The organism is Pantoea agglomerans, assembly GCF_021397715.1.
Taxonomy (GTDB): domain Bacteria; phylum Pseudomonadota; class Gammaproteobacteria; order Enterobacterales; family Enterobacteriaceae; genus Pantoea; species Pantoea astica.
Window position 1 is genome coordinate 115,344 of sequence record NZ_CP090208.1, and the last position, 432,997, is coordinate 548,340.

Consider the following 432,997-nt stretch of genomic DNA (forward strand, 5'->3'; position numbering starts at 1 on the left):
GCTGCTGCAGGCGGGTAAAATTGATGCGCTGATCGAACATAATTTACAGCTTGATGCACAGCACGCCTTCAGAACGCTGCTGGAATTTCACGGTTTTCTGCCTGCCTCCGCACCCGCTGCGCCCTATTCAAAAATCAATATTATTACCCGCTATAACATGACGACCTGAGGCTGACAGCCGTAATGCGCCTGATGATTAATGAATACTGCTCATAAACGCTTGCGGGTTATGCTGGCTAATCAGCAGGCGTCCGGGTTGCTAAACTTCGGGACATCACATGATGAGTGGAGAACAAAATGAAGATTATCGCTAACGGCTCCCTGCCTTCACGCCAGGGCCCTGCTGACTATTTCACCGGCACGGTGCGGATTGACGCCCCATTCCAGGCAGACGCACCGGCACGAGTCGGTGGCGCAACCGTCACGTTTGAACCAGGTGCGCGCACTGTCTGGCACACGCATCCGCTGGGCCAGACCCTGATTATCACCCAGGGTCAGGGCTGGATTCAGTGTGAGGGCGAAGCGATTCGGGTCATGAATACCGGCGACATCGTCTGGATACCGGAGAATGTGAAGCACTGGCACGGCGCAACCCCGGACAACGCCATGACCCATATTGCCATCGCGGAATCCGTTAACGGCAGCCCGGTGGACTGGCTGGAACCGGTCACTGACCAGCAGTATCAAAAATAAGCCCATCACGTCCGTTACGGCGGGCGTGCTGCTCTTCTTGCCACGCTGTCACAACTTTACGTGATCGATCAGCGCGCGTAGCTTGGGTGCCAGATTCTTCCGGCTGGGGAAGTAGAGGTAAAAACCGGCAAATGCGGGCAACCAGTCATCCAGCAGCGTCACCAGCTCCCCGCGCGCAATATAAGGCTGAAACGTCTCTTCCATACCGAAACTGATGCCGCCGCCGGCACAGGCGGTGCGGATCATCACCCCCATATCGTTGGTGGTCAGCTGCGGATTAACCGCCACTTCAAATTCACGCCCCTGCTCAGCAAATTCCCAGCGATAAGGCGACAGGCCCGGCCCTTTCCGCCAGCCGATACAGCAATGCTGGATCAGTTCATGCGGATGCTGCGGCGTGCCCTGGCGGGCCAGGTAAGCAGGCGATGCCACCGCCACCTGGCGCTGAGCGCGGGATACCGGTACCGCAATCATATCCTGCGCGATCACCTCACCCAGCCGGACACCCGCGTCGTAGCCCTGTTCGACAATATCAAATTCCTCATCCGTGACGGTGATATCCAGCTCAATCTGCGGATAAGCGCGGATAAAGCTCGCCAGCAGTTCACCACTCAGCATTCGCTCAGCAATGGATGAGATCGCCAGCCGTAACTGTCCACGCGGAACGGCGGCCAGTTCAGCGATATCGGTGACGGCGCGGTTCAGTTGATTGATCGCCGGTGCTACCTCGTTATAGAGCCGTTGCCCCGCTTCGGTGAGCTGAACGCTGCGGGTCGTCCTCTGCATCAGCGTCAGGTTCAGCCGGTCTTCCAGCCGCCGTAGCGTCTGGCTGATGGCCGGACGGGTAACACCCAGTTGCTCAGCCGCCAGACGAAAATTACGCGTCTGCGCCACAATGACAAACACTTCCAGCGCATTTTTATCGGTCATCATTGATTAGTTGTAGTTACCAGTTCATGAAGCAGCAGGTGGATTATCTTTATAGCCTAACCGTCGTAGCATCTCCAGCTACACCACAACAGGAGAAACAATATGACGAAGAAAGTGATTTTAATTACCGGTGCATCAAGCGGCATTGGTGCGGGTATCGCCCGTGAACTGGCGAAAACCGGGGCAACACTGCTGCTGGGCGCCCGGCGCGAAGAGCGGCTTCACGCACTGGCCGACGCGTTGCGATTCGACGGGGCTGAAGTGGCGGTTAAAGCGCTGGATGTGACGCAGCGTGAGCAGGTGGATCAGTTTGTTGAGTTCGCTCTGGAACAGTGGGGTCGGGTCGATGTGATGATCAACAACGCGGGCATTATGCCGCTGTCACCGATGGCTTCGTTGCGGGTAGAGGAGTGGGATCGGATGATTGATGTCAACATCAGAGGCGTGCTGTATGGCATTGCCACTGTGCTGCCGCCGATGCTGGCCCGCCACTCCGGACACATCATCAACATCGCCTCAATTGGGGCGCTGGCGGTTTCACCGACTGCGGCGGTTTATTGTGCCACTAAGTATGCGGTGCGGGCGATATCCGATGGGTTACGTCAGGAGAACAGCCAGCTTCGCGTGACCTGTGTGCATCCGGGCGTGGTTGAAAGTGAACTGGCTGACACCATCACTGACCCGACCGCCGCGCAGGCAATGGCCGACTATCGGGCGATAGCCCTGCAACCCGAGGCGATTGGGCGCGCGGTACGTTATGCCATTGAGCAGCCGGATGAGGTAGACGTGAATGAAATCGTGGTGCGGCCGACCCGCACAGTGCAGTGATCGCTGGCCCGATGCCGGCTGGCATCGGGCCGCTGTGGCGGTAGATCAGTAAAAGCTCCTGCGGGATCGCTGAACGGTAATGGCGATAGCGCCCAGCGCCACCACCATCAGGAATAGCCCCAATCCGATCATCGCGTTAAAACCGTAGCTTTTGAACAGCAGCAGACCGGCAATACAGCCAATAAGAAACGAAAACACCGTGGTCAGATGGGTATGCAGCACCTTCTGGAAAAAACGCCGTTCGCCACTTTCGTCATGCGACACATGCGAGGAGAGCCACGACCCAAGCGCAATACCGGCATCGGTTAATGTGCCGGTGATATGCGTCGATCGGACACGACCATTTGAGAGCTGGGTCGAAGTGGCATTATGAATCCCCATCAGGAATCCCAGCAAAACCAGCACTTCACCGTTGAAGCGTGGCGTAAAAAACATCGTTTCAAAGATCGAGGCTGCGGTCAGCGCGACCCCTTCGGCCAGAATGATCAGACAAAAAATAGTGCGCAGCTTATGCTTCTGGCCGATGATGACCGCCAGGCGGGCCACGGTACAACCCATCACAAAGGCGGTGATCAGCGCCAGTAAAAACAGTAGCGTATGCAGATCGCTGGTGGTGACTTCAGTAGATATCTGCGAAGTGTTACCGGTCATGTGCGACGGGAAAAACCCGAAGGCACCCAGCGCCATCGCGTTAAGGATGCCAGCGGTGGTGGCGAGTACCAGCGCCAGCAGGCGATCTTCGGTATGCGATCTTACTTTCTTCTTTTTTATCAGCACAGGTTTCCCCACATCAGGTTAAGGCAGAACGGTGTTTACCGTCTCAAGCATACAGCCTGATGAGAAATAATCCTGTCAGAAGCAGATTACTCCGATGAATTAAGCTATTAATTTTGCTGATTTTTATAAAGCTGCTTCAGTTTACTTTTATAAGTGTCAACAACGTGATTATTCACCATGACAAAGGGAGGTTTAGCGCCACCCTTTATCAGACCGCCGGCCGTTAATCGACAATAAACAACCGCGCGCCCACCGGCGTCGAAGAGCGATGCGGTTCGGCATCATCTGCCACCTGATAACTGACGCCCGGCGTCAGCACAAAGCGACGACCGTCGGCCAGTTCGGTATGCAGCTCGCCAGCGAGACACAGCAGAATGTGACCTTTGATACACCAGTGATCGGCGAGATATCCCGGTGAGTAATCCACGATCCTGACGCGAATAGCATTAAACTGCGCGGTGCACCAGATAGCCTGGCCCTGTTCACCGGGATGAACGGTTTCATCAATCAAATCCCAATGGGTGAGTCCAAACGGCAAATTTTCTATTTTCATGGGTGCTCCGGGTAAATGGGCAGTGAGCCTGCCGCAGTAAAGAGAAACCGCTATTTCAGCGCCTGGATGACCGCTTCTTCGGCGTGAATCAGGGTGGTATCAAATAACGGGACGCTGGCATCACTCTCATCCACCAGCAGGGTGATTTCAGTGCAACCCAGAATAATCGCCTGTGCGCCCTCCTCCACCAGCCGCTGCATAATCTGCTGAAAGCGATGGCGGGAAACCGGATTGATAGTGCCAAGGCAGAGTTCCTGGTAGATCACCTGATGGACAAAAACGCGGTCCTCCTCATCCGGAATGATCACCTCCAGATCACATTGCGCTTCCAGCCGCCCGCGATAAAACGCCTGTTCCATAGTGAACCGGGTCGCCAGCAAGCCTACCTTGCTGAAGCCGGCCTGACGGATACGCTGCCCGGTCGCATCCGCGATGTGTAACAGCGGCAGGGAGGTGGCCGCACTGATTTGCGCGGCCACTTTGTGCATGGTGTTGGTACAGAGCACGATAAATTCTGCCCCGGCACACTCCAGACTGCGTGCCGCCGCGGCCAGTCGTTCACCCGCCTGCTGCCATTCCCCGGCCGCCTGAAGTTGTTCAATCGGTTCAAAATCGACGCTGTACAGCACCAGCTGCGCCGAATGCAACCCGCCCAGCCGCTGTTTAACCTGCTGATTAATGATGCGATAGTAGAGCGCGGTTGACTCCCACGACATACCGCCTAACAAACCGATGACTTTCATTGCCGCTCCTGATTAATTGCCTGCTTTCCAGCATGCCAGACGACAATCATTTTGTCGGCATCTGCTGCAGGCCCTTCAGCCCGACAGCGGTCGGAACCGCCAGGCGATCACCATCAGCACCACTACCCCGACGCTCATGATCAGCCAGGCACCGGTCAGTGATGCGCCGCTGTCACGTACCCAGCCCGCCACCAGCGGCATCACGGCGGCAATCAGATAGCCGCCGCCCTGCACCCGTGATAACAGCACGCCCGCTTCTCTGGCATTTCGGGCATGATCCAGCGTGACGATCAGCGACAGCGGAAACAGCGCACCGATGCCGCTGCCGAGTAGCAGCGTCGACAGCACCGGCATCGCGCCAGGTGCCACAATCAGACTGAGCAGGCCAGCCAGCAACAGGGCCAGCACCAGCAGCAGTAACCAGCGACGATCGGGAAAACGGTGCTGAACCGCCGAGATCACCAGACCGGCCACCACTTCCGTCAGCGTCAGCCCGGCGAGCAGAAAGCCGCTGTTGCGGGCGCTCCAGCCCGCCTGGATATAAAATGGCGGCAGCCATGCCAGCACCAGCGTGTAAGCCCCGGTCCCGATACCAAAGAACAGCAACAGTAAACAGGTTCGCGCCGTGGGCAGCGCAACCGCAGCGGGTGCCGGATGGTTAACCGGCCCGCGTGGATTCACTGACAACCAGAGAAGTAAGGTAAAGATCGACAGCCCACCGGCAATCGCCAGCGCTGAGCGTAAACCGAGCAGCGAAAACAGCGGCTCAGCGCTGGCCGCCATCAATGCCGCACCAGCCATAATGCCAGTGCTGAACAGCGCCATCAGCGTGGGTGCCGCACCAGTGTAACGCTGGCGGATCAGTGCTGGCATCAGCGCCTGGATCACGCCAATTCCGGCCCCGCCAGCCAGGGCGGTGAGGATCAGCTGCGGTGGCGAAAGTGCATAACCGCGCCAGAGCGCGGCCAGCGCCAGGCAGAGCAGTCCTGCCGCAATCCCCGGTACGGTCCCGATCCGCGCCAGCAGCCAGGGTCCCGCCAGGGCTGCGAGGCCCATCATCGCCACCGGCAGGGTGGTCAGCAGGCTGAACGCCGTCGCCGACAGACCCGCCTGCTGTTGCAACGCCGGAAACAGTGGGCCGATAATCGCCAGCATCGGGCGCAGATTCAGCCCGACAACAAAGACGATCAGTGCGAATATAGCGGGAAACAACAGGGTGTTCTTCATAGCCGGCTCCGTGCAGAGGATAGACGCTGACAGCAACAGGCTGTCACTATTTATCTTAACGTTAAGATAAAACAGGTCCGGCAGTAAGGGGCTGAGCACAACCTGACAACATAACCACACAGTAAGCAGGTAAATCATGCAGGACCATATCGATTTTGTCGTCAGCCAGTGGGACAACGCGATGCCAGAGCTGGATGCCTCATCAATGCGCATCATGGGCCGAATGCTGCGCCTGATGAAACATCTGGCAAAAGCCCGCAGTCAGGCGCTGGAGCCTTTCGATTTCCATGACGGTGAGTTTGATGTGCTGGCGACACTGCGCCGGGCCGGCACGCCGTACTGCCTGTCACCCACCCAGCTTTATACCTCGCTGCTGGTGACCTCCGGTGCCATGACCCATCGCCTGAAACGGCTGGAACAGCGCGGTTTGATTGCGCGGGTTGCGTCACCCGACGACAAGCGCAGCACGTTGGTGGGGCTGACGCCGCAGGGTCAGCGCTGTATTGAGCAGGCGCTGGCGGTGCATACGGCGACTCAGAATGCGGTGCTGGCTCCGCTGACGGCGGCAGAACGCGCGGCCCTGGAAGGAATGCTGAAAACTCTGCTGCTGGCATTTCCCGGTGAAACGCTGGCCGCCGCGGAAAATGATTAACGCTGCAGTTCGGCGACCGTCATGGTGAACACCACCGGATGTTGATCGGCGCTGGCGTAGGCGTGTGGCATATCGGTACGCGCCACCGCTGCGCAACCTGGCTGAACGACTAACGTCTGGTCGCCGACGGTTAACGCCAGCGTACCTTCTTCAACATGCAGCAGTTCCAGCGTCCCGGCGGAATGTCCCGCCGAGCTAAACCTTTCACCGGCAAACATCTGCCAGCGCCACAGTTCAATCATGTCAGGACCGCGGGTGCCAGCCAGCAGTTGCGCACTCCCGCCCTGCTCGCCGCGCCACAAGGTGGGCATTGCGCTTTTATCAATCAGCCAGGCGGCAGGCGCATGCGTGACATTGACGATATCTGCCACCGAGACGCCGAGCGCAGCGGCAATCCGGCACAAAATCGCAATGCTGGGATTGGCTTCGCCTTTCTCGATCTCCACCAGCATCCCTTTACTGACGCCCGCCCGGCGGGATAATTCATCCAGCGAGAGTTTCTGGCTTTTACGCCAGCTTTTGATGCTTTCCGAGACAGCCTGATTGACGCTGGCTACGTCAGCACCCGCATCGGTCGATATATTGACTTTTTTGGTCATCGGTCATTACTATGAAATAAATTAGTCACTGAGAGATTATCCAATGTTATCTGTTGATCCGTCAATCGACCCGGCCGTATTTGCGCTGGCACCCGGCTTTCGCGCCATGAGTATTGTGGTGGAAGCCGCGCCAGTCACCCATCCTGAGATTGCGCAACAGGCGCTGCAAAAGGCGTGCCGCCAGGTGCTGGAACAGGATGTTGAATGGGCTGACGCCCATCTCGCGGCCTGGGCGACGGTATTCAAAGCCTTTGGTGCCAAAGCGAAACGGACTCCCTGCTCGGCAGACGCGCTGCGCAAGCGGGTCCTGCGGGATGGCGGGATGCCAGCGATCGATCCGGTTGTCGATCTCTATAATGCCATCAGCATTCAGTACGCGCTGCCGGTCGGCGGGGAAAATATTGCCGCCTACGTTGGTGCGCCGCGCCTGGCGATCGCGGATGGCAGCGAGTCGTTTGATACGGTTAAAGAGGGCGAAGTGGTCTTTGAATCGCCGGAGCCAGGAGAAGTGATCTGGCGCGACGATCAGGGCATCACCTGCCGTCGCTGGAACTGGCGTCAGGGCGTCAGAACCCGGCTGGATGCGCAGGCGCGTCAGATGTGGTTTATCCTTGAAAGCCTGCCGGAAATGCCGCTGACCGCGCTGCAACAGGCCAGTGATGATCTGGTTTCCGGCCTGCAACAGATGATGCCAGATGCGCAGATCAGCGCCAGGCTGATTGACGCAACGACCGCATAACCCAGCGCTAAACCGCTGCTCAACGCCAGGAAAACGAGGTTAACGACGCGCCGGAACTATGGCAGGATACGCGCCCTCTGTCCGGTGTAGATCTGACAGACCTCTTTGGCCGATAACAGGTGGCGGTGTTGATGAAAGCGAAACTTAAATGGATGATTCCTCTGCTGGCGGTGCTGGCACTGGCGGGCTGGTGGCTGATGCCACACTTCAGCAGCGAAGATAAAGCCTATTACGTTGCGGTGTTCTGCGGCATCGATCATCATGATCAGCAGCAGTTTATTCCACAGATGCAGCAGATCGTTGAGGGCAGTAACTCTGACTATGCGCTGCAGAAGATAACATTTAAACCGGCGCTGGCCCGTCAGGTGATTCACGACTGGCAACAGCTATCACCGGATGCGCAACGGCAGGCGGCCGCTGATCACCTCATCTGTCAGCAGCGGCTGACCCACTAAAGCGGACGGACGGTGCCTGCCTGCACTGACTCAGGCCTGAAGGAGAGATCATGCCGCAACCTGAACGTAAAAATTATCCGCAACTCGGCGAGGTGAAAGCGCCTTATGTCCATGCGGTGAAACATGGTGATACGCTGTACGTTTCCGGCCTCACCGCCTTTGGGACGCCGGCTCAGCACAGCGGCATAGCGCAGCAGGCGGAAGCGATCTTTTCCCAACTGGAGTTGATCGCCGCGGCTGAGCAGACGTCGCTGGCTTCACTGATTAAGGTGACCATTTTCATCACCGCATTCAGCGACATTGAGGCATTACGCGAAGTCCTGTTCCGCTACTATGGCGCTCATCTGCCTGCCAGTTCGCTGGTGCAGGTCAGTGGTCTTTTCTCGGCGGATTTACGGATTGAGATTGAGGCGATTCTCGCGCTGTGACCCTCTCATCCTGGAGAGCAACCTGTTCCGATGCAGATCGATTATAGCGGTTTCATTGTTGCCATCTTACCGATAGCGCTGTCACCGGGAGCCAGTTTTACGCTTGCCATTAACAGTGCGCTGGCCGAAGGCTGGCGCGGCGTCGCGACGATTATTCTGGGTACCGCACTGGGGATCTATTGCCACGCCCTGCTGGTTGGATTAGGCGTTTCGTCAATGCTGATGGCTTTACCCTCTCTGTTTCATATTCTGCAGATTGCCGGCACCCTTTATCTGCTGTGGCTGGGCAGCCAGTTAATCATCAGCGGAGTGCGGGCCCGCCATCAGGCTGACAGCCCCGACCCGCAGCCGGTTACGCTTTCTCAGGCTTTACTGGCGAACCTGCTCAATCCTAAAGCCATTCTGCTCTACCTGACCGTAGTATCGCGCTTTACCAGCCAGACCGGCAATGTACGCGATTTTATGCTGCTGGCCTCGGTGCATATTGTGATCATGGCGGGGTGGCTCAGCGGTGCCAGCCAGCTGTTGATGACCTCAACCCGCGCCATCAGCACCTTTGCCCTGCGTAAATATATCAATACCCTGGGCGGAATCGTGCTGCTGGCTATCGCCCTATCCGGTCTGATCCCCTGACGCCGCCGCACCGCGTGCCAGATAACCGATACGATAAACGTCCTGTTCACCGGCCGGACGCCCGGCTGACGCCGTGACGGTCACTCCCTGCCAGCGGCTCACATCCCAGGCGCAAAAGCCGGTTTCATTCGCCAGATCGGCCAGGCAACTGTGCGGAGCGATCGCCCAGCGGCGCAGGGCGATAAAGCGCGCCTGGTCAAGATTGTCCGGCACCCCATCCGCATTCAGCGCCAGCCAGCTCTCTATCACCGGCCAGCCAAAGTCATCCACCAGGCGCTGAAATCCCGCGCTTTGCAGGAAACGCTGCATGGCTGACGCATCCTGCCAGAAATAGAGCGGCGCATAACGATTTTCTGCCATCGCCAGTTCCTCATCATCCCGCCGGGCATAGAGAAAAGCCTTGGCGATCAGACCCGGAAACCCGTTCAGCCTCGCGCCGTTCAGCCGGATACGCTGCTCAATCGTCGTCATCGGGTAATCTGCCGGCAGCGTAAAGCGGTAATGCATCACGATCATGACGTCACCTCCGCTAACATTCTGCCGCCGCTGAAGCTCCAGTCTTCACTGCTGTTGAACTGGATGATGACCATCACGTCATCGGGATCGACTCCCAGCGTGGCCTGCAATGCGGCGCAAAGCTGCTGATAAAAGCGCTGCTTCTGCTGCCGGGTGCGTGGCCGACCGGCGGTAACCCGAAACAGGATGAAGGCTTCGCTGCGCCCTTTGCTCAGGTAGTGACGATCAAAAATTCGCTGGTGGGCCGGCAGCACCTCAAACAGCTGAAAACAGTCGTCAACCGGCACCGCAAATTCCGCCACCAGCGTCTGATGCAGCAGCGCGGAGATCTGCTGTAAGCTGGCCTCACTGTAAGCCTGGCCGAGGGTGATACGGGTTAAGGGCATCAGTTGTTCTCCTCAAGGTAGCTCAGCGCCGTCACCGCCGCGGGCCAGCCAGCGTAAAACGCCAGATGGGTGAAGCCTTCGATCAGCTCCTCCTGCGTCAGCCCATTTTTTCGCGCGAAATCAATATGCCAGGGCAACTGCGCGACCCGGCCCAGCGCGGTTAGCGTCGCCAGCGTCAGCAGGCTGCGTTCCCGTGCGGAGAGCACGCCGCGCTGCCAGATATCATCAAACAGCACCTGCTGCGTCAGTTCAGCCAGTTTCGGGGCCCGACGGGCCAGCGTTTCGCGATCCAGAATCTCTTTCATTTTTTCTCTCCAGTGCAGATGGACAGAGTGTCGCGCAGCGCTATAATCCTGAAAATCAAATTAATCAGCATCAACCATCCACTTATACAGGATGATTATGAACCGGGTTCCCGAGTCACTGGATATGGACGCGCTGCGTAGCTTTGTTACCGGCATTGAAGCGGGTAGCTTTGCCCTGGCAGCCCGGCATTTATGCCGTTCAACCTCAGCGGTCAGTGCGCAGCTCAAAAAGCTGGAGCAGCAATGCGGTACTGCACTGGTCAGAAAGCAAGGTCGGCATCAGCAACTCACCGATAGCGGTGAGCTGCTGATGAGTTACGCCAAACGTCTGCTGACGCTGAACGATGAGACGTTGCGCGCAGTCAGAGGTGACGGGCTGAAGGGTGAAATCCGTATCGGGATGCAGGAAGATTTTGGTGAGTCATTGATGCCTGAGGTACTGGGCGCGTTTAGTCGTCAGCATCCCGGCGTCACCATTACCGCGCAGGTTGACAGAAACCAGAGGCTGCTCAGCGCAATGGCCTGTCATCAACTTGATATGGCGCTGGTGTGGCAGGCCGCACCGCACGCCAATAGCAGGCTGATCGGTGACTGTCCACTAGCCTGGATACATCATGCTGATTTTGATCTGGCCGCGCTGTTACACCGCGGCGATCCGCTGCCGCTGGTCGCCTTTGATGCGCCCTGCCTGATGCGATCGCGCGCCACCGCGTCGCTGGATGCTGCGGGAATACCCTGGCGTGTTGTCTTTACCAGTCACAGCCTGAGCGGCATCTGGGCAGCGCTGCAGGCTGGACTGGGCATCACGCTGCGCACCCGTGCCGGAATGCCGGAGACGCTGGTGACAGCATCACGTCATCTGCCAGCTGCTGGAGAGGTCGGCATTGCGCTGATCACCCCGGACGATACAGATGACCCGGCGCACGCCTTGCTGCAACAGTTGATCATTGAGGCCGCCTCTCCTTTTACCCAGAGATAAGCGGCCGGGTCAGGCAAACAGCCGCTGGATCAGTGACTGACAGTAGGCGGCGGTGATCTCCCGATCGTTAAACAGGATGTGATACATCACCGGTGCTACCACGCCATCAATCACCTGCGCGACGTCAAAGCCCGGCTCACCGCGCGCCAGCGCCCGGCTGTTCAGCGTCTCAAGATGCTGCACGGTATAGCCACAGCATTTCTGGCTGGCGTCGTCGCTGTAGCTGCCGATCACGTCGGCCAGCATCTGACGCCCTACTTTCGATGACATCTCCTCGACATACTGCAGTATGAAAGCCGTCAAATCGCTGACCATCTCACCGGTATCTTCCGGTTCAGCAATCGGCCGCATCCGGTCAACCGCAACGTCTGCCAGTAGCTGCGACAGGTCACCCCAGCGGCGATAAATTGTAGAAGGGGTAACCCCAGCCTGCTCAGCAATCATCGGCACGGTGATCACCGCGCGATCGGTGGTTTTAAGTAGCTGATTGACCGTTTTATGGACTTCAGCCTGGATTCGGGCGCTGCGGCCCCCCTGACGGATCATCTCCTTTGCCATCGGCTCCTCCTGGGATCGGATAGATTAATGCAAATATATTGCATTAACTGGTTGCCGGCAGTTTACCTTATCAGGCTACGGCTGTGCAGCAGGCAGCGGCTTAGCGGCCTGAAATGGCATGCGCCAGCTTCACAATGTCAGAATCTCTGAATAACCGACTGGCGCAGTGAGCGTCTGCACCGGCGTGCATGGAACCCACATTCGTCACTATCGCCACCGCACAGTCGGTTTGCTCAAACCACCAGGCGCAGGCGCTGTAGCCCAGCACATTGCCACCGTGACCGATAGCGGGCCCGTAAGCGGAGTCGGTTCTGAACAGGCTTAATCCCATCTGCGCTTCACCGGCGGCGCGCCAGCGTTGCATGTCGCGCAGACTTTGCCGATTGAGTAACGCGCCATTTTTCAGCGCCAGGATAAACGCCATCAACTCCCCGGCAGTAGAGACTATCCCGCCGGCTGCCCATTCAACCGAGAGACTGGCTGAAGAAACGTTGAGGATAGCGTTGTGCTCTGGTTGAAAACTCGCGGCGATGCCAGCGTTGCGGATGAAATCTGCGTTGCATCGGTGGTAGCGCGCGGCCATCTTCTGCGGTTGAGTGGGCGAAAAGCCGTCGAGCCGGGTTGCATTAAGCGCCAGCGGCCGGAAGATCCGCTGATCCAGTTCATCCTGCAACCTGTGGCCGGTCACGCGTTCGATCAACAACCCCAACAGGGTGAAATGGCTGTTTGAGTAATGAAAGTTTTCATCGGGCAGAGATAACGGCGGCTGGTCGCGAATATAGTCCAGTGACGCCTCAGGCTGCCAGAAGCGGTTCGCAATGAGATGCTTACCACGCGCAGCCTGAATCCACGCGGGCTGATCTTCCCAGCTCGCTATTCCGGCATAATGCGACAACAGTTGTCTGATCGTCGCGGCCTTTGCATTGGCGATACCCGACAGCGACGTCTCTTCCAGCCAGTCAGAAAGTCGATCGTCGAGCTGAATCTGTCGCTGTTCGGTGAGCTGAAGGATGATCACCGCAATAAACACTTTGGTAATGCTGCCAATGCCAAAGGCGGTATCGGGTGAATTTTCTACCCGGTTTCTGATGTCTGCATAGCCTGCGGCGTATTGCCAGATCAGGCGGTCTCCTTTTCCTATGGCGATTGAGATCGCCGGGAACGCCTCACGGGTCAGGTCGTCGAGTAAACGGCTGAGTTGATCGGTAAATGCTGTCATCGCTACGCCTTTTAATTTATTGAACAGATCCTCACAGAGCCGGTCTGGCGGCTTACAGGCAAACTGCCTTTCTGCGCGCGGCGCGCCACAGCAAACCAGCCGCTGAAAAGCGAGATCTTTTCCCGCCCGGACAATGCCCTCCGGTTTGACCCCGATCAGGTCACGACGCCCTCTTCAGGGGTAAATTCCGCGCGATTGTCCCGGATTAGCCCGGCGGAGAGGTGACCCGATTTCCTCTGCCGCTCAGGCTTCCGGAAACCACCGTTCGGTGCTTATGCTTTTCGCCCGGCGCGCTGATCGCCACTATGATTAACAGCGTGAGCGGTAAACAGACTCTTTTCAGCTGGCCAGACGGGCCATACTTCAAGGAAAACCCATGCGTATCAACGATTCTGCTCCTTCCACTGCGCGTTTTCATCTGCTGGCGTGGATGATGGTGATCAGCGCGCTGACCTGTAGCGTAACGCCTGCTCACGCCATCAGCCGCGCTTATCGCGCTCAGCTGGAGCGTAGCGGATGTACCCAGATGAGCGACGCCGCCGGTACCTGCGACATCAAAAAAACCAAAGCGCAGAATCAGGCAAACAGCGTCAATGCTCCTGCCTCCCGCCTGAAGATAGAGCAGCTGATCGGCAAATCGATTGATGTCGCCTCCGGTCAGCTGATTGCTGACGGCTGGAAAGCGAATGGAGGACGCTGGTATCACGATAATCGTGTTCTGACGCTGACCGTCGCCGATAACCTTATCACCGCGGTATCCCTGAAGAATGTCGGTCACGCCTCACTCACCCTGAGCAAAGAGTAAAGCAGAGAAGCGGATTACCCTGCCTGCACCCGATGGCTGGCGATATCCCGTCTGGGCGGATTGCCAAACAAGCGACTGTATTCGCGACTGAACTGAGAAGGACTCTCATAGCCGACGCGAAATGCAGCGCTGGCGACATCCAGATACTCATTTAACATCAGTCGCCTGGCTTCATTTAAGCGAAGCCATTTCTGATATTGCAGCGGGCTCATGCCGGAGAGCTGACGAAAATGCTGATGAAAGGTCGGTACGCTCATCTGCACCCGGCTTGCCAGCTCTTCAACGCGCAACGGTGATGGATAGTTCTGTTTCAGCCAGTCGATAGCTTTTGAAATCCGATATCCATGCCCATCCACCGCGGCAATCTGCCGCAAAATTGCGGCCTGATCGCTGAGCAACAAACGATAATGGATCTCACGCTGAATCAGCGGTGCCAGCACCGGAATGGCCTCTGGCTCGGTCAGTAACTCTGCCAGCCGACAAAATGGGGCCAGAATGGCCGCCGTCGCGCTGCCCAGCCCAACGCCCGTTCTGGCCCGCTGTACCGGTGGCGGCGGTAAATTCCCCTGGGATATCAGTTCCGCTAACAGCCGCTGGTCGAGACGGAGCGTCATGCCGAGGCAGGGCTGGCTGCGGCTGGCCTCAGTCACTTCAGAATTAGCCGGGATATTCAGCGAGGTCACCAGAAAGGAAGCGGTGTCATAGGGATACGCACTCCCGCCGACCCACATCCTTTTCGCGCCGCTGGCAACCAGCACCAGGCTGGGCGGGACCATACAGATCACCGGCGGTGCCGGCTCATCACGACGAAAAAGGCCGACGCCTTCAATCGCGGTCGGGTAATCCCCGGTACAGGCGGTTGATGCACCAATGATATGCCGTAATCGGGCCAGATAATCCTGCCTGCGTGCCTGCGGATCGGTGAGCGAGGTGATTGACATTATGATGCTCCACTGCATTTTTCTTCCGCGTTATAAGACACCATCCTTGCCGCAAAAGTAAACATGCTTCATAGGATCAGGCAAAAAATAGAGACAAATGGGTTACCCCTTCACGCCACACCCGCCGCATACTGATTGCACAGAATAAAGGGCGATCGGCGTTGCCTGTGTCAGGTTAACAGGCAACGGATGCGTTACCCGGTGTGAGGTGATTTCTGCACTGCACATCACCCCTATTTATTTTAATGGCAAGCAACAGGCAATTTTGTCTGCGCATCCGTTCCGGCGTCATTTTTTAATGCTGGCGCGTCACGTTATTTAACTTTGCGATCAACCTGAGTTCCGGGTTGGCCCGATCAGGATTACACCATGAAAAAAATCAGTTTAGCTTTAGCGCTCGCCATCAGTACAGTTTCATTTTCATCGCTCGCCCAGGATATGTCGCACGGCGCGGATAACTTTTATAAAAGCCGTGACGTCGCTCAGCAAAAAGTTTCATTCAATAATCAGTATCGAATGAAAATTGTCGGCAACCTGTTTACCCCGAAAAACTTTGACCCGAAGCGTCACTATGCCGCGATCGTGGTTGGTCATCCGATGGGGGCGGTGAAAGAACAAAGCTCCAGCCTCTATGCACAGAAACTGGCTGAACAGGGTTTTGTCACGCTGGCTATCGATCAGTCATTCTGGGGCGAGAGTGAAGGTGAACCGCGTAATGCGGTCGCGCCGGATATTTATGCCGAAGCATTCAGCGCAGCCGTCGACTTCCTCGGTACCCGACCCTTTGTCGATCGTGAACGCATCGGTGCGTTAGGTATCTGTGGCAGCGGCAGCTTCGTTATCAGCGCAGCGAAAATCGATCCGCGCATGAAAGCGATCGCCACGGTCAGCATGTATGACATGGGTGCCGCCAACCGCGACGCGCTGAATCATTCGCTTTCCGTCGCTCAGCGTAAACAGATAATTGCCCAGGCGGCACAGCAGCGCTACGCCGAGTTCAACGGCGCCGAGCCCGCCGTGGCAGGCGGCACCGATCTGAAACTGACCGCCGATACGCATCCGATTCAGCGTGAATTTTATGATTTTTATCGCACACCACGCGGTGAGTTTACGCCGGCAGGCGCCTCCGACCAGCGCACCACTAAGCCAACCATTACCAGCAACGTGAAATTCATGAACTTCTATCCGTTCAACGATATAGAAACCATCTCTCCGCGTCCGATGCTGTTTATCTCCGGCGATCAGGCGCATTCAAAAGAGTTTAGCGAGGCGGCGTATAAACGAGCGGGTCAGCCGAAAGAGCTTTACTGGGTTAAAAATGCCGGACATGTCGACCTCTACGACCGCACCGATCTGATTCCTTTTACCAAACTGGGCAGTTTCTTCCAGTCCAGCCTGAAATAAAGATGGCGATACGCCGCAGCGATAATGGCTGCGGCGTTTCACTCTGATGCATTTTACTGATCCCGGAATTATTCGGCTTTTTATTTCGAAGAAACCACGCATCAAAGGCGCTCATTCAAAGGTGAACGCTTTTTATTAATAAGCGATGGCAGTCACGCTTACATTCAGAATAAGGTCAACAAGGAGAAGGCTAATGATTAAAGAGAAAGTGATTATTATTACCGGTGCGTCATCCGGTATTGGTGAGGCGACAGCGAAATTGCTTGCCCGCCAAGGCGCCAGAGTGGTGCTGGGCGCCCGCCGTGAAGAGAATCTGAAGCGTATTACTGACGAAATCGTTGAGCAAGGTGGACAGGCCGTTTATCAGGTGCTGGACGTCACTCGCCAGGAAGAAAACGATCGCATCGTTAAACTGGCGCTGGAGACCTTTGGGCAAGTCGACGTGATCTTCCTTAACGCCGGGTTGATGCCCCTCTCTCCGCTCTCGGCGATGAAAACTGACGACTGGCATCAGATGATCGATGTGAATGTTAAAGGGGTGCTGAACGGCGTGGCGGCGGTGCTGCCACACTTTACGGCGCAGAAATCGGGACAGGTCATCGCGACCTCTTCCGTGGCCGGCCTGAAAGCCTATCCCGGCGGGGCGGTCTATGGTGGCACCAAATGGTTCGTGCGCGATTTTATGGAAGTGCTTAGGATGGAATCTGCGCTGGAAAAAACCCACATCCGCACCACGACGCTCTATCCTGCTGCGATCAACACTGAGTTGCTGTCGACCATCAGTGAAAAAGAGACGCGCGATCAGATGCAGGGACTGTATGACACCTATGGCATCCCACCGGAAAGAATTGCCAGCGTGGTCGCGTTTGCCATCGATCAGCCGGAAGACACCACCGTTAACGAGTTCACCATTGGCCCGGCAAACCAGCCCTGGTAACCGGCTCATGCGTAGCGTCACCTGCCGTCTCGCGGCAGCGGCCTCTGTCGCTGAACAGCGGTTAAGCCAGGTTCAGCGGCGGATTTCGGTTCCTAAAGGGAGTCAGAGATGCGATTACCCCTCAGATTAGTGACGCTCGGTTTGCTGAGTTTCGCGACATCCGGATTCGTCCAGCCTAAGGCGGTAGCCGCGACAGCGGCACCGGAAGAGAAAATGATAACAATGCGTATTGATCAACAACCTTTCACGCTTGTTCCGGCCGATAATGCGGCATCACGCGCGTTGATGAAACAGCTGCCGCTTAGCGTGGAAATGCATGAGCTGAACGGGAATGAAAAGTTCACCGATCTCACCTTCTCGTTACCGGTCGGCCCGGTTGTTACGGGCGAGATCAACGCCGGGGATGTCATGCTGTATGGCACCCATACCCTGGTGTTATTTTATCGATCTTTTCAGACCTCTTATCGCTACACGCGGATTGGCCGGATAGCCCATCCCGAAACGCTGGAGCAGCATGCGGGGATGAAAGCGGCGAACATTAGCGTGACGTTGTCACCCTAAACCACAGCGCGTTTCCCCTGACATAAGCGCCGGAGCCGGGTCCGGCGCTTATCCGTTATTTCTGTTCCACTGAATCGAGCGCCGCCTCAAGACGATCGGCCCAGCCGCGCGCGCCCTGCTGCCTGAAAACCGGCACCAGCTCTCGCAGTTGATCCCTGCTCAGTCCGACATTCAGGCTGATGCCGAGGTGCGCTTTTAGCTGTGGTTCCACCCCTTCCAGGGCGGCCAGCGTGCCGACCGTTGCCAGTTCGCGATTTTTCCAGCTCAGGTTATCGCGCTCAAAAATATCCCCGAACAGGTGTGACTGTAGGTAATCGTTCATCACCGGCGCGAAGTCAAACAGGGGTCCGGCTACCGGGCTGCCAACCAGCGCTGTCTGGTTGCGTTTACCGGCGGCAGGCATCGCCTCCGGCGTCGGAATCGGTCCTGGCTCACGACCTGGCGCATCCTGTTTGCCCTGTTGTCGCCGGGCTTCTGTGACTTTCATCAGTTCACCCAGCGCATTAAGACTGCGCGGAAAACCGGCATAGGCATAAAGCTGCACCAGCACCTCACGGCAGTCACTCAGGGTCAGCCCCTCATCCAGAGCGCGATTCAGCGCCGCGTTCAGTCCGGTCAGATCGCCTGTGGCAGCCCAGGCGGCGAGGGTCGCGATATTCTTCTGTTGCAGGGAGAGTGGCTCGGTCTGTTTCTGCATCTGTACCTCGATTTTTTTCCGTTCAGCCTCCGGGCTGGCTTCCGCCGCACCCAGCGACGGGGCCAGAGCCATGCAGAGTATCAGTGCGGTATTCATCTGTTTAATCATCATGTTGCCTCTTACGATTTGCCTGCTGCGCCATACTGCTCATCGCTGACCTTCTCCAGCCAGTTCACTACCCTGCCATCCAGCGCTTCCGCGATGGCGATATGAGACAGGCCTTGATGCGGAGTGGCTCCGTGCCAGTGTTTGACGCCAGCCGGAATCCAGACGATATCGCCCGGCCGGATTTCGCGCACCGGCTCTCCCCATGCCTGCACCCGACCCGCGCCAGCGGTCACAATCAGTGTCTGACCCAGAGGATGGGTATGCCATGCGGTGCGGGCAGCTGGCTCAAAGGTCACGGTAGCGCCACTGACCCGCGCAGGTGCGGTTGCCTGGAAAGGCGCATCAATTCGCACTGCGCCGGTGAAGGTATTAGCGGGTCCCTTAACCGAGGGTTTATCGCCGCTGTGGGACAGCGTCAACGATGCTTCCTTTTCCTGAGCGGAAACGGCTGAGATGGAGAGCGCAAGTGCAAACGCCATGACGGTGAGTTTCTTCATACGGCTCCTTACTGACCGGGGTTAAACCATTCAGAACGGTTGTCGCGTGCTCAGACGTTCTCTTGCGATGAGGTGACGCAACGGCACGGTTTGGGTTAGCGCGCTGAGATCACGGCCCGGCGGCGGACCCACTGCCGGACCGGATCGTCAGCGCTACGCAGGCTGCTGCAGGCCCTGCACAGCCAGGCCACGGCGAGCGGCCAGCACGGCAAACAGCGCAGAGAACAGCAGGATCACCACGCCAAAGGCAAACGGGCTCCACCAGCCAGCCGCGTCGAAGAGCTGACCACCGAGGCTGGCACCCAGCGTGATCGCCAGCTGGATCACTGCCACCATTAATCCGCCGCCCGCTTCAGCCTCTTCCGGCAGCGCGCGGCTGAGCCACAATCCCCAGGCGACGGGCGCTGGCGTGGCAATTAATCCCCACAGCGTTAACAGCAGGCCCGTTCCCCACAGGGAGTGCCCCTCCACGATCAGCAGACCGCCAATCAGCGCCATCGCCAGCGGGATCACCACCAGCCAGATAAACAGGCGGTGCGCCAGCAGGCGCCCGATAAACCAGGTTCCCACCAGACCGGCGGCACCCAGCAGCAGCAATATCAATGAGAGCGCATCCACGCTGGCACCGGTTACCGACTCCATAAAGGGGCGCAGATAGGTAAAGATGCTGAACTGCCCCATGAACAGAAACATAATGCCGGTCATTCCCAATGCGACATGCGGATGTCGCAGTAACCGCAGTGGGGATGCCGTAACCTTTGTCGTGGCACCTGATAGAGAAGGAATGCTGCGCCATTGCCAGATAAAAGCGACCAGCGCCAGCGGCACCACCATAAAAAAGACACCACGCCAGCCAATATACTGCCCGAGAAAACTGCCGAGCGGTGCCGCAACCGTGGCCGCCAGCGCGTTACCGCCATTGATCAGCGCCAGCCCTTTAGCCACCGAGTGGCGTGGAACCAGCCGCATCACCGTAGCGGTGGACATCGACCAGAATCCTCCAATAGCAACGCCCAGCAGCGCACGCCCCAGCATAAACATGACGCCATTTACGGCGAAGGTCACCACCAGACCAGAGAGCGCCAGTAACAGCGTAAAGGTTACCAGCACCTTTTTACGGTCGCGCTGACCGGTTAACGGGGTGTTAAGCAGGCTGGTGAGCACGGCAAAAAAGCCGCTGATCGAGATCGCCTGGCCTGCCTGTCCCTGACTGATGCTGAGATCGCTGGCAATGGGCGTCAGCAAGCTGACCGGCATAAATTCTGAGGCGATGAGTACCACCACGCCCAGCGCCATCGAAAAAATGGCACCCCAGGCAGCACGGTGAGGTTGCGCGGCAGAAGCCGCGTGAAGGTTAACTGAAGACATGTTCATTCCTGCTATGCAAAGACGTCAGCGATTTTATCCCGGAAGGAATGTTTTGATTAATAGCGGTAAACGGGATGCAATTGTGAGATAAATTCATCAATAGGTAGCCGACCGGGCTACGGCACGCAGAACGGCAGCCCATTAATCGCTGAAAAGAGTGCCATCTGCCTTGATCACGCGTCCGCCTGATACCCGCTGGCCTTCAGCGCTTTTGGTTAAATACCGTAACGGCGACAGGGAATGCGCTAAATAAGGTAAAACGGCGGGTTTGTTATGCTGGCAAAAATGAGCGGAATCATTAATCGTATAAGGCGCAATGCCCTGATGAAAGGATTTCTCAAATCATTCTGACCGCCGCCGAACAGCTGCGACTGACCGGAATCAACACGCTCAGTGCGGCCGGTTTAACGGAGCGATCCAGCCCCGTTTAAATAGCAGGGTGATGGCAGCTGGCACTCAGATCCGATAATCTGCAACGACTTGTGAATAGTCGTCACAAATAAAGACAGGATCTTATGAACGATATTCAGGCGTTTATCGCGGTAGCGCGCGAAAAAAGTTTTACTAAAGCCGCCGCAGGGCTCGGCGTCAGCCCTTCTGCGTTAAGTCACACCATCCGTAATCTTGAACAACGGATCGGGGTCCGGCTACTGGCGCGGACTACCCGCAATGTCGCCCCCACCGAAGCCGGTGAAAGATTGCTGAACGCGGTCGCGCCGTTATTTGAACAAATCAATGATGAAATTGAGCGCATCGGCGAATTACGCGATACCCCGGTGGGGAATATTCGTATTACCTGTTCAGATGATGCCGCCGAAGGTTTATTACGGCCAATGCTCCCGGCATTCCTGGAGAAGTATCCGGATATCAACGTTGAAATCTGTATTGACTACGGTTTTACCAACATCGTGTCTGAGCGATTTGATGCGGGCATCAGGCTGGGCGAATCGATCAGTAAGGATATGATCGCGGTGCGCATGGGCCCGGACTGGCGTCTGTCGGTAGTCGGTACGCCCGATTACTTTAACACCCATCCCGTACCGGTTATCCCGCAGGATCTGGCTCATCACCGTTGCATCAATATTCGTCACTCCCCGGTCGGCAGTATTTATGCCTGGGAGTTTGAGAAAGCGGGAAGGAAACTGAATATTCGGGTAAACGGACCGCTGATCTCCAACAGCATTGTCCATGTTCTGAATGGCGCACTGGACGGCATCGGCCTGGCTTATGTACCGGAATCAATGGCTAAGCCGCATATTGAACAAGGAAATCTGGTAGAGGTGCTGGCTGACTGGAGCCCGACATTTGAAGGGTTCCACCTCTATTATCCCAACCGCCGTCATACCTCTTCTGCTTTTGTTGCCTTTGTTGACGCTGTTCGATACCGCGGCAAAGCGTGACGGGATAAGGATGGCAGCATCAGACGAGCGCGGCAGGGAGATCATGACCCACGCCGCCCTCTCAATTACGAAATCCCTCATCAGTGATAAATAAAAAAAAGCCCGTCTTGACGGGCTGAACGCGAAGCGTTGCGTAAAAATCACACCACGATATCCTTCCACCACAGAAGACGTGAGTTTTACTGGATCGCTCTCCGTTAGATAACGGCATAACCTGTAACTCACGAGATCAATGGGTTAAATTACTGCCGGCCAAATAGCATACGAATAGCACGGTAATAGATCCTTTTCTCTTCCATGCTTTCACAAAGCTCAAGACGTTTGACTAATTTACAGCAAATAGTTTTACGGTTAATGACCTTATCCGAGCGCATTAATTCACAGACAATAGAGCCGATAATCAGTGACCGTACGACGTTTTCGTCACTGAGATTCATTTTCTCTAAAAATTGAGATAGCAGCTCACTATTATTATCTCGCATAGTTACCTCAACACGATTAAATAATCGCCACTGCTTTCCAGCCATGCAAAAAAGCAAAACACAACCCCGTTTTTTGCATGCGCTATTACTCACCTAATCAGGCAGAAAAATGAATTAAGCGACCAGCGGTTACTCATCCGACCTTTACTCTCACCCGGCCGCTTTTTCTGAAGGTGGCCTGCGGCTTATTTTTCCACCCAGCCGTCCCGCTTCAACAGCCCGCTCTGGATTATTTTTGAAGTTTCCCCCACTGATCTGTCCGCCTTTACGTCCCGCTTCACGCGCCCGCTCTGGATTTTCCGCAAAGTTGCCCGAACCACCACGCCGCCGTTGTTGCATAGCCTCACCTCATCTCTATTTACCAATAAAAAGAATTAATAAACCAATCACCCACTGGAATTAAATATTAATTCTCAATCGGATATTTTCAAGATAAATATTTAATGCCAAAACAAAGCCCAGCGGCATATTTTAATAGTTTTCAATATTACAAAAAAATAAACCCATCATCAAAATCAATGACTTGAAAAATTTATTTATACAAGGAGTCGACTGGCTGTATAAATTTGCAAAATGTGCGATATGTGATCTTAATCACATTTATCGATAAAGTCATTCTATGGCTTCGCTTATAAAAAATCCATTCTCAACTGGTGGGATTTTATTCCATCAACCCGATCGTTAGTAAATTGTTAATCAGGATTAATTGCTATAGACGCTATTTCGAAAATATCCACCGCTGCGGGTTCCTTTGATTTAAATCGTTATTAACGGACCGGCACAATCCGTCCAGTGTAAATCAGGGAAACGAGAGTCAGGGCATGAAGGCTCAGGGAGATAGCCTGGTGACTTTAATTATCTCTGGCACTGATTGCTTTCAACAAGCGGTAGTCACTCTTTTATCGATTCTCGCCCGTTAAGCGAACAAATCAGCGTGCGGCCAGGTTCATGGTGCAGGGTTCAGCAGAGCGACGGGAAAAAAGATGGCTGATTTCCCGGTCACAGCCCGATTCTAAACTTTTTTTCAGGCAGTCAGGTTTAACGCCGCCGTTGTTGGTCTGGAGAAGATGTTTTGCGGTTAATCAGAGGCGATGTCTGCCTGGCCTGAGGATCGCAGGATGCAAAAAGTCAGCACGGTAAGCCGCCGCTACGCCATGCCGGGGTTTGCAGGGTGATGATGACGCGCACCGTCAGTCAGAGCTGCCTGAGCATCGCAGCTAACTTTTCGAGTACGTAATCCGCCGCGCCTTCAAATCCACTGTTCTGGGCGACCACCTGTAAACCTTCCAGCATCAGGGTGATCTCTTTTGCCTGCGCCTCCGGCTGGCTGGCACCTGCACGGGCACACAGCGCCACCAGCCGGTGAAATTGCCGCTGCTTATGCGCAAAAATAGCCTCTCTGACCTCGGGATACTGGCCGGTGGTTTCAGCCAGCGTATTGGTAAACGGGCAGCCTCGCTTTAGCGATCCGCTGAGATTGCCGACAATAAACTGACCAAATCCCAGAATCTGCGCTGCCGGATCGCCAGGAGTCTGCGCTTCAAGCCGATCAAAAACCTGACTGTAGTCCTCTATCAATAATTCGATCCACGCCAGCACCAGGGATTCTTTGGAGGAAAAATGACGATACAGCGTCATCTTGGTGGATTCGGCTCTCTCTGCAATGGCATCTACCGTCACACGGTTAATACCGTCCTGATAAAAAAGCGTTTCAGCCGCCTGAAGAATGCGTTCTCGCGGCGGCAGTCGCGGCTGAGTCTCTCTCGGCATAAATCCCCCTTGCAGCGATACTGGTTAGTATAATACGATACCAATCGGTATCATTTGATACTAACCAGTATACACGCGTGCCTGCTGCTGGTCTTGCCTGACTAACCGGAATCCTATGAAAATTTCAGAATATATCGCCTGTGATGCCACTGATCTCGCCCGATTGATTGCCCAGGGCGAGATAACTGCCGCAGAAGTTAAAGAGGTCGCAGTGAACGCGATCAACAAGGTTAACGGCAGGATCAATGCCGTCATTGAAGTCTGGCAGCAGGAAGAGAGCCAGCCGCAAGGGCCGTTTCAGGGTGTCCCGATGCTGGTAAAAGATCTGGGCATTGCTGTCAAAGGACAACGCAACGAACTGGGTAGCCGGCTGGCGGCAGGCTACCTCTCCCCTCACGATTCCCATCTCGCACAGCGAATGCGGCGCGCCGGTCTGATGTTACTCGGCCGCACCACGACGCCTGAACTCGCTACCAGCACCACGACCGAATCGCAATTTCACGGCGCAACCGCGAATCCGTGGAATCCCGCCTTCAGTGCTGGCGGCTCAAGCGGCGGTTCGGCGGCAGCCGTTGCTGCCGGTATGGTGCCGGCCGCGCACGCAACGGACGGCGGAGGATCGATTCGCGTACCGGCGTCAGCGAATGGACTGTTCGGCTTAAAGCCCAGCCGCGGGCGCATCAGCATGGGACCGGACGTGGATGAAGTCTGGTCCGGGCTGGCGGTGCAGGGTTTTATCAGCCGGACGGTGCGCGATAATGCAGCGCTGCTGGATGCGGTACAGGGCAACCAGGCGGGCGATCCCTTTATTATCGCCTCTGCTGCGCCGAGTCTGCGCGACTGTGTCGGGCAGGCCCCCAACCCGCTAAGAATCGGGGTGATGGCACATCCGCTTAATGGCGCACGCAGTGAGCCGCAGGTGGTTGAGGCGCTGCAACAGACTGTCGGGCGGCTGATTTCGCTGGGCCATCAGGTTGAAGAGGTGTCGCTGGAGATCGGCAGCTGGGACGCATTCGTTGAGATGAACGCGCGATTCTGGGCAGCCAATACCGCGGCATGGATCGATGCGCTGGCCTCAGCGATGAACAGACCGGTAAATGACGATACGCTGGAGCCGACAAATCTGGCGCTGTGGCGACTGGGTCATGAACTTACCGCCACCGATATGATCACCGCAATGCAGATGCGTAACAGCGTCACGCAGAAAATGGCGCAGTTTTATCAGCAATACGATCTGTTACTGACGCCGGTTTTGCCAGCCTCTCCCGCTCTGCTGGGGGAATATCATCGTCATCAGCAACAGCTGGATGGACGCGGCTGGATGCATCACGTCTTCGATCAGTCGCCCTTTACCGCGCTGGCTAATGTCTGCGGCACGCCAGCCATGTCGGTGCCATTGGGTTTCAATCCGGTGAATAACCTGCCGATGGGGATGCAATTTTTGGCCGGTTTCAATCAGGAAGGGCTGTTGTTCAGTCTCGCTGGTCAGCTGGAGCGTGCATTCCCGTGGCATCAGCGAAAGCCGGCAATCCGGGCCGGTGATTGATGCCCGCTGCGCTCAACAGAGGATCGCTTTGGCGGTAAAGCAGAGGCGTATCGGCGCACTAAAATGCCCCAGCAGAAGCAGAGTGATCCCTGCTTCTGCTGGTTATAACGGCAATTAGTGAGATAACGTTTTTGCGGCGTCTTCGATAATGGCGGCAATCTTTTTCGGTTGTGAAGCATAAATAGCGTGGTTACCTTTCAATTCGGTCACCTTGCTGTTGGCACGCTTCGCCATAAAGCGTTCCAGTTCAGGATTGATCGCCCGATCCTCAGTGGCGACGACCGCCCAGCTTGGTTTGGTTTTCCATGCCGGTGCGCCAGCCGCCGCACTGAATGCCGCTACCGCAGGCATCACCTGAGAGCGCGCCAGCAGGTCCGTTTCTTTTACCGGTAAATCGGCGGCAAAATCAGCGTGGAAAGAGGCGGGTTGCAGATAGAGGAAATGATCGTCCGTTTCGGCGATAGAGTGCGCAGCGGGCGGATATTTTTTTGCCAGGCTCAGCAATGAATCGCCTGCATCGGGCTCCATCGCCGCAATGTAGACCAGTCCCGCGACAGAAGGATCGTTACCCGCATCGCTGATGATCATCCCACCGTAGCTGTGTCCCACCAGCAGCGTTTTACCGGTCTGCATTTTCAGTACGCGTCGGGTCGCAGCGACGTCATCCGCCAGTGAGGTCTGCGGCTCCTGCACGATAGAGACGTTATAGCCCGCTTTACCCAGCATTCTGGCAATCGGATTCCAGCCAGATCCATCAACAAACGCACCGTGTACCAGCACAATATTTTTTACCGGTTCCGCTACTGAGGTAGCAGCATAGAGAGATATAACCAGACCTAACGCGATAGAGACCATTGATTTATTAAACATTTTATTCACCTTATCCGTTTCAGATTTGTTTTCAGGGCGTGACCTCTCCAGGCCGTGACGGTTTCGTCTTATCGGCCTTATGATCATCAACCCGTTTTTAACGTTGTGTGTTCGCACGGCGCGCCTGACCCGATACGGCGTTGGTTGGCGTCAGCGTGCCTTTCAGGAAAGCCCGGTCAGAGCGGATCTTTCGCCCAGACCGCCTGAGCATTGGTAAATTCGCGCAGACCGAAATGGGAGAGTTCCCGACCGTAGCCGCTCTTTTTCACGCCACCAACAGGAATGCGGGCGTTGGTTGCGGAGAAGCCATTAATAAACACCCCGCCGGTTTCCATACGGCGAGCCAGCCGTTGTCCTCGCGTGATGTCGCCGGTCCAGAGATTGCCACCCAGCCCATAATCACTGTTGTTCGCCAGTTCAATGGCATGTTCAGCATTTTTCGCCACCGAGATGGCCGCAACAGGCCCAAAGGTTTCCTCATCAAAGGCCGCCATACCCGGCACCACATCAGCCAGCACCGTCGGAGCATAAAAGTTGCCGCTCCCTTCCAGTTTTCTGCCACCCAGCAGCAGCGTGGCGCCAGCGGCCAGGGTGCGTTCGACCTGATCATGCAGTTCATCACGCAGATCTTTTCTGGCCATCGGTCCTACCTGGGTCTGCGGGTCCCGCGGATCGCCCACTTTCAGCTCACTGACCGCCCTGACGAACTTGCGGGTAAACTCATCAGCAATCGGTGCTTCCAGAATGAACCGCTTCGCAGCCAGACAGACCTGCCCGGCATTCTGGAAACGTGCCTCAACCGCCGCCTTCACCGCCCGATCGATGTTGGCATCGGCCAGTACGATAAATGCATCCGAACCGCCCAGCTCAAGCAGGCTTTTTTTCAGCGCCCGGCCCGCAATAGCCGCAACTGCAGAACCGGCCCGCAGACTGCCGGTTAAGGTCACCGCTGCAACACGATCATCTTCAATGACCCGTGCAACCGTTTCGTTGTCGGCAACCAGATTGGTGAACAGCCCTGCCGGGAAGCCTGCGCTTTCATAAACCTCCTGCAGCGCATAAGCCGATCCCATGACGTTGGGCGCGTGTTTCAGGATGAAGCCATTACCGGAGAGCATAATCGGACCCGATGCGCGGACAACCTGCCACAGCGGAAAGTTCCACGGCATCACCGCCAGCACGGAACCGATTGGCAGCCAGGAAACATAGACCCGATCATCGTTTTCGACGGCAACCGGTTCGTCAGCCAGCAGCGCCGGGCCATTTTCCGCAATCCACTCAATAGTGACTGCGCATTTCTCTACTTCTGCACGGGCCGCGGTCAGGGTTTTACCCATCTCTGCGGTGATGATTGCCGCCAGCGTGTCTGAACGTTCACGTAACAGCGCGGCGAGACGACGGTAAGCAGCGACACGCTCACGCATCGGTGTGGCACGCCAGATGCGGAAAGCCGCAGAGTTTTGTTCCAGCAGGCTTTCAATCTGCGCTGCCGTCTGTCCGGCGTAGCGGGCAATCAACTCGTCGGTCGCGGGATTACGGGATACTGCCAATGTGGCTGAAGATGTATCGGGTGTGGCTGATTGAGATGTCATGTTCACTGCCTCCTGAGAGATTTAATGCAGCGCGATTGTGCTGCCTTGAATCCATCTTAGGCATCTCAAATCAGCCCAGGAAGGCGTCTTGTTATCCTATTACTGCGAGTCACTGGCAACGTGTCGGGGGATATAGGTCACCAGTGAGAGGTCGGGTCTGCCTTCCGGTGTTAAGGCGACGTAGGTAAATTCGATGTGTCCGGAGGTCGGATGCATCAGCCGCTTACTGCCTTCGCTCATGCCCATCACTTCGGTGTCCTGCCACCATTCGTGAAACTCCGCTGAGTTTTCGGAGAGCTCTTTGATCAGCGCATCAAACGGGGCTTTATTTTGTGCGTGGGCCCTTGAGGCGCGAAAAACGGAAATCATGCCGCGCGACATCTGTTCCCAGTCAAGGATCAGCGTCCGGTAGGGCTGATAGAGAAAAAGCAGCCGCAGCGTATTACGTTCGTGCGGCTTCAGCGAACCATAATCGATAAACAGATCGGCAATCGCATCATTCCAGGCGAGGATATCGAGTCGGGTATTGCGAACGTAGGCCGGTATCGGATCGATGGCTCTGACCAGCCTTTCAAGCCCTTCACTGACGCCGGTATCAGCCTGTCGCGCCACCGGTTCTTCGCGGGGCGAAAGCGCAAAAAGATGGGATGATTCGATGCGGTTGAGTTTTAAGACTTTGGCAATCCGCTGCAGCGCATCGGCAGATGGCTTGATTTCTCTCCCCTGTTCGAGCCAGGTATACCAGCTGACGCTGACCCCGGCCAGAATAGCGACCTCTTCCCGGCGCAGGCCTGGCGTGCGCCGGGTCCCTTTCGGCAGACCAAATGCCTGTGGGTCTAGCCTTGCCCGCCGGCTGATTAAAAATGCCCCTAATTCACGCCGCTGCTCTGGTGTGGTTTTTTTTACCATTTAGCATCCCCTCTGATTTTGTTTTTTATTCTGGTTCTGCGAACAACTGACACGCTTTGCTGTTTTTATATCAAGACGGTATTTTTATAAAAGGCTTCGCTCATGGTTACTTACACTCTTTCGCAATCGGCCGGTTAATCCCTGTTGTTTATAGCGCAGAGACGTGGCGCGCCGTAATCTGTAGCCTGGGCCGCGCGTACATAAGAGTGCAACGGAGGTGGAATAGATGGCTGATGCGACCACAGTAATTACCGAAGTAGCCGAACTTGAACGGATTTATGGTGCGGTTGCCAGACCTTCCCTGATGAAAGTCACCGATCATATTCATCCGGCCTACCGACCCTTTATCGCGGCGGCGTCGTTTGTGGCGCTGGCGACGTCCGGTCCGGACGGGCTGGACGTGTCGCCCAGAGGCGATCCGGCGGGTTTCATCGCGATTGAAGATGACCGCACGCTGCTGCTGCCTGACCGGCGTGGCAATAACCGCATCGATAGCCTGCGCAACATTCTGCATGACAACCGGGTTGCACTACTGTTTCTGATTCCCGGTATTGGCGAGACCTTGCGGGTCAACGGCAGTGCGCAAATCAGCACCGATCCCGCGCTGATTGAACGGTTTTCCATCAATCAGCAATCGCCAAAAACCGTGCTGCGCATTACCGTTGAAAGCGTCTTTTTCCAGTGCAGTCGCGCCATTATCCGCTCAAAATTGTGGGACCCTGCGGTGCAGATTTCGCGTCAGAGCCTGCCGAGCACCGGCACGATCCTGAGCCAGCTATCCGCCGCTGAAATTGATGGCGAAGCCTATGATCAAGCCCTGCCGGAACGATTGAAAAACACCTTGTACTAGAGGTGGCTGCCGGTCAGCCCGCACGGTGAAATCGGGGCTGACCGGGCCGCTGTCAGTGATGCTTAGGGTGAAGCACGGCAGATCGCCTCGGTGACTGGCGCGGCTCCGGCCCGGCAGTTGCTGACGGAGTTGGTAGGCCTTCATATATCAGGCGTTATCATGGAGGCGACAAGCCGGTATCACTCTCTGGCTGAATCAATACTGATTTCAGCTGGTATGTCTGTTGCTGTCATTAACCCGCGACAGATAAAGAATTTTGCCCGGGCAATGGGAACGGTGGCAAAAAGTGATTCTATCGATGCCAGGATAATCTGCGAATAGGGTCGTCGTATGAAACCGGAATTCAGACCTGCCAGGGACAAAGAGCTTCAGGATCTGGCACTGCTTCTTACCCGGCGGCGTCAGCTGGTACAGAATCGTGTCATGGAAGCTAACAGGCTGCAGGAAAGAAATGGGGTCTGCATTGAGATGGGTATTGCAGAGCACATCGGCTGGCTTAACTCACAGATTGATACTCTGGACCAGGAAATAAAATACCAGCTTAATCAGAATACTGCGCTATCTCCAAAACGAGAAATGCTTGAAAAAGTTAAGGGCATTGGGCCAGTAACTCAGGATCCTGAGCCAGCTTCCTGAGCCAGGAGCGCTAACGCGCAGGCAGATTTCGGCGGGGGTTGGTGTATACCCGTATGACTGAGACAGCGGGCAACTTCGCGATAAAAGGGCTATCTGGGGAGGCAGGGCTGCTCTGCGGGCAACACTATATGGCGATGCTTTCAGCGGTTCGATATAACCCTCAGATTAAAGAGTTCTGTACATCCTCATCGCACATGAAAAAGTAAAAAAGTCGCGATTACAGCCTGTATCAGAAAATTCATAACAATATTCAATGCTATGTTCAGGAACCAAAAGGATTGGATATACAGCTAAAAAGATAATTTACGACTCTGGATGAATCATACGATATGTAACACTGTTCAGTCTGAACGAATACATGGTCCGCTTCGTGCCAGAAGCGGATAGTTGAAATATGATAGTCTCTGATGCTGATCGCAGTAGTTATTCGTCACTCCTGCTTTTTCAGAAGATTATTTATATCAGGCCTTTGTTAGTGCAGGCATTACCTGCCTGACGTACAGTTTTATTGCCAAACATTTCATAAATGTCTTGATTCGGGGCCAATGCGAATTATGGTTTATGGATAAACGCTCATTTAGCTTCCTCTTTAATAGCGCGAGGCATAAGATCATAAGGATGAGCCCATCCCGGTAAGGCTGACAGCCGACGTGCCCAGGCGTGGGTCTGAGGATAGCTTTCCAGATGTATTCCTGTTTCTTCTGTGAAATAAACGTAACCCGCCATGGAAATATCTGCGATCGTGGGTCTGTTGCTGGCAATGAATTGTCGACCTTTCAAATGGTGCTCTACGATCGCAAAGGCATTTTCCGCCTGCATTCGCAGAAATTTTGTGACTTCTGACTCGCCGCTTTTGCGGAGACCGACCATCATGCGTAGCGTCGCGTAATAACTGGAGAATTTGTGGTTATCAAACAACATCCAGCGAAGGATCTCAAGGCGTTCAATATCATTCTCAGCACCAAATCTTCCTGTAAAGTCAGATAAAAATTGCAGAATTACGCCAGACTGGCTTAAACGTCGTCCATCGAACTCAAGTACCGGTATCTCGCCCATCTCGTTGACCAGGCAGGAAAATTCAGCCTTCGAAGCAGGATCAAAGAAATTGACGAAATGTGGAGTCCATGGGAGGCCACACAGGTTAAGCATCAAGGCCGCCTTATAAGTGTTTCCCGATTCACCCCGGCCATAAAGTGTAAAACTGGTCATATTGATTTTCTCCAGCCTGAAAAATGTGTGAATACCAACAGATACGCACCGGTCTGTATACTCTGTCGATGGATTTCAGCGACCAATTGGCAGAGTGTAAGTAATAAAAACAACATTAAGTTACCTGTGTGTGCGGACAGGTATGCGTCACGCAGCTGGACTGAAAAACATAAGCAATAACGATACAGGCTGGTGCATTGAGGGCGTTTAAAAGTCTTATCGCATGAGTTATACGGCAGCTTAGTGCCAGCAGCGGACGTTGTGAAGGTGAGTTTATGCCCATTACTGGGGTGCAGAACAGTGCTGGAAGCTGATGTTACTTTCTTCATGGTATGTTAGCTTGCAGGGAGCAGCTCAGCTTGGATCGGTTCGCACATTGATTATGGGAAAAAAATTAAAGCCCTTAAATCAAATTAGCCATCAGGGGTTTGAGATCAAAGAGAATATCCAGCAACATAGACATTCAAGTTTTACATTCGTTATTGATCAGAATGATCTCACTTAAAGAAATAATGTCAGGGCAGCCCAATGAAAGCTCCAATTGAATGTGACGAAGGTATTCTCAGCCTTCTACTCTCAACCGATAAAAAGCATATTGATTATCTGGTTGATGTTTTGACGGATGGCGGTCGAGGGAGGTTAGCACTCTCTACATCGGTTATGAATTTGTTGCTTATGGAAAAAGCCGGAACGGACCCTTATTCCGAAGAGATACTTCGCCAGTTACTTCACGGGTTTCAGACCTATGGTGGTCACAGCATCGCAAACATGCTCCGCAAGGCACCGATACCTTATAAAACAATACTCCGGGATGTACATATAAAACTTAGAGGCTTAGGGACTGAAAGCAAAACGGATCTCAAGCTTGAAAAAGAAATTGTGACTGGGTTATTTGGCAGCGAATGGAAAGATATGCCGGAACATACAAGACTGGATCGCTGCACGGAAATGAACGTTGTCAGTGGCCTATTTAACCTAGGAAAAAGAGTGGAACCGAAGGATACGTCCGGCAATTTTGGCGCGAAGATTTTCAGCAATGTCGCCAGCATTGCGCAAATCTATACGAACTTATCGCAAACCCTTAGCATCGGTGAAGCTTATCGTGTAACGATCCCTTTTGTCGCGCAGTTGGCATATATAAAAATGCTTACTGCATAATAAAGAAATCGCTCAAAAAGTCAAACTCAGATAGGATAATTATGACAACCAACAGTGATAGCGCATTATTGCTCGTCGATGATGATAACTTCCCCGTATTGACGGCGCGTCCGATACCCACAATTGACAGCTTACCCGAGAATACTCTGCGTCTTGATGAGAAGGGTATCTCGCAGTTTAATCAAATGCTGAGCCTCATACCGCAGGCAAGTTCCACGATAGCTGCACATTCCAAACATATTGTGCATTGTAATATAGCGTTCGATCGCCTGATGGTTCGTAAAGATGGTACTGGCAGTCTGGGCATGACGCGGAATGCCGCAAATGGACAAATCACCGAGCATGTCAGTTTGAATCCAGCGGAAAAACTCAAAAGTGTTGTTAATACCGGGCTTCTGCTTAATCTTGCTTCCACCATCGTCGCGCAAAAACACCTTGCAGACATCAATGAAAAGCTCAAAAAAATCGTTGAGGTCGTGAATAAAATCCATGCTTTTCAGCAGGATGAACGTTCAATGAAAATTGCTGCTTTTCATAAAATGCTTTGCCAAGCAGGCACAACCCTTGCTAAAGGAGACGCCGTCAGCGAATTTACACTGCAAACACTGTCCAACAGCAAACAGGATATTCATGGTATTGCGCTACATTTGAAAAAAAATATCGAAACGAGTGCCGAGAAGTTAGGCAGTTTTGACAGCACAAGTCTGTTTGGCTCTAACGATATCCGTAATGACCTAAAAGAGATTATCGACGAACAGTCTCGTCTGTTTAAAGAGTACATTTTCAGTATGCAGTGCCTGATGATGGCAAATCTCATACTTTATTATCAAGACGACCTCCGTCAAGAATTTAAAGATGAAGCGGAGCGGCTTATGAAAGAGATTGCTGCGGTTGGCGGTGTTCAAGATATCTGGAAACAATCGCAGCAGAAAATCACGTTTCAGCTAAGTCGTATGAAACCGCTTTTTGAAAGGGCGGTGAGCACTGAGGCCAATGCGCGTTATGTTGAGATCCATGCAAAAAAATCCGGAGATGCATTAATGTCCGGGACAGCCTTACTCGCGTCACTTAATCAACGGCTTGAACCAATGGCGGTTGGTGCATTGCTGGAGATCGAAAATGGGAAAGTTGTAGGTGGTGTACTGGTTGATGCCGGGCTGTCTGATGCATAAAGCATCAGGTCATTGTATTGAAAGCCGGAAGCAGAAATGCCTCCGGCTTTTTTATTGCCTGTGTAAAAGGGAATCCATGGGCTGAAAGCCGTTGACCTGCTCCCTGTAAATGAATAAGCAGCTTGATTAAAAATTCTTCATCTACTGTCGGAAAACTGCGAGTGTCCGCTTTTCGCTCATAGCGGACGTTCAACACCCCAACCACTTCACGTCTTTGAAACACCCTCTCTGGTTGACATCAAACACAACTGCTCACTCGTTTTTTCGCAGCCTGCGACAGCTCCGCCCTGTTTGCTGCCGTTAGGCGTTAATCCCTGGCTGAAAGCGCGCGGCGTGGTGTCAGGCGAAACGCCTGTCTGACATCCCGTACCTTCTCGCCACGGCCTACCGCCAGCGCAAACAGTACCCCGCCGACGATGGAGAACAGCCCCATCACGCCCCAGGCCAGCGTCATGTCGCTGCCGCCGCCCAGATGTTTAAGATATCCGGCGACCAGCGGCCCGCCAAACTGGCCGATAAAATTACTGCATCCTCCGACAAACGCCACCGCAGGCACCGCTTTGCGGGTAGGCAGGATTTCCGTCAGCCGCACGTAAACCAGCGGCACCAGCATCTTCATGGTCAGTCCGACAAACATGAACAGCGCAATCTGCAACCAGTAGTAAGAGAGCGGAACAAACGCCGCGGCTGATAAGGCGATACCACACAATACGGTTGGGATGGCGGCGTGCAGTCGCCGTTCCTGGTTATAGCGGTCTGAACGGCGGGTGATATACCAGATGCCAACCATGGTCATCAGGAACGGCAGGCCACTGATTAAGCCGACCATAAATTCACTCAGCGTGCCGTAACCTTTCAGGGCCGTGGGCAGCCAGAGCGTAAAGCCGTACGCCAGCATACTGTGCAGCGAATAGCCAATCAGCATCAGCCAGAGCGCCGGTATTTTCAGGATGGTCCACCAGGGATCAGATTTCTCCTGCACATAATCTGACTGCTCCGCCGCCAGCGTTTTCTGCAATTGATCCCGATCTTCACTGCTGAGCCAGCGTGCGGCCTGGATACTTTTAGGCACCAGATAAAACCAGATGAGGCAGAACAGCCAGGCGGGCACGCCTTCAATAATCATCATTACGCGCCAGTTATGGTGTGCCAGGATCCAGCCGGAAATCGGACCGGCCAGAAAGGCGCCCGCGCCCAGACTAAGGTTCCAGATACCAAAAGCACGTCCACGTTCCCGCTTGATAAACCACTGAGCCAGGAACATCGCCGTTGCTGCCTGAATAGGGCCTTCCGTCACGCCCAGCAAAAAGCGAATCGCCACCAGTTCACTGAAGTTACGCGTCAGCCCGGTCAGCATGGCACAGGCACCAAAAAGGAACAGGCTGATACCGATGACGCGTCGCGAGCCAAAGCGCAGCGCCAGCCAGCCCGCAGTAAACTGCGTCGCCACATAGCCCCACGCAAAAGCACCGCCCAGCCAGCCCGCTTCAACGGCGCTCAGCCCCATTTCAGCGGTAATATGCGGCAGCGCCATGCCGATATTGACACGATCAAAAAACGATATGGTGTACATGATAAATACGGCGGGTAATATTATTGTCCAGCGTTTCTTTCCGATAAGTGCATTATCCTTAAAAGCATTATCACTCATGTTAATGTCCTCGTCTGGAGCAGATGTAGGGGAGAGGAAAAGGTGATTAGTTATCCTTTTTAAATAACAGCAACTTTATTTTTTGTATGATTATTTTATGGCGGGTTATGCAACCCAGGCCGGTCGATGTCACCTGAATCGCCCGCCAGATAGTAATAAAAGCGATTTATATTCAGTTAATTATAAATAGAACGTAATTTATTCTTTTCCGTGTCGATAATTCCCCGCCGAGAATAAACAGTGCACAGCAAATACTCGTCACGATCGCAACAAGATAATGTTTGTTCTGGTAAAGAAAGCGATTCAGGAGAATGTCATACCCGCCGGAATATATCGCTTATTTACGCAACGCCCCTTTCAGAATAAAGGGGCGTATCCGGCATCACCACAGCGATATCGGGACTTATTCAGCCAGCGCCCGCATCTCTTTAATCAGATCCGATTTACCTTCAAACCCGATACCCGGCAGTTCAGGCATAATAATGTGCCCCTCTTCCACCTTCACCGAGTCCGGGAAGCCGCCGTAGGGCTGGAACAGATCCGGATAGCTTTCATTACCGCCCAGGCCAAGACCCGCAGCGATGTTCAGCGACATCTGATGACCGCCGTGTGGGATACAGCGTGAGGGTGACCAGCCAAACTGTTGCAGCACGTCCAGAGTGCGCAGATATTCGACCAGGCCATAAGAGAGCGCACAGTCAAACTGCAGATAATCGCGATCCGGCCGCATACCGCCGTAGCGCAGCAGGTTACGCGCATCCTGATGGGAGAACAGGTTTTCACCGGTCGCCATCGGGCCTGGATAAAATTCTGACAGCGACGCCTGCAGAGCATAATCCAGCGGATCGCCCGCTTCTTCATACCAGAAGAGCGGATATTCCCGCAGCATTCTGGCGTAGGCGATAGCGGTTTCCAGATCGAAACGACCATTGGCATCCACCGCGAGACGCGCTTCGCTGCCGATTTCGTCCAGCACTGCTTCAATACGACGGCGATCTTCGTCCAGCGAGGCACCGCCGATCTTCATTTTTACCACGTTATAGCCGCGATTCAGGTAGCCGCGCATCTCCTGCCGCAGGGCGCTCATATCCTTGCCGGGATAATAGTAACCGCCAGCCGCATAGACAAATACGCGCGGGTTGGCTTCCACCCCTTTCATTTCTGCCAGCAGGCGAAACAACGGCTTGTTGGCGATTTTTGCCGTGGCATCCCAGATCGCCATGTCCAGTGTGCCCACGGCGACGGAACGCTCGCCATGACCGCCCGGCTTCTCGTTGCTCATCATGACGTCCCAGATTTTATGCGGGTCCAGGTTGTCGCCTTTGGCATTCAGCAGGCTTTCCTGCTCCGCTTCCAGAATACGATTGCGGAAGCGCTCACGGATCAGGCCACCCTGACCGTAACGGCCATTAGAGTTAAAGCCATATCCCACTATGCGACGGCCGTCGACTTCGACATCAGTCACCACGGCAACCAGGCTGGCCGTCATTTTGCTGAAGTCGATATAGGCATTACGAATCGGTGAGGCAATGGGTTGGGTGATTTCTACTACATCCAGAATACGCATATTTTCTCCGGCAATTTTCGTCAACGATCATTACGCACGACGACCTGCAGTCAATACTGGCTCATGCCGGTTGTTTATTGGCATAATGCATCAGCGTCACGTTCAGGGACGTCAGTGTCTTGTCTGAACTCATCCTAAGCAGTAACGTGCTTTCGTTCTAATGCCAAAGAGGCAGGCTGTAATGCAAAATCGGCATCACCTTGAGTTAACCTGGCTTGAAGACTGCGTTGCACTGGCGCAGACGCTGAATTTCTCCCGCGCGGCCGCTTCACGATATGTGACGCAGCCAGCATTCAGCCGCAGGATTGCTTCGCTGGAAGAGTGGCTTGGCACGCCGATTTTTGAGAGAAACCGGCGTGGCGTCAGCCTGACGCGTGCTGGCGAGATTTTCGTCACGCAGATCCCGGAACTGATTCGCGCGCTCTACACCCTGAGAAGCGAAACCATTGAGGCGGCAGGTGAAACCCGACCTGACGTGGTTTTTTCCGCGACGCACTCCCTGTCGTTTTCATTTTTTCCGGCGCTGATGCGCAACAATGAGAAGATTGCCCGCTTCGGCTCCTTTCGCCTGTTATCTGATACGCTGAGCGCCTGTGAGCGGATGATAGAAAAAGGAGACGCGCAGTTTCTGCTCTGCTATTACCATCCTCATATGCACATCAACCTCGATCAGTCGAAATACCTGAGCGTCCGGCTGGGACGGGAAACCCTGCTCCCCTATTCAAAATGCGATCCCCTCACCCGGCAGCCGCTCTGGCAGGCTTCGGGCGGGAAAAAGTATCCGTTCCTGACCTACTCGGCGGAGTCCGGCCTTGGCCGGATCCTGTCCAATACCTCACAGGTAAACCGGGCCAGACGAGGCATGGATATCGCGTTTACCGCCGATCTTGCCGCGACATTACTGGCGATGGTCCGGGCGGGAGATGGCATCGCCTGGCTGCCGGAAACGCTGGCAGCGCCGGATGTGGATGCCGGCAACCTCGCCGTTGCGGCGGAGAAAGAGAGCGCACTCTGGTTGCCGATTGATATCCGGCTGTTCCGGCCAGCGGCCAGGATGTCGCGGGCGGTAGAGGAGTTGTGGGCGATATTTGTCGATGAACAGATTTAGGCCAGCCGATGATTTGATCGCTGCCGGCACAGACCTTCATGCCAGGCCGATGCGGCATCTTTTTTATTGCGGCCGGAGCGCTACCGTCCTGTTAGCGTCGGAGTGGATCATCCGCGCGTGGAGGCAAAACGGCTCAGGGAGGGGTGACAGGCCGACTTGCCTTCGCTGATTGAGAAAAACGGCTGTGAGCCGGAAATAACCCGCCGCTCAGACCCGCTTATGCTTATCTCCGGGGAATATGCCGCATCCGCTCACTCAAACCAGGCAGCTATCGGCGGCGCTATTTTTACTGAGCAGGCCGAACGTGTTCTGCTTATAACGCACAGCGATCTGTCTCGTTTATTACCTCTTCGCAGCGCTGGCACCCGTTATCCGCCAGCGATGCCCTTACGGCTATTATTTCTTTTTCGTCAGCATCGACTTTAAATCGGCGAACGGGTTGTAAGTGGCTGCGCCGACGTCATCCTGTGCATCTTCACCTGCCACCACCCGGGTACCGTAAAGATCGGCTTCGGTGTATTTAGAGTGCTCATGGTCGTGACAATAAAGGCACAATAACTCCCAGTTGCTGCCATCTTCCGGGTTATTGGTGTGGTCGTGGTCGATATGGTGAACCGTTAATTCGCGCAGGTTCGAATAGACAAATTCCCGTGAGCAGCGTCCACACACCCACGGATAGATTTTTAATGCTTTTTCACGGTAGCCGCTTTCCAGCCGCGAATAGTTTTTTGGGATCAGTGCCATTGCCGATGTTACCTGTGATGAAGTGATAATCCTGCCTTTGATATCAGCAGGCCAGTCTGCTAAACAGGGTACATCAAGTCAGAAATTATGTCCGCATTTCGCAGCAGCGGAGCGAAGATGAGATGGCTCCGCCTGACTCTGCGCCGTCTGAGCACTGCCCTCTCAGCATCTTTTTTTAATAACAGAAGGAGGAAGCATGACGCCATTGATTGAAACGACCCGGCTGATCCTGAAACCTCTTGAGCGTAGTGACGCCGGGGCTATTCAGGCAGTTTTCCCGCAGTGGGAAATTGTGCGCTATCTGACCGCGGCGGTGCCCTGGCCCTATCCTGAAGGTGCCGCACAGCATTACGTCGACAATGTGGCCTTACCGGCCATCGCGCAGGGACAGGGATGGAGCTGGACCCTCCGGCGTCGGGAAAATCCTGATGAACTGATCGGCCTGATCGAGTTGCGTGATGTCGAAAATGATAACCGCGGTTTCTGGCTGGTGCCGGAATGGCAGAGGAATGGCTTTATGACGGAAGCCTGTCAGGCCGTCAACGATTTCTGGTTCAAGACGCTGGGCCGGGAGGTGATGAGAGTGCCGAAAGCAGCGATAAACGAAGGTTCCGTCATGATCTCACGTCATTCCGGGATGCGGCTCATTCAGACCGGCAAAAAAGAGTATGTTGCAGGTCTGCTTGATTATCAGCTGTGGGAAATAACCCGTGAAGAGTGGTGCCAAAGGCAATAGTTCTGCCTTTTCTCCTCTGCGCCCTACGGGTGGCAGGCACAGCAGAGTTAGCGACGCAGGGTGGCGCTGAATGCATTAATCGCGGTTTATCAGCCCGCCTCAACGCTGACCGCGGACCTCATCCGCTTCCCCCTCAGCCGCCTCATCCTCCCAGACGTCACCTGCTCGCGTTAACGGCAGCCTTAATGCTGTGACTGTTTAAAATCCTGCATCAGGTCAGAAACAATCTCCGCCGCCGGACGAATGGATTTGATCACGGAAATACCGGTACCGGTGGAGACGATGCCCTGGTCAAAATTGCCAAGCCTCATGGCCTGCCACAGTGAGTGGTAACCGTTCATCGCCTTAAACATGGCTTCACGATCGGTGCCCTGCGCGTCCAGTTCCGCCAGCGCAGGACTCAGATCGGTCGGTAAGGTACGGTAATAAGCTGGCAGCGTGCGGAACAGCAGCAAATCCTCCGCCGTGGAGTCGACAATCAGGCGTTTGACCTTGTCAGCAGCGGGATTCTCTTCCGCCGTCAAAAACAGGCTACCCGCATAAACACCCTCCGCGCCAAGAGCCAGTGCAGCACGCACGCCGCGGACATCGCCAATACCGCCCGCCGCGATGACCGGAACGTTGACGCTATCCGCGATCATCGGAACGATGCTGAAGGTCCCGATTACCCGGCTCGGCACGGTGCCCCCTTCGTCAAAGCCGGTGGCGATGATGATGTCCGCTCCTAATCGCTCGGCCTCTTTTGAATTTGCAACCGTGGGCGTCAGCGCGCGATAAAGAATTTTAATGCCGTGGCTTTTTAAGAAATCAAAAATTTCAGCTTCCAGCAGCTCATTGATCAGCACCACTTCCACGCCTTCTTCAACCAGCATTTCTGCGGTGGGCCGCCAGAACCCCATATCCGGGCCGTTGAGCACGGTAGTGGCAAAGGGTTTGCTGGTCAGCTTTTTAACTTTTCTGATCTCTTCCCGCATGCGATCCAGTGCCACATAACGCGAGCCCGGCAGGGTTTCCTGTCCGGCGTGAGGCCCGAGCGTACCCAGCCCGCCAGCATTGGAAACCGCAGCAACCAGTTCCGCATTGGTCAGGAAATACAACGGTGCCTGAATAAGGGGAAAGCGAATTTTCAGGATTTGAGTGACACGGTTATTCATTTTTGCTCCTGCAGAAAAATTACACAGGCAAAATGTTACGCTTTACATAATGGAATGGAATCGCCAAAAATAGAAACCTGATGCCCATATATGGAAAGAACAATGGATTTCAACGCAACGAAATTGTTCATTGCCGTGGTAAATGCCGGCAGCTTTTCTGCCGCCAGCGACAGGATGGGGATACCGATCTCCACGTTAAGCCGGAAAATTAATGAGCTTGAGCAGGCCCTGAATGTCCAGTTGCTGGAACGCTCACGACAAGGGGTTAAACCCACCCATCGGGGACAGCAATTTTTCGAGCAGGCCCGTCTGGGCGTCGAACTGCTGGAGGATGCGCAAAAGTCTGTCACCTCTGCCCACACGCTACAGGGCAAATTGCGCCTCTCTGTTCCGCCTGAGTTCTCGCTTTGGTGGGATTTACTGATCGCATTTCAGCAACGTTATCCTGATATCACCCTGTTCTGTCACTCCAGCGAAAGGGTGGTTGATTTGTTCGAGGATGGCATCGATGTGGCGCTGAGAATGGGCGATTTAAAAACTGATGAAGTGATCGCTAAACCCGTCATGAATATGGAAACGGTGTTTGTCGCCAGCCCAGCGTTGCTGGCGCGTCACGGTACGCCTGAGACGCTGGAAGAAATGGTCCGGCTTCCGATTGCCGCGTGGGAAACGCTGAATCGTGGTTTTTTTGAATGGAACGCGGGATCGGAAAAAGTAAAATACGCGCCCTTCTTTACCACCAATAATGTACAGGGATTACTGCATTATGCGCTGCAGGGAATGGGTGTCGCAAAGCTGCTGAACATTTCCGTGCGGCCCTGGCTGGAAAGCGGTGAACTGATAGAGCTGTTACCGGGGATAGCCACGCAAAGCCTCCCGCTGCATCTGGTCTATGCCCGCCATAAACATCCGTCAACCCTGGTGCGAGCCTATCTGGATTTTTGTACAGAATGGACGGAAAAGCTGAAGTAAGTGATAGCAAAATGCGGTGTTCCGATCTCTGCATGCTGAGTGATTACGATAACGACGATGGTGAGCAGGCATTGAAGCGGCGGCTGGTGAAAGCAATCCGTTTTGCAGAAGACCCGTTTAACCGCCGCTGAAAATGGCGCAGCTTCGCTTGAGCTCAGGCCGGAAGATCGCCGAAAACCGGCCGGATTAAACGGTCCGGACTGAGCCTGTTCAGATGGGGATGACTTGCCGAGGATTTCCCGACGCACGATGTCCGCGCCCGCACTTAACGCGGCCAGTTTACCGCTGACGACCTGAAGGGCCAGCGGCACCATCCCGGAATCTCATCACCTTTCCAGCATGATTGCGGGCGCTGGCAAAAGGAAGTTGACGTACAGAGGTGAGAGAAATAACCAGAGTTGCAATTTCGCGTGCAAATGCTGAGAAGCAGGTCTGGCCCATGCTCCTGTCATGCTCATTAAGCGGTCAGAAGTTGACTACTGTCTTTCATGGCGTCGACAGTGATACAGGCTTCGGGCGGAGGGAATATCGCGACGCTCTTTATTAGTCGGCATAGCGTGAAAAAGCAAATTAATTATTTTCAATGCTGGCACTGCCTTATTTATTTGGCTTTACATCCCTCAGGTGTAAGTCATTAAACGGCTCAAGCCTGCTTAAAGCGTCTCACTAATGGAGAATCCATCGCAATGATGGCGAAAATCCTAAAATCCAACGCGCGTCAAAATATCTTAACGTATTGATATGAAAGTTTTTTTAGGAAATTTCCAGCTTCAGCGATTTCACATTCTAACAAAAAATCAAGTAGATACAGATAGATAGAGATATTCAGTTAAATGAAAACAACCAGATGGAGATAATTTGCATCGGATCAAAAAAATGGTTACTGGCTGCACTGGTCCGTTAGTTTTAGGTTGATAACTCAAAAAAAATAGTTACTTTATTCATCAAAGTGTTAATAAAAATCGCTATGCCATTGGGCTATGTTGGAATCTGAAACTTTCCAGGCCCTTCCCCTTCCGGGTCTTTTTGTTTTGCTGCCAGAGATTAATTGAATTTTTTACAGGACCACTTGCCGTTTAAATGTCAGCGATCAAGAGATCACTGAAATATTTTATGACGCCTGTGTTCACCTGTCCTTAACCCTGTTTAAGAGAAAACTCATGCGCAAAATAATAGCCCTGGCCGTTTTATTTAATGTTTCGTCAGCATGCGCAAGCGGACTCTATCTTTATGAAATAGGTACTGATGATATAGGCCTGGCCGGTGCAGGTCAGGCGGCACGCGCCCAGGATGCCTCCACCCTGTTTACCAATCCTGCGGGCATGACAATGCTGCCTGATAAAATGCTGACGATGGGTGCGCAGGCCCTGTATGGCGATGCCCCTTATCATCTGGACGATGATGCTCTTCTCAATGGTAAAAGCCCCGGCAATGTCATTGGCTGGTTTCCCGGTGGTAGCGCTTTCTACACCCAGCGGCTATCGCCGACCCTCAGTGCCGGCGTAGGTTTTTACGGCAACTACGGGCTGGGTCTGCATTTTGGTGACTGGGCCGGGGAAAATTTGATCAAAGACAGTACGCTACTGGCGGTAACCCTGATGCCTGCGCTGGCCTGGCAACTCAACGATGCCTTTTCACTCGGGGCCGGTGTCGGAATCAATTATGGCCTGCTAAAAATCAAGCGCGCCCGTGGCGACGAACTCTCCGATCACGACTGGGCTCTCAACGGGAAGATCGGTGCGCTGTGGCAGTTTACGCCGCAAACGCGGGCCGGATTAACCTATACCAGCCGGACAAATTATCATTTCAACGTTAACACCACCGTCCGGTTAGACCAGCTTAATAACGCCCCATCCTGGACACTACCGATCGCGGCCACCGTCAATACGCCTCAGCAGATGATGCTGAGCCTGTTTCATCAGCTGAACGATCGCTGGGCAGTAATGGGTGATGCAGGATGGCAGGACTGGAGCGATTACAGCAACAGTGAAATCAGCGTGGCGGGTAACCAGGTGGGCGACAATGGACGCCTGCGTGATACCTGGCACCTCGCACTCGGCACTCAATTCAGACTCACTTCTGACTGGACGCTGAATACCGGCGTTGCCTTCGACAGCAGCTTCTACCGCAATCAGCAGGATACCTCCCTGACCATGCCTTCCGGCGATACCTGGCGCTGGGGCCTGGGCGCACGTTACCAGCTTGATCCTGCCAGCAGTATCGGCGCCGCCTTTGAATACGCCCATATTGACTCGTCACAGGTTTCATCGCCGCTAATTAAAGGGGGATATGACAATCCAGCACTCTATTTCTTTGGCATCAATTACAGCCGGACATTCTGACCCGGCATAACAAGGAGGCATCCGGACAATACATCATTTTTACGATCTGTACGGACGGGCGAAATCTATGCCTTTCCAATGAGAGCCCACTTATCTGGAGCACAGAAATGTCAAAAGTGCCATTTTGCAAATCGCTGCTCGCCTCAATGTTGTCTGTTGCTTGTTGTGCAACCAGCGCTTATGCAGCCCCGGCAAGTAATAGCCCGACGGCGCCGGAGCAAAACAATCAGAAACCCAATATCGTGGTTATCTTCGGTGATGATATTGGTTACTGGAATCTCAGTACCTACAACCAGGGCATGCTGGGATATCAAACGCCCAATATCGACAGCATTGCGGCTGAAGGTGCCAAATTTACCTCTTATTATGCTGAACAGAGTTCCACGGCTGGCCGCTCATCGTTTATCACTGGCCAGATGCCCTTCCGCACCGGGATGAGTAAAGTCGGTATGCCTGGCGCGCCACAAGGGTTGCAGAAAGAAGATCCCACCATTGCCAGTATTCTCAAGCAGCTGGGTTATGCGACCGGCCAGTTCGGGAAGAACCACCTTGGCGATCGCAACGAGTTTCTTCCTACCGCGCATGGGTTCGATGAATTTATGGGGAATCTTTACCATCTGAACGCGGAAGAAGAACCAGAGAACCCGGATTATCCGAAAGACCCGGAATATAAAAAACAGTTTGGCCCGCGTGGCGTCATTAAGTCTTCTGCCGACGGGAAAATTGAGGATACCGGCCCGCTGAATGTCAAACGTATGGAAACGGTGGATGAGGAAACACTGGCGGCAAACAATGACTTTATGGAAAGACAGGTAAAGGCGAATAAGCCGTTTTTCACCTGGTACAACACCACGCGTATGCATAACAAGACTCACATCAAACCGGCTGATAAAGGCGTAACCGGATTGGGTGACTATGCAGACGGCATGGTGGAACATGACAAAATAATCGGTGAAGTGCTGAAGAAAATTAAAGATCTCGGCATAGAAGACAACACCATTGTGGTTTACACCACGGATAACGGCCCGATGACGGCGACCTGGCCCGATGCCGGCATCACCCCGTTCCGCGGTGAGAAAAATACCGGCTGGGAAGGCGGTTTCCGCGTACCGGCGATGGTGAAATGGCCAGGACATATCAAGCCCGGAACCCTGATCAACGACATCTTCGGCAGTAATGACTGGTTCCCGACCCTGGTGGCCGCAGCGGGCGTGCCGGACATCAAGCAGCAGTTACTGAAAGGCTATAAAACCAGTGCCATGACCTACAAAGTGCATCTTGATGGCTATAACCAGCTTGATTTCATTACCGGTAAAACTCAGGAAGATCCGCGCAAAGAGTTCTTCTACTGGAGTGATGACGGCGATCTGCTGGCGATGCGTTACGGGCGCTGGAAAGCACACTTTATGATTCAGGAACGTTCAGGCATGGATGTGTGGAAATATCCATTCGTGAAACTGCGTGTACCGTTGATCTTTGACCTGAAAATTGATCCGCTGGAAAAAGGGACCGATGGCATGGATTACAACCACTGGTTCTACGATCGTCTGTTCCTGCTGGGCGGTGCGCAAAAATACGCTGCTGAAATGCTGCAGAGCTTCAAAGAGTTTCCGCCACGTCAGAAACCGGGTTCATTCACCGTGTCTGATGTGTCGAAACTGATTGAGGAAGGCAGTCCGGCTACCAACTGATGCTCTGACCCCATTACCGGGTGAAATCCTTCACCCGGTTATCAGGAGGCGTTCATGAAGTACAGCACTACTCTGCCGGTTAAGCCGCTTCCGACAGCGGAAAAGTTCAGTGGCAAAGGGCCGGCTTACACCCGCCGTTTTCACGTGATGGCAAAACCCACCGGATCGCGTTGCAACATTGACTGTAACTACTGTTTTTACCTGCACAAAGAGCAGCTTCTGGAGCAGGACAGACAGAGCGGGATGAGCGATGAGGTGCTGGAAACCTTCATCCGGCAGTATATTGACAGCCAGGATGGCGAACAGGTGGTGTTCTCCTGGCAGGGCGGTGAACCGACCCTGATGGGACTGGAATATTTTGAAAAGATTGTCGTCCTGCAAAAGAAATATCAGAAGCCAGGTCAGCGCATTGAAAACGATCTGCAGACCAACGGTATTCTGATTAATGACCACTGGGCGCGCTTTCTGCGTCAGCATAATTTCCTGGTCGGCATTTCAATTGATGGCCCGGCTGAATTGCATGACCGCTACCGCGTAACCCGCAGCGGAAAACCGACGTTTGAAAAGGTGATGGAAGGTGTCGCTGCCCTGAAGCGGCATCAGGTCCCATTTAATGCGCTGGTGACGGTCAACCGCACCAATGCCCGCTTCCCGCTGGAGGTTTATCGCTTTCTGACCCGTGAGCTGGGCGCGACATACATCCAGTTCAATCCCTGCGTTGAGCCGGTCGATTTTAAACAAACGGCACCGCAGTTCTGGCGGGATGACACCATACCGGTTATCGGGACCCGCCGCGCCAGACCCGGCGATCTCGACTCGATTGTCACCGACTGGTCAGTTGATCCGGATGACTGGGGCCGATTTCTGATTGCGGTGTTCGAGGAGTGGGTGAACAACGATTTAGGCCGCGTTCAGGTCAACCTGTTTGAAACCGCAGTGGCGCAGACCATGGGCATGCCAGCGCAGATTTGTATCACGTCAGAGTTCTGCGGCAAAGGGCTGGCGATTGAAAAAAACGGCGACATCTTTTCCTGCGATCACTACGTCTATCCCGAATATAAATTAGGCAATGTACAGAATACGAAGCTGGCGCACATGGCCTTTTCCGAGCGACAAAAGGCTTTTGGTCTGGGTAAACGCGATACGCTGCCCGCTGCCTGCAAACGCTGCCCCTACCTGAAACTCTGCTACGGCGAATGCCCGAAAAACCGCATCGTCAGGAGCGAGGAAGGTGAACTGGGGATGAATTATCTCTGTCCCGGCATCAAAGCCTTTTTTAGCTATGCGCAGCCGATGCTGGTTGGCATCGCGACGCTGCTGAAACGTCAGACGATGGAACCTGCATAATGACAAATCGTGAAAAGCTGCTGGCGCTGGAAGCCAGTATGAATAAACAGGTCATCGGACAGCAGGAGCTGGTACGAATGCTGATCGTCGCCTTGTTGTGTGACGGTCATGTGCTGCTGGAAGGGTTGCCAGGCCTGGCGAAAACCCGTGCGGTGCGTGAGCTGGCACGCCATATCGAAGGCGAATTTCGCCGCATTCAGTTCACCCCTGATCTGCTGCCGTCAGACATTACCGGCAGCGAAATCTATCAGCAAAATGCCACGCGCGAAGAAGATCAATTTCGGTTTCGTCCTGGCCCGGTGTTCGGCAATATTATCCTCGCCGATGAGATCAACCGCGCCTCAGCCCGCGTGCAGTCAGCGCTGCTGGAGGCGATGGAAGAGCGTCACGTGACCGTCGCGGGCAACACCTGGCCGCTGCCCGGCGTATTTATGGTGCTGGCGACACAAAACCCGGTCGATCAGGAAGGCACCTGGCCCTTACCTGAAGCCCAGCTTGATCGCTTTCTGATGAAGGTGATTGTCGATTATCCCTCGAAAGAAAATGAGCAGTTAGTGATGCAGCTGGTGCGCGCTGAGCAACAGGCAAAATACCAGCAAAGTCAGCCTGACAATCCCACACCCGAAACCGAGCTGTTACTGATCAGCCAGCTGGATATCGCTGACTGCTGGCGTGAAATTGCCACGGTTTACGTAGCGCCAACCGTAGAACAGTACATCGTCAATCTGGTGGAAATGACCCGTCATCCCGACCAGGTCAGTGACATTTTTGCCAGTTATATCAGCCTCGGCATCAGCCCGCGCGGTACGCTGGCACTGGATCGCTGTGGCCGCGCCTGCGCATGGCTGGATGGACGTGATGCGGTGTTACCCGAAGATATTCAACGCATCGCACCGGCCGTGCTGCGCCATCGACTGCTGCTGAGCTATCAGGCAAATGCTGATAACTGCACGGCCGATCAGGCGATCGCGATGCTCCTTGACGCAGTGGTGGCGTGATGTCCCAGCCGCTGACGCTTGAACTGGCTGATCTGATGGCGCTGGCGGGTGACGCACAGCGACTGAATAATCCGCCGGGACAAATTCCCCCTGGCGCGTTAACCGGGGAGCGCGTCTCCCGCCAGCAAGGCCGTGGCCTCAACTTCGACAGTCTGCGCCGCTACCAGCCCGGTGATGACGTCAGGCTGATTGACTGGAAAGCCACCGCACGCCTGCGCTCACCCTGGATTCGCCTCTACAATGAGGAGCGCGAACGACCGGTCTTCATCCTGGTGGATCAGCGTCTGGAGATGTACTTCGGTACCCGCTTTCAGATGAAATCGGTGGCTGCGGGAAACATTGCCGGGTTACTGGCATGGCGAAGCTGGCATGATGGTGACCGGCTGGGCTGCGCGATACTGGGTGATGATGAGCTGGTCCTGCATCCCTGTCGCTCGCCAAAACGCAGCCTGATGCCGATTCTTACCGACATCCAGCGGCTGAATGCGCAGCTTCCTGCCCATTATGCGCAACACCCTCAACAAACCGTTTCGCTGTCGGAGGCGCTGCAACGTATTGTCCGCCTGCTGCCGTCGGGAAGCTGGCTCGGGATCATCAGTGACTTTCACGATCTGGATGCGCGCTGCGATGCGGTGCTGGCTCACCTGCGCCGCCGCTGTGACATTACCGCCTTTGTCACCCTGGACGATCTTCATCGCCGTCTGCCGCCGCGCGGTCAGCTGGCGGCTTATTACCATGACGTAAGCACCGCGCTGACGCTGACGCCCCACCTTAGCCGTCGCATTCAGCAAAGCGTCACCGGGCGTCTGTCGCAGCAGCAGCGCCGGTTACAGCGCGTGGGGATCACGGTGAAAACTATCGTGACGGGTCAAGCCGTGCTGCCACAGCTACAGCAGGAGGATGCGCATGCTGGCAAAAGGATTTAGCACACCGGAACTGGCGCATCCTGCTCTGCCAGCCGCCGCCTCATGGTTCCCGCTACCCGCTGGCTGGACGGTGCTCGGCATAATAGTGTTGCTGATCATTTTCATTGTCCTGTTGAACATGCTGGCGCGTTTTCGTCGCAACCGCTGGCGGCGCGAAGCACGTAAGCAACTGACCCAGCAACAGGTGGATGGCTGGATAATATGGGTTAAACGGGTGCTTCTGGTGCAACATCCGCGCGCCCGGGTCAGCCAGTGGCAGTCGCCGGAACAGATCCTGGCGCAGACACCGCTGGACGAGGAGCTGCGCACGCTGCTGTGTCGCCGTTATTGTCAGCCTGACAATGAACTGGAGAGCCCTATCAATCAGCGTATCGCAACGCAGTTACGTCACTGGCTGGAGACGCTGCCTCATGTCTGACTTTTTCTCACGGATCGATTTTGCCTGGCCGTGGGCGGGTGTGCTGCTGTTTTTACCGCTGCTGACCCACTATCTGCTGCCAGCAAAGCAACCGGTGACTGAACAGGTCCGGGTGCCCTTTTTACCCGAACTGGCTGAAGCCCTGCAGCTTTCAGCCCCGGCACCGCAGGCCAGCTGGCGTCACCGGCTGCTGTTCTGGGCAGTCTGGTGCTTAATGATTGTCGCACTGGCCCGGCCCGAATATCTGTTGCCACCAAAAACAATAATAAAACCGATGCGCAATATCGTACTGATTCTGGATGTCTCCGGATCGATGGAGAAGAACGATGGTCAGAACGGACAGACGCGTTTACAGGCAGTACAGCAAACGGTGCGCACCTTTATCAGCCAGCGCAAAAACGATCGCATCGGTCTGGTGATTTTTGCCAGCCAGGCGTGGCCTTTTGCGCCGATCAGCGAAGACAAGCAGGCGCTGCAGGCACGCATCAGCCAGCTCGCGTCGGGCATGATTGGGCAGCAGACTGCAGTGGGTGATGCGCTGGGCGTGGCGGTCAAACTACTGGATCAGAGCCTTGACGCTGACGCGTCCAAAATGGCGATTCTGCTGACCGATGGCAATGACACTGCTTCTCAACTGGAGCCCAGGCTCGCGGCTCAGCTGGCCGCTACGCATCACGTTAGGGTGCACACCATCGCCTTTGGTGACGTCAATAGTCACGGCGAAGATTAAGTCGATACGGTGCTGCTGGACAACATCGCCAGTATCACCGGCGGTAACGCCTGGCGTGCAGCGACGAACCGCGATGCGCTGGCGCAGGTCTGGCAGCAAATTGATGCTCAGACGCCGGAACAGGTCAAAACGCTGGGCTTATCCTGGCATCGGCCGCTGTTCGTCTGGCCGTTGACCGCTGCGCTGCTGCTGTTACTGCTGTTTGCCATCGGCAGCACGATGATGAAGAGGCGACGCGCATGAGTGATCTTCACTTCCTCTATCCCTGGCGATTACTGGGTTTGTTGCTCTGTCCGCTACTCTATTTTTTAGCGCAACGCTCAGCCAGTGCCTGGCATCGTGTCATGGAAAAACCTTTTGCCGCGGCGCTGATTAAAGGTCAACGCGTGCGTGCGCGTCAGGTGTTGCCGTGGTTTTTTGGTTTGGGAATCCTGGCGTTAGCCGGTCCGAGCTGGCAACGCGACCTGCCCGCCGCATTCACGCCCGAAAATAATGTGATGGTGATCATGCAGCAGGATCTCAGCATGCTGGCGCAGGATGTGCCGCCTGACCGCCATCAGCGCATGCAGCAGAAGATCGCCGCATTGATGGCACACATGCCCGGCAGCCACTTTGGTTTAGTGGTTTACAGCGCGAATGCCTGGCTGACCACGCCGCTGACCAGTGATGCCGATTTTTATAATCTGTTCCTGACGGCTCAGCAGCCGACGCTGGTGCCACAAGGTGAAGGATCGGGACTGAGACAGGCTGTAGGGCTGGCGCTGAAAAACCTGCCGGCTTCGCCCGAAGCCCCGCGCGCGCTGATACTGGTGGCTGACAATATTACAGCGCAGGACGCTGACTGGCTGCGGCAGCAAAAGTTGCCGCTACAGATCTGGGTCGCGGGCACGGCAAACGGTGGACGGCTGCCGGAAGCGCAGGCGGCGCAAGGGATTGATACGCGTCTCGATGTCGCGCGATTCGAACAAATCCGTGATGGCGGTATTCCGGTAACGCTGGTCTCTGCCGATGACGGTGACCTTCGCGCGGTCAGCGATCATATCCAGCAGAGTGTGACGGCGCAGCAGAATAGCCGACAGGACTTGCAGTGGAAAAACAGCGGCTATCTGTTGATCATCCCGATGCTGCTGCTTCTGCTGCTCTGGCGACAGCAGCTATTCTGCCTGACGGTGATGGTGCTGCCGCTGCTCGCCTGGTCACCTGGCAGTTCAGCGGCACTGCTGGATGCCTGGATACGCCCCGATGTGCAGGGTCAGTTCGCGTTTGACCGCGGGGATTATCAGGCCGCTGCCCAGCGCTTTCAGGACCCGTTACGGCGAGGTATCGCCTTTTATTATGCAGAAGATTATGTCCAGGCTCTGGGTGCTTTCCGACAGGTTCCAGCCAGTGCGGACAGCCTGTTGTGGATGGGTAACTGTTATGCACAACAGAAATCCTGGCAGCAGGCACTGAACAGTTATGATCAGGCGCTGAGTTTACGACCTGAATGGGAGATGGCTCAGCAAAACCGGGCAAAAATCGCGCGTATCCTCATGCAACTGCGGCAAAAAGAACGCGATCGTCAGGCCGATCAGCATGAGCAAAAGGATGAAGATCCTGACGCTATTAAGCACGATCTTAAACCCGATCAGGGGGTAAACCAGCTGGATATGAAGCCCATCACCGGGGCGGCACCCTCGGCGGAACAGTGGTACAGCAACCTCACGCTGTCACCCGGCGGATTACTGGAAAATCTCTACCGTTCAGCCCCGGCGGAGGCACCATGAAGAGATTTGTCGTTTGTCTGTTACTGCTGCTCAGTCTGCCGGTTCGGGCCGAAATGGCCATGACGCGTGAGCTGGTGGCGCCCGGGCAACTGGTGCCGGGCCAGCCGGTAACCCTTGCCGTGACCTTCTGGACCGACAGCTGGTTTAATCCGCCGCCGCAATGGCCGGAGATGGTAATTGAAAACGGCAATCTGCTTAACACGCCGCTTCCCAACCAGCTGGTGACGCGTAATAGTGAAGGTATCAGCTGGAGCGGCATCCGCATGGAACGCCAGGTAATGGCATGGGATCAGGGCACACTGCGTTTTCCTGCCACCGATGTGGTAATGAACTCCGCGAATCAGCCACCAAAAACGGTGTCGTTGCCGGTGCTGGAGAAATCGGTCAACTGGCCCGCTGATGTGCGTCAGCCGGACCGATTTTTACCCGCCAGCACGCTTGAACTTTCGCAACAGTGGCACATCTACCGCGCAAAGGAGGATAAGCAGTTACACGTCGGTGACGTGATAGAACGGGTCGTGACATTGCGCGCGACCGATGTGATTGCGGTGCAAATTCCGCAACTGCTGTATGCCATTCCCGGCTCCGGTGCGCAGCGTCTGCCTCCGGTAAACAGCAACCTGACGCAGGGACGGGATGAGATTGTCGGCGCACAGCGTGAGGAACGCTTGCGTTATCTGCCATCTCAGGCCGGTGAACTGGTGATCCCGCCGCTGCGTTTGCGCTGGTGGGATACGCGCCAGCACCAGTGGCGGCTGGCTGAATTGCCTGGCGCCCATTACACCTTTGCCGCTGCGCGTCCGGCGGGCAGTGAACAGGCGTTGAAAGCCCGCGCCCCGATCAACTGGATGCCCTGGCTGACCGGCGCGGCGATGGTAATGGTGCTTCTGCTCGCAGGCTTCTTTTTCCGACACAGGATTATCCAGAGCCTGCAAAGGCTGGTTCAGCGTACACAAGAATACTGGCGGATCGTCCCGCTGCCCGACCTCATTCCCACCAAAAGGCAAAAATAATGAAATTGAAACCCTTGCTGGCATTACTGATGATGGCTCATCTCGGTTCGGCTTTCGCGGCAGAGGACCCGCTTAGCGCATGGAATGAGGGTCACTCAAAGCAGGCTATTGAAACGTGGGTAAAGGAAACCACCTCGTCGGATAGCAAAGATTTCATTCCAGTCAGTCAGCGTTATGTGGTGTTTGATAATGACGGCACATTGTGGCCAGAAGCGCCGCTGACCTTTCAGCTGCAGTTTGTGATGGATGAAATCAAACGCCTCGCCCCGCAACACCCGGAATGGAATAACGATGCCCTGGTGCAGGCGGTCATTAACAACGACCTGAACGCGGTGAAGCAGTCGGGCAAAAAGGGGCTGATACAGTTGATGACCCTTACGCACAGCGGTATGACAACCGAAGAATTCCGTCAGCGGGTCAGCAACTGGGTCGGGAGTCATCAGCATGTGCGTTTCGGTTGCCGATATGACCAGCTTGGCTATCAGCCGATGCGCCAGTTGCTGGATTATCTGCGCAGTAACGGCTTCAAAACCTGGATTGTGTCAGGCGGTGGCATCGATTTTATGCGCGTGCTGGCAGAAAAAATGTATGGCATTCCACCCGAACAGGTTATCGGCTCCTTTTCACTAAGTGAGTTTTCCCTGACCGATAATGGCACGCAACTGCGGAAAACCATGAACGGTGCTTTCTACGATGACGAAGCGATGAAGCCGGTCGCCATTCATCTGTTTATGGGGCGGCGTCCGGTTGGCGCGTTTGGTAACAGTGACGGCGATGTGCCGATGCTGCAGTACACCTCAGCTAATCCGGCCTATAAAACCTTTGGTTTACTGGTTCATCACACCGATGCCGCGCGCGAATATGCCTATGATGCGCATCCGCCCGCCAGCGGAAAGTTGATCAGCGGACTCAGACTGGCACCCCAGAAGGGTTGGGTGATTGTTGATATGAAAAAAGAGTGGAAAACGGTGTTTGACCCGGCCCAATGTGCTGCGGATCAAAACCATAAGTAAGGGGTTTCGCCGGGTTTAAACGCCAAAACGGGCCGGGAGGTAACAATGAAAGACCTGATACCGATTCTGGTGGTGCTGCTGTCGCAAACGGCAGCACTGGCTAACTCCGCTTATGAAAATCTGACGTTTGCGCTGAGGCAGCAGAAGATCACCGATGAACTGCGACAAAAGTGTCAGCTACCTGTGTCTCTATCTGATGAACAGCTAAGGACCCGCTTCCTGAACAGCACTCATGATCATTCCGCCGTACTGTCAGCTGTAAAAGCGCTCAGGGAAAATAATCAGCCGCATTACCAGATTTTCCTGAACCAGCTTTAGTGTCCAGAATGACGGAAACAGACCGGGGCAGTCACGCTTCCGGGATAACCAGTAAGCGTGAGCCGGATTGGATTTGCCGCCGGCTTTTACGGCTCCAGAAATGAGGAAGGTACCCATTACCAGGGCTATTTTGGCGGATTCGGCGCAGGTTACCATTTTGATCAACAGAGTTCAGTGAACCTTCTGACCTTGATTATGGATAACAATATCTATCTGGACGATCCCGACACACGCTTTCTGATTTCCTATACCTGGCAATTTCAGTAATCCCCATTGGTGGCTGCCTTACGGACTGTTTTACCGCCAGGCAAAGAAGGGTTTTCGGAGGCAAAATGATCAATGCGGTAAAATGGCTGTGCTGTTGCCTGATGCTTTTTACTCTACAAAATGCGATCGGTGCGGAACCACGCCAGTCGCCCTCCCCACAGGAACACGCGCGTACGTTGTCGCTGCTTAACCAGCCGGTTGTCATGTTACAGGCAAAATTTGGGCTTACCACGCCCGAAGAGCGCGTTAAGCGTATCGTGACAGCCCTGCGCAAACTGAATGATAACGATCTGGCCCAACCGGTCGAAACGCACGATATAACTCGATACGGTCAGCCTGCCGTGCTTTTTTCTGTCAATGGAAAACCCTTTATGCTGCTGGCGCAGGGCGATCTGGATGAAGGGGATGACCTGACGCTTGCGCAGGCGGCGGAACGTGTCAGATTGCGACTCGACACACTTCGGCAATCATTGTCTGAGCAGTATTCATCGCGTTATTTGCTGATCTCAGCGGGTAAAAGTCTGTTGGGCGTGCTTATGATGTGCGCATTCGTCCTGTTTGCCCTGCGCTCCCATAGCTGGCTGAAGCAGCGCTATGCTGTCCGACGTACAAAACAGAAAAGCATCATCCCGGGCGCACTGCGCGCCTTTCTTGGTCCGATTGAGGTACGGCTCTATGCCATAGTCCTTACCGCGGCCTTCCTCATGGCATTTTACCTCTGGGTGAGCTGGGTATTACGGCTGTTTCCCTGGACGCGGATCTGGGGCATGGAGCTGGGAGGTTATGCGGCAGGTCTGCTACAGCGTCTGGGGCTGGCCATATTTTCCGCATTGCCAGGCTTACTGATTGTCGTTGTCATCTTCCTTATTACGGCGCTGGTGACTCGCTTACTCAGACTGGTGCTGAGGCGGGTTGAGACCGGACACTTAAACCTGCCGGGCCTGCATCCGGATACGGTGGGTGTGACGCGTAAATTGATCAGCGTCGTCATCTGGTTATTCGCGCTATCAGCGGCGTATCCCTTCCTGCCGGGTGCCAATTCGCTCGCCTTCAAAGGGATCAGCGTATTCTTCGGCCTGATGCTGACATTGGGCTCGGCTGGGGTGATGAACCATGCCATGAGCGGGCTGGTGCTCACCTACTCGCGGGCACTGCGCAAAGGGGAAGTGATCAGGATTGCCGATCATGAGGGCGTGGTCAGTGAAGTGGGCATGCTGGCCACCAAAATTCTCACCCGTGAGAATTATGAAGTGACGGTTCCCAATGCCGTGGTGGTTAGCGGCAGGATAGTCAATCTCAGCGCGACGCTAAAAGGTGAAGGCGTCAACATGACGACCAGCGTCACCATTGGTTATGACACGCCGTGGCGGCAGGTTGAGGCGATGCTGGAGCTTGCTGCCAGCCGCACCACCGGTATTAATCACGATATCACGCCGCTGGTGCGGCAACTGGCACTTCAGGACTGGTATGTGATGTATGAGCTACAGGTCCGGCTCCGGCCGGGAGAGTCACTCGCTGGGGTAAGAAGTCTTCTCCATGGGCATATACAGGATGTGTTTAACGAATTTGGTGTTCAGATTATGTCACCGAATTTTATCAGCCAGCCCGAACAGCCGATTATCGTGACAAAACCAAATTGGTTTACTCCCCCTGCTCAAGAGAAAGAATAAACAAGGTGTGATCCTGAGCTGCAGGGCTAAAGCGGGCCTTTACTTTAATCCCGAAAAAGGACAACGCAGGTTTGGCCGGTAGAGCGCTTATAGTCCTGTCATTAAACTGGCGACAATGTCATTCAGGATGGAAAGAGTGGTAGCCATTCTGATTATAAAAATAATACAGAAACAAAAAGGCTCACGCGGATTGGCGCATGAGCCTGCTTTGGCTTAGGGGAATTACTTGCCGAGGATTTCCCGACGCACGATATCCGCTCCCGCGCTTAACGCGGCCAGTTTGCCGCTGGCAACCTGACGGGATAACGGCACCATGCCGCAGTTGGTCGACGGATAAAGTTTATCGGCATCAACGAATTGCAGCGCCTTACGCAGGGTGTCGGCGACCTGTTCGGCGGTTTCAACGGCGTGGGTTGCCACGTCAATCGCCCCCACCATCACCTTTTTGCCGCGGATCAGCTCAATCAGATCCATCGGCACGCGTGAGTTCTGACACTCCAGCGAGATAATGTCGATGGCCGATTTCTGCAGCTTAGGGAACACCTCTTCATACTGCCGCCACTCGGTGCCGAGCGTCTTCTTCCAGTCGGTGTTGGCTTTAATCCCGTAGCCATAACAAATGTGGACAGCCGTTTCACATTTAAGCCCTTCTACGGCTCTTTCTAACGCGGCAATGCCCCAGTCGTTGACTTCATCGAAGAAGACGTTAAAAGCGGGCTCATCAAACTGGATGATATCGACGCCGGCCGCCTCTAACTCTCTGGCTTCCTGGTTGAGAATTTTGGCAAATTCCCAGGCGAGTTTTTCGCGACTTTTGTAGTGACCATCATAAAGCGTATCAATCATTGTCATCGGACCGGGCAGCGCCCATTTGATCGGCTGGCTGGTCAGCTGGCGTAAAAACCGGGCGTCATCAACAAATACCGGTTTCAGGCGGGCAACCTCACCGACTACGGAAGGCACGCTCGCATCATAACGATCGCGGATTTTTACGATCTGACGTTTTTCAAAGTCGACACCGCTGAGATGTTCAATAAAAGTGGTGACAAAATGCTGACGTGTCTGCTCACCATCACTGACAATATCGATACCGGAGTGCAGCTGATCGGCCAGGCTGATACGCAGCGCATCAAGTTTGCCCTCAGCTAATTCGTCACCCTGCAATTTCCACGGCGACCACAGCGTCTCGGGTTGGGCCAGCCATGAAGGTTTAGGTAAACTGCCAGCAGTCGATGTCGGTAATAATGTGTTCATAATAAATAACCTTATATTTGGTTGGTTCAAACAACGGGCTGGGCAAACCATTGCTCAAGAAGCGTCTGCCAGGGCTTAATGAAAAGTTCTTCAGTAAACTTACCCTGCTCAACGGCCAGCTGACTGCGCTCTTCTCGATCGTAGACAATTCGTGTTAATGAATAATCCTGATGCGTCAGGCTGGGTTGATAGACATTTCCCGCCGCCGAATTGGCATTGTAGATTTCAGGCCGGTATATTTTCTGAAACGTTTCCATGGTGCTGATGGTGCTAATCAGTTCGAGGTTGCTGTAATCGTGCAGCAGGTCACCCTGGAAATAAAAAGCCAGCGGCGCAACGCTGTTACGCGGCATGAAATAACGCGCCCTTAGCCCCATCTTCGCGAAATAATCATCGGTCAGCGAGGTTTCATTCTGGGCATATTCATCGCCCAGCACCGGATGATGGTTACCGGTCCGGTGATAGGTATTTTTACTGGAGACGCTCAGGCATATCACCGGCGACTTACTGAATTTCTCTTTATACGCCGCAGAGTTAACAAAACTTTTGAAGATGTTGCCATGCAGAACACCATAATTTTCCGGCGTACTAAATTCGCTTCTGTTTTTATTGTGTGCCGGCAACACCACGCTGAAATCATAATCGCGCACATACGAAGAGAAGTTATTGCCGACAATACCTTCAATGCGCTGCTGGGTCTGATGATCAATGATATGCGTTTTTAAAACTTCAATCACCGGAAAGGCATCATTGCGGCCTTGTGCAGTGATCGATAACTCTGCCGATATAATTTCCAGTTCAACAGAATAACGGTCGCCTTTAGGGTTATCCCAGTTCGCCAGCGAATTGAAACGATTATTGATCATGACCAGGGCATTGCGTAAATTATCCTGACGCTTTTCACCCCGCGCTAAATTGGCAAAGTTAGTGGTGATGCGCGTATTTTCAGACGGATTATAATTCTCGTCGAAACGCAGACTTTTAAGAGTAAAGGTAAAGGCATTATTCATCGCAATCTGGCACCCTGATCGTCTGATTCAAAATATGAGATTCGCGGTTGCGAGCGAACAGAAACTCAGCAGCGCTGGCGAATCTTCATATTATCAATTGATATTAGCAATGCATCCTTTATGCCTCAGACGATGATTGAGGAAAAGTGATTTAATTTCACCGAACATGAAGGATGTTCATGATCAGTTAAAATAATGAAGATGAGGTGTTACAGCGGTGACTGAACTCAGATTAAGGTTGCGGTCCGCCAGCGTCTAAGCCGCGCCTGATGCGACGCGGATTGTCGCTGTAAATAGCGGAACTCCGGACAGCGACGCTCTGCCAGTGAAACACCTGCTGAAATTTCTTCAGTAAGGGAAAATCCACGGATGAAATGGTGGATCGGCAATAAGGCAAAAGCTGACAACGTTGCGTTGCGCTATTTCCCGTAGTCGCCGCTGACCAAACTGTCACCAGGGATGCAAGCGGCGATAAAGCGGGATGGCGGGTATAATCATCCCGCATTGACACGGCTATGCCGCAGACCGCGGATAACACTCACGCACTGTCACACCTGCGAGACCGCTGTTTTACCCCTGGCCGAAAATCTTAATCACCGCATCCAGATGCTCTTTCATCGCCTTCTTCGCGGCACGGCTGTCGCGCGCTTCCAGCGCATTCAGAATCCTGAGATGTTCGATCTCAGAACGGTGCGGCATGTCCTGGGGAGTGTAGTGGAGTTGCAGGCTGCGGAACATGGTGCCGTAACGGTGTCCCAGCAGGTGCCCAATGATAAACGCATAGGCTGGATTGCCGCTGGCCTGGGCAATGCGGATATGGAACAGACGATCGCCTGGATGGGTCGCCGAGCCATTGCGATTATCGTAGCAGTTTTGCTCATATGCCTGCCTGATCGCAGCAAGTTCTTCATCAGTGGCGTTTCTTGCCGCCAGGGCTGCGGTTTCAGGTTCGATCAACCGGCGGGTCTGTAACAGCGAAAAGGGAGGCAGCTCAGCGGTAAAATCCAGTTCGATGTTCAGCTCATCATCAACGTCGGCCCACTGATTGCGCCCCGCCTGCGACATCACCGGTTCCTGCGAAGGCGAAGCCGGTAAGGCTGGCGGCTGACGCACAATCACGCCGTTACCGACCCGCACATCCACCAGCCCAATCACTTCAAGCGCAATCAGCGCTTCCCGCACCGACGCGCGGCTGACCTGCAACAGACTGGCTAATTCACGTTCGGCTGGCAGCCGGCTGCCGGGTGGAAACTCGTTATTATCAATTAATGTTTTTAGCTGGTCAGCTATCTGCCTGTAAATTCTTGGGTTTTCTAATCTTTTTATCGGCATCGGACACCTGAGGTCAATTCTCATTAAGTGATTCAGCTAGCATTTTCCAGACAAAAATCTTGCTGCTTTGTTTTATGCATGTAAAAAATTGGTTAACCAAAATGGCGTTTTAAGCAGAAGCTTGCGCGACATCTTAGCAAAAAGCACTGGTTTTAACGCATTTTTTTCGCCTCTAATGGCCTGACCATTAGACCTATAAAATCCTTTTAGTGGGAGTTGCCATGAACCTGGCAGGGAAAAAAGTACTGATTACCGCCGCAGGACAGGGCATCGGTTTTACCACCGCCGCCCTGTTTGCCCGCGAAGGTGCAGAGGTGATTGCCACAGATATCAATATCAGCGCGTTACAGCAGATACCGGGTATCACAGCGCAACACCTCGACTTCACCGATCCCCAGGCGATCGCTGCGCTGGCAGAAACCACCGGTCCGCTCGATGTGCTGTTTAACTGCGCCGGTGTGGTTCACAGCGGCGACATACTCAGCTGCCGCGAAAGCGAATGGCAGTTCGCGCTGGATCTCAATGTCACCGCGATGTTCCGCATGATCCGCGCTTTCCTGCCAGCGATGCTGGAGCGCAACCACGGCTCGGTGATCAACATGTCGTCAGTCGCCTCAAGCATCAAAGGGGTGCCAAACCGCTTTGCCTACAGCGCGTCCAAAGCGGCAGTGATTGGCCTGACCCGTTCGGTGGCGGCAGATTACGTCACCCGCGGCATTCGCTGTAATGCGATCTGCCCCGGCACGGTGGAGTCACCTTCCCTGCGCCAGCGCATTGCCGCTCAGGCCCTGGCTGAAGGACGCAGCGAAGCGGAAGTTTATGCGGCGTTTGTTTCCCGCCAGCCGATTGGCCGTATTGGTAAAACCGAGGAGATCGCCCAGCTGGCGCTCTATCTCGCCTCTGATGCCAGTTCCTACACCACCGGTACGGTGCAGATTATTGACGGCGGCTGGAGTAACTGATCCCGCAGCCACTCTGCTTCCCTGACTTTTTCACAGAAGGATAGTGATCGATGAAACTACTACGATACGGCAATGCAGGTTCTGAACGCCCCGGCCTGCTGGACAGCAACGGAAAACTGCGCGATCTCAGCGCTCACGTCACCGACATCGACGGCGATGCCCTGCAACCGGCCACGCTCAACGCACTGCGCCAGCTCGATCCGCACAGCCTGCCGCTGGTGAGCGGTGAACCCCGTCTGGGCGCGTGCGTGGCCAGAAGCGGGAAATTTATCTGTATCGGCCTGAACTACGCCGATCACGCGGCGGAAACCGGGGCTGAAATCCCAAAAGAACCGGTGGTCTTCAGCAAGTGGACCAGCGCCATTGTCGGCCCGAACGATGATGTCGAAATCCCGCGTGATTCAGTGAAAACCGACTGGGAAGTTGAGCTGGGCGTGGTGATTGGCACCGGCGGCCGCTATATCAGCGAAGCCGACGCCATGGCACACGTCGCCGGTTACTGCGTGATCAACGACGTCTCTGAACGGGAGTTCCAGATTGAACGCGGCGGTACCTGGGACAAAGGCAAAGGCTGCGACACCTTTGGTCCGATTGGCCCGTGGCTGGTGACCGCCGATGAAATCCCCGATCCGCATCAGCTGAACCTGTGGCTGGAAGTGGATGGCACGCGCTATCAGAACGGCAATACCCGCACCATGATTTTCCGCATTCCTGAAATTATCAGTTATCTCAGCCGCTTTATGAGCCTGCAACCCGGCGACATCATCTCGACCGGCACACCGCCGGGCGTCGGTCTGGGACAAAAACCGCCGCTCTATCTGAAAGCCGGTCAGGTTATGCACCTCGGGATTGAAGGTCTGGGTGAGCAGCGTCAGAAGACGGTACAGGCATAGCTCCATTACAGCGGAAGGAATTTTTGATGACGACGATTACGGCTTTACGTGTAGAGGATGTGCGCTTCCCGACGTCGCTGACGATGGATGGCTCGGATGCGATGAATCCCGATCCCGACTACTCCGCGGCATATGTGATTCTGGACACCGACAATCCGGCCCTGCAAGGGCATGGCCTGACCTTCACCATCGGGCGCGGTAATGAGATCTGTTGTGCCGCGATCGGCGCACTGCAGCATCTGATCGTCGGTCGCCAACTGGCGGATATGACGGCCGATATGGGGAAATTCTGGCGGGATTTCACCAGCGACAGCCAGCTGCGCTGGATTGGGCCGGATAAAGGCGCTATCCATCTGGCGACCGGTGCCGTGGTCAATGCGGTATGGGATTTATGGAGTAAGGCGGTCGGCAAACCAGTGTGGCAGCTGGTGGCGGATATGACGCCGGAAGAGCTGGTGCGCTGCATCGATTTTCGCTACATCACCGACTGCATTACCCCGCATGAGGCGCTGACGCTGCTGCAACAGCGTGGTGACAACAAAGCACAGCGTCTTGAAAAACTGCTGGTGGAAGGTTACCCGTGCTACACCACCTCGGCCGGCTGGCTGGGCTATCCCGACGACAAGCTGCGCCGTTTGTGTCAGCAGGCGGTCGATGCCGGCTTCGATTATCTCAAGCTGAAAGTCGGACGTGACCTGGAAGATGACATTCGCCGGGTGCGTATTGCCCGTGAAGTGATCGGTCCGGACCGCAAGCTGATGATCGACGCTAACCAGGTATGGGAAACCCGCGACGCCATTCCGTGGGTGAACGCCCTGGCGTTTGCCAACCCCTGGTTTATCGAAGAGCCGACCAGCCCGGATGATATCGAAGGCCATCGCACCATTCGTCAGGGTGTTGCGCCGGTCAAAGTCGCCACCGGCGAGATGTGCCAGAACCGCATCATGTTTAAGCAGTTCATCATTCGTGAAGCGATTGATGTGGTGCAGATAGATGCCTGCCGCATGGGCGGCATTAACGAAGTGCTGGCGGTGATGCTGATGGCGGCCAAATACAACCTGCCGGTCTGCCCGCACGCGGGCGGCGTCGGGTTGTGCGAGTACGTGCAGCATCTTTCGATGATCGATTATCTCTGTATCGCCGGGACGCATGAAGGCCGGGTTATCGAATACGTTGACCACCTTCACGAGCATTTTGTCGACCCCTGTGAGATCCGCGGCGCAGCCTACATGCCGCCCAAATCGCCCGGCTTCTCTATCGAAATGCATCAGGCGTCCATCGAAAAATATCGCTACCACGCCTGAGCCGCAAAGGAGAATGCCGATGATGCGAGTCGACAGCCACCAGCATTTCTGGCGCTACACGCCGCAGGATTACCGCTGGATCAACGATGAGATGGGTGTGCTGAAACAGGATTTCCTGCCGGAGAGGTTGCGGCCGATCCTGCGCCGCCACGATGTGCAGAAAACCATCCTGGTCCAGGCGCGATGCAGCCTGGAGGAGACCCGCTGGCTGCTGGATTTGGCCGATCAGACCGATTTTGTCGCGGCGGTGACTGGCTGGATCGATCTGCGTGACGCCGATCTGCCGCGCCAGCTGGACGCATTAGCCCATCCGCTGCTGCGCGGTTTTCGCCACCCGGTTCAGGACGAGCCTTATCCGGCGCAGTGGCTGGCCGATCCGGCCGTCAATGCCGGGATTCGCCAGCTTCAGCAGCGGGAATTTCTCTACGAACTGCTGGTGACGCATCACCATCTGGCCGAAGCCGTTGAGTTTGCGCAGCGCCATGACCAGCATTTTCTGGTGCTCGATCACTTCGGCAAGCCCGATCTGACACGGGGAGCCCGCCACTGGAAGCAGCAGGTTGCGCCGCTGAAGGCGCTGAAACACGTCAGTTGCAAGCTCTCCGGTCTGCTGACTGAGCCACGCCCGGCGGGCCTCTCCGCCGACGACCTGCTGCCTTATTTCGATGTGGCACTGGAGATTTTCGGCAGCGAACGGCTGATGTTCGGTTCCGACTGGCCGGTTTCGCTGCTGGCCGGTGCCGATGACGATCCCTGGCAGCTCTGGCAAACAGCCATAGCAAAACTCAGTGGTGCCGAACAGGCAGCCATTTATGGCGGCAATGCCTGCTCTCTTTACCGATTACAGGAAACACACGATGAATCTCTATCTGCAAAATAAAGTGGTAATCGTCACCGGCGGCGGTTCCGGCATCGGCGAGGCGATCTCGCTGACGCTGGCCGAAGAAGGCGCCATCCCGGTGATCGTCAGCAATACCGAACCGGCGAATGAGCTGATGCATAAGCTGCAACAATGCTCGCCGCAGGCCAGCTTCGTGCTCGCCGAGCTGCGTGACGAAGCGAGCTGCAAGGCCGCGCTGGATACGATCCTGACCCGTTATTCCGCCATTGACGGCCTGGTGAACAACGCCGGTGCCAATGACAACGTCGGTCTGGATGCCGGACGCGCCGCCTTTGTGCAGTCACTCGAACAGAATCTGATTCACTACTATCTGATGGCGCACCTGTGCCTGAATGCGCTGCGTGCCAGCCGGGGCGCAATCGTCAATATCAGTTCGAAAACCGCGTTAACCGGTCAGGGCAATACCAGCGGCTATGCCTCGGCCAAGGGCGGCATTCTGGCGCTGACCCGTGAATGGGCGGCGGCCCTGCTGAACGAGGGTATCCGGGTGAATGCGGTTATCCCGGCTGAAGTGATGACGCCGCTCTACGCGCGCTGGATTCAGAGTTTCGATCACCACGAAGAGAAACTGCAACAAATCACCTCGCATATTCCGCTGGGGCAGCGCATGACCACGCCGCAGGAGATTGCCAATACGGTGGTCTTTCTGCTCTCTTCGCGGGCGTCGCACACCACAGGTCAGTGGCTGACCGTCGATGGCGGTTACACCCATCTTGATCGGGCGCTGACATGACGCGGCGCTATTGCCAGGCGCTGGATCTCAGCGACGATCCGCGTCTTATCGAAGAGTATCAACGCTATCACCAGCAAATCTGGCCGGAAATTACCGCGCACCTGCGTCGCTACGGCATTGCAGAGATGGAGATTTACCGGCTGGGTAACCGGCTGATGATGGTGATAGAAACCACGGACGACTTTGACCGCGCGCAATTCGAACGCCGCAGCCTTGAGGACCCGAAAATCTGCGAGTGGGAAACCCTGATGTGGAAATATCAGCGCCCCACACCCTGGACACCCGCGGGTCAAAAGTGGGTAGAAATGACACGCATTTTTTCACTGACAGAACAGCCGTAGTGCCTCTCGTTGTTCCAGAGAGCAGCCGTTTTTCACGTTATCTGACATAAAAAAAACCCAGCCATCCGAGCTGACCCTACTCCTGCAGGCACCACCAGATACTGAGGAATACACCATGTTCGCCAATAAAACTGCGGCTCCCGCCTATGCGGAGCGCAAAACCACATCCGGGTTCCGTCTGGCGTTTATTCTGGTCACCACGCTGTTTTTCCTGTGGGGATTATCCTACGGGCTGCTGGATGTGCTGAATAAGCATTTCCAGGAGGTATTACACGTTAATAAGGCGCAGTCCGGGCTATTACAGGCCGCCTATTTTGGTGCCTATTTCATCATTGCCCTGCCGGCCGGTTTTTTTATGGATCGCTTTGGCTATAAGGCGGGCATCCTGGTCGGTTTATGTTTGTATGCGGTGGGCGCACTGCTGTTTGTCCCGGCCGCCTCGGCAGGCAGTTTTAGCCTGTTTTTGTTCGCGCTGTTTGTGATTGCCCTTGGGCTGGGGTGTCTCGAAACCGCCGCTAACCCCTTTGCCACGGTACTGGGCGATCCGGCTGGCGCAGAACGCCGCCTGAATCTCTCGCAATCGTTTAACGGCTTAGGGCAGTTTATTGGTCCGGTGATTGGCGGCTCGCTGTTCTTTTCCGCCACGCAAAGCACCACCGCTGACGGGCTCTCTTCGGTGAAAACCACCTACGTCGCGATCGCCTTTTTAGTGCTGCTGATAGCCTTCCTGTTCGGACGGACGAAGCTGCCGGATATTCGCGAGCAGAGCAGCGATGCAGACCAGGGCATCGCCAAAGGATTGTGGCAGCATGGCCATTTTACCGGCGGCGTGATTGCCCAGTTCTTTTATGTCGCCGCCCAGGTTGGCGTTGGCGCTTTCTTTATCAATTACACCACCGAACACTGGCATACGCTGTCGAACCAGAACGCCTCCTATCTGCTGTCGGTGGGCATGATCAGCTTTATGGTCGGCCGCTTCTTCAGTACCTGGCTGATGGGTTTTATCCGCCCGGCTACGCTGCTGGTGGCCTATGCCATCATCAATATTGTGTTATGCGGCGTGGTGGTTGCCGGTATCGACAATGTCTCGGTGATTGCCCTGGTAGCGATATTCTTCTTTATGTCGATCATGTTCCCGACCCTTTTTGCCATGGGCGTGAAGAACATGGGCAAGCAAACTAAACGGGCCAGTTCAGTGATGATCATGGCGATTGTCGGGGGCGCGGTGATGCCCTATATGATGGGTGCCATCGCCGATCGTTACACCACGGCCGTCTCCTACTCGCTGCCGATGATCTGTTTCGCGGTGGTACTGGTTTATGCGCTAAAGCAAAGAGCAAACGCCGATCGCTGAGTCATTCCCCGCTGGATAAAACCACGGAGTGAACAGACGGGTTGTCTGTTCACTCCGGCTCATTACTGAACCGGGAGCGCTGCCACGGCCTGCTGATTCTCGCCTCTGCGGAATGAATCGCCTGACCGGATACGCCCTGCCACGCCCGATCGGCTGCCGCGAATGGATGATTGATTTGCAGCGCCAGAAGAGGCTGAACCTGATGCGTGACATATTTTATTCGTCGCCAGCGGTTTATTGCATCAGTCTGGGGCATAGGTCACATTAATTTTAACTGCCCGCTTTTTTATTCACCTCTTTTAATCATTACGCATACGCTGAAGCTCTCATTTATTTTTGCCAGAACAGCTATATTGATCGTTACGCATCACTATCTATCAGCCCGCTTAATTGATGTCACAACAACGGAGAGAGGAAATAAATTTTCCTGCTGAGGATTAAGCACATGAATAGATAAGAGGTTTATCATGAAAAAATCAGTATGTAGTGAACTGCACGGCAGAATAATTCATGCAAGAACGATTCTACCCGCCAGTAATATTGCACTGTACGAGGTCGATTTTGAAAATGGCACTACTGCGGTGTTACGCGTCAGCACAACTTTTCCGCTACGGGAAGGCGACACGATTGCCAGAATCAATGATGTCTGGCGTGCGGGCCAGCATGTGATTACGCCCTCTCCGTTCGAGTTCGTGGAAAAGCGTGAATCCGACCGCTATTTCATTGAATATGAGCGTTAATGCGCGATTTTTATGATTCAGATTTTACCCGTCGCGTCAGTCAGGCCGAAGCCTTCCATTCGTAGCTGATTGATATAAATTATAAAACATCAGGTAAGCAATGAAACACCTCAGCCACCTGAACGGCAAGAGTGGGTTGCCGTCCGATTAAGGGAACCGTCACTTTTTTCTCTGCGTTTTAAATAATGAAAAGCGACTTACAGTGCGGACACAGCACAGCCTGGCCTTTGTTCTTTTTCGCGATTAACTGCCTGGAGAATTTCTTACACTCCGGGCACTGGGTATTCGTTTCGTTGTGGTGCAACACATCGAAAAGAAAGCTTAACCAGGTCATGTCCGTATCCTCTGAAGTGGGGCGATCAGCGTAGCACAAGGCGAAATAATTAGCTTTTCCTATAAGCCATCGCTGGTTAAATAAAGATAGAACCCGAAGAAACCTCTCTTTTATTTTTTTATTTATATTTGGTGATTATCGTCAACAGCCCCTCTGTTTTATTAACATCGGTGTTAACGACCGAAACAAGACTATAGTTAACCTATCGGAACCTGCTTTCACCTCTGGCTCCCTCTTCCTTTTTTATCATCCTTTCTTTTTTCCAGACCCAGCAGCTGCGCGAGCGCAAGGAAATGAATGTGAAAATAAATCTGTCGACGTGGTTCAGTCGGGAAAGTGAATTACCTTCCGATCATTTCCCGCTGTTCCCGCCAGAAGGCCTTTATCAGGCCCAGCGGCCCGAACTCTTTTCTGCTGAACAAATGGAGAGCTACGGCGAGAAATTAGCAAAAACACACAAGCTGTCGGGCGGTAAATGGTCCTACCGGCTGCTGCAACAGCTGGCTGATAACGAGCTGTCCCTGACGCAGAGCGCGGCGATTCTGAGCGAGGGCGACAAACGCAGCCAGACGCCGGCTGCCGTCTGGCTGCTGGATAATTTTTACATCATTGAAGAGCAAATCCGCCTGGTGCGGCACCTGTTACCGGCAAAGTTCGGTAAAGGATTGCCGATGCTGGAACAATCGGCGCATTACCTGCGCATCCAGGCGATCGCCGAGGAGATGATCAGGCACAGCGATGGCCGGCTTGAAACCAGCGTGCTGCTGCCGTTTATCGCCGCCTATCAGCGCGTCACTCCGCTGCTGCTCGGCGAACTGTGGGCGATGCCCGCCATGTTGCGCTTTGCGCTGATCAACAATCTGGCCCGGATTGCGGCGGAGGTCGCCAGGGTGCATCAGGAGCGCAACAAAGCTGAAGAATGGATCACCGATATACTGGCCACCGCAGCCAAAGATGCGGCAAAAGTGATCCTCGTTATCGCCGATATGGCCCGTCAGAACCCGCAGATTTCCGGCGCTTTCGTGGCTGAGCTTGAACGCCGGTTGAGTGGTCAGAACAACACGCTCGCCTTAACCTGGGTTGAGCAGCAGCTTGAAAGCACCGGCCGGAAAACGTCAGAGGTGATTGAACAGTTCAACCGCCAGCTGGCATTGAGTCAGCTGTCGGTGAGCAACACTATTACTGGACTGCGCCAGCTGGGCGAGATTGACTGGCAGGCCTTTGTTGAGTCAGTCAGCCTGGTTGAACGCATTCTTCAGCAGGACCCGGCAGGGACTTATCCTCTGATGCACTTCGACAGTCGTGATGACTACCGTCACGTTATTGAGCGTCTGGCCCGGCACAGTCGGTTTGATGAGCGGGAGGTGGCCCGGACGGTGCTGGATCTGGCTAACCAGCCCGGACGTCCCCTGCGTCAGCAGCATGTCGGCTATTTCCTGCTGGATAAAGGCTATCTGCAGCTTGAACAGCAGCTTCAGGTCAACGTCACCTGGCTGAATAAGAGCCGCCAGCATCTCAGCCAGACGCCTTTACTCTCCTGGCTGGGCAGCCTGCTGCTGCTAACCATCGCCTTTAGCGCTGAGATGCTGGTCAGCACGCAGCAGGCTGGCATCGGGCCGTTACTCTGGCTGCTGGTGCTGCCAACCCTTATCGTCAGCAGCCAGCTGGCGTTACAGCTGCTAAGCGAACTCACCACCCGCACCCGCCATCCGCTTCCGCTGCCGCGTCTTGATTATGCTCAGGCGATACCGCCGCACCATCAGACGCTGGTGGTGATCCCCTGTTTACTCAGCAGCAACGCCGCCACCGACGCGCTGCTTCGCTCCCTGGAGATCTGTTATCTCGGCAACGCCTTACCGAATATCGGTTTTGCCTTACTGACCGACTTCACCGACAGCGCGGAACAGAATCATATTCATGATGAGGCGCTTATCCGCTATGCGGTGCTGAAAACCGAGGCGCTGAATCGCCGCTACAGCGGCCGTGCCGCAGATAGCGCGCTGTTTTCACTGCTGCACCGCGATCGTACTCATAATATTTCGCAGGGCGTCTGGATGGGCTATGAACGCAAACGCGGCAAAATCCATGCGCTCAACCGCTGGCTGCAGGGAGAAGATAATAGCTTCAGCGTGACGGCGGGAGCGTCCCAGGCACAGCTGCACGGCGTCCGATACGTCATTACGCTCGACAGCGACACCATTCTGCCGCGCGAGACCGCCCATAAACTGATTGGCGTGATGGCGCATCCGCTTAATGCGCCCGTGTTCGACACTCAGTCCAGTCGGGTGGTTGAGGGTTATGCCATTCTTCAGCCCCGGCTGGCCGAGGAGATCCCGGTTCAGGGTCAGGGCCGCTATGCCAGGTTGTGCAGCAGCGTGCCGGGTAATGATGCTTACTCCTCGCTCTCCTCAGATATTTATCAGGATCTGTTTGGCGAAGGATCGTTTGTCGGTAAGGGCATTTACGATGTGGCAGCCTTCTCGCGCGCCACCCGTAATACCTGCCCGGAAAACCTGGTGCTGAGTCACGATCTGCTGGAAGGCTGTTACGCACGCTCCGGGGTGGTAAGTAACGTGGTGCTCTATGAGCAGTACCCGACGAACTATCTGAGTGATGTCGCCCGGCGGTTTCGCTGGGTCAGAGGTGACTGGCAGCTGCTGAACTGGCTTCGGCCGCAGGTCCGGCTGGAAGATGGTCACCGGCAGAAAAATCCGCTCAGCCCGCTTTCCCGCTGGAAGTTAATCGATAACCTGCGCCGCAGCCTGGTCGCGCCTGCCCTGCTGGCGCTGGTGTTTATGCTCTGCACCCTGGTGCCGAATCCGGCCTTCTGGGCCGCTGGCATTATGCTGTTTCTGCTGCTGCCTGGCGTGCCAGCGCTGATTATTGATGGCGTGACAAAAAGTAAAAAACGCGGCTGGCGGCAGCATCTGCAGATCCTGTTTACCGATGCGTTTAACCGTATCTCCCGTGCCGGCCTGGCGCTGGCCGTTCTGCCGCATGAAAGTTACTGGTCGCTGAAAGCGATCATTGTCACCCTGTGGCGGCTGAATATCAGCCATCGCTACCTCAACGAGTGGAAGAGCGCCTCTGCATCCCCTTCGGCCGCCCATGATATGCGTCATTTTTACCGCTGCATGTGGATTAACCCACTGGCAGGCGTGGCGCTGGTGGTACTGACCGGGCTGTCGATGCCAGCGTTGATCCATATAGCCCTGGCGCTGGCGTTACTCTGGGCGATGACTCCGGCGCTGCTCAGCCGCATGAGCCAGCCGGTTGCCCCGCCGCGGATCGCATTGTCAGCCGCACAACAGGGTTTTCTGCGCCGCACCGCCCGTGAAACCTGGGCCTGGTTCAGTGAGTTTGCCAGCGATGAAAACAACCATCTGCCACCGGATAATCTGCAGGAAATCCCGCAGATGCGGATAGCGCACCGCACCTCACCCACCAATATCGGGCTGTCGCTGCTGGCTAACCTTACCGCATGGGATTTTGGCTACGTCAGTCAGGATCGGGTGATCAGGCGATCGCTTGCTACCCTCGATACCCTTGATCGGATGGAGCATTTCCGGGGCCATCTTTATAACTGGTATGACACGCAGACGTTACAGCCGCTCAACCCGCGCTATGTCTCCAGCGTGGACAGCGGCAACATGGCGGCTCACCTGGTTACGCTGCAGGCCGGACTGGCGCAGTGGAAATACCAGCCGGTGATCTTACCGTCGCGCATGCTGGAAGGTCTGCGTGATACGCTGTTGCTGATCCCGACGCAGCCCGGCACCCGCCAGCACGACCTGCTGGCTGACATCGACACCCGGCTACGGGCGATGGCACAGGCATCACCCGCGGAGCTGTTATCCGGACTGGAGGCACTGCTGCCGCTGAGCGCTGAAGCACAACAGCAGCATCAGCCGACAGGCCGCATCAACTGGCCAGCCCTGCTCCACCAGCAGCTGGATGACCTGGCCGGGGAGTGGCGTCGCTTTTTCAGTTGGGTCTCTCCGCAGGCGCCCTTCCCCGCTGAGATGCCGTCTCTGTTGTGGCTGGCTGAATTACGTCAGCATCGCCCTGGATTGACCCGGCAACAGAGCGATCCGGTGGTGTGGGCCGCCCGTGAGCGGATGGCCGCGCTGCTGGAGCTGGACAGCCGCCTTAGCGATCACGCCAGAATGGATTTCCGCTTCTTATATTTTCCGGCTACCTCGTTGCTCAGCGTGGGCTACAACATTGACAGCGGTCTGCCCGACGCCAGCAAATATGACCTGTTTCCGTCAGAAGTGCGGCTGACCCACTATTTCGCCATCTCCGCCAATCAGCTGCCCGCCAAAAGCTGGTTTGTGCTGGGTCGCTTATTTACCCGACTGGATAATCAGCCCGCCGTGATGTCGTGGAGCGGCTCGATGTTTGAATATCTGATGCCGCATCTGGTGATGCCGGTCTACCCCGATACACTGCTGGAAAAGATGGCGTTATCGGCGGTGAGGCAGCAGATCCGATCCGCGAAAGCTACCGGTACGCCGTGGGGCGTGTCGGAATCGGGATATGCCGCCTTTGACGTGAATCACAACTATCAGTACCGGGCATTCGGCACGCCAGAATTAGGGTTAAAACGCGGTCTGAATGATGATCGGGTGGTTGCGCCTTACGCCTCGCTGCTGGCGCTGATGGTCCTGCCGCAGGAGGCAACCGATAACCTGCTCAGGCTGAAAGCGATGGGCGCCAGGGGTGAATATGGCTATTACGAGGCGCTGGATTTCACCGCCGACCGGCTGGCTCCCGGTCAGACATTTACCCTGGTCAAATCCTATATGGCCCATCATCAGGCGATGGGGTTTCTGGCGCTGTCACACCTGCTGCTGGGCGCGCCGATGGTGGCCCGCTTCATCTCCAGCGCGCTGTTTCAGTCGTCGCGCCTGCTGCTGCAGGAAACCGTGCCGGATGATATCGAGCTGTATACACCGCGCCGCAGCTTTGACGAAGCTGTCGATAACAAACTGCAGCGGAGCGTGCCCGACCAGCGTGAGTTCAGCGGTTCCGATCCGCGTCAGCCACAGCTTCAGCTGCTGTCCAACGCCAACTATCATCTGATGGTGACCCACTCCGGTGCAGGCTACAGCCTGTGGAAGGGGCTGGCGCTGACCCGCTGGCGGGCAGACAGCACCAGCAATCACTACGGCACCTTCTGCTACGTCACCGATCATCATTCCGGCGACGTCATCAGCCACAGTTATCAGCCGATCTGCAGTGCGCGGCCCGGCTATAAGGCCCGGTTCAATGATGCCGGCATTGAATTTGACGCAGCGGGCACCACGTTCAGCATCCATACCCATATCGTGGTCTCGCCGGAAGATGATGTTGAGATCAGACGGATAACGGTTACCAACCGTTCCCGTCAGCCGCGCCGGTTCGATATCACCAGCTATGCCGAAGTGGTGCTGGCACCGGCCGCCAGCGATATGGCCCATCCCGCCTTCAGTAACCTTTTTGTTCAGACAGAAATTTTGCCTGGGCTGGAAGCGATTCTGGCGCATCGCCGGCCGCGCGAAGAGCAGGAAGTGACGGCCTGGATGTTTCATGCGATGGCGATCCATGGCAATACCGACCGTGAAACCACCTATGAAACCGATCGGGCCCGGTTCCTCGGACGGGGCAATAGCCGCGCCAGCCCGCAGGCGCTGAAGCCTGGCGGTGAGCTGACCGGCCATCAGGGCGCAGTACTGGACCCGCTGCTGTCGATTCGCCAGACCGTCGCGCTCAAAGCTGGCGAAGCGGTCACCATCGATATGCTGTATGGCGTGACGCCGCAGCGCGACACCTCGATTGCGTTGATCGGGAAGTACCGTAACCATATCAGCGCCGATCGGGTGTTCGAGCTCGCCTGGTCGCACAGTCAGGTTGCCCTGCGTCAGCTGAATATTCGCACTGAAGATACCGGCCTGTTTAATCAGCTGGCCAGTGCGCTGCTGTTCCCTTGCGCCGGGATGCGTGGCGACCTTAACAACCTGATGCAGAACCGGCTGGGTCAGGAGTCCTTATGGCGTCATGCGATATCCGGCGATCTGCCGATTCTGCTGGTACGTATCGGGAATAACGATCAGCTTGATTTGGTTACCACGGTTATCCAGGCGCATCAGTACTGGCGTCAGAAAGGCCTGACGATCGATCTGGTGATCATGAACAGCGATCAGGGCGGCTATCAGCAGAACCTCTACAACCAGCTCACCACCCTGATCCCGGCTGGAGAAGAGCGTCAGCAGGTCGACAAGCCCGGTGGTATCTTTATTCGGAAGAGTGAAAGTTTTTCCGCGGAAGATTTGCGGCTGTTGCTGAGCGTGGCGGCAGTGGTGCTGGAAGGCCGCGATGGCAGCCTGGCCGACCAGCTCAGCGTGCTGTTGAAACCGCCTCGCACACTGCCCGCTTATCCGTTTACCGCCACCCGCCCAACGCCTGAACCGGCGGCGGTGCATTTTGCCCCGGCGGGTTTGCAATTTTTCAACGGTTACGGCGGCTTTAGCGCCGATGGCCGTGAATATCACATTATTCTTTCCGGCCAGCAGCAGACGCCTGCGCCCTGGAGTAACGTGCTGGCTAACAGCCAGTCAGGCAGCGTCATCTCTGAAAGTGGTCAGGCCTATAGCTGGTATGAAAACGCCCACGAATATCGCCTGACACCGTGGCACAACGATCCGGTGAGTGATAGCAGTGGTGAAGCGCTCTATTTACGTGATGAAGAGAGCGGCGATGTCTGGTCCCCCACGCCGCTTCCGATCCGGGGAAAAGGGGATTACCTGACCCGACACGGCTTCGGCTACAGCGGTTTTGACCACACGGAACAGGGCATCAGCAGCACCTTAACGGTATTCATGGCTGAACAGGCACCGGTCAGGCTGTCATTGCTGACGCTGAGTAATCAGTCGGGACGGACACGCAATTTGTCGATCACCGGCTACGTCGAATGGGTTCTGGGTGAGCTGGCGAGTCGCTCGGCCCGGCACGTAGTGACCTCAGCCGCTACGCTGGCTAGCGGCAATGCGGTGCTGGCTAAAAACTTCTATCACAGCGCGGGTTCAGCGCGTACCGCCTTTTTCGCCGTCACCGGCACACAGATTGCGCATAGCGGCAACCGGCTGGAGTGCCTCGGTCGTAACGGCACCACTCGGCAGCCAGCGATGATGAATTTTCGCGGCCTGTCGGGCAATACCGGCGCGGGTCTGGACCCCTGTGCTGCCCTGCAAACGCTGACGACGCTGATTGACGGTGACAGCCGCAGCTTTGTTTTTGCCCTTGGCGTGGGTGAGGATGAAACGGCAGCCAGCGCGCTGATGCAGCAACTGCTGTCAGTCGATCAGGCCAGCAATGAGCTGGCAAAGGTCAAGCGCTACTGGCAAAGCGTGCTGACGAAAGTGCAGATTCAGACGCCTGAACCGGCGGTTGATCTGCTGGTCAACGGCTGGCTGCTCTATCAGACGCTGGCCAGTCGCTTACTGGCGCGCAGCGGTTATTACCAGTCCGGCGGGGCCTACGGTTTTCGCGATCAACTTCAGGACACGCTGGCGCTAACCCATGCGGCACCGCAGCGGCTGCGCGATCAGCTATTGCTGTGCGCATCGCGGCAGTTTATTGAGGGCGATGTTCAGCACTGGTGGCATCCACCTGGCGGCCGTGGCGTCAGAACACGCTGCTCCGACGACTATCTCTGGCTACCCTATGCGCTGTGCCACTATGTTGAGGCCACAGAGGATAGGGCACTGCTGTCACAACCTGTCAGCTATCTCGAAGGCCGCTTACTGGCGGCGGATGAAGAATCGGTGTATGAGCTGCCTGGCACCAGCAAGGTCAGCGAAACGCTGTGGCAGCATGCGGTTCGAGCGGTGAAGCACGCCCTGCGCTTTGGTCAGCACGGCTTACCGCTGATGGGATCTGGCGACTGGAATGATGGCATGAGCACGGTCGGGATCGCTGGCAAAGGGGAAAGCGTCTGGCTCGGCTTTTTCCTCTATCGTGTGCTGACCCGTTTCGCCGCGCTGGCGGTTCAGATCGGTGACAACCCGACCGCCGCGCTGTGTCAGCGCCATGCGCAGGATCTTAAAACTGCGCTCAACGGTGCGGCCTGGGATGGCGAATGGTATCTGCGCGGCTTCTTTGACAGCGGCCAGACGCTTGGCTCTCACGTTGACCCTGAATGCCGCATCGACGCGATTGCCCAGAGCTGGTCGGTATTGTCCGGGGCGGGTGAAGCAGCCAAAAGTCAGTCTGCGATGAATGCGCTGTTCCGGCATCTGGTCGATCCGCAGAACGGGCTGATTAAATTGCTGACGCCGCCCTTTGATGGCGCAGGACCTAATCCGGGCTACATTCGGGGCTACCTGCCCGGAGTGCGCGAAAATGGCGGGCAGTACACCCACGGTGCGCTGTGGGCGATTATGGCTTTTGCGGCACGGCGGGAAACCGAACGTGCCTGGTCGCTGTTCTCGATGATTAATCCGGTTAATCACAGCAGCGATCAGCGGCGTTCGGCGATCTACAAAGTCGAACCCTACGTGATGGCCGCGGATGTCTATGCGGCAGAAGGTCACAGCGGGCGCGGCGGCTGGACCTGGTACACCGGCTCTTCCGGCTGGGCCTGGCAGCTGATTACCGAAAGCCTGCTCGGGATCACCCGACGCGGCCCACGCCTCTCTGTCCATCCCCAGCTTCCCGCCGGGTGGCGCGAGATAAAAGTGGTCTACCGTGAAGGAGAAGGTATCTATAACATCACCGTGTCACGCGGAGAGGGCGAATGGCAGCTGTGGCTGGATGGCGAGCGGTGTGAAGGCGATGAAATAGTGCTGGAGAGCCTGCAAAAAGTGCATCAGGTAGTGATTCATCTGCCAGCCGAAAAGATCTGAATAACGCCTGGCGGATTAACGGTGACGCTGCGGAGAAACCGCAGTCACGACGGTGGACGGCGCCAGCGATCACGCCAACGGCTGAGCTTACCGCGCAGTAGCTTGCTCATTCACACCACTGCGCTTGCCGCCCGCGTCATCAAGGGGCGGCGTGGGCGTGGGTGGCGTAAATCTTGCTGACCACGCTCCAGCGCCCGTTTATTTTCAGCTGTCCGGGATAGCGACGTCTGCGGACCAGAGTGGCGGTCTGAAACAAAGGAGTGAATGAAGGAGCGTGAAGCGATACTGCAGGTGCTCAGGGCGAATCCGCACAGCGGCATCCGGGCCTTTCACCGCGGGCGCCCGGGCTGTTACGGTTACACGGAGGGGAAGCTGCTGATAGAGCACGCGGGCAGCCTTATTCCCAACGAAATCGTGCAGAAGCCCGTGATGTTTTGAAGGTGCAGAATGCCCTGTGCGTGTCCGGGCGATGGCATAGTGACTTTCCGGGCGGCTGAACCTCACGGCTCAGCAGCGTGGCCGGAGCCGGAGAGGCTGCTGATTAAGTCAGTGGCGAATTTGTGCCAGGTCATCTTCGGTCAGGCCGGTCATTTTCATGACGGTGACGCGGTCAATTCCGTTCTGCAGCATGGTACGGGCAATTTTCAGCGTGGCTTCACGCTCGCCTTCGGTACGGCCCTTTTCAATACCACGCTGCTCACCGAGCTGAAGACCTTCTTCCCTGCCCTTCTGTTCGAGCTGTTGTGCGATGGTCATAAGTGCGTCTCCATGTTGCGGCACACGCTGTGCCAGTTCGCGTACAAAGGCTTCGGCGTCGGCTGATTCGCCTGCCTGTACAATATAGTGTACCAGCGATATCACCTGTGATGAAGACAGATAGCCAGCCAGCAGAATGGGCACCAGCCGGTCGGTCAGTTCGGCCAGGTCCCGCTGATGGATGTGCTTCTGCAGAAGGGTCAGGGCAGCCATGCTGCGGTGGCCGGCAATTTCATCATCCGGAATGACGGTAACGTCAACCAGCGGGAAAGCCTGGCTGTAGAGCCTGCCTGCCAGCTCCGGGTCTTCAAACTCATCCAGCCACCGGGTGGAGTACGGATACGGGCTGCGTTTACCCGTATAGAACAGAACCGGTATCACCAGTGGCAACTTTTTATGCCCCGCCTCAAGGTGCCGCTGCATGGCGGCCACGGCATAGCGCACCAGGCGAAAGGCCATATGTTTGTCAGGCGAGGACTGATGCTCAATGAGTACGTGAACGTAACCCTCTCCGGCAGTGGTTTTCACGCTGTAGAGCACGTCGCTGAAATACTGCCGCAGGTCATCCTCGACGAAGGAGCCGGATTCCAGCTTGAGCGTGCTGAGATCGCAGATATCGCGCAGCTCTGCGGGAAGGTGTAGTTCCATAAAATCCCGTGCAACTTCGGGCTGGGTAAGAAACTGCCTGAATGCGGCATCATGGGGCGTGGGGGTGTTATTCTTCTTTTTCATTGGCTGATAGCCTGTGTATATTACCTCTCTCTATATTACCATGAATGTCCGCTGAATTAGCCTCAGAATGGAGGCAGTTTCGACAGTTTTCATGTAGAAGCGTGAAAGTTAGCTGCCAGAAAACTGGAATGGAAACAAAAATACCTGAACGTTTAAAAGGGATTTTTAAAATATTTAAATCGGAAGGACACCACCAGCGTGGCGAAGAAAATGAGAATGAGGACGTCTACGATACGCTGACGCCAAAGGTAAGTAATGATGCGCGAATGAATATTTCAAAGCGCTGGACTTCGCATTCTCAAAAAAAGATGTAAAAAACATCGCCGTTACCGGGCCTTACGGAGCAGATAAAAGTACGGTCACCCTGTCTTATTTTGTTAGCCTGCTAAAAAAGATTACATAAATCTCTCTCTGGCAGATTTTCAATTCCAGGAAAGAGAGGATGAGCCGCCAGTAAATGCCGAGGTTGAATTAAGCATTGTTCAGCAGATCCTTTATAAAGAAAATAAAGACAACCTGCCGGATTCACGGGTTGACAGAATTCAAAGCAGGGATGTAAAACATATCCTTACTCTGTTTTTAACCTCTGTCACTATACTGCTAGCTGTCTTCTTATTAACACTGTCTGTCTTTCCAAAGAATGTATTATCCAGCCCTGTTTCTGGAAGCCGTGAATACTATGAGCAGGTTTACTGGCAGGCAACCTGGGCGCGGCTTAAAGAGGCACAGGAGATCACTGAGGCCATTGACACCTTCTTTAGCGAAGCAGCCGATATCCTGCTCTCCCCTTCGGCACCCTGTGGCTGCATGGTGGTTCTGGCGGCGATCAACGTCTTCGCCGAGTCGGCCGATGTGGACAGAGCCGCCAGGCTTCTCAGGCAGGAGGATAAAGATCTGTTTGAAAAACGGTTAACCAAAGCGGTGCAGCAGCAACAGCTGCCCGCAGAAACCGATACCGCCGCGCTGGCTACCGTGCTGAACACCCTGCTGGAAGGCATGTCGATTGAAGCGAAGGAAGGGGCCACGCCGGAAAGCCTGAAAATGATCGGCCAGCATGCCGTCAGGCTGCTGCAGCCGCTCAGCCACCGATCGCACAAAGTGCAACAGGCATTACTAGACGACCGGTCAGTTTTTAAATAGAGTAGCCGCACTATGAAAAAACACGCGACAGATATGCGCCAGCACATCATTGATGTAGCTCGGGCGATTATTACGCACAAGGGCTACAGCGCCGTCGGGCTGTCTGAGATAGTCCAGGCTGCCGGTATTCCCAAAGGCTCGTTTTACTACTACTTCAAATCCAAGGAAGAGTTCGCTGAAGCGCTGCTGGAACACTACTTCAGCCACTATCTGCAGGAAGTCGATAACCAGCTGAGCGGCACAGGAACAGCCAGAGAACGGCTGCTGCGTTACTTCGCTTTCTGGAAGACGACCCAGGGCGCAGACCTGCCGGAAAGCAAATGCCTGGTGGTCAAGCTCGGCGCGGAAGTCTGCGATCGGTACGACAACATGCGGCAGGTACTGGCGACCGGTACCCAGGAAATCGTGCGCAAAATTGCAGGCTGCATCCGGCTGGGACAGGAAGATGGCTCACTGCCTGCGGTAAGCGATGCCGATGAGCTGGCCGAAGAACTCTATCAGCTCTGGTTGGGCGCCTCCCTGATGGCAAAAATTCACGATCCGGATAACGCCTTCGGTAAAGCAATGAAGGCGACCACACGGCTACTCGGGTAGCCGTGTTTTTTTATCCAGTTACTAGACGACCGGTCAACTATTAAGAGGTTTACATGACTGACAACAGTACCCGTACCGATTTATTTTCCCCCGTCGCGATGGGCAGCCTCCAGTTGGCTAACCGTATTGTGATGGCTCCGGTCACCCGCAGCCGTTACGGTGAGGATGGCGTGCCTGATGAACTGCATGCAACCTACTATGCGCAGCGTGCCAGCGCCGGCCTGATTATTTCAGAAGCCACCAACATCTCGGCTCAGGGCCGCGGCTATGCCGCCACGCCGGGCATCTGGAATGAAGAGCAGGTCGCCGGCTGGAAAAAAGTGACGGACGCGGTCCACGCTCAGGGCGGAAAAATCGTCTGCCAGCTGTGGCACGTTGGCCGCTTCTCAAGCGTGGAGCTGCAGCCTGACGGTGCAAGTCCGGTTGCACCATCCGCTATTAAAGCCGAAGGCCAGACCTACACCGTGAACGGATTTGTGCCGGTATCCACCCCGCGCGCGCTCGAAACTGAAGAAATCCCCGGCATTATCGAACAGTACAGACTCGCAGCAGAGAACGCCCTGCGGGCCGGTTTTGACGGCGTTGAGGTGCACTCAGCCAACAGCTACCTGCTCGACCAGTTCCTGCGGGACTCCACCAATCACCGTACCGACAGCTACGGCGGCTCCATCGAAAACCGGGCCCGCCTGACGCTGGAAGTGACAGAGGCCATCGTTAACATCTGGGGTAGTGACCGGGTCGGTATCCGCCTGTCACCGGTCACGCCTGACGCCGGGAATACCCCACCGGACAGCAACGTGATGGCGATGTATGGCTACCTCATCCAGCAGCTTAACCGCTTTAATCTGGCCTACCTGCACTTTGTCGAAGGCGCGACAGCCACCTCGCGGGACGTGCCTGCCGATGTGGATATGGATGCACTGAGTGCGCAGTTCACCGGTCCGTTTATCGGCAACAATAATTACGACCTTGAGATGGCTATCAGCCGCCGGAACGCGGGAATTATTGATGCCGTTGCCTTCGGCCGCCTGTTCATTTCCAACCCGGACCTGGTGAAGCGCCTGCGTTACGGTACCGAACTGACCATTGCGCCGAAAGAAGCGTATTACGGCGGCGGGGCGAAGGGCTATACCGACTGGCCTGAAGCGTAATAGTGATAACGAACGGCGGGGATCTCCCCCGCCATCGGCAGCGGGTTTACCTTTAGCGATCGGCGTGCGTGGCGGCATCTGAGATAAGCGCATTACTTTTGCTGTTGAGCATCCTGAGTAAGGATTGCAGCTCCCGCAGTATCGGATCAAGACGCTGAAGATTCCCCACCATTCGATCATAAGCAAGCGAACCCGGCTGCAGCCCCTTCAGGCTGCTGTTCAGCTCGCGCAATGTTTGCTGCAACTCAACCGGAAGCGTTTCCATTGCCGGACTGTCGGTTAACTGATTCAGATGTTTCAGTGTCGTTTGTAAGTCACCCATCGTGCGCTGGCTTTGCTGCAGCGTCGCGCTGGCCTGCCTCACCAGTGGCGTAAGAGGCAGATGGTTCACCTTATCCAGCACCAATACCAGTTTCTGTTGCAGCTGATTCAGACCGCCGGGCGCTGTCGGAATGATTTCATAGCCGGAAATGATGCCCGGTCCATCATAAGCTGGCGCATGACTTAAAAAATCGAGATCAATATACAGCGCGCCGGACAGCAGACTGCTGGTTTTTAGCGTAGCGCGCATGCCGCGGGCAATGCCACTCTTCAGCCGCTGCACCAGGTTAAAATCAGGCATCTCGCGGGCAAAGCGGTCAGGTTCGATATTAATCAATACCGGCACGCGGTAGGCCGTCGCAATATTCTGCGTTCTGCCGGGTAAAACAAACGGCACCCTGATGACGGTACCAAGACGAATACCGCGAAACTCCACCGGCGCCCCGGCTTTTAAACCACGCACTGAATCGGTGAAAAACAGCAGGAACGGAACATGCCGGGTGAAAAAGGATCGCTCACTGCTCTGCCGGTCGGCAAACAGCGGGTATTCCGCGTTATTGCGGGCACTCTGCACGGTTTTTATTCCCTGCGGAGTATCAAAACTGACGCCACCCGTGAACAAAGAGATCATCGCGTCTGTTTCCACCCGCAGACCTGACGCCGATCGGCCGACGTTAATCCCGCTCTCCTTCCAGAAGCGGGAATGGGTGGTCACCAGACGATCGTAGGGTGATGGGATAAATAATTGGTAGGTCATCGCTCGCCGGTCAGCATCAAAGCGGCTGTTTTCCACCGACCCGACCCGATAGCCGCTGAACATCACCGGATCTCCGGCTTTAAGCTGACTGTTTTTATCACTGCGCAACATAACACGGATGCCCGGCGCGTTGACCGGTGCCAGCGGTGGCGCGTCCAGCAGCGGATAGTGCGCTAAGGGTTGGCCTTTATTACCAGACTGTAACGCGATGTAGGCTCCGGTCATCAGCGTGCTCAGGCCAGTAATTCCATCCTGGCCTGATTGCGGTTTTACCCGCCAGAAGACGCTGTCGCTGTGTAACAGCTTCTCCATACCCCGATTCAGACGTAGGTTGATTTCAACGTGACGGAGATCGTCTGCCAGCGCGGTACTCTCTACCTCACCGATAATGATGCTGCGGTTTTTAATCGGCGTTTTTCCCGCTTTGATACCTTCCGCGCTCTCCGTGATTAGCGTGACCCGCGGGCGATGATCGCTGAAGTAATAAAAAACGATCGCGACGCCAGCCATCATCACCATCAACGGAATAATCCCTCTGGCCAACCGGCGGGATAACGTTGTTGCACCGGCATCAGCATGTTTCATCTCATGATGACTCCACATGAAAAAAAAGAATATATCGGTCTGCCATAACGGCATCTTTTCGATAGCAGGCTTATTGTTCGCTCGTAAATGACACCTTCTTTTTTCAGAGCTTTCAAATTTTCCGATAACAATTAGCTGATAAATTTATGCAAGATGATGATATAAGCGCCAGGGCATTAAACGTGGCGATCAGGCACAGGGGTAATAACGACCGTGCAGAGCTAATTAAAGTTTACTCAGGACTAAATAGAAAGGAGTAATACACCATACACAATCGCCGTAAAAATAAGTATAGGTGCGACGCAGAACAGGAAAAAAAACGCCGTCATTTTTTCTTACCTGTCGTCAGATCACCGTTTTTTTTTAAAAAGTGAGGTTATAAACGATAGCAATAAAAGGAACGAAAAAGAGAAGATTTCAGGCTTCAGTTTATGAAACTCACTCAGGCAGACAGCTTCAGCGCGCTAAAGAGATTTTATTAATCAGCGTGTTATACGGATTACCAGTCACCACAGCCGGGCGACCCTTCTTCACCAGCCCGTAAAAACAGTACCATTACATCGCACTGATTAAGATTATTTATTTTTAATGAAATAGACCTTATTGCCGAGCGGCAGCAATAAGCCTATGCTTGAAATCAGGTTGCGAATTTAATCCGAGGCATTTATGTTTCTTAACTACTTTGCATTGGGCGTGCTGTTCGCGGTTTTTATCATTATTTTTTATGGCATTATTGTTCTACACGACATTCCTTATCTCATCGCAAAATCCCGTAACCATCCCCATGCTGATGCTATTCATGTCGCGGGCTGGGTCAGCTTATTCACTTTGCATGTTATATGGCCATTTTTGTGGATCTGGGCGACGCTCTATCGGCCGGAACGAGGCTGGGGAATGAATGCCAATGCCTCTCTGGAGCAACGCGTTGCGGAGCTTGAAAAGCAGCTAAATAACCGAAATGTAGGCTAGCCGGAGTAACAAGGCGATGGATCTACTGATCATTCTCACCTATGTCGCATTTGCCTGGGCAATTTTTAAAATATTCCGAATACCGATCAATAAATGGACGGTGCCAACCGCAGCACTGGGTGGCGTTTTTTTGATTGGCGCGCTGATCATGCTAATGAATTACAATCATCCCTATACTTCTCTGGCGCAAAAAGCGGTGATTGCGATTCCCATCACGCCTCAGGTCACGGGCGTGATCAGTGAGGTCACTGACAAACAAAACAAGCTGATCAAAAAAGGCGAGATGTTATTTCGCTTAGACAGCACCCGTTATCAGGCCCGGGTTGACAGGTTGCAGGCGGATTTAATGACCGCCATCCACAACGTTCAGGCTTTAAAAAGCCAGCTGGACGAAGCCATCGCCAATACCACCCATGTCTCTGCTGAACGAGACCGATTATTTAAAGATTACCAGCGCTATCTGACCGGCAGTAAGGCAAAAGTGAATCCGTTTTCCGAAAGAGATATCGATAATGCCCGACAAGACTATCTGGCGCAGGATGCGCTGGTAAAAGGTTCTGTCGCTGAGCAGGCGCAGATAAAAAGCAGTTTAGACAGCGTGATAAACGGCGAGCAATCGCAAATTGTCAGCCTGCGGGCGCAGCTGGCTGAAGCGCGATTCAACCTGGAACAAACCGTAGTCCGGGCACCGGGTAATGGCTATGTGACCCAGGTCCTGATCCGGCCAGGCTCCTATGCCGCCGCCCTGCCTTTGCGACCGGTGATGATTTTTATTCCGGAACAAAAGCGGCAGATTATTGCCCAGTTCAGACAAAATTCGCTGTTGCGTCTGGAGATGGGTGACGAAGCCGAGGTGGTATTTAATGCTCTGCCGGGTCAGGTCTTTACCGGCAAACTGACCCAGATTCTTCCGGTGGTGCCTGGAGGCGCTTATCAGGCACAAGGCACGCTTCAGTCTCTGACCATCGCCTCTGGTACCGATGGCGTGCTGGCTACCATCGAGCTGGAGCCGAACGCCGATGTTGACGCCTTACCCGACGGGATTTTTGCGCAGGTGGCGGTCTATTCAGACCATTTCACCCATGTTTCGGTGATGCGTAAGGTCCTGCTGCGGATGACCAGCTGGCTGCATTATCTCTATCTTGATCATTAACAGGCGGCATCATCTCTGTGAGGAGAGTGAATACTTTATCGTGATGGATCAACCCTGGTGTGTTTATAAAAAATTGGCAAAGAAATAATTTCGGACGGGACAGTACAGGATTACCGGATTAAGGAAACGATCTCAAGCACGCCATTAATAATAAATTGCACACCCATACAGACCAGCAGAAATCCCATCAGTCGGGATATGGCATCAATACCGCTTTTACCAACCAGCCGCATAATGGTATCGGTGCTCCGAAGGCAGACCCAGACGATCATCGCCACGATCAGGAAGATAAGCGGGGGTGCCACCAGAATCACCCAGGCCGGAAATTCATTGGCATGTCGCAGTGTAGACGCAGAGCTGATTAACATCGCAATGGTACCGGGACCGGCCGTGCTGGGCATAGCCAGTGGAACAAAAGCAATGCTTGTTTTAGCTGTCTCTTTCTCTTTCGCTGTTTTTATTAACACATCCATCCCCCGCTCCTCCTGCGGTATCGGAAACAACATTCTGAAACCGATAAAGGCCACAATCAGCCCACCGGCAATACGCAAGCCAGGAATAGAAATGCCGAACGTATCCATGACTAATTGACCGGCATACCAGGCAACGATAAGAATAATAAAAACATAAAGAGAGGTTTTAACCGCTATCAGATTACGGGTGGCGCTGTTCATCTGACCGCTTAATGCTAAAAATAACACAACAGTGGTTAGCGGATTCGCCAGCGGCAGAATAACGATCAGTCCCAGCCCAATGGCTTTTATCAAATCCAGCATCATGAATATCCTTTGCAGAAATAATAATCAGGATGGAGGTGCCGCCTCTGTTAATAACAGCCGGCACCAGACAGACCCAGGCAGGTCGTGTTTCACCGTGACGTAACAGACAGCAGCCTTCAGAATTAAAAATTCATTCAGGCTCTGTTACGCGGATTCAGGCATTATTGATAAAAATTGTCGCATCAGCGAGTAAACACCTTTGTGAATACAGGATATCCGTAAAACTCACATCAGCTTGATTACAATCAGGAATTATTAACTTTACTTTATTTACCGGGAAAATCGACCACGTCGGCAACCATGGTGTCGATGGCACTTTTGATATCATCTCTCGTTATCGGAGACTCACTGTTAGAGACTTTACCGCCATAGGCTTTCCTCACCACTTTTATCACCGGTTTATTGGTTGAGACGTCAATTAACGCCGCCTCGATGAACAGGAAAGTATTTTGTGAACGCTTGCCGGTCATGGTCATGGTTCCTGCCACAACCGCTGTCACCGGCAGAACTTCATAAAACTGAATATCTTTATTTTCAGCTGAAACGGCAGTGATGGCCGTCCTGAGCATTAACCCACCAGCATGTGGCTGATTGCTTAAATTCTTGTGGGAGCTCACGGCGCTTTTCAGCCGCTGTTCGGTATATAAACGGATTTGTTCCAGTGTAGCGGCATTTACGCGACTATCCGGTTTAGGAGAAGGGAAATAGACCACCGGTGACACATAAATATCCTTATAATTGCTTAAACGAAAATCGGGTGATACCCAGCGCAGTACCTGTTGACCCGATGTCGTTTCTACGGTGCGTAAATCAGAGTAATCACTTAGAAAGCCTGAGTACTGATTGGTTTCTGCCACTTTAGAAGAACAGCCTGTCAGTGTGAGAAACAAAGCAATGACGCAAAACCTTAGCAGGATAATCATTTTCGCCCCCATGAGCATGGTTATTTATACAGCGGAGAGTTTTTGCCTCATTAATTATACTTCAGTTAACGCCAAAGTTGATGATTAATTATCCGTCTTAATAACAAGGCCAGTAATATGTAAAGAAAAACGCTTTGCCGTTCTTTTTTTTAACATCTGAAGGCGTACGCCCGGGATTTAACATGATTTTTTCTCTATAAAACGCCCTTTTTTATTACCGAAAAAACTATCCTATACACCCGCCAGAGAAAATAGTCTTCAGCCGTCACACCATTTGCTTATGACTGAAAAGTGTGACAGTCAGATTATTTTCTTTGTTGAACAATGCGTTCATCACAAAAAACCAAAATAAATCAAATCTCCCAGGAAAGAATATGCTGCAGACTCTATAATTATTGTGGCAATTAATACTTATTCCATACTAAATACATCTGGAGATGAACTGATGAAAAAAATAATTTATGTGATAGCCGCGTGTGCCTTTTCCTTCAACGCGTTTGCGGCAGAGATGATGCCGAAAAATGATTTTGAAAAAGTGCAGGATCAGTACGAAAAAGTGGGTAGCGTATCAACATCAGGTGAAGTCAGCGCCTCTGATGCGAAAGCTGAACTTTCCAGTCTGGCAGATAAAAAAGGCGGAGATGTTTATGTTCTGACATCCGGCAATACCAACAATAAAATGCATGCTACTGCGGATGTCTATAAGAAAAAGTGATATAGCTAAATTGTTAACGTCATCCTCGTCTATCCCATTCATATGATCACACTGTCTGAATCAGGTTTGCCAATGCGCTAACCGGCAGCACCGGTTAGCGCATTTTTATTGCATTAAGTGACCGATTTTGCAGAAAAGAGCCATGCCGTAAGCCAAAAGTGTCGATTCTGCTGCTGTCGACGTTACAGCCCATCGATCCAGGCCGTCACGGCGTTGTTTACCTCCTCACTGCGATCCTGCATAATCCAGTGTCCTGTCTGCGTCCAGTAATCTGTTTTTGATTTTGGATTTGAAAACCATTGACGCATATTCTCAGCCTGCGTGGCATCGCGACAAAGGTGATATACAGGAACCGTTAAGCCTCGACAAAAGTCTTCACTCGCTTTACCCACTCCGACTTGTCCCGCACCCAGAAACAGCGGGCCGAATGATTCCCGTACCACATGCAGCGGCACGCCCTGCAGGCGTCTTGCATGCCAGCGCTTTAACGCGGGCTGGGTATTTTTATCGTAAAAGAGCTCAAATAGCGCCGGACCGGTTACATAAGGATCGCCTTTATGCAGATCGTCAGTGGCTTTCTGAAAAACGGCCGCCTGTTCATCCGCGAATCCCATTGAACCGTCCACCGAGACGACTGCACTCACTAAATCGGGCCTTTTTGCCGCAAGCCGCGCGGCAATCTGGCCGCCCATTGAGTGACCAATCAGAATAAATTTCTGACCGGGATAGCGTGACAGAATTAATGCCTCAATATCGGCAACATAGTCAGCCGGGTTATAATGCCCTGATGGCTTGACCTCTGATCGACCATGCCCGCGTAAATCTACCGCTACCGTACGGTATTTGCTTTCAAGCGCGGGTAATTGCCAGCTCCAGTCATGTGAATCACAGGTCCAGCCGTGTAATACCATTATATTTTTGCCTTCTCCTTTTTCGGTATAAAAAAGTCGGGCCGTCGGTGACACCTTTGGCGCATAGCCTGTCGGGCTGGCTTTAACCGCCGCCGAGACAACGGTCGCGCTGGCAAAAGCCAGCAGGTTACGTCTGGACAGAGAGAAGTTTTTTTCTTTCATGAGGGTTCCTTAGTGCTTGCTAAACGTTGTCCCGCCGTTTTATTTAGCAGACGATGCGGTCGCAGGTGAGATATTTATCCCAACGTCAATCGCATGGTATATAACATTCAGCTAAGGTCAATTACGCACTTTGAAGCGAGTAGATATACTCAAGGATACTTAAATGACAAATAGTGTTGATCCCGTTTTCTTTGCAGACTGCGCCGCCCGTGTTTTTTTCGATCAGGTCGCAAACAAATGGAGCGTCATGATTCTGACTTTACTTAATGAGAATACGCTGCGCTTTAACCAGATGAAGCGCAGCATGGAAGGTATCACCCACAAAGCCCTTACCCAGGCCTTACGCAAAATGGAACGTAACGGATTGATTAATCGGACCGTTTTGGCGACCTCTCCGGTTGCCGTTGAATACGCAATCACCGATCTCGGCCGCTCTTTGCAGAAACCGTTTAGCGCCATGTATGACTGGGCAATTAATCATCTTGATGATATTGAAAAAGCGCAGGAAGCCTATGATGTCAGCCTCGCTGAGGTGGAGGGAAGTAGCCGCACGCAGAAGTAACGGGAGGCCTTGCCTGAATTTCGGGCACAAAATGAATATAAGGCATTCCGCACACTTTATTAATACATGGGGAGTAAAGCGTTTTAATTAGCGGTGGATCGATCGGCTATTTACCTTCGCAAGTTTTAAACTGACTGGCCTGTTGCTATTTTACGGACAAATGAGAGTAAAGCTGTCATAATAGATAGGCTTTACATCAATAAATAGCAGCTCAGCTGAGCCTGTTTAATATTAACTCTGGCAACCACAGGGTTTACCCGCTAACGGCATTCGTGTTGCATCATGCATTTGCAAGTGATATCGGACCTTTCCTTTATGTTGCGCCACCGCTTTACCACGAATTATTGACTTTACTGGCAAGGGATAACTGAGACTATTTAACCTCAACCTCAACCTCAACCTTTTGCGCATAGCCGAACGGATGTCGGTCTCAGGTGGCACTGTGTTAAAAGCGATCCTTAATACCGGCTGCGCCATCCATCCTGCCGGGCGTGAGTTTCAGGCCAATCCGGCTTTCCGCCTCTGGCGTTACTCTCAGCTGGCGACTGCACCCTCTGAGCCGCGGTCGCCAGCGTGCCCCGTTCTCCAGCCAGCGCCTTTACGCGGTGCCTTTCTGCATCCGGTGACAACGGTTATCCGGCTCGCCGATGATGCTGCACACCAGATAACCTGTTGACTCGTTGACTGCTGGCATGGCCGGTTACATCGCCATCTGCTGAGCAGCCTTCAGATGCTGCTCAACCACAGGCGTGTGTGCATCGGCCAGCGCCTTCACATCCGGGTCCTTGATTTTAGTGGCATCCTTTTGCAACTTCGACAGCACCATTTTGTGGTCCATGGTGCCGGCGTTTTCCATGTACATCTTGTCAAAAGCGTCACCGCTCTGTTTTTCCAGCTTAGCAGCCATGGCCGCGTGTTGGGCGTCCGGCTCAGTGGGCAATGCTACGCCTTTTTGCTTAGCGACCGTCTGGACTTTGATCAGGGCATCGCCGTGGTCTCTGACCATCTGCTGCGCAAAGGCTTTAACTTTGCTGCTTTGAGCCTTACTCAGTGCGACTTTGGCGGCAGCAATTTCATTAATATTGGCCTGCGCCATGTCCTTCACCGCTTTTTCATCACCCGCGCTGAGCTTAGCGCTTGATTCTCCCTGCATTGCAGCGCCATTCTGCGCGGCGCTGGAGGGGGTCTGAGCTTGCACACCGACGGTACTGAACATTGCTGCTAATACCGATGCGGCTAACAGCCCTTTCATCATTTGGCTCTTTTGCATTGTGTTCTCCTGATAGTCAGAGTTAAGGACGAAATTAAGTCATTAACCGTGAACAGCCTCGATTATAAATAGCACCTTCATTGCTCAGTATAGTGGATCAACGATTCCTGAAAGCCGGTGGCGCTATTTTCCCCGCCCCGTGCCGCCAGGAAATGATGAAAACAGAGCAATGATAAACGGAGCGGGAAATTAACGAAGAAGGTCGGACTGGCGGCTTGAGGCTCACCCATGCGCACCTCTCATTGGATGAATGCATGTTACCGTTACGGTAAAAAAATAATAAATCTGAAAGCAAACATTAATGGCCGATCAGAAGATCAGCCGTAATCAGGGCAGATTTAAAATGCCGGTTACCGTCCGCCGGGTGTTTTAAACAGAGCGGCTAAACCCTTACTGCGTTAATCAGGGCGAAAGAGAATAGCAGAACTACAGCGTTGTCCTGTTACCCGCATTATCCTGCTCAAAAATTTTATGCTTCACTAAACGATCGCGAAGCCAGATTTGTGCTTTTCCGGCTTTGGCCTGTTTTGACCACAGCAGATCCACCGCGACAATCCAGTCTGTGTGCGGATATTCCTGCTGCCGTAATTCAACCAGCCTGCCGGTTTGAAGTTCACGATAAACAAATTCGCGGGGTAGCGAAGCCCATCCCAGACCCGCCAGAGCCGCATCGAGCATGGCACTGTAACTCTCCACTCGCCACAGCATCGGGCTGCCTAAATATTCTGTCGTCGCGATCTTTTTTTCCTGTGAGCCAAAAGTAATGTGGCGCCAGTTGTGCAGATCGGCAAAGGAAACCGGAATTTGTTGAGCAAGCGGATGATCAACACTGACGACATGGACCATCACCACCTTACCCAGTTGGGTGAACTGAATAGTCTCACTCTCAACAGAATGAGAAAGGGTAATACCCAGATCCACCTCACCGCTTTTCACCATGGCTTCCACGTCGCCACGGAACGGCTCCTTAATATGAATATCGACTTCAGGAAAGGTCATAGAGAATTCATATAGCACCGGCGCAATAGTGATGTAGGGAAGCTCGATGGCCAGGCTGACGTGGCTCTCAATCTGCTGGTTAAAGGCGGTTACACGCTGATCAAACGCATGACACCTTTCCAGTATCGTTTTGACATATTCCCGCAGCACTTCCCCTTCCGGCGTAAGCCTGACCTGCCTGGGCGTTCGCTCGAAAAGCGCAACGTTGAGTTCAATCTCCAGATTGCTCATCGCCATATTCACGGAAGACTGAGATTTCCTCAGATGACGCGCAGCAGCAGAAAAGGAACCCGATTTGGCCACCTGTTCAAAGGTCATAAGTTGTTCCAATGAATATTTCAATTTACCCCTCAGCTTTCAATTTATCTGAAAACAGCTCACTCACTTTTATCATTTTTTTACATATAGAGTGAGTTCTCTTTTTTGAATAATGACGGGGATGCTTATGGAAACGTTGATTGCAGCAAAGACACCTCAAAGCTCGCTGAGCCCCGGACGCATAGCGTCGCTGGGCTTCCAGCATGTACTGGTTATGTACGCGGGCACGGTCACGGTGCCTTTAATCCTTGCGTCAGTAATGGGCTTAAACGGCGCTCAGACGGTGACGCTGGTTAACGCCTGCCTGCTGACATCCGGACTCGCTACCCTGCTTCAGTCTGTCGGTATCAGTCGCTTTGGCGGAAGATTGCCGTTAATCCAGGGATGCTCTTTCATCGTGCTGGCACCGATGGCGATGATCGGCCAGCAGTATGGGATTACGACGGTTTTTGGTTCGGCCATCGCGTGTGGGTTGTTTACGGTGCTTATCGCCCCTCTGTTTAGCCGCCTGGTCCGCTTTTTCCCGCCGATTGTGATTGGCTGTGTGATTACCATCATTGGCATTTCGTTGATGCCCGCAGCGGCAATCTGGATTGGCGGCGGAAACCCTGACGCCCCTGATTTTGCCAGCCCCTCTCATTTATTACTCGCTCTGGCTACCCTGGTGATCACGCTGATCTTCTATTGCAAGACGCGCGGCATCATCAGAAATTTCGCCATCCTGGCGGGGATGGGAGCAGGCACCCTGATCGCTTTTATCGCAGGATTAACCGATTTCTCCGTCGTCACTCATGCTGCGTGGATCGGTATCAGTATGCCCTTCTCTTTTGGTCTGCCGGTGTTTTCACCCGTTCCTGTTTTTATATCCTGTCTGGCGATGATCATCGTCATGACAGAGACAACCGGCAATGTCCTGCTGATAGATAAGCTGATCGGTCGTCCGACAACATCACAACGCCTTTCCGATACGATACGCGCTGACGGGCTTTCAACGATGATCGGCGGCTGTCTCAACAGCTTTCCGTACAATGCCTTTTCTCAAAATGCCGGGCTGATCATGCTCACGCGCATCACCAGTCGATCGGTCCTGGCTGCCGCAGGTGTGATACTGGTGTTGCTTGGCCTGTTTCCGAAACTGGGTGCGATTGTGTCAGCAATTCCTCGTCCCGTACTGGGCGGCGTGGGCATTTTGATGTTTGGCATGACGCTGGCGGCTGGTATCCAGCAACTCAAAGAAGTCAGTTTTCAAAATGATAATAATATGCTGATTGTTGCCGTATCGATAAGCGTCGGTGTTATCCCTATGGCCTTCCCTGCTTTGTTTAATTCGCTTCCGTCGTCATTAAGATTAATTTTTGACAGCGGCATTTTTATGGGTGGATTCACGGCTGTTTTACTCAATGCCCTACTGAACGCCCGAAAAGGAGAAAATAATGAATAACACAACGGATATTAAATTCCTGAAAATATCGAACGAGGTCGGGAAACGCGCTATCGCTTTAGGTAATCATCCTTTCGGTGCGGTGCTGGTGGCCCCTGATAAGGAGACGGTGCTGTTGACCCAATGTAATATCGATAGCGTTAATCATGCTGAATCAACCCTGGCGCGAATCGCGGCAAGCAATTTTTCTGCTGAATATCTCTGGAACTGTACGCTTTACACCGCGGTAGAGCCTTGTTGCATGTGTGCCGGGACGATTTACTGGGCCAATATTGGCCGGGTCGTTTATGGAATGAGCGAAGCTCGTCTGCTGGAGTGTACCGGTAACCACAATGAAAACCCGACCATGCATATCCCTGCATCATATGTTTTTCAGCATGGGCAGAAAAACATTGAACTGACCGGCCCGGTAGAGGAGGTTGAAGAAGAGACGCTCAGGTTGCAAAAAGATTTTTGGGCAACCCGGTGAGGCGATAATATTTCAGCGTATCAGGCTGTGTGTTTATTCCGGATAAAACACGCTTTCCGTTTCCGGACTTATTTTTCAGCAATAAGTCCGGAAAATTAAATATCAGGCAAACCCTGAAGCGCGCTCACTGTTCAGCCAGCCACCGCGCCGGTTACTGAACTCGCTGCGCCGAAAGGCGTCCTCGCCAGGCCGTCGGCCAGCAATCAAAAAAGGTAAACCTGATGAAAGGAGATTATAAAAGTTGCTGCAACGATTGTGTCACCGCAGCAGTGACTTCATGAATACGCTGCTCGGCGCGGCGATAATAGGTCCATTTACCCACTTTGCTGGCTTCCACCAGGCCTGCGTTTTGCAGCGCTTTAAGGCATAACGACGTGGCGGGCTGTGATAAGCCCGCCTTGTCCTGGATGAGGCTGGCACAGACGCCATACTGATCGAAAGGATAGAGCTGCGAATAACCCGCAAACGCTTCGTCAGGATTTTTCAGCCATTTAAGTACCGCCACCCGTGTCGGGTTGGAGAGTAATTTCAGGGCATTTTCGGGTGACATGCCGCCTCGCAAAACATCAGGATGGATAGACCGGATAGTCAGTATATCCTTTCTCACTGCCGCCATACAGGGAGGCGTGATCGACGCTGTTCAGCGGATGACCCGCTTTCAATCGCGCAGGCAGATCGGGATTGGCGATAAAAGTACGGCCGAAACCAAACAGATCGCCCCAGCCTTTTTCCAGCATCCGCTGCGCTTTTTCCTGCGTATAGCGGCCTGAGTACATAATCGGCGAGCGGAAAGTTTCGCGCAGCGCGATGCGGAAATCTTCAGGCAGATCCGGGCTGTTGTCCCAGTCGGCTTCGGCAATGGAAAGATAGCCGACTTCCAGCGCATTCAGTAGCTGCGCGGCGCGCAGGTATGTCGCATGAGGGTCGCTTTCTACCAGACCCAGGTAGACGCGTTCTTCATCGGTGCTTGAAAACAGCGGTGCAAAACGGACGCCGACCCGGTGGCTGCCAAATACCGCACTGACCGCCTCGGTCACTTCGCGCAGGAAACGCAGACGATTTTCGAGTGAGCCGCCATATTCATCTGTACGGAAGTTAGTGTGTTCGGAGATGAACTGGTTTATCAGATAGCCATTGGCGGAATGCAGTTCGACGCCATCGAAACCCGCCTCTCTGGCGTTTTCTGCGGCACGGCGATAGAGCGCCACCAGCTCTTTGACTTCAGCAGTGGTCAGTTCACGCGGCGCACTGGGCGCGGTTAACCTGCCGGCACCGGGTCCGGTTTCGATAAAGACTCTGACGTTATCTGCGGCAACGGCTGAAGGGGCGACCGGCGCCTGCTTGCCTGGCTGCAGTTCATTATGCGATACCCGGCCAACGTGCCAGAGCTGACAAAAAATCGTCCCGCCCTGCTGGTGTACAGCCTCAGTCACTTTTTTCCAGCCGGCGATCTGTGCTTCGCTGTGGATGCCCGGCGTCCAGGCATATCCCTGACCACGGGGTTCAATCTGTGTGCCTTCGGTGATCATAAAACCCGCACCGGCACGCTGGCGATAATATTCCACCATCATCTCACCGGGAATATTGCCAGGCTGCTCACTGCGGCAACGCGTCAGCGGCGGCAGTGCAATGCGGTTACGGAGCTGAAGGTCACCCAGCGTCAGGGGAGCGAATAAAGAGGGCATAACGAAAAATCCTTTAATGTCGAAAGTGGCGACATTATATTTACACATTTAAATTTGTAAATGTGTAGTTCGTGCTTTTTGCCCTGCTGAAGGTGACAAGGGGTTGCAGCCTGACGGTGCGCTTAGCCTGTATGCGTCATGCCGGGAGGCGTTATTTAAGGCCGTCAGCCGCGCTACGCGGGTTAAGTTAACGCTCTCTCAGCCTTGCAGGTTTTTTGCGAAACACACCGCCTCGTCCCGGCCGCTGTAAGGTCCGTAATTCTCAATGACTGAGTAGCCATTTTTACTATAAAACTCAACCGCCCGACGATTGATTCGCCGGGTTTCAAGCCACAACGCGTGATAACCCATACGCTTCGCCGAGCTTTCCAGAAAAGTAAGTAACGCATTGCCAATGCCAGCAGAACTTCGATCTGAAAACATTCTCTTAACTTCAGCTATATCATTCGCGAGTGGACGGATAGCCCCGCATCCAACTGCATGACCCTGTTTGTTTCTTGCCACAACCCATAGTGAACGCTCTCCTTGTACAGACTCTGCTGTGAAATGGCGTTTACCGCTATCGCCAGTGATCGCAGCCAGCTCTGCTGACAACTTTTCAATCAAATCGAGCGAGTCTGGCGCAGATGGGTCTGCTTTTTCGACGGTGATCATAGGGATACCTGTTGTACGACGGCTGTTGAATATAAAAAGATATTAATGAAAAATGCGTTGATCGTCAGCGACGATATTGCGAAATAACAGGATAAACAGTGTCGTTTTCGCCGATCGACTACTCCCCGCTCCCCATCCCTGGCGGCCGTAACATCAAACATCATGCACCTCTTCCCACAAAATAATTCGATTCCGGCATCAGAAAAGTTTCGCTGAAACATCTCTGCAGCTTAACCTTTTCTTAAGATTAATCCGATAACCTGCAGGCTGTATTAGCCCATTTTGGGCTTTTCCGGAGCCCGACCCCATGCAAAATAATACGACACACACTTTATCTCTGAGCAAAGTTCCTGCCGTCACCGCGGCTTTCTGGTTAACCAAAATCGCAGCGACCACCCTGGGTGAAACCGGCGGCGATGCGGTAACCATGTCGATGAATCTGGGTTACCTCACCGGTACCCTGATTTTCGCCATCATCTTTTTCATTGCGGTGGTGGTGCAGATTAAACGTCACAGCTTTAACAAATGGATCTACTGGTTTACCGTTGTGGCCACCACCACTGTCGGCACCACGCTGGCGGACTTCGCCGATCGCTCGCTGGGAATAGGTTATCTGGGCGGTACACTGCTGCTGAGCACGCTGCTGGTGCTCTCACTGTTTATCTGGCGCATTACCTGCGGCACCATCGCGGTAAATTCCGTTAACAACTCTATCTCAGAGAGTTTTTACTGGATTACCATCATGTTTTCTCAAACGCTGGGCACCGCGTTAGGTGACTGGACCGCAGACAGTGAAGGTCTGGGCTACGACGGCGGGATCCTGCTGTTTGTTGGCGCGCTGGGCATTATCTGGGCCGCCAGTCGATTTACCTCGCTTTCGCGGACGGCGCTGTTCTGGTCAGCCTTTATTCTGACCCGCCCGCTGGGTGCGGTAGTGGGTGACTTCCTGGATAAGCCTGTGGCCTCCGGCGGACTGGCGCTGAGTCGCTATAGCGCCTCGCTGACGCTGGCGCTGATTATCATCGCGTTTCTCTGGCTGCTGCCGCAGCGCCCGGCGATGAAAACCGCTACCGCCAACGGATAAAAAAAGCGCCGCCGGCAGCGTTGCCGATGACGCTCAGCGCTCGTGAACACATTCGGAGCCGCCAGCAATGGCGGCTTTTTTATTATTCAGTGCAGGCCGAAAGTATTGTTGCCGCGCAGGCTGTAATGCTGACAGAAGTCCCGCTTCTCGCTCAACGCCAACTCTGTATCAGGGATCAAAGCGAACTGGCATCCTGCACAGGTCACCCTCCAGCGCCTTCAGCTTCGGCTCAGTACCAGCTTCAGGCCTGCAATGGCGAAGCAGCAGGCTAACAGCGCATCAAGCCCGCGCCGGATACGCCGATAAAAAGCACTCATCAGCGCGGTGGAGAACAGTAACGCATAGCCGCAGAACACCATCACGCAGATCGCTGCACAGCCGCAGAGGATCATGGGCAACGCCGCGGCCGCCGCGCCCGGCTTGAGCGCAACGGACATAATGGCGACCCAGGTAAGAATGGCTTTTGGATTACCGATATGCATCAGGATGCCCTGGCGGAACAGCCTGGCATAGGCGACCTTCTCATCGCCTGGCGCGTATTGCGCCTCATCCGGTCGGCGTAGCGCGGATTTCCCCGCTTTGAAGGCAAGCCACAGCAGATATAACCCGCCGCCAATTTTCAACACGATCAGCAGTTGGGCGAAGGTCGCCAGCACGGTCAGCACGCCGCAGGCGGCCAGCAGTGCCCACAGCATCGAACCGCCTATCACGCCACCGGCCAGCGCCAGGGCAGCAGCGCGCCCCTTTTTCATCGCCGTCCCCATAATCGCCATATTACTCGGCCCTGGGCTGGCCGTTGCTACAAAGTAAGTGGTGTAAATGAGGATTAACTCGTGCGAAAACGCCATGTTTGCCTCGTTTATCAGAGTGGTGCTGTGGCCACTCTATATCGGCTCGCGCCAAAAGCCAGCATTCCGCCTCGTTTATCCCGATCGGATGATGCGGCCTGGCTGTCCCGGTGGTTTTTGCCGATCGGGGAATGCGTCAGCCGCTGAGTTGCCGGCTCGTCATCACACCATTTTTTCCCTATTGCGTTCAGCCCGCGCTATTCAAGCCGACTGGCAATCAGCCTCAGCTGTTCGGCGATCTGCTTCAAATCCCGCTGCTGCTGTCCAGCGGCACCGGTTGAGCTGCGCACCACCAGCCTGGCGGGCAGGATAGAGGAAGAACGCTGCTCATCGTGCTCGCCGGCCAACAGGATACGCGCCACCGCCTCTTTGCCCTGCAGATCGAGATCCAGCGAAACCGTGGTCAGCGCCGGATGAAAGAACGCGCTTTCATAGGTGTCATCGTAGCCAATCACCGAGATTTGCCCCGGTACCGCAACGCCGCGCTGATGCAGCGCGCTGAGTACGCCAAGCGCCATCTGATCGTTACCCACCAGCAGCGCGCTGAAGTCCGGCGCTTCGCGCAGCAGTTGCAGCACCCCGTTGTAACCACTCTGCGCATCCCAGTTACCGTGGCTGATGCTGACCGGCTTCAGGCGATAGCTTTCGAGCGTATCCAGCCAGCTCTTTAACCGCAGGTTAGCCGACACCGACTGCTCAGGACCGGCCAGCAGGGCAAATTCCCGATGTCCCTGCTCATAAAGATATTTAACGCTGGCGCGGGTACCGTCAGCGGGATTAAACGAAACGTTAAACACGGCGCTGTAAGGGTCAACATCCAGAAAGAGGCAGAGGATATCTTCGTTCTGCTGGGCGATGTGCTCTGCATCACTGCTCTCCAGCGGGACGTTAATGATCACCTTATCCACCCGCTGAGACTTCAGCTCATTGATACAATCCTGCAGACTTTGATTGACGTTCTCATCAATCATCGCAATCAGCACCTGGTAGTCAGCGGCGTTGGCGTAGCGTTTTACCGCGGCGGCCACCTGCGACGGGGCATGCAACGCCAGCGAAGTGGTCACCAGACCCAGGGTAGTGCTCTGCTTGCCTACCAACTGTTGCGCCAGTCGGTTGGGTACGTAGCGCAGCGTTTCAATAGCCTGTTCCACCTTGCGCCGCGTTGAGGCTGAGACGTTTGCTGACTTGTTTAAAACCCGTGACACCGTCTGATAAGAGACGCCTGCATGGCGGGCGACATCTTCCAAGGTGGCAGTTTTTGATTTCATAATTCGCATCCCTGATGACCAATGACGAAATGTTATCACAGCTCACCATCCCGCCAGGATACCGCAGTCACATTGCCTGAATAAAAAATAAAAGTAATACCTTCACATCCTGCGATTTGGTGATCTGATTCACCTTTCGTTACATAACACCGTCATTTCTTTGCAATACGTCACACATTGCCGCGATTTAATTTGTCACTCCTCTGCCAAAGAGCGTTTACTGCCGCTGTCATGTGAACGTATTACAAATACAAAATGAGGATAACATGGAAACAAGGTTACGTACTGCTGCTGTGGCGCTCGCTGCTGCCCTGGCTTCTCCATCGCTGTATGCCGCGATCGACAACATCGATTTCCACGGCTATCTGCGTGGCGGCGTAGGTGTGTCGCAGGATGGCGGTATTGAAGAGTACCAGAAGAATAAAATCGGCCGACTGGGCAATGAGGCCGATACCTACGGCGAGATCGAACTGGGCAGCGAAGTTTACAAAAAGGATGATGTCAGCTTCTACGTTGACACCATGGTCAGCATGTTCTCCGACGGCTCCAACGATAACGAAACCACCTTCGGCGACGATGCGCAGTTTGGCCTGCGTCAGCTTAATCTGCAGATCAAAGGGCTGGTGCCGGGCGATAAGAATGCGGTGATCTGGGGCGGTAAACGCTACTACCAGCGCCACGATCTGCACATCATCGATACCAAATACTGGAATATCTCCGGCTCCGGGGCCGGTATTGAAAACTACACGCTGGGTCCGGGTGCCATCTCGTTCGCATGGATTCGGGGCGATGCTAACGATGTGGATTACCGCGTCGATGGCGATAACGACGTCAACATTAACTATCTTGATTTGCGCTATGCGGGCTGGAAACCCTGGAGCGGGGCCTGGACTGAGTTCGGCATCGATTACGCCATGCCAAACACCACCAAAAAGCAGGAAGAGTATGGCGGCCTGTATGACGCCGAGAACGGCGTGATGCTGACCGGCGAAATCAGCCAGGATATCTGGGGCGGCTATCAGAAACTGGTGCTGCAGTATGCCGACAAAGGCCTGGCGCAGAACATGATTTCACAGGGCGGCGGCTGGTATGACATGTGGAATGATACCCGCAACGCCAAAGGCTACCGCGTGATCAACACCGGTCTGCTGCCGATTACCGACAAGTTCTCGTTAAACCAGGTCTTCACCTGGGGTGAAGCAGATGATGTGACAGCCCAGACCAGCAAAAGCACCCTGCTGTCGCTGGTAGGCCGCGGTCAGTATCAGTTTACCGAGTATGTTCGCGGCATCGGCGAAGTCGGTAGCTTCTGGCAGAAAGATGAGAACAAAGTCGGCGGTGATTATAAGCAGGCGGGACAGAAATATACCCTGGCGCTGGGTCTGGCCGCTGGTCCGGAGTTTATGTCACGTCCTGAACTGCGCCTGTTTGCGTCTTATCTGAATGATTCTGAAAACGGACACAGTTTCCAGGACAACACCAGTAATGACACCTGGAACTTCGGCGTACAGGTCGAAGCCTGGTGGTAAACGCACTATCTCCTCGTTGTGGTCTTTATTAAGCGCTTATGCAGGGGCTTATTTGGATAACCGGTAACGGTTATCCATTTTTTTATTCCGCCTGAAAGAAGCGTCTCTCCAGTAGCTGACGCAGACGATCGGACCGGGTCCCGAAGATCGCATGCACCTCGTGTCCCAGAATCACCACGCCAATCGCTCCCGCCTGCTGCAATCCGGCCGTATCCACCGCCGCCAGCGATTTCACCGTCACCCGCAGCCGGGTTAAGCAGGCATCGACCTGCTGAATATTGTCGCGCCCGCCAAAGCAGCGCATTAGCTGATCCAGCAGTTCACCGTCAACCGGTGCCTCACCGGCGGGCAGCGCCTGCCGGCTGAAGTAGTGCTTAAACGATTTCAGACTGACCATTCTGTTCTCCTTCAGATAAGAAAAAGGCGGGCTGCTGCCCGCCGTGTTGCTGATAACGCTAACCGCCTCGCCTAGGAGGCGCTGTTGTCCTGTGGCGCACGCAATACGCGACAGCCCCAGGGTGCCAGGGTCAGCGCGCCGGTCAGCGGGACGCCGCTGATCAGATCGCTGATCCCGGCTGGCAGTTGCAGTTGCTGCGCCTGTCCGGTGTAGTTCTGCAGGAAGATAAACGCCTGTTCACCATCGGTACGGCTCTGCGCCGTCACGCCTGGCGGCAACGCCATCGGCAACGCACGCGGTAACGCCAGCTGCCGGATCAACGCGCCGTAGAAATCACGGTGGAACGGCAGATCATTACGCGATGCGATGTACCAGGCTTTGCCCTTGCCGACCTGATTAACGGTCACCGCCGGAGTTCCGGCGTAGAAGTCGCTTTCGTAGCTGGCCACGACCGTTGCGCCTTCCGGATGAATATGCTCGCAAAGTTCCCGCGCCTGATACGGCCCGCACAGGCCCAGTTCGTTACCGTTGACGCCGCGTACGCCATTGAACTCTTCGTCGGTCAGGCTATCGATCTCTTCTGCCCAGATGCCGAGCAGCGGCCGCAGCGGGCCAGGGAATCCGCCGAGGTAACAGAGATCGCTCTCGTTGACGATGCCGCTCCAGTAGCTGGCAACAAAGTGACCGCCCCGCTCCAGATGTTGCTGCACCCGCGCCGCGAAGCCATCACGAACCATGTAGAGCATCGGCGCAATCACCAGCTCATAGCCGCTGAGATCGCTGTCGCCGTTGATCACATCGACCGCCACACCCTGTTCCCAGAACGCGCGATAGTGTTCATTCACCGTGCGTTCATAGTGCAGGCCGAGGTTGCGCGGACCCTGCGCGTTATCCATTGCCCAGCGGCTTTCCCAGTCGAAAATAATCGCCACTCTGGCCTCAACCCGGCTGCCCAGCACCGGAGTCATCGCCGCCAGCATCCGTCCTAGCTCGCTCACTTCGCGGCCGGTTCGGGTATCAAGGTGACCGACGTGATCGACCACCGCACCATGAAATTTCTCGACCGAGCCGCGGCTTTTACGCCACTGAAAATATTGCACCGCGTCGGCACCGTGCGCGACCGCCTGCAAAGACGAGAGAATATGCATCCCCGGCTTTTTGAGCTTGCTGGTCGGCTGCCAGTTAGTGGCGCTCGGCGTCGACTCCATCAGGACAAAGGGTTTGCCCTGCTTCAGGGTTCGCATAAGATCGTGATACATCGCGGTGTAGCAGGCCAGCGCGGTTTCATCCTGCTGGTTGTGCCACATCGGATAGCTGTCCCAGGAGATAAAGTCGAGCGTCGGGGCCAGCTTCCAGTAATCGTAATCGTAGAAGTACTCCATGAAGTTGGTGGTGGCGGGCAGATCGGGATTGGCCTGCTTCAGCGGTTTGATCTCTTCGCGGCAGAAGTCGTTGACCTGATCGGTCATAAAACGCCGCCAGTCGAGGTTCAGACCGTGAATCGACATTTCACCCTGCGGAGCCGGTGAGACAATCTGCGACCAGTCGCTGTAGGTATGGCTCCAGAAGTCGCTCCACCAGGCGTGATTCAGCTTCTCCAGCGTTTCGTAGCGGCGCTGCAGCCAGCCGCGAAAGGCCTGCTGACAGCGATCGCAGTGGCACTCGCCGCCATACTCATTAGAGATGTGCCAGCCAATCACCGCCGGATGATGGGCGTAACGTGCCGCCAGCTGGTTGTTCATCGCCTGTACTTTCTGGCGATAAACCGGCGAGGTCATGCAGTGATTATGCCGGCCGCCATGCAGAGCAGGCACGCGATCGCGACCCACCCGCAACACCTGCGGGTAGGCCTGCGACATCCAGGCCGGACGGGCGCCGCTCGGCGTGGCGAGAAACACCGAAATGCCCTGCTGCCAGAGCTTGTCGATCACCTCATCCAGCCAGCCGAAATCATAGCGTCCCTCTTCCGGCTCCAGCTTCGCCCAGCTAAAAATCCCGACGGACATGACGTTACAGTGCGCCTGCTTCATCATCATTACATCGTCATCAATAATGCCCGGCTGATGTTGCCACTGTTCCGGATTGTAGTCAGCGCCATGCAGCAGCGAGGTCACCCTGGCGCTGATCGGGGGAAATTTATTCATATCTGTTCCTCAGAGGTGTCAGAGACATCAGCGTTTGCGCTAATGATTAATGAAAAACCTGTAGCGAAGGCAGCGCCTTGCCGTGACAGTCAAACAGCGCCTGATTTTCGCGGGCGTTACCCTGTTTCCATTCGTCGTGGATATATTTCATGCCGGCAGGCGTGGCCCAGGTGTTGCCGGGCGCCGGGATCCATGCGGGTTCCCAGTACACCACGCCTTTGCCGCGATGGTCTGGCACCGCCAGTACCGCTTTGATCAGATCATGCAGGTAGGCCGCCTGGCCCGTGACCGTAGCGGGATAACCGCCGGCCTGCTCCTCTTTGGCCTGGAAGCTGTTCTCCGCGCTATCGCAGTTTTCCAGCTGGTAGCCATAGGCGGCTTCCACCACCATCACATCTTTGTCATAGCGCCGGGAGATATCGTCCATGTTGGCTTTCAGCGCGCTGATCGGGCCGTTCCAGTAGGTGTACATCGACAGGCCGATCACATCGAACGGCACATCACGCTTAACGATTTCGTCGAACCACCAGCGGAACATGTCGTTTTTAGTCCCTTCAGCGAGGTGCAGCATGATCTTCACCTGCTGCGGATCGCTGAGGTTTTCGCGCAGCCCGCCGATCGCCGCTTTCAGCAGACCGGCCAGACGATCAAACTCGCCGCCGTTCTGGCCCCAGCTTTTTCCCTCTGGCCAGAGCATCCCGCCGTTGAGTTCATTGCCAATCTGCACGATATCGGGCATCACGCCTTCCGCTTTGAAACGTGCGAGGGTGTCGCGGGTATAGTCATGAATCTGCGTTTCCAGCTGAGGAAAGGTCAGCGACTGCCAGGCCTTTGGTTTGAACTGCTTGCCGGGATCGGTCCAGAAATCGCTGTAATGCACGTCGAGCAGCAGCTTCAGGCCAGCGGCTTTGACCCGCTTCGCCAGCGCCAGTGTGGTCGCCAGATCGTTGCCGCCGCCCCCGTAGGTCTGGCCGTTACCGTCGGTGGGATCAACCCACAGCCGCAGACGAATGGTGTTGATGCCACTGGCTTTCAGAATGGCGATGGCATCCTGCTGCTGGTTAGCGGCGTTGTAGAATTTCGCGCCCTGCTTCTCCAGTTCCGCCAGCGAAGAGATGTCCGCGCCTTTGATGAAATCCGCTGGCCACGGCCCGGCGGAGGCGATAGTGGACGAATGAGCGGCGAGCAGCGGTGTCGCCCAGGCCAGCGCCAGGGCGAGAAATAAGGTTTTTGGCGTCATGATTTATCCTTTAGTACTGCCTGAGGCCAGGCCAGAAACGAAGTATTTCTGCAGGGCCAGATAGAACACCGCTACCGGCACCGCGATCAGAACCGCGCCCGCCGCATAGGTGGTGTAGCTGGCGCCCATCTTTTGCGACACCAGGTTATAGAGGCCGATCGGCAAGGTGAACTGATCGGGTGTACGCAAAATGGTGCTGGAGAGAATGAAATCGCCCAGCGGACCGGTGAAGGAGAACAGCGCCACCACCGCCAGAATCGGCTTCGACAGCGGCATGATGATCTCGACAAAGATGCGGAAGTTGCCCGCGCCATCCATGCGCGCCGACTCATCCAGATCTTTGGGTATCGAGTCGAGATAGCCCTTCATCAGATAGGTGTTCATCGGGATCATGCCGCCGACGTAGATCAGCACCAGCGCCATGTGGCTATTGATCAGCCCCAGCAGTTGCGACAGCACGAAAATCGCGATCAGTGCCGAAAACTGCGGAATCATCTGCAACAGCAGAAACAGCATCAGCCCGTTCTGCCGCCCTTTGAAGCGAAACCGCGAAAAGGCGTAGGCGGTACAGCTGACGCTCACCAGCGTCAGCACCATGGTCAGGAAACTGATTTTCATCGAGTTCCAGTACCAGGTCAGATAAGGCACCGTGCCGTTGAACAGATCGCGGTAGTGCTGTAGCGACGCATTCTCGGGAATGATCGAACTGCTGAGCAGGCTGTTACCCGCATTCAGTGATGCTCCTACCGTCCAGACCAGCGGATAAATGATGATGGTCGAGACGGCCAGCACCACCAGCCAGGTCAGCGACAGGCGTACCCACCGTTCGCGTTTAATACTGCCGGACTTCGCCATAACTGCTCCCTTACGCCATCTCATCTTGTTTAAACGACCGGGTCGCGCGGAACTGCCACAGCGCCAGACCCACCACGAAAATCGACAGCAGAATGGTGATAGTTGCGGCGATAGCATATTGCGACGACGACATGGTGAGCTTGTAGATCCACGACACCAGAATATCGGTGCCGCCGGCATTCGACCCCGCCACCGCCGGACCGCCGTTGTTAAACAGGTAGATAATGTTGAAATTATTAAAGTTGAAGGTGTATTGCGTGATGATGATCGGCGCAATCGCATACAGCACCAGCGGCAGCGTGATGGTTTTCAGCCGCGTCCAGGCACTGGCGCCGTCCATGATCGCCGCCTCATAGAGATCGTCCGGAATAGCCTGCAACACGCCAGTAGTCATCGCGAAGACAAACGGGAAGCCGAGCCAGGTCTGCATCATGATCAGCGCGGTTTTGCTCCAGAACGGATCGGTCATCCACGCCTTTGGCGCGATGCCAAAGAAATCGAGAATGGCGTTATTGATCACCCCGAAGCTGTCGTTAAACATGCCGGCAAACACCAGAATGGTGACGAAGCCCGGCACTGCCCACGGCAGGATAAAAATGGTGCGGATCAGCGGTTTAAAGCGCAGGTCTTTCTGATTGACCAGAATTGCCAGCATCACGCCCACGGTGCACTGCAGCGTGGTGGCCAGCAGCGTCCAGACCACTGTCCACTGCAGCACGTCAAAGAAGGTGGATCGCCAGATCGACAGGGTGAAAATGTTGATAAAGTTTTTGAATCCCACCCAATCCACCAGCTTCGCCGGCGGCGTGTGGTAGAGGTTGTAGTTGGTGAAGGCAATCGCGAAGCCAAACAGAATCGGAAACACCACCACGAACACCAGCAGAATAAAGCCCGGTGAAATCATCAGGTAAGGGAAGCCGTCGCGCAGCAGCAGCTGATACTGCTGACGCACACTGTTAAGTGGCTGACCCTTGTCACGCTTTACGCCATTCAGCCAGGCATCACGCACCGACACTCCCCAGACTGCAAGGCCAAAGGCAGCAATCAGCAGGCTGATGATCCCCTCTGCCAGCAGGAAGATGGAGTTATCGCGCGGGACCACTTCACCCAGCGTATAGAGTCCCCACATCCCTTCACGCAGAAAATCGTGGAAGACGCCGGTAAAACTGGCGAGCAAAATCAGAAAACAGAGCCCTTTTGCCCACTGGCGGTGATAAAACTGGCCGAAGCCAGGCAGCAGCGCGAGCAGCGCACCCGTCGTCGCATGACGACGCGGACGCGTAGCGCTGACCAGATGTTCATCGGAAGAAATAGCCACACCCTGATCCTTTTCCTGTAGGGATTATCGCCCGGCGCACCATTACTGGTTGCTGGCCTGCATCGCTTCGATCTGCATGGTGATCTGCTTCACGGCATTATCCAGCGCCGCTTTCGGCTCCTGCTTGCCGGAAACGCTCAGCTCCAGCGCCGCATTAGCCGGACCCCAGACTTCCTGCATCTCTGGTACGCCTGGCATGGCCGACGCGCGCGTGGCCTGCACCGCCACCGCGTTAGCTTTCTCATCATCTTTGATGATCGGATCGTTCATCAGCGCCGTGACCGGTGGGATTTCCTGCGTTTTCTGATAACGCTCTTTGACGTACTGCGGCTGGTTAATAAAGGTGATGAATTTCTGCGCCAGCGCCTGATCTTTACTCCAGGTTGAGACCACATACCCTTTCACGCCGAGGAACGAGCTCATCGGTTTGCCGTTGGGCAGCAGCGGCAGCGGAGCGACACCATAGTTAATCCCGGCCGCCTGATAAGGCTGAAACGCCCACGGACCATTAATCACCGCGGCCGCTTTTTTCTCGGTAAACAGCGAGTCGATGGCGTTCAGCCCGTTGTCGCCCATGATGCCGCCCGGCAACAGCCCTTCGCTGAAGAAGCGCTTCAGATAGCTGACCGCGTCGACGCTGCCCGCAGTGTTCAGCCCGACATCCTGGGTATTGAGCGTCCCATCACTATTTTTGCCAAAGATATAGGCGCCCATCGGAGCCATTACGCCCCAGCTGTAGTAGATCTGATCAAACTTCGCCAGCAGGCCATACTGCTTCGCCGCGCGTTGCTTTTGCGAGAAGGCGCGATATTCATCCAGGGTTTTCAGCGGTGATGGCAGCAGATCTTTGTTGTAAATCAGCACCAGCGTCTCAACCGCTTTCGGCGCGCCGTAGACCACCTTGTTCTGCGTAAAGGCTGCCATCGCTGACGGTGTGTAGGCGCTCTGTTCCGCCGCATCCATTTTCAGCGGGGCCAGCAGGCCCTGTACCACGGCGCTGCCCAGCTGATCGTTCGGAATGACCAGCACATCCGGGCCGATGCCCGCCGGACCATCCAGACGCAGCTTCTCAATCTGCTGGGCAAACGGCATCTCCTGCACTTTTACCTCAACGTCGTACTGCTTTTGAAAATCGGCGATCGCGGTTTTGATTCCGTCCGATTTCTTAATATCTTCCCAGATGGTCAATTGCTGAGCGGCCCAGGCGGATTGATTAAGCATCAATGCTGAAAGGAGTAGCGTAACGCTGATTTTAATTTTCATTTCTGTCCTCATGTGAAGGTATGACATTTTTAGCTGTCATTCGCTGAAATCTTTTTGCTAACGCCTGCAGAGTCCTGACTAAACGGGCAGGTTGATTCTGGATAACGTATCGCACAGGGGGCCTACGCTACGCGGAACGCTGACGCCGCTCCAGCCTGTTAGCACCAATGTGTGATCGGTATTACAGAAATCAAAAACAGCGGTAGGGCGCGCTTCGGTGCAACGTTATAGTCAACTCAGGCACCATCAGGGCTGACGTGAAAATTAACCATCTGTTATACGTCGTACATTTAAGCAGCCATATCCCTGCCATGAGGATCAGCATGTCCAGCATCAGATTAAGAAACGTCACCAAACGCTTTGGTAAAACAGAAACGCTGAAAAACATCACGCTCGATATCGAGACCGGTGAATTTGCTGTCTTCGTTGGCCCGTCCGGCTGCGGTAAGTCCACGCTGTTACGGCTGATTGCCGGGCTGGAGGAGATCAGTGACGGTGAGATTTTGATTGGCGATGAGGTGATGAATGACATCGCGCCCTCACATCGCGGTGTGGCGATGGTGTTTCAGTCCTATGCGCTCTATCCGCATATGACCGTGGCGGAGAATATCGGCTACGGCCTGAAAGTTAACCGTTTGCCGAAAGCGCAGATTGAGCATCAGGTGGAGATGGTGGCGAAAACGCTGCAGCTGGCGCATCTGCTGGATCGTAAACCAAAGCAGCTTTCCGGCGGTCAGCGTCAGCGTGTGGCAATTGGTCGCGCGATTGTGCGGAATCCGCGGGTATTTATGTTCGATGAACCCTTATCGAACCTTGATGCCGAACTGCGTGTCGATATGCGCCTGCACATAGCAAAGCTGCACCAGGAGCTGAAAACCACCATGGTTTATGTGACGCACGATCAGACCGAAGCGATGACGCTGGCCGATAAGATTGTGGTGATGAACTACGGCAAGGTGGAACAGGTCGGGTCGCCGATGGCGCTCTATTACAATCCGATCAACCGTTTTGTCGCTGGCTTTATCGGATCACCGAAAATGAATTTTCTGCCGGCACGCGTAGAGCAGTGCGGGCCCGGCGGCCTGATCGCGGTAGTCAACGACGGCGAGCACCGGCTGCAACTCCCCTCACCCTTGCGCCAGCTGCAGCCAGGCGATGAGATCACGCTGGGGATCAGACCAGAACAGTTGCAGATTAACGGCGACGGGCCGCTTAACCTGAATTTTCATTGCGAAGTGGTGGAGCGACTCGGTAACAATACCTATCTGTTTGGTCAGAGCCACGGCTACGACGGCTTCAAAATGCTGCTGCCGGGCGATGTCCATTTTCGTCCCTACCAGACACTGCGACCCACCTTCCATCCGCATCACTGCATGGTGTTTGATGCCCAGGGCGAGCGCATCAGCGCGGATATCGCGATGCCGCAGGTTCGCGCCGCCTGATTACTGTCAACAAGCCCGGTGATGGCGATCGCCGGGCGTGCTGTTACGCTTTTGATGCGCGCTAATGGTCTTACGGATTGTTGCCGTGACACCGCGATCAATCGCTTCCTCAGGCCAGGCTGTCCCTTTCACCCCAACCTGATTTCAGAAGCGGCTCATTCCCTGAAGCGGTTGATTTTTATCTGCCAGTCATCCGTTTACCGTTCAGTATCTGATTCAGGTTCAAGGCAGAAGTCGTGACCTCATCATCCCGTTTCGCCCGGCCTGTTGGCGGTTAATCCAGCAGCGGCTTGCGGTTGTCTTTCGGCGGCTCTGGCTTGAGTCTTTCAACGGGAATATTGCACATGCTCTCTGCAATCATGCCGAAAAGAGAATCTTTCGGGAACGTTTTCCACTGCCCCGGCTCCGCTCCGACGTGAACAAGAATGCCTTCCGCAAAGGGTTTTGAAAACATTGACCGGTTCAAAACAGCACGCTGGTTTTGCTCGCAGTTAATCACATTAATGGCCCGGGAACTGGCAACGTAAACGGGCGGATCTTTTATAATCAGTCTCTGTTTCACGTAGTTGTTGATGAAATAAAACTGACGCAGGTGAGGGTTCCCCTGATAGGTGGAAATTACCCTGAAATCGGCATAGGAAATTAAGTCGTCATCAGCAAGAACTTTTATCAGACCTGCCGGAGCTTTTACCGGCGTTTGCGGCGGTGGCTTGCTGGTTTCCGCACAGCCGGTCAGAAGAAGTAATGCCATCCATGTCAGTTTTTTCATTTTGCCGCCTCAGCAGTTAAGTCAGGTCGTAACGTTACGAGCATCTCAGGCGTGACATTTCCCTGAACGGAACAGAGTAATAATGTGCCTTGTTTGCCTTTGCTGAGTAATAACAGTTTCTCGGTGCTTTCTTTTGCCGGAGCAATGTCAGAGACCGCTTGCGCGTTTATTTCCCATCCACTGTCTGGGTTTGCTTTAATCATCGCCTGAGAGACATATTCATCTCCGGCCCTGGTCCAGCTCAAATGATCGAGTCTGGAAAGGACCTCTTGTGGTGATTCTTTGAAAACCAGTCCCCAGAAATAGTATTTACCGTAGTTGATGGCATCGAAGTTATTGGTTTGCAGATTATAACCGGTAATCGTCAGGTTTAATTCATGCAGAGGCTGGGTAAACCAGAGGGTGCCATTGCCGTCGACCGGCGCTTTGAACCAGGCCCGCTGTTGATGGTCAACCGTTAGCGGTGCGACGCGGCTCAGAGTGGCCCGCTGATGATATATTTCGTTGAAAAAGGTTGAATCACAACGGGTCAGGCTTTGCGTCAGCGTATTCGCGTAAGCAGGTAATGTCAGTCCTGTCATTCCCAGCAGGAGGCCAGTGGTATAGATATTTTTACGCATCTCATATCCCTATATAAAAAACGCTTTTTTTATCGGCGCAGCGCAATGGAACTTTATGTTTTTTCTTTCACTGTCGGACGGGTGCATGATTGATTCAGCCTGTGCCTGGCATGGTCGAAGCACCCTTGAGGTTACCCGAATCAACGCTGTCGTTTCCGGCGACCAGATACCCCCTGTTCATGAACAGCGTTAGCTCAGGATTATAAGAACACGAAGCTCAGTGACGCTATGTTTACTGTTATCAACGGAAAAATTAACTGAGAAAAGATCATGGATGCGTTCAGCCAGCAGCGTTTCGGGGTTCGTCTTGAGTGGGGCCTGTCTGCCGTGGAGGGCTTAGCCAGCGAAGCAGACTGCATCGTTATTATCGACGTTATCTCATTTTCGACCTGCGTCAGCCTGGCGGTCGATAAGGGTGCGCGCATTTATCCCTGGCCGTGGAAAGACGATTCCGCACGTCAATATGCGATGAAAATCGGAGCACAGGCAGCCAGCCCGGACCGTCGATTCAGCGGTGAAGGTTATAGCCTGTCGCCGGCTTCGATTCAAAACATTCGCGAAGGTGAAAGCCTGGTACTGCCGTCGCCTAACGGCTCCGCGATTTCGTTCAGGGCGCGGGAGACCGGTAAGCCGGTTTTCACCGGCTGCTTACGGAACATGACCGCCACAGCAAATGCCTGCCGCCGTTTTGACCGTATACTGATCATCCCCTGTGGTGAGCGATGGCCTGACGGTAGTCTTCGTCCCGCGGTTGAAGATTACACCGCAGCAGGCGGCATTATCGCCGCAATGGGACGCCAGGATTATTCACCCGAAGCACAGGCGGCGGTGGCTGTCTGGCAATATTACCAGGCACAAAATCTGCAGCCTCTTGGTGAATGTGCCTCAGCGCTTGAACTCCAGCAGCGTGGATTTGATGCAGACACCGTGCTCTGCCTACAGGTTGATACGGCTAAACAAGCGTGCCGGCTGAAGGGGGAGTTTTATGCGTCAGCGGTGACCTGACTGACCCGCTCAGCGGGAAACGTAATCTTCTTTTTCTTTCAGGTGCTTTGCCTGCCGCTGCGGGGGATTGAGGTATAAGTCACACACAGACATGATGGCTGGTAAGCCGGTTGTTGACATAGCGATGAATCATTAACGCAGGCGGTTCAGCGACCGGGGGAATGTTTTTTGTTCCGAACCATACAGGATTAGCCGGGCAGACGGAGCCACAGATATAAGCCGGAATACCGGCAAAAGTACCTGCTACTGGCCGATGTACATGCCCGGTAGCAATCGCCAGCAGCCTGGCCGGTGCGTTTTTAATCAGCGTTTCCAGCGGGCCCGTTCCTCTGCACATCGATTCATCCAGGGTCGGGATGCCAGATTCAAAGACGTGGTGATGCATAAAGAGCAGCACTGGCGAGTCCCCTCTATTGTTGAGTTGTTTATTCAGCCATTCGAGATGCCCGGAAACGCTGCCATAATCCTGGTGATCAACTGTCGAATCCAGACCTGGTAGTTTCAACCCGCCAATATCACGACTAAAGTGCAGAGCCTGTGGCGACGCATCAGAAGCCCCCTGTGACTCACCCCATGTCATTCGCATTAAATGGCGAGCGTCGGAATTTCCCGGCAGAACTAATGAAGGATAATCCTGCTGTTCCAGTTGTTCAGCGATCTCTCTATAGCCTTCGCGCCACTCGCCGTCTGTCAGGTCACCGGTAAGCACGACTATGTCCGGATGCAGATTCGCAAGCCACCTCAGCACCTGTTCGAATCGCTGAAGATGATCGTTTTCAGATGAGGCATGAATATCCGAAATCTGAGCTATCAGCATAGCGTCCTCCACGTTTTCGATGGGGTGTTAACGGCGGAGCTTAACACAGTCAAAAGCTATCATCCGGCATCCGGGCTTTGCCGACGATGGCTTTCTAACGTTATTCAGTTAAATTCAGTGGTTCCAATACCAAATGCACCGATCGCCAGCGCCCAGAGAGCAAATGGCATAACGCCTGGCCTGTCAGTCAATTTCACGTTTAAGCTGTACTGACTGCCGTTAGTGGTCCGGTTACAGCCAGCAGACGTTGCGGGACGGACAGAATGTCAATTTGCTCAACGTTGATAAACAGCTCTGAAATCGCCTCAGCGTTGATAAAAACGCTACCTTAAATTGCCAAAAACCCCTTCACCCGCCTTTTTGAGCAGTTCGTCGACGATAATGCGGACTTTCGGAATCAGATGCCGGGTGCGGGGCCACACCACATTCAGCTCTACCGGCACCGGCATATGGTCGGCCATCACCGCCACCAGGCTACCTGCATCGATATGGCTGTTCACCATTGATTCCGGAAACTGTGCAATCCCTGCACCGGCAAGACAGGCCAGCAGCATGGCATCACCATCGCTGATCTGATGCGCCGTGCCTGAGATAAATTTCACCTCCCGCTCACCCGCTGGGCGCAGTCGCCAGGCCAGTGGCGCGCCCCGCCGAAAGCCCATGATGCAGCCATGCTTTTTCAGTGATTCGATGTCGCCAGGCGCGCCATGCTGCCTGAGATACTCAGGAGAGGCGCACAGGATAAGACGCTGACGGCTCAGACGACGGGCGATCAGCTCATCGGTGCTTTGCAACTCACCAAGCCGCAGTACCAGATCAACGCCCTCCTCAACCGGATCGATCAGCCGATCATTAAAGGTCAGCGCCAGCCGCAGCGCCGGGTAACGGCTAATCAGATCCAGCAGCACCGGCATCATCAGATTGCGGCCAAAAGAGGCCGGCATATCGATACGCACCGTGCCTGCCGGATTGTCCTGACGTCGGCTGAGGCTGTTTTCCGCCGAGTCCAGAATCTCCAGCGCCGACAGGCAGCTTGCCAGATAAGCCTCACCGTCGCTGGTCAGGCTCAGTTTGCGGGTAGACCGGTGAAACAGACGTGTTCCCAGCCGCTCTTCGAGCCTTGCCACGCTCTTACCCACCGCGGATTTGGTAATGCCCAACTGTTCGGCAGCTTCGGTAAAACTGCTCGATTTTGCCGTAATGACAAAGTGAGTAATGCCTCGCAGAGAATCTGCGGTAAAGGAGGTAGACATAAAGTTGACTCAGTGGCGACTTACAAGCGGTTTATCGATGTTTAATTCTATACCAGGCTTATCTCCCTCGGAAAATAAACCCGGCACTGACCGGAGAAACTGTTCTGAACTAACTGGAGAGCCCATGTCACAGGCCAAACCCCTTACTTTCGTCTCACTGCTGGGCAGCCTTCGTAAAGGCTCTTTTAACGCGGTAGTGGCCCGCAATCTCGCTTCGCTGGCCCCGGCCGGTGTGGAGATCACCCCGCTTGGCTCTGTCGGCGAGATTCCACACTATGACGCAGACCGGCAGGCCGACGGGTTTCCCGCCGCCGTCGTGGCAATGGGTCACGCAATCTCGGCAGCGGATGGGCTGATCATCGTCACACCGGAATATAACTACTCGGTGCCAGGCGCGCTTAAAAATGCGCTGGACTGGCTTTCACGCCTGCCCGACATCCCGGTAGCCGGTAAACCGGTGGCGATCATCACCGCCTCTCCGGGCGCCATTGGCGGCGCGCGAGCCCAGTATCACCTGCGCCAGATTCTGGTGTTTCTTGACGGCAGAGTGCTGAACAAACCGGAAGTGATGGTCGGCCATGCCGCTTCCCGGCTTGATCCGCAGACCGGCCTGATCACCGATGAAAATACCCGCAATCTGATTGCGGCCCAGCTCAAAGCGCTGGCAGAGAAGGCAGCTAACCGGCACGCCCATTAACGATTAATCAACCTGGGAGAAAAACAATGTCTGTTGAAACGATTCGCGGTATGGACCATGTTGGCATCACCGTATCCGATATTGACGAGGCCACCCGTTTCTTTAAAGAAGCGTTTGGCGCAGAAGTGATCTACGACTCCGTTTCCCCGTCAGATGAGGATGTAAAAGGCGAAGAGACGGAAAGCATCCTGAACCTGTTTCCGGGAACCCGCATCACCACGGTCAGAATGATGACGCTAAAGCACGGGCCGGGGCTGGAGCTGTTTGAAATGAAAGGACCGGAGCAGCAGCAGCCGGTGCGTCCCAGCGACTACGGCTTACAGCATTTTGCCGTGTACGTTGATGACATCGACCAGGCCATCAGCCTGTTTGAGCGAGCCGGTGGAAAAATGTTTACCTCGCCTCAGCCACTGATGTTTCCGACCGAAACAGGAAAAAATAACTTCTTCTGTTATGGCCGCACGCCGTGGGGCAGCGTGATTGAGCTGATCTCATTGCCATCAAAATTACCGTATGAAGATCACACTGCTTTGCGCCGCTGGAAACCCTGAGTCTGTCGGGTGCGTCTGCCAGGGCGCACCCGACAGCGCCCTTCCTCGCTGGCTGACTCCCTCCTACGCTGAACAGGCTTCACCCCCTTTACTGTTCCGCGCATCAGACATCTGAATCAACTTCGCTCCTGTGGCGATCTCTCTTCTGGTTCACCGCCGAATCAGCGTGATCCAGCCACCCCGGTCAGACGCACCAGTTCAGTCAGGTGTCGTTTTACAATGCACGCTTCAGCGAGCTGAGAGTTTTCTCTGACAACGATCGGCCCGGCGCTGGTGCGTACCGCATATCGCGTGATCCACATCCCAACATCGAAAAATCCTTCACCGGGAATATCAGCATTTTGTTTAGGTTGACTTAATGTTTACCGCTGTAAACTTATCTTCATTCAGGGTTCATCGGATGGTCACATTTTCAGCAATCGCCTGTTTTGGTTAATGATAAGCGTAACCGCAGTCGCAGGTTGCTTAGCGTCTGGGGCCGCAGCGTTTTAACTTTTATTAAACATTGTTAATCAACGGGTGACTGGTTTTGACGGGTCAGATTACTCGGGTTATGGAATATCTTTATGTCTCAATTACGCATGACTAAGCCCGTTCTGCACCGCGTGACCTATATTGTTTTTTTCTCGCTTTATATCTCGGTTTTTCTCAATTTTGCCTATTACCAGCAGGCTCTGGCGCTGATCCCGCTGAACGGCCTGCGCAATACTCTTTTCTTTCTCTCTATGCCGCTGGTGGCCTTTTGCGTCATTAATATTGTCGTCACCCTCACCTCATTTTTCAGGCTGGACAGGATAGCGGTTGCGCTGTTTATCCTTGTCTCTGCCACCGCGCAGTATTTTATTCAGCATTACGGCATCGTTCTGGATCGCTCGATGATCACCAACATCGTGGACACCACACCAGCCGAGAGCCTGGCCCTGCTGACGCCTGAAATGCTGCTGGTGCTGTTTCTGTCTGGTGTTGTGATGGCCGCACTGGCTTTCTGGCCGCGTTTTAAAAAGACGTTCTCTCTCTGGACATCTCTGGCATCCCGCGGCATTAACATCGCCTTTTCTGTCATGCTGATCGCGCTGGTGGCGATGCTGTTCTACAAAGATTACGCCTCGCTGATCCGCAATAATCATGGTCTGGTCAAGGCTCTGAGTCCGGCGAATTTTATCGCTGCCTCGCTCTCTTATTACCAGCATCATCAGCAGGCCGACCTTCCGCTGGTAAAAATAGGTGAAGACGCCCATCAGCTTCCACAGATGCTGAGCGGGCCGAAAAAAAACCTGACGATTCTGGTGTTGGGTGAAACCTCACGCGCCGCGAACTTTTCGCTGGGCGGTTACTCGCGACCGACCAATCCGTTACTGGCTGAAGATGAGGTTGTCTATTTTCCTGATACCACTTCCTGCGGCACCTCGACGGCGGTCTCCGTGCCCTGCATGTTTTCCAACATGCCGCGTGCGCACTATGACGATGCGCTGGCCAGCCATCAGGAGGGCGTGCTGGATATCATCCAGCGGGCGGGTCTGCGCGTTTTATGGAACGAGAACGACGGAGGATGTAAAGGAGCCTGTAATCGGGTGCCGAATCAGGATATGAACGCCCTGAACCTTCCCGGCATGTGTATTAAAGGCGAATGTTATGATGAGGTGCTTTTTCATGGCCTGGAGGAGTATATCGCCCGACTGCAGGATAATGGCGTCATCGTCCTGCATACCATCGGCAGTCACGGGCCGACCTATAGCCACCGGTATCCGCCCGCGTTCCGCAAATTTACCCCCACCTGTGAAACTAAACAGATCCAGGAATGTTCGCAGCAGCAGCTGGTTAATACTTACGACAACACCATTTTGTATGCCGACTCTATCGTCGACAAGGCGATTGAGTTACTCAAGGCGCATCAGGACCGGTTCACCACCAGCCTGGTTTATCTCTCTGACCACGGTGAGTCGCTGGGTGAGAACGGCGTTTATCTGCATGGCCTTCCCTATGCCATTGCGCCTGAGGTTCAGACCCATGTGCCGATGCTGATCTGGTTGTCACCTGACTATCAGCAGCGTTACGCGGTGGACTCGCGCTGCCTGATCCAGCGGGCCGCAGCCAACGCCTATTCACAGGACAATCTGTTTTCTACCCTGCTGGGGCTTACCGGGGTTCAGACACGGGAATATGTCGCCGCCGACGATATGCTGGCGGCGTGCCGGGAAAAGCGTTAAGGGGATTTTTCATATGAAGCCCGGTCGGGGCTTCATATTTTTTGATTGGAAGTGGCAGGGTGTAGATGAAAGAGTGCAGGGAATAGCGTGTCGGCCCGGCAGCCCTGACCCTGACACGCAGGTTACCCGCGCACGGATGACTCACGCTGCTTTTCTTCCTGAAGGTCAATATCAGGCCGGGCTAAGTGATCAGGTATTTAATGGAGGTCCACAGCAGATATATCCCTGCCAGGATCTGTAGAATCCGGGTGCCCCAACGGATAAAACGCCAGGCATGGCGTTCACTGGCATCAGCCGCGGCGATGGTCGGATCGGGATTAATTTTTCTTTTCCTCGGTCTGAAGTCCAGCCAGACCAGAATAATGATGGCTATTGCGACCAAAGCTTTTTGAAGTACATTAGCGTCCATGCGTCATTTCCTGTGACTAATAAAGGGTCGTTATCAATATAACTGAACCGCAAGCGTGTGGTATAGCGAAGTTTCCGGCCCGGAAGCGTGATGCAGAGTGTGAGGATAAACGCCTTAATGATGGAGATTCGATAGGGTGATCACAACGCTGCTGGAAAAGTTGAAAGCACTTGAATGCAGCCTCCACGGTGCCAGACGCCAGCACAGGGCGTGGCCTGAAGAGATATTGCAGAGTCCGAATGGCCTTGCGACCAAAGTGAGCCTGCCTTGTATTTCAATAAGTTATCCCAGACAGGTGCTATTTGGGCGGTGCAGGCATTCAGGGCATATCACAGAGTGAAATAACGGATGAACGTTAAAGGGAAAAACGGGCGGCCCTATCCGGCACCACCCCTATTTTTCATTAAGGAAATTTGGTCAGCGGGTGTTTATTCCGTTTTTCGCACGACCTCAGGTAATTTCCAGCTACCGTCCATTACCGAATCTTTGGGCTGATATAGCCTGAACAAAAGATAAAAATTGCCCTCAGGCGCAGGCAGCCAGTTGGCGTTCTTATCCTCGGGCTGAGTATGAGATAGCGTGATGTTCAGGCTACCCTCTTTATCTTTTACCAGGCCTTGAGTGTCTGAACCAATTTTGTAGCGGTTGAGTGGGTTATCGACCAGCATCTTAGTGTCGGCATCGTAGATGGTGACCGACCAGAATGCGTTAACCGGGGGCTCTGAGTTCAGCGTGAGCGTATAGCTGCTGGCTCCGGAAAGCGTCTTGCCTTCGCTGTCATTATAACGAACCGGGTAAACAGCCTCTCGTTCTCCCTGACCACCCAGATAAGGGCCTGAAACCAGCGAACGCAGCGGGTAGTTGTAGCCAAAATCATCCAGTCCTTTCACATAGCTCCATCCCTGCCGTACTTCTGAAGTGCTCACCATCGTAGACACCGCGACATAAGGTGCATCCTTCACACCGCGCTTAACGCCTTCGAGTATGGGCGAGGCGATGTTATTGCTATCAAAGCCCTTTTCAGTCAGGCCAAAACGGCTGAACTGACCGAACAATCCTTTATCCTCTGGCTTGACCGGGTTCGATTTGATGGCAAATGCGAGCTGACGGAAAAAATCCAGCCCGTCGTTTTTGAGTGCAGGCATCGGTGCCAGAGTATCGTTATAGACCTTGCCGCTGGCGGACTGCAGATGGAATTGCTTCTGCAATGCATGCAGAGGCGCCATATCTTCACCCTGGGTTACGCGCATGCGGCCCCATAACCAGATTTTGTTGGTGGATACCTTCAGCACGGTGGCGTCTTTAGGCAATTCACCCTTCCAGCCCGGCGGAACAAAGACAAATTTACCGGCTTTGGTTCCGGTGGTGCGGCGACCGATATAGTGCTCCAGCTCCTGCCACATGTTGAAGACGTCCACCACATAATAGCGATCGTTTAAATCCGGAACCGTCAGTACATAAGGTTCATCAAGCTGAACAATTGCGCTCATGTAGAGCGTATCGTTGTTCGCAGACGGCATATCTTTCGCTGCGGGCGTTGCCAGCTCCGTTGCCCAGCCGATCTGATTCAGCGGCGCGCGATAGCTGGTTGGCGGCTTAGGTTCTGGCACATCAGTATATTCGCGGGCAATCTGCTCCATACGTACCAAAGGATAGCCCCATGTCCAGGCCATCACGGCTGAACTGTAACCGTCAGCCTCCATCCCCTTTTTGAACACTTCCGGCGAACCCTGCAGGGTAAGCACCGGGTCCTGATAGGTCGCTTCGGCAGCCTGCGCCGTCAGAGATAATGAAGAACCCGTCAGGCCAGCCAGTAGCATCGCACCGACCAGAACCTTTTTTTTCATCAGCATGAGGTTTTCCTTTTTTTGAACAAAAACAGAAACGAAAAATGATTAATCCATAAACTGCAAATTGAGCCCGGCAAAAATTTGCCAGCGCGGCTGCCCCGGCCCGCGATCGGCAACGCTGCCCTGCGGCTCAACGAAAAAGTTATAAACGGTATTTCCTTTCTTAATGATCTGCCCGACGCCCAGCCCCAGCGGAACGCCATAGCTGTCATTCTGGAAGTTATAGTTCCAGATGGGCGCCGATCGCAGATAGGTTCCGCCACCTAACTGATAAAAGACAAACGGCTGAAAAGCGCCCAGATTGACGTCACTGCGGTCGCCTTCACCGGCAAAACTGTGCTGCCATGAGGCAAGATAGCCGTACTGAATTTTGGGGTTACTGGCGTCAAACAGGACGTTGACCAGTCCTGCTGACCACTTTTCACTGCCCAGCGCGTTTTCGGTTGCCGTCGGCGCGGTGAGCTGCGGGCCGAAGCCGAAGCTCACCGCCGGATTACCGGTATCGATCAGGTAAGCCGTAAAGAGATTGAGATCACCGAGACCGGTCTGATGCCCGCCAGTCGGGGGCGAAGGATAGGTATTCACCGGCAGAGAGGCGCGCAGGATCCAGTTGGTCTCCCCCAGCGAAAACGGTTTGGCGTAGCGCAACCAGAACTGATTAGCCTCCTTGTCGCTTTCACTGATATCGCCGATGTAATAGTTCTGCATGTTGAACGCAGTCATGTTAGCGAGCGGGTTATTAGCCTGCGCTGAATCGGGTCCGGCGGCGTGGAGCGCCCCTGAAACCACGAATAGCAAGGTGGCAGATAATCCTGATCGAGCTTTCATAATTGTTTCCGTTTGGCAGAGAATGTATGGCAACGGCGTGAATACTGGAGAAGAAAATTGATGACAGTACGGTGCACGACTGCTAATGATTAAAAGCGAACTTTGCGGTTCGCTTATTTCTGAAAGAAGTATAGTTATAACTCAAATTTTCACGCTATTTCAGCACGTTGCTACAATTAAGAATTGTGCCACAGCTCACCAAAGTGAAATTTTTGTCCGCGGCAACGCGGCTATCCGTACAGATATCGTCACTTATTCCTGCCACAATTCGCCCTTTATAAATTGGAGTCACCACAATGGAACTATCCAGAAGAACCTTTTACCGCCTGATTCTGGGCAGTGCGGTGGGTCTGGCTGCGCTCAGGCAGATACCGGCCGCGCAGGCAACATCACTTCAGATCCCCTTGCGTAAAGGGGCGGGTGATAAGGGGGAAACGCAGGGGGGAATGCCGCCCGCCGGTGCGGTCTGCTCAGTGTCTGACTTCGACTATCAGCTTAAATATCAGCGAGCATTCGAGGCGGTATTGTGGAATATGCCCGCGGTGGCGATTTACAGCTTCCGCCGGGCGGCCTTCAGCCATCTCGGCATGAAAGACAATGATATCGTGGCCTATTCCCGTACGGCGACGCCGCTGCTTGAAGCCATCACGGCCAACAGTACTACGCCCTACATCACCGCCTTTACCGACCTGCAAAAAGGCCCGGTAGTCCTGGAGGTACCCGAAGCCGGTGCGGAAGGCAGTCTCTACGGTCAGATTGTGGATGCATGGCAGTTCACCATTGCCGATGTCGGGCCTGCCGGCATGGATAAAGGCAGGCACTCCAGATACCTGCTGACGCCGCCGGGCTATCAGGAAACCATTCCGGAAGGCTATCTCCATGTCGCCTCCCCCAGTTATCGCATCGCCCTTGCGTTTCGCTCGGTGCCGGCGGCCGGTAAGTCAGCAGAGGATGCCTATCATTATTCAAAAAAGCTGCGGATGTACTTCCTCAGCGAGGCCGGGAATCTGCCGCCGCAGAAATTTGTCGATCCCAGTGACAAGGTTTATCCCACTCTGCCGTATTACGATGAGCGGCATTTCGAAGATATGCACGCGGTGCTGAGCGTGGAACCGGTGCGTGAGCAGGACAAGGTGATGATGGGGATGCTGACATCGCTGGGCATTGAGCGGGGTAAGCCCTTTGCACCCGATGATACCGCACGGCTCGCGATGCGGCAGGCCGCCATCGACGCCTGGTTTTTTTTGCAGCAATGGTACGATAACTTCCCGACAGAAAAGCTCTACTGGCCCGACCGGCACTATGCGTCGCTGCTGCAGGCAGACAAAAATAATCGCTTCACCTTTGTTTATGACGATCGCATCGATCTTATCAACCGTGCGGCTGAGTATTTCTGGTGTACCTATATGCCGGAACAGCTCTCGGCTTCACCGGCGACGCAGTACCTGATGGCACTGGCAGATGCTGACGGCGCGCCGCTGGAAGCCGGTCAGCTGTATAAAATTAATGTTCCGGCGCAGATGCCGGTGAAACAGTTCTGGGCCCTGACCGTCTATAACCGCGATACCCTGTCGTTCATTTACAGTGAGAGCGGGCGAACCACGCTGTCATCTTACGATCTCGACCGGATGCAGAAGAACGCTGACGGCGGCGTAACGATATACATAGGACCAGCAGCACCCGCCGGGCTGGAGAATAACTGGCTCCCCACGTCCGGTAAACGCCCCCTGCCCGCTATGCGCTTTTACGGCGGAACCGACGCGCTGAACAATAAATCATTTAAGCTGGAAGATTTTCAGCGCGTCAGCTGATCTTACCCAACAATGCAGGAGCATACCCATGCTGATAAATGCGGAAGATGCGAAAAAGGAACTGCTGCTTACCCGTTCCGGATGCGTCTGGTTTCTCTGGCTGAACGTGGTGTATACGCTGTATCTCTCCGCGCGCTATTTTTTCCATGACCAGCCCGATGCGCGATCGAGCGCGGTCCTGTTTTTCAGTGTCCTGATCCTGCTGTTCTCGCTCTGGAATCTTATCCTGACCGCCCTGTTCAGCCGAAACGGCTTTCTGGTTAAACGGGGAGTGTTACTCAGCATTGTGCTGCTGTATGGCATTCTCTGGGGACTGGAACTCCATTCACTCTACGCTGGCGCGGCTCCGGCAGAATTTATCATTCTGCTGTCACTGCTGCTGGTGTTTCCCGCCGTGATTGCCTTTCATCTTTCGCTCAGGCTCATTGCCGCGTTCGCTACCCCTGTCTTGCTGGTGGTGACGGGCGAAGTCATCCTGGCGGGATCAGAGTTCAATCTGTTTCTGCTGTTTTCGTACCTCATTGCGCTGGTCGCGCTCTTCTCTGCGCGTCGGGTGCTGATTGAGTGGTTTCGCAAATCAGAAGAGAGCGAGCGGCATAACGCCCGGTTGATTAAAAAGCTGACGCGGCTTGCAGACAGAGACCCGCTGACCGGCTTAGCCAATAAACGTTACCTGCGGGAATATTTTCATGCCCGCACCGCAACGCTTCCTGCTGGATGCGACACGGTGTTCCTGATCATGATTGACGTCGATTATTTCAAAAAATATAACGACCATTACGGACACCTTGCGGGCGACCAATGCCTGATGCAGGTTGCCCGATGCATCAGTCAATCCGTACGGGATGCGACGGATCGGGTGGCGAGATTTGGCGGCGAAGAGTTTACGGTATTGTTGCTTTCCTCCGATAAGCAGGGGGTCAGAATGGTCTGTGAACGGATACAGCAGAACCTGGCGCGCGCGGGAATCCCGCACGCCCACTCCGGGATTTCCGCGAGTGTCACTGTGAGTCTCGGGGCAGCACAGTTCAAAGCAGGTGATTCGCTGGATCAGCTGCTCGCAGCGGCTGACCAGCAGCTTTACCAGGCAAAACGCGAAGGCCGTAACAGGTTTTGTCTCGACTGATTGCGTATCAAAGAAGTGGAGCGGCGCGGTCAGCGTTAACTTTTTGCGCCTGCGCCTTCACTCTTTCTAAAGGTCACCGCCATTATCAATGGCCTGACACCGCCAGCTCTGGCGGTGTCAGGCTAAAGGAGGCACATGAGCGATCAGTGCCCTTTCTTAATGATCTCATCGATCTCTTTTTGCTCAACCGGATGCTGATTAACGCTCCATTCTCCTCTGATGTAATTGACGATATCACGCATCTCATGAGCGCTTAATTCATCGTGATAAGCGGGCATTTTGTAGGGAATATTCCCCTCGGTTACCGGTGTCTCTGCGCCAAAAGCGATCACCTTAATCACATTAGCAGGGTCCTCAGCTTCAACCGATGCGTTATTGACCAGTGAAGGAACGTTATCATCGGTTCCTTTCCCTTCAACCCCGTGACAGGTCGAGCAATATCTGAAGTACAGGATTTTTCCCGCCTTAATTTCCGGGTGTTGCGCTGATGAGGAAACGGGATTTTTTTGCGTCGGGGAAGACCCCCGATGATTAAGGCTTAATAAATAGGCGGTAACCGCGTTGAGATCGTTATTCGTCAGGTATTGGGTACTCTGTGTCACGACCTCAGCCATAGGCCCTGTAATCGCTGAATGCTTACTGCGGCCCTTCTGCAGTAAATCTTTTAATTCTTCTGCCGGAATAGCGCTATTTCTCAGGGATGGCGCAAACCAGCCATCGATCATCGCACCACTGAGAAAGGCAGGATCGCTGTCGTCATAGGCTTTTTCCTGCTGCGCAACGCCTCGTGGCGTATGGCAGGCGCCACAGTGTCCCGGACCTTCAACCAGATATTTTCCTCGCGGGATAAGTTCAGCATCACGGCTCACCGCCGCCCTTGCCCGGTCCCCGTGACAGATTATGTTGCACCCGGTAGCCTTCAAAGTGTCTGATGCTGCCATCATCCATTTCGAGTGGAATATCCACAATTAATGCCCGCTTAGGCCGCATCAACGTGTTAGCCCAGTATTCCAGCTCGCCTAAATGAGGCAGTACCCTTTCCACCTGAGTAATAAAAATATTCCATGCAGAATCTTTATTCTCACTTAAAAATGACAGCGTCTTCATGCAACCTCCTGAATAAGAGTATGTAAGTTTTAGGGCACAAAAAAACCGACGATAAAGACCTATCGTCGGCGCTCCGGGGAGCTAAGTACTACGGCGAGGGTGACGCCAGCGCTTCAGCGAATCAGCTTTTCATCACCGATCGGAGAATATTCAGCGCGGCATCAAACTGGTCATCGGGAATAGTCAGGGGATAGAGGAAACGGATTACGTTGCCATACTGCCCACAGGTCAGCAGAAGAAGCCCGCGATCCAGTGCCTGTTTCTGGATGCGCTGTGCCGTCGCTGCGGAGGGTTCGCCGGTCTCAGTATCACAAAACTCTGCCGCAATCATCGATCCCAGACCGCGAACCTGCGCCAGTTCCGGACACGACTCTTTGCAATCCAGCAGGGCTATGCGTAAGCGTTCGCCCAGCGCATCCGCACGCTGGCACAGCTTTTCATCCTCAATAATGTCGAGCACAGCATGTGCCGCCGCCACGGCCATCGGGTTACCGGCGTAGGTTCCACCCAGCCCGCCAGGCGAGGGAGCGTCCATAATGTCGGCTTTACCGACTACGCCCGACAGCGGCATCCCACCGGCCAGGCTCTTGGCCATCGTCATCAGATCGGGCTGATGCGCATAATGATCCATGGCAAACAGTTTGCCGGTGCGGGCAAAGCCGCTCTGCACTTCATCGGCAATCATGACAATGCCATGCTCGTCGCAGAGATGGCGAATAGCCGCAATAAGCTCCGGCGGGGCAACATTAAATCCGCCTTCGCCCTGCACCGGCTCGAAAATAATCGCGGCGACCTGGCTTGCATCAATGTCTGCTTTAAACAGACGCTCGATGGCGACCAGCGTATCTGCCGTTGAGATGTTATGCAGCTGAGAGGGATAAGGAACGTGATAGACCGATCCCGGGAAGGGACCAAACCCTTTTTTGTAGGGAGCCACTTTTCCGGTCAGCGCCATCGTCATGTAAGTACGTCCATGAAACGCCCCGCCGAACGCGATAACGCCGGGACGGCCGGTATGCGCGCGGGCAATTTTAATCGCATTTTCCACCGCTTCAGCTCCGGTCGAAAAGAAGGCGGTTTTAAGCGGGCCATCAATAGGCGCGGCGGCATTGATCTTTTCGGCCAGCGAAACGTAGCTCTCATAAGGCACAATCTGATACGCCGTATGGGTAAAAGCCTTTAGCTGCTGCTCCATCGCCTGAACCAGACGCGGATGACGATGGCCGGTATTCAGCACCGCTATACCCGCGGCAAAATCGATATAGTGATTCCCTTCAACGTCCGTGAGCGTGCTGTTTTCTGCCGACATCGCAAAGAAATTGCACATAACGCCGACGCCGCGCGGGGTTGCACTCAGACGACGTTGCTGGAGATTGTCATTGCTCATAGTGATGCCTCATCGATTTTCAATTTATTTGAAATACGAAGAGTAATCTGTCAGCGTTTGGTACCTTAAACGAGAGCCAGAATGTTTTATTTATAGGATCCAAATGCGTTCAATTGCCGGAGATGTGATCAGACAGGCATTTTCTGAATGTGAAGAAGGAAAACTTCATAAGCGGCTTTATATCGCCATAACAGAGTCGATCCTCTCGGGGAATCTCAATCCTTCTGCCCGCATGCCGCCGACGCGCGATTTAGCCGAGGAGCTTGAGCTGTCGCGCAACACGGTGCTCCGGGTTTATGAGCAATTACAGGCAGAAGGCTATATTTCAACCCACAGAGCCAATGGGACGTTTGTAACCCATAGCGTGCTGGATAACCTGGATGCCCGGCCGCTGCCCGCCACAGATGAAGCCGCTGCTGAAGACCGTTCACTGCTGTCTGACCGCTGCCGGATGCTGCTGCAACATGCCAGTGCAAGTCCACGGCAGTGGGGAGCCTTTCTGCCGGGTGTACCGGATGTGGTGAGTTTTCCGCATCGGGTAATGAAAAAGATCCACGACCGCCAGGCGCGCAAGCCTCTTCCGGAACATCTGACCTATGATTCGACGGGCGGCGCGCAGGTTCTCAAATCGGCCCTGACAGACTATCTGCGAACCGCTCGCGGCGTTCGTTGTACGCCCGATCAGATTCTGATTACGGAAGGCATTCATCAGGCGCTTGATCTGGTAACGCGTTCGCTTTGCAATCCGGGTGATACCGCCTGGACTGAAGAGCCTGGATACTGGGGAATAAAGAATATTCTTCGGATCAATGGTGTGGATATTTTCCCCATGCCGGTAGACGAACAGGGGCTGATACCGGCGGCAACGTCCGAAGCCGCACCTAAGCTGATGTTCGTCACGCCTTCGCATCAGTACCCTTTGGGTTCAGTGATGAGCCTGAGCCGCAGACAAGGGCTTCTTTCCCTCGCCCGGGATAGCGGCAGCTGGATTATTGAAGATGACTATGACAGTGAGTTTCGTTTTTCCGGCCAGCCTATTCCCGCTTTACAGGGGCTGGAAGAAAACAGTCCGGTTATTTATATCGGTACATTCAGTAAAACCCTCTACCCCGCTCTCCGGCTTGGCTATGTGGTTCTGCCCAAGGCCATATCGGCACCGCTTAAAAAGATGCACAGTGAGCTCTATCGGGGCGGCCATCTCCAGATTCAGGTGGCGTTAGCTGAATTTATCCGTGAAGGTTATTACGCGGCGCACATCCGAAAAATGCGTCAGCTCTATGGTCGCCGCAGGCAGTTTCTGGTAAATCTGATCACCCGCAGCCTGGGTCCCGACTATTTAGGCCAGTACAACAGTAACGCTGGCCTGCATCTTATCCTGCAGCTTCCCGTGGAGAGTGATGATGTCAGAATTGCCCTTGAAGCCAATAATGCCGGGTTACTGGTTCGTCCCTTATCGCGTTACTTTGTAGACAAGGTGACGATCAGAGGATTGCTACTGGGTTTTGCTCACATGGATGAAAAGGAAATTGAATCGGCTTTCACCCGGCTGCATGTGATCATACAAGCCAGTGAGGGGCAGCATTTAAATCAGGATTGAAATGTAATGGTTGGTCAGACAGAAAGGTATCTTTCTCAGCGCTGGTCTCTTTTAGAGTAAACTGACGCACATCTTTCGTGTATTTGCTGTCATGCTTTATCCGCTACAGAATAAAAATGGGCAAAGAGAGAATAGATGTAGCTCATACAGCTATCCTCTTATCCTGAGTCAATAAACATGCCTGTTGACAGGATATCGGGAGAGCACTGCTTTTCGGATTTTCCTGGATAAGACTATTGCTGATTACAAATAAAACCTCCGCTGATGGCTGGCGTACAGGTTGTTTGAACAACAGGCCTGGGTTGAATGGCTTGATTATAACTGGCACTGGCTGCGTTCAGGTTAGCCGCCTTTTGTTGCCATCCTGCCGCCGTTGATTGAGCAATAGCCGCACAGTCTGAGGGAGAAATAGTTGCAGTTCCTGCCAATTGTCTTGACTGCATCATGCGTGCAGCTTCAGACCCGCTTGTAAACGTGTCTCCGCTCATGGCCTGACAAAGTTCATAATCTGAGGCATCCGGATTATTTGAGCAACCGGCCAATGTAGTTAAAAATAACATAACAAAAATCAGTCTTTTCATTTTACACCCCCAACTTAGATTCAGTAGTTAAATTAGTCACCGGTTCATACGGATGAATATTTTTCATTAGTTCGTCGGTAATAATTGATGCGCACTTATACGCACCTAAAGGTATTCAGAGTTAAACTCACATCAGCTAGCCGCATTATTCGGGTATTTTAAAAAAGTTTAAACGGGTAATTCATCGACGTTGTGTACCGGGAGGCCTGAGCCTCCCATACTGCTGAGAGTGAAGCGCGACAAGCAGACAGCGACTCCACTATTACGTCGCGTTCCCCCTCGTTAACGATAATCAGATTTCAGACGACAGGTGCCTTTATAAACCTGTCGATCCGGCATCCTCTTTCATTCGGGCGTTAAAAATTACCCGCTGCACTGTGTCCACTGCGTTGACCGCCCTGTCCACGGCCACCCATCGCGGAACTATGCGCATTACTGTTGCCATTGTTGCGTGTTGATGCCGCCTCCTGATGCGAGCCGCGATGCTGACCACCGTTGTTGTGCGAACTTTCGACCACGAAGACTTTCGCAATGATCGGGGTTGGAATATTGGTCACGATGGCCGGAACCCTATTAACCGGGGTTAACTGGCCTACTACCGGTGTGTTTAAAGTGTTTTGAGCGACAATTGCAGCTTCAGCGTCGGCCTGAGCTTTTGAAGCGGCTAGTGATTTAGCAGCGGCGTCGGCTTCAAGCGCCTGAATTTGCTGCTGTGAAATCTGAACATTATCATTTATAGCGGCATATTTAGCAGCTGTCAGATCGCGCATTGCCTGCTGCGCCTGGCCTTCTGAAACGGCGGCATATTTAGCAGCTGTCAGATCACGCATTGCCTGCTGCGCCTGACCTTCTGAAACGGCGGCATATTTAGCGGCTGTTTGATCACGCATTGCCTGCTGCGCCTGACCTTCAGAAACGGAGGCATATTTAGCGGCTGTTTGATCTCGCATTGCCTGCTGCGCCTGACCTTCAGAAACGGCGGCATATTTGGCAGACGTTAATGCAGCCTGAGCCTGCTGAGCTTCGCGCTGTGCCTGTTCTGCTACCTGCGACATGTGCGCGGCCAGTTGCGATGCCTGAGCGGCTTCAGATTCATGCTGCGCCAGCGCGGCATTACGCGCGGCGTTTAAAGCTGTGTTCTGTGCTTCGACGCGATCACGATTTGCCTGTACAAGCGCCTCACCGCGCGCCTGCGCCTCCTGCTGCATCTGAGCATTAACTTCCGCCACGCCGCCCGCGACAATCTGCTGACGGGTGCGTTGCTGGTTGGCCTTGGTCAGCGCCTCACCGCGCGCCTGTGCCTCCTGCTGCATCTGAGCATTAACCTCTGCCACGCCGCCCGCGACAATCTGCTGACGGGTGCGCTGCTGGTTGGCCTTGGTCAGCGCCTCACCGCGCGCCTGTGCCTCCTGCTGCATCTGAGCATTAACTTCCGCCACGCCGCCCGCGACAATCTGCTGACGGGTGCGCTGCTGGTTGGCCTTGGTCAGCGCCTCACCGCGCGCCTGCGCCTCCTGCTGCATCTGAGCATTAACTTCCGCCACGCCGCCCGCGACAATCTGCTGATGGGTGCGCTGCTGGTTGGCCTTCGTCAGCGCCTCACCGCGCGCCTGCGCCTCCAGCTGCTTCTGGCTCTCAAATTTTGAAGCAACTATTCCGTTGAATCGCTGGTTATGATTAATCTGCTCTTTAGTCTGGGCACTTAAACGACCGCTTACTTCATTTCGCTGATCACGTTGTGCGGCGGCATTCTGCTGATTTTCGTTAATCGCCTTCGCCTGCGCGGTAGCCGCATCTATTTTCATTTGTGAACCGCTTATTGTCAGCCCGGTGCTCTGTCCATTACCTGCCCATGCGTCATAACCAGGGCGCTGACTATTCTGGCTCCAGCTCTGAGTCGTACCAGTGACTTGTGTAATCGCGTCAGGATTGGAAATGTGTGGATTGGCTGATTCATCAATTCGTGTCGGGGTTGATGAAATCAGCGTGTCTGGCTGGATAACTTCTGCCGGTTTGACGCTGGTTGGCTGAATAACGTTCTGATGTACCGTTTCACCCTGAAGCAGTTGATCCAGCAAATGACGTGGTGTTGGATCGCCAATTGATATTTTGGCTTGCTCTATTGAATCACTATTCATCGTCTCCAGAATAGCGCGGGCAGCATCCAGAGAAGCGTGCTGATATACCACATTATTTAACGCTGCGCGTAGTGATTCGATAGCTTGATTATTAACGTTACTATAGTTGATAGCCATAGCGTTAAATGACGGGAAAAATGCTAACATGATGGCAACAGAAATTATTTTTTTGTTCATTATCAGTGACCTGGATCAGGGTTACCGGCTGAAATAGTTTCAGCCTTATTTTTTAATGAATAATAACGGCTCAAAAAGCCCCATTGAGATATAAGCCTTGGCCATCATGCGCTTTTTCTCAACACATGAAATGGTAACGTTTACACCTGTGATCGTAAGCGGAGAACACCGCTTCTGTGGCGAAATCTAACCCTGATCAGGTAGGCTGAAATTGATTTATATCAATTTTGCAAAGTATAAATATGAATGCGATTACACGCACATTTCAATTCATTGTTTCGCAAGGAAAAATATTATGCAAAAAGTGCTATCTGAACCTGTAAATCAACATTTTCAAATAGAAATAAATCTCGTTCTAAAATATGAAATCACATGAGCCTTTTATATCAATCTATTATTGAAAGTAATGACCTACAGAGCTCCGCCATTCAGGCGTTTTAACAGGAGAGGGTTTTTAGGCAGGCAGAGAACGGTGCGGTAGGAATTGCTGAAGGTTTTAAAGGGATATTCTCTACCCAGCGAACGGGCGATACCGGATCCATACAGCGAAGCCAGGATGCTATTCGCATGGAGATATGCGTTATGCATCAATATTCTGACCTAAGAAAGGTCTTAGTCGCCCCTTTATACTCTTTTTAACTGACATGATTTTTTAACGTTCGCCTTCGGGTTAAAGTACCCTTCACACGACTGGGCCGGTGTACCTTGAGAAAGGCGAAAATATGACCACGCCTGATTAGCGCAATAATGTCGGCATTAACAATAATTCAACCAGCGCTCAACAATGCACTCCGGGTTTGCCACGGTTTAAGGCAGTTATTCTGTGTAACCGCCCTTCTCCTTTTGCCTTAGATACCCCCATTTATTTTTCGCGACTGGCAAAGATATTTGCCATCTGCTCAGCATTTCTCGTGCCCCAGTTGCAAAGCGGGATAATGGCATCAGACAGGCTGCTGCCAAGAGCGGTCAGTGAATAATCCACACGCGGTGGCACCTCCTTATAGTCAGTTCGCAACAGCACCTGATCGGCTTCAAGATCTTTCAACTGCTGAATAAGAACTTTATCACTCACCTCCGGAATCAAACGCTTTAGCTCTCCATAGCGTTTAGAACCGTCTCGCAGAAAAAAAAGAATCAACGGCTTACACTTACCCGATATCACACGCAGCGTCGCATTAAGCCCACAACCGGTACCGCAAATTTCACTTTCAGAGGGGATTGTCATTTGATACTTACCAAAAGGTGCATACTTGACGTTAAGTTAGCAGACGAACAGACTGGCCTGCAAGCGAGTAGATCCCTGCTTTCGTTAACTCACCAAAAGGTAGACGACATGACCAGACTGAATGGAAAGACGGCGGTAATAACCGGTGGCGCAACCGGGATAGGCCTTGCGGCAGCAAAGCGGTTCATTGAGGAAGGCGCTTTCGTCTTCATTTTCGGTCGCAGACAGCAAGCACTTGATGCAGCAGTTGCCACCCTCGGCCCTGATGCCCGTGCAGTAAAGGGCTCTGTTTCTGATCCGGCTGACCTCGATCGACTCTACGCCGCAGTTAAAGCTGAACGGGGCACGCTCGATATCCTGTTCGCCAATGCCGGAGCGGGAAGCCCGCTTCCGCTTGGTCAGATCACGGCACAGCACATCGACGAGACTTTCGACACCAACGTTAAGGGCACAATCTTTACGGTCCAGCAGGCATTGCCGTTAATGACTGTGGGTGGCTCGATTATCCTGACGGGTTCCAGTGCCGGCACAACAGGTGCACCAGGCTTTACGGCCTACAGTGCAAGCAAGGCGGCAGTGCGCAACCTTGCCAGGAGCTGGGCCGCAGATCTGAAAGGTACCGGCATCCGGGTGAACGTGCTGTCACCCGGCGCGACTGCGACTGAACTGGCGAAGGAAGCGCTGGGTGTAGAAGGTCAGAAAGCCTACGGTGCGATAACGCCGCTCCAGCGTATGGCGGAACCCGAGGAGATCGGGGCGGTGGCCGCATTTCTTGCTTCAGGCGACAGTAGTTTTATGACCGCCAGCGAGGTCGCCGTTGACGGTGGGCTGGCTCAACTCTGACCATTTCAGCCGGCCGACTAGCGCTATCGGTTTCTGATTTCCATCCCTCTTCTGAACTCTGAGGCACAATATGAATTATGCAATTATTGGTTTTGGCAGTGTGGGAAAGGCACTTGCCGCAGCATTTGCCCGAAAAGGCATCGACGTTTCCGTTGCAACCACCCGTGATCCGGAGAGCTTTGCCACTGAGACGGCCATGACTGGACCTGGCATCAGGCCCAAAAAGTTAGCTGATGCCGTCAATGCCGACATCATTTTTTTGGCTGTTCGCTATCAGTCACACCCGGACATTGCCAAAATCCTGCCGACCTGGCAGGGAAAAACGATTGTCGATGTGACGAATGCTTACGGTGTGCCCCTTGAGGAACTGGATGGTGAACCTTCCGGACGTGTTGTTGCACGCGCCTTTGCTGGCGGTAAAGTGGTTAAGGGCTTCAATCATTTGATCGCTTCTGTGCTTGCTGAAGATCCTGCCGTTAATGGCGGCAAAAGGGTGGTGTTTCTCGCCAGCGATAATAACAGTGCGCTTGACGAAGTCGGCACGCTGGCCGAAACGTTAGGTTTCGCACCGATCATGCTGGGAAGCCTTTCGGAGGGCGGAATGCTGGTGCAGGCTCACGGGAAGAAATGGGGTGAACTGATATTTCAGGATTTAGTGAAGTTCAGCAGATAATATTTATGCTTAACGCAATCCTGACTTAATATCATCTCCAGAACAAATTAATATCTATTCTAACGGCATGCTAAACAGCATAGCTGTCTATTCTTACTGCAAAAAAATTGCGCCCCGGCCAATTGTCTGATGTATGGGTACATTAGCTGTGCGGTTCGGGCGCAAGCACATGCAGAGTAAAAACCACCTATAGATGGATTGAAGTACGCTAATTAAATGGATTTTTCCACATGAATATTTTCTTTCATATTTATCGTCTGAGGATATTTATTATTACTCACCGCATTAACGTTCTGCTGAAACGGTGATACCCACCTAATGCCAGACGCGAATATTATCTTCGGGTAAAATTGAGCAGATAACCTGCCCTGTTTAGTTCCCCTGATGAGTGAGGACTGGCAGCGACCACATTCATTATTGAACTGACCAAAAAGCATAAAATCCTCCGCAGCCCCATCCTGGATCATTTCATCGAAACGGCAGTGTTCGCTTACTCCGAAGGATACAGGGTTTCAAAATTGTTTCACTCGTTCCGACTTCGCGTATCGTTCTGATATTGATGCGGAATTAATGAGAGTCTTCCGACTCCTGTTTTCACCTGGAACAATCACTCTCTGACCTATCAGGCTGGGATAGGCGCATTACCCAATCGTGTTCATCGGGCCAGCCGGCTTTCCGAGACCGTACTGCGGCTGCGGACGTCACTCAGGTCAGCGGCGAAGATCGCCACGGCTGACGCCCCCTGACAGCCCGCATTTCAGCATCACCGCGTCAGCCGGCACCATTTTCGGTTAACCCGGCAACTATAGTTCATACTCAATACTGTTTATGTCGTCACGCTGCGACGGCCACTAAGCGTGGAGACCTGGCTATCTGGCCGGGTGAAGCAAACGTCAACACGACATCAGTGTGGGCGCTGATATCCATAAAGTTCGTATTTTCAGGAGATTTCATGTGTAACGTCAGTTGATAAATTGAACATCGGGTAAGCTCAGGTGTTACCTGATTTACCTGCTGATAACCGTGAACACAACGGTTACTGAATGTTTAAAACTTATCTGACAACTCAGGGTTGTTAGCTGAATATAAGGGAAAATAATGCCGTTGATATTTGATGAGTTATCTGGTTTGCCATCATGGGTGCCTGTTGTATTACTCTTCGCGCTCTCATTTGTACTGGGTTTTCTTGCACGCCTTATCCTTCTCAGGTTTATTCGCTACTGGCAGAGTCGTGATCGGAAACTGTTCAAATCCCTCGAAAAACACCTTCGTGGCTCGATGTTCCTTTTCATTCCCTTGTTGCTGGTCAATGTCGGGATTAATTACATCGACATTCACCCGGACCTGCTGGTTTTCATTACCAATACGGTGAATGTATTTATAATATTATCGTTCTGCTCAGTGTTAATTCGATTAACCAACGTGGCGCAGGATATGCTTTACATCCGCTACGACATCAATATTTCGAACAACCTTCGTGCGCGTAAAATTCGCACACAGATCATTTATGTAAAGAAAGTCGTCATTGTCATACTGGTGTTATTCTGCCTCTCTCTGATTCTGCTCAGTTTCCCCGGCGTGAGAAAATTCGGTACCACTATCCTCGCCGGTGCTGGCGTAGCCGGTATCATCATTGGTTTTGCCCTGCAGAAGTCGCTGGTCAATCTGTTTGCCGGTATTCAGATCGCCTTTACCCAGCCGATCAAAATTGATGATGCCGTGGTGGTAGAAAAAGAATGGGGCTGGATTGAAGAGATCAACCTTACCTATGTGGTGGTGCGGATCTGGGATTTGCGCCGTCTGGTGTTGCCCATCACTTACTTTACAGAAAATCCGTTTCAGAACTGGACCCGCAATAATGCGCAGATTCTGGGCTCGGTTTTTCTCTACGTTGATTATTCAATGCCGTTAGAACCGCTGCGACAGCATTTTGAAAAAGTGCTGAATGAAACCAAACTCTGGGATCGGGAAACTCAGGTGCTTCAGGTGACCGATACCACCGAGAAGACCATGACGATCAGGATGCTGATGACCGCGCAAAATTCCCCGATAGCCTTTGATTTACGCTGTCACGTGCGGGAAAAAATGATTGAATTTATTCAGCAGAATTATCCGCAGAGTCTGCCTCACGTCAGAGCGTCTCTCACCGATACCGCTGCCTGACAGACGGTGAGGTTGAGTTGCAGTCGAATAAAAGCGGAAGGTACAGTGTGCTTTCTCAGCGTCAGGGCCGCTGACCTTCCGCTTCCTGCATGTGTCCGGCTCTGCTTTCCACGCCTGGCCAGAACAGACAGTCAAATCCCTGATTAAGATGACCGGCGGCGTCGATCCGGCATCATCTTCAGCCTTCGCATAGCCTTGCCAGTTACTTGCACCGGCATTCACCTTTATGAAGGAGCGATGATCGCTATCCCGTTGAGGTAACCATACAACGTTATGATGTCTCGCCCAGACATTGCCACTGTTGGTCTTTGTTCACTGAAATCAGCACCCTTCACCCGCAGTCGCTGAGTGGTTATCCGCGGCTTTGACTCTCCGATCGAAAACAGCCTGATTTCACAGAAACGCCTGCCAGGCCGCTTTCAGGCCGTTGCGTTAAACCACTACGTTCACTGTAGTCAGTGAAATCAGATTCCGGAAATCCAGCAAGCAGACAGGCTGTATAACAAGGCTTAGCGAGATAGAGTGTCGTTGTTTCAAGGCGTTATTAGCCGGTCACCTTTAACGCCCTCGCTTTTCGGCACGGTTAACCTCATCGTGATCACGGCACCGCAGGAAAGGTTAAAGCAAAGATATTGCATTAAGCCCGCACTGCCCGTATACCTTATTAAAGCTAATCCTTTGCATTAAGGTATCCATCATGACAGCCATCCAGCCCGTTCTGACTCCCCGGTCCGCTGCACGTCTGACGCTTTTCAGCTTCACCGGCGCGGTATTGATTTCGGCCACCAGCAGCGCACCGACGCCGCTTTATCCGCTCTACCGCTCGCTGTTTCATCTGAGTCCATCGCTGCTCACCGTAATCTTTGGGGTCTATGCCTTTGCGCTGCTGGCTGCGTTGCTGACCGTGGGGAAAATATCTGACTACACCGGTCGCCGGCCACTGATGCTGCTGGCTTTGGCGCTCAATAGCGTGGCGCTGGTGATTTTTATCACTGCAGATTCCGCTGCGGTTTTAATCGGCGCACGTCTGGTTCAGGGCTTTGCGACCGGCATCGCCTTACCGACTTTTGGCGCGACCCTGATCGATGCCAATAAACATCGCGGTCCGTTGCTCAACTCCGTCACCGCCTTTCTGGGAATGACGCTGGGTACGCTGGCAGGCAGCATCCTGGTCACTTACGCCCCCTTCCCTACCGTTATGCTTTATGCGCTGTTGTTACTGGCGATGCTGGTGGCAATGGCGCTGTTGCCGCTGATACCCGAAACCATTTCACCCCAGCCTGGCGTGCTGGCGGCGCTGCGGCCACAGGTGATGATTCCGCGTCGGGCGCTGGGACCGCTGTTGAAAGTCGCGCCGGTGAACATTGCCACCTGGATGCTGGGCGGATTCTATCTTTCACTGATGCCGACGCTGGTGATCAGCGCCACCGGCCTGACCTCACCTTTTATTGGTGGCAGCGTGGTGGCAACCCTGATGCTGAGCGCCACCGCCGCGGTATTTTTCTTCCGGTCGTTGCCAGCCGCGCGAGCGCTGTTTATAGGGACGCTGATGCTGATAGCCGGTGTCAGTGTCACTCTCTCTGGCGTCGGTTTGCATGCCGTCGTCTGGCTCTATCTCGGCACGGCCATTGCGGGCCAGGGATTTGGCTCAATCTTTTCAAATGTGCTGAAGATCATTATGCAACTCGCTGAAAGCCATGAGCGCGCCGGGCTGTTCTCGGCCTTTCTCATCAAAAGCTATCTCGCCTTTGCGCTACCGGCGATTCTGGCAGGTATCGCCGCGCCACACATTGGCCTGACTCTGACCGCATTTCTTTATGGCATGACGATTGTGATACTGGCGCTGGTGTCGTTGCTGGCGGTCAGATCTGGTTCATTTGCCCGGGCGCACAGCTAAATAGTGGGACTGAATGACCAGCTTCCCCGCCACGTCATTCACAAATCGGGATTATCATTTACACTCAAACGGTTCGATTCACTGAGTCCTGCTGTTGGGTAACGCCAGAAATATCATGCCTGAATCCCGTCCTGATGATGCTTTAGCCCTGTTTTCGCCCGCGACGCGGCGCTGGTTTTCCACGACCTTTGATGCTCCGACGCCGGTGCAACAGTCGGCATGGCAGGCAATTGCCAGCGGTCAGCACTGCCTGGTGATTGCCCCGACCGGCTCGGGGAAAACGCTGGCGGCCTTCCTGACCGCCATCGATTCGCTGTTCCAGGCCCGGGCGCAGCAGCCCGCGCCCGATCGCGAATCCACCACCCGTATTCTGTATATCTCGCCGGTTAAAGCGCTGGCGGCAGATGTGCAGCGCAACCTCAATCTGCCGCTGGCCGGCGTGATGGCTGAACGTCAGCAACGGGGCGAGCCAGAGATCACGCTCAATGTCGGGATGCGATCCGGCGACACGCCAACGGCTGAACGGGCAAAACTGTTGCGACGGCCACCGGATATTCTGATAACGACCCCGGAATCGCTGTTTCTGATGCTGACCTCAAAAGCCCGTACCACGTTGCAGGGCGTGACCACGGTCATTGTTGATGAAGTCCATGCGGTAGCCGGATCAAAGCGCGGCTCACAGCTGGCGCTAAGCCTTGAGCGGCTGGATGCGTTGCTGCCGCAGCCCGCTCAGCGCATTGGGCTTTCCGCCACGGTACGTCCGGTCGAACGCGTCGCTGAGTTTCTCGGCGGCTGTCAGCCAACTCTGGTGGTGAATCCCGCCGCTGGCCGCATCCTGCATCTCAGCATTGAAGTGCCGGTAACCGATATGACCGATATCGCCAGCGATCCGAATCCCCATAGCGGCACAGGTCAGCCCAGCGGATCGATCTGGCCGCATATCGAGACCCGCATTCTGCGGCTGGTCATGGCGCATCGTGCCACGCTGGTGTTCGCTAACTCACGCGGACTGGCAGAAAAACTCACCGCGCGACTGAATGAACGTTACGCGGCGCAGCAGCAGACAGAAAGTCTGCGCCAACCGGCGCAGCACTATGATTCGTTTTCCGGCGGCAGCCAGAACCGCAGCGACAGCGCGCCCGCGGTTATTGCACGATCTCACCACGGCTCGGTGTCGAAAGAGCAGCGCAGCGAAATTGAATCGGCGCTGAAACAGGGCGATCTGCGGTGTGTGGTGGCGACATCGAGCCTGGAGCTCGGCATTGATATGGGGCCGGTTGATCTGGTGATTCAGGTGGGTGCACCGTTATCCGTCGCCAGCGCGCTGCAACGGGTTGGCCGGGCCGGACATCAGGTGGGCGGCGCTTCCACCGGGATTCTGTTTCCGCGTACCCGCCGCGATCTGCTTGATGCGACGGTGATGGTGCAATCGATGCAGGCCGGGCAGCTTGATGCCCTTTCACCGCCGCGTAACCCGCTGGATATTCTGGCGCAGCAGACGCTGGCTGCCGTTGCCATGGAGCCCCTACAGGCGGATGCGTGGTTTGAACGGGTGCGGCGTGCCGATCCGTTTCGCACCCTCTCTCGCCGCCTGTTCGACGCCACGCTGGATATGCTGGCCGGTAAGTTTCCGTCGGATGATTTTACGCATCTGCGTCCTCGTCTGGTCTGGGATCGCCAAAGTGGCCTGTTAACGGCCCGGCCAGGCACCCAGCATCTGGCCGTCACCAGCGGCGGCACCATTCCCGATCGCGGCATGTTCAGCGTCATCCTGCCTGAAGGCGAAGAGCAATCGGGATCGCGGCGGGTCGGCGAACTGGATGAAGAGATGGTTTACGAATCGCGGGTTAATGACATCATCACCCTCGGGGCGACATCCTGGCGTATCCAGCAGATTACTCACGATCAGGTCGTGGTCGTACCGGCACCGGGTCGCTCAGCGCGCTTACCGTTCTGGCGCGGTGAAGGCGTTGGCCGGGCGGCAGATTCAGGTGCCAGCCTGGCGGTGTTTTTGCGTCAGCTTGATCACGCGACGCCCGAAGATGCACAACAGCATCTGCACTCCCTCGGGCTGAATGATCATGCCGTCTCGAACCTGCTGTCGTTAGTGGCTGAGCAGCGCGCTGCCACCGGCGTTTTGCCTGGCGATCGCACCCTGGTAATCGAACGCTGCCGTGATGAAACCGGTGACTGGCGGGTGATCCTGCATTCACCCTGGGGACAACGCATCCATGCGCCCTGGGCGCTGGCGATCGCGGCCCGCATCCAGCGGCGGCTGGGCATAGATGCTTCAGTGGTCGCCAGCGACGACGGCATCATCGCCCGCTTTCCCGATAGCGAAGGCCGGGTACCGGGCGCGGAACTGTTTGTTTTTGATGCCGATAGCCTGACGCAGCAAGTGGCTGACACGATAGGCAGCTCGGCGCTGTTCGCCGCCCGCTTTCGGGAATGTGCTTCACGCGCCTTGCTGCTGCCAAAGCGGAATCCGGGTAAACGTTCTCCCCTGTGGCAGCAGCGGTTACGGGCCGGTCAGCTGCTGGAAGTGGCTCGCCAGTATGAAGATTTCCCGATCCTGATCGAAACCGCACGCGAATGCCTGCAGGATGTCTATGATTTGCCCGCGCTGCACCGCCTGATGAAACAGATCCAGCAGGGAAGCGTGCAGTTTGTTGAGGTGATCACTGAACACCCTTCGCCGTTCGCAGCGCCGCTGTTGTTTGGCTATGTGGCCGAATTTCTCTACGCCAGCGATGCGCCACAGGCTGAACGCCGCGCTTCACTGCTGGCACTCGACAGCAACCTGCTGGGTGAACTGCTCGGCCAGACGGATAAAGGTGAATTACTGGCACCTGCCGTGGTTGAGCAGCTAGAGCAGGCGTTACAGCGTCTGGACCCGCGCTATCAGGCACAGCATGTTGAAGGCATTGTGGATCTGCTGCGCGAGCTGGGTCCGCTGTCACTGAATGACATTGAGGCGCGTTTCAGCGGCGATCCTTCACAGGCGGTCGCGGCATTAGAGCAGTTTGAAGAAACCCGGCGGGTGATTCGCGTCACCGTTGCCGGCGAGGCGCGCTGGGCGGTGGTGGAAGATGCTGCCCGTTTGCGCGATGCGCTGGCTACCCGCATTCCCGATAACCTGCCTGCCACCTTTTTACAACCGCTCTCCGATCCGCTCCGCGACCTGATCACCCGCTATGCCCGAACCCATAGCCTGTTCAGCGCGCAGCAGCTCGCCGATCGCTATGGATTAGGCGTGGCGATAGTCAATAAGGCGCTGCGCCCGTTACGCGAGCAGGGCACTCTGCTAAGCATCGCCGCCGGGCCGGACGCGTCGGCTGGCGTCTGGGTTGATGCCGGCGTGTTTAAACGGCTGCGGCTACGTTCACTGCAATCAGCGCGTGAGGCGACGCGTCCGGTCGCGCCTGCTGCCTGGGTAACGCTGTTGCTGGAGCGGCACGGCGTGCTTAATCCGGCGGCCGCCTTTACCCTTGAATCCTCAACGGTGGCGCAGCCGCTGTATGAGGGTATTGATGGCCTGGCGCGGGTGATAGAGCAGCTGGCGGGCGTGGCGCTGCCTGCTTCGCTGTGGGAGTCGCAAATCCTTCGCGCCCGAATCCGTGATTATCAGCCCGCGATGCTGGATGAACTGTTAGCTAACGGCGAGGTGCTCTGGTGCGGGCATAAGGCGCTGGGACACAGCGACGGCTTGATTTCGCTCCATCTCGCCGAATTTGCCGCTGAAACGCTGCCGCCATCTGACTCAACGCAGTCACCGACAGCCTTGCAACAGGCTATTCTTGAGGCGCTCAGCCACGGTGGCGCGTGGTTCGCCCACGAGATTATGGCAAAACTGGCGGGACCGGAGACGCCGCCATCCGGCGATATTTATGCCGCCTTATGGCAACTGGTGTGGCAGGGCGACATCACCACCGATACCTGGACTGCGGTGCGTGGGCTGCTGGGCTCGCCGGGCGGGACACGCTCCCGGCCGACGCGCGCGCTGCGTAGCCGTCATGTGCAGCGATTCGCACCGTCACGCGGTCCGGGCGTTAATACCATTGCCGGACGCTGGTCACGTCTTGTCCGGCGAGATATTTCACCGACACGTCAGGCCCTGGCGCTGGCCGAAAACATGCTCGACCGCTACGGCGTCATTACCCGCGGCAGCGCAATTTCGGAGCAGATCCCCGGTGGTTTTCCTGCATTGCAGCCAGTATTGCGCGGTATGGAGGATGCCGGACGGATAATGCGTGGACGCTTTATCGCTGGTGCAGGCGGCGCGCAGTTCGCTGACGCCCTGACGATTGAGCGCCTGCGTGAACTGGCACAGCAACCGGCCGACCCCACCGCCGCGGTAGCGCTTGCCGCCATGGACCCGGCGAATCCGTTCGGTGCCACGCTTGGCTGGCCGGTTCATCTGACCGGCACTCGCCCGGTGCGGCGGCTGGGTGCGCGGGTCGCGATCGTGGGTGGCGAGCTGGCGCTCTATCTGCCGCAGGGCGGAAAAGATCTGCTGATCTTTACACCGGATGAAGCGCAACAGCAGGCCGCCATCGCCGCACTGGCGCTGGCGCTGAAGCGCGAAAGATCGCTGAGCTTTACGCTGGAAACGGTAAACGGTCAGCCGGTTTCGCAGTCGCCATTACTCAACGCCCTGCGCCATGCCGGATTCTCCCGCGTGCCACAGGGATTCAGCTGGTACGGCTGAGATTATCTTCACGAACAAAATCGATAAAAGCCTGCAGCGGTGCCGGAATTAACCGGCGGTCATTGTAGTAGAGCCACGGGCCAGAGAAGCTCAGCCACCAGGGCTGTAGCAGCGGTTCCAGTTTTCCGTTGTCAAAACAGGGCTGCAGCCACTCCTCAAACAGATAAATAATGCCGCTACCGGCAATAGCCGCCTCAACCGCCAGATCCATCGCTCCGCCAACGCTCACCACCAGCGGTCCGTTCACCTGTACAGTGATGTCATTGCCATCCCGGCTAAATTCCCAGTCCGGCATGACGCCGCTGGCATATCGGCCCCGCAGACAGCGATGATGGATCAGATCGCGCGGATGATCGGGACGGCCATATCGGGCAAGGTAAGCCGGTGAAGCGGCGGCGGCAAACCGCTGGCGACGTGGGCCAATCGGCATCGCTACCACATCCTGCTCCAGCCGTTCATCGTAGCGGATGCCCGCATCGCAACCGTCACGAAAGACATCCTGAACGTTACTTTCCGCCACAATCTCCAGTTGAATGTCGGGATACCGCTGCAGAAACTCCGGTAATAACGCCGGTAACACCAGCCGCGTGGCGCTGACCGGTACGTTGAGCCGCAGCGTACCGCCTGGCGTATTGCGGTAGAGATTGATCGCATCCAGCGCGGCGTTGACCTCATTCATTGCCGGAAGCAGACGATCCATCAGCGCCCTGCCCGCTTCCGTTAACACCACCGTCCGCGTGGTGCGGTGAAATAACCGGATACCGAGTTGCTGTTCGGCACGGCGAACCGCATCGCTCAGACGTGACGCGTTACTGCCGGTCACCCGGGCCGCCTCACGAAAACCACCGGCTTTTGCCACCGCCACGACCGCCTCCAGTAACGCTATCTCTACCGCCATTGTGCAGCACTCCGTACAGTCTGTCCTGATCTGACCGGATAGTTGCACAACAGGAACCCCGTTACAATCAATCTACATTCACGCAGGAGGTTTCCATGTCACACACCACCATGACCTATCCGCTGGGCGATCGTAATGTTAACCGTCTGGGCTACGGCGCTATGCAACTGGCGGGACCGGGCGTCTTTGGTCCGGTCAAAGATGAAGCGCGGGCCATTCAGGTACTCCGCGATGCGGTGGCCGCAGGCGTTAATCATATCGATACCAGTGATTTTTACGGCCCGCACGAAACCAACCAGCTCATCAATAAAGCGCTGCATCCCTATCCGCAGGATCTCTGCATCGTGACGAAAGTCGGCGCCCGGCGTGATGCTAAAGGTGGCTGGCTGCCCGCGATGGAACCCGACGCGCTGACCCAGGCGGTAGAAGATAACCTGCGTCATCTTGGGCTGGATGTCATCGAGGTGGTGAATCTGCGCAGTATGTTTCAGGTGTTTGCGCCGCAGGAAGGTTCGCTGGAACCGCAGCTGGCAGCCCTGCTGGAACTCAGAGCGCGCGGATTGATCCGGCATATCGGCCTGAGTAACGTCACGCCGAAGCAGGTCGCTGACGCGCAGGCCATGACGCCGATTGTCTGCGTGCAGAACATGTATAACCTGGCAAACCGGCAGGATGATGCGCTGATCGATCAGCTGGCCGAGCAACAGATCGCCTACGTGCCGTTCTTCCCGCTGGGAGGTTTCTCGCCGTTGCAGTCGACGCAGTTAAATGAGGTCGCCGCCGCACTGAATGCCACGCCGATGCAGGTCGCGCTCGCCTGGCTGTTGCGCCGTTCGCCAAACATTTTGCTGATCCCCGGCACCTCATCTCCCGCGCATTTGCAGGAAAATCTGGCCAGCGCTCAACTGACGTTAAGCGATGAGATCATGGCAAAACTCAACGGTATCTGAGCTATTCGCCCGCCTCGCGGGCTTTTTTTTGGCTGAACGGTGTCAGAACTGCTTCAGACACTCCACCAGCGAGGGCCGATCGCTACAGCGGATGTGGTGATCAATTCTGTCGATCATATAGGGGTAAAACGGGTTCGATGTGGCGCGCATGATCGAGTCAAGACCGACAATCAGCACCGCACTCTCGCCCCGCAGCGACAGGGTGCCGAAGCTGATGCCAAACTCATTTTTGATGGCTGGCTCACTGCCATATAAGCCATCCTGCGCCGGAAACGGGATCGCGACGTGGGAGAGTGAATAGAGACCGGCAGGATAATTGATCGCCAGCGGCAGCGTCTGCTCGCTGATCTCACCGGCTGGTACTGTTTTCGTCACCATGTTTAACGAGGTGGCCGTGGCGTTAGTGATCACCGTTGAGGTATATAAACGACGGGCAGCCGGCAACAGCTGATTAACCGCGGTGTAGGAGGAGTGACGGAACAGCGGGCTGACGCTGACTGCCTGATTGATATCAAACAGCACCAGTTCGCTGCCATTATCCGGCAGGTAATTATAGAGAGAACGGATCACCGACGGGGTGCTGACGGTGGAATCCATCACCGACTGGAAGGTCAGTACCGGCGGAAAGGTCGCCAGTTGCTGTTGACGTGACGCCTGCACAATCTGCTTTTGCAGCGCCTGCGTTAACAGGTAGGTCTGGCGAGCAGCGTGAACCGGAAAGGAGTTGTACTTAAAGGGATTGAACTCCGGCACGATGTTCAGCCAGGCCGTTTTGGAAAAAGCCGGAAAAATCGACGGCAGTCCCGCGACACCGGCAAAGCGGGCGAAACGGGTTACGCCTATCATCGGCGACAGCAGGATCAGCTGTTGCGGACGGCGTAAATGGTGATCGGTCAGACTGTCCAGCGTGTACTTCACCGCCAGCGCGCCGCCGTTGGAAAAGCCAACCAGGTGCAGAGGCGTCTTCTCACCCGCCAGCCGGGTCGCTTCACGCACCGCTAACCGTGTCGCCGCCAGCCAGTCCTGCCAGTCTACATCCGTCAGCCCGGCCGGTACCGTGCCGTGACCGGGTAACCGCAGTGCCACCGCCACATAGCCCTGCTGGCGGTAGGCTTCCGCCACGTGTCGCAGGCTATAGGGGCTGTCGGTCAGGCCGTGCAGCAAAACAACCGCTCCCCGCGGTACGCCAGCGGGTCGCAGAATATAGGATCGGTTCCAGTCGTGACTGAAATTTTCGGGATAGATCAGGCTACGAGCATAGTAGCGGTTAAGCGGCGTTTTCTCGTCCGCTTCCAGCTTGTCGCTGACCTGCTGCTTCATCTTATCATACAGCCGGTTTTCCGCCGCCAGATAATCGGCATAGCTGGCCTGATCAAGCTGCTCAACCGTTAATTCATGCGGTACCCAGGTGTGCCAGCGATGTAATTCCGGACCGCGCTCAGCCTCATATACCCGGAAGATCAGCAACAGCACCACGATCAGTCCTGCGCCGAGAAGGCAGCGTTTGCTCCAGCGGGCGATTTTTTTTAACGTCCTGGTCATGCATCCTTACCTGAAAAATTAAAAGCCATAACGAAGCCATGCAAATAAGACATTGCCATTGTTGTAGGTGCCGGGAATATAGGTGAACTGCACATTCAGCGCTTTATAACCGGCAGAGAATAGCGGCAGGACGATTGGCAACGGGATATATCCGCCGAAATCGTCACGAGCCGTAATACCCGCGGTTAATCCCGCGCCTAACCGGAAATCGTGATTATCACCGGGATACCAGCCCTTTTCCCAGCCGTAACCCACAATCGGTTGCCACTCGTTATGCGAGTCTTTAAACGCCATCGCGTATAACGCATTCCAGTTGCCGTTCTCATCATATCGCGACACACCCAGCCCGCCGCCCCACGGCATCTCGTTATAGTGGTCGGTTTTCTCTTTGTCATACATAAAACGGGCATGCCAGCTGATAAAGGGCAGATAGAGATCGGTATGCTGCGGTGCATTCCAGGTCTGCGCGACATCGTCCGTCACCCCATCCCACCAGGATGACAGAGACGAGACGGCTGTTTCAGCATAGAGCGGACCGACAGCCAGCGATGCAGCAAGCAATACCGTTGCGGTTGCAATTTTCATGACAGGTCCCGTCAGCGCGCGGTGGTGATGACGAATGAGTATAGCGCAGTCCTTAACGCGCCGATTGTCACCGGTCATGCTTCGCTTAAATAGCGGATAATCTGGCTTATTCCCCAGAGGATCAGAAATGAAGAGGCTGCTTTCAGACCGTACTGAGCAGAATTTCAGGCTGAAATCGCCAAGGGTGAAGGTATAACGACCACTGATTACAGTGAATGTCTGAGCGCTACAGCTCAAGGTTAACGGTGAACAGCAGGAAGAAAGAACCGGACTGGAGCCAGTCCGGTTCGGAGGATCAGGCTTCAGCAGCCAGGGATTTTTCGCCAAACTTCTCTTTCATATGGGACTCAATCTCTTCCAGACTTTTACCGCGCGTTTCAGGAACCATCGCCATCACAAAGATCAGCGAGCCGACGTTAATCGCAGCAAAGATAAAGAAGGTGGTGCTGCCGGCATATTCCATGATGGGTGGAAAGCCAAAGGCGACTATCGCGTTAAAGATCCACTGTAATGAGACGGCGCTGCCGGTTAACACGCCACGCAACTGCATCGGGAACAGTTCCGACATCATCAGCCAGTAGACCGGTGAAATGCACATCTGCATACAGAACAGGAACAGCAGAATACAGCCCAACGCGAGGTAGCTCTGCATCAGGCTCGGGCTGATGAAGGTCATCACCGCACCCAGCATAATCTGCGAGGTGATGACCAGACACAGGCCGGTGATCAGCATCGCCCGACGAGGGAAACGGCTGACCGCCCAGATTCCCACAATCGCCGCCACGACGGAAACGACGCCGTTGCCGATGGTGGCGGCAATTGAGGCGCTGGTGCCAAGACCGGTCTGCTTGAGGATGATAGGCGTGTAATACATAAAGCCATTAACCCCGGTAAACTGCGCCACGAAGCCCAGGCCGACGCCGATAATCATCAGGCGTATCACCCACTTCTCGCGGATCAGGGTTTTTGCATCAGGACCCCGTTCCGCTTCCCGCGCCTGCTTCTTCATCTGCGCCATTTCATGACGCACTTCTCGCGGCGTTTCACGCAGGTATTTGAGGATCTTTTTCGCTTCTTTCAGGCGACCTTCCGCCACCAGCCAGTGCGGTGACGCCGGAACAAAGAAGGTTCCGATAAACAGCAACAGGCCAGGCACCATCGCGATGGCCAGCATGTAACGCCACAGATGCGGATCGTGCAGCAGATAACTCAGCAGCGTACTGGCCACGTAGGCGATCAGCTGACCGGTGACAATCATCAGTTCATTACGGCTGACCAGCGGCGCACGCAGTCGTGGGCCGGCAATTTCAGCGATGAACACCGGCACGGTCGAAGAGCCGCCACCCACCGCGATACCGAGCAGGAAACGCATCGCCACCATCACATTGACCGATGGCGCCAGCGCCGTGCCCAGCGAGCCAAGCACAAACAACACTGCCAGGCTGCGCAGCGTGATACGGCGACCAAAGCGATCGGAGAAGAAGCCGCTCAGGAACGAACCGACGGCCGCACCGAACACCAGTGAAGAGGCAACCAGCCCTTCGGTGAAGGAGTTCAGCCCAAGTCCGCCCTGATCCGGCGGAGAAGTCATGTAAGGTAAGGCACCGGAGATAATCCCGGTGTCATAACCGAACGCCAGCGCACCCATAGTGGCAACCAGCACCACAAGAAAAATACGCTGGCGTACCGTGTCGGCAGGCGCGTGTTCGCCCGCTTCACCCGCGTCTGGTCTATTCGTACTCATAATTACCCTGCCATTAACAAGTTAAACATCCGTTGATGAAATTTCATACGGAATAAAATTGGAACATATTTACCGATTGGGAGATGAAGTGTAGACGGTATTTATCACTTAGCTTTAGCAATGCGTCTTTTCTGGCGGGATAATTAATTACAAAACTCAGGGAAATAGTGGCGAACCGAAATTATCTTTAACATTAAATTAACGTATTCAGTTCGTGCTGGATCCAGTTCAGGAAATGACTGACGCGGGGAAACTGCGCAAATCCGCGCGGATAGACCAGGTGGTGCGCGCTGACCGGCAGGCTATAGGGCTCTGGCAGCACTCTGACCAGTTTACCGCTGCGTAGATAATCTTCAGCCAGCAACTCACTCTCGAAAATAAGCCCGTGACCCAGCATGGCGGCTTCAAGACTCATATAAGAGCGGTCAAAGCGAAATAACCACTCTTTGTCCGGCTGGGGTAATTGTTGAGCAGCGAACCATTGTGGCCACTGAATAAGCGGTGATTCCGATAATATCAGCGCGTGATGAATGAGATCCCCGGCCTGATTAACGGGAAAGCGTTCAAGATAATCGGGCGAAGCCAGTACCGACATCCTTTCATGGCGGATGGTTTTAATCTCAAACGATTTCCAGTCCGGGAAACCGTGCCGCACCGCAAGATCAATATTATCGCGACTGAACGATAAATTTTCATAGGAGCAGGAGAGCGTTAGCTGAAATTCCGGGTAGCTGTCGCGAAATTTATGAATCCGCGGCAACAGCCACAGCAGACCGAAACTCGGCGCGCAGTGAATCCGCAGATTACTGCGCGTCTTCTCGTTACTGATGCGCGCCGTCGCCTGCGCCAGGCCCAGCAGTATCGGGCTGATTTCTTTAAGGTAATGTTCGCCTGACAGCGTCAGCACCACGCCTTTAGCCGAACGATTGAACAGGCTGCAACCGAGTTCCCGTTCCAGTTTTGCCAACTGATGACTGGCCGCCGAAGGCGTAATACTTAATTCCTCCGCCGCACGCGCCACATTGCCAAAATGGGCCACCTGCTCAAACACCCGCAGTGATTTAATCGAAGGTAAGTGGTCAGCCTGCTTGTCCATTGGTCTCTCCGTGACGGAAATATGTGATGTATGCCCGTTTCTAAACCGCAGAAATGTTAACTGCATCAAACCAACAAATTCATTCAGCATCAAATGAATTTTTTTGCATTGCCAATATCGACGGCTTTATCAATTCTGATCGTGACCCTGCCGGTAGCAATACCGAACCACTAATAATTATTCTTCTGGAGTGGACCATGTTACTTGAAAATAAAGTCGCGATTATCACCGGTGCAGCTTCCCAACGCGGGATTGGCCGTGCAACCGCAGCCTGCTTTGCGCAGCACGGCGCCCGCGTGGTGGTGCTGGATTTGGATTTACAGGCCGCTCAGGCCAGTGCGCTGGCCTGTGGTGACGGTCATCTGGGGCTGGCCGCAGACGTGACCGATCCGCTTAGCGTTCGCCGGGCAATCGATCAGGTCCTGGAGCACTATGGCCGGATAGATGTGCTGGTCAATAACGCCGGGATTACGCAGCCGGTGAAAACGCTGGAGATTGGCCTTGAGGATTACAATCGCATTCTTGATGTTAATCTGCGCGGCACTTTGCTGATGTCACAAGCGGTGATCCCCACCATGCAGCAGCAAAAGAGCGGCAGTATTGTCTGCCTCTCGTCGGTTTCCGCACAGCGCGGCGGCGGTATTTTTGGCGGCCCGCACTACAGCGCAGCCAAAGCTGGCGTGCTGGGGCTCACCAAAGCGATGGCGCGCGAATTTGGCCCCGATCAGATCCGTATCAATGCGCTTACGCCCGGTCTGATTCAGACCGACATCACCGGCGGTCTGCTGCAGGATGAACGTCGTCACGCCATTATTGACGGTATCCCTCTTGGCCGCCTCGGCGCAGCCAGCGACGTCGCCAACGCTGCGCTGTTCCTCGCCAGCGATCTCTCCAGCTACCTGACCGGCATCACGCTGGACGTCAACGGCGGCATGCTTATCCATTAAAAGCGCCCTGCCCTGCCCGCATACCGGCGGGCTCACACCGGGAGTGACTATCATGAGCACGCTTAACCTGAGCGCAGCTGCGGCTGCGCGCGATATCACCTATCGCAAAATTGCCTGGCGATTAATGCCGTGGCTGATGCTGTGTTATCTCTGTGCCTATCTTGACCGCGTGAATGTCGGCTTCGCTAAATTACAGATGATGGAAGATCTGTCACTGAGCGAGACGGTATATGGTCTGGGTGCTGGCATCTTTTTTATCGGCTATTTCTTTTTTGAAGTCCCCAGTAATCTGATTCTGCATCGGGTCGGCGCTCGCCGCTGGATCGCCCGCATCATGATCACCTGGGGTTTTATCTCAGCCCTGTTCGCCTTTGTTGAAACTGCATGGCAGTTCTATCTGCTGCGTTTCCTGCTTGGCGTGGCAGAAGCCGGACTCGCGCCCGGTCTGCTGCTCTATCTCACCTACTGGTTCCCCGCCAGCCGCCGCGCCCGCATGACAGTGCTGTGGTTTATCGCCATTCCGCTTTCCGGGATGCTTGGTGGCCCGCTCTCTGGCTGGATTATGGCAACCTTTGCCGGTTTCCACGGCTGGGCCGGCTGGCAATGGATGTTTCTGCTGGAGGCTATCCCTACCATTGCTATGGGTTTAGTGGTGTTGCTGGTGCTGAAAGATCGGGTTGAGCAGGCGGACTGGCTGGATGATGACGAAAAGCGCCGAGTCCGCGCCGACCTGGATGAAGACAATCAGCAGAAGGCCTGTCACAGCACGGTTAAAGCATTCGTTGCGGATAAGCGTCTCTGGCTACTGGCGCTGATCTACTTCTGCGTCGTGATGGGACAATATGCCCTGACCTTCTGGTTACCGACACTGGTCAGAAATTCCGGCGTCAGCGAGCCGCTGCATATTGGCTTCCTGACCAGCCTGCCCTACCTGTGCGCCATCATTTTTATGCTGCTGGCCGGTCGCAGCGGTGACCGTCATCGTGAACGCCGCTGGCACCTGATCATTCCGATGCTGGTGGGACTGAGTGGATTGTCGCTGGCAACGCTGCTGAGCCACAGCGTCTCTCTGTCGCTGCTCTCACTGTGCATTGCCGCCGCCGGGATTCTCTCTGCGTCTTCACTGTTCTGGATGCTACCGACCAATCTGCTGGGTGGCGTCTCTGCTGCCGCAGGCATCGCCGCGGTGAACTGCATTGCCAATCTGGCCGGCTTCTTTTCGCCGTGGCTGATTGGTGCCATTACCACGGCAACCGGTTCACCCGCATCAGGAATGTATTTTATCGCTGCCGTACTGCTGGGTGGCGCGCTGTGCGTGCTGCGCATCCGGGCAGCGGATGTTAATCGTTAATCAGGAGGTAATATGACTGACCATCTGCACGCGTCTTCCGGTCTCTCACTGCAGCAACGCGCTACCAATATTCGCCGCCACGCGTTATTGATGGGCCAGGTTCAGGGACAGGGCTATATCGGTCAGGCGCTCGGCGCGGCCGATCTGCTCGCCGTCAGCTATTTTCATGCCATGAACTATCGCGCCGATCAGCCTGACTGGGAGCAGCGCGACCGCTTTTACCTGTCGATTGGGCATTACGCTATCGCCCTGTATGCGGCTCTGCTGGAAGCTGGCGTGATACCGGAAGCCGAACGTGAGACTTACGGCACCGATGAAAGCCGCTTGCCCATGTCCGGCATGGCAGCCTATACGCCGGGCATGGAAATCACTGGCGGTTCGCTCGGGCATGGCTTAGGGATCGCCGTTGGTGCCTGTCTGGGCCTGAAGCAAAAAGGATCTGCTTCGCGGGTCTTTAACCTGCTCTCTGACGGCGAGCTGAACGAAGGGTCAACCTGGGAAGCGGCGATGTCCGCCTCACACTGGCAACTGGATAATCTGATCGCCATCGTTGATGTCAATAATCAGCAGGCGGATGGCCATAGCAGCGATATCCTGGCCTTTGAACCGATTGTGGATCGCTGGCAGGCTTTTGGCTGGTATACGCAGCGGGTGGATGGCAATGACATCACGGCTTTGCAGTCAGCGTTTGATGCAGCGCTCAACTGGGCTGAACCGCAACCACGCGTGATTATCTGTGATACCCGGATGGGCAAAGGTGTCTCGTTTCTGGAGAGCCGTGAGAAAACGCACTTCATCCGGGTTGATGCCGATGAGTGGGACAAAGCCCTGACTGCGCTTGAGCAAGGAGTCTGAGATGAATTTACAACCGCAAAAAAAACGCCTGACCACCTCGGCAATGATCGCGTCGATAGCCGCAGAGGGACAGCCAACACTCTCAGCACCGTTTGGTCATGCGCTGGTCTCGCTGGCGCAGCAACGACCGGATGTGGTCGGAATGACGGCGGATTTAAGCAAGTACACTGACCTGCATCTGTTCGCCGACGCTTTTCCGGAACGCTTCTATCAGATGGGCATGGCGGAGCAGTTGCTGATGAGCGCAGCGGCTGGCATGGCGCGTGAAGGCTTTACGCCGTTCGTGACGACCTACGCGGTATTTGCGTCACGGCGCGCCTATGACTTTATCTGTATGGCTATCGCCGAAGAGAATCTGAATGTCAAAATTGCTTGTGCGCTGCCGGGCTTAACCACCGGCTACGGACCCAGCCATCAGGCCACGGAAGATGTGGCGATTTTCCGCGGGATGCCCAATCTCACCATCATCGATCCTTGTGATGCGCTGGAGATCAGTCAGGTCGTTCCGGCTATGGCCGAGCATCAGGGACCGGTTTATCTGCGCCTGCTGCGAGGTAAGGTCCCGCTGGTGCTGGATAAATATGATTACCGCTATCAGCACGGTAAAGCCCAGCGCCTGCGTGGCGGCAAACATGCGGTGATCATCAGTAGTGGGCTGATGACGATGCGGGCTCTGGAAGCCGCCGAAGCGCTGGAGAAGCAGGGTATTGAGGTAGGCGTAGTGCATTCACCCGTCATTAAACCGCTGGATGAAGCGACTATTCTGCGCGAAGCCGGTGAGGCGGTTGATGCTAACCGGCTGGTGATCACCGCAGAAAATCATTCAATCGTAGGTGGATTAGGGGAAGCCATTGCGGGTCTGCTAATGCGTAACAGCGTGATGCCGCGCTTCAGGCAAATCGCCTTGCCGGATGCTTTTCTGGCAGCAGGCGCGCTTCCAACGCTGCATGACCGCTATGGCATCTCAACCGAGGCAATGATCAGGCAAATCACCGCCTGGCTGGAGGCGTAATCCACAGCAAAACCGGGCCTGGCCCGGTTTTTTTTCATCTTAAAAACAGTCGTAGCCGGGGCGAAGCTGAATCAGCGCTGCCTTCTGCTGATTGCAGTGGTCAGCGAATCGGGTCCGCCAGTGATCGTGATAAGAGTGAAGCGCCAGCGGCTCCCGTGTTCGCATCCCGCCTGATAAAATTATCGCTATCCGATAAAAGCTAAAAACTGGCTATTCACTGTAAACAGTATCCAGCCCGGACCCGTGGTTCGCTACCGGCAGGACGGCAAGCAATCGGGGCAGAAGAGGTTATCTGGCATCGGTGATATCCCTGTTTACCGATCGCAGTGAATGGGAGATCAGGCGCTGCTATCTCAACTCATATCCTGAATGCGTGGTAAGCATGACAATGCGCTGGTAACCTGAAAGTCGATGAAACCTGTTAAAAAAGTGCTGACATAAAAACCTGTTTCATCAACGGGAAAAAAGTTATCCACTTTTTCTGTGGATAACTGAGGGATATTTTCTGAGTATCTTTTTTTACCCCGGTTTGTTGCGCTTCTGGCTGACCGGTACCGCTTAACCTGAGGCTGTTTTCCAGAGACCTGTTGCCAATAGATTGGCCGGAATGGCCTGAAATTCTGGCGATTTCAGGCTGAAATCCTTCTGATTATTGGAATTAAATCAATATTTTATCTATGAAATCCATCTGGCGCGGCGTTTGGCTTCCGAACGTCAGAGGTGCGCAAACAAGCGCTGAGCCGTCTGGTCGTGCGTTAAGGAACCTGAAGTAAAAATTGATTGGTTACTAATGAACCAGCGTTAGGATTAATGATGTTGCATTGTCATCTTTAGTGAGTGACCGGCAAGCTGGCACGTTAATAACTCATCTTCATGATTCAATGAATAGCCCCGGTCATAGAGGCTTCACTTTTGACTGTGTCATCCGCTGACAGGATTTCCCCGCAATGCTGGCATCAGTGCATTGGTTCTTTCATCACTTTGAACTGCTGGCCTGCATCATCTTTGCCGTAAGAGTTAAAGCAGCCGACCATCGTTGCTTTAACGATCAAGACCAAAAGCGTAAATCATCGCTGATTCTAAACGGTGGCGTTAGTAGCCAATGTCAGCGAAATTTCAGGCAAAAAACACAGCGATTTCATGCGAAGTTTTGACGGTGATAAATTGGCTTTATCTATATTTAACAACAAGTTAGATTTGAAATTTTCGATGATTTTCTGGCGATTTCAGCCTGAAATTCGGCTGAAATCGCTGTAGCCAAGGTATTTCCCGTCAAAAAACCCGCTCTGAAGAGCGAATAGTGATCAGTTAAACGACAGGTGATAACGCAGAGTGGTACCGCTGGTGCAGAAGTCCACGCCGGGAAGCATGGAGAGTTCGGGAACGGGAAAAAGGGTCGATCGCCGAACGGTGGGTCGGCATGACGTCAAAGCCAAAAATAAAGAGTGAGCGGCACGAGCACGGCCCGGCAGCAGCAGAAGCGCTCAGGCCTGCACCCCGGCACGCGCGCGCAGAAAAAAAGCTGCCACGTTTGACCGTGACAGCCTTTGCAAATTTAACCTTAACTGACGAGCATTCGCTCTGAAGCGTTGGTTTTTTAACGGATGAAGCGTTAACGGGCGAGATATTTTTTCAGCGTCTCCGCAATGACTTTATCCAGCTCTTCCTGCAGCTCTTTTGACTGTCGGTTGAACTCATAGCTGAACATCCGGCCACGAACTTTTTTGCGGGCGAAGCGATCCTTGTCTGCAAATGACCAAAGCGTCGTTGCCTGGGTTTTGTCTTTCTCAGGCTCTTTCATCAACGTCTGGCTGCCCTGGCGAATCAGACGCAGGATGTGATTTTTGAGCTCATCCTCAGCCAGGCCTTCACGCGCACAGACCACATCAATCTCCATAGAGATCGAATCAATCAGTGCTTCTACAGTTTGTCCGGACTCGCTCAACTTATCGGCCGCCTGTAACAGCGCTTTATAGTCCGGATAGGTGAGTTCAGAATGATTAGGAAACAGTGAAATCAAATCAGAGGGTACGCTGGCCGCCTGCAACGCGCGCGTTACTTTGGCCTGAGATAAGCCCTGATTTTCGGCAATCTCTTTCTGCGACAGACCACCTTCTTTTAGCGTTAACAGGCGCATCCCGACTTCACGCAGGTTATGTTCACGCGCAGTCTGGATATCCTGTGCCAGACGACGCGCTTCCTCTGCGCTGATTTCAGCGTCACTGATCAGAACATCCAGACCCGTTTTGCAATAAATAGCCGCAGCACGACGGCGTGAACCATCCAGGATCTCAATGCGGTCATTGCGTATGATGCCGATAGCCGGGAAAAACTGTTGCAGCTTGATAGTGCGAATGATGTCACGCAGCGAATCCGGCGTGAGCCCGGCCTGGTCACGGCCGTTCGTTTCCATCGTGACGAATGTTTTCGTTTCGACTTCATTTGCCGCAATGCGCTCAAAGCGAAACAGCGCACGTTTACCGGTGGCCAGCACAAAGGTCTGGCTGTGCTGTTCATCACTCTTATCATTTTCCAGCGGCGTCTGGCTGAAGGTTCTGCCAATCGTAATTCTTTTTGCGCTCATACAAACCTCAGTTCAGGCGAATAAATTCGATACGGTCAAATACCGCTTTAGCAAAATCCTCAGCAGCTGAGCGCGCATTTTTCAGCGCTTCGCTACTGCCGACATAGGTCGAAGGATTTGCCGAGATTACGGTGTCGAATGACTCACCGCACCGTTCGAAGCCGTCAAGGCGGGGAAGGGCTGCGTCCAGCATGTCGCCACCGAAGATTTCCTTGGCGAGGCTGTGGCACAGTTTGTGGTCCGCCTTGTTAGAGAGTTTCGACATAAAGCCGATGTTGCCCTGCAGGCGACAGGTCGCGCCCGAGTCTTCGATGATGCCAATCAACTCCGGTAAACGGGTCAGATACTTCAGAGTTGAATGGAAATCGACCTGAGCAGGCGGCACCGGCGTCATCAGGAGATCCGACGCAGCAATGGCGTTCTTCAGAAACGCATCCAGATGTGGACCACTATCAATGAAGATAAAGTCGTAATCTTTCTTCAATTTAGCAATAACGTTGTCATACAACACGGAATGGACGTTTTGCCCAGGCAGATGTTCAGCGCACAGCTCGTCCCAGCGTGAGGCAATAAACGCATCGTCGATTGAAGCGGGCAACACATCAACGCCCGGAATAATCGACGGCACGATAAATTCATTCACCAGCTCATCACGGGTGACGTTCTGCAGCATCGCCTGGGCCGCCGTAGCTTCGACCAGACCGACTGAACGTTCATGATTCAGAAACATGGTAGCGGACGATTGCGGATCGAGATCAATCACCAGAATACGCAAATCTTCAAATAAAAGATGAGGATGCGCGCGCAGCGCATGTGCCAGCGAAACGGTTGATACGGTCTTAGAGACGCCACCTTTAAGGTTACCGACAAACAGGGTATAAGCGTCGGTATGGCGGTCGCGATACTTAGGTACGCCACGATGGTGATAGATATCGATGATATTCTGAATCGACATCGCGTACTTTACTGACGATCCGGCTGCACGCTTATCGAACTGATAGCCGCTCTCCTCCATCTCGTTAACCGCATAATCCACACTGGCTCGGGTCAATTTAGGCAACTTGGCTAACGCCGCTTTGGCATAGACCTGATAATAAGTGTTTTCATGTAACTCTTGTTTTTGCGCCTGAATTTGCTCGGTAAGGCTTAACAACATGCGTTCTGAACGCTGCGCCACCTTCATTACCTGCTTATCATCGTTAGCCATAGTTGCTCCGGACATGTAGGATTTATGACTTTATACAGAAATCCTGCACATGAGGCAATAATTTATCCTGTCAACGTAATCTGCGTATCTGTGTAGTCAGAGTGGTTATGGTGAGGTTCATCACATTATTTTTACATTACTGTCTGTATCGGCGCGTTCTCACAGACCGAAACGTTCACTGTAATCAGTAAAACACTGGCAGAACATTCACTGTAATCAGTAAAAGGTCAGGCAACGGGCAGAACGCGGGCGGGATAGCGGATGGTTGGACAGAGTCGCGGATGGTTGGACAGAGTCGCGGATGGTTGGGCAAGAGAGAGCTGGATAAGGGCACGCAGTTGCTGGCTGATATGATAAAAACATTCACTGTAATCAGCAGACCCTAAGGAAGTCTGTTGTGATCTTTAAAGGATGGTTATGAAAAGAAAAGGGTGGGGCCGCAGATTTTGTCTGAACCATCATCAGCTGAACGCAGGGTAATGAGCCGGGATGGCGCAGGTGTTCAACCAAGTGTCTGCTGTAACGTTCACTGTAATCAGTGAAACAGACCAATGGCGTTGCAGAGAAAGGTTCCATGACATCAACCCCAAACGTTCACTGTAGTCAGTAGTTTCTCACTTCTGGTTTGGCTTATTTCCTCAAGGCGACGCAAACATTCACTGTAATCAGTAAAATTGAGCCTGAACGCTGCAGTTTGGTTAATTGCCAGCCACAGTACAACTGACTCGCGTCGGGATAGAGATGCTGAACGGTGAACAAACCTACAAACATTCACTATAATCAGTAGCGCAGTAGCCGGAGGCTGACTCAGCGTTCACTATAATCAGTAAAAAGCGCGCCCCGAGCATAACGTTCACTGTAGTCAGTAAACCGCATACGGCCAACCTGCTTTCCTGTTGCGGCAAAGTTGATGCGATGCTGACCGCACTCTGAATGCCTGGCCGGGTAGGGCGGATACTACTCTGGCGGCGCCAGGCCCTGCGTTCTGAGCCCTGCGTTCTGAGCCCTGCGTTCTGAGCCCTGCGTTCTGAGCCCTGCGTTCTGAGCCCTGCGTTCTTAGCCCTGCGCCCTGCGCCCTGCGCCCTGAGCCCTGCGTCCTGAGCCTTGCGTCCTGAGCCTTGCGTCCTGAGCCTTGCGTCCTGAGCCCTGCGTTCTGAGCCTTGCTTCCTGAGCCTTGCTTCCTGAGCCTTGCTTCCTGAGCCTTGCGTCCTGAGCCTTGCGTCCTGAGCCTTGCCTCCTGAGCCTTGCGTCCTGAGCCCTGCGTTCTGAGCCCTGAGCCCTGCGTTCTGAGCCCTGAGCCCTGCACCAATAGCGCATTATTCATTAAGGATGCGGCAAAGCAGGCATGACTCGCTTAATTGCAGCAACCGCCTTCTGAGCGCAGCGTCGCCTGGTCAGGGCTGCGATAGCGATCAGTAAGCCCGCCTCTCACGCTTTCATCCCGATACTGACTGCAGTCAACAACCCGATCTGCCCGTGGTCTTTCAGAGACTACTACGCTGCAAACATTCACTGTAATCAGCAACACGTTCACTGTAATCAGCCAGCCATTCTGAGCACCCGCTCGTGCCACCAGAAAACATCGCAGTCTGGCTTGCGTGACCAGCCTGACAAGGCGAAGAGGAACGTTCACTGTAATCAGTAATCCGTTTCCACAGTTGCAGAGCTGAAAAACAGCCTAACCCCAATGCCAGCCGCTCTTCATTGCCACCAGCGGTTTGACCCGATACTTCAGGTGTTCACTGTAATCAGCAATTCTGCGAACCCTGTCACGTTTGTCACTGATTGCGCTGTAAAAACAGGGTTGTGAGCGTAATGCTCATCCCATACCGCACAGATTTTTTATAATTATTATTTTTCAATGATTTAGAATTAAGTGTTCACTGTAGCGAGTAATATGGCGTGTTAAAGCGTTCACTTTAATCAGTAAACAGCCTTGAGTCGTCAGGCACGTTCACTGTAATCAGTAAAACAGTTAAACGCAGCGATAAGGTAATCACCAATATATTGAAGTGAGCACTAACTAACATGCAAATTACTGTTACATATGGAATTTAAAAAGGGGTAGCGCCAGATACGTATCTCGCCATAGCGGCGACTGCTGAATACAGTGAACGTTACTGATTGCAGTGAACAGGGGGAAGGATGCTGATTACAGTGAACAGCTGAATCTGGCATGCAGTGTCACTTTCAGGCGGGAAGTGACACTGCAACGCGCGGGTACTGATTACAGTGAATAGCAGAGGCTACTCGTCAAATTCAATCTCATCCAGCGAATCGATGCTCTCAAGATTGCTGATACCATCAAGTTTCGGGGTACGGCTATGGATGATGAAGAAGACCGAGCGGCCACGCTTCACCTCAGAATAATCAAGATAGCCAATCTCTTTCAGTTGTTCCATTGCGCGTCGTACCACATGATTCTGCGTGGTGGTCTTGGAACCCAGGTTCAGACGCATCCGCAAGCGGGCAAGGGAGATAGGTGCAGGATTAGTCGGCAGGCTTTCAAGAAAAGTATAGAGCGCCTGAGCAGACTCTTTACGCTTGAGCCGTGATATCGCCCGGAGCTGCAATAACACCTTGTGATCGAAATTATAGAGCTCAAACAGCTTGGGGTCCGCCTGGATACGCACGATATCCTTTTCGCGATCGTAATAGGCCGACTGCACAAGGTGGGTATGATACGCCTTGCCGTTGCCTTCAAAGGATAAGGTATTGGTTGCAATGCGGCGTAATGAAGCATCCAGACGCTTACGCAATGCGGCAGAGGAGTTGGCAGAAGGGATGCCGCACATCTTCACAAAATCGATAAACGGCAGCGTCACCGTGTCGCCTTTGGTCGGATAACGTGAAAACGACTGGATGATGCCAGCCCAGGTTTTAAAATCGTTATCCATATCCAGCCGCGCGCCGGTGATGGTAATCTTTTCATACCCTTCAGCTTTAACCAGCGACAGATTCTTCAGCTCTTTGGTGGCGTCCGTTGATGCCATGGCACCGGATTTGCCGCGCGCTGTCGATTTCAGCGTCGGAACAAACAATCCGAGCCGCATTAAAGCAACAGGCTGAACCGTATTATTCTTGTTGGGATGAAGCTGAATAACTTCACCGCTGTTTTTGGTCACCGACAGAAAAGGTTCTAGTAACGCTTTGTTTTCACTATCTTTATCTGCCATAGCTTGAGATCTTCATTCTGTGGATGAAAGGGATCGTTTTCTGACTACAGTGAACATTAGCACTGTTTATAGTGAACATTCTACCTGGTACAGTGAATAAAGTACTGATTACAGTGAACACTTTACTGATTATAGTGAACGCGATCACCCTTTCAGCCCTTGTGGGGTGCGGCCTGCGACGATCGGGGATCTCTTAGGATCTCTATATGATCTCTTTAGGATCGTTATATAGGAACTAATCACTGTATAAGTGGATAACCTCTCACGGTTCTTATCAGTATGCACGTCAGAGAACATCCTCAGGATCATTACCGAGATCGCTGCCACAGCAACGATCAATGACCTCACACTGAAAACGACCCGACACTTATCGTTCTCAATTAATAAAGAACTTCCTCACTATTATTCATTTTTCATCACTAATTACCGGGCGTATGGTGATGTGACTGTCTACTGAATAAGGAAAGGGTGCCATGACTGACTATGCTATCTCTCGTAACCCCACCACAGGCGAAGAAATTGGCCGCTATCCGCTGCAGAACAGCAGTGAACTGGAAAATGCGTTGCGCCGCAGTGCAGACGCTTTTTCACAGTGGCGACACAGCGCGATGGATCTTCGGGTTAAGGTATTGCGTCAACTGGGCGAGCAGATCCGTCTGCGCGAACCGGACCTGTCGCGCATGATCACCCTGGAAATGGGTAAACCGATCGCTCAGGCGCGAGCTGAAGTGCTTAAATGTGCCAATCTGTGTGACTGGTACGCGGAAAACGGACCGGCAATGCTGGCTGACCAGCCCACTCAGGTTGCGGATGCATGGCAGCGATTCCGTCCGCTCGGCGTGATCCTGGCAGTAATGCCGTGGAATTTCCCTCTGTGGCAGGTTCTGCGAGGCGCAGTGAGTATGCTGCTGGCAGGCAACACCTATCTGCTTAAACACGCGCCTAACGTCATGGGAAGCGCAACGCTGATGGCTGAGCTGTTTGACGCCACCGATCTGCCGGCGGGTGGTTTTAACCTGATCAATGTCGATAACGACGGCGTCTCCGCCGCCATTAAAGACGATCGTATCGCGGCTGTCGCGGTAACCGGTAGCGTACGAGCCGGAGCGGCTATCGCTGCGCAGGCGGGTGCAGCACTCAAGAAAACCGTATTAGAACTGGGCGGCTCCGATCCCTTTATCGTGCTGGCGGATGCCGATCTGGATGAAGCCGTCAAATCAGCAGTGATTGGCCGTTTTCAGAACACCGGACAGGTCTGCATGGCGGCGAAACGTTTTATCGTGGAAGCGCCGATTGCTGAAGCGTTCGAAAAGCGCTTCACCGCGGCCGTTCAGGCTTTAACGATGGGCGATCCGCTGGATGAAAATACTTTCCTGGGTCCGATGGCCCGTACCGATCTGCGTGATGAACTGGATCAACAGGTACAGGCCACGCTGCGCGAAGGCGCTCGTCTGGTGCTGGGCGGCGAAAAGGTGGCGGGGCAGGGCAACTTCTACGCGCCGACCATCCTGTCAGATGTGACCTCTGAGATGACCGCTTTTCAGCAGGAGCTGTTCGGACCGGTGGCGGCCATCGCCGTGGCGCGTGACCCGCAACATGCGCTGGCGATCGCCAACGACAGTGAGTTTGGATTAAGCGCAACAGTCTGGACCGCCAATGAAGAGATCGCCGATCAGCTGGCGTTGCAGCTGGAAGTAGGTGCCGTATTTATCAACGGCAACGGCGCTTCCGATCCACGAGTGACGATCGGTGGTGTGAAGAAAAGTGGCTACGGTCGTGAACTGTCACACTTTGGCGTGCATGAATTCTGTAACGTTCAGACCGTCTGGAAAAATCGCCGCTAAGATTTACTGCGCCGCCGGAAGATAAGCAGGCGCAGCGTTTTTATCATCCTCAATAAGCGGGCGCACTAACCGATCCGGTGCAAAGTCAGTCAGCATCGCCGGACGTGCGCCGCTTAACATCTCCCCGGCGACCAGCCTGCCGAGTAGCGGTGCCAGCGTCATGCCGCTGTGACTGACCATCAGATAAACCCGCGCCAGCCCGCTGACATATCCTATCGCCGGCAAGCCATCCGCCGGACGGGATCGCTGTCCCACCTCAATCCGCTCGATGCGCGCATCCTGACTGTTAGCGAACAACCGGCGCAGTCGCCGCAGCATTTCGTTCCCGATCATCCCATCCACCGCCACCGGACGCGCCGGATCGGCATGCTGATCCAGATCCAGCGCTTGCAGCATCAGGCGGCCGCCGCCGTCTGGCCGGACATTTAGCTCCGGCGTAATAATATTGCTGCTGAGCTGAATCGGCAGCGGCTCTGTATAAGCCAGAAAGCTACAGGCGGCAGGGTTGGCCCGGTTAGCTTCGGTCATCGCCAGTTCAAAACCGCACTGCGCCAGCAGTTCGGCGGACCAGCGGCCGGTCGCCAGCACCAGCTGATCGCCCTGCCAGCGCTCGCCACTGGCAAGCGTCAGATCAACACCCTGATCGGAGGTGGACAGTGTGGTCACTTCGTCATGGCAGACCAGTTTAGCGCCCAGCGTCCGCAGATCGGCCAGCATCCGGGCAATGAACAGGCTGGGATAGAGCAGGCATTCAGAGGAGAAGAACCAGGCATTCTGCACCCGGGGATCGGGCCGCAGCTCCGGCAAAGCAGCCTGCAGCCTGGCGCGATCCCAGCTTTCTGTCGGGTAGCCGAGCGCCCTGAGCTTAGCCACGCGCTGTTCCAGCTGGCGATGAATGGCCGGATGCGTTGCCCACTCCAGCGTGCCGGTTTCCAGCAGCCAGGGCGCAGGTGCAGGATGCTCTGCCTGCCAGCGCTTATGCTCGTCAATCGCCGCCGCGTTGAGCCGGTGATAACTGGCGGGATCTTTGCCGTTAGCATTGACCCAGCCGTAGCTGATCTGGCTGGTGCCGCTTCCGGGGTAGCGTTTGTCAAAAACCGTGACCTGCGCGCCCTGGCTGGCCAGCGATCGCGCAACCGCTAAGCCCAGCACGCCGGCACCGATCACGGCAATACGTTGTGGTGCAGTGTGTTGTCGCACAGTCTTTTGAGGCATGTCAGTTTTCTCCGGAATTGATCGATGCAGCGGGCGTCGCCGATAGCTGTCGATGGTTTGATTCAGGTGACCTGTTCAGTTCAGGCTGGATAGAAAGGATTAACTTAACCGGGAGCCAAAATGCAACAACTCTCCATTGTTCCGCGCCTGTTGCCCGCTGTCCGACACGGTGAAAAAACGCATACCCTGCGCTGGCAGGAAGGGGATATCCATCCCGGTCCGCTTCGCTACTACAATCAGCAAAACCCTGCCGACACGCTGGTGGTATGGGTGACGAAAGTTGAGACGCTGCCACTCAGTGCGGCAGCGGAGAGGCTGGGAAAACAGGCAGAGTGGCCGGATGAGGTACTGCTGGCCGGAATGCGTGAACACTATCCGGCAATTGAACTTAACAGCGAGGTTCAGCTGGTGCATCACCTTACACCTGAGGCGACGCGGCAAAAAATGGCTAAATCTGCGTCAGAGGTGCTCCATCACCCGTAACGCCAGAGTATCTGCTTCTCGCGCATGGCTTCTATCGACTATGAGATCGCCTGATAACGGCAGAGCCAGAGTGCGCGTGAAGCCTTTCGCAACCTGCGCAAATTTGAGTTCCTCATCACATAAAGGCGATCAGATAGATTTTACAGGCTGATGCAAAACAGCGGCAAAGGCACCATTTACCGCACCCGATTTTGTTTCAGCAATAAAAAACCCGCGAAATCGCGGGTGAATAAGGCGCTAATTCAATCAATATAAAGTTGTGTTGTTCTGCATTGATATAAAGTGGCTAATTTTTCAAGTGTTTGTTTTTGCGGTTTTTTTCTTGATTCTAATTTAGAAACGCCGGCCTGAGTTATTCCCAACGCAGTTGCAACGTCTTCCTGTGACATTTTGCGGTGTAAGCGCCAGGCAACATGCAAAGGAACAGACTGTCTGCGACTGATTTTCAGAACCTCATGAGGAATTGTTTCATCATCGTCAGGCCCAGCCTGGTATGGAACAGGCTCAAACGCTTCTTCTGATAAATGGCTTTCGGCCATTAACTTGTTGAATAGCTCGATAGGGATAACGGCACTGGTACGATTCCCGCGGTCGTCGGTGAGAAACTGTATAACTGACATGAGTGCTTACTCCTATACGGTAGCGGCAAGCCCGGTATTCTGGTCATCCACTGGATATTACTGTCGCGTGTTTTTGTCTGCAGAGAACAAAATGAAGAGATCGGCAAGGCGGTTTCTCTTCACCATCCTGTCAGCGCTTTTTGTAGGTCGTCGATGTTCTTCTCAGTACTTCCAGAATATCAATCACCACGGGCTGACCTTTTTCAATCTTCCAGAGAACACGATAGTTACCTACCACCAGCTTCATTCGCTTCTCCTTGTCGTCGGTCAGCTTTTCAACTTTCAGATGTGGAATTTCAGGCCATTTCGCGAGCTCTTCCACCGCGTCCTCAATGGCATCACCCTCTTTTTTAGGTAGCGCTGAAAGTTGTTTCGATGCCTTTTTTGTCCAGTTAATTTCTGGCATCTCTCACCCTTCCATGTGATTAAAGAAAAGACTGAATCAGGCTTAAATATAACTATATTCAGTCATAATTGAAAGTGGATGGTTATAAAAAATCGATTTTAGTCATAGGGTAATGCGCGAGTGACGTACTGCGGACACTCTCCGGCAATTGAACTTAACAGCGAGGTTCAGCTGGTGCATCACCTCACACCTGAGGCGACGCGGCAAAAAATGGCTAAACCTCCGTCAGAGGTGCTCCATCACCAGTAACGCCAGAGTATCTGCTTCCAGCGCCCGGAAAATATGCGGCTCATCGCCCGGGTAAGTGATGTAGTCGCCCACATTCAGTTCGACCGGGGAATCGACCGGACCGACGAGCGCCCGGCCCTTAGCCACGATGATGTGCTCGTTGGTGTTAGGGGAGTGCGGCTGAGAACAGCGATCGCTGCCGGGCTGAACCTGCAACAGATAGAGGTCCCGTCGGGCGCCTGGCGGGCAGGTCGCCAGCAACACCGCCTGATAATCGGCTAAATCGGCGGTTACCGTTGGCCCTTCACCCCGGCGAATCACCTGCATACGGCGGGCTTCTGGTTCCATCAGGCGTGAAAAGGGAATATTCAGGGCTACGCACAGTGACCACAGCGTTTCGATGCCGGGATTACCATTGCCCGCTTCCAGCTGCGACAGGGTGGATTTGGCGATACCCGCGCGGCGAGCCACTTCCGCCAGTGATAAACCGGCCCGCTGACGTTCACGGACCAGCGCGTTAGCAATGATGCTGATAGGGGTATTCAAATGAACTCCATTTTCCTGATCGTTTTTTATAACGAACGTAATGTTCGACTTGTAAATACTTCTGCCGGTGTTCATTATAATGGGTAATTCGTTCATTATGAGATCAGGTCATGCTGTTTTCACAAATAAAATTGCTGGACAAAGGGGTGGTGAAGGCCATTTTTCTGGTCTGTCTGGCGGATGGCATTGTGGGTTTATCCTACGGTTCGCTGGCAACCGCCGACGGTTTTCCGCTGTGGGTACCGCTGGCGCTCTCCACGCTGGTACTGGCGGGAGCGTCAGAGTTTTTATTTATCGGTATCGTGGCGGGCGGTGGCAGTCCGTTTACCGCCGCCGCGGCGGGCCTGCTGGTCAATGCCCGCCATTTGCCCTTTGGTATCGCAGTCAAAGATCTGGCAGGACGCGGTCCGGTCGGCTTGCTGGGCTGCCATATCATGAATGATGAAAGTGTGGTGTTTGGTATTTCACAGCCAAAACTGGCGCAGCGCCGCATCGCCTACTGGCTGTGCGGCATCGGGATCGGTTTAATATGGCCGATCAGCGTGATGACCGGAGCGGCCATCGGTCAGTTTATTCCCGATACCTCAGTCATCGGGCTGGATGCGGTGTTTCCTGCCATCCTGATTGCCCTGATTTTTCCGGCGCTGCGTCAGCGCCGCACCCGTATTCCCGCCATGCTGGGCGCTTCACTGTCGCTACTGGCGACACCGCTGGTCCCGGCGGGAATGCCGGTGCTGTTCTCGCTGCTCGGCCTGCTGGCATGGAGATCGCGCAAATGAGCCACCAGACGATGATCGTTGCCGGAATTGCCCTGCTGGCGGCCGGAACCTGGCTGATGCGCTTCGCCGGTGTCAGGCTGGGAAATCGCTTACCGCTCAGTGAGCGCAGCCAGCAGATGCTGTCAGACGCTGCCACCATGCTGCTGTTCGCCGTCGCTGCCACCACCACACTGTTCGAAGGCCAGCATTTTTCCGGTATGGCGCGGGTGCTGGGTGTCGGATTTGCGCTGTTGCTGGCGTGGCGTCGTGCACCGCTGATTATCATTATTCTCGGTGCGGCGCTGATGACCGCGTTGCTGCGCTACTTAGGTCTACCCTGACCGCGATAACCCTATCAAACGCGGGATTTTTTCGCGGTGGATATTTGTTAGGATGCCGGTCAGTTAAGTTTTACTCAACACTGAACAGGCGTTGCTGAATGAATACAGCCCGAACCTTCCGGGGTTATGTCCTGCCGCTGCTGCTCGCGATGGCAAGCGTTTTCACGGTGAATCCCGCCGCTGCGCGCCCCGATCTGCGCCCTCTGGGCGAAAATATCGCCGACAAAGGCTCGGCGTGGTATCGCTTTGAGAGCAGAACCTTTGACTCGCAGGACGGCAAGCGACATTACCGGGTCTGGCTCGGTATTCCGAAAATGGCGGCTCCTTCCTCAGGCTATCCGGTGCTCTATATGCTGGACGGTAACGCGGCGATGGCGCAGCTGACGGAAAGCCAGCTGAAACAATTACGCCGTGGCTCGTCACCGGTGCTGGTGGCGGTGGGTTATGACAGCAATCTGCCATTTGACGTGGTGGCGCGCAGCTACGATTACACGCCACCTGACGACGCGCCAGACCCGATAGTCAACATGCCACAGGGTCGCAAGGGCGGCGGCAGCCATCTGTTTCGACAGCTGCTGCTGAACAGCATCGTACCCTGGGTTGAAGCACAGGCAGCCAGCGATCCCCATCAGCGCGGCTTATGGGGCCACTCCTACGGCGGTCTGTTCGTGCTGGATACCTTTTACCAGGCCGCCTGGTTCAGCCATTACTTTGCGGCCGCTCCGTCGCTGGGCTGGAACGATCAACGCATCATCGAACTGGCACGGCGTGCCGATCCCCATTCACTGCAGCCATTATCTCTCTACCTGATGGAGAGCGACGGCGTCACCGAGCGGCGCGCCGGGCATTCTGATGACCTGCAACAGGAAGAGGCTGAGCTGATACCTGTTCTGCGCCAGACCGGTGCTACGCTGCATCTGACCCATTATGCCGGGCTAAGCCACGGTCAGATCCTGCCGTCCTCGCTGGCGGATACGTTAAAAATCGTCTCCGGTTCAAAAGATTGATCACCGCCGGCTAACCTGCGCATGATGTTTGTTTATACCCGGAGGAAGCCTTTTATGAGCTGCCCGCTACAGATTGGTCTGTTGCTGTTTCCTGATGTCACCCAACTGGACTTAACCGGTCCGTGGGAAGTTTTTGCCCGCACGCCGCAGTTTGCCTGTCATCTGATCTGGAAAGATTTGCAGCCGGTTCGCTCCGATCGCGGCTTATCGATTTTACCCACCGTGACGTTCGATGCCTGCCCGCCGCTGGATGTGATCTTCGTGCCTGGCGGTCCGGGACAGATTGCGCTGATGTCAGACAGTGAAACGCTGAACTTTCTGCGTCAGCAGGCCAGTCAGGCTCAGCGCGTGACGTCAGTTTGCACCGGCTCGCTGGTGCTGGGCGCAGCCGGACTATTGCAGGGTTACCGCGCCACGTCGCACTGGGGTTCGATTGATCAGCTGGCTTTGCTGGGTGCCGAACCGGTCAGCCAGCGGGTGGTACGCGATCGGAACCGCATTACCGGCGCGGGCGTGACCTCCGGTATCGACTTTGCCCTGACGCTGGTGGCGGAACTGTGTGGCGATGCCGTTGCCAGGTCGATTCAGCTCCAGATGGAGTACGATCCGGCGCCACCATTCAACAGTGGTTCGCCCCGGACCGCTCCGGCCGAAGAGGTGGAACAGGCGAGAGCGGGCATGGCAGCCTTTATCGCCACGCGTCGTCAGGCTACCGAACAGGCGGCGGCTCGGTTACAGGCTGATCAGTTTACTAACGCCGGGAATACGCAGCATCAGCAGTGAGATGACCATCGAAAACAGCAGCGTCAGGGCGATCACCAGCAGTTTATCGCCCAGCGTCTGAATCCTGATGGCCAGTGCCAGCAGATTGAAGATCAGATAGTGCAGGATGTAAACGCCGGTCATGGTTTTGCCCAGCGTGGTCAGAAATGAGGTTATCCACGGCCTGTTTTCCGGCAGCCTGATGGCATTAATGCTGATCACAATCAGCAGCACCAGCAGGTAAACCTGCGAGCCGGTGAGCACGACCTCATTGCTGGTGGCAAAAAAACGGGCGATGAAGTAGTAGCGCTCATAGAGCCAGGTGAACAGCCAGACCGCGGGCAGTAACAGCAGGCTACTTTTGATCACGCGGGGCGACATCAGCAGGCGTATCACCTGTGGTGCCGCCATCAGCCGTCCTGACAGGTAGTAAAGCACCCAGGTCCAGATGCGGTATTGCGGCAACAGTGAAAACGCCCGCTGATTGGGGTAGAGACTGGCCATCAGATCGTAGACAAAGGCAAAGATCAGCAGCAGCAGTATCCCCAGCGCCATCTTGCCAGGCGTACGGATCAGCCGGTCGATCAGCGGATGTGAGGCATAGATGAAGATTAACGCGATCACAAACCACGGCTGGATTAAATAGCCCTTCTTGTGCAGGCCGGCAAACCAGAAAAAGCTAAACCAGAAGAGGAAAATCAGCAAAATGCGGCGGATTTTGCCCAGTTGCCAGGCTGACGTATGCTGCTCGCCCGCATCCATATAGCCGCTCAGTAAAAAATAGAGCGGCGTGGCGATGGTTGAGACGAAGCTCAGCACGTTCAGCGCCAGATCCGAGTCGTAGTGGTAGCTGTCGTAACTCTGATAAAAAGTAAAAAAGGAGACGGCAGTGATGCAGGCCAGCATCTTCAGCATCGCCAGCCCGCTTTTATTCATTTTTCGCCTCCCGCCCGTGGAAGCAGCGATAGATCACCGGCAGCACCAGCAGGGTTAAAACGGTGGCGAAGCCCAGACCAAAGATGATCACCACTGCCATGCTCTGGAAGAAGACGTCGCGCAGCAGCGGCAGCAAGCCCAGCACCGTGGTAAAGGCGGTAAGCAGAATCGGGCGCAGACGTGAGGTTGCGGCATCAATGATCGCCTGCTGCAGCGGTTTTTCCTGCTGGAACAGACGAATCTCCTCCACCAGCACGATGCCGTTGCGGATCAGCATTCCCGACAGGCTGAGCAGCCCTATCAGCGCCATAAAGCCAAACGGAATGCCGGTCAGTAAGAAGCCAAAGGTCACGCCGATCAGTGCCAGTGGCACGGTGATCCAGATCGCCAGCGCGTCGCGCAGCGAATTGAACATCAGAATGGTAATCACGAACATGGCCAGGAATCCCACCGGAAGCGAACTCAGCAAACCACTCTGCGCTTCACGCGAACTCTCCAGCTCGCCGCCCCATTCAAGCCGGTAGCCGCTCGGTAAGGCAAGTTGATCGATTTGCGGCTTTACCCGCGCCACAATCTGTGCAGCGGTCAGGCCAGAGGCGGGATCGGGATCGGTTTGCACCGTCAGCACCCGCATCCGATCGCGGCGCATAATCAACGGATTTTCCCATTCCAGCCGGAAGTCGGCGATCACATTACTAAGCGGAACGAAGTGCTGTAGTGCGGCGCTCCAGAGCTGAATATTGGCGATATGGTCGATATCCTGTCGCTCTTCATCTGTGGGATAGAGCATCACCGGCATCAGTCGGGAGCCGTCGCGGAAAATCCCCACCGCATCACCGCTGAAATTCATTCTCAGGGCCTGATCGATGTCGCGTTTATCAATGCCCAGCTCCTGACCGCGCAGCGCTGAATAGAGCGGCCGGATGACTTTGCTGCGTTCCTGCCAGTCATTGCGTACCGGGAACGTGGTGCCATCCGCAAGGAAAATGGCATCCAGCTGGCTGGCGATGTGGCGCAGTTTTTCCGGGTCAGGGCCGATCACGCGCAGGGCGATGGCGCTGTCGCTGGCGCTGCCAAACTGAATGCGTTTAATCCGCTCATTGACCTGCGGATAGTGCTGCTGAATATAGGCTTCCGTTTTCAGCACTAGCGCATCGAGCTGACGGGCATCTTTCACCCGCACCATGATCTGCGCAAAGTTGCTGTACTGGCGGGCGCCATCATAGGTCAGCGTAAAGCGCAGCGCGCCCTGACCGACGGTGGTGACCGTCGCTTCTGTGGCCGGGTCCTGATTGATATAACGTGCAACAGAGGCGGCTGTGTCAGCGGTGTAGTGGATATCGGTGCCGTAGGGCAGCCAGAGATCGGTAAAAAAGATCGGTGTGCTGGAAGAGGGGAAGAAGTTCTGTTTCACCAGGCCGAAGCCATACAGTGACAGTGCCAGCAACGCCACCATGACCGTCAGCGTGGTCAGCCGGAAACGCAGTAATCCACTCAGCGCCTGACGGTAAAGCCGGAAAACGATGCCCTGATAGGGCGCCTCTTGCTGCTCTGGCTGACGGGTTGGCTGGCGCTGCTCGCTCCAGCGGATAAACACCGGCGTTAAGGTCAGGGCGGTAACCCAGCTCAGCATCAGCGAAATCAGCAACACCTGGAACAGTGATTTACAATACTCACCGGTGGAGTCCTGCGACAGGCCGATCGGGGCAAAGGCGATGATGGCAATCACGGTAGCGCCCAGCAGCGGCAGGGCGCTTCGCCGGATCATCCGGGTCATCGCCTGCTGCAACGGCTGGCCGCGCTGGTGATCAATTTTGACTCCTTCAACCACCACGATGGCGTTATCGACCAGCATACTCAGCGAAATAATTAACGCTCCCAATGATATTCGCTGCAGCTCCAGGCTGAACAGATCCATGATCAGCAGCGTACCCAGCACGTTGAGTGCCAGCGAGGCGGCAATCACCAGCCCGCTGCGCAGCCCCATAAACAACAGCAGCGTACCCACCACTATCGCCAGGGCCATCAGGAAGTTAAGGATGAAGCCATCGACCGACTGCTTAACCTCATGGGCCTGGTTATAGAACACGTTAAGGCTGATGCCCGCAGGCGTCTCCTGCTGATAGCGTGCCAGCTTGTTTGAAAGCGCATCGCCCACGTCAATCACGTTAACGCCAGGCGCAAACGAGACGCCGATAGCCAGGGCCGCTTCGCCATCGGCAAAGTAGAGGTTGGCCGGATTATCGGTGACGCCGCGCGTCAGGGTTGCGATGTCGCGCAGATGAACATTTTGCGGGCTGCCGGCGGGCAGAATCGGCAGGCTGGCCAGATCCTCAAGCGTCTGCAGTTCGCCAGTGGGATGGAAACGGATCGATTCACTGTCCACCCGCACGCTACCGGCATTGGCCACGCTGTTGTGGCGGCTGAGCAGATCGGCCACCCGCTGCGGTGTCATGCCGTAGGCGGTCATTTTGCTGGCGGAGAGCGCAATGCGTATCTCTTCCTGCTCAACGCCCGCCACCGCGACTTTTGCCACGCCAGGCACCAGCACCAGATCGCGTCGCAGCTGATCGGCATAGTTACGCAGTTCGCTGTTGGTGAAGTCTTTGCCGTGGATGACAAAGAAGTAGCCATAAACATCACCGAAATCGTCATTCACCAGCGGTGCCTGAACGCCCGGAGGAAACTGGCGGGCTGCATCATCCACCCGACGACGCAGTTCGTCCCAGATCTGGGGTAGCTGATCGGCGAGATAACGGGTATGGATATTGACGGTGATCTGCGACAGGCCATTTGCAGATATGGAACTGACATTATCCAGCGAAGGCAGACGTTGCAGGGCGTTTTCCAGCGGCAGGGTGACCTCTTCCTCAACCTGCTGCGCCGAGGCACCGGGATAGGCGGTCACTATTACCGCGGATTTGATGGTAAAGAGCGGATCTTCCAGTCGTCCGATATTGAGCAGGGCATAAATTCCGCCCACGCCCAGCAGCAGAATGACCATCCAGTAGCGGATCGGCTTATCGAGGAAATGCTGCTGAATACGCATTATAACCCCCGCTCGCGCTGCCAGATGCGTACCGCTTCACCGTCACGCAGTTCGCCAACTCCGGCGGCGACAATCCGATCACCCGGCTGCAGTCCGCTGACAATCTCAACACCTTGCGCACTCAGCCTGCCGACCTCAACCTGACGATCTTTGACCCGCAGCACATCGCCCTGTTGTTCCACCAGCCAGACGTGCGGCTGATTAGTCGGGCTGTGATTGGGATTAAACACGGCGGCGGCAGGCACCACCAGACGAGGCTGGGCAGGTGCGTTGGGGAGATTGTGCAACTGGACGCGCACCGAGCCGCTCAGCCCCGCCACGCCGGGTAAATCTGTCGGCCGCGGCATGGTCAGCACCACCTGATAGGTCAGCGTGGCGGCGTTGGTCTGGCTGGTGTGTTCCTTGTATTGCGCCTTAAAGACGCGTCCCGGCAGCGCATTAAACTGGACTTCGGGCTGGTAATGGATGTTCTGGATATCCAGACTGGCAAACAGGGTTTCTGGCAGGGTAAAGATCACATCCAGCAGGTCTGCGCGAGTCAGCAGCGCCACAGGCTGACCTGCCGCGACCACCTGATGATTCCGCACCTGAACCTGCGCGATCACACCATCAAACGGAGCACGTAGCGTGAGGAACTGTAACTCTTCTCTGGCAAGTTTTAACGCCGTTGCCGCCGCATCGCGATTGGCGGTCTGGATATCCATCTCTGACTTTGAAACCGCACTGCGCTGTGCCAGCGTGCGGAATCGCTGGTACTGACGTTCCGCCAGTTGCAGGCTGGTCTGGCGGTCACGCACCCGTAATTGCGCTTCGGCGTCGTTGAGGGTCGCGAGAGTCTGTCCCGCTTTAACTGTTGTTCCGTCACGAATATCCAGCGTAACCAACTGGCCTGCGCGCTTAAAAGCCAGATCGGTGTTGTCACCGGCCTGAATACGCGCAGGAAAAACACGGATATTTTCGGCGTGATTGCTTTCCAGGGTGAAAACTTTAATTACGCGCGGAGGTGGCGCATCAGGCTCTTTTTTCTCGTCACACGCTGTCATAAAAACACAACAGAGCAAAACGGAAATAACTTTGTGTTTGATCATTTTCTTCGCCTTAACATCAGCTATTTTAGCCGCGGTTTAATAAGCGTTGAGGAATAAAGTTACCTGATGCTTATCGCCACCGATTTAAAAATAAGTTTAACGCACTCAAAATATTTTTAGCCAGACGGCAGTGCCGCTTCGTTTGTTACCTATTAGTTTGCCATTTGCGAGACGACCAGCCAGGTCAATAGCCCCACCAGCGTGGTCGCGGCAACCGCGAGAATAACGAAACCGCAAAGCACGATAATGCTCTGTTTTTTCATCAATGTTTCCTTTTGTCTGCCACGATCTGAAACGGTGCAGAGTGCACGAACAGGTATAAACCTGAGTTAAACAAAAACAACGTTGTCATTCTGATAATATAGGTTAAATTTAATTTAGCCATTTCCTGTCATCCACCATACCTTTTTTGCTGAAAAATGATGTCGGTCATTACCTGTGGGTATCGTATCCCGCAAAATGCATTTTTTTAAATTTCGCGTTTAATTCATCGCTTAATGGCACGGGGTTTATATATGCTAAACAACGAAAAACAGGATAAAGCGCCGGCTTTATCAGAGCGTACCTGGTATCAGCGTAGTGTGACAGAGATATTTACTGACCTGCAAAGTTCCTCAGCGGGATTAACCTCCGCTACCGCTCAGGAGCGGCTAAAGAAATATGGTCCGAACGCACTGCCACAAAAAGCGGAAAAATCGGCGCTGATAAAATTTATCGCGCATTTCAAAGATGTACTGATTTATATCCTGCTGGCAGCGGCGGTGATCACGGCGATCATGGGCCACTGGGTGGATACCTTTGTCATTCTCGGCGTTGCTGTCATCAATGCGCTCATCGGTTTTATCCAGGAAAGCAACGCCGAGAAATCTTTGAAAAGCATCCAGAACATGCTGGCGAATGAGGCGATGCTGGTGCGTGATGGAAAGCAGGTCACCGTGCCGACGCGGGATATCGTGATTGGCGATGTGGTGATGCTACGGCCCGGCGATAAGATTCCGGCTGATTTGCGGCTGTTCGAAGTCAACAATCTGCGGGTTGAAGAGGCGATTCTGACCGGTGAGTCGACGGTGGTATCGAAAAGTGTCGATACGCTGAGCGGCGAAAAATCGCTGGGCGATCGCCTGAATCTGGCCTTTTCAGGCACCACCGTCAGTTCAGGCACTGCGGCGGGCGTGGTCATTGCCAGCGGAGGAGATACCGAACTCGGCCATATCAATGAGATGATCAGCGGCATTAAAGAGGTGAAAACGCCGCTGCTGGTGCAGATCGACAAGCTGGGGAAAGCGATCTTCTTCATCATCCTGCTGATGATGGTGGCGCTGTTCATTTTTGGCTACCTGCTGCGCGATATTCCGCTGGGCGAACTGTCGCTGTCGGTTATCAGCCTGGCGGTTGCTGCGGTTCCGGAAGGGTTGCCCGCCATTATTTCCATCATCCTGTCGCTGGGCGTGCAGTCGATGGCGCGTACCCAGGCGATTATCCGCAAGCTGCCTACCGTTGAAACGCTGGGTGCGATGTCCGTGATCTGCTCGGATAAAACCGGCACGCTGACGATGAACGAGATGACGGTAAAAGCGGTGGTGCTGGCGAAAAGCCGCTGGCGCGTCAGCGGCAACAGTTATGAACCGAAAGGGGAGATTGTTGCCGAGCAGGCTGCAGGCGACGGCGCGAATGCGGCGCAGGACCCGCTGTTTCAACAGTTCCTGCACGCGGTAGACACCTGCAATGAAAGTCAGCTTCGTCAGGACAATCAGGGACACTGGACCATTGTCGGTGGCCCGACCGAAGGTGCGCTGAAAGTGCTGGCGGCGAAGGGGATGACCAGCGCCGTGCCGGTTGAGGTAGTCAGCAAACTGCCGTTCGACTCCCTGTATAAATATATGTCGGTCAGCTGTGTGGCCGGCGGTGAATCCTATGTGCTGCTGACCGGCGCGCCCGATGTGCTGCTGAATCTGTGTCAGCAGCAGCAAACGCCGGAAGGCGTCGAGCCGATTGACCGTGCTTACTGGGACGCAGCCATCACGACTTACGCCAGTGAAGGATTACGCACCGTGGCCGCGGCCTGGAAGAAAACCGCTGCGCCGGTTACCTCGCTCGATCATGATGAGCTGAAGCATGACATGGTGCTGCTGGGGCTTGCCTGCATGATGGACCCGCCGCGCCCTGAAGCGATCGCGGCCATCGATGAGTGCCAGCAGGCGGGTATTCGCGTCAAAATGATCACCGGTGACCATCAGGAAACCGCGATGGCGATCGGTCAGATGCTGGGTATCGGCAACAGCCAGGCCGCCATCACCGGTTATCAGCTGGAACACATGAACGATGCCGAGCTGGCTGAGGCGGCGAAAACTTACGATATCTTCGCCCGTACCAGCCCGGAACATAAACTGCGGCTGGTAAAAGCGCTGGAAGCCAGTGGCGAAATCGTCGGTATGACCGGCGACGGCGTCAACGATGCGCCGGCGCTGAAACAGGCTAACGTCGGTATTGCGATGGGGATTAAAGGCACCGAAGTGACAAAAGAAGCGGCAGACATGATCCTGGCTGACGACAACTTTGCCACTATCGCCGCTGCGGTAAAAGAGGGACGTCGGGTTTACGACAACCTCAAGAAGACCATTCTTTTCATCATGCCGACTAACCTGGCGCAGGGCTTGCTGATTATTATCGCCATCCTGATGGGTAACCTGCTGCCGCTAACGCCGGTGCAGATTTTGTGGATGAACATGGCGACCTCTGCCACGCTGTCGTTTGGTCTGGCATTTGAACCAGCGGAAGCGAATGCCATGCGGCGTCCGCCGCGCAATGTGAAAGCGCACGTCATGGATGGTTACGCCATCTGGCGCGTGGTGTTTGTCGGCCTGCTGATCTCCATCAGCGCCTTCGTGCTGGAAGCCTGGCTGCAACCGCGTGGCTACAGTGCGGAATTTATCCGCACCGTGCTGCTGCAGATGCTGGTTACCGCACAGTGGGCCTATATGCTCAACTGCCGTAACGCTGATGGCTTCTCACTGGATCGCGGTCTGCTGAAAAACCGCGGTATCTGGCTGGTGACGCTGGTACTGATCGTGCTGCAGGCGATTATTATCTATGTGCCGCTGATGAATACGCTGTTTGGCACCCGTCCGCTGCCGATCAACTACTGGCTGATCTCCCTGATTGTCAGTATGGCGATCTTCATCGTGGTCGAGATTGAAAAACGTCTGACCCGTTCATGGCGTAATAAAGCCGCCTCACTGCGTTAATGTTGTCTGTGAGTCCTGCTGTTGCGGATAGCCCGCCAGCAGGACTTTTTTGATCAGATAGGTTAACGGTATCGCCAGTATTGCCCCGGTTATGCCCAACAGTGCCTGCCAGAACAGAAACGCCAGCAGCTGGCTGGTTAAGGACATATCAAGCCGCTTTCCAATCAGCAGCGGTTCAATGACTGAACTCAGACAGAGATTCAGCACCATAAAGAAGCCGGCCACCGCCAGCGCCATCTGCAGATCAAACAGTATGTAACTCTGGATCACCGGCGGGATCGCCGCCAGAAACGAGCCGAGCACCGGCACATAGTTAAAGACAAACATCAGCACGCCCCAGAAAAAGGCAAATTTCAGACCCAGCAATTGCGCGCCGGTTCCGACAATAAGCGCGCCCAGCAGGCTGGTCAGGGTTTTGACGCGGGCATAAACAATCACGCTCAGTATCCCTTCCTGCAACGCCTGATAAATCGCCTGATGCTTTCCGGCTACCCGCTGCTGAAGCGCGCGTTTCAGCAGCGGTAATTCATACAACATAAACAGCAGCATCAAAAAAACCATGATCCACCAGGAGATAACGCCGGGGATCTGCGTCAGAAAAGCGGTGACAATTCGCACCACGGCACCGGCATCGATAAAGGTTAATAGCTGGTCGGGCGTCATGCCGATATCCAGCCGGGCGAACACCAGCGTGAGCTGTTCCAGCCGGGCTGCCAGCAGCAGCGGTGCCTGACGGCTGAGCTGCATCAGATCGGGGGTCAGCACCGTCAGTTTAATGATGGTAAATACCACCACCATCAGCATCAGAATAATGACCAGTAAGGTCGACAGAATGCGCGGTATGCGTCTCCTCTCCAGCCAGCTAATCAGCGGATCGAGCATGATCGATAACAGCATCGCCAGCAGGACCTGGTTAATCCACGGCGCGGCCAGATACAAACCGCTGAGAATGATAGTGAGTGAGGCGAGAACAAAAAGTACGCGGGCCAGAGGCGGCCAGAGAGTGAACCAGCTCAGTTCCATGAGGGCGCTCCTTGATTGAGGATAGTTTGCAGTATAGATGAGCGGCAGATGACGGTGCTTTGCGTCAGGTCAGACGGCAGTGTATCCGGCAGGCGTGACGGTTTCCGTTCTGGCTGTTGATAAATTCAGGAAGCCAGCCCTTTTTTTCCTGAGGAAGATGGCTTATTTTTAAGGAAATGATCATTTCCTAAAGGTAAGGCGATGGGCCATCATCATCCGGTGAAAGAGCGGGGCCGGCCGCGAGAATTTGAGACTGACGCGGTGCTGGACAGCGCGATGCAGATCTTCCGCGAAAAAGGGTATCACGCCACCTCGATAGGCGATCTCAGCCGCGCGATGCAGCTCACCACCGGCAGCATTTACAAAGCGTTCACGGATAAACGCTCGCTGTTCGCGCAGGTGTTTGCACGCTACCTCTCATTACGCAACGCCGCGCTGAGCGAGCGGCTGGCGCAGTGTGAAAACGGTCGCGCCAGGCTGGCAGCACTGCTGCAATTTTATGTGGAATCAGTACGTGATATTGAAGGCGAACGCGGCTGTCTGGTCGCCGGCAGTGCCGTTGAACTGCAGACGCTGGATGACGATCTGGCCGATGCGGTCAGTGACGCGCTGACGCGCAATCAGCAGAATCTGCGGCAGCTTATCGTTCTGGGGCAGCAGGATGGTTCGATCAATGCAGCACTGAATGCTGAAGCGACCGCCTCGCTGCTGTTATGCATTGTGCTGGGAATGCGGGTGGCCGGTAAAGTGGCTGCCACCCGACCCGATGAGAGCGTTATCCCGCTGGCCCTGAAAATCCTCGACTAAATTTTTTAGCTAATATGGAAACGAACGTTTCCTAAATTATGGAGCGACATCATGCAATATCCTCAACACTATCAGCATCACTTTGCCAGCGTGGATGAGATCCGTTTTCACTATCTTAGTGCCGGGCGAGAAAACGCGGACGTGGTGGTGCTGCTCGCCGGTTTTCCGCAAAGCAGCTATGCGTGGCGAGACGTCATCCCTGGGCTGGCTGACCACTTTCATGTCATTGCGCCTGACCTGTCAGGACAGGGCGACTCGGACTTTCCTGCTGAGGGTTACGATACCGATACGGTGGCGCAGCGGGTGATGGCACTGTTACAGCAGCTGGGCATGACGCGTTTTCATCTGGTGGGGCACGATATTGGTGCCTGGGTGGCCTGGTCGCTGGCGGCGCAGTATCCGCATCACGTCAGCCAGCTGGCGCTGCTGGATGGCGGCATTCCGGGCATTACGCTGCCTGAGTCGCTGCCGTTAGCCGGCGATAACGCATGGAAAACATGGCATTTCGCCTTTCACTGCGTCAGCGACCTGCCGGAAGCGATGATTGCGGGCCGGGAAGGGATTTACCTGGATTGGTTTTTTAATCGTAAAGCGGCCAATCCCCGCCAGATCGACGCGGCCGCGCGGGCTGAATATCTGCGCATTTACCAGCAGCCGGGAGCGTTGCGTGCCGCACTGGCCTATTACCGCGCCGTCGATCAGTCAGCCCGTCAGAACCGCCAGCGCGCGCAGGCCGGGAAGCTGGCGCTGCCGTTACTGGCGGTCAGTGCCGATCGGGGTTCGATTCCGGATATGGCGACCCCGCTGCGCGCCGTGGCTGAGCAGGTCAGCGGTGCGGTTATCGGGAAATGCGGGCATTTTATTCCCGACGAACAGCCGGAAAAATTGGCGGAACTGTTAACGCGTTTTTTTATTCGCTGATCCGCTAAGCGGGTAACCGTGGCAGTGTGTCTGCCGTATCGCCTCAGGCCGCCAGCGCCAGGCTGTCGGCGCTAAGCGGGGATGCTGATATTCTGAGACAGGTCGTTCCGGGGGAGTTATCCAGCCAGCTGACAGCACAGCTGAAACGGCGCCGAACTGACCGCCCGGTCCGATCGATTGCCGGACAGCGTTAAGCCTCAAACGGAGGGAGCTGAACACAGTTTGCGCTGTTTTCGGAGGCGGGCAAAAGGGTCTTCTGCAAAGCCCCTGCAAAACTCTTCTGCAAAACGGATTGTTTTTTGACCACCAGCCGCTTCCATCCCAGGTCACGATCGTCGTTATATTTATCTGTCATTTCCTATCTTTTATGACCCATAAGCGTCCGGGTATCATTTGCATTGTATCTGCCACCAGAAGAACCATTCAGAGTACTATCCGACTGTAGCCGGTTGAATGATAACCGGACACGCTGCGATACCGAGAGTTGCCCCTGGTCTGGCGAACGATCTGGGCTGCCTGCTCTTTGAACCCTGACATTTTCCTCCTAATCAACTCTTCCCACTCAGCTTATGACCATAAGATCGGCTTTCAGATGACCCATAACAGGCAGGTTAGGTTCGTAATACAGCAAATATAGGGGACGCGATAAAGGTTGATGGGAGGAAGATAACGTAAAACCACGTAGCGTAGAGTAAAGATGATAAAAATAACCAAATATAGCGAGGGGAGTTTTCCTATATCTGCGTGTGACACAAGGGAATGTCCGATAATTTATTAGGAATATTCGCAATAAATTTATCTCACGGTGTAAGTCAGGGCGTTAAGCATAAAACATCGCCCGGGAGAATATTCCTATTCAAAGAAAAGAATATATATTATTTCTTAACATTTCATTTTAATTAATATCAACTTGCGCGGCGTTGTGTTGTTTTATTGTTGCTAATGAAAGTGGTTTTTATTCTTCCTATTTTTCTTCTAAGTCGCTTTATGCGATGAATCCCCTATAAAATATTGTTTTGTCCTTTTGATCTGATCGGTGAGGACGTTTTGTCTTTAATTTCATTGGTGCTCTGTTTTTTATTTTGTTTTTGCGTTCACATGAGCATAACTAATTGTTTTTAAATACTTTTATTTTTAGCGTTACTCTTTTTGTCATAATTTGACAAAACTTTTCGTTTTTATATTATTGCCGCCGTCAAATGTATTCGCCTGATCAGGACATGGTATTTTTATTTTGGAATCAGGTGAGTGTGACTTTGTTTTTTGCAATAACGTTAAACAGGAAAATATAAATGAAGTTTTCAAAAATTGCACTGGCAATGGGTTTAAGCATGGCTATGGTTAGCAGTTTCGCAAATGCTGCGGCATCGGGCACTGTTGGTGGTCAGGGTCACGGTACCGTACATTTTAAAGGTGAAATTATTGACTCACCATGCTCAATCTCTCCAGCTACCGCAGATCAGACCGTTGACCTGGGACAGGTATCTAATTCAACACTGGCAAATAACGGTAAATCCTCTCCGGTTCCGTTCGAAATTGCTCTGCAGAATTGCGATATCAACACCTATAAAACGGTCACCGCCACCTGGAGCGGTACCGCAGACACTAACATGCCTGAGGCATGGGGTATTTCAGGTACTGCAAGTGGTGCGGCGATCGTTATCAACGACGCATCTGAAAAACAAATCAAGCTGGGTCAGGAATCTGCAGCAACTACCCTGACGGCGGACGATACCACCATCGCTATGTCTGCTTACCTGCAAGGTGATGGTCAGGCTGTAGTACCGGGTTCATTCTCTGGTGCCGCTGACTTCGTACTCTCTTATCAGTAAGTCTCAGAGTCTTTGAAATCCTACGGTGCTCGCCTACGGGCACCGTCATACACCGACACACCTGAATGATGATGAACAGACACTTTTATGCAGTGATGGTGTTGCTGTGCATGGCACATCCGGTAGTGGCTGCGGGGCATGGGCATATCCGGGTGCAGGGTAGCATTATCGACACCCCCTGCGCGATTGCCACATCGGATGCCGATCAAAGTATAGAACTGGGAAACGTACCTGTCAGTGAATTGATTAATGACGGTCATGGTCCGCAAGTGCCTTTCACTGTGCATTTGGTCAATTGCGTACTCAATCAAAACGCCAGCCAGACGCATCAACCCTGGAAGGATGTGCGGATCACTTTTGAAGGGGCGGCAGACGGTCCGAATTTATTCGCTCTGCAGGGGAGCGGGAGCGGCGAAGGGGTGGCCATTCTGGATGAGATCGGCACACCGGTTACACCAAATAAACCCGTGCCGCCGATAAAAATTGTCCCAGGCAAGATGGCGCTGCATTACCGCATGCAACTGACGGGCGATAGCCATCCACTTCAACCGGGAAGTTATTACACCACCCTGCGATATTTTATGGAGTACGACTAATGAAACCCTTTCGTCATGGCGGCAGGTTTCCCGCGCTAAATCCGCTGACGCAGGCAATTATGCTGGCGCTGGCCCTGAGCGGCACGGCTGGCAGGGTAACGGCGCAAGACAGCCTGCCTGCGTCAGAGGATTCCCTGAGTGAGGAAGCGATACCCGCAGCTGCGGAGGTGACCGAGTTCAACACTGATGTGATGGATGTCAAAGACCGCAGCAACATTGACGTCAGCCACTTTGCCCGTTCCGGATATGTGATGCCGGGTGATTATCCACTGACGCTGAAAGTCAACGGATCTGAAGTCCGCGAAGTGACGGTGACCTTTGCGATTCCGCCAGATGATCCGCACGGCAGCGAACCCTGTCTGACCACAGAGATGGTGGAGTTGCTGGGTTTGAAAGAAGACGTCGCCGGGAAGCTGGCGTGGAAAACACTGAACGGCCAGCAGTGCCTGAATATGGCCTCGGTGCCAGGCATGACCGCTACCGGCGATCTGGGCAGTGGATCACTTCGTGTGTCCGTTCCTCAGGCTTATCTGGAGTACTCCTCGCCTGACTGGGATCCTCCTTCGCGCTGGGATGAGGGCATTGCGGGGCTGCTGTTTGACTATAACCTCAACGCCACGCAGCAGTTTGCAGCCCGTGACGGCGACAGCAGCAGTGTCAGTGGTAACGGGACCGCGGGAGCCAATATTGGCCCATGGCGTCTGCGTGCTGACTGGCAGGGGCAACGGTACAGTACCGGCGGTCACACCAGCCAGAATTTTCAGTGGAGCCGGTATTACCTCTATCGGGCTCTGCCAGGGCTGGGGGCAAAGCTGACGCTCGGTGAGGCCGATCTCGATTCCGGACTGTTTGATAGCTTTCGTTTTGTCGGGGCCAGTGTTGCCACCGATGACAATATGCTGCCGCCTAACCTGCAAGGATATGCGCCTGAGGTAACCGGGGTGGCGAGAACCAACGCGAAGGTCACCATCAGTCAGCAAGGACGGGTGATATACCAGAGCCAGGTGGCACCGGGTCCGTTCCGTATTCAGGAGCTGAGTCAGTCTGTCGCGGGAACGCTGGATGTGCGGGTTGAAGAGCAGGATGGACGCGTGCAGACCTTTAAAGTCGATACGGCACAGATCCCTTACCTGACTCGTCCGGGAATGGTGCGCTATAAGCTGGCTGCCGGGAAGCCGACAGACTGGAAGCACCGTGTGCAGGGCGATCCGTTCGCCACCGGTGAGTTCTCCTGGGGGGTTTCTAACGGCTGGTCACTGTTTGGCGGTCTGGTGGGCTCAAAGAACTATGCCGCGCTGGCTGTGGGTATTGGGCGTGACTTGCTGGCCTTTGGGGCAGTGTCATTCGACGTGACCGAGTCGCAGGCCACTCTGCCCAACGGGGAGAAAAAACAGGGGGGATCATACCGCCTGAGCTATTCCAAACGGTTTGAAAAAATTGATGGGCAGGTGACCTTTGCGGGTTACCGCTTCGCCGAGAAAGACTTTATGTCGATGAGTGACTATCTGGAGACACGCTTCGATGACCGGTCATGGGGTATGACGCGCGGCCGTCAGAAAGAGCTGTACACCATCACCATGAGCAAGGCTTTACGCGACTACAAAATGAGTCTGTTCGGCAACTATAGCCACCGGACCTACTGGGATCGTCCGGATCAGGATCGCTACAGCGTAACGTTGTCGCAGTACCTCGACATTGGCAGCTGGAAAAATATCAGCATTAGTCTGACCGGATATCGCAGCCAGTACTGGGGAGTTAAAGACGACGGTGCCTACCTGAGCCTGAGCATTCCGTGGAGCAACGGGGGATCCGTCAGCTACAACGCGCAGAGTACCCGCAGCGGCATCTCACAGACCGCTGGCTGGTATGACAGCATTGATAACAACAACAGTTACAGCCTGCAGGCCGGCACCGATGCGAAAAACCGTAAAACAGCCAGTGGCTACCTGACCCATAACGGCGACGTGGCGCGTGGATCACTGAGTGCCAGCTACAGCGAAGGAGAATATAGCTCAGTGGGGCTTTCGGTACAGGGTGGGGCCACCGCCACCCGCCACGGTGCGGCACTGCATCCGGTCAGTACTAACGGCGGAACCCGTCTGATGCTGGATACCGGTGAGGCTGCCGGTGTCCCGCTGAAAAACAGTTCGGTTGTGCAGCACACCAATCACTTTGGTAAGGCGGTCGTTACCGGAATGAATGGCTACTGGCGCAGCAGTGCCGGGGTGGATGTAGACAGTCTTGGCGATGATATGGAAGTCAGTCATCCGCTCACCGAACTGACCATGACCGAGGGAGCCATTGGTTACCGCAAACTGGATGTGATGATGGGCCGCAAGCTGATGGCCGTCATGAAGTTTGCCGATGGCAGCAGCCCGGCGTTCGGTGCGGTAGTCTGGCGCGATACGCATCAGGTAGGCGTAGTGGATGACAACGGCAGCGTGTGGCTGGCGGGCGTTGAACCGGGTGTGCAGATGGAAGTGCGTGAAAATGAAACCCCGGTTTGTCAGTTCAGGGTGCCACAGAAGCTGCCTGCAGCGGATAGCGGATTACCGTTATTCCTGACCTGTCAGACAGTGAAGGCTGGACAGGGACTATCACAACAATCTGACCACTAAATGTCAGGCATAGAGCCTGTTGCCGGAGAGCGGCAGGTAAAAAAGGAAGCACAGGGCGGTGCGGCCAGGGACGGCACTCACACCACTGAATAACAGAGAGACACTCAACATGAAAAGTAAGCTACTTCCTTCTGTGCAGGCTGCGGTTACCGTAGCGCTGATGAGCCTGACGGCTATGCAGGCAGCCAATGCCGCTGTCGCACTTGACCGAACCCGGGTGATTTTTGATGGTAGCCAGAAGAGCATGAGCGTCAACATCCGCAATGATAATACCAAACTGCCGTATCTCGCCCAGGCGTGGGTCGAAGACAGCAACGGGCAAAAAATCCAGTCGCCGTTGATGGCCTTACCGCCTTTGCAGCGTGTTGAACCGGGTGCGAAAAGTCTGGTGAAAATCCAGCTGTCGGCAGATGCCACAGCAAAACTGCCGCAGGATCGTGAGTCGTTGTTTTACTTCAACCTGCGTGAAATCCCGCCAAAGAGCCAGAAGGCAAACGTGCTGCAGCTGGCGCTCCAGACGCGAGTGAAAATGTTTTATCGCCCGGCTGCCCTGGTGAAGAAAGGTGCCAGCAGCGAGACACCGTGGCAGGAACAGCTGACCCTGACGCGTCAGGGAGATCGCTATCAGGTGACCAACCCAACGCCGTATTACGTCACGCTGGTACCCGACGGTAAAACAGAGATGAAGCCGCTGATGCTGGCACCACAAAGCTCAGCTGACCTTGGGGTGCGCGCTGCCGCGCTGGGCAGTCAGCCACATATCGCCTACATCAACGACTGGGGCGGCCGGCCGGTGCTGACTTTTAGCTGCAATGGCTCTGTCTGCAAAGTCGCATCAAACACCTCTAAATAATCACGGCAGGCAGAAAACATCCCGGCCCGCCGTGCAGGAATAAGGAAAACAGATATGAAAAAAGAGACATCAGGCACGGGCGCCGGCATGCTGAAATCTGCTCTGACGGGCACGCTGGGAGGCACCCTACTGCTGAGTGCTGTGATGCTGTTAGCCGGAACCGAAATGAGCGCCGGAGCATCCTTTGAGGACGTGGATGGAGAACATGGCCTGCTGCACGTTTACGGTCAACTGGTCGACTCCCCCTGCCGACTGGTTATGGATTCGCTGGACCAGACGGTTGACCTCGGCACGCTGGCTTCCGGTGATCTCAGCCAGCCTGGCGCGCGCAGTCAGCCAGTACCCTTTAGCGTGCGGCTGCAGGATTGTCTGGTGGCATCCGGGCACCTGATGGATGAGCGCACCGACAGTACGGTTCAGGGGTTGGATCAGCCGGTGGTCAGTGTCGCCTTTACTGCACCGGCAGACTTTAGCAATCCTTCGCTGATGAAGCTTAACGGGGTTGAGGGCATTGCCCTGCGCCTGACCGATAGCCACAACCGTGACATTCGTCTGGGGAGCCATGGTGTCCCTCAACTTCTCACCCCGGGCGATAACAGCCTGGCGTGGACGGTGGTTGCTGAACGTGTTCCGGGGCCGATGGTGCCGGGCGCGTTCCGAGCGGTAGCAGATTTCCGGCTGAGCTATGACTGAGGTTGATATGACAAACCCCATCTTTAAACGCCTCGTGCGCGTCCTGCTGCTTTGCAGTCTGATGACCGTGATTGGTGAAGTGCAGGCGGATAGCGATTCACTGACTATCAACATCAGCGGGACGATCGTGGCAAGCAGTTGCAGCGTGAACAACGGACAGACCGTCAGCGTCGAGTTTGGCGACGTGCAGGTTGATCAGGTTTACTCCGCCACGGCGCAGGTTCCGGTCTCAATCACCTGCGACAGCCCGCCAGCCGGTACCGTAAAAATGAAAATTGTCGGTACGCCGTCATCGTTTGATAACCAGGCACTGACAACGGATGTGCCCGGTCTTGGCATCACATTAAGTAACGTCAGCGCCACGGCTTACGGTGCGCTGGATCTGAACACATTTTATGACGTGAAGCAGGTGTTTGGTCTGTCATCCAATACCGGCAGCTTCAACATTACCGCCGGGTTGACGACAAAGCCTGGGATCAAACTTCCCGGCGGGGAATTTAACGCCTCGGCCACGCTGGTTCTGCAGATGAGCTGAGAAAAGGAGAAAATCATGCTGAAAAAAATAAAGAATCTCGCGGTTAACGTGAGTGCGGTGCTGCTGCTGTCAAGCCTGTTGGCTCCGGCGGCGATGGCTGATGCGACGGTGAAGTTTCACGGAACCCTGATCGCCGGTAGCTGCAGTGCCAGTGCTGTAGATGTCGATTTTGGCGATGTAAAAGTTGATGACATTACAGAAGGGAAGACGCGCACCAACATGGCTGTTTCATCAGGTGCCAGTGCGCAACCTTTCTCGATGACCATTTCCTGCACCAACGGGTTTACCGGCGGAGTGGAGTATCAGTTTAAAGGTAATGCCTCATCCTTTAATAATTTAGCGCTGTCAACCGATGTCCCGAGTTTAGGCGTTATCGTGGCGATTAATGATAGTAATATGTCAAACATTGTACCCAGCACCTGGTATCCGCTGAGTAAAGGGGCAGGAACCTATCAAATGCTGGCCATGCTGGTGAGAGAGCCAGGGGCTAAATTTGCCGGCGGGGATTTTAACGCAACGGCCACGCTGGCGGTGCAAATACCCTGAGGTAATGGAATGGAAATGGTAAACAAAACCTGTAGCGGCTGGTTTTATTCGGTTTTGATTGGCGGATTATTACTTGCGCCTGCGCTGTATGCCGCTCCAATTGAAGGCCCGGCAAAGTTTCACGGTACGCTAAGGGTGGTTGAGTGTTCCATCAATGCCAACAACGGCCGGCAGCTGGTGAATTTTGGTGACGCAGTTGGGATCCATAAAATCGATGGCAAGCGTTATCAGCAACACGTCCCTTTTACGGTGTCGTGCACTAACTATGCGGGGGCTGATGTACCCGACCTGACACTAAAAATTGAAGGCAAGGCCGTCGCATTTGATGAAGCAGCGGTAGAAACGGACGTCAACGGACTGGGCATCCAGCTACAAAGCAATGGCAAGCCACAAAAACTTAATCAGGCCGTTCGCTTCGGCTATAAAGCGGTACCCGTACTGACGGCGGTTCCGGTTAAAGATCCGGCTACAGAGTTAGACGCCCGTCCTTTTAGCGCGACGGTGAAACTCACCGTGGAGGTCGCATGAACAGGCTATTTATGTTGCTGGTCTTGTTGAGCGTTATGCTGCATATGCCGGTACAGGCGGCCTCTTCGGATGTGGACTTCAAAGGTACGCTGGTGGCAGAACCCTGTACCGTGGCCACCGGTGGCGACGGCGAGAATGTGCTGGTTGATTTCGGCACCATTCCGGATAAAAACTTTTATTTTTACACCCCCCCGCGCACCTGGCAGTTTCCGTTTCATATTCTGCTAAAGGACTGCGACCTCTCGCTGGGTAGCCAGGTGAAAGTGACCTTTACCGGTACTGAAGATGCAGAACAGCCAGGGCTACTCGCCTTGTTCAGCCGCAATGGTGTTGACCACCTCGCCATTGGTATTCAGGCCGCGGATGGCGGTGATATTGCGGTTAATCAGCAAACTAAAGGATATCCGTTAAATGCCGGCACCACTGAGTTGAAGTTTTCATCTTATATTCAGGCCAGTGATGCAGGGGTGAAAAACAGAACTGTCGGGAAGGGCACCTTTGAAGCTGTGACCACGTTTTTACTGGAATATCCATAGTTTTTTGTTCGCTGACATCAATCAAACCAAGACGCCCCATGACTTAAATATTTATTTTGGGTTTCGTCTTATTTAATTAATCTGGACGTAAAAAATGAACACAAAAAAAATATTAATGGGTATTTTTTTGATTTTAAATATTATCACGCATTCTCGGGCTGCGATGATAACATGGCCCTATGTTTATAAAGTAGGGCCGGCATCTCAATACTACGAAGCATCTGTCGCCGTTGGAAATATCTTTGTTGATGACAAACTAGCTGATACTAAATTAATGGATATGCCAGATTTTGCAGACAAATGTGATGCTGATTATTGGGGTGGCACGCATTGCCGGCTGGCTATTTTCGCCATTCACACGACAGACGGTACAGGTACCGGGCTCCCTACATTCATTTCACCAAATGATATTAATGGCGCATGGACGCTACGTGAGCTTTCAAGTCACGTTGGTAATATCACAGGTTCATTTTCACAAGCTGGCGGTACGCAGCATGTTTATCCAAAAGATGTATGTTTTGGCGTGGTATTGCATCACATTGGTTTTTATAACAGGTTCTGGACACCGCCATCAATGTCCGGAGCCTGTTTATTCCCGATGCCGAACAATGAAACCTGTTCGTTTAAAAATGCTTCTGTAGATATCCCTTTTGGTGATATTGCCAAAAAGAGTGCCGCGGGAGCAAAGGCAGAAAATAGCGTTAGTCTTTCCTGTACCGCAGCGATGAATATTAGTTTTCAGTCTGTTAATGGCACTAATAGCATTCCCTTGTCCAATGGTATGCAGGCAGGCTTAAAAATCAATAATAAAGAATTAAGTACGACGCACGCGGTTCCGTCGGGGATCAGTGCGCTGAAAATTACTGCAACACTTGAAGGCACGCCAACGGAAGGGGCTTTTTCTGGCTCAGCACCGCTGGTGGTGAACTATCAATAAGTGTTTCGGGAAAAATAAAATGAAAAAATTTATTATTTTCGGGTTTTGTTTGATCACCATGGTGATCATGACGAGCATTGCAGGTTGCAGCGCACGGGAAAATGTGTCGATCAAATCCCAACCCACTACAGAAAGAGAAAAGGTTTCGCCTGAGTCAGTAACAAATGAAGTGAGGTCGTCTTTATCTCCCCTTGCTCAGTGCAATCGCGATCTGGAATCCCTGCGCACCGTCAACATGACCGAATATCGCAAATATCTGGCGCAATACGACGGGCTAATGAAAAGTTCCGCCGGGTTTATGTCGGTGAAAGATGACGTCAGCCCGGAGGTGGCAGAGCTGGCCCGGCCGCGCTTCCAGTACGCGCTGGTCAACCTTTGTTATCGCATCAAGGGCGCGCTGGCCCAGACCCTGATTAACCAGGCTATTGACGTTCGCTAAGGATAACAGCCGTGCGCTGCTTCACTTCACATTTCAGACTGGTTGCCGTTGCTCTCTTTTTGATCCTGCCTGAGTGGGTTGCTGCGGGAACGATCTCTTCATCTGCCGCCGAGTCCCTGTTATCACAGCCGTCTGATGAAAGCTGGAGCCTCGAAGCGATGGTGGCGGCTCATCATCATGCTCAGTCAGCACCGCAACCGGCAACAAATGAAACGGAAACGGGCATTTCTAATCTGAAACAGCCTGGAAAAAGGAAAGAGCAGCCGGTTGCTGATTTAATTTTGCAGCGGCGGATAAATACACTGTCCAGCCAGCATAAAACAGATGTTGAAACCATTAAACAGCTGAACAAGCGACTGGAGGATGCCCTGGCACAGGCCAGCAATCATTCTGCAGCAGTAGCCAGCAGTCAACCTGCAGTAGCAGAAAGTGCCCAGGTAAAAAACCCCGCCTCATCCGAATCACCGGAGGTTGCCGCCCTGCAAGAGGCGTTACAACAAAGCCAGCAACAGGTTGCCAGGCTGAACGGTCAGATTAGCGATCTGAACACCGATCTTAAACAGCGGGAGGACAAGCTACAGTTGCTGACTGCTACGGATGTTAAACAGCGTCAGCAACAGCAGCAAAATATTAAGGCGCTTGAGCAAAAACTTTCAGAACGCGATCGGGAACTGTTGGTGTTAAAGCAAAATCTGGCGAAAAATCAGGTCGAGCTGATCCATAAAAACAATGCCCTGACCGGAAGTCAAAATACGGTCACAGAGCTTTTAAATTCTCTCAAACAGAAGGAACAGGCAGCCAGCGAGCTGGAACAGGCGCTTAACTGCCGCAGTGATGAGCTGAAACAAGCTGCCATCACGCTGGCAGAACTGCGTGAAAAAATGCACCAGCAAAACACGCCAGACCTGAAAAGCGCGGCGAACCGTCAGGCCTATATTGCCGGAGTGATGATGGCTAAAGGACTTCATGCCCGGCTGGATGACTGGCGCGATGCCGGTATCGATATTGATAATGTCACCTTCCAGGCAGGCATCAAAGATGGCCTGAGCACAGCCGTTCGCCTGAAGCCAAAAGAAGCCGGACGGGCACAGGCTGACTTTGTCAAAGCCGTACAGGTTGCTGTCGCGCAAAAGGTGATGCAGGGGGAGAGAAAAATTCGTTCGCTGGCGACAGGGCGCAAGCCGCTTAAATCGGCAAACGGCATTGTCTGGTATCGGGTACGCAACGGGAAAGCCGTGTCAGCGGGGCAGCCGGTCATGCTCTCGATGACTGAAGAGGTTGTCGACGGAACGGTTATCAGCCGGGTGCCTCCCATGATTTTACGTGCTGACGATGATATGCCTGCAATCGTTAAGGATGGTATGCGTTTGCCCGGCGAAGGGGGAGAGGTCGTTGCCTATGCCCTGGCCAAAACCGTCTATGGTGAACATCCTCTGCCGCCAGGCGTACGTCCTTATACGGTAATGGAATACCACCTGCGAGGAGAGAGGCTGCCTCAGCACAGTGTCTGAGCGGAACTGCATCACTGCTTACGTCTGCCTGTCCAGGTGAGTTTGAATGATGTGGTGTTGACCAGCCAAAATGCGCCTATCCTGATAAAACGCCTTTATTTTTAAACGCAGGCCTAAAGATGACAGTAAAGCGCGTAAATTATTTCATCGGTCTGGTGTCGGCTGTCGGCTGCCGACTGTAGCCAGCATTTTCGCGGCTGATAACCCTGAATCAGCGCCCGCATTGAGTTGCTGGAAACAAACCCGCGCGCATAACGCTGAATGAGACTCTGTCTGTTAAAACCGGGCCGGCTGCCGCCCGGTTATGCATAGTGATATCAGTGGTGAGGTATCAGTCTGTCGAAGGGCTTCATCTGATGAAGGGGGCCTCTCTTGCATAGCGTTGAGCGTGCCGGTGCGGACTGCATCATCATCTTCAGACGGCATGAAGTCAGCGAACTGCCGCTGCTGTTCAACCCTGTACCTCCATCTTCTTTGATTGATATTTTTGCATCGGTTAGTATCAATACCGGTACCAGCTTAAATGAACGCAATTTTTTAAAATCATACTGAATAGTTTACAGCCTGATGTTATTACTGTTGCGGTACATAATTTTAAAACGGCAGAAACCGTCATATTCTGCTGTTCAGGGCATACAGGGACCAGGTGACTGTCTCACGCGAAAGCGTTGGTCATTGTCCTGAAGAACAGGCCACTTTGCCGCCTGTCTTAACTCAGGAAGAACGCTGCAGGCAGAGAAAATACCGTGATCGCGGTCGTAGAATTTAACCGTAAGAGTATCCGGTTTCAACGGGTCGGTTTAAAACGCAAAAAATAGATCCTATCTTTGTTAATCATGGATTCGAAGAGGAATGATGTACATCATCGAAGAGGATTTCTTTTACGATGAAGCCAATAACGCTATCTGGCATCGTTTAAGTGAAAATGAAAAAACACAACTTCCGCTGACAGCCTCACGAATACTGTGCTTGTTGCTGGAAAACCGGGGTAAGGTCATGAGCCGGGAGCATATTTTTGATGAGATATGGAGCAATTACGGTGCTAATGCGTCCAATAATACCTTGAATCAGTATGTTTCCTTGCTCAGAAAAAAATTTGAGCAACTTGGTTTTCAAGGTGAGTTGATCAAAACAATAACCCGCGCGGGCTTTTTAATGCCTGAAGATCTGAAGGTTCAGCAGCTGGGTGTCGTCGGGAAGCCGGTAGCCATTGAGAATAAAAAGCCGGGTAAAAAGATTATTATAACCTCTGTTGTCTGTTTACTGGCCATTACGATAATCGGTTACGCATTCATCAATCGTGGTGGATGGGATAAAAGTAATGTTTTCAAAATAGGTAGTGTTGGGCGTTGCAATGTTTATATGCTTTATCAAAACTCGCCTGAAACCGCTGAGGTTAAATTAAGGCTTGCTAAAGAGATGATAGATAAATATGCGCCTTGTATCGGTAATGATGTATATATTTATCATCCTTCCGATGAGGTTATTTTAAATGGCCAGGGTGCAGCATTTATAACCCGGTGTACTTATCAGAAAGATGGCAGTCAAAAATTCGCAGGATGCTATGATGTTTATGAATTTCCAAAGGCTTAGGGCTGTATTTGTCGTAATTATTATTCTGGCGATTACTCTGGTATTTCTTGCGTTGAAGAAAATAAATAATACAGTTGATTGCGTATCAACATTCTATACTGTACCGAATGATGGTGTATGGGAATACTTAAAAGGCACTATGTCCGTTACTTTTTCCAGCAAAGGGCAGGGCAATGTTATGTTTTCCGGCGAAGCGCGTAAAACTGCAGAGACAGGTAAGATATTTTCATTCGAAAGATTTATGCATTTTTCTTTTGAAAAAACTGACCAGAAAAATTATGAGTTGCGCAATGTTGTAGTCTCTAAATATAAAGGCGATGATCTCGATGATGCCGTTTTCACTAAATATATCTACTCGCATACATCTGAGCAGACCGACCACCTGGTTGTTGTTAAACAGAACAACGGCTATCTCATCGGTAATATGGTGGGGCCCCGACATTTATGCGTTAAACGGTAAAGCCATTCAATCAGACCAGCCTGATGCATCAGTAGTCTGAACCGGCAACCGCTAATGAGCAATGCTGTATTGTTCACTCCTCTTTGCCCTACCAATTCAGGAATGCATACTTCCAGAGTTTTATGCTGCTTAATATTATATAAGTGGATTATAAAATTATATTTTAATCGATGTGAAATATAATGAACTGACATGGCCGTTGGCGAGACATAATCGCTCTCATCACCGATACCGTTCGTTACCTGTTGATCTCACCATTTCAAGCATTGTGATGAATCGGTACGAATTTGAGAGGCTCTGGAAAATGAGAAATGCTAGCGTTCGCCATCACATTAATAATTTAGTTATTCCTGACTTTTGGGACGGTAATATCAGAAATAACATCAGATACCTGTCAGATGAAAAGACCGGCAGTGAGTATTATCTGAAACCCCGTATGAATATCTCCTCTGTGGAGATTGATAAAGTAATGATGATTGCCGGCAATGATTACGCCGTGATGGGCGTGCGGCATGTTTTAGCTAATAATCACTCTGTACATCTCAAGGTAACGTCTAAAGAAGCAGAGATTCAGCCTGTAGTTGATGAGTTTAGACCAAAGGTGGTTATATGGATGTTTAACTCCGCTAATGAGTTTTATGAAAGTATTACAGATATTTTGAATGTCCGGAGAAATCATAATAAAATTAAACAGATTATTATTAGTGAGGAGTTGCCTGCCACTTTTTGCGGCGAGGATGTTATTGTAGAAGGGGTTTCATTAATTCCCTCTACAGTGAGCGTTCAGCAATTGGCGGAGATGATTTCATCATGCCTTGTACAAAAACAATTTAAGCATTTTTTTGTCAGGAAATGGATGAGTAAACGGCAGTTTCGGGTTATGGCGGAACTGGGGAAAGGCAAAAAAACCAGTGATGTATCGCGTGTGTTAAATATTGATTGCAAAACAGTCCTCGCCCATAAATATAAAGCCGTCAATAAGCTCGGCATCAGCAATCGTAAAGAAGAAGCCTGGGCTATGCGGGCGATAACACAACTGTATACAGCCATACCCTGTCTGGAGAAATTATGTAGAAGAACCGCCGGGTGCTGATTTTTTAACAGACTTTACTGATAATGATAAATATTCTGGCAATAAAATTATATTAATTACCGGCAGGTTTTTGGCTGGTGGGTGGATAGCTGAATATTGTATGCTGCACTGCTCATCTGAACACGCGGCGATCAGGTGCGAAATTGTTTGAGCTTTCTGTAATCATAACTAACCTGGCATAGATAAACTGGCGCAGAACAGCCAGCTTCAGAAGATGCTGGTGACGGTTTAATAACGCGGTGGCGTTATGAGCGTCAATCTTTAAATGCCACAACACGAAAAAAATATGCCCGATGTTTATTATCGCTTTCCGCGCTTAAGGCAACTTAACATCCCAACTGAACTGAAAAATGAAGATAATCCGGAAGATGCAACGAAAATGGGCAGCGGAGTTGAAGCTGTTTTGTCTCTCACGCGGCGCATTTACGCTGGCTCTCATAACACTTTACCTGTTTTTTATTCTGCCGATTTATTTTGAAAATAATGGCGGAACAGGGCTGGAAATGCCTCAGAACATCCTTGCATGGAGTGTGATGCTTTTGTGCATTTTATCTGCTCTCCTGAATGTGTTGCGAACCGGAGAGATCCTGATATCACGTTTCATGTTCATCGCCTTTTTGGCAGTAGCTATGCTGTTGCTGCCGTGGTTCTGGACATCATCAGTTTTGTGGCGAGAGCATGCCGTGCCACGTCTGGCAGGAATCGCTGGAGCGCTGCTATTTTGTCTGGCTCTCTGTCAGGTGAGCCTAACGTCGTCTAAGCGACGCATTTTACTTGCTTTGGTGGTTTTATCTTCTCTGCTGCAGGCTGGCGAAGCCATGATGCAGGCCTGGTTGCCGGAGATCGCCCTGCGTTTGATGGATTTTTATGGCACTTCACCCTATGGCATTTTTCAGCAGCGTAACCTGCTGGCAAGCTGGCTGGCTACGGGCGCAGCAGTAACGCTCTATCTTGCGCTTACCGCAACCACACGCAGAAGCACATTTGTTTGGCTACTTCCCTCGTATCCGCTATGCGCGGCGATAACGCTTAGCCAAAGCCGTACCGGGATGATCGGTGTGATTTTATCCATGCTACTGACCGGATTTGCCGACTGGCGACGCCAGCCGCGAATCGATCCTAAAGCGGCTTTGTGGAAAGGCGGGTTAATTGTCTCGTTAGCAGGATGCTGTTCAGCCATTGGCTTATGGGCAATGCCCGCAGGGCAGCACGCCGATTTGATACACCAAAAATCTACTGTTGAACGTGTTCTGATGCTTGAAGCGACCGCTGAAATGATTGGACAGCATCCGTGGGCCGGCAGCGGATTGGGTAGCTTCGAAGCGCAATTCCCACTGGCGGTAGTGACCCTGGGTTTAGTACAAAAGAGTGACACTGTTACTCACCCGCATAATGAAGCGTTGTATGTCTGGGCCGAAGGCGGAATCATTGCCATGGCAGGCTTGCTGTTATTGGCCGGTATCTGGATATGGCCACTCATCCTGCGGCTGCGTGACTCACTCTATCTGGATAAGTCTGGCTGGCTGTTACCACTGACGGGTCTGCCTGTCGTGATCCACATGATGCTGGAGTATCCACTCTATCTTTCAACACCTCATCTCATGCTGCTGCTTGTATTGTTTCGTATAAGTTTACCCGACTCAGTTCTGCAGCCTGTCAACGTATCCCGCTTTGGACGTGCAGTAACGATTCCGTTTTTGTTGGGTGGTTTGGTGATTCTTGTTGGGCTGAAAGCAGGTTTTATTACGCAATCGATGCTGACCCAGGCCGAAGCGGAGATGAATCAGGGATCGCTACCCACGTTACCGATGGCGAGCTGGCGAACAATGACGCAGGCAGAACGGCTGGACTACGATCAACACCTGCTGATAGCCAATACGCCTGGATTTTTGCAAAGATCTCAGGCGATAGGGGAATTTTACATCTGGGGAGAAAAGTGGCTCGCGGTTCATAACAACCCTGAGGTCACTGCAGCAATGATGATCATTGCGCAACGCCGGGGAGACCACACGACTTATGAACGTCTGCGCGCCAATGCAGCACGTGTGTTCATCCATGATGAACGATTTATGCAAGGGCATGAATAATAAACACTGAATGAACTTTAACGGTAAACATCGGGGCTGATCCGCAGGTAATCTGCTCGTCTCTTGCAAAGCGGACGTCCGGAATGGTTTTTTGACCTATAACGGATACCCTGCCGCTTCAACAGGAGGACCGTTAGTCTTGAGTATCAGAAATAATACAGGTCAGTAAGTAAGAGCGGCTTTCCCTTCTACCTTTTGTTACAAGTCCTTTTTTAATGGCTTGTTCTGCATTGTAAATTTTACGGGCAGACTCTGATGAAGTTATTTCACTCGGTTCCTTAGGCGTAAGGGTGGTACATGATGCATAAATTTTCCGCAGGAGTCCGTTATAGCCTTCATCCTCCTGCAGAATTCTTCTTGCCTGATCGGGTTTAATAAAATCTGCTTTCATTCATAGCAGCGGCTGGATTACTTAACGTTCCGGATAAGCGATCTACCTGGACTGGTTCTTTAACCGTAAAGCGACCAGTCCGCACCGGATAGATGCGGCGGCGCGCGCTGAATATCTGCGCCTTTATCAGCAGCCCGGCGCGCTGCCGGGCGGTTGAGCAGTCGGCCGGCCAGTCAGAATCACCAGCGCGCGCAGGCCGGGAAGCTGGCGCTGCCGTTACTGGCGGTCAGTGCCGATCGGGGGTCGATTCCGGATATGGCGGCACCATTACGCGCGGTGGCGCACCAGGTCAGCGGTGCGGTTATCGGGGAATGCGGGCACTTTATTCCCGACGAACAGCCGGAAAAACTGGCGGAAATATTAACGGATTTTTTTACTCACTGATCCGCTGAGCGGGTAACCGTGGCAGTGTGTCTGCCGTATCGCCTCAGGCCGCCAGCGGCAGGCTGGCGGCGCTAAGCGGGACTGCTGATATCCTGATGCTGATTAAACAGGCTCAGGGTCGGTCCGGTTTTGAGCTGTTTTCTTCAGCCAGAAAATCTTTCTCATCAGCCCGGCAGAGGACGAAAATTCTGTTCTCCTTCAATAAATCGCTGCTGACGTAAATGTGCTTGTCAATTAACGCTAACCTGCCATGCTGGGCCCCTTTTACCGGGGATGGCCCTAATGTGTATTCATGAGGTTCGCTAAATTTCAATGCCCGTTCTGCGGTGACAGGAAGTTTACCTATTCTCTCCTGTCTGACATGAAGAAAGGTGCTCACGGAGCAGTCTGTTTTGGATGCGGCAGGCCGGTAACCGTGGCAAATTTTCAGAGGCTTACGCTGGTCAAAAAATAGCGTAATCCGACAGAGGTTTTGTTAATTATTTTCAGCCAGTGAACCAGTGAAAATGGTTAATCAGCGTTTCCTCAACCTGATTAACTGCCAAATATAGGTTTTATAGAGTATTTCCCATGAAAAACGTTGTGTTAAGCATGCTTGCCAAAATCTCTAAAATTGATGCGGCAACCAAACAGTTAACTGCCCGCGTCGAGGCTCAATCGCTTCTGATCAGCGCGCTGGTGCTTGCAGTGAGTAAGCAGGGCGGTGTGACTGAAATGATGGAAAGCGCCGGAAAGGCCATCAATACCATTATTGAGTCCGTGGATACCGATGAGGTGCTGAAATCGGATGCGGCCATTCTGCTGCACGAACTGCAGGACTTACTCATGATGGCCCGGACTGTTGATGGTGCCGCGGCTGAAATCGATCAGGATGGGCTTTCTGACATCACCGGCGTTTCTGCTGCAGAGGATGTGCAGCGTAAAAACGAGCAGTAGCCGGATACCTGCCGGGCTAACCGCCGCTTATTACTCCCGCAATCTCTGTACCAACGACTATCAACGTTTCCCGGGGAGAAGCCCCGGGAAACGAGCCCGCGTAGTGTGCACGCCATTAAGCATTACGACGGTTACGTACTTGGCCGTGCCACATCCGGTAGCAGGCAACCTGGGTCAGCAGACAGAACCTTCTGCGCGGTAGCGTATCAACAGGTTGCTGCACCAACCATAATCTGCCTGTGCTACTCCGCTTCCGTCCCGACCGCTTTACTCACACCCTATTGGCCGTTGCCCGCTTATAACACCTCTCCGGCCGGTTTAACTCAGCAGATCGCATTGGCAACTGATGCCGGAACGTTCAGCGCCTTAGTAAATATCAGCGCTAAGGCGATGATCGATAACCGGTTCCACAGACCAGCAAGAGCCTCGTGGCGATCCGTGACGGGCATCATGGCAGGAAGGATCTTAAAGCCGCCTGTCAGAGTATTTTTTGGCAGGCCAGTAAGCGTCTGGCATAGTTAAGGCTGAATCGCTTTACCCTGCTCATCAAGCAGATCGGTCAGGAGTGCCGTGCCATCGCTCCCGACGCGGAATGCCCCGTAACGTGCCTGCGCGAAACGCTCGCCATGGCCTTCCTGAAAGAACCAGGCGTTGGTGCCGACGGTCAGCGAGCCAGAATGTTGATGGTATTTCACCCGTAGCTGATTCGCCTGCAGAGGCTCACCGTGATCAAACCGGGCCTGAGTCGCATGACGCTGCGCATCGAGGTCAACAATAAGCGTCCCGCTGGTGGGCAGGCAGGGCGCTGACAGGGTCGCGCCGCAGGTCTCAGCCTGCTGATACAACCTCAGTTCCAGAGGTCGGGTCAGGGCATAATTCAGTGCCATGTAATCACCCTGCATCAGGGATCGCGGGTCAACCGGCGCAAGGGGTAAAATCATGACCGCGCCCTGTTTCAGCACCTGCTCTTTTTGCCAGATGCTGACATTGACGGCCACCAGCGCCAGCGCTATCACTGCGCCTGCCAGCCATCGGCTCTGTTTACGCATTCTCACTGGCACCTCCGATCGGTGCGGGTAACACTTTTTTGACTCCCCATACCAGCCCCAGTAAAACCAGACCACCGACCATCAGCAGCAGGGATTTTTGCAGCAGAGTAACCGCCAGGAAGTAATACCAGCCAATGACATACAGCATCATGAAACCGCCACTGACCACCAGTAATCCCTGACTTCCCTGATAACGCGCCATCAGAATCAACCACAGGCCCAGTCCAATACCCGGTGCATAGAGGGCGACAGCCCCGCAGATCAGGGCGGCGGGCAGTGTGATAATCGAAAACAGCGACTGGCCATTCCTTTTCTGACTGAGTGCACTCAGCACTAAGCCTGCCGCGATCCCTGTGCCTGTCGCAGACTGAAGCGTAGTCAACTGCGCAGTTGACCAGATGAAATCCGTGAGATACGCCGCGTTTATCCCGAGGAAACTCAGCAACATCAGACCAGCCGGGATGCCATACAGCAGGGGATGTACCGCGTCAGCGTACGGCCCTGCCTGTAACCTCAGCTGATGACTGACGATCCACAGCCACCAACACGTTATCGCCGCCACCACTCCGCAAACAGCAAGGCGGCCAGCCGTCGGCGACAGGGACAGCCGGGCCAGAGAATGGCCCGCCAGCACCAGAAAAAAGGTCAGGGCAGTGATGGCCATAAATCGATAAGTGCGGTCGGGCATAGCCACCGCCATCGCGGCCAGGATCGGCACTGCACACAGTGAACTGAGCATAAGGAAGCTGACATCATTGCTGTGGATTTGCAGCAGAACGCCGGATATCAGCCCGCAGGTCGCCGCAATTGCCCATGCCAGCCCGAGGTGATGTTTACCGTCACGCTGACTGCGCAGCAGGCCGCGCGCAATGACGGCGAGCAGCAGTGAAGGAAGAATAAGGGTGGCGGCATTCGGTTGGTCGAGTAAGTCAGCGGTATAGAGCAGCAGTATCAGCAGTAACAGAATGATGATCGCTGCGATCCAGCCACCGACGCTTAGCGCCAGCCTCAGATACCAGGGCAGGTCGGAGGCGAGATCGCGTTGCTGAATTTCTTCAATCTGCGAGGCGCTTAGCAAACCCTGCTGACGCAACGTGTCTGTCAGTAAAGTCAGCCTGGCCGGAACCCGATCGATCGGCTCCTTTTCAACCATTTTGCGTTGCCACTTCAGCAGGATAGAACCATTTACCGCCAGCCAGAATGCCATCAGGGCACCGGTCAAAAACAGATCGCCCGTATCGTAGGCGTAAAGAAATAACCGCATGATTAGCGCACAACCAACAACAGTCAGACTGGCGATGCCCAGCGTCAGCATGCAGAGATCCTGATAGCGGTAACGGTACAGGTAATAACCTGCCAGCAGGGTGATCGCCCAGCCGACCGTGATGTAAGTAAAGTGGTTGTTACCGTCCCAGTCAGAAATGTTCCCGGCCACGATGGTGGTCAGCAGCAGCAGTAAAAATCCAGCCATCACCCGTGAGAACCAGCGACTTGCCAGCCAGCTCTCAGGATGATGCGTTATCGCCCGCCAGGCCAGCGCTTCCCTGATAATCAGGCAGGCGGCCAGCAGCGCCAGATATCCGTGAAGCACTGCCGACGGGAGTCGGGTGAAGCTGTCAGACACGGCGAGATCCAGCAGTGAGGTCGGCATCGTGGTGTAATAGAGCTGGAACGCCAGGTTAGCGACCAGCCAGCTGCAAAACCACAGGCTGTTTTGCCGGGCAATCAGCGCCAGCGGCAGAAGAACGCATAACCAGGCCCGGAATAGCTCCCAGCTGTCAGCCCCGATCTGATAAATCTGCCCATAAAGCGCAAACAGGGCACCGAAACTTAACCCTGCTGCCAGCAATGCGCTGAGTGCCAGCGTGCTGTACCAGCGCCACCAGACCACAACCGCCAGCGCGACAATCAGCAGTTCAGCCAGGGCAAATTTCGCCATCTTCGGCAGCCACGCCCAGTTCCAGGCAATAAAGAACACCGATCCGGCAACCAGTGACAGTAATCCCAGACAGCAAAGAACCGGGATAAGAAACTGACGCCATTGAGCATCTGACGGTCTGATACCACAAAAAGCATAGATGCGCTGGCAGGTCTCCGGGGTCAGGCTTCCTCCTTTCACCAGTGGTGCAGTCTGACGGCAAAGATACTCTGCCGTGCGTGACGGCATACCGGTTATGCCCTCGGGTGCAATCTCCCTCATACTTTCCCTGCCTCTGTTTGCGGAGTTACTTTTAATGTTAACGACGGGTCTTCCCTGCGATCAATCCGCGTGTCGGTGAGTAACACTCTGCTGAGCGGCAGAGCCGCGGATAAGTTTGCTGAATAAATGTAATCATCTTTTCGCGGACATAACAGCGTCAATCAAAGGCGACTGGTGGACCCGGATTGCAGGATGATTCAACAAACCTCTTCTGCATGCCGGGAATCATACCGCAACTGAGCCTGCTCCATTTCCGCACCATGTTTTAGCGCCCATCCATACAGCGCACTAAAAGGCTCCTGAAGCGTCTGTGCCAGTGATGTAAGACTGTACTCCACACTCACCGGCGAAGTCGGCAGTACCTTTCGATGCACCAATCCATTGCGCTCAAGCCGTTTAAGCGCATCAGACAAGGCTTTGTGCGTAATCCCATCCAGTCGGCGACGGAGTTCATTGAAGCGCACGGGTTCACTACAAAGTACGGTGAGAATTAAAATTGACCATTTATTGGTGATGTTCTCCAGCACCGGTCGGGTTTTTCCTATTTCTGTCAGGTCATTACTCTCAATTTGAGCCATAGCGATATATTCCTCGATACCTGATATAAACAAAGTGCGTAATTGTTATTAAGTATAAAAATTATATCATCTGTTTTCCATCCCGACAGGAGTGAGCAGATGCGTAGATTAGAGAATAAAGTTGCCCTGATACTCGGCGGAGCAAAAGGCATTGGTCTGGCTATCAGCCAGCGATTTGCCAGTGAAGGTGCAACGACCTGGCTGACCTCGCGCCGAAATGAAGAGTTAGAAGCAGCCAGCCACACCATAAAGGGCACCGCCAGGCCCGTTCGTGCTGATGTCAGCCAGATAAGCGAACTGACGCGGATAGTTGATGTAATCAGGGCAGAGTCTGGCCAGATAGATGTGCTGGTCATCAATGCCGGAATGGCGGAATACTCGACGATTGATGACGTCACCCCGGCACATTTTGATGCTATTTTCGGCCTGAATGTGCGCTCACCGCTTTTTGCTATGCAGGCAGCACTTCCCCTGATGAAGAAGGGCGCGAGCGTCGTTTTGATCGGGTCGATTGCCGATGTGATTGGCACGCCGGGATATGGCGTATATGGCGCCAGTAAAGCAGCACTTCGTTCTTTTGCCCGCACATGGACAAAAGAACTCTCCGCCCGTGGCATTCGAATAAATGTTGTCGCCCCTGGCCCCATCGATACGGAAATGATGCTTGCGGCCTCTGAAGAGCTACGTAATGGGATAATCAGCACCATTCCCTTATCAAGAATGGGCAGACCTGAAGAAGTTGCCAGTGCTGCACTATTCCTCGCAAGCGATGAAAGCAGTTATATAGCCGGAGCAGAAATCTGTGTGGATGGGGGGATGACGCAAGTATGATCAATGACGTTCAGTTTTATTAACACCAGAGAAAGGCTGAATGAGAGACGAACCGGGCTATTACCCGGTTTTTATCTTTCGCCAAAGCGGGTCGCTGTCAGTGGCTAGGCAGGCAGAGGTCCGGACGCGCGATATGAATCGACCAGGGCATCGAAAAGCGAAATATCCGCGCGACTTCTGGCCAGAAGCTGGGCACCGACAATAGCGGCGAAAATTGCACGTGCTCTGGATTCACTCTCACCTGATTCGCACACCTTTGCAGCCACCAGAAGTTTACTAAGCCATGCAATGTTTACTTCAGCAAATTTCTGAATTTCATTGGTCATTTCAACGGGTAAAGTATCGGTTTCAGCGCCCATAAAACTGCCCAGGCAGAGACGATTGTCGGCCTCAAGCGATCTTCGGAAGATTTCAGGAAAGCGATGCAGCGCGTCAAGCGGGGACGGGCTTTCTGATTCGATCATCTCCAGCGCGAGCGCGCCGTCCTCCCAATATCGTCTGGCAACGGCAATACCCAGATCGGCTTTGCTGGGAAAATGGTAGTAAATACTCGCCGCTTTGATACCAACAGCTTCCGCGAGATCGCGGAAATTCAAACCATTGTAGCCCTGCGATTGGGCAATTTTTTTGGCCGCCAACAAAATGGCTTCCTTAGAATTGACGCTCATCTTTGTGCCTTTCGTCCAGGGACGATCTCTTCAATAAAGAAGGCTATTTTACAGCAAATACCTACCGTGTGACAGGTAGATTGTCAGGCAGAGCACTGCGTTCACTGCGACCAGGGTGCTCAGGCAGACGCCGTTCCTTCATGGTTCAGAAAGCGGCATCGCCAGCCGATACTACCGGGATCACCAGGGTTACCGGGAAAGTCAGGGGATGGCGATCCCGGCGTACCGGCGTTTTCATTGAGAAGCTATTACCGGGCTGGCGAATCCAGCTCAGGAATGCCGCTGCTGCGATCGGCGTAGGCCGCCTGGAAAGCAGGACGTTTTGTCCAGCGCTGCCAGTACGCATCCAGGAACTCAAAACGCTCGTCCAGTGGTGTGGCATTGACCGGGAATTTCGAGAAGGCGATGGCGGTTGCCAGCGTAATGTCCGAGAAGGTCGGGGCATCGCCGCCGAGCAGCCATTCGCGGCCGTCTGACAGATGACGATTGACCAGTGCGGCGTGAGCCAACGCTTCCTTACGGCAGTGTTCGCCCCAGGCCTCATTTTTGGTCAGTTCCAGCTTGAAGCCGAGGCCGGTATGCAACACGTGGAATGCTGTAACGATGCGGTACAGGATGTGCACCCAAACCCGGTTATCCCACATGTTATCCAGACCCTGTTCCAGTGCGGTCTCTCCCATGATCTTACGACCGGGATACTCCTGGTCAAGATAACGAACGATGGCAGCCGTTTCGGAAATATAGCTACCGTCAGCCAGTTGCAGAGTGGGCGTTTCGCCCCACGGGTTCATATTCAGATGACGCCAGCCACGCTGTTCTCCCACAGGGGACATATCATAAATGGTTTCGGCAAAATGGTCAGCGATGCCTTTTTCGTGCATGAACAGACGCAGACGCTGTGGGTTCGGAAAGGCTGAAGGCGAAGTGAAAAGCTGAAGTTTAGTTGTCATGGTCGGCATCCTGAAAGTTGGGGTTGAGTTGCCTAACAAACGTTAGGTAGATAAACCTTAGCTGGCGATTCGATGTGCGTCAATACCTATCTAACACTTGTTAGGTAAAAATTTTATGTGCCGTCCCGTTTGCTACGTTATTTCAGCGTCTGCCTGGCTGAAGGCGGGGGCAGAATGACGCCAGATGGTCGAGTGAATGAATGACGGGTCAGGTCGAATGCACACGGATGTTCAGGTGAGTGGCATGAGGTGAGGTTAACGCGATAGCTGATGCAGACTATACGATGCCGCAGAGGCACCGGCGGGGATGAGGCAGGGTCGGCTTACAGCGAACGATGGCCTGAACCGCTCGGTTTTCGCTTACTGCTGATCCGAAACCCGTTTTAACGGGTACGCAGGCCGAATCAGCGGAATTAATTTCAGACACGCATCGCTGCTTTTACCGTGTCCACGAACAGTCGCAATGCAACAGGCATATGGCGATTTTGCGGAAAGTAGAGAGCGATACCCTGCGACGCAATCGTCCAGTCTTCCAGTAAAGTAATCAGCCGCTTCGTGTCGAGAGCCTGCCGGGCGTAGGGCTCTGGCACATGGGCCACAGCTAATCCTGCGACAGCCGCTTCCACCATTAAAGCGCTGCTGTCGAGGGTCAGGCTGCGCGGCACATCCAGCGCAAACTGTTGCTCATGCTGCTGATATTCCCAGTGATAACGTTTGCCGCCAGGCAGACGCTGGCGCAAACAGGCATGTTGCATAATATCCTGCGGATGCGCGACTTCGGGCCGATCTGCCAGGTAACCGGCCTGCTGGCGATCCTGACTGAGCGAGAAATGCAGCGTCGGCACCCGCAGCAACCAGTCCGTATTGACGGTTCTCATCATCGGGATGGCCTGCACTTAGTGAGCAATCGCGCGCAGAGTGGCAGAGTCCGGTCCCATAACGCGGCAGGCCAGCGGATAAGGCGAGTAGGGGCTTAACACCCGTTGTGTCAGCCGGACGCATGCTTCTGGCACCAGTCCGTGAGCCGCTGCATCCCGCGCTGGCCTGCGCGGTGGCTGAGCCGCTCAGCAAAGTAACGCTGCTTAGTTGCGGGCATTTTATTGCCGACCAACAGCCGCAAAAATTAGCGGAATATTTACAGGCATGTTTAATTCAACTGTCCGGTAACCGGCTTTCATCACCATATAAGTAGTGAAAGTAATGTCATCTGGCGGATTATTAATATTATTGCTGATCTGCCCGATTCTCATTCAATCTTCCTGAGGTTATTTCTATCTCATTGATTTTAAAACGTCTGCGACCGGCTTTTGCGCGTTGCTTTCTGCGTCATGCTGTGAATAAATAAACGGTCGCAAACACCAGAAATCATGATCACATAAAAAAAGAGTCTGCATTACGATGCCGACCCAATATTGCCGGGGCTGCTATGAATCAGGATAAAGCACTGCTGGCCAGAGAAATAAAAGCCAGAACGGAACAACTGGAATCGCATTTAGTGGCGATTCGACGCGATATTCATGCCCACCCGGAATTAGGCTTCGATACGCTGCGTACCGCCAGCCTGGTAACACAACAGTTACAGGCGCTGGGGCTGACGCCACAAACCGGCATCGGCCGCAGCGGCGTGATGGTGGATATCGACGGCGCTGAGCCGGGGAAAACCCTGCTGCTTCGCGCCGATATGGATGCGTTACCGATCCACGAACAGACCGGGCTGCCTTTTGCCAGCGTCTGGCCCGGCAAAATGCACGCCTGCGGGCATGACATTCACACCGCCACCCTGCTGGGCGTAGCAGCGATTCTGCCGCATTATCGTCAGCAGCTAAAAGGGAAAGTCAGGCTGATTTTCCAGCCCGCCGAAGAGACCCCGGACAGCGGCGCGCAGGCGATGATCGCTGACGGTGCGGCGGAGGGCATCGACTGGGCGATTACTCTGCACAATAAGCCTGAACTGGCAGCCGGTGAAATAGCGTTAACCCGCGGCGCCAGTACCGCGTCCAGTGACGAATTTGACGTGACGGTGCATGGCGTTTCAACCCACGCCGCGCGCCCGCACATGGGCAGCGATCCGATTATTGCCACCGTGCATCTCATCAGTCAGCTACAAACTATCATCTCGCGCGAACGCGATCCGGCCCACTCGGCGGTGTTAACCATCGGCCACATTCAGGGCGGCACCACCCACAATATTATTCCTGACAGCTGCCTGTTTCAGGGCACTATCCGCACCAAATCGCCTGCGGTACGTGCCGACATGGAAGCGGCATTCAAACGGATGTGTGAGGGCGTGGCGCTGGCGCAAAATGTGCGCGTGGAGGTTAACTTCCAGCGTGGCGTACCACCGCTGATGAATGACGATCGGCTAATCGATGCGCTGGAGCAGATTCTGTCGCACCAGTTCGATAAGCCGATTATCGCGCAGCCCAGCGACAGCTTTGGTGCCGAAGATTTTTCGCTGTTTACCGAACGGGCGCCGGGTTGCCAGATCCACATCGGGTCTGCCACGCCGGGCCGTGACGATCATCTGCACAATTCCGACTATCAACCGGATGAACGCAGCATTGCCGCCGGGACGCAGGCGCTGACCCGCCTTGCGATTGATCTGCTCTCTTAATAAAAAAAATGAGGTTTCTATGATGATGCACAACCGTCTGTTTGCGGCTTCCCTGACCGTGGCATTACTGGCGGCGTCTGCTGTCAGCCAGGCAAAAGATTTTGGCACCCTGAAATTTGCCACCGAGGCGGCTTATCCCCCGTTTAACCAGACCACTCCGAGCGGCAAAATCGTCGGCTATGAGCCGGATATGGTGGCGGAGCTGGCTAAGCGCGCCGGTTTCAAATATGAAATCATTGCCCAGAAATGGTCCGGCATGATCCCAGGCCTGATCGACGGTAAATATGATGCGGTCATTGATGCCGTTACCGTTACCCCCAAGCGCGCCGAAGCGATCGATTTTACCCATCAGTACACCGTCAGCGTCTCCAGCTTTGTGACCTCTAAAACCTCGCCGCTGGCAACCCTGCCAGGCAGCGGCACGGTGGTCACGGCCGATGATGAACCGGGCATGAAAAAAGCGATTGAGGATCTGAAAACCAGCTTTAAGGGCAAAACCATCGCGGTGCAGGTCGCCACCATTCAGGCTGACTTCCTGCAAAAATATCTCGGCGATGTTGCCACTATCCGTACCTATCAGGCGGGCCCGGAGACCTTCGCTGACCTGATGAATGGCCGGGTTGATGCGGTAATGGCGTCACGCACCAACCTCAACGCCTTTGTGAAAAAACATGCTGAGGCGATCAGCAGCAGCGGCTACGGCTTCTCTGGCGGCGTACTGGGTGCCGGCTCAGCGATTGGCCTGCGTAAAGGCAACAGTGAACTGCAGCAGGTGCTGAACCAGGCGCTGGAATCGATGATCAAAGACGGCACGCTGAGCAAACTGTCGATGAAATGGTTCGGCGAAGACGTCGCACCCAAAGCGTAACCGCTGATGTTGATGAATATTGACTGGCAGATACTTGGCTTTGGCGACGAAGGGTGGGGCGGTGTGCTGCTTAACGCCGCCGCCGTCACGGTCAGCGTCTCGCTCTGTGCCTGGCTGCTGGGGGCGGTGCTCGGCAGCGTACTGTGCTGGATGCAGATTGCCGGCTCGCGCTGGCAGCAACGGCTGGCGGCCAGCTACATTACCCTGTTTCGCGGCGTGCCGGAATTGCTGGTGATCTACCTGTTCTATTTTGGCGGACGGCAGGTGGTATCGACCGTCGGCACCGCGCTGGGCTTCCAGGGGCCGTTTGACGTGAACGGCTTTGTGGCAGGCGCGATTGCCATCGGGCTGATCTCCGGCGCCTACCAGAGCGGTGTGTTTCGTGGCGCCTTTTACGCCATCCCGAAAGGCACGCTGGAAGCGGCAACGGTCACCGGGATGGGGCGCTTAATGATGTTCCGCCGCATTATCGTCCCGCAGGCGTTGCGTACCGCACTGCCGGGAATGGGTAACCAGTGGCAATCGGTGATCAAAGAGTCGGCGCTGGTGTCGGTGACCGGGCTGGTGGAAACCATGAATCAGGTGTCAACCGCCGCCAACTCCACGCAGATGTCGTTTTTCTTCTACAGCGTCGGCGCGGTGATCTACCTGATCATTACCACCTGTTCTGACATGGTTTTCCGCTACGTGGAAAAATTTGCGATGCGCGGTCAACAGCGCGTAAAGGAATAAGGAGTCCACGTGGATATCACTTTTTTACAGCAAACGCTGCTGGCACTGCTGAAAGGGCTACCGCTGACGATTAACCTCGCCCTGTTGTCGCTGCTGGGCGGCGGCCTGCTGGCGCTGCTGCTCAACCTGCTGCGCATGACGCGGGTCGGCAGCCTGTTCTGCCGTTTCTATGTCTGGCTGTTTCGCGGTACGCCCCTGTTGATTCAGATTTTCATGGTCTATTACGGACTCGGCAGCTTACCTGCGGTGCGGGAAAGTCTGTTCTGGCCGCTGCTGCGCGATCCATACTGGTGCGGGTTACTGGCGTTGATCCTCAACGATGCGGCCTACACCTCTGAAATTCTGCGCGGTGGACTGCGCGCCGTCAGCCAGCAGTCGCTGGAAGCGGCAAAGGTTTCGGGTATGGGGTCATACAAAATCTTCACCCGGATTACCTTACCGATCGCCATTCGCCAGGCATTACCGGCTTACAGCAACGAAATAATCTCGATGATCAAAGCCACCTCGCTGGTCAGCACCATCAGCCTGATGGAGATGACCGGGATTGCCGATTCGATTGTCTCGTCAACCTTTCGGGCGCTGGAAGTGTTCCTCAGTGCTGCGGTTATCTACCTGATACTGACCATGCTGGTCAGCAAAGGCGTATCGATGCTGGAACGTCGTTTATCACCTTACTATTTTGGAGCGCGTTCATGACGGCACCGACTATCATGCTGAGTCATCTCAGAAAGAGTTATGCGGGACATGAAGTGCTGCACGACATTAGCCTGACGGCGCAGGATGGCGATGTGATTTCGCTGATCGGCGCCAGCGGCTCCGGCAAAAGCACCCTGTTACGCTGCATCCCGTTCCTTGAAGTGCCGCAGGCCGGGGAGATCGCAGTGGGTGAGGTGACGGTCACGCTGGATAATGCTGATGAAAAACTGAACCGTGAGCAGCGTCGCCGCATCAAACTGATGCGTATGCAGCTCGGTTTTGTCTTCCAGAGTTTCAATCTGTGGCCGCACAAAACGGTGATGCAGAACATCATCGAAGCGCCGATTCACGTCCAGAAGCGCAGCCATAAAGAGGCGCTGGAAGAGGCGGAAGCATTGCTGCATAAAGTGGGGTTGTACGCGAAGCGCGACGCCTGGCCGTCGCAGCTTTCTGGCGGACAACAGCAGCGTGTGGCGATTGCCCGTGCGCTGGCGCAGCAGCCAAAAGCGATCCTGTTTGATGAGCCCACGTCGGCACTTGATCCGGAGCTGGTAGGCGAAGTGCTGCGGGTGATCCGTAGCCTGGCGGAAGAGGGACGCACCATGATTATCGTCACTCATGAGATGGGCTTTGCGCGGGAAGTGTCCAACAAAGCGATTTTCCTGCACCAGGGCATGATTGAAGAGTCCGGCGCGCCAGAGCAGGTGTTCCTCGATCCCATCTCGCCGCGCTGTCGCGCGTTTGTTAACAGCCACTTTGAGCGTAATGCGGGTTAAACCTGCAGGACTACATCAAGTCGCAGACATTGCGTCAGGCCTCTTTCAGAGGCCGCTCTGAATTCCTGCAGGCCATCACAAACCTATCTGGACGACACCGTTTCAGCTATTGATACTCTTTTCGGACCGCTCATCGCTGGGCTGGTCGGGGAATTTTGTTGCCTGAAGGGAAACACCTTGCTATATTGTTTCCCGTTGAGAAACAGGAGTGATCAACGTGATTAAAAGCTGGAAGCATAAGGGATTGCAAAGGCTATACGAAAAAGGTGACACGAGCGGTCTGCAGGCAAAGGATATTGATCGGATCATGCTGCGGCTGATGGTGCTGGATAATGCCATGACAATTAATGAATTCAGGCACTTTCAGGGGTTCAACTTTCATACACTGAAAGGTGACAAATGCCATCTTTACGCGATAACCGTGCGTGCTAACTGGCGCATCACTTTCGAATTTCTCGACGGTGATGTCTATATTCTGAACCTTGAGGATTATCACTAATGACAATGATTAACCCACCCCATCCGGGAGGATTGATTACTGAATACCTCGACGATCATCAGATGAGTCTGCGCAGTCTGGCCCGCCATATTGGCGTCTCACCATCGGCGCTGAGTAAGGTGGCAGCCGGTAAAACCGCGATCAGCCCCGAAATGGCGCTCCGGCTTGAAGCCGGTTTGGGCATTGCGGCCCGGCTCTGGCTGGCGATGCAGGCATCCTACGATCTTAACCGGGCGCGCGAGTGGGTTGATCTCTCTGGCGTCAAACTCTTATCCCCTGCTGATAAACAACTGGCGCAGTGAGCCTGCCAGCTGGCTGCGTGATGGTTTGGCTCTGAAACGATCGTTATTTCTACCCGGCGTTATCGGGCTGACCGCCGACTGCTGACATACTTGTAGCGGTTGTGATCGATCATCGGCCCTCCACTTGACGAACCTGCCCGCTTAACTTAAAACTAGAACCCGTCAGGGGAGTCTCGCCAGAGAGACTGAGAGGCTAATAGCGCAGCGCGCGGCTTAGCGACCCTTTGAACCTGACCCAGTTGATACTGGCGTAGGAAGACGGGCATCCGCTCTCTGCAGATGCTTGCCGCAAGGGCATCGCCATTCATGCTCTCGCTTTTTTCCCTTCTGGTATCCCGGGTCTTCGCGTAGTTACGACGAGGCCACTATGAACCATCCTATCCTGAATGACGCAACGCCCGCAGGGCGGACAGCATGAGCCGCTGGTCGGTACTCGGCAGTGGTGTGGCCGGGCTGTGCGTCGCCACGCTGCTGGCAGAGCGCGGTGAAACAGTCGAAGTCATTACCCGTCCTGAATGTCTTGCGGCCTCTCACTGGGCTGGCGGGATGCTGGCGCCCTGGTGCGAAGCGGAGAGTGCGCCGCCGCAGGTCATTGAGCGGGGTCAGCACGCTGCGGCCTGGTGGGCGCAGCGGATTGAGGGCGTTGTGCAGCACGGCACGCTGGTGGTTGCGCCGCCGCGCGACAGCCGCGAACTGATCCGCTTCGCCAGCCTGACTCACCAGCACCAATGGGTCACGCCCGGTGAAATTGAACCGGCGCTGGAAAATCGTTTTGCTCGCGGGCTATTTTTTGCCGCTGAAGCCCATCTCGATCCGCGCAGTGCGCTAAAGCAATTGCAGCAGCGTTTGCTGGCGGCCGACGTGCCCTTTCATTCCGGCGCGCCCGGCGGTCAGATTATTGATTGCCGGGGCATCCACGCCGCCGAGATGCAACCCGCGCTGCGGGCGGTGCGCGGCGAAATGCTGATCCTGCACGCGCCTGACCTTACTCTTTCCCGTCCCGTTCGCCTGCTGCATCCGCGCTTCCCCTGTTATCTGGTGCCGCGTGCCGATGGGGTCTTTATGCTGGGCGCCACTATGGTGGAGAGCCATGACAGTAGCCCGATCAGCGCGCGTGCCATGATGGAACTGCTCAGCGCCGCCTATACCCTGCATCCGGCCCTGGCCGAAGCGCGCGTGCTGGAGAGCGGCACCGGCCTGCGTCCCGCTTACCGCCACAACCTGCCCGAAGTCCGCTATCAAAACGGGGTTTTCTCGATCAATGGACTTTATCGCCACGGCTTCCTGCTGGCGCCGATGATGGCTGAACAATTTATCCAGCAACTGACTCAGGAGATGACTCATGCGAATTGAACTGAATGGACGCGGCATCGATACCGCGGCGCGCACAGTAGCCGAACTGTTGCTGGAGCAGCAGATCGATCCGGCCACAGTTGCCACGGCGCTGAACGGTGAATTTGTGCCGCGCGCCCGTTACGCCAGCCAGCGTCTCGAAGCCGGGAATCAGCTGGAAGTGCTGTCACCGATGCAGGGAGGTTAAGCATGTTTTATCAACATACGCCATCATCGCGGTTTTTACTGGGCACGGCAGGCTATCCGTCGCCCGCTATTCTGCAGCAGGCGATTGCGGCTTCGGAGACAGAGATCATCACCGTGAGTTTACGCCGCGAAGGCAGCGCGGGCGGCGCTTTCCGTGAACTGTTGCAACAGCTCAACACCCGCATTCTGCCAAATACCGCCGGTTGCCACACCGTTAAAGAGGCGGTAACCACTGCGCTGATGGCGCGTGAACTGTTTGGCACGCCGTGGATTAAGCTGGAAGTGATTGGCCACGCCGATACCTTGCAGCCCGATCCCTTTGCGCTGGTAGAGGCGGCGCGCATTCTCTGCGCCGAGGGTTTTCAGGTCTTTCCCTATACCACTGAAGATCTGATTGTCGGCGAAAAATTGCTTGAGGCGGGCTGTGAAGTGCTGATGCCGTGGGGCGCGCCGATTGGCTCAGGACAGGGTCTGCGTAATATTGAAGGGCTGAAAACGATGCGCGCCTGGTTCAGGGATGTGCCGCTGATTATTGATGCGGGCATCGGTGCGCCCAGCCAGGCGGCGCAGGCGATGGAGATGGGATTCGATGGCGTTCTGCTCAACACCGCGGTGGCGAAAGCACGCGATCCGGTGCAGATGGCGACGGCATTCTCCGCCGCTATCGCGGCCGGACATCAGGCATATCAGGCCGGTCTGATGGAGCAGCGCGATATGGCCGCCGCATCCACCCCGATTTTCGGGCTGGCACAGTTCAGCTAAGGAGCCGTGATGGATCGTTATCAGCGACAAACCATGTTGCCGGAAATCGGCGAAACGGGGCAGCAGCGCTTACGCGCGGCACGGGTGCTGGTGGTCGGCGCAGGCGGACTCGGTTCAACCGTGCTGCCGTTGCTGGCTGGTGCGGGCGTGGGGTTTATCCGTCTTTACGATGGCGATCGGGTTGAGCTGCATAATCTTCATCGCCAGACGCTGTTCGGCATGGCGGATATCGGTGAGCCAAAAGTGTCAGCCGCCCGGCGGGCGCTGATTCAGCGCAATCCTGACTGTGAGGTAGACGCGCGGGCGCAGGTGTTAACGGCCAGCCTGCTGCCAGAGGCGCTCGACGCGATCGATCTGGTTATTGATGCGGCTGATAACTTCGCGATTACCTATCAGCTGTCGGATGCCTGTCTGCTGCGAAGCCTGCCGCTGGTCTGTGCGTCGGTACTGGGTCGCAAAGGGTACGTCGGCGGTTTCTGCGGCGGTGCGCCCGGCTATCGTGCGCTGTTTCCGCAACTGCCCACCACGGCAGGTAACTGCAACACGGCGGGCGTGATGGGACCGGCGGTGGCGACGCTGGGCGCTTTGCAGGCGCAGATGGCGCTGAGCCTGTTGCTGAAGCTGACGCCCTCTCCGCTGGGTTGCATGATCCACTGTGATTTTATCAACTGGCATCTGCGGCAGTTTCGCTTTGATGATGCGCCGGAACCGGCAGTGCCGGGCATACCTTTTATCGATCTGCCGATGCTGACCGCCAGGGACTGTATTGTTGAATTGCGCAGCCGGGAGGAAGCGCCGGTCAGCGTGGCAGAGAAGGTGCAGCGAATCCTGCCGCAGCAGATAGCGGACTGGCAGCCGCCCGCGGATCAACGCATCGTGCTGGTGTGCGCCAGCGGGATGCGTGCGGCACAGGCGGCGGAGCTGTTACAGGCACGCGGTTTCCCGCGCCTGGCACTGATGGCGGCCAACAGCCTGTAGCGCAAATCAGCCGAAGTGAATCAGATCACTTCAACCAGCTGGAAGGTTTCAAACACCAGTTCCATCTCGGGATGGAAATAGCCTTCCCGCTGGAAAAAGCGCTGATGCTCCTGTTGCCAGTATTCCAGACTGAGATCGCCTTCGCCTTCCAGCATCGCCATCTCAGGCGTGACGCGGTCAAAGCGGGTCAGGAACAGACCGGTAGTGCGGATCACGCAGACCGGCCGCTGTTCACCATTGAGGATAATGCTGTGACGGCCCGGTTCAGGTTTGTCTTCATCATCCTGCCAGCTGTGCAGTGAACCACAGCTGGCAACTTTTTTTCCGGCAATCACCAGCGTCGCCAGCTGGCTGGCGAGTTCAGGTGAGTCGCCGAGCGATGCCGCATTTGCATCCGGATATTTGTCTTGCAGTTGTTCCAGCGTCATTGCCATCAGGAAATCCTCGATTCAGGGCAGCATCTGGCGACGGTTCTGCGCATTACGACGGGTAAGCGCGAAGCAGGCCAGCGGGACCGGTAGGGTAAACAGCAGCAGTAACCACAGCAGGACATAAACCGCGTCCACACCATCATTCTGCAAATTGTTGTACAGCTTAACCGGCATCCCCTGCGGAAAATAGGCAAAAATCATCACGATACCAAATTCCCCCATTGCCCGAACCCAGGCCAGCGCCACTGCGGTGGCTAAGCCTGACGATGCCAGCGGTAAGGATAACCGCCAGAAGCGTTGCCACGGCGAGGCGCCCAGCGTCCGGCCTGCCTCCAGAATCACCACCGGCACGTCGGCAAAGGCGGCGCGTGCCGCCATCACAAAATAGGGCAGGGCGCCGTACCACTGTGCCAGCACAAAGGCGGCAGGATTGTTGGTCAGCGCAATACCGCCCCGCGCCAGCAGTGAACCGGCCGGGCTGTAAGGTCCCCAGGCGCTGACCAGTAAGATGCCCATCGCCAGCGGTGGCGTCAGCAGCGGGATCAGCACCACCAATTCAGCCACCAGCCGGGGTTTACCGCGCGCCTGCGCCAGCCACCAGGCCAGCGGCAGGCCACTGAGGATCACCAGCATCAGGGAAACGGCACCGAGAACCAGCGAGGTGGCAATGGCGTTGCTGTCACCCCACGCCAGCCGGAAGTGAGTCCAGTGAGTCAGGCCGATCAGCGTGACAAACGGGACGGCCAGCATCAGCAAGGCGGGCAGAGAGAGCCACAGTGCAGTGGCCGGCGGTCGTCTCATGGCCAGATCGCATCACCTTTGGCGGCGGCGTAACCATATTGCTGAAACAGCTGCTGACCCTGTGGGCTGCGCAAAAAATCGATAAAAGCCTGACCGGTCTGTTCGCCGTGTGGGGCGTTTTTCAGCACCGCTGCGTAATAGACCAGCGGTTGGGTATGCAGCGTTTTGTCATGGCCCTGACTGTCTTTCAGCGTGAAACTCACGGTGTCGTACCACTGTTTCGCCTCGGCCGGATTGCTGAGATTGATGGCGTCCGGCAGGGACAGATAAGGCAGGTGCGCTGAACGCACTTCACTTTCATAACCCGCTGCCGCATCCACCTGACCGCTTTCCAGCCGCGTCAGCAAGCCGCCTTCAAGGTTAACCTGCGCCGGATTTTGCACCCCGCCCATAATCTTCTCTGCCATACCCGGCTTCTGGTAAAACTTCTCTGCCAGCAGCAGGGTAAAAACAATATTCTGACCTTTAGGATCGTTGACCGGATCGGTGCGGCCAAATTTTAGTCCCGGCGTCGCCAGCAGATCCAGCCAGCGGCTATCGTTGCCGTTTAACGCAGCAAACTGTTGGGCATATTTTCCTTTCGGGTTATAGGCAATCACCATGCTGGTGCTGGCAACCGGAACCGCGTTATCGATCAGTCCGGCCTGTTTCAGAATGCGCATCGGACCTGGCGTAATCGAAACAAACACATCGGCGGTCAGTTTCTTACTGGCCAGCAGGCGTGCCATTCCGTAAGCGCCCTGTCCCTGACCCTGATAATGGCTGTTCTGCTGACGGGCGAAGGCGGGCCCAAGACCTTCATCCATCACCTTGCCCATTGAGCCCGCATAGGTAACGTGAATATCGTTACCGGCGAGCGCCGATGCGGTTAAACCCATTCCCAGTAAAAGCGCCGAATATCGTAAAAAAGCCATGTCGTTTCTCGTTATATAAAAAAGTAGATAGCGATTATCGGAGCTGAAACAACGACAGGCAAGCGGGAAATTATTGCGAAATATAGCCCGGCGTCGGGTGGTCTGAATTTCAGCCAGGAAAAGGCAGGTTGATCGGATCATGCCGCCAACTTGTATTGGTGAGATATGAACACCTGAATGGTTGTCAGAAAGCACTGAATTTTTCGCCCGATGCACAAACGGGCAGCGATCGGTCGCGAACCCGTCACCACAGTACAGGAACCAGCTAAAAAGTCAGCCACATCATTCAGTTACGCGCGCAGAAAAACTGTTAAAAAAATCGCCGTTTGAACCGAACTGGCGGCGTAAAACGAGACAACGCGCGACAAAAAGATTTAAACTCATCGGCTTTTGGAATTCTGACGGCCTGGCCCGGCGCAAGCGTTAAGAAGCAGCTATAGTTATCACCAGACTTCAGAGCCATTAACTTGCAGACCCGATGCTGCGATACATTCCGCTATACCTTTGCCCGGAGCCAAATAGCGTTAAAAGAGGTTAATTTTGCAGACAGATCTCTCCTGGAAAACTCTTCACCACATCATTAATCAGACCATTTCTGACATGCTGGATGAACATCAGTCGATTAACGTCTTGTCTCTGCGGGCGAGGCTGCGCGAACTGGCTGAAAAGGAAGAAGATGAGATGCTGGTGTTGTGTTACTGGCAGGCGAGCAAAATTCTGATGCGATTACCGGCCACCGTGACGGCCAGCCAGCTGATGTCCGCGGCGCGTCATGCTTTCCGCACTCCCCTCAATCACGACCCGCTCTGACCGCTCTCGCGCAGCATCCGCTGTGCGGCAGGAAAATTCCGCATTTAACCGATGAAAGCTGCACATTAACAGCAGCTTATGACGGCTGTCTGTTGCTAAGCTGACCCTTGAGTTGCCCACGTTATCCCCCGGCGATGCATTCATCCGTTGATTGAGGAAAGAGAATGAGTATCAAAAGTTATGCCGCTCTTCATCCCGGCGAAGCGCTACAGCCCTATGAATACCAGCCCGGACCGCTGCAGTCAGAAGAGGTTGAGGTCGCGGTAGAATACTGCGGCATCTGTCACTCCGATCTCTCAATGATTGATAATGCCTGGGGTGGATCGACCTATCCGCTGGTGGCGGGACATGAGGTGATTGGCCGCATCGTGGTATTGGGTGACGGTGCGCAGCAAAAAGGGTTGCATATCGGTCAGCGCGTCGGCATCGGCTGGACGGCGAAGAGTTGCCACTATTGCGATGCCTGCCTGAGCGGCGATCAGGTTAACTGTCGGCGGGGAAAAGTCTCCACCATCAATAATCATGGCGGATTTGCCGAACGACTGCGGGCGGACTGGCAATGGGTGATCCCGCTACCTGAGGCGCTGGATGCCGCCAGCGCAGGCCCGCTGTTATGTGGCGGCATGACGGTGTTTAAACCGTTGCTGATGCACAACATCACAGCCCTTAGTCATGTCGGGGTCATTGGTATCGGCGGCCTGGGTCACATGGCGATCAAAATTCTGCGCGCGCTGGGGGCCGAGGTTACCGCATTCAGCTCGACAAGCGAAAAGACGCCGTCAGTGCTGGCGCTGGGGGCAAATCAGGTGGTCGACAGCCGCGATCCTCAGGCGCTGACTGCGCTGGCGGGGCAGTTTGATTTAATCATTAACACCGTTGCGGTCGATCTTGACTGGCAGCCCTATTTTACCGCCCTGGCGCCGCATGGAAAATTTCATACGCTGGGTGCGGTGATGACGCCGTTCAGCGTGCCCGCCTTTAACCTGATTGTCGGCGATCGCAGCCTGAGCGGTTCTTCTACCGGATCGCCGGTTCAGCTCCGGGCGCTGTTAAAACTGGCGACCCGCGCCGATATCGCGCCGGTAGTGGAGTATTTTCCGATGTCGCAAATCAATCAGGCGCTCGATCATCTGCGTGCCGGGAAAGCCCATTATCGCATCGTACTGAAGGCGGATTTTTAATTCTGACGCCTGAGTTTGCGGCTGCTTCGTTCAGGCGCCGCTGTTTTTCCTGAACTCTGTTAAAATTGACCTTTACGCCACTTTGCAGGATGCATGTTCGGGAGAAACTATGTTGTGGATTTGGAATGCCCTGATTGTTCTGGCCACCGTTATTGGCATGGAGATAACGGCTGCGCTGGCACACAGATATATCATGCATGGCTGGGGTTGGGGCTGGCATCTTTCACATCACGAGCCGCACAAAGGCTGGTTTGAACTCAACGATATGTACGCGGTGTTGTTCGCCGGACTGGCGATTCTGCTGATTTATCTCGGCAGCATCGGCGTCTGGCCGCTGCAGTGGATCGGCGCGGGCATGACGGTATATGGCCTGCTCTATTTTATGGTGCATGACGGGCTGGTGCATCAGCGCTGGCCGTTTCGCTATATTCCGCGTCGCGGCTATTTCCGCCGTCTCTATATGGCGCACCGGATGCATCACGCAGTGCGCGGTAAAGAGGGCTGCGTGTCGTTTGGCTTCCTGTACGCGCCGCCGCTGTCAAAGCTGCAGGCGACGCTACGGGAACGTCACGGCGCTAAAGCGGGCGCTGCCAGAGATGTGCCGGACGAGGAGCATGACGCGCCAGCCGGGAAGTAATCGCCTGGCCTGAAGCCGCCACCAGCAGCGCCAGTTTCTCGGGTGTGCTGGTGGACTGGCGCTGATCCCACGCCTGCTGACCCGCCTCATCGACCTTCATCCCAATCTTACGGTACACCTGCTTTGCCGTGGCGATCGCCCATGCCGAGCGCAACGGTAAGCCGGCTAAACCCGCGGTGGCGGAGTGATAATAGGGTTCCGCGTGCTGCACCAGCCGCCGCGCAATCCGGCTCAATGCCTGACGATGTTCAGGCGCGGCCAGGTTTTCTGTGGTTAATCCTTCTTCAGCCAGCCACGCCGCTGGCAGATAGCAGCGGCCCGCTTGCGCATCGTCGACAATGTCGCGCGCAATATTGGTCAGCTGAAAGGCCAGGCCTAAATCGCAGGCACGATCGAGCGTTGGCTTATCGCGTACGCCCATGATCTGCGCCATCATCAGACCCACCACGCCCGCTACGTGATAGCAGTAGCGCAGCGTATCATCCAGCGTCTGATAACGCGCACCGCGCACGTCCATCGCAAAACCGGCCAGATGATCAAAGGCATAAGCAGGCAGGATATCGTGCGCCATCGCGACTTCCTGAAACGCGGCAAAGGCCGGTTCATGCATCTGCGAGCCGGCGTAAGCCTGGCGCGTTTTCATCTCCAGCTGCGCCAGCCGCTGTTCAGGTGATTGCAGCGAAGGGGTATCGTTGCTGAAACCCAGTACCTGATCGTCAATCACGTCATCACAGTGGCGGCACCACGCATAAAGCATCAACACGCTGCGCCGGGTTTTGGCATCAAACAACTTCGAGGCGGTGGCAAAACTTTTCGATCCCACCTCCATGGTTTCAACGGCATGATCGAGTAATGACGCATTATTCAAGCCAGATCCTCCAGCATTAATCCTGCTGTCGCTTTCGCCGATCCAATCACGCCGGGAATGCCCGCGCCAGGATGGGTACCTGCGCCAACCAGATAGAGATTGTTGATATTCTTATCGCGGTTGTGCGGCCGGAACCAGGCACTCTGAGTCAGGATCGGCTCCACCGAGAAGGCGGAGCCCTGATACGCATTCAGCTCATCGCGGAAATCAAACGGCGTGAACATCCGATGCGTCACCAGCTGGCTGCGCAGGCCTGGCATGTAGTGCTGCTCAAGATAATCAAAGATACGGTCGCGCAGTTTAGGGCCTTCGACGGCCCAGTCGAGATCGGCGGTGCCGAGATGCGGCACCGGCGCCAGCACGTAGTAACTGCCGCAGCCCGGCGGGGCAAGCGACGGATCGGTGACGCACGGCGCATGCAGGTAAAGTGAAAAGTCCTCAGCCAGACCATCGCGATTGAAAATTTCATCGATTAATTCGCGATAGCGCGGCCCAAAGCAAACGGTGTGGTGCGCGAGCTGATCGTGATGATGATTCAGGCCAAAGTAGAGCACAAACAGCGAGTTACTCATTCGTTTGCCCTGCAGGGTTTCTCCCTGCGCGACCGATGCCGGGTGCTGACTCAGCAGATCGCGGTAGGTATGGACCACGTCGGCATTGGAAGCCACAGCGGTGGTCGGCAATACCCGCCCGTCCTGAAGGTGAACCGCAGTGATCTTATCTCCGGCGGTTTCCAGTCGGGCGACTTTGGCATTCAGCTCCACTTCCCCACCCAGATCTTCAAACAGCTTCACCATGCCCTGTACCAGCGCACCGGTACCACCGCGCGGGAACCAGACGCCCCATTCACGCTCCAGCGCATGGATCAGGGTATAAATCGACGAGGTGGCAAACGGATTTCCACCCACCAGCAGCGAGTGAAAAGAGAACGCCTGGCGCAGATGCTCATCTTCGATGTAGCTCGCGACCTTGCTGTAAACACTGCGCCATGCCTGCAATTTAGCCAGCTGTGGCGCGGCGCGCAGCATATCGCGGAAGGATAAAAACGGCACGGTGCCGAGCTTCAGATAACCCTCGGCAAACACCGCGCGCGAATAGGCGAGGAAGCGGCGATAGCCTTCAACGTCACGCGGATTGAAAGCGGCAATCTGTGCCTCCAGCGCTGGCTGGTCATTGTCGTAGCTGAAGACCTTGCCAGACTCCCAGCACAGGCGATAAAACGGTTTCACCGGCAGCAGTTCGACATAATCGGAAAGCTGCTTACCGGCCAGCGTGAACAGCTCTTCGATGGCGCTGGGATCGGTAATGACCGTCGGGCCAGCGTCGAAAGTATAGCCCTGATCCTGATAAACATAGGCCCGACCGCCTGGCTTATCGCGCTGCTCCAGCAGTCGGGTCGGGATGCCTGCAGCCTGAAGGCGGATCGCCAGCGCCAGGCTACCAAAGCCTGCGCCAATAACTGTGGTTCTTTTCATTGCATCGCCTGTTGACGGTGAGGAGTCATAACAGCCTGTAACGCCGCCAGTACGGGAACCGGTGGCTTGCCGCTTAAAATGCGCAGCCGATCAGGCAAAGTGAGTTTTCCCGCATAAAAACGGGCGATCAGGCCTTCCGGCAGGCCGTAAAAACGTTGCATCACCTGCCAGCGCTGGTCAGCCGGACCGGCCAGAAACAGCATCCGGTTCAGCATGCGAAAGAAGCGCTGTTGCTGCCAGGCCTGGCTGGCGAAGTGTTGAATAGTGGCGTGCAGCGTATCCGGGTTAAAGGTGGTCATCTGCGCCAGCCGATCGGCCAGCGCCACCGCCAGCGGCAGGGAGTAACCGGTGGTGGGATGAAACAGCCCGGCGCGCAATCCGCTGCACGGCAGATCGCGGGTCTGCCAGAAGGCGTCAATGTCGCCGGTCAGGGTAATCGGCAGCGCACCCTGTTCTTCACGCAGCAGCCGCGTTAACTGCCAGCCCTGACGAGCAGCATAGTCGCGAATATTTTGCCGCGCGCGATCGGCGCTCAGCGTGGCGTCATCAATATAGTGGGTATCTTCAATCAGCAGGGTATCGGCTGAGAAGGGCAGGCTATAGACAAAGCGGTAACCTGCCTGTTGATCGACCGTTGCATCCATAATGATCGGCGTGGTGAGACCGTGCGGCTGGCTCAGTTGCCACTCCTGCCCGACAAACGCCTGAAATCCCATGCGTAACGCCGCATCCGGCTGATAACCCCGGCCATCAATCACGGCGCTGGCCTCCAGCACACGGCCATCGGCCAGGGTTACCGAGCGTGACGCCACGCTTTCAACCGCGGTGTTCAGCAACAGATGCTGTTGAAAACGATCGCGCATCACCTCCGCGAAGCGCTCGGCGGTCACGCAAAAATAACCGCTGCTCAGGCTGCGGTGGCGCTGGGGAAAACGCACCTGATAGCCCGGCCAGTGATGAACCACCAGCGGGGCGATCCAGCGGTGCTGGGTTTCGCTGAGATCCTCGGCGTGAAACGACCAGGTATGATTAGCACCGGGCTGGCTCTCAGCCTCAATCAGCAGAATACGCAGTGACGGATGTTGCTGGCGCAGGCGTAACGCGATTAAGCCATTCGCCAGCCCGCCGCCGACCAGAATCAGATCATACGACGGCATAATCCCTCCGGCTCAAAACGGGTCTGCGGGTCAGCATCGCCTGTTCGACAATGTCTGCTGCCAGCGCGGTGCCGCCCGCCGTGGTAACGGCATGACGCATCCGGCTCATCTGTTGCCGGTAGCTGTCGTCATCAAGCAGCGCCTGCAGTTGCCGGGCCATAGCGTGGCTGGTGGCGAAACGGGAAACGCGCCGGCCCACGCCGTGATAAACGATGCGTGCGGCAACGCCAGGCTGATCAAAAGCCAGCGGAATCGCCAGCAGCGGCGTCAGATGATTGATGGCGTCCAGCACGGTATTCATGCCGCCGTGGGTAATCGCCAGATCCGCCTGGGATAAGGCGGCAGCCTGGTCGGCGAAATCGACCACCTGCGTCTGGCTGCTACGCGCCAGCTTCTCGGCCTGAAACGGTGTCAGGCGACCACAGTGCGCCAGCAGCAGCTGGGCATCCAGCTCCTGACAGGCGCGGACGACAGTTTTGAATAAGCCGTAACGGTGTCCCTGCAGCGTGCCGAGCGAGGCAAAAATGCGCGGCTTATCGCCGTGTGGAAAGTAGCGTGGCGCAGGTGATGACGGCGGCTTAATGGCGCGCAGTGGCCCGACCGCGTGAAAATGGTCTGGCAGCGCCTGGCGCGGAAAATCAAATTCCGGAACCAGCTGGCTGATCTGGGCCAGCGGTGAAAAACAGTGATGCAGTTTTTCCCGCGGCGCTAATCCCAGCGCATGGGCATTGCGGGCGATGACCCGATCGTGACGCCGCATCAGCCAGTCATAAATTTTTTCACTGGTGCGATAACGCTCGCGCGCCGCATCGCTGGTGCCATAGTCAAACGGCATCACCGCCAGCGGAAAATCGGCTTCACGGTTAAGCGGCAGGGCGCAGGCCACCGACACATAGGGCAGATCCAGCGCTTCCGCCGCCAGCGCGCCGGCCGGCTCCATCTGATCAACAATCACCCCATCCACCGCCAGCGTGTTGAGCACCACCGGCAGTTCACGACACAACATATCGCTGGTACGGGCCATTTCGTTGATCAGTTTCAGCATTGACGGACCCAGCGGATGCGCCGCCAGTTGCAGCGTATGCGCCAGGCTGCCGGCCGGATGGCTGGCTAGTCCCAGCGGGAAAAAACCGATATCACTGTCGTTGAGTAATGTCCTGACGTCAGTTTGCTGGATAAACGTCACGCGATGACCGCGTGCAATCAAGGCCTGGCTGAGATGCTGAAGCGCCCGGACGTGGCTGAAGAAAGGCGGCGCAATCACCGCAAAGTGGCTCATGCAGCATCCTTAACTGACGGCAGCGAGTTTTTTCTCAAACCAGGCCTGAATGAAATGTTGTGTGGCGTAACCGTCATGGCAGGCCAGCAGAAGATGTTCGCTGGCGCAACGCAGATGGTCTCGCAGGCGATTTTCCACCGCCTGAGCACCCAGCAGATTGACCAGCGTCGATTTGCCCGCGTCCTGATTGATATCTTTACCGGTATCACCCATGCCATCGGTTAAATCATCCAGCAGCTGAAAGGCCTGCCCGAGATTGAGTGAGAAGCGATGAAGCTGCTCGCGCACGTCATCTGACGCACCGGCGGCAATGGAGGCCATCTGCATCGAGGCACAAAACAGGGTGCTGGTTTTAAAGTGATTGGTCATCAGAATGGCGTCAGCGCTGCGTGGTTTATCCCCTTCGGACAGGTCTTTAAACTGGCCCTGCACCAGCCCCTGCATCCCGATTGCATGGGAGAGTTCGCTGACCGCCTGCGTTCGGGCGCTGGCCGACAGGCTTTCCGCCGTCGCAATCACACCAAAGGCTTTGCTCAGCAGCGCGACCGCCGCCAGAATCGCCACATGCTCACCATACTGGCAATGAATGGTAGGACGTCCGCGCCGCATCAGCGCGTCATCCATACAGGGCATATCATCCAGAATAAGCGAAGCGGCGTGGACCATCTCAACCGCACAGGCGAGATCCAGCAGGCCGGTCGGACTGGCTTTACAGCCGAGATCGCGTGCCGCCAGCAGCAGCAGCATCGGACGAATACGTTTACCCGGTGCCAGCGCGCCTTCGCGCATTGCCGCACCAACAAAATCACGTTCACCTTCAACCGGCAACAAGGCGTCGAGCCGTTGCTCAATATCGTTCAACAGATTTGCTGCATCGCTGTGTGTGGAATTGACGTGTTTTTCTGCGCAGACCGTCATTAAGGCTGTCCTTATCTACAGAGGAATTCACAGCAGGTCGAAATGATTCGATGCCATCTTTAATAATCGTCCCCGGCTGCCATAGCATAGTTGGCAGGTTTTCAAAGAACGGCGGGTAAATCCATTCAAACAATAGTAGTTGAGGATCGCGAAATAGTTGGGAAATTCAGCAGCATTCAGCGTTTCTTTACCTGAATTTTCACCTGGCACAGACGCCGGATTATCCGAGTAAACGACGCAGTTCGCTGATTATCCCGGCGACCTCTTCAGCGCTTAATGCACCATCTTTAGCGAAGCGAACTCTGCCCTGACGATCAATCACCGCGACCGCCGCGTTGCCCGGTTTGAGCTGCCAGCTGTGGGCTGTCACGCCGCTGTTATCAATAATAAACTGCTGCCACGGCGCGGCTTTCTTGCTTGAGGCGATGCTGCGAACCACAAACAGACCGCTGCCGGGCAGGGCATCGTCGGTATTCACAATGGTGGTGGTCTGGAAACCCTGACGCGGCAAATTCGCCTGCTGGATCGCCTCGATTAATCCTGCGCTCTGCTCTTTGGCCGACAGGCGACCCGCAACATGAATAATTAACCTGACTTTACCGGTCAGGGTCTGGCTATTCCAGCGCTGGTAATTAATCTCGTCATGCTCGATGACCATCTCGCCTTTATCGGCAATGTAAACCGGGGGAACCGGCTGACCGGGAACCAGAGTATGTGCGCAACTTAATGCTGAAACAAATAGCAGACTCATCAATCCATAACGGCGCACGGTATCCTCACTTCTTGGTGGTTTGGCGGTCGGCTGCGGGCAATTTCAGTAACAGGCAGATGATTAGTAACACATCTCTGTTTCAGATCAATAAAAGCATTTAAGAAATGGACCGAAAATGCAGGCTGGTAATCCGTTCAGGAGGTGAGAGATGAGTACAGCATTAATGACATTACCTGAATTTGCCCGTTATATTGGCATCGAAACACCGACGCTGGCGCGTGCGTTTTGTTGCCGTGGATCGCTGGCCGGCGTGCCGCTGCCCCAGGCGATGGATGATGCGCCGCTGACTCAGCGTCACTGGCTGCGCGACGATGTGCGGCAGTTCAACCATATATTCAGGCGGGTTCAGGCGATGCAGCAGCAACGGTCGCAGTAACGCCGCGATCAGAACCAAAGGTTATTAGCGCGGGAACGATTCCCGCGCAGGGTTATACCACGCTGTCAGGTTTAACCAGAAAGCAGATCAGGTTGGCGTCACGGTCACCAACAATTTCCAGCGCGTCATCAACGCCACTGACGGCGTCACCGCGAGACAGTCGCTCCTCACCGATCCGAATCACGCCCTCCAGCACTGTCATGTAAGCGACGAAACCCGGCAGCGACGGCACCTCAAGCGTATGACCACGCTCCAGCAGCGCGTCGTAGATGTACGCATCCTGCCGCAGCTCCAGCGGGGCGTCAGAGGTTTCCGGCCCTGCCAGTTCGGTCCAGCCGTTGGCCATAATACCCTGATCGCGCTCCAGCACCTGGGTCATGCCTTCGCCGCCGCGCTCAGCCGGTCGGATCACCGCCTGCAACAGTTCCGCCTCATACAGCGGAACCGACTCTTCATACTGTACGCCATCACCGGCGTTGACCAGCATCACCCGCTTTGCAGAGAGCGAGGTGCTTTCACCGTTACTGTCCTGATGGCGCATCGATCCGCGCCACAGATAGGTAAAGACCTCTTCATCGCGATGCAGCTGCATCGGAATACGGGCATCGAGTTTCAGCGTCATCAGGTCAACGCTGACCAGTGGGCTTAACGCCTCGCCGGGGCGCTGGCGGCGTACGGTAAAAGGTCCGTACTCAAACAGTTGTTCAGGATTAGCACGCACGATGTTCATGATGGGCTCTTTTATAAGGGGTCGATAACAATGATGATAGCGGTTACGCAGGGAATGAGAAGCCGGCAGATTTGCCGGGCCTCGTCAGTTAATTTGAATAACGGGTTGCCCGCCGTTGAGACGGGCAACCGGTTTTATTTGCCTTGTTCGTCGCTTTCGCCCAGGAAGAAATACCACAGCGGAATCGATAACAGACCGGTGAAAACCGTGGAGTAAAGCAGGATCATCATCGCCTGGGTGATGTACATGGTCAGCGACCAGCTGCTGAACGGGATCTGATACTGATCGATGACACCGCCGATCATCGCGTTCGCCATCACGGTTATGACAATCAGCGCCAGTACCGTCACGCTGCGCAGAAAATAGCGCATCTCTTTGCGTTTATTGGCGAAGCGCGCCTGAATAATCGCCAGCGGTGACTGCTTATCCGGCGCGGTATCGACGCGCTGTTCCGTTGCGCGCTGCGCACGACGCCAGCGCTGGATATCGATCAGCACCATAATCAGCAGGCTGATCCCCATCAGCGGCAGCGCGTAGCCCAGTGCCAGTACCAGAATCAGGCTGGCACCCTGAACGTAGCGCGGCAGCGCCAGCCAGGCTGACAGCAGCGTCTGCGACGGGCTAATCTGCGGCACGGCAGGACGACGCATCCACCACATACGGTAGCCCAGCACGATCATCGCACAGAGTCCGAAACCGAACAGTGCCAGAATCAGCTGGTTGGGCAGGCCAAACAGCACGCCCATGTGCGCATCCACGCCCCAGCGGGTCAGTTTTGCCACCAGCGGGAAGTGAGCAAACTCCACCCGATCGACCAGGCTGAAATCGTTGGGATTGATCGAGACCGCATCGACCTGGCTCGGCCAGCTGCGATCAATCTCAGAGATGGTCCACGCCTGATCAGCTTTTTTCGGCTGACGTAACTCCAGCTTGCTGGCGTGCAGACCGGCGTCACGCGCGGCGTCCAGTGCGCGATCCCAGTTGGCATCCGGCTGATTTGGCATCACGGGCGCGGCTTTTCTGGCCGGCATCGCCATATCGGCCATTGTCATGCCTTCCCTATTTCCGCGGTGGTCAGCATGGGGATCGGCGGCCGCAGCAGGCGCGTCACCGTTCAGCGCGGTGGTAACCTGCGGCGTCATCCAGCCCAGATCGCTACGCATTTTTTCAATATTGCTGCCGGCCCACTGTGACCAGGTCAGCCCGGTGACAGAGAAGAACACCAGCCCGATCGCCAGCACCAGTCCCAGCGTAACGTGCCAGTGACGGGTCGCGGCGAAACCGCGACGCGGTTTTCTGGCGGCACGTCGGGGCCGGGTTCCCAGCCACAGCACGATCCCCCCAAGTGCCGCGACCCACAGCCAGGAGGCAGCGAGTTCGCTGTAGTTACGGCCTGCGTCGCCCAGCAGTAACCCGCGATGTAGCTGATCGAGCCACATCCGCAGCGGCAACACACCGCTGGTGCCATACACCGTCATGTCACCCTTAACCTGAAGCGTGTAGGGATCGATAAACAGCGAGCGGGATTCCGACGGGCCGAGGTCGCGGCCGGTGAACTGCACCCGGGTGGTATCCTGCGGACCGGGTGCCGGACGAACGGCGTAAATGCGGGCGTTTTCACCTGCGCGCTGGCGGGCAGCGGCGATCTGCGCCGACAGCGGTTTTGCCACGCCCTGCGCATCCGTGGTTAAGGCGTCATGGTAGATCGCCTGCTCAAGCTGCGGCGTCAGAACGTAAAGCGTGCCGGTCAGCGCGGCGACAAAAATGAAAGGCGCAATGAACAGGCCAATATAGAAATGCAGGCGGCGAAACAGATTCAACACCGTGCCGTGCGGTGCAGGTGTTATTTCCTGAGAAGAGGACATAGATTCCACACTTTTCAAAAGACAGAACAGAGCTTCTGACGCCATAACGCGTAAGAAGTCGGGGTCAAAAAACAGTGAGGTTCAGCGTCGGCAACGGAGGCGCACGGGGACGATGGGTACGCAGAAAACGTCGCCGCCGCGGTGGATTGATTGCGGGCGGCGGCGGCGTCCGGCAGATCAGACTCATCCACCAGATAAGCGGGGTAAACACCCACAGCATCAGCGGGACATGAATCAGTAAATCACAGTAGCCACAGGCGAAACCCGGCTCCATCATCATGTCGTGACCTGGCATCGACATGTCGCTGTGCTGCGCCATCATCGTCCTGTCGCTGTGATGATGCATCATCGGCATCTCGTCACTGATGGCGGACAGACGCTGCTGGCTGGCGTGATGCTCTGCCAGATTTTTGGAGACCATCGGCGCAACAAACAACAGCAGCACGGCCAGGATCGCAATACCGGCAGTGAGTCGTTGTCTGAAGGCAGTTCTATGCATGATTTACATCAGGGTCAGGGGTCACCATTGAGGGCGGCAGTGTAACGCGAAGGGGGTAAAAGGGTTAAATAAAGTGGCGATAATCCTGAAAAAATTCGCACAGTTTGAACATATTCACTTTAATTCCGCTGTCATTTAACCTGTTCGTTACTCATGAAATACATAAGACTAACATTGCTGCGCAACCAGACGCTGACTGGAGGCGCTTATTGCTGTTAACAAAGGATGAAATATGAAAATCGTGATGCTGGATGGTGAAACGTTACCGCTGCCGCTAACCGCACCGCCAGGCTGCAGTGACTGGCAGGTGCGTGGTCATACCGCAGAAAACGCCATCGTAACGGCGCTGCAGGATGCCACGGTGGCGATCACCAACAAAGTGCCGCTGCGTGCCGCCACGCTGGAGCAACTCCCGTCGCTGCGGTTTATCTGCGTTGCGGCGACCGGCTATGACTGTATCGATATTGATGCCTGTCGCGCGCGCGGCATCGTGGTAAGCAACGTGCCGGGCTACTCGACACAGAGCGTGTCGGAAGGCGTGATTGCCGCCATTTTTGCCCTGCGTCGTCAGTTACTGGATTACGCCACCAGCACGCGTACCGCGTGGCCTGAAGCGCAACATTTTTGTCTGCATCGCCAGCCGATTCAGGACATAGGCAGCGCGACGCTGGGCATTATCGGCAAAGGTGACATTGGTCAGGCCACCGGAAAACTGGCGCAGGCGTTGGGCATGAAGGTTCAGTTCGCCGAGCGCAAAGGCAGTACGTCGCTGCGTGACGGCTATGTCAGTTTTGAACAGGTGCTGGCGACCAGCGATATCCTCTCGCTGCACTGTCCGCTGAGCGAACAGACCCGACAGCTGATCGACCGTGAGGCGTTAAGTCAAATGAAGCCGCAGGCGCTGTTGATCAACACCGCGCGCGGCGGGCTGATCAACGAGGAGGATCTGGCAGAGGCGCTGCAACAGGGCCGGATTGGAGGAGCAGCGCTCGACGTACTGAGCAGCGAACCGCCTGCCGCCGATAATCCGCTACTGCGACCTGGCCTGACTAATCTGTTGCTTACGCCGCATATCGCCTGGGCCAGTCAGAGCGGCGTACACAATCTGTTGCAGGGCATCACTGCGAATCTGGTGGCCTTTAGTCAGGGCCAGCCGATCAATGTGGTGAGCTGATTCAGAAAATCGAACGGCCCAGTTTATCGGTCAGACACTCCAGCGCGGCAGTTCCGGCCAGCGAATTGCCCGCGCTATCCAGTCCGGGTGACCAGACCGCGATGCTCATCTCTCCGGGAATGACCGCAATAATCCCGCCGCCGACGCCTGACTTGGCGGGCATACCGACGCGCCAGGCAAACTCGCCTGCGCCATCATACATGCCGCTGGTGATCATCAGGGCGTTAATCTGCCGTGCCTGACGAGGGGTAATCATCCGGCTGCCATCCAGCGTCACTCCCTGATTCGCCAGATAGACAAAACTGCGCGCCAGTTCGATACAGTTCATCGACAGCAAGTAGTATTGATATGGAAAGTTGCAATAAATACAGAAGGTTATGATTAAGCGGTTTTCTTGTGGGGCATGGGTGGGGCATTTTGTGAAAAATCAGCGTTCAGGAGAGCGACCTGATCGTGATTATTCTCGGTCATCCATTTACCGTAAACGTTGTAAAGCATCTGCGCCGAAGAGTGCCCCATCTGGTGAGCAACAAAGTTTGGGTTGGCTCCGGCCGCAAGTGCCCAGCATGCAAAAGTATGCCGCGTTTCATATGACTTCCTCATTCTGACACCAGCCTTCCTCAGCATCGTTCTCCAGGCGGCGTTGATTGTTCCTGATGTGTACCAGTCTGCCGTCCCACCATTACGGGTTGTGATCCTCGGTGAAAACACGAAAGTACACAGGTCTGTTCGCGTCGCCTCCTTCTGCCGCAGATGAATCGTTACCTCATGCTGCTGTCCCATTCTCGTCAGCACCATCTGTGACTTCAGCGCCTCAATGGCAGGGGCGGTCAGCTGAATGGTCCTGATGCCGGAGTCTGTTTTCGGCGGGTTGAAGTAATTCGTCATCGACTGCCCGCGCACTATCTTCACCGTCCAGTCCACAGTATCAATATCTTCCCACGCCAGAGAGATAATCTCTCCATGCCGCATACCGGTATTAACGGCAAAGATGATGAGATTTGTCATCTGCTCGGTGGGAGAAGCGGCGATCACCCTTGCGTACTCCTCACGGGTCAGCGGGTCAGGGGCTGGTCTGGATTTTTTCAGCGGCGCAAAAGTCTCCATCGGGTTTCTCTGCACATAGCCATTGGCTGCGGCGAACGAAAACATTCCCTTCAGACAGGCGAAGTATGAATTCACCGTTGGCACCGTTCTGCCTCTTCCGGTAGGTATCGGGTTCCTTCCTCGCGGCCGCTGTATTCCCGTCAGCATCTCCTTCCTTGCAATCAGGATGTCTTCCTGCGTCACTGAGTCAGCCATCTTTTCATGGCCGATTACATCCAGGCATGATCCAACGTATGACCTGTAATGCCTCAGTGCGTTTGCGGTAAGGTCCATTTCCTTCACTGAAAGCCATTTGTTTGCCAGCTCAGCCAGTGTCACCAGCCTTCTCTGTACGCCATATTTACCGGCGTTCGGAGAGCCTGGAAACTGATCTGGATAGCTGAAGGTTCCGGTTTTTACCTGATAGCAAACAGAAGCCCTCAGCTCTCCTGCTGCCTTCCTGTTTTTCGGTGTATCTGGCAATCCCAGACCTTCCCTCACTCTCTTACCTTTATAAATGAACCATATGCGCAGAAACCCTCCGTGGTTTTCTACGCCTGTGGGGTATTTAGCCATCACTGCTCCTCGCTGTTGAAAGGGAGTCCATTTAAGCAGAAATGCGGCGGCGGATCGCCGGGCGCTGTTTCTCAATCCATTTATTTATTTCTGGCAGGCAGTACATGATCGGGCTGTTTTCTTTTGGCGCGAGGTCGGGAGCCACATGGCGATACTCCTTCCCCTCAAGCCAAGTTGACCGGCGCGCGTGCTGAATCATGTGCTTGGTCATGCCGGTTACTGTGGTAAGAACGGCCTCGGACACCCATTTATTGGGCATCAGCTGAACAACGTTTTCCATATCTACTCCTTTGGCGGCCAGTTCCAGACCAGCACGATAAAAATAAAACGGCGAGCCACTGAGTGAACTCGCCGGGGGTGATGTCGCAGATGGTGTTCATGCTGCACGTTCGTGACTTCTTGGCGCTCCGCGATAGCGAGGCTTAGGCTCGCGGGCCGGGCTGCAGATGGCGCTTTTTAAAATAACGTCCCAGTTTGCTTTGTTGTTAGGAACCCAGGTGCCGCCATCTCCGTCTATCCATCCTGGCTTAACATTGACCGCCATCGCTTCCAGAACTGAACATGGAACGGCAAGAGTGTGGTATCCATTGTTGTAATAGGAAGGATGAGACATTACGCGCTCATATCCATAACGGCCGGATGTCTCTAACCGTGCCCGATACCCGCTGTTATCATGGCCCCACAGCGTAATATAAGGTTGGCGGCGCTCCGTCCACTTAACCGAAACGATGAAATATTCCTGCTCTTCAGACATAACAACTCCTCACGCAGAGCGCGATAGTGAATAGGGTGGGTGGGGTTTAGTCGTTCGGCAGGGCTGGGAGTGGCATCCAGTGGCTAGGATTGGTCGGCATGGAGTCACCGTCATATAAGTAGTGATACCAGCCATCCCCCTCATCGCCAATAAAACCATCCTCTATGTGTCCGTCGTATTGGATGAATAAAAGAAGAATCTTTTCATTCAGCGAAGGCATTTCCTCCCAAAAGGAAGTCCAGCAGCTCATGCCACTCTCCTGTGTTGCTTAGCGCGCTCGATGCGCTCATAATCGGTGCGGCACTCCGGGCAGCAGAAAAAGCCTTTATCGACTTTCTCGCCGCAATCACCATTCTGACAAGTGCCGGTAAACTGCATACTCGGCTTAGGCCGGTTAGCCAGGGCAATCTCAATCATCTGCTGCTCGCGTTCTGCGGCCTCGTCTAAAATATCCGCAAAACTCATATCATCACCTCAAAAATCAACGTGAATGCGGGGTATCTTGTTATCCCTAACAGCCTTAATTAGAGCTTCAAATAGCTCGCGTGGCTGGTATGCGTCTGGCATAGATGACTCAATAACTAGCATTGCCTGAATCGTATTTTCATCGCGTTCAGCTTGCTTCTGCCTCCTTAGGAAGGCCAGCAAATCAATGCAGTCAGGGCAAATGAGAATATCGTCTTTACATTGCACTAACAGGTGCTCGCCTACATTTGAGCCACATAAAGAGCACAGGTCTTTTTTGTCTGGCACGTACTCCTGAAAACCGAATTTAGGCACTTGAATAGCCATACTCATCTCCGAAATTTGGGCGTAAAAAAACCGCCTCAGCGGGCGGTTATCACTTGGTTGAAGAGTATTCTCCATGCAACCTCTTTGCGGCCTCACAGTAAGCTTCATGCGCTGCTTCGGCCGTGGAGTGCAACCCTAAGTAGTAGTGCTTACCTCGGACGCGTATCTGCGCCTCCCAGCGATTGCAATCCTTCTTGAGCTTTACACCTTTAAGTCCCTCCTTATTGGCCCTGCGCGTGTTGCACATATTTTGAGACCTTGTTGCTTGGCGAAGATTTTCTATTCGGTTATCTATGCGGTTGGAATTGATGTGGTCTATTTCAAGCTCAGGCCATTCACCATAGTGCAGTAGCCATGCGACGCGGTGCGCTATCACTGTATATGGCACACCATTAACGGACACCTTAAACCTGAGATAGCCAAATTTATTCAGGTTCCCACATGACCTTCCTGCTGGCAGCCCCTTGGGCGAGGCTGTTTTCCACGTCAGCAATCCAGTCAATCGGCAATAGGATATGTTCTGCCTGATGAAATCAGTCAGTTCTTTTGGGGGTATTTTGGGCTTCACGAAAATCTCCAGCTGGATACTGAATTTAATAGAAATTGCGTGCCGCTAGATTATGTGACATGGCGATGACCTCCTGTGGGGAGTATACGCCTATTCGTGCGGGGTGGGTGCCGCCTCCAGCATGGCACTGTAAGCGAATCCAATCTCATCATCACCAATATGCTCGATGTGGATTTTTGCATATGACTTGTACATGTCACCACGCCATGCCCTCAGCATCTCTTCTGTTGGCTCACCCGGTACCAGTTTCCAGCCATCCGGCACCAGTTCAGCCAGGTCAGCGGCGGGCGTGGGGCGGGCTATTTCCTCATTCTCGCGGCCTAAATATGAAAGAGAAATAATGGCGACAGCCTGAAAGCTGAGGTCGTCAGAAACGATCTGCTTCAGTGTGTTCAGGTCTTCCTGAGAGACAATCCGGAAAGTCAGCTGAGCGATACCAGATACCGTCGCATTACCTTGCGCAGCGCAGTAGTGGTAGATATAGCGGTTTTGCTTTCCCATCACTCACCCTCCACCTGATAACCGGCTGCTCGGATGGCGGCAACAGCATCGTTTCTTACATTGCACATGGCAGTGATTTCGTCATGCGTATAGCCGATTTGAATGATTTGCGGCAGCTTAACCGGCTGCGCGGTCAGGTTGGTGATAGCTTGGCAATAAATTAAGAGGTCGAGCTTGTCTTTATGCATGATGCCGAACTCGACTTTTGAAAGCTCTTTAATCTTCTGTTCGCATCGCTCAATCAGCGCCTGCTTCTGCTCTTCGGTCATGATGGATCTCCTGCGCGGATAGCGGTCGCATAGTACTGTGGAACTGCCTCGCCACTAACCCTGAATTGCTGCTCAGGTCCGTCGCCTTCAGCGACGCACACAACGGGGGTCTCGCGACCACTTGCGATTCTGTATTCAGCACTGTAGCAATCGTCCTCCTCAGCCCACTCCTGTGCTGCTGATTCGGCATCATGAGCCTCGATTTCACTGGCATTTTCACGCTCTGATCCCATATCAGGGCACCATACTAAGAATGTCTTCATCACTCACCATCCTTACCGGCGCGGAGTTGGGCGGCGAAATCCTCAGCCAGACCTGCCGCGAAGCGACGGTCGCGCTGAAATGCTGCAGCTGGCGTTGCATCCGCAATTACGCGCTGCTGATGCGCGAATGCCTCCACGCCATCAGCCCGCACAGAGTTGAGATAGGTGTCGGTGGCTGTCTGCTTCAGCACCTGCATTGCGTCGTATAGCCATGACTGCGCTGGATTAAGTGAATCCTGTACGGCGTGATAACCCGCTGCACTGTATTGACCAATCAGGCGCTCGATGATTTCGCCCCGCGCCGCGCTCTCAGCCGCCAGCGCGTCACGCGCTTTCTGTTGTACTGCGAATTTTCTCACCAGGTAAGCCGCAAGGCTTTCACCGACAAAGATATCGGCAGGCATGGCTTTACCCGTGATAAGCCCGCGCATTTCATGTTCTGTGATATTCATCTCTTACCCCTTATGCCGCTGTCAGGCTCAATGCCGCGGCGAAAATAGTTAGTCCAGGCAGCCCAGATTCAGGCCCGTTGCGATTACCCGCGCCCGGCGCTTTGCCGCGACGATTGCCTGCTGTCTGCGCTCATTATCAGAACCTTTGCCGCTGATGATGATTGGTACCGAATTAAGCGGCACCAGGCGCTTTGGTTTGCGCTCCAGCGTGTAGGTGTGGTCAAACACCCGCCCGACCTTCACCGGCTCGGATGAGGTGATGCTGAGTGATTTGCAGGGCTTCAGGCATTCGCGCATCTGATGATTGAATTCACTGAGCGTCATATGAAAAAGGGCGCTTAATTCGCGCCCGGTCATCGGTCTTTTAGATAGCTGGAAGGTGACTTTCTCTTTGAATCCGCTGTTCGGGTGATTGTTGCGCCGGTACTGAGCGAGTTTTCGCATGGTTACTCTCCCTGAACTGGCTCCTGATTGTCTGCCGGTGCTTCGTCGACCACCTCGTACTCACCAGTGATTATCGATGAGTTATCCTGTGGAATATCGGCTTCAGCTTTTTCATCCAGGTTCACGGCGCGCTGAAGTTCGATGCTAACGGGAAGATATTTGAAGAGCCGGCGAATGGCCGTTTTCTTTGCCATCTCTTCGTAGTGATCGACCCACGGCCCTTTGTCACCGGATTTGCTGAGCGCCCGGACTTTATCGACGGCTGCTTTACTCATCACCTCAAACTGAACGCCACCATCTTTGAGGCGAGCCACTGCATATACGTGGGTCAGCGCGCCCGGATTACCATCCTCGTTCGGCACATGCTCCAGCTTCTCATCGAGGCCGTATGCATAACTGAACTTATCGTTTTCAAACACTGCACGGGCTGACAGGCTGACAATCTGACCAGATCGGCGAGCGAGGTCTATCATCCCGCGATAGCCAATGATTAACTGTGTTTCGGTGGCAACTGTGACCCATTGATTTCCCTGCTTCTGCCGCTTATCGAAAGGAAGAAGGTAGGCATGACCGAGCGCGCCGCCCGGTTCAAGACCAAGCTGAGCGCACTGCATGATTGCGCCAAGGAAAGACATCTGGTCGCACTGCATGAGCTTTGGCGTTTTACGAAGCTCGGTCATAGCAATACGTGCCAGCCTGTCGGCGGTCATATGCTTGGGCAGGGCAAGAGCAATCTGGGCCTTGGTGCTCGGGTCGGCCATCAGTTGGGTAAGGGTTTTTGGCTTGCGCTCCTGTGCAGGCGCGACTTCGCCTCCGGTCGCTGCGGATTTAAGTGCTGCTGAAGACATGAGATAGTCCTTATTTGATGCGGAATACGCGAGATTTTGATGTTTTCTTGAAGGCGTCATAGAGGGCTGGGTGAGCCTCCTTGAACGCGGCTATATCGAAGCGGGTAGAGTTCTGTGTGCGCCAGGTTGCCAGTTGCTTACCCTGCAGGCTGATGTATGAGTTGTCCTGCATAAAGAGCTTCAGCTTCTGCTCAGCAAACTCTATTTCGTCTGACAGTTCCTTTTTTCTGGCCTGCAATTCCCTTAGTTGAAGCAACGCATCGAGAGCCTTTCCATCTGCCTCAATGCCCGTTCCGGCATCCCTGTCGAATATGCGCATCACATCACTGACTGCTGTAAGTGGCGGCGGAGTAAGGTTGTTCACCATCTCCCAGAACTGAATTTCCTTTTCCCGAATTGCCGCTATTGTTTCATCGTCCCGCTCTACGCGGTAAACGCGGAAGTCATCTGCGCCAATCAGTACGCCGAATACACAAACCTGCTTACCAGTCACCATCAGCCCATGCATCGCCTGGGCCGTGTAATGGACCGGTATTGCATCAGTTTGCTGCTCACCCCATTCCCGGGCTTTAAACGGGCTGCACGTCTTAATCTCAATGTTTTCCCCACTCTCTGCCTCAGCGTCTATTTCAGCGGCTATGTAGGGTAACTCTGGATCAAGATATCGCTCTCCGCGCCTGGCAATTACCAGGCCTGTTTCTTCGGAGAGAAGATCAATGACGTAAGGCTCCATCCTCTGCCCACGACTGAAAATCTTCTGCTTACCGGGTGATGGTGCCTCTCTGCGTGGCTGCACCTTGTCCAGGTAAACGTCTAGCGGCGTCCGCCACGGTGATATTCCGAGAATCCCGGCGACATCGCTGCCGCCCAGGTATTTTGTTCTGTCTAACTGGCCAACTGATTGCATTACGCCGCCTCCTGATTTCCGTGTCTGTTGCGGTAGATTTCGATCGCTACTTCACGGCGCGCAACCCGCACCATCGCCTCACGCAAAAGCGCCTCAGCGGCTTCGTGCTGCTCGTCGTCTTCATCGAACATCTCGATAGCCGGGTAGTCGTAATGGCGGGTCAGGAAGGCGCACAGGGCTGGCATTAATGGGTTTGTTTTGTGACCGTTCATGCGAGTATCAACTTCAGCTGCGATAAGCTCCAGTTCGCTATCCGGGAGGTTGTCAGCGATATCCTGCACCTCATTCCGGGCCGTTCTGCTCAGTCTCATTTCTTCTCTCCCATGCCAATGGCTTTCAGCATCATGTTGATGAAGGTGAAGTCCTTCGATTTCTCAACCATCTCGCGCTGGCGCTCCAGCTCTTTCTGCTGCCTGCGGTACTGCTCAGTGGCTGCCTGTGCTATCATGGCCTGCCCTCCTGAGAAACGACCTGCAACAGGCGCTCCCAAATCTGCTGTAAGCGGCTCTTTGGCTTCCACGACATAACGTCAGCGCCGGTGAGTTTGTATGCGAACTGGTTAATCTGAGACGCGTTTAAACTGGAGCCACCCATGAGGGCAGCCCCCTGCATTTGATATTGCATGGGTAACTCCGTTGAATTGATGAATTAGGTTTGGTGTCAAAAAAAGCCCAGCATTGCGCCGGGCATAAGGAGTAACGTTCTGGTTATCTATCCTGTCATTTGAAACTTCACAGCGTTGGTGCGTAGCACCTCAAAGCCGTCTGAGTAGGCGGCTTTACGGTGTCACTCAAACCACTGCGAAGCGAGATAGGCAGCGCCAGCAATTTTGTGCTCGTGCTTTGGTTCGAAGCACGAAAGACACACCTGGATATTCAGCATTGCCAGATTCCAGTCGATGCCATCCTTTGCTTTCGGCCACTCATCCTTGTTTAGCCCGCCGAAGAACCATTTACTAACCAGTCGACTCCAGGTGTTAGAGTCTTTCTTGAACTCATCAGGTATTAATGAATAGGCAGGAAGAATCTTCATGGCCTTGCCACCAAATGCAATATCGAGTTGCGTCACTTCAATTGGCTTTTGCATCTTCAACCTCCTGCTATAAACCCCAGCCCTATCAACACGCCAATAACCAGCCAGCCGAAAATGTAGTTACCAGTGCCTATCATGGAGCCTCCAGATATGAAAAAGGCCGCCTAAGCGACCTGCCTGATGGTGTAGCCGTATCCAAGATAGGCATTACGTTCCTGCAGAATCGCAGCTGATGTCCTGGCTGCGCTCTCACCTCTTACTTGCTTTATCACGTAGTCATTTGAGTCTGGTCCGTTTTCAACCACCTCAAAACTCAGTGCTTCACGGTTAGTGTGCTTATCTGAATTGGACATTCTCACCTCGCCGTTACGATGTCTTTTGAGTTGCGATACCCGGCAGCGAATATCGCGATTTCCGGTAAGCACTGTGATGTGCTCTCATGCCTGTCACGCAGAGAAGGGGAGATGACTGCCTTCTCGGTGCGGCTGAGGTGCCTGCTTTTATCCACATCAGGCGAGGTGGTTCCTCAGCTTTCCACAGTCAAAGGAAACTGATAATTTGGTTGCTCCACAGTCATTAAAAGGAATTGCTATGTCAGAGAAAATTCGAATCCAATTTTCCTGCCCTGATTGCGGCAGTGAATCTTTCATATTTAGAGCCGAGCCGTACACGATGGACAATGTTGAGGCTTGTGCAGGGTGCGGCAGGAGTGTCACTAAAGACGATATCATTGAGCACAGCAGGCAGGTTGCTATAAGCCGCGTTGATGAAATCGTCAGAAACGCCTTCAAGCTCTGAACCTAATAGCGATTTCAACTCTGCTATCTGAAGTTCAATCTCGGTAGTGTCTACGCTCACAGACACTACCAGTTCACCAGTCCTTTTCATGCTCACCTCGCTGGATAAATGCTCTTGGTTGGTTTTCGGTGTCCTGCGGCGTAGATAGCTACATCCGGCAGGCAGGCTGAGCCAGTCGTCTTCTGGTCACGCAGAGAAGGGGAGATGCAGGCCTTCTCTACTCTCTGATTGCAGCTGGATAAGGTGCTGACGATGCGGCGCTCGAAGCCCTGCTGTTGCAGCTTCATGGCACGATGCTCTACTGCACGTTGCAGCTTCTTGCGTTGCTTGTTGTTCATGTTGCCTCCGGTAATTGGCTTAGGTGCAAGAGCCGGAACCCGTGACGTTTCCGAATTTAAGAGGCTTCTCAGGTCCGACGGTAAACTCGCGCCGTAAGCTCCACCTCTCTCTTGCCCAAAGCCAACTGCTCTCTGGTGAGACCGAATCAGTCTCAATCTCTATTGTTAAAGAACCCGCCACTCCGTTCCCTGTGGCCTGCCAGCGTCCTGCTGATGGGATAGATATTATGCGTACAACGCATATGCGTCAAGCGCATAATTAATTGGGTGTGACTGTTTTTCATCGATATTGGGTTATGTGTTTGAAACAGAAACGGATTTATTTTTAAGCGGGATATGTTGCAGGCACAAAAAAAGCCCGCACATGGCGGGCTAATTTGCGAAAGGGGAGGTTATCCGTGACGGCGGTATTGCTGGGATTGGCTCAACATCACGCGCCCGGCGACATGAAGCATATCCATTTCTTCAGCGGATATAGTCCATTCGCGATAGCGCGGGTTGTCCGATATGACGATCAGTTCGCTTTTAACCTTCTGCAGGCGCTTAACAAACATGTCGCCGTTGTAGTCAAAGACATAGATACCATCACCATCGAAGCAGCTCACAGCGACGTCGACAAAAATCAGGTCGCCTGGCTCAATAGTGCCTTCCATACTGTCACCACGAACGTTAATAAGCTTCACGGATGACTCCGGCCGGTTACCGAATATGACCCTTGCTTGATCGGGAACATATTCAATAGACCTTATGACTTCAACGACGTCCTTCGAGGGTGAACCATCTCCAGCGCTTGCTGAAACATCAAGAACATCAATCCTGTACACATCTTTTCTCCCCTTTTTTATAATGGAACCGATACTGTATGAATCTACAGTATAATTAGCTTCATTGGAAGAGAATAGCTCAGATACAGGAACTGCGAGAGCTTCCGCAATCTTATGTATAAGGGAATCGCTGTAACCCTGCATTCCACGCTCAAGGCGTGACAGGTTGCCCACGTCGCTATCCACGCGCAACGCGAGTTCTGTCAGGGTCATCTTATTCGCTTTGCGAATCTGTCTAATCTTGTCGCCTATTTTCATGGCGTGTATTCAACCTTTTTTATGCGTGACACGCAAAGCGCCTTGCGCATATTTTCCAATTCGCATATTATGCGTATAGCGCATTTAGGAGGTGCATTATGCCAACACCATTAAGGAAAATGCGTGTAGAGAAAAAGCTGACAATTTCCGAGGTAGCCATCGCAACGCAACTTGACGTTGGAAACCTCAGCCGGATTGAAAGGGGAATTCAGGTTCCCTCTCTCGAAACGGCAGAGAAATTGTCCCGGTTCTTCAAAGGGAAGATCACCGAAATGCAGATTCTCTATCCGCAGCGATACATGAAGTCAGCCGACACAGCGGCTTAAGCAACACCGCTCTTTATCAATCTGACCGGAGGCTGTTTCGGCCCCCAAAAACCGAAGTGAAGATGCTCACCGCAATGTCACGCAATTACTTAACCAACAAAGGAATTTTACATCATGGAAATTGCAAGCTATCGCAAAAAAGCGAGAGAGATTGAAAGCCAGTTACTGAGCAAACTGGCTGAACGTGGACAGGGAACACTGGCAAAGGTACTCGACCTGGACGATGCAGCTGTAAGCCGCATGAAGCGTCCATCAGGAAAGCAGCGTCACAGCTTCTTCCAGATGATGAGTCTGGCGCTGGCTTATCTGGATGTGGTGTCACCTGAATCAGAAATGGCGCAGAGGTTGTTGCGCATAGAGCAGCTACTGACAAAAGAAAAAGCCCCGAATAGCTGCGTCAACAGCTTCGAGGCCTGATGCGAAATGACTGGATCAATTCACAGGAGTAATAATACATGAAACCCGATAAACATGAAAGATTTGCCCGACTCAAAGAGCAGGCCAGAGAGCAGTTTTATCGCAGCATTTCTCAGCTTGGTGCCAGCAAGTTAAGCCAGTGCCTGAAAGAAGCAAAGACTCAGGAGAAGGGCAAATGAGCAACGTAGCGTATGCAACATTCGGGGCTGTTCAGCAGCCCGTGGAGCGAAGAGTGGCCGATACCGATGGTGGATATACCCGCATCGCTAACGAGCTACTGGAATCAATTGCTAGCGCCGATTTAACCGCTCGCCAGTTAAAAGTTCTCCTGGCAGTAACACGGAAAACCTATGGCTTCGGTAAGAAAGTAGATCGCATTGCTGATGAGCAGATTGCCAGCATCACCGGCCTGTCCCGGCAGAACGTCAACAAGGCGAAAAAAGAACTGCTTTCAATGAATTGCCTTCTCATGGAAGGGAGCGAAATCGGCATCAACAAGGAAGTCTCTGCATGGAATTTCAGTAAGAGTCTCCAAGTTAGCAACCTTGTCTCTAAACCAGAGACAAATAAAGTCTCTAAGTTAGAGACAAATGATGTCTCGAATCTAGAGACACACAAAAGAAACTCTTTAAAGAAAAAAGAAACCCCTATATCCCCAGAGGGGAATTTGTCGGTTGCTGAAGAAAAATCAAAGCGCCAGACAGCCAGCAAATACCACTTCGACCGTGACCGCCTGAAAGACACATGGAACCGCAAAGCCGAAACCTTCGGCCTGCCGAAAATCCTCAGCATCAGCGCAACGACCGAGAAGGGTATCAAGCGCCTGTACGACTCCCACCTGAAGCACTGCAAAGAGACCGGTCGGCCGACCCAGCAAATCGACACTTTCGTGAATGGCTACATCGAGTTTGGCTATCAGCCAACTGAGTGGGCCTGCGGTGCGAATCCTGGCGGCAAGCGTTACGGCATCGACACGGCGCTGACCCAGAAGAAAATCGACGAAATCATCAGCCAGGAGGCCTGAAATGGACAGTTTAGACTTCGAGCAGCAACTGGTTGGCTCGATGATGGTCAAAGGCGATCACATCGACTGCCGCGACATTGCCGCAAAGCTTCCCGCTGAGGCGTTCTCGAATCACCACCTGCGGCAGATTTATACCGTCATCTGCCGGTTCATCGACAAATGCGAGCCGATTGACCCGTTCACCGTTGGCGCGGCCGTACCTGAAGACACTCGCGACCACGTCATGACCGTTGGCTTCAAGTGCAACACGGCTGCGAACATCAAAGCGTGGGCCAAATTGGTTCGCCAGTGCTGGATGCTCCGCAAGGGCGCAGCAGACCTCACGAAGGCCGCTGAGATGCTTGCTAACGCCAACACGCAGAACATCAACGAGAGCATTGCCGAAGCAACCGGCATCATCTCAAAGCTTCAGTTCGAAACCACTGACCGGCTGCCGCGCCGCATTGGCGACATGCTGACGGATTACATGCAGGTGCTGGAAAAGCGCATGGAAGGGCAGGAGTCGGGCCTCTACCTGAAAACCGGCATAGAGGCGATGGACGAAGCATACGGCGGGTTCGATCGCACTGACCTGATTGTCATCGCTGGGCGGCCTGGCATGGGTAAGACAGAGCTGGCAATCAACATCGGTAACTCAATCGGCCGGCAGAAGGGCAAGGGTCTAATGATTTCGATGGAGATGTCAGACATGCAGGTTGTAGAGCGCTTCGTCGCAGACCGTGGCGGCATCGCACTCGGCTCATTGCGTAACCCACTGGACATGATTGATGAGCAATACACCCGCCTGACAAACGCCTCCGCACAGCTTCAGGAAGAAGACAACTACGTGCTGGATGAAACGCTTAGCGTTGACGAAATCATCGCCCATGCAGAGCGCATGAACATGGATGGCGGGCTTAGCTTCGTGTCGATCGACTACCTTGGCCTGATGAAGAAACCAAAGGCTGAACGTAACGACCTGGCGATTGCCGAAATCACCCGCAAGCTGAAACAGTTCTGCCTTCGCAACAAAGTCCCTGTAATCCTCCTGTCGCAGCTTAACCGCGGCGTAGAGGCACGCGCTGACAAGCGACCAACGATGTCAGACCTGCGCGAATCAGGTGCCATTGAGCAGGATGCTGACGTGATTATCTTCCCGTACCGGGACGAGGTTTATCACGAAAACAGCGACCTGAAAGGGATTGCGGAAATCATCGTCGGTAAGTACCGCTCCGGCCAGCCGCAGACGTTTTACATGGGCTGGAAGAATGGTCACTTCATCAACATCGATCAGACCGATGTGGCTCAGCAGTATTCCGACAACAAAAACAAAGAGCAGCCGGCCAACGACTGGCGCTACGGAGGTTAGTGATGATTCATGAACTGAAAATTTTACCTGAGCACTTCACGCCTGTTTTGGATGAACTGAAAACCGCGGAGTTACGCAAAAGTGACCGACCATTCAGCGTTGGCGACACGCTACTCCTCATGGAGTGGAATGGCGATTACACCGGCGACGCATGCGAGCGAGTCATAACTCATATTGCTGATGTTGGTGAATATCTGCCGGGCTACGTGCTCCTCAGCATGGCACCACTCAACCAAGGAGCCACCAATGAACAAGCTAACCGCTGATAAGTGCAGGGAGATGTTCCTTAACCTTTTCGAAGGCAAGCGCCAGGATGGGATCACTCTGAAGGAGGATTTGTACCTGCAAGCCCTAGAGATTGCACTCCCCATACTGGAGAAGCAGGAGCGGGGTGATGGCTGGATTGAGTGGGGTGGTGGTGAGCAGCCTGTTAATGGTGACGTCATGGTAGAAACCAAGTGGAGCGATGGTTCAGTGAGTTGCGGTGAGGCAAGCGAATGGCGCTGTGACCATCGTAGCCTGCTTTCAAACCTTAACATCATCGCCTACCGCATCATCCCGGAGCAGCCCACCAATCAGAACGGAGAGCAGTGATATGTGGTTAAAGCGAGCGATATTGAATCAAAAGGAATACCAGTCATTCACATGGTGGGAAAGCTTTATGGCGGGCCATATTAGTATTGGTCCACTAACCATTTATGGCGAAAACGCTATGCATTGGGCCGTGAATATCCGTACCCGGAAGTGGGGCTACATCTGCTTCAGACTACCGGTGCGGTGCTTCGGTCGGTGGTGGCCGCTTTATTTCTACACCTCACCAAACGCCACTCCATGGGCAGCAACATTCAGCATTCCAAAGAAGGTCGACTGACATGAAAAACAACGATGAGCTGGAGCGGCAGCTGCGCGATGGATTCGCAGAGGAATTTGAAGTGCACACCGGATGGCATCCTGATGATTACCCAAGCCCCGGCGTTGTCGAGACCAGTTGGGAGATTTGGCGCGATGGCTGGCAGGCAGCGTTAAGCAGCAAGCAGGAGGAAGCATGAATTACTTCCTTGCATGCGTAGGTGGCTTTCTTTCCGGTTGTGGACTGGCAAGCGGTAATTCATTAAGCACTATCTGCGGCACCATCTGGCTTTGCACGGCTTTCATCGTGCTGGCACTTCAAAGGAGTCGGAAATGAACAACGTAATCCCCCTCAGACCTAAGCACCAACCCCTCAAAGACTCACACTCAGCGATATTGACAGCCCTCAAGATGCTTCGTGAAGGCGGACACAGTAAGCAGAGCATTGACCTGTTGTTGAGCGCCGCAGCTGACAACATCCATGACTACGTGGAGACAATCGAAGGGAGGTAACAGTGCAGGACTTCTGTTTGCACACAACGACTCTCGGTCAATTCACCAGACTCATCTTCAACCTCGTTTCTTCCGGCAAGAAATACCGCATCAAATTCTCCGAATGGCGTGACCTCCGAACAATTCCAATGAATCGCACATGGCGCATGTGGGTAGAAACCACAGGCGACTGGCTGCGCGCTCGCGGGGTAGTGGTCGACATTCGAAGCGGTAACGGGACGGTGGTACTCAGCAGGCCAATCAGCAATGAAGAAGTTCATGACTACTACGTTGGGCACTGGCTGGGCCGTGATGAAAGCGGAGAGCGCGAGAAGACGAGCAGGATGGACAAAGGCCGAATGCTTCACCTGATGGAGCTACACGAACAATGGTGCCTGGATAAAGGCGTACCCATTGTCATACCAAACAACTCCGAGTTTTACGAACTCAAGCAGAAACAAATCAAATGACCACATTCACCGATATTGGCGCAGCCATCGAAGAAGCTGCGTGGCTTTCTCACGTCTACAGGAAGCCATATTGCGTCTATCAGCGCAGCGCAGACGAGATGGAAGTCAGCGAATCAGACAGCAGCCGTAACCCGATGTTTACCACTGGTCAGGGCGGCACCGTTAACACTGAACACAGGAGCGCAGCATGAGAAATACATGGAGCCGCGAGCATCTCGACATTCTGGCTCGCGATTACGCAAACGCATCAACAGACCTGCTGGCAATCATGTTCGACAAGCCACGGCAACAGGTAACGAACAAGGCCCGCGAGATGGGACTGAAGAAATCACCTGAGTTTCTGGAAGTAGTCCGGGCAGCAACCGGCGCGATGAGGTGGAGAAATCATGCGAGAGTCCACTAATTACGCCAGGCGAAAATCACTCTGGCAGGCATACGAAAATCACGCCATCTACAACGTCAAGTCACCCCGCAAGAAACGCAAACCCCAACTAACCGAATCTCAGATACCCACCTTCAACTACCTGAAGGGGATACGTGAGTCTGTAACTAATCGCATGAGGTTCACGAGATGAAAGAGCGCTGCTGCCGCTGTCACACCATCCTCACCTCAGAAGACAAGTATCACTACGGGGTGCGATGCGAGACCTGCAACGAGGACTACTGGTATGCAGAACACTTCGACTACTTCCCATTGCGATGCATCTGGAGATACCTCTGCTATCAAGTGCGTTGGCTGTCCAGCATTACTCACCACGGAGGAAGTTTACTGTTGCTCGGCATGCGTAGATTCATGGGTGGAAAGCGATCCGAACGGACTAATGGGAGTGGACGATGAGGAAAGTGAGGCGGAAATGTAAGAACCCGGCCTGCCGCGAATGGTTTCATCCAGCCTTCCAGAACCAACGATGGTGCTCACCAGATTGCGGAACGGTACTGGCGATGGCTGAAAGGGAGAGAAACCGGCAAAAAGCGATACAGGAAGCAGAACGACGACGAAAGGAAGAAGCCCAGCAGGAAAGACGTAGTATCAAAGTTCGCAAGTTAGCCACCAAGCCCGCCAGTTACTTCAAAGCCCAAGCGCAGCAAGCCTTCAACCAATTCATCCGCCTTCGTGACCATGACCAGCCCTGCATCAGTTGCGGCGAAACCAATCCGCCTGATTTGCATGGCGGGCAGTGGGATTGTGGGCATTTCAAAACTGTAGGTGGATTCCCAGAGCTCCGCTTCGTTGAAAGCAATGCCTATCGTCAATGCAAATCCTGTAATGCCGGGTCGGCTAAGCATGGTGCAAAGGCGGCAACCGTAGCGCAGAGATATGAAGCCACTCTGGTTGAGAGGTTTGGGCAGGAGTTGGTTGATTGGCTGAATGGGCCCCACGAAATGACGCGCTATCGCCGTGAAGACTACATCCGCATCCGGGATGAGTACCGGGCAAAGGTGCGTGAACTGAATAAGCAAAGAGAGGCAGCATGATCAAGCCGGTGTATGGCGTAGGTGGACCATTAACTGACGCCAACTTTAACATTTTGCGAATGAACAGAAGGCAGGCTCAAGCAGAAGCAGATCGGCTTGCAAGGCAGACCATAAAGAGTGGCTGGTCAAATATCGCGAAAGGCTTCGTATTTGACGCTGGTGATTATTATCGACTTTCAGTAGCGGTCAGCTCTATCAACAGGAGGCCCGCATGACCGAATACCTCAGAGAAAAGTGGCTCCGCCTTCGCATTCTCAAGATGCGCGGCATGTATGAGATCAACTACCGGATAATCCGGAACACAGCGAAGATGATGGGGGTGACCAATGCCAGTACGCGAGCTTAACCTGACTAAAGAGCAGCACGACTGGATTAATAGCTGGCTGGAGTTGTGGGGTGCATGGGTTTACTCAGGTAGACTGGAAAAGCGCCAGAGCAGTGTCATAGCGCAATACATGGCGACTGTTGAGCCGCAATCCTATCCATACCGGCCAATGTGTAATGATGACGACGGACTCTTGATTTCTCAGGTCGTGGACTCCGTCATGCGCATCGATAAAAAAGCACTTGGCATCCTGCTTAGCTACTACGCTCACGGCTCCTCTAAGCGAGCCATTGCATCCTACTATCATAAGGTCGCAAGTCCTCGCAAAATGTCAGGGCGCAGTGGAGAAAGTACCAGGCGACCATCAATGATTACCTGCCGACGTGAAGTGGACGAGATATTGAATGCCAGCCTATATATTCTCTACACTCCGCTGCTATCTGCATTTAACGATCGCAAACGTGTAGTTAAAATTAGAAAAGTCGCATAGTAAGTGTTGACACTATTGAGCCATTGAGCCACAATTTGGATATAAGCTGCCGTAAGTGTTCTTAAGGATGCAGCGGCACTTAAATCCTGTCAGTTCCATCGATTTGTGATAGCCAAAGCGCCCTGCGGTCTCACCAACTGCGAGGGCGTTTTTTATTTCTATGCCGGTCTAGTTCAGTGGCAGAACGGCTGCCTTGTAAGCAGCGCGTCAGAGGTTCGATTCCTTTTCCCGGCACCAAATTCTGAGCCGAATAACCTCACATAATCGGCTCATCCCCTCCCGGGGATAAGATTCACCGCATACCCTGTAGCGGATAAATAACATCACCAAACTATTTCAGAGGTCAGCCAAAGAGCTGGCCTTTCTCGTTTATCGTCCCTGCCAATCAACATCGACTCTCACCCTTTCCTGTGTGGCAGTGGGCGATCTTTTCTACGGTGGATATCCGCAAACGCGGGATTCTCATTGTGATCAACTAAGGCTGCGTCGGGCATTAGACGGCGGGAAGGCTCGGGAAGGTTTCTCAGGTGACAGTGGGAAGTTTAACCGGGCTTGTTCTGTTCACAATGTCATCAATTCCTAAACAGGATAAGTCCCCGTATCAGGGGGTAGGAATGCGTCGCATGCCATATAAATCAGATCCGGGCTTATTCGCCGCCATGATCGCTCTGGGGATGACAGTCCTCGGTTCGATAGCGGCATACGCCTACAAGGTATTAAGCGGGGACGCCTTCAGCTGGCGCACCCTGTGCCTTCAGATGATCGTCTCCGTGTTTGCCGGGTTCCTCATGATGCTGCTCGCCATTTACTGGCAGTGGCCGCAGGAAGTCACCGGCGCTATCTGTGGTATGGCTGGCTGGTCTGGCTCATCTCTCATCAAAACGTTAGAGAAGCGGTTTTTACAGAAGGCGGGAGGTTTCAATGCAGATCAGCAATAAAGCCATCGCACTGATAAAAGAATTCGAAGGGCGAGAGCTCACCGCATATCAGGATGTAGTCGGCGTGTGGACTATCGGATATGGATGGACCGGCACCGTTGACGGCAGAAAGATATCCCGCGGCATGACAATCACCCAGGCGAAAGCGGATGAGCTGTTACGCGAAGGCGTGAAGGAATATGAATCTGGCGTCAAAGGTATGCTGCGCGTACAGGTCGATCAGTGTCAGTTCGATGCCCTGGTGAGCTTTGCTTATAACCTGGGCGTGTCTGCTCTACGTGGATCAACGCTTATGCGCAAGCTCAACGCAGGAGATACCCGCGGTGCCGCTGATGAGTTTCTCAGATGGAACAAAGCAGGCGGAGAGGTGCTGGCCGGACTAACCCGTCGCAGACGCGCAGAGCGGGAGCTATTCCTATGTTCAGCTTAACGGTATTTAAAAACATCATCCCATTCCTGTTTGCCGGAATCATTATTTTCTTCCTGTTCTCGCTAAATGCAGAAAATGATCAACTGCACGCTGATAACAGTGAGCTCAGGCAGGATGTCAAAAGGGTAAACAGTAAGAACGATGACCTGGCTAACACCCTCAATAACCTGTCAGAAAGGGTGGGGGAAATGACGACCATCGTTAAAGATGAATCCCGCCGCCGCGCTGCCGCTGAAATGAAGTCGCAGCAATTACAGGAAGAGGTGAAGGATGCTCTCAAAGATAACGTGTGCTCTGGCGAGCTCGTTCCTGATTCTGTTGTTGAGCGGTTGCGCCAGCAAGCAAACGGAATACGAGGTCGTGAATAGGCCGGTATTACCTGTGCCGGCTAACCTCCTCGCTGACTGCCCTATACCACTGATACCCGCCAACATGACATTTGGCGACAGTGTGCAGCTGAACATCAAACTGCTTAACTCGCTGGATATCTGCAACGGCCAGTTATCAGCCATCCGCAAGATAGAAGAATCAAGAGCCTCGCTGCAATAGCGGGGCTTTTTTTATGCGCCTCGCACGCGCAAACAACCACCCAGAGCCTACAGAAAGCGAGCCTGAGAGAAACCCGTATAGGTGCGGACCTCTCTGGGGCGAGTTTCTCTGTGCGACAGGCTCACTTTCTATAGGACTACCGCATGAACATTGTCCCACTGAATTACAAAGGTGAAGCCGTCCGCTTCAATACTGAAGGATGGATCAACGTTACTGGCGTAGCAGAGAGATTTGGCAAGCGCATCGATAACTGGATGCGCCTGGCGGAAACTCTTGAATACATCCGAGCTTTAGATGAGGCGCTAAGCGGCGAAGAGTCGCAGATTTTACATCCCTCACAATCGAGGTATGTAAAAACCAGCCGAGCCCGAAAGGATAGGGGCGGTGGTACCTGGCTGCATCCCAAGCTTTCAGTTGCATTCGCCCGTTGGTGTGACGCCCGCTTTGCTGTGTGGTGTGACCTGCATATTGATAGCCTGCTTCGCGGTGAGCTAACTGAGCAGCAGAAGTTTGAGCAAGCCTGCCGAATTCGTGATGCGAGAAAGGCGAAGGTGAGTGCTGGCGCAAGTGAAATGGCACGATGGAGATGGGATAAGCCCGCTATTGAGGCAAATGTCGAATACTGGCGCGAACAATTACAACTCACGCTGGATATCGCAGTCTGATAGCCAACGCAAAATTGCGTCGACCGAGAGCCTCTTTCACAACGGCTCTTAAAGAACCTCTACGACAAGGGATAACGGTTATGCCCGCAGCTATTCCCCGATCATGCCGAAAGCGAGGTTGTCCTAAAACCACAACAGATCGCTCAGGTTATTGCGCGGATCACCTTAACGAAGGATGGCAGCAGCACCAGCGCGGACAAAGCCGACATCAGCGCGGCTACGGCAGCAAGTGGGATGTTATACGCGCACGCATCCTCAAGCGTGACCGGCACATCTGTCAGGAATGCCTGCGGAACGGCAGGCCCGTACCAGCATCCACTGTTGACCACATCAAACCAAAGGCACATGGAGGCACCGATGAAGACAGCAACCTGGTTGCGATTTGCTTCAAGTGCCATAAAGCCAAAACCGCACGGGATCGTTTAAACCAAAACTGACCATTACAGGTGAAAGCATGACTGATTCATTAAGTGATTCAGGGCGCGAGCACGTCGGCGCTAAGGCGTTGCGACCTGCTTGTTCTGTTGAGGGGTGTGGGTTGCCAACTAGAGCCAACAACACTCCGTATTGTGAAAAACATTACATGCGGGTTCGTCGACATGGCTCGACAAAAAAGTTAAGCACGCTCAAGCCGGGCAGCTTGATTCACTCAGGCGGTTATGTGTTAGTTAATGCCCCTGAGCATCCGCTAAGCAGAAACAGCAATCGTGTCTATGAACATCGCGTTGTTTATTACCAGCATCATGGCGAGGGTCCATTCAAATGTAACTGGTGCGATGCTCTGGTAACCTGGGATGACATGCATGTCGATCATCTTGATGGCTGTAAAACCAACAACGCTGAGGCAAACCTCGTTGCCAGTTGTGCGGTATGCAATCAGAAGCGCGGCACTGAAAAGATGAAGGCAACGCACAGAAAGAAATCTCACAGACGCTACACGGCTCATGGCAAGACCATGTGCCTCAATGAATGGGCTGAGCATCTGGGTCTGTCTTGGTCAGCGCTGCAGTGGAGAATTGATAGAGGCTGGCCATTAACGCGGGTGTTCAGCCCTCGGATTGGCAAGAGTGGGCCACCCAGTAAGCGCAAGGCGTATGAGGTACCACTATGAGTCAGAAGAAAGCGCAACTCGCCCATATCTATCGAGGCAAGGCGTTCATTGGATATGGCATAGCAGTTGATGGTGAACTGCTAAGCCAGCAGGTGAGCACCACCATCGACACCGATACAACAAGCCGGCCGGCAATCACCGCCGTCTTCAATCTTGATGCGGACATGAACGAGAATCCGGTGCGAATCGACCTGAATGAGAATATTTCTCAATAATTGACGCAAATGAGATGAGTTATCATTTGCAGGGTGGGGCGGGTTAAGACTTCAGGGCTTTAGGCCCAGAGGACCGCCGCCTAAGTTTTATTTTCATCGCCGCAGGTTAGAAACCTTTTTTCATGGGTACCCCCAAAGTACCCTTTCAGTGGAGTTTCCCCCATGTCAGGACCACCGAAAACCCCGTCACACCTGGTTTTGGTGAGGGGTAACCCATCCAAGCGCCCGGTAAACCAGAACGAGCCCAAGCCAGAGAAAGGGGTACCCAATACTCCGAAGCATCTCGACAAGATGGGCAAGTACTGGTTCCAGCAGATTGCCCAGGAACTTGACGGGATCGGCGTGCTGACGCAGCTCGACGGAAAAGCGCTGGAGCTGCTGATCGAAGCCTACACAGAATATCGCCGCCACTGCGAAACGCTCGACCGCGAAGGGTATACCTATGCGATTTACAGCGAGGACGAGCCGGACGAAGGCAAAGAACGCGCTATCAAATTCATCAAAGCCCATCCTGCCGCCGCAATGAAGGCTGATGCCTGGAAACGTATCAGGGCAATGCTGGGCGAGTTTGGCATGACTCCCGCTTCACGCAGCAAAGTTAACGCCAGTGGCCCTGATAAAGTCGATCCGCTCGAAGAATTCCTGAAAGCGAGGGACTGATGGCTAAGGTTGCAGATGGTATCCGCTACGCAGAGCGCGTGGTCAGCGGAGAAATTGTCTCGTGCAAATTTGTTAAGCAGGCCTGTGCCCGGTTTCTTGATGATCTTCAGGTTGGTGAGCAGCGCAACGTCTTCTTCAGCGAAAGTCGCGCTCAGCACATCCTGAATTTCTATAAATTCGTGCCACACGTTAAAGGTGACCTGGCTGGCAAGCCAATCGAGCTGATGGACTGGCACATTTTTATCCTCATTAACATTTTTGGGTTTGTGGTACCGCAGATAAACGAGCTGACAGGTCAGCAAGTGCTGAACAGCAAAGGCAGCCCGGTAATGGTTCGTCGTTTCCGCACGGCCTATAACGAGGTGGCGCGTAAGAACGCCAAATCAACGCTGTCCTCCGGCATCGGCCTGTATATGGCAGGTGCTGACGGGGAAGGCGGGGCCGAGGTCTATTCCGCCGCCACCACACGGGACCAGGCACGGATCGTCTTTAACGATGCTGTAAACATGATTAAGCAGTCCCGCGCCGCACTGGGCAGGCTGTTCGATTACAACAAGCTGGCGATTTTTCAGGAGCGAACTGCCTCAAAGTTTGAGCCACTCTCAAGTGATGCGAATAACCTCGACGGCCTGAATATCCATTGTGCGATTGTCGATGAGCTGCATGCTCACCGCACCCGCGATGTTTGGGACGTTCTGGAGACAGCGACCGGTGCCCGATCACAATCTCTTCTCTTCGCTATTACCACGGCAGGGTTTAACCGTGAAGGCATCTGCTACGAGTTGCGGGACTATGCGGTGAAGGTGCTGAGCGGAGTGGTGGAAGATGACACCTTCTTCGGGATTATCTTTACCCTGGACGAGGGCGACGAGCCTTTTGACGAGAAAGTGTGGCAGAAGGCCAATCCGGGCCTGGGCATCTGTAAGCGCTGGGATGATCTCCGCCGCCTGGCAAAAAAAGCGCAGGAGCAGGTTTCCGCCCGAAACAACTTTTTCACCAAACACCTCAATATCTGGGTCAGCGCTGAATCGGCCTGGATGGATATGGTGAAGTGGGATGCCTGCGAGCCGCTGGCACCCGTGCATGAGCTGAAAACCTACCCGATGTGGGTCGGCGTAGACCTAGCCAACAAAATCGATATCTGCGCGGCGGTAAAGGTCTGGCGGGCGCCAGCGGGGCATGTGCACACAGACTTTATGTTCTGGCTTCCTGAAGGGCGTCTTGAGCGTTGCTCCCGGCAGATGGCCGAGCTCTATCAGAAGTGGAGCGACAGCGGACACCTGACGCTGACGGATGGTGATGTTGTGGATCACGCCGTTATTAAAGAAGACCTGCTGAAGTGGATCGCCGGTGAAAACCTGCGCGAAATCGGCTTCGACCCGTGGGGGGCTACCCAGTTCAGCCTGTCGCTGGCAGAGGAAGGTGTCCCAATGGTGGAAGTGGCGCAGACGGTTCGCAACCTGTCGGAAGCGATGAAGGAAACCGAAGCGCTTGCTTACGCGGGGCGCCTCCATCACGACAATCACCCGGTGATGAACTGGATGATGAGTAATGTCACTGCAAAGACGGACAAAAACGACAACGTATTCCCTAACAAATCCACGCCGGAAGCCAAAATTGACGGACCCGTTGCCATGTTCACAGGCCTCAGTCGCCTGATACTCAATGGTGGTGACGAGCCGCAGGATCTGAGTGGCTTCTTTGATAATCCGATAATGGTAGGTTTCTGATGAAAGAAAGCAAACAGCCCGGCAAGGTGAAAAGCGCGCTGCTGAACTGGCTGGGCGTTCCAATCGGGCTTACTACCGGCACGTTCTGGCAGGAATGGATGGGCATGAGCAGTAGCGGAAAGGTGGTATCGGCTGATAAAGCGATCCACCTTTCTGCCGTCTGGGCCTGTGTCCGGCTACTGAGTGAATCCGTATCCACGCTGCCGCTTAAAATCTATGAGCGCCAGGCAGATGGTTCGCGTAAGCCCGCCACTGGCCATCCGGCGTATCAGGTTCTGTGCCGGAGGCCTAATCTTGAAATGACCCCGTCGCGGTTTATGTTGATGCTGGTTGCCAGCATTTGCCTTCGCGGTAATGCCTTTGTCGAAAAGAAGATGATCGGCAACCGCCTCGTGTCGCTGGTGCCGTTGCTTCCCCAGAACATGGTGGTAAAACGCCTGGATAACGGCAATCTCGAATACACCTATACCGATGCTCAGACAAAGCGCGTCATCCCGGCAAAGAACATCATGCACATTCGTGGCTTTGGCCTTGATGGTGTCTGCGGCATGATGCCGATGATGGTTGGTCGTGACGTGATCGGTTCCGCTATGGCCGTCGAAGAGTCCGCAGCGAAGATATTTGAGAACGGACTGCAAAGCTCTGGATTTCTCAGTGCTGACGGGGCGCTGAATGATGAGCAGCGTGAGCGGCTTCGTGGTTACATGGCGAAGTTTATTGGCTCCCGGAACGCCGGAAAAATAATGGTTCTCGAAGGTGGCCTGAAATACCAGAACGTCACTATGAACCCGGAAGCAGCGCAGATGCTTGAGTCCCGCTCATTCAGTATTGAGGAGATTTGCCGATGGTTCCGCGTCCCGCCGTTTATGGTGGGGCACTCAGACAAGCAGAGCAGCTGGGCATCGAGCGTTGAGGGCATGAACCTCCAGTTCCTGACCAATACGCTGCGCCCGCTGCTGGTAAATATCGAGCAGGAGATTTCACGCTGCCTGCTGGACGGTGACGAAGACCTGTTCGCTGAATTCTCTGTTGAAGGCCTGCTACGCGCAGACAGCGCTGGCCGTGCCGCTTACTACACGACAGCGCTACAGAATGGCTGGATGTCGCGTAATGACGTGCGCCGTCTGGAGAACATGCCGCCGATTGAAGGGGGCGAAATTTATACCGTGCAGCTGAACCTGACGCCGCTGGAAGACCTGAAGCAAAACAGCCAGGCAGCGCAGGCAGCCAACCTTCTGAAAATTCACAACCACGTTTTCCCTGACATTCCGTTCGAACAATCCCCGCTGAAGAAAGCGGCTTAGGAGCTATCCCCATGACACTAAAAAGCCTTCCGGCAGCGCCGGCGGGGCGGCCTTCTGCGCTCTCAAAACGGGACCTTCCGTCAGCCACGATGGAACGCTGGAACGGTGGCATTAAGGCCGCTAACACTGACGAAAACAGCATCTCTGTTTTTGATGTTATTGGGGCCGACTACTGGGGCGACGGCGTAACGGCCAGCCGCATTGCCGGAGCGCTGCGCACTATGGGCGGCGCGGACGTGACAGTAAACATCAACTCTCCGGGCGGCGACATGTTCGAAGGCCTGGCGATCTATAACCTGCTACGCGAATACGAGGGCAGGGTCACCGTTAAAGTGCTCGGTCTGGCTGCGTCCGCCGCCTCCATTATCGCGATGGCCGGCGACGATGTGCAGATTGGCCGGGGCGCGTTCCTGATGATCCACAACTGCTGGGTCTATGCGATGGGCAACCGTCACGACCTGGCACAAATCGCGGCAGATATGGAGCCTTTTGATAAGGCTATGGGCGATATCTACTCAGCCCGCACCGGCCTCAGCATGGAGGACGTGGCCGCAATGATGGACGGTGAAACCTACATCGGCGGCAGTGATGCGGTGGATAAAGGATTTGCCGATCGGCTGCTGTCCGCTGATGAAATCGCTGATGACGATGACAGCCCCGCAGCGGCTCTCCGGAAGCTTGACGCGCTGCTGGCAAAAACCGACACACCGCGCTCAGAGCGTCGAAAACTTCTCAAAGCATTATCCGGCGGCAAGCCTGGCGCTGCTGCCAGTCCCGAAGGTATGCCGGGCGCTACCGAAGAAATTAACCCTGACAATCTCAAACAACTTGAATGCGCCCTGGCGGCGTTCGGCAAATAAGGAAAGACCATGTCTGAAGTTAACGATTTACTGAAAAAAGTCTCCGCGAAGCTGGAAGAAGTATCCGGCACCTTCAGCCAGAAGGCCGAAGACGCGCTTAAAGAGGCGAAGAACTCCGGTCAGCTGTCTGCACAGACCAAAGATGCGGTGGATAAAATTGCCACTGAGTTTAATGCACTGACTGAAGCGAACAAAACCCTTAAAGCTTCACTGGGCGAGCTGGAACAGCACGTCGCCAACATGCCTCTGACTAACGCCAAAAAAGTGGCGGAGTCAGTGGGTCAGGTGGTGATCAGCTCTGAAGCGCTGAAAGCTTTTGCAGCCAGCGTGGAAGGTGGTAAGCGCGTAAGCGTACCGGTCAATGCTGCGCTTCTGTCCACCGATGTCGCTGATGGCGTGGTTGAGCCGCAGCGCCTGCCGGGTATCGACACGGCACCGAAACAACGTCTGTTTATCCGCGACCTGATCGCACCGGGCCGTACTTCTTCACCGGCCATCTTCTGGGTTCAGCAGACTGGCTTTACCAACGCCGCGGCGGTTGTGCCTGAAGGCACCACGAAGCCGTACAGCAACATTGAGTTCGCTACCAAAATTACTCCGGTCACCACCATCGCGCATATGTTCAAAGCGTCCAAGCAGATTCTGGATGACTTTGCGCAGCTGCAGTCCACGGTGGACGCTGAGATGCGCTACGGCCTGAAGTATGTCGAAGAGCAGGAGATTCTGTTTGGCGACGGCACCGGCGCACACCTGCACGGCATCGTGCCGCAGGCGACCGCGTTCAACGCCGCATTCACCGTCGAGCAGCAGAACGGTATCGACGATCTGCGTCTGGCCATGCTGCAGGCGCAGCTGGCACGCTTCCCGGCGTCCGGCCACGTTCTGCACTTTATCGACTGGGCGAGGATCGAGCTGACCAAGGACACGCTGGGCCGCTACATTCTGGCGAACCCGTCCGCGCTGACCGGTCCGACCCTGTGGGGCCTGCCGGTTGTGGCTACCGAAGCTGCTGCCTTCCAGGGCAAATTCCTGACCGGCGCATTCAACGCTGCAGCTCAGCTGTTCGATCGTGAAGATGCCAACGTGGTGATTTCCACCGAGAACGCCGACGACTTTGAGAAAAACATGATCTCAATCCGTTGCGAAGAGCGTCTGGCTCTGGCGGTGAAGCGTCCGGAAGCGTTTATTTATGGCTCCTTCACTGCGCCTGTCGCTGGTGGTGCGTAATCAATAACGGCGGCCTGCGGGCCGCTCTTTCTTTTGGGAGAACGGCATGAAACTGCGATCCATCAAACCTACGTACCAGAAAGGCGAAGTGCTGACTGAAGGGGTGGTTTTTGAAACTCTGGAGCAGCATGGCCGGGAACTGATTCAGCGTGGTTATGCTGAAGAAGTTAAGGCCCGAGAAGCTGAGCCCGGCAGTGATAAAGATCCAAAGGGCAAGGGCAAGGCTAAGTAAGGAGTTTCTATGCTGACCGTCGAGCAGGTCAAACTGCACTGCCGCATTGATTCCGATTCGACAGAAGAAGATGAGTGGATAGCTGCCCGCATAAAAGCGGCGGTGCGTTATGTCGAAAATTACACCCGCCGCAAGCTCTTCGAATCTTCTGACGATACAGCTTACCTGGCTGAGCCTTATCGGCTGCTTTACACCGAAGATATCGAAACCGCCATGCTGATGTTGATCGCTCACTGGTATGCGAACCGCGAGGCAGTAGTGACCAACGGCAGCTCAACGACTGTCGATCTGGCTGTGGAGTCATTTCTGCAGCCGTATCGCGTCTATGGGCTGTAAGGAGTCGTTATGGCCTGTGCCGGATGTGAACGCCGCCGCGCGTGGTTCAAAAAATGGATGAAGATTGCCCATGAAAGAGTTACAGGAAAGCCTGCTGGCGACAACGCTGGAGAAGCTGGCGGAAAGCTTCCATCAGGTAGCCGAGGGGATGAAAGCCCAGACGGAGGCGATAAACCGCCTGGCTGAGTCAAATGAAGCGCTTGCCTCTGTGGTTTATCAGGCTTTTGCGAATGATATTGAAATCACTTCACTGGATGACCCAACTCCAAGATATCTCAGCGGCAAACCAAAGGGGTAGCAACCATGCAGGCCGGAAAACTACGTCACCGAATAACCCTGCAAAAACCGGTAAAGAAGCAGAGCCCGACTACTGGCGCGATCATAAACACCTGGGAGGATGTGGCAAAGCTCTGGGCCGATGTTGTGGATCTGTCGGTGCGGGAATTTGTGGCGGCCCAGGCGGGGCAGAATGAAGTGACATCACGCATTACCATTCGTTACCGGGATGATGTTACGAACAAACACCGCATCCTTTACCGGGGCCGGATTTACAATATTCACGGCGTACTCGCTGACGATAAAAGCGGGTCGGAATATCTGACGCTGCCTTGCTCACAGGGGGTTAACGATGGCTGACGGTGTTGATTTCAGTCTTACCGGTCTGGATTCCCTGCTGGGAAAACTGGATGAAATCAGTGATGACCTGCGCCGGAAAGGTGGGCGATCTGCTTTGCGCCGCGCCGGGAATGTCATCGTCAATAAAGCGAAGGCCAACGCTCAGCGTCTTGATGATCCGGTGACCGGGCGCAGCATTGCCGATAACGTGGCCCAGCGCTGGAACGGCCGTCTTTTCAAACAGACCGGCAATCTGGGGTTTCGCATTGGCGTGCTTCATGGCGCTGTGCTGAAAAAGCACCCGGACAAGGCGCAAAATGCGCCAACGCCGCACTGGCGTCTGCTGGAGTTTGGCACCGAGAAAATGCGTGCTCAGCCTTTTATGCGCCCCGCAGCCGAAAACAGTATCAGTGAGGTCGTGACAACGTTTTCTGACGAATATGAGAAAGCGATTGATCGGGCTATCAAGCGGGCGCGGAAAAAAGGAGTGCCGCCATGATTGCACCCATATTTGCGGTCTGCGCGGCCAGTCAGGCAGTAAACAGCCTTATCGGGGGGGATACGCTCCGGCTTTACCCGTTTGGTATGCAGGACGATGCGGTTATTTATCCGTATGCCGTCTGGCAGAACATCGGCGGCGGGCCTGAAAATTACCTGAATCAGCGGCCTGATGCCGACACGCTCACATTGCAGGTTGACGTTTACGCTGATTCGCCCGATGAGGTGATCTCTGTGGCGCAGGCATTACGCGACGCCATTGAGGCCCGTGCCAACATCACGCGATGGGGCAGCCAGGAACAGGACGCCGAAACGAAGCGCTACCGCTATTCCTTCGATGTTGACTGGATAGTCACGCGATAACCGAATTATTCACCCACCGGCCCTGTGCCGGTTTTTTTATGACCGGAGATAACAATGTCTGTACTGACGCAAGGCACACAGCTCTATGTGCTCGCAAAAGGCGCGGTGAGCGAGATTGAATGTATCACTGCATTTTCACCCGGCAGTAACCCTGCCGATCAGATTGAAGATACCTGCTTGTCTGAACGGTTTGACCGCACTTACAAGCGCGGCCTTCGCACACCTGGCGCAGCAGCCCTGACGCTGAATGCCGATCCGAAAAACACCAGTCACATCATGCTGTATAACCTGTCGATTTCGGATGACGAAGACGATCAGGACCTGACCTTTGCTATCGGCTGGGCGGACGGGACGGCATCACCTACAGCTGCGGCAGACGGCGCTGCTGACGCGGTTGACGGCCTGACGCTTCCGGACAGCCGTACCTGGTTCGTATTCAAAGGTTACGTTTCTGACTTTCCTTTTGATTTTGCTGCCAACACGGTTGTGTCTTCTTCTGCCTCCATTCAGCGCTCTGGTTCTGCCGTATGGGTACCGAAAGCGGTTGTTGCAGCCTGATAACAGGGGCAATTTGCCCCTGATTTAATAACGGAATAATTCATGAAATTAACACTCGACACGCTTAAAACTGCGGGTGCTTTCACCGGGCGACCGGTAGAAAAAGAGATCACTTGGAAGCAGGGCGACAAAGAATTTACCGCTACCGTTTATGTTCGTCCGATGGGCTATCACACGGCCACCTCAGATGTGCTGGCAATGGGCGGTAAAGTTGACGGAGTGGCAGGCCGCATTGCTGCATCAATCTGTGATGAGGATGGCAAACCCGTCTTCACCCCAGCCGACATTACTGGTGAAGCTGATCCAGAGCGCGGCTCGCTTGATGGCGCACTGACCATTGCACTGCTGGTGGCTATTCAGGAAGTTAACGACCTGGGAAAGACTTCGAGCTCAGCGCCGAAGACGAATTCTGGTGCGAGCTCGTCCTCAACGGTATCGGCGGCCGCACCATCGCAGAGGCGCGTGAGACGGTTACCTTCAAAGAGTCGCAACTCTGGGCAAAATACCGGGAGCGCTACGGAAGCCTGAACCCCATGATGCGCACTGAGTGGGGTGCAGGGGTGGTTGCAAGCACCATTGCCAATGTGAACCGGGATTCGAAAACGCCGCCGTTCAGCCCGACAGACTTCACTCTGCATTTCACAAAAGTCACTGCAGCTGACGAGCCGATTTCACTTGATGAAGCCATGACCAGTTGGGGATAACCCGCTTAGCTGCGGGTTTCTTGCTTCCCATTGCATCAGTTTAGCTTTAGGATTATTCCCAATACGATACTTTGGGGGTGAAAATGGCTCTAATTAAATGCAAGGAATGTGGAGAGGTGGTCTCAAGCAAGGCGGATTCCTGCCCAAAATGTGGCGCGCCTCTTAGAGTGAGAGTGAAAGGTCCATCAGGATGTATGATGGTATTCCTGGTTTTTTTAGGTTTGTTGTTACTTTTTTATTTTATGGCAGATACGGGAAAGCCAGAAGACACTAAATTGCTATCAAAAGAACTACCGTCAGCTCAACCAGCATCTCCCAAAAAAGAACTAAACGACAGGATTGAAAGCCACTCCGCCGATACCGCAGCTAAAACCACCTGGATTACGGGTGCGGTAAAAGACGAGATGACTGATGCTAATAGGCCATATGTAGCAACTACCTCTTTGAATGGGGCTGATTTTGATTTCCCATACAAAGTTGTTGGCGGCTCCAAAGCCAGCATAGTCATTAGAGATGATGGTGGGGAAAAAGTTGCTTATGTGACTATTGAGAAAGGTCACATGATTTGTGGGTATAATGATTGTCATATTGTTATAAGAGACGCGGCAGGAAAGATCAGTAACTGGCAGGCCAGTAAAGCATCTCCTGGCGTTACAAATGCTTTGTTTATTGATAATGCAAAGGCATTTGAAAATCTTATCAAGAAAAATAATAAATTAAGAATAGGTATTGAGTTTTACAAGTATGGGGTACGTTCCTTTGATTTTGATACTTCAGATTATCCCGGTATATGACCAAATAACAGAAACCCGCTGAGGCGGGTTTTTTATTGCCCGGAGAAAAGTTAATGGCAAGCAAATCGCTGGGCACACTGACGATTGACCTGATCGCCAAAGTGGGCGGCTTCGTTTCAGGTATGAGCCAGGCTGAGAGATCATCACAGCAATGGCGTAAAAAGGTGGAGGGCGACGTTAAAGCCGTTTCAGCTGGGTTAGCTGCAGTCTCAGCCGCCGCGCTAGCTGCAGGCGCAGCTGGCTTCGCTTTACTCAAGTCCACAGCTGAACAGGTAAACTCAACAGATCAGTGGGCTAAGTCATTAAAAATGTCCACTCAGGAACTTCTTGCCTGGCAGTTCGCAGCCGAAAAGGCTGGTGTCGCCGGTGACAACATGGCAGACATCTTTAAAGACCTCAGCGATAAAATCGGTGACGCAATCCTGAATAAGTCAGGCGAAGCTGTCGATGCACTGAATGCGCTGGGCCTGTCTGCCGAGAAGCTTTCGAAGGTTTCACCAGATAAACAAATGCTGGCGATTGGCGAGGCGCTGGGCAAAATCAGCACTAACGCTGGTAAGGTCACCATCCTTGAAAGTCTGGGTAATGATCTTTCAAAACTTCTTCCGCTATTTGACAACAACAACGCAAAGCTGAATCAGTTCATTCAACTGGCAAAAGATTATGGCGTTGCGCCTGACCCGCAATCTATTGATGACCTGATTAAGGTAAACAACTTATTTCAGGATATGGAAGCCCAAGTCAAAGGGCTGAAGATGGAGATTGCTGCAGGTCTTGCAAAGGTTGACCTTGGGCCATTGCAGAATTCAATTTCCGACATTCATAAGACGCTTACTGACCCTCAGATATTACAGGGCCTGGTTAATCTTGTTCAGGGAGTTGCTGAGTTAACCGGATGGCTTGTCAAAGCTGCTGCAGCTGGCGGAGATTTGGCTGCAAAATTTGCCAAACCTCTAGTTGCATCCATGGGTATTGGTGACTCCACCGATGAGACGGTCATCAAGAATCGCATCGAGTACTTAAATAAAGCTCGTGAATATTCTGATAGTTGGGTTACTGCCCTGGACCGTTCACTAGGTAAGATGCCAACGACTGCAGAAATTGATAAAGAGACATCTGCTTTAACTGACCGCCTTAAAAAGGTTCAGGAAAACAAGAAAGCCCAGCAAGAACTTTTCGTTCAAGCAAGCAAGGCGGGATCTGCTATCGGTTTGGCAATCCCATCATTTTCATTGTCTCCTGGCGAAACAAACAGCAAACCACCGGCGACAAAAAAAGATACCTCTGCTGCAAAGATGGAGTCTGCTTTCAGAGCTACCGAGCGCAGTTACATGCGCCAGATTGAGTTCATTGATACCACGGGGAAAAAGACCGCGGTAGTGACTGAGCAGCAAAAGCTTCAATTTGATATTGCTGATGGTAAGTTGCAGGGCCTTAACGCCACGCAGCAGAAACGCCTGGAGTCGCTGGCAAAGGAAGTTGACCGGCTGAACGCAGTCAAAAAGGCGAATGAAGAAAATGCCAGGGTGGCTACGTTTGTCGCAAACCTGCAGGCGCAGAACAGCAATGCAAAATCGTCACTGAATATCGACGTTCAGGGTGCCGGTGTCGGCGATAAAGAACGCCATCGCATGAAAGAGCGGCTGAATATTGAGCGGGAATACCTCGATCAGCAGCGCGAACTGCAGACGCAGTATCAGTCAGGCGACATAACCAAATCGCTTTATGACAGAGAAACCAGCGCCATCAGCAGCGCCATGAGTGACCGCCTTAAAATGCAGGAGGACTATTACAAAAGCATGGATGCCATGCAGTCCGACTGGATGGGCGGCGTCAGTGATGGACTGGCTAACTGGCTGGATACCTCATCCAATTACTCAGCGTCAGCGGCTAACGTAGTCAGCAGTTCAATGGACAGCGCTCTGGATAACGTCTCGTCCATGCTCATGGGGAATAAAGCCAGCTGGAAAGACTGGGCATCATCGGTTCTCAGCATGATCGCCAAGGTCGCCCTGCAGATGGCCGCAGTCAATCTTGTCAGCGGCATAGTGAGTTCTGTCGGTGGTGCTGCGGTCGGTGCTGCGTCAGCCGGCGGCGGCACGGCAAATAACTCTTTCAGCGGCGGTGCGTATAACAACCTGACGCTGAATGCTAAGGGAGGCGTGTACGAATCCCATGATCTGAGCCAGTACAGCGGCTCGGTCGTCAGTTCGCCAACGTTATTTGCTTTCGCTAAGGGTGCCGGGCTTATGGGTGAGGCGGGTCCTGAAGCGATAATGCCGCTGACACGTGCGGCAGATGGCTCACTTGGCGTGCGTGCGATAGGCAGTGGCGGCGGTAGCGGAGGAACGTCAATCTCAGTCAGCGCACCTGTCACGGTTGAAGGTGGCGGAGCCGGAGAAACAGGCAGCGCGAATACCGCCAATACCGCGCGACAGTTGCAGAGCATGATCCAGACAGTTATTTCAGACCGCCTTAAGAAAGAGATACTGCCTGGCGGCATACTGTATCGCGGCGGATAAAATTCAACGGTGGAATATGGCGATTGATACTTTTGACTGGTGCGTCAGGACCGGGGCAACGGAAGAAGTTAACGTTGCCACACTTCAGGCTCAGTTCGGCGATGGCTACAAACAGGTAGCGGGCTCAGGCATTAACAGCGCTATGGAGTCGTGGCCGGTGACATGTAGCGGTTCAAAATCCGAAATGAAAGTGGTGCGTGAATTCTTTAAAAATCATGTGACGACTTCGTTCTGGTGGGAGAACCCGTGGGGCGATAAAAATCTCTACCGTGTCAGGGCTGATTCTATCCGGCCCAATTTCATCAACGGCAACTTTGTTGAAATTGCAGTGACGTTCGACCGGGCTTTCGCGCCGTGAAATGTCACGTTAACAACAGGGGGCGCTTATGCGCCCTTTTTTATTGGGTGAAATATGAGTTTTAACCAGGACATTCAGGCGCTGGAGCCGGGCAGCCTTGTGCAGTTGATTGAAATTGACGGGACCGCTTTCGGGCTGGACACCATCCTGCGCTTTCATGCTTATAACCTGCCAACGGAAGGCTGGCAGTCTTTTGCAGCCGAAAATCTTCCTTCAATTATCTGGCAGGGCAACGAGTACGATCCACACCCGTACGAGCTGACCGGCATGGAGATGAGCAGTTCAGGGTCACAGCCCACACCAAAGCTTTCTGTGGGCAACGTGGGTAACTATGTCACCGCGCTGTGTCTGCAGTTTGACGACCTGGTGAAAGCCAAAGTCCGTATTCACACCACGATGGCGAAATACCTCGATGCGGCAAACTGGGTGGCGGGAAATCCGACCGCCAATCCGCAGGAGGAGCGGGTGCAGCTTTTCTACGTTAACGCGAAGTCGTCAGAGACGCGCACGCAGGTGGATTTTGAACTCTGTTCACCGTTTGACATCCAGAGCCTGCAACTGCCATCGCGTCAGATTACGCCGGTATGCACCTGGTGCATGCGTGGCTGGTATCGCACCGGCACCGGGTGTGATTACGCTGGCAATCGGTACTTTGCGAAAGATGGCACTCCCACGAATGACCCGTCTAAAGATGTTTGTGGAGGCCGCCTGGCTGATTGTAAGGCCCGGTTTGGTGAAGACCAGCCGCTGCCATTCGGCGGGTTCCCGGCTGCAAACCTTCAGGGCAAATAACCATGCGTAAAAAAATTCTTGAGGCAATCCGTGAGCACGTCGCTGCCGAATACCCGAAAGAGGCTTGCGGTCTGGTTATTCAGTCTGGCCGGACCCAGACCTACGTCCCCTGCAGGAATATCTCTGACTCGCCGACTGAGCATTTCACGCTGTCGCCGGAGGATAAGCGGGCAGCGGAAGCGCAGGGTGACATTCTGATGGTCATCCATTCTCACCCGGACGTGCCGCAGCTTATCCCGTCAGAACGTGACCGGGTTCAGTGCGACTTTTCCGGCGTGGAGTGGGGGATAATGTCGTGGCCGGATGGCGACTTCTGCACTATCAGCCCGCGTACCGACCGCGACTACACAGGTCGCCCCTGGCTGATTGGCGGTAATGATTGCTGGACGCTCATTATGGACTACTACCAGCGTGAGCACGGCATCACCCTGAAAAACTGGTCTGTTGACTATGAGTGGTGGGTGGATGGCAAAGAAAACCGCTATGACGATAACTGGCGGGCGGAGGGGTTTATAGAGGTGTCTCCGGCTGATATGCGGGAGGGAGATATGATCATGATGCAGATCAGCGCCCCTGTAACCAATCACGCGGCCATCTACCTGGGTAACAACATCATTCTGCATCACAATGCCGGAAGCCTGTCTACGCGGGTGCCTTATGGTGATTACTGGCGTAACCGTACAGTGCGCGTGGTGCGCAGAAAGGAGCTGATGAATGATTAAGACGATGCGGCTAAAAGGGCCAATGGCGAAAATGTTCGGCAAGGTCCATCAGTTTCACGTCGCTGATTTGCGTGAACTGCTGCGGGCTATGTGCTCGCAGGTGCCCGGCTTCAAAAAATACGTATCGAATGCACATCTCAACGGGGTGCGCTTTGCCTTTTTCAGCGGTAAAGACAACATCGGCCTGCAGGAATTCGATATGTCTTCAGCTGCGACTGAGTTTCAGATGGAGCCGGTGCTTGAGGGGTCGAAACGAGGCGGCACGCTGCAGATAATCATCGGTGCCGTTGCCATTGTGGCCGCGTTCTTCACAGCTGGCAGTACTCTTGCTCTTTATGGCGCAGCGCTGGGAACAACCACAGCAACAGGGCTTGCTGTGACAGCCCTGACCAGCATCGGCATCAGTATGCTGCTTGGTGGTGTTGTTCAGATGCTGACGCCACAGCCTAAGTTCAACGTGGGCGCATCTTCCAGCACAGACAATAAGCCTAACTATGCGTTTGGTGCGCCGGTGAATACCGTAGCGATGGGTTACCCGATCCCCGTCCTGTATGGTCAGCGGGAAATTGGCGGGGCGATCATCAGCGCGGGCAGCTTTACCAGCGATCAGCAATAAGCAAACCGGGATTAATTTTCAGGCCACCTTCGGGTGGCTTTTTTTATGGGTGAAATATGCGACTTCTTGAAGGTGCCACAATTCAGGGCAATAAAGGCGGTGGCGGCAGTGCTCACACTCCGGTAGAGCAGGCTGATGATCTGCTTTCAATCGCAAAATTAAAAATGCTGCTGGCTATCTCAGAGGGTGAGATTCAGGGCGATTTAACAGCGCAGCAGATTTACCTGAACGATACGCAGCTGGCGAACGACGACGGAACCTACAATTTCACTGGCGTAGTATGGGACTGGCGGAAAGGCACGCAGGACCAGACCTACATTCAGGGCATGCCGGAAGTTGATAACGAGTTGTCCGTGGGAGTAGTAGTCACGCAGGCGGTGGCCTGGACCCGCCAGTTCACCAACCTCACTCTCGATGCCGTCCGGATTAAGCTGAGTCTGCCGGTTCAGTACCAGTACAAAGATAACGGTGACATGGTCGGTACCGTTACGCAGTACGCGGTGGACCTCTCAACAGACGGCGGATCATGGGTCACGGTGGTAGATGGGAGTTTTAACGGTAAAACCACGTCCGAGTATCAGCGCGATCACCGTATTGATTTACCGAAAGCAACATCAGGCTGGTCCATCAGGGTTCGGCGCATCACAGCGGACTCTTCATCCTCAAAACTGGTTAACGCTTTCAAAGTTTTCTCGTTCGCCGAGGTTATCGACAGCAAACTGCGGTATCCCAATACCGCGCTGCTTTATATTGAAGTCGATGCCAGCCAGTTCAGCGGGCAGGCACCTAAAGTAACCTGTAAACCAAAAGGCCGGCTGGTCCGTGTGCCGACCACCTATGACCCGGTGTCACGCACCTATGCCGGAACATGGCAGGGTGATTTCAAATACGCATACACCAATAACCCGGCATGGATTTTCTATGACCTGGTGCTGGATAAAATATTTGGTATGGGTACGCGTGTCGATGCCACCATGATCGATAAGTGGGAACTATACAGCATCGCACAGTATTGCGATCAGATGGTGCCGGACGGCGCTGGCGGCACGGAGCCACGCTTTACCTGTAACGTCTTCATCCAGAGCCAGCAGGATGCTTACACCGTACTGAAGGACATAGCGGCGATATTCCGCGGCATCACGTTCTGGGGTAACAGCCAGATATTTGTGAATGCTGATGTGCCGCAGGTTGATTCTGACGGTAACGTTGACGTTGATTTCGTTTACCACGCATCAAACGTCATTGACGGCCTCTTCACCTATGCCGGCGGCAGCTACAAAAACCGTTATTCATCCTGCCAGGTGAGCTGGTCCGATCCGGTTAACCATTATTCGGACACCATTGAAGGCGTTTACGATTCTGACCTGGTGCAGCGCTACGATGTGCGCGAGATGAGTCTGACGGCCATTGGCTGCACATCACAGAGCGAGGCGCACCGGCGCGGGCGCTGGGCTATTCTCTCCAACGCCAAAGACGGGACCATTTCATTCGGCGTAGGCCTGGATGGTTACATCCCGATACCGGCAGAAATTATTGGTGTGGCCGATCCATTCAGGTCGGGTAAACAGAACGGTGGCCGTATCAGTTCAGTGAATGGCCTGCGCATCACCCTCGACCGTCCTGTTGATTACTCAGCGGGTGACCGGCTGGTGGTGAACCTGCCTGACGGCACGGCACAGACGCGGACCATTGGCAGTATCAGTGCCGATAAGAAAACGGTGAGCGTAAATACCTCATTCCGTACTACGCCGGTAACGGGCGCAGTGTGGGCTATCGACAGTGATAATCTGGCAATCCAGTATTTCCGAGTCACCTCCGTGGCCGGTAACGATGACGGCACGTTTACTATTGCAGGCGTGCAGCACGATCCGAATAAGTACCGCTACATTGATGATGGTGTGCGTATTGAGCCAGCGCCCATTACGGTCACGCCAGTCAGCGTTCTGAAAGCGCCGGCCAACATCAAAATCACTGAAGTCAGCTTTGTTGAGCAGGGTCTCTCTGTCTCCTCGATGCAGGTAACCTGGGATCGTGTTGAGGGTGCTATCAGCTACGTGGCTCAGTGGCGCAAGGATAAAGGCGACTGGATTAACGTCGCAGTCACCAGCGCGCAGGGTTTCAGCATTCAGGGCATTTATACCGGCGTCTATGATGTGCGGGTGCGCGGCGTTAACGCGGCGGAGGTTTCTTCCCCGTGGGGTTATGCCGATTCAACTTCTCTTAGTGGCAAAGCAGGTAAGCCCGGCACGCCGGTTAACCTGAAAGCTACGGATAACGTGGTGTGGGCAATCGATGTAACCTGGGCTTTCCCTGATGGCTCTGGAGATACTGCTTATACGGAAATTCAGGTTGCCACCACAGCAGACGGCCAAAACCCCCAGTTCCTCGCATACGTACCTTATCCGGGCGTCAGCTATCAGCACGGTCCGATGCCGGGTGGAGTTCGCCGCTGGTACCGCGCACGGCTGGTTGATCGCATCGGGAACGCCGGGGACTGGACTGCTTTTGTGGAGGGGTCAAGCAGCATTGATGCGAGTGCTTTGCTTGGTGATATCACTGAGCAGGTTCTTCAGAGTGACGCCGGGAAGCAGCTGGTTGCGAAGATAGATACGAACATCGATGCAATGCTGCAAAACGCGCTCAACCTCGACGCAACCGTTGATCATCAGATGGCGGAGTCCGGTAAAAACCGGGCTGATATCCTGACGGTTAAGCAGACCATAGCCACAAACGATCAGGCTTATGCGCAGAAGTTTGAACAAGTGCAGGCCACTGTTGACCAGAATACTGCCGCAGTTCAGCAGACATCTACCGCGCTGGCCGATACCAACGGCAGGCTGTCAGCACAGTATTCTGTAAAAGTGGCAATAGATAGCAACGGGCATCAGTACGCTGCCGGCATGGGGATCGGAGTTGAGAACAGTCCGTCCGGCATGCAGACGCAGGTGTTGTTTCTGGCTGACCGTTTTGCAGTGATGAGTCAAATTGGCTCAACGCCGAAAGCCGTGTTCGCTATTCAAAATGGGCAGACCATTATTGATAATGCAATCATCGGTGATGGCACCATAACCAATGCAAAGATTGGCGATTACATCCAGTCCTATAACTACGTTGCAGGGAGTGCTGGCTGGCAGATAAACAAATCAGGAAATGCCGAGCTAAATAACGCTACTGTAAGAGGCACTATTTACGCATCTGCAGGTGATTTGAATAATGTCATCATTAGAGAAAACTGCACAATACTAGGAACGCTTAGTGCCTCAAAAATAAATGGGCCACTAATGCAGGCAAAGAGCTTCTATTTTGCTCATACGGCTACCAATGCCAGTAGTACTGTTTATTGGGATGGTACAGCAGGGAAGGGAGACGTCCCTATGACGCTAAGTGGCCGCATTATCCGTTCGCGCAACAACAATCAGTTAGCATCGCGCGTGGTGTTAAACACAGCGGCAGGTTCGCAGGAGGTGCCCGCGGCGCTTACGTTTGATGTAGGAACAACAGCTGCGCGCAATATCACTGAATATTCTTTCTCAGTAGACGTAGGAACAGGAGCTGCCAACGTGCAGTTGTTTGCTGGCGCGCTCAATCAGGGCGCGAACGAAGGAGTAGCTTGGTCTATACAGATATTCGCTTCTCCAACTGCTAATCAGTTCCATGTTTAATTCCCAATATCACTAATAGCCCGGCCATCGCGCCGGGTTTTTAATTGCCCGGAGAAAACTATGCCAGCAGGCACTATTGCACTAACTAACAACTCAACCGCAGTTACCGGCTCAGGTACTAATTTCTCTTCCGAGCTAAAGGCGAATGACTTCCTCATTACTATTGTCGGAGGTGTCACGTACACGCTTGCTGTGCAATCTGTAAACTCCGCTACCGGACTGACGCTGATTACCGCTTACAATGGGCCCACAACATCAGGTGTAGCATGGACGGCTTTACCTAACGGAGCAATGGTAGGTATTCCTGCTCAGACCGCAGCTGATACAGCAAGGGCCATTCGCGGGCTAAATCTCGACAAGGCGAACTGGCAGCAGGTCTACAGCGCTTCAGGAAATATCACAGTTACCCTTCCAGATGGCAGTCAATACAGTGGCCCATCATGGAGCAGCCTGAGTAAATCACTGGCCGGGCTAGGTAACGCTGCAACAAGAAACGTGGGAACCGTAGCGGGCACAGTAGCTGCAGGAGATGACTCACGATTAAATACAATTAATGGCAAGAGCGGCGGTACAATTTCATCTGCACTGACCGTAAATAAACTTTCTGCAGACGGAAGTAATACTGTTGGTGATGGTCTCAGTATTGTGGCTGCTGACCCCAGCTTCAATATAGTCATGCAGTATTATCTTGTAACTGGTCAATATCATAAGTTCAGGATGGTCCAGAATGGAACGGAAACATTGCAAGTACGATCTAGCGGAGCAGTATATGCATCATCCTTTAACCCAACATCTGATTCGAATCTGAAGTTTAATAAAACCTTTATCGAATCAGCATTAATGAAGTCTATGTCACTTCGAGGGATGACATATGACTTAAATGGAGATCGAAAAGCGGGGGTTATAGCTCAGGACGCGTTAAAAGTTCTTCCCGAATCCGTGACCCGGAATAAAGACCCCCTGGTGCTGGAGGATGGGACGATACTCACAGAGACGTTGTCACTGGATTATAGCGCCATTGCCGGGATGCATACTGAAGCCCTAAAAGACCTTATGCCGTTGATGCTCGAGATGCTTAATGACCCGGAAGCAGCCAAAACAAAGATTACAGAGTTGATCAGCGCGATTAACAAATCTACTGATGACGTCAATAAAACAAGCATGAAAATGGAATGGGCCTTACTTAATCCGCCGATCTGGCCATCTGAGCCTGAACCGTCAGGTAATATGCAGGCAGATGATGTGTCGAATGAGCCTGCCGAATAATAAATTACACAAAAAAGCCCCGGCGACGGGGCAGAACGGACCGCGCCCATCTCAGCAGGCTGCGGGGTGTCATTTGAGATTAGTCATCACTGAAACTGTGGGCAAAAAAATACCCGCCCCCCAATGAACAGGGCAGGTACAAAGTGAGGTGAAGCTCTCGAACGCGCAAAGGCGTTCTGTTGTTTTTAGGCTCTCTACTGTGCTTGCAAGAAGGACGTAGGGTGGATTTCACTTCTTGCCGGATGGGAGTTGCATCCATTCACCTTCCACATTAAAAATTTTATTCATAAACAACTCAACAACAAGCGTAAGCGGTAGTCTTTTTTTGGTGTAGTGCTGCTGAACGAGTGACATAAAAAACCCGGCACGGTGGCCGGGTTATCATGCCTTACTCGATTTCACCAAAAACCCTTTTCAGGCCCGATTCATATTGCTCGCTACTTTCTGACATCGAGGCCATGCCTACAACCTTACCGATATGATGGCGAAGCGCTTTGTCTCCCACCTCAGAAAGGAACTGATGGATCTTGTCGCTACGAGAGCCTTTTTCATCACGGCTTTGTTTCGCCAACTCAAAAACCACGCCTTTGCTTTTCGCTAACGGTTTGTATATATGGCGCTCTGTAAACCACCTGAAAGCGATCGGATGACCTCCCTTGTCAGGCTTGTTAAGTCCGTAGAGTCGGTACCATTCATAATAAAGTTCATCCGGGAACACTTTTGACCAAGCTCTAGCCTCCTCCTGCACATGGACTTTGAAAGCTTCAATAACTTCCTGAGCTTCAGGCTCATAGCCTGCTACGGCGTATGCTAAGCCACGAATGCCAGACTTGGCCGAGGCGTTGATAATCTTTTGCGCTGTGTCAGCGGAGGCAATCCTGGACTCCGGCAGAGCCTTAGCCTCTCTGGCATCAATAAGAGCCTTTCCAATATCCACAATCGTGGTGATATCGTAACCATGAGCATTTGTGATATTTTTGGATTGCCCACTGTATTGAAAATTAAAGGCTTTCTTCATTTTAGCCCTCAATTCTGGATCACCATGTTCTTTCATGTACGGTGCTTCAAGAAGCCTGTCTATATCGCGCGCTAAATCGCCAATGCCAAGCAGCTTAGCAAGCCCTGTCTTTGTTACTACAGGAGTTTTGGTCTGGTCATCTAGGATGTAGCACTCTGCATTTACGCCAAAGTAATCTTTAAAATTCCCCTTGTGAGTGGCTTTGAGCGGTTTTGATGCCCATCTAGCAGCAGCTGCTTTTTTTGCAATATCAGATCTCTGTTCCTTTGTTAAGGACTCAGCTCGTGCAATCCCGCCCTTCGCCTTACCTGCTGGTTCTACATTACTTTTTGACATTTGCATGCACCGTTTTTGTGAAATGTGCTTGCATAATAACAACTGTATATATTTACAAGCAAGCATGATTTGGAAAATATTTATGCTTGCATTTAAAAGAAGCGTGAGTCTTGCCCTTGATCAAAACCACCGATCGATATTACTGTTTATTCATACAGTATTTATCAAGGGAGGATTTGTCATGCCGCGCAACAGCGATATCAAAGGTGCCTTTTTACAGGCCATAAGCAGAGACGGCAGGGGCCGGCAGGTAGTCACTACCGGTACATTTCAGCGAAACCTTGAGGCGGTAAATCACATATGGACGCTGCAACAGTGCAATCAGTGGATACGTCGCGAACAGAACATGTTCAGAGAGCTGGTAACTGATGGCGGTGAAAACCGCACTTACGCACTGATGAACATGGGATATGTGAGGTAGCTATGGGATTTCCATCTCCTGCGCAGGACCATGTTGAGCACCGCCTGAGCCTGAATGACATTCTGATGCCTAACCCGGCCAATATGATGCGCATTGAAACACCGGGAGGGTTTGTGCTGGTAGACCGTTCTATCCCTCCTAAGCCTGGCGACAAGGTTGCATTCCAGTTTGAGGATTACCCGCAGATTGGGAAACTGTTCCCCTCGGGCATCATCACTCAGGACGGCGAGACGATCGACGGAAAGGGACTTGATGGTGTAGTCGTGCTGGGAAAGGTGACGGCCGAAGTGCTGGCTGTGTATGAGCCTTACCGGCCGACTATCTGATGGGAGAGATTTGAGACACGCAAATGTAGATGCGCTTAGTGGGGCATGTATGGGGCAAAAAATTACCGCAAAACGATGTTACTACCTGCTGAGTAGTTAGTCGCTTTGCGGTAAGCATCTGCTTTAACCGTACTTAAATCCAACTTCCTGCAATTTCCTGTTTCTACTAAGCCTCATCGACAGCGAGCAGTAGTGGAAATAGGTTTGCATCACGCTGGTGACGTCGTTATCAAAATTCCCGAACGATTTCATCAGCCAGGCGATAGCGGCGTTGCGCGCGGAATGCTCGAACTCAGAGCGGGCGACGTGGCGATCGTAATTGATATCCGGCTGCTGACTCAGCTGACGCACGATCTCCAGCATCCGCTGACGCGGGGCGGTCAGGCGGCTCTCCAGCAGGTCGCAAATCACCAGCGCACCGGCATTGATAAACGGATTGCGCGGCTTGCCCTGTTCCAGTTCAAGCTGCACCAGCGAATTAAACGGCTGGCCCGACGGCTCCTTGCCGACCCGCTGCCAGATCTCGCTGTCGTCATAGCGGGTCAGCGCAACGGTCAGTGACAGCGCTTTGGAGATCGACTGAATCGAAAAGCGGGTTTCCGCATCGCCCGCCTGATACAGTGTGCCGTCGCGCAGGCAGACGGCAATCCCTAAGTGGTCAGCGGCAACGTCCGCCAGCGCCGGAATGTAATTGGCCACTTTCCCCTGATGCACCAGTGGACGCACCTGGTCCAGCACTTCCTGTAGCAGTTCATGACTCAGATCGGACACGCACGCTTCTCCCGTCGATAATGGCTGGCCGGGATGATGAGTCTCCGCAGCCAGCGAATCAAGGCTAATTTTTTGCCGCTGTGAGCCATGCCGAAGCGCAGCGTCAGCTGATGGGCTTCGACTGAGCGGCGAGCGGAGCCAGCAACATCTGCAGCAGGCTCAGCCCGGTCAGCAAGGTGAAGGGTAAGGTCCAGTTGCCGCTGTAGTCGTGCAGTACGCCAAAAAACAGCGGCCCGAGCGCCGCCAGCGCGTACCCGACGCACTGCGCCATACCCGACAGCTGTGATGCCTGGCGGTGGTTACGGGCCCGCAGATTAAATAATGAGAGGCAGAGTACCAGCGACGCGCCCGCGCCGAGCCCGGCCAGCGTCAGCCAGGCCAGCGCCGCCTGCGGCAGCAACAGCAGGCCCAGCATCCCGAGAAAGATGGCGGTGGAGGCAATAAAGGCGGTCAGCCGGGCATCCCTGACCCGCTTCAGCGCCACCATGCAGCCAAGATTGGCGACGATCGCTATCGCCTGATACCAGAACAGCAGCCATCCCGCAGCAGCCTGACTAAAACCATTGGCCTGGGCATAGAGCGTGAACCAGTCAATCAGGGTATAAAACGCCAGCGACTGCAGCGCCATAAACAGCGCAATCTGCCAGCCACCGGGCGACCGCCAGGGATGACGATGCGCCACCGTATCTGAGGCGGGCGGCAGCGTGGTGGCGTGACGGCGTAACAGCGGCAGCCAGGCGATCAGCGCCACCAGCCCCGGCAGCGCCCAGACCACCAGCGACAGACGCCAGCCCGCCGGCGACAGCTGACTCAGCGGCACCGCCACGCCCGACGCCAGGCTGGCGGTAATTGACATGGTGGCGGCATAAAGACCGATATATTTCGCGGTGCGGGCGGTAAAGTCGCGCTTGATCAACGGCGGAAGCAGCACGTTCGCTGCCGCGATGCCGGCACTCAGCAGCAGCGTGCCGCCCCATAATGCCGCTTCGGCAGGCAGCCAGCGCATCAGTGAACCCACAGTAATCAGGCACAGCGCGCCCCATAAACTGCGTTCCAGCCCGATACGGTTGCCCAGCCAGGCCGCCAGCGGCGCCAGCACAGCAAACAGCATCAGCGGGATAAAGTTAAACAGGCCCGCTTCACCGGCGGTCAGGCCAAACGTCAGGCGAATATCCTGCAGCACCGGACCCACAGCGGTTATCGGCGCACGCAGGTTAGCGGCAGTGAGTAGCAGAACGAACAGAAAAAAAGCGGCACTGGAAAAGCGCGGCTGAGAGGTGGAAACGTGTTGAGCTGGGGTCATCAGGATAATCGTCACGGGCAGCATTGCTGCGGGGGCGTTGATTGACGTTAACGCTTACGCATCAGAATTGATGTCTGGACGCTACTTTACTGACCGCTCTTACCGCTGTAAAGCCTTGTTATCCGTTCATATTTGCGCCGTCACGCTTTAAGCCACCTGCACGCCATGATGCAGCAGCAGGTGGCGGCGCAGCGGTTCAGTGAAATTCAGGTTCCGGGAAGTGGCCGCAGTCGTTTTGGCTGGGATTGGTACCGGGTGGGCAGGTTTGCTGGCGGGTTTCACCGGCGGGCACCGGTTTTTCATTACCCGGTTGGGCACTACAGGCGGTCAGGGCAGTGATCACCATCATCAGGCTGAGAAAACGCATATCCGCTCCTTAATTGAGATTTTCATGAGCAAACAAACGTCGGTGGCCAGGCGATATCCGGCCAGAGGCGTATACCCTCAGTGTGGTGGGAAAGGGTAAATTGTCAATTAAAACAGGGCAAACATCAGCGCGACCGGGAAACTCATCGGCCAGGTTGCGCCGACTAAAAATGCGCTCAGCAGTTTAATGCTCAGTTTATCTTTAGCGATAAAGAAGGTGATCAGCGTAGCGACCAATGCAACAACGGCATAAAAAATTAGCATACCCTGATACAGTGTCATCGATCTCTCCGCAGCGTCATTAAGGTTTTCGCAGCGCATGATGCGGATTTTTGTGATCCAGATCAAGTCAAACACCCTTAAAAATCTAAAGAAACTGCACGCTAAACGGGGCAGTAAAATGAGGAAAGATCGGGCGATTTCAGGCTGAAACCGGGCGGTTAAAAAGCGGTTGAGGCGTTGCCGGCTGCCGTTGGCTGAGGTGAAAGCGTTGTGGCGAAGCAGAATTAAGGAACCGGCCCGCAACAGCAGGCGGACCGGTTTACATGCCACCCGCAGCGCGGGCGGCAACGATCGGCGTTAGCTCTGAAGATACAGCGCCATCACCTCGTCCAGATTTGGCTCACGCGGGTTACCACCGGTACAGACATCATCCAGCGCCGCCTGGGCCAGCGCGGCAATATCCGCATCCTGCAGGCCAACTTCCCGCAGTGAGCGTGGAATGCCGACATCACGGCAGAGCTGCCTTACCGCTTCCACCGCCGCCTGCCGCGCCTGATCGAGCGACATCGAATCCACCTGCTTCACGCCCATTGCGCGGGCGATATCGCGATATTTCTCGCCGGTCGCCGGCGCATTCCACGCCATCACCTGCGGCAGCAAAATCGCGTTGGCTACGCCGTGCGGCACGTTATAAAACGCGCCCAGCGGATGCGCCATGCCGTGCACCAGCCCCAGCCCGACGTTGGAGAATCCCATGCCGGCCACATATTGTCCCAGCGCCATCTGCTCCACCGCGTCGATGTTGCCCGCCACCGAGTCACGCAGCGAGTGGCTGATAATCTCGATCGCCTTGAGGTGCAGCATATCGGTTAACGCCCAGGCACCACGGGTAATGTAACCTTCTATCGCGTGCGTCAGGGCATCAATGCCGGTCGCAGCTTTGAGCGAGGCGGGCATACTGGCCATCATCTCGGCATCAATAATCGCCACTTTAGGAATGTCATGCGGATCAACGCAGACAAATTTGCGGCGGTTCTCTTCGTCGGTGATGACGTAGTTAATCGTCACTTCCGCCGCCGTACCGGCGGTGGTCGGAATGGCAATAATCGGCACGCAGGGGTGGCGAGTGGGCGTGACGCCTTCAAGGCTGCGCACATCTTCAAACTCAGGATTATTGATAATGATGCCGATCGCTTTGCTGGTGTCCTGCGGTGAACCGCCGCCAATGGCGATCAGATAGTCGGCACCCGACCGTTTAAAACATTCCACTCCTGCCTGTACCACCCGAATGGTAGGGTTCGGGACAACCTCATCATAGAGTGCCCAGTCGAGCTGATGTTGCGCCAGTAAATCGGTCACCCGCTTGAGTGCACCGGCTGCCACCAGCGCTTTATCCGTGACGATTAGCGCTTTACGCATACCACGACGCTGAACCTCTTCCGGTAAATGGCGTAACGCACCTGCGCCAAACCAGGCGGTCTCATTCAGAATCATACGTTGGGTCATCAAAACATCCTCTGTTAACAAATGAATTTTTACCTTCCGTGTTTAATCAGTGCAGTTCTGCGCATAAGCTCTCAGAAAAAGGTAAAGACATTTGATAAAAAACAATCAATTAACGAAAAGTGTTTCGACTGGCGGGCAGACGTGCCGCAGACCTCCCGGTGGGTCGTGTGCCGAACTGTCTGATTTCTGCGCTTAGCAGCGTGAATTTCCCCACGTCTTCTTTGGCTGTGCAACACTCTGTCAGGAGCAAACCGACACTTTCAGAAGAGGAAAAGCCATGACCCGGTTCGTAATGAACAAAAAGGATGACCTTGTTGATAGCGCGTTAGACGGCATGATTTACGCCAGCCCGTGGGGCAATCTGGTGCGGCTGGCGGTTGCGCCACGCATCCGTATCGTGATGCGCAAAGATTGGCAGAAACAACAGGTTGCGCTGATTTCCGGTGGCGGATCGGGCCATGAACCGGCGCACGTCGGGTTTATTGGCAAAGGGATGCTGACCGCTGCGGTGTGCGGCGATCTGTTTGCCTCGCCCAGCGTTGATGCGGTGTATAATGCCATTATCAATCTGACCGGTGACGCGGGCTGCCTGCTGATCGTCAAAAATTACACCGGTGATCGGCTCAACTTTGGCCTGGCGGCGGAGAAAGCGCGTAAGGCGGGCTTTAAGGTCAATATGGTGATTGTGGGTGATGATGTCGCTTTGCCCGACAATCCTCAGCCGCGTGGGGTCGCCGGGACTCTGCTGGTGCATAAAGTGGCCGGTTTTGTCGCTGAACGCGGTGACGATCTGGCGGCAGTGACCGAGGCCGCTGAGTCCGCCAGCCAGGCGATCGCCAGCATGGGCGTGGCGCTGTCGAGCTGTCATCTGCCGGATGAACAGAGCGGTGAGCGCGTGCCGGAGGGCAGCGTTGAAATGGGGCTGGGTATCCATGGTGAACCGGGCGTGGACGTGTTGAAAACGCAGAACAGCGAGCAAATTGTGCAGCATCTGCTGGAGAAAGTGATGCAGAAGGGCGATGCGCAACAGCCGCGGGCGCTGCTGGTCAATAATCTCGGCGGCATGTCGGCGCTGGAGATGAGCCTGGTCACCCGTGACCTGATTGCTTCGACACTTAGCCAGCAGGTCAGCTATCTGATTGGACCCGCGCCGCTGATGACGGCGCTGGATATGAAAGGCTATTCGGTCACCAGCATGACGCTGACACCTCTGTTTGAAGAGGCGCTTTGCGCGCCGGTAGAGGTCACGGGCTGGGTGAAGGCGATTAAACTCAGTCCATTACAGCCGGTTAGCGCAGAGAAGCAGGTGACGGAACAGGCCGCCACGCCTTCAGAGAATCCGGCTGTCGCCCGCATAGTGAACCGCATCTGTGAAACCCTGATCGCCAGTGAAAGTGAACTGAACCAGCTGGATGCGCAGGTGGGCGACGGGGACACCGGATCGACCTTCGCCGCCGGTGCGCGCCAGATCCAGCGCGAATGTGCGGACAACCAGCTGCCGCTCAACACATTACCCGATCTGCTCGCGGTTACCGGGGAACGGCTGGCCACGGTGATGGGCGGTTCCAGCGGCGTGCTGATGGCCATTTTCTTTACCGCCGCTGCGCAGCAACTGGCCGAAGGCGATGCCCTGCCCGCCGCGTTGCAGCAGGGGCTGGAAAAAATGAAGCAGTATGGTGGGGCGCAACAGGGCGATCGTACCCTGATCGATGCGCTGCAACCGGCGATTGAAGCGATGATGGCAGGCAAATCGCTGGCGGAGGTGGCTGCCGCGGCGCAACAGGGCAGCGACGCCACGGCGACTATGGGTCAAGCCAAAGCGGGACGCTCATCCTACCTCAACAGCGACAATCTTAATGGCGTACCCGATCCTGGTGCCGTGGCGGTAGCGCGGGTGTTTGCCGCTCTGAACAAGGGTTAACGCTGGCGGCGCGGTTAAGCGAGCAATCGCGCCTGTAAAAAGGCCAGTAACTGACGGTTCACCTCACTGCGCTGACGGTGCTGGGGGTAAACCGCATTCAGCGCCAGCGACGGCGGATGAAACGGTTCCAGCACCGTTACCAGTTCGCCCCGTTGCAGCGCCTGACCAACAATGAACTCGGGCAGCAGGACCAGTCCTAAGCCCGCCAGCGCCGCATCCCGTAACACTTCACCGTTGTTGCTGACCATCGGCCCCTGTACCGCCAGCCATTTCCCTTTGCCGCTGACCTGTAACTCCCAGCCGTTCTGACCTTCCCGGCCATAGCGCAGACAGGCGTGTTGCAGCAGTTCATCCGGCTGTTGTGGCGTGCCGGCCCGGGCCAGATAGGCTGGACTGCCGCAAATGACCCGTTTCAGCTCGCCTAACGGACGGGCAATCAGCGTGGAGTCGGCCAGTGCGCCAATGCGGATCGCCATATCAACCCCTTCACCAATCACATCGACATAGCGGTCGGCCAGTTCAATCTGAAACTGCAGTACCGGATGCTGGCTGAGAAACTCCGCGATCAGCGGCGAAAGATGATTCATGCCATAGGACATCGGCAGATTAATGCGAAAGCTGCCGCGCAGCGTCTGACGCTGTTCCGATACCGCCAGTTCCGCTTCCTGAATGTCATCGAGAATGCGCTGGGCGTGTTGTGCGAACAGCAGACCGGCATCGGTTACCGACAGTTTGCGGGTATTACGAATCAGCAGGCGTGCGCCAAGCGAGGCTTCCAGCGCGGCCATACGGCGACTCACATACTGCTTCGATAACATTAACTGGTCAGCCGCTGCGGTAAAGTTGCCTGCATGAATGACGGCGACGTAGATCCGGAGGTCTTCGATCTGCATTGTTCCTGCTTCCGGGCGTCAAGGCTGTGCATTGCCTTGTTTATTAATCAGAAGCGTTAACTTATATCGATTAAATCGCCAAAGGACAACGGCGTCGCGATCGGCAGTGCAGAGCAGACCGATCCCGGCGTTAAAGCCGCTAAATCTTTCAAAACCGTTATATTTAAGCAGCAGCAACCGGCAACAAGCCGCCAGACTGCTGCAAATTACCCTGATAAAACCCTGTAAAGGAGCGACTGGTGAAGAAATTACTCTGTGCAATGATGCTGGCAACGCTGCCTGTGACTACCCTGGCAGCATCGGTATTTACGTTGCAGTCAAAAGATTTCAACGATAATGCGCTGCTGGATAAAAAGTTTGCCGGTGCGAATAAAAGTAATCCGTCCTGCACCGGCGAGAACATTTCGCCGGAACTTAACTGGTCTGCCGTTCCTGCCGGCACCCGCAGTCTGGCCCTGCTGATGACCGATCCGGTGGGCGCTAAAGGGCTGGGCGTGACGCATATGGTGGCCTATAACATTGCGCCAGATCGCAACGCCTTTGCTCAGGGTGAGCTGACGCAGGGCAAAGGATATACCGGCGGCAAAAATACTCCCGGCACTCAACACTACTACGGGCCCTGTCCTCCGGCGGGCAGCGGTCTGCATCACTATAACTTCGTGCTGATTGCGACCGATCTGCCGGCCGGCCAGCTCAAAGCCGGGTTAACTCATCAGGAGCTGCTGAGCCAGCTTAAAGGGCACGCGATTGGCGCGGCCAGTACCGTGGGCCGCTTCAGTAATGAGTAACATTCGGTGAACAGGCTGCCGCCAGGGGCGTAACGGCGCGGCAGCCCAGGCAGTGAGTCGCCGCTGAAAATCTCGCGGATGCGCTGGGCGATATAAGCGGTATGGGTTTCCAGCGCAAAAGGGCCACTTTCCAGCCTCTCAACCACCGCCTGCGGGTTATCGCGCTGCCGCGCCATGCAGATAGTGCCACTTAACGGCTTCCGGCGTCAGGATGGCGTTGCGGATCACCTCATCATTGGCTTCAGTCGGCTCGTCCCAGTAAGCCCGCACCGGCGCCCAGGCGTCACCCGGCCCTTACAGATCAGCGTTGCCGTTTTGTGAGATCAATCCGCTGACCCGTTCGGGATAAGCCAGCGCCAGCCGCACCGTAATCGGAAACAGAGATCGCATAGCGCTCAAGCCCTAGCGCATTGACCAAGGCGGTCGGCGTCTGGCCAGAGGCATCGAAAGTCTACGGATAGTGGCGCTCTGCGGGCATGTCGGTAAAGCCAAAAACGGGCAGAGGTGAATAATGTGGAATTTATCAGCCAGCAGCGGAATTAAATCGCGGAACTGATGAGACAAGGTGGGAAAAGCGTGCAGCAACAGCAGGGCAGGCAGCGCCCGTTTCAGGCAGGCGAATCCGGCGCGGAAGTCACGGACGACAGAAAAAAAACACCCTGCTAAAGCAGGGTGTCGGTCAGGTTATTTAGCCGGTGTCGCTGCGGGCTTGTGGCGTTTGCGCAGCTTATCAATCAGGCGCTGCGCTTCGGCTTGAGTGGCCACCGCAGGCGATGAGCCGCTCAGCGGCTGACGAGCGGTTTCACGCACCGTCAGGATAGTGATCAGACCAATCACACCGGCGCCCATCATATAGTAAGCGGGCATCATGTTGTTTTTGGTGGTATCCACCAGCCAGGCGGTGATCAGCGGCGTGGTGCCACCGAACAGCGATACGGACAGGTTAAAACCGATCGCCAGTGCGCTGTAGCGAATGTCCGTGGTAAACAGCGCAGGCAGCGTCGAGGGCATGGTGCCGCTGAAGCAGGTGTGCAGCACGCCCAGAATCAGCAGCCCGCCGAATACCGCCCACATATTACCGGAGCCGATCAGCATAAAGCTGGGGATTGCCAGCAGGATCAGACCCACTGCACCAAAACCAATGACCGGACGACGACCAATGCGGTCGGTCCAGCGTCCCCACAGCAGCGTCAGCGGCATCATCACAAACATCGCTACCATCACCAGCAGCAGGCCGCTCAGTTCAGGCAGACCCAGTACCCCGGTCAGATAGCTCGGCATGTAGGAGGTCAGCATATAGTTCGAGACGTTAAACAGCAGCACCAGGCCGATACATTTCAGCATCGGCGCGCGGTATTTGCTCAGCATCTGCATCAGCGTCAGACGCGGCTTGCTCTGCTCCAGCGCCTCCTGTTTTTCCATATGCTGCTGGAAGGCTGGCGTCTCTTCCAGTTTCAGACGGACATAGAGCCCGAACAGACCCAGCGGCGCGGCGATAAAGAACGGCACGCGCCAGCCCCATGACATCATCGCTTCATTCGACATCAGGGTTGTCATCACCGTGACCAGACTGGCGCCCAGCAGATACCCGCCGATGGTGCCAAACTCCAGGAAGCTGCCCATAAAACCACGGCGTTTATCGGTGGAGTATTCCGCGATAAAGGTCGCTGCACCACCATATTCACCGCCGGTAGAGAAGCCCTGAATCAGACGCGCCACCAGCAACAGGATCGGGGCCATGATGCCTATCGACGAATAGGCCGGGATCAGCCCGATACAGAAGGTGCCGATCGACATCATGATCATGGTCATCGCCAGCACTTTCTGCCGGCCGATACGGTCGCCGAGCGGGCCAAACACCAGGCCGCCGATCGGACGTACCAGGAAGGCCGCAGCGAAAGTACCAAAAGTGGCGATCAACTGAACCGCGTTATTGGCATCCGGAAAGAAAACTTTGCCGATAATCACGGCGAGATAGCTGTACACGCCGAAATCAAACCACTCCATCGCATTACCCAATGCGGCAGCGCCCACGGCACGCTTCAGCATGTCGTTATCGATCACGGTAATGTCATCAACAGTCAGCTCTTTTTGCTTCCTGTTCCAGAAGTGTTTCTTTGGATGTTCAGACGATGAGTTTCTGGTGTCCATATTCTCCTCAAATGCTTCAAATAAAGGAGTCTTATAGCTTTCGCAGCCGCAAAATAATGTTCAGAAGAAACCGTGGAAATGAAAGCTATAAGAAGCCGAATAATAGTTAAGCGAAGCGGCTGGTAACCGCAGCCGCCAAACCTTAGACCATTATTGTAAGTTATTGCAAGTTTTCGGAGTAAATAACCGCAGTTCCTGACAAATGCAGCAGGGTCTGTTTGTTCACCCCTGCTTACGCTTATCAATATTTTGTAACCAAACTGCAAATTTTATTATCAAAATGGCTGGCGCTGATTATTAATGTTCCGCATCAGGTCAGCCAAATAATTTTAGCGCCGCAACGCGATCCAGGGCGCGCATAATTAAATCCGTCTCTGCAGTAAGGCTGATGCGAATATAGTGTTCACCCGCCGGACCGAATCCTTCACCAGGCGCGACCAGCAGATGCGCCTGCGCCAGTAACAGGGCGGCAAACTGCTTACCGGTCATGCCGGATGGCGTGGCAAGCCAGAGAAAAAAGGTGCCCTGACGGGACCGCACCGGCCAGCGCAGGTCGGCCAGCTTAGCCAGCACCTGCACCCGTCGCTGATGCCAGCATTCGGTCAGTTGCCCGATCTGTTCAGACGGTAGCCCCAGCGCGGTGATGGCGGCATCCTGCACGGCACCATAGACCGTGCTGTAACTGTGGGTATGCAACTTTTTAAACGCCGCGATGATCGAGGCATTGCCAACGGCAAAGCCAATCCGCCAGCCAGCCATCAGAAAGCTCTTCGACAGAGTATAAATTTCCACTCCCCATGCTTTGGCGTCAGGCTGAGCGAGCAGGCTGATCGGCTGTTCGCCGCGCTGGCTGCCGAGCGTGGCATAGGCAAAGTCGTGCACCAGCGGCACATGGTGCTGACGGGCAAACGCCAGCGCGGCGGCAAACAGCGCGGGCGTCGCCAGTGCGCCGGTCGGGTTATGCGGATAGTTCAGCAACAGCAGCCCGGCACGCGCCGCTATCTGCGCCGGGACGGCCTGGAAGTCAGGCAGGAAATCGTGGCGCGCCTCCAGCGGAATGCCGTAAAAATCCGCATTCGCCTGGCGGGCCGCTGAGCGATAAAGCGGATAGCAGGGATCGGTGGAAATCAGCACCTTGCCCGGGTTGAGCAGCGCGCGCGGCAGGCCGTTAACCGCAATATGCGCTCCCTGAAACACCGCAATTTCGCTGTCAGGATCGAGCGTCACGCCGTACTGCCGCTGATAAAAGTCAGCAATCGCCCGGCGCAGAGCAGGTTTGCCCCAGAAAGAGGGATATTCATGATTTTCAGGCTGCGCCGCGGCTGCCTGCAGGGAAGCAATAATGTCGGGTGGTGTCGGCTGGCGCGGACTGCCCGAAGAGAGATCGATTAACGGCAGGTGCGGGTCATCGAACTGCGCCGCCTGCTTTTCCAACAGACTGAAAAGGTTTTCCTCCAGCCCTGCCACCATGTCCGATGCTGCAAACTCCGCCATAATATCCCCGAAAAGTGTCTGCTAAACGGCAGAGCATGACACAGCCGGGTTATTCCTTTTTAGCAGAAATAACACTATCGATTGCCGTTAAATGAATTTCCGGCAGACAACTATCGTTAGCATAAAAAAGCCAAAGCGACGGGCGGGTTTTAACTATTCCTGATTACAGCGGCTGTGATTAAATCAATTTTTCTCACAATAATGAATAAGGTTTTTTTATGCGCATCAGTTTTAAGGGAACGTGGTATTTAATGGTTGCCGCCGCAACGCTCATTTCCGCCGCCCATGCTGCGGAAGAAAAAGTGATTCGGATTGGCTTTAATCCCGGCCCCTATAAAGAGCAGTTTGAAAAGGGTGTTGCGCCCTGGCTAATTAAGCAGGGATATAAAATCGAATATAAAGATTTCAACGATGGTATTCAGGTTAATGACGCGGTACACCGTGGCACTATCGATGCCAATATTATGCAGCATCCGGTCTATCTTAAATCGGTTAATGATCGGCTCGGCATCGATAATGTTGGCATTGTCCAGGTGCCGACGCCACCGATGGGGCTCTATTCTGAGCGCGTCAAACAACTGCCCACGCCAGCGCCGGGTATGACGGTTTCGGTGCCTAATCAGCCCTCTAATGAATATCGCGCCGCGCTACTGCTACAGAGCATCGGCTGGCTGAAGATCACGCCTGACAGCGACGCAGCGACATTTTCACAGAAAAACATCAGCGAAAACCCGTACAAGATCGTGCTGAAAGAGATGGACAACGCGCAGCAGGTGCGGGCGTTGCCGGACGTCGATTTTGGCGTTATTCAGGGCAATTTCGCCGTATCAAGCGGCATGAAGCTGAGTTCAGCGCTGAAGCTGGAAGCACCGACCAGCCAGTTTATTAACGTGGTGACCGTCGCCGGTAAGAATAAACAGGCGGCGTTTGCCCGCGATATTATTGCCGGCTATCACTCAGCGGCATTCAGACAGTATATCGTCAGCGATCCGCAATATAGCGGCTATCTGCTGCCAGATTATTTCAAATGAGCCAGCCAACTATCGTCTTTCGCCAGGTGAGCAAAACCTTCTCACGTAATGGCGTTGAGGTTAAGGCGCTGGATAACGTCAACCTGACCATTAATCAGGGCGACATTTTCGGCGTTATCGGCACCAGCGGGGCCGGAAAAAGTACCCTGCTGCGGTTGATCAATCATCTGGAAACGCCGACCACAGGCACGGTTGAGGTGCAGGGCGAAGCGTTACAGGGCGTCAGTAAAGCGCGTCTGAATCAGGTCAAAAAGCAGATTGGCATGATTTTCCAGCATTTCAATTTACTGAATGCCCGCACGGTTTTTCATAACGTGGCGATCCCGCTGATTTTACAGGGGCGGGATAAGGCATTTATTACCGCACGGGTCGACGAACTGCTGGCGTTCGTCAACCTCAGCGACAAGGCCCACAGTTATCCGGATGAACTCTCCGGCGGTCAGAAACAGCGCGTCGGGATTGCCCGCGCGCTGGCGACTAATCCCGCCATTCTGCTGTGCGACGAAGCCACCTCAGCGCTGGACCCACAGACCACGGTGCAGATTTTGCTGCTGCTGCAGGAGATCAACCAGCGCTACGGCATCACCATCGTTCTGATCACGCATGAGATGTCGGTGGTGCAGAAAATCTGCAACAAGGTGGCGGTGATGGCGCAAGGGCGGATTGCTGAACAGGGTGAAGTGCTGGCGCTGTTTGCCGATCCGCAACAGTCGGTCAGCGCCAGCTTTGTGCAATCGGTTATCCACGATCGGCTGCCACAGCAGACGCTGGCGCTGCTGAGCCAGCAGCCGAATCTGCAGTCCCTGCGGCTGGAGTTCGTCGGCAGCACCGCTCAGCAGCCGATTATCCATCATCTGATCCGCAATTTTGCCGTCGAGGTCAATATCCTGTTCGCCAATATGTCGGAAGTGCAGCGCACCATTCTCGGCTTCATGATCGTTCAGCTCAGCGGGGAGCCGGCACAGATCGCGGCGGCAAAGGATTTTCTGACCGCAACAGGAGTGAAAATTAGTCATGTCTGATCTGTTTGATACGGCGGTTACCGGCGACCAGTTTTTGATCGCCTTGCAGGACACGCTGGTGATGGTGGGCGTATCGCTGGGGTTTGGTTCGCTGCTCGGCCTGCCGCTGGGCGTGATTCTGGTGATTTGCCGTCCCGGCGGCATCATGCCGAACCGGCTGGTGCATCAAATCCTCAATCCGGTGGTGAATATTATCCGTTCACTGCCGTTTATTATTCTGCTGATTACTATTCTGCCGCTGACGCGGCTGCTGGTGAACACCACTATCGGCACCGCCGGAGCCATCGTCCCGCTGGTGATTTTTATCGCGCCCTACATTTCCCGGCTGGTGGAGAGTGCACTGCTGGAGGTCGATGAGGGCATTCTTGAATCCGCTAACGCCATGGGTGCCACCACCTTTCAGACCATCTGGTACTTCATGTTGCCGGAAGCGGCCGCCTCTCTGGTACTCGCGCTGACCACGGCCACCATCGGCTTGCTGGGCGCGACCGCAATGGCCGGCACGGTAGGCGGCGGTGGGATAGGGGATCTGGCGATCACCTACGGCTACCAACGCTTTGATGCCTTTGCCACCCTTACCACCGCGCTGGTGCTGATCGTTATCGTTCAGCTATTACAAACCCTGGGGACGCGCCTGTCGCGTCGTATTCGCCGCGAGTAGCCAATGAAAAACAGTGATTTAGCCGTAATGCACTGGGGGACTTATCACGTCACCACCGAAGAGGGGCGGCTGACGGCGGTAACCCCAGTGGCGTGGGATCGCAATCCTTCTCTGATTGGTCAGTCGCTGCCGGACGCGATACACAGTGACACGCGGGTGAAGTATCCGGCGGTGCGGCTGGGTTACCTGCAGGGTAAGCCCGCATCGCGCCAGTCACGCGGCAAAGAGCCGTTTGTTGAGGTGAGCTGGGATCACGCGTTACAGCTGGTGGCAGATGAGCTGGCACGGGTGCGGCAGCAGCACGGCAATCAGGCCATTTATGCGGGCTCTTACGGCTGGTCGAGTGCCGGACGTTTTCATCATGCGCAGAGTCAGTTGCACCGCTTCTTCAACGGTTTTGGCGGCTATACCGCCAGCACCAACACCTACAGCATTGCCGCCGGTGAACGCACCTTACCGCATATCCTCGGCGATCTGGACACGCTGCAGCGTCAGCACACCCACTGGCCGGTACTGGCGCAGCATTGCGAACTGTTTGTCGCGATCGGCGGATTGCCGCTGCGCAATGCTCAGGTCAATGGCGGCGGGGCCAGCGATCATGCGCTGGCGCACTGGCTGACGACGCTGCGCCACAACGGCACCCGCTTTATCAATATCAGCCCGGTCAGAAACGATTTGTCGGCGGTGCCGGATGCGGAATGGCTGGCGATTCAGCCGGGCTCCGATACCGCGCTGTTGCTGGCTATCGGTCAGGTGCTGATTGCGGAATCCCGCTATGACGCCGACTTTGTTGCCCGCTACACGGTGGGATTCGAGGAGTATGCCGCTTATCTGACCGGCGAGCGGGACGGCGTGGTGAAAACCCCGGAATGGGCCGCGCCGCTGACCGGATTAGCGGCGGCGCAGATCCGCCAGCTGGCGCGGCAGATGGCGGAAAGCAAAACCATGGTCAACATTGCATGGTCGGTGCAGCGTGCGCGACAGGGTGAACAGGCGTTCTGGGCGGCGGTCGCGACGACGGCGCTGCTGGGCCAGATTGGCACCGCGGGTGGCGGGCTGGGTTTTGGCTATGCCTCCACCAATCTGGCGGGTGCGGCCCGGCGTCAGTTTTCCGGTCCCCGGCTGCCTGCCGGTCACAATCCGGTGCAGCAGAACATTCCGGTGGCGCGTATTGCGGATATGCTGCTGAATCCTGGCGGCAGCTATGCGTTTGATGGTCAGCAGCGGACCTACCCGGATATCCGGCTGGTCTACTGGGCGGGCGGCAACGTTTTCCATCACCATCAGGACCTTAATAAGCTGATCCGCGCCTGGCAGCAGCCGGATACCATTATCGTGCATGAGCAGTTCTGGACTGCCCAGGCGAAGTTTGCCGATATCGTGCTGCCCGCCAGCACTTCGCTGGAGCGCGAAGATATCGGTAGCGCCAGCAATGATGGTTTTATGATCGCCATGGCGCAGCATCTGCCGCCGTTTGCCGGATCGCAGTCTGACTATGCGATTTTTGCGGCGCTGGCGGAACGGCTGGGCTTCGCCGGGCATTTCACTGAAGGACGCGATGTACGTCAGTGGTTAGCGGCCATTTACGAGGCATCGCGCCCACGCGCTGCGGAGCAGGGCATTATGCTGCCCGACTTCGAAACGTTCCGGGCCGCCGGCAAGCTGGAATATCCGCTGCCCAATACGCCACAGATCCTGTTGCAGGCGTTTCGTGACGATCCTGATGCCGCCCCGCTGACCACGCCTTCTGGCCGGATTGAGCTGTTTTCGCAGACGGTTGCCGGTTTTGGCTACGCCGAAGCGCCAGGGTTTGCCTGGTGGGACCCGGACGAATATCAGGCGCAGCAGCAGGAGAAGCAGCAGTGGCCACTGCATCTGCTCTCCAGCCAGCCGCGTACCCGGCTGCACAGTCAGTACGATCACGGGCGTATCAGCCAGCAAACCAAAATTGCCGGACGCGAGCCGCTATGGATGCACCCGGATGACGCCGCACCGCGCGGCATCAGCGAAAACAGCATTGTGAAGGTGTTTAATGGGCGCGGCGCGGTGCTGGCCGGTGTGCATCTGACGCGGGATATCCGGCCTGGTGTGGTGCAGATGTCGACCGGCGCCTGGTATGACCCGCTGGATAAGGAGAGCGACCAGCCGCTGGATAAACACGGCAATCCTAACGTGCTGACCCGTGATTGCGGCAGCTCGCGGCTCGGGCAGGGATGCAGCGCCCAGACCTGCTTTGTCGATATCGAGCGTTATGACGCGCCGCTACCCGCTATCACCGCCTGGCAGCCGCCGGAATTTGTCCGGTGGCCCGCAGAATAATCACTGAATATTGAGACGGTTAAGAATAATCGCGATATTCCCGCCGTCTGAATATCGATTGCAGGATTAGTTGGTAGTTAAACCCTGGATGAACTGGCAAGGTTAATTCATTCCATGCCAACAGGGTGTTAATAATGAGTGAGTCAGCGTCATCATCATTACCGATCATTGATTTCGCGCTATTGTCCGGTAATAAACAGCAGCAGCAACAGTGTCTGGAAAAATTAGGCCAGGCAGCGCGCGATGTCGGTTTCTTTTATTTAATTAATCACGGTATAGATACTGAATTATTAAATGCGGTACAGCGCGTCGCCCGGGATTTTTTTGCGTTACCCGAGCAGGACAAATTATCGGTCAGAATGGCTAATTCGCCCCATTTCCGCGGCTATAACCTTGCCGGTGTTGAAATTACCCGTAGCCAGCCTGATTTCCGCGAACAGTTTGATATTGGTGCTGAACGCGAGGCGCTGCCGGTGACTGCGGATTCTCCCGCCTGGCAGCGGATGCAGGGACCGAACCAGTGGCCCGCCGCGCTGCCTGAGCTACAAACGGTGGTGACCCACTGGCAGCAGGAGATGACTTCGGTGGCGCTGGAACTGCTGCGGGCCTTTGCCGAAGCGCTGGACCTGCCGCGTCACGCCTTCGACAACCTCTATGGCGACTACCCCAACGAACACATCAAGCTGATCCGCTATCCTGGCCGCACCGACAGCGAATCGCGTCAGGGCGTAGGTGCGCACAAAGACTCCGGTTTTCTGACGCTGCTGCTGCAGGACGACCAGCCAGGCTTGCAGGTGGAAGTCACGCCCGATCGCTGGGTTGACGCCTCGCCGCTGCCCGGCGCTTTTGTGGTGAATATCGGCGAACTGCTGGAGCTGGCGACCAACGGCTACCTGCGCGCTACCGTGCATCGGGTGGTATCGCCTCAGCAGGCCAGTGAACGACTCTCTATCGCCTTCTTCCTGGGCGCGCAACTGGATGCCGTTGTACCGATCTATCAGTTGCCGCCGTCGCTGGCCCGGCTGGCGCAGGGACCGAGCAGCGATCCCCAGAATCCGCTGTTACGTGAAGTAGGCTGGAACTACCTCAAAGGCCGGTTACGTTCCCATCCGGAAGTCGCCCAGCGTTTCTACCCTGAACAAACTCAACACTGATAATAAGAGATAAATGATGATGAAAAAGCGCTTCTTAGCCCTTGCCGGGCTGACTTTACTGATTGCTCAGAGTTTGCAGGCGGCGCCATTACGCATCGCGGCCGATCCGGTACCACATGCGGAAATTCTGGAGTATGTCAAAACCCTCGATCCGGCACTCGATTTCAAAATCGTCGAGCTGAGCGGTGGCGTCAATGCCAACGAGCTGCTGGCATCAGGTGATGTCGACGCCAACTATTTCCAGCATCTGCCTTATCTGAAAGATCAGGAAAAAGCGCTGGGGAAAACCTTCGCGGTGGCGGCCAGTGTGCACATTGAGCCGCTGGGCATTTACTCGCATAAAGTGAAAAGCCTGTCGGCCCTGCCGCAGGGTGCCAGCATCGCGGTGCCGAACAATACCACCAACCTGAGCCGGGCGCTGTGGCTGTTGCAGGACAAGGGGCTGATTAAACTGGCTGCGCAGGGCGAAGCGGGATCAACGCTGGTGACGCCAAAAGATATCAGCGACAACCCGAAGCAGATCAAAATCATTGAGATTGAGTCGCCGCAGCTGCCCCGGGCGCTGGATGATGTGGATGCGGCGGTCATTAACGGCAACTACGCGCTGGAGGCGGGGCTGACGCCCGCGAAAGATGCGCTGGGACTGGAGTCAGCGAATCACAATCCGTATGCCAACCTGCTGGTGACCACGCCTGAGCTGGCGAAAGATCCGCGTATTCTGCAGCTGGCGAAAGATCTGCGCTCGCCGCAGGTGGCTGACTTCATCCGCAAAAATTATCACGGCTCGGTGATCCCGGTGGCGGACCCGCAGCATGATTAAACTTTCTCATCTCAGCAAACACTATCCCGGCGCGGCAACCCCCGCGCTGGATGATCTGTCGCTGACCATCGAAGAGGGGACGATTTTTGGCATTTTAGGCCGCAGCGGTGCCGGAAAAAGTACGCTGCTGCGTTGCCTGAACCGGCTGGAGAGTCCCTCCAGCGGCCAGATTGAGATTGATGGGCAGGATATTGCCGCCATGAGCCTGGCGCAGTTGCGCCAGCAGCGGCAGCAGATGGGGATGATCTTTCAGCACTTTAATCTGCTGCACTCGCGCAACGTACACGACAACATCGACCTGCCGCTGGAGATCGCCGGTATAGCGCCCGCCGCGCGGCGTCAGCGGGTCAGCGAACTGCTGCAACTGGTGGGGCTGGAGCCCTTTACCCGCGCCTGGCCGTCGCAGCTCTCAGGCGGGCAGAAACAGCGGGTTGGTATCGCCCGCGCGCTGGCGGCCAGGCCGCGTTATCTGCTGTGTGATGAAGCAACCAGCGCGCTTGACCCGGAAACCACCGCATCGATTCTGGATTTAATGGCGGATATCCAGCAGCGGCTGAATATCACCATCGTGCTCATTACCCATGAGATGACGGTGGTAAAACGCATCTGCGACGGTGCTGCGCTGCTTGAACAGGGTCGGCTGGTGGAGAGCGGTTCACTGAGTCAGATCATGGCTCGTGAAGAGGGACGGTTGCGGCAGATGTTGCTGAAGGATGGCGCAGCGGACCGGGCCTTTATCGAAAAATATCAGCGTGGAGCCTTAACCCGATGCGTAGCCTGACCAGCGACCGTTTTCAGCAACTGCTGCTGAACGCCACCGGAGAAACGCTCTATATGGTGCTGCTGGCGGCGCTGTTTACCGTGGCGATCGGTTTACCGGTTGGCGTCTTACTGTTTCTGACTCGCCCGCAAGGCATTCTGCCCAACCGGCCAGTTTCATGGCTGCTGAATGCGCTGGTGAATACCGGCCGGGCGCTGCCGTTTGTGGTGCTGTTGATCGCGCTGATTCCGTTTACCCGCTTGCTGGTCGGCACCACGCTGGGCAGTACCGCCGCAATTGTGCCGATTACCCTTGGAGCCTTTCCTTTCTTTGCCCGCATCGTCGAGAACGCGCTGGATGAGGTGGATCGTGGACGGATTGAAGCGGTGGTGTCGATGGGCGGCACGCTGTGGCATATCGTCAGCCGCGTGCTGCTGCCGGAAGCGTTACCGGCGCTGGTGGCGGGCATTACCCTGACCATTGTGATGCTGATTGGCTTCTCGGCGATGGCCGGTGTGGTGGGCGGCGGTGGATTAGGCGATCTGGCGATCCGTTACGGTTATCAGCGTTTTGACAATCAGATCATGGCCGCCACCATCGTGGTGCTGCTGGCGCTGGTGATGCTGATTCAAAAACTGGGCGATCGGCTGGTCCGCTCGCTGGCCTATCGTCGCTAAGGAGCACTGATGTTTCGTGTTATGTCACCAAAAGGCTATCTGCAACGTCCCGGCCTGCGGGCTGAGGTGGGTGAAATCATCCGGCCGCTGGCCACGCACATTCATATCCTGACCTCGCCGCGCGCCTGGCAGGCGGTCAACCCTGAGCTGAGTATCAGCCTGGAGCGGGCCGGCATACGCTGGCAGCTCGACTACCTATCGGGAGAATGCACCGATGCGGCGATTGCCGATCTGCAGCAGCAGGTGCTGACGCACGGCGCATCGCTGATTCTGGCGATCGGCGGCGGCCGGGTGCTGGACTGCGCCAAAGCGGTCAATGATGCGTTGCCGCAGGTACGGCTGGTGAATATGGCGACGGTGGCGGCGACCTGCGCCGCCTGGTCACCGCTGGCGATTATTTATAATCAACAGGGCGGTCATCTGCGCAGCCAGCCGCTCAGCCATATGCCGGAGTGGATTCTGGTGGATAGCGAGGTGATTGCCACCAGTGATGTGCGTTATCTGCGGGCCGGCATGGTGGATGCGCTGGCGAAATGGATTGAGTTTGAACCCTATCAGCGCCAGAGGCCGCACCAGCTGGCGCTGGATTTAAAAGTCAACGCCGCGCGGCAGGCGCTGGAGTGGTGCGATCGCTGGGGCGAGGCGGCCGTAGAGGCTAACATCGCCCGGCAGGTGACACCGGCGCTGGAGAAGATTATCGAAGCCAACATTGTGCTGGCTGGCCTGGCTAACAGCATTCAGGACAGCATGGCAACGCCTGGCTTTGCACATGTGATCCACGATCGGCTGACGCATCAGCCTGAACTTCATCACTGGCTGCACGGTGAAAAGGTGGGCTTCAGCCTGCTGGTGCATTCATTGATCGAGCAGGATAACGGGCAGGTTGAGCCTTCACTGCTGTCGCTACTGCGGCGTTTCAACAGCCCGCTGACGCTGCCCGACACTCTCACTGACGCTGCGCTGCGGCAGATCGCCCAGGATATTCATTTCCCCGCTGCCAGCCTGGCAGATCTCCCTTTCAGCATCGACGCGCATAAGCTGGAACAGGCGTTGCGGGCGACCGCTGAACAGGCGCGACGCTGATTCCCCAATAAAAATGGCGGCCCGCAGGCCGCCGAATCCTCAACCACAACAGATGTTGTGTAAGCAGTGGCAACGTACAATGATGATCGTTTACCCTTTCACGCCCCCAGCGGTCAGGCCGCTGACCAGCCAGCGCTGCGCCAGCAGGAATACCAGCGTGATAGGAATGGCCGAGAGCACCGCCGCGGCGGCAAAATCGCCCCATAGATAGTTTTGCGGATTCAGGTATTGCTGCATCCCCACCGCCAGGGTGTAACTGTTCACATCACGCAGCAGCAGCGACGCGACCGGTACCTCAGTGACCGCCGCGATAAACGCCAGAATAAACACCACCGCCAGAATCGGCACCGACAGCGGCAGCAGCACCAGCCGGAACGCCTGCCACGGCGTGGCGCCATCCAGCGCAGCGGCCTCTTCCAGTGACCCGTCAATAGTTTCGAAATAGCCTTTGATGGTCCAGACATGCAGTGCAATGCCGCCCAGATAGGCGAAGATCACCCCACCGTGAGTATTCAGCCCGATAAAGGGCAGATACTGGCCGAGCCGATCGAACAAGGCATACAGCGCCACCAGCGACAGCACCGCCGGGAACATCTGGAAAATCAGCATTCCTTTCAGCAGGCTGGCGCGACCGGTAAAGCGCATACGAGCAAACGCATAAGCACAGGTGGTGGAGAGCGCCACAATGCCCAGCGCACTGATGGCGGCAATCTTGACCGAGTTCCACAGCCACAGCAGCACCGGGAAGGGCGGCGGCGTCACCCGCCCATCCGCATGTTCCACGCTAAAGCCCAGCGCCAGCCGCCAGTGCTCCCAGGAGATCTGCTCCGGGATCAGACTGCCGGTGGCGAAGTTGCCGGCACGCAGCGAAATGGCGATGACCATCAGCAGGGGAAACAGGATTGCGGCAATAAATAACAGCAACAGCAGGTGCGTCATCAGCAGACGCAGCCGTTGCGATTTGGGTTGTACCATAGCCATAACAACTCCTCAGAGCCTGGTCCATCAGGCTATTTTATTTGTCAGTCTGAAGCGGGGCAGTGCTCACAATCCTCACCTCCCAGCTTCCGGTTGTTCCACGCTCTTCGCGTCCGGACTGCCTGCAACCATGACGCCTGTTGGGCCAGGCCGTTAGTCGAATTTCATCCGCGACGCTTTGAGGTTAACCACCGCCAGCGCACCCACCAGCAGGAAGATCAGGGTAGCGATCGCCGCCGCCAGTCCAAAGTCCTGGCCGCCGCCGCCTTCAAAGGCGATGCGCCAGGTGTAGTTGACCAGCAGATCGGTATAGCCCGCTGGCGTGGTGGTCCCGATGCGATCCGGTCCGCCGTTGGTCAGCAACTGCACCAGCACAAAGTTATTAAAGTTAAAGGCGAAGCTGGCGATCATCAGCGGCATTAACGGCTTGAGCAGCAGCGGCAGCGTAATCAGGAAGAAGTTCTGCAACGGTCCGGCACCGTCCATCGCCGAGGCTTCGTAGAGATCGTCCGGAATCGCCTTCAGCAGTCCCATACAGAGAATCATCATGTAGGGATAACCGAGCCAGGTGTTGACGATAATCAGCATGGTGCGTGCCAGCGTCGGATCGCTGAACCAGGCGGGCTTAACGCCAAACAGTGCGCTGAGCATCACGTTGATCTCGCCAAAGCTCTGGTTGAACAGCCCCTTAAAGATCAGGATCGAGATAAACGCCGGTACCGCATAAGGCAGGATCAGCATCACCCGATAAATCGCTTTGCCGCGCAGCGCCTCCCACTGCACCAGACAGGCCAGCACCATGCCGACCGCCACGGTCAGCACCACGGTGATCAGCGAGAACAGCAGCGTCCAGCCAAAGATCGCCAGGAACGGCTTCTGAATCCCTTCGTCGGTAAACACCCGCACGAAATTCTTCCAGCCGGTGTTAACGGTGAAGCCAGGGCTCAGGGTTTCATTCGCCCAGCTGCCGTCGGCATTAATCGCCTGATAGAAACCGGTTTGTGGGTTAGCGCGATAATGCACGCCGCTCTGCTGGTTGGTCAGTTCATCCTGCGCGCCCATCCGATAGAGCGGCTGGGTGCCGGAGAACTGGCGCAGCGAGCTCATGCGCAGCTGGCGGCCATCCGGCAACTCCGCACTGATCTGACTCAGCGCCTGGCGATTACCGGTGATCACCCGCAGCGTGGCGCGTTCGCCAGCCGGTTGCGCGGCGGGCTGCATTTTCAGCTGCTGTTCACCGCCAAAACGGAACGGCGGCGAGACAAAATGCTGTTCGCCCTGCTTCAGCACCAGCTGCCAGCGGTCGCCCGCCGGGTAGAGCGAGAAATTAACCGCCTCGCCCGACTGGAAAGAACGGCTCATCAGCACCTGCTGCGCCCGTTCAAAGGTCAGCTGGTTAGTGCTGCTGTAGTTGGTGAAAGCGATAGCGATGGTACAGGCGAGGGGAAACAGCACAAACAGCGCCATTCCCGCCACGCCGGGATAGACATAGCGCCAGGCGTAGGCGCGGCGATTAGCGTAAATCCACAGGCCGAGCGCACTGAGAATCAGCGTCAGCAGCGCAAACAGATACTCGCCCTGTGCGTACATCAGCACCAGCAGATAGCCGACCAGCAGACAGCAGATCCCGATGAGAACGCTTTTAATCAACAGACCCGGCGTTTTCGGTTTTCCTGACATGATGCGGTTTTCCTTAACGGTCACTCAAGCCGGGTTGCCCCGGCCGTAAAGGGTGAATTACTTTTTCAGGCGCGCCTGGGCATCTTTCAGTGCGGCATCCACGCTCTGACGACCGCCCAGCGCATTCAGGGTGGCGGTGCGCATCGCGTACCAGAACGCGGCCATTTGTGGAATGTTCGGCATGATATCGCCGTAACGGGCGTTGCTCATGGTGGCGGCAATGCGGGTATCTTTCTCCAGCGTCTGCTGGAATGATTTCAGCGCCACGGCACCCAGCGGCTTGTCTTTGTTAACCGCATCCAGTCCGGCATCGGTCAGCAGATAGTTTTCCAGGAACTCTTTCGCCAGCTCTTTGTTCGGGCTGGCGGCGTTGATCCCGGCACTCAGCACGCCGACAAAGGCTTTTGACGGTTTGCCGTTCAGCGTGGGTAACTCAGCCACGCCATAGTCGATGCCGCTTTTATCGATGTTGCTCCACGCCCAGGGACCATTAATGGTCATGGCGGTTTCCCCTTTGTTGAAGGCGGCTTCAGCTATCGAGTAGTCGGTGTCAGCATTCAGGGTTTTGGCTTTGACCTGATCGACCAGGAACTGCATACCCGCTTTGGCACCGGCGTTATCCACCCCGACATCTTTCACGTCATAGCGTCCGTCATTCAGCTTAAAGGCGTAAGCGCCACCGGCGGCCAGCAGCGGCCAGGTGAAGTAGGGTTCCTGCAGGTTAAACATGATGGCGCTTTTGCCTTTGGCGCGCAGTTGCTTATCGAGCCCGGCAATCTCTTCCCAGGTTTTCGGCGGTTGTGGCAGCAGCTTTTTGTTGTAGATCAGCGACAGGGATTCAACCGAAATCGGATAACCGATCAGCTTGCCGTCGAAGCGCACCGCATCCCAGGTGAAAGGGAAGATTTTTTGCTGGAAGCTGGCGTCCGGGCTGATCTCAGCCAGCAGGCCGGATTGGGCGTAGCCGCCAAAGCGGTCATGCGCCCAGAAGATGATATCCGGGCCATCGCCGGTGGCGGCAACCTGCGGATACTTCTCTTCCATCTTGTCAGGATGCTCCACCGTCACTTGAATGCCGGTCTCCTGTTCAAACTTCTTACCGACCTCGGCCAGGCCGTTATAGCCTTTGTCGCCGTTGATCCAGATGACCAACTTGCCTTCCTCAATTTTTGCCACTGCGGATGCTGAAAACAGCACGGCAGAGAGGGCAGAGAGGGCCAGAATTCGTGCACCGGTTTTCATCGTCATAAGTCCATCCTGTTTGCGGAAGCGGTGATTGCTCTACCGGCAACATTGTGCGCATCCGTCACCGCTTCTCATCCTCCTTCGCTCTACGCCCTGTGGCTGAGGGGTGTGATCGCGCTGGCAAAAAGCGGGCGAAGCGGCCGGATACGGGCTAAAAATTCCGGCAGGTCTGCGTTAGCGATCACAAAAAACAGCCAGCGGCCGCCTGCTGCCGCGTCAGCCGCGCTTTCTCCTCCTCCCGTCTCCTCCCCCAGCAGGTTGCGCTGCGGCGGAGGATGTTAGCCCCGCCATCGTTGCGCATAGTAAGCCCCGCAACCCGTCTGCCGAGAGCAGACACGAATGAGCAGCTAAGAGGGAAGGGATCATGGCGAGCGTTGTGCTACGCAATGTCACAAAAGCCTGGGGCGATACGGTGGTGTCGAAAGATATCGATCTCACTATTCGTGAAGGGGAATTTGTCGTTTTTGTTGGCCCATCAGGCTGTGGCAAATCAACACTGCTGCGCATGATTGCCGGACTGGAAACCATCACCAGCGGGGAGCTGCTGATTGGTGACCGCCGCATGAATGAGGTGCCGCCAGCCGAGCGTGGTATCGGCATGGTGTTTCAATCCTATGCGCTCTATCCGCACCTGTCGGTGGCGGAAAACATGTCTTTTGGCCTGAAGCTGGCCGGGGTGAAAAAAGCGGAAATTCATCAGCGGGTGAATCAGGTGGCGGAGATTCTGCAACTGGCCCATCTGCTGGACCGTCGCCCTAAAGCGTTATCCGGCGGGCAGCGTCAGCGCGTGGCGATTGGCCGGACGCTGGTGGCGGAACCGCGGGTTTTCCTGCTGGATGAGCCGCTCTCCAACCTCGATGCGGCGCTGCGCGTCCAGATGCGAATTGAGATCTCGCGTCTGCATAAGCGCCTGAAGCGCACCATGATTTACGTTACGCACGATCAGATCGAAGCGATGACGCTGGCCGATAAGATTGTGGTGCTTGATGCCGGGCGCATCGCGCAGGTGGGCAAGCCGCTGGAGCTCTATCACTATCCCGCCAATCGCTTCGTTGCCGGCTTTATCGGCTCACCGAAAATGAATTTCCTGCCGGTCAAAGTGACCGCCACCGCCATCGATCAGGTGCAGGTCCGGCTGCCAAATCAGCAACTGGTCTGGCTGCCGGTCGACAGCGCAGGCGTGCAGATCGGCAGCAACATGTCACTGGGCATCCGCCCTGAACATCTGCTCTCCAGCGATATCGCTGACGTCACCCTTGAAGGTGAAGTGCAGGTGGTGGAGCAACTGGGACATGAAACCCAGATCCACATCCAGATTCCCGCCATTCGTCAAAACCTGGTCTACCGCCAGGAGGACGTCGTGCTGGTAAAAGAGGGCGCCATCCTCGGTATCGGCCTGCCGCCCGAGCGCTGTCACCTGTTCCGCGAGGACGGGAGCGCCTGTCGCAGACTGTATCAGGAGCCGGGTGTATAGCCCTGCCAAAACAATAAAAGCAATGACCTCAGGAGATAGAAAATGTTAACTCTGCGCAAACTTCCCCTCGCCGTTGCCGTCGCGGTGGGAACCCTCTCCGCCCCGACGATGGCGGTTGATTTTACCGGGTACGCCCGTTCCGGCATCGGCTGGACCGGCAGCGGTGGTGAACAGCAATGTTTTCAGGCCACCGGTGCTCAAAGTAAATACCGTCTGGGTAACGAATGCGAAACCTACGCCGAATTAAAATTAGGTCAGGAAGTGTGGAAAGAGGGCGATAAGAGCTTCTATTTCGACACCAACGTGGCCTACTCCGTGGCGCAGCAGAATGACTGGGAAGCGACCTCACCGGCCTTCCGTGAAGCCAACGTGAAGGGAAAAAACCTGATCGAGGCGCTGCCCGGTTCCACCATCTGGGCCGGTAAGCGTTTCTATCAGCGTCATGACGTTCACATGATCGACTTCTACTACTGGGATATCTCCGGTCCGGGTGCCGGTCTGGAAGATGTGGATCTCGGTTTCGGTAAGCTGTCATTCGCCGCGACCCGCTCGTCTGAAGCGGGCGGCTCTTACACCTTCTCCAGCGATCGTATCCGTGACTTCGCCACCAGCACCGCCAACGACGTGTTCGACGTGCGTCTGGCCGGGCTGGAAACCAACACCAACGGCGTGCTGGAACTGGGGGTCGACTACGGTCGTGCCAACGCCCGTGACGACTACCGTCTGGAAGATGGCGCCTCGAAAGATGGCTGGATGTTCACGGCTGAACATACCCAGAGCATGCTGAAGGGCTACAACAAATTTGTGCTGCAGTATGCCACCGATGCGCTGACCTCGCAGGGCAAAGGCGTGCCGCAGGGTACCAGTCTCAACAACAACGGCGACATGTATCGCATCCTCGACCACGGCGCAATCTCGCTGGCGGAACGCTGGGATCTGATGTATGTGGCGATGTATCAGAATATCGATCTGGATAATAACCGCGGCACCGAGTGGTACACCGTCGGCGTGCGCCCGATGTACAAATGGACGCCGATCATGAGCACCCTGCTGGAGCTGGGCTACGACAACGTGAAGTCGCAGCAGGCTAACGAGCGCAACGGCCAGTATAAAGTGACGCTGGCGCAGCAGTGGCAGGCCGGTGACAGCATCTGGTCCCGTCCGGCGCTGCGCGTGTTCGCGACCTACGCCAAATGGGATGAGAAGTGGGGCTACAGCAAAGACAGTTCCGGCGATCTCACCACCTTCGCCTCTGCAGACAGTACCGGTAACGGCATCCTGACTAACAGCCGTGGCGATAACGACGAGATTACCTTCGGTGCGCAGATGGAAATCTGGTGGTAAGCCGACGCTCTCCAGCACAGGCGCGGTTGCGCGCCTGACAGAACTTTTGGGTCACGGTGCGCCATTGCCTGGTTCGCGTCGTGGCCTGCAATAAGGTAGGCATAATGAAAATGAAAAAACTGGCTGCACTCTGCCTGAGCGCGGCGTTACTGGCCGGACATGCTCTTCCCGCCCTGGCGGATGTCAATCTGGTGCCGCAGGATCTCTCGTCCGCACCGGTGGTGGCGCCCGAAACGCTGCAACGCCTGAGCTGGCAACCGCTGGCTGCCTCTCAGACCCAGACTATCCAGCTGGCGAACAGCGGACAGTCGCTGAATGCCCCGCACATCGCCGGATCGGTGGCGGCCTTTAGTCTGCCAGCCAACATCGGTGAACTGACGGTGACGCTGAGCAGCGAAGTGGCGAACAATCAGGTTTTCGCCCCGAACGTGCTGGTGCTGGATGAAAATATGCGGCCCGCCGCCTGGTTCCCGAGCCGCTACTTCACCTACCAGAAACCGGGCGTGATGGCGGCGGACCGGCTGGAAGGGGTGATGAAACTGACGCCAGCGCTGGGCCAGCAAAAAATTTACCTGCTGGTGTTTACCACCGAACAGGATCTGACACAGACCACCACGCTGCTTGATCCGGCCAAGGCTTACGCGCAGGGCACCGGTCACGCGGTGCCGGATATTCCCGATCCGATTGCGCGCCACAGCAGTCAAGGGACGCTGAAGCTGAAGCTGCAGACCAGTTCCGGATCATCAATTCTGGTCGGCCCGCTGTTTGGCTCTTCCGGTCCGGGTCCGGTCACGGTCGGCAACACCGCTCCGGCGGCGGCCTATCGTACTGCGCCTGCAGCGGCCCCCGCACCGGCGGCAAAAGCGGAACCGATCATGAGTGACACGGAAAGTTACTTTAATCAGAAGATTAAACAGGCAGTGGATAGCGGCAATATCGATAAGGCGCTGAAGCTGCTGGATGAAGCCGAGCGGCTGGGATCAACTTCCGCCCGGCAGACCTTTATCAGTAGTGTTAAAGGCAAGGGGTGAAGCGGCCCCGACAATACTGATGTTGTCCCACCTGGTGCGCTGCGGCGCACCTTTTTTATGCGGCAGAAATCCCCTGTCTGAGGAGTCTTTCAGCTGTTATCCCGGGTGACTACTCTGCCTGTTTTTTGATACCCCAGCCGATTAAGCGTTGGACCAGCGCTTAATAATGGATAGTCTCGTACTGCCGAAGACAGATCATAATCCTTGTGTTGTACCTTTGTTATGTACATTTCCGAAAAGTATTGATGGGGGTTTTATGCGCACCTATACCACAACTCAGGCCCGGCAAAATATTGCTGAGGTTATGGAAAAAGCTACCGCTGGTGAGCCGGTTGAGATCACCCGGCGTGATGGTTCTTCTGCCGTGCTGATTAGCCGCAATGACTTTAATGCGTGGCAAGAGGCGAAACTGGATGCTGACTTTGCCACCATCATGGGACGACATGACCGCACCATTAAGGCGCTGGCCGATCGGTGAAATGGGTCAGCGCGCAGAGGTGATAAGCTTCCATAATCGCTTGTTGACCCTGCTGCCGGGCGTCCCAGGCATACCTGATCCCGAAAGGGCAGAAAAGATTATCCATCGGCTACAAATCAGCTTTATTAAATATTTATGCACTGGCCGCACTCTGCCTGGTTGCTATCGCCCCTGGGCATATTTTCAATGATGGCAATAAACGAACAGCTTTTTTCGTTGTGATGGTGTTTTTAAACCGTAACGGTATTGCTATCCGGGATGAAGATGACGAACTTGAGGAGTTAACCGTCTCGGCCGCGACCGGCGCTGTTACGCCCGATCAGGTTGCCGCTGTTTTACGCCGTTTATCAGATGCGCCGTAAAACCCCGTCCTTCAGGGCGGGGATATAAGGCGCGGTTTTCCGACTAACCTGGTGTTTGTTGCTGCTCGATGTATTGCCGGATGATCGATATTGGCGCTCCTCCACAACTGCTTGCAAAATAACTCGGTGTCCACAAAACGCCTTTGTAGTAATAGCGTTGGGCGATGTCCGGCCTGTCACGGCGAAGCAGCCTGCTGGATACGCCCTTAAGACTGTTGACCAGATTCGATACTGCGAGCTTTGGCGGATAGTTGATCAGTAAATGCACGTGATCGCATTCGCCGTCCATCTCAACCAGTTCAACATCAAAATCAGCGCATACGCTGGCAAAGTAGCTGCGTAGCTTTTCGATAGCATCCAGATCAAATATCTTTCGTCGATATTTGGTGACGAATACCAAGTGAACGTGCATCAGGAAAACGCAGTGTCTTCCCCGGCGAATATCAGTTTCTTATGTCATAGACCAAAGTATAATGATAGTCATGAAACGACTTCAAGCCTTCAAATTCCAGTTAAGGCCAAATGGCCAGCAGGAGCGCGATATGCGGCGCTTCGCAGGGGCTTGTCGGTTCGTTTTTAACCGTGTGCTGGCACTTCAGAATGAAAACCATGACGCGGGGAATAAATATATCCCCTACACCAAAATGGCTTCATGGCTCATTGAGTGTAAATCTGCGCCTGAAACGCAATGGTTGAAAGAATCACCCTCGCAGCCGTTGCAGCAGTCACTGAAAGATCTGGAGCGCGGCTACAAAAATTTCTTCCAGAAGCGTGCTGCATTCCCTCGTTTCAAGAAACGCGGCCAAAACGATGCATTCCGCTACCCGCAAGGCGTGAAGCTCGATCAGGCCAACCATCGTATATCGCTTCCAAAGTTGGGATGGGTACGCTATCGCAATAGCCGTGAAGTCATCGGCGAAGTGAAAAACGTCACGGTCAGCCAGTCATGCGGTAAATGGTACGTCAGTATCCAGACGGAATATGAAGTAGCTGATCCGGTTCACAACGCAGAGTCAATAGTCGGACTGGATGCCGGAGTCACGAAACTCGCCACGCTTTCAGATGGCACGGTATATCAGCCCGTCAACAGTTTTAAAGCAAGCCAGCGCAAGCTGGCAGTGCTCCAGAAACAATTAAGTCGCAAAGAAAAGTTCAGTGTAAACTGGCAGAAGCAGAAGCGAAAAATCCAGCGTCTTCACTCGCATATTGCCAATGTCCGGCGCGACTACCTTCACAAAGTCACCAGTGAAATCAGCAAAAACCACGCGATGATCGTCATTGAGGATTTGAAGGTCAGTAACATGTCGAAATCGGCAAAAGGCACGGCAGAGCAGCCAGGGCGAAATGTCCGAGCCAAATCTGGCCTGAACCGCTCGATACTGGATCAGGGCTGGTATGAAATGCGTCGTCAGCTTGAGTACAAGCAGCTCTGGCGCGGTGGTCAGGTACTTGCCATACCTCCGGCATACACAAGCCAGCGTTGCGCCTGCTGCGGTCATACAGCGAAGGATAATCGTCAGTCACAAAGTAAATTCGAGTGCCAGATATGCGGCTACACCGCGAATGCTGATATCAACGGTGCTCGTAATATTTTAGCGGCAGGACATGCCGTGCTTGCCTGTGGAGGGATGGTGCAGTCAGGCCGCCCGTTGAAGCAGGAACCCACCGAGGCGAGTCAGGCTCTGGTCTGAACGCGGCAGGAATCCCCGTCCTTTAGGGCGGGGAGGATGTCAACTCTTAACAAGGCCTTTTCGGCTAGCGGTCAGATCACGCAGCAGCGTGTCGGTAGCGGGATCGCTGAACAGCGTTTCCAGCGTGGCGCTGAGCTTGCGTCGCCAGTTCGGATACTCGTCGCTGGTGCCGGGAATATTGACCGGTGCCGCCATATCCAGCCAGTCCTCCGGTTGCAGACCCAGCAACGCACTGTGGCTGTCCGCCAGATAACGCTGCATCGCCCGGTTCAGCGCTTTGCTCATCTGGGTACGACGGGCATCGCGTCCGGCACGTTTGGGCAGCGCGCCGACCCGATGCAGGCTGTTGAGCAACGCCTGCTTCGCCCGCAACCGATCCTGATATAACCCCGCCAGCACCACTTTGTCAGGATAGAGGCCGAGCTTCGCCCCAAGAGTAAGATCGTCGCTTTGCCACCAGCCGCGCAGCGTTGGTAAATCGTGGGTGGTGGCGACGGCCATCGCCTGACGCGGCCACTCGGCCGGCGGACGAAAACCCTGCGCGGAGGCCTGCTCAAAATAGAGCACCTTGTAGGAGTAAACCCCGCCGTCGCGCAGCTTATCGACAATTTCTGCCGGAACGGTACCAAGATCTTCACCGATCACCATGCAGCGGTGACGCTGACTTTCCAGCGCCAGGATCGCCAGTAAATCATCGATTGGATAGTGGACATAAGCGCCGTTGGCGGCGCCCTGACCGGCTGGGATCCACCACAGACGCAGTAACGCCATCACATGATCGATACGCAACGCGCCGCAGTCGCGCATATTGGCGCGCAACAGGGCAATCCACGGCTGCCAGGCGCGCTGCTGCATCACCTGCGGGTCCATCGGCGGCAAACCCCAGTCCTGGCCGCGCGGGCCCAGTATATCGGGTGGTGCGCCGACGCTGGCATCGAGGCAATAGAGATGGCGTTCGCTCCAGGTTTCAGCCCCGCCTTGCGCCACTCCGACCGCCAGATCGCGATAGAGTCCAATCGGCATCTGCTGCTGCTGACTGCACTGCCAGCAGGCGGCAAACTGCTCTGCGGCCAGCCACTGCAGCCACAGCCAGAAACGCACCTGATCGCCTTGCTGGTGCAGAAACTGCTGCACTGCCGGACTGTCGGGTTGCTGTAACGCCACTGGCCACACCGGCCAGCCCCAGCGCTGGCTATCCTGCGCCATCTGGTCGGCATGCAGCGCATCAAACAGCGCCTGATGTAACAGACTTTCGCCGCCTTGCTGAATAAAGGCGTTAAACGCCCGCACGTCGGTATCATCGGCCTCACGCTGCATAAACTGCGGCCAGGCTAAGCGAAGCGCAGCCATTTTTAGCCGGGTAACGGCCGGATAATCCACCCACTCAGCCGATCGTGCCTGTTCCAGCGCCTGCTGCGTTGCAGCCTGCTGCCACCACGCCTGTGCCGCTGGTGAACGCTGAAAATCCGCCACCGCGCTCACATCGATGTAAATCACATTCAGCCAGCGGCGGGACGAGGGACTGTAAGGGCTGGCGCTGTCGGGTGAAGCCGGGAACAGCGCATGGATCGGGTTCAGACCGATAAACGCGCCACCGCGTGCCGCCACCTCCGGCAGCATCCGGCGTAAATCACCGAAATCACCGATGCCCCAGTTCTCTGCCGAACGCAGCGTGTAAAGCTGGACGCAGGCGCCCCATAAAGCGTGACCGGCTACCAGCGCCGGCGGCTCATAGCAGCGTGCCGGTGCGATAATCAGCTGGCAGGTCCACTGCTGATGCCCCTGCTGCAACGTCAGCTGATGATAACCTTCAGCCAGCGGTGGCAGCGGCAGCGACTGCGCAGGCTGGCAGCGACCCGCGGTGATCTCACCCGTCTCGCGGGTGAGCTGCCAGTGCGCTTCCGTGCTGAGCTGCGGCGAGAGGCGCAGCCTCTCGCCACTGCGAAAAATTACCACCGGCGGCAGCGGCGTGGTCGCCGGTCGCGGCGGCTGCATCACCGCCAGCAAACGCTGGCGGGTGTCGGCCGGGATCGCCTGCGGCTGGCCGTGGGCATTAATATACTCGGCGGCAATACCTGCCTGAGAAAACGGGTCCAGTACCTGTTCGGTTTTCATGGCGTTCCTTAGCGCGTGGCTTGCCAGATACGCTGCTGATAGTCGCGGATGGCACGATCGGAACTGAACATGCCGCAACGCGCGGTATTCAGGATGGTGGCGCGTGTCCAGCCATCCTGATCGCTCCACAGCGCTTCCACCTGCGCCTGCGCATCGAGGTAGGGCTGGAAATCGGCCAGCACCAGATAGGGATCGCCGCCTTCCGGGCCGAGGCTATGCAGCATAGCGTCAAACGCCGAACAGTCGCCCTGACTGAAGGTGCCATCTTCCAGCGCCTGCAACACCTGATTGAGCTGATGATCTTTCTTACGCCACTGCGCCGGGGCATAGCCGTCGGCCTTTAACGCCACCACCTGATCGACGGTGTGACCGAAGATAAAGATGTTCTCGCTGCCAACCTGTTCGGCGATTTCAACGTTAGCGCCATCCAGCGTACCGATGGTCAGCGCGCCGTTGAGCGCCAGCTTCATGTTGCCGGTGCCGGAGGCTTCCTTACCGGCGGTGGAGATCTGCTCGGAGAGATCGGCCGCCGGGATCAGCCGCTCGGCCACCGAAACGTTATAGTCAGGCACAAACACCACTTTCAGACGGTTGCCGACCCGCGGGTCCTGGTTGATGGTTTCCGCGACTTTGTTGATGGCATAAATGATGTTCTTCGCCAGCGCATAACCCGGTGCCGCTTTGGCCCCGAACAGCACCACGCGCGGTACCCGATTGGCCTGCGGATCGGTGACCAGCGTTTGCCACAGCGCAATAATATGCAGCAGGCTCAGATGCTGACGTTTGTACTCATGCAGGCGTTTAATCTGCACGTCGAACAGCGCCTCAGGATCGATCTCGATCCCGGTACGCGCCGCGACCCATTTCGCCAGCGCTACTTTGTTCTGCTGTTTGATGGCGCGATATTCCGCACGGAACGTTGCATCGTCGGCAAACGCCTCCAGTCCCTGCAGCGCATCAAGATCGTTCAGCCAGGGTTTTTGCAGCGTTTTGTCGATTAACGCGCTCAGCGCCGGGTTGCACTGATTGATCCAGCGACGCGGTGTGATGCCGTTAGTGACGTTATGGAATTTTTCCGGCCACAGCTGGTGATATTCCGGAAACAGATCCTGCACCACCAGTTTCGAGTGCAGTGCCGCCACGCCGTTCACCGCAAAACCGCTGGTGACGCACAGGTTCGCCATGCGCAGCTGGTTGTTATGCACCAGCGCCAGCTTCGCCCATTTCGCTTCATCGCCCGGCCAGCGTGCCTCAACCTGCGTTTTCAACTGGGCGTTGAGGGTGTTGATGATCATCATGTGGCGCGGCAGCAGGCTGCGCACCAGACGCACATCCCAGCACTCCAGCGCTTCCGGCATCAGGGTGTGATTGGTGTAAGCAAAGGTCTGTTGGGTAATCTGCCAGGCGCGATCCCAGCTCATCTGATGTTCATCCAGCAGCAGGCGCATCAGCTCGGGGATCGCCAGCGTCGGGTGCGTGTCGTTGAGCTGGATCACTTCATGATCGGCCAGAGTGTCAATGCGGCGACCGGCCTGATGATGGCGGCGCAGGATATCAGCCAGCGCACAGGCGCACTGGAAATATTGCTGCATCAGACGCAGTTTTTTGCCGTTCTGATGATTGTCATTCGGGTAGAGCACTTTAGTCAGTTTTTCAGCGTCGATTCCCTGCTGTTCAGCGCGCAGGAAATCACCGTCGTTAAAGCGGTTAAGATTGAACGGCTGCGCATGTTTCGCCTGCCACAGGCGCAACGGCTGGCTGATGCCGTTCTGGTATCCCACCACCGGCAGATCCCAGGCTTCGCCCTGCAGCACGAAGGCCGGTTGCCAGTGCGGGCGTCCGTCAACGGGTGTGACTTTGCCACCCAGGCCCACTTCGACATTCAGCGCCGCATTATGGTTAAACCACGGATAGCGATCGCGCTGCCAGTCATCGGGGGTTTCATGTTGTGCGCCATCTTCGAAACGCTGGCGGAACAAACCGTACTGGTAGTTCAGCCCGTAGCCGATGGCGGGTTGTCCCACCGTTGCCATCGAGTCGAGAAAACAGGCGGCCAGGCGTCCGAGGCCGCCGTTACCCAGCGCCGGATCGGTTTCGTTTTCCAGCACCTCAGTCAGTGAGATATCCCACGTCGCCAGCGCCTCGTTTACCGCGTTATACCAGCCGAGATTCAGCAGGTTGTTGCCGGTCAGCCGGCCAATCAGAAATTCCATCGACAGGTAATTGACGTGGCGCAGCGAGCTATCCGCCGCAACCGCAGGCTGAGCCGCCAGCAGATCGGCCAGCGCGCCGCTCAGCGCCTGCCACCACTGGGCGTGAGTCATTTCACGCGCATCGCGCAAGCCAAACCGTTGCCACTGACGCGTCAGGGCAGCAGTAAAATGTTCAGGGTTAAATTCGGGCTGTGTCATGGTTAGTGTCCTGTCAGAACAGTAATGGTCAATGTGGCATCAGTGTGCCCGTGCGACAGGAAAGGCTCCTCCTCCTGAAGCGAATTAGACCAGGAGGATAGGGAGGGTGGAGAGGCTGAGGCTAATCTGAAAGCGCGCCGAGAGTGTGATTGCGCGCGCTTTTGTAAAGTTTACTTAATGGGTTTACTTGCATTCACCAGGCGAATGGCTGAACGTGTGTAAGGAATAATTACGAAGCGTAAAATAATGATGCGCTCGACGTGAATGGAGAAACGTGCGCCCATGTTAATACCCTCTAAACTCAGCCGCCCGGTTCGCCTTGAAGGCACCGTCATCCGTGAAAGATTGCTGCAAAAGCTGACCGCTGCCGGTAATTACCGACTGGTGCTGATCACCAGTCCGGCGGGCTACGGCAAAACCACGCTGGTGTCGCAGTGGGCGGCGGGCAAAAATCATCTTGGCTGGTATTCCTTAGATGAGGGTGATAATCAGCCGGAGCGGTTCGCCGACTACCTGATCGCGGCGCTGCAACAGGCCAGCAACGGCGGCTGTCCGCGCAGCGAGTTACTGGCGCAGAAGCGGCAATACGTAAATCTCAACGCCCTGTTTTCTCAGTTATTTATTGAGCTGGTGGAGTGGCAGCAGCCGCTGTGGCTGATCGTAGATGACTACCATTTGATCACCAATCCGGTTATTCACGACGCGATGCGTTTTTTTCTGCGTCACCAGCCTGAAAATCTGACGCTAATCCTGCTGTCCCGCAACCTGCCACAGCTCGGCATCGCTAACCTGCGGGTGCGTGAACAGCTGATTGAACTCGGCAGCCAGCAACTGGCCTTTACCCATCAGGAAGCGCGGCAGTTTTTCGACTGCCGGCTGGCTGCACCGCTGGAAAGCGAGGAGAGCGGCAAACTGTGTGATGACGTCGCGGGCTGGGCCACCGCGCTGCAATTAATCGTGCTGTCGGCACGCCAGGGTGCCAGTGCGGCGCAGGATTCGGCGCGCCGCCTTTCCGGCATTAACGCCAGCCATCTCTCCGATTATCTGGTGGAAGAGGTGCTGGATAATGTTGACCTGCCAACCCGTCACTTTTTACTGAAAACCGCGCTGCTGCGCTCGATGAATGATGAGCTGATCGCCGGTGTCACCCGCGAAGAAAACGGCCAGATGCGGCTGGAAGAGATTGAGCGCCAGGGGCTGTTTTTGCAGCGCATGGACGATTCCGGCTGCTGGTTCAGCTACCATCCGCTGTTTGGTAATTTTCTGCGCCAGCGCTGTCAGTGGGAGCTGGCGGCGGAGCTGCCGGCACTGCATCGCGCCGCAGCGGAAAGCTGGATGGCGCAGGGCTTTCCTGGCGAGGCGATCCATCATGCGCTGGCCTCCGGCGATGCCAGTATGCTGCGTGATGTGCTGCTGAAGCACGCCTGGACGCTGTTTAATCAGAGCGAGCTGCCGCTGCTGGAGAACTCTCTGAAAGCGCTGCCGTGGGAGATGATGCTGGAAAACCCGATGCTGGTGCTGCTGCAGGCGTGGCTGATGCAGAGTCAGCATCGCTTTTCTGAAGTGGACAGTCTGCTGGCCCGTTTTGAACAGGCCAGCCGCTGCGAGATCGATGATGCGCTGCGTGGCGAATTTAATGCGCTACGTGCTCAGGTAGCGATCAACGATGGCAACACCGATGAAGCCGAGCGCCTGGCGAAAGTGGCGCTCGATACTTTACCTGCCAGCCGCCACTACAGCCGCATCGTGGCTACCTCGGTACACGGTGAGGTGATGCACTGCAAAGGTGATTTAGACAACTCTCTCAGCCTGATGCGTCAGACTGAACAGATGGCGCGCCGCGATGAGGCGTGGCATTACGCGCTGTGGAGCCTGATTCAGCAGAGTGAAATTTTGTTTGCTCAGGGCTTTTTGCAGGCGGCTTACGAAATTCAGAGTCGGGCCTTTGTGCTGGTCGACGAGCAGCATCTGGCGCAGTTTCCGCTGCATGAGTTTCTGCTGCGGATTCGCGCTCAGCTGCTGTGGGCGTGGGGACGACTGGAGGAGGCAGAGCAGGCGGCACGCGAAGGCATTAAGGTGCTGACCGGCTATCAGCCGCAACAGCAGATCCAGTGTCTGGGGCTGCTGGTGCAGTGCTCGCTGGCGCGTGGCAATTTAGATAACGCCCGCAGCTATCTCAACCGGCTGGAGAACCTGCTGAATAACGGCAACTGGCACAGTGACTGGATCGCTAATGCCGATAAAGTGCGGGTGATCTACTGGCAGATGACCGGCGACAGCGAAAGCGCCAGCAACTGGATGCGACAAACGCCGAAACCGGCTTTTGCCAATAACCATTTCCTGCAGGGACAGTGGCGCAACATCGCCCGGGCGCAGATTTTACTGGGTGATGTCAGCCAGGCGGAAGTGGTGCTGGAGGAGCTGAATGAAAATGCCCGCGCTCTGCGGCTGATGAGTGATTTGAACCGTAACCTGCTGCTGCTTAACCAGATTTACTGGCAAACCGATCGCAAAGCCGACGCCCAGCGCACGCTGATCGAAGCGTTAAAACTGGCGCGCAGCACCGGCTTTATCAGTCATTTTGTGATTGAAGGCGAGATGATGGCTCAGCAACTGCGTCAGCTGATTCAGCTGAATACCCTGAATGAGCTGGATAACCATCGCGCCCGACGCATTCTGCTGGAGATCAACAAATATCACCGTCACAAGTTCGCCCATTTTGATGAAGGCTTTGTCAGCCGGTTGCTTAACCATCCTGACGTGCCGGAACTGATCCGTACCAGTCCGCTGACGCAGCGTGAATGGCAGGTGCTGGGGTTAATCTACTCCGGCTACAGCAACGACCAGATTGCCGGTGAACTGGCGGTAGCATCCACTACCATCAAAACCCACATCCGTAACCTCTATCAGAAGCTGGGCGTGTCGCATCGGTCAGAAGCGATGAATCAGGTGCAGTCACTGCTGAAAATGATGGGTTACGTCTGACGGTGGGTGTCGCTATTCGGGCGGGCATCAGCCCGCTCATACCGAAGTGAATCTGCAGCAAAACCTTGATGCCCAGGCCCGCCTGATAGCGATATCTGTTATCAAACGGCAATGGTTGTATCAACTTCCGGGGGCGGGAGATCGGCCCCCGGTCAGCTCATTGGGTTTTGCAGACTGCTGTTGGCCTGGCGTCCACTTTCCCGGTCAGGCGGATGCCAGGACGCATCCAGCGATCAGGCAAAACGTGCAGGTATCGACGTCGCCGCGGAGATCGCACCAGAGAGGTAACGGGTACCATGTCTGCAACATATGCTTAACTTATCTTAATCCTCGACCCAACGCCGCATCAGGTTTGACTGCGTTTTTGCCAGCAGATCCATCTCTGGCGTTTTTCCCAACTGTTCGAAGAGTCGGTGGCGGGCAGTGTCCAGATCGAAAAGTATTTCGCGCTGCGCGGCATCGCGTATATAACTGCGAACCCAGGTGACAGCCGCTAACCGCTCGCCAGACACCACCGGTGCTACACGGTGCAAAGACGTCGTGGGATAGGTGACGGCATAACCCGCCGCGAGTTTAATTCCCTGCTCACCGGCTGCGGACTCTATTATCAATTCACCGCCTTCATATTGATCAGGATCTGAAAGGAAAACGGTGACTGAAACGTCAGTACGCATTCCTCTCATGATCGAATTATCAACATGGGTTCCATATTCCATGCCTTTTTCGTAGCGGCTGAACATCGGGGGAACAATATTTTTTGCCCGGGTTGCCATCCGGAACAGATCATTACCCATCAGGCGATCTTTAATAAGTTTCTGCATCTCTGCCAATTGCGGATCGGTACGGGAAACTTGTTCGTTCCTTTTTACCGGTCGCGCCTCACGTCCAGCGGTAACGCGACCATCGACATAATTAACATGACGCATTTTCTCGCTAAGCAGGCTCACTTCACCTGAACTCAGTAAATCGGCTATTATGACCAACATGTTATAATCCTTTTTCGAGACAAATCCTTAGGGATGATGATGATAACACTGAAGGGAGATCAAAGAGTATGCGTATGAAATTATGGATTGGCGTGGGTATTTTTGTCATGGCTCAATCGGGACAGGTTGCTTTTGCCGCTGTTCAGGATAGCCGAACCGAAACTCTGCCGATAAATTATCAGAGTGGCGAACACGAAGGCGGCGAGTACGAAGGCGGTGAGCACGAAGGCGGCGAGTACGAAGGCGGTGAGCACGAAGGTGGCGAGTACGAAGGCGGCGAGCATGAAGGTGGCGAGCACGAAGGTGGCGAGCATGAAGGCGGCGAGCATGAAGGCGGCGAGCACGAAGGCTAATGTTTACGAGCTCAGACCTGGTCTGACAGTGACCTGTTATTTATACTGACCGCCCCGTTTCCTGGGGCGTTATTAAACCCGTTACTCACGCTGCCAGAGGATTGACAGCGTGAGTAGCAGTCCTGTTTGACTATGGATTTTTTTATAACGTCGGTTTATCCACGCTTTAATTTCCTGCCCATCCAGACTTGCCCGGACATAAGTTCATTCTCTGTTCTCCCTGTTTATTATCAGTAGTGGCTGGCTAACAGGACATTCTTCGTTCGTCTCTGTATACAGTGAAAATGAAATCGTGAGTCTGCCATTATCCCGCTTCACTTAATGGGTTCTTTCAAAATGTTGTCATATTTATTAACTTACAATACCAAATCTGTTGACTTTAATTTTCATAAAAGACGAATGTGAAGCATTAGGGTGTTAATTAACTCAAGATCACCTCATCTGGAATGGCTTTCAGCCCTGGTAATAAGAATTAAACGAAGAAGGGTGTGAATGACAAACCTGGCACACTGGCTGTAATGCCTGCCAGTTAAGGTTAAATTTACAAAGGCTGTCACGGTCAGAGGTGGCCGCTTTTTTTCTGGGCGGGCTTGCCGCCGCAGTGCGGGCCTGAGCACCTCTGCTGCACGAGGACCGCCAGCCCCTGCGCGGCCCCAGACTGCGTTATCAGCGGTCGCTTTACTGACCAGCATCAGGCACACAGGCAGTCGATGCCCGCTAAGAAAATAGCCTGCGCAGCTCAGCGCATAGGGAATGCATGAATAGCGTTATGTCCTGATGCTTATGTGAAGGCCGGTTCTACTATCATCTGTCCACGGCGCTACGGGATATCATGTTGCGCAAGTTCCAGGCGAGCAAAATCGGCGTTGAGCAGAGTACAAACGTTAACCCACTCGCACATCAGGTGGTCAGACGCGCTTTACCGATCTGAATGTTGCAGATTAAAGCGGGGCATCAGTTTCAAGTGCAGCAAGGATTGCGTCCTCCATTTTCTCCGGGGTGGAGATCGGTGCAAACCGCCTGAGCGGTTGACCGTTGCGTCCAATCAGGAATTTAGTGAAGTTCCACTTGATCCGCCCGCCCAGCACGCCGGGTAATGCCTCTTTCAGATAACGAAACAGCGGATGCGCTGCGGCACCGTTGACCTCCACTTTCCCGAACATCGGGAAGCTCACACCGTAGTTGACGTGGCAGGTCTGCGCGATCTCGTCCGCTCCACCGGGTTCCTGCTTACCGAACTGGTTGCAGGGAAACCCAAGCACTACCAGACCTCGATCCGCGTATTTCTTATAAAGCGTCTCCAGACCGGCATATTGTGGCGTGAATCCACACTGGCTGGCGGTATTCACCACCAGCACCACCTTGCCAGCGTAGTCGGCCATAGAGATGGGCTGGCCACGCAGGCTGGTGGCAGTAAGCTGATGAAAGGGCGTCATGGTGGCATCCTCAGTGTAAAACCGGTTTAACGCTGGCCTCGCGACGCCGTGCCGGGCTGCATAAACAGACGGCGTGTAGCCTAATAAGCCGGTGCGAAAGAGTGACTTCAAACAGTCATTCAGGTGTGGTGCGATCAGTTCACTATTATGGGGGAAAGGTCCGCGTATTGCACAAAGCAGAGATTCTGACTGCGGCTTATTGATCAAAACAGCGCGGGGAGACAGTTTCCTCCCCGCGCTTTAATCCTCTTTACTGTTGCTTGCTGTTACCCAGCACTTTGTGAATCGCTTCGGTGCCGCATTGATCGTCAGACTCCGCGCCGCCGGTGCCTGCCATGCCAACAGCCCCGATCCACTGACCGCGATATTGCACCGGTACGCCGCCGCCAAGCAGCAGCAGATCATTAACCGTGTTCAGGTTGACGCTTTCCGGTGAGGATTGCGCCTTAATGGCAAGTTGTCTGGTCGGGGTTTTGGTGGAGAGCGCGGTAAACGCTTTACGCCAGGCCGCCTGGGTATTGTGAGGCCCCACGTTATCATCCCGCATCAGCGTGACCAGATTTCCGCCACGATCCACCACCGCCACCACACCCTGACGATTCATACTATGGCAGGCAGACAGGGCCTCGGTGGCCAGTTGGTTGCTCAGCGCCTGGGTCATGTCATAAACGGTGGCTGGCTCAGCAGCGAGTGCCACGGCAGGTCCGGTTGTCAGCATCAATGCCAGCAGTAAACGTTTCATCTATTTTCAGCTCCCGCGATAGGTGGAATAACCGTACTGGCTCAGCAGCAACGGAATGTGATAGGGGGTAGTGGTATCGGTGATATGAAATTCCACCGGGATTTCCGGGAAGAAACTCTGCTGTTGGTGTGCCGCGAAATAGTGACCGGTTTTAAAAATCACCCGATAGTCGCCCGCTGCAAACGGCCTGGCTGGCCAAAGGGCATTGATACGGCCCTGCTGATCGGTACTGGCGCTATTCAGCACTTTCCAGCTCTCTCCCTGTTTCTGCTCCAGCATCACCTCAACCTCTGCGGCCGGCAGCCCGGTTTGCTGGTTCAGCACGTGAACGCTCAGCGGATTTTTACTGGCAGCGAAGGTGACTGCGGGAACGGCAAGCAGCGCGGCGAGGGCCAGGGCAGTGAGTCTCTTTTTCATTTTTTAATACTCCGGTGTTAATCACCCGGCTGTTATACCCGCACGGTGCTTCCTTCTGCCTGTCAGGAAGATGACCATATTGTCATCTGGCGCTGAAACGCTGGGGCGGTCATAAATTTCATGGCAAACTGCGCCGATGAAACTATTACTGATCGAAGATAATCAGAAGGCCAGCGCCTGGGTGCGAAAGGGGCTGGAGGAAGCGGGCTATATCGTGGATTACGCCGCAGACGGGCGGGATGGCCTGCACCTTGGGCTGTCGCATCCTTATAGCCTGGTGATACTGGATATTATGCTACCAGGTATGGATGGGTGGCAGGTGCTGAAAACCCTGCGTACCGCCAGTCAAATTCCGGTTATCTGTCTGACCGCCAGAGATTCCGTCGAGGACCGGGTAAAAGGGCTGGAACTGGGTGCCAATGATTACCTGGTCAAGCCATTTTCCTTTGCTGAGCTGCTGGCTCGGGTAAGGAATCAGCTTCGGCAGCAGCAACCGCACAGTAGCGTGCTGCGGGTAGGCGATCTGGTTATGGACTCCGCCCGTTTTCAGGTTATACGTGACGGTGTCACTCTGACGCTGACGCGCAAAGAGTTTATGCTGTTATGGCTGCTCGCCAGCCGTCACGGTGAGATTCTGCCGCGCACGCTGCTGGCCAGCGAGATCTGGGGCGTTAATTTCGACAGTGAAACCAACATCGTCGATGTCGCTATCCGCCGCCTGCGGCGTAAAGTTGACGATCCCTTTCCTCAGAAACTGATTACCACGGTAAGGGGCATGGGATATTGCCTGTCAGAGAAGGCGGTCGACGGTGTATAGCCCTTCTCTGACGCTGCGGCTGACGGTGATTTTTACGCTGATCATGGCGATGGCCTGCGGCGGCATCAGTCTGATCCTCTATAACGCCTTACGCAGCGAATTAGTCTGGCGCGACGATCAAACGCTGATTAACCGGGCGGCGCAGTTAAGGCAGTTGCTGGAAGATGGCGCCCATCCCAGTTCGCTGCCGCTCTACTTCAATCGGATGGTCGATGTTCGTCAGGACATTCTCAGTATTCGATCGCAGCATGAACAGAACGTCAGCATTAATCATACCGGCGTGACGTTGCCTGTGCTCTCTCCGACGCCGGTCGACAGCCCGCCCAATGCGAAACAACTGCACCGCTGGACCAGTGCGGACAATACCGAAGCGTCGGCGTTAAGCCTGCAGGCAAACTCATCGCTCGGGCCGGTCACCATTACGCTTGCGCGGGTCGCGCGGGAGCGAGCGCTGATGCTGGAGCGTTATCGCCAGCAAAGTATTCTGGTTTCCCTGGCGGCCATTTTGCTGTGCGCCGCCGTCAGCCCGCTGCTGATTCGCAGAGGGCTGCGGGCGATAGGGCGGTTAAGTCAGATCGTGGCAGAAACGGCTAGCGACCGGTTAAATCAGCCGGTGCCGCTTCAGGCGATCCCGCAGGAGCTGCTGCCGATTGGCAACGCGCTTAACGCGATGCGCCAGCGCTTATCGACGGACTTTATCCGTCTGACTCAGTTTGCCGACGATCTGGCTCACGAAATCCGCACGCCGATTAATGTATTGCTCGGCCAGAATCAGGTCGCGCTGGGGCATCAACGGTCCGCCGCTGAATACCAGACGCTGCTTGAAGGCAACATTGAAGAGCTGGAGAGCCTGTCGCGGCTGACTGAAAACATTCTTTTTCTGGCGCGTGCGACGCACCACAATATCAGACTCAATAAACAGGACTTCCCGCTGCATGATGCGCTGGAAGCGCTGATCGACTTTCTTGAACCGGTTGCGGAAGAGCAGGAGAAGGTTATTGAGCTCAACGCCACGGGGAATCTCAGCGCGGATAAAATGCTGTTCCAGCGTGCAATCAGTAATCTGCTGATCAACGCCATACGCTACTCGCCGGAGAAAGGCGTGATTCGGGTCAGCACGTCCCATCAGACTGGCTACGTTGAGATTGAGGTATCGAACGTCGGTGACGAGCTTGCGGAGCCAGAAAAGTTATTCGAACGATTCTGGCGCGGCGATAACGTCCGCCACACCGCCGGCAGCGGGCTGGGACTCTCATTAGTGCGCGCAATCGCCGCCTTACACGGCGGCACGGCTTACTACCGGCACGAGCAGGGAGCCAATATTTTTGGCCTTCGCCTGCCTTCCTGACCAACAGCGTCTGCGTATAGCCCCCAGTTCGAAACGAAGAATCGGTGGCGCTGTCAGCGCATCAGGGCAGCGGGCCGGGCTGTGAAATCAAGGTGATGCCCGGCGCTGACATCAGGTGCGCCGGGATACCTTCAGCCCTTTTTCAGCCCAGACGCCGGACCTGGTGAGTTGAGGGCGTTGCCCTGCGATGAGGTCCGCAAAGTTTCTCTAAAGGCCAGCCCCCTCAACCAGCACGAAAGTTCCGGTTGCCGCACCTGCGCGTAATAACCGGGCTGCCTGATAACCCGGGCTTTGGTAAAAACGCCTGGCTTCGGCAAAAGAAGCGAACTCAAAAACCACATGTCGTTCATGAGACTCTCCTTCCAGATTTTCATACTGCCCGGACCAGGCGATGATCTTTGGATCAAAGTCCTGCATGGCTTCACCGGCAGCGCGGGCATATTCGGCATAGGCAACCGGGTCCGACACCGTGACGTGTGCAATTAAATAACCTTTATTCATTTCTCTTTCTCCTGGGTCAGAATTGTTTCAGGCAGGTGTGAGCCTGCACAGAAACAGGGGGACAGACGGTAAACAGAGTGCTGAATCAGAAGCCTGGAAGATTCAGGGTAAGCTGACGACTGCGTTTTTAACGGGTATTCCTGGTCAGTGCATTTGCGGTTGGATGCGCTGTCGCGCGTGATGGCTGACCGCCGGGTTAATCAGCCTGGCGGGATGCGCGGTGTGAAAAGAGTTTATTAACTCTTAACAGGGTGATAAATAACCCTATAAATAACGCACTGTTACTCTGAGGGAAAACAATGAAAAATCTGGAGGCCCTGGTCATCTTTGCGCGGGTAGCGGAAATGAAGAGCTTTACGCAGGCGGCAGAAAGTCTGGGGATTCAGAAAGGACGGGCTTCATTGGTGGTTCGTGAACTCGAACAGGAAATTGGCGCGACGCTCTTGCACCGCACAACGCGAACGGTGCAGCTGACTGAGGATGGCCGGGCTTTTTATACGCGTGCCTGCGACCTGCTTTCAGACGCAGAAGAATTACACTCAATGTTCTCGCATGGCGAGAGGTCACTACGGGGACGGATACGCATCGATATGCCCGCGGTGCTGGCGCAAAGTGTGATCCTTCCCGCGCTGCCGCCGTTGCTGGCAGCACATCCGGAACTGGAGATCGAGCTTTCCAGTACCGATCGCCGGGTCGATCTGGTTCAGGAAGGATTTGATGCGGTAATTCGCCTGGGACCGGTCGTTGATGAGACGCTAATTGCCCGGCCACTGGGTCAGCTGCGCATGATCAACGCAGCCAGTCCGGACTATCTGGCGCGCGTCGGCGTGCCACACTCGATTGACGATCTGCTGAATCAGGGACACAGAATGGTGCATTACACGCCAGTTTTTGGTGCTAAGCCGGAGGGATGGGAGTATCCGGCGGGTGAGGGCTACACATCGCTGATGCTGCCCGGTGCCATGCGGGTCAATAGCGTACCGGCTTATCATGAAGCCGGGATTGCGGGTCTGGGCTTAATCCAGGGCGGTTATTCCACGCTCGCGCCCGATATCCAGCGCGGTGCGCTGGTTGAGATCCTTCCCGATCTGCGCCCCAGGCCGCTCAACGCCTTTTTTGTCGTTGCGCACCGGCGAAATTTATCGCGCCGCGTCAGGGCATTTATGCATTGGACTGAAGAGATTTTAAAACCTTATTTTGACTGATCCCACAGTGATCCCCGCGACAGGAAAGAGGATGCGATCGGTCTGTTTCGGGGACAGCGCGGGCGTAGTCAGCATAGGCATACCGTATTCAGGCTGCTACGTTCAACGCATCTGTTGAATTTTACATCTGTCAGAAAACAGCAAGGGCATCGCCTGCTCGCTGAAAGGCATACAATTTTACCGCGAAGGCGGCGTAGCAACCCTGGATGACTTCAATCAGTTGGGCGATACCGGGCACGAATTTGCCTGATGGTTACCCGTTGTTGATACCTTGTTTGCCTCTTACTAGTTTATACACAGTATAACTTTCGAGGATAAATTGATGGCTATCGCAACCGTGAAAAATGGGGCAACAGCCCGGCTATCCGGTTAACTGCAGATGTCATGCGCGCGGCTAATCTCAACGTTGACGACCGTGTTGAAATCACGGTAGTTGAGGGACAACTCACTGTTCGGCCGGTTAAGAAACGCCCAACACTCGCGGAATTAGTTGCACGAATCACGCCGGAGAATATGCACGACGCTGTCGAATGGCGCGCGCCGGTTGGAAAGGAAATTAACGAAGGGTAAAGCGCTATATTCCTGCCGCTGGTGATTTAATCTGGCTTGATGTTGACCCGCAAGCAGGACACGAACAGGCGGGACATAGACCCGCCGTCGTTCTGAGCAGCATAAGTTACAATGCAACCGGTGTTTTAATCTGTGTGCCTGTTACAACGAAACTTAAAGGCTATCCGTTCGAGGTTGAGCTTGTTGGTGATGTAAGAAGCGCTGCACTGGCCGATCAAGTCTGTCATAAGGACTGGAAAGCGCCTGGTGCAAAGTTTATCCGTAAGGTTGAACCTGACGAACTCGAAGAGATCCGCGAACTGGCGCAAATCCTGATAAGCACAAATTAAGCTTCTGCCTGAATAAATTCGCTACGGCGGGATTTTTATGAGTCAGCTGTGAATACGCTGTAATGGTCTGTAGAAACCGACTTCCTCATTCCAATCCTATACGCCTCATCCCGCTACGCAGCACAAGCCGAAATAGGTAGATTTGCCTGTTTGTCGGCAAAAAAACAGCCAATCGCCTGTTTATTAAAGTTTATTAATGGTTAGAACTGTGGCTGCTAGTCGCAGGCCCTGACGGGACAACCTTATAACCGGTATAGAGGGTTCTTCATTCAGCACGTTCAGCGCAACAGGCATAGCAGCCCCGTTTTGCATTATCTATCCGGACATAACTTATCAACGGATCGGTAAAGAACAGGCCGGTCAGTTTTTCAGCTTAGGGCTGATTAAAGATCAGGAGCAGATCAGCCGATAAACACCGATGATTCCTGCTGATCCTTAATGTCGTCACAGATGATTTTCCGCACCGTCCGGCTGGCAACCTGGCATCGCCGTAACGGCTGAAGCCATTGCTTATGACTGCTATTCGTCTGACCGAACCCCTTAGCGAAGCCTCTTCATGGCGGGCGGGGCGATCCTGTCGTCTGCAACGATCAGTTCTACGCTTGTTTAGTCACGTCAGCCAACAACGGAGCCGACCACCATGAACACCGTGATCAAACCTGATTTCTCCGCTGTCTGGTCCACGGATGCCCAGGGCATCTGCATCGCCAGTCAGGAAAGCCCGACTGGCCTGCTGCCCGCACTGAAAGGCGTCACGCTGAGTGCATGGCTGAGACTCGCCCAGGCGGATGATGATGCCAGGATCGCGCTGCAACTGACTTCGGCGCTGGAAGGCGTGAAACCTTTTCACATTGAAGTGCCGATCCACTGTCTGGACGGGACAACACGGCATGTGGTGGTGTCAGGATTGCCGGGCGGCCAGTCACCGGCTTCATGCCTGCAGTATAACGGTTTCATTCTGGATATCAGCGCACAGCGCAAAGCGCTGGCGGAGGCGATGCGTACCGCAGCGGAATACCGGCTGTTGATTGAAAACAGCACTGACCTGATCGCGCATTGCGACAACGAAGGCAGGTACGTTTCGATCTCGCCCTCTTACAGTGAAATGATCGGCTGGTCAGCCGATGAGATCATCGGGCAGCGGGTGGTGGATTATCTGCATCCGGATGACCGCGCATCCGCGACAGAAGAACTGGTGCGTCTCTTCAACGGAGGAACGCTGCCGGATGTGGTTGAGGTACGCAAACTGCATCGCGACGGCCACTACATTACGCTTGGCACCAGGGCGTGCGGCGTCAGCGATCCCGCCACCGGCCGTAACCTTGGTGCCGTACTGGTTTCGCGCGACATCACACGCGACAAAGAGAGGATCCGCAAACTTGAAAAGCTGGCGACTCGCGACGCACTGACCGGCTTACCTAACCGGGCCTGGATCAACGACCAGGTGGGCTGCATGCTGGCGCAGGACGACGATCTGGCTTATACCGCAGTGCTGTTTATTGATCTGAATGGCTTCAAGGCGGTGAATGATTCTCTCGGCCATGCTACCGGCGATGCCTTGCTGCAGCAGGTCAGCGAACGGCTGCAACACTGCATGTGTCCGGGCGACTCGGTGGCCCGGCTGGGCGGCGATGAATTTTTAGTGGCAGCGAAGTGCAGCAGCAGAGAAACAGCGTCAGCCATCGCGCAGCGCATTCTGGAGAGCCTGAATAAACCCTTTGCGATCAACAGCAGGGATCTCCGCATCGGGGCGTCAATTGGCATCAGCCTCGCCCGGTTCGGAACCGCATCGGCCAAAGTGTTAGTTGAACAGGCCGATAGGGCGATGTACCAGGCGAAAGCGCGCCGTGATGGATCATACCGGTTTTTTGAGCCGGAAACGCTGCCGTCACAGGAATAGCCCGCTTTGCCTTCAGCCCTTATTAGCGACAGTTCGCCCGTCATGTCCGTTTTTAGCCTCTCTCCTGTCCTCACCGCCAGCTCTGTCGCCGCCGCCTGAAATCAGCCGAAGTGAAAACAGAGCATCAAAACAGCCTCCGGATTATGATACTTACCGGCTGTCGGCGCCATCTTGCGCGTGTCGCTCAGCAACGGTAACCTGGTTGCCGTGTAATTATCTTCAAAACAACAGGATAGCGTGAATTTTGCTTGAGAAAATCTCTGAACTGAAGGATCAGCCTAACGGGAACGCGCCCCCGGTGCGGTTATTATTCAGCGCGCTGCTGCTGGTGATGTTGCTGGCGGCGCTGGATCAGACCATTGTTTCCACGGCACTGCCGACCATCACCGGCGAACTGGGTGGACTGGATCGGCTGTCATGGATCGTCACCGCCTATACCTTGTCATCGACCATTGTGGTGCCGCTGTACGGTAAATTCGGCGATCTGTTTGGTCGCAAGCGGGTGTTGCAGATTGCGATCGTGCTGTTTCTGCTGGGTTCCGCGCTGTGTGGCCTGGCGCAGAATATGACGCAACTGGTGCTGACCCGCGCCCTTCAGGGGCTGGGCGGCGGCGGGCTGATGGTGGTCAGTATGGCGGCGGTGGCCGATGTGATCCCCCCGGCCGAGCGCGGAAAATATCAGGGCCTGTTCGGCGGCGTCTTCGGGCTGGCGACGGTGCTGGGTCCGCTGCTGGGCGGCGCGATTGTGCAGCATGTCTCCTGGCGCTGGATCTTCTATATTAATCTGCCGCTGGGGCTGTTCGCCCTGCTGGTGATTGGCATCGTTTTCAATGCTGGCGGCAAACGTACCCGGCATGAAATTGATTATCCGGGCGCGGTCTTCCTGAGCATGGCGCTGGTCGGCATCACCCTGTTTACCAGTGAAGGCGGCACCATCCGGCCGTGGTCCGACCCGCAACTGTGGTGCATTCTGGCGTTGGGCCTGATCGGCTGTATCGGCTTCATTTATGAAGAACGACGGGCGTGGGAACCGATTATTCCGCTGTCGCTGTTTCGCAATCGCAGCTTTGTACTGAGCAGTCTGATCGGCTTCATTATTGGCATGTCACTGTTTGGCAGCGTCACCTTTTTGCCGCTCTATCTGCAGGTGGTGAAAGGATCGACCCCAACCGAAGCCGGTCTGCAACTGCTGCCGCTGATGGGCGGCTTGCTGACCACCTCGATTATCAGCGGCCGCATCATCAGCAAAACCGGCCGCTATCGCCTGTTCCCGATCGTCGGCACTTTGCTGGCTACCGTCGGGCTGGCGCTGATGGCCACGATTACGATTACGTCGCCGCTTTGGCAGTTGCAGTTGTTCAGCGCCGTGCTGGGAATGGGGCTGGGGATGGTGATGCAGATTCTGGTGCTGGTGGTGCAGAACAGCATTGAACCGGCGATGACCGGCGTTGCCACCTCATCGGTAACGCTGTTTCGCTCGATTGGCGGCTCGATTGGCGTGGCGCTGTTTGGCACCATTTTCAGCCAGGTGCTGAAATCGCAGCTGGAAACGCTGATACCGGCCGGAACCGTCCTGTCGCCGGCGATCTCACCCGCGGCGCTGAATCAGCTGCCGGTCGATATCCGTCACGATTATTTGCAGGCGTTTGGTGCGGCGATTCACGCGGCGTTTTTGATGGCGGCCTGCGTCATGGTGCTGGCCTTTATCCTGTCGCTGCTGATGCGTGAAGAACCGCTGATTAAAAGAAAACAGGGCTGAGGAGTTGCACGGCGCAGCCCGCCGTGCAGCGTTTTTTAGCGATAGAAGGCCGGTTTTGCCGCCATCTTAACCGGCACGATATCACCAGAGTTTTGGGCGGCGACGCAGGCATCAGCCGCCACCGCCGCGGCATAGCCATCCCAGGCTGAGGGACCGCTCATCTCGCCCGAGATCACGTTATTAATGAATGCCTGCAGCTCGACGTCATAGGCGTCGATAAAGCGCTTCTTCCAGTCGGTCAGGATGGTGGTCGAGAGTTTCGCCGCGCTGCGCAGCTGCACCGACATCGGTTCAGGCAGACGGGCAATACCGCTTTCACCCACCACCTCACACTGAATGTCGTAGCCATATTCACAGTTCACGAAAATTTCGACGTCGATACGCGCGCCTTTGGTGGTTTCCAGCAGCACGATTTGCGGATCGCGCAGGTGTGACGAAGCCTTACGGGTTTTGCGCGGGAAGATCACCTGCACGCTGGCATAATCATCGTTCAGCAGCCAGCGCAGCACATCCAGTTCGTGGATTAGCGTGTCGGTGATCGCCATATCGGTGGTGTAGCTGTCGCCGACTTCCGGGTTACGGTGCGCGCAGTGCAGCATCAGCGGTTCGCCAATCTCACCGCTGTCGATCACCGCTTTCAGCGCCCGATAGCCGCTGTCATAGGGCCGCATAAATCCGACCTGCACCAACTGGCGACCGGCTTTGATCTCCGCCTCAACGATGTTCATACAGCCTTCGGCGGTGACCGCCAGCGGCTTCTCACAGAAGACCGCTTTGCCCGCTTCGATCGCCGCCAGCACAAAGGCTTCGTGCGTCGGACCCCAGGAGGTCACCAGCACCGCATTGACCTGCGGATCGTTGATCAGGTCAATGGCATTGTCATAGATACGTGCTTCCGGAGTGAGCTGATCGACAATCTGCTGGCAGTTTTCACGATTGATGTCGTTAAGCGCCACCACGCGCGCATTCTGTAATACCGTGCTGCAGCGACGGATGTGTTCGCGGCCGATAGCGCCGGTGCCGATTACGCCAATATTGATAGTCATGATGCTTCCTTAATCAGGCTGAATGGTTCAGCAGGTGAATGCTGTTACGAATTTCGCGGGCGATCTCTTCTTCCTGCCAGTTATTCATCACCGATGAGAACGGCTCGAACGCATAAAGGCCGGTGTAGCCTCTCTTTTCCAGTTGCTCAACCTGCTGCTTGCTGCGTAAGCGGTCGTCAGCGCTGAGCATGATGCGTTCTTCGTCGGTGAGCTGGGCGACCGGACGCGGATCGGTGACGCCAGAGAGATGAACCAGTCCGATCTGCTGCACATCAACGCCCTGTTCGAACTCTTTTTCCGCATCCTCATAGAGATGATGATGAAAGGTATCAATCAGCAGCCGGAACGGGACACCTGCTTCTTTGATCAGCGTCTGCGCCAGTGCTGCCGAGCGCAGCGAACTTTGCGGAAAACCTAACGGCTCAACCAGCCCCTGAATGCCATAGTCGGCGAACAGCGGGGCCAGAGTTTGCAGCGCCGTCACGGTCTCCGCCGCGCTGATCGGCGTGCCGTCATTAAGAGGACAAAGCACCAGAGAGGCTGCGCCGACGGCCTGAGCATCGCTCAGCAACTGGCGGGTGCGTTGTAGCAGATCCTCGCTGAGCTGGTTGAAGGGGTAAACCGCGTTGATCGTGACAATTTCAATGCCGGACTGACGTGCCAGCGCGTTAACCTCTTCACCGGTCAGATCGTCGGTCACGCGCCCGCTTTTCATGTCGTTGCGCAGTTCAACTTTATTCAGACCCAGCTGCGTCACCAGATTAAAAAAGCGTTCAATGCTCAGATTGGGGGCAATTTTGCGATTAACACAAAAGCGCGAGGTTGCAATAGATAAGGTCATAGCGATTTCCTGAAAGTCATGTGTGCGTGATAATTGGGTGAACAGCCATCGGTTATTCACCCGTTAAACGTCGATATAGCCTTTCTTTCCGTCATCAGGCGAAAGTGATATCTCTGCGTGCTCCATGCGGCGGCATTATTTTTTGCCGTTATAAAGCGCGTAGAAATAGTGCTCTACCTGCTCAAGACTTCTTCCTTTGGTTTCAGGAATAAACTTCAGAACAAAAAGGGAACCGCCGATACCGATGAGGGCAAATATCAGGAATGCGCCGGACAGGCCAAAGGCGGCTAATAACAGCGGGAAAGCCATCGAAATCGCGAAATTGGCAATCCACAGTGAAAACACCGCGCCGCCCATGCAGATGCCGCGCATCCTGGCCGGGAAGATCTCCGACAGCAGCAGCCAGGTCACCGGCGATAAAGCTCCTTGCTGAAAGCAGAGAAACATCAGCATTCCCGCCAGCACCAGCCAGGCGCGCAGCAGGTTAACGGCACCGTGCTGATATTCCGGCATCAGCCAGCAGATCAGCCCGATAAAGAACAGGCAGCAGGTACAGCCCATCTGACCAATCAATACCAGCGGACGACGGCCCGCTTTGCCGATCAGCCAGATACCGACCAGGGTCATCACCACCGAAATCACGCCGTTCGCAATGGTGGCAAACAGGGCGGCATCGTTGCTGAGTCCGGCAGCGGTCAGCATGGTCGGCGCGTAATACATAATGGTATTGACGCCGGTCAGCTGCTGAATCGCGGCAATCCCGATGCCGAGCAGGAATATTTTCATCAGCCACGGCGTTGCCAAATCGCGCAGCCGGCCTTTTCCCCGCTGACGGTTCTCTTCAATCGTCTCTTCAATCTCTTCGAGTTCCCACTCCACATCCTCAGCGGCGCGGGTTTTCTCTAATACTTCGCGGGCCGCCTGGCTGCGGCCTTTCATCACGTGCCAGCGCGGGGTTTCCGGCATAAATATCATGCCGATCCACAACAGAATGGCGGGCACAATCGACAACGCCAGCATCCAGCGCCAGGTATTTTCACCGCCCCAGATATCGTTGAAGGTGGCGTTAGAGATGTAGGCCAGCAGTTGTCCGCTGACGATCATCAGCTCCTGTAAGGTCACCAGCTGGCCGCGCTTGTTGGCTGGCGCGATCTCTGCGATGTAAACCGGCACCGTGGCCGCTGCACCGCCTACTGCGAAGCCAAGGAACAGGCGTGAGGCGATCATCCATTCCACGTCCGGGGCGATAGCCGATCCCACTGCACCCAGGGCGAAAATCAGCGCCAGCGCGATAATAATGCGTCGGCGTCCAAGGCCATCTGCCAGATGACCGGCGGCCAGCGCACCAAACGCCGCACCAAACAGCAGCGAACTGGTCACCAGTCCGGTGGTCAGGGGAGTGAGATGAAGATCGCCCCGCATAAACAGCAGTGCGCCGGAGACCACGCCGGTATCGTAGCCAAACAGTAATCCGCCCAGCGTCGCCACCAGCGCAATAATCTTCACAAACGGCTCGGTGCGGGTGGCGCTATTCGGGCCGGATGCCGGGTTCGACGAGATATACAGTTCTTTTTCCATGAAAACTCCAGGTAAAAACAGGCCAGGTCAAACGTCAGAATAGAAGGAGCTTTCACCCTACTGATATTTATATTTCGGGTTAAATTATATTTGGAACTTTGTTTTCATTTTGTGAGCTCAAGCCTTCTGGCTATTTTATTTTGATGGGATTCCATCAGTCGCTGAATAACTTCATTGAATTTACGCCATTTATTTCACGGAGGCATAAAGAGTGGCGGCAAAAAATAAAGTGGAGAAGGGGGGCTGAAAAGAGAATGGAATTGTCTTAATGGCAAGTAAATAGCATCAGGATGAAATAAACATCCCGAATGCTGAGAAAAAAATTAATAACCGGGCGACAGAATACCCGGCGGCGTCAGCTTAGCGGATCACCAGCCCGCTCAGGGCAGAGAGCAGGGCATCGACTTTCGGCAGGAACTGTTTGCGACGGGGCCACACTACGCTCAGCGTCAGCCCGTCGGGTTGAAGCTGAGGAAGAATAATCTCCAGCTCCCCGGCAGCCACCGCATGGCGAATCAGCCACGAAGGCATTTGCGCCACGCCAAGACCGGTTGTAACCGCCTGCATCTGTGCATCCACATCGCCTAAGGCCATCCGAAATGGCACATCCCGCCAGTTTGGCTGCCCATCTTCTGTGGTAAACAGCCAGGGTTTTATGGAGCCGTCGACGCGTTCATAGAGGATGGCGCGGTGATTCAGCAGCTCTGTTTCGTTATGCGGCCGGCCTTCACGATCCAGATAAGCAGGCGCGGCGCAGAACAGCATCTGCTCACGGCCCATATTACGCCAGCCGAGTGAAGCAGGCAGATCGGGCGCACCGCCAATCCGTACCGCCACATCAACCCCTTCATCAAACAGGTCGATGAAGCGGTCGGAGAAACTCAGGCTGAGCGCCAGTTCCGGATGCTGCTGACAGAACGGCATCAGCAATGGCATCACGTTCAGCCGGCCATAGGTGTTCGGCACCGCCAGCCGTAACCGTCCGGAGGGAATGGTGCGCTGCGCCGCCAGCACCGCCTCGGTTTCGGCAAGATCCTCCAGAATACGCAGGCAGGTCTGGTAGTAGGCGCTGCCGGCATCGGTCAGTTGCAGGCTGCGGGTAGTGCGCTCCAGCAATCGGGAGCCTAATCTTATTTCAAGCCGGCTGACACTTTTGCTCACCGCCGAGCCGGTGACATGCAGTCGCTCCGCGGCAGCGGTAAAGCTGCCGCACTCCACGCTGGCAACAAAAGGCAGGATATCTTTGAGGCGCTGATCGTGCATCGATTAATGAACTCAGGTTGAGAATGCTGTGAATTAATGCCAGAGATAAGAACTGGATTCTCTATTAGGCTTAGCATTACGCAAAACGAGGAGAAATCAAATGAAAAAACAGGCTTTGATTGTGGGTATCAGCGGCGTTATCGGCCGGGCACTGGCGGACAAGCTGCAGCAGGAGGGCTGGGAAGTGACCGGCCTGTCACGCGGACGCGGCGCCGTGCCGGAAGGCGCGACCAGCCTGACCGCCGATCTGACCGATGCGGATGCGGTGCGTGAGGCCCTGAAGTCAGTGAAACCAGATGCGCTGTTCTTCAGCGTCTGGGCGCGTCAGGAAAATGAAAAAGAGAACATCCGGGTCAACGGCGGCATGGTGCGCAACGTGATCGAGGCGCTGGGCGAGCGGCTGAAGGGCGCGCACGTCGCGCTGGTAACCGGTCTGAAACACTACCTGGGGCCGTTTGAAGCCTACGGTAAAGGCGCAGTGCCGGTGACGCCGTTCCGTGAAGAGCAGGGCCGTCAGCCGGTCGACAACTTCTATTATGCTCAGGAAGATGAGCTGTTTGCGGGCGCGGAAAAGTATGACTACCGCTGGAGCGTTCACCGCCCGCACACCATCATTGGTTACGCGGTCGGCAACGCGATGAACATGGGCCAGACGCTGGCGGTTTACGCCACTCTGTGCAAAGAGAAAGGCTGGCCGTTTATCTTCCCCGGCTCACCAGAGCAGTGGAATGGCGTCGCCGACATGACCGATGCGGGTCTGCTGGCCGAGCAACTGCACTGGGCGGCCACCTCACCCGCGGCAGCCAATCAGGATTTCAACGCCGTGAACGGCGATGTGTTCCGCTGGAGCTGGATGTGGCCGAAACTGGCTGAGTATTTCGGTATCGAGGCTGCCGATTTCCCGGCGCAGATGATGCCGCTGGAAGGCCGGATGCAGGAGGCGGCCAGTGCGTGGCAGGAGATTGCCCGGCAGCACCAGTTGCGTGAAGCGGATGTGAGCAAGCTCGCCTCCTGGTGGCATACCGATGCCGATCTGGGACGTCCGATGGAAGCCTTTACCGACATGAGCAAAAGCCGCAAAGCTGGCTTCACCGGCTATCGCAGCACGCTCGACTCCTTCACTCAGCTGTTTGATAAGCTGAAAGCGGAAAAAGTCATTCCGCAGTAATCACACAGGCGCCGCATCAGGCGCCTGTTCTGTTTCTGGCGGATGGCTATACTTCGGCTCTCGCTCAATGAACAGAGGAACTGAAATGATGGCGACATGTTTTATTATCGGCGCGGCCGGAAAAGTTGGCCTGCGACTGACGCGTCAGTTGAGCGCTAAGCAGCACGCGGTTTCGGCACTGCATCGTAAACCGGAGCAGGCTGCGACGCTGCAGGCGGCGGGTGCGCAGCCGGTAGCTGGCGATATTCAGCAGCTGACGGTTGATGCGCTGGCGCAACAGATGGCCGGTCACGAGGTGGTGGTTTTCACCGCCGGTGCCGGTGGCGCGGGTATTGCGTTAACCAACGCGATTGACGGCGATGGCCTGGATCTGGCGGTCGCGGCGGCGGAGCAGGCAGGCGTACCGCGCTTTATTCTGGTCTCGGCGTTTCCCGATGCCGGTCGCGGTAAAGCGATATCAGAAGGCTTCGAGAACTACATGCGGGTCAAACGGCTGGCGGATGCGCGGCTGGTGGCGAGCGGGCTGGAGTGGGTGATTCTGCGTCCGGGCACGCTCACGGATGCCGCGGGCACCGGTCGGGTAAAGGCCGATCTGGCACTTCCTTACGGTGAAATCCCGCGTGATGATGTCGCGGCTACGCTGGTCGCCCTGATTGAAAATCCGGCGATCAAATATCAGATAATCGAGCTGACCACCGGCGATCAACCGATTGAAGCGGCGCTGCAACGGCTGCAGCGCGGTTAAAAAAAGCCCCGCAAAAACTGAACTGCACCCCATAAGGTAAGGCCCAACTGATTAAGGTGCAGTTCAGTGCGTAATCCCCGCTCTTTCCTCAGGTATGGACGGCGGTAGTCACACCTGATCTGAATGACAGGATGACTATCGTGAGATAGCCATCCATACTGGCGTGCGCCTCACGGCAGTCCGCGCCGTCATCGATGATTAACTTTCGCTCCGCGGTGGCACTGATAAATTTAACCCCGAATGAAACAGTGGAATAAATACTTTCAGAGGTCCGATCCCAGGCAGTTCCCCGTTCTGAAACGCGCAACATCAACAATCGGATGCCCTAAATAGGGATATCCTCTATCCGCCAGCGCCACGCGATAATTCCCCAGAGGCTCATGCCACACTGCGCGACCTTCGGACTAACGTTACCCGAAAAAAAAAGAACCGCTGGGCTGGCAGAGGGTCCTTTTCAATACCGGAAAGCCCTTGCAGGGATTACGCCGGGAGCATGAACTGAATGCCTGGCTGAACGCAGAAGGAGAAATGTGTGCCGTACTTGATACCCATCAATTAATAATCATTCAACATTTCATATTAGCAGGTCAGGAAGAGGATAATTCCCTACCTCATAGGACAAGGGAGTCTGCTAAATGGCTATACCCGTATATCTGTGGCTTTATGAAGAAGAAGGAAAATTATTAAACGGACCTGTCGCTGTTACTGGACGCGAAGGAAGCATCGAGCTAACCGGAATGCAGCATGATGTGTTTATCCCAACGGACGATAAAACAGGTGCAGTGACAGGCACGCGTCAACATGAGGCCTATACCTTTGAAAAGCTGATAGATAGCTCGTCGCCGCTATTGTATAAGGCGCTCACAACAGGGAAAACACTAGCTAAAGCAGTGTTTAAGTTTTACCGAATCAACTACCACGGTCAGGAAGAGGAATATTTCGTTACGAAGCTCGAAAATGTAAAAGTTTCTCATGTGGTATCTGTTTTGTTCGACGCCAAAGATCCAGATTATGACAAGCACGGCCATACAGAACATGTCGGGCTGCGTTATGAAAAAATCGATTGGCATTATATAGACGGTAATATTAAACACGCAGATAGCTGGAAAGTGCGGAAGACAGTATAAGGAAATCACAGTGTGAAAATGGCTCTATAAACAAAGTACAGGTGAGTTATACCGCGATGGCAAGCTAATTGAAGCAGGCTATTCCGGCATATTAACGAATAAGAATAACCCTGATCGCGAGCAGGTTCGTGGTATGGGGCCTATCCCGCGAGGAACGTGGAGAATTGGCAGTACCGGAACGAGTAAAGGCCCGCTAACCATTACCCTGAATCATATCAGCGGCAATTCTTACGCGCGTGATATGCATACATTCAGAATGCACGGTGACAAACGCCACGGCATCAAGGGGTTTGCCTCTGAAGGCTGCATTATTATGGGGCCTTCCACGCGTTTGCTGGTCAGTAAAGATCACGGCGCGATCCTTGAGGTGGTGAGGTGATTCGCCGTTATGGGCTGATGCTGGCTCTCTTACCGTTCGCGGGTCATGCAGAAGAAATTGCTGGTAGCGAGTGCGCCGCACGGGGTCATTATGCTGAGGAGATGCTCTTATCCGCGGTCACTCAGGCAGGGGTAAAGGGGATTGAGCGAGATAAAACTATCGTCGAGGTGCTGAATCTTTCCCCTGTTTCCGAGGCGCTGGCACATCAGTTTGCGCAGACAGATGCCAAAACCGGTAAGGGGCTTTCGCTCAAAGATTACTACGGTATATACCATGACAACGGCGCAATGAGCCTGACGGTTAAATACATCTATACCAACGCGAGAGGCGCAGGCAATGTATATATTGTCTCCAGCCTGTTAAATAACGATGAGTGCTCTGTCCGGTTTAATGGCTATCTGACACTGTCCCGTGAGTTCTGAACGGTAGCGGGTAATCTGTGAGGATGTCAGGTCAATGCGTGGGGGAGTTACGTTGCATTCCCCGACCAGTCTGATTCAGGCTGGCCGGGGGAAACATCAAAAGCTCGCGTGTCTGACTTTGAAGATGAGGTTCAGAATCTGAGCTTTTTTATTACTTCACGCATTTCGCGCAGTGTTGACGCTCGATGTGCTGGAAGAAATCGTTCCCTTTGTCATCCACCAGGATAAAGGCCGGGAAGTTTTCCACCTCAATTTTCCAGATCGCTTCCATCCCCAGTTCAGCATACTCCACGCATTCCAGATGCTTGATGCTCTGTTGCGCCAGTACCGCAGCCGGGCCACCGATGCTGCCCAGATAGAAACCGCCATGCTTCTGACAGGCATCGGTCACCTGCTGACTGCGGTTACCTTTGGCCAGCATGATTTTGCTGCCGCCGTGCGCCTGCAGCAGATCAACGTAAGAATCCATCCGGCCTGCAGTCGTCGGGCCGAGCGATCCTGAAGCGTAGCCTTCCGGGGTTTTGGCTGGGCCAGCGTAATAGACCGGATGATCTTTCACGTACTGTGGCAGACCTTCACCGTTATCAATGCGCTCTTTCAGTTTGGCATGGGCAATATCACGCGCCACGATGATGGTACCGGTCAGCGACAAACGCGTAGAGACCGGATAAGCCGACAGCTGCGCCAGGATCTGCTCCATCGGACGGTTCAGATCGACATGAACCACTTCACCTTCACCCTGCTGACGCAGTGCTTCAGGGATCAGGCGACCTGGATTAGCTTCCAGTTTTTCAATCCAGATGCCGTCGCGGTTGATCTTCGCCTTGATATTGCGGTCTGCCGAGCAGGAGACGCCCATGCCGATCGGGCAGGAGGCACCGTGACGCGGCAGGCGAATCACGCGGATATCATGGGCGAAGTATTTACCGCCAAACTGTGCGCCGAGGCCCAGTTGCTGCGCGGCTTCCAGCAGTTCCTGTTCCAGCTGAACGTCGCGGAACGCCTGACCATGCTCATTACCTTCGGTCGGCAATCCGTCGTAATAGTGGGTCGATGCCAGCTTGACGGTTTTCAGGGTGCTTTCGGCCGAGGTTCCGCCAATCACAAACGCGATGTGGTAAGGCGGGCAGGCGGCGGTACCGAGGGTACGCATTTTGTCGACCAGGTAATTCTTCAGCTTGCCAGGGCTGAGCAGCGCCTTGGTTTCCTGATAGAGATAGGTTTTGTTGGCAGAGCCGCCGCCCTTGGCGATGCAGAGAAACTTATACTCATCGCCATCCACGCTGTAGAGATCAATCTGCGCAGGCAGGTTGGTGCCGGTGTTGACCTCGTTATACATATCCAGCGCCGCATTTTGTGAATAGCGCAGGTTATCTTCGATAAAGGTGTTATAGACGCCCTGCGACAGCGCGGCTTCATCGCCACCACCGGTCCAGACCCGCTGGCCTTTTTTACCCATGATGATGGCGGTACCGGTATCCTGGCAGGTTGGCAGTACGCCTTTGGCGGCGATTTCGGAGTTCCTTAAAAACTGCAGCGCGACATATTTGTCGTTGTCGCTGGCGTCCGGGTCGTCAAGGATCGAGGCGACCTGCTGCTGATGCGCCGGACGCAGCATAAATGAGGCATCGTGGAACGCCTGCTGCGCCAGCAGTGTCAGGGCTTGCGGTGCCACTTTCAGCACTTCCTGACCATCAAATTCAGCGACTGAGACGTGCTCGCGGCTCAGCAGATAGTATTCGGTATCCTCGTGGGTAAGAGGAAAGGGGTTCTGATAGAAGAAAGGTTTGTTCGACATTTTTTCTCACTTAATGACCAGCTGAACCGTCGCGAACGGCTGTGAGGGTCAACATCATCGGCGAATTAATCGTTTATTATATTTACCCGCCGCCGGGATGGCGGCGGGTAAGGTGTGGAATGGTATCTTATAACGCGTTGATCTGCATGTTAACCCGGTCAGAACATCCACACCATCCACGGATAGGCAATCAGCATCATTGAAGCCAGGAAGATGGCACCGAAGATGGTACCCAGACGCCAGTAGTCTTTGGTAGGCAGATAACCGCTGCCGTAGTAAATCGGACTTGGACCGGTGCCGTAAGGCGTGATGATGCCCATCACACCGAGTGAGGTACACAGCATCAGACAGAAGACTGGCATGTTGATACCCGGAATAGATGCCGCAATGGTCAGCATGGCCGGTAACAGTGCGGTGGTGTGCGCAGTGGTACTGGCGAACAGGTAGTGCAGCAGGAAGAAGGCGATTAACAGCACCACGGCGGAAACCTGCGGGTCATATCCCTGTAACAGCATGCCGCCTTCTTTACCTAACCAGGCGATGAAGCCGACACGGGCCAGACCATCGGCCAGCGCGACCAGGGTTGCGAACCAGGCAAAGGTGTTCCAGGCCGCTTTGTTGCTGGTGATGTCATTCCAGTTCAGTACGCCGGTCCACAGCATCAGGATAATCACCAGCAGTGCCGCCATCGCCGGTTCGATCCAGGCCGTCGCGAAAATCCACATCAGCAGGGCACAGACAACAAATACCAGCAGCAGGATTTCGTTACGGGTCAGTTTGCCCAGTTTTTCCAGTTCTGAGATTGCCCATTTTGGCACTTCATCATTGATTTTTACTTCAGGCGGATAGAACCAGTAAGCCAGCAGCGGCATGGTCAGAATCAGTAACACACCCAGCGGCAGGAAGGCGAGGAACCACATTCCCCACGAGATATCGAAACCGATAACGCTTTTCACCAGCGCCAGTGCTAACAGGTTCGGTGCCAGCGCAGAGAGGAACATTGAGCTGGTGATACAGGCCGCTGTAATGGCAACCCACATCAGATAAGAACCGATTTTACGTGCGCTCGGATCGTTAGGTTTAGAGCCGTACAGCGGCGGGAGGTTAGCAATAATCGGGTAGATGGTGCCGCCACTGCGCGCGGTGTTGGAAGGCGTAAACGGTGCCAGCAACAGGTCAGCAAAGGTAATGGCGTAGCCGAGCGTCAGGCTGCGGCGGCCCAGATATTTCACCAGGATCAGCGCCAGTCGACGACCAAACTGGGTTTTGTCGTAGCCCGCAGCGAACATAAAGGCACCGAAAATCAGCCAGACGGTAGAGTTACCGAAACCGCTGACCGCCCACTTGAACGACTCACCGGCGAGTTTGAATTTCGGGTTAGCCAGCTCCGCCGGACTGAACAGCAAAAACTGACTGAACAGGGCGATGACGACGACACCGGTCAGACCGATCACCGCGCCAGGCAGTGGCTCAAAAATCAGCCCGACAATCACGCCGACAAAGATCGCGAAGAAGTGCCAGGCGTAGGGTTCGAGCCCGGCAGGAACCGGCACCAGTAGCAACAGCACCGCGACCAACACCGGTAAGGCAAGCATGATAGCTTTCTTTTTTCCCGCCGCAGCAGGGGCTGCTTTGGGCGGTTCATTCACAGCTGAGAGTGGTTTCATAGTATTTGTCTGCAAGTTGAGAAGAATGCGATTATGCGCCCCGATCGATCACTGACTGCTTTCTTTATTATTCTTAATAACGTGAATAAATCGTGACGCCGTTATTTTTTTTGCCTGACAGCTGCAAGAGTAAGCAGCTTTTTAAATCAATGTGAATATGATGCGATTTCTGAAAATATAGATTTTTGATCCAGATCAATAAAATTAAATCGTTATTCCTGATTTTTAACATTTATTTTTAATTTATATCCCGCCACTGGACCTTTCACGCTTTTTGTGATGCGGATCGGCAATCAGGTTACCGTCTGACTCACAAGCCTATGTTATAACTCCTTGATATGCAATAAAATGTTTTTAAAGTAAACGAAGGGTTGATTTTTGGTAACTCATGGTTAACAATTAATATAACTTCTGTAATTGTTTTCAGCAAATAAAAACTCTAAACCGTTTAAAAGTTTAAAAAGTAAATTTATCGCTTATATAAGCAAAGAAAATGGTATATTTAACCCATGACATCGGACCACTTAATTAAGCGATACTTTGCGTCCGCTAAAAATTTTCAGGCTTTTAAATTTTGGAGTTTATCGTAATGAATACTCTCACCCCGATTCTCACTCCCCTCACCCTTCCTGGCGGCGCGGTACTAAAAAATCGTTTAGTCATGGCACCGATGACCACCTGCACCGGTTTTTATGACGGCACCGTGACCAGCGAGCTGGTGGAATATTATCGTGCGCGCGCCGGCAGTATCGGCACCGTGATTGTCGAATGCTGCTTCATTGATAACCGTGGCCCGGCGTTTCCCGGCGCGATTGCCATCGACAGCGACAATAAAATCCCGGGACTGAAACGCATCGCTGACGCCATCAAATCAGAAGGGTCAACCGCGATCCTGCAGATTTATCACGGTGGCCGCATGGTGGAACCGGAGCTGATTGGTGGTAAAACGCCGGTGGCCCCAAGCGCTATCGCGGCACCGCGTGAAGGTGCAACCAAACCGCTGGCACTGAGCGCTGAAGAAGTCGAAACCATGATCACCAAATTTGGTGATGCGGTGAACCGTGCGATCAAGGCGGGTTTTGACGGGGTAGAAATTCATGGTGCCAATACCTATCTGATCCAGCAGTTCTACTCGCCAAACTCTAACCAGCGCGATGACAAGTGGGGCGGCAGCCGCGATAACCGCGCACGTTTCCCACTGGAAGTGCTGGAAATCACCCACAAGATGGCAGAGCGTTTTGCGCATAACTCCTTCATCATTGGCTACCGCTTCTCGCCGGAAGAGATTGAAGTACCCGGCATCCGCTTTGACGACACGCTCTATCTGCTGGAGAAACTGGCGGCGCGCGGGCTGGACTATGTCCACTTTTCGGTGGGTCAGCTGCTGCGTCCGTCGATTGTCGATACCCAGGACCCGACGCCGCTGATTGAAAAATTTGTGGCGATGCGTTCGCCGGTGCTGGCAAAAGTGCCGGTGATTGGGGTTGGCGGGGTAGTGAATAAATCAGATGCCGAGATGGCGCTGGAAAAAGGCTATGACCTGGTTGCAATCGGTAAAGCCTGTATCGCCTATCCGGACTGGACCGACCGCATCGTCAATAATGAGCATCTCGATCTCTATATCGACAGTAACAAACGCGAAGAGCTGCAGATTCCGGAACCGCTGTGGCGCTTCTCGCTGGTTGACGCGATGATCCGCGACATGAGCGAGTCAGGTCGCAAATACAAAGCCGGTGTGTATCAGGAAAAAGTGGAAGCCGAAGCGCTGAAGCTGAAAATCAACGTCACGCTGGATACCGACCGTATTACCGATATTTCGCTGGTCCCGGATGACACGCTGGATGTGGACTTCACCACCACCTTTGAGAACCTGCGTAACCGCATTCTGGTCGCCAATAGCCCGCATGTTGATGCGATTACCGGCGCCACGACGCAAAGTGAAGCCCTGAAGAAAGCCGTATCGCGCGCCCTGACTCATTCCAGCAAAGCGCACGTTATCGAAGAGGGCGGAAATCCTAACGCACCGCAGAATTACGATGTGGTGGTGGTGGGCAGCGGGGGCGCTGGCCTTGCCGCAGCCATTCAGGCGCATGATGAAGGTGCGCGGGTGGTCATTATCGAGAAGATGCCGACCATTGGCGGTAACACCATTAAAGCCTCAGTCGGGATGAACGCCGCGGAAACCCGCTTCCAGAAACTGAAAGGCATTGAGGACAGCAAAGAGCTGTTCTACGAAGAGACGCTGAAAGGCGGCAAATTCAAAAACAATCCGGTGCTGCTGCGTGAGTTCGTGGACCTGGCACCAGAAGCGATTGAATGGCTGGCCGACCACGGTATTGAACTCAATGACATCACCATTACCGGCGGGATGAGCATCGACCGTACTCACCGTCCGGCAGACCGTTCTGCCGTCGGCGGATTCCTGATCAGCGGGCTGGTGAAGAATATCAACAGCCGTAACATCGAAGTGCTGCTGGAAACGTCGGTGGCAGAAATCCTGTATGAAAATGGGGCGGTTGCCGGGGTAAAAGTGGTTGATGAGTACAACGATAGCCGTATCCTGAATGCCAAAAGCGTGATTGTCGCGACCGGCGGCTTCAGCGCTAACCGTGAACTGGTGGTTAAATATCGTCCTGAACTGGATGGCTTCGTCACCACCAACCACAAAGGCGCAACCGGTAGCGGTATCGCCATGCTAACCAAAATCGGTGCCGGCACGGTGGATATGGGCGAAATCCAGATTCACCCAACGGTAGAACAGACCACCTCTTATCTGGTTTCAGAGTCAATTCGTGGCGGCGGCGCCATCCTGGTGAGCCAGGCTGGACAGCGTTTCTACAATGAAATGGAGACCCGTGACAAAGTCTCGGCGCAGATTATCGCGCTGCCAGAGAAAAGTGCCTGGATCGTGTTTGACGAGCAGGTACGGATGAACAACAAAGCGGCCGATGAGTATATTGCGAAAGGCTTCGTGGTGAGCGCACCGACCGTGGGTGAACTGGCGGTGAAACTCAATATGGAACATCGCGCGCTGGAAGAGACGCTGGCCCGTTACAACGGCTTTGTCATTCAGCAAAAAGATGAAGACTTTGGCCGCCAGACGGCGCTGCGTCATCCATTAAGCGAAGGTCCGTTCTACGCGATTCGCGTTGCGCCGGGCGTCCATCACACTATGGGCGGCGTCACTATCGACACCACCACGGCGGTACTGGATAGCCAGCAGCAGGTGATTAACGGCGCCTGGGCCTGTGGGGAAGTGGTCGGCGGCATTCACGGCGCTAACCGCATCGGCGGTAACGCAGTCGCCGATATCATTATCTTTGGCATCCTGGCGGGCGGTAACGCGGCAGCTTACGCGAAACGTTAAACGCTCTCTCCGGCATCTGCGTCCTGCGGATGCCGGTTTTTCTCTTCAAAGCAGAGTCGCCTATGTTAACTGATGCGCGTGTCTATGCTTACTCCGCGGTTCTGATGGGTTCGCCCATTCTGCTCAAACTGTTTGAACACAATGAACCCCTTGCCGGACAGGTTTTCCGCCTGATTAAACAGCAGGAGAACCTGTTTACCGTCAATCGTGCCGGTTCTGAAGTGATGGCGATTAACCAGGCGGCGGGTCAGCATCCGGTGGCGGTCAGTCAGCCGGTATTCGATCTGATCGCCTGCGCTCATGCTGTCAGCCTGCTGCCCGACAGCCGGTTCAACCTCGCGATTGGTCCGCTGGTGAAGTGCTGGAAAATTGGGTTTCAGGGCCATAGCGTGCCGCCTGCGGCGTCATTGCAGGCCTGTCTGGCACTGACCAATCCGCATGACGTGATGCTTGATCCGGCGACCCACAGCGTCATGCTGGCGAAAGCCGGGATGGAAATTGACCTTGGGGCGATCGCAAAAGGCTACATCGCCGATCGGGTGCAGGCGTTTTTGCGTCAGCAGGGAGTAAGCAGTGCGTTGATCAATCTCGGCGGTAACGTGCAGACGGTCGGCTCGCCGCAGGAGGAAGACTCAGCGGGATGGGCAATTGGCCTGAAAAAACCGTTTGGTGCGCCAGATGAACTGATCGGCGTGATTCACGTTGCCGATAAATCGGTGGTGACGTCCGGTATCTACGAACGCTTTTTCGAGCTGGATGGCGTCTGCTACCACCATATTCTTGATGACCGCAGCGGTTATCCGCTCGATAACGAACTGCTGAGCGTGACGGTTATCTCTGACCGCTCAATCGATGGCGATATTTACACCACACTGCTGTATGGCATGGGCGTGGAAAAGGGAATTGCCTGCCTCGCCGATCAGCCTGATATTGAGGCGATCTTTGTGACCCGTGACAAGCAGATCATCTGCTCGTCACAACGTCACTTTTCCTTCCAGCAACTCGATCCTCATTACCGGCAGGCTTACTGACAATATTGCTTCAGCAGGGTGTGATATTCCGGCTGTAAGCGATAACGATAAACCGGTCTGCCGGTTACGCCATAGTGAATGCTGGTGAACAGAATATTAATCTGCGCCAGCCAGATCAGGTATTTACGGCAGGAAACCCGTGAAATATTCACCTCTGTTGCCAGCTCATCGGTGGAAAACTCGGTACCCGGATGCGCATCGATCCACAGGCACAGCGTACGTAACGTCTGTGGCGTCAGACCTTTTGGCAGCCGTTTCTGTTCACTGGCGCCAGGCGGGTTGCCGTGCAGCAGCTGATCCACATCCGACTGCTGGTAAAACTGGTGATTATCCATCAGCGCTTTTTTCTGCCGCCAGCCGGTCAGCGCCTCTTCAAAACGGGCAAACTGGAACGGTTTAATCAGATAATCCACGACGCCATAGTTGAGCGACGTTTTGATAGTGGCCGCATCCGCCGCCGAGGAGATGATGATCACGTCGACAGGCCGCCCGGCGCTGCGCAGTTCCGGCAGCAGGTCCAGACCGTTCTCCTGCTGCATATAGATGTCCAGCAGCACCAGATCAACCTGCGAATCAGCCTGTAACAACTGCTCTTTGGCCTGCTGTAACGTCGACGCGGTGCCGCAGCAGGTAAATCCGGCGATCTGAGCGATATAACAGCGATTCAGCTCGGCTACCATAGCATCATCATCGACAACTAAGACATTGATCATTCGACTTTTATTCCTCTCTCCCACGGGAGTTGCACTAAGAACTGGGTGAACACACCAGGCTCGGACTCAACGCTGACATTACCGCCCAGACTTTCGGTTTGCTGCCTGACCAGGAACAGCCCCACGCCACGATCGTCGCCCTTTGACGAGACGCCACGTTCAAAGATGGCGGCGAGCTGCGACCCGTCAATGCCGGGCCCATCATCACTGACTTCACACGCCAGCCAGCCATTCTGATAATGCAGCATTAGGTGGATTTCACCTTCGGTTTCCGGGTCCAGCGCCTCAAGTGCGTTTTCGATTAAATTACCCAGCACGGTAATCAGTACGGCGCTCTGTTGTTCACTGCCGCAGTCGGGCAGAAAACTGGCCTCATCGATAATCAGCTGGTGCCCTTCATCGGTCACCCGACTGATTTTGCTTAACAGAAAGCCCGCAATCACCGGTGATTTGATCTTCTGTATCAACGAACCGATTTCGGTCTGGTAGTTATTCGCCGTTTTCAGGATGTACTCTTCCATCTGCGCATAATTTTTCATGTGCAGCAGCCCCAGAATCACATGCAGCTTATTCATGAATTCATGGGAGCGTTCACGCAACGCATCGACATAGTTTACCATGCCGTCCAGACGCTGCATCAGCTGGCTGATTTCGGTTTTATCCCTGAAGGTGGTTACTGCGCCGATAATGCGTTCGCCGCTGCGTACCGGCACGGTATTGCTGATCAGAATACGGCCGCCGAGAGTCAGCTCTTCGTCATGCCAGGCTTTGCCCTGGTGCAGCGCATCCTGTTGATGACTGTGCATCACGCTCTCTTCCGGCAGGCGATCGCCACTGAGCATGGTTTTGCGGGTCGTTTCATGCAGCAGCTGTTGCGCAGCCTGATTAATCAGGCTGACGCGAGACTGGTCATCCACCGCAATCACGCCCTCTTTAATCGAATTGAGAATGGCCTGACGCTGCTCAAACAGGCTGGAAATTTCATGCGGTTCCAGCCCCAGCAAAATGGTCTTGAGCCGTCTGACCAGAATATAGATGCCCAGCAAACCGACAAGGGTGCCAAATAAGACGGTCCAGACAATGTTCCAGCGGCTTTTTGCTATCTGCGCTGCCACATCATTGAGTGAAATACCGATAGCCACAACGCCAATTTGCTGATGACGGTCGTTAAAAACCGGGGTAAAAACCCGCAGGGCCTCAACCAGTACGCCGTGATTAACCGCGACATTTTCCCGGCCAGTCAGCGCCGGATTAAGATCGTCACCGATGAAATGTTTGCCAATCGCGTCGGGATTAGGATGCGAAAAGCGGATGCCGCCCATATCGGTAACCACCACGAACAGCAGGCCGTTACGTTTGCGCGCCGCTTCGGCAATCGGCTGGATCAGCGTCTGACCGTCCGGGCGTCCCAGTCCGCGCTGGACCTCGGGGCTGTCTGCCACCGTACGTGCTACCGCCATCGCTTTATCTTTCAGGTGCGACTGAGCGAAATTATCGATCTGAATGAAATAGAGCAGATGGACGCACAGCAGGACGGTAAAAATCACCGCCGTCATCATCAGCGTGGTCAGCGTGCTGAGCTTCATCGGCCGTCGGTTAAGGGCGTATCGTTTATGTGACTGGATTTTCATGAGCGTTCGGTACGGGTAAGGGTATCGCCAGGAAACATACGCTAAGACGCGGCACCAGTACAGGATTAGCCGCGCGCGTGGCAGTAAAAACAGCGGCACAATATTTGCCTTAGGGGATTGAATAATTCAAAGCACACCCTTAATGTGTGGTTAAAATAGATAGCAAATTAAGTAAGCCTTTTGTAATTAAATTAAGGCGGAAATGCTATTTTTAATTTTATAACTATTTTCACATTAACTCATAAATAACATTATTTTAAACTTTGAGGACTTTTTTTAACCAGTGTTATTAAGTTAACAGTAGATTGCATAATGATTAGATCAACCAAAGTTATTCCTGCACTTTCCCTCGCGGCCTTGCTTGTTTCTTCAGCTCTCCACGCTGAAACTTCACCAGAGAAAACCGACGTACTGTTAATTGGCGGCGGCATCATGAGCGCCTCGATGGGGGCCATGCTGGAAGAGTTACAGCCAGGCTGGAAACAGATCATGGTTGAGAAACTGGACGGTGTGGCGCTGGAATCCTCAAACGGCTGGAACAATGCCGGGACCGGTCACTCGGCCAACATGGAGCTGAACTATACGCCTGAGCGTAAAGATGGCTCGATTGACGTGACGAAAGCGCTGGAAATTAACGAAGCCTTTATGGTGTCGCGCCAGTTCTGGACCGCTCAGGTTAAAGAAGGCGTCCTGCACGATCCCCGCAGCTTCATCAACTCTACGCCGCACATGAGCTTCGTCTGGGGCGACAACGTCGACTTCCTGACCAAACGCTACGCGGCACTGCAGAAAACGGCGCTGTTCCAGGGCATGAAGTTCTCCACCGATCACCAGCAGATCGCTCAGTGGGCACCACTGGTGATGGAAGGCCGTGATCCGCAGCAGAAAGTGGCTGCGACCTGGACACCGGTCGGTACCGACGTCAACTACGGTGAAATCACCCGTCAGCTGATCGGCAGCCTGAAGAAAAATGACAACTTCCGTCTGGAAACCTCCTCTGAAGTGACGGACTTCAAACGTAACGGCGACAACTCGTGGCACGTCACCATCAAAGATGCCAAAAATGGCAATGAGCGTGCGGTTGATGCCAGGTATGTCTTTATCGGTGCCGGCGGCGGCGCGCTGAAGTTACTGCAGAAAACCGGCATTCCTGAAGCTGAAAACTATGCAGGCTTCCCGGTAGGTGGGTCGTTCCTGGTAACCGAAAACAGCGCGATTGCCGATCGTCATCTGGCAAAAGTGTACGGTCAGGCTTCCGTCGGCGCACCACCGATGTCGGTTCCGCATCTGGATACCCGTTACCTCGATGGCAAGCGCGTCGTGCTGTTTGGGCCGTTCGCGACGTTCTCGACTAAGTTCCTGAAAAATGGTTCGCTGTTTGATCTGCTCAGCACCACCACTACCCACAACGTGATCCCGATGACGCACGTTGGGATGGATAACTTCGACCTGGTGAAATATCTGGTGGGTCAGGTGATGCTGACTGACGATGACCGCTTTGCTGCGCTGAAAGAGTACTATCCGGATGCGAAGAAAGAGGACTGGAAACTGATTCAGGCCGGTCAGCGCGTCCAGATCATCAAGAAAGATGAAGAGAAGGGCGGCGTGCTGAAACTGGGCACCGAAATCGTGACCGATCAGCAGAAAACCGTTGCTGCACTGCTGGGTGCATCACCGGGTGCCTCTACTGCGGCGCCAATCGCACTGAACGTGATGCAGAAACTGTTCCCGGAAGAGTTTAAGTCAGCCGAATGGCAGGCGAAGATTCACAAAATGATCCCGGGTTACGGCCAGAAACTGAACGACAACGTTCCGCTGCTGCAGCAGGTCTGGAATGACACGGCATCAACGCTGCAACTGACCACCCCGCCGGTGATCCATATGGATGGCAACGCGACCGCAGCGCCAGCAGCACCGGCTGAGAAACCGGCCGCTTCACCACAACACGATATGGCGCTGTAACAGCCGCTTAATCGTCAAAAAGCCCGCGCCGGTTAGCCGACGCGGGCTTTTTTTATTCCTCCGGCAACCGCGATTATTCCGGCTTGTTGCCACGCCAGCCCGCCCAGGGGTCCTCTTCAGCCGGCGGTGTTGCGTCAGTTTTCTCATCCAGCGACGCCAGATAGAGTGCTTCGACTTCGGCCCGCGCCCACGGCGTGCGGCGCAGAAACTTCAGGCTCGATTTCACGCTGGGATCGCTTTTGAAACAGTTAATGTTGATGCGTTTACTCAGTTCAGACCAGCCATACTGTGCAACTAAATGGTTTACCTGCATTTCGAGCGTGACGCCGTGCAGAGGATCTTTTGAGGTGTGTGCGTTCATGGTTTATCCGCCCGGTTCAGTTAATTGCGCACATCCTGACGATCGTCGCGCCGGAGTGCAAGCCTCCCAGGCGAAAAAGCGGAGCATCCGCCAGCCATCTCACCTTTTATGTGGCTGAGTTAACGCGATCCATACCCGTTCGGGCAATTTATCACCGATTATGCTAATCATAAGCGATTGATGCGACGACAAAAAGGATCACCTGCCATGTCCGATTCCGCAGATAAGCTGCTCAGTTCCGCCAGCCGTAAACGTGCCTTACTGGCCGGTTCGGTGGGCAATTTTATCGAATGGTATGAGTTTGCCGTTTATGGCTTTCTCGCCACCCTGATTGCGCAGAACTTTTTCCGGCTTGAGGGAGAGTCGGCGCTGACCGGGATTCTGCTGACTTATGCCTCGTTCGCTATCGCCTTCTTTTTCCGTCCGCTTGGGGCGATCATCTTTGGCCGGATGGGTGACCGCATCGGACGTAAGCCGACGCTGATTTTTGTGCTGATCATGATGACACTGGCGACCACCGCCATCGGGCTGGTACCGACCTACGCCACGCTGGGGGTGCTGGCCCCGCTGATGATAACCGGGTTGCGGATTCTGCAGGGGCTGTTCGCGGGCGGCGAATATGGCGGGGCGGTCTCGTTGATGACCGAATTTGCGCCACGCGGTAAGCGCGGCTTGTTTGGTGCCTGGCAGTCGTTCACCGTGGCGCTGGGGCTGCTGGCGGGCGCAGGCATTGTGGCGCTGCTCTCACTGTTGTTAAGCCCTGAACAGATGCTGGCATGGGGCTGGCGTGTCCCGTTCTTTCTCGCGCTGCCGTTGGGTGCGCTGGCGCTCTGGCTTCGGGTACAGATGGAAGAGACGCCGGCCTTTATCCGGCAACAGTCAGAATCCGTACCTGAAAGGGTGACGGCCAGCTTCGGCGCGACGCTGAAAACCATTCTGCTCGGCATCTGCCGGCTGATGGTCTGGTCGGCCGCCGGCTATACCTATCTGGTGATCATGCCAACTTACCTGCAGGCGTCGCTGCATACCGGTTTTAATCAGGCGTTACTGATTGCGGTGATTTCGAACCTCGGCTTTGCCGCGACCATTATTCCGGCCGGTATGCTGAGCGATAAGATTGGCCGTCGCGCAGTGATGGTGACCGCGGCGGTGCTGCTGTTGCTGCTGGCGCTGCCGCTGCTCAACGTACTGCAGGCGGAAAGCAGTGGGCTCGGGCTGAAGGCGCTGGTGGTGTTTATTGCGGGCGGGATTGTCGGACTACTGGCGGGACCGGGACCGGCGATGCTGGCGGAGATGTTTCCCACGCGGGTGCGCTATACCGGGCTGGGGCTGGCCTATTCACTCTCGAACGCCGTCTTCTCCGGCTGTGCCGGATTGATCATTACCGGGCTGATTAAACAGACCGGCAATCTGGATATTCCCGCCTGGTACGTGATGATCACCGCGCTGATCAGTATTGTGGCGCTGATGACCCTGAACAAGGATGACCATCTGCGGCTGCTGGATGAGCCGCCGTCGCGCTGAACCGGCGGTTACAGGCATAAAAAAGGCTCCCGGAGGAGCCTTTTTAACAACCGATAACTTACACCAGTTGCTGCGCGGTGGTTTCCACCAGAGTCAGCAGGATTTGAATGTCTTCCAGCGTGACGGTCGGGTTCAGCAGCGTCATTTTCAGACAGGTGACGCCGTTAAATTCGGTGACGCCGACGTTGGCGCGACCTGACTCCAGCAGGGCATCGCCAATACGCTGATTCAGCAGCGCGATATCCGCATCGCTGAGGTGCGCCAGATGGGCCGGACGATAGCGGAACAGCACGCTTGCCAGCTGCGGCTTCATCACCAGTTCCAGCGCGGGCTGTTGTTCAACATAGTGAGCAACCTGCTGCGCCAGCGTCACACCGTGATCGATGATCGCGGCATACTGTTTCTGACCCAATGCTTCCAGGCCCATCCACAGTTTCAGCGCATCGAAACGGCGGGTGGTCTGCAGCGACTTCGACACCAGATTCGGTACGCCCTGCGCTTCATCAAACTCCGAGTTCAGGTAGGCCGCCTGGTAACGCATCAGCTCATAGTGACGCGCTTCCTTCAGCAGGAAAGCGCCACAGCTGATGGTCTGGAAGAACTGCTTGTGGAAGTCGAGCGTGATGGAGTCCACCAGTTCAATCCCATCCAGATAGTCGCGGTACTGCTCGGAGAGCAGCAGCGCGCCACCCCAGGCGGCATCGACGTGAACCCAGATCTGCTGTTCCGCCGCCAGCGTTGCGATCTCGCGCAGCGGGTCGATGGCACCGGCATCAGTGGTGCCTGCGGTCGCGACAATCGCCAGCACCTGCTCGCCGTTGGCCTGAGCCTGGGCCAGCTTGTGACGTAAATCGTCCAGATCCATACGGGCGAAGCGGTCCGTTTTGACCAGCGTCACCGACTGATAGCCGAGGCCCAGCAGCGCCATGTTTTTCTGCACGGAGAAGTGGGCATTTTCTGAACAGAAGACTTTGATCTTCTTCAGATCGCCGGTCAGACCATCCTGCTGTACGGAGTGTCCCTGGCGGGCAAACCAGGCATCACGCGCCAGCATCAGACCCATCAGATTGCTCTGGGTACCGCCGCTGGTGAAGACGCCCGCGTCGCCCGGCTGATAACCCACCTGCGTACGCAGCCATTCGATCAGCTTCATCTCAATTATGGTGGCGGAAGGGGCCTGGTCCCACGAATCCATGCTCTGGTTGGTGGCATTAATCAGGACTTCGGCCGCCTGGCTGATCACCAGACTTGGGCAGTGCAGGTGCGCGACACACTGCGGGTGATGCACTGACAGGCTGTCTTTCAGAAAGTATTCGATGGCGCGTTCAATCGCGGCCTGGTTGCCCAGGCCCTGAGGATTGAAGTCCAGCGTGATACGTTCACGCAGCTCAGCGACGGTTTTGCCCTGATACATCTCAGGTTGTTCCAGCCACTTAACGACCGCCGCGCTACTCTGGGCAATCGCCTGCTGGTAGGCCTCGGTGCTCTGTGCTGAGGCCGCCAGAATCGGGTTTAACCGGGACATTGCATTCACTCCACTCAAACGGGTTTCACGCCAGCTGACAGCAGGGCGTTTTCAAATTTATCCATAAACACGTCGAGTTCTGCATTGGTGATCAGCAGCGACGGCAGCAGACGCAGCACGCTACCGTGACGACCGCCACGCTCCAGAATCAGGCCGTTTTCAAAACATTTTTTCTGCACCAGCGCCGAGAGCTCGCCATCTGCCGGGAAGCTGCCCATGTGATCGGCGGCTTCGTCAGGTTTCACCATCTCGATACCGATCATCAGGCCCAGGCCACGCACGTTACCGATAACCGGATAACGCTGTTGCAGTTCACCCAGTTTACCTTTCAGCCACTCGCCCTGCGCCGCGACTTTATCTGCGATGTTGTTGTCTTTCAGCAGTTTCAGGGTGGTGAGGCCGGTTGCCATCGCCAGCTGGTTACCGCGGAACGTCCCGGTATGATGGCCCGGAGACCAGGCATCGAACTCTTTCTTAATGCCGAGTACCGCCAGTGGCAGACCGCCGCCAACCGCTTTCGACATCACGATGATGTCCGGCTCAATACCCGCGTGTTCAAAGGCGAAGAACTTACCGGTACGGGCAAAACCTGCCTGCACTTCATCCAGGATCAGCAGAATGCCATGTTCCTGAGTGACTTTACGGATGCGCTGCAGCCATTCCGCCGGGGCCGGGTTGACGCCGCCTTCACCCTGAACCGCTTCCAGGATCACGGCTGCAGGTTTGCGCACGCCGCTCTCAACGTCGTTGATCAGGTTTTCGAAGTAGTAGGTCAGCGCTTTGACGCCCGCTTCACCGCCAATTCCCAGCGGGCAGCGGTAAAGGTGCGGATAAGGCATGAACTGCACTTCCGGCATCATGCCGTCGACGGCTTCTTTGGGTGACAGGTTACCGGTCACTGACAGCGCGCCGTGGGTCATGCCGTGATAACCGCCGGAGAAGCTGATCACGCCGGAACGACCGGTGTGCTTTTTCGCCAGCTTCAGTGCGGCTTCTACCGCATCCGCACCGGATGGGCCGGTAAACTGCAGGCAATACTCTTTGCCCTGGCCTGGCAGTAAAGAGAGCAGGTATTCAGAAAATTCATCTTTTAACGGCGTAGTCAGATCGAGGGTATGTAACGGCAAGCCGCTGGTAATGACATTTTGAATACTTTGCAGAACGTCTGGATGGTTATGGCCCAAAGCCAGCGTTCCGGCACCGGCAAGACAATCAAGATACTGATTATTCTCGACGTCGGTGATCCAGACACCTTGCGCTTTCGCAATCGCGAACGGCAATTTACGAGGGTAACTTCGAACGTTTGATTCAAATTCAGCCTGACGGGCTAAATAGGTTTCATTGTTTCCGTTTAAGGTCTGTGCATTCAAACTATCAATACGGACTTTATCCGTCATCATATCTCTCCTACAACCGGGACGGGTGTAACGTCGCAGTTGAATAAATGAATTAAAAAAGTAATGGGCATCGATAAAACGCGGCCAATATATTGGTTTTTCAGGTCCGACTCAATGATTAATTTCATCGGAAGTTTACGGATTATTTGCTTTGTTTATCAACGGTTTGATCTCTTTATGACCATTTTTATCGGCGCGATTCTTTACGGACGCTTTTAATAAAGCACGTAAAAACACGTGTTTACCCTGGCTGACCGTCATTACGTGGCGGTTAACCAGTTGTGTAAAAGGCTGTTTCTGGCAAAAAAACACGGTAAACGACGACGCAAAAATCGGTAAAAAAGCCTGTCGCGGTGTTCGGTTGCGTCCTGATTAAATAATCACGGCATTACAGTAAATTCGTTAAAATATTAAACCTTCCATTAACAATTAATTAATCTCACACCCGCTTACCGTGGTTAACCGCAACGGCAGGGTCGGCGTTATGACGCTCTCTGTGTGCTAAACCCAGCGACATTGTTACCGGCACGCGTGCAGAAGGTGCTACCGGATAGGGCCCTGGCGGCGGACGCTGATCGTCTCACCGGGTGAATGGTTACAATTACTGACTCAAACCTTACCTGGCTGCCAGCCGCCGTGGTCAGGGCCTTCAGCGGCCGATGGCACCGCACAGACCGGATAAGCCTTCTCTGGATCAAACTGAGCCCGGCGGGGATACATATACTTTCTGCGACCCTTTCCATTCGCCGTTCAGGGAGTTCTTATGATTACGCTCCATCACGCAATAAAAATCACCGCTGCACGAAGCCAGGTCTATGCCGCCTTAACGGATATCACTCAACTCGCCAGCTGGCAGCTGGGCGTGGTTGAAGGGACGATTGCGCCGGGCGAAATCCTGACGTTGCGACCCAGTCCGCACGCCCACATCAGCTGGCGAACCGACCAACTGGTGCCGGATGAAGAGCTGGTACAGACCTCGGTTGAAGAGCCGGACAGCCCGGCGGGAAAAACCCTGCGTATCACCCTGGCCGATTTCGGACCCGATCAGACCATTGTGGCGCTCAGTCATGGTGGCTGGTCTGACCGCGATCCGCATCTGCCGTTCTGCAATACCCGCTGGGGCGAAGTGTTACTGCATCTGAAAAGCTGGGTAGAAGCCCGATAAGGAGAGAATCATGCCGCAAAAACGCCCGACCTCGTATCTTGAGGTAAAACCTGGCGACCCTCATCCACAAGGCTGGCAGGTGCCGCCGGTTAACGATCTGCGCTCGGCGATTGCCTTACTGCAAACGCTACCGGGTCAATACATTGAAACCGATCGCGAAGTCGATCCCATTGCCGAGCTGGCGGGCGTCTACCGCTACATTGGTGCGGGCGGGACGGTCATGCGACCCACCCGGATCGGTCCGGCCATGACCTTTAATACCATCAAAGGCTTTCCGGATGCGCGAGTGCTGGTGGGATTAATGGCCAGCCGTGAACGGGTTAGCGCGCTGCTGGGCGCGCCGGTGCGGGAGCTGGGGATTCAGATGGCGCAGGCACGACGCAACGTGACGCCGCCGGTAACGGTAGAGCAGCAGGACGCGCCCTGTCAGCAGGTGGTCTACCGCGCCGACGATCCTGACTTCGATCTGCGCAAAATTCTGCCCGCGCCGACCAATACCACGGAAGATGCCGGACCTTTCTTCTGCCTCGGACTGGTGCTGGGCAGCGATCCGGACGACCGTAATAATACCGATGTGACGATCCACCGTCTCTGCGTGCAGGGTAAGGATGAGATGTCGATCTTTTTCGCGCCAGGTCGCCACATTGACGCGTTCCGGCGCAAAGCTGAAGCGGCGGGCAAACCGCTGCCGGTCTCAATCAATATGGGGCTGGACCCGGCCATTACCATTGGTGCAGAGTTCGAAGCGCCCACCACGCCGTTTGGCTTCAATGAACTCTGTGTCGCGGGCGGGCTGCGTGGTCAGCCGGTGGAACTGGTGGAGTGTCTGACGATCGATCAGCGCGCCATCGCCCGGGCGGAGATTGTTATCGAGGGCGAGATTCTGCCTGACGTTCGGGTTGCGGAAGATCAGCACACCCACACGGGCAAAGCGATGCCGGAATTTCCGGGCTATACCGGCGACGCTAATCCTTCCCTGCCGGTGATCAAAGTGAAAGCCATTACCACCCGCCATCAGCCGATTTTACAGACGCTGGTCGGGCCGGGCGAAGAACATGTCAGCCTGGCGGGCATTCCTACCGAGGCCAGTATCTATCTGCAATGTGAGGATGCGCTGCCCGGACTGGTGAAAAACGTATATGCCCACAGTGCCGGTGGCGGCAAGTTTCTGGCGGTGCTGCAGGTGGCGAAACGCAATGCCGGTGATGACGGCATGACCCGCCAGGCGGCGCTGATTGCGCTGGCGGTTTATCGCGAACTGAAGAACGTCATTCTGGTGGATGAGGATGTCGATCTGTTTGATACCGATGACGTGATGTGGGCGATGCAAACCCGCTTTGTGGGCGACCTCGATACGATATTCGTTCCCGGTGTGGCCGGCCATGTGCTCGATCCTTCACAGCAGCCTTTTTACGATCCGCGTATCAGCGACAAAGGCACCACCACTAAGACCATCTTCGACTGCACCGTGCCATTTAAACTCAAACCGCATTTCGTGCGTGCGCAGTTTGCCGAGGTCGATCCCAGCCTGTGGGCGCCTTCACTGTTCCCGCGTTAACCTTTATGGGTTTTAGCCCGCCGCCATCGGGCGGCGGGTCCGCCTCAGTAAAGCGTTTCAAAATCCGCGGTGCCAGTTAGCTTCGCCTGTACGGCAGCGGCCAGTCGGGTCAGCATAATCGCGGCCAGCGCAAAGCCGCTGCCGATAGCGGTGGCCAGCAGGCGATCCTCCGCCACGTTGCCCTGCACCAGTCCGGTGAGCGAAATCATCAGCACCACCATCAGCGTGACAAAAAAGGTAAAAACAAAATAAGAACCGTTCGCCAGCCGGTAGGAGAGCGTAAACGCCACGTAAGCGGAGAGGAGAAAGGCGGCTGCCAGCACGCCTGGCTGCGGGAGAAGGTGGGTAAGAATGCCCGCCGCCAGACAGCCGGATAAGGTGCCCAGCGTCCGGGCGGGGACCCGCAGCAGCGACTCGCGAAAATGGTTACGCAGGCAGAGCAGCAGCGTCATGCCGGTCCAGTAGCCGTTCTTCACCGAAAAATGCTGCACCGTCACCAGCGCGGCACCCATAGCGACGACGGCAAACACCACCGACCAGCGCAGGTGTATTCTGGGCCGCGAGGTCTGGCGAAGACGTCGCAGCGCGCTGCGCCAGCTCAGCCTGCTCAGCGATTGCAGCCGGAAATCTCCGTTTCGCAGTAGCAGGCAAATCAGCGTGAGCTGCACGGCACCGCCGAGCATCACCAGCCCGGCGCGGCTGGCAGCATGAGTGATATCGCCCGGAAAATAGCCTGAAATCATCCAGGCGATGGCTGACTGCTGTACTACCCAGCCAGCCGTCCCGTTGATCCCACTGATCACCGCGTAGCCAGCGGCAAACAGCATTGCGCCGCTGACAAACAGCACCAGGCTGTGGGCCAGCGCACCCAAAAAAGCAAACAACCCGAGGCCGAGCAGCGTGACCAGCAGTAATTTTGCTGACGATCCCTCCCAGGTTTTACTCGCACCAAACGCCAGCGGCAGCGCACCACTGGCCATCACGCTGGCCTCCCGTAGATGATCGGTGCCCAGTCCGAAGCCAAAAATTAGCAGGATCGCGGGCAGGCAGCAGAGCGCTAATCGCATGTCGTGTCTGCATTGCTGAAAATTGTTCACGGCGTTTCCCTGATTTGAATCGCGATGGCAACATTGCCGCGGCTAAAAGTGTGAACCAGATCTCATCGCTCAGCCAGGTTTTTAGCCGGCCGGGCAGGGGGAATCGCCGGACAAGTGGCGGGTAAAGTGTGCGCAATGTCACATTATCGGGTTGCTAACCGGGGGCTTCCTTTCTATAGTCTGCCCGCATTTGCAGCGCGTCAGGACGATAGATGTCCGGCTCTGCGGTTTTGTTATCTGTTCAATCCATTGGGAAATTATGTTGTCAAAAAATAATCGGGAAACCGACGCTGCCGGCTTTGCCCGCTGGGCATTGCTGGCGCTGGCGCTGGGCGGATTCGGCATCGGCACTGGCGAGTTCATCATGATGGGCCTGCTGCCCGATGTATCACGATCGCTCGCGATTACTGAGCCGCAGGCGGGGAACTCCATCGCCAGCTATGCGCTCGGCGTGGTGGTGGGTGCGCCGGTTATTGCCGTACTGGCTGCGCGGATGGCGCGTAAGTCGCTGCTGCTGATCCTGATGGCGCTGTTCAGCGCGGGTAATGTCGCCAGCGCCATGGCTGACAGCTATCACGGGCTGATTGTGGCGCGCTTCCTGACCGGCCTGCCGCACGGTGCCTATTTTGGCGTGGCGTCACTGGTGGCCGCCTCGCTGGTGCCGATCGAGCGACGTGGCCGGGCGCTGGCGTCACTGATGCTCGGGCTGACGGTGGCAACCCTGGTCGGTGTACCGCTGGGATCGTGGATTGGGCAGTTGTTTAGCTGGCATGTAGTCTTCACCTTTGTCGGTGCCATTGGCGTGCTGACCTGTCTGCTGATTGGCCGTTATGTGCCTTACACGCCCGGTGATGCCGATGCGCATCCGTTGCGTGAACTGGGTGCGCTGAAAAACCCGCAGGTCTTGCTGACGCTGCTGGTGGGTGCGGTCGGATTCGGCGGCATGTTTGCCATCTTCAGCTACATCGCACCGACGCTGATCAACATTGCCGGTATGTCAGCGTCGCTGATTCCGTGGGCGATGGTGGCGTTTGGTCTGGGGATGATTATCGGTAACCTGGTGGGCGGTCGACTGGCTGACGGGCGGGTGCTGAATATCATTGGCTGGACGCTGTTATGGAATGTCATGGTGATGGCGGCGTTCCCGCTACTGGTGCAGCATGTGGCAACCGGTCTGCTGGCGACCTTCCTGATCGGTACCTGTTCTGCCATGTTGCCGTCGCTGCAGATCCGCCTGATGGATGTTGCCAATGATTCACAAACGCTGGCGGCAGCGATGAACCACTCCGCGCTGAACATTGCCAACGCGATGGGGGCGTATCTGGGAGGCCTGACGGTGTCGCTGGGCTTTGGCTGGATCTCTACCGCCTGGGTCGGTGTGGCGCTGGGCATCGCCGGTTTGCTGGTGTTCACCGTTACCGCTCGTCACGCTGCGCGGCAGCAGCCTCAACCGGCATAATTACCCGCATCGAAAGCGCAACGAAATAAGATATTATCGTTGCGCTTTATCTGAACCTGTCCGGCATTAATATTTCTTGCTATTATCCTGCGCCGGGTTATTTATTTTATTCGCACATGCTCTTATTTTCGGCGCCAGGCGAAGCGCGACATTTCCCGAAAGCAGAAAAGGCCGCTGCGATTAAAAGCGCTCCGGACGTCTGGATGTTAAAATTAAATTAAAATAGTGTTTGATAAAAGCGATGATGCGTGGCTTAATAGCGTCATCGGTTTGGAACACAGACCTTATGAAAGCAGTTTTAGTAAAGCAGTCCTCAGTGCAAGCGATATCAAACGATACCCCTTCTTGTGAGTCTCCTCCTAAGTGCCTAGTAAGTATCCCTCTGAAAGACAGGCCATCTTCGCCACTTAGTGGCTCATAAATTAAGGAAGTATCGATGTCTAATAAAATGACTGGTTTAGTAAAATGGTTTGACGCTGGTAAAGGTTTTGGTTTTATCTCTCCTCAGGATGGCAGCAAAGATGTATTCGTACATTTCTCTGCAATTCAGGGTAACGATTATAAAACTCTGGATGAAGGTCAGCAGGTCGAATTCACTATTGAAAACGGCGCTAAAGGCCCATCAGCAGCTAACGTCAGCCCGCTGTAAATTTTAATTGTCAATGACGCTTACAAACGCGATGACGGTAACAACCTGAGCAGATAAGCGTAAAATTGATAATTAACAGAACCCGCCTTGTGCGGGTTTTTTGTTTTTTTAAAACGCCACAAAATCCGATAATTTATATTTTATCTCCGCAGTGAAATTTCCTCTTTCGCCTTTCGCCTTTCGCCTTTCGCCTTTCGCCTTTCGCCTTTCGCCTTTCGCCTTTCGCCTTTCGCCTTTCGCCTTTCGCCTTTTGCCTTTTGCCATTGTCATGCCTGCACGCTCTGCGGCGCATAGATTGCCCCTCCTTCAGCCTGGCCTGATGCTATTTTTACTGAGAATATCGGCGCGGGCCGGACTTCACAGGTGCTGCACGCGTGACAAACCAACGGGTTTAACTGACAGGCTGGAGATCACAATGAAGAAGATCGGCATTAATGGTTTTGGACGTATCGGTCGTCTGGTCCTCAGACGTATTCTTGAGCAGCAGGAAGCGGTGGAAATCGTGGCTATTAACGATTTAACCTCACCCGAAATGCTGGCCTATCTGCTGAAATATGATATCAACTACGGCGCTTTTCCGTTCAGCGTTGAGGCGGGTGACAAAGCGCTGCAGGTGGACGGCAAAAAGATCACCGTGTTCGCCGAGAAAGAGGCGCGCAACATTCCGTGGGGCGAACTGGGCGTAGACGTGGTCATTGAGTGTACCGGCTTCTATACCTCGGCAGAAAAAGCGCAGGCGCATATCGATGCGGGAGCAAAACGGGTACTGATCTCCGCGCCCGCCGGGGAGATGAAGACCGTGGTGTATAACGTTAACCACGACACGCTCAGCGCCGAAGACACCATTGTTTCCGTCGCCTCCTGTACCACCAACTGCCTGGCCCCGATGGCGAAAGCGCTGCACGACAATTTCGGCATCAAAGTGGGCACCATGACCACGATCCATGCTTACACCGGTACCCAGGCGCTGGTGGACGGGCCGCGCGGCAAAGATTTTCGGGCCTCGCGCGCGGCGGCAGAGAATATCATTCCGCATACCACCGGCGCGGCGAAGGCGATTGGCCTGGTGATCCCCGCACTCTCCGGCAAATTAAAAGGTCATGCGCAGCGCGTGCCGACCAAAACCGGATCGGTAACTGAACTGGTGTCGATTCTGGAGAAGAAGGTCACGGTCGGGGAGATTAACGCGGCGCTGAAGCAGGCGTGCGAAAACAACGAATCCTTTAAATATACCGAGGACCCGATTGTCTCTTCTGATGTGATCGGCCTGCCGTTTGGATCGATTTTCGACGCCAGCCAGACCGAAATCAGTGAAGCGGGCGATCTGCAACTGGTGAAAACGGTCTCCTGGTATGACAACGAATATGGTTTCGTTACCCAGCTAGTCCGGGTGCTGCACACCTTCGTTAATCTGTAAGCCTTTCAGGCCGTTCTCGCCGAACGGCCTTATTCGGTTAACGCAGGCTGGCGACCAGCCACTGCTGTAGCTCATTCAGTTCCAGCTGCTGTTGCGGGAAATCGGCTTTGAGCTGGCTCATCACCGCGTCTAGCGCGTCCGGGCGATAGACGATGCCCTGTAACCGCTGCGCCAGCGTTTCCAGCGGCGTCGGGTTCAGGCTGTCGCTGAAAATCTGACAGCGGGTGATGACACCGCGCTCAATATCAAAATGAATCTCAACGCCGCCCCAGCTAAAGCGCTGATCCAGCAGATGCGAGAAATCCGGTGCCTGACCAAAGTTCCACTCCCAGCTACTCTGGCGGGCAAACTGCTGTTCAAAGCCCGGCAGGTCGGGCAGGGCATCCGGCGAAATATATTCAGGCTCGCAATGCACATTGAAATGTTCAAAACAGGCTTCAGTCACCGCGGCACAGATCGCCTCATAGCTGATGCCGGGGCTTAGCTCTGCCAGATTCGCCACTCTGGCGCGCACCGAAGTGATGCCTTTGGCCTGCAATTTTTTAACGTCAGGATTGAGGTAATCGGCCAGCCGCGACAGATCGGCGTCAATCAGAATGGTGCCGTGATGAAAGCCGCGATCGGGCGTTTCACGGTAGGCCGAACCGGATATTTTTCGCAGCCCGTCGGCAGTGTTAACCACCAGATCGTTACGTCCCGAGGCTTCCGCAGACAAGCCCAGTTTCGCCAGCGCACGCAGGATAATCGCGGTTGAGACGCTTTTATCGTAGCCCGGCTTGCCAGCCATAAAGGTGAAACAGCAGTTGCCGAGATCGTGAAACACCGCGCCGCCGCCGCTGCTACGCCGGGCCAGCCTGATGCCATCTTCTGCCATACGACGGGTATTACACTCTTTCCACGGGTTTTGCGCCCGTCCGATCACCACCGTCTCCGCATTGCGCCATAAAAACAGCACCCGCTGGGTCGCTGGCATCTGACGGAAAATGCACTCTTCCACCGCCAGGTTAAACCAGGGATCGTTCGACTCAGATAACAATAACCGTAAAGAGGACATCAACGACTCCCGTTCCTTTAGAGAATGCGCCCGGCTGTCAGGCAGATAAGAGAGTGTAACAGCAGAGCGGGGCGACATTAAGCTGATGGGGCGATGCAGAGAAGCAGGTCTGGTCGTCAGCAAGGATTAAAGATAGAGAGCACGACGTTATCATTTCGAGAGTTAACAGGGTTGGTTGGTGCAAGAGGAAACTGCTAGTATAAAGACCTGTTAAGCAGTCTCCGGAGAAACTATGCCGCATATTATCCTGAGTGACACCAGTGCCAGCGTCAGCGAACTGAAAAAAAACCCGATGGCGACCGTTAATGCTGGTGAGGGTTATCCTGTCGCCATTCTTAATCGCAATCAGCCCGCTTTTTACTGTGTGCCTGCGGAGTTATATGAGCAGATACTCGATGCGCTGGACGATAGTGAACTGGTAAAGCTGGTTAACCAACGTAGCCAGCAGAAGCTGATTGACGTCGATCTGGACGATTTTCTGTGACTTACACAATAAAATTCAGAGAAGAAGCGTTAAAAGAGTGGCTAAAGCTGGATAAAGCCATTCAGCAGCAGTTTGCAAAGAAACTAAAGAAGTGTTGTGAGCATCCCCATATTCCCACTGCGGCTCTGCGCGGGTTAAAAGACTGTTATAAGATCAAACTCCGGGCGTCCGGTTTTCGCCTGGTCTATCAGGTCATCGACGATCAACTCATCATTGCGGTGGTTGCAGTAGGGAAACGTGAGCGCAGTGAAGTCTACAATCTTGCCAGCAAAAGAATGCGTTAGGGCGCTGGCGTAAGGCTCACATTCACCTGAACTGTCAATGGGCGTTAAGCCGCTAGCTCATCCTCCCCACCTCTGACAATCATTCATGCTGCCGCGCCGTGGCAAAAAAACATTAAATGCCGTCTCCCCGCCAATCCCGGCACATCCCGATTCGCCGTTATGCCAGTATTAACCTTCACGTCCCTAAGCACACTGATAATGCTGCTTATTTTACTCGTCCCGAAAGGTGCCCGCCGTTATGAATGCCTCTGCTGGCATAGCGATGAAAATCATGGCTGCATTAAGCTCGACGCTGATGCTGGCCTGCGTCAAAGGTCTCGACGGTGCCATTCCGGTCGGTGAGGTGATCTTCTTTCGATCGGTGCTGGCGCTGGTGCCACTGATGATCTGGCTGAAAACTCAGGGCAGCATAGTGGAGGGCATCCGCACCCGTAACGTGCGCGGTCATTTTCTGCGCGGTCTGGCGGGCACCGGTGGCCTCTATTTCAGCTACCTGTCGCTGCTCTATATCTCGCTTACCGATGCTACCGCCATTAACTATGCGGCTCCGCTGTTTACCGTGCTGCTGGCGGCGCTGCTGCTGCGAGAAAAAGTGCGGCATCATCGCTGGGTGGCAGTGGTAGCCGGATTCAGCGGCATCATCGTGATGTTCTCCGGTCACCTGTCACTGAAAGCCAGCTTCTCACTGGCCGCTTCTGCCGGGATACTGCTGGCACTGATGGCGGCGTTTTGCACCGCCTGTGCGCTGGTGCAGATACGCTTTCTCCACGGGAAAGAGAAGCCCGGTGCGATTGCCTTCTGGTTCGCGGTGACCACGGCAACGACCTCGCTGATCACGCTGGCCGGCGGCTGGATCGTTCCGCAGGGAACGCAACTGCTGCTGCTGGTGGGCTGTGGATTGCTGGGTGGCATCACGCAGATCCTGATGACATTAAGCCTGCGCTACGCCGAAGCCTCGTTACTGGCCCCGTTTGACTACACCACGTTGCTGTGGTCCGTGGCGGTCGGGTATCTGTTTCTGGGGAATCTGCCTGAATCCACCACCGTCATCGGTGCAATTCTGGTGGTGCTCGGCGGGCTCTATTCGCTGTTATATGAGCGTTACCGCTTTCGCCGGAACCGGGCGGTTAGCGCCAGCTCTTAACGCCTCGCCGATTAATTTAACCAAAACCTCGCTGCGATCGCGTTTTCCGAATGGCGCGCCTCCCGGCGGGATGAACTGTGATCGCGGCGAAAGTTTGATCATTTGTAATCGATTACTTTACAGCTCACCAACGGGTAATCGATGACAAATGACGAGGTTCTGATGATAGCGACAGTGCAGGAGAGTGCGCGTCAGCGCATGCAGCAGCGGCTGCTGGTTCCGCGTCTTTCCCTGATGATGTTTATGCAGTTTTTCATCTGGGGCAGCTGGTCAGTCACCCTGGGTCTGGTAATGACCCAGCATAATATGTCGCTGCTGATTGGCGACGCGTTTTCCGCCGGGCCGATCGCCTCGATTTTGTCGCCCTTCGTGCTCGGTATGCTGGTGGATCGCTTCTTTCCGTCACAGAAGGTGATGGCGGTAATGAATCTCGCTGGCGCGGTGATCATGTGGTTTGTGCCACAGGCGCTGATTGCAGAGAACGGCACGCTGCTGATTGCGCTGTTGTTTGGCTATACCCTCTGCTTTATGCCGACGCTGGCGCTGTCGAATAACATCGCGTTTCACAGTCTGGCCAGCAGTGAGAAAAGTTTTCCGGTAGTGAGAGTGTTCGGCACCATCGGCTGGATTGTGGCGGGGATATTTATCGGCGTGACCGGCATCTCCGCCAGCACCGGCATCTTTCAGTTAGCGGCAATCTGCTCGCTGTTGCTGGCTATCTACAGCCTGACGTTGCCCCATACGCCAGCACCGGCCAAAGGGTTGCCGCTCAAAGTGCGGGACCTATTCTGTGCCGATGCCTTTGCGCTGCTTAAACTGCGTCATTTCCTGGTGTTCGCGCTGTGTGCCACGCTGATTTCGATTCCGCTCGGCACCTACTACGCCTTTACCGCTTCCTGGCTGGCGGATGCCGGGATTCAGAACGTCAGTACGCTGATGTCGCTGGGGCAGATGTCGGAAATCGTCTTTATGCTGATCATTCCGCTGCTGTTCCGTCGCCTCGGCGTGAAATACATGCTGCTGATCGGCATGGCGGCGTGGTTTGTTCGCTATGCCCTGTTTGCGCTGGGAATGAGTGACGAAACGCGCAGCCTGATCTATCTCGGCATCCTGTTGCACGGCATCTGCTATGACTTTTTCTTTGTCGTAGGCTTTATCTATACCGATCGCATCGCCGGTGAAAAGGTTAAAGGTCAGGCGCAGAGCATGGTGGTGATGTTTACTTATGGCATTGGCATGTTGCTGGGATCGCAGATCTCCGGTGCGCTCTATAACCAGCTGGTGGCGGGCAATGCCAGCGCGGAGAGCTGGGCGATTTTCTGGTGGATCCCGGCGGTGGCAGCGGCGCTGATTGCGATTATTTTCCTCTTCTCGTTCAGATATCGGGATTAAGGGCGTTATTTAAGGAGGCGGGCATGAAAACAGTAAAAGGGCCGGGCATCTTTCTGTCGCAGTTTATCGGTGATCGGCCACCCTATAATTCACTGGCCGGACTGGCTGAATGGGCGGCGGGTCTGGGATACAAAGCGCTGCAGATCCCCTGTCATCAGCCCGCGATTTTTGATGTTGAGCAGGCAGCCATCAGCCAGACCTACTGTGATGAAATCCGTGGTCAGCTGGCAGGCTATGGGCTGGAAATCAGCGAACTCTCTACTCATCTGGAAGGGCAGTTGATCGCGGTGAACCCGGTGTTTGATGCTGCCTTCGACAGTTTTGCTCCGGCTGCGCTACGCGGCGATCCCGCAAGACGAACCGAGTGGGCTATTGCCATGCTAAAGCGCGCGGCAGCGGCCTCGGAAAAACTCGGCCTGCAGGCGCATGCGACCTTTTCCGGATCGCTGGCCTGGCCGTGGTTCTATCCGTGGCCACCGCAAAGCCCGGCGCTGTTCGACGAAGCCTTTGCCGAACTGGCGCGACGCTGGTTACCGGTGCTGGACACTTTCGATCGGCACGGCATCGATCTCTGCTATGAAATTCATCCGGGTGAAGATCTGCACGATGGCGTAACCTTTGAGCGATTCCTGGCGCAGGTTAATCATCATCCACGCTGCAACATTCTGTTCGATCCCAGCCATCTCCATCTGCAACAGATCGATTATCTGCAATTTATCGATATCTATCATGCGCGGATTAAGGCGTTTCACGTTAAGGATGCCGAATTTCTGCGTAATGGGCGCAGTGGCGTCTATGGCGGTTATCAGCCGTGGCTGTCGCGGGCCGGGCGTTTCCGCTCACCGGGCGACGGGCAAATCGACTTCAAAACCATTTTCAGTAAACTGGCGCAGTACGATTACTCAGGCTGGGCGGTGCTGGAGTGGGAGTGCTGCCTGAAAGAGGGAGAAACCGGCGCGCGCGAAGGCGCAGAGTTTATCCGTCGCCATATTATTCCGGTGGCCGATCGCGCTTTTGACGATTTTGCCGCCGCCGCCGCTGCACCGGTGCGCAGGCAACTGGGGCTGGATTAAGCCCTGTCGGTCAGGCGGGCGACGCAGCGGTTCCGCAAAGTGTGTTAGCCTGCCTGCCACCGATTTGAGCAAGGGTTGCCATAATGTCGATTCAGAAAATCGCCCGGCTGGCCGGAGTTTCGGTTGCCACGGTTTCACGGGTGTTAAATAACAGCGACAGTGTCAAAGATCGCAATCGCCAGAAGGTGCTGCAGGCGATCAAAGAGAGTAACTATCAGCCTAACCTGCTGGCGCGTCAGTTGCGCACCGCCCGCAGCTCAATGATTCTGGTGATGGTTTCGGATATTTCAAACCCGTTTTGCGCCGAAGTGGTGAAAGGGATTGAAGAGCAGGCTGAGAAAAATGGCTATCGCATTCTGCTGTGCAATTCAGGTTCAGATATTGAGCGGTCGCGCTCCAGCCTGCAGTTACTCTCTGGCAAAATGGTGGATGGCATCATCACCATGGATGCGTTCAGCAAACTGGCCGAGCTGAGCCAGCTGATTGGCACTGCGCCGTGGGTGCAGTGTGCTGAGTATGATGACAGTGGCGAAACCTCCTGCGTCGGCATCAATGACCGTGTTGCTGCACAGCAGGTCGTCAGCTATCTGGCTGAACAGGGACGCCAGCGCATCGGACTGATCAATCACGATCTGAGTTACAACTATGCCCGGCTGCGTCAGGAGGGTTATCTGCAACAGCTGAGTGAACAACGGCTGAGCTGGCAGGTGATCGCCTATGCCAGTGAACTGAGTTTCAGCGCCGGTCAGGCAGCCATGAATCTGTTACTGCAGGGTGAGACGCGGCCAGACGCGGTGTTTGCCGTTTCTGATACGCTTGCGGCGGGTGCAATGGCCGCCATTCAGCAGGCTGGCTGGCGGATACCGGACGATATCGCGGTGGTCGGTTTTGACGGCACCGATCTGGCTGCCATGGTCTCGCCACCACTCACCACGCTGGTCCAGCCGTCGCGTGAAATCGGCCGTCAGGCGTGTGAACTGGTGCTGCAGAAAATAGCCCGCCCCGACGCCGCGCCGCAGCGCATCATCATGACCGGCGAGTTAATCCTGCGCGCCAGCAGCTAACCCCTCACTCACCCGCCTCCCGATTTCATGCGAAATAGCGTTTAACGTTATTGTCCACTATTCGGTGACAGTGATTGGCTTTTGACGCCATTGTTCGACGATCAGGTTTACTTATATGCTGTTTCTAACGAAGAGCACTCGCGCTTCACATCATTAAACAGCAGGTTAAGGGGCAGAACATGATTGAGCAAAGATTGTCAGAACAACGCGGCGTCGGTGATCACGGCTGGCTGAATTCTCGTCACACCTTCTCGTTCGCTAACTACTGGGACCCGAAACAGGTCGGCTTCTCAGACCTGCTGGTCATCAATGATGATCGGGTGGCAAAAGGACGTGGATTCGGTGCGCATCCTCACAGCAACATGGAGATTATCTCCTATGTACTGGAAGGCGCGCTGGAACATAAAGATTCAATGGGCACCGGTTCGGTTATCGTGCCCAGCGACGTGCAGCTGATGAGCGCTGGCAGTGGCGTGACGCACAGCGAGTTTAACCACTCCAGTACTGACGGCGTGCACTTCCTGCAAATCTGGGTGGTGCCGGCAGAGAAAAACAGCCCGCCGGGATATCAGCAGGTTTCGGTCAGTGAGGCGGATAAACGCGGTCATCTGCGGCTGATCATTTCGCCGGAAGGGGAAAATGGCGCGCTGCGGGTGCGCCAGGATATCCGGATTTATGCTGGCCTGTTCGACGGTGATGAGCAGCAAACGCTGACGTTGCCGGACGATCGCTACGCTTATATCCATGTGGCACGCGGCAGTGTAGTCGTCAATGGACTGCAGTTTAATGCCGGCGACGGTGCGCGGGTCCGTAACGAGAAAACCCTGACCTTCAGTGGCGGCAAACAAGCGGAAGTGTTGGTGTTTGATCTGCGGCCAAATGAAGTGAATCATCCAACCCGTTAACCGTTAATAAATCACTGCGCGGCATTTACCGCGCAGTTTTTTTTTGCTGTTAACGCGCGTTCAGAAATGCCAGCAGATCCTGGTTCAGTTGATCCTGATGCGTCACCGCGAAACCGTGTGGTGCATTGTCATAGACCTTGAGTTCTGATCCTTCAATCATCTCTGCGGCCACTTTACCGGTGGATTCAAACGGCACCACCTGATCGTTACTGCCGTGGATCACCAGCGTCGGCACATTGACTTTGGCGATATCGGCACGGAAATCGGTCTCGGAGAAGGCCGTGACGCAATCGACGGTGCTCTTCAGTGAGGCCAGCAGCGCAATGTTCAGCGTCTGGGTCAGCACGCCTTCCGAAACGGTCTGACCGGCATTAAGGCCGTAGAACGGGGTGGCGAAATCACTGATGAACTGCGCACGATCTTTCAGCAGGCCATCGCGGATACCGGCAAACACCGAGAGATCGACGCCCTGCGGGTAATCAGCAATTTTGCCAAACACCGGCGTTACCGCACCCAGCAGCACCAGCGCTGCCACGCGGTCTGTGCCGTAACGACCGATATAGCGCGTCACGTCACCGCCGCCCATTGAGAAGCCCACCAGCGTAACGTCCTGCAGATCGAGATGATTGATCAGATCGTTAATATCCGAAGCAAACGTATCGTAATCATTGCCGGTCCAGGGTTGCTCTGAACGGCCAAAGCCACGACGGTCAAAGGCGATAACCCGGTAACCGCGCTCTGCCAGGAAATTCATCTGGCTGTCCCACATATCCGCATCCAGCGGCCAGCCGTGGCTGAAGAGTACAGGTTTACCGGTGCCCCAGTCTTTGAAATAGAGCTGGGTGCCGTCGGTGGTTTTGAGTGTGCTCATGGTATTGCCCTCTATGTGACGTGATGAATGAAAAGGTTGCTGTGCAGCCGGTCAGGCTGGTGCCACCAGGTATCGAACTTCAGGCGGATTTTCACCCTGATGAAAGGCGTTAACCCGACGCTGGATTTTTTGATCGTTCATGGTGTAGCGCTCTTTCTGGCGTAAATGTTCTACCCAGGAGCCGACCACAAAGGTTTCGACGAAAATGCCAGGCTGGAGAATATCTTCATACACGGACCAGTTGATGGCACCGCCCCGGCGTCGGACGCGTCGCATATCCTGCATGCAGACGGCAAAGGCATGGGCTTCATCAATATTAATCCGGTATTCGTAATTCACCATCACCGGACCGCGTTCATGACGAATATCCATCGCGGGGGCGTTAACGCCATCACCGATCATATCGAGATTCAGATCGGGGTCCTGATCCAGTCGCCAGCGCCACACCGTGCTGCTGGCCAGCACCATGCCGAGCGTGGCGATACAGAGTGAAACCGGGATGCTGAAGTGTGAAGCCAGCTGTCCCCAGAGCGTGCTGCCCAGCGTCATTGAGCCAAAGAAGACCGTCAGATAGACCGCCAGCGCACGCGCCTTAACCCATTTCGCTGCGCTGCGCTGCGCACCCAGGTTGAGGGTCGACAGCACCGCAATCCAGGCGAAGCCGGTAAAGAACTCAAAGGCATTCAGCAGCCAGAAATGACGCACAAACGCCAGTGCCAGCATGGTCAGAGCGAATAACAGGCTGGCCAGCACCATCAGCCGATCGGAACTGAAGCGGCGGCGCAACCGCGGCAACATCACCGCGCCGGTAATCGCGCCAATGCCGATACAGGCCAGCATAATGCCGTAACCGCCCGGACCAAGGCCGAGCTCCCGACGCGCCACCAGCGGCAGCAAAGCCCAGCCGGCACTGCCGAACAGGAAGAACGCCACCGTGCGCACCAGCACGTTGCGTAATACCGGCGCAGCGTGAACATAGCGCAGTCCGGCGCGAACTGCCGGGAAGAAGTGCTCCGGCGGCAGGCGCTGGACGCTGGGTTCCGCCTTCCAGCGATAGAGCACCCACGCCACGCCGAGCACCGACAGCGCATTCAGCAGAAATACCATCCACGGACCGGTAAAGGAGAGGATCAATCCCCCCAGCGCCGGGCCGATGGCACGGCTGATATTGATGCCCAGCGAATTAAGCGCAATCGCCGGACCCAGTTCAGACTTGCTCACCAGATCCGGCACGATCGCCTGAAACGGTGGCGAACTCATCGCTGCACCGGTGCTGAGCAGGAAGGCGGCGGCCAGCAAAACCGTTGGTGTGACGTGGCCGGTGTAGGCCAGCACCGTCAGCCCGGCGGCGGCTATAAAGGTCCAGAGCTGGGAGAACAGCAGGTATTTGCGGCGGTCAACGATATCCGCCATCACGCCCGACGGCAGCGCAAACAGAAACATCGGCAGGCTGCTGGCCGCCTGCACCAGCGCCACCGCCAGCGGGTCGGCGCTGAGCGTCAGCATGGTCCAGTTGACGCCAACATCGTTCATCCATGAACCGATATTGGAGACTACCGTGGCAATCCATAGCATCCGGAACACCGGCTGATGCAGCGGCTGCATCGGAGAAACAGCGCTCGCTTTCGGCGCGTCGCTGATCTCCTGATCCAGCTGGTGAATGTCATTAACCTGCGCCATGGCGCACCTCCCGTTGCGTGCTGGCACCCAGCCGCCAGTTGCCCGGCCCGGTTAACGCCAGGGTGGTGAAAATAATCAGCAGCAGCCAGCCAAACTGGCCTTCAGCAATCGACCAGCCGGGATGAACCACCAGCATCGCCACCAGCAGCACCGCAATGATCGGCAGGCAGGCGAGGCGGGTCCCCCAGCCGAGGATGATAAAGATCGGACAGACGACCTCGGCCAGAATTGCCGGTAACAGGCTCATCATCGGACCCAGCCCGAACGGGTCCTCGATACGCGTCAGTTCTTCGCTGAAATGCAGGATCTTCGGCAGCCCGTGCACATGTAACAGCAACAGGCTGCCCGCCAGGCGCAGGAAGAACAGCCCCGCGTTGAGACGGGGCGGCTGAGTGAATAAGGTCTTCATGATCAAAACGCGAAGCAGCTGCAGCCGAGCGCGCCCCAGAAGGCGTTATCTTCGGCGACCGGCACGCTGGAACCCCGCGCGATATCATGCGAGTGGCTGTGTACGCCGCACGGACCGCTACAGTGGTGCGCAGCAGGCATCATGCCGACGCGGCTCTGGGCGACCGGCGGAGCGCTGCGGTAATGACCGGGCACGTTGACTACCGGAGACCACTCCGGCAGAACCGGAATCGCTGGTGGCGCTTCAGAGGTGAATGAACCGGCGGCATAGACGATGTTGCCATCGACCACGGTCAGCACCGATTCAATGCCTTTGATCTCCTCTTCAGGCACGCTGAAAAAGTCTTTGCTGAGTACGGCCATATCAGCCAGCTGACCGGCTTTGATCTGGCCTTTTTTACCCTGTTCACTGGAGAACCAGGCGCTGCCCTGAGTCCAGAGCATCAGGGCGGTTTCACGATCGAGACGGGCGTTAACGTCATACATCTGCATTCCGCCAACGGTGCGTCCGGATACCAGCCAGTAGAGCGCCGTCCACGGGTTATAGCTGGCGACGCGGGTGGCATCGGTGCCGAGTCCGACCGGGACGCCGGTTTCCAGCATCCGCGCGACCGGCGGCGTATGTCGGGTGGCCTCAATACCGTAGCGTTCGGCAAAATATTCGCCCTGAAACGCCATGCGATGCTGAACCGCGATGCCGCCGCCCAGCTCCTTGATACGATCGATATTGCGCTGCGTGACCGTTTCCGCGTGGTCAAAGAACCAGTGCAGCCCGTTAAACGGAATATCGCGGTTGACCTTCTCGAACACGTCGAGCATCCGGCTGATCGATTCGTCATAGGTGGCGTGCAGGCGGAACGGCCAGCGATGCTCGACCAGATGGCGTACCACGCGCTCCAGCTCATCTTCCATGCCTGGCGCTAAGTCCGGACGCGGCTCCAGGAAATCCTCAAAATCCGCTGCCGAGAACACCAGCATTTCGCCTGCGCCGTTGTGGCGGAAATAGTCGCTGCCCTGGCCCGGTGTCAGCATATCGGTCCACTTTTCGAAATCTTCCAGTTCGTGACCCGGCCGCTGGGTAAACAGGTTATAAGCGATGCGCAGTGTCATCTGCTTCTTCTGATGCAGTTCGGCGATCACTTCATAATCTTCGGGATAGTTCTGGAAACCGCCGCCCGCATCGATGGCGCTGGTCAGGCCGAGGCGGTTCAGCTCACGCATAAACTGGCGCGTGGAGTTAACCTGCTGCTCCAGTGGCAACTTGGGACCTTTGGCCAGCGTGGCGTAAAGGATCATCGCATTGGGACGGGCAATCAGCATCCCGGTCGGGTTACCGTTGCTGTCGCGCTGAATTTCGCCGCCCGGCGGATTTGGCGTCTCTTTGGTATAACCGACCACTTTCAGCGCGGCGCGGTTAAGCAGGGCGCGATCGTAAAGGTGCAGCACAAAGACCGGCGTATCCGGCGCGGCTTCATTGATCTCATCCAGGGTCGGCATCCGGCGTTCAGCAAACTGAAACTCTGTCCAGCCGCCTACCACGCGCACCCACTGCGGCGATGGCGTACGCAGCGCCTGTTCTTTCAGCATCCGCAGCGCATCCGCCACTGACGGAACGCCTTCCCAGCGTAATTCCAGATTGTAGTTCAGACCGCCACGAATCAGATGCAGGTGCGAGTCGTTCAGACCCGGCACGGCGGTATGACCTTTCAGATCGACCACTTTGGTGCCGTCGCAGTGATATTCCATCACCTCTGCCAGCGAGCCGACCGCGACAAATTTACCTTCGCGGATGGCAACGGCGTCGGCAACCGGATTGCTGCGGTCCACAGTGTGAAATTTGCCGTTGGTTAATATCAGTTCTGCTTTACCCAGCGTAACCATAGATCCTCCTGAATGGGGTTGTCCGACTTGCAGCGGGACAGGAAGTGCGCTGCAGGGAGCAGGGCACGAATAGACCGGATTATGGTGAGTGGTCTGTTGGAGCGTCTAGTTATACGAAGGGATACCTATACCTTCGTATAGTTATACGCAGAGATAATAGTTTGCCCTCGCTCGCCGCCCTACACTGCGAACCAGACAGCCAGCGCAAGCCGCATTCAGGCGTGCTGCCCGTCCTTTTTGCTCCGTTACGGTTTACGGAAATCCAGTTACTTAACCTCTATGGGTGAACACATGTCCAACGCTAAACTTGAAGTCCTGACGCCACATAACAGCCAGATTATTTTCATCGACCAGCAGCCGCAGATGGCGTTTGGCGTGCAGTCAATTGACCGTCAGGTTCTGAAAAACAACACGGTTGCGCTGGCGAAAGCGGCCAAAGTTTTCAACATTCCCACCATCATCACCACCGTAGAAACAGAGAGCTTTTCTGGTCACACCTACCCGGAGCTGCTGGACGTGTTTCCGGGTCAGGACATTTTAGAGCGCACCTCAATGAACTCCTGGGATGACCAGAAAGTCCGTGATGCGCTGGCCGCCAACGGCAAGAAAAAAGTGGTGGTTTCCGGTCTGTGGACCGAAGTGTGTAACAACAGCTTTGCGCTGTGCGCGATGCTGGAAGGGGATTATGAAATTTATATGGTGGCGGATGCCTCAGGCGGTACCACCAAAGAAGCGCATGATTATGCCATGCAACGCATGATTCAGGCTGGCGTCGTGCCGGTTACCTGGCAGCAGGTGATGCTGGAGTGGCAGCGTGACTGGGCCAACCGCGATACCTATGATGCGGTAATGAATATCGCCAAAGAGCATTCGGGCGCTTACGGCATTGGCGTCGATTACGCCTACACCATGGTGCACAAAGCGCCATCACGTCAGAAGAGCGAGCATCGCACACTGGCGCCTGTTCACGCGCCTGTACGCTAAGTTGCGGGTGGCTGAACGGCACTTTGTGCCGGTCAGCACTGCCGCAAAACAGGAGCGGGATATGAGTCCACTACTGATTTCACTGGGTGCAGGCGTATTGATTGGCCTGCTGTATGCGCTGCTCAATGTCCGGTCACCGGCACCGCCCGCGATTGCGCTGGTCGGCCTGCTGGGTATGCTGCTGGGCGGCGCGCTGATGCATGCCTGGCTTCCGGCCTCCAGACCGGTGACCACGCTGCTGCAGCCGGCCGTTTCCGGCGATGCCACGTCACATCGGGTAGGCTAAAGATGATGAAATCTTACGCTATTTCTCTGATTGTCGGGCTGCTGGCCGGCGTAGTCTATGCCCTGATCGACGTTAACTCGCCGGCCCCGCCGGTGATTGCGTTACTGGGACTGTTTGGCATGCTGGTGGGTGAGCAGTTGATTCCACTGGGGAAACGCATCATTCGTCGCCAGCCGGTGACGCTGGCGTGGTTCCGCCACGAATGTGTGCCGAAAATCAGTGGCACACCGCCGCCGGGCGGCGATAAAGCACCCTAAGTTCTCGCAGACGGGAGGACTTTCAGAGGATAATTGCATGACGCTGTCACAGCGTATTGTCATTGTTGATGATGAACGCTCAGTCCGCAGTGGACTGAGTAATTTATTGCATTCTGACGGCTACACCACAGGATTATTTGAGTCGGGAGAGGCACTACTGGCCGATGACAATGCACTTTGTGATGCGAGCCTGTTGATTATTGATGTCGGGCTCAAAGGGATGAGCGGCTTCGAGCTTTTTACCCTTCTGAAACAGCGTCCCTCTCTGCCACCGGTCATTTTTATCTCTGCCGACCTGGAAGAGACCACCTTGTGGTATGCCATCGCGCTGGGCGCGCTGACCTTTTTCCGCAAACCGATTGAAGTTGATACCTTCCTGAACCTGATCCGCAGTGAACTGACGGCCGGGAAACAAGGCTAATCGATTCAGCCCCTGTCAAGCTGCGTGTGACGGCGCTGCTGCCGGTCCCGGATCGTACCGGTATCGCGCCTGGTCGCGCCTGAAAATCACCTGTGCGGTAAAAGTGCACCGCTGCGGCGGGTCACCAGCCGCAGGCTGCCTCGCCTCAGCGGCGTCGGGTTTGGGCGATATTGAGCCGTTCTGCTGCCCGCACGAGATCAGACAATGAGCGCGCATTCATCTTTTCCATCACTCGCCGCTTGTGTACTTTGGCGGTAATTTCGCTAACGCCCATTTCAGCGGCGATCTGTTTGTTCAGCAGGCCGCTGATCGCCAGCAGCATCACCTCGCTTTCGCGTGGCGTCAGGGTCTGATGGCGCAGGGTCATCTCCCGTTTCTCCTGTGACGTCGCCATGTTCTGTTCAGCAATCCGCATCGCTTCGGAGACCGCCTGCAGGATACGGTCAGGATCAACCGGCTTGGTCAGAAACTCATAAGCGCCGGTTTTCATTGCCCGGACCGTCACAGGAATGGTGCCAAAGCCGGTTAAGAAAATGGTGGGGATGGTGTAACCGCGATCGATTAACACCTGAGCGACCTCAAATCCATCCGCGCCCGGCATATTAATATCCAGAATCAGGCAGCAGGGAAGCGGGGCAAAGTCGTGTGCCAGAAAATCATCTGCGGAAGAAAAAGAAATAACCTCGTAATTGTCTGAGCTGAGCAGATTGCTCAGGGCAGTGGTAACCGCGGCGTCGTCGTCAACGATATATACGATGTGATTCATAGAGATCTCATTCCAGCCAGTCAGAGAAGATTCACGTCTGGAGGATTTAATGTGATGAGCAGTTATTTCATTCTGTGCCTGTCAGCCACGGAAAACCGCCAGTGTTGATTGAATATTATCATAACAATTTTCATTATCATCTAATAATTACGTCATGGATGAAATTCAGATAACCAACTGAAAATAATGGTTAAATGATGAGCGAAAGCCGGAGTTTTCACCCGAATAATTGTGCTCTGCTAACCAACAAGCCGTCATCAAAGCCGATTAAGACTGTCATCATTTCGTCATTTTTTTTAGGTCAGCAGAATAGTGCTGCCTGCAAAGCGAAATAATCCATAGCACCATTAACGGCCCGCAATTGTCAGGGCGAGGGTTTAATCGGGCATTCTGACAAAAAGAAGCAGCCGGTACGTCATTATTTTTTATTATGTCAGCGCGCGGCTGTGAGTGGCTGGTTTATTTGCCAATAAACCAGGTCCATTAATTCTTCATCTTAATCCCGCCTAATCGAACAATTAAGGACAAGGAATTTTTGCCAGCCAGCCGAGGCTCAGCCATCAATGCAGGTAAACGGCGGAAAGAGTCCGCCTCTGGCGGTGGTGCCATTGAGCAACAGTGCCTGAATAGTTACAACATACTATAAGTAATCTCAGTAACAGGATGAGCACCGCAGCCGTAAATGGTCGTAAAGGGAAAAATTCAGTCCTGCTGCGCGCATCGGACCTATCCGTTTGTATAACTATCCATCTTCGACGCTGACCGGAATAATTGCTTCAGCCGGAAATAGCGCCGGCTGCGTTTCAGACACTTTCAGTGCAGAGGGCTTATGTGTGAGAAAGTAAGCAGTGAGGCGAAACCGCCTGCGCCTGACAGTCATAGCGTTAAGGCAATCGATGCCGTGGTCAGCGACATTCTGCCGTGGATTGAACAAAACCTGTTTGATGAACGGGTGCGGGTGAAAACCATCACCCGTAAAAGCGGCTACGGGCACTGGCATTTTCAGCGCGCCTTTCGCGACCGCACCGGTTACAACCTCGGGCAATATATCCGGCTTCGTCGGGTAATGCGTGCTGCGGTAGCGGTGATCGCCACCAACAAAAGCCTGCTGGATATCGCGGTCGAAAACGGCTTTAGCAGCCAGCAGAACTTTACCCGCACATTCCGTAAATATCTGCTGCTGACGCCAGGCGCATTTCGGGATCACTATGGACACGATCTGCCCGCCTGCGAACGTTACCTGGCCGAACGGATCATTCCCGGCGCGGCGCCCTGGCTACGCGCTGCGCTGGCGGGGCATGAACATGGCACGGCTGTAAGCTGCGCAGCCTGATTGTCGCTGCGGTTCATGCGCGGACACGTCGCTTTAACTTAATAAATCTAATCAAAAGAAACAGCTGCGTCGGTAGCGGCTGTCTGCTTTTCCCGCTTAGTAAAAAGTCATTACATTTTAAAAAAGTTTAGGATTCAGAGAGTAACCCCAATAAGCGTAGCGGTATCCGTGGCGTGGCTGTTAATCCTCACTAAGCTGAAGAGTCAACCCTATAAATACAGGGATATTTTTCGGCTGGAAGCTATTCGCAATGTCTTCATGAGGCTTATATGAGCGGAGAACACTGCACCATAATTTACAATGGTGAACGGTTAACCGGGTTAGCTGATCAACCCTTGATTGATTTTCTCGATGCGCAGGGAAAAAAACTGCCCCATGTCTGTTATCACCCGGCATTACCGCCTTTACAAAGTTGTGATGTCTGCTGGGTCGATGCCAATGGCGAGCGGGTTCGCGGCTGCACGTTGCGTACCCAGGAAGGATTAACGGTACAAAGCGAAGGCGAGGCGTTAAAAGCGGCGCAGCAGGAGGGGATGGATCGGATACTTAACCGCCATGAACTTTACTGCACCGTCTGTGAACATAATACCGGCGACTGCACGCTTCATAATGCGGTCGCGGATATGCATATTCCGATTCAGTATTACCCGCATCAGCCCAAGCCATACGCAAAAGATCATTCCAACCCGTTTTATACCTACGATCCTGACCAGTGCATTTTATGTGGCCGCTGCGTGGAGGCCTGTCAGAATGTCGAAGTGAATGAAACCCTGTCGATTGACTATACCCAGGCACACCCGCGTGTGCTGTGGGATGGCGGCACCGAGATTGCCGGTTCAAGCTGCGTCAGCTGCGGACACTGCGTCACGGTCTGTCCCTGTAACGCGCTGCTGGAAAAAACCATGCAGCCAGATGCAGGACCCTTTACCGCGATGGATGAGGGACTGAAGCGCCCGTTGATCGACTTCGTTAAAACGCTGGAAAACAGTATCGGCATGGAGCCGATTACCGGCGTGTCAAAAATTGATATGGCACTGCGCCAGGCTGAGATCAAACGGACCAAAACCGTCTGCACCTATTGCGGTGTGGGATGCAGCTTCGAAATCTGGACGCGCGATCGCCACATCCTCAAAGTGCAGCCGGTGGCTGAGGCGCCCGCTAACGGCATCTCCACCTGCGTCAAAGGCAAATTTGGCTGGGATTTTGTCAACAGCCCGGAACGTCTGACGACCCCGCTGATCCGTGAAAATGGGCGCTTCCGGCCCGCCAGTTGGGATGAGGCGCTGCAGCGCGTCGCGGAGGGTTTACGGCGGGTGGCAGAGCAGTATGGTGGCGATGCGATTGGTTTTATCGGTTCGAGTAAAGCCAGCAATGAAGAAGCCTATCTGACCCAGAAAATTGCCCGACTGATCTTCGGCACCAACAACGTGGATAACTCCTCACGCTATTGCCAGAACCCGGCGACAGAAGGGCTGTTTCGCACGGTAGGGTATGGCGGCGATGCCGGCACCATTCGCGATCTGCAGCAGACGGAACTGATCGTGATCGTTGGCAGCAATCTGGCTGAGAATCACCCTGTCATCGCTTCGCACATCAAGCAGAGCCACAAGCATCAGGGACAGAAACTGCTGGTCGTTGACCCGCGCCGTCATGAAATGGCCGAGCGTGCCGACCGCTATCTGCGAATCAAGCCCGGTACCGACCTGGTGTGGGCGTCGGCTATGGCCAGATATATGTTTGATCACGGCTATGCCGATCAGGCATTCCTGGCGCAGCGGGTCAATCAGGTAGAGGAATACCGTGCATCGCTGGCTCCGTTTACCCTGGCCTATGCCAGCGAAATCTGTGGCCTGAGTCTGGATGAGCTGACCGCAGCAGCAGAGATGATCGGTCAGGCAGGCAGCGCCTGTATCTTGTGGGCGATGGGGATCACTCAGCATAGCCACGGAGCAGATACCAGCACCGCCTTATCCAACCTGCTGTTGGTCACCGGTAACTACGGTCGGCCGGGTACCGGCGGTTATCCGATGCGCGGCCATAATAATGTGCAGGGCGCCAGTGACTTTGGCTGCCTGAGCAATGTCTATCCGGGCTATGAAAAGGTCAGCGATGCCGCGGTGCGCGAGAAATGGGCGCGAGCCTGGGGCGTTGCGCCTGAGGCGCTGTCTGACCAGCCGGGCGCGGACAACTTTAAAATGGTGCAGCACGCCCATGAAGGAAAACTGCGCGCCATGTACATCACCGGAGAAGAAACCGCCTTTTCCGATGCGGATTCCACCAATGTGCATGAAGCCTTCAGTAATCTGGAGTTCATGGTGGTGCAGGACATTTTCATGAGCCGTACCGCGGAGTTCGCGGATGTGGTACTGCCGGGATGCCCCAGCGTGGAAAAAGAGGGCACCTTCGTTAATACCGAGCGGCGCATCCAGCACTTTTCACCGGCGATGGCACCGCTCGGTGACAGCCGGCCTGACTGGCAAATCTTTACCGATCTGGCGGCGCGTCTGGGCCATCCGTGGTATTACCCGAATCCGGGCGCGATCATGGCTGAAGCCGCGGGTATTGCGAAAATCTTTGCCGGCGTCAGCTATGAGAATCTGGTCGGCTGGCAGTCGCAAATCTGGCCGGTCAGCGCCGACGGCGAGAGTACGCCACTCCTCTATACCGAACAGTTCCATTTCCCGGACGGCAAAGCGCGGCTCTATCCCTTGCAGTGGCAACCGCCGGCGGAACAGGAAGATGCGGAATACAATTTGCTGCTCAACAATGGCCGGATGCTGGAGCACTTCCAGTCCACTAATCAGACCGGCCAGGGCGGGCGTTTCATGTCGCTGTCACCGAACGCGTTTGTCGAAATCTCGCCGCAGCTGGCTGCCGAACGTGGTCTGACGGAAGGCGAATGGGTTCGGATTGCGTCGCGACGTGGTTCGATCGATGTGCCGGTGGTGATCACCGATCGCGTAGCGGGCAATGTGCTGTTTATGCCGATTCACCACGGCAAAGATGGCGTCAATACCCTGACCGGTGAGCATCATGATCCGGACGTCAACACGCCCGCCTATAAAGAGGTCGCGGTAAACATGAAACGTGTGGAGCGGCGTATCCAGCCAAATCCTATACCGTTACACAATTTTCGCTATGGCAAACGCACGCCGCTGGATCACCTGCCGGTCGAGCAAAAATGGCAGCAGGCTGGCTATCGCGAACCGCCTGAACATGTAGAAAAACCGGAGAAATTCTGATGGCTGAAAGGATGAAATATCAGGTCACGCCGACCCGGACTGAACCCACTGCCAGAGAGGCGATGGACGAGTTGATTGAAAATCTGCATCAGCATGGTTTTCTGCGGCTGGCGAACGATCTGGTCAAGTCGAACAGCGAGGTCAGCAAGATCCTGGTGTCCGGTCTGAACCAGCCCGGCACCCAGAGTGCGTTGCAAAACCTCTCACTGCTGATGATGACCTTAGGCAGCGTGCCGCCGGAACGGTTTAATCATCTGCTGCTCGCCCTGCGGGATGCGGCGATGGCGATTAAACCGGCCAGAGAAGAGGCTAACAGCGGGAAAGCTGCGCCAGGCATCCGCGGCATTATCCGGCTGCTCAATGATGATGAACTGTGGCGTGGCCTGAGCCCGGTTTTATCGGCACTCAAGGTGTTCTCACGGCAACTCGACGGCGAAGAGCAAAAGCCGATCACGCGCTTCAGCGGTAAGCGCAGCCTGGAGTAACCGCGTCAGAGGGTGCGCTTACCGCACCCTCTGCGACTCAGGCCGGTTTATAGATCAGATGTCCGGCTACGCCACCGGCACCGCCATCTTTAGGATGGTGGATGCCGTCGCTCACCGGCACATCGGTAAAATCAAACGGTGAAATCCCCGCCAGACAGGCAACGTTAACGCCATACTGGTCAGGCTGTGAGCGGCTCTGATGGAAGGTATAAATGCCGCACACTGAACAGAAGTAGTGGCCAACCTGTTTGCTATTGAAGCGGTATTCGGTGAGCTGATCTTTGCCGCGCGTCATCTCGATTTCACGGGCAAATACCACCACAGCGCCGCGCATCCGACAGAACGAGCAGTTACAGCGCCGTACCGTATTAAATCCATCCTTCAGCGTTACGCTGAACGCCACTGCACCACAATGACATTGTGCTGACATCTCATTTTGCATGGTCAACTCCTGAACCGTCCGGACATCCGGATATAAAAATATAGGCCATGATGGTCTGTTGTGCGGAATACCGAATATTGCTTCGCCTGCCGCCGCATTGATTGCCAAAGCGTTTCATTTCTCCCACTGCTCTTGCTTTTTCACTGATCTGGATCGTGGTAAATCCTGAGCTGTCATGAAAAGGTGATTTACCTTCGGCCTGATAATAACGAGTAAGCAAGGAGCATGAATAACGATGGACACCACGACCTCAATATTGCCTGAGGGCATTGCGCTGACGCTTCGCCAGCCAGTCCAGCCCACAAAACATCCGGTCATCATTCTATGTCATGGCTTTTGTGGTATCAGAGAAATTTTACTGCCTGATTTTGCCGACGCCTTTACCCGCGCGGGTTTTGCTACCATTACCTTCGATTATCGTGGTTTTGGTGACAGCGAGGGTGAGCGCGGACGACTGGTGCCCGCGCAGCAAATTGCCGATATTCTGTCGGTTGTGAACTGGGCAAAACAGCAACCCGCGCTGGATCAAACAAGAATAGGCCTATGGGGAACCTCGTTTGGTGGATGCCATGTTTTTGGCGCAGCGGCTGATAATGCCGACATCAAATGTATCGTCAGCCAGCTTGCTTTTGCTGATGGCGAAGCCATTGTGACAGGGCAAATGGATGCGGCAGAAAAAGCGGCTTTCTCGGCAACGCTGGAGAAGATGGCAGAGAAACGCATCAGCAGCGGCAAAGAGATGTTTGTCGCGATTACTCGCGTGTTAAACGATGTGGAATCTAAAACGTTCTTTGAAGAAAATCGACATCATTATCCAAAAATGGATATTAAGATTCCTTTTCTAACCGTCCGGGAAACACTGCTATATAAACCCGCACTCAATGCGGCAAAGGTTCAGTGTCCGACGCTGGTCGTTATTGCCGGTAAAGATTCGGTCAATCCTCCAGAACAGGGACGGGCCTTATTCGAGGCGATAGCCGCAACGGACAAAAAACTTTATGAAGTGACTGACGCACGCCATTACGATATTTACACGGGTGACTTTTTTAGGCAGGTTGTGCAGGTCCAGACCGAATGGTTTGCTGAACATCTGTAACCAGAACCTGATATCGACTCAGGCGAGTTGATCCCGGCTCGCCTTATTTTTCCGTTAACCCTTCCAGTTGCACCCAGCGCCGTCCCGCCACTACCGTGATGGCGATAATGGTGATGCCAGCAGCCAGATGCATCGAAAAATCGATCAGGTGCAGATGGGTATCATGGCAGAGTGACAGCAGTCGTTTGATGTCAGAGCTTAGCGTCGGGGTTCTGCCTGTACATTAGTTTTAAGCTGCTTTCGCGAACTTAAATCATTCCTTTTTGGCTAAAAGTGACCCGAGTGGCCTCATTTAAATCCATACTTTTCATTGTTTCAGGTGATACCCAGATAATTTCCTGAAATTCTTCGTTGAATGTAATGTCCCGATTGGCACTAACGCAATCAAATATAAGATAAATCATGTAAATTTCTTCGGTAGTGCCGTCTGGATAAGTTTTAGTCCTGATGTCATCACGAAAAGCCCACGGTTTAATATCAGTGATAAACAGCTCCGCGCCTAATTCTTCCCTGATTTCGCGCCTAAGTGCAGCTTCCATCGTTTCGTCGGGTTCCATCCCGCCACCAGGCAGCGCCCACTGGCCGGGGAAAACTCCACGATCTGAAGCCATTTTACAAAGCAGAAAATCACCTTCATTTTGTATAACAGGACACACGATTACTCTCTGGCGCATATTATCTCCTTAATAAAATTTCTTTCTGAATTAGGGTGTTGAGGCTCAGTGAAACCCAAGTGCACGTTAATCGATTGTAGGTAAGGACATCTGGAATTCTGCCGGCTTGCTTAGAAAGGAAGTGAAAAACACTTTAATTTCCTTAGAGATAGCAAGTATCTCATTGGATGTTAGTATGTGATTTTTATACTCAAACTTAATTAATGGTCGTTGTTTTTTCATTTTTTGAAATTCTTGTGATTCCTAAATGATCTGGAATAAATATGCCACCTTTAGTTACAAGCAACTCTGTTCCAACTCGTTTCGTTGCGGCAGAGTAATTCAAAGGGTGTGTGTAGCGTGCGCAATTGTTGTATGGTTCATTAATTTCTGGTGCATTATCATAAGTTAAAAGCCAAGGGTGCTTAAGCTTAAAAATAGCTTCAGATACTTTTTCATGATCTTTCGAGTTATAAAAAATTGTATAGAGTAAAGAGCCTTTATCAAAGTAAGGAGGATCAATGCAAAACATTGATTTTTCGGCATGCACTCGTCGATTTCATTCATGAAATCGATGGCGTCTTTATTATACAAATTGATTCTATGTTTGTATTTTTCTATTCGCTTAATTCTATTAATTAATGGGGTTCAATCGCTCATAGTCCATTATGAAGTGATGTCCGACAGTGGAAAGATAGGTCATAAAACCTAACTGTGTTGCGTATTCTATCAAAGTAATTAAGTCTTCTCTGGACGTCGGTTCACCACCAGTAAAACCTAAGCGGCGTAAACCCATCCTATACATGCGTTCAATGACATTAAGGGTAGTAGAAAGAGAAGAATCTTTGATGCCGGAATTGCGAAAACACAGATCGCATCCGAGATTACCGTGTGAGGTTATTCTAAAATCCAGAAGCAAGGTGCTAATGTCCATTATAAGCCCTCTGTTTATTGTAATAAAACATTATAACCATATAGGTTATGTGGCTATTGCTATACGATACTCTCTCCCTGGATAAGTTGAAAGCTAAAATTCAATAGGGCGTACTTAACCTTGCTCGGCTTAGCTTCTTTAATGACAGAATTTTGGTGGGGTCCTATTGGCTACCCCAAAATGGATAGAATGACTGGCGCAAGGGATGAGGATTGGCAATGTTTAAGGGCTTTGAAGATCCTATGCAATAAATCGTAATTCCGGCGAAGAACCATTATGAAACAATTATCCACCATCCCGACGGTCAATTGACTGAGCTTGAGGCTGCGATGGTGCATCAGGCCTGCGCTAACTGCACCCAGCGCCGTCCCGCCACTACCGTGATGGCGATAATGGTGATACCAGCAGCCAGATGCATCGAAAAATCGATCAGGTGCAGATGGGTATCATGGCAGAGTGACAGCAGCATCGAAGAGCTGAACGCGCTGCCGCAACCCGCCAGCGCGAGGCTTTTTGCGGGATGCAAAGAGCGTGTACGCTGTAAGGCAATCACCGATAACAGCATCATCGGCAGGCTGGCAGAGAGCATAAACAGATAGCAGTGTATTCCTTCACCCAGGCGACCTGCGCTCGCTGGCGGCACTGAAGAAGAGAGATTGAACAGATTCAGCGTCAGCCACAGGCCCGCCAGCAGCCATAACCGATACAGGCTGACCGGTTTTCTACCCGCAATACTCAGAGTAAAGGCCGCCGCAACGCTGCTGCCAGCAATGACAAACGCGAGTAGCAGAGCACTCAGGGCGACCGCCGCGCCAGGCTGTGACCAGTCGGTCAGCCGGGTATGAAACGCCCAACTGCTGAGCGCGCCGCAGGGCAGGGCCGCGGCAATCCAGCCGGCAACGCGCCAGGGCGTTGGCCAGACGCGCTGCACCGGCTTGACGGATTCGGTCAACCGATCAATCAAGGGGTCATGATTTCTCATGATTGTTTCCATATTTTCGTAGGTTAAGCATTGCGCGATGCAGCAGCGATTTCACCGCTGACACCGACTGATTTGTTTCCGCCGCAGCCTGCGCCAGACTCTGTTCACGCAAATGAACCGATTCGACAATTTCACGCTGACGCAGCGGCAGATTGCCTAAGTAACCAGTGAGTTCATCTGCTTCAGGGGCGCTCTCGGCACTTTCAGCTGGCTGATGATTCAGCGCATCCTCATCCTGTACTTCCTGCCGACGTCCCCGCTGACGCAGGGCATCTATCGCTCTTGCAGAGGTAATCGCGGCGACCCAGGGCAGGATGGGACGCCGCGGATCGTAGGTATGCCGTACCCGATGAATCGCCAGCAAAGTCTCCTGGATCACATCCTCGACCAGCGCAGCATCACTGATTTTTTTGCACGCTAAAGCCCGGATGGCCGGAACCATCGCTTTCAGCAACTGGTTATAGGCGTATTTATCGCCTTCCTGCGCGCGGGCCATCAGCTGTGGCCATAACTGCGCGCGGTTGTCAGTCTCTGGCATTCATTATCAGCGGGTTAACCGCCTGGCACGCTGCCAGCGTGTTGATTCATTATGGGATTCACGATTTCTTGCCGTTCTCCGTTGCCTGATCCAGCGCTGAAATTACGATCCGCGGCGTCAGAACCTGCGGTAATACCACCGGTTTGCCGCCATTGGCCGGATAGACGACATAGAGCGGCAGTCCGCCGCGGCCAAAATCGCTAAGTGCCTGTTCCACATCCGGATTGTATTTGGTTGAGTCCGCCACCATGTAAATGGTGCTGGTGCGCGCCATCGCCGCTTTGACCGCCTGAGTTGACAGTGAGGTGCGATCGTTAACCTGACAGGTAATACACCATGAGGCGGTAAAGTTCACCAGAATCGGCTTACCCAGGCCTTTAATCGCATCAACATTCTGTGGTGACCAGGCGACCGCGGCGGCGGCCTGTGAAGCCTCTTCGCTTTGTGGTGCTGCGGCAAAACTGTTCAGATTCAGTAACGGCGGAACCACTAATGCCACGAAAAAGGCGGTGGCGAGGTGCAGCGCCCGGTGACGCTGACCCATCATACGGCGTTTCTGCGCCATGCCATACAGCCAGGCCGCAAAACTGAGTAACAGGCAGCAGATGAGAATAGCGGCCAGCGCCGCTGAACCCGCCTGACGCTCCAGCACCCAGATCAACCAGCCCACCGCACCGAGCATCGGGAAGGCCAGACCCTGTTTAAGGGTGATCATCCAGGCACCGGGTGCCGGTAAAATGCGCGCCAGCAGCGGGAAAAAGGAGATCAGGGTAAAGGGCGCAGCAAAACCCAGCGCCAGAGAGATAAAAATCACCAGGCTGACCATGGGCGGCTGAGTCAGCGCATAGCCAACGGCGCTGGCCATAAAGGGCGCGCTGCACGGTGTGGCGACAATAATGGCCAGCGCACCGGTCAGCGCCGATCCCAGCAGACCGCCACGGTCACTGCCTACGCCGCCAACCCGTTGCACTGACAGTCCCACCTCAAACAGCCCGAGCAGATTCAGTGCAGAACCGAGCATCACCAGAATCAGCAGTGCGATCACCACCGGTGACTGCAACTGGAATCCCCAACCCACTGAAGCCCCTCCGGCACGCGCCAGCAGCAGCACCGCGCTCAGTGCGACCATCGTCACCACGACGCCGAGCAGGAAGGCCAGCCCTTCACTGCGCGCATGGGCGGGCTGGTCGTGATGGCGAATCAGGCTCAGCGCTTTCAGTGAGATCACCGGAAAAACGCAGGGCATTAAGTTGAGAATAATGCCGTCCAGAAAGGCGGCTGCAATGGCTGTCAGCATGATGAACCTACTCGGAAAGTGAGATTAAGCCGGATTGGCCTGACGATATTTTTTAACCGCATCCATCGCTTTCTGGATATGGGCATCAGGATTTTTGTCGGTATAGCTGAGCAGAATTTTGCCGTCCGGCGCAATAACGTAAGAGGTACGGTCAGAGAGTTTCTGGCCTTTCATCTCCATGGTGCTGTTATATTCGGCCGCCACTTTTGCGCCAGGATCGGCCGCCACGGTGAATTTATCCCGGCATTCCAGCTGCGAGAATTTTGCAATCTGATCGGTGTTGCCCGCGGTCACGCCAATGACGGTCGCGCCCTGTTTTTTAAATTCATCAGTTGCTTCGGCAAAGTCGTGGGCTTCCAGCGTACAGCCGGCGCTAAACGCGGCGGGGAAGAAGTAGAGCACCACGGGTCCTTTCTGCAACGCCTGTTGCAACGAGAAGGTGGTCGCTTTACCAGCCAGCGCGGCTTCCAGCTTAAAGTCAGGCGCTTTTTCACCGACCTGCAGGGCAGCCAGGGCGGAACTGACCGGGACGCTGAGCGCCATCAGGGTGGCAATAGCCAGGGTTTTCAGGGTGGTTTTCATCGGCATAGCTCTCTCTCCGTTAACAGGCAGGCGGTGTCGCCTGATGACCTTATTAACAGGTTCGCTGGCCAGCTGAAAAAGTTGCGGGTGAGTTTCATTATTTTTTTATTTTTAACCGGCCGGAAATCAAACCGCCTGAACAGGCTGAGTGGATATTAACCATCCTGAATGATCCGGCTGCCAGCCGATTACAGGCTGAATCGTGTAATGCTTTTACTGTTTTCTTCACGCAAATGGCTGCAATAACTGTTAGCGCGTTCATCTTTGTGTGACTGAGCACGCATTAATGCGTCATTCTGATGAGCTTTTTTCAGCAGGTGAGACAGGTCACGTTTCTGTTAACGCGCAGCCCGTAGATTTCCCTTAAATCATGAAAAAACGATTCAGCAAAAGGGATAAATAATGAAGATAAAACTGGCGTTAACGGTACTGGCTCTGCTGGTTTCGGGTTCTGCAACCGCAAAAACCTGGGTGCTGACGAGTGCTGAACAGGGCATGGATAAAGGCAACTGGCAAATTTCCAGCAGTGAGCTGAAACTGTCAGGTAAGCCGTTCAGCATTGAACAGCAGGTGTTGCACGGCGGTAAGCAGGAAGGCAGTAAAATTCTGGTTATCAAAAGTCAGGATGGCCTGACTATTACGCTGAGCCCGACCCGTGGCATGAATTTATTGCGTGTTGAAGGGTTTGGCAGCCGTATGGGCTGGGATTCGCCAGTTAAAGAGGTGGTCAACCCGGCATTTATTAATCTGGAGAGCCGCAACGGACTGGGCTGGCTGGAAGGTTTCAATGAGATGATGGTGCGCTGCGGCTATGAATGGACCGGCCATCCGGTGACCGCCGACGGTAAAATTTATACGCTGCATGGTAAAGCCGGTAATACCCCGGTTTCTCAGCTGGAAGTGGAAGTGGCTGACGCAGCACCGCATGAGATTCGCATCCGCGGTTTAATCAAAGAGAGCACCTTTAAAAAAGCGGATCTGCAGACCCTGACTGAACTGCGCTACGTACCAGGCAGCAACAGTTTCAGCCTGCACGATGTGTTAACTAACCATGCAGATTATCCGCACGATTATCAGATCATTTATCACAGCAACTTTGGTACGCCGATTCTGGAAGAGGGTGCGCGTTTTATTGCTCCCATGTCAGGCATCAGCCCGTTCAACGATTATGCCAAAGCTGGTCTGAAAACCTGGCAAACCTATCAGGGGCCAACCAAAGGTTTTGATGAGATGGTGTTTAATGTCAAACCACTTGCTGATGATCAGCATCAGTCAGTCGCGGCGGTGGTGAATAAAGCCGGTAACCTTGGTGCCTCGATCCAGTTCGATACCCGTCAGTTGCCGGTGCTGTCGCTGTGGAAAAATACCGATACCCTGAAACAGGGCTATGTAACAGGAATCGAACCCGGCACCAGTTATGCTTATCCGGTCACCATTGAACGTGAGCAAAAGCGCGTTAAGCAACTGCAGCCCGGTGCCAGCACGGCTTTTGATCTGACTTATACCTTGCTGCACAGCAGTGAGCAGGTGAATGCGGTTGAGCAGCGGATCAAGACTATCCAGGGCGAGACAAAAATCGATGAAAACGCAACGCCAATAGCCAAAGAGTAACGGTACGATAAAAAATCCCGTTAACGTCAGTGGCGGTTGCGGGATTTTTTTCTGCTGATATTCTGCGGTATTGATCAGCCAGTGCGGGCTGCCGCGCGGAGCAGATAATGAGAGGTTTATTATCAGATTTCGGGGACGCAATGATTTCTAAAGAGAATGCTGAGCACTATCAATGGGGAGATGCCTGTGACGGATGGTATCTGCTGAAGCGCCAGGATATGTTAATCATTCACGAAAGAATGCCGCCTGATAGCCAGGAGAAACGCCATTTTCACTCGATTTCACGCCAGTTTTTCTTCGTGCTCGACGGCGTGCTGACCATGGAACTCAATGGCGAGAAGCATCAGATTGCTGCGAGGCAGGGAATTGAAATTCCACCTGAAGCTAAGCATCAGGCGCGAAACGAATTCGATAGCGCAGTAGAATTTATCGTCATTTCCCATCCAACGACGCGCGGTGACCGCTCTGACTTAGCCGGACAGTAGTGGGACGGGCAGCAGGGACTGGGCGCGTGAGACTGGCAACCTGCTGGCAATGCGTTTGACTGGGCTTATTTAACATAAGATAGATTATGCGCACCTAATGTGTTAGACCAATTTAGTAATGTCACTTTTTAGCCATTTAGAAATGTCCCTTTTTTTGGCATAAAGACACTAAGCTTTTGCGACTAACCTGACGCTCCAGGACCGATTAATCAAAGAGATGCGACTCGAGGACATCAGCTGTATCGAGAAAGCCAATGTCTGGCTGGACAGCTCCATCCTGGACTGCAACCGCCGCTTTGCTAAGGCCCCCAGGCAGAGCATCGCCTGGAAAAGATACCAGATACTGCGGATAATAGATGGAGCAGTATACTAACAGTTAATAACTGATAGTAATCCTGATGGAGATATGACCATGCCAACCAGCGTAGCGCTCAGTCCTTACTTCGAAGCGTTCATCCGTGAACAGATAGAAAGCGGACGATATAACAACACCAGTGAGGTGATCCGTGCGGGACTCAGGGCACTGGAAGAACGGGAGCAGCAGATGAAACTTGAATCACTGCAAAAAGCGGTCAGTGCAGGTATAAACAGCGGCGAAAGCAAAAGTGCAGAAGAGGTGTTTGGTCGCCTGTCACAGAAATACCGACGTCAGGCTGAAGGCGGTAAGGCGTAATGAAACTGGGTATTTCACCTCTGGCAGAACAGGATATGGAAGCCATCGGCGACTATATCGCGGAGGATAACCCTGTGCGTGCGATGAGTTTCACGGCAGAGCTGTACGCTGATAGCTGAATCACCGGTCATCTACAAGGGTCGTAAAATCGTCAGCGATCGCCTGAAGGATATTCCGGCTGAGAAACGTATTCGTGCCTATATGGCAAACCCGCAACTGACCACCTACGGTTCCGGTAAATATACCGGCCTGATGATGGCGCACGCTGGTGCGGTTAACGTGGCGGCGGCGACCGTGCAGGGATTTAAATCGGTGTCGATGGAACAGGTTATTGCCTGGAATCCGCAGGTGATTTTTGTGCAGGATCGTTATCCCTCCGTGATCGATGAAATCAACCATTCGCCACAGTGGCAGACCATCGATGCGGTTAAAAATCATCGGGTCTATCTGATGCCGGATTATGCCAAGGCCTGGGGTTACCCGATGCCGGAAGCAATGGGCATTGGCGAACTGTGGATGGCGAAAAAACTCTATCCGGAGAAGTTCCAGGATATCGACATGCGCAAGCGGGCTAACGACTGGTATCAGCGCTTTTACCGTACCTCATGGCAGGGAAGCGACTGATGCGCGTACTGGCGGCGGGCAGTCTGAAAAGCGTCTGGCCCGCGCTGATGGCGCACTTTCCCCAACCCGTTGATACCCTGTTCGGTCCGGCCGGACTGTTACGTGAGCGCATTGAAGCCGGTGAACCCTGCGATCTGTTTGCATCGGCCAATAGGGCTCATCCCGCGTCGTTGCTGGATCAGGGACGCGCGCTGTCGATCGTCCCGTTTGCCAGCAATACGCTCTGTCTGACCGTTCGCAGCGATCTGCTGCACCCGGGAGACGACTGGCTCACCCTGCTCACCCGCAGAAATCTCCGGATAGCTACCTCTACGCCGGGCGCCGATCCTTCAGGTGACTACACGCAGCGGCTGTTCACCCTGATGGGTGACGCCGGGGAAGTGGTTCGCCAGCGGGCGATGGCCCTGGTTGGCGGCCGTGATACTCCGCCTGTTCCACACGGCAGGCTGGCGGCAGAATGGCTCATTCGGGAGGGTAAGGCGGATCTGTTTATTGGCTATGCCAGCTATCGGAGCGCTCTTAGCCAGATTGCCGGGCTGACGGTGCTGGAGATTCCGGCGGTTTTTAACCCGCCAGCAGAATATGTTTGTGCGGTCATCACGCCTCAGGCAGAGGCGCTGGCGGTGTTTTTAGCTTCGCCACTGGCGAAATCGGTGCTGCGGCAGGCCGGTTTTGGTGGTTAACCTCAATCCCGATAAGGCTGCGTCCTGCCGTTGCGGTAACATCCCGTCAGCGTAACGGCTGACAGGATATCAATCCTAAAGCGTGGTGAAATCGACTTTCAGGGTGTGGCTGATATGCTCAGCCTGTTCCCGGACGTTATCGCCCTCCCCGGTCAGCAGATAAGCAATCGCGAAGGCAAAATCAAAAACGGCACCCAGATCCTGCCCGCTGACCAGGTTGCCATCTTTAACTACTGGCGCATCGACATAGCGACCATCGGTGACATCCTGGTACGACGTTCCGGAGCTGACAAAGTGGCGACCTTTAAGCAGACCCTGTGGCGCCAGTACGCGTGCTGCCGCAGAACAGATCGGGCAAATCAGACGACCTTCCTGATCGTGACGGCGAATAAACGCGATTACCGCCTCATTTGCCGCGAGGTTTTTACTGCCATCCGGCCCGCCAGGAATAATCACCGCATCAAACAGCCTCTCCCGATTGTTTTCCAGCAGATCATCCGCCAGCACCTTCAGGTTGTGATAGCTGGTGACCTCTCTGGTGGACTGGCAGGCCAGCGTTACAACGTGAACGCCCAGCCGTGAAAGAATGTCCAGAGTGACGATGGCTTCGGCTTCTTCAAAGCCAGGCGCAAGCAAAAGAGCAACGTTCTTATCCATGAAATTAATCCTTTTTGCTGTAGATGAAATCTGATTCGGTGGAGAGGAGAATGAGAACCATCAAACCTAATCTGGCCGGGCAGCGGTTTTACTGATCCTTATCAAAACAGAGCACGTCGGCCTGAGATTTACATCAGGTGAAGATGGCCAGGTGCCCTGCTCTTGGCTAAAACTCTTCCGGCTCGCCGGGCAGCGGCTCAGTCAGTTCCTGCCCTTTTACACCGGCATAGGTAATTACCAGTTCAGCCGGCTGGTCGAGGGTAAAGCCCCGATGCGCACTGTTAACCGTTTCATTCAACGCCTGTCCGGCATGAAAAGTTTGTTGTTCGCCGCTCTGTTTATCTTCAACAATCAGGGTGCCGGAAAGAACAAATGCCGCATTGGGCATCGGGTGTGTATGCCAGGGTAATGAGGTATTGGCCGGCAGAGAGAGACGCATTACGGTAAGCTCCGGCTGTCCGGCCGGATAGCATTCAATCCTTTCGCCGTTCCAGGCCTGACTGCTGCGCATCACTTCGACGGCGGTGACCTCTGAAGCGCTGCGGGTATCCTGTTTTGACATGGTTAATCCCGGTATTTAATCAGTGAAATCCAGGCGTCTGACGCCTGCTTTGCGCTCTAAGCATAGAATAAAAATGGTGATCTGCTTATCCATTCTGATAAGGCGGGTCGCCGACTTTCTGCCTTGATCGGAAGGGGCTTTATTGCCGCCATTGAAGGTGGTCATTCGGCGCGTAATAAATAACCCGCCTGAGTTGTTTAATTTATGAGCAACAGGATGTTTTATAGTTATAAGTTATATCCCTCAGTCAGTACGCAACCTGGCGATTCTGTATTATCTTTGAAGCCATCTACTACCTGAGGGATTTCTGATAATGAAAGGTCTGTTTACGGCGTTACTTGCCAGTTCTGTTTTATTATTATCCGCCTGCTCAAAAGATGACGACAACAAAGTTAAAGTAGCGATTAATACCGGGCCGGATGAAGCCATCTGGCAGGTGGTAAAACAGGTCGCAAAAGATAAATATCAGCTGGATGTGGAAGTGCTTAACTTCAACGATTACGTCTTACCCAATGAGGCGCTGAATAATAAAGAGGTGGATGCAAACGCCTTCCAGAGTCTGCCTTATCTTGAAGATCAATCTAAAGAGCGCGGTTACAAATTTGCCGTGGTCGGTAAGACCTTTGTCTTCCCGATTGCCGCTTACTCGCACAAAATCAAAAACATCAACGAGCTGCAGGATGGTGCCACTATCACTATCTCTAATGAAGCAACGACTTTGGGACGTAGCCTGTTATTGCTGCAGGCCCAGGGCCTGATTAAACTTAAAGAGGGTGTGGGTTATTTACCGACCTCACTCGATATTGTTGAGAATCCAAAACATCTGAAGCTGGTTGAAGTCGATACGCCACAACTGACCCGGACGCTGGATGATCCTAACGTTACCCTGTCGATCATTAATACCAACTTCTCGGCTCAGGCTGGATTATCAGCACACCGCGATGGATTATTTATGGAGAGTGCCGCCTCACCTTATGTCAACGCGCTGGTTTCGCGCGAAGATAATAAAGACAGCGATAAAATTCAGAAGCTGAAGTCAGCGCTGCAGTCACCTGAAGTCGCTGCGAAAGCGGAGGAAGTTTATAAAGGCGATGCCATAAAAGGCTGGTAATCAGCATCCATTAAAATCGAAAAGGCCGCAGTGATGCGGCCTTTTTCTATGTTGTGTCAGGAACAAACGCACTGTGTTTATGACACGCTTTCGGCGGTAAAACCCATCAGGCTGCGGCACCTTTTGGCTGGGCAGAGACGTGGCCTGCCCACAGGCTGGCAACCCACTTCACGCCTTTAGCCGTGAAACGTGCCTGGGAAAAGGCATGCTGATTTTCGCCCACGCCGGAGTGCAGCGTGAAATAACCGGCCTGCAGATGGTAATGCTGCGGCGTCAGTGTTCCTTTGGCGCGATACATGATATTGCGTTCCAGCAGGAACTGGCGAAATTCAGGTTCTTTCACTTTCAGCATCTTGCACAATTGGCGAAAACCCAGCGAATCCTCGACTTCGATGAAGTTATCGAAGAAGGCCGCCTTGGGGGCGGAAAGCGCCAGCTGCTGTTCAGCGGCCTGACGCTGCTCGAACTGCTCAGCCCAGGCACGAGCGGCTTCTGCCGGATTGGTAAAGTCAGGCAGATGTGTGGTTTTCTCGCGATCCTGCCAGCGGTCCAGCACTTCAGCGGTAAAACCCGGCGACAGGCGTGCCACGGCCAGCAATGAGTCACGTTTGTTCAGCCGGTACTCCTGACGCACTTCCCCTTCCCGCTCATAGTCATTAACAATGATCGGCTGCGACAGGCGCTGGGCGGTCTCCAGGCTTTTAATTAACCGCTTAACTTCTCCATGCGTGATGCCGGTCATCTGCGCCAGTTCACGGCTGCTCATTGTGACCGATTGTTCCAGTGATTTGAGGCTTTCAGTCGAAATCATCATGGGTTGACCCCTCACTAACTCTACCAATACCCAGCGGGCAGTAGAATTATTATACAAACACCTGTTCAAATATCCAGTATTTTATTTAACCGATTGGTTAAAAGGAATCGATGACTTAAACGGGCAATTGAGTGGCATGCCGTAACGGCCTGAAGACACCGCGAGCTGAAGGATTATCGATCGCACTCACCGCAAGGTTACCGGCCAGCAAAAAAGGGCAGCGACAGGCTCGCTAACGGAAAAGAACCTGCAATTTCACCCTTAAGCGCTGTTAAATAAAGCAAGATCGTTAAAGACGGACGGGGTCTGTTTACATTACAGTATCATCGTAGCGCTCGAATCCGCCTTCGACGCTGCCCAGCGCCCCGGCTATGGGGCAGCAGGACAACCTGATTTGTCCGCCGCTGGGTATCTGACCGTGCCAACCCGCGGGCCATCAGAGGCTCGCCGACAGGGTGGAAAGCGTGGCTTTCCGGGCTAAAACTATTAATCCGGTGGCGCAGGATGTTGACCTGGCCCATTTTCCCCGGATGTCATCTTAACTGGAGTAAGTCATGCAGCCGTTGAAAGTCGCCTTTATCAAAGCTAACTGGCATAGCGAAATCGTTTCCCAGGCCCTGTCCGGATTTGAGCAGGAACTGGAGAGTCGCGGGACGCCGTATGAGATCAAAACATGGGATGTTCCCGGCGCTTTTGAAATGCCGCTGCTGGCGCAACGTCTTGCGCAGACCGGAAAATTCGATGCCGTAGTCTGTGCCGCACTGGTGGTCGATGGCGGTATCTATCGCCACGACTTCGTTGCACAGGCGGTAGTCAGCGGTCTGATGCAGGCTCAGCTGGCCACCAATGTGCCGATTTTCTCCGTGTCGCTGACGCCGCACAACTTCCAGCCAGCGCCGGAATTTATCGATTTCTACACTGAGCACTTCGTGAAGAAAGGCAAAGAAGCGGCGCGCGCGGTCAGCCAGATCCATGCCATCGAACTCTGATTGACGGGTCAATGCTGCGGCTCAGCCTGATTGCAAGCGCGGGGAGATAAAGATGGAAAATGCACGTCCGCCTTTGCCGCCGTTTAGCGTGGCGCAACAGGCTATTGAAAAAGTGCGTCTGGCAGAAGATGCCTGGAACAGTCGTGATGCTGAACGGGTCTCACTGGCTTATACCGCCGACAGCCAATGGCGTAATCGCGATCTTTTCATTACCGGCCGCAGGGAAATTGTCGCTTTTCTGCAGCAGAAGTGGCTACGCGAGCAGCAATACCGGTTGATTAAGGAGCTGTGGAGTTTTGATGGCAACCGGATTGCCGTCCGTTTTGCCTATGAATGGCACGATGCCCATCACCAGTGGTTTCGCTCCTATGGCAATGAGAACTGGGCGTTTGACGACAACGGTTTGATGATGCAGCGCCACGCCAGCATTAACGATCTGGCGATCCCTGAGGAGCAAAGACTGTTTCACTGGCCTCAGGGTCGCCGTCCTGATGATCATCCTTCGCTCAGCGAGCTCGGCCTGTAAACAGCCTGTATGCAGATTCACCCAGCGGAAAGCCTGGCTTTCCGCTGCGCTCCCGATTCGCTGTTAACCCTGCTCGTCCGGATGTTCTACAAAGCTCGCCTTATTACGCGTGACGGTATAGGCCACTTTTTTGACGTCCTCAGGTGACGTTGTCACCTCTATCGGAGCAATAGTGACGCGCCCGAGCCCGAACAGAGTCGGAACATAACCGCCCACCTGATGCTTTCCTGCCGGAACATGCAGCAATTTGCTCTGACCATCAGGCAACTCACCCGCATCTTTGCCATCAACGGTTAAAAAGACATTAGAGCCATCATCTGCGCGGGTCTTGATGTGTGAGACATCAATCTGCGTAGGGCCAGCAGCAAAATCGGTGGCAGCATCAGTAGCGCCATGTCTGGCACAACCGGTCAACACAACGGCAGCCGTCGCAACGGCAAGTGTAAAACGATAACGCATTTGGCAGTCTTTCTCCTGGTCATTTGAACCGACTATTTTAGCGTTTTAGCCGGGGGATGAAAGGGAAAGAGAGCTCAGCATGCTCTTAAAAACGGGGGTTTTCGCTGTTTACATAAGCTGTTGTAGTCTGAGAAAACTTTACTGAGTAAATACACAGGCTTTTCCCGCGGGGATACCTGATCATTTAACCACCTGAACAGCCTAAGAATAACCCGCTTTTCAGGGCGAATAAGCGCAGCGTCAGGCGCGTAGCAGGCTGTTTTGTCTCAGTTCAACCCCTATCAATTTGCCTTTATGAGGTTCATAGTGGTTGTTCATCCCCGGTCAAGTCCGGCGGCCTTTCCCTCAGCAGAGGGCACGATATGCATTCTCATACTACTGAAACCATCTGTGCGATTACGGGTACCCATCCGGCGAACCTGAAACGCTGGATGAAACAGGGCTTATTATCGCCGCAGCACCCGCTGAAGCACTGGAGCGACGCACAGTTAAACGAAGTGCGCAGTCTGGTCGCGTTAACCGCAACCGGCGCCACGCTGCAGGAAATTAAACAGGGTCAGGATAGCGCATCCGCGATCATGACTTCGGGCTGGGCTGCGCGTAAAGGCGATATGTTGTGGCAGCTTGAATTTGGTACACCGCTGTCGCTATCGCGTCAGATGCATCAGATGTCCAGCGACTACAGCGGTGATGATTTTATCTATAACCTGTTACGTCCACTCAGCGACTGGCTGCGCGCCGACCGTCGACAGGGTGCCGGACGTCGGCTGGATCGTTTTCAGCAAACGGTGCAGCATCAGGCGGATAAAGTCATGCGCGCTTCCTCGCGCAGTGAAGAGTCCATTCCGCTGTTTCTGGAAGCGGTGAGCGTACGCGACGAAACCGAAATCTGGATTGAAGCGATCCGGCTTTCCGCGATGGGCTTCGACGTCGATATTGCCTCGCATGTTACCGGCCAGCCGGCGATGAAAACCGATCTGCATCAGCATCACATCATGTGGTGTGGCGCGGGCATCAGCCAGACGATGCAGGACTATTTTGAACAGCAGCGCCAGGCGGGCAATCCGGTGATGCTGAGCGGCCCGGACCGTAACCTGCACTATATGATGCAGGCGAAAACCTCTTCTGCTGCCTGACTGCAGGCAGCCTTCTCCTTTCTTTCCTCCTTTTCTCTTCCCGTCTCTGGCAGATATTTTTTTCGGTTAAGAATCTCTTAAGCTGGCTGCGTATACTGACGCAACCACACAGACTCATTGACGAGACGATTATGAAAAAAACGTTGCTTGCCCTTAGCTTCTCCCTGTTGCCTTTCACTTTTACTGCGGCTCATGCCGACAGCTCTCTCACCGGTTGTGCCGCGAAGAAGCAGGAGATTGAAACTCAGCTCTCTTATGCTCGCCAGCACAGCAATACGCACCAGATTGCCGGTCTCGAAAAAGCGCTGAGTGAAGTGAATGCGAACTGTTCTGACAGCGGACTGTTGCAACAACGGCAGGAAAAAGTGGCAGAGAAAAAGGCTAAAGTTCAGGAGCGCGAACAGGAACTGGCAAAAGCGCAGGCGGAAGGCCGTAGCGCCAGTAAAATCGAAAAGCGTCAGCAGAAACTGGCAGAAGCACGTCAGGAACTGCAGGAAGCTGAACAGGCACTGCAGCAGTAATTTTATCGGGCCAGCTGCACGGCTGGCTCGCGATATCTCCCCTTTCATTTCTCCGTTATTTTCCCCACAGCGACCGGTAAGCGCTAATTACCTGATAATGCTTCGCTATCCTGACCTGACCCATTACTTAATGTAATCCTTTGATTACTTATTCTCATGCACTTAATTGGTGCAGCAAAGTCAATATCGACTGGATCAATTATTTAACTTTTTGAAGGCCTTCAAAGATCTGAAAAATGGTGATATTTGCTGATTTATGCAGCCACTATGCGCTCACCGCGCATGATTATTCGCCTATAGCGCTGCTGTTTTTCGGATAATTATTCACTGATTTTGCCCCAAAATGGCGCAACTGCCTCCCTGTACGAGGGTGGCTCCACATCTTATTTGTTTCAGGAGTGTTAGATTATGTCGGCGCGCTACAACGCGCTCTACTTTCCCGGCTCCACACAATAAATAACTTCATTAAGAAAGGTTTTTTATGGATAAGTTATCTTATGCGTCTGAAAGCAGTACATCTGCCTGGTCCACCTACTTACAACAAATCGACCGGGTTGCGCCCTATTTAGGCGATCTTTCACGTTGGATAGATACTTTGCGTCATCCAAAACGTGCATTAATTGTTGATATCCCTCTGCAAATGGACGATGGCTCAATCCGCCATTTCGAAGGCTATCGCGTTCAGCACAACCTTTCACGCGGTCCGGGCAAAGGCGGCATTCGCTATCATCCGGATGTTGATCTCAACGAAGTGATGGCGCTCTCCGCCTGGATGACCATCAAGTGTGCCGCAGTTAACCTGCCCTACGGTGGTGCCAAGGGCGGCATCCGCGTTGATCCTTTCAAACTGTCCGACGGTGAACTTGAGCGACTGACTCGCCGTTATACCAGCGAGATCGGCATCATCATCGGGCCGCAAAAAGATATTCCTGCGCCAGACGTCGGCACCAACAGCAAAGTCATGGCGTGGATGATGGATACCTACTCCATGAACCACGGCACAACGATTACCGGCGTTGTCACCGGCAAGCCGATTCACCTCGGCGGCTCACTGGGTCGTGAAAAAGCCACCGGCCGCGGGGTGTTTATCACCGGACGCGAAGTGGCACGCCGTGCCGGTATTGAGATTGAAGGCGCACGCGTTGCGGTTCAGGGTTTTGGTAACGTGGGTAGCGAAGCGGCCCGCCTGTTTGATGAGGCTGGCGCACGGGTTGTGCTGATTCAGGATCACACCGCCACGCTGCTCAACACCGATGGCATCGACATGGCCGCCCTGACGGAATGGCAGATTGCTCACAAGCAGATTGCTGGCTTCCCCGGCGCGCAGGCGATTGAGAAAGAGGCGTTCTGGACCACAGAGATGGACATTCTGATCCCGGCGGCGCTGGAAGGTCAGATTACCCGTGAACGAGCGGAAGTCCTGAGCTGCAAAATCGTGCTGGAAGGCGCCAACGGTCCCACCTATCCCGACGCTGACGACATGCTCGCGACGCGCGGCATCATCGTGGTACCGGATGTGGTCTGTAACGCCGGCGGCGTCACGGTCAGCTACTTTGAGTGGGTACAGGACATGGCGAGTTTCTTCTGGAGCGAAGATGAAATTAACCGTCGCTCTGACAAGATCATGACGGAAGCGATGGTCCACGTCTGGGAGAAAGCCAAAGAGAAAGATTGTTCACTGCGCACCGCGGCTTATATTGTGGCCTGTGAGCGTATTCTGATGGCGCGTAAAGATCGCGGTATCTATCCGGGCTAATCTGTCGGGCGCTGCTCTCAGGCAGCGCCCGGTTCACGCCTGCTTCATCAGCACCTGAAACTGGGGATTAAACTCATCAAAGATCGGTAAGGCGGCCGCGCCCAGCGCAGCGGTATCACTGCCGGTCATGCCGGTTTTCAGGCGCATCGCATTCAGATAGCGTCCGCGCACCGACTGATAAAGCGGCGGCAAACGCTGCACCATCTGCTCCAGTAACGGCGCAGGCATCATCCCGCCAATAATCACCGCCTCAGCATCAAAAACCGACTCCAGAATATTGATCGCCTGCCGCAGCGGAACCAGCACGCTGTCAATCCATGCGGTAAAACGCGCGGGTTCGATCTGCAACAGATCCTCTGGTAGCGCGCGCATCGGGTCCAGCCCGCAAAATTCGTAGGCGGCCTGTAGCGAGACGTAACGCTCAAGGCAGCCCTGATTGCCGCAGTAGCAGTCGCGCCCACCCGGTTCGACTACGATGTGCCCTATTTCCCCGGCGTTGTGAGCGTGCCCGGTATAGATATGACCGTCGGTGAAGATTCCCGCGCCCAGACCGGTGCCGATGTAGAGATAGATAAAGGAGCTGAGCTGGCGTGCCACACCGTGAAAGCGCTCGCCGATGGCGGCGACCGTGGCATCGTTCTCCAGCGTAACCGGCAACCCGCTGAGGGTTCTGAGTTCGGCTTCAATATCAACCTGTTCCCAGCCGTTCAGCGTTGTCGGACCTACCGAAGAAATACCTTCAACGCCAAACGGCCCCGGCATCACCACGCCAATACCCAGCACCTTTTGCCACTGCGCGCCGAGAAAGGTGCGCATCTCATCCAGCACGCCAGCAATGCGCGCCAGGGTGGCAGCGGGCTGGGGCTTTTGCACCATGATGAGGCGGCGCAGGTGCACTTCACCGCTAAGATCGACCAGCACCAGCAGCAGCGTCTGATGATCGAGATGAATGCCAATCGACCAGGCGCTGGTGGGATTCAGCGTCACCGGAATCGAGGGCTGACCGCGCCCGCTGCGGCGCGGCTGGCGGCTGGTCAGCAGTTCTGCCTGCTCCAGTTCCGCCACGATATTGGAGACCGTCTGCGGCGTCAGCGCTGTCATGCGCGCCAGTTCAGCGCGTGTCAGCTCGCCATGCAGACGAATGGCTTCAATGACCACGCGTCGATTGTGCGCCCGCGCATGTTCAAGGTTAGTGCCCGAGGTTTTCATGTTGTTTTCCATTTCAGCGGGACCGACAGTATTAGTCCCTGACGCGGTGCGGGCAAATAATATCTTTGATCCTGCACACAAATTCATGCCAACAGGATAGGCAGTTATGGTGTAAAAGCGCAGTCTGAGTTTCAGCGTTGTTACGGCATTGTTTCATCTGGTCCATCGTTTGTGGCACGCCGTTTGCTTATTCCTTTTCAGGTCAGTGCATTTACTGCGCCAGATTACGCCCCCGATTAAATCAATCAAATTGATTTAATTAATCGACATCCTGTTGCTGCAAAGTGGAGAAGATCATGTCACAGCGTTTTAATCCTCAACTCAAAGCGGGCGTTGCCGCCCTGCTGATGCTCAGCGCCGGCAGTGCCGTTGCGGCCAGCCAGATCAATGCCCTGTTTATGACGCAGGCGGCCTACAGCGAAAATGATATTCGCGCCATGACGCAAAATTTCCAAAAGCAGCATCCGGACGTCAGCGTTAATCTGGAGTTCGTGCCGTATGAAGCGCTGCACGACAAAATTGTTGCGGCGCGTGGTGCCGGCGGCAACGGCTATGACGTGGTGCTGTTCGATGCCATCTGGCCCGCTGAATTTACCCGTTTCGATCTGCTGCAGGATGTGAGTGCCCGAATTACTCCGGAAGAAAAGGATAAGGTCTTTCCTGGCGCGATGAACACGGTGATCTATAAAGGCAAAACCCTGGGGATGCCGTGGATTCTGGATACCAAATATCTCTACTACAACAAGGCGATGCTGAGCAAAGCGGGCATCACCACCCCGCCACAAACCTGGCAGCAGGTGCTGGATGACGCAAAAATCATTAAGCAGAAAAAGATCGTCAACTATCCGCTGGTCTGGAGCTGGTCGCAGGCTGAAGCGCTGGTGTGTGATTACACCACGCTGGTATCGGGCTTTGGCGGGCAGTTCTATCAAAACGGCAAGCTCAACTTTTCCAGCCCGGCGTCGCTTAAAGCGCTAAACCTGATGAAAAGTTCGCTCGATGACGGGCTGAGTAATCCGGCCTCACGCGAATATCTGGAAGAAGATGTCCGTAAATCCTTCTCCAACGGCGATGCAGCGTTCGCGCTGAACTGGACCTACATGTACAACATGGCGAACGATCCGAAGCAGAGTAAGGTGGCGGGCGACGTCGGCATCATGCCTGCGCCAGGTGATGCACCGGGCCAGGCGGGCGGCGTCAACGGATCAATGGGGCTGGGTATCGCTAAAGGCAGCACCCATCCGGAGCAGGCGTGGCAGTACATTCAGTACATGACTTCACAGCCGGTACAGAATCAGTATGCCCGGCTCAGCCTGCCGATCTGGAAATCCTCTTATCAGGACCCGGCGGTGCAAAAAGATCAGGAGAGTCTGATCGCGGCGGCTGATAAGTCACTCAACGTGATGCTGTCACGTCCGGAAACCGCTGACTACTCCCGTCTGTCAAACCAGCTTCAGCAGCAGTTGCAGCAGGTGTTACTGGGTAAAACCACGGCCCAGGATGCAATGGCGGCGGTGGATAAAAGCGCTGCGCGCCTGCGTTAAGGAGTCATGATGCTGAGTTTGCGTCAACGCGAACAGCGTCAGGCATGGGTGCTGCTGGCACCCATGCTGCTGGTGATGCTGTTGCTTACCGCCTGGCCTTTACTGCGCACCATCTGGCTCAGTTTCACCGATGCTGCGCTGATTGGCAGCGGTGAAACGCCAGGCTGGATCGGACTGGAAAATTACGCCTATGCGCTGAGCGATCCCGATTTTCGGGCGTCGATTGGCCGTACGCTCTACTTCACCGTGGTCTCCGTCACCCTGGAGGGGATCATTGGTGTGCTGGTGGCGCTGCTGCTTAACCAGAAGTTTGCGGGTCGCAATATCCTGCGGGTGCTGGTGATCCTGCCGTGGGCGCTGCCGACCATCGTCAACGCCATGATGTGGCGGCTTAACTTTAACCCGGACTACGGCAGCATTAATGCCTTGCTCACCCAGCTCGGGATTATTGACGGTTACCGCAGCTGGCTGGGCTCACCGGATGCCGCGCTCAATGCGGTGATGTTCGCAGATATCTGGAAAAACTATCCGCTGGTAACGCTACTGGTGCTGGCTGCATTGCAATCGATCCCTGAGGATCTGTTTGAAGCGGCCAGGCTGGATGGCGCTTCCGCCTGGCGACGCTTTCGGGCCATCACCTTTCCGGCAATTGTCGCCCCGCTTGGCGTCGCGCTGGTCCTGCGCACCATTGATGCCTTTAAGATCTTCGACATTATCTACGTGATGACGCGTGGCGGACCGGTGGACAGCACTAAGACCCTGAGCTTTTTCGTCTATCAGGAATCTTTCAGCTATCTGCGAGCCGGCAGCGGTGCGGCCTATGCCATGCTGATGACGTTGATGTGCGCCCTGCTGATCACCCTTTATCTGCTGATGTTATGGCGTCAGCGCCGCCGGAGCTCTGCTTATGAAAACTAAACTGCGGCGGGTGTTGCGCTATGCTGCGGCGCTGCTGGTGGCGATCAGCATCCTGGCCCCTATGGGCTGGCTGTTCCTGATGAGTGTCAGTTCGGCCAGCGATCTGTCGCGCGTTCCGCTGGAGTGGCTGCCACGGCAGTGGGATTTCAGCCGCTATCACGGATTGGTTTCGCTGGCCCCTGACCAGCCGGGCAACATCTTTCTGCACGCGCTGGGTAACAGTCTGCTGGTCGCCAGTGTGGCGACAGCCATCTCGCTGCTGCTGGCGATTCCGGCGGCCTTCAGCTTCTCACGTTACGCGGGTCGCGACGGCTGGCTGTTTGGCGCACTGGCGATATACATGGTGCCGCCGGTCGCCTTTGTGCTGCCGCTCTACTTCCTGCTGCAGCAATTGGATCTACTCAATACCCGGCCAGGCCTGGTGATCGTCTACTGCTCGCTGATCCTGCCGTTCCTGACCTGGATGCTGAAGAACCAGTTTGATTCGCTGCCGCGTGACATTGAACAGGCTGCGCGCCTTGATGGTCTGCGTTTCTGGCAGGTGCTGCTGCGTATAACCCTGCCGCTGGCAAAGCCGGTGCTGGGCGCGGCTGCACTGTTTGGCTGGCTGCTGGCGTGGGATGAATTTTTCTATGCGCTGCTGTTTACCAGCAATATTGCGGCCCAGACGCTGCCGGTCGCCATTGCTGGCTTTACCGCCGGACGGGCCACCGATGACGGGCTGATCGCCGCGATCGGCATTCTGGCCTCGGTGCCGCCACTGTTTATCGCCATCTGGCTGCAGAAGACGCTGGTTAGCGGTCTGGCCAGCGGCGGAAGTAAGGGATAACGATGCTAAACACGACTTCATCCACGCTTTACGTAGTGGGCAATATTAATGTGGATTTGATCATGGGCACGCTCAGCGACTGGCCACAGCGCGGTACCGAAGTGATGCTACAACACAGCGAGCTGCGTCCGGGTGGTTCCGCCGGTAACTGTGCGCTGGCGCTGGAAGCGATGCAGGTGCCGCACCGTGCCATCGCCAACCAGGGCAATGATGGATTCAGTCAGTGGCTCGCCGGTCACTTTCCGCATAGTGCGGCGCACTGGCCGCGTTATGCCTGCGAAACCTCGCTGACGGTGGGCGTGACGCATCCTGACAACGAGCGCTCATTTATCAGCAATTTTGGACACATCACGCAAATGACGGCTGAGGATGTGCTGAAACAGCTGCCCGCACAGGCCACACCGGGCGATATTGTGCTGCTGTGCGGAACCTTTCTCTGTCTGGAACTCTATCAGGCCTATCCGAGGCTGCTGGCGGCGTTACAGCAACGTGGATTTACGGTAGCGGTCGATACTGGCTGGCCGCCCGCAGGCTGGAGCGACGATCTTCGCCACCAGGTTCATCGCTGGTTAGCCGATTGCGACTGGCTGTTGCTAAACGAGGTCGAAACGCGCGGCCTGGCCAACGATAACTCACTGGAACAGAGCGCGGCGCAACTGGCATCCCGGCTCAGTGGACGCGGTGGCTGTGTAGTGAAAAGCGGCGCAGACGGCGCGCGACTGTGGTCTGCCACTCAGACGCTGCACGTGGCGGCACAACCGGTGACGGTGGTCGATACCATCGGTGCCGGAGACAGCTTCAATGCCGGATTTCTGGCGGCGTTGCTCTACCGTCACGCGGCGTCGACGGCGCTGCGCTGGGGAATTGAGGTCGCTTCACAGGCGATCAGCAGCTCGCCGCGCCGCTATCCCGGCTGGCAACAACTCCAACTTTCAAACGAGGTGCGCTAATTATGGCCAGTGTTGAACTTGTACAGGTGGCGAAGCGCTACGGTAAGCAGAGTGTGCTGCACCCGCTGGACTTAACCATTCCCGATGGCAGCTTTACCGTGCTGGTCGGTCCTTCTGGCTGTGGTAAATCGACGCTGTTGCGCTTACTGGCGGGTCTGGATAGCGTCTCTGACGGCGCGATCATGCTTGATAAAAAACGCATCAACGATCTCGATCCCGCCGACCGCGATATCGCAATGGTGTTTCAGAGCTATGCGCTCTACCCGCACCTGACGGTCGCCGAGAACCTGGCGTTTCATATGCAGGTCAAAAAGGTGGCGCGCGACGAGCAGAAGAGCAAGATTGCCCGCATTGCCGGGATTCTCGGCATCGGCCAGCTGTTGCAGCGGTATCCGCGGGCGCTCTCGGGCGGCCAGCGGCAACGCGTGGCGATGGGACGTGCAATGGTGCGCAATCCGCAGGTGTTCCTGTTCGATGAACCGCTCTCCAACCTTGATGCCCAGTTACGCATGGAGCTGCGTGCCGAGATCAAATCGCTGCATCAGCGCTTTAAAACCACCATGGTGTATGTGACGCACGATCAGGTCGAGGCGATGACGCTGGCCGATCAGATTGTGGTGATGAAAGATGGCGTTATCGTGCAACAGGGCGCGCCGCTGGCGATCTACGATCGTCCGGTGAATACCTTTGTGGCCCGGTTTATCGGTTCGCCGCCGATGAATCTGCTGGATGCGCAGTTCCAGCCGCGTGACGGCGAGCCGGGCGTGCTCTGTGGTCAGCAGTGGCTGCCGCTGCCGTCACGCTGGCACCGTGCGGCGCGTGAGCAGGCGGACCAGCCGGTGACGCTGGGCGTTCGCCCTCATGACCTGATCAGCGCGCCCGATGGACAACCGGCTGATGTCGGTATCGTCGAAATTACTGGTGAATCGACACTGTTACATCTGAACTGGCAGGGTTTTGCCCTGCATATGCAGCTGAGCGGGCGCAGTGACGCGACGCCGGGCGGTACGCTGCCGGTGACTGTAAATCCCGACAAGATGCACCTGTTCGATGCGCACAGCGGTGAGCGCCTGATCGAACAGTAACCCACAAAAAAACCGCCATCAGCGTAATGCTGATCAGCCAGGGTTAAATGTGCAAAGGCTGTCACGGTCAAATGTGGCAGCTTTTTTTTGGGCGAGCGTGCCGGAGTGCGGGCCTGAGCACCTCTGCTGCTGCCTGGCCGTCCTCTCGCCTCAGCGCTGCGGATAGCCCTTTCAGCAGCAGAGGCGCTCAGGCCTCTATCATCGTGCCCTTTTTAACAATACACACTGTGAAGTTTCAGAGCGGCACCAGACTGCGTTATCACCTGCCGCTTAACTGACTGGCATTACGCCATCGGCGGGTTTTTCTCTTATCAGACACCCAGGCGGGTTAAGCCAGGTGGAACTGCTCGACCGTCTGCGCCAGCTGCTGCGCCTGGTCTTCCAGCGAACTGGCCGCAGCCGACATCTGCTGGACCAGCGCGGCGTTCTGCTGGGTCGTGCCATCCATTTCGTTAACCGCAATCGTCACCTGGGTAATGCCGCGCGCCTGCTCATCAGAGGCGGAAACGATCTCCCCAATAATGCCCTGCACTGAATTGACCGCCTGTGTCATCTCCTGCATGGTCTTACCGGCATCATTCACCAGCCTGACCCCGCTTTCGACCCGCACGCTTGACTCTTCAATCAGCGCGGCGATCTCTTTCACCGCACTGGCGCTGCGCTGCGCCAGGTTACGGACTTCAGATGCCACCACCGCAAAGCCGCGTCCCTGCTCACCCGCGCGCGCGGCTTCTACCGCGGCATTGAGCGCCAGAATGTTGGTCTGGAAGGCGATGCTGTTGATCATGGTGGTGATGTCGCCGATCTTTTTCGAACTGTCATCGATCTGCGCCATCGTCTGCACCACCTGGCCCACCAGCGTGGCACCGCGACTGGCGATATGAGTGGCATTTTCTGTCAGGCTGGTTGCCTGCTGAGCGTTATCGGCGTTGAGGCGGATGGTGGCGCTGATCTGCTCCATACTGGCTGCGGTCTGTTCCAGTGCGGCTGCCTGCTGCTCGGTACGGGATGCCAGGTTAAGGTTGCCGCTGGCAATTTCGCCCGCGCCCTGACGCACCGATTCACTGGCATCTTTAATCTGGCCGACAATACCCCGCAGCTGGCTTTGCATCGTCTGTAAGGCGAAGAACAGGCTGCTGCGGTCGTCGGCTTTGACCGCAATCGCATTGTCGAGCTTGCCCTCCGCCACGGCCAGCGCAATTTTGGCCGCTTCGGCCGGCTCGCCACCAATCGGGCGTAGCACTTTACGGCTGAACAACATGCCCAGCACCGCGCCGACCAGCAGAATGCTGACCACCATCAGGCCAATGGCCCAGCTGAGCTGCCGGTTAGCGGCGGCCATCACCTGACTCACCGGCGCCACCACCCCGAGATACCAGGGTTTATCGCTGTCGCCAATCACCACCGGTTGCCAGGTCACTAACGCCTCTTCACCCAGCACCGCATCAAAATGCTGCATCACCCGTGAACTGAAGTGATCGCTTTCCCCTTTCCACGGCTTGCCCGCCTCCTCTTTCACCGGTGAAGAGACGACCTTTCCGCCATTCGAAAGCAGCAGTGCATAGCCGCTGCCCTGCCAGGGTTTGATCTGATTAACTTTCTGTTGCAGCGAAGCCAGTGAAATGTCGGAGGTCACAATGGCTTTTAAGGTGCCCTTATCGATGATCGCCGCCGCCACCGAGGTTAACAAGGTGGGTACGCCGTTATAGGCGTAGCTGTAAGGCTCGATCAGGGTATCTTTTTTCGACTGCTGCGGTATCTGGTAGTAGTCACCCTGGCCCGGAGTCAGGATGGAGAGCAGCGGATGCATGGCGTAATGACCGGCCTGATCGCGATCCACAAACCAGGCGTAGCGACCCTGCGGGGCCTGTCCCGGCTGGTTAACAAATTCGGCATCGCGACCGTCGAAGGCGTTTGGTTCGAAGATGACTGACATCGACAGATATCAGGATTGGCGCGCAGTGAATATTCCATGATCTTATCGACCACTTTACGATCCGTAATGCCTGCCTGCGGTAAGGCGATCAGGCTTTGTCCCAGATGGCTGGCCACATCGCGCGCATGACTCAGCTCCTGTTGCACCTGTAAGCCGCGGCTTTGCGCGATTTGCTGCAGATATTTTTCCGCCAGCGCCTTCTGCTCTTTACCGGACTGCCAGCTCAGAACACCGATCGTCACGCTAAATCCCAGCATAATGGTCAGGCCGCCGGTAATAAGCATCTGCGCCCGGGTACTCATCTTCTTTTTATCGTTTAACTGACTGGCCATATTGGTTCCCCTGGAATTTACCTTTTTGCGACCTCCTTGTGGTTTACGTGCTCCTGAGATCATCTATCGGCGCCGTTTTTTTGAACTTTAACGGCGGCTTCGGGAACGTCAGATGAGATAAAGCCGGCGAAGTTGATCCTCAAAGGGTTCTGACTTCAGCAATGAATCCGCTTTTTTTGATCTGCAGCAATATCGGCCGACGCAACTACTGTCAGTTTATGTAAACAGACGTTGTCGTCCCTTATCATCGTGGAGAGAAATCAATGGCCGGTAAACTTGGATTAGCAGGCGGAATGATTATCTGGTTAGCGTATGTTGCCTGGATCGTGCATTACTATTCAGACACCTTTTTGCAGTTCTCCCGCTAAACAGACAGGACCTTCGGGTCCTGTTTTCTTTTCTGCATGACTCCCGCATCGATTGTCTTCTGAGCCAAAAATTCGCTACTATTGACTCATTATGTGAGCCGATTAAAAGATGCTATTCGGCTCATTCACCCGAAAATGAGCCGAATATGACCACAGAATGGATCTGGCAACAGGCCGACTGGCCACAGTTCTACTGGCAGGAGGCTGTGCTGCTGCCTCGCCTGCGGCAGCTGCAACAGCAGCGAGGCGTACTGCTGGGCCGGGCCAGCCTGCAGGTCAGTGATGAACAGCAAACGCTCGATACTCTGCTCAGCAATATCCTCTCCTCATCCGCCATTGAAGAAGAGCGGGTAAACGTACAGTCGGTACGTTCATCTCTGGCGCGCCGCTTAGGCGTGACCGAACAACAGCCTTATCCGGTTTCGGATCGATCGGAGGGACTGGCGGCGATGATGCTGGATGCCATTAACAACCGCAGCCAGCCGCTCACGCTGGCGCGTCTTTACCAATGGCATCGCTGGCTGTTTCCTGCCGATGAGTGGTCGGTGCAGCGTCTGAGCGTCGGTACCCTACGCGGCAGTGAGCCAATGCAGGTGATCTCCGGACGGATCGATCGCCCAACGGTGCATTTTGAAGCGCCGCCGCGCAGTGGACTGGAGCCACAGCTGACGCAGTTTATTGACTGGTTTAACCGCAGCGAGCAGGACGTCATGCTGGACCCGCTGCTGCGCGCCGCCATCTGCCATCTCTGGTTTGTTACCCTGCACCCGTTTGATGACGGTAATGGCCGTATCACCCGCGCTTTAACCGATCTGGCACTGGCGCAGGCGGACAGTCAAAGCATCCGGCTCTATGCCATGTCACCGGCGATTCTGGCGCATCGGGCGGACTATTACCGCATTCTGGAGCGGACGCAGAAAGGTGGACTGGATATCACCGACTGGCTGATTTGGTTCCTCGATATGCTGGATGAGAGCCTGCAACAGGCGATGAACAGCATCGCCCGCACCCAGATCAGGGCGCGCTTCTGGCTACAGCATCGGGAACGCTCTCTGAGCAAAGAGCAGATAAAAGTACTGAACCGGTTGTTAGACGGCGGCGAACAGGGTTTTGAACAGGGGATCAGCGCCAGTCAGTATCAGAAGGTGGCGAAAGTGAGTAAGGCGACGGCGACACGTCATTTAGCCGATCTGCTGGAGAAAGGCTGTCTTTACCGGCTGGAAGGCGGCGGACGCAGTACGCGCTATCAGGTGAAAACAGACTGAGAGAATGATGCGCGCGCTCAGCCAGTAAAATAACCACGCCGGAAATGGCTTCCGGCGTGACGGGGATCAGGCTGCTTTCACCGCGCGCACTTTCTTGCTGCTGGCGGTTTCTGCTTCGGCGGCGTCATCAGAACGCTCCGACACCGTTTCAGGCTGACCGGCAGTGGCGGCCACAGGCTCAGGCAGTTTGCTGGTGCGGAGAATATGCTGCACGGCATCTTTCTGCTCAGCGATCAGCAAGCCCAGCGTTTCTGCCTGCGTCTCATCCAGTGCGGGTTGATGCTGTAACAGCCAGTCGGTGAAGGCTTCGGCCATATCGAGCATTTTGTCGTAGGCATCGGCCTCTTTCTTGTTGGCAAACGTCATCTTCTCTTCACCCTTTCTGACTACTACAAATTTTGTTTCGACAGCCATGTTTTTGCCCTCAGATACTGTGTATACATACAGTATATCACGACGTTGATGCTTTTCCAGCAGAGAATAGAGTTTATCGGTTGTACGCCGCATAACCTTAACCGGGCGCAGGTTTTCGGGTGAAACCGCGTCGCCGGTTACACCTGAAGCTCCTCAAGAAAATCGGCCAGCGCTTTGCGCGGGTCATCCTCTTCCGAGACGATCATCTCGATGCCCCACTGCCCCAGTACCTCTTTTGCCACCGGATTATTGCGGTTGGTAAACAGATAGGACTTGGGACGCGCGGTGGCCAGCCCGGTACGGCCCCACATTTTCGTCAGGCGGTAGAACAGCAGACGAATATTAAAATCGCTGATGCTGTAGCCAACAAACAGCACCGAATTGCCCATCACGTCATGGGTCAGTTTGATGTCGAGCGGTGAATCAAAATAGAGCCGTTCAAAGTAGCTGCTTTCATCGAGCACGATAGAGGTATCGTCATCGAAATCACCGTGCAGCTTGATGATGTGGCGCTTATCTTCGGTCAGCGACACCAGGTCGGCGGCATTGGCCACTTTGTAGTAGGGAACGCCATGCGCATCGTGCGCCGCTTCCAGCCAGCGATCGTAATTGGTGGTGTAGATACGCGAGAAGTTGCCCTGGGTAATCATGGTGTGAATTTCTGACGTCCGGACATCAATATCCGGGCGGTGCCATTCGCGATCCATCCAGCTGCGCAGCGGGCCGAGTGACCCTTTCTTCTGTTTGTAATATTCCGCCAGCGACAGGTGGGTACCGTAGGTATTGAAGATTTTAGGATCGTAGCCCAGCTCATTGGCGAGATGGGCAATCAGCTCATGCCACTCCGGCAGGCCAAGGTTGCGTGAGATGCCCGCACCGGCAAACAGAATCAGCTTACCAGAGTCATAGGCACGTTTAAGTTCTGGTTTCATGCAACACTCCGGGCCGTTTTCAAAAAGGTGGCGAAGCGATCGAGCGCGATGCGCCGCATGGAGATCTCATTCTTGAGCTCGCCCATTTCGGCGAAGGTCTGATCGTAGCCTTCCGGGATAAAGACGCAGTCCCACTGAAAGCCGCGGGTACCGGCAGGCTCGGCGGCGATGGTGCCGCGCAGTTCACCTGAAAACTGGTACATCTTGCGGCCATCACAGTAGCCGAGTACGGTTTTTGCCGTCACGGCCTGGCTGTCGAGTCCCTGAACCAGGGCAGTAAAGCGTTCTGCATCCAGCCGGTTCCAGAAAATGCGGGTCAGCCCGGCAGGCAGGCCATTGAGGCCGTCGAGATAGAGTCCGGTATGCTCGACGAAGAGCGGTCGCCCAATCAGTGAAAAGGCTTTGGTCAGTTTATCGCGCACCAGATCGAGTTCATTTTCAGTCTGGATCTCTTCGATGCGACGGGAGATGGGCAACACTTCGACTCCGACAGGTTCGAGGATTTTGCGCACCTCCGCCAGCTTTTGCTCATTGGCAGAAAGGAATCTGATTTTCATGGGGCTTCCAGGTTAATTGCTCCGCCGCGCGCTGAATCGACAGGCGGGCAGGATAGATCACTAACGCTGGAGAGTGTAGCGCAATTCCGGGGTCGATCGCCGTGACAACGGTTCTGTGGCGTGGAAGGTAACGCTGAATAAACGGCGCCGAAGCGCCTGAGAGGCATCAGTACTGAATGCCAGGAGGATTGACCGTGGAGTGGGCAATGGCTTCATCCTGTTCACCCCAGCGCGTCAGCACCTGCTGATACTGCCCGCCGCGAATGGCACCATCGATGGCGGCCTGCAGGGCCGGAGCCAGCCCATTGCCCTTTTTGGTGGTGACCGCCACCCAGGCGCGAAACGGCCCGCTGCCGACCAGCTTTGTCTGGCCGCGTGACGCCACTTTCCAGGCTGCCATCGAGTGCGGACCGAACATCGCATCGGCCCGTCCCGACAGCAGCGAAAGCGTGGCTGAGGCGTCATCGGTCAGATAGATCGGCGTCACCGCAGGCAGCCCTTTCGCCTGGTTTTGCTCATCCCAGCTCAGCAGGATACGCTCCTGATTGGTGCCGGAGGCCACGATGATGCGCTTACCGGCGATGTCAGCGGGCGCGTTGATCGTGGTGATTTTGCTGTCACTTTTCACCGAAAAGGCGTGGTTATCGGCGCGATAGGTGGCGAAATCAAACTTCTTTTTACGCTCTTCGGTCACCGCGATATTGAACATCGCCACATCGTAACGGCCCGCGCTAATGCCGAGCGGCCAGTCTTCCCACGAAGCGGGCACCAGCTTCAGCTTTAATCCCAGACTGTCGGCCAGCAGCCGGGCAATGTCGGGATCGCTGCCAATGCGTGAGACATTATCCGACCCCAGCAGCGACAGCGGTGGTGAGTTGGTGGCGGAAGTCGCCACCGTCAGGGTTCCCGGTTCAATAAAAGCAAAGCTGGCCGGAATTTTAGCGATCGCCGCCGGATTGGCGGGCGCATGAATCGGCGTCTCATTTTGCCGGGTATCACGCTGTTCAGCGGCGGAAACCCCCAGCGGCGACAGCAGCGACAAAAGTAGCAATGACAGAGGGGTCAGCTTCATCGTCATCCTCACAGTACGCGCGCCAGGAAGCGTCGGGTTCGCTCATGACGCGGATTGTTCAGCACCTGCGTGGTGCTGCCCTGCTCAACGATCCGACCATCGACCATAAACACCACGTTATCCGCCACTTCGCGGGCAAAGCCGATCTCGTGAGTGACGATCACCAGCGTGGTGCCGGAACGCGCCAGCTTCTTAATCACGTCGAGCACCTCGCCGACCAGTTCCGGATCGAGCGCCGAGGTCGGTTCATCAAACAGCATCACCCGGGGATTGAGCATCAGGGCGCGGGCGATGGCGATACGCTGCTGCTGACCGCCCGACAGATGGCGCGGCCAGGCGTCAGCTTTATGCCGCAGGCCAACAATATCCAGCAGTTCACCGGCGCGCTGTATCGCTGCCGCTTTGGTGAGCTGGCGATGGGCAATCGGTGCCTCAATCAGGTTGTCCAGCACGCTGAGGTGCGGGAACAGATTGAAATTCTGAAACACATAGCCGACGTTGATGCGCTGACGCAGGATCGCCTGCTCTTTCAGTTCATAGAGCTTATCGCCGCGTTGCTGATAGCCTATGTAATCGCCATCGATCTGGATAAACCCTTCATCTACCCGCTCCAGATGGTTGATGGTGCGCAACAGCGTTGATTTGCCGGAGCCGGAAGGGCCGAGGATCACCGTCACCGATCCCGGCGCCAGCGACAAAGAAACCCCATCCAGCGCTTTATGTTTGCCAAAACTTTTACTGACGCCGGTAATGCTGATGGCACCGGTGGTGTGTGATGTGCGGTAATCAATGGCTTCGGACATGGCTGATCTCCTCGGTTGGATTAAGCGGCGTAACGCGGTTGCGCCACTGCCGCCAGCGCGACGGCTGCGGCTCACGGGTCACGCTGCGGGCCAGCCAGCGTTCAACGCTGTGCTGAATCACCGACAGTACGGTGGTAATAATCAGATACCAGGCGGCACCGACCATCAGCAGCGGGATCACTTCCTGGTTGCGGTTGTAGATCATCTGGATGGTGTAAAACAGCTCCGGCATCGCCAGCACGTAAACCATCGCCGTGCCCTTCGCCAGGCTGATGATTTCGTTAAAGGCGGTGGGAATGATGGCGCGTAACGCCTGCGGCAGAATGATGCGGAAGGTGCGACGGGTTGCCGACAGCCCCAGCGCGGAGGCGGCCTCAACCTGGCCATGATCCACACCCAGAATCCCGCCGCGAATGATCTCCGCGCTGTAAGCCGCCTGCACCAGCGTTAAGCCAATCACCGCCGCCGGAAACTGTCCCAGCACATTGATGGTCTGAAACGCTCCCCACGACAGCGTGGTAAAGGGGACCCCGATCGACAGGGTGTCGTAGAGATAAGAGAAGTTGTACAGGATGATCAGCACGACGATCAGCGGCAGCGAGCGGAACAGCCAGATATATCCCCAGGCCAGACTGCTCAGCAGCCATGACGATGAGAGGCGGGCCAGCGCCAGCAGGCCGCCAAAAATCAGGCTGAATACCGTGCCGAGCAGCGTCAGCAGCAGCGTCTGCCCCAGCCCATGCAGGATCACCGGGTCGAAGAACCAGCGGGCAAATACGCCCCATTCCCAGCGCGGATTAAACGCGACCGACTGAATGACGCCAGCCAGAATAAACAGGGCGACGATCGCGCCAAGGGTGCGGGCCGGATAACGCGCGGGCACCACCTGCAGATGTTGATGCTTGCTCATGATCTCTCCTTAACTCGCCTGTGCAACGTCCTGCACGCCGATCACTTTAATAAAACGCAGTCGGCCATCGTGTGGCGGCGCTCCGTAGCGTTCGAGATCGCCGCTGAGATCAAACTGCGGCTGATAGCCGTGGCCGGTATAAAGCCGTACCGCCTCCGGCTGACGAAAACCGGTAGTAAGAAACAGCCGCTGATAGCCCGCCCGCAGCGCACGCCGCTCCAGCTCCTGCAACACCACCAGCGCCAGCCCCTGACGCCGCAAATCACTGCGGGTCCAGATGCGTTTCAGCTCCGCAGTCTGCGGGTCATAAGGTTTGTAAGCACCCATCGCGATGATCTCGCCGTCGCGCTCCAGCACGATGAATAATCCCTGCGGCGGCAGATACCACTCGGTGAGCTCCTGCTCCTTATGGCGGGCAAAATAGTCGCCGTAACGGGCGGCGTATTCACCGAACAGGCCGGTCAGAATCGGTTGCAGTTCCGGGGCTTCCGGCGAAACTTCACGAAATATGGCTTCACTCATCGTCTGCTCCTTAATCGCCCAGTCCGGCCGGGTTAATTTCGGAACGATCAATGCGCTCCACGCCTTCGCCCCAGCGGTTCAGCACCTGCTGGTAATCGCCGTTTTTCATCACGCCGTTGAGCGCGGTACTGATCGGTTCAGCCAGGCCGCTGCCTTTTTTCACCGTTACCGCAATGTGTGCCGCTTTTGGCCAGCCGCCATCGACACTGCCCACCAGCCGGGTTTTGCCATTAAGCGCCGCTTTCCATGCGCCAATCACGTTAGGGCCGAACCAGGCGTCGGCCCGGCCGGCCTGCAGCGCCAGCGTCTGGGCGGCATCATCTTTGGTATAGATCGGGGTAAATGCTTTCAGCCCTTTCGCCTGGTTCTCTTTATCCCACGCCAGCAGGATCGCTTCCTGATTGGTGCCGGAGCCGACGATGAGGCGTAGTCCGGCAATATCTTCGGCTTTGGTCAGTGATTTAATCGGGCTGCTGGTTTTGACGTAGAAACCGAGAGAATCTTTGCGGTAGGTGGCGAAATCGAACTTCTCTTTACGATCTTTGGTGACGGTGATGTTAGAGATCGCCGCGTCATATTTGCCGGAGGCGACGCCCAGCGGCCAGTCCTCCCAGGAGGTCGGCACAATGTTGAGCTTCAGGCCGAGGCTGTCAGCCACCAGGCGGGCGATATCGACTTCGCTGCCGAGCAAGGTTTTGTTGTCATCAGAGAAGACCGTCAGCGGCGGGGAGTTTTGCGCCGCGACCGCCACGGTAAATGAACCCGGCACCGCAAAGCGATGTCCGGCCGGCAACTGCGCGACCGCCTGCGGATTTTTCACGCTGTGAATCGGCGCTTTGTTGGCGTCGAGGCTGACCCGCTGGCCGTTGTAGGCCACGCTGGTGCCGTCTGCCAGGGCGCTGCCGCTGGCGGCAAGCATAATCAGGGCGATGAGTTTTTTATTTTTTTGCATAGCACAGGCTCTTATTGTGAGGTGAACTGATTTACCGGCGGCTTCAGGTCGAAACTGTCGCGCAGGGTTTTCCCTGGATAGTCGCGGCGGCTCAGGCCGCGCGCCTGCAAAATCGGCACTACGCGGTCAACAAAGCGCTCAAAGGTATCTGGCGTGCCGCCATTGATGATGAAGCCATCGGTGGCCGCGGTTTCAAACCAAAGTTGCAGGCCATCTGCCACCTGCTCGGGCGTGCCGTGGAACAGCGGACGAGGCGTTGCGGCTTCCAGCGCAGCCTGCCGCAGCGTATGGCCGTGCTCGCGCGCTTTGCGTTTGATCTCATCAGTGGTGCTGCGGAAACTGTTCTGCCCGATATCACCAAGGTCGGGAAAGGGCTGATCCAGCGGATACCGGGAAAAGTCGTGATGGTCGAAGAAGCGGCCAAGGTAGTTGAGTGCATCATTAATCGATACCAGCGCCGCGGTGGTCTGGTACTGACGCTCAACGTCTTCCGCATCATCGCCAACAATCACGCTCACGCCCTGAAAGATGTGCAGATCCTCTGGCTGACGGCCATTCGCCACCAGCTGCTGTTTAACATCACGGTAAAAGGCCTGTGCCTCTTCACGCGTTGGCTGGTGGGTGAAAATGGCATCGGCATGGCGGGCGGCCAGCTTTTTGCCGTCTTCTGAAGCACCGGCCTGGAAGATAATCGGACGGCCCTGCGGGGTGCGCGAGATGTTAAGCGGGCCCTGCACCTGAAAGAAATCACCGTGATGATTCAGCGTATGCAGCTTCGCCGGATCGAAAAACTGGCCGCTCTGCTTGTCGCGCACAAAGGCGTCCGGCTCCCATGAATCCCACAATCCTTTCACCACCTGCAGGTATTCGTCGGCGATGCGATAGCGCAGCGCGTGCTCCGGATGCTGCTGACGCGAGAAGTTTTTAGCCGAGCCTTCCAGCGGCGAAGTCACCACGTTCCAGCCGGCACGGCCACCGCTGAGATGATCGAGGCTGGCAAACTGACGCGCCACGGTGAAGGGTTCGCTGTAGGAGGTTGAAACGGTACCGACCAGCCCAAGATGTTCTGTCACACCCGCCAGCGCCGACAGCAGCGTCAGGGGTTCGAAGCGGTTGAGAAAGTGTGGGATCGACTTTTCATTGATGTATAAGCCGTCGGCGACGAACAGAAAATCGAGCTTGCCCTGCTCCGCTTTGCGGGCAATTTTTCGGGCGTAATCGAAGCTGATGCTGGCATCGGCCTGGGCAGCCGGATGACGCCAGGCGGACATGTTTCCCGAGGCGCCGTGCAGCATAGTGCCCAGCCGAAGTTGTCTTGTGCTCATGATGTTCTCTCTTTTTTTAGTCAAAGCGGTGCCTGAACGGCGGTCATGACGACCGCCGCAGTGGGATATCAGCAGATAACAATCAGGTCAGAATGGCTTCCCGACATCGCGCGTTAAGCTGTTGCAACGCCTGTTGGGCCAGTTGCGCAAAGTAGTCCGCCGCGGGGGCGATCAGCGCTTCATCGGGGTTAAAGCTGGCGTGGTGCAGGCCATAATCGCTGGCGCTGCCGATGCTGACGAAGACGCCAGGCACCTGTTGTAAATAGAAGGCGAAATCTTCGCCCAGCAGATGCAGTCCGGCGGGCTGCACCCGGTAGCCGAGCTGTTGCGCCACGTCACTGCTGAACTGCGCCCAGTCGGGATCGTTGACCAGCACCGGCGGACCCGGATGCCAGCTCAGCGTCGCCTCTGCGCCACTGGCCTGGGCAAAGTTTTCCACCAGCGTGCGCACCCGCTGTTCCAGCTCGGCCCGCAGCTGGAGATCGTGTGTACGGGCTGTGCCGCCAAACTCCACGCCGCCGGGCAGTACATTCCAGGTTTTCCCGCCGTCAATCCGGGTAATGCTCATGACCAGACTGTCGAGCGCGCTGAAGCTGCGGCTGGTGAGACCCTGTAAGGCCTGAATGATCTGGCTGGCGACCACGATGCTGTCGACGCCCTGTTCCGGGTGCGCGGCATGAGCGCCTTTACCGGTGACGCGAATAATAAATTTATCGGTGTTGGCGTAGAACGCGCCGCTGCGGGTGGCGAAGGTGCCGACCGGTAACGCTGGTTCATTGTGCATACCAAAAATGGCCTGCACCTCATCCAGCACGCCTGCGGCGATAAATTGCCGTGCGCCACGGGCGATCTCTTCGGCGGGCTGGAACAGAATGCGTACCCGTCCCGCCAGTTGCGGCTCACTGGCTTTAAGCTGGAGCGCCGCGCCTAACATCACCGCGCTGTGCAGATCGTGGCCGCAGGCGTGCATCACGCCGGGATGACGTGAATGAAAGCGTACGCCACTCGCCTCGTGAATCGGCAGGGCATCAATATCCGCCCGCAGTGCGATCACCGCATCACCCTGTCCAATCTCCGCCACGACGCCGGTTTCAAGCGGATAATCAGACAGCCGGATACCGGCTTCCTGCAGCCAGCGACGCAGCCGTTCCGTGGTGGCAAACTCCTGGCCCGACAGCTCCGGCCAGGTATGCAGCTCGCGCCGCCATTCGATCAGTTGTGATGCATTCGGCTTCATGATGACTCTCCGCTCAGGGCGATCAGGCTGCGACCAGATGATGCGTGGCCAGCAATGCCAGCGAATGGTGGCGTGCGACTGGCTCGGCGATCGGCGTATCAATAATAAACTCGTCGATACCAAAGTTATGATGCAGGGCATCGAGCTGGGCATGGACCTGTGCTGCGGTCCCTTTCAGCAACGATGGTGTGCGCGGCTCTATCTGATAATCACGGTAGCCGCCCTGACGTACATAACGTTCGGCCTGTTCCAGGCTGGCGACATTCACGCCCGGACCATCTTTCACCGACACATGATAATGGCGAAGCGAAGAGACCAGCAGATCCGCGCCGGCGGGTGAATCGGCCACCACCACCTGAACCGCCACCAGCGCCCGCTGGCCGTTGCTCAGGCGTGAATAGGTGCTGAGCACCTGCTCAAGTAACTGGCGATCACCATTCAGATGGGCGGCGAACACCAGCTGCCAGCCGAGACTCGCGGCCAGTCGGGCGCTTTCTTCACTGGCACCCAGCAGGAAACGGTTCACTGGCCGTGGCGGCAACGGTGTGGCCTGTAGCCGTTCATCGTCATCGTGACTGTTGCGGTCGGGTTGCAGCCAGTTATCCAGCAGTTGCAGCTGCTCGGCAAAACTGCCCTTCTCTGACGGCTGCACGCCCAGCTGAAGCGCACGGGTCGAAAGCGGTAATCCGCCCGGCGCTTTGCCGATGCCTAAATCGACGCGGCCCGGTGCCAGTGACGCCAGCAGATTGAAATTTTCCGCCACCTTGTAGGGACTGTAATGCTGAAGCATCACCCCGCCCGATCCGACGCGAATATGTCGGGTCTGGGCAATGATCCAGGCAATTAACAGTTCCGGTGACGGACTGGCCAGCTGCGCGGTGTTGTGATGTTCCGCCAGCCAGAAGCGGTGATAACCCCACTCCTCCGCCTGCTGCGCCAGTTGCAGCGTGCGCTGCAGCGCGGCGGCAGGCGATTCCCCCTCTGCAACGGGCGCTTTGTCTAACAGACTTAATCGATATGCCATTCACCTGATCCTTATTATTCCGGTTGCTGACCAGTGTGCGGCGGCTGTGTTATCAGGTAAAACATCATATTGTTTTATGGTTTTTTAATTTATTCATATCGGAAGAGATAGAGGCGAGTTAAATAATAATGAACTTTTAAAACATGGAGTTACATTTAATGATGGCGAGAATTTAAATGACGGGGGCTGTTTCGGGCTTAATCCAGATTAATCGGGAATGGTTTGCAGAAAAGCGTATTAAGCCCTCATCAGCTGAGGAGAAAGTTAATTTAGCCGCAAATATGAAGATCAGCAGAAATGTAGCTGTCAGAAAAGAGGCAGAAAAATGCCTGGCCGATCCGGGCTCTTAATCACCACGGCAGCTGAGCGTGCAGATATTTAATATTGCCTGCTTACCCGTTCGCGTGGTGGATGAGTGCGCCAGAGGAATTAAGCAGGTAATACGGCATGTTCAGCCCGATCTACGCCTTGCCATTAAAGGCTTCGAACGGCAGATTAAACCGCGCTGCCAGACGCGCTTTATGTTTATCCGTTAAGGATCGTTGACCACGCAGAATACGGCTCACGTAAGAGCGCTGGCCAATTTCTTCAGTAAACGAGGATTGATTAAGGCCATACTGATCCATCAGTACTCGCAGTAACGCAACGCCCTGCGGCATTTTTGCAATGCGGGCGTTAAACTCAGCGAATTCAGGTGCATTATCTTCGTAACGGGCCACTTTATCAGCCAGCATATCAATTAGCGGGCTATCAGGTTGATGCTCTACCAGATACTCCACCAATTCCAGTGCCTGTTCATAATCCTTTTTCTGAGTGCTCCCTCCTAAAAAAGGAATAATTTCAATCAGTTGGTTGGTAGCCTGAATAGCTTCGGTAATCATTCTTTCTGCTCCCGATACTTCTTTATAAGCCTGTCGTATTCCGGATGCGTAACGATATGCTTGATGAAAATTTTGCTTCGCTCAAAATCAACGAAAAACATTATCCTCAGGTTATTACCGCCTGCATCAATTACCCACCATTTCTCCCGATATTTCATCCGGTCCAGGCTGGGAAATCGCTTTTTTAATGCGTCTGGCGACCTAAAATTTTCGCCTTTTAACACCAGATATATGGCATCCAATGCAGTGGCGTCGTTTGGAAACTCTGCTGCTTCCCTGAATGGCTCCCTTGAGATAACGTGCATGCTTCCCTCGCCTGTCCGGACTCAGTAAGCAGCGTATCGCATTTTCACTAAGTTTCCAACAAGGAAACATAGGGGTTAAATCATCGCAGCTGAGCCTGCCATTCTGCTTTCGCCATCCTTCATCTGATCTCTACCGCCACCGCAATAAAGGTGATATCAATCACATTTTCCATATTAGAAACATTTACAAATAAATTCCCACAACAAAAAGATTGAATGATAATGATTGACATTTACAATCTTGGCATAACAAAAAACAGCGATATACGCTGATTAAACCACAAATAAACTACGGAATTTCACATTTTACAGGCAAAAGTGCTATCCCGCGCTGCTGGCAGGGTTTTTGTCTGGTTAGTTAACGTAATGTTTACTGGAGCTTTTGAGCTGATGCCCACACTGACGGTTTTATGCCGGCAGCGTCAATTGGTTACAGCACAGGAACTCAACATGGTCTTACGCTCATCTGTTCAATCGGTACCTGACTCGTCTGATTTGCCTCCCGTCAGCGGTCCCGAAGCGTCACTGTTTAACGATCGGCAACTGGCAGCCTGGTCCCGGCAGACGCAGGAAGTGCTGACGCTGATGACCCGTACCCTCAGTCAGGTGGAAAAACCGTTCAGCGGTATTCTGCCCCATGAACTGGCTGCGGAATTTAGCGGCGTCAATCTGGATCAGCCCCTCGGCAATAACGACGCCGCGCTGGCGGAGCTGAACCAGCTCTATCTGCGCGACGCCGTCTGGTTTCACCACCCGAAATATCTGGCACACCTCAACTGTCCGGTTGTGCTTCCCTCACTGATGGCTGAGCAGATTATGGCGGCGGTCAACAGTTCGGTGGATACCTGGGACCAGAGCGCAGGCGGCACGCTGATTGAGCAAAAGGTGATTGACTGGACGCTGGCACGAATCGGCCTGCCCGCCGGGTCGGATGGCATTTTTACCAGTGGCGGAACCCAGTCCAATCTGATGGCGATGCTGCTGGCTCGCGATAGCTGGTGCGCTGCCCATCATGCCGGTCATTTGATCAAGCAGCGCGGTCTGCCTGAGAACGCCGCCCGATGGCGGGTATTGACCTCAAAACTGAGCCACTTCAGCATTCAGAAATCGATGGCGATTCTGGGGCTGGGCTATGACGCCGTCATTCCGGTCGATCACGATGCGCACTACCGGATGGATGCCCGACGGCTGGAACAGGAAATAGCCCGCTGTCACGCTGAAGGATTGATTCCGATTGCCGTAGTGGCGACCAGCGGCACCACAGATTTCGGCAGTATCGATCCGCTGAAAGACGTGGCGCAAATCTGCCAGCGTTATGGTCTGTGGATGCACGTTGATGCCGCCTACGGCTGTGGTCTGCTGGTTTCCGAACAGCATCGCGCCCGCCTGGGTGGCATTGAGCTGGCGGACTCCGTGACCGTGGATTATCACAAGTCATTCTTCCAGACGGTGAGCTGCGGCGCGTTTTTCGTACGCGACAGTCAGAATCTGAAACATGTCACCCACCACGCCGACTATCTCAATCCGCTCAGCGCCCAGCAGGAAGGCACGCCCAACCTGGTCAATAAAAGTATTCAGACCACCCGCCGCTTCGATGCGCTGAAAATGTGGCTGACGCTGCGCGTGATGGGACCGGCGGCGCTGGGCGAGGCTTTCGATAGCCTGCTGCGGCTGACCCAAACCGCCCATCGCTTGCTAAGCGCACATCCGGCAATCGAGGTGCTGCACGCGCCGGAGCTGACTACGCAGATCTTTCGTTATCTGCCCAGAGCGGGCATCAGCGATAGCCAGCTTGATGAGGTCAACGCCGCCATCCGTAAAGCGCTGTTCCGCTCCGGCAATGCGGTGATTGCCGGTACCAAAGTTGACGGCCGGCAATACCTGAAATTCACCCTGCTTAACCCCACCACTACCGCCGCCGATATTGAAGACGTTATCGGCCTGATTGCGCACTATGGCCGTGAACATCTGCGGGCATCGGCGCTGAATGCGGCTAATCAGTGAGAGCGCCAACATGAATAACACCATTTATGATTTTATCGGTATTGGCATCGGCCCGTTTAACCTGAGCCTGGCGTGCCTGAGTGAGCCGGTTGAGGGACTGAATGGACTGTTCCTTGATGAGAATCCGGGGTTTGACTGGCACACCGGCATGATGCTGGAAAGCGCCCATCTGCAGACGCCGTTTATGGCGGATCTGGTCACGCTGGCCGATCCTACCAGTCCCTACAGCCTGCTTAACTATATGAAGCAAAAGGGCAAGATCTACTCGTTTTACATCCGCGAGGACTTCTTCCTGATGCGCAAAGAGTATAACCAGTACTGCCAGTGGGCCAGCACGAAACTCAGTAATCTGCGCTGGAACAGTCACGTTGATGATGTCCGCTACGATGAGGCGAGCGGTGCCTACCGTCTCAGCGTGACCGATACCGTCAGCGGCAAGACGCAGCAGTGGCTGGCGCGCCATCTGATCCTTGGCACCGGCCCTACCGCCTGGATGCCGGAATGCAGCGCGCCGCATCGCGCGCGCCTGACCCACTCCAGCGAATATCTGCGTAACAAAGCCAGGTTACAGAACCAGCGTTCGATCACCGTGTTAGGCAGCGGGCAGAGCGCAGCGGAAATTTACTACGATCTGCTGGGTGACATTGACCGCTTCGGCTATCAGCTTAACTGGATCACCCGCGCGCCGCGTTTCTACCCGCTGGAATACACCAAGCTGACGCTGGAGATGACCTCGCCCGAATGGGTCGATTATTTCCACAACCTGCCGGCTGAACGACGCGATGAACTGAACGCCAACCATAAAAACCTCTACAAAGGGATCAACAGCAGCCTGATCAACGATATCTACGATCTGATGTATATCAAGCAGCTGGACGGCGATCTCAACGTCAATCTGTTCACGCACGCCGCCCTGACCGACATGCGCTGGCTGCCGCAGGGAGAATTTGAACTGACGCTGCATCAGGAGGAGCAGGACGCAACTTTTACCCGTCGGACCGAAGGGCTGGTGATGGCGACCGGCTATCACTATCGCCCTCCGATGTTTCTGGAAGGGATTACTCAGCGGCTGCGCTGGGATAGCAAGGGTCGCTACGATGTGCAACGCAACTACAGCATCGATTATCACAACCAAATCTTTGTTCAGAACGCGGAGCTGCATACCCACGGTTTCGTCACCCCCGATCTCGGCATGGCCTGCTACCGCAACTCGGTGTTACTGCGCGAACTGACCGGACGGGAAATCTATCCGGTTGAACGTCAAATCGCCTTCCAGACCTTCCCGGCACAATCGGAGCGTTGATATGTCCTCACCTGTTCTTTTTAGCGCGCCACGTCCGGCGGGCAACTTCAGCCTCAGGCCGCTTGATGCCACAGATATCCCGCTGATCCATCAGTGGGTAAGCGGCGATTACGCGCGCTTCTGGGGAATGCAGCAGCAGCGTCCTGAGCAGGTTGCGGCGTTCTACCAGACGCTGACGGCAGCCGATCCCCATGCGGCGCTGATCGGCTGCTGTGATGAGCGGCCAGTCTGTTTGATCGAATGCTATCGCGCCTGTGACGACGAGGTCGGCAAATACTATCCCGCCGCGCCGGATGATTACGGGATGCACATTCTGATTGCACCCGCCACCCAGCCGATCAAGGCCTTTAGCTGGCAGGTTTTCACCCTGGTGATGGACTACCTGTTCAGCCGGCCAGAGGTGGGTCGGGTGGTGGTTGAGCCGGATGTGCGCAACGAGAAAATCCACCGTCTCAACCGGCGTGCCGGCTTCCGCTACCAGCACACCATCGATATGGGTCACAAAACCGCCTGGCTGGCGTTTTGCCAGCGTGAAGATTATCAACACGCTCTACTGCAGGAGTCGCAGACTATGAACACCACACCATCATTACTCAATGGCGCGCATCTGGCGGGCGACAACTGGGCGCGGGCTAACCGTTTGCTGATCCGTAAAGCGATTGCAGAATTTGCCCATGAAAAAATCATCGCCCCGGCTGAAACCGGTCCGGGCAACTACACGCTGGCGGTGCCGGGCGGCGAGGCGGTTTATCAATTCCAGGCGTCCCGGCTGGCGCTGGATCACTGGGAGATCGAGGCGGATTCGCTGAGCAAACAGGAGAATGGACGTCCGCTGCCGCTGGATGCCTTGCAGTTCATCGTGGAGTTCAACGCGCAGATCGGCATCACCCAGGCGCTGCTGGCGACCTATATGGAAGAGATCAGCAGCACGCTGTGCAGCAGCGTCTATAAGCTGCAAAAGAACAATCCCGACAGTCAGGCGCTGGTCAAAGCGGATTTTCAGACGGTGGAAGCGGCGATGACTGAAGGGCATCCCTGCTTTGTTGCCAACAATGGCCGTATCGGCTTTGACGCCCGCGACTATCTGGCGTATGCCCCCGAAGCAGCGGCACCGATCACGCTGATCTGGGTGGCGGTACACCAGCGCAATGCGCACTTCTCCAGCCTGAGCAACCTGAGTTACCAGCAACTGATGCGCGATGAGCTGGGTGAGGAAACGGTTGACCGTTTTCATCAGCAACTGATCGGCAAAGGGCTGGCGGCTGAAGCGTATATTCTGATGCCGGTTCACCCCTGGCAGTGGCAGAACAAGCTGCTGACGGTGTTTGCCGCTGACATCGCCAGCAACGATATTGTCTATCTCGGCGAGGGTGACGATCGTTACCAGGCACAGCAGTCTATTCGTACCTTCTTCAACCGCAGCCAGCCGACAAAACGCTACGTCAAAACGGCCCTGTCGGTGCTTAACATGGGCTTTATGCGCGGTCTGTCGCCCTATTACATGTCGACGACGCCCGCCATCAATCAGTGGCTGGAAACGCTGGTGGCTGACGACGCGTGGCTGCAGGCGTGTGACTTCCGCATCCTGCGCGAAGTGGCGGCGGTCGGTTATCACAACCGCTACTACGAACAGGCGATCACAGGCGACTCGGCTTACAAAAAGATGTTTGCCGCCCTGTGGCGCGATAATCCGGTGACCAGCCTCAGGCCCGGCCAGCGGCTGATGACGATGGCTTCCTTCCTGCACATCGATCAGCATCAGCAGCCCCTGCTGCCGGCGCTGATCGCCGACTCCGGTATAGCGGCGAAGCCGTGGATCGATCGCTATCTGCGCTGCTATCTCAGCCCGCTGCTGCACTGTTTTTATCAGCACGATCTGGTCTTCATGCCCCACGGCGAGAACCTGATTATGCTGCTGGAAAACAACGTGCCGGTCAGCGCTTATATGAAGGATATCGGCGAGGAGATTGCGGTGATGAATCCGGATGCGGTACTGCCGGATAAGGTGCAGCGGCTGGCGGTGGACGTGCCGGAAAATCTCAAACTGCTGTCGATCTTCACCGACGTGTTTGACTGCATTTTCCGCTTTATCAGCGCGGTTCTGCATCAATCCGGCACGCTGGCGGAAGACGATTTCTGGCAGGCGGTGGCGCAGTGCGTTAAAGATTACCAGCAGGCGCATCCGCATCTGGCCGATAAGTTTGAGCGCTACGATATGTTTGCTCCGGCGTTTACCCGCTCCTGCCTGAACCGTCTGCAGCTGGCGAATAATCAGCAGATGATTAACCTCGCCGATCCGGCCGAAAACCTTAAATTTGCCGGTACGCTGGATAACCCGATTGCCCGCTGGCGCTGATCGTCTGCAGGCAGACTGACGTCCGATTAGGTGACGCGGTCACTTTGGTGGCCGCGTCATTTTTTTATCAGCAATGTTCATTTCAGGACGCTTTTCGTTATGGCTTTATTACCCTCGGTTTCTCTCCGGATGCGCCGCCATCTTATCTTTCCGCTGTCGCTGGTGTTGTTTGAATTTGCCACCTATATCGCCCATGACATGATCCAGCCGGGGATGCTGCTGGTGACCCAGGAGTTTGGGGTCGGCCCGCAATGGGTCTCCGCCTCGCTCACCGCCTACCTCATCGGCGGCATGACGCTGCAGTGGTTGCTGGGTCCCCTTTCCGACCGCTTCGGACGGCGTCCGGTGATGCTCAGCGGGGCGGCCTTTTTTATGCTCACCTGCCTGGCAACCCACTGGGTAGAGAGCATTGAGCAGTTTGTCCTGCTGCGTTTTCTGCAGGGCTTCAGCCTCTGTTTTATTGGCGCGGTGGGTTACGCCGCCGTGCAGGAAGCCTTCAGCGAAGCGGTCAGCGTGAAGATCATGGCGTTAATGGCGAATGTGGCGCTGCTGGCACCGCTGGCGGGTCCCCTGGCGGGCGCCGCGTTTCTGTCAGTGGGTGACTGGCGCGCGCTGTTCGGGGTATTTGCCGCCCTGACCGCGCTGGCGCTGGCAGGCCTGTGGTATGCCATGCCGGAAACTTCAGATAAGCCGGCAGCGCCGCTGTCGCTGGCGTCGATCGGCAAAGGCTACCTTGCGCTGTTACGGGATCGTCAGGTGATGCGCGGCTCGCTGGCAATTGGTCTGGTCAGCCTGCCCTGTCTGGCGTGGGTGGCGCTGTCGCCGGTGATTTTGATTCATGATGCCGGACTGAGCCGGTTCGACTATGCCCTGCTGCAACTGCCGGTTTTCGCGGCGATGATTGCCGGAAATCTGACGCTGAGCCGCCTCACCAGCCGCCTGCCGATTGCGCAACCGCTGCGGCTGGGTGCCTGGCCAGTGGTCGGTGGGCTGGCAATTGCCCTGTTTGCCAGCCTGATTAGCCCGCAGAGTTATGGCTGGCTGACGGCCGGGCTCAGCCTTTACGGCTTCGGCACCGGGCTGGTCAGCGCCGGGCTTTACCGCCTGACGCTCTTTTCCAGCCACGCCGGAAAAGGCAGCGTGGCGGCTATGCTGGGGATGGTGAGTATCCTGGTGATTGCGCTGGGGATAGAAGCGGCGAAAACTGCCTGGTTCAGCGGCGGCAGCCGGGGTTTCAGTCTGGTGAACCTTAGCTGTGGCCTGCTGTGGCTGGGGCTGTTGTCCGGTTTTTTACGTGAAAATCAGCGCCGCCAGGCGCTGCTGAGTGCGGAGTAACCCTCGTCCTGCCCGCGCGCCGGGCGGGCGTTCATCCTGCTGAGCCTGCTGCCCGCTATCAGGTATTTATTTTTTTCAGATAAGCTTGGACCAATTCATTAGTTCATCTGCGTGTGGCGCCATTCGATGATGATTCCGTCTGTTGAGATAATTGATAACAAAGGAATTCATCATGAAGACGTTTTTTCACCGTGCGCCACCTTTACGTGCGCTGGTTTTGACTTTACTTGCCGGGAGTATTGCCGTAAACGCCGTCGCCGCACCGGTCAAAGGCGGAACGCTGATTTATCTGGAGCAGCAGGCACATACTAATCTCTATCCGCCGGCCGGCGGCTTTTATCCTAATGGCGGTATTCTGAATCAGATTACCGACAAGCTAACCTGGCAGAACCCCGAAACCCTGCAGGTGGAACCCTGGATTGCCGAGAGCTGGACCACCAACGCCGACAAAACGCAGTACACCTTTAAACTCCGTCCCGGCGTGATCTTCTCCGATGGCACACCGTTAGATGCCAATGCAGTGGCGAAAAACTTCGATACCTACGGGCTGGGAAACAAAGCCCTGCGGCTGCCGGTGTCAGAGGTGATCAATAATTATGATCACAGCGAGGTCATCGATCCGCTGACGGTAAAATTCTATTTTAAAAAGCCGTCACCGGGATTCCTGCAGGGCACGGCGACTATCGGCTCCGGGCTGGTTTCACTCAGCACGCTGGCGCGCAGCTTCGATCAGCTGGGTGATGCCCGCCATATCATTGGTTCGGGTCCCTTCGTGGTCAGCGATGAGAAGCTGGGGCGCGAAGTCGATCTGGTGGCGCGTAAAGATTATCAGTGGGGACCGAAAAGCAGCCCGCAACAGGGCCCGGCCAATCTGGACGGCATTAAAGTACTGGTTACCCCGGAAGATAGCGTGCGCATCGGCGCGCTGCTGGCCGGTCAGGCCGATCTGATCCGTCAGGTACAGGCCTATGATGAGAAACAGGCCAGCGATCAGAAGTTCCCGATCTATGCGGCGCCGACCCGTGGCGTCAACGACAGCCTGAGCTTCCGCCCGGACAATCCGCTGGTAAGCGATATCCGCGTCCGTCAGGCGTTGCTGCATGCCACCAACGCGAAACAGGTGGTGGATACGCTGTTCTCACCCAATTACCCGCAGGCTAGGTCGGTCGTGGCCTCTACGGCGGCCGGTTACGTCGATCTGTCAGACAAACTGACCTTTGACCAGGCGAAAGCCAAAGCGCTGCTGGATCAGGCGGGCTGGCAGCCGGGTGCCGATGGTATTCGGCAGAAAGCGGGTCAGCGGCTGGCGCTTACTGTATATGAATCGTTACCGCAGCCACAGAACAAAGAGGTACTGCAGCTGGTGGCGCAGCAGTGGCGTCAGGTTGGCGTTGCCCTGACGGTGAAAGCCGGCGATGCCGGCAGTAAAACGCTGGATAATCTCGATCCCCTCAAAACCCCGCTTAACGTCACCGAAGTGGGCCGCGCCGATCCGGATGTGATCAAGAGCAGTTTCTATCCCGCTAACCGCGACAACCTGCTGCAAAAAGGCGGTTCCAGCGACAAGGTGAAAAACTTCCGCGACGATCGGCTTAATCAGCTGCTGGTGGCTATCTCAGCCGAGGTCGATCCGGCTAAACGGCTGCAGCTGACTGGCGACGTGCAGCGTTATCTGCTCGATCAGGCCTACGTTATCCCGATTTTCGAAGAGCCGCAGGTCTTTGCCGGTGCGCCCTGGCTGAAAGGGGTGAAGTTTGAAGCGGTAGGCCGTCCGGCGCTGTATGGCGCCTGGCTGGAAAAACATTAAACCGGAGTCTGTGATGCGCCATTACTTGTTGCATCGGGCTGGGCTGGGGCTGCTGGTTCTGTGGGCCGCATTCAGCCTCTCTTTCGTGCTGTTGCAGGTGCTGCCCGGCGATGCAGTGCTGATTAAGTTTCAGAATCCCGATCTCGGCCTCAGTCCGCAGCAGATTGCAGAGATGCGTCAGGCTTATGGCGCTGACAATCCGCTGTGGCAGCAATATCTGCATACGCTGGCCGCCATGCTGCACGGTGACTTTGGTTATTCGGTTCAGGCTGGCGTGCCGGTGAGCCAGCTGATCATCAGTAACCTGCCGGGCACCCTGCGCCTGGCGCTGTGCGGATTTTTGCTGGCCGCGCTGCTGGCGTTTGCGCTGGCCGCGCTCTGCCGCCTGCCCGCGCTACGCAGCCTGCGCAATCTGCTGCAATCGCTGCCGGCACTGTTTATCTCGGTTCCCACCTTCTGGCTGGGGATCGCCTTAATACAGCTGTTCTCTTTCCAGCTGCGCTGGATACCGGTGATCAATCCCTCGCCGTGGCAGGGACTGATTCTGCCGATTATCACCGTGGCCATCCCGATCTCCGCGCCGCTGGCGCAGATTCTGCTGCGCAGTATTGATGAGGTTTCAACCCGTCCGTTTGTGGCGGTGGCACGGGCCAAAGGCGCCAGCGAAAGCGACGTGCTGTGGCGGCACGTATTGCGCAACGCTCTGCTGCCGGTGCTGACCGTGGCGGGCCTGCTGCTGGGTGAACTGATCGCCGGGGCGCTGATTACCGAGACGGTATTTGGTCTGGGCGGGCTCGGCCAGCTGACCCAGCAGGCGGTTAACAATCAGGATGTCGCGGTGCTGCAGGCGGTGGTGGTGATTTCGGCGCTGGGCTTTGTGGTGATTAACCTGGCGGTGGATTTGCTGATGCCGCTGCTCGACCCGCGCTTACAACTGTTAAAGGGGACACCATGAGTCTGGTTGATTATGCCGCGGCGCGGCTTCCGGCACGGTCCGGAAAAAGCCACCCTCCCCTGCAGCCTGGTTTGTGGCTGGCAGGTCTGGTGATGCTACTGGCTTTGCTGGCGGCGCTGTTTCCTGGCCTGTTTACCGATGCCAGTCCGGTCGAGGGCATCGCTGGCGCGCAACGGCTGGCACCACAGGCGGGCCACTGGCTCGGTACCGACCAGCTGGGACGTGACCTGTTTGCCCGCATCGTTTACGGCGCGTCGCACTCGCTCTCCGCAGCGTTTATCGCGGTCACCATCGGGCTGGTGGCGGGTACCGCCCTGGGCTTGATCGCCGGTGCCACCGGCGGCAAAACGGAATCGGTGCTGATGCGTGCCGTTGATGTGCTGCTGGCGATTCCGGCGCTGTTACTCTCGCTGAGTCTGTTAATTCTGCTCGGTTTCGGCACGCTGAACGCGGCGCTGGCCGTGGGGATTGCGTCGATCGCCAGTTTCGCCCGGCTGGCGCGCGCTGAAGTGGTGCGCATTCGTCACAGTGAATATATCGAAGCCGCGTATGGCAGCGGCGGCCGTTTTTTCACCGTGCTGTGGCGTCACATTCTGCCGAATGCGCTGAGCCCGGTCATCGCCTATGCCGCATTACAGTTTGGTCAGGCGATTCTGGCACTCTCGACCCTGAGCTTCCTCGGTTACGGCACGCCGCCGCCGATTCCGGAGTGGGGATTGCTGATTGCCGAAGGCCGTAATTATCTGGCCACCGCCTGGTGGCTGACCACCTTTCCTGGCGTGGTGGTGGTAGCGGTGGTACTCGCCGCGAACCGCATCAGCCAGCAGCTTGCAGGAGAACGCCGATGAGCAGGCAACCGTTACTGGCGGTCGATCAGCTGACGCTGAGTTATCGCAGCGGCAATCTATGGCAACCGGTGGTGCATAACGTCAGTTTTGAAATTAACCCCGGAGAGATGGTAGCGCTGGTGGGCGAATCGGGTTCCGGCAAAACCACTACCGCTCAGGCAATTATCGGTCTGATGGCGGACAATGCCCGGCGCGACCACGGCGAAATCCGGCTTAACGGCGTGGATATCAGTCAGTGGTCGCAAAAACGTTACGATTCGCTGCGTGGTGCCCGCATCAGTCTGGTGCCTCAGGACCCCGGTAATTCACTCAATCCGGTGAAGACCATCGGTGAGCAGGTGGCTGAGATCCTGCGGCTGCACCTGAAAATCGGCGCGGCGCAACGTCAGCAACGGGTGATTGAGTTGCTGACACGCGTCGGACTGAGCCATCCGGAGCAGCGTGTTCACCAGTATCCGCATCACCTGTCAGGAGGCATGAAGCAGCGGGTACTGATCGCCATTGCGCTGGCGCTGCAACCCGAACTGATCATTGCGGATGAGCCGACCAGCGCGCTGGATGTGACCGTTCAGAAGCGCATTCTCGATCTGCTGGATCAGTTGCGGCGTGAGTCGGGCACCGCGGTGCTGTTTGTGACCCACGATCTGGCGCTGGCGGCCCAGCGGGCTGACCGCATTATGGTGTTCCGCCACGGTGAAATTCAGGAATCCGCGCCGTCAGCCAGACTGATCGACGCCCCGGCGCATCCTTATACCCGCCAGTTGCTGCATGACGCGGCCCCGCAGCGGCGAACCCGCACGCCGCCACAACGTTCCTCTTTTGCTGCTCCTGCTATTCAGGCCACCGCGATCGCCAAAAGTTTTGCGCTCGGTAAACAGCAGCGGTTACAGGCGCTGGATCAGGTCAGCTTTCAGGTGGCTCGCGGCACAACTCATGCGCTGGTCGGTGAATCCGGTTCGGGCAAAACCACGCTGGCGCGCATCGTGATGGGATTTGAAACGGCAGACCGCGGCACGGTTTCGCTGGATGGGCGGATCGTCAGCGGACTTCGCGGCGAAGCGCTGCGGCAGCTGCGGCGTAAAATCCAGTTCGTCTATCAGAATCCCTTTGCTTCGCTCGATCCGCGTCAGACGCTGTATGAGATCATCGAGGAGCCGTTACGTAATTTTGAACGTCTGAGCCGGGAAGTACGACGGCAGCGGGTTGAAGCGGTAACCACCCGAGTGGCGCTGCCGCTGGCAATGTTAACGCGTCGGCCACACCAGCTTTCTGGTGGTCAGCGTCAACGGATCGCGCTGGCGCGTGCGCTGATCACCGAGCCGGATATTCTGGTACTGGATGAAGCGACTTCCGCGCTTGATGTCACCGTGCAGGCGCAGATCCTTGATCTGCTACAGCAACTCCAGGCAGAGTCCGGGCTCACCTATCTGTTCATCACCCATGATTTAGCCACGGTGCGGCAGATCGCTGACAGCGTGACGGTGTTGAAAGCGGGAGAAGTGGCTGAGCAAGGTGACGTTGTCACGATATTTTCTGCGCCCCGCCATCCTTACACACGCGAACTGATCGCCGCCATTCCGCCCCTTATTCCCCTGAACACGCTTTCCCAGAAAACTAAGGAGTCAGCATGACCCGTCGCCTCGGCTTTTTTACCCGACTGCTGGATAAGGTGCCGGCCGGACAGCGTTACCGGCTGGCAACCGAACAGATTCAGCACGCGGAGCGATGTGGCTTTGATAATGCCTGGGTCGCGCAGCACCATTTTCATCAGGGTGAGGGCGGCCTGCCTTCACCGCTGCTGTTTCTGGCGCACGTTGCCGCGCTCACCCGTCGCATCCGGCTCGGTACGGCCATTATTACCCTGCCGATGGAGAATGCGCTGCGGGTAGCGGAAGATGCCGCCGTGCTGGATAAGCTGGCGGAAGGACGGCTGGAGATCGGGCTGGGATCGGGTGGCACGCCCTCTTCGTTTCAGTCATTTGGTCAGCGTTTTGAGGCACGCGGCACGGTGTTTGCTGAACATCTGCATACGCTGCTCAGCGCCTGGCGTGGTGACTCGCTCGGTCATCCGGATAACCATCTCTATCCGGCTGCGGCGCAACTGGCCAATCGCGTCTGGATCGCCACCTTTTCGGTGGAAGGTGCCGTGCGTGCCGCCCAGGGCGGCCACGGTCTGATGCTCTCCCGCACCCAGCCGCGTCCGGCCGATCAACCGGCGTTGCCGCTTGATGCCTTGCAGAATCCGCTGATCGACGCCTATCTGGCTGCGCTACCGGCGGGCGTAACGCCCCGCATTCTCGCCTCACGGACCGCTTTTGTTGCCGACTCGACCGCCTATGCGCGCCAGATTGCTGAGCCGGGCATTCGCCAGCAGGCGCAACAGTATCAGGCTGCCGGACATCGGTTACGTGGCGAACGGTTTGACGATCTGCTGGCGCAGTTTGATGCGCACGTAGGTGACGTTGCTGCGGTGCAACAGTCGCTGGCGCAGGACAGCACGCTGTCGCGCGTTACTGATATCTCTTTCCAGGTGCACTCCGTTGAGCCGTCGCACGCGGACACGCTGCGCTCGATCGAACTGATTGCCGACCATCTTGCGCCAGCGCTTCGTGCGGCTGGCGAATCTCGCTAACAGGAGCACGTTATGACTCAACCTGACGATCTGCTAAACGCACTGGCCGATATCGATCCCGATTCTGATCTGGCCCGCGCGCGCCAGGTCCGCCACGCTGCGACCCAACATACCCAGGGCAGTTATGCGCTGCTCTTCAGCCAGCAGGATGAGGACTTTCCGCTGCCTGACCGGCTGACACTGGCCGCGCAGCTGGCGGAATGGCACGCCCAGCCAGGCTTACAGGCGCACTATTTACAACAGCGATCATTGCAGCCGGATCGGCCAGCTGGCGGTGCATCTGAGCGCGATCGGGCCGCCGACGCGTTTGCCCATCGCCTGACCTTTGAACCGGTCAGCGCGGCACCGGCACACATTGCCGAGTTGCAGCAGGCGGGCTGGAGTCCGCGCGGTATTGTCACGCTGGCGCAGCTGGTGGCGTTTATCAGTTTCCAGAGCCGGTTGCTGGCGGGTCTGCGGGCCTTGCAGGGCGATGCAGCTCAGGGTGAAACCGCATCGGTGGTGGCCGGACACTGGCACGACGCGCCGCTCACCGCCAGCGGCAACACGGCCGTCACCGCCTTTACCCAGCGAGAACTGGGCTGGGAGCCCTGGCTGGCGGCGAAACCGCTGGCGGAGTTTAGTGCGGATGAGCAGGCCACACTGGCTAAGTTTGGTCATAGCGACTCCGATTATTTCCGCCTGCTGGCGCGCAACCTGCCGCTGCTGGAACAGCGCACCCTGACCGATAAAGGCATTTTTTACACCGCGGGCGGCCTGCCTCGTGCAGAGCGTGAACTGGCGGCAACGGTGGTGAGTAAGGTTAACGGCTGTATCTATTGCGCTTCGGTCCATGCGCGCAAAGCCAGTCAGCTGTCAAAGCAGGATGAGGCGATTCAGAAGCTGCTGAACGTGGCGCCGGGGACGGTGTTATCTCACGGACAAAGCCCGCGCTGGCAGGCGCTGATCGCTTTTTCAGCGGCGTTATCCGTTACGCCTTCTCAGCTGACGCAACAGCATATTGATGCGCTGCTGGAACAGGGGCTGGACACGCTGGCCCTGCTCGATCTGATTCAGTCGACCGCCTTTTTTGCCTGGGCGAATCGGCTGATGCTGACGCTGGGTGAACCTTTTCTGCCGCAACAACAGGGATAATCATGACATTGCTTTCAACTGACCAACTGGTGCAGTGGCGTCGCGAACTGCATCAGCATCCGGAATTATCCAGTCACGAATTTGCCACCACCGAACGTATCACCCGCTGGCTGGGCCAGGCGGGCATCCGTCTGCTGCCGCTGGGACTGAAAACCGGCGTCGTGGCGGAATTGGGCGACGGACCGGCGCTGATCGCGCTGCGGGCCGATATTGATGCGCTGCCGATTGAAGAAGCCACTGACCGCCCGTGGCGTTCACAGCAACCGGGCGTGATGCACGCCTGCGGACACGATCTGCATACCTCGGTGATGCTGGGCGTCGCCCTGCAACTGAAACAGCGTGAAGCTACGCTGCCTGGCCGGGTGAGGATTCTGTTTCAGCCCGCAGAAGAGACTTTTACCGGCGCGCGTCAGCTGATCGACGCCGGTGCGCTGGAGGGCGTGCAGGCGATTTTTGGTCTGCACAATGCGCCGGATCTGCCGCTGGGTACGCTGCAGACCCGGCCGGGCGCGTTCTACGCCAACGTAGATCGCTTTGTGATCCGGGTTAAAGGCAAAGGCGCACACGCCGCGCGGCCCCAGGAAGGCATCGATTCTATTGTGATTGCCAGCCACATCGTCACCGCTTTGCAGACGCTACCGAGCCGGGTGTTCAGTTCGCTGGAAACGGTCGTGGTAAGCGTGACGCGCTTTACCGCCGGTAACACCTGGAATGTTCTGCCAGAGAGCGTGGAGCTGGAGGGCACGGTACGGACCCATAATGGTGAGATACGGGCGCAGATCCCGCACCGGATGACCGCGCTGATTCAGGGGATCGCCGCCGGCTTTGGTGCCACCGCCGAACTGGAGTGGATTGAAGGGCCGCCTGCGTTAATCAATACGCCAGCCTGGGCCGATGTGGCGCTGGAACTGGCGCAGGAAACGGGCTATCTGGCCCAGCGGGCTGCAGCGCCACAAATGGGCGGCGAAGATTTTGCCTTCTATCTTCAACAGGTGCCCGGCGCCTTTGTCAGCATCGGTAGCGCCAGCAAATTTGGTCTGCATCATGCGGGCTTCGATCCTGATGAAGCGCTGATCGAACCCGCGGTGAATTACTTCACTCACCTCGCCCCCCGCGCTCTGCAGATTGTGGCGGCACAATGACCAAAAGAAGGAATCTGCTT

Annotated in this window: 425 protein-coding genes, 1 tRNA gene, 10 pseudogenes and 1 riboswitch (1 of these 437 running past the window's edge); of the genes and pseudogenes, 252 read left to right on the forward strand and 184 right to left on the reverse strand. The window is 54.9% G+C overall.

Translation table 11 applies throughout. The features are described 5' to 3' along the window. Both LZU96_RS20220 and LZU96_RS20225 read left to right on the forward strand, forming a co-directional pair. A protein-coding gene (locus LZU96_RS20220; protein WP_233988339.1) for a substrate-binding domain-containing protein crosses the window boundary here: on the forward strand, positions 1-169 show its end. Its footprint begins 848 nt before the window's first position; only the last 169 of its 1,017 coding nucleotides appear in the window; its start codon lies beyond the left edge, outside the window; its stop codon occupies positions 167-169. 128 nt (positions 170-297) lie between these two features. Then, complete coding sequence (locus LZU96_RS20225) at positions 298-693, forward strand: cupin domain-containing protein (RefSeq protein WP_233988341.1); 396 nt, start codon at positions 298-300, stop codon at positions 691-693. 48 nt (positions 694-741) lie between these two features. Here LZU96_RS20225 and LZU96_RS20230 read toward each other — a convergent pair whose 3' ends face one another. Further along, positions 742-1,626 carry a LysR family transcriptional regulator gene (locus tag LZU96_RS20230; RefSeq protein ID WP_233988342.1) on the reverse strand — a complete coding sequence of 295 codons (885 nt, stop codon included), beginning with the start codon at positions 1,624-1,626 and terminating at the stop codon, positions 742-744. A gap of 99 nt (positions 1,627-1,725) precedes the next feature. On the opposite strand from LZU96_RS20230, the gene LZU96_RS20235 reads away from it, so the two are divergent. Continuing rightward, a complete protein-coding gene (locus LZU96_RS20235) occupies positions 1,726-2,451 on the forward strand; it encodes an SDR family oxidoreductase (RefSeq protein ID WP_233988343.1) in 726 nt (241 codons plus the stop codon). A gap of 45 nt (positions 2,452-2,496) precedes the next feature. On the opposite strand, the gene LZU96_RS20240 is transcribed toward LZU96_RS20235, so the two are convergent. From LZU96_RS20240 to LZU96_RS20255, 4 genes are all read right to left on the reverse strand, one after another. Further along, positions 2,497-3,228 (reverse strand): YoaK family protein, encoded by a 732-nt coding sequence (locus LZU96_RS20240; protein WP_233988344.1) that lies wholly within the window; start codon positions 3,226-3,228, stop codon positions 2,497-2,499. Between the two features lie 223 nt (positions 3,229-3,451). Further along, entirely contained in the window at positions 3,452-3,781 is a 330-nt protein-coding gene (locus tag LZU96_RS20245; RefSeq protein WP_233988346.1) for a DHCW motif cupin fold protein, read from the reverse strand. Between the two features lie 50 nt (positions 3,782-3,831). Next, positions 3,832-4,524, reverse strand: coding sequence for an aspartate/glutamate racemase family protein (locus tag LZU96_RS20250; protein WP_233988347.1), 693 nt, complete (start codon positions 4,522-4,524; stop codon positions 3,832-3,834). 75 nt (positions 4,525-4,599) lie between these two features. Continuing rightward, complete coding sequence (locus tag LZU96_RS20255; RefSeq protein ID WP_233988349.1) at positions 4,600-5,751, reverse strand: MFS transporter; 1,152 nt, start codon at positions 5,749-5,751, stop codon at positions 4,600-4,602. Between the two features lie 136 nt (positions 5,752-5,887). On the opposite strand from LZU96_RS20255, the gene LZU96_RS20260 reads away from it, so the two are divergent. After that, entirely contained in the window at positions 5,888-6,403 is a 516-nt protein-coding gene (locus LZU96_RS20260; protein ID WP_233988352.1) for a MarR family winged helix-turn-helix transcriptional regulator, read from the forward strand. On the opposite strand, the gene LZU96_RS20265 is transcribed toward LZU96_RS20260, so the two are convergent. Beyond that, positions 6,400-7,002 carry an XRE family transcriptional regulator gene (locus tag LZU96_RS20265; RefSeq protein WP_233988353.1) on the reverse strand — a complete coding sequence of 201 codons (603 nt, stop codon included), beginning with the start codon at positions 7,000-7,002 and terminating at the stop codon, positions 6,400-6,402. The genes LZU96_RS20260 and LZU96_RS20265 overlap by 4 nt on opposite strands. A 43-nt stretch (positions 7,003-7,045) precedes the next feature. On the opposite strand from LZU96_RS20265, the gene LZU96_RS20270 reads away from it, so the two are divergent. From LZU96_RS20270 to LZU96_RS20285, 4 genes are all read left to right on the forward strand, one after another. Further along, positions 7,046-7,741: a B3/4 domain-containing protein gene (locus LZU96_RS20270; protein WP_233988354.1), complete on the forward strand. Its 696-nt coding sequence runs from the start codon at positions 7,046-7,048 to the stop codon at positions 7,739-7,741. A 131-nt stretch (positions 7,742-7,872) separates the two neighbouring features. Beyond that, on the forward strand, positions 7,873-8,196 hold the full coding sequence (locus LZU96_RS20275; RefSeq protein ID WP_233988355.1) for a hypothetical protein: 324 nt from the start codon (positions 7,873-7,875) through the stop codon (positions 8,194-8,196). Positions 8,197-8,246: 50 nt separating this feature from the next. Continuing rightward, complete coding sequence (locus LZU96_RS20280) at positions 8,247-8,624, forward strand: RidA family protein (RefSeq protein ID WP_233988356.1); 378 nt, start codon at positions 8,247-8,249, stop codon at positions 8,622-8,624. Positions 8,625-8,654: 30 nt separating this feature from the next. Further along, positions 8,655-9,257, forward strand: a complete 603-nt coding sequence (locus tag LZU96_RS20285; protein WP_233988358.1) for a LysE family translocator — start codon at positions 8,655-8,657, stop codon at positions 9,255-9,257. On the opposite strand, the gene LZU96_RS20290 is transcribed toward LZU96_RS20285, so the two are convergent. Genes LZU96_RS20290 through LZU96_RS20300 form a run of 3 tightly spaced genes read right to left on the reverse strand, consistent with a single transcriptional unit; the run spans position 9,237 to position 10,464 of the window. Then, positions 9,237-9,773 (reverse strand): DUF4865 family protein, encoded by a 537-nt coding sequence (locus LZU96_RS20290; RefSeq protein ID WP_233988359.1) that lies wholly within the window; start codon positions 9,771-9,773, stop codon positions 9,237-9,239. The genes LZU96_RS20285 and LZU96_RS20290 overlap by 21 nt on opposite strands. Continuing rightward, the gene (locus LZU96_RS20295; protein ID WP_233988361.1) at positions 9,770-10,159 is read right to left on the reverse strand and encodes a tautomerase family protein; all 390 of its coding nucleotides are present in this window, start codon (positions 10,157-10,159) and stop codon (positions 9,770-9,772) included. The genes LZU96_RS20290 and LZU96_RS20295 overlap by 4 nt, the downstream gene beginning before the upstream one ends. Beyond that, the gene (locus LZU96_RS20300) at positions 10,159-10,464 is read right to left on the reverse strand and encodes a carboxymuconolactone decarboxylase family protein (RefSeq protein WP_233988362.1); all 306 of its coding nucleotides are present in this window, start codon (positions 10,462-10,464) and stop codon (positions 10,159-10,161) included. The genes LZU96_RS20295 and LZU96_RS20300 overlap by 1 nt, the downstream gene beginning before the upstream one ends. 97 nt (positions 10,465-10,561) lie before the next feature. Here LZU96_RS20300 and LZU96_RS20305 point away from each other — a divergent pair, with 97 nt between their 5' ends. Beyond that, positions 10,562-11,443, forward strand: a complete 882-nt coding sequence (locus LZU96_RS20305; protein WP_233988364.1) for a LysR substrate-binding domain-containing protein — start codon at positions 10,562-10,564, stop codon at positions 11,441-11,443. A 9-nt stretch (positions 11,444-11,452) separates the two neighbouring features. On the opposite strand, the gene LZU96_RS20310 is transcribed toward LZU96_RS20305, so the two are convergent. Both LZU96_RS20310 and LZU96_RS20315 read right to left on the reverse strand, forming a co-directional pair. Beyond that, positions 11,453-12,001 (reverse strand): TetR/AcrR family transcriptional regulator, encoded by a 549-nt coding sequence (locus LZU96_RS20310; protein ID WP_233988365.1) that lies wholly within the window; start codon positions 11,999-12,001, stop codon positions 11,453-11,455. 100 nt (positions 12,002-12,101) lie between these two features. Then, positions 12,102-13,220: a serine hydrolase domain-containing protein gene (locus LZU96_RS20315; protein ID WP_233988366.1), complete on the reverse strand. Its 1,119-nt coding sequence runs from the start codon at positions 13,218-13,220 to the stop codon at positions 12,102-12,104. A 430-nt stretch (positions 13,221-13,650) separates the two neighbouring features. Here LZU96_RS20315 and LZU96_RS20320 point away from each other — a divergent pair, with 430 nt between their 5' ends. Further along, on the forward strand, positions 13,651-14,025 hold the full coding sequence (locus tag LZU96_RS20320) for a hypothetical protein (protein WP_233988790.1): 375 nt from the start codon (positions 13,651-13,653) through the stop codon (positions 14,023-14,025). Positions 14,026-14,039: 14 nt separating this feature from the next. Here LZU96_RS20320 and LZU96_RS20325 read toward each other — a convergent pair whose 3' ends face one another. Further along, positions 14,040-14,966 (reverse strand): AraC family transcriptional regulator, encoded by a 927-nt coding sequence (locus tag LZU96_RS20325; RefSeq protein ID WP_233988367.1) that lies wholly within the window; start codon positions 14,964-14,966, stop codon positions 14,040-14,042. A gap of 369 nt (positions 14,967-15,335) precedes the next feature. On the opposite strand from LZU96_RS20325, the gene LZU96_RS20330 reads away from it, so the two are divergent. From LZU96_RS20330 to LZU96_RS20340, 3 genes are all read left to right on the forward strand, one after another. Beyond that, positions 15,336-16,370 carry an alpha/beta hydrolase gene (locus LZU96_RS20330; protein WP_233988368.1) on the forward strand — a complete coding sequence of 345 codons (1,035 nt, stop codon included), beginning with the start codon at positions 15,336-15,338 and terminating at the stop codon, positions 16,368-16,370. A gap of 193 nt (positions 16,371-16,563) precedes the next feature. After that, complete coding sequence (locus tag LZU96_RS20335) at positions 16,564-17,307, forward strand: SDR family oxidoreductase (protein WP_233988369.1); 744 nt, start codon at positions 16,564-16,566, stop codon at positions 17,305-17,307. 108 nt (positions 17,308-17,415) lie between these two features. Continuing rightward, entirely contained in the window at positions 17,416-17,868 is a 453-nt protein-coding gene (locus tag LZU96_RS20340; RefSeq protein WP_233988370.1) for a cyclophilin-like fold protein, read from the forward strand. Between the two features lie 55 nt (positions 17,869-17,923). On the opposite strand, the gene LZU96_RS20345 is transcribed toward LZU96_RS20340, so the two are convergent. From LZU96_RS20345 to LZU96_RS20355, 3 genes are all read right to left on the reverse strand, one after another. After that, positions 17,924-18,676, reverse strand: coding sequence for a carboxymuconolactone decarboxylase family protein (locus LZU96_RS20345; RefSeq protein WP_262287713.1), 753 nt, complete (start codon positions 18,674-18,676; stop codon positions 17,924-17,926). Between the two features lie 8 nt (positions 18,677-18,684). After that, on the reverse strand, positions 18,685-19,170 hold the full coding sequence (locus LZU96_RS20350) for a cupin domain-containing protein (protein WP_233988371.1): 486 nt from the start codon (positions 19,168-19,170) through the stop codon (positions 18,685-18,687). A 153-nt stretch (positions 19,171-19,323) separates the two neighbouring features. Next, positions 19,324-20,538 carry an MFS transporter gene (locus LZU96_RS20355; RefSeq protein ID WP_233988372.1) on the reverse strand — a complete coding sequence of 405 codons (1,215 nt, stop codon included), beginning with the start codon at positions 20,536-20,538 and terminating at the stop codon, positions 19,324-19,326. 515 nt (positions 20,539-21,053) lie between these two features. Between LZU96_RS20355 and LZU96_RS20360 the strand changes: the two genes are divergently transcribed. Next, on the forward strand, positions 21,054-21,938 hold the full coding sequence (locus LZU96_RS20360; RefSeq protein WP_233988373.1) for a LysR family transcriptional regulator: 885 nt from the start codon (positions 21,054-21,056) through the stop codon (positions 21,936-21,938). A gap of 242 nt (positions 21,939-22,180) precedes the next feature. On the opposite strand, the gene LZU96_RS23650 is transcribed toward LZU96_RS20360, so the two are convergent. The 3 genes from LZU96_RS23650 to LZU96_RS20370 form a co-directional block, all read right to left on the reverse strand. After that, positions 22,181-22,465, reverse strand: coding sequence for a biofilm development regulator YmgB/AriR family protein (locus LZU96_RS23650; protein ID WP_419149896.1), 285 nt, complete (start codon positions 22,463-22,465; stop codon positions 22,181-22,183). A 105-nt stretch (positions 22,466-22,570) separates the two neighbouring features. Further along, positions 22,571-22,759, reverse strand: coding sequence for a general stress protein (locus LZU96_RS20365; protein WP_233988374.1), 189 nt, complete (start codon positions 22,757-22,759; stop codon positions 22,571-22,573). Positions 22,760-23,614: 855 nt separating this feature from the next. Continuing rightward, a complete protein-coding gene (locus LZU96_RS20370; protein WP_233988375.1) occupies positions 23,615-24,190 on the reverse strand; it encodes a TetR/AcrR family transcriptional regulator in 576 nt (191 codons plus the stop codon). A 115-nt stretch (positions 24,191-24,305) separates the two neighbouring features. Here LZU96_RS20370 and LZU96_RS20375 point away from each other — a divergent pair, with 115 nt between their 5' ends. After that, on the forward strand, positions 24,306-25,736 hold the full coding sequence (locus LZU96_RS20375; protein WP_233988376.1) for an amidase: 1,431 nt from the start codon (positions 24,306-24,308) through the stop codon (positions 25,734-25,736). Between the two features lie 114 nt (positions 25,737-25,850). On the opposite strand, the gene LZU96_RS20380 is transcribed toward LZU96_RS20375, so the two are convergent. From LZU96_RS20380 to LZU96_RS20390, 3 genes are all read right to left on the reverse strand, one after another. After that, a complete protein-coding gene (locus LZU96_RS20380; RefSeq protein WP_233988377.1) occupies positions 25,851-26,606 on the reverse strand; it encodes an alpha/beta hydrolase in 756 nt (251 codons plus the stop codon). Between the two features lie 176 nt (positions 26,607-26,782). Continuing rightward, the gene (locus LZU96_RS20385) at positions 26,783-28,198 is read right to left on the reverse strand and encodes an NAD-dependent succinate-semialdehyde dehydrogenase (RefSeq protein WP_233988378.1); all 1,416 of its coding nucleotides are present in this window, start codon (positions 28,196-28,198) and stop codon (positions 26,783-26,785) included. 99 nt (positions 28,199-28,297) lie between these two features. Beyond that, positions 28,298-29,107, reverse strand: a complete 810-nt coding sequence (locus tag LZU96_RS20390) for a helix-turn-helix transcriptional regulator (protein ID WP_233988379.1) — start codon at positions 29,105-29,107, stop codon at positions 28,298-28,300. A gap of 226 nt (positions 29,108-29,333) precedes the next feature. Here LZU96_RS20390 and LZU96_RS20395 point away from each other — a divergent pair, with 226 nt between their 5' ends. From LZU96_RS20395 to LZU96_RS20400, 3 genes are all read left to right on the forward strand, one after another. Continuing rightward, complete coding sequence (locus LZU96_RS20395; protein WP_233988380.1) at positions 29,334-29,957, forward strand: pyridoxamine 5'-phosphate oxidase family protein; 624 nt, start codon at positions 29,334-29,336, stop codon at positions 29,955-29,957. Between the two features lie 90 nt (positions 29,958-30,047). After that, on the forward strand, positions 30,048-30,278 hold the full coding sequence (locus LZU96_RS23655; protein ID WP_409520452.1) for an IS110 family transposase: 231 nt from the start codon (positions 30,048-30,050) through the stop codon (positions 30,276-30,278). Positions 30,279-30,287: 9 nt separating this feature from the next. Further along, entirely contained in the window at positions 30,288-30,593 is a 306-nt protein-coding gene (locus LZU96_RS20400) for a hypothetical protein (protein WP_233988381.1), read from the forward strand. A gap of 573 nt (positions 30,594-31,166) precedes the next feature. Here the strand turns inward: LZU96_RS20400 and LZU96_RS20405 are convergent. After that, on the reverse strand, positions 31,167-31,802 hold the full coding sequence (locus LZU96_RS20405; RefSeq protein WP_233988382.1) for a glutathione S-transferase family protein: 636 nt from the start codon (positions 31,800-31,802) through the stop codon (positions 31,167-31,169). 528 nt (positions 31,803-32,330) lie between these two features. Here LZU96_RS20405 and LZU96_RS20410 point away from each other — a divergent pair. Together LZU96_RS20410 and LZU96_RS20415 are read left to right on the forward strand one after the other, a co-directional pair. Continuing rightward, the gene (locus tag LZU96_RS20410) at positions 32,331-32,960 is read left to right on the forward strand and encodes a hypothetical protein (RefSeq protein WP_233988383.1); all 630 of its coding nucleotides are present in this window, start codon (positions 32,331-32,333) and stop codon (positions 32,958-32,960) included. Positions 32,961-33,001: 41 nt separating this feature from the next. Beyond that, on the forward strand, positions 33,002-34,132 hold the full coding sequence (locus LZU96_RS20415) for a hypothetical protein (protein ID WP_233988384.1): 1,131 nt from the start codon (positions 33,002-33,004) through the stop codon (positions 34,130-34,132). A 307-nt stretch (positions 34,133-34,439) separates the two neighbouring features. Here the strand turns inward: LZU96_RS20415 and LZU96_RS20420 are convergent, their stop codons facing one another. Together LZU96_RS20420 and LZU96_RS20425 are read right to left on the reverse strand one after the other, a co-directional pair. Further along, complete coding sequence (locus LZU96_RS20420; RefSeq protein ID WP_233988385.1) at positions 34,440-35,783, reverse strand: MFS transporter; 1,344 nt, start codon at positions 35,781-35,783, stop codon at positions 34,440-34,442. Positions 35,784-36,186: 403 nt separating this feature from the next. After that, positions 36,187-37,350 (reverse strand): mandelate racemase/muconate lactonizing enzyme family protein, encoded by a 1,164-nt coding sequence (locus LZU96_RS20425; protein ID WP_233988387.1) that lies wholly within the window; start codon positions 37,348-37,350, stop codon positions 36,187-36,189. 181 nt (positions 37,351-37,531) lie between these two features. Here LZU96_RS20425 and LZU96_RS20430 point away from each other — a divergent pair, with 181 nt between their 5' ends. Then, positions 37,532-38,458 carry a LysR family transcriptional regulator gene (locus LZU96_RS20430; protein ID WP_233988389.1) on the forward strand — a complete coding sequence of 309 codons (927 nt, stop codon included), beginning with the start codon at positions 37,532-37,534 and terminating at the stop codon, positions 38,456-38,458. Between the two features lie 396 nt (positions 38,459-38,854). Here the strand turns inward: LZU96_RS20430 and yajD are convergent, their stop codons facing one another. Beyond that, positions 38,855-39,202, reverse strand: a complete 348-nt coding sequence (gene yajD, locus LZU96_RS20435; protein WP_233988390.1) for an HNH nuclease YajD — start codon at positions 39,200-39,202, stop codon at positions 38,855-38,857. 196 nt (positions 39,203-39,398) lie between these two features. Between yajD and LZU96_RS20440 the strand changes: the two genes are divergently transcribed. After that, positions 39,399-39,938, forward strand: coding sequence for a GNAT family N-acetyltransferase (locus LZU96_RS20440; protein WP_233988391.1), 540 nt, complete (start codon positions 39,399-39,401; stop codon positions 39,936-39,938). Positions 39,939-40,120: 182 nt separating this feature from the next. On the opposite strand, the gene LZU96_RS20445 is transcribed toward LZU96_RS20440, so the two are convergent. After that, the gene (locus LZU96_RS20445) at positions 40,121-41,092 is read right to left on the reverse strand and encodes an NAD(P)H-dependent flavin oxidoreductase (RefSeq protein ID WP_233988392.1); all 972 of its coding nucleotides are present in this window, start codon (positions 41,090-41,092) and stop codon (positions 40,121-40,123) included. Positions 41,093-41,194: 102 nt separating this feature from the next. Between LZU96_RS20445 and LZU96_RS20450 the strand changes: the two genes are divergently transcribed. After that, positions 41,195-42,064, forward strand: coding sequence for a LysR family transcriptional regulator (locus tag LZU96_RS20450; RefSeq protein WP_233988393.1), 870 nt, complete (start codon positions 41,195-41,197; stop codon positions 42,062-42,064). Here LZU96_RS20450 and LZU96_RS20455 read toward each other — a convergent pair. Continuing rightward, positions 42,022-42,378 carry a hypothetical protein gene (locus tag LZU96_RS20455; protein WP_233988395.1) on the reverse strand — a complete coding sequence of 119 codons (357 nt, stop codon included), beginning with the start codon at positions 42,376-42,378 and terminating at the stop codon, positions 42,022-42,024. The genes LZU96_RS20450 and LZU96_RS20455 overlap by 43 nt on opposite strands. Before the next feature lie 846 nt (positions 42,379-43,224). Here LZU96_RS20455 and LZU96_RS20460 point away from each other — a divergent pair. The 13 genes and pseudogenes from LZU96_RS20460 (at position 43,225) to LZU96_RS20520 (ending at position 56,563) form a co-directional block, all read left to right on the forward strand. Continuing rightward, positions 43,225-44,406 (forward strand): OmpP1/FadL family transporter, encoded by a 1,182-nt coding sequence (locus tag LZU96_RS20460; protein WP_233988396.1) that lies wholly within the window; start codon positions 43,225-43,227, stop codon positions 44,404-44,406. A 107-nt stretch (positions 44,407-44,513) separates the two neighbouring features. Continuing rightward, positions 44,514-46,097: an arylsulfatase gene (locus tag LZU96_RS20465; protein ID WP_233988397.1), complete on the forward strand. Its 1,584-nt coding sequence runs from the start codon at positions 44,514-44,516 to the stop codon at positions 46,095-46,097. Positions 46,098-46,151: 54 nt separating this feature from the next. Further along, positions 46,152-47,444, forward strand: coding sequence for an anaerobic sulfatase maturase (locus LZU96_RS20470; protein WP_233988398.1), 1,293 nt, complete (start codon positions 46,152-46,154; stop codon positions 47,442-47,444). Then, the gene (locus tag LZU96_RS20475) at positions 47,444-48,442 is read left to right on the forward strand and encodes an AAA family ATPase (protein WP_233988399.1); all 999 of its coding nucleotides are present in this window, start codon (positions 47,444-47,446) and stop codon (positions 48,440-48,442) included. Before LZU96_RS20470 ends, LZU96_RS20475 begins: the two co-directional genes overlap by 1 nt. Continuing rightward, positions 48,442-49,368 carry a DUF58 domain-containing protein gene (locus LZU96_RS20480; RefSeq protein ID WP_233988400.1) on the forward strand — a complete coding sequence of 309 codons (927 nt, stop codon included), beginning with the start codon at positions 48,442-48,444 and terminating at the stop codon, positions 49,366-49,368. Before LZU96_RS20475 ends, LZU96_RS20480 begins: the two co-directional genes overlap by 1 nt. Beyond that, positions 49,349-49,786, forward strand: coding sequence for a DUF4381 family protein (locus LZU96_RS20485; RefSeq protein ID WP_233988401.1), 438 nt, complete (start codon positions 49,349-49,351; stop codon positions 49,784-49,786). The genes LZU96_RS20480 and LZU96_RS20485 overlap by 20 nt, the downstream gene beginning before the upstream one ends. After that, positions 49,779-50,759 (forward strand): annotated as a pseudogene (locus tag LZU96_RS20490) (VWA domain-containing protein). The gene LZU96_RS20485 and the pseudogene LZU96_RS20490 overlap by 8 nt, the downstream one beginning before the upstream one ends. Further along, complete coding sequence (locus tag LZU96_RS20495) at positions 50,756-52,282, forward strand: vWA domain-containing protein (RefSeq protein ID WP_233988402.1); 1,527 nt, start codon at positions 50,756-50,758, stop codon at positions 52,280-52,282. Before LZU96_RS20490 ends, LZU96_RS20495 begins: the two are co-directional and overlap by 4 nt. Then, positions 52,279-53,295: an oxygen tolerance domain protein gene (locus tag LZU96_RS20500; RefSeq protein ID WP_233988403.1), complete on the forward strand. Its 1,017-nt coding sequence runs from the start codon at positions 52,279-52,281 to the stop codon at positions 53,293-53,295. The genes LZU96_RS20495 and LZU96_RS20500 overlap by 4 nt, the downstream gene beginning before the upstream one ends. Next, entirely contained in the window at positions 53,295-54,308 is a 1,014-nt protein-coding gene (locus LZU96_RS20505; RefSeq protein ID WP_233988405.1) for an HAD family hydrolase, read from the forward strand. Before LZU96_RS20500 ends, LZU96_RS20505 begins: the two co-directional genes overlap by 1 nt. Before the next feature lie 45 nt (positions 54,309-54,353). Next, positions 54,354-54,626 carry a YicS family protein gene (locus LZU96_RS20510; RefSeq protein WP_233988406.1) on the forward strand — a complete coding sequence of 91 codons (273 nt, stop codon included), beginning with the start codon at positions 54,354-54,356 and terminating at the stop codon, positions 54,624-54,626. A 57-nt stretch (positions 54,627-54,683) separates the two neighbouring features. Further along, on the forward strand, positions 54,684-54,893 hold the full coding sequence (locus LZU96_RS20515; RefSeq protein ID WP_233988407.1) for a hypothetical protein: 210 nt from the start codon (positions 54,684-54,686) through the stop codon (positions 54,891-54,893). Between the two features lie 65 nt (positions 54,894-54,958). Then, positions 54,959-56,563: a mechanosensitive ion channel family protein gene (locus tag LZU96_RS20520; protein ID WP_409520451.1), complete on the forward strand. Its 1,605-nt coding sequence runs from the start codon at positions 54,959-54,961 to the stop codon at positions 56,561-56,563. A gap of 222 nt (positions 56,564-56,785) precedes the next feature. Here LZU96_RS20520 and LZU96_RS20525 read toward each other — a convergent pair whose 3' ends face one another. The 3 genes from LZU96_RS20525 to LZU96_RS20535 all read right to left on the reverse strand — a co-directional run bounded on the left by LZU96_RS20525 (position 56,786) and on the right by LZU96_RS20535 (position 60,159). Then, positions 56,786-57,817, reverse strand: coding sequence for a methionine synthase (locus LZU96_RS20525; protein WP_233988408.1), 1,032 nt, complete (start codon positions 57,815-57,817; stop codon positions 56,786-56,788). A 26-nt stretch (positions 57,818-57,843) separates the two neighbouring features. Continuing rightward, complete coding sequence (locus LZU96_RS20530; RefSeq protein WP_233988409.1) at positions 57,844-58,827, reverse strand: DUF1852 domain-containing protein; 984 nt, start codon at positions 58,825-58,827, stop codon at positions 57,844-57,846. A gap of 570 nt (positions 58,828-59,397) precedes the next feature. After that, a complete protein-coding gene (locus tag LZU96_RS20535) occupies positions 59,398-60,159 on the reverse strand; it encodes a FadR/GntR family transcriptional regulator (protein WP_233988410.1) in 762 nt (253 codons plus the stop codon). Between the two features lie 221 nt (positions 60,160-60,380). On the opposite strand from LZU96_RS20535, the gene LZU96_RS20540 reads away from it, so the two are divergent. From LZU96_RS20540 to LZU96_RS20575, 8 genes are all read left to right on the forward strand, one after another. After that, complete coding sequence (locus tag LZU96_RS20540) at positions 60,381-61,121, forward strand: SDR family oxidoreductase (RefSeq protein ID WP_233988411.1); 741 nt, start codon at positions 60,381-60,383, stop codon at positions 61,119-61,121. 50 nt (positions 61,122-61,171) lie between these two features. Next, a complete protein-coding gene (locus LZU96_RS20545) occupies positions 61,172-62,014 on the forward strand; it encodes a fumarylacetoacetate hydrolase family protein (RefSeq protein WP_233988412.1) in 843 nt (280 codons plus the stop codon). Positions 62,015-62,040: 26 nt separating this feature from the next. Continuing rightward, positions 62,041-63,318, forward strand: a complete 1,278-nt coding sequence (locus tag LZU96_RS20550; protein ID WP_233988413.1) for an L-fuconate dehydratase — start codon at positions 62,041-62,043, stop codon at positions 63,316-63,318. Positions 63,319-63,337: 19 nt separating this feature from the next. Continuing rightward, positions 63,338-64,198 (forward strand): amidohydrolase family protein, encoded by an 861-nt coding sequence (locus tag LZU96_RS20555; protein ID WP_233988414.1) that lies wholly within the window; start codon positions 63,338-63,340, stop codon positions 64,196-64,198. After that, positions 64,176-64,952 carry an SDR family oxidoreductase gene (locus LZU96_RS20560; protein ID WP_233988415.1) on the forward strand — a complete coding sequence of 259 codons (777 nt, stop codon included), beginning with the start codon at positions 64,176-64,178 and terminating at the stop codon, positions 64,950-64,952. Before LZU96_RS20555 ends, LZU96_RS20560 begins: the two co-directional genes overlap by 23 nt. Then, positions 64,949-65,293 (forward strand): L-rhamnose mutarotase, encoded by a 345-nt coding sequence (locus tag LZU96_RS20565; RefSeq protein ID WP_233988416.1) that lies wholly within the window; start codon positions 64,949-64,951, stop codon positions 65,291-65,293. Before LZU96_RS20560 ends, LZU96_RS20565 begins: the two co-directional genes overlap by 4 nt. Positions 65,294-65,408: 115 nt before the next feature. Beyond that, positions 65,409-66,647 carry an L-fucose:H+ symporter permease gene (gene fucP, locus LZU96_RS20570; protein ID WP_233988417.1) on the forward strand — a complete coding sequence of 413 codons (1,239 nt, stop codon included), beginning with the start codon at positions 65,409-65,411 and terminating at the stop codon, positions 66,645-66,647. Between the two features lie 467 nt (positions 66,648-67,114). Continuing rightward, positions 67,115-67,387 carry a hypothetical protein gene (locus tag LZU96_RS20575; RefSeq protein WP_233988418.1) on the forward strand — a complete coding sequence of 91 codons (273 nt, stop codon included), beginning with the start codon at positions 67,115-67,117 and terminating at the stop codon, positions 67,385-67,387. 178 nt (positions 67,388-67,565) lie between these two features. On the opposite strand, the gene LZU96_RS20580 is transcribed toward LZU96_RS20575, so the two are convergent. After that, positions 67,566-67,721: a YnfU family zinc-binding protein gene (locus LZU96_RS20580; RefSeq protein ID WP_233988419.1), complete on the reverse strand. Its 156-nt coding sequence runs from the start codon at positions 67,719-67,721 to the stop codon at positions 67,566-67,568. 299 nt (positions 67,722-68,020) lie between these two features. Between LZU96_RS20580 and LZU96_RS20585 the strand changes: the two genes are divergently transcribed. Both LZU96_RS20585 and LZU96_RS20590 read left to right on the forward strand, forming a co-directional pair. Then, positions 68,021-76,606 carry a GH36-type glycosyl hydrolase domain-containing protein gene (locus tag LZU96_RS20585; RefSeq protein WP_233988420.1) on the forward strand — a complete coding sequence of 2,862 codons (8,586 nt, stop codon included), beginning with the start codon at positions 68,021-68,023 and terminating at the stop codon, positions 76,604-76,606. A gap of 264 nt (positions 76,607-76,870) precedes the next feature. Beyond that, complete coding sequence (locus LZU96_RS20590) at positions 76,871-77,044, forward strand: hypothetical protein (protein WP_233988421.1); 174 nt, start codon at positions 76,871-76,873, stop codon at positions 77,042-77,044. Between the two features lie 108 nt (positions 77,045-77,152). Here the strand turns inward: LZU96_RS20590 and LZU96_RS20595 are convergent, their stop codons facing one another. Next, positions 77,153-78,094 carry an Rpn family recombination-promoting nuclease/putative transposase gene (locus LZU96_RS20595; protein WP_233988422.1) on the reverse strand — a complete coding sequence of 314 codons (942 nt, stop codon included), beginning with the start codon at positions 78,092-78,094 and terminating at the stop codon, positions 77,153-77,155. A 128-nt stretch (positions 78,095-78,222) separates the two neighbouring features. On the opposite strand from LZU96_RS20595, the gene LZU96_RS20600 reads away from it, so the two are divergent. The 5 genes from LZU96_RS20600 to LZU96_RS20615 are packed head-to-tail and all read left to right on the forward strand — an operon-like array spanning position 78,223 to position 80,979. Then, a complete protein-coding gene (locus tag LZU96_RS20600; protein WP_233988423.1) occupies positions 78,223-78,408 on the forward strand; it encodes a hypothetical protein in 186 nt (61 codons plus the stop codon). A 5-nt stretch (positions 78,409-78,413) separates the two neighbouring features. Beyond that, positions 78,414-78,497 carry a hypothetical protein gene (locus LZU96_RS23535; RefSeq protein WP_326491883.1) on the forward strand — a complete coding sequence of 28 codons (84 nt, stop codon included), beginning with the start codon at positions 78,414-78,416 and terminating at the stop codon, positions 78,495-78,497. A gap of 8 nt (positions 78,498-78,505) precedes the next feature. Beyond that, the gene (locus LZU96_RS23660) at positions 78,506-79,234 is read left to right on the forward strand and encodes a TetR family transcriptional regulator C-terminal domain-containing protein (protein WP_410055311.1); all 729 of its coding nucleotides are present in this window, start codon (positions 78,506-78,508) and stop codon (positions 79,232-79,234) included. Positions 79,235-79,246: 12 nt separating this feature from the next. After that, positions 79,247-79,828, forward strand: a complete 582-nt coding sequence (locus tag LZU96_RS20610; RefSeq protein ID WP_233988426.1) for a TetR/AcrR family transcriptional regulator — start codon at positions 79,247-79,249, stop codon at positions 79,826-79,828. 53 nt (positions 79,829-79,881) lie between these two features. After that, the gene (locus LZU96_RS20615) at positions 79,882-80,979 is read left to right on the forward strand and encodes an alkene reductase (RefSeq protein WP_233988427.1); all 1,098 of its coding nucleotides are present in this window, start codon (positions 79,882-79,884) and stop codon (positions 80,977-80,979) included. A gap of 52 nt (positions 80,980-81,031) precedes the next feature. Here LZU96_RS20615 and pqiB read toward each other — a convergent pair whose 3' ends face one another. Next, complete coding sequence (gene pqiB / locus LZU96_RS20620) at positions 81,032-82,642, reverse strand: intermembrane transport protein PqiB (protein WP_233988428.1); 1,611 nt, start codon at positions 82,640-82,642, stop codon at positions 81,032-81,034. A gap of 666 nt (positions 82,643-83,308) precedes the next feature. Between pqiB and LZU96_RS20625 the strand changes: the two genes are divergently transcribed. Then, positions 83,309-83,611 (forward strand): DUF3302 domain-containing protein, encoded by a 303-nt coding sequence (locus LZU96_RS20625; RefSeq protein WP_233988429.1) that lies wholly within the window; start codon positions 83,309-83,311, stop codon positions 83,609-83,611. A gap of 16 nt (positions 83,612-83,627) precedes the next feature. Further along, the gene (locus tag LZU96_RS20630) at positions 83,628-84,764 is read left to right on the forward strand and encodes an HlyD family secretion protein (protein ID WP_233988430.1); all 1,137 of its coding nucleotides are present in this window, start codon (positions 83,628-83,630) and stop codon (positions 84,762-84,764) included. Between the two features lie 110 nt (positions 84,765-84,874). On the opposite strand, the gene LZU96_RS20635 is transcribed toward LZU96_RS20630, so the two are convergent. Together LZU96_RS20635 and LZU96_RS20640 are read right to left on the reverse strand one after the other, a co-directional pair. Beyond that, positions 84,875-85,540, reverse strand: coding sequence for a MarC family NAAT transporter (locus tag LZU96_RS20635; protein ID WP_233988793.1), 666 nt, complete (start codon positions 85,538-85,540; stop codon positions 84,875-84,877). A gap of 269 nt (positions 85,541-85,809) precedes the next feature. Next, a complete protein-coding gene (locus LZU96_RS20640) occupies positions 85,810-86,466 on the reverse strand; it encodes a DUF3313 domain-containing protein (RefSeq protein ID WP_233988432.1) in 657 nt (218 codons plus the stop codon). 445 nt (positions 86,467-86,911) lie between these two features. On the opposite strand from LZU96_RS20640, the gene yahO reads away from it, so the two are divergent. Next, positions 86,912-87,181, forward strand: coding sequence for a DUF1471 family periplasmic protein YahO (gene yahO / locus LZU96_RS20645; RefSeq protein WP_233988433.1), 270 nt, complete (start codon positions 86,912-86,914; stop codon positions 87,179-87,181). A gap of 182 nt (positions 87,182-87,363) precedes the next feature. On the opposite strand, the gene LZU96_RS20650 is transcribed toward yahO, so the two are convergent. Beyond that, positions 87,364-88,146: an alpha/beta fold hydrolase gene (locus tag LZU96_RS20650; RefSeq protein WP_233988434.1), complete on the reverse strand. Its 783-nt coding sequence runs from the start codon at positions 88,144-88,146 to the stop codon at positions 87,364-87,366. Positions 88,147-88,417: 271 nt separating this feature from the next. On the opposite strand from LZU96_RS20650, the gene LZU96_RS20655 reads away from it, so the two are divergent. Beyond that, positions 88,418-88,816: a winged helix-turn-helix transcriptional regulator gene (locus LZU96_RS20655; protein WP_233988436.1), complete on the forward strand. Its 399-nt coding sequence runs from the start codon at positions 88,418-88,420 to the stop codon at positions 88,814-88,816. 700 nt (positions 88,817-89,516) lie between these two features. Here the strand turns inward: LZU96_RS20655 and LZU96_RS20660 are convergent. After that, entirely contained in the window at positions 89,517-90,086 is a 570-nt protein-coding gene (locus LZU96_RS20660) for a DUF4142 domain-containing protein (RefSeq protein WP_233988438.1), read from the reverse strand. 426 nt (positions 90,087-90,512) lie between these two features. Further along, positions 90,513-91,403, reverse strand: coding sequence for a LysR family transcriptional regulator (locus tag LZU96_RS20665; RefSeq protein ID WP_233988439.1), 891 nt, complete (start codon positions 91,401-91,403; stop codon positions 90,513-90,515). A 127-nt stretch (positions 91,404-91,530) separates the two neighbouring features. Here LZU96_RS20665 and LZU96_RS20670 point away from each other — a divergent pair, with 127 nt between their 5' ends. Both LZU96_RS20670 and LZU96_RS20675 read left to right on the forward strand, forming a co-directional pair. Beyond that, positions 91,531-92,844, forward strand: a complete 1,314-nt coding sequence (locus LZU96_RS20670) for a nucleobase:cation symporter-2 family protein (RefSeq protein ID WP_233988440.1) — start codon at positions 91,531-91,533, stop codon at positions 92,842-92,844. After that, positions 92,837-93,313 carry a nucleoside deaminase gene (locus LZU96_RS20675; protein ID WP_233988441.1) on the forward strand — a complete coding sequence of 159 codons (477 nt, stop codon included), beginning with the start codon at positions 92,837-92,839 and terminating at the stop codon, positions 93,311-93,313. The genes LZU96_RS20670 and LZU96_RS20675 overlap by 8 nt, the downstream gene beginning before the upstream one ends. A 232-nt stretch (positions 93,314-93,545) precedes the next feature. Here LZU96_RS20675 and LZU96_RS20680 read toward each other — a convergent pair whose 3' ends face one another. The 3 genes from LZU96_RS20680 to LZU96_RS20690 form a co-directional block, all read right to left on the reverse strand. Then, positions 93,546-93,863, reverse strand: coding sequence for an ArsR/SmtB family transcription factor (locus tag LZU96_RS20680; protein WP_094119022.1), 318 nt, complete (start codon positions 93,861-93,863; stop codon positions 93,546-93,548). A gap of 16 nt (positions 93,864-93,879) precedes the next feature. After that, positions 93,880-94,998: an alkene reductase gene (locus tag LZU96_RS20685; RefSeq protein ID WP_233988442.1), complete on the reverse strand. Its 1,119-nt coding sequence runs from the start codon at positions 94,996-94,998 to the stop codon at positions 93,880-93,882. Between the two features lie 198 nt (positions 94,999-95,196). After that, entirely contained in the window at positions 95,197-95,652 is a 456-nt protein-coding gene (locus LZU96_RS20690; protein WP_233988443.1) for a GNAT family N-acetyltransferase, read from the reverse strand. A 307-nt stretch (positions 95,653-95,959) separates the two neighbouring features. On the opposite strand from LZU96_RS20690, the gene LZU96_RS20695 reads away from it, so the two are divergent. Beyond that, positions 95,960-96,736, forward strand: coding sequence for a hypothetical protein (locus LZU96_RS20695; RefSeq protein WP_233988444.1), 777 nt, complete (start codon positions 95,960-95,962; stop codon positions 96,734-96,736). A 218-nt stretch (positions 96,737-96,954) separates the two neighbouring features. Here the strand turns inward: LZU96_RS20695 and LZU96_RS20700 are convergent, their stop codons facing one another. Further along, positions 96,955-97,584 carry a LysE family translocator gene (locus LZU96_RS20700; protein WP_233988445.1) on the reverse strand — a complete coding sequence of 210 codons (630 nt, stop codon included), beginning with the start codon at positions 97,582-97,584 and terminating at the stop codon, positions 96,955-96,957. A gap of 197 nt (positions 97,585-97,781) precedes the next feature. After that, positions 97,782-98,852 carry a LacI family DNA-binding transcriptional regulator gene (locus LZU96_RS20705; RefSeq protein WP_233988447.1) on the reverse strand — a complete coding sequence of 357 codons (1,071 nt, stop codon included), beginning with the start codon at positions 98,850-98,852 and terminating at the stop codon, positions 97,782-97,784. A gap of 266 nt (positions 98,853-99,118) precedes the next feature. Here LZU96_RS20705 and LZU96_RS20710 point away from each other — a divergent pair, with 266 nt between their 5' ends. Next, the gene (locus LZU96_RS20710) at positions 99,119-100,381 is read left to right on the forward strand and encodes a maltoporin (RefSeq protein ID WP_233988448.1); all 1,263 of its coding nucleotides are present in this window, start codon (positions 99,119-99,121) and stop codon (positions 100,379-100,381) included. A gap of 82 nt (positions 100,382-100,463) precedes the next feature. Here LZU96_RS20710 and LZU96_RS20715 read toward each other — a convergent pair whose 3' ends face one another. The 6 genes from LZU96_RS20715 to LZU96_RS20740 form a co-directional block, all read right to left on the reverse strand. Further along, entirely contained in the window at positions 100,464-100,778 is a 315-nt protein-coding gene (locus tag LZU96_RS20715; RefSeq protein ID WP_233988450.1) for a glucose PTS transporter subunit EIIB, read from the reverse strand. Positions 100,779-100,849: 71 nt separating this feature from the next. Next, positions 100,850-102,922 (reverse strand): beta-galactosidase, encoded by a 2,073-nt coding sequence (locus LZU96_RS20720; protein ID WP_233988451.1) that lies wholly within the window; start codon positions 102,920-102,922, stop codon positions 100,850-100,852. A 46-nt stretch (positions 102,923-102,968) separates the two neighbouring features. Next, positions 102,969-104,162, reverse strand: a complete 1,194-nt coding sequence (locus tag LZU96_RS20725) for a glycoside hydrolase family 53 protein (protein WP_233988452.1) — start codon at positions 104,160-104,162, stop codon at positions 102,969-102,971. Positions 104,163-104,165: 3 nt separating this feature from the next. After that, a complete protein-coding gene (locus LZU96_RS20730; RefSeq protein ID WP_233988454.1) occupies positions 104,166-105,017 on the reverse strand; it encodes a sugar ABC transporter permease in 852 nt (283 codons plus the stop codon). Positions 105,018-105,027: 10 nt separating this feature from the next. Then, entirely contained in the window at positions 105,028-106,335 is a 1,308-nt protein-coding gene (locus LZU96_RS20735; protein WP_233988455.1) for a carbohydrate ABC transporter permease, read from the reverse strand. Between the two features lie 42 nt (positions 106,336-106,377). Continuing rightward, entirely contained in the window at positions 106,378-107,598 is a 1,221-nt protein-coding gene (locus LZU96_RS20740) for an extracellular solute-binding protein (protein WP_233988456.1), read from the reverse strand. Between the two features lie 323 nt (positions 107,599-107,921). Here LZU96_RS20740 and LZU96_RS20745 point away from each other — a divergent pair, with 323 nt between their 5' ends. Further along, positions 107,922-109,040, forward strand: a complete 1,119-nt coding sequence (locus tag LZU96_RS20745; protein WP_233988458.1) for an ABC transporter ATP-binding protein — start codon at positions 107,922-107,924, stop codon at positions 109,038-109,040. A 274-nt stretch (positions 109,041-109,314) separates the two neighbouring features. Here LZU96_RS20745 and LZU96_RS20750 read toward each other — a convergent pair whose 3' ends face one another. Both LZU96_RS20750 and LZU96_RS20755 read right to left on the reverse strand, forming a co-directional pair. Next, entirely contained in the window at positions 109,315-109,809 is a 495-nt protein-coding gene (locus tag LZU96_RS20750; protein WP_233988460.1) for a surface-adhesin E family protein, read from the reverse strand. Then, positions 109,806-110,429 (reverse strand): hypothetical protein, encoded by a 624-nt coding sequence (locus LZU96_RS20755; protein WP_233988462.1) that lies wholly within the window; start codon positions 110,427-110,429, stop codon positions 109,806-109,808. The genes LZU96_RS20750 and LZU96_RS20755 overlap by 4 nt, the downstream gene beginning before the upstream one ends. Positions 110,430-110,699: 270 nt before the next feature. Here LZU96_RS20755 and LZU96_RS20760 point away from each other — a divergent pair, with 270 nt between their 5' ends. Continuing rightward, on the forward strand, positions 110,700-111,434 hold the full coding sequence (locus tag LZU96_RS20760) for a 2-phosphosulfolactate phosphatase (protein ID WP_233988463.1): 735 nt from the start codon (positions 110,700-110,702) through the stop codon (positions 111,432-111,434). A gap of 79 nt (positions 111,435-111,513) precedes the next feature. On the opposite strand, the gene LZU96_RS20765 is transcribed toward LZU96_RS20760, so the two are convergent. Then, positions 111,514-112,251: a metallophosphoesterase gene (locus LZU96_RS20765; RefSeq protein WP_233988465.1), complete on the reverse strand. Its 738-nt coding sequence runs from the start codon at positions 112,249-112,251 to the stop codon at positions 111,514-111,516. A gap of 323 nt (positions 112,252-112,574) precedes the next feature. After that, a complete protein-coding gene (locus LZU96_RS20770; RefSeq protein WP_233988466.1) occupies positions 112,575-113,504 on the reverse strand; it encodes a LysR family transcriptional regulator in 930 nt (309 codons plus the stop codon). A 124-nt stretch (positions 113,505-113,628) separates the two neighbouring features. Here LZU96_RS20770 and LZU96_RS20775 point away from each other — a divergent pair, with 124 nt between their 5' ends. From LZU96_RS20775 to eptA, 3 genes are all read left to right on the forward strand, one after another. Next, a complete protein-coding gene (locus LZU96_RS20775) occupies positions 113,629-114,201 on the forward strand; it encodes an NADPH-dependent FMN reductase (RefSeq protein WP_233988467.1) in 573 nt (190 codons plus the stop codon). A 26-nt stretch (positions 114,202-114,227) separates the two neighbouring features. Further along, a complete protein-coding gene (locus tag LZU96_RS20780) occupies positions 114,228-114,752 on the forward strand; it encodes a VOC family protein (protein ID WP_233988469.1) in 525 nt (174 codons plus the stop codon). Positions 114,753-115,333: 581 nt separating this feature from the next. Next, positions 115,334-116,959, forward strand: coding sequence for a phosphoethanolamine transferase EptA (eptA, locus tag LZU96_RS20785; RefSeq protein ID WP_409520454.1), 1,626 nt, complete (start codon positions 115,334-115,336; stop codon positions 116,957-116,959). A gap of 181 nt (positions 116,960-117,140) precedes the next feature. On the opposite strand, the gene LZU96_RS20790 is transcribed toward eptA, so the two are convergent. The 3 genes from LZU96_RS20790 to LZU96_RS20800 form a co-directional block, all read right to left on the reverse strand. Next, complete coding sequence (locus tag LZU96_RS20790; RefSeq protein ID WP_233988471.1) at positions 117,141-117,368, reverse strand: hypothetical protein; 228 nt, start codon at positions 117,366-117,368, stop codon at positions 117,141-117,143. A gap of 428 nt (positions 117,369-117,796) precedes the next feature. Then, on the reverse strand, positions 117,797-119,221 hold the full coding sequence (locus LZU96_RS20795; RefSeq protein WP_233988473.1) for a DUF1254 domain-containing protein: 1,425 nt from the start codon (positions 119,219-119,221) through the stop codon (positions 117,797-117,799). A 42-nt stretch (positions 119,222-119,263) separates the two neighbouring features. Further along, positions 119,264-120,046, reverse strand: coding sequence for a hypothetical protein (locus LZU96_RS20800; protein WP_233988475.1), 783 nt, complete (start codon positions 120,044-120,046; stop codon positions 119,264-119,266). A gap of 296 nt (positions 120,047-120,342) precedes the next feature. Here LZU96_RS20800 and LZU96_RS20805 point away from each other — a divergent pair, with 296 nt between their 5' ends. Continuing rightward, on the forward strand, positions 120,343-121,857 hold the full coding sequence (locus tag LZU96_RS20805; protein WP_233988476.1) for a DUF1254 domain-containing protein: 1,515 nt from the start codon (positions 120,343-120,345) through the stop codon (positions 121,855-121,857). A gap of 28 nt (positions 121,858-121,885) precedes the next feature. Beyond that, positions 121,886-122,983, forward strand: a complete 1,098-nt coding sequence (locus LZU96_RS20810; protein WP_233988477.1) for a GGDEF domain-containing protein — start codon at positions 121,886-121,888, stop codon at positions 122,981-122,983. A gap of 143 nt (positions 122,984-123,126) precedes the next feature. Here LZU96_RS20810 and LZU96_RS20815 read toward each other — a convergent pair whose 3' ends face one another. The 3 genes and pseudogenes from LZU96_RS20815 to puuE form a co-directional block, all read right to left on the reverse strand. After that, entirely contained in the window at positions 123,127-123,852 is a 726-nt protein-coding gene (locus LZU96_RS20815; protein ID WP_233988479.1) for a c-type cytochrome, read from the reverse strand. 1 nt (position 123,853) lies between these two features. Further along, positions 123,854-124,090, reverse strand: a pseudogene (locus LZU96_RS20820) (Glu/Leu/Phe/Val dehydrogenase dimerization domain-containing protein); the annotation flags it as partial. A 121-nt stretch (positions 124,091-124,211) separates the two neighbouring features. Continuing rightward, positions 124,212-125,477 carry a 4-aminobutyrate transaminase gene (gene puuE, locus LZU96_RS20825; protein ID WP_233988481.1) on the reverse strand — a complete coding sequence of 422 codons (1,266 nt, stop codon included), beginning with the start codon at positions 125,475-125,477 and terminating at the stop codon, positions 124,212-124,214. 103 nt (positions 125,478-125,580) lie between these two features. On the opposite strand from puuE, the gene LZU96_RS20830 reads away from it, so the two are divergent. Then, complete coding sequence (locus LZU96_RS20830) at positions 125,581-127,074, forward strand: PLP-dependent aminotransferase family protein (RefSeq protein ID WP_233988483.1); 1,494 nt, start codon at positions 125,581-125,583, stop codon at positions 127,072-127,074. 233 nt (positions 127,075-127,307) lie between these two features. Here LZU96_RS20830 and LZU96_RS20835 read toward each other — a convergent pair whose 3' ends face one another. The 3 genes from LZU96_RS20835 to LZU96_RS20845 form a co-directional block, all read right to left on the reverse strand. Beyond that, positions 127,308-127,655 carry a hypothetical protein gene (locus tag LZU96_RS20835; RefSeq protein WP_233988485.1) on the reverse strand — a complete coding sequence of 116 codons (348 nt, stop codon included), beginning with the start codon at positions 127,653-127,655 and terminating at the stop codon, positions 127,308-127,310. Between the two features lie 356 nt (positions 127,656-128,011). After that, a complete protein-coding gene (locus LZU96_RS20840; protein ID WP_233988487.1) occupies positions 128,012-129,793 on the reverse strand; it encodes a hypothetical protein in 1,782 nt (593 codons plus the stop codon). A gap of 1,039 nt (positions 129,794-130,832) precedes the next feature. After that, positions 130,833-131,195 carry a winged helix-turn-helix transcriptional regulator gene (locus LZU96_RS20845; protein WP_233988489.1) on the reverse strand — a complete coding sequence of 121 codons (363 nt, stop codon included), beginning with the start codon at positions 131,193-131,195 and terminating at the stop codon, positions 130,833-130,835. A 108-nt stretch (positions 131,196-131,303) separates the two neighbouring features. Here LZU96_RS20845 and LZU96_RS20850 point away from each other — a divergent pair, with 108 nt between their 5' ends. The 5 genes from LZU96_RS20850 to LZU96_RS20870 all read left to right on the forward strand — a co-directional run bounded on the left by LZU96_RS20850 (position 131,304) and on the right by LZU96_RS20870 (position 141,479). Further along, the gene (locus LZU96_RS20850) at positions 131,304-132,038 is read left to right on the forward strand and encodes an SDR family NAD(P)-dependent oxidoreductase (protein ID WP_233988491.1); all 735 of its coding nucleotides are present in this window, start codon (positions 131,304-131,306) and stop codon (positions 132,036-132,038) included. Between the two features lie 70 nt (positions 132,039-132,108). After that, a complete protein-coding gene (locus tag LZU96_RS20855) occupies positions 132,109-132,711 on the forward strand; it encodes an NADPH-dependent F420 reductase (protein ID WP_233988492.1) in 603 nt (200 codons plus the stop codon). A 1,098-nt stretch (positions 132,712-133,809) separates the two neighbouring features. Beyond that, complete coding sequence (locus LZU96_RS20860; RefSeq protein WP_233988494.1) at positions 133,810-134,874, forward strand: mechanosensitive ion channel family protein; 1,065 nt, start codon at positions 133,810-133,812, stop codon at positions 134,872-134,874. Positions 134,875-135,580: 706 nt separating this feature from the next. Beyond that, on the forward strand, positions 135,581-136,771 hold the full coding sequence (locus LZU96_RS20865; RefSeq protein WP_326491884.1) for an MFS transporter: 1,191 nt from the start codon (positions 135,581-135,583) through the stop codon (positions 136,769-136,771). Positions 136,772-136,886: 115 nt separating this feature from the next. Beyond that, complete coding sequence (locus LZU96_RS20870; RefSeq protein WP_233988498.1) at positions 136,887-141,479, forward strand: ATP-dependent helicase; 4,593 nt, start codon at positions 136,887-136,889, stop codon at positions 141,477-141,479. Here the strand turns inward: LZU96_RS20870 and LZU96_RS20875 are convergent. Continuing rightward, on the reverse strand, positions 141,463-142,377 hold the full coding sequence (locus tag LZU96_RS20875) for a LysR family transcriptional regulator (protein ID WP_233988500.1): 915 nt from the start codon (positions 142,375-142,377) through the stop codon (positions 141,463-141,465). The two genes, LZU96_RS20870 and LZU96_RS20875, sit on opposite strands and share 17 nt — an antisense overlap. Before the next feature lie 95 nt (positions 142,378-142,472). On the opposite strand from LZU96_RS20875, the gene LZU96_RS20880 reads away from it, so the two are divergent. Beyond that, positions 142,473-143,327 carry an aldo/keto reductase family oxidoreductase gene (locus LZU96_RS20880; RefSeq protein ID WP_233988501.1) on the forward strand — a complete coding sequence of 285 codons (855 nt, stop codon included), beginning with the start codon at positions 142,473-142,475 and terminating at the stop codon, positions 143,325-143,327. Between the two features lie 42 nt (positions 143,328-143,369). Here the strand turns inward: LZU96_RS20880 and LZU96_RS20885 are convergent, their stop codons facing one another. From LZU96_RS20885 to LZU96_RS20900, 4 genes are all read right to left on the reverse strand, one after another. After that, positions 143,370-144,869, reverse strand: coding sequence for an alpha/beta hydrolase (locus tag LZU96_RS20885; RefSeq protein ID WP_233988502.1), 1,500 nt, complete (start codon positions 144,867-144,869; stop codon positions 143,370-143,372). A gap of 18 nt (positions 144,870-144,887) precedes the next feature. After that, positions 144,888-145,454 (reverse strand): lipid IV(A) palmitoyltransferase PagP, encoded by a 567-nt coding sequence (pagP, locus tag LZU96_RS20890; protein ID WP_233988503.1) that lies wholly within the window; start codon positions 145,452-145,454, stop codon positions 144,888-144,890. Between the two features lie 295 nt (positions 145,455-145,749). Continuing rightward, positions 145,750-147,198, reverse strand: coding sequence for a sugar porter family MFS transporter (locus LZU96_RS20895; protein WP_233988504.1), 1,449 nt, complete (start codon positions 147,196-147,198; stop codon positions 145,750-145,752). 193 nt (positions 147,199-147,391) lie between these two features. Then, positions 147,392-148,294 (reverse strand): LysR substrate-binding domain-containing protein, encoded by a 903-nt coding sequence (locus tag LZU96_RS20900; RefSeq protein WP_233988505.1) that lies wholly within the window; start codon positions 148,292-148,294, stop codon positions 147,392-147,394. Between the two features lie 197 nt (positions 148,295-148,491). Between LZU96_RS20900 and LZU96_RS20905 the strand changes: the two genes are divergently transcribed. Genes LZU96_RS20905 through LZU96_RS20920 form a run of 4 tightly spaced genes read left to right on the forward strand, consistent with a single transcriptional unit; the run spans position 148,492 to position 152,459 of the window. Then, positions 148,492-149,241 carry an SDR family NAD(P)-dependent oxidoreductase gene (locus LZU96_RS20905; RefSeq protein ID WP_233988507.1) on the forward strand — a complete coding sequence of 250 codons (750 nt, stop codon included), beginning with the start codon at positions 148,492-148,494 and terminating at the stop codon, positions 149,239-149,241. A 52-nt stretch (positions 149,242-149,293) separates the two neighbouring features. Next, complete coding sequence (locus LZU96_RS20910) at positions 149,294-150,592, forward strand: MFS transporter (RefSeq protein WP_233988510.1); 1,299 nt, start codon at positions 149,294-149,296, stop codon at positions 150,590-150,592. Between the two features lie 12 nt (positions 150,593-150,604). Further along, positions 150,605-151,447 carry a transketolase gene (locus LZU96_RS20915; RefSeq protein WP_233988512.1) on the forward strand — a complete coding sequence of 281 codons (843 nt, stop codon included), beginning with the start codon at positions 150,605-150,607 and terminating at the stop codon, positions 151,445-151,447. A gap of 1 nt (position 151,448) precedes the next feature. Further along, complete coding sequence (locus LZU96_RS20920; RefSeq protein WP_233988514.1) at positions 151,449-152,459, forward strand: transketolase family protein; 1,011 nt, start codon at positions 151,449-151,451, stop codon at positions 152,457-152,459. Positions 152,460-154,071: 1,612 nt separating this feature from the next. Here LZU96_RS20920 and LZU96_RS20925 read toward each other — a convergent pair. The 3 genes from LZU96_RS20925 to LZU96_RS20935 form a co-directional block, all read right to left on the reverse strand. Then, positions 154,072-155,043, reverse strand: a complete 972-nt coding sequence (locus tag LZU96_RS20925) for a ParB family protein (RefSeq protein WP_233988516.1) — start codon at positions 155,041-155,043, stop codon at positions 154,072-154,074. A gap of 7 nt (positions 155,044-155,050) precedes the next feature. Next, positions 155,051-156,250 (reverse strand): AAA family ATPase, encoded by a 1,200-nt coding sequence (locus LZU96_RS20930; RefSeq protein WP_233988518.1) that lies wholly within the window; start codon positions 156,248-156,250, stop codon positions 155,051-155,053. Positions 156,251-158,496: 2,246 nt separating this feature from the next. Then, positions 158,497-159,426 carry a RepB family plasmid replication initiator protein gene (locus tag LZU96_RS20935; protein ID WP_233988520.1) on the reverse strand — a complete coding sequence of 310 codons (930 nt, stop codon included), beginning with the start codon at positions 159,424-159,426 and terminating at the stop codon, positions 158,497-158,499. Between the two features lie 473 nt (positions 159,427-159,899). On the opposite strand from LZU96_RS20935, the gene LZU96_RS20940 reads away from it, so the two are divergent. After that, a complete protein-coding gene (locus tag LZU96_RS20940; protein WP_233988522.1) occupies positions 159,900-161,270 on the forward strand; it encodes an aldehyde dehydrogenase family protein in 1,371 nt (456 codons plus the stop codon). A 3-nt stretch (positions 161,271-161,273) separates the two neighbouring features. Here the strand turns inward: LZU96_RS20940 and LZU96_RS20945 are convergent, their stop codons facing one another. Beyond that, positions 161,274-162,485 (reverse strand): NAD(P)/FAD-dependent oxidoreductase, encoded by a 1,212-nt coding sequence (locus LZU96_RS20945; RefSeq protein WP_233988525.1) that lies wholly within the window; start codon positions 162,483-162,485, stop codon positions 161,274-161,276. A 120-nt stretch (positions 162,486-162,605) separates the two neighbouring features. On the opposite strand from LZU96_RS20945, the gene LZU96_RS20950 reads away from it, so the two are divergent. Beyond that, positions 162,606-162,968, forward strand: a complete 363-nt coding sequence (locus tag LZU96_RS20950; RefSeq protein WP_233988526.1) for a hypothetical protein — start codon at positions 162,606-162,608, stop codon at positions 162,966-162,968. 242 nt (positions 162,969-163,210) lie between these two features. Here LZU96_RS20950 and LZU96_RS20955 read toward each other — a convergent pair whose 3' ends face one another. The 3 genes from LZU96_RS20955 to LZU96_RS20965 all read right to left on the reverse strand — a co-directional run bounded on the left by LZU96_RS20955 (position 163,211) and on the right by LZU96_RS20965 (position 164,768). Beyond that, positions 163,211-163,588 (reverse strand): helix-turn-helix domain-containing protein, encoded by a 378-nt coding sequence (locus LZU96_RS20955; RefSeq protein WP_233988527.1) that lies wholly within the window; start codon positions 163,586-163,588, stop codon positions 163,211-163,213. A gap of 130 nt (positions 163,589-163,718) precedes the next feature. After that, positions 163,719-163,994, reverse strand: a complete 276-nt coding sequence (locus tag LZU96_RS20960) for a type II toxin-antitoxin system RelE family toxin (RefSeq protein WP_233988528.1) — start codon at positions 163,992-163,994, stop codon at positions 163,719-163,721. A gap of 225 nt (positions 163,995-164,219) precedes the next feature. Continuing rightward, entirely contained in the window at positions 164,220-164,768 is a 549-nt protein-coding gene (locus LZU96_RS20965) for a helix-turn-helix domain-containing protein (protein ID WP_233988529.1), read from the reverse strand. 110 nt (positions 164,769-164,878) lie between these two features. On the opposite strand from LZU96_RS20965, the gene LZU96_RS20970 reads away from it, so the two are divergent. The 4 genes from LZU96_RS20970 (at position 164,879) to LZU96_RS20985 (ending at position 167,657) form a co-directional block, all read left to right on the forward strand. After that, positions 164,879-165,547, forward strand: coding sequence for an AzlC family ABC transporter permease (locus tag LZU96_RS20970; RefSeq protein WP_233988530.1), 669 nt, complete (start codon positions 164,879-164,881; stop codon positions 165,545-165,547). Beyond that, on the forward strand, positions 165,544-165,867 hold the full coding sequence (locus LZU96_RS20975) for an AzlD domain-containing protein (protein ID WP_233988531.1): 324 nt from the start codon (positions 165,544-165,546) through the stop codon (positions 165,865-165,867). Before LZU96_RS20970 ends, LZU96_RS20975 begins: the two co-directional genes overlap by 4 nt. A 98-nt stretch (positions 165,868-165,965) precedes the next feature. Further along, complete coding sequence (locus LZU96_RS20980) at positions 165,966-166,874, forward strand: alpha/beta hydrolase (RefSeq protein WP_233988532.1); 909 nt, start codon at positions 165,966-165,968, stop codon at positions 166,872-166,874. 54 nt (positions 166,875-166,928) lie between these two features. Then, positions 166,929-167,657, forward strand: coding sequence for a DJ-1/PfpI family protein (locus tag LZU96_RS20985; protein ID WP_233988534.1), 729 nt, complete (start codon positions 166,929-166,931; stop codon positions 167,655-167,657). On the opposite strand, the gene LZU96_RS20990 is transcribed toward LZU96_RS20985, so the two are convergent. From LZU96_RS20990 to LZU96_RS21000, 3 genes are read right to left on the reverse strand one after another with little or no spacing between them, the layout of a single operon-like run. Further along, on the reverse strand, positions 167,607-168,572 hold the full coding sequence (locus LZU96_RS20990; RefSeq protein WP_233988536.1) for an acyltransferase family protein: 966 nt from the start codon (positions 168,570-168,572) through the stop codon (positions 167,607-167,609). The genes LZU96_RS20985 and LZU96_RS20990 overlap by 51 nt on opposite strands. Beyond that, the gene (locus LZU96_RS20995; RefSeq protein WP_233988538.1) at positions 168,565-171,621 is read right to left on the reverse strand and encodes an efflux RND transporter permease subunit; all 3,057 of its coding nucleotides are present in this window, start codon (positions 171,619-171,621) and stop codon (positions 168,565-168,567) included. Before LZU96_RS20995 ends, LZU96_RS20990 begins: the two co-directional genes overlap by 8 nt. Beyond that, a complete protein-coding gene (locus LZU96_RS21000; RefSeq protein ID WP_233988539.1) occupies positions 171,621-172,709 on the reverse strand; it encodes an efflux RND transporter periplasmic adaptor subunit in 1,089 nt (362 codons plus the stop codon). Before LZU96_RS21000 ends, LZU96_RS20995 begins: the two co-directional genes overlap by 1 nt. Positions 172,710-173,224: 515 nt before the next feature. Here LZU96_RS21000 and LZU96_RS21005 point away from each other — a divergent pair. Continuing rightward, positions 173,225-175,954 carry a cation-transporting P-type ATPase gene (locus tag LZU96_RS21005; RefSeq protein ID WP_233988540.1) on the forward strand — a complete coding sequence of 910 codons (2,730 nt, stop codon included), beginning with the start codon at positions 173,225-173,227 and terminating at the stop codon, positions 175,952-175,954. Here LZU96_RS21005 and LZU96_RS21010 read toward each other — a convergent pair. Next, positions 175,943-176,977 (reverse strand): AI-2E family transporter, encoded by a 1,035-nt coding sequence (locus tag LZU96_RS21010; RefSeq protein ID WP_233988541.1) that lies wholly within the window; start codon positions 176,975-176,977, stop codon positions 175,943-175,945. The two genes, LZU96_RS21005 and LZU96_RS21010, sit on opposite strands and share 12 nt — an antisense overlap. Before the next feature lie 201 nt (positions 176,978-177,178). Here LZU96_RS21010 and LZU96_RS21015 point away from each other — a divergent pair, with 201 nt between their 5' ends. Both LZU96_RS21015 and LZU96_RS21020 read left to right on the forward strand, forming a co-directional pair. Continuing rightward, entirely contained in the window at positions 177,179-177,784 is a 606-nt protein-coding gene (locus tag LZU96_RS21015) for a TetR/AcrR family transcriptional regulator (RefSeq protein WP_233988542.1), read from the forward strand. A 51-nt stretch (positions 177,785-177,835) separates the two neighbouring features. Continuing rightward, positions 177,836-178,705 (forward strand): alpha/beta fold hydrolase, encoded by an 870-nt coding sequence (locus tag LZU96_RS21020; protein ID WP_262287730.1) that lies wholly within the window; start codon positions 177,836-177,838, stop codon positions 178,703-178,705. 190 nt (positions 178,706-178,895) lie between these two features. Here LZU96_RS21020 and LZU96_RS21025 read toward each other — a convergent pair whose 3' ends face one another. Further along, a complete protein-coding gene (locus LZU96_RS21025) occupies positions 178,896-179,060 on the reverse strand; it encodes a hypothetical protein (RefSeq protein ID WP_233988543.1) in 165 nt (54 codons plus the stop codon). A 937-nt stretch (positions 179,061-179,997) separates the two neighbouring features. Between LZU96_RS21025 and LZU96_RS21030 the strand changes: the two genes are divergently transcribed. The 16 genes from LZU96_RS21030 (at position 179,998) to LZU96_RS21105 (ending at position 195,562) form a co-directional block, all read left to right on the forward strand. Further along, positions 179,998-180,537 carry a fimbrial protein gene (locus LZU96_RS21030; RefSeq protein WP_233988544.1) on the forward strand — a complete coding sequence of 180 codons (540 nt, stop codon included), beginning with the start codon at positions 179,998-180,000 and terminating at the stop codon, positions 180,535-180,537. Between the two features lie 110 nt (positions 180,538-180,647). After that, positions 180,648-181,133, forward strand: coding sequence for a fimbrial protein (locus LZU96_RS21035; protein WP_233988545.1), 486 nt, complete (start codon positions 180,648-180,650; stop codon positions 181,131-181,133). Further along, positions 181,133-183,751, forward strand: coding sequence for an outer membrane usher protein (locus tag LZU96_RS21040; RefSeq protein WP_233988546.1), 2,619 nt, complete (start codon positions 181,133-181,135; stop codon positions 183,749-183,751). Before LZU96_RS21035 ends, LZU96_RS21040 begins: the two co-directional genes overlap by 1 nt. Positions 183,752-183,860: 109 nt before the next feature. Next, the gene (locus tag LZU96_RS21045) at positions 183,861-184,604 is read left to right on the forward strand and encodes a fimbria/pilus periplasmic chaperone (RefSeq protein ID WP_326491881.1); all 744 of its coding nucleotides are present in this window, start codon (positions 183,861-183,863) and stop codon (positions 184,602-184,604) included. Between the two features lie 54 nt (positions 184,605-184,658). Then, the gene (locus tag LZU96_RS21050) at positions 184,659-185,297 is read left to right on the forward strand and encodes a fimbrial protein (RefSeq protein ID WP_233988547.1); all 639 of its coding nucleotides are present in this window, start codon (positions 184,659-184,661) and stop codon (positions 185,295-185,297) included. A 7-nt stretch (positions 185,298-185,304) separates the two neighbouring features. Next, complete coding sequence (locus tag LZU96_RS21055; RefSeq protein ID WP_233988548.1) at positions 185,305-185,832, forward strand: fimbrial protein; 528 nt, start codon at positions 185,305-185,307, stop codon at positions 185,830-185,832. Between the two features lie 15 nt (positions 185,833-185,847). Next, positions 185,848-186,378 (forward strand): fimbrial protein, encoded by a 531-nt coding sequence (locus LZU96_RS21060; protein ID WP_233988549.1) that lies wholly within the window; start codon positions 185,848-185,850, stop codon positions 186,376-186,378. 9 nt (positions 186,379-186,387) lie between these two features. Continuing rightward, the gene (locus LZU96_RS21065) at positions 186,388-186,906 is read left to right on the forward strand and encodes a fimbrial protein (RefSeq protein ID WP_233988550.1); all 519 of its coding nucleotides are present in this window, start codon (positions 186,388-186,390) and stop codon (positions 186,904-186,906) included. After that, positions 186,903-187,442, forward strand: coding sequence for a fimbrial protein (locus tag LZU96_RS21070; protein WP_233988551.1), 540 nt, complete (start codon positions 186,903-186,905; stop codon positions 187,440-187,442). The genes LZU96_RS21065 and LZU96_RS21070 overlap by 4 nt, the downstream gene beginning before the upstream one ends. A gap of 94 nt (positions 187,443-187,536) precedes the next feature. Continuing rightward, positions 187,537-188,379: a hypothetical protein gene (locus LZU96_RS21075; protein ID WP_233988552.1), complete on the forward strand. Its 843-nt coding sequence runs from the start codon at positions 187,537-187,539 to the stop codon at positions 188,377-188,379. A 19-nt stretch (positions 188,380-188,398) separates the two neighbouring features. Beyond that, positions 188,399-188,818: a hypothetical protein gene (locus LZU96_RS21080; RefSeq protein ID WP_233988553.1), complete on the forward strand. Its 420-nt coding sequence runs from the start codon at positions 188,399-188,401 to the stop codon at positions 188,816-188,818. An 11-nt stretch (positions 188,819-188,829) separates the two neighbouring features. Further along, complete coding sequence (locus tag LZU96_RS21085; protein WP_233988554.1) at positions 188,830-190,329, forward strand: hypothetical protein; 1,500 nt, start codon at positions 188,830-188,832, stop codon at positions 190,327-190,329. 852 nt (positions 190,330-191,181) lie between these two features. Beyond that, the gene (locus tag LZU96_RS21090) at positions 191,182-191,922 is read left to right on the forward strand and encodes a winged helix-turn-helix domain-containing protein (protein WP_233988555.1); all 741 of its coding nucleotides are present in this window, start codon (positions 191,182-191,184) and stop codon (positions 191,920-191,922) included. Beyond that, a complete protein-coding gene (locus LZU96_RS21095) occupies positions 191,894-192,382 on the forward strand; it encodes a hypothetical protein (protein ID WP_233988556.1) in 489 nt (162 codons plus the stop codon). Before LZU96_RS21090 ends, LZU96_RS21095 begins: the two co-directional genes overlap by 29 nt. A gap of 304 nt (positions 192,383-192,686) precedes the next feature. Continuing rightward, positions 192,687-193,475: a LuxR C-terminal-related transcriptional regulator gene (locus LZU96_RS21100; RefSeq protein WP_233988557.1), complete on the forward strand. Its 789-nt coding sequence runs from the start codon at positions 192,687-192,689 to the stop codon at positions 193,473-193,475. Between the two features lie 368 nt (positions 193,476-193,843). Continuing rightward, positions 193,844-195,562, forward strand: coding sequence for an O-antigen ligase family protein (locus tag LZU96_RS21105; RefSeq protein ID WP_233988558.1), 1,719 nt, complete (start codon positions 193,844-193,846; stop codon positions 195,560-195,562). A 133-nt stretch (positions 195,563-195,695) separates the two neighbouring features. Here the strand turns inward: LZU96_RS21105 and LZU96_RS21110 are convergent, their stop codons facing one another. Then, a complete protein-coding gene (locus LZU96_RS21110) occupies positions 195,696-195,953 on the reverse strand; it encodes a hypothetical protein (protein WP_233988559.1) in 258 nt (85 codons plus the stop codon). A 153-nt stretch (positions 195,954-196,106) separates the two neighbouring features. On the opposite strand from LZU96_RS21110, the gene LZU96_RS21115 reads away from it, so the two are divergent. Both LZU96_RS21115 and iraP read left to right on the forward strand, forming a co-directional pair. Beyond that, on the forward strand, positions 196,107-196,337 hold the full coding sequence (locus tag LZU96_RS21115) for an alpha/beta hydrolase (RefSeq protein ID WP_233988560.1): 231 nt from the start codon (positions 196,107-196,109) through the stop codon (positions 196,335-196,337). Positions 196,338-196,907: 570 nt separating this feature from the next. Continuing rightward, a complete protein-coding gene (gene iraP / locus LZU96_RS21120) occupies positions 196,908-197,273 on the forward strand; it encodes an anti-adapter protein IraP (RefSeq protein WP_031377586.1) in 366 nt (121 codons plus the stop codon). Positions 197,274-197,791: 518 nt separating this feature from the next. Here iraP and LZU96_RS21125 read toward each other — a convergent pair. The 3 genes from LZU96_RS21125 to LZU96_RS21135 all read right to left on the reverse strand — a co-directional run bounded on the left by LZU96_RS21125 (position 197,792) and on the right by LZU96_RS21135 (position 201,100). Beyond that, positions 197,792-198,322: a GDYXXLXY domain-containing protein gene (locus LZU96_RS21125; RefSeq protein ID WP_031377585.1), complete on the reverse strand. Its 531-nt coding sequence runs from the start codon at positions 198,320-198,322 to the stop codon at positions 197,792-197,794. Further along, complete coding sequence (locus LZU96_RS21130) at positions 198,315-200,522, reverse strand: DUF4401 domain-containing protein (RefSeq protein ID WP_233988561.1); 2,208 nt, start codon at positions 200,520-200,522, stop codon at positions 198,315-198,317. The genes LZU96_RS21125 and LZU96_RS21130 overlap by 8 nt, the downstream gene beginning before the upstream one ends. A gap of 197 nt (positions 200,523-200,719) precedes the next feature. Continuing rightward, positions 200,720-201,100: a winged helix-turn-helix transcriptional regulator gene (locus LZU96_RS21135; RefSeq protein WP_069729128.1), complete on the reverse strand. Its 381-nt coding sequence runs from the start codon at positions 201,098-201,100 to the stop codon at positions 200,720-200,722. Between the two features lie 99 nt (positions 201,101-201,199). Between LZU96_RS21135 and LZU96_RS21140 the strand changes: the two genes are divergently transcribed. Beyond that, complete coding sequence (locus LZU96_RS21140; protein WP_233988562.1) at positions 201,200-201,931, forward strand: SDR family NAD(P)-dependent oxidoreductase; 732 nt, start codon at positions 201,200-201,202, stop codon at positions 201,929-201,931. 104 nt (positions 201,932-202,035) lie between these two features. Here LZU96_RS21140 and LZU96_RS21145 read toward each other — a convergent pair whose 3' ends face one another. From LZU96_RS21145 to LZU96_RS21165, 5 genes and pseudogenes are all read right to left on the reverse strand, one after another. Beyond that, positions 202,036-202,599, reverse strand: a complete 564-nt coding sequence (locus LZU96_RS21145) for a TetR/AcrR family transcriptional regulator (protein WP_233988563.1) — start codon at positions 202,597-202,599, stop codon at positions 202,036-202,038. 248 nt (positions 202,600-202,847) lie between these two features. Continuing rightward, positions 202,848-203,549, reverse strand: a complete 702-nt coding sequence (locus tag LZU96_RS21150) for a glutathione S-transferase family protein (protein ID WP_233988564.1) — start codon at positions 203,547-203,549, stop codon at positions 202,848-202,850. A 419-nt stretch (positions 203,550-203,968) separates the two neighbouring features. Then, positions 203,969-204,343: a LysR substrate-binding domain-containing protein gene (locus tag LZU96_RS23665; protein ID WP_419149901.1), complete on the reverse strand. Its 375-nt coding sequence runs from the start codon at positions 204,341-204,343 to the stop codon at positions 203,969-203,971. Positions 204,344-204,349: 6 nt separating this feature from the next. Beyond that, a pseudogene (locus LZU96_RS23670) lies at positions 204,350-204,586 on the reverse strand (hypothetical protein); the annotation flags it as partial. Between the two features lie 60 nt (positions 204,587-204,646). Beyond that, positions 204,647-204,799, reverse strand: coding sequence for a hypothetical protein (locus LZU96_RS21165; protein WP_233988565.1), 153 nt, complete (start codon positions 204,797-204,799; stop codon positions 204,647-204,649). Positions 204,800-204,975: 176 nt separating this feature from the next. Between LZU96_RS21165 and LZU96_RS21170 the strand changes: the two genes are divergently transcribed. The 11 genes from LZU96_RS21170 (at position 204,976) to LZU96_RS21220 (ending at position 213,315) form a co-directional block, all read left to right on the forward strand. Continuing rightward, positions 204,976-206,163, forward strand: a complete 1,188-nt coding sequence (locus LZU96_RS21170) for a M20 metallopeptidase family protein (RefSeq protein ID WP_233988566.1) — start codon at positions 204,976-204,978, stop codon at positions 206,161-206,163. 19 nt (positions 206,164-206,182) lie between these two features. Further along, entirely contained in the window at positions 206,183-207,031 is an 849-nt protein-coding gene (locus LZU96_RS21175; RefSeq protein WP_233988567.1) for an ABC transporter substrate-binding protein, read from the forward strand. A 6-nt stretch (positions 207,032-207,037) separates the two neighbouring features. Beyond that, on the forward strand, positions 207,038-207,763 hold the full coding sequence (locus LZU96_RS21180) for an ABC transporter permease (RefSeq protein ID WP_233988568.1): 726 nt from the start codon (positions 207,038-207,040) through the stop codon (positions 207,761-207,763). 9 nt (positions 207,764-207,772) lie between these two features. After that, positions 207,773-208,459, forward strand: coding sequence for an ABC transporter permease (locus LZU96_RS21185; RefSeq protein ID WP_094119056.1), 687 nt, complete (start codon positions 207,773-207,775; stop codon positions 208,457-208,459). After that, the gene (locus LZU96_RS21190; protein ID WP_233988569.1) at positions 208,456-209,235 is read left to right on the forward strand and encodes an ATP-binding cassette domain-containing protein; all 780 of its coding nucleotides are present in this window, start codon (positions 208,456-208,458) and stop codon (positions 209,233-209,235) included. Before LZU96_RS21185 ends, LZU96_RS21190 begins: the two co-directional genes overlap by 4 nt. A gap of 217 nt (positions 209,236-209,452) precedes the next feature. Beyond that, positions 209,453-209,734, forward strand: a complete 282-nt coding sequence (locus LZU96_RS21195) for a type II toxin-antitoxin system RelE/ParE family toxin (RefSeq protein ID WP_233988570.1) — start codon at positions 209,453-209,455, stop codon at positions 209,732-209,734. Beyond that, a complete protein-coding gene (locus tag LZU96_RS21200) occupies positions 209,734-210,036 on the forward strand; it encodes a HigA family addiction module antitoxin (RefSeq protein ID WP_094119058.1) in 303 nt (100 codons plus the stop codon). The genes LZU96_RS21195 and LZU96_RS21200 overlap by 1 nt, the downstream gene beginning before the upstream one ends. A 154-nt stretch (positions 210,037-210,190) precedes the next feature. Next, positions 210,191-210,310: riboswitch (TPP riboswitch) on the forward strand. A 140-nt stretch (positions 210,311-210,450) separates the two neighbouring features. Further along, positions 210,451-211,389, forward strand: coding sequence for an FAD-dependent oxidoreductase (locus LZU96_RS21205; RefSeq protein ID WP_233988571.1), 939 nt, complete (start codon positions 210,451-210,453; stop codon positions 211,387-211,389). Next, complete coding sequence (gene thiS, locus LZU96_RS21210) at positions 211,379-211,576, forward strand: sulfur carrier protein ThiS (protein WP_233988572.1); 198 nt, start codon at positions 211,379-211,381, stop codon at positions 211,574-211,576. The genes LZU96_RS21205 and thiS overlap by 11 nt, the downstream gene beginning before the upstream one ends. A 2-nt stretch (positions 211,577-211,578) precedes the next feature. Next, complete coding sequence (locus LZU96_RS21215) at positions 211,579-212,337, forward strand: thiazole synthase (RefSeq protein WP_233988573.1); 759 nt, start codon at positions 211,579-211,581, stop codon at positions 212,335-212,337. A gap of 9 nt (positions 212,338-212,346) precedes the next feature. After that, positions 212,347-213,315, forward strand: a complete 969-nt coding sequence (locus LZU96_RS21220; protein ID WP_233988574.1) for a HesA/MoeB/ThiF family protein — start codon at positions 212,347-212,349, stop codon at positions 213,313-213,315. Between the two features lie 20 nt (positions 213,316-213,335). Here the strand turns inward: LZU96_RS21220 and LZU96_RS21225 are convergent, their stop codons facing one another. From LZU96_RS21225 to LZU96_RS21235, 3 genes are read right to left on the reverse strand one after another with little or no spacing between them, the layout of a single operon-like run. Beyond that, positions 213,336-213,749: an ASCH domain-containing protein gene (locus LZU96_RS21225; RefSeq protein WP_233988575.1), complete on the reverse strand. Its 414-nt coding sequence runs from the start codon at positions 213,747-213,749 to the stop codon at positions 213,336-213,338. 15 nt (positions 213,750-213,764) lie between these two features. Further along, complete coding sequence (locus tag LZU96_RS21230) at positions 213,765-214,547, reverse strand: molybdate ABC transporter permease subunit (RefSeq protein WP_233988576.1); 783 nt, start codon at positions 214,545-214,547, stop codon at positions 213,765-213,767. Beyond that, positions 214,544-215,425, reverse strand: coding sequence for an extracellular solute-binding protein (locus LZU96_RS21235; RefSeq protein WP_409520449.1), 882 nt, complete (start codon positions 215,423-215,425; stop codon positions 214,544-214,546). Before LZU96_RS21235 ends, LZU96_RS21230 begins: the two co-directional genes overlap by 4 nt. A 576-nt stretch (positions 215,426-216,001) precedes the next feature. On the opposite strand from LZU96_RS21235, the gene LZU96_RS21240 reads away from it, so the two are divergent. The 3 genes from LZU96_RS21240 (at position 216,002) to LZU96_RS21250 (ending at position 218,089) form a co-directional block, all read left to right on the forward strand. Then, on the forward strand, positions 216,002-216,271 hold the full coding sequence (locus LZU96_RS21240) for a hypothetical protein (protein ID WP_233988578.1): 270 nt from the start codon (positions 216,002-216,004) through the stop codon (positions 216,269-216,271). Positions 216,272-216,435: 164 nt separating this feature from the next. Next, entirely contained in the window at positions 216,436-217,452 is a 1,017-nt protein-coding gene (gene ahr / locus LZU96_RS21245; RefSeq protein WP_233988579.1) for an NADPH-dependent aldehyde reductase Ahr, read from the forward strand. Positions 217,453-217,561: 109 nt separating this feature from the next. Further along, positions 217,562-218,089: a sterol desaturase family protein gene (locus LZU96_RS21250; protein WP_233988580.1), complete on the forward strand. Its 528-nt coding sequence runs from the start codon at positions 217,562-217,564 to the stop codon at positions 218,087-218,089. Here LZU96_RS21250 and crtB read toward each other — a convergent pair. The 6 genes from crtB to LZU96_RS21280 form a co-directional block, all read right to left on the reverse strand. Next, positions 218,028-218,957 carry a 15-cis-phytoene synthase CrtB gene (crtB, locus tag LZU96_RS21255; RefSeq protein WP_233988581.1) on the reverse strand — a complete coding sequence of 310 codons (930 nt, stop codon included), beginning with the start codon at positions 218,955-218,957 and terminating at the stop codon, positions 218,028-218,030. The genes LZU96_RS21250 and crtB overlap by 62 nt on opposite strands. Then, positions 218,954-220,432, reverse strand: a complete 1,479-nt coding sequence (locus tag LZU96_RS21260) for a phytoene desaturase (protein WP_233988582.1) — start codon at positions 220,430-220,432, stop codon at positions 218,954-218,956. The genes crtB and LZU96_RS21260 overlap by 4 nt, the downstream gene beginning before the upstream one ends. Then, positions 220,429-221,589 (reverse strand): lycopene beta-cyclase CrtY, encoded by a 1,161-nt coding sequence (gene crtY, locus LZU96_RS21265; RefSeq protein ID WP_233988583.1) that lies wholly within the window; start codon positions 221,587-221,589, stop codon positions 220,429-220,431. Before crtY ends, LZU96_RS21260 begins: the two co-directional genes overlap by 4 nt. Further along, on the reverse strand, positions 221,576-222,868 hold the full coding sequence (locus LZU96_RS21270; protein WP_233988584.1) for a glycosyltransferase: 1,293 nt from the start codon (positions 222,866-222,868) through the stop codon (positions 221,576-221,578). The genes crtY and LZU96_RS21270 overlap by 14 nt, the downstream gene beginning before the upstream one ends. Positions 222,869-222,877: 9 nt before the next feature. Beyond that, positions 222,878-223,786 (reverse strand): polyprenyl synthetase family protein, encoded by a 909-nt coding sequence (locus LZU96_RS21275; RefSeq protein WP_233988585.1) that lies wholly within the window; start codon positions 223,784-223,786, stop codon positions 222,878-222,880. 220 nt (positions 223,787-224,006) lie between these two features. Then, positions 224,007-224,537 carry a YtfJ family protein gene (locus tag LZU96_RS21280; protein ID WP_233988586.1) on the reverse strand — a complete coding sequence of 177 codons (531 nt, stop codon included), beginning with the start codon at positions 224,535-224,537 and terminating at the stop codon, positions 224,007-224,009. Positions 224,538-224,706: 169 nt separating this feature from the next. Here LZU96_RS21280 and LZU96_RS21285 point away from each other — a divergent pair, with 169 nt between their 5' ends. After that, positions 224,707-224,934: a hypothetical protein gene (locus tag LZU96_RS21285; protein ID WP_233988587.1), complete on the forward strand. Its 228-nt coding sequence runs from the start codon at positions 224,707-224,709 to the stop codon at positions 224,932-224,934. A 52-nt stretch (positions 224,935-224,986) separates the two neighbouring features. Here the strand turns inward: LZU96_RS21285 and LZU96_RS21290 are convergent, their stop codons facing one another. The 3 genes from LZU96_RS21290 to LZU96_RS21300 form a co-directional block, all read right to left on the reverse strand. Next, complete coding sequence (locus LZU96_RS21290) at positions 224,987-225,664, reverse strand: pirin family protein (protein WP_233988588.1); 678 nt, start codon at positions 225,662-225,664, stop codon at positions 224,987-224,989. Between the two features lie 134 nt (positions 225,665-225,798). Continuing rightward, positions 225,799-227,529, reverse strand: coding sequence for a DUF2534 family protein (locus tag LZU96_RS21295; protein WP_233988589.1), 1,731 nt, complete (start codon positions 227,527-227,529; stop codon positions 225,799-225,801). 64 nt (positions 227,530-227,593) lie between these two features. After that, positions 227,594-228,028 (reverse strand): DUF2946 domain-containing protein, encoded by a 435-nt coding sequence (locus tag LZU96_RS21300; RefSeq protein ID WP_233988590.1) that lies wholly within the window; start codon positions 228,026-228,028, stop codon positions 227,594-227,596. Positions 228,029-228,260: 232 nt separating this feature from the next. Here LZU96_RS21300 and LZU96_RS21305 point away from each other — a divergent pair, with 232 nt between their 5' ends. Further along, on the forward strand, positions 228,261-229,202 hold the full coding sequence (locus LZU96_RS21305) for a D-2-hydroxyacid dehydrogenase (RefSeq protein WP_233988591.1): 942 nt from the start codon (positions 228,261-228,263) through the stop codon (positions 229,200-229,202). 1 nt (position 229,203) lies between these two features. On the opposite strand, the pseudogene LZU96_RS21310 reads toward LZU96_RS21305, so the two are convergent. From LZU96_RS21310 to LZU96_RS21385, 17 genes and pseudogenes are all read right to left on the reverse strand, one after another. Next, a pseudogene (locus LZU96_RS21310) lies at positions 229,204-229,551 on the reverse strand (glutaminase); the annotation flags it as partial. Positions 229,552-229,583: 32 nt separating this feature from the next. Further along, positions 229,584-230,864, reverse strand: coding sequence for a site-specific integrase (locus tag LZU96_RS21315; RefSeq protein WP_233988592.1), 1,281 nt, complete (start codon positions 230,862-230,864; stop codon positions 229,584-229,586). 31 nt (positions 230,865-230,895) lie between these two features. After that, positions 230,896-231,144 (reverse strand): excisionase family protein, encoded by a 249-nt coding sequence (gene xisR, locus LZU96_RS21320; RefSeq protein WP_094119077.1) that lies wholly within the window; start codon positions 231,142-231,144, stop codon positions 230,896-230,898. A 96-nt stretch (positions 231,145-231,240) separates the two neighbouring features. Then, positions 231,241-231,618, reverse strand: coding sequence for a hypothetical protein (locus LZU96_RS21325; RefSeq protein ID WP_233988593.1), 378 nt, complete (start codon positions 231,616-231,618; stop codon positions 231,241-231,243). Positions 231,619-231,664: 46 nt separating this feature from the next. After that, a complete protein-coding gene (locus tag LZU96_RS21330; RefSeq protein WP_233988594.1) occupies positions 231,665-231,868 on the reverse strand; it encodes a DUF551 domain-containing protein in 204 nt (67 codons plus the stop codon). Beyond that, positions 231,865-232,083, reverse strand: a complete 219-nt coding sequence (locus tag LZU96_RS21335) for a hypothetical protein (protein WP_233988595.1) — start codon at positions 232,081-232,083, stop codon at positions 231,865-231,867. Before LZU96_RS21335 ends, LZU96_RS21330 begins: the two co-directional genes overlap by 4 nt. Positions 232,084-232,092: 9 nt before the next feature. Next, positions 232,093-232,485 (reverse strand): hypothetical protein, encoded by a 393-nt coding sequence (locus LZU96_RS21340; protein WP_233988596.1) that lies wholly within the window; start codon positions 232,483-232,485, stop codon positions 232,093-232,095. Further along, on the reverse strand, positions 232,460-232,978 hold the full coding sequence (locus LZU96_RS23675; protein ID WP_419149898.1) for an HNH endonuclease: 519 nt from the start codon (positions 232,976-232,978) through the stop codon (positions 232,460-232,462). Before LZU96_RS23675 ends, LZU96_RS21340 begins: the two co-directional genes overlap by 26 nt. Before the next feature lie 90 nt (positions 232,979-233,068). Then, positions 233,069-233,479, reverse strand: coding sequence for a hypothetical protein (locus LZU96_RS21345; RefSeq protein ID WP_233988597.1), 411 nt, complete (start codon positions 233,477-233,479; stop codon positions 233,069-233,071). Beyond that, complete coding sequence (locus tag LZU96_RS21350; RefSeq protein WP_233988598.1) at positions 233,479-233,748, reverse strand: hypothetical protein; 270 nt, start codon at positions 233,746-233,748, stop codon at positions 233,479-233,481. Before LZU96_RS21350 ends, LZU96_RS21345 begins: the two co-directional genes overlap by 1 nt. Positions 233,749-234,010: 262 nt before the next feature. After that, positions 234,011-234,463: a hypothetical protein gene (locus LZU96_RS21355; protein WP_233988599.1), complete on the reverse strand. Its 453-nt coding sequence runs from the start codon at positions 234,461-234,463 to the stop codon at positions 234,011-234,013. A gap of 48 nt (positions 234,464-234,511) precedes the next feature. Then, positions 234,512-234,907 (reverse strand): hypothetical protein, encoded by a 396-nt coding sequence (locus LZU96_RS21360; RefSeq protein WP_233988600.1) that lies wholly within the window; start codon positions 234,905-234,907, stop codon positions 234,512-234,514. Positions 234,908-234,909: 2 nt separating this feature from the next. Beyond that, positions 234,910-235,755, reverse strand: a complete 846-nt coding sequence (gene recT, locus LZU96_RS21365; protein WP_233988601.1) for a recombination protein RecT — start codon at positions 235,753-235,755, stop codon at positions 234,910-234,912. A 10-nt stretch (positions 235,756-235,765) separates the two neighbouring features. Further along, positions 235,766-236,662 (reverse strand): YqaJ viral recombinase family protein, encoded by an 897-nt coding sequence (locus LZU96_RS21370; RefSeq protein WP_233988602.1) that lies wholly within the window; start codon positions 236,660-236,662, stop codon positions 235,766-235,768. Then, the gene (locus tag LZU96_RS21375) at positions 236,662-236,943 is read right to left on the reverse strand and encodes a hypothetical protein (protein WP_233988603.1); all 282 of its coding nucleotides are present in this window, start codon (positions 236,941-236,943) and stop codon (positions 236,662-236,664) included. Before LZU96_RS21375 ends, LZU96_RS21370 begins: the two co-directional genes overlap by 1 nt. Before the next feature lie 26 nt (positions 236,944-236,969). Further along, positions 236,970-237,110: a hypothetical protein gene (locus LZU96_RS21380; protein WP_233988604.1), complete on the reverse strand. Its 141-nt coding sequence runs from the start codon at positions 237,108-237,110 to the stop codon at positions 236,970-236,972. Between the two features lie 338 nt (positions 237,111-237,448). Continuing rightward, positions 237,449-237,748 carry a hypothetical protein gene (locus LZU96_RS21385; RefSeq protein WP_233988605.1) on the reverse strand — a complete coding sequence of 100 codons (300 nt, stop codon included), beginning with the start codon at positions 237,746-237,748 and terminating at the stop codon, positions 237,449-237,451. A 537-nt stretch (positions 237,749-238,285) separates the two neighbouring features. Here LZU96_RS21385 and LZU96_RS23680 point away from each other — a divergent pair. Continuing rightward, positions 238,286-238,492, forward strand: a complete 207-nt coding sequence (locus tag LZU96_RS23680) for an ECs_2282 family putative zinc-binding protein (RefSeq protein WP_414692781.1) — start codon at positions 238,286-238,288, stop codon at positions 238,490-238,492. A gap of 92 nt (positions 238,493-238,584) precedes the next feature. Here LZU96_RS23680 and LZU96_RS21395 read toward each other — a convergent pair whose 3' ends face one another. Together LZU96_RS21395 and LZU96_RS21400 are read right to left on the reverse strand one after the other, a co-directional pair. Beyond that, positions 238,585-238,830: a transcriptional regulator gene (locus tag LZU96_RS21395; protein ID WP_233988606.1), complete on the reverse strand. Its 246-nt coding sequence runs from the start codon at positions 238,828-238,830 to the stop codon at positions 238,585-238,587. Between the two features lie 392 nt (positions 238,831-239,222). After that, a complete protein-coding gene (locus tag LZU96_RS21400; RefSeq protein WP_233988607.1) occupies positions 239,223-239,912 on the reverse strand; it encodes an XRE family transcriptional regulator in 690 nt (229 codons plus the stop codon). A 98-nt stretch (positions 239,913-240,010) separates the two neighbouring features. Here LZU96_RS21400 and LZU96_RS21405 point away from each other — a divergent pair, with 98 nt between their 5' ends. The 45 genes from LZU96_RS21405 (at position 240,011) to LZU96_RS21615 (ending at position 270,856) form a co-directional block, all read left to right on the forward strand. Continuing rightward, positions 240,011-240,238, forward strand: a complete 228-nt coding sequence (locus LZU96_RS21405) for a helix-turn-helix domain-containing protein (protein ID WP_058956766.1) — start codon at positions 240,011-240,013, stop codon at positions 240,236-240,238. A gap of 114 nt (positions 240,239-240,352) precedes the next feature. Beyond that, on the forward strand, positions 240,353-240,655 hold the full coding sequence (locus LZU96_RS21410; protein ID WP_233988608.1) for a CII family transcriptional regulator: 303 nt from the start codon (positions 240,353-240,355) through the stop codon (positions 240,653-240,655). Positions 240,656-240,693: 38 nt separating this feature from the next. Beyond that, entirely contained in the window at positions 240,694-240,834 is a 141-nt protein-coding gene (locus tag LZU96_RS21415) for a hypothetical protein (RefSeq protein ID WP_163637950.1), read from the forward strand. Next, positions 240,831-241,679, forward strand: coding sequence for a replication protein (locus tag LZU96_RS21420; protein ID WP_233988609.1), 849 nt, complete (start codon positions 240,831-240,833; stop codon positions 241,677-241,679). Before LZU96_RS21415 ends, LZU96_RS21420 begins: the two co-directional genes overlap by 4 nt. A 1-nt stretch (position 241,680) precedes the next feature. Further along, positions 241,681-243,027: a replicative DNA helicase gene (locus tag LZU96_RS21425; RefSeq protein WP_233988610.1), complete on the forward strand. Its 1,347-nt coding sequence runs from the start codon at positions 241,681-241,683 to the stop codon at positions 243,025-243,027. 2 nt (positions 243,028-243,029) lie between these two features. After that, on the forward strand, positions 243,030-243,293 hold the full coding sequence (locus tag LZU96_RS21430; protein WP_233988611.1) for a DUF3850 domain-containing protein: 264 nt from the start codon (positions 243,030-243,032) through the stop codon (positions 243,291-243,293). Next, positions 243,274-243,621 carry a hypothetical protein gene (locus tag LZU96_RS21435; RefSeq protein ID WP_233988612.1) on the forward strand — a complete coding sequence of 116 codons (348 nt, stop codon included), beginning with the start codon at positions 243,274-243,276 and terminating at the stop codon, positions 243,619-243,621. Before LZU96_RS21430 ends, LZU96_RS21435 begins: the two co-directional genes overlap by 20 nt. 278 nt (positions 243,622-243,899) lie before the next feature. Next, positions 243,900-244,076, forward strand: a complete 177-nt coding sequence (locus LZU96_RS21440; protein WP_233988613.1) for a hypothetical protein — start codon at positions 243,900-243,902, stop codon at positions 244,074-244,076. A 330-nt stretch (positions 244,077-244,406) separates the two neighbouring features. Beyond that, the gene (locus LZU96_RS21445; protein WP_233988614.1) at positions 244,407-244,838 is read left to right on the forward strand and encodes a hypothetical protein; all 432 of its coding nucleotides are present in this window, start codon (positions 244,407-244,409) and stop codon (positions 244,836-244,838) included. Beyond that, the gene (locus LZU96_RS21450) at positions 244,835-245,029 is read left to right on the forward strand and encodes a hypothetical protein (protein ID WP_233988615.1); all 195 of its coding nucleotides are present in this window, start codon (positions 244,835-244,837) and stop codon (positions 245,027-245,029) included. The genes LZU96_RS21445 and LZU96_RS21450 overlap by 4 nt, the downstream gene beginning before the upstream one ends. Continuing rightward, on the forward strand, positions 245,026-245,241 hold the full coding sequence (locus LZU96_RS21455) for a hypothetical protein (protein WP_233988616.1): 216 nt from the start codon (positions 245,026-245,028) through the stop codon (positions 245,239-245,241). Before LZU96_RS21450 ends, LZU96_RS21455 begins: the two co-directional genes overlap by 4 nt. 431 nt (positions 245,242-245,672) lie before the next feature. Continuing rightward, the gene (locus tag LZU96_RS21460) at positions 245,673-246,314 is read left to right on the forward strand and encodes a recombination protein NinG (RefSeq protein ID WP_233988617.1); all 642 of its coding nucleotides are present in this window, start codon (positions 245,673-245,675) and stop codon (positions 246,312-246,314) included. A 211-nt stretch (positions 246,315-246,525) separates the two neighbouring features. Continuing rightward, on the forward strand, positions 246,526-246,660 hold the full coding sequence (locus LZU96_RS23685; protein WP_163637919.1) for a YlcG family protein: 135 nt from the start codon (positions 246,526-246,528) through the stop codon (positions 246,658-246,660). Continuing rightward, positions 246,641-247,129: an antiterminator Q family protein gene (locus LZU96_RS21465; RefSeq protein WP_233988618.1), complete on the forward strand. Its 489-nt coding sequence runs from the start codon at positions 246,641-246,643 to the stop codon at positions 247,127-247,129. The genes LZU96_RS23685 and LZU96_RS21465 overlap by 20 nt, the downstream gene beginning before the upstream one ends. 162 nt (positions 247,130-247,291) lie before the next feature. Then, positions 247,292-247,366: transfer RNA gene (locus LZU96_RS21470), tRNA-Thr, on the forward strand. Positions 247,367-247,752: 386 nt separating this feature from the next. Continuing rightward, positions 247,753-248,067 carry a phage holin family protein gene (locus LZU96_RS21475; protein ID WP_233988797.1) on the forward strand — a complete coding sequence of 105 codons (315 nt, stop codon included), beginning with the start codon at positions 247,753-247,755 and terminating at the stop codon, positions 248,065-248,067. Continuing rightward, positions 248,051-248,497, forward strand: a complete 447-nt coding sequence (locus tag LZU96_RS21480; protein WP_233988619.1) for a lysozyme — start codon at positions 248,051-248,053, stop codon at positions 248,495-248,497. Before LZU96_RS21475 ends, LZU96_RS21480 begins: the two co-directional genes overlap by 17 nt. Beyond that, positions 248,485-248,865, forward strand: coding sequence for a DUF2570 domain-containing protein (locus LZU96_RS21485; RefSeq protein ID WP_233988620.1), 381 nt, complete (start codon positions 248,485-248,487; stop codon positions 248,863-248,865). Before LZU96_RS21480 ends, LZU96_RS21485 begins: the two co-directional genes overlap by 13 nt. Next, positions 248,768-249,046: a peptidase gene (locus LZU96_RS23690; RefSeq protein WP_419149899.1), complete on the forward strand. Its 279-nt coding sequence runs from the start codon at positions 248,768-248,770 to the stop codon at positions 249,044-249,046. The genes LZU96_RS21485 and LZU96_RS23690 overlap by 98 nt, the downstream gene beginning before the upstream one ends. 143 nt (positions 249,047-249,189) lie before the next feature. Beyond that, on the forward strand, positions 249,190-249,711 hold the full coding sequence (locus tag LZU96_RS21490; RefSeq protein WP_233988621.1) for a KilA-N domain-containing protein: 522 nt from the start codon (positions 249,190-249,192) through the stop codon (positions 249,709-249,711). 80 nt (positions 249,712-249,791) lie between these two features. Next, positions 249,792-250,148 carry an HNH endonuclease gene (locus LZU96_RS21495; RefSeq protein ID WP_233988622.1) on the forward strand — a complete coding sequence of 119 codons (357 nt, stop codon included), beginning with the start codon at positions 249,792-249,794 and terminating at the stop codon, positions 250,146-250,148. 17 nt (positions 250,149-250,165) lie between these two features. Continuing rightward, complete coding sequence (locus tag LZU96_RS21500) at positions 250,166-250,822, forward strand: HNH endonuclease (RefSeq protein WP_233988623.1); 657 nt, start codon at positions 250,166-250,168, stop codon at positions 250,820-250,822. Next, a complete protein-coding gene (locus LZU96_RS21505; protein WP_233988624.1) occupies positions 250,819-251,037 on the forward strand; it encodes a hypothetical protein in 219 nt (72 codons plus the stop codon). Before LZU96_RS21500 ends, LZU96_RS21505 begins: the two co-directional genes overlap by 4 nt. A 162-nt stretch (positions 251,038-251,199) precedes the next feature. Then, positions 251,200-251,697 (forward strand): phage terminase small subunit P27 family, encoded by a 498-nt coding sequence (locus LZU96_RS21510; RefSeq protein ID WP_233988625.1) that lies wholly within the window; start codon positions 251,200-251,202, stop codon positions 251,695-251,697. Further along, positions 251,697-253,427, forward strand: a complete 1,731-nt coding sequence (locus LZU96_RS21515) for a terminase large subunit (RefSeq protein WP_233988626.1) — start codon at positions 251,697-251,699, stop codon at positions 253,425-253,427. Before LZU96_RS21510 ends, LZU96_RS21515 begins: the two co-directional genes overlap by 1 nt. After that, positions 253,427-254,731, forward strand: a complete 1,305-nt coding sequence (locus LZU96_RS21520) for a phage portal protein (protein WP_233988627.1) — start codon at positions 253,427-253,429, stop codon at positions 254,729-254,731. Before LZU96_RS21515 ends, LZU96_RS21520 begins: the two co-directional genes overlap by 1 nt. An 11-nt stretch (positions 254,732-254,742) precedes the next feature. After that, on the forward strand, positions 254,743-255,591 hold the full coding sequence (locus LZU96_RS21525) for a head maturation protease, ClpP-related (protein WP_233988628.1): 849 nt from the start codon (positions 254,743-254,745) through the stop codon (positions 255,589-255,591). Positions 255,592-255,600: 9 nt separating this feature from the next. Next, a complete protein-coding gene (locus LZU96_RS21530; RefSeq protein ID WP_233988629.1) occupies positions 255,601-256,818 on the forward strand; it encodes a phage major capsid protein in 1,218 nt (405 codons plus the stop codon). Between the two features lie 46 nt (positions 256,819-256,864). Further along, positions 256,865-257,050 carry a hypothetical protein gene (locus LZU96_RS21535; RefSeq protein WP_130834334.1) on the forward strand — a complete coding sequence of 62 codons (186 nt, stop codon included), beginning with the start codon at positions 256,865-256,867 and terminating at the stop codon, positions 257,048-257,050. 9 nt (positions 257,051-257,059) lie between these two features. Continuing rightward, positions 257,060-257,386 carry a head-tail connector protein gene (locus LZU96_RS21540; protein ID WP_233988630.1) on the forward strand — a complete coding sequence of 109 codons (327 nt, stop codon included), beginning with the start codon at positions 257,060-257,062 and terminating at the stop codon, positions 257,384-257,386. A gap of 70 nt (positions 257,387-257,456) precedes the next feature. Continuing rightward, positions 257,457-257,684 carry a hypothetical protein gene (locus tag LZU96_RS21545; RefSeq protein ID WP_233988631.1) on the forward strand — a complete coding sequence of 76 codons (228 nt, stop codon included), beginning with the start codon at positions 257,457-257,459 and terminating at the stop codon, positions 257,682-257,684. A 5-nt stretch (positions 257,685-257,689) separates the two neighbouring features. Then, positions 257,690-258,022, forward strand: coding sequence for a phage head closure protein (locus LZU96_RS21550; protein ID WP_233988632.1), 333 nt, complete (start codon positions 257,690-257,692; stop codon positions 258,020-258,022). Further along, positions 258,015-258,500, forward strand: a complete 486-nt coding sequence (locus LZU96_RS21555) for an HK97-gp10 family putative phage morphogenesis protein (RefSeq protein WP_233988633.1) — start codon at positions 258,015-258,017, stop codon at positions 258,498-258,500. The genes LZU96_RS21550 and LZU96_RS21555 overlap by 8 nt, the downstream gene beginning before the upstream one ends. Then, positions 258,497-258,862: a DUF3168 domain-containing protein gene (locus LZU96_RS21560; RefSeq protein WP_233988634.1), complete on the forward strand. Its 366-nt coding sequence runs from the start codon at positions 258,497-258,499 to the stop codon at positions 258,860-258,862. The genes LZU96_RS21555 and LZU96_RS21560 overlap by 4 nt, the downstream gene beginning before the upstream one ends. 54 nt (positions 258,863-258,916) lie before the next feature. Further along, a complete protein-coding gene (locus LZU96_RS21565; RefSeq protein ID WP_233988635.1) occupies positions 258,917-259,420 on the forward strand; it encodes a phage tail tube protein in 504 nt (167 codons plus the stop codon). 42 nt (positions 259,421-259,462) lie between these two features. After that, complete coding sequence (locus tag LZU96_RS21570) at positions 259,463-259,948, forward strand: phage tail assembly chaperone family protein, TAC (protein WP_233988636.1); 486 nt, start codon at positions 259,463-259,465, stop codon at positions 259,946-259,948. 5 nt (positions 259,949-259,953) lie between these two features. Continuing rightward, entirely contained in the window at positions 259,954-260,124 is a 171-nt protein-coding gene (locus LZU96_RS21575) for a phage tail assembly protein T (RefSeq protein ID WP_233988637.1), read from the forward strand. A 194-nt stretch (positions 260,125-260,318) separates the two neighbouring features. After that, on the forward strand, positions 260,319-260,918 hold the full coding sequence (locus LZU96_RS21580) for a hypothetical protein (protein ID WP_233988638.1): 600 nt from the start codon (positions 260,319-260,321) through the stop codon (positions 260,916-260,918). A gap of 53 nt (positions 260,919-260,971) precedes the next feature. Then, entirely contained in the window at positions 260,972-263,440 is a 2,469-nt protein-coding gene (locus LZU96_RS21585; protein ID WP_233988639.1) for a phage tail tape measure protein, read from the forward strand. A 16-nt stretch (positions 263,441-263,456) separates the two neighbouring features. Next, complete coding sequence (locus LZU96_RS21590; RefSeq protein WP_233988640.1) at positions 263,457-263,798, forward strand: phage tail protein; 342 nt, start codon at positions 263,457-263,459, stop codon at positions 263,796-263,798. Positions 263,799-263,852: 54 nt separating this feature from the next. Continuing rightward, complete coding sequence (locus tag LZU96_RS21595; protein ID WP_233988641.1) at positions 263,853-264,590, forward strand: phage minor tail protein L; 738 nt, start codon at positions 263,853-263,855, stop codon at positions 264,588-264,590. 2 nt (positions 264,591-264,592) lie between these two features. Next, entirely contained in the window at positions 264,593-265,312 is a 720-nt protein-coding gene (locus tag LZU96_RS21600; protein WP_233988642.1) for a C40 family peptidase, read from the forward strand. Then, entirely contained in the window at positions 265,305-265,928 is a 624-nt protein-coding gene (locus LZU96_RS21605) for a tail assembly protein (protein ID WP_233988643.1), read from the forward strand. The genes LZU96_RS21600 and LZU96_RS21605 overlap by 8 nt, the downstream gene beginning before the upstream one ends. A gap of 56 nt (positions 265,929-265,984) precedes the next feature. Continuing rightward, the gene (locus LZU96_RS21610; protein WP_233988644.1) at positions 265,985-269,590 is read left to right on the forward strand and encodes a phage tail tip fiber protein; all 3,606 of its coding nucleotides are present in this window, start codon (positions 265,985-265,987) and stop codon (positions 269,588-269,590) included. Positions 269,591-269,650: 60 nt separating this feature from the next. Next, a complete protein-coding gene (locus LZU96_RS21615; RefSeq protein WP_233988645.1) occupies positions 269,651-270,856 on the forward strand; it encodes a tail fiber domain-containing protein in 1,206 nt (401 codons plus the stop codon). Positions 270,857-271,244: 388 nt separating this feature from the next. On the opposite strand, the gene LZU96_RS21620 is transcribed toward LZU96_RS21615, so the two are convergent. Beyond that, a complete protein-coding gene (locus LZU96_RS21620; protein ID WP_233984998.1) occupies positions 271,245-272,210 on the reverse strand; it encodes a P63C domain-containing protein in 966 nt (321 codons plus the stop codon). Positions 272,211-272,292: 82 nt separating this feature from the next. Here LZU96_RS21620 and LZU96_RS21625 point away from each other — a divergent pair, with 82 nt between their 5' ends. Beyond that, positions 272,293-272,631, forward strand: a complete 339-nt coding sequence (locus tag LZU96_RS21625) for a hypothetical protein (protein ID WP_233988646.1) — start codon at positions 272,293-272,295, stop codon at positions 272,629-272,631. 2 nt (positions 272,632-272,633) lie between these two features. Beyond that, positions 272,634-272,957, forward strand: coding sequence for a LexA family protein (locus LZU96_RS21630; protein WP_233988647.1), 324 nt, complete (start codon positions 272,634-272,636; stop codon positions 272,955-272,957). A gap of 174 nt (positions 272,958-273,131) precedes the next feature. Here LZU96_RS21630 and LZU96_RS21635 read toward each other — a convergent pair. From LZU96_RS21635 to fucO, 5 genes and pseudogenes are all read right to left on the reverse strand, one after another. After that, a pseudogene (locus LZU96_RS21635) lies at positions 273,132-273,728 on the reverse strand (glutaminase); the annotation flags it as partial. A 103-nt stretch (positions 273,729-273,831) separates the two neighbouring features. Beyond that, positions 273,832-275,031 (reverse strand): CynX/NimT family MFS transporter, encoded by a 1,200-nt coding sequence (locus LZU96_RS21640; RefSeq protein ID WP_233988648.1) that lies wholly within the window; start codon positions 275,029-275,031, stop codon positions 273,832-273,834. Between the two features lie 196 nt (positions 275,032-275,227). Further along, positions 275,228-275,398, reverse strand: a complete 171-nt coding sequence (locus LZU96_RS21645) for a hypothetical protein (protein ID WP_233988649.1) — start codon at positions 275,396-275,398, stop codon at positions 275,228-275,230. A gap of 107 nt (positions 275,399-275,505) precedes the next feature. Beyond that, a complete protein-coding gene (locus LZU96_RS21650) occupies positions 275,506-275,679 on the reverse strand; it encodes a GhoT/OrtT family toxin (protein ID WP_008924737.1) in 174 nt (57 codons plus the stop codon). A 297-nt stretch (positions 275,680-275,976) separates the two neighbouring features. Continuing rightward, the gene (fucO, locus tag LZU96_RS21655; RefSeq protein WP_233988650.1) at positions 275,977-277,125 is read right to left on the reverse strand and encodes a lactaldehyde reductase; all 1,149 of its coding nucleotides are present in this window, start codon (positions 277,123-277,125) and stop codon (positions 275,977-275,979) included. 277 nt (positions 277,126-277,402) lie between these two features. Between fucO and LZU96_RS21660 the strand changes: the two genes are divergently transcribed. Continuing rightward, positions 277,403-279,046: a dihydroxyacetone kinase subunit DhaK gene (locus LZU96_RS21660; protein WP_233988651.1), complete on the forward strand. Its 1,644-nt coding sequence runs from the start codon at positions 277,403-277,405 to the stop codon at positions 279,044-279,046. Positions 279,047-279,060: 14 nt separating this feature from the next. Here LZU96_RS21660 and LZU96_RS21665 read toward each other — a convergent pair whose 3' ends face one another. Then, a complete protein-coding gene (locus LZU96_RS21665) occupies positions 279,061-279,939 on the reverse strand; it encodes a LysR family transcriptional regulator (protein WP_233988652.1) in 879 nt (292 codons plus the stop codon). Between the two features lie 239 nt (positions 279,940-280,178). On the opposite strand from LZU96_RS21665, the gene LZU96_RS21670 reads away from it, so the two are divergent. Further along, positions 280,179-280,727 carry a YbhB/YbcL family Raf kinase inhibitor-like protein gene (locus LZU96_RS21670; RefSeq protein WP_233988653.1) on the forward strand — a complete coding sequence of 183 codons (549 nt, stop codon included), beginning with the start codon at positions 280,179-280,181 and terminating at the stop codon, positions 280,725-280,727. Positions 280,728-280,783: 56 nt separating this feature from the next. Here the strand turns inward: LZU96_RS21670 and LZU96_RS21675 are convergent. From LZU96_RS21675 to LZU96_RS21685, 3 genes and pseudogenes are all read right to left on the reverse strand, one after another. Beyond that, positions 280,784-281,324 (reverse strand): annotated as a pseudogene (locus LZU96_RS21675) (alpha/beta fold hydrolase); the annotation flags it as partial. An 87-nt stretch (positions 281,325-281,411) separates the two neighbouring features. Then, on the reverse strand, positions 281,412-282,878 hold the full coding sequence (gene proP / locus LZU96_RS21680) for a glycine betaine/L-proline transporter ProP (protein ID WP_233988654.1): 1,467 nt from the start codon (positions 282,876-282,878) through the stop codon (positions 281,412-281,414). Between the two features lie 315 nt (positions 282,879-283,193). Then, positions 283,194-284,372: an aminotransferase class I/II-fold pyridoxal phosphate-dependent enzyme gene (locus LZU96_RS21685; RefSeq protein WP_233988655.1), complete on the reverse strand. Its 1,179-nt coding sequence runs from the start codon at positions 284,370-284,372 to the stop codon at positions 283,194-283,196. A gap of 251 nt (positions 284,373-284,623) precedes the next feature. Between LZU96_RS21685 and LZU96_RS21690 the strand changes: the two genes are divergently transcribed. The 9 genes from LZU96_RS21690 (at position 284,624) to LZU96_RS21730 (ending at position 293,899) form a co-directional block, all read left to right on the forward strand. Next, positions 284,624-285,403 (forward strand): MetQ/NlpA family ABC transporter substrate-binding protein, encoded by a 780-nt coding sequence (locus LZU96_RS21690; protein WP_233988798.1) that lies wholly within the window; start codon positions 284,624-284,626, stop codon positions 285,401-285,403. Then, positions 285,400-286,425: a methionine ABC transporter ATP-binding protein gene (locus LZU96_RS21695; protein ID WP_233988656.1), complete on the forward strand. Its 1,026-nt coding sequence runs from the start codon at positions 285,400-285,402 to the stop codon at positions 286,423-286,425. The genes LZU96_RS21690 and LZU96_RS21695 overlap by 4 nt, the downstream gene beginning before the upstream one ends. Next, positions 286,418-287,086: a methionine ABC transporter permease gene (locus LZU96_RS21700; protein ID WP_233988657.1), complete on the forward strand. Its 669-nt coding sequence runs from the start codon at positions 286,418-286,420 to the stop codon at positions 287,084-287,086. The genes LZU96_RS21695 and LZU96_RS21700 overlap by 8 nt, the downstream gene beginning before the upstream one ends. 3 nt (positions 287,087-287,089) lie before the next feature. Continuing rightward, positions 287,090-289,405, forward strand: a complete 2,316-nt coding sequence (locus LZU96_RS21705) for a molybdopterin-dependent oxidoreductase (protein ID WP_233988658.1) — start codon at positions 287,090-287,092, stop codon at positions 289,403-289,405. 134 nt (positions 289,406-289,539) lie between these two features. Beyond that, the gene (locus tag LZU96_RS21710; RefSeq protein WP_233988659.1) at positions 289,540-290,559 is read left to right on the forward strand and encodes an isopenicillin N synthase family dioxygenase; all 1,020 of its coding nucleotides are present in this window, start codon (positions 289,540-289,542) and stop codon (positions 290,557-290,559) included. Positions 290,560-290,575: 16 nt separating this feature from the next. After that, positions 290,576-291,379 (forward strand): MetQ/NlpA family ABC transporter substrate-binding protein, encoded by an 804-nt coding sequence (locus LZU96_RS21715; RefSeq protein WP_233988799.1) that lies wholly within the window; start codon positions 290,576-290,578, stop codon positions 291,377-291,379. Further along, entirely contained in the window at positions 291,372-292,160 is a 789-nt protein-coding gene (locus LZU96_RS21720) for a methionine ABC transporter ATP-binding protein (protein ID WP_233988660.1), read from the forward strand. Before LZU96_RS21715 ends, LZU96_RS21720 begins: the two co-directional genes overlap by 8 nt. After that, entirely contained in the window at positions 292,148-292,816 is a 669-nt protein-coding gene (locus LZU96_RS21725) for a methionine ABC transporter permease (RefSeq protein ID WP_233988661.1), read from the forward strand. The genes LZU96_RS21720 and LZU96_RS21725 overlap by 13 nt, the downstream gene beginning before the upstream one ends. Before the next feature lie 9 nt (positions 292,817-292,825). Then, positions 292,826-293,899 carry an iron-containing alcohol dehydrogenase family protein gene (locus LZU96_RS21730; RefSeq protein ID WP_233988662.1) on the forward strand — a complete coding sequence of 358 codons (1,074 nt, stop codon included), beginning with the start codon at positions 292,826-292,828 and terminating at the stop codon, positions 293,897-293,899. Positions 293,900-293,989: 90 nt separating this feature from the next. On the opposite strand, the gene malG is transcribed toward LZU96_RS21730, so the two are convergent. The 3 genes from malG to malE all read right to left on the reverse strand — a co-directional run bounded on the left by malG (position 293,990) and on the right by malE (position 297,805). After that, on the reverse strand, positions 293,990-294,880 hold the full coding sequence (malG, locus tag LZU96_RS21735) for a maltose ABC transporter permease MalG (RefSeq protein ID WP_233988663.1): 891 nt from the start codon (positions 294,878-294,880) through the stop codon (positions 293,990-293,992). Positions 294,881-295,030: 150 nt separating this feature from the next. Beyond that, positions 295,031-296,557 (reverse strand): maltose ABC transporter permease MalF, encoded by a 1,527-nt coding sequence (gene malF / locus LZU96_RS21740; RefSeq protein WP_233988664.1) that lies wholly within the window; start codon positions 296,555-296,557, stop codon positions 295,031-295,033. Between the two features lie 57 nt (positions 296,558-296,614). Further along, the gene (gene malE, locus LZU96_RS21745; protein WP_233988665.1) at positions 296,615-297,805 is read right to left on the reverse strand and encodes a maltose/maltodextrin ABC transporter substrate-binding protein MalE; all 1,191 of its coding nucleotides are present in this window, start codon (positions 297,803-297,805) and stop codon (positions 296,615-296,617) included. Positions 297,806-298,166: 361 nt separating this feature from the next. Between malE and malK the strand changes: the two genes are divergently transcribed. The 5 genes and pseudogenes from malK to LZU96_RS21770 all read left to right on the forward strand — a co-directional run bounded on the left by malK (position 298,167) and on the right by LZU96_RS21770 (position 302,491). Further along, positions 298,167-299,276 (forward strand): maltose/maltodextrin ABC transporter ATP-binding protein MalK, encoded by a 1,110-nt coding sequence (malK, locus tag LZU96_RS21750; RefSeq protein WP_233988666.1) that lies wholly within the window; start codon positions 298,167-298,169, stop codon positions 299,274-299,276. Positions 299,277-299,318: 42 nt separating this feature from the next. Beyond that, the gene (locus tag LZU96_RS21755) at positions 299,319-300,620 is read left to right on the forward strand and encodes a maltoporin (RefSeq protein WP_233988667.1); all 1,302 of its coding nucleotides are present in this window, start codon (positions 299,319-299,321) and stop codon (positions 300,618-300,620) included. 104 nt (positions 300,621-300,724) lie between these two features. Continuing rightward, positions 300,725-301,651: a maltose operon protein MalM gene (gene malM / locus LZU96_RS21760; protein ID WP_233988668.1), complete on the forward strand. Its 927-nt coding sequence runs from the start codon at positions 300,725-300,727 to the stop codon at positions 301,649-301,651. Positions 301,652-301,907: 256 nt separating this feature from the next. Then, positions 301,908-302,129 (forward strand): type II toxin-antitoxin system Phd/YefM family antitoxin, encoded by a 222-nt coding sequence (locus LZU96_RS21765; protein ID WP_233988669.1) that lies wholly within the window; start codon positions 301,908-301,910, stop codon positions 302,127-302,129. Then, positions 302,126-302,491 (forward strand): annotated as a pseudogene (locus LZU96_RS21770) (type II toxin-antitoxin system death-on-curing family toxin). The gene LZU96_RS21765 and the pseudogene LZU96_RS21770 overlap by 4 nt, the downstream one beginning before the upstream one ends. A 43-nt stretch (positions 302,492-302,534) precedes the next feature. Here LZU96_RS21770 and tnpA read toward each other — a convergent pair. After that, on the reverse strand, positions 302,535-302,933 hold the full coding sequence (gene tnpA / locus LZU96_RS21775; RefSeq protein WP_262287749.1) for an IS200/IS605 family transposase: 399 nt from the start codon (positions 302,931-302,933) through the stop codon (positions 302,535-302,537). Between the two features lie 40 nt (positions 302,934-302,973). Between tnpA and LZU96_RS21780 the strand changes: the two genes are divergently transcribed. Further along, positions 302,974-304,182 carry an RNA-guided endonuclease InsQ/TnpB family protein gene (locus tag LZU96_RS21780; protein WP_233988671.1) on the forward strand — a complete coding sequence of 403 codons (1,209 nt, stop codon included), beginning with the start codon at positions 302,974-302,976 and terminating at the stop codon, positions 304,180-304,182. Between the two features lie 39 nt (positions 304,183-304,221). Here the strand turns inward: LZU96_RS21780 and malQ are convergent, their stop codons facing one another. Together malQ and malP are read right to left on the reverse strand one after the other, a co-directional pair. Next, positions 304,222-306,297 carry a 4-alpha-glucanotransferase gene (gene malQ / locus LZU96_RS21785; protein WP_233988672.1) on the reverse strand — a complete coding sequence of 692 codons (2,076 nt, stop codon included), beginning with the start codon at positions 306,295-306,297 and terminating at the stop codon, positions 304,222-304,224. An 8-nt stretch (positions 306,298-306,305) separates the two neighbouring features. Further along, complete coding sequence (gene malP / locus LZU96_RS21790) at positions 306,306-308,708, reverse strand: maltodextrin phosphorylase (RefSeq protein ID WP_233988673.1); 2,403 nt, start codon at positions 308,706-308,708, stop codon at positions 306,306-306,308. Positions 308,709-308,990: 282 nt separating this feature from the next. Between malP and malT the strand changes: the two genes are divergently transcribed. Then, positions 308,991-311,693: an HTH-type transcriptional regulator MalT gene (gene malT, locus LZU96_RS21795; RefSeq protein ID WP_233988674.1), complete on the forward strand. Its 2,703-nt coding sequence runs from the start codon at positions 308,991-308,993 to the stop codon at positions 311,691-311,693. 323 nt (positions 311,694-312,016) lie between these two features. On the opposite strand, the gene LZU96_RS21800 is transcribed toward malT, so the two are convergent. Continuing rightward, positions 312,017-312,679: a Fe2+-dependent dioxygenase gene (locus LZU96_RS21800; RefSeq protein WP_233988675.1), complete on the reverse strand. Its 663-nt coding sequence runs from the start codon at positions 312,677-312,679 to the stop codon at positions 312,017-312,019. 68 nt (positions 312,680-312,747) lie between these two features. Here LZU96_RS21800 and LZU96_RS21805 point away from each other — a divergent pair, with 68 nt between their 5' ends. After that, complete coding sequence (locus tag LZU96_RS21805; RefSeq protein WP_233988676.1) at positions 312,748-313,032, forward strand: hypothetical protein; 285 nt, start codon at positions 312,748-312,750, stop codon at positions 313,030-313,032. Positions 313,033-313,973: 941 nt separating this feature from the next. On the opposite strand, the gene LZU96_RS21810 is transcribed toward LZU96_RS21805, so the two are convergent. The 3 genes from LZU96_RS21810 to uraH form a co-directional block, all read right to left on the reverse strand. Further along, on the reverse strand, positions 313,974-314,468 hold the full coding sequence (locus LZU96_RS21810; protein ID WP_233988677.1) for a glutathione peroxidase: 495 nt from the start codon (positions 314,466-314,468) through the stop codon (positions 313,974-313,976). Positions 314,469-314,718: 250 nt separating this feature from the next. Continuing rightward, on the reverse strand, positions 314,719-315,210 hold the full coding sequence (locus LZU96_RS21815; RefSeq protein ID WP_233988678.1) for a GlcG/HbpS family heme-binding protein: 492 nt from the start codon (positions 315,208-315,210) through the stop codon (positions 314,719-314,721). Positions 315,211-315,216: 6 nt separating this feature from the next. Then, on the reverse strand, positions 315,217-315,627 hold the full coding sequence (gene uraH / locus LZU96_RS21820) for a hydroxyisourate hydrolase (protein ID WP_233988679.1): 411 nt from the start codon (positions 315,625-315,627) through the stop codon (positions 315,217-315,219). 136 nt (positions 315,628-315,763) lie between these two features. Here uraH and hprR point away from each other — a divergent pair, with 136 nt between their 5' ends. Then, on the forward strand, positions 315,764-316,444 hold the full coding sequence (gene hprR / locus LZU96_RS21825; protein ID WP_233988680.1) for a response regulator transcription factor HprR: 681 nt from the start codon (positions 315,764-315,766) through the stop codon (positions 316,442-316,444). Continuing rightward, complete coding sequence (locus tag LZU96_RS21830; RefSeq protein WP_233988681.1) at positions 316,437-317,792, forward strand: heavy metal sensor histidine kinase; 1,356 nt, start codon at positions 316,437-316,439, stop codon at positions 317,790-317,792. The genes hprR and LZU96_RS21830 overlap by 8 nt, the downstream gene beginning before the upstream one ends. A gap of 207 nt (positions 317,793-317,999) precedes the next feature. Here the strand turns inward: LZU96_RS21830 and LZU96_RS21835 are convergent, their stop codons facing one another. Beyond that, a complete protein-coding gene (locus tag LZU96_RS21835) occupies positions 318,000-318,293 on the reverse strand; it encodes a DUF1330 domain-containing protein (RefSeq protein WP_233988682.1) in 294 nt (97 codons plus the stop codon). Between the two features lie 299 nt (positions 318,294-318,592). Between LZU96_RS21835 and LZU96_RS21840 the strand changes: the two genes are divergently transcribed. The 5 genes from LZU96_RS21840 to LZU96_RS21860 all read left to right on the forward strand — a co-directional run bounded on the left by LZU96_RS21840 (position 318,593) and on the right by LZU96_RS21860 (position 324,056). Further along, positions 318,593-319,498, forward strand: coding sequence for a LysR family transcriptional regulator (locus tag LZU96_RS21840; RefSeq protein WP_233988683.1), 906 nt, complete (start codon positions 318,593-318,595; stop codon positions 319,496-319,498). Between the two features lie 318 nt (positions 319,499-319,816). Next, entirely contained in the window at positions 319,817-320,068 is a 252-nt protein-coding gene (locus LZU96_RS21845) for an AbrB/MazE/SpoVT family DNA-binding domain-containing protein (protein WP_262287750.1), read from the forward strand. A gap of 8 nt (positions 320,069-320,076) precedes the next feature. Next, positions 320,077-320,397 carry an endoribonuclease MazF gene (gene mazF, locus LZU96_RS21850; protein ID WP_233988800.1) on the forward strand — a complete coding sequence of 107 codons (321 nt, stop codon included), beginning with the start codon at positions 320,077-320,079 and terminating at the stop codon, positions 320,395-320,397. Positions 320,398-321,037: 640 nt separating this feature from the next. Beyond that, entirely contained in the window at positions 321,038-322,297 is a 1,260-nt protein-coding gene (locus LZU96_RS21855; RefSeq protein ID WP_233988685.1) for a sensor domain-containing diguanylate cyclase, read from the forward strand. A 298-nt stretch (positions 322,298-322,595) separates the two neighbouring features. Beyond that, positions 322,596-324,056 carry an MDR family MFS transporter gene (locus tag LZU96_RS21860; RefSeq protein WP_262287739.1) on the forward strand — a complete coding sequence of 487 codons (1,461 nt, stop codon included), beginning with the start codon at positions 322,596-322,598 and terminating at the stop codon, positions 324,054-324,056. A gap of 35 nt (positions 324,057-324,091) precedes the next feature. On the opposite strand, the gene LZU96_RS21865 is transcribed toward LZU96_RS21860, so the two are convergent. The 4 genes from LZU96_RS21865 to LZU96_RS21880 form a co-directional block, all read right to left on the reverse strand. Continuing rightward, positions 324,092-325,102, reverse strand: a complete 1,011-nt coding sequence (locus tag LZU96_RS21865) for a Gfo/Idh/MocA family protein (protein ID WP_233988686.1) — start codon at positions 325,100-325,102, stop codon at positions 324,092-324,094. A 13-nt stretch (positions 325,103-325,115) separates the two neighbouring features. Then, a complete protein-coding gene (locus LZU96_RS21870) occupies positions 325,116-325,943 on the reverse strand; it encodes a TIM barrel protein (protein ID WP_233988687.1) in 828 nt (275 codons plus the stop codon). 135 nt (positions 325,944-326,078) lie between these two features. Further along, complete coding sequence (locus LZU96_RS21875) at positions 326,079-327,521, reverse strand: sugar porter family MFS transporter (protein ID WP_233988688.1); 1,443 nt, start codon at positions 327,519-327,521, stop codon at positions 326,079-326,081. 360 nt (positions 327,522-327,881) lie between these two features. Continuing rightward, a complete protein-coding gene (locus LZU96_RS21880; RefSeq protein WP_233988689.1) occupies positions 327,882-328,784 on the reverse strand; it encodes a LysR family transcriptional regulator in 903 nt (300 codons plus the stop codon). Positions 328,785-328,884: 100 nt separating this feature from the next. On the opposite strand from LZU96_RS21880, the gene LZU96_RS21885 reads away from it, so the two are divergent. The 4 genes from LZU96_RS21885 (at position 328,885) to LZU96_RS21905 (ending at position 332,625) form a co-directional block, all read left to right on the forward strand. Next, positions 328,885-329,952 carry an SDR family oxidoreductase gene (locus LZU96_RS21885; protein WP_233988690.1) on the forward strand — a complete coding sequence of 356 codons (1,068 nt, stop codon included), beginning with the start codon at positions 328,885-328,887 and terminating at the stop codon, positions 329,950-329,952. An 88-nt stretch (positions 329,953-330,040) separates the two neighbouring features. Next, the gene (locus LZU96_RS21890) at positions 330,041-330,697 is read left to right on the forward strand and encodes an SDR family oxidoreductase (protein WP_233988802.1); all 657 of its coding nucleotides are present in this window, start codon (positions 330,041-330,043) and stop codon (positions 330,695-330,697) included. 635 nt (positions 330,698-331,332) lie between these two features. Continuing rightward, positions 331,333-331,824 (forward strand): Hcp family type VI secretion system effector, encoded by a 492-nt coding sequence (locus tag LZU96_RS21895; RefSeq protein ID WP_233988691.1) that lies wholly within the window; start codon positions 331,333-331,335, stop codon positions 331,822-331,824. Positions 331,825-332,199: 375 nt separating this feature from the next. Further along, positions 332,200-332,625 carry a Shiga toxin A subunit gene (locus LZU96_RS21905; RefSeq protein ID WP_233988692.1) on the forward strand — a complete coding sequence of 142 codons (426 nt, stop codon included), beginning with the start codon at positions 332,200-332,202 and terminating at the stop codon, positions 332,623-332,625. Between the two features lie 151 nt (positions 332,626-332,776). Here LZU96_RS21905 and fumA read toward each other — a convergent pair whose 3' ends face one another. Both fumA and LZU96_RS21915 read right to left on the reverse strand, forming a co-directional pair. Beyond that, positions 332,777-334,423, reverse strand: coding sequence for a class I fumarate hydratase FumA (fumA, locus tag LZU96_RS21910; RefSeq protein ID WP_233988693.1), 1,647 nt, complete (start codon positions 334,421-334,423; stop codon positions 332,777-332,779). A 158-nt stretch (positions 334,424-334,581) separates the two neighbouring features. After that, on the reverse strand, positions 334,582-336,090 hold the full coding sequence (locus LZU96_RS21915; protein WP_233988694.1) for an anion permease: 1,509 nt from the start codon (positions 336,088-336,090) through the stop codon (positions 334,582-334,584). 589 nt (positions 336,091-336,679) lie between these two features. Here LZU96_RS21915 and LZU96_RS21920 point away from each other — a divergent pair. Together LZU96_RS21920 and LZU96_RS21925 are read left to right on the forward strand one after the other, a co-directional pair. After that, positions 336,680-339,457, forward strand: coding sequence for a flavocytochrome c (locus LZU96_RS21920; protein WP_233988695.1), 2,778 nt, complete (start codon positions 336,680-336,682; stop codon positions 339,455-339,457). A 62-nt stretch (positions 339,458-339,519) separates the two neighbouring features. Then, positions 339,520-340,488, forward strand: coding sequence for an FAD:protein FMN transferase (locus LZU96_RS21925; RefSeq protein WP_233988696.1), 969 nt, complete (start codon positions 339,520-339,522; stop codon positions 340,486-340,488). Here LZU96_RS21925 and dcuR read toward each other — a convergent pair. Beyond that, a complete protein-coding gene (gene dcuR, locus LZU96_RS21930) occupies positions 340,482-341,201 on the reverse strand; it encodes a two-component system response regulator DcuR (protein ID WP_233988697.1) in 720 nt (239 codons plus the stop codon). The two genes, LZU96_RS21925 and dcuR, sit on opposite strands and share 7 nt — an antisense overlap. Next, positions 341,198-342,832 (reverse strand): sensor histidine kinase, encoded by a 1,635-nt coding sequence (locus tag LZU96_RS21935; protein WP_313188808.1) that lies wholly within the window; start codon positions 342,830-342,832, stop codon positions 341,198-341,200. The genes dcuR and LZU96_RS21935 overlap by 4 nt, the downstream gene beginning before the upstream one ends. A gap of 312 nt (positions 342,833-343,144) precedes the next feature. On the opposite strand from LZU96_RS21935, the gene mqo reads away from it, so the two are divergent. Beyond that, a complete protein-coding gene (gene mqo, locus LZU96_RS21940; protein ID WP_233988699.1) occupies positions 343,145-344,794 on the forward strand; it encodes a malate dehydrogenase (quinone) in 1,650 nt (549 codons plus the stop codon). 73 nt (positions 344,795-344,867) lie between these two features. Here mqo and LZU96_RS21945 read toward each other — a convergent pair whose 3' ends face one another. Next, entirely contained in the window at positions 344,868-345,155 is a 288-nt protein-coding gene (locus LZU96_RS21945) for a VF530 family DNA-binding protein (protein ID WP_233988700.1), read from the reverse strand. A 207-nt stretch (positions 345,156-345,362) separates the two neighbouring features. Between LZU96_RS21945 and LZU96_RS21950 the strand changes: the two genes are divergently transcribed. Next, the gene (locus tag LZU96_RS21950; RefSeq protein ID WP_233988701.1) at positions 345,363-346,679 is read left to right on the forward strand and encodes an MFS transporter; all 1,317 of its coding nucleotides are present in this window, start codon (positions 345,363-345,365) and stop codon (positions 346,677-346,679) included. Between the two features lie 58 nt (positions 346,680-346,737). On the opposite strand, the gene LZU96_RS21955 is transcribed toward LZU96_RS21950, so the two are convergent. Together LZU96_RS21955 and LZU96_RS21960 are read right to left on the reverse strand one after the other, a co-directional pair. Beyond that, positions 346,738-348,204 carry a pyridoxal phosphate-dependent decarboxylase family protein gene (locus LZU96_RS21955; RefSeq protein WP_233988702.1) on the reverse strand — a complete coding sequence of 489 codons (1,467 nt, stop codon included), beginning with the start codon at positions 348,202-348,204 and terminating at the stop codon, positions 346,738-346,740. 14 nt (positions 348,205-348,218) lie between these two features. Next, on the reverse strand, positions 348,219-349,601 hold the full coding sequence (locus LZU96_RS21960; protein WP_233988804.1) for a diaminobutyrate--2-oxoglutarate transaminase: 1,383 nt from the start codon (positions 349,599-349,601) through the stop codon (positions 348,219-348,221). A 763-nt stretch (positions 349,602-350,364) separates the two neighbouring features. Here LZU96_RS21960 and LZU96_RS21965 point away from each other — a divergent pair. Together LZU96_RS21965 and LZU96_RS21970 are read left to right on the forward strand one after the other, a co-directional pair. Continuing rightward, positions 350,365-350,766, forward strand: coding sequence for an SRPBCC family protein (locus LZU96_RS21965; protein ID WP_233988703.1), 402 nt, complete (start codon positions 350,365-350,367; stop codon positions 350,764-350,766). 10 nt (positions 350,767-350,776) lie between these two features. Then, positions 350,777-352,324 carry a UbiD family decarboxylase gene (locus tag LZU96_RS21970; protein WP_233988704.1) on the forward strand — a complete coding sequence of 516 codons (1,548 nt, stop codon included), beginning with the start codon at positions 350,777-350,779 and terminating at the stop codon, positions 352,322-352,324. Between the two features lie 44 nt (positions 352,325-352,368). Here the strand turns inward: LZU96_RS21970 and LZU96_RS21975 are convergent, their stop codons facing one another. Beyond that, positions 352,369-353,391: an FUSC family protein gene (locus LZU96_RS21975; RefSeq protein WP_233988705.1), complete on the reverse strand. Its 1,023-nt coding sequence runs from the start codon at positions 353,389-353,391 to the stop codon at positions 352,369-352,371. A gap of 289 nt (positions 353,392-353,680) precedes the next feature. Between LZU96_RS21975 and LZU96_RS21980 the strand changes: the two genes are divergently transcribed. The 3 genes from LZU96_RS21980 to gap all read left to right on the forward strand — a co-directional run bounded on the left by LZU96_RS21980 (position 353,681) and on the right by gap (position 356,946). Further along, the gene (locus LZU96_RS21980) at positions 353,681-354,880 is read left to right on the forward strand and encodes an MFS transporter (RefSeq protein ID WP_233988706.1); all 1,200 of its coding nucleotides are present in this window, start codon (positions 353,681-353,683) and stop codon (positions 354,878-354,880) included. Positions 354,881-355,316: 436 nt separating this feature from the next. Further along, entirely contained in the window at positions 355,317-355,529 is a 213-nt protein-coding gene (gene cspA / locus LZU96_RS21985) for an RNA chaperone/antiterminator CspA (RefSeq protein ID WP_031374430.1), read from the forward strand. 415 nt (positions 355,530-355,944) lie between these two features. Then, the gene (gene gap / locus LZU96_RS21990) at positions 355,945-356,946 is read left to right on the forward strand and encodes a type I glyceraldehyde-3-phosphate dehydrogenase (protein ID WP_233988707.1); all 1,002 of its coding nucleotides are present in this window, start codon (positions 355,945-355,947) and stop codon (positions 356,944-356,946) included. 37 nt (positions 356,947-356,983) lie between these two features. Here the strand turns inward: gap and LZU96_RS21995 are convergent, their stop codons facing one another. Then, positions 356,984-358,000 carry a lipoate--protein ligase A gene (locus tag LZU96_RS21995; RefSeq protein WP_233988708.1) on the reverse strand — a complete coding sequence of 339 codons (1,017 nt, stop codon included), beginning with the start codon at positions 357,998-358,000 and terminating at the stop codon, positions 356,984-356,986. A gap of 232 nt (positions 358,001-358,232) precedes the next feature. Between LZU96_RS21995 and LZU96_RS22000 the strand changes: the two genes are divergently transcribed. The 7 genes from LZU96_RS22000 to LZU96_RS22030 all read left to right on the forward strand — a co-directional run bounded on the left by LZU96_RS22000 (position 358,233) and on the right by LZU96_RS22030 (position 364,346). Continuing rightward, the gene (locus LZU96_RS22000) at positions 358,233-358,484 is read left to right on the forward strand and encodes a type II toxin-antitoxin system Phd/YefM family antitoxin (RefSeq protein ID WP_233988709.1); all 252 of its coding nucleotides are present in this window, start codon (positions 358,233-358,235) and stop codon (positions 358,482-358,484) included. Beyond that, positions 358,481-358,768, forward strand: coding sequence for a type II toxin-antitoxin system RelE family toxin (locus LZU96_RS22005; RefSeq protein ID WP_233988710.1), 288 nt, complete (start codon positions 358,481-358,483; stop codon positions 358,766-358,768). Before LZU96_RS22000 ends, LZU96_RS22005 begins: the two co-directional genes overlap by 4 nt. Before the next feature lie 238 nt (positions 358,769-359,006). Then, the gene (locus LZU96_RS22010) at positions 359,007-359,912 is read left to right on the forward strand and encodes a DMT family transporter (protein WP_233988711.1); all 906 of its coding nucleotides are present in this window, start codon (positions 359,007-359,009) and stop codon (positions 359,910-359,912) included. A gap of 162 nt (positions 359,913-360,074) precedes the next feature. Next, positions 360,075-361,304 carry an MFS transporter gene (locus LZU96_RS22015; RefSeq protein WP_233988712.1) on the forward strand — a complete coding sequence of 410 codons (1,230 nt, stop codon included), beginning with the start codon at positions 360,075-360,077 and terminating at the stop codon, positions 361,302-361,304. Between the two features lie 23 nt (positions 361,305-361,327). Further along, a complete protein-coding gene (locus LZU96_RS22020) occupies positions 361,328-362,377 on the forward strand; it encodes a sugar phosphate isomerase/epimerase family protein (protein WP_233988713.1) in 1,050 nt (349 codons plus the stop codon). 83 nt (positions 362,378-362,460) lie between these two features. Next, positions 362,461-363,441, forward strand: a complete 981-nt coding sequence (locus LZU96_RS22025; protein WP_233988714.1) for a LacI family DNA-binding transcriptional regulator — start codon at positions 362,461-362,463, stop codon at positions 363,439-363,441. Between the two features lie 179 nt (positions 363,442-363,620). Continuing rightward, complete coding sequence (locus LZU96_RS22030) at positions 363,621-364,346, forward strand: pirin family protein (RefSeq protein WP_233988715.1); 726 nt, start codon at positions 363,621-363,623, stop codon at positions 364,344-364,346. Positions 364,347-364,395: 49 nt separating this feature from the next. Here the strand turns inward: LZU96_RS22030 and LZU96_RS22035 are convergent, their stop codons facing one another. The 4 genes from LZU96_RS22035 to LZU96_RS22050 are packed head-to-tail and all read right to left on the reverse strand — an operon-like array spanning position 364,396 to position 369,186. Next, entirely contained in the window at positions 364,396-365,217 is an 822-nt protein-coding gene (locus tag LZU96_RS22035) for an alpha/beta fold hydrolase (protein ID WP_233988716.1), read from the reverse strand. 51 nt (positions 365,218-365,268) lie between these two features. Beyond that, entirely contained in the window at positions 365,269-366,897 is a 1,629-nt protein-coding gene (locus LZU96_RS22040) for an MFS transporter (RefSeq protein ID WP_233988717.1), read from the reverse strand. Beyond that, a complete protein-coding gene (locus LZU96_RS22045; protein ID WP_233988718.1) occupies positions 366,884-367,306 on the reverse strand; it encodes a DoxX family protein in 423 nt (140 codons plus the stop codon). The genes LZU96_RS22040 and LZU96_RS22045 overlap by 14 nt, the downstream gene beginning before the upstream one ends. Positions 367,307-367,308: 2 nt before the next feature. After that, positions 367,309-369,186, reverse strand: a complete 1,878-nt coding sequence (locus LZU96_RS22050; RefSeq protein WP_233988719.1) for an amidohydrolase — start codon at positions 369,184-369,186, stop codon at positions 367,309-367,311. 291 nt (positions 369,187-369,477) lie between these two features. On the opposite strand from LZU96_RS22050, the gene LZU96_RS22055 reads away from it, so the two are divergent. The 4 genes from LZU96_RS22055 (at position 369,478) to LZU96_RS22070 (ending at position 371,134) form a co-directional block, all read left to right on the forward strand. Continuing rightward, positions 369,478-370,170, forward strand: coding sequence for a hydrolase (locus tag LZU96_RS22055; protein WP_233988720.1), 693 nt, complete (start codon positions 369,478-369,480; stop codon positions 370,168-370,170). A gap of 61 nt (positions 370,171-370,231) precedes the next feature. After that, entirely contained in the window at positions 370,232-370,456 is a 225-nt protein-coding gene (locus LZU96_RS22060) for a DUF1427 family protein (RefSeq protein WP_233988721.1), read from the forward strand. A 2-nt stretch (positions 370,457-370,458) separates the two neighbouring features. After that, positions 370,459-370,713, forward strand: a complete 255-nt coding sequence (locus tag LZU96_RS22065; protein ID WP_233988722.1) for a XapX domain-containing protein — start codon at positions 370,459-370,461, stop codon at positions 370,711-370,713. A 37-nt stretch (positions 370,714-370,750) separates the two neighbouring features. Continuing rightward, positions 370,751-371,134, forward strand: coding sequence for a response regulator (locus tag LZU96_RS22070; protein ID WP_233988723.1), 384 nt, complete (start codon positions 370,751-370,753; stop codon positions 371,132-371,134). Between the two features lie 145 nt (positions 371,135-371,279). On the opposite strand, the gene LZU96_RS22075 is transcribed toward LZU96_RS22070, so the two are convergent. Next, entirely contained in the window at positions 371,280-371,900 is a 621-nt protein-coding gene (locus LZU96_RS22075; RefSeq protein WP_233988724.1) for a response regulator transcription factor, read from the reverse strand. An 829-nt stretch (positions 371,901-372,729) separates the two neighbouring features. Between LZU96_RS22075 and LZU96_RS22080 the strand changes: the two genes are divergently transcribed. The 3 genes from LZU96_RS22080 (at position 372,730) to LZU96_RS22090 (ending at position 376,960) form a co-directional block, all read left to right on the forward strand. After that, positions 372,730-373,233, forward strand: coding sequence for a helix-turn-helix domain-containing protein (locus LZU96_RS22080; RefSeq protein WP_233988725.1), 504 nt, complete (start codon positions 372,730-372,732; stop codon positions 373,231-373,233). Positions 373,234-373,502: 269 nt separating this feature from the next. Then, positions 373,503-376,475: a formate dehydrogenase subunit alpha gene (gene fdhF / locus LZU96_RS22085; protein ID WP_233988726.1), complete on the forward strand. Its 2,973-nt coding sequence runs from the start codon at positions 373,503-373,505 to the stop codon at positions 376,473-376,475. Continuing rightward, the gene (locus tag LZU96_RS22090) at positions 376,475-376,960 is read left to right on the forward strand and encodes a DUF1641 domain-containing protein (protein ID WP_233988727.1); all 486 of its coding nucleotides are present in this window, start codon (positions 376,475-376,477) and stop codon (positions 376,958-376,960) included. The genes fdhF and LZU96_RS22090 overlap by 1 nt, the downstream gene beginning before the upstream one ends. A 37-nt stretch (positions 376,961-376,997) precedes the next feature. Here LZU96_RS22090 and LZU96_RS22095 read toward each other — a convergent pair whose 3' ends face one another. Next, the gene (locus LZU96_RS22095) at positions 376,998-377,402 is read right to left on the reverse strand and encodes a GFA family protein (RefSeq protein WP_233988728.1); all 405 of its coding nucleotides are present in this window, start codon (positions 377,400-377,402) and stop codon (positions 376,998-377,000) included. Positions 377,403-377,637: 235 nt separating this feature from the next. Between LZU96_RS22095 and uilS the strand changes: the two genes are divergently transcribed. Then, positions 377,638-378,498, forward strand: a complete 861-nt coding sequence (gene uilS, locus LZU96_RS22100; RefSeq protein ID WP_233988729.1) for a UilS family quorum-quenching N-acyl-homoserine lactonase — start codon at positions 377,638-377,640, stop codon at positions 378,496-378,498. A 248-nt stretch (positions 378,499-378,746) separates the two neighbouring features. Here uilS and nudI read toward each other — a convergent pair whose 3' ends face one another. The 6 genes from nudI to LZU96_RS22130 form a co-directional block, all read right to left on the reverse strand. Beyond that, a complete protein-coding gene (gene nudI / locus LZU96_RS22105) occupies positions 378,747-379,172 on the reverse strand; it encodes a nucleoside triphosphatase NudI (protein ID WP_233988730.1) in 426 nt (141 codons plus the stop codon). A 196-nt stretch (positions 379,173-379,368) separates the two neighbouring features. Next, positions 379,369-379,701: a hypothetical protein gene (locus LZU96_RS22110; protein ID WP_233988731.1), complete on the reverse strand. Its 333-nt coding sequence runs from the start codon at positions 379,699-379,701 to the stop codon at positions 379,369-379,371. A 721-nt stretch (positions 379,702-380,422) separates the two neighbouring features. After that, entirely contained in the window at positions 380,423-381,067 is a 645-nt protein-coding gene (locus tag LZU96_RS22115) for a DUF1109 domain-containing protein (RefSeq protein WP_233988732.1), read from the reverse strand. Then, positions 381,054-381,605, reverse strand: coding sequence for a sigma-70 family RNA polymerase sigma factor (locus LZU96_RS22120; protein WP_233988733.1), 552 nt, complete (start codon positions 381,603-381,605; stop codon positions 381,054-381,056). The genes LZU96_RS22115 and LZU96_RS22120 overlap by 14 nt, the downstream gene beginning before the upstream one ends. 58 nt (positions 381,606-381,663) lie before the next feature. Further along, the gene (locus LZU96_RS22125) at positions 381,664-382,902 is read right to left on the reverse strand and encodes a protein-disulfide reductase DsbD family protein (RefSeq protein ID WP_233988734.1); all 1,239 of its coding nucleotides are present in this window, start codon (positions 382,900-382,902) and stop codon (positions 381,664-381,666) included. A 24-nt stretch (positions 382,903-382,926) separates the two neighbouring features. Next, entirely contained in the window at positions 382,927-383,490 is a 564-nt protein-coding gene (locus LZU96_RS22130; protein ID WP_233988735.1) for a peroxiredoxin, read from the reverse strand. Between the two features lie 396 nt (positions 383,491-383,886). Here LZU96_RS22130 and LZU96_RS22135 point away from each other — a divergent pair, with 396 nt between their 5' ends. The 6 genes and pseudogenes from LZU96_RS22135 to LZU96_RS22160 all read left to right on the forward strand — a co-directional run bounded on the left by LZU96_RS22135 (position 383,887) and on the right by LZU96_RS22160 (position 387,560). Then, positions 383,887-385,095, forward strand: coding sequence for an aldose 1-epimerase family protein (locus LZU96_RS22135; protein ID WP_233988736.1), 1,209 nt, complete (start codon positions 383,887-383,889; stop codon positions 385,093-385,095). 140 nt (positions 385,096-385,235) lie between these two features. Beyond that, positions 385,236-385,580: a cupin domain-containing protein gene (locus LZU96_RS22140; RefSeq protein WP_233988805.1), complete on the forward strand. Its 345-nt coding sequence runs from the start codon at positions 385,236-385,238 to the stop codon at positions 385,578-385,580. Between the two features lie 412 nt (positions 385,581-385,992). After that, positions 385,993-386,253, forward strand: coding sequence for a type II toxin-antitoxin system ParD family antitoxin (locus LZU96_RS22145; RefSeq protein ID WP_233988737.1), 261 nt, complete (start codon positions 385,993-385,995; stop codon positions 386,251-386,253). Next, a pseudogene (locus LZU96_RS22150) lies at positions 386,253-386,360 on the forward strand (type II toxin-antitoxin system RelE/ParE family toxin); the annotation flags it as partial. The gene LZU96_RS22145 and the pseudogene LZU96_RS22150, both read left to right, overlap by 1 nt. Positions 386,361-386,388: 28 nt before the next feature. Further along, a pseudogene (locus LZU96_RS22155) lies at positions 386,389-386,877 on the forward strand (ABC transporter substrate-binding protein); the annotation flags it as partial. Further along, positions 386,877-387,560 (forward strand): molybdate ABC transporter substrate-binding protein, encoded by a 684-nt coding sequence (locus tag LZU96_RS22160; protein ID WP_233988739.1) that lies wholly within the window; start codon positions 386,877-386,879, stop codon positions 387,558-387,560. The pseudogene LZU96_RS22155 and the gene LZU96_RS22160, both read left to right, overlap by 1 nt. Positions 387,561-387,635: 75 nt before the next feature. Here LZU96_RS22160 and LZU96_RS22165 read toward each other — a convergent pair whose 3' ends face one another. Both LZU96_RS22165 and LZU96_RS22170 read right to left on the reverse strand, forming a co-directional pair. Next, a complete protein-coding gene (locus LZU96_RS22165; RefSeq protein ID WP_233988740.1) occupies positions 387,636-388,217 on the reverse strand; it encodes a DJ-1/PfpI family protein in 582 nt (193 codons plus the stop codon). A 166-nt stretch (positions 388,218-388,383) separates the two neighbouring features. After that, positions 388,384-388,779 (reverse strand): cupin domain-containing protein, encoded by a 396-nt coding sequence (locus tag LZU96_RS22170; RefSeq protein WP_233988741.1) that lies wholly within the window; start codon positions 388,777-388,779, stop codon positions 388,384-388,386. Positions 388,780-389,092: 313 nt separating this feature from the next. Here LZU96_RS22170 and LZU96_RS22175 point away from each other — a divergent pair, with 313 nt between their 5' ends. After that, the gene (locus LZU96_RS22175; protein ID WP_233988742.1) at positions 389,093-389,890 is read left to right on the forward strand and encodes a MetQ/NlpA family ABC transporter substrate-binding protein; all 798 of its coding nucleotides are present in this window, start codon (positions 389,093-389,095) and stop codon (positions 389,888-389,890) included. A gap of 106 nt (positions 389,891-389,996) precedes the next feature. Here the strand turns inward: LZU96_RS22175 and LZU96_RS22180 are convergent, their stop codons facing one another. Then, on the reverse strand, positions 389,997-390,704 hold the full coding sequence (locus LZU96_RS22180; protein WP_233988743.1) for a phage antirepressor KilAC domain-containing protein: 708 nt from the start codon (positions 390,702-390,704) through the stop codon (positions 389,997-389,999). A gap of 554 nt (positions 390,705-391,258) precedes the next feature. On the opposite strand from LZU96_RS22180, the gene LZU96_RS22185 reads away from it, so the two are divergent. Then, on the forward strand, positions 391,259-391,693 hold the full coding sequence (locus tag LZU96_RS22185; protein ID WP_233988744.1) for a 6,7-dimethyl-8-ribityllumazine synthase: 435 nt from the start codon (positions 391,259-391,261) through the stop codon (positions 391,691-391,693). A 52-nt stretch (positions 391,694-391,745) separates the two neighbouring features. Further along, positions 391,746-392,219: a DUF1348 family protein gene (locus tag LZU96_RS22190; RefSeq protein WP_233988745.1), complete on the forward strand. Its 474-nt coding sequence runs from the start codon at positions 391,746-391,748 to the stop codon at positions 392,217-392,219. 63 nt (positions 392,220-392,282) lie between these two features. Here LZU96_RS22190 and LZU96_RS22195 read toward each other — a convergent pair whose 3' ends face one another. Beyond that, positions 392,283-392,678 (reverse strand): hypothetical protein, encoded by a 396-nt coding sequence (locus LZU96_RS22195; RefSeq protein ID WP_233988746.1) that lies wholly within the window; start codon positions 392,676-392,678, stop codon positions 392,283-392,285. Between the two features lie 362 nt (positions 392,679-393,040). Between LZU96_RS22195 and LZU96_RS22200 the strand changes: the two genes are divergently transcribed. The 3 genes from LZU96_RS22200 to LZU96_RS22210 all read left to right on the forward strand — a co-directional run bounded on the left by LZU96_RS22200 (position 393,041) and on the right by LZU96_RS22210 (position 396,091). After that, positions 393,041-393,814, forward strand: coding sequence for a MerR family transcriptional regulator (locus tag LZU96_RS22200; protein WP_233988747.1), 774 nt, complete (start codon positions 393,041-393,043; stop codon positions 393,812-393,814). Between the two features lie 131 nt (positions 393,815-393,945). Continuing rightward, positions 393,946-394,335, forward strand: coding sequence for a DUF1090 domain-containing protein (locus LZU96_RS22205; RefSeq protein WP_233988748.1), 390 nt, complete (start codon positions 393,946-393,948; stop codon positions 394,333-394,335). Positions 394,336-394,816: 481 nt separating this feature from the next. Next, positions 394,817-396,091 (forward strand): Glu/Leu/Phe/Val family dehydrogenase, encoded by a 1,275-nt coding sequence (locus tag LZU96_RS22210; protein WP_233988749.1) that lies wholly within the window; start codon positions 394,817-394,819, stop codon positions 396,089-396,091. Between the two features lie 33 nt (positions 396,092-396,124). Here the strand turns inward: LZU96_RS22210 and LZU96_RS22215 are convergent, their stop codons facing one another. Continuing rightward, on the reverse strand, positions 396,125-397,300 hold the full coding sequence (locus tag LZU96_RS22215; RefSeq protein WP_233988750.1) for an ROK family transcriptional regulator: 1,176 nt from the start codon (positions 397,298-397,300) through the stop codon (positions 396,125-396,127). Between the two features lie 296 nt (positions 397,301-397,596). Here LZU96_RS22215 and LZU96_RS22220 point away from each other — a divergent pair, with 296 nt between their 5' ends. From LZU96_RS22220 to LZU96_RS22240, 5 genes are read left to right on the forward strand one after another with little or no spacing between them, the layout of a single operon-like run. Next, on the forward strand, positions 397,597-398,844 hold the full coding sequence (locus LZU96_RS22220) for an extracellular solute-binding protein (protein ID WP_233988751.1): 1,248 nt from the start codon (positions 397,597-397,599) through the stop codon (positions 398,842-398,844). 9 nt (positions 398,845-398,853) lie between these two features. Beyond that, complete coding sequence (locus LZU96_RS22225; RefSeq protein ID WP_233988806.1) at positions 398,854-399,762, forward strand: carbohydrate ABC transporter permease; 909 nt, start codon at positions 398,854-398,856, stop codon at positions 399,760-399,762. Continuing rightward, entirely contained in the window at positions 399,752-400,591 is an 840-nt protein-coding gene (locus LZU96_RS22230) for a carbohydrate ABC transporter permease (RefSeq protein WP_233988752.1), read from the forward strand. The genes LZU96_RS22225 and LZU96_RS22230 overlap by 11 nt, the downstream gene beginning before the upstream one ends. 2 nt (positions 400,592-400,593) lie before the next feature. Next, on the forward strand, positions 400,594-401,541 hold the full coding sequence (locus tag LZU96_RS22235; protein WP_233988753.1) for a carbohydrate kinase family protein: 948 nt from the start codon (positions 400,594-400,596) through the stop codon (positions 401,539-401,541). 2 nt (positions 401,542-401,543) lie between these two features. Beyond that, positions 401,544-402,626, forward strand: coding sequence for an ABC transporter ATP-binding protein (locus LZU96_RS22240; RefSeq protein ID WP_233988754.1), 1,083 nt, complete (start codon positions 401,544-401,546; stop codon positions 402,624-402,626). A 328-nt stretch (positions 402,627-402,954) separates the two neighbouring features. On the opposite strand, the pseudogene LZU96_RS23545 reads toward LZU96_RS22240, so the two are convergent. Continuing rightward, positions 402,955-404,894: pseudogene (locus LZU96_RS23545) on the reverse strand (methyl-accepting chemotaxis protein). 514 nt (positions 404,895-405,408) lie between these two features. On the opposite strand from LZU96_RS23545, the gene LZU96_RS22255 reads away from it, so the two are divergent. Continuing rightward, positions 405,409-406,527 (forward strand): Fic family protein, encoded by a 1,119-nt coding sequence (locus tag LZU96_RS22255; protein ID WP_233988756.1) that lies wholly within the window; start codon positions 405,409-405,411, stop codon positions 406,525-406,527. Between the two features lie 66 nt (positions 406,528-406,593). On the opposite strand, the gene LZU96_RS22260 is transcribed toward LZU96_RS22255, so the two are convergent. The 13 genes from LZU96_RS22260 to LZU96_RS22320 form a co-directional block, all read right to left on the reverse strand. Further along, positions 406,594-406,941 (reverse strand): YebG family protein, encoded by a 348-nt coding sequence (locus LZU96_RS22260; RefSeq protein WP_233988757.1) that lies wholly within the window; start codon positions 406,939-406,941, stop codon positions 406,594-406,596. Between the two features lie 137 nt (positions 406,942-407,078). Further along, the gene (locus tag LZU96_RS22265; protein ID WP_233988758.1) at positions 407,079-407,873 is read right to left on the reverse strand and encodes an SIR2 family protein; all 795 of its coding nucleotides are present in this window, start codon (positions 407,871-407,873) and stop codon (positions 407,079-407,081) included. Beyond that, positions 407,870-408,430: a non-canonical purine NTP pyrophosphatase gene (locus LZU96_RS22270; RefSeq protein ID WP_233988759.1), complete on the reverse strand. Its 561-nt coding sequence runs from the start codon at positions 408,428-408,430 to the stop codon at positions 407,870-407,872. Before LZU96_RS22270 ends, LZU96_RS22265 begins: the two co-directional genes overlap by 4 nt. A 166-nt stretch (positions 408,431-408,596) precedes the next feature. After that, positions 408,597-409,508: an ABC transporter substrate-binding protein gene (locus LZU96_RS22275; protein WP_409520445.1), complete on the reverse strand. Its 912-nt coding sequence runs from the start codon at positions 409,506-409,508 to the stop codon at positions 408,597-408,599. 2 nt (positions 409,509-409,510) lie between these two features. Next, positions 409,511-410,305, reverse strand: coding sequence for an amino acid ABC transporter ATP-binding protein (locus LZU96_RS22280; RefSeq protein ID WP_233988761.1), 795 nt, complete (start codon positions 410,303-410,305; stop codon positions 409,511-409,513). Beyond that, positions 410,289-411,215, reverse strand: coding sequence for an amino acid ABC transporter permease (locus LZU96_RS22285; RefSeq protein ID WP_233988762.1), 927 nt, complete (start codon positions 411,213-411,215; stop codon positions 410,289-410,291). The genes LZU96_RS22280 and LZU96_RS22285 overlap by 17 nt, the downstream gene beginning before the upstream one ends. Positions 411,216-411,224: 9 nt before the next feature. Then, positions 411,225-411,737, reverse strand: coding sequence for a GNAT family N-acetyltransferase (locus LZU96_RS22290; RefSeq protein ID WP_233988763.1), 513 nt, complete (start codon positions 411,735-411,737; stop codon positions 411,225-411,227). A 10-nt stretch (positions 411,738-411,747) separates the two neighbouring features. Next, entirely contained in the window at positions 411,748-412,689 is a 942-nt protein-coding gene (locus tag LZU96_RS22295) for an ABC transporter substrate-binding protein (protein ID WP_233988764.1), read from the reverse strand. A gap of 11 nt (positions 412,690-412,700) precedes the next feature. Continuing rightward, on the reverse strand, positions 412,701-414,014 hold the full coding sequence (locus LZU96_RS22300; RefSeq protein WP_233988765.1) for an LLM class flavin-dependent oxidoreductase: 1,314 nt from the start codon (positions 414,012-414,014) through the stop codon (positions 412,701-412,703). Positions 414,015-414,096: 82 nt separating this feature from the next. Next, positions 414,097-415,251 carry an amidohydrolase gene (locus LZU96_RS22305; RefSeq protein ID WP_233988766.1) on the reverse strand — a complete coding sequence of 385 codons (1,155 nt, stop codon included), beginning with the start codon at positions 415,249-415,251 and terminating at the stop codon, positions 414,097-414,099. A 22-nt stretch (positions 415,252-415,273) separates the two neighbouring features. After that, positions 415,274-416,275, reverse strand: a complete 1,002-nt coding sequence (locus LZU96_RS22310; protein ID WP_233988767.1) for an MsnO8 family LLM class oxidoreductase — start codon at positions 416,273-416,275, stop codon at positions 415,274-415,276. A 461-nt stretch (positions 416,276-416,736) separates the two neighbouring features. Further along, positions 416,737-417,156, reverse strand: coding sequence for a helix-turn-helix domain-containing protein (locus tag LZU96_RS22315; RefSeq protein ID WP_233988768.1), 420 nt, complete (start codon positions 417,154-417,156; stop codon positions 416,737-416,739). Further along, the gene (locus tag LZU96_RS22320) at positions 417,153-417,461 is read right to left on the reverse strand and encodes a type II toxin-antitoxin system HigB family toxin (RefSeq protein ID WP_233988769.1); all 309 of its coding nucleotides are present in this window, start codon (positions 417,459-417,461) and stop codon (positions 417,153-417,155) included. Before LZU96_RS22320 ends, LZU96_RS22315 begins: the two co-directional genes overlap by 4 nt. 450 nt (positions 417,462-417,911) lie before the next feature. Here LZU96_RS22320 and LZU96_RS22325 point away from each other — a divergent pair, with 450 nt between their 5' ends. The 11 genes from LZU96_RS22325 (at position 417,912) to LZU96_RS22375 (ending at position 432,977) form a co-directional block, all read left to right on the forward strand. Next, positions 417,912-419,465 (forward strand): pyridoxal phosphate-dependent decarboxylase family protein, encoded by a 1,554-nt coding sequence (locus LZU96_RS22325; RefSeq protein ID WP_233988770.1) that lies wholly within the window; start codon positions 417,912-417,914, stop codon positions 419,463-419,465. A 10-nt stretch (positions 419,466-419,475) separates the two neighbouring features. Beyond that, positions 419,476-420,768: a lysine N(6)-hydroxylase/L-ornithine N(5)-oxygenase family protein gene (locus LZU96_RS22330; RefSeq protein WP_233988771.1), complete on the forward strand. Its 1,293-nt coding sequence runs from the start codon at positions 419,476-419,478 to the stop codon at positions 420,766-420,768. A 1-nt stretch (position 420,769) separates the two neighbouring features. Next, positions 420,770-423,124: a GNAT family N-acetyltransferase gene (locus tag LZU96_RS22335; RefSeq protein WP_233988772.1), complete on the forward strand. Its 2,355-nt coding sequence runs from the start codon at positions 420,770-420,772 to the stop codon at positions 423,122-423,124. 99 nt (positions 423,125-423,223) lie between these two features. Further along, complete coding sequence (locus LZU96_RS22340) at positions 423,224-424,459, forward strand: MFS transporter (protein WP_233988773.1); 1,236 nt, start codon at positions 423,224-423,226, stop codon at positions 424,457-424,459. A 172-nt stretch (positions 424,460-424,631) separates the two neighbouring features. Next, on the forward strand, positions 424,632-426,266 hold the full coding sequence (locus LZU96_RS22345; RefSeq protein WP_233988774.1) for a TIGR04028 family ABC transporter substrate-binding protein: 1,635 nt from the start codon (positions 424,632-424,634) through the stop codon (positions 426,264-426,266). A gap of 13 nt (positions 426,267-426,279) precedes the next feature. Further along, the gene (locus LZU96_RS22350; protein WP_233988775.1) at positions 426,280-427,221 is read left to right on the forward strand and encodes an ABC transporter permease; all 942 of its coding nucleotides are present in this window, start codon (positions 426,280-426,282) and stop codon (positions 427,219-427,221) included. Continuing rightward, complete coding sequence (locus LZU96_RS22355; protein WP_233988776.1) at positions 427,218-428,069, forward strand: ABC transporter permease; 852 nt, start codon at positions 427,218-427,220, stop codon at positions 428,067-428,069. Before LZU96_RS22350 ends, LZU96_RS22355 begins: the two co-directional genes overlap by 4 nt. Beyond that, positions 428,066-429,700: a dipeptide ABC transporter ATP-binding protein gene (locus tag LZU96_RS22360; RefSeq protein ID WP_233988777.1), complete on the forward strand. Its 1,635-nt coding sequence runs from the start codon at positions 428,066-428,068 to the stop codon at positions 429,698-429,700. Before LZU96_RS22355 ends, LZU96_RS22360 begins: the two co-directional genes overlap by 4 nt. Then, positions 429,697-430,701 carry a putative FMN-dependent luciferase-like monooxygenase gene (locus LZU96_RS22365; RefSeq protein WP_233988778.1) on the forward strand — a complete coding sequence of 335 codons (1,005 nt, stop codon included), beginning with the start codon at positions 429,697-429,699 and terminating at the stop codon, positions 430,699-430,701. The genes LZU96_RS22360 and LZU96_RS22365 overlap by 4 nt, the downstream gene beginning before the upstream one ends. Before the next feature lie 12 nt (positions 430,702-430,713). Continuing rightward, complete coding sequence (locus LZU96_RS22370) at positions 430,714-431,835, forward strand: alkylhydroperoxidase domain protein (protein ID WP_233988779.1); 1,122 nt, start codon at positions 430,714-430,716, stop codon at positions 431,833-431,835. A 2-nt stretch (positions 431,836-431,837) separates the two neighbouring features. Continuing rightward, positions 431,838-432,977 (forward strand): amidohydrolase, encoded by a 1,140-nt coding sequence (locus LZU96_RS22375; protein ID WP_233988780.1) that lies wholly within the window; start codon positions 431,838-431,840, stop codon positions 432,975-432,977. The last annotated feature ends 20 nt before the right edge of the window (positions 432,978-432,997 follow it).

Bases quoted from the DNA above. Each gene is read 5' to 3' on its own strand.
- LZU96_RS22285 (WP_233988762.1), bottom strand. From the start codon at position 411,215: ATGAGCAAGCATCAACATCTGCAGGTGGTGCCCGCGCGTTATCCGGCC.
- xisR (WP_094119077.1), bottom strand. From the start codon at position 231,144: ATGGAAAACGTTGTTCAGCTGATGCCCAATAAATGGGTGTCCGAGGCC.
- cspA (WP_031374430.1), top strand. From the start codon at position 355,317: ATGTCTAATAAAATGACTGGTTTAGTAAAATGGTTTGACGCTGGTAAA.
- LZU96_RS20480 (WP_233988400.1), top strand. From the start codon at position 48,442: ATGTCCCAGCCGCTGACGCTTGAACTGGCTGATCTGATGGCGCTGGCG.
- LZU96_RS21665 (WP_233988652.1), bottom strand. From the start codon at position 279,939: ATGCAGATCGAAGACCTCCGGATCTACGTCGCCGTCATTCATGCAGGC.
- LZU96_RS20905 (WP_233988507.1), top strand. From the start codon at position 148,492: ATGTTACTTGAAAATAAAGTCGCGATTATCACCGGTGCAGCTTCCCAA.
- LZU96_RS21190 (WP_233988569.1), top strand. From the start codon at position 208,456: ATGACGGCACCGACTATCATGCTGAGTCATCTCAGAAAGAGTTATGCG.
- LZU96_RS22045 (WP_233988718.1), bottom strand. From the start codon at position 367,306: ATGAAGACCTTATTCACTCAGCCGCCCCGTCTCAACGCGGGGCTGTTC.
- LZU96_RS21125 (WP_031377585.1), bottom strand. From the start codon at position 198,322: ATGCGTAAACAGAGCCGATGGCTGGCAGGCGCAGTGATAGCGCTGGCG.
- LZU96_RS21405 (WP_058956766.1), top strand. From the start codon at position 240,011: ATGCCAACACCATTAAGGAAAATGCGTGTAGAGAAAAAGCTGACAATT.
- LZU96_RS22035 (WP_233988716.1), bottom strand. From the start codon at position 365,217: ATGAGCACACTCAAAACCACCGACGGCACCCAGCTCTATTTCAAAGAC.
- LZU96_RS20975 (WP_233988531.1), top strand. From the start codon at position 165,544: ATGAGCCACCAGACGATGATCGTTGCCGGAATTGCCCTGCTGGCGGCC.
- LZU96_RS21500 (WP_233988623.1), top strand. From the start codon at position 250,166: ATGACTGATTCATTAAGTGATTCAGGGCGCGAGCACGTCGGCGCTAAG.
- LZU96_RS21855 (WP_233988685.1), top strand. From the start codon at position 321,038: ATGAACACCGTGATCAAACCTGATTTCTCCGCTGTCTGGTCCACGGAT.
- LZU96_RS20710 (WP_233988448.1), top strand. From the start codon at position 99,119: ATGGAAACAAGGTTACGTACTGCTGCTGTGGCGCTCGCTGCTGCCCTG.
- LZU96_RS22040 (WP_233988717.1), bottom strand. From the start codon at position 366,897: ATGGCGCAGGTTAATGACATTCACCAGCTGGATCAGGAGATCAGCGAC.
- LZU96_RS20765 (WP_233988465.1), bottom strand. From the start codon at position 112,251: ATGCTGATAGCTCAGATTTCGGATATTCATGCCTCATCTGAAAACGAT.
- LZU96_RS21270 (WP_233988584.1), bottom strand. From the start codon at position 222,868: ATGAGCCACTTTGCGGTGATTGCGCCGCCTTTCTTCAGCCACGTCCGG.
- LZU96_RS22090 (WP_233988727.1), top strand. From the start codon at position 376,475: ATGGCTGAAAGGATGAAATATCAGGTCACGCCGACCCGGACTGAACCC.
- LZU96_RS21510 (WP_233988625.1), top strand. From the start codon at position 251,200: ATGTCAGGACCACCGAAAACCCCGTCACACCTGGTTTTGGTGAGGGGT.
- LZU96_RS20745 (WP_233988458.1), top strand. From the start codon at position 107,922: ATGTCCAGCATCAGATTAAGAAACGTCACCAAACGCTTTGGTAAAACA.
- LZU96_RS21475 (WP_233988797.1), top strand. From the start codon at position 247,753: ATGCCATATAAATCAGATCCGGGCTTATTCGCCGCCATGATCGCTCTG.
- recT (WP_233988601.1), bottom strand. From the start codon at position 235,755: ATGTCTTCAGCAGCACTTAAATCCGCAGCGACCGGAGGCGAAGTCGCG.
- pagP (WP_233988503.1), bottom strand. From the start codon at position 145,454: ATGAAAATTGCAACCGCAACGGTATTGCTTGCTGCATCGCTGGCTGTC.
- LZU96_RS21305 (WP_233988591.1), top strand. From the start codon at position 228,261: ATGAAAATCGTGATGCTGGATGGTGAAACGTTACCGCTGCCGCTAACC.
- LZU96_RS21225 (WP_233988575.1), bottom strand. From the start codon at position 213,749: ATGGCAATGACGCTGGAACAACTGCAAGACAAATATCCGGATGCAAAT.
- LZU96_RS20235 (WP_233988343.1), top strand. From the start codon at position 1,726: ATGACGAAGAAAGTGATTTTAATTACCGGTGCATCAAGCGGCATTGGT.
- LZU96_RS20790 (WP_233988471.1), bottom strand. From the start codon at position 117,368: ATGGACGCTAATGTACTTCAAAAAGCTTTGGTCGCAATAGCCATCATT.
- LZU96_RS21485 (WP_233988620.1), top strand. From the start codon at position 248,485: ATGTTCAGCTTAACGGTATTTAAAAACATCATCCCATTCCTGTTTGCC.
- LZU96_RS21920 (WP_233988695.1), top strand. From the start codon at position 336,680: ATGAATACTCTCACCCCGATTCTCACTCCCCTCACCCTTCCTGGCGGC.
- LZU96_RS20535 (WP_233988410.1), bottom strand. From the start codon at position 60,159: ATGCCGATAAAAAGATTAGAAAACCCAAGAATTTACAGGCAGATAGCT.
- LZU96_RS22320 (WP_233988769.1), bottom strand. From the start codon at position 417,461: ATGCACGTTATCTCAAGGGAGCCATTCAGGGAAGCAGCAGAGTTTCCA.
- LZU96_RS21980 (WP_233988706.1), top strand. From the start codon at position 353,681: ATGTTGTCAAAAAATAATCGGGAAACCGACGCTGCCGGCTTTGCCCGC.
- LZU96_RS21165 (WP_233988565.1), bottom strand. From the start codon at position 204,799: ATGAGAATCGGGCAGATCAGCAATAATATTAATAATCCGCCAGATGAC.
- LZU96_RS21350 (WP_233988598.1), bottom strand. From the start codon at position 233,748: ATGACCGAAGAGCAGAAGCAGGCGCTGATTGAGCGATGCGAACAGAAG.
- LZU96_RS21690 (WP_233988798.1), top strand. From the start codon at position 284,624: ATGGTTGCCGCCGCAACGCTCATTTCCGCCGCCCATGCTGCGGAAGAA.
- LZU96_RS20335 (WP_233988369.1), top strand. From the start codon at position 16,564: ATGATTAAAGAGAAAGTGATTATTATTACCGGTGCGTCATCCGGTATT.
- LZU96_RS21720 (WP_233988660.1), top strand. From the start codon at position 291,372: ATGATTAAACTTTCTCATCTCAGCAAACACTATCCCGGCGCGGCAACC.
- LZU96_RS21805 (WP_233988676.1), top strand. From the start codon at position 312,748: ATGCGTATGAAATTATGGATTGGCGTGGGTATTTTTGTCATGGCTCAA.
- yajD (WP_233988390.1), bottom strand. From the start codon at position 39,202: ATGGCACTGATCCCAAAAAACTATTCGCGGCTGGAAAGCGGCTACCGT.
- LZU96_RS20340 (WP_233988370.1), top strand. From the start codon at position 17,416: ATGCGATTACCCCTCAGATTAGTGACGCTCGGTTTGCTGAGTTTCGCG.
- LZU96_RS20940 (WP_233988522.1), top strand. From the start codon at position 159,900: ATGACTGACTATGCTATCTCTCGTAACCCCACCACAGGCGAAGAAATT.
- LZU96_RS21135 (WP_069729128.1), bottom strand. From the start codon at position 201,100: ATGGCTCAAATTGAGAGTAATGACCTGACAGAAATAGGAAAAACCCGA.
- LZU96_RS22115 (WP_233988732.1), bottom strand. From the start codon at position 381,067: ATGAGAAATCATGACCCCTTGATTGATCGGTTGACCGAATCCGTCAAG.
- LZU96_RS20270 (WP_233988354.1), top strand. From the start codon at position 7,046: ATGTTATCTGTTGATCCGTCAATCGACCCGGCCGTATTTGCGCTGGCA.
- LZU96_RS21730 (WP_233988662.1), top strand. From the start codon at position 292,826: ATGTTTCGTGTTATGTCACCAAAAGGCTATCTGCAACGTCCCGGCCTG.
- LZU96_RS22265 (WP_233988758.1), bottom strand. From the start codon at position 407,873: ATGAAACCAGAACTTAAACGTGCCTATGACTCTGGTAAGCTGATTCTG.
- LZU96_RS22275 (WP_409520445.1), bottom strand. From the start codon at position 409,508: ATGACGATGAAGCTGACCCCTCTGTCATTGCTACTTTTGTCGCTGCTG.
- LZU96_RS20575 (WP_233988418.1), top strand. From the start codon at position 67,115: ATGAAAAAATCAGTATGTAGTGAACTGCACGGCAGAATAATTCATGCA.
- LZU96_RS22350 (WP_233988775.1), top strand. From the start codon at position 426,280: ATGCGCCATTACTTGTTGCATCGGGCTGGGCTGGGGCTGCTGGTTCTG.
- LZU96_RS21540 (WP_233988630.1), top strand. From the start codon at position 257,060: ATGCTGACCGTCGAGCAGGTCAAACTGCACTGCCGCATTGATTCCGAT.
- LZU96_RS21600 (WP_233988642.1), top strand. From the start codon at position 264,593: ATGCGTAAAAAAATTCTTGAGGCAATCCGTGAGCACGTCGCTGCCGAA.
- LZU96_RS20685 (WP_233988442.1), bottom strand. From the start codon at position 94,998: ATGCCCTCTTTATTCGCTCCCCTGACGCTGGGTGACCTTCAGCTCCGT.
- LZU96_RS20285 (WP_233988358.1), top strand. From the start codon at position 8,655: ATGCAGATCGATTATAGCGGTTTCATTGTTGCCATCTTACCGATAGCG.
- LZU96_RS21015 (WP_233988542.1), top strand. From the start codon at position 177,179: ATGGGCCATCATCATCCGGTGAAAGAGCGGGGCCGGCCGCGAGAATTT.
- LZU96_RS21325 (WP_233988593.1), bottom strand. From the start codon at position 231,618: ATGTCTGAAGAGCAGGAATATTTCATCGTTTCGGTTAAGTGGACGGAG.
- LZU96_RS21870 (WP_233988687.1), bottom strand. From the start codon at position 325,943: ATGACCTTATCTATTGCAACCTCGCGCTTTTGTGTTAATCGCAAAATT.
- LZU96_RS20510 (WP_233988406.1), top strand. From the start codon at position 54,354: ATGAAAGACCTGATACCGATTCTGGTGGTGCTGCTGTCGCAAACGGCA.
- LZU96_RS22305 (WP_233988766.1), bottom strand. From the start codon at position 415,251: ATGAAGCCGAATGCATCACAACTGATCGAATGGCGGCGCGAGCTGCAT.
- LZU96_RS22370 (WP_233988779.1), top strand. From the start codon at position 430,714: ATGACTCAACCTGACGATCTGCTAAACGCACTGGCCGATATCGATCCC.
- LZU96_RS20540 (WP_233988411.1), top strand. From the start codon at position 60,381: ATGAACCTGGCAGGGAAAAAAGTACTGATTACCGCCGCAGGACAGGGC.
- LZU96_RS20870 (WP_233988498.1), top strand. From the start codon at position 136,887: ATGCCTGAATCCCGTCCTGATGATGCTTTAGCCCTGTTTTCGCCCGCG.
- LZU96_RS22010 (WP_233988711.1), top strand. From the start codon at position 359,007: ATGAATGCCTCTGCTGGCATAGCGATGAAAATCATGGCTGCATTAAGC.
- LZU96_RS21520 (WP_233988627.1), top strand. From the start codon at position 253,427: ATGAAAGAAAGCAAACAGCCCGGCAAGGTGAAAAGCGCGCTGCTGAAC.
- LZU96_RS22340 (WP_233988773.1), top strand. From the start codon at position 423,224: ATGGCTTTATTACCCTCGGTTTCTCTCCGGATGCGCCGCCATCTTATC.
- LZU96_RS22375 (WP_233988780.1), top strand. From the start codon at position 431,838: ATGACATTGCTTTCAACTGACCAACTGGTGCAGTGGCGTCGCGAACTG.
- LZU96_RS21565 (WP_233988635.1), top strand. From the start codon at position 258,917: ATGTCTGTACTGACGCAAGGCACACAGCTCTATGTGCTCGCAAAAGGC.
- LZU96_RS22315 (WP_233988768.1), bottom strand. From the start codon at position 417,156: ATGATTACCGAAGCTATTCAGGCTACCAACCAACTGATTGAAATTATT.
- LZU96_RS22190 (WP_233988745.1), top strand. From the start codon at position 391,746: ATGGAAAATGCACGTCCGCCTTTGCCGCCGTTTAGCGTGGCGCAACAG.
- LZU96_RS21525 (WP_233988628.1), top strand. From the start codon at position 254,743: ATGACACTAAAAAGCCTTCCGGCAGCGCCGGCGGGGCGGCCTTCTGCG.
- LZU96_RS22055 (WP_233988720.1), top strand. From the start codon at position 369,478: ATGTCCAACGCTAAACTTGAAGTCCTGACGCCACATAACAGCCAGATT.
- LZU96_RS20415 (WP_233988384.1), top strand. From the start codon at position 33,002: ATGACAACCAACAGTGATAGCGCATTATTGCTCGTCGATGATGATAAC.
- LZU96_RS20320 (WP_233988790.1), top strand. From the start codon at position 13,651: ATGATGGTGATCAGCGCGCTGACCTGTAGCGTAACGCCTGCTCACGCC.
- puuE (WP_233988481.1), bottom strand. From the start codon at position 125,477: ATGAGCAATGACAATCTCCAGCAACGTCGTCTGAGTGCAACCCCGCGC.
- LZU96_RS21425 (WP_233988610.1), top strand. From the start codon at position 241,681: ATGGACAGTTTAGACTTCGAGCAGCAACTGGTTGGCTCGATGATGGTC.
- LZU96_RS20615 (WP_233988427.1), top strand. From the start codon at position 79,882: ATGACTGACAACAGTACCCGTACCGATTTATTTTCCCCCGTCGCGATG.
- LZU96_RS22185 (WP_233988744.1), top strand. From the start codon at position 391,259: ATGCAGCCGTTGAAAGTCGCCTTTATCAAAGCTAACTGGCATAGCGAA.
- uilS (WP_233988729.1), top strand. From the start codon at position 377,638: ATGGACACCACGACCTCAATATTGCCTGAGGGCATTGCGCTGACGCTT.
- LZU96_RS21685 (WP_233988655.1), bottom strand. From the start codon at position 284,372: ATGGCGGAGTTTGCAGCATCGGACATGGTGGCAGGGCTGGAGGAAAAC.
- LZU96_RS22025 (WP_233988714.1), top strand. From the start codon at position 362,461: ATGTCGATTCAGAAAATCGCCCGGCTGGCCGGAGTTTCGGTTGCCACG.
- LZU96_RS21075 (WP_233988552.1), top strand. From the start codon at position 187,537: ATGAACACAAAAAAAATATTAATGGGTATTTTTTTGATTTTAAATATT.
- LZU96_RS20255 (WP_233988349.1), bottom strand. From the start codon at position 5,751: ATGAAGAACACCCTGTTGTTTCCCGCTATATTCGCACTGATCGTCTTT.
- LZU96_RS20460 (WP_233988396.1), top strand. From the start codon at position 43,225: ATGCGCAAAATAATAGCCCTGGCCGTTTTATTTAATGTTTCGTCAGCA.
- LZU96_RS21180 (WP_233988568.1), top strand. From the start codon at position 207,038: ATGTTGATGAATATTGACTGGCAGATACTTGGCTTTGGCGACGAAGGG.
- LZU96_RS20980 (WP_233988532.1), top strand. From the start codon at position 165,966: ATGAATACAGCCCGAACCTTCCGGGGTTATGTCCTGCCGCTGCTGCTC.
- LZU96_RS21260 (WP_233988582.1), bottom strand. From the start codon at position 220,432: ATGAAAAGAACCACAGTTATTGGCGCAGGCTTTGGTAGCCTGGCGCTG.
- fucP (WP_233988417.1), top strand. From the start codon at position 65,409: ATGTTCGCCAATAAAACTGCGGCTCCCGCCTATGCGGAGCGCAAAACC.
- LZU96_RS21275 (WP_233988585.1), bottom strand. From the start codon at position 223,786: ATGACGGTCTGCGCAGAAAAACACGTCAATTCCACACACAGCGATGCA.
- LZU96_RS21360 (WP_233988600.1), bottom strand. From the start codon at position 234,907: ATGCGAAAACTCGCTCAGTACCGGCGCAACAATCACCCGAACAGCGGA.
- LZU96_RS20900 (WP_233988505.1), bottom strand. From the start codon at position 148,294: ATGGACAAGCAGGCTGACCACTTACCTTCGATTAAATCACTGCGGGTG.
- LZU96_RS20275 (WP_233988355.1), top strand. From the start codon at position 7,873: ATGAAAGCGAAACTTAAATGGATGATTCCTCTGCTGGCGGTGCTGGCA.
- LZU96_RS21660 (WP_233988651.1), top strand. From the start codon at position 277,403: ATGACCCGGTTCGTAATGAACAAAAAGGATGACCTTGTTGATAGCGCG.
- LZU96_RS20630 (WP_233988430.1), top strand. From the start codon at position 83,628: ATGGATCTACTGATCATTCTCACCTATGTCGCATTTGCCTGGGCAATT.
- LZU96_RS21025 (WP_233988543.1), bottom strand. From the start codon at position 179,060: ATGACAGATAAATATAACGACGATCGTGACCTGGGATGGAAGCGGCTG.
- LZU96_RS22020 (WP_233988713.1), top strand. From the start codon at position 361,328: ATGAAAACAGTAAAAGGGCCGGGCATCTTTCTGTCGCAGTTTATCGGT.
- LZU96_RS21355 (WP_233988599.1), bottom strand. From the start codon at position 234,463: ATGAATATCACAGAACATGAAATGCGCGGGCTTATCACGGGTAAAGCC.
- LZU96_RS21430 (WP_233988611.1), top strand. From the start codon at position 243,030: ATGATTCATGAACTGAAAATTTTACCTGAGCACTTCACGCCTGTTTTG.
- LZU96_RS21890 (WP_233988802.1), top strand. From the start codon at position 330,041: ATGGCGACATGTTTTATTATCGGCGCGGCCGGAAAAGTTGGCCTGCGA.
- LZU96_RS20675 (WP_233988441.1), top strand. From the start codon at position 92,837: ATGAATAACACAACGGATATTAAATTCCTGAAAATATCGAACGAGGTC.
- LZU96_RS21140 (WP_233988562.1), top strand. From the start codon at position 201,200: ATGCGTAGATTAGAGAATAAAGTTGCCCTGATACTCGGCGGAGCAAAA.
- LZU96_RS22290 (WP_233988763.1), bottom strand. From the start codon at position 411,737: ATGAGTGAAGCCATATTTCGTGAAGTTTCGCCGGAAGCCCCGGAACTG.
- LZU96_RS21330 (WP_233988594.1), bottom strand. From the start codon at position 231,868: ATGAGCTGCTGGACTTCCTTTTGGGAGGAAATGCCTTCGCTGAATGAA.
- LZU96_RS21280 (WP_233988586.1), bottom strand. From the start codon at position 224,537: ATGAGTCTGCTATTTGTTTCAGCATTAAGTTGCGCACATACTCTGGTT.
- LZU96_RS21915 (WP_233988694.1), bottom strand. From the start codon at position 336,090: ATGAAACCACTCTCAGCTGTGAATGAACCGCCCAAAGCAGCCCCTGCT.
- LZU96_RS21550 (WP_233988632.1), top strand. From the start codon at position 257,690: ATGCAGGCCGGAAAACTACGTCACCGAATAACCCTGCAAAAACCGGTA.
- LZU96_RS20705 (WP_233988447.1), bottom strand. From the start codon at position 98,852: ATGAAATCAAAAACTGCCACCTTGGAAGATGTCGCCCGCCATGCAGGC.
- LZU96_RS20475 (WP_233988399.1), top strand. From the start codon at position 47,444: ATGACAAATCGTGAAAAGCTGCTGGCGCTGGAAGCCAGTATGAATAAA.
- LZU96_RS23690 (WP_419149899.1), top strand. From the start codon at position 248,768: ATGCTCTCAAAGATAACGTGTGCTCTGGCGAGCTCGTTCCTGATTCTG.
- LZU96_RS21460 (WP_233988617.1), top strand. From the start codon at position 245,673: ATGAGGAAAGTGAGGCGGAAATGTAAGAACCCGGCCTGCCGCGAATGG.
- LZU96_RS22125 (WP_233988734.1), bottom strand. From the start codon at position 382,902: ATGCTGACAGCCATTGCAGCCGCCTTTCTGGACGGCATTATTCTCAAC.
- LZU96_RS21285 (WP_233988587.1), top strand. From the start codon at position 224,707: ATGAGTACAGCATTAATGACATTACCTGAATTTGCCCGTTATATTGGC.
- LZU96_RS21625 (WP_233988646.1), top strand. From the start codon at position 272,293: ATGCTTGCATTTAAAAGAAGCGTGAGTCTTGCCCTTGATCAAAACCAC.
- LZU96_RS22165 (WP_233988740.1), bottom strand. From the start codon at position 388,217: ATGGATAAGAACGTTGCTCTTTTGCTTGCGCCTGGCTTTGAAGAAGCC.
- LZU96_RS21380 (WP_233988604.1), bottom strand. From the start codon at position 237,110: ATGATAGCACAGGCAGCCACTGAGCAGTACCGCAGGCAGCAGAAAGAG.
- LZU96_RS22360 (WP_233988777.1), top strand. From the start codon at position 428,066: ATGAGCAGGCAACCGTTACTGGCGGTCGATCAGCTGACGCTGAGTTAT.
- LZU96_RS21970 (WP_233988704.1), top strand. From the start codon at position 350,777: ATGCCGCAAAAACGCCCGACCTCGTATCTTGAGGTAAAACCTGGCGAC.
- LZU96_RS22255 (WP_233988756.1), top strand. From the start codon at position 405,409: ATGACCACAGAATGGATCTGGCAACAGGCCGACTGGCCACAGTTCTAC.
- LZU96_RS21105 (WP_233988558.1), top strand. From the start codon at position 193,844: ATGCAACGAAAATGGGCAGCGGAGTTGAAGCTGTTTTGTCTCTCACGC.
- LZU96_RS21560 (WP_233988634.1), top strand. From the start codon at position 258,497: ATGATTGCACCCATATTTGCGGTCTGCGCGGCCAGTCAGGCAGTAAAC.
- ahr (WP_233988579.1), top strand. From the start codon at position 216,436: ATGAGTATCAAAAGTTATGCCGCTCTTCATCCCGGCGAAGCGCTACAG.
- LZU96_RS20405 (WP_233988382.1), bottom strand. From the start codon at position 31,802: ATGACCAGTTTTACACTTTATGGCCGGGGTGAATCGGGAAACACTTAT.
- LZU96_RS21710 (WP_233988659.1), top strand. From the start codon at position 289,540: ATGAGTGAGTCAGCGTCATCATCATTACCGATCATTGATTTCGCGCTA.
- LZU96_RS22205 (WP_233988748.1), top strand. From the start codon at position 393,946: ATGAAAAAAACGTTGCTTGCCCTTAGCTTCTCCCTGTTGCCTTTCACT.
- fucO (WP_233988650.1), bottom strand. From the start codon at position 277,125: ATGACCCAACGTATGATTCTGAATGAGACCGCCTGGTTTGGCGCAGGT.
- LZU96_RS20655 (WP_233988436.1), top strand. From the start codon at position 88,418: ATGACAAATAGTGTTGATCCCGTTTTCTTTGCAGACTGCGCCGCCCGT.
- LZU96_RS21340 (WP_233988596.1), bottom strand. From the start codon at position 232,485: ATGGAGAATACTCTTCAACCAAGTGATAACCGCCCGCTGAGGCGGTTT.
- LZU96_RS20400 (WP_233988381.1), top strand. From the start codon at position 30,288: ATGAAACCGGAATTCAGACCTGCCAGGGACAAAGAGCTTCAGGATCTG.
- LZU96_RS20500 (WP_233988403.1), top strand. From the start codon at position 52,279: ATGAAGAGATTTGTCGTTTGTCTGTTACTGCTGCTCAGTCTGCCGGTT.
- malM (WP_233988668.1), top strand. From the start codon at position 300,725: ATGAAAATGAAAAAACTGGCTGCACTCTGCCTGAGCGCGGCGTTACTG.
- LZU96_RS21315 (WP_233988592.1), bottom strand. From the start codon at position 230,864: ATGGCTAAATACCCCACAGGCGTAGAAAACCACGGAGGGTTTCTGCGC.
- malK (WP_233988666.1), top strand. From the start codon at position 298,167: ATGGCGAGCGTTGTGCTACGCAATGTCACAAAAGCCTGGGGCGATACG.
- LZU96_RS21800 (WP_233988675.1), bottom strand. From the start codon at position 312,679: ATGTTGGTCATAATAGCCGATTTACTGAGTTCAGGTGAAGTGAGCCTG.
- LZU96_RS22310 (WP_233988767.1), bottom strand. From the start codon at position 416,275: ATGGCATATCGATTAAGTCTGTTAGACAAAGCGCCCGTTGCAGAGGGG.
- LZU96_RS20390 (WP_233988379.1), bottom strand. From the start codon at position 29,107: ATGGTAAAAAAAACCACACCAGAGCAGCGGCGTGAATTAGGGGCATTT.
- LZU96_RS21435 (WP_233988612.1), top strand. From the start codon at position 243,274: ATGAACAAGCTAACCGCTGATAAGTGCAGGGAGATGTTCCTTAACCTT.
- LZU96_RS21480 (WP_233988619.1), top strand. From the start codon at position 248,051: ATGCAGATCAGCAATAAAGCCATCGCACTGATAAAAGAATTCGAAGGG.
- LZU96_RS20465 (WP_233988397.1), top strand. From the start codon at position 44,514: ATGTCAAAAGTGCCATTTTGCAAATCGCTGCTCGCCTCAATGTTGTCT.
- LZU96_RS21995 (WP_233988708.1), bottom strand. From the start codon at position 358,000: ATGTCCTCTTTACGGTTATTGTTATCTGAGTCGAACGATCCCTGGTTT.
- LZU96_RS21415 (WP_163637950.1), top strand. From the start codon at position 240,694: ATGAAACCCGATAAACATGAAAGATTTGCCCGACTCAAAGAGCAGGCC.
- LZU96_RS22280 (WP_233988761.1), bottom strand. From the start codon at position 410,305: ATGTCCGAAGCCATTGATTACCGCACATCACACACCACCGGTGCCATC.
- LZU96_RS22160 (WP_233988739.1), top strand. From the start codon at position 386,877: ATGCGCGTACTGGCGGCGGGCAGTCTGAAAAGCGTCTGGCCCGCGCTG.
- LZU96_RS21250 (WP_233988580.1), top strand. From the start codon at position 217,562: ATGTTGTGGATTTGGAATGCCCTGATTGTTCTGGCCACCGTTATTGGC.
- LZU96_RS22330 (WP_233988771.1), top strand. From the start codon at position 419,476: ATGAATAACACCATTTATGATTTTATCGGTATTGGCATCGGCCCGTTT.
- LZU96_RS20625 (WP_233988429.1), top strand. From the start codon at position 83,309: ATGTTTCTTAACTACTTTGCATTGGGCGTGCTGTTCGCGGTTTTTATC.
- LZU96_RS21490 (WP_233988621.1), top strand. From the start codon at position 249,190: ATGAACATTGTCCCACTGAATTACAAAGGTGAAGCCGTCCGCTTCAAT.
- LZU96_RS21630 (WP_233988647.1), top strand. From the start codon at position 272,634: ATGGGATTTCCATCTCCTGCGCAGGACCATGTTGAGCACCGCCTGAGC.
- LZU96_RS22120 (WP_233988733.1), bottom strand. From the start codon at position 381,605: ATGCCAGAGACTGACAACCGCGCGCAGTTATGGCCACAGCTGATGGCC.
- LZU96_RS21440 (WP_233988613.1), top strand. From the start codon at position 243,900: ATGAAAAACAACGATGAGCTGGAGCGGCAGCTGCGCGATGGATTCGCA.
- LZU96_RS22210 (WP_233988749.1), top strand. From the start codon at position 394,817: ATGGATAAGTTATCTTATGCGTCTGAAAGCAGTACATCTGCCTGGTCC.
- LZU96_RS22075 (WP_233988724.1), bottom strand. From the start codon at position 371,900: ATGAATCACATCGTATATATCGTTGACGACGACGCCGCGGTTACCACT.
- LZU96_RS22365 (WP_233988778.1), top strand. From the start codon at position 429,697: ATGACCCGTCGCCTCGGCTTTTTTACCCGACTGCTGGATAAGGTGCCG.
- LZU96_RS21895 (WP_233988691.1), top strand. From the start codon at position 331,333: ATGGCTATACCCGTATATCTGTGGCTTTATGAAGAAGAAGGAAAATTA.
- LZU96_RS20225 (WP_233988341.1), top strand. From the start codon at position 298: ATGAAGATTATCGCTAACGGCTCCCTGCCTTCACGCCAGGGCCCTGCT.
- LZU96_RS21150 (WP_233988564.1), bottom strand. From the start codon at position 203,549: ATGACAACTAAACTTCAGCTTTTCACTTCGCCTTCAGCCTTTCCGAAC.
- LZU96_RS23685 (WP_163637919.1), top strand. From the start codon at position 246,526: ATGACCGAATACCTCAGAGAAAAGTGGCTCCGCCTTCGCATTCTCAAG.
- LZU96_RS20430 (WP_233988389.1), top strand. From the start codon at position 37,532: ATGCAAAATCGGCATCACCTTGAGTTAACCTGGCTTGAAGACTGCGTT.
- LZU96_RS20690 (WP_233988443.1), bottom strand. From the start codon at position 95,652: ATGATCACCGTCGAAAAAGCAGACCCATCTGCGCCAGACTCGCTCGAT.
- LZU96_RS21400 (WP_233988607.1), bottom strand. From the start codon at position 239,912: ATGAAAATAGGCGACAAGATTAGACAGATTCGCAAAGCGAATAAGATG.
- fdhF (WP_233988726.1), top strand. From the start codon at position 373,503: ATGAGCGGAGAACACTGCACCATAATTTACAATGGTGAACGGTTAACC.
- mqo (WP_233988699.1), top strand. From the start codon at position 343,145: ATGATTAGATCAACCAAAGTTATTCCTGCACTTTCCCTCGCGGCCTTG.
- pqiB (WP_233988428.1), bottom strand. From the start codon at position 82,642: ATGAAACATGCTGATGCCGGTGCAACAACGTTATCCCGCCGGTTGGCC.
- LZU96_RS20360 (WP_233988373.1), top strand. From the start codon at position 21,054: ATGAACGATATTCAGGCGTTTATCGCGGTAGCGCGCGAAAAAAGTTTT.
- LZU96_RS20260 (WP_233988352.1), top strand. From the start codon at position 5,888: ATGCAGGACCATATCGATTTTGTCGTCAGCCAGTGGGACAACGCGATG.
- LZU96_RS22355 (WP_233988776.1), top strand. From the start codon at position 427,218: ATGAGTCTGGTTGATTATGCCGCGGCGCGGCTTCCGGCACGGTCCGGA.
- LZU96_RS20805 (WP_233988476.1), top strand. From the start codon at position 120,343: ATGGAACTATCCAGAAGAACCTTTTACCGCCTGATTCTGGGCAGTGCG.
- LZU96_RS21945 (WP_233988700.1), bottom strand. From the start codon at position 345,155: ATGAACGCACACACCTCAAAAGATCCTCTGCACGGCGTCACGCTCGAA.
- LZU96_RS20925 (WP_233988516.1), bottom strand. From the start codon at position 155,043: ATGAGCGCAAAAAGAATTACGATTGGCAGAACCTTCAGCCAGACGCCG.
- LZU96_RS22095 (WP_233988728.1), bottom strand. From the start codon at position 377,402: ATGCAAAATGAGATGTCAGCACAATGTCATTGTGGTGCAGTGGCGTTC.
- LZU96_RS22015 (WP_233988712.1), top strand. From the start codon at position 360,075: ATGATAGCGACAGTGCAGGAGAGTGCGCGTCAGCGCATGCAGCAGCGG.
- LZU96_RS21570 (WP_233988636.1), top strand. From the start codon at position 259,463: ATGAAATTAACACTCGACACGCTTAAAACTGCGGGTGCTTTCACCGGG.
- LZU96_RS20600 (WP_233988423.1), top strand. From the start codon at position 78,223: ATGGAAACAAAAATACCTGAACGTTTAAAAGGGATTTTTAAAATATTT.
- LZU96_RS21835 (WP_233988682.1), bottom strand. From the start codon at position 318,293: ATGAATAAAGGTTATTTAATTGCACACGTCACGGTGTCGGACCCGGTT.
- LZU96_RS20420 (WP_233988385.1), bottom strand. From the start codon at position 35,783: ATGAGTGATAATGCTTTTAAGGATAATGCACTTATCGGAAAGAAACGC.
- LZU96_RS20290 (WP_233988359.1), bottom strand. From the start codon at position 9,773: ATGATCGTGATGCATTACCGCTTTACGCTGCCGGCAGATTACCCGATG.
- LZU96_RS21935 (WP_313188808.1), bottom strand. From the start codon at position 342,832: ATGAAAATCCAGTCACATAAACGATACGCCCTTAACCGACGGCCGATG.
- LZU96_RS21530 (WP_233988629.1), top strand. From the start codon at position 255,601: ATGTCTGAAGTTAACGATTTACTGAAAAAAGTCTCCGCGAAGCTGGAA.
- LZU96_RS22270 (WP_233988759.1), bottom strand. From the start codon at position 408,430: ATGAAAATCAGATTCCTTTCTGCCAATGAGCAAAAGCTGGCGGAGGTG.
- LZU96_RS22240 (WP_233988754.1), top strand. From the start codon at position 401,544: ATGGCCAGTGTTGAACTTGTACAGGTGGCGAAGCGCTACGGTAAGCAG.
- LZU96_RS20995 (WP_233988538.1), bottom strand. From the start codon at position 171,621: ATGCGTATTCAGCAGCATTTCCTCGATAAGCCGATCCGCTACTGGATG.
- LZU96_RS21725 (WP_233988661.1), top strand. From the start codon at position 292,148: ATGCGTAGCCTGACCAGCGACCGTTTTCAGCAACTGCTGCTGAACGCC.
- LZU96_RS22145 (WP_233988737.1), top strand. From the start codon at position 385,993: ATGCCAACCAGCGTAGCGCTCAGTCCTTACTTCGAAGCGTTCATCCGT.
- LZU96_RS20595 (WP_233988422.1), bottom strand. From the start codon at position 78,094: ATGAAAAAGAAGAATAACACCCCCACGCCCCATGATGCCGCATTCAGG.
- LZU96_RS22140 (WP_233988805.1), top strand. From the start codon at position 385,236: ATGATTTCTAAAGAGAATGCTGAGCACTATCAATGGGGAGATGCCTGT.
- LZU96_RS20935 (WP_233988520.1), bottom strand. From the start codon at position 159,426: ATGGCAGATAAAGATAGTGAAAACAAAGCGTTACTAGAACCTTTTCTG.
- LZU96_RS23650 (WP_419149896.1), bottom strand. From the start codon at position 22,465: ATGGCTGGAAAGCAGTGGCGATTATTTAATCGTGTTGAGGTAACTATG.
- LZU96_RS21815 (WP_233988678.1), bottom strand. From the start codon at position 315,210: ATGAAACGTTTACTGCTGGCATTGATGCTGACAACCGGACCTGCCGTG.
- LZU96_RS22220 (WP_233988751.1), top strand. From the start codon at position 397,597: ATGTCACAGCGTTTTAATCCTCAACTCAAAGCGGGCGTTGCCGCCCTG.
- LZU96_RS20505 (WP_233988405.1), top strand. From the start codon at position 53,295: ATGAAATTGAAACCCTTGCTGGCATTACTGATGATGGCTCATCTCGGT.
- LZU96_RS20715 (WP_233988450.1), bottom strand. From the start codon at position 100,778: ATGGTCAGTCTGAAATCGTTTAAGCACTACTTCAGCCGGCAGGCGCTG.
- LZU96_RS20695 (WP_233988444.1), top strand. From the start codon at position 95,960: ATGCAAAATAATACGACACACACTTTATCTCTGAGCAAAGTTCCTGCC.
- LZU96_RS22345 (WP_233988774.1), top strand. From the start codon at position 424,632: ATGAAGACGTTTTTTCACCGTGCGCCACCTTTACGTGCGCTGGTTTTG.
- LZU96_RS21050 (WP_233988547.1), top strand. From the start codon at position 184,659: ATGAAAAAAGAGACATCAGGCACGGGCGCCGGCATGCTGAAATCTGCT.
- LZU96_RS20885 (WP_233988502.1), bottom strand. From the start codon at position 144,869: ATGACCAGGACGTTAAAAAAAATCGCCCGCTGGAGCAAACGCTGCCTT.
- malG (WP_233988663.1), bottom strand. From the start codon at position 294,880: ATGGCTATGGTACAACCCAAATCGCAACGGCTGCGTCTGCTGATGACG.
- LZU96_RS20755 (WP_233988462.1), bottom strand. From the start codon at position 110,429: ATGCGTAAAAATATCTATACCACTGGCCTCCTGCTGGGAATGACAGGA.
- LZU96_RS21045 (WP_326491881.1), top strand. From the start codon at position 183,861: ATGAAAAGTAAGCTACTTCCTTCTGTGCAGGCTGCGGTTACCGTAGCG.
- LZU96_RS21450 (WP_233988615.1), top strand. From the start codon at position 244,835: ATGACCACATTCACCGATATTGGCGCAGCCATCGAAGAAGCTGCGTGG.
- LZU96_RS20800 (WP_233988475.1), bottom strand. From the start codon at position 120,046: ATGAAAGCTCGATCAGGATTATCTGCCACCTTGCTATTCGTGGTTTCA.
- LZU96_RS20635 (WP_233988793.1), bottom strand. From the start codon at position 85,540: ATGCTGGATTTGATAAAAGCCATTGGGCTGGGACTGATCGTTATTCTG.
- LZU96_RS21875 (WP_233988688.1), bottom strand. From the start codon at position 327,521: ATGGAAAAAGAACTGTATATCTCGTCGAACCCGGCATCCGGCCCGAAT.
- fumA (WP_233988693.1), bottom strand. From the start codon at position 334,423: ATGTCGAACAAACCTTTCTTCTATCAGAACCCCTTTCCTCTTACCCAC.
- LZU96_RS22235 (WP_233988753.1), top strand. From the start codon at position 400,594: ATGCTAAACACGACTTCATCCACGCTTTACGTAGTGGGCAATATTAAT.
- LZU96_RS20470 (WP_233988398.1), top strand. From the start codon at position 46,152: ATGAAGTACAGCACTACTCTGCCGGTTAAGCCGCTTCCGACAGCGGAA.
- LZU96_RS20945 (WP_233988525.1), bottom strand. From the start codon at position 162,485: ATGCCTCAAAAGACTGTGCGACAACACACTGCACCACAACGTATTGCC.
- LZU96_RS22215 (WP_233988750.1), bottom strand. From the start codon at position 397,300: ATGAAAACCTCGGGCACTAACCTTGAACATGCGCGGGCGCACAATCGA.
- LZU96_RS22070 (WP_233988723.1), top strand. From the start codon at position 370,751: ATGACGCTGTCACAGCGTATTGTCATTGTTGATGATGAACGCTCAGTC.
- malF (WP_233988664.1), bottom strand. From the start codon at position 296,557: ATGTCAGGAAAACCGAAAACGCCGGGTCTGTTGATTAAAAGCGTTCTC.
- LZU96_RS22000 (WP_233988709.1), top strand. From the start codon at position 358,233: ATGCCGCATATTATCCTGAGTGACACCAGTGCCAGCGTCAGCGAACTG.
- gap (WP_233988707.1), top strand. From the start codon at position 355,945: ATGAAGAAGATCGGCATTAATGGTTTTGGACGTATCGGTCGTCTGGTC.
- LZU96_RS20330 (WP_233988368.1), top strand. From the start codon at position 15,336: ATGAAAAAAATCAGTTTAGCTTTAGCGCTCGCCATCAGTACAGTTTCA.
- LZU96_RS20955 (WP_233988527.1), bottom strand. From the start codon at position 163,588: ATGTCAGTTATACAGTTTCTCACCGACGACCGCGGGAATCGTACCAGT.
- LZU96_RS21395 (WP_233988606.1), bottom strand. From the start codon at position 238,830: ATGAACAACAAGCAACGCAAGAAGCTGCAACGTGCAGTAGAGCATCGT.
- LZU96_RS20910 (WP_233988510.1), top strand. From the start codon at position 149,294: ATGAGCACGCTTAACCTGAGCGCAGCTGCGGCTGCGCGCGATATCACC.
- LZU96_RS20370 (WP_233988375.1), bottom strand. From the start codon at position 24,190: ATGCCGAGAGAGACTCAGCCGCGACTGCCGCCGCGAGAACGCATTCTT.
- LZU96_RS21215 (WP_233988573.1), top strand. From the start codon at position 211,579: ATGTTTTATCAACATACGCCATCATCGCGGTTTTTACTGGGCACGGCA.
- nudI (WP_233988730.1), bottom strand. From the start codon at position 379,172: ATGCGCCAGAGAGTAATCGTGTGTCCTGTTATACAAAATGAAGGTGAT.
- LZU96_RS20545 (WP_233988412.1), top strand. From the start codon at position 61,172: ATGAAACTACTACGATACGGCAATGCAGGTTCTGAACGCCCCGGCCTG.
- uraH (WP_233988679.1), bottom strand. From the start codon at position 315,627: ATGAAAAAGAGACTCACTGCCCTGGCCCTCGCCGCGCTGCTTGCCGTT.
- LZU96_RS20365 (WP_233988374.1), bottom strand. From the start codon at position 22,759: ATGCAACAACGGCGGCGTGGTGGTTCGGGCAACTTTGCGGAAAATCCA.
- LZU96_RS21110 (WP_233988559.1), bottom strand. From the start codon at position 195,953: ATGAAAGCAGATTTTATTAAACCCGATCAGGCAAGAAGAATTCTGCAG.
- LZU96_RS21420 (WP_233988609.1), top strand. From the start codon at position 240,831: ATGAGCAACGTAGCGTATGCAACATTCGGGGCTGTTCAGCAGCCCGTG.
- LZU96_RS21000 (WP_233988539.1), bottom strand. From the start codon at position 172,709: ATGATCAAACACAAAGTTATTTCCGTTTTGCTCTGTTGTGTTTTTATG.
- LZU96_RS20560 (WP_233988415.1), top strand. From the start codon at position 64,176: ATGAATCTCTATCTGCAAAATAAAGTGGTAATCGTCACCGGCGGCGGT.
- LZU96_RS20795 (WP_233988473.1), bottom strand. From the start codon at position 119,221: ATGCTGATGAAAAAAAAGGTTCTGGTCGGTGCGATGCTACTGGCTGGC.
- crtY (WP_233988583.1), bottom strand. From the start codon at position 221,589: ATGCCGTCGTATGATCTGATTCTGGTCGGCGGCGGGCTGGCGAATGGC.
- LZU96_RS22030 (WP_233988715.1), top strand. From the start codon at position 363,621: ATGATTGAGCAAAGATTGTCAGAACAACGCGGCGTCGGTGATCACGGC.
- LZU96_RS20830 (WP_233988483.1), top strand. From the start codon at position 125,581: ATGCGTTCAATTGCCGGAGATGTGATCAGACAGGCATTTTCTGAATGT.
- LZU96_RS20835 (WP_233988485.1), bottom strand. From the start codon at position 127,655: ATGAAAAGACTGATTTTTGTTATGTTATTTTTAACTACATTGGCCGGT.
- LZU96_RS20990 (WP_233988536.1), bottom strand. From the start codon at position 168,572: ATGAATAAAAGCGGGCTGGCGATGCTGAAGATGCTGGCCTGCATCACT.
- LZU96_RS21175 (WP_233988567.1), top strand. From the start codon at position 206,183: ATGATGATGCACAACCGTCTGTTTGCGGCTTCCCTGACCGTGGCATTA.
- LZU96_RS21130 (WP_233988561.1), bottom strand. From the start codon at position 200,522: ATGAGGGAGATTGCACCCGAGGGCATAACCGGTATGCCGTCACGCACG.
- LZU96_RS21020 (WP_262287730.1), top strand. From the start codon at position 177,836: ATGCAATATCCTCAACACTATCAGCATCACTTTGCCAGCGTGGATGAG.
- LZU96_RS20920 (WP_233988514.1), top strand. From the start codon at position 151,449: ATGAATTTACAACCGCAAAAAAAACGCCTGACCACCTCGGCAATGATC.
- LZU96_RS21230 (WP_233988576.1), bottom strand. From the start codon at position 214,547: ATGAGACGACCGCCGGCCACTGCACTGTGGCTCTCTCTGCCCGCCTTG.
- LZU96_RS20345 (WP_262287713.1), bottom strand. From the start codon at position 18,676: ATGATGATTAAACAGATGAATACCGCACTGATACTCTGCATGGCTCTG.
- LZU96_RS21645 (WP_233988649.1), bottom strand. From the start codon at position 275,398: ATGCGTTTTCTCAGCCTGATGATGGTGATCACTGCCCTGACCGCCTGT.
- LZU96_RS20960 (WP_233988528.1), bottom strand. From the start codon at position 163,994: ATGCCAGAAATTAACTGGACAAAAAAGGCATCGAAACAACTTTCAGCG.
- LZU96_RS21100 (WP_233988557.1), top strand. From the start codon at position 192,687: ATGAGAAATGCTAGCGTTCGCCATCACATTAATAATTTAGTTATTCCT.
- malE (WP_233988665.1), bottom strand. From the start codon at position 297,805: ATGACGATGAAAACCGGTGCACGAATTCTGGCCCTCTCTGCCCTCTCT.
- LZU96_RS20565 (WP_233988416.1), top strand. From the start codon at position 64,949: ATGACGCGGCGCTATTGCCAGGCGCTGGATCTCAGCGACGATCCGCGT.
- LZU96_RS20860 (WP_233988494.1), top strand. From the start codon at position 133,810: ATGCCGTTGATATTTGATGAGTTATCTGGTTTGCCATCATGGGTGCCT.
- LZU96_RS21925 (WP_233988696.1), top strand. From the start codon at position 339,520: ATGTTAACTGATGCGCGTGTCTATGCTTACTCCGCGGTTCTGATGGGT.
- LZU96_RS21515 (WP_233988626.1), top strand. From the start codon at position 251,697: ATGGCTAAGGTTGCAGATGGTATCCGCTACGCAGAGCGCGTGGTCAGC.
- LZU96_RS21610 (WP_233988644.1), top strand. From the start codon at position 265,985: ATGCGACTTCTTGAAGGTGCCACAATTCAGGGCAATAAAGGCGGTGGC.
- LZU96_RS21640 (WP_233988648.1), bottom strand. From the start codon at position 275,031: ATGACCCCAGCTCAACACGTTTCCACCTCTCAGCCGCGCTTTTCCAGT.
- LZU96_RS20780 (WP_233988469.1), top strand. From the start codon at position 114,228: ATGTCTGTTGAAACGATTCGCGGTATGGACCATGTTGGCATCACCGTA.
- LZU96_RS21605 (WP_233988643.1), top strand. From the start codon at position 265,305: ATGATTAAGACGATGCGGCTAAAAGGGCCAATGGCGAAAATGTTCGGC.
- LZU96_RS20970 (WP_233988530.1), top strand. From the start codon at position 164,879: ATGCTGTTTTCACAAATAAAATTGCTGGACAAAGGGGTGGTGAAGGCC.
- LZU96_RS21780 (WP_233988671.1), top strand. From the start codon at position 302,974: ATGAAACGACTTCAAGCCTTCAAATTCCAGTTAAGGCCAAATGGCCAG.
- LZU96_RS20875 (WP_233988500.1), bottom strand. From the start codon at position 142,377: ATGGCGGTAGAGATAGCGTTACTGGAGGCGGTCGTGGCGGTGGCAAAA.
- LZU96_RS22050 (WP_233988719.1), bottom strand. From the start codon at position 369,186: ATGGTTACGCTGGGTAAAGCAGAACTGATATTAACCAACGGCAAATTT.
- LZU96_RS20555 (WP_233988414.1), top strand. From the start codon at position 63,338: ATGATGCGAGTCGACAGCCACCAGCATTTCTGGCGCTACACGCCGCAG.
- yahO (WP_233988433.1), top strand. From the start codon at position 86,912: ATGAAAAAAATAATTTATGTGATAGCCGCGTGTGCCTTTTCCTTCAAC.
- LZU96_RS20530 (WP_233988409.1), bottom strand. From the start codon at position 58,827: ATGAATAATGCCTTTACCTTTACTCTTAAAAGTCTGCGTTTCGACGAG.
- LZU96_RS20850 (WP_233988491.1), top strand. From the start codon at position 131,304: ATGACCAGACTGAATGGAAAGACGGCGGTAATAACCGGTGGCGCAACC.
- LZU96_RS21865 (WP_233988686.1), bottom strand. From the start codon at position 325,102: ATGACTATCAATATTGGCGTAATCGGCACCGGCGCTATCGGCCGCGAA.
- LZU96_RS20725 (WP_233988452.1), bottom strand. From the start codon at position 104,162: ATGACGCCAAAAACCTTATTTCTCGCCCTGGCGCTGGCCTGGGCGACA.
- LZU96_RS21080 (WP_233988553.1), top strand. From the start codon at position 188,399: ATGAAAAAATTTATTATTTTCGGGTTTTGTTTGATCACCATGGTGATC.
- LZU96_RS20355 (WP_233988372.1), bottom strand. From the start codon at position 20,538: ATGTCTTCAGTTAACCTTCACGCGGCTTCTGCCGCGCAACCTCACCGT.
- LZU96_RS21580 (WP_233988638.1), top strand. From the start codon at position 260,319: ATGATGGTATTCCTGGTTTTTTTAGGTTTGTTGTTACTTTTTTATTTT.
- LZU96_RS20760 (WP_233988463.1), top strand. From the start codon at position 110,700: ATGGATGCGTTCAGCCAGCAGCGTTTCGGGGTTCGTCTTGAGTGGGGC.
- LZU96_RS20310 (WP_233988365.1), bottom strand. From the start codon at position 12,001: ATGGCAAAGGAGATGATCCGTCAGGGGGGCCGCAGCGCCCGAATCCAG.
- LZU96_RS21975 (WP_233988705.1), bottom strand. From the start codon at position 353,391: ATGCGATTAGCGCTCTGCTGCCTGCCCGCGATCCTGCTAATTTTTGGC.
- LZU96_RS21205 (WP_233988571.1), top strand. From the start codon at position 210,451: ATGAGCCGCTGGTCGGTACTCGGCAGTGGTGTGGCCGGGCTGTGCGTC.
- LZU96_RS21005 (WP_233988540.1), top strand. From the start codon at position 173,225: ATGCTAAACAACGAAAAACAGGATAAAGCGCCGGCTTTATCAGAGCGT.
- LZU96_RS21555 (WP_233988633.1), top strand. From the start codon at position 258,015: ATGGCTGACGGTGTTGATTTCAGTCTTACCGGTCTGGATTCCCTGCTG.
- LZU96_RS21620 (WP_233984998.1), bottom strand. From the start codon at position 272,210: ATGTCAAAAAGTAATGTAGAACCAGCAGGTAAGGCGAAGGGCGGGATT.
- LZU96_RS21535 (WP_130834334.1), top strand. From the start codon at position 256,865: ATGAAACTGCGATCCATCAAACCTACGTACCAGAAAGGCGAAGTGCTG.
- LZU96_RS22175 (WP_233988742.1), top strand. From the start codon at position 389,093: ATGAAAGGTCTGTTTACGGCGTTACTTGCCAGTTCTGTTTTATTATTA.
- LZU96_RS21235 (WP_409520449.1), bottom strand. From the start codon at position 215,425: ATGGGTTTAACCGCATCGGCGCTCGCCGGTAACGATATTCACGTTACC.
- malT (WP_233988674.1), top strand. From the start codon at position 308,991: ATGTTAATACCCTCTAAACTCAGCCGCCCGGTTCGCCTTGAAGGCACC.
- LZU96_RS22335 (WP_233988772.1), top strand. From the start codon at position 420,770: ATGTCCTCACCTGTTCTTTTTAGCGCGCCACGTCCGGCGGGCAACTTC.
- LZU96_RS21650 (WP_008924737.1), bottom strand. From the start codon at position 275,679: ATGACACTGTATCAGGGTATGCTAATTTTTTATGCCGTTGTTGCATTG.
- thiS (WP_233988572.1), top strand. From the start codon at position 211,379: ATGCGAATTGAACTGAATGGACGCGGCATCGATACCGCGGCGCGCACA.
- LZU96_RS21065 (WP_233988550.1), top strand. From the start codon at position 186,388: ATGGAAATGGTAAACAAAACCTGTAGCGGCTGGTTTTATTCGGTTTTG.
- LZU96_RS20670 (WP_233988440.1), top strand. From the start codon at position 91,531: ATGGAAACGTTGATTGCAGCAAAGACACCTCAAAGCTCGCTGAGCCCC.
- LZU96_RS21295 (WP_233988589.1), bottom strand. From the start codon at position 227,529: ATGTCCTCTTCTCAGGAAATAACACCTGCACCGCACGGCACGGTGTTG.
- LZU96_RS22225 (WP_233988806.1), top strand. From the start codon at position 398,854: ATGCTGAGTTTGCGTCAACGCGAACAGCGTCAGGCATGGGTGCTGCTG.
- LZU96_RS21300 (WP_233988590.1), bottom strand. From the start codon at position 228,028: ATGCATAGAACTGCCTTCAGACAACGACTCACTGCCGGTATTGCGATC.
- LZU96_RS20440 (WP_233988391.1), top strand. From the start codon at position 39,399: ATGACGCCATTGATTGAAACGACCCGGCTGATCCTGAAACCTCTTGAG.
- LZU96_RS21170 (WP_233988566.1), top strand. From the start codon at position 204,976: ATGAATCAGGATAAAGCACTGCTGGCCAGAGAAATAAAAGCCAGAACG.
- LZU96_RS22295 (WP_233988764.1), bottom strand. From the start codon at position 412,689: ATGCAAAAAAATAAAAAACTCATCGCCCTGATTATGCTTGCCGCCAGC.
- LZU96_RS20750 (WP_233988460.1), bottom strand. From the start codon at position 109,809: ATGAAAAAACTGACATGGATGGCATTACTTCTTCTGACCGGCTGTGCG.
- LZU96_RS21410 (WP_233988608.1), top strand. From the start codon at position 240,353: ATGGAAATTGCAAGCTATCGCAAAAAAGCGAGAGAGATTGAAAGCCAG.
- LZU96_RS22170 (WP_233988741.1), bottom strand. From the start codon at position 388,779: ATGTCAAAACAGGATACCCGCAGCGCTTCAGAGGTCACCGCCGTCGAA.
- LZU96_RS22260 (WP_233988757.1), bottom strand. From the start codon at position 406,941: ATGGCTGTCGAAACAAAATTTGTAGTAGTCAGAAAGGGTGAAGAGAAG.
- LZU96_RS21715 (WP_233988799.1), top strand. From the start codon at position 290,576: ATGATGAAAAAGCGCTTCTTAGCCCTTGCCGGGCTGACTTTACTGATT.
- LZU96_RS22065 (WP_233988722.1), top strand. From the start codon at position 370,459: ATGATGAAATCTTACGCTATTTCTCTGATTGTCGGGCTGCTGGCCGGC.
- dcuR (WP_233988697.1), bottom strand. From the start codon at position 341,201: ATGATCAATGTCTTAGTTGTCGATGATGATGCTATGGTAGCCGAGCTG.
- LZU96_RS20265 (WP_233988353.1), bottom strand. From the start codon at position 7,002: ATGACCAAAAAAGTCAATATATCGACCGATGCGGGTGCTGACGTAGCC.
- LZU96_RS22180 (WP_233988743.1), bottom strand. From the start codon at position 390,704: ATGATGATTTCGACTGAAAGCCTCAAATCACTGGAACAATCGGTCACA.
- LZU96_RS21545 (WP_233988631.1), top strand. From the start codon at position 257,457: ATGAAAGAGTTACAGGAAAGCCTGCTGGCGACAACGCTGGAGAAGCTG.
- LZU96_RS20295 (WP_233988361.1), bottom strand. From the start codon at position 10,159: ATGCCCTTAACCCGTATCACCCTCGGCCAGGCTTACAGTGAGGCCAGC.
- LZU96_RS20445 (WP_233988392.1), bottom strand. From the start codon at position 41,092: ATGAATAACCGTGTCACTCAAATCCTGAAAATTCGCTTTCCCCTTATT.
- LZU96_RS21040 (WP_233988546.1), top strand. From the start codon at position 181,133: ATGAAACCCTTTCGTCATGGCGGCAGGTTTCCCGCGCTAAATCCGCTG.
- LZU96_RS20810 (WP_233988477.1), top strand. From the start codon at position 121,886: ATGCTGATAAATGCGGAAGATGCGAAAAAGGAACTGCTGCTTACCCGT.
- LZU96_RS20425 (WP_233988387.1), bottom strand. From the start codon at position 37,350: ATGCGTATTCTGGATGTAGTAGAAATCACCCAACCCATTGCCTCACCG.
- hprR (WP_233988680.1), top strand. From the start codon at position 315,764: ATGAAACTATTACTGATCGAAGATAATCAGAAGGCCAGCGCCTGGGTG.
- LZU96_RS21575 (WP_233988637.1), top strand. From the start codon at position 259,954: ATGATGCGCACTGAGTGGGGTGCAGGGGTGGTTGCAAGCACCATTGCC.
- LZU96_RS20520 (WP_409520451.1), top strand. From the start codon at position 54,959: ATGATCAATGCGGTAAAATGGCTGTGCTGTTGCCTGATGCTTTTTACT.
- LZU96_RS20700 (WP_233988445.1), bottom strand. From the start codon at position 97,584: ATGGCGTTTTCGCACGAGTTAATCCTCATTTACACCACTTACTTTGTA.
- LZU96_RS20845 (WP_233988489.1), bottom strand. From the start codon at position 131,195: ATGACAATCCCCTCTGAAAGTGAAATTTGCGGTACCGGTTGTGGGCTT.
- LZU96_RS20350 (WP_233988371.1), bottom strand. From the start codon at position 19,170: ATGAAGAAACTCACCGTCATGGCGTTTGCACTTGCGCTCTCCATCTCA.
- LZU96_RS20580 (WP_233988419.1), bottom strand. From the start codon at position 67,721: ATGACCTGGTTAAGCTTTCTTTTCGATGTGTTGCACCACAACGAAACG.
- LZU96_RS20950 (WP_233988526.1), top strand. From the start codon at position 162,606: ATGCAACAACTCTCCATTGTTCCGCGCCTGTTGCCCGCTGTCCGACAC.
- LZU96_RS21505 (WP_233988624.1), top strand. From the start codon at position 250,819: ATGAGTCAGAAGAAAGCGCAACTCGCCCATATCTATCGAGGCAAGGCG.
- LZU96_RS21035 (WP_233988545.1), top strand. From the start codon at position 180,648: ATGGCACATCCGGTAGTGGCTGCGGGGCATGGGCATATCCGGGTGCAG.
- LZU96_RS21335 (WP_233988595.1), bottom strand. From the start codon at position 232,083: ATGAGTTTTGCGGATATTTTAGACGAGGCCGCAGAACGCGAGCAGCAG.
- LZU96_RS22325 (WP_233988770.1), top strand. From the start codon at position 417,912: ATGGTCTTACGCTCATCTGTTCAATCGGTACCTGACTCGTCTGATTTG.
- LZU96_RS22130 (WP_233988735.1), bottom strand. From the start codon at position 383,490: ATGCCGATGAAAACCACCCTGAAAACCCTGGCTATTGCCACCCTGATG.
- LZU96_RS20280 (WP_233988356.1), top strand. From the start codon at position 8,247: ATGCCGCAACCTGAACGTAAAAATTATCCGCAACTCGGCGAGGTGAAA.
- LZU96_RS20300 (WP_233988362.1), bottom strand. From the start codon at position 10,464: ATGAAAGAGATTCTGGATCGCGAAACGCTGGCCCGTCGGGCCCCGAAA.
- LZU96_RS22300 (WP_233988765.1), bottom strand. From the start codon at position 414,014: ATGAGCACAAGACAACTTCGGCTGGGCACTATGCTGCACGGCGCCTCG.
- LZU96_RS21955 (WP_233988702.1), bottom strand. From the start codon at position 348,204: ATGTCCCGGTTAAACCCGATTCTGGCGGCCTCAGCACAGAGCACCGAG.
- LZU96_RS20385 (WP_233988378.1), bottom strand. From the start codon at position 28,198: ATGACATCTCAATCAGCCACACCCGATACATCTTCAGCCACATTGGCA.
- LZU96_RS21885 (WP_233988690.1), top strand. From the start codon at position 328,885: ATGAAAAAACAGGCTTTGATTGTGGGTATCAGCGGCGTTATCGGCCGG.
- LZU96_RS21595 (WP_233988641.1), top strand. From the start codon at position 263,853: ATGAGTTTTAACCAGGACATTCAGGCGCTGGAGCCGGGCAGCCTTGTG.
- LZU96_RS21385 (WP_233988605.1), bottom strand. From the start codon at position 237,748: ATGCAAAAGCCAATTGAAGTGACGCAACTCGATATTGCATTTGGTGGC.
- LZU96_RS20450 (WP_233988393.1), top strand. From the start codon at position 41,195: ATGGATTTCAACGCAACGAAATTGTTCATTGCCGTGGTAAATGCCGGC.
- eptA (WP_409520454.1), top strand. From the start codon at position 115,334: ATGACTAAGCCCGTTCTGCACCGCGTGACCTATATTGTTTTTTTCTCG.
- LZU96_RS20855 (WP_233988492.1), top strand. From the start codon at position 132,109: ATGAATTATGCAATTATTGGTTTTGGCAGTGTGGGAAAGGCACTTGCC.
- LZU96_RS20315 (WP_233988366.1), bottom strand. From the start codon at position 13,220: ATGACAGCATTTACCGATCAACTCAGCCGTTTACTCGACGACCTGACC.
- LZU96_RS21840 (WP_233988683.1), top strand. From the start codon at position 318,593: ATGAAAAATCTGGAGGCCCTGGTCATCTTTGCGCGGGTAGCGGAAATG.
- malP (WP_233988673.1), bottom strand. From the start codon at position 308,708: ATGACACAGCCCGAATTTAACCCTGAACATTTTACTGCTGCCCTGACG.
- LZU96_RS22230 (WP_233988752.1), top strand. From the start codon at position 399,752: ATGAAAACTAAACTGCGGCGGGTGTTGCGCTATGCTGCGGCGCTGCTG.
- LZU96_RS21145 (WP_233988563.1), bottom strand. From the start codon at position 202,599: ATGAGCGTCAATTCTAAGGAAGCCATTTTGTTGGCGGCCAAAAAAATT.
- LZU96_RS23680 (WP_414692781.1), top strand. From the start codon at position 238,286: ATGTCAGAGAAAATTCGAATCCAATTTTCCTGCCCTGATTGCGGCAGT.
- LZU96_RS21220 (WP_233988574.1), top strand. From the start codon at position 212,347: ATGGATCGTTATCAGCGACAAACCATGTTGCCGGAAATCGGCGAAACG.
- LZU96_RS22200 (WP_233988747.1), top strand. From the start codon at position 393,041: ATGCATTCTCATACTACTGAAACCATCTGTGCGATTACGGGTACCCAT.
- LZU96_RS21060 (WP_233988549.1), top strand. From the start codon at position 185,848: ATGCTGAAAAAAATAAAGAATCTCGCGGTTAACGTGAGTGCGGTGCTG.
- proP (WP_233988654.1), bottom strand. From the start codon at position 282,878: ATGGACACCAGAAACTCATCGTCTGAACATCCAAAGAAACACTTCTGG.
- LZU96_RS21755 (WP_233988667.1), top strand. From the start codon at position 299,319: ATGTTAACTCTGCGCAAACTTCCCCTCGCCGTTGCCGTCGCGGTGGGA.
- LZU96_RS22135 (WP_233988736.1), top strand. From the start codon at position 383,887: ATGAAGATAAAACTGGCGTTAACGGTACTGGCTCTGCTGGTTTCGGGT.
- LZU96_RS20775 (WP_233988467.1), top strand. From the start codon at position 113,629: ATGTCACAGGCCAAACCCCTTACTTTCGTCTCACTGCTGGGCAGCCTT.
- LZU96_RS21585 (WP_233988639.1), top strand. From the start codon at position 260,972: ATGGCAAGCAAATCGCTGGGCACACTGACGATTGACCTGATCGCCAAA.
- LZU96_RS21965 (WP_233988703.1), top strand. From the start codon at position 350,365: ATGATTACGCTCCATCACGCAATAAAAATCACCGCTGCACGAAGCCAG.
- LZU96_RS20325 (WP_233988367.1), bottom strand. From the start codon at position 14,966: ATGTCAATCACCTCGCTCACCGATCCGCAGGCACGCAGGCAGGATTAT.
- LZU96_RS20640 (WP_233988432.1), bottom strand. From the start codon at position 86,466: ATGATTATCCTGCTAAGGTTTTGCGTCATTGCTTTGTTTCTCACACTG.
- LZU96_RS20895 (WP_233988504.1), bottom strand. From the start codon at position 147,198: ATGAGTACGAATAGACCAGACGCGGGTGAAGCGGGCGAACACGCGCCT.
- LZU96_RS21055 (WP_233988548.1), top strand. From the start codon at position 185,305: ATGACAAACCCCATCTTTAAACGCCTCGTGCGCGTCCTGCTGCTTTGC.
- LZU96_RS20250 (WP_233988347.1), bottom strand. From the start codon at position 4,524: ATGAAAGTCATCGGTTTGTTAGGCGGTATGTCGTGGGAGTCAACCGCG.
- LZU96_RS22060 (WP_233988721.1), top strand. From the start codon at position 370,232: ATGAGTCCACTACTGATTTCACTGGGTGCAGGCGTATTGATTGGCCTG.
- LZU96_RS20720 (WP_233988451.1), bottom strand. From the start codon at position 102,922: ATGAATAAATTTCCCCCGATCAGCGCCAGGGTGACCTCGCTGCTGCAT.
- LZU96_RS21345 (WP_233988597.1), bottom strand. From the start codon at position 233,479: ATGGGAAAGCAAAACCGCTATATCTACCACTACTGCGCTGCGCAAGGT.
- LZU96_RS21810 (WP_233988677.1), bottom strand. From the start codon at position 314,468: ATGACGCCCTTTCATCAGCTTACTGCCACCAGCCTGCGTGGCCAGCCC.
- LZU96_RS20305 (WP_233988364.1), top strand. From the start codon at position 10,562: ATGAACCGGGTTCCCGAGTCACTGGATATGGACGCGCTGCGTAGCTTT.
- LZU96_RS21695 (WP_233988656.1), top strand. From the start codon at position 285,400: ATGAGCCAGCCAACTATCGTCTTTCGCCAGGTGAGCAAAACCTTCTCA.
- LZU96_RS20230 (WP_233988342.1), bottom strand. From the start codon at position 1,626: ATGATGACCGATAAAAATGCGCTGGAAGTGTTTGTCATTGTGGCGCAG.
- LZU96_RS20395 (WP_233988380.1), top strand. From the start codon at position 29,334: ATGGCTGATGCGACCACAGTAATTACCGAAGTAGCCGAACTTGAACGG.
- LZU96_RS20550 (WP_233988413.1), top strand. From the start codon at position 62,041: ATGACGACGATTACGGCTTTACGTGTAGAGGATGTGCGCTTCCCGACG.
- LZU96_RS21495 (WP_233988622.1), top strand. From the start codon at position 249,792: ATGCCCGCAGCTATTCCCCGATCATGCCGAAAGCGAGGTTGTCCTAAA.
- LZU96_RS21010 (WP_233988541.1), bottom strand. From the start codon at position 176,977: ATGGAACTGAGCTGGTTCACTCTCTGGCCGCCTCTGGCCCGCGTACTT.
- iraP (WP_031377586.1), top strand. From the start codon at position 196,908: ATGAAAAACGTTGTGTTAAGCATGCTTGCCAAAATCTCTAAAATTGAT.
- LZU96_RS21200 (WP_094119058.1), top strand. From the start codon at position 209,734: ATGACAATGATTAACCCACCCCATCCGGGAGGATTGATTACTGAATAC.
- LZU96_RS20880 (WP_233988501.1), top strand. From the start codon at position 142,473: ATGTCACACACCACCATGACCTATCCGCTGGGCGATCGTAATGTTAAC.
- LZU96_RS21030 (WP_233988544.1), top strand. From the start codon at position 179,998: ATGAAGTTTTCAAAAATTGCACTGGCAATGGGTTTAAGCATGGCTATG.
- LZU96_RS20665 (WP_233988439.1), bottom strand. From the start codon at position 91,403: ATGACCTTTGAACAGGTGGCCAAATCGGGTTCCTTTTCTGCTGCTGCG.
- LZU96_RS20770 (WP_233988466.1), bottom strand. From the start codon at position 113,504: ATGTCTACCTCCTTTACCGCAGATTCTCTGCGAGGCATTACTCACTTT.
- LZU96_RS20985 (WP_233988534.1), top strand. From the start codon at position 166,929: ATGAGCTGCCCGCTACAGATTGGTCTGTTGCTGTTTCCTGATGTCACC.
- LZU96_RS21290 (WP_233988588.1), bottom strand. From the start codon at position 225,664: ATGAACATCGTGCGTGCTAATCCTGAACAACTGTTTGAGTACGGACCT.
- LZU96_RS21960 (WP_233988804.1), bottom strand. From the start codon at position 349,601: ATGACGGATAAAGTCCGTATTGATAGTTTGAATGCACAGACCTTAAAC.
- LZU96_RS20740 (WP_233988456.1), bottom strand. From the start codon at position 107,598: ATGAAAATTAAAATCAGCGTTACGCTACTCCTTTCAGCATTGATGCTT.
- LZU96_RS21370 (WP_233988602.1), bottom strand. From the start codon at position 236,662: ATGCAATCAGTTGGCCAGTTAGACAGAACAAAATACCTGGGCGGCAGC.
- LZU96_RS20455 (WP_233988395.1), bottom strand. From the start codon at position 42,378: ATGGTGCCGCTGGCCCTTCAGGTCGTCAGCGGTAAACTGGCCGCGTTA.
- LZU96_RS20730 (WP_233988454.1), bottom strand. From the start codon at position 105,017: ATGGCGAAGTCCGGCAGTATTAAACGCGAACGGTGGGTACGCCTGTCG.
- LZU96_RS20380 (WP_233988377.1), bottom strand. From the start codon at position 26,606: ATGTTTAATAAATCAATGGTCTCTATCGCGTTAGGTCTGGTTATATCT.
- LZU96_RS20375 (WP_233988376.1), top strand. From the start codon at position 24,306: ATGAAAATTTCAGAATATATCGCCTGTGATGCCACTGATCTCGCCCGA.
- LZU96_RS21590 (WP_233988640.1), top strand. From the start codon at position 263,457: ATGGCGATTGATACTTTTGACTGGTGCGTCAGGACCGGGGCAACGGAA.
- LZU96_RS22080 (WP_233988725.1), top strand. From the start codon at position 372,730: ATGTGTGAGAAAGTAAGCAGTGAGGCGAAACCGCCTGCGCCTGACAGT.
- LZU96_RS21070 (WP_233988551.1), top strand. From the start codon at position 186,903: ATGAACAGGCTATTTATGTTGCTGGTCTTGTTGAGCGTTATGCTGCAT.
- LZU96_RS20525 (WP_233988408.1), bottom strand. From the start codon at position 57,817: ATGAACACATTATTACCGACATCGACTGCTGGCAGTTTACCTAAACCT.
- LZU96_RS20485 (WP_233988401.1), top strand. From the start codon at position 49,349: ATGCTGGCAAAAGGATTTAGCACACCGGAACTGGCGCATCCTGCTCTG.
- LZU96_RS21950 (WP_233988701.1), top strand. From the start codon at position 345,363: ATGTCCGATTCCGCAGATAAGCTGCTCAGTTCCGCCAGCCGTAAACGT.
- LZU96_RS20915 (WP_233988512.1), top strand. From the start codon at position 150,605: ATGACTGACCATCTGCACGCGTCTTCCGGTCTCTCACTGCAGCAACGC.
- LZU96_RS21465 (WP_233988618.1), top strand. From the start codon at position 246,641: ATGCCAGTACGCGAGCTTAACCTGACTAAAGAGCAGCACGACTGGATT.
- LZU96_RS21090 (WP_233988555.1), top strand. From the start codon at position 191,182: ATGATGTACATCATCGAAGAGGATTTCTTTTACGATGAAGCCAATAAC.
- LZU96_RS20410 (WP_233988383.1), top strand. From the start codon at position 32,331: ATGAAAGCTCCAATTGAATGTGACGAAGGTATTCTCAGCCTTCTACTC.
- LZU96_RS21880 (WP_233988689.1), bottom strand. From the start codon at position 328,784: ATGCACGATCAGCGCCTCAAAGATATCCTGCCTTTTGTTGCCAGCGTG.
- LZU96_RS21455 (WP_233988616.1), top strand. From the start codon at position 245,026: ATGAGAAATACATGGAGCCGCGAGCATCTCGACATTCTGGCTCGCGAT.
- LZU96_RS20245 (WP_233988346.1), bottom strand. From the start codon at position 3,781: ATGAAAATAGAAAATTTGCCGTTTGGACTCACCCATTGGGATTTGATT.
- LZU96_RS20930 (WP_233988518.1), bottom strand. From the start codon at position 156,250: ATGGCTAACGATGATAAGCAGGTAATGAAGGTGGCGCAGCGTTCAGAA.
- LZU96_RS20590 (WP_233988421.1), top strand. From the start codon at position 76,871: ATGAAGGAGCGTGAAGCGATACTGCAGGTGCTCAGGGCGAATCCGCAC.
- LZU96_RS21615 (WP_233988645.1), top strand. From the start codon at position 269,651: ATGCCAGCAGGCACTATTGCACTAACTAACAACTCAACCGCAGTTACC.
- LZU96_RS22195 (WP_233988746.1), bottom strand. From the start codon at position 392,678: ATGCGTTATCGTTTTACACTTGCCGTTGCGACGGCTGCCGTTGTGTTG.
- LZU96_RS21705 (WP_233988658.1), top strand. From the start codon at position 287,090: ATGAAAAACAGTGATTTAGCCGTAATGCACTGGGGGACTTATCACGTC.
- LZU96_RS21765 (WP_233988669.1), top strand. From the start codon at position 301,908: ATGCGCACCTATACCACAACTCAGGCCCGGCAAAATATTGCTGAGGTT.
- LZU96_RS20660 (WP_233988438.1), bottom strand. From the start codon at position 90,086: ATGCAAAAGAGCCAAATGATGAAAGGGCTGTTAGCCGCATCGGTATTA.
- LZU96_RS20840 (WP_233988487.1), bottom strand. From the start codon at position 129,793: ATGAATAGTGATTCAATAGAGCAAGCCAAAATATCAATTGGCGATCCA.
- LZU96_RS20680 (WP_094119022.1), bottom strand. From the start codon at position 93,863: ATGTCACCCGAAAATGCCCTGAAATTACTCTCCAACCCGACACGGGTG.
- LZU96_RS20610 (WP_233988426.1), top strand. From the start codon at position 79,247: ATGAAAAAACACGCGACAGATATGCGCCAGCACATCATTGATGTAGCT.
- LZU96_RS20495 (WP_233988402.1), top strand. From the start codon at position 50,756: ATGAGTGATCTTCACTTCCTCTATCCCTGGCGATTACTGGGTTTGTTG.
- LZU96_RS21700 (WP_233988657.1), top strand. From the start codon at position 286,418: ATGTCTGATCTGTTTGATACGGCGGTTACCGGCGACCAGTTTTTGATC.
- malQ (WP_233988672.1), bottom strand. From the start codon at position 306,297: ATGAAAACCGAACAGGTACTGGACCCGTTTTCTCAGGCAGGTATTGCC.
- LZU96_RS21095 (WP_233988556.1), top strand. From the start codon at position 191,894: ATGATGTTTATGAATTTCCAAAGGCTTAGGGCTGTATTTGTCGTAATT.